The sequence below is a fragment of the Paenibacillus ihbetae genome, from assembly GCF_002741055.1.
Classification (GTDB): domain Bacteria; phylum Bacillota; class Bacilli; order Paenibacillales; family Paenibacillaceae; genus Paenibacillus_AQ; species Paenibacillus_AQ ihbetae.
Genome location: NZ_CP016809.1, coordinates 4,930,868 through 5,392,240, shown reverse-complemented (window position 1 = coordinate 5,392,240; position 461,373 = coordinate 4,930,868). Strand labels below are relative to the sequence as shown.

439 protein-coding genes, 2 tRNA genes, 1 other RNA gene, 3 pseudogenes and 2 riboswitches (2 of these 447 only partly in view) are annotated in these 461,373 nt (G+C 51.3%); of the genes and pseudogenes, 117 read left to right on the top strand and 328 right to left on the bottom strand.

The window, feature by feature from the left end; genetic code table 11:
* Together BBD41_RS24260 and BBD41_RS24255 are read left to right on the top strand one after the other, a co-directional pair.
* Positions 1–565: the 3' portion of a nitroreductase family protein gene (locus BBD41_RS24260; protein ID WP_099479111.1), read on the top strand. Its footprint begins 38 nt before the window's first position; 565 of the gene's 603 nt are visible here — the last part of the coding sequence; its start codon lies off the left edge, out of view; its stop codon occupies positions 563–565.
* Positions 566–738: 173 nt separating this feature from the next.
* Positions 739–842, top strand: a riboswitch (TPP riboswitch).
* 101 nt (positions 843–943) lie between these two features.
* Positions 944–1,549, top strand: a complete 606-nt coding sequence (locus BBD41_RS24255; protein WP_077567220.1) for a YkoF family thiamine/hydroxymethylpyrimidine-binding protein — start codon at positions 944–946, stop codon at positions 1,547–1,549.
* Positions 1,550–1,622: 73 nt separating this feature from the next.
* Here the strand turns inward: BBD41_RS24255 and BBD41_RS24250 are convergent, their stop codons facing one another.
* A complete protein-coding gene (locus tag BBD41_RS24250; RefSeq protein WP_077567221.1) occupies positions 1,623–1,721 on the bottom strand; it encodes a sporulation protein YjcZ in 99 nt (32 codons plus the stop codon).
* Between the two features lie 115 nt (positions 1,722–1,836).
* Positions 1,837–2,535, bottom strand: a complete 699-nt coding sequence (locus BBD41_RS24245; protein WP_099479109.1) for a nucleotidyltransferase domain-containing protein — start codon at positions 2,533–2,535, stop codon at positions 1,837–1,839.
* Positions 2,536–2,674: 139 nt separating this feature from the next.
* Between BBD41_RS24245 and BBD41_RS24240 the strand changes: the two genes are divergently transcribed.
* Together BBD41_RS24240 and BBD41_RS24235 are read left to right on the top strand one after the other, a co-directional pair.
* Positions 2,675–3,397: a class I SAM-dependent methyltransferase gene (locus BBD41_RS24240; protein WP_077567223.1), complete on the top strand. Its 723-nt coding sequence runs from the start codon at positions 2,675–2,677 to the stop codon at positions 3,395–3,397.
* Positions 3,398–3,614: 217 nt separating this feature from the next.
* Entirely contained in the window at positions 3,615–4,865 is a 1,251-nt protein-coding gene (locus BBD41_RS24235; RefSeq protein ID WP_077567224.1) for a methyl-accepting chemotaxis protein, read from the top strand.
* Positions 4,866–5,009: 144 nt separating this feature from the next.
* On the opposite strand, the gene BBD41_RS24230 is transcribed toward BBD41_RS24235, so the two are convergent.
* The 19 genes from BBD41_RS24230 to BBD41_RS24140 all read right to left on the bottom strand — a co-directional run bounded on the left by BBD41_RS24230 (position 5,010) and on the right by BBD41_RS24140 (position 22,427).
* A complete protein-coding gene (locus BBD41_RS24230) occupies positions 5,010–5,495 on the bottom strand; it encodes an NUDIX hydrolase (RefSeq protein ID WP_077567225.1) in 486 nt (161 codons plus the stop codon).
* Between the two features lie 2 nt (positions 5,496–5,497).
* A complete protein-coding gene (locus tag BBD41_RS24225) occupies positions 5,498–6,205 on the bottom strand; it encodes a class I SAM-dependent methyltransferase (protein WP_099479107.1) in 708 nt (235 codons plus the stop codon).
* An 80-nt stretch (positions 6,206–6,285) separates the two neighbouring features.
* On the bottom strand, positions 6,286–6,834 hold the full coding sequence (locus tag BBD41_RS24220; protein WP_099479105.1) for a nucleotidyltransferase family protein: 549 nt from the start codon (positions 6,832–6,834) through the stop codon (positions 6,286–6,288).
* Positions 6,800–7,006 (bottom strand): hypothetical protein, encoded by a 207-nt coding sequence (locus tag BBD41_RS24215; RefSeq protein WP_077567228.1) that lies wholly within the window; start codon positions 7,004–7,006, stop codon positions 6,800–6,802. Before BBD41_RS24215 ends, BBD41_RS24220 begins: the two co-directional genes overlap by 35 nt.
* Positions 7,007–7,228: 222 nt before the next feature.
* A complete protein-coding gene (locus BBD41_RS24210) occupies positions 7,229–7,414 on the bottom strand; it encodes a hypothetical protein (RefSeq protein WP_077567229.1) in 186 nt (61 codons plus the stop codon).
* 236 nt (positions 7,415–7,650) lie between these two features.
* Entirely contained in the window at positions 7,651–8,580 is a 930-nt protein-coding gene (gene rbsK / locus BBD41_RS24205; protein ID WP_099479103.1) for a ribokinase, read from the bottom strand.
* 35 nt (positions 8,581–8,615) lie between these two features.
* Positions 8,616–10,727, bottom strand: a complete 2,112-nt coding sequence (locus BBD41_RS24200; RefSeq protein WP_099479101.1) for an ADP-ribosylglycohydrolase family protein — start codon at positions 10,725–10,727, stop codon at positions 8,616–8,618.
* 271 nt (positions 10,728–10,998) lie between these two features.
* Positions 10,999–12,162, bottom strand: a complete 1,164-nt coding sequence (locus BBD41_RS24195; RefSeq protein ID WP_099479099.1) for an ADP-ribosylglycohydrolase family protein — start codon at positions 12,160–12,162, stop codon at positions 10,999–11,001.
* 14 nt (positions 12,163–12,176) lie between these two features.
* Complete coding sequence (locus tag BBD41_RS24190) at positions 12,177–13,676, bottom strand: extracellular solute-binding protein (RefSeq protein WP_099479097.1); 1,500 nt, start codon at positions 13,674–13,676, stop codon at positions 12,177–12,179.
* Positions 13,677–13,738: 62 nt separating this feature from the next.
* The gene (locus BBD41_RS24185) at positions 13,739–14,611 is read right to left on the bottom strand and encodes a carbohydrate ABC transporter permease (protein ID WP_099479094.1); all 873 of its coding nucleotides are present in this window, start codon (positions 14,609–14,611) and stop codon (positions 13,739–13,741) included.
* Positions 14,612–14,623: 12 nt separating this feature from the next.
* Positions 14,624–15,517, bottom strand: coding sequence for an ABC transporter permease (locus BBD41_RS24180; RefSeq protein ID WP_077567235.1), 894 nt, complete (start codon positions 15,515–15,517; stop codon positions 14,624–14,626).
* A gap of 3 nt (positions 15,518–15,520) precedes the next feature.
* Positions 15,521–15,847 carry a DUF4387 domain-containing protein gene (locus tag BBD41_RS24175; protein ID WP_077567236.1) on the bottom strand — a complete coding sequence of 109 codons (327 nt, stop codon included), beginning with the start codon at positions 15,845–15,847 and terminating at the stop codon, positions 15,521–15,523.
* A complete protein-coding gene (locus BBD41_RS24170; RefSeq protein WP_099479092.1) occupies positions 15,831–17,210 on the bottom strand; it encodes an acyclic terpene utilization AtuA family protein in 1,380 nt (459 codons plus the stop codon). Before BBD41_RS24170 ends, BBD41_RS24175 begins: the two co-directional genes overlap by 17 nt.
* A 90-nt stretch (positions 17,211–17,300) precedes the next feature.
* Positions 17,301–17,999, bottom strand: a complete 699-nt coding sequence (locus tag BBD41_RS24165; protein WP_099479090.1) for a FadR/GntR family transcriptional regulator — start codon at positions 17,997–17,999, stop codon at positions 17,301–17,303.
* 440 nt (positions 18,000–18,439) lie between these two features.
* Positions 18,440–18,724 (bottom strand): hypothetical protein, encoded by a 285-nt coding sequence (locus BBD41_RS24160; protein ID WP_099479088.1) that lies wholly within the window; start codon positions 18,722–18,724, stop codon positions 18,440–18,442.
* Between the two features lie 59 nt (positions 18,725–18,783).
* Positions 18,784–19,575 (bottom strand): lipid II flippase Amj family protein, encoded by a 792-nt coding sequence (locus BBD41_RS24155; RefSeq protein ID WP_077567239.1) that lies wholly within the window; start codon positions 19,573–19,575, stop codon positions 18,784–18,786.
* A complete protein-coding gene (locus BBD41_RS24150) occupies positions 19,572–20,279 on the bottom strand; it encodes a GNAT family N-acetyltransferase (RefSeq protein ID WP_099479086.1) in 708 nt (235 codons plus the stop codon). The genes BBD41_RS24155 and BBD41_RS24150 overlap by 4 nt, the downstream gene beginning before the upstream one ends.
* Positions 20,280–20,395: 116 nt before the next feature.
* Positions 20,396–21,319: a sugar phosphate isomerase/epimerase family protein gene (locus tag BBD41_RS24145; RefSeq protein WP_206098261.1), complete on the bottom strand. Its 924-nt coding sequence runs from the start codon at positions 21,317–21,319 to the stop codon at positions 20,396–20,398.
* A 1-nt stretch (position 21,320) separates the two neighbouring features.
* Positions 21,321–22,427, bottom strand: coding sequence for a Gfo/Idh/MocA family protein (locus BBD41_RS24140; protein ID WP_099479084.1), 1,107 nt, complete (start codon positions 22,425–22,427; stop codon positions 21,321–21,323).
* Between the two features lie 624 nt (positions 22,428–23,051).
* Between BBD41_RS24140 and BBD41_RS24135 the strand changes: the two genes are divergently transcribed.
* A complete protein-coding gene (locus BBD41_RS24135; protein ID WP_077567242.1) occupies positions 23,052–23,450 on the top strand; it encodes a hypothetical protein in 399 nt (132 codons plus the stop codon).
* Positions 23,451–23,996: 546 nt separating this feature from the next.
* Positions 23,997–25,229, top strand: coding sequence for a serine/threonine transporter SstT (gene sstT / locus BBD41_RS24130; RefSeq protein WP_099479082.1), 1,233 nt, complete (start codon positions 23,997–23,999; stop codon positions 25,227–25,229).
* 457 nt (positions 25,230–25,686) lie between these two features.
* Here sstT and BBD41_RS24125 read toward each other — a convergent pair whose 3' ends face one another.
* The 3 genes from BBD41_RS24125 to BBD41_RS24115 form a co-directional block, all read right to left on the bottom strand.
* The gene (locus BBD41_RS24125) at positions 25,687–26,103 is read right to left on the bottom strand and encodes a GNAT family N-acetyltransferase (RefSeq protein WP_077567244.1); all 417 of its coding nucleotides are present in this window, start codon (positions 26,101–26,103) and stop codon (positions 25,687–25,689) included.
* Positions 26,100–26,480 (bottom strand): sensory rhodopsin transducer, encoded by a 381-nt coding sequence (locus BBD41_RS24120; RefSeq protein ID WP_077567245.1) that lies wholly within the window; start codon positions 26,478–26,480, stop codon positions 26,100–26,102. The genes BBD41_RS24125 and BBD41_RS24120 overlap by 4 nt, the downstream gene beginning before the upstream one ends.
* A gap of 380 nt (positions 26,481–26,860) precedes the next feature.
* Complete coding sequence (locus tag BBD41_RS24115; RefSeq protein ID WP_077567246.1) at positions 26,861–27,979, bottom strand: rhamnogalacturonan acetylesterase; 1,119 nt, start codon at positions 27,977–27,979, stop codon at positions 26,861–26,863.
* A 226-nt stretch (positions 27,980–28,205) separates the two neighbouring features.
* Between BBD41_RS24115 and BBD41_RS24110 the strand changes: the two genes are divergently transcribed.
* The 6 genes from BBD41_RS24110 (at position 28,206) to BBD41_RS24085 (ending at position 36,035) form a co-directional block, all read left to right on the top strand.
* On the top strand, positions 28,206–29,939 hold the full coding sequence (locus BBD41_RS24110; RefSeq protein ID WP_077567247.1) for a cache domain-containing sensor histidine kinase: 1,734 nt from the start codon (positions 28,206–28,208) through the stop codon (positions 29,937–29,939).
* A 13-nt stretch (positions 29,940–29,952) separates the two neighbouring features.
* Complete coding sequence (locus tag BBD41_RS24105) at positions 29,953–31,497, top strand: response regulator (RefSeq protein ID WP_099479080.1); 1,545 nt, start codon at positions 29,953–29,955, stop codon at positions 31,495–31,497.
* Positions 31,498–31,638: 141 nt separating this feature from the next.
* Positions 31,639–32,976, top strand: a complete 1,338-nt coding sequence (locus BBD41_RS24100; protein WP_077567249.1) for an ABC transporter substrate-binding protein — start codon at positions 31,639–31,641, stop codon at positions 32,974–32,976.
* 230 nt (positions 32,977–33,206) lie between these two features.
* On the top strand, positions 33,207–34,106 hold the full coding sequence (locus BBD41_RS24095; protein WP_077567250.1) for a carbohydrate ABC transporter permease: 900 nt from the start codon (positions 33,207–33,209) through the stop codon (positions 34,104–34,106).
* Between the two features lie 5 nt (positions 34,107–34,111).
* Complete coding sequence (locus BBD41_RS24090) at positions 34,112–34,945, top strand: carbohydrate ABC transporter permease (protein WP_028405386.1); 834 nt, start codon at positions 34,112–34,114, stop codon at positions 34,943–34,945.
* A gap of 58 nt (positions 34,946–35,003) precedes the next feature.
* On the top strand, positions 35,004–36,035 hold the full coding sequence (locus tag BBD41_RS24085; RefSeq protein WP_099480768.1) for a glycoside hydrolase family 88/105 protein: 1,032 nt from the start codon (positions 35,004–35,006) through the stop codon (positions 36,033–36,035).
* A gap of 174 nt (positions 36,036–36,209) precedes the next feature.
* Here BBD41_RS24085 and BBD41_RS24080 read toward each other — a convergent pair whose 3' ends face one another.
* The 4 genes from BBD41_RS24080 to BBD41_RS24065 all read right to left on the bottom strand — a co-directional run bounded on the left by BBD41_RS24080 (position 36,210) and on the right by BBD41_RS24065 (position 42,918).
* Positions 36,210–38,282, bottom strand: a complete 2,073-nt coding sequence (locus BBD41_RS24080) for a peptidoglycan D,D-transpeptidase FtsI family protein (RefSeq protein ID WP_099479078.1) — start codon at positions 38,280–38,282, stop codon at positions 36,210–36,212.
* A gap of 27 nt (positions 38,283–38,309) precedes the next feature.
* Positions 38,310–38,924 (bottom strand): NUDIX hydrolase, encoded by a 615-nt coding sequence (locus BBD41_RS24075; protein ID WP_099479076.1) that lies wholly within the window; start codon positions 38,922–38,924, stop codon positions 38,310–38,312.
* Between the two features lie 229 nt (positions 38,925–39,153).
* Positions 39,154–39,489, bottom strand: a complete 336-nt coding sequence (locus BBD41_RS24070; protein WP_099479075.1) for a potassium channel family protein — start codon at positions 39,487–39,489, stop codon at positions 39,154–39,156.
* 93 nt (positions 39,490–39,582) lie between these two features.
* Positions 39,583–42,918, bottom strand: coding sequence for a DEAD/DEAH box helicase (locus BBD41_RS24065; protein WP_099479073.1), 3,336 nt, complete (start codon positions 42,916–42,918; stop codon positions 39,583–39,585).
* Positions 42,919–43,105: 187 nt separating this feature from the next.
* On the opposite strand from BBD41_RS24065, the gene BBD41_RS24060 reads away from it, so the two are divergent.
* Positions 43,106–43,384 carry an excalibur calcium-binding domain-containing protein gene (locus tag BBD41_RS24060; protein ID WP_099479071.1) on the top strand — a complete coding sequence of 93 codons (279 nt, stop codon included), beginning with the start codon at positions 43,106–43,108 and terminating at the stop codon, positions 43,382–43,384.
* A 278-nt stretch (positions 43,385–43,662) separates the two neighbouring features.
* Here the strand turns inward: BBD41_RS24060 and BBD41_RS24055 are convergent, their stop codons facing one another.
* The 8 genes from BBD41_RS24055 to BBD41_RS24020 form a co-directional block, all read right to left on the bottom strand.
* Entirely contained in the window at positions 43,663–44,595 is a 933-nt protein-coding gene (locus tag BBD41_RS24055) for a phosphotransferase family protein (protein ID WP_099479069.1), read from the bottom strand.
* Positions 44,576–45,136, bottom strand: coding sequence for an STM3941 family protein (locus tag BBD41_RS24050; RefSeq protein WP_099479067.1), 561 nt, complete (start codon positions 45,134–45,136; stop codon positions 44,576–44,578). Before BBD41_RS24050 ends, BBD41_RS24055 begins: the two co-directional genes overlap by 20 nt.
* 38 nt (positions 45,137–45,174) lie before the next feature.
* Positions 45,175–46,071, bottom strand: coding sequence for a PhzF family phenazine biosynthesis isomerase (locus BBD41_RS24045; protein ID WP_167392990.1), 897 nt, complete (start codon positions 46,069–46,071; stop codon positions 45,175–45,177).
* Between the two features lie 238 nt (positions 46,072–46,309).
* Entirely contained in the window at positions 46,310–48,457 is a 2,148-nt protein-coding gene (locus BBD41_RS24040; RefSeq protein ID WP_099479065.1) for an Ig-like domain-containing protein, read from the bottom strand.
* A gap of 132 nt (positions 48,458–48,589) precedes the next feature.
* Positions 48,590–49,465: an NAD-dependent epimerase/dehydratase family protein gene (locus BBD41_RS24035; protein ID WP_099479062.1), complete on the bottom strand. Its 876-nt coding sequence runs from the start codon at positions 49,463–49,465 to the stop codon at positions 48,590–48,592.
* A 39-nt stretch (positions 49,466–49,504) separates the two neighbouring features.
* Positions 49,505–49,927, bottom strand: coding sequence for a metallothiol transferase FosB (gene fosB, locus BBD41_RS24030; RefSeq protein WP_099479060.1), 423 nt, complete (start codon positions 49,925–49,927; stop codon positions 49,505–49,507).
* A gap of 116 nt (positions 49,928–50,043) precedes the next feature.
* Positions 50,044–50,514: an 8-oxo-dGTP diphosphatase gene (locus BBD41_RS24025; RefSeq protein WP_418304260.1), complete on the bottom strand. Its 471-nt coding sequence runs from the start codon at positions 50,512–50,514 to the stop codon at positions 50,044–50,046.
* A gap of 204 nt (positions 50,515–50,718) precedes the next feature.
* The gene (locus tag BBD41_RS24020; RefSeq protein WP_099479056.1) at positions 50,719–51,456 is read right to left on the bottom strand and encodes an RNA polymerase sigma factor; all 738 of its coding nucleotides are present in this window, start codon (positions 51,454–51,456) and stop codon (positions 50,719–50,721) included.
* Positions 51,457–51,635: 179 nt separating this feature from the next.
* On the opposite strand from BBD41_RS24020, the gene clpP reads away from it, so the two are divergent.
* Positions 51,636–52,217, top strand: coding sequence for an ATP-dependent Clp endopeptidase proteolytic subunit ClpP (clpP, locus tag BBD41_RS24015; protein WP_007127988.1), 582 nt, complete (start codon positions 51,636–51,638; stop codon positions 52,215–52,217).
* Between the two features lie 87 nt (positions 52,218–52,304).
* Complete coding sequence (locus tag BBD41_RS24010) at positions 52,305–52,517, top strand: hypothetical protein (protein ID WP_007127987.1); 213 nt, start codon at positions 52,305–52,307, stop codon at positions 52,515–52,517.
* Positions 52,518–52,693: 176 nt separating this feature from the next.
* On the opposite strand, the gene BBD41_RS24005 is transcribed toward BBD41_RS24010, so the two are convergent.
* The 6 genes from BBD41_RS24005 to BBD41_RS23980 all read right to left on the bottom strand — a co-directional run bounded on the left by BBD41_RS24005 (position 52,694) and on the right by BBD41_RS23980 (position 57,796).
* On the bottom strand, positions 52,694–53,587 hold the full coding sequence (locus BBD41_RS24005; protein ID WP_237086902.1) for a phosphotransferase family protein: 894 nt from the start codon (positions 53,585–53,587) through the stop codon (positions 52,694–52,696).
* Positions 53,588–53,643: 56 nt separating this feature from the next.
* Complete coding sequence (locus BBD41_RS24000; protein ID WP_099479054.1) at positions 53,644–54,195, bottom strand: NUDIX hydrolase; 552 nt, start codon at positions 54,193–54,195, stop codon at positions 53,644–53,646.
* 70 nt (positions 54,196–54,265) lie between these two features.
* The gene (locus BBD41_RS23995; RefSeq protein WP_099479052.1) at positions 54,266–55,141 is read right to left on the bottom strand and encodes a GNAT family N-acetyltransferase; all 876 of its coding nucleotides are present in this window, start codon (positions 55,139–55,141) and stop codon (positions 54,266–54,268) included.
* 141 nt (positions 55,142–55,282) lie between these two features.
* The gene (locus BBD41_RS23990; protein WP_099479050.1) at positions 55,283–56,977 is read right to left on the bottom strand and encodes a M3 family oligoendopeptidase; all 1,695 of its coding nucleotides are present in this window, start codon (positions 56,975–56,977) and stop codon (positions 55,283–55,285) included.
* Positions 56,978–57,134: 157 nt separating this feature from the next.
* Positions 57,135–57,449: a DMT family transporter gene (locus BBD41_RS23985; RefSeq protein WP_099479048.1), complete on the bottom strand. Its 315-nt coding sequence runs from the start codon at positions 57,447–57,449 to the stop codon at positions 57,135–57,137.
* Positions 57,449–57,796 (bottom strand): DMT family transporter, encoded by a 348-nt coding sequence (locus BBD41_RS23980; RefSeq protein ID WP_099479046.1) that lies wholly within the window; start codon positions 57,794–57,796, stop codon positions 57,449–57,451. Before BBD41_RS23980 ends, BBD41_RS23985 begins: the two co-directional genes overlap by 1 nt.
* Positions 57,797–57,946: 150 nt before the next feature.
* On the opposite strand from BBD41_RS23980, the gene BBD41_RS23975 reads away from it, so the two are divergent.
* A complete protein-coding gene (locus BBD41_RS23975; RefSeq protein ID WP_099479045.1) occupies positions 57,947–58,816 on the top strand; it encodes a LysR family transcriptional regulator in 870 nt (289 codons plus the stop codon).
* Here the strand turns inward: BBD41_RS23975 and BBD41_RS23970 are convergent.
* From BBD41_RS23970 to BBD41_RS23915, 13 genes are all read right to left on the bottom strand, one after another.
* Positions 58,788–59,357, bottom strand: coding sequence for a GNAT family N-acetyltransferase (locus BBD41_RS23970; protein WP_099479043.1), 570 nt, complete (start codon positions 59,355–59,357; stop codon positions 58,788–58,790). The two genes, BBD41_RS23975 and BBD41_RS23970, sit on opposite strands and share 29 nt — an antisense overlap.
* A gap of 26 nt (positions 59,358–59,383) precedes the next feature.
* The gene (locus tag BBD41_RS23965; protein WP_099479041.1) at positions 59,384–60,262 is read right to left on the bottom strand and encodes a Cof-type HAD-IIB family hydrolase; all 879 of its coding nucleotides are present in this window, start codon (positions 60,260–60,262) and stop codon (positions 59,384–59,386) included.
* Between the two features lie 143 nt (positions 60,263–60,405).
* Positions 60,406–60,543, bottom strand: coding sequence for a hypothetical protein (locus tag BBD41_RS30365; RefSeq protein WP_237086900.1), 138 nt, complete (start codon positions 60,541–60,543; stop codon positions 60,406–60,408).
* A gap of 11 nt (positions 60,544–60,554) precedes the next feature.
* The gene (locus BBD41_RS23960; RefSeq protein ID WP_237086899.1) at positions 60,555–61,055 is read right to left on the bottom strand and encodes an HAD family hydrolase; all 501 of its coding nucleotides are present in this window, start codon (positions 61,053–61,055) and stop codon (positions 60,555–60,557) included.
* A gap of 103 nt (positions 61,056–61,158) precedes the next feature.
* Positions 61,159–61,557, bottom strand: coding sequence for an RDD family protein (locus BBD41_RS23955; protein ID WP_099479039.1), 399 nt, complete (start codon positions 61,555–61,557; stop codon positions 61,159–61,161).
* 33 nt (positions 61,558–61,590) lie between these two features.
* On the bottom strand, positions 61,591–61,884 hold the full coding sequence (locus BBD41_RS23950; RefSeq protein ID WP_099479036.1) for an ATP synthase subunit B family protein: 294 nt from the start codon (positions 61,882–61,884) through the stop codon (positions 61,591–61,593).
* A gap of 296 nt (positions 61,885–62,180) precedes the next feature.
* On the bottom strand, positions 62,181–62,804 hold the full coding sequence (locus BBD41_RS23945) for an SMI1/KNR4 family protein (RefSeq protein WP_099479035.1): 624 nt from the start codon (positions 62,802–62,804) through the stop codon (positions 62,181–62,183).
* A gap of 211 nt (positions 62,805–63,015) precedes the next feature.
* On the bottom strand, positions 63,016–63,264 hold the full coding sequence (locus BBD41_RS30715; RefSeq protein WP_418304237.1) for an NUDIX domain-containing protein: 249 nt from the start codon (positions 63,262–63,264) through the stop codon (positions 63,016–63,018).
* A complete protein-coding gene (locus tag BBD41_RS23935) occupies positions 63,261–63,890 on the bottom strand; it encodes a histidine phosphatase family protein (protein ID WP_099479033.1) in 630 nt (209 codons plus the stop codon). The genes BBD41_RS30715 and BBD41_RS23935 overlap by 4 nt, the downstream gene beginning before the upstream one ends.
* Positions 63,891–63,921: 31 nt before the next feature.
* Positions 63,922–64,200 carry a YrdB family protein gene (locus BBD41_RS23930; protein WP_237086897.1) on the bottom strand — a complete coding sequence of 93 codons (279 nt, stop codon included), beginning with the start codon at positions 64,198–64,200 and terminating at the stop codon, positions 63,922–63,924.
* Positions 64,201–64,273: 73 nt separating this feature from the next.
* Positions 64,274–64,717, bottom strand: coding sequence for a DinB family protein (locus tag BBD41_RS23925; protein WP_099479031.1), 444 nt, complete (start codon positions 64,715–64,717; stop codon positions 64,274–64,276).
* 50 nt (positions 64,718–64,767) lie between these two features.
* Positions 64,768–65,793: a winged helix DNA-binding domain-containing protein gene (locus BBD41_RS23920; protein ID WP_237086896.1), complete on the bottom strand. Its 1,026-nt coding sequence runs from the start codon at positions 65,791–65,793 to the stop codon at positions 64,768–64,770.
* 173 nt (positions 65,794–65,966) lie between these two features.
* A complete protein-coding gene (locus tag BBD41_RS23915) occupies positions 65,967–66,755 on the bottom strand; it encodes an ABC transporter ATP-binding protein (protein WP_077567282.1) in 789 nt (262 codons plus the stop codon).
* Between the two features lie 593 nt (positions 66,756–67,348).
* Between BBD41_RS23915 and BBD41_RS23910 the strand changes: the two genes are divergently transcribed.
* From BBD41_RS23910 to BBD41_RS23890, 5 genes are all read left to right on the top strand, one after another.
* Positions 67,349–68,317 (top strand): carbohydrate ABC transporter permease, encoded by a 969-nt coding sequence (locus tag BBD41_RS23910; protein WP_099479027.1) that lies wholly within the window; start codon positions 67,349–67,351, stop codon positions 68,315–68,317.
* The gene (locus BBD41_RS23905; RefSeq protein ID WP_099479025.1) at positions 68,314–69,150 is read left to right on the top strand and encodes a carbohydrate ABC transporter permease; all 837 of its coding nucleotides are present in this window, start codon (positions 68,314–68,316) and stop codon (positions 69,148–69,150) included. The genes BBD41_RS23910 and BBD41_RS23905 overlap by 4 nt, the downstream gene beginning before the upstream one ends.
* Before the next feature lie 157 nt (positions 69,151–69,307).
* Entirely contained in the window at positions 69,308–71,095 is a 1,788-nt protein-coding gene (locus BBD41_RS23900; protein WP_099479023.1) for a cache domain-containing sensor histidine kinase, read from the top strand.
* Complete coding sequence (locus BBD41_RS23895) at positions 71,070–72,689, top strand: response regulator transcription factor (RefSeq protein WP_099479022.1); 1,620 nt, start codon at positions 71,070–71,072, stop codon at positions 72,687–72,689. The genes BBD41_RS23900 and BBD41_RS23895 overlap by 26 nt, the downstream gene beginning before the upstream one ends.
* A gap of 160 nt (positions 72,690–72,849) precedes the next feature.
* On the top strand, positions 72,850–74,139 hold the full coding sequence (locus tag BBD41_RS23890; RefSeq protein WP_099479020.1) for an ABC transporter substrate-binding protein: 1,290 nt from the start codon (positions 72,850–72,852) through the stop codon (positions 74,137–74,139).
* 334 nt (positions 74,140–74,473) lie between these two features.
* Here the strand turns inward: BBD41_RS23890 and BBD41_RS23885 are convergent, their stop codons facing one another.
* Positions 74,474–74,734 (bottom strand): 2TM domain-containing protein, encoded by a 261-nt coding sequence (locus BBD41_RS23885; protein ID WP_099479018.1) that lies wholly within the window; start codon positions 74,732–74,734, stop codon positions 74,474–74,476.
* On the bottom strand, positions 74,709–75,518 hold the full coding sequence (locus BBD41_RS23880; RefSeq protein ID WP_099479016.1) for a MerR family transcriptional regulator: 810 nt from the start codon (positions 75,516–75,518) through the stop codon (positions 74,709–74,711). The genes BBD41_RS23885 and BBD41_RS23880 overlap by 26 nt, the downstream gene beginning before the upstream one ends.
* Before the next feature lie 475 nt (positions 75,519–75,993).
* Between BBD41_RS23880 and BBD41_RS23875 the strand changes: the two genes are divergently transcribed.
* The 3 genes from BBD41_RS23875 (at position 75,994) to BBD41_RS23865 (ending at position 77,553) form a co-directional block, all read left to right on the top strand.
* Positions 75,994–76,701: an FAD-dependent oxidoreductase gene (locus tag BBD41_RS23875; RefSeq protein WP_099479014.1), complete on the top strand. Its 708-nt coding sequence runs from the start codon at positions 75,994–75,996 to the stop codon at positions 76,699–76,701.
* A 118-nt stretch (positions 76,702–76,819) separates the two neighbouring features.
* Positions 76,820–77,158, top strand: coding sequence for an ArsR/SmtB family transcription factor (locus BBD41_RS23870; RefSeq protein WP_077567290.1), 339 nt, complete (start codon positions 76,820–76,822; stop codon positions 77,156–77,158).
* Entirely contained in the window at positions 77,155–77,553 is a 399-nt protein-coding gene (locus tag BBD41_RS23865) for an SRPBCC family protein (protein ID WP_077567291.1), read from the top strand. The genes BBD41_RS23870 and BBD41_RS23865 overlap by 4 nt, the downstream gene beginning before the upstream one ends.
* Before the next feature lie 392 nt (positions 77,554–77,945).
* On the opposite strand, the gene BBD41_RS23860 is transcribed toward BBD41_RS23865, so the two are convergent.
* From BBD41_RS23860 to BBD41_RS23830, 7 genes are all read right to left on the bottom strand, one after another.
* Positions 77,946–78,245, bottom strand: a complete 300-nt coding sequence (locus tag BBD41_RS23860) for a VOC family protein (RefSeq protein ID WP_077567292.1) — start codon at positions 78,243–78,245, stop codon at positions 77,946–77,948.
* Positions 78,246–78,403: 158 nt separating this feature from the next.
* Entirely contained in the window at positions 78,404–78,709 is a 306-nt protein-coding gene (locus BBD41_RS30360; protein WP_237086894.1) for a hypothetical protein, read from the bottom strand.
* 230 nt (positions 78,710–78,939) lie between these two features.
* On the bottom strand, positions 78,940–79,815 hold the full coding sequence (locus BBD41_RS23850; protein WP_099479012.1) for an alpha/beta fold hydrolase: 876 nt from the start codon (positions 79,813–79,815) through the stop codon (positions 78,940–78,942).
* A gap of 142 nt (positions 79,816–79,957) precedes the next feature.
* Positions 79,958–80,548 (bottom strand): hypothetical protein, encoded by a 591-nt coding sequence (locus BBD41_RS23845; protein WP_099479010.1) that lies wholly within the window; start codon positions 80,546–80,548, stop codon positions 79,958–79,960.
* Between the two features lie 136 nt (positions 80,549–80,684).
* Positions 80,685–81,194 carry an NUDIX domain-containing protein gene (locus tag BBD41_RS23840; RefSeq protein WP_077567295.1) on the bottom strand — a complete coding sequence of 170 codons (510 nt, stop codon included), beginning with the start codon at positions 81,192–81,194 and terminating at the stop codon, positions 80,685–80,687.
* A 52-nt stretch (positions 81,195–81,246) separates the two neighbouring features.
* Complete coding sequence (locus BBD41_RS23835) at positions 81,247–81,693, bottom strand: NUDIX hydrolase (protein WP_077567296.1); 447 nt, start codon at positions 81,691–81,693, stop codon at positions 81,247–81,249.
* A 202-nt stretch (positions 81,694–81,895) separates the two neighbouring features.
* Positions 81,896–82,885, bottom strand: coding sequence for a phosphotransferase (locus BBD41_RS23830; RefSeq protein ID WP_237086893.1), 990 nt, complete (start codon positions 82,883–82,885; stop codon positions 81,896–81,898).
* Between the two features lie 273 nt (positions 82,886–83,158).
* On the opposite strand from BBD41_RS23830, the gene BBD41_RS23825 reads away from it, so the two are divergent.
* On the top strand, positions 83,159–84,622 hold the full coding sequence (locus tag BBD41_RS23825) for an endonuclease/exonuclease/phosphatase family protein (protein WP_223260504.1): 1,464 nt from the start codon (positions 83,159–83,161) through the stop codon (positions 84,620–84,622).
* A 233-nt stretch (positions 84,623–84,855) separates the two neighbouring features.
* Here the strand turns inward: BBD41_RS23825 and BBD41_RS23820 are convergent, their stop codons facing one another.
* Both BBD41_RS23820 and BBD41_RS23815 read right to left on the bottom strand, forming a co-directional pair.
* A complete protein-coding gene (locus BBD41_RS23820; protein ID WP_223260505.1) occupies positions 84,856–85,071 on the bottom strand; it encodes a GNAT family N-acetyltransferase in 216 nt (71 codons plus the stop codon).
* Positions 85,072–85,088: 17 nt separating this feature from the next.
* Positions 85,089–85,535, bottom strand: coding sequence for a GNAT family N-acetyltransferase (locus BBD41_RS23815; protein ID WP_077567298.1), 447 nt, complete (start codon positions 85,533–85,535; stop codon positions 85,089–85,091).
* Positions 85,536–85,885: 350 nt separating this feature from the next.
* Here BBD41_RS23815 and BBD41_RS23810 point away from each other — a divergent pair, with 350 nt between their 5' ends.
* A complete protein-coding gene (locus BBD41_RS23810) occupies positions 85,886–86,149 on the top strand; it encodes a hypothetical protein (protein WP_028404649.1) in 264 nt (87 codons plus the stop codon).
* 553 nt (positions 86,150–86,702) lie between these two features.
* Here BBD41_RS23810 and BBD41_RS30585 read toward each other — a convergent pair.
* The 10 genes from BBD41_RS30585 to BBD41_RS23765 all read right to left on the bottom strand — a co-directional run bounded on the left by BBD41_RS30585 (position 86,703) and on the right by BBD41_RS23765 (position 96,491).
* Positions 86,703–86,933, bottom strand: coding sequence for a hypothetical protein (locus BBD41_RS30585; RefSeq protein WP_335582726.1), 231 nt, complete (start codon positions 86,931–86,933; stop codon positions 86,703–86,705).
* Between the two features lie 88 nt (positions 86,934–87,021).
* The gene (locus BBD41_RS30580) at positions 87,022–87,393 is read right to left on the bottom strand and encodes a stalk domain-containing protein (RefSeq protein ID WP_335582725.1); all 372 of its coding nucleotides are present in this window, start codon (positions 87,391–87,393) and stop codon (positions 87,022–87,024) included.
* 58 nt (positions 87,394–87,451) lie between these two features.
* The gene (locus BBD41_RS23800) at positions 87,452–88,657 is read right to left on the bottom strand and encodes a WD40 repeat domain-containing protein (protein WP_077567299.1); all 1,206 of its coding nucleotides are present in this window, start codon (positions 88,655–88,657) and stop codon (positions 87,452–87,454) included.
* Positions 88,658–88,869: 212 nt separating this feature from the next.
* The gene (locus BBD41_RS23795; RefSeq protein WP_077567300.1) at positions 88,870–90,393 is read right to left on the bottom strand and encodes a sensor histidine kinase; all 1,524 of its coding nucleotides are present in this window, start codon (positions 90,391–90,393) and stop codon (positions 88,870–88,872) included.
* Complete coding sequence (locus tag BBD41_RS23790; RefSeq protein WP_099479008.1) at positions 90,390–91,085, bottom strand: response regulator transcription factor; 696 nt, start codon at positions 91,083–91,085, stop codon at positions 90,390–90,392. The genes BBD41_RS23795 and BBD41_RS23790 overlap by 4 nt, the downstream gene beginning before the upstream one ends.
* A 94-nt stretch (positions 91,086–91,179) precedes the next feature.
* The gene (locus BBD41_RS23785; RefSeq protein WP_077567302.1) at positions 91,180–92,124 is read right to left on the bottom strand and encodes an alpha/beta fold hydrolase; all 945 of its coding nucleotides are present in this window, start codon (positions 92,122–92,124) and stop codon (positions 91,180–91,182) included.
* Between the two features lie 114 nt (positions 92,125–92,238).
* The gene (locus BBD41_RS23780; RefSeq protein ID WP_077567303.1) at positions 92,239–92,745 is read right to left on the bottom strand and encodes a DUF6886 family protein; all 507 of its coding nucleotides are present in this window, start codon (positions 92,743–92,745) and stop codon (positions 92,239–92,241) included.
* A 393-nt stretch (positions 92,746–93,138) separates the two neighbouring features.
* Positions 93,139–94,299, bottom strand: coding sequence for a bifunctional diaminohydroxyphosphoribosylaminopyrimidine deaminase/5-amino-6-(5-phosphoribosylamino)uracil reductase RibD (gene ribD, locus BBD41_RS23775; RefSeq protein ID WP_099480764.1), 1,161 nt, complete (start codon positions 94,297–94,299; stop codon positions 93,139–93,141).
* 17 nt (positions 94,300–94,316) lie between these two features.
* Complete coding sequence (locus BBD41_RS23770) at positions 94,317–95,066, bottom strand: GTP cyclohydrolase II (RefSeq protein ID WP_099479006.1); 750 nt, start codon at positions 95,064–95,066, stop codon at positions 94,317–94,319.
* 182 nt (positions 95,067–95,248) lie between these two features.
* Positions 95,249–95,342: riboswitch (cyclic di-GMP riboswitch) on the bottom strand.
* Positions 95,343–95,741: 399 nt separating this feature from the next.
* Positions 95,742–96,491, bottom strand: a complete 750-nt coding sequence (locus BBD41_RS23765; RefSeq protein WP_099479004.1) for an SDR family NAD(P)-dependent oxidoreductase — start codon at positions 96,489–96,491, stop codon at positions 95,742–95,744.
* Positions 96,492–96,795: 304 nt separating this feature from the next.
* Here BBD41_RS23765 and BBD41_RS23760 point away from each other — a divergent pair, with 304 nt between their 5' ends.
* Positions 96,796–97,278 carry a VOC family protein gene (locus tag BBD41_RS23760; protein ID WP_099479002.1) on the top strand — a complete coding sequence of 161 codons (483 nt, stop codon included), beginning with the start codon at positions 96,796–96,798 and terminating at the stop codon, positions 97,276–97,278.
* 123 nt (positions 97,279–97,401) lie between these two features.
* On the opposite strand, the gene BBD41_RS23755 is transcribed toward BBD41_RS23760, so the two are convergent.
* Positions 97,402–97,866: a GNAT family N-acetyltransferase gene (locus BBD41_RS23755; RefSeq protein ID WP_099479000.1), complete on the bottom strand. Its 465-nt coding sequence runs from the start codon at positions 97,864–97,866 to the stop codon at positions 97,402–97,404.
* 366 nt (positions 97,867–98,232) lie between these two features.
* Here BBD41_RS23755 and BBD41_RS23750 point away from each other — a divergent pair, with 366 nt between their 5' ends.
* Both BBD41_RS23750 and BBD41_RS23745 read left to right on the top strand, forming a co-directional pair.
* Complete coding sequence (locus tag BBD41_RS23750) at positions 98,233–99,507, top strand: cation:proton antiporter (RefSeq protein ID WP_099478998.1); 1,275 nt, start codon at positions 98,233–98,235, stop codon at positions 99,505–99,507.
* 21 nt (positions 99,508–99,528) lie between these two features.
* Entirely contained in the window at positions 99,529–100,041 is a 513-nt protein-coding gene (locus tag BBD41_RS23745; RefSeq protein WP_099478997.1) for a cation:proton antiporter regulatory subunit, read from the top strand.
* 265 nt (positions 100,042–100,306) lie between these two features.
* Here the strand turns inward: BBD41_RS23745 and BBD41_RS23740 are convergent, their stop codons facing one another.
* The 3 genes from BBD41_RS23740 to BBD41_RS23730 all read right to left on the bottom strand — a co-directional run bounded on the left by BBD41_RS23740 (position 100,307) and on the right by BBD41_RS23730 (position 102,392).
* Positions 100,307–100,705: a hypothetical protein gene (locus BBD41_RS23740; RefSeq protein WP_157929334.1), complete on the bottom strand. Its 399-nt coding sequence runs from the start codon at positions 100,703–100,705 to the stop codon at positions 100,307–100,309.
* Between the two features lie 38 nt (positions 100,706–100,743).
* On the bottom strand, positions 100,744–101,547 hold the full coding sequence (gene murI, locus BBD41_RS23735; RefSeq protein WP_099478993.1) for a glutamate racemase: 804 nt from the start codon (positions 101,545–101,547) through the stop codon (positions 100,744–100,746).
* A 266-nt stretch (positions 101,548–101,813) separates the two neighbouring features.
* Positions 101,814–102,392 carry a hypothetical protein gene (locus BBD41_RS23730; RefSeq protein WP_099478991.1) on the bottom strand — a complete coding sequence of 193 codons (579 nt, stop codon included), beginning with the start codon at positions 102,390–102,392 and terminating at the stop codon, positions 101,814–101,816.
* Positions 102,393–102,479: 87 nt separating this feature from the next.
* Here BBD41_RS23730 and BBD41_RS23725 point away from each other — a divergent pair, with 87 nt between their 5' ends.
* The gene (locus tag BBD41_RS23725) at positions 102,480–103,292 is read left to right on the top strand and encodes a lipase family protein (RefSeq protein WP_099478989.1); all 813 of its coding nucleotides are present in this window, start codon (positions 102,480–102,482) and stop codon (positions 103,290–103,292) included.
* A gap of 130 nt (positions 103,293–103,422) precedes the next feature.
* Here BBD41_RS23725 and BBD41_RS23720 read toward each other — a convergent pair whose 3' ends face one another.
* Both BBD41_RS23720 and BBD41_RS23715 read right to left on the bottom strand, forming a co-directional pair.
* Positions 103,423–103,845, bottom strand: coding sequence for a VOC family protein (locus BBD41_RS23720; RefSeq protein WP_099478987.1), 423 nt, complete (start codon positions 103,843–103,845; stop codon positions 103,423–103,425).
* 140 nt (positions 103,846–103,985) lie between these two features.
* Positions 103,986–104,465, bottom strand: a complete 480-nt coding sequence (locus BBD41_RS23715; protein ID WP_099478986.1) for a hypothetical protein — start codon at positions 104,463–104,465, stop codon at positions 103,986–103,988.
* 267 nt (positions 104,466–104,732) lie between these two features.
* Here BBD41_RS23715 and BBD41_RS23710 point away from each other — a divergent pair, with 267 nt between their 5' ends.
* Complete coding sequence (locus tag BBD41_RS23710; RefSeq protein WP_099478984.1) at positions 104,733–105,776, top strand: LacI family DNA-binding transcriptional regulator; 1,044 nt, start codon at positions 104,733–104,735, stop codon at positions 105,774–105,776.
* Between the two features lie 33 nt (positions 105,777–105,809).
* Here BBD41_RS23710 and BBD41_RS23705 read toward each other — a convergent pair whose 3' ends face one another.
* From BBD41_RS23705 to BBD41_RS23655, 11 genes are all read right to left on the bottom strand, one after another.
* Positions 105,810–106,691: a carbohydrate ABC transporter permease gene (locus BBD41_RS23705; protein WP_099478982.1), complete on the bottom strand. Its 882-nt coding sequence runs from the start codon at positions 106,689–106,691 to the stop codon at positions 105,810–105,812.
* Between the two features lie 15 nt (positions 106,692–106,706).
* Positions 106,707–107,606, bottom strand: a complete 900-nt coding sequence (locus BBD41_RS23700) for an ABC transporter permease (protein WP_099478980.1) — start codon at positions 107,604–107,606, stop codon at positions 106,707–106,709.
* A 123-nt stretch (positions 107,607–107,729) separates the two neighbouring features.
* On the bottom strand, positions 107,730–109,409 hold the full coding sequence (locus tag BBD41_RS23695; RefSeq protein ID WP_099478978.1) for an extracellular solute-binding protein: 1,680 nt from the start codon (positions 109,407–109,409) through the stop codon (positions 107,730–107,732).
* Positions 109,410–109,503: 94 nt separating this feature from the next.
* Positions 109,504–111,213, bottom strand: a complete 1,710-nt coding sequence (locus BBD41_RS23690; protein WP_099478977.1) for a response regulator — start codon at positions 111,211–111,213, stop codon at positions 109,504–109,506.
* Positions 111,213–112,961: a sensor histidine kinase gene (locus BBD41_RS23685; RefSeq protein ID WP_237086891.1), complete on the bottom strand. Its 1,749-nt coding sequence runs from the start codon at positions 112,959–112,961 to the stop codon at positions 111,213–111,215. Before BBD41_RS23685 ends, BBD41_RS23690 begins: the two co-directional genes overlap by 1 nt.
* Before the next feature lie 187 nt (positions 112,962–113,148).
* Positions 113,149–114,468: a glycoside hydrolase family 125 protein gene (locus tag BBD41_RS23680; protein WP_099478975.1), complete on the bottom strand. Its 1,320-nt coding sequence runs from the start codon at positions 114,466–114,468 to the stop codon at positions 113,149–113,151.
* A 41-nt stretch (positions 114,469–114,509) separates the two neighbouring features.
* Positions 114,510–116,810, bottom strand: coding sequence for a glycoside hydrolase family 3 N-terminal domain-containing protein (locus BBD41_RS23675; protein WP_099478973.1), 2,301 nt, complete (start codon positions 116,808–116,810; stop codon positions 114,510–114,512).
* Between the two features lie 312 nt (positions 116,811–117,122).
* The gene (locus tag BBD41_RS23670) at positions 117,123–120,245 is read right to left on the bottom strand and encodes a glycoside hydrolase 5 family protein (RefSeq protein WP_099478971.1); all 3,123 of its coding nucleotides are present in this window, start codon (positions 120,243–120,245) and stop codon (positions 117,123–117,125) included.
* A gap of 6 nt (positions 120,246–120,251) precedes the next feature.
* Positions 120,252–121,631, bottom strand: coding sequence for an alpha-L-fucosidase (locus tag BBD41_RS23665; RefSeq protein ID WP_099478969.1), 1,380 nt, complete (start codon positions 121,629–121,631; stop codon positions 120,252–120,254).
* 296 nt (positions 121,632–121,927) lie between these two features.
* On the bottom strand, positions 121,928–123,445 hold the full coding sequence (locus BBD41_RS23660) for an extracellular solute-binding protein (protein ID WP_099478967.1): 1,518 nt from the start codon (positions 123,443–123,445) through the stop codon (positions 121,928–121,930).
* Positions 123,446–123,655: 210 nt separating this feature from the next.
* Entirely contained in the window at positions 123,656–125,935 is a 2,280-nt protein-coding gene (locus tag BBD41_RS23655; RefSeq protein WP_099478965.1) for a helix-turn-helix domain-containing protein, read from the bottom strand.
* A gap of 460 nt (positions 125,936–126,395) precedes the next feature.
* Here BBD41_RS23655 and BBD41_RS23650 point away from each other — a divergent pair, with 460 nt between their 5' ends.
* Entirely contained in the window at positions 126,396–127,322 is a 927-nt protein-coding gene (locus tag BBD41_RS23650; RefSeq protein ID WP_099478963.1) for an ABC transporter permease, read from the top strand.
* Positions 127,323–127,358: 36 nt separating this feature from the next.
* Positions 127,359–128,237, top strand: a complete 879-nt coding sequence (locus BBD41_RS23645; protein WP_099478961.1) for a carbohydrate ABC transporter permease — start codon at positions 127,359–127,361, stop codon at positions 128,235–128,237.
* Positions 128,238–128,349: 112 nt separating this feature from the next.
* On the opposite strand, the gene BBD41_RS23640 is transcribed toward BBD41_RS23645, so the two are convergent.
* From BBD41_RS23640 to BBD41_RS23550, 19 genes and pseudogenes are all read right to left on the bottom strand, one after another.
* Positions 128,350–128,751: a zinc ribbon domain-containing protein gene (locus tag BBD41_RS23640; RefSeq protein ID WP_099478959.1), complete on the bottom strand. Its 402-nt coding sequence runs from the start codon at positions 128,749–128,751 to the stop codon at positions 128,350–128,352.
* Positions 128,752–128,780: 29 nt separating this feature from the next.
* Entirely contained in the window at positions 128,781–129,257 is a 477-nt protein-coding gene (locus BBD41_RS23635) for a DinB family protein (protein WP_099478957.1), read from the bottom strand.
* 226 nt (positions 129,258–129,483) lie between these two features.
* Complete coding sequence (locus tag BBD41_RS23630) at positions 129,484–129,987, bottom strand: GNAT family N-acetyltransferase (RefSeq protein ID WP_099478955.1); 504 nt, start codon at positions 129,985–129,987, stop codon at positions 129,484–129,486.
* A gap of 142 nt (positions 129,988–130,129) precedes the next feature.
* Positions 130,130–130,621, bottom strand: a complete 492-nt coding sequence (locus BBD41_RS23625) for an HAD family hydrolase (protein ID WP_237086889.1) — start codon at positions 130,619–130,621, stop codon at positions 130,130–130,132.
* Between the two features lie 103 nt (positions 130,622–130,724).
* Positions 130,725–131,108 (bottom strand): nuclear transport factor 2 family protein, encoded by a 384-nt coding sequence (locus tag BBD41_RS23620; RefSeq protein WP_099480762.1) that lies wholly within the window; start codon positions 131,106–131,108, stop codon positions 130,725–130,727.
* Between the two features lie 84 nt (positions 131,109–131,192).
* The gene (gene pgsA, locus BBD41_RS23615; RefSeq protein WP_099478953.1) at positions 131,193–131,780 is read right to left on the bottom strand and encodes a CDP-diacylglycerol--glycerol-3-phosphate 3-phosphatidyltransferase; all 588 of its coding nucleotides are present in this window, start codon (positions 131,778–131,780) and stop codon (positions 131,193–131,195) included.
* Positions 131,777–132,370: a DJ-1/PfpI family protein gene (locus tag BBD41_RS23610; RefSeq protein WP_099478951.1), complete on the bottom strand. Its 594-nt coding sequence runs from the start codon at positions 132,368–132,370 to the stop codon at positions 131,777–131,779. The genes pgsA and BBD41_RS23610 overlap by 4 nt, the downstream gene beginning before the upstream one ends.
* A 108-nt stretch (positions 132,371–132,478) precedes the next feature.
* Positions 132,479–132,937: a GyrI-like domain-containing protein gene (locus tag BBD41_RS23605; protein WP_099478949.1), complete on the bottom strand. Its 459-nt coding sequence runs from the start codon at positions 132,935–132,937 to the stop codon at positions 132,479–132,481.
* 60 nt (positions 132,938–132,997) lie between these two features.
* Entirely contained in the window at positions 132,998–133,291 is a 294-nt protein-coding gene (locus BBD41_RS23600; protein WP_099478947.1) for an antibiotic biosynthesis monooxygenase family protein, read from the bottom strand.
* 73 nt (positions 133,292–133,364) lie between these two features.
* Entirely contained in the window at positions 133,365–133,736 is a 372-nt protein-coding gene (locus BBD41_RS23595; RefSeq protein ID WP_099478945.1) for a VOC family protein, read from the bottom strand.
* 78 nt (positions 133,737–133,814) lie between these two features.
* Positions 133,815–134,438 carry a bis(5'-nucleosyl)-tetraphosphatase (symmetrical) YqeK gene (gene yqeK, locus BBD41_RS23590; protein WP_099478943.1) on the bottom strand — a complete coding sequence of 208 codons (624 nt, stop codon included), beginning with the start codon at positions 134,436–134,438 and terminating at the stop codon, positions 133,815–133,817.
* A 61-nt stretch (positions 134,439–134,499) separates the two neighbouring features.
* Complete coding sequence (locus tag BBD41_RS23585; RefSeq protein WP_099478941.1) at positions 134,500–134,814, bottom strand: hypothetical protein; 315 nt, start codon at positions 134,812–134,814, stop codon at positions 134,500–134,502.
* A gap of 200 nt (positions 134,815–135,014) precedes the next feature.
* Entirely contained in the window at positions 135,015–135,536 is a 522-nt protein-coding gene (locus BBD41_RS23580; protein WP_099478939.1) for a GNAT family N-acetyltransferase, read from the bottom strand.
* 87 nt (positions 135,537–135,623) lie between these two features.
* Positions 135,624–136,076: a hypothetical protein gene (locus BBD41_RS23575; RefSeq protein WP_099478937.1), complete on the bottom strand. Its 453-nt coding sequence runs from the start codon at positions 136,074–136,076 to the stop codon at positions 135,624–135,626.
* Positions 136,077–136,108: 32 nt separating this feature from the next.
* Positions 136,109–136,988, bottom strand: a pseudogene (locus tag BBD41_RS23570) (class I SAM-dependent methyltransferase).
* A 198-nt stretch (positions 136,989–137,186) separates the two neighbouring features.
* Positions 137,187–137,648 carry a tRNA (N6-threonylcarbamoyladenosine(37)-N6)-methyltransferase TrmO gene (tsaA, locus tag BBD41_RS23565; RefSeq protein WP_099478935.1) on the bottom strand — a complete coding sequence of 154 codons (462 nt, stop codon included), beginning with the start codon at positions 137,646–137,648 and terminating at the stop codon, positions 137,187–137,189.
* Between the two features lie 234 nt (positions 137,649–137,882).
* Positions 137,883–138,167 carry an NUDIX domain-containing protein gene (locus BBD41_RS23560; RefSeq protein ID WP_335582724.1) on the bottom strand — a complete coding sequence of 95 codons (285 nt, stop codon included), beginning with the start codon at positions 138,165–138,167 and terminating at the stop codon, positions 137,883–137,885.
* A 28-nt stretch (positions 138,168–138,195) separates the two neighbouring features.
* Positions 138,196–138,819: a CPBP family intramembrane glutamic endopeptidase gene (locus tag BBD41_RS23555; RefSeq protein WP_237087123.1), complete on the bottom strand. Its 624-nt coding sequence runs from the start codon at positions 138,817–138,819 to the stop codon at positions 138,196–138,198.
* Between the two features lie 60 nt (positions 138,820–138,879).
* Entirely contained in the window at positions 138,880–139,398 is a 519-nt protein-coding gene (locus BBD41_RS23550) for a GNAT family N-acetyltransferase (RefSeq protein ID WP_099478933.1), read from the bottom strand.
* 110 nt (positions 139,399–139,508) lie between these two features.
* Between BBD41_RS23550 and BBD41_RS23545 the strand changes: the two genes are divergently transcribed.
* The 3 genes from BBD41_RS23545 to BBD41_RS23535 all read left to right on the top strand — a co-directional run bounded on the left by BBD41_RS23545 (position 139,509) and on the right by BBD41_RS23535 (position 142,558).
* Positions 139,509–140,132 (top strand): copper amine oxidase N-terminal domain-containing protein, encoded by a 624-nt coding sequence (locus BBD41_RS23545; RefSeq protein ID WP_099478931.1) that lies wholly within the window; start codon positions 139,509–139,511, stop codon positions 140,130–140,132.
* A 229-nt stretch (positions 140,133–140,361) separates the two neighbouring features.
* Entirely contained in the window at positions 140,362–140,895 is a 534-nt protein-coding gene (locus BBD41_RS23540; RefSeq protein WP_007127891.1) for an RNA polymerase sigma factor, read from the top strand.
* Positions 140,876–142,558: a hypothetical protein gene (locus BBD41_RS23535; protein ID WP_099478929.1), complete on the top strand. Its 1,683-nt coding sequence runs from the start codon at positions 140,876–140,878 to the stop codon at positions 142,556–142,558. The genes BBD41_RS23540 and BBD41_RS23535 overlap by 20 nt, the downstream gene beginning before the upstream one ends.
* A 218-nt stretch (positions 142,559–142,776) precedes the next feature.
* Here BBD41_RS23535 and BBD41_RS23530 read toward each other — a convergent pair whose 3' ends face one another.
* From BBD41_RS23530 to BBD41_RS23500, 7 genes are all read right to left on the bottom strand, one after another.
* Positions 142,777–143,829, bottom strand: a complete 1,053-nt coding sequence (locus BBD41_RS23530; RefSeq protein ID WP_099478927.1) for a hypothetical protein — start codon at positions 143,827–143,829, stop codon at positions 142,777–142,779.
* Between the two features lie 225 nt (positions 143,830–144,054).
* Complete coding sequence (locus BBD41_RS23525) at positions 144,055–144,663, bottom strand: hydrolase (RefSeq protein ID WP_077567344.1); 609 nt, start codon at positions 144,661–144,663, stop codon at positions 144,055–144,057.
* 55 nt (positions 144,664–144,718) lie between these two features.
* Positions 144,719–145,015 carry a GNAT family N-acetyltransferase gene (locus BBD41_RS23520; RefSeq protein ID WP_099478925.1) on the bottom strand — a complete coding sequence of 99 codons (297 nt, stop codon included), beginning with the start codon at positions 145,013–145,015 and terminating at the stop codon, positions 144,719–144,721.
* Positions 145,008–145,667, bottom strand: coding sequence for an HAD family hydrolase (locus BBD41_RS23515; protein ID WP_099478924.1), 660 nt, complete (start codon positions 145,665–145,667; stop codon positions 145,008–145,010). Before BBD41_RS23515 ends, BBD41_RS23520 begins: the two co-directional genes overlap by 8 nt.
* Positions 145,668–145,675: 8 nt before the next feature.
* Positions 145,676–145,960 (bottom strand): HAD hydrolase-like protein, encoded by a 285-nt coding sequence (locus BBD41_RS23510; protein WP_099478922.1) that lies wholly within the window; start codon positions 145,958–145,960, stop codon positions 145,676–145,678.
* Positions 145,961–146,011: 51 nt separating this feature from the next.
* Positions 146,012–146,539, bottom strand: a complete 528-nt coding sequence (locus BBD41_RS23505; RefSeq protein ID WP_099478920.1) for a 2'-5' RNA ligase family protein — start codon at positions 146,537–146,539, stop codon at positions 146,012–146,014.
* 32 nt (positions 146,540–146,571) lie between these two features.
* Entirely contained in the window at positions 146,572–147,039 is a 468-nt protein-coding gene (locus BBD41_RS23500; RefSeq protein WP_099478918.1) for an NUDIX domain-containing protein, read from the bottom strand.
* A gap of 366 nt (positions 147,040–147,405) precedes the next feature.
* On the opposite strand from BBD41_RS23500, the gene BBD41_RS23495 reads away from it, so the two are divergent.
* Positions 147,406–148,188 (top strand): M15 family metallopeptidase, encoded by a 783-nt coding sequence (locus BBD41_RS23495; protein WP_099478916.1) that lies wholly within the window; start codon positions 147,406–147,408, stop codon positions 148,186–148,188.
* A 322-nt stretch (positions 148,189–148,510) separates the two neighbouring features.
* Here the strand turns inward: BBD41_RS23495 and BBD41_RS23490 are convergent, their stop codons facing one another.
* Complete coding sequence (locus BBD41_RS23490) at positions 148,511–148,879, bottom strand: hypothetical protein (RefSeq protein WP_077567350.1); 369 nt, start codon at positions 148,877–148,879, stop codon at positions 148,511–148,513.
* Positions 148,880–149,077: 198 nt separating this feature from the next.
* On the bottom strand, positions 149,078–149,449 hold the full coding sequence (locus tag BBD41_RS23485) for a (2Fe-2S) ferredoxin domain-containing protein (RefSeq protein WP_099478914.1): 372 nt from the start codon (positions 149,447–149,449) through the stop codon (positions 149,078–149,080).
* 227 nt (positions 149,450–149,676) lie between these two features.
* On the opposite strand from BBD41_RS23485, the gene BBD41_RS23480 reads away from it, so the two are divergent.
* Positions 149,677–150,681 (top strand): CobW family GTP-binding protein, encoded by a 1,005-nt coding sequence (locus BBD41_RS23480; RefSeq protein WP_099478912.1) that lies wholly within the window; start codon positions 149,677–149,679, stop codon positions 150,679–150,681.
* Positions 150,682–150,885: 204 nt separating this feature from the next.
* Here the strand turns inward: BBD41_RS23480 and BBD41_RS23475 are convergent, their stop codons facing one another.
* The 42 genes from BBD41_RS23475 to BBD41_RS23265 form a co-directional block, all read right to left on the bottom strand.
* Entirely contained in the window at positions 150,886–151,341 is a 456-nt protein-coding gene (locus tag BBD41_RS23475; protein ID WP_077567353.1) for a Fur family transcriptional regulator, read from the bottom strand.
* A 159-nt stretch (positions 151,342–151,500) separates the two neighbouring features.
* Positions 151,501–152,352 (bottom strand): class I SAM-dependent methyltransferase, encoded by an 852-nt coding sequence (locus tag BBD41_RS23470; protein ID WP_099478911.1) that lies wholly within the window; start codon positions 152,350–152,352, stop codon positions 151,501–151,503.
* A gap of 15 nt (positions 152,353–152,367) precedes the next feature.
* The gene (locus tag BBD41_RS23465) at positions 152,368–153,156 is read right to left on the bottom strand and encodes an ABC transporter ATP-binding protein (protein ID WP_099478909.1); all 789 of its coding nucleotides are present in this window, start codon (positions 153,154–153,156) and stop codon (positions 152,368–152,370) included.
* Between the two features lie 11 nt (positions 153,157–153,167).
* Complete coding sequence (locus tag BBD41_RS23460) at positions 153,168–154,262, bottom strand: FecCD family ABC transporter permease (protein ID WP_237086887.1); 1,095 nt, start codon at positions 154,260–154,262, stop codon at positions 153,168–153,170.
* Positions 154,259–155,437 carry an ABC transporter substrate-binding protein gene (locus BBD41_RS23455; protein WP_237086885.1) on the bottom strand — a complete coding sequence of 393 codons (1,179 nt, stop codon included), beginning with the start codon at positions 155,435–155,437 and terminating at the stop codon, positions 154,259–154,261. Before BBD41_RS23455 ends, BBD41_RS23460 begins: the two co-directional genes overlap by 4 nt.
* Before the next feature lie 72 nt (positions 155,438–155,509).
* Positions 155,510–156,295 carry a class I SAM-dependent methyltransferase gene (locus BBD41_RS23450; protein WP_099478905.1) on the bottom strand — a complete coding sequence of 262 codons (786 nt, stop codon included), beginning with the start codon at positions 156,293–156,295 and terminating at the stop codon, positions 155,510–155,512.
* A gap of 250 nt (positions 156,296–156,545) precedes the next feature.
* Entirely contained in the window at positions 156,546–160,283 is a 3,738-nt protein-coding gene (locus BBD41_RS23445; RefSeq protein ID WP_099478903.1) for a cobaltochelatase subunit CobN, read from the bottom strand.
* A gap of 54 nt (positions 160,284–160,337) precedes the next feature.
* The gene (locus BBD41_RS23440; protein WP_237086883.1) at positions 160,338–162,293 is read right to left on the bottom strand and encodes a VWA domain-containing protein; all 1,956 of its coding nucleotides are present in this window, start codon (positions 162,291–162,293) and stop codon (positions 160,338–160,340) included.
* Positions 162,294–162,307: 14 nt separating this feature from the next.
* Positions 162,308–163,237: a magnesium chelatase ATPase subunit I gene (locus tag BBD41_RS23435; RefSeq protein ID WP_206098260.1), complete on the bottom strand. Its 930-nt coding sequence runs from the start codon at positions 163,235–163,237 to the stop codon at positions 162,308–162,310.
* Positions 163,238–163,318: 81 nt separating this feature from the next.
* Entirely contained in the window at positions 163,319–164,308 is a 990-nt protein-coding gene (locus BBD41_RS23430; RefSeq protein ID WP_099478899.1) for a FecCD family ABC transporter permease, read from the bottom strand.
* Complete coding sequence (locus BBD41_RS23425; RefSeq protein ID WP_099478897.1) at positions 164,298–165,335, bottom strand: ABC transporter substrate-binding protein; 1,038 nt, start codon at positions 165,333–165,335, stop codon at positions 164,298–164,300. Before BBD41_RS23425 ends, BBD41_RS23430 begins: the two co-directional genes overlap by 11 nt.
* Positions 165,336–165,431: 96 nt before the next feature.
* On the bottom strand, positions 165,432–165,911 hold the full coding sequence (locus BBD41_RS23420; RefSeq protein ID WP_099478895.1) for a hypothetical protein: 480 nt from the start codon (positions 165,909–165,911) through the stop codon (positions 165,432–165,434).
* Positions 165,895–166,395 (bottom strand): Fur family transcriptional regulator, encoded by a 501-nt coding sequence (locus BBD41_RS23415; protein WP_099478893.1) that lies wholly within the window; start codon positions 166,393–166,395, stop codon positions 165,895–165,897. Before BBD41_RS23415 ends, BBD41_RS23420 begins: the two co-directional genes overlap by 17 nt.
* 105 nt (positions 166,396–166,500) lie before the next feature.
* Positions 166,501–166,770, bottom strand: coding sequence for a 30S ribosomal protein S14 (gene rpsN / locus BBD41_RS23410; protein WP_099478892.1), 270 nt, complete (start codon positions 166,768–166,770; stop codon positions 166,501–166,503).
* 28 nt (positions 166,771–166,798) lie between these two features.
* Positions 166,799–168,043: a metal ABC transporter solute-binding protein, Zn/Mn family gene (locus BBD41_RS23405; protein ID WP_099478890.1), complete on the bottom strand. Its 1,245-nt coding sequence runs from the start codon at positions 168,041–168,043 to the stop codon at positions 166,799–166,801.
* Positions 168,036–168,899 (bottom strand): metal ABC transporter permease, encoded by an 864-nt coding sequence (locus BBD41_RS23400; RefSeq protein WP_099478887.1) that lies wholly within the window; start codon positions 168,897–168,899, stop codon positions 168,036–168,038. The genes BBD41_RS23405 and BBD41_RS23400 overlap by 8 nt, the downstream gene beginning before the upstream one ends.
* Positions 168,845–169,552 carry a metal ABC transporter ATP-binding protein gene (locus BBD41_RS23395; RefSeq protein ID WP_099478885.1) on the bottom strand — a complete coding sequence of 236 codons (708 nt, stop codon included), beginning with the start codon at positions 169,550–169,552 and terminating at the stop codon, positions 168,845–168,847. The genes BBD41_RS23400 and BBD41_RS23395 overlap by 55 nt, the downstream gene beginning before the upstream one ends.
* Positions 169,553–169,629: 77 nt before the next feature.
* Entirely contained in the window at positions 169,630–169,779 is a 150-nt protein-coding gene (rpmG, locus tag BBD41_RS23390) for a 50S ribosomal protein L33 (RefSeq protein WP_007127873.1), read from the bottom strand.
* Positions 169,780–169,872: 93 nt separating this feature from the next.
* Positions 169,873–170,688 (bottom strand): AAA family ATPase, encoded by an 816-nt coding sequence (locus BBD41_RS23385; protein ID WP_099478884.1) that lies wholly within the window; start codon positions 170,686–170,688, stop codon positions 169,873–169,875.
* A gap of 34 nt (positions 170,689–170,722) precedes the next feature.
* Entirely contained in the window at positions 170,723–171,910 is a 1,188-nt protein-coding gene (locus BBD41_RS23380) for a GTP-binding protein (protein ID WP_077567368.1), read from the bottom strand.
* Between the two features lie 250 nt (positions 171,911–172,160).
* Positions 172,161–172,976, bottom strand: a complete 816-nt coding sequence (locus BBD41_RS23375) for an ABC transporter ATP-binding protein (RefSeq protein ID WP_077567369.1) — start codon at positions 172,974–172,976, stop codon at positions 172,161–172,163.
* A gap of 32 nt (positions 172,977–173,008) precedes the next feature.
* Positions 173,009–174,061, bottom strand: a complete 1,053-nt coding sequence (locus BBD41_RS23370; protein ID WP_077567370.1) for a FecCD family ABC transporter permease — start codon at positions 174,059–174,061, stop codon at positions 173,009–173,011.
* Positions 174,058–175,014: a FecCD family ABC transporter permease gene (locus BBD41_RS23365; RefSeq protein WP_237087121.1), complete on the bottom strand. Its 957-nt coding sequence runs from the start codon at positions 175,012–175,014 to the stop codon at positions 174,058–174,060. Before BBD41_RS23365 ends, BBD41_RS23370 begins: the two co-directional genes overlap by 4 nt.
* Before the next feature lie 80 nt (positions 175,015–175,094).
* A complete protein-coding gene (locus tag BBD41_RS23360) occupies positions 175,095–176,201 on the bottom strand; it encodes an ABC transporter substrate-binding protein (protein ID WP_237086881.1) in 1,107 nt (368 codons plus the stop codon).
* A gap of 619 nt (positions 176,202–176,820) precedes the next feature.
* Complete coding sequence (locus tag BBD41_RS23350) at positions 176,821–177,051, bottom strand: hypothetical protein (RefSeq protein ID WP_157929332.1); 231 nt, start codon at positions 177,049–177,051, stop codon at positions 176,821–176,823.
* A gap of 2,605 nt (positions 177,052–179,656) precedes the next feature.
* The gene (locus tag BBD41_RS23340; RefSeq protein ID WP_077567374.1) at positions 179,657–180,796 is read right to left on the bottom strand and encodes a toxic anion resistance protein; all 1,140 of its coding nucleotides are present in this window, start codon (positions 180,794–180,796) and stop codon (positions 179,657–179,659) included.
* A gap of 33 nt (positions 180,797–180,829) precedes the next feature.
* Entirely contained in the window at positions 180,830–182,518 is a 1,689-nt protein-coding gene (locus BBD41_RS23335; RefSeq protein ID WP_077567375.1) for a substrate-binding and vWA domain-containing protein, read from the bottom strand.
* 13 nt (positions 182,519–182,531) lie between these two features.
* Complete coding sequence (locus BBD41_RS23330; protein ID WP_077567376.1) at positions 182,532–183,278, bottom strand: hypothetical protein; 747 nt, start codon at positions 183,276–183,278, stop codon at positions 182,532–182,534.
* Positions 183,279–183,613: 335 nt separating this feature from the next.
* The gene (locus BBD41_RS23325) at positions 183,614–184,636 is read right to left on the bottom strand and encodes an endo-1,4-beta-xylanase (protein WP_077567377.1); all 1,023 of its coding nucleotides are present in this window, start codon (positions 184,634–184,636) and stop codon (positions 183,614–183,616) included.
* Positions 184,633–186,204 (bottom strand): glycoside hydrolase family 43 protein, encoded by a 1,572-nt coding sequence (locus BBD41_RS23320; protein WP_077567378.1) that lies wholly within the window; start codon positions 186,202–186,204, stop codon positions 184,633–184,635. The genes BBD41_RS23325 and BBD41_RS23320 overlap by 4 nt, the downstream gene beginning before the upstream one ends.
* A gap of 3 nt (positions 186,205–186,207) precedes the next feature.
* Positions 186,208–187,167: a carbohydrate ABC transporter permease gene (locus tag BBD41_RS23315; RefSeq protein ID WP_007127858.1), complete on the bottom strand. Its 960-nt coding sequence runs from the start codon at positions 187,165–187,167 to the stop codon at positions 186,208–186,210.
* A complete protein-coding gene (locus tag BBD41_RS23310) occupies positions 187,167–188,126 on the bottom strand; it encodes an ABC transporter permease (RefSeq protein WP_077567380.1) in 960 nt (319 codons plus the stop codon). The genes BBD41_RS23315 and BBD41_RS23310 overlap by 1 nt, the downstream gene beginning before the upstream one ends.
* A gap of 86 nt (positions 188,127–188,212) precedes the next feature.
* Positions 188,213–189,907 carry an extracellular solute-binding protein gene (locus BBD41_RS23305; protein ID WP_077567381.1) on the bottom strand — a complete coding sequence of 565 codons (1,695 nt, stop codon included), beginning with the start codon at positions 189,905–189,907 and terminating at the stop codon, positions 188,213–188,215.
* Positions 189,908–190,032: 125 nt separating this feature from the next.
* Entirely contained in the window at positions 190,033–191,568 is a 1,536-nt protein-coding gene (locus tag BBD41_RS23300; protein WP_099478878.1) for a response regulator transcription factor, read from the bottom strand.
* On the bottom strand, positions 191,565–193,385 hold the full coding sequence (locus BBD41_RS23295) for a sensor histidine kinase (protein WP_077567383.1): 1,821 nt from the start codon (positions 193,383–193,385) through the stop codon (positions 191,565–191,567). Before BBD41_RS23295 ends, BBD41_RS23300 begins: the two co-directional genes overlap by 4 nt.
* A gap of 22 nt (positions 193,386–193,407) precedes the next feature.
* A complete protein-coding gene (locus BBD41_RS23290; RefSeq protein WP_099478877.1) occupies positions 193,408–194,952 on the bottom strand; it encodes a response regulator in 1,545 nt (514 codons plus the stop codon).
* A gap of 193 nt (positions 194,953–195,145) precedes the next feature.
* Positions 195,146–196,144, bottom strand: coding sequence for a serine hydrolase domain-containing protein (locus tag BBD41_RS23285; RefSeq protein ID WP_099478876.1), 999 nt, complete (start codon positions 196,142–196,144; stop codon positions 195,146–195,148).
* A 44-nt stretch (positions 196,145–196,188) separates the two neighbouring features.
* Positions 196,189–196,656 (bottom strand): DUF2691 family protein, encoded by a 468-nt coding sequence (locus BBD41_RS23280; protein ID WP_099478875.1) that lies wholly within the window; start codon positions 196,654–196,656, stop codon positions 196,189–196,191.
* Positions 196,653–197,159, bottom strand: coding sequence for a DUF6933 domain-containing protein (locus tag BBD41_RS23275; protein WP_077567387.1), 507 nt, complete (start codon positions 197,157–197,159; stop codon positions 196,653–196,655). The genes BBD41_RS23280 and BBD41_RS23275 overlap by 4 nt, the downstream gene beginning before the upstream one ends.
* Positions 197,160–197,188: 29 nt before the next feature.
* A complete protein-coding gene (locus BBD41_RS23270) occupies positions 197,189–197,752 on the bottom strand; it encodes an HAD-IA family hydrolase (RefSeq protein ID WP_099478874.1) in 564 nt (187 codons plus the stop codon).
* A 267-nt stretch (positions 197,753–198,019) separates the two neighbouring features.
* Positions 198,020–198,157: an Ig-like domain-containing protein gene (locus BBD41_RS30710; RefSeq protein ID WP_157929331.1), complete on the bottom strand. Its 138-nt coding sequence runs from the start codon at positions 198,155–198,157 to the stop codon at positions 198,020–198,022.
* Between the two features lie 79 nt (positions 198,158–198,236).
* On the bottom strand, positions 198,237–199,151 hold the full coding sequence (locus BBD41_RS23265; RefSeq protein WP_099478873.1) for a Nif3-like dinuclear metal center hexameric protein: 915 nt from the start codon (positions 199,149–199,151) through the stop codon (positions 198,237–198,239).
* Between the two features lie 420 nt (positions 199,152–199,571).
* Here BBD41_RS23265 and BBD41_RS23255 point away from each other — a divergent pair, with 420 nt between their 5' ends.
* Complete coding sequence (locus tag BBD41_RS23255) at positions 199,572–200,540, top strand: LCP family protein (RefSeq protein ID WP_099478872.1); 969 nt, start codon at positions 199,572–199,574, stop codon at positions 200,538–200,540.
* 141 nt (positions 200,541–200,681) lie between these two features.
* Here BBD41_RS23255 and BBD41_RS23250 read toward each other — a convergent pair whose 3' ends face one another.
* From BBD41_RS23250 to BBD41_RS23240, 3 genes are all read right to left on the bottom strand, one after another.
* Complete coding sequence (locus BBD41_RS23250) at positions 200,682–201,284, bottom strand: hypothetical protein (RefSeq protein ID WP_099478871.1); 603 nt, start codon at positions 201,282–201,284, stop codon at positions 200,682–200,684.
* Between the two features lie 79 nt (positions 201,285–201,363).
* Entirely contained in the window at positions 201,364–201,822 is a 459-nt protein-coding gene (locus BBD41_RS23245; protein WP_099478870.1) for a hypothetical protein, read from the bottom strand.
* Between the two features lie 84 nt (positions 201,823–201,906).
* Complete coding sequence (locus BBD41_RS23240; protein ID WP_099478869.1) at positions 201,907–202,254, bottom strand: DUF4260 domain-containing protein; 348 nt, start codon at positions 202,252–202,254, stop codon at positions 201,907–201,909.
* A 274-nt stretch (positions 202,255–202,528) separates the two neighbouring features.
* Between BBD41_RS23240 and BBD41_RS30575 the strand changes: the two genes are divergently transcribed.
* Entirely contained in the window at positions 202,529–202,612 is an 84-nt protein-coding gene (locus BBD41_RS30575; protein WP_220687457.1) for a putative holin-like toxin, read from the top strand.
* Between the two features lie 206 nt (positions 202,613–202,818).
* On the opposite strand, the gene BBD41_RS23235 is transcribed toward BBD41_RS30575, so the two are convergent.
* The 6 genes from BBD41_RS23235 to BBD41_RS23200 form a co-directional block, all read right to left on the bottom strand.
* Positions 202,819–204,003: an alanyl-tRNA editing protein gene (locus BBD41_RS23235; RefSeq protein WP_099478868.1), complete on the bottom strand. Its 1,185-nt coding sequence runs from the start codon at positions 204,001–204,003 to the stop codon at positions 202,819–202,821.
* A 713-nt stretch (positions 204,004–204,716) separates the two neighbouring features.
* A complete protein-coding gene (locus tag BBD41_RS23225) occupies positions 204,717–205,223 on the bottom strand; it encodes a GNAT family N-acetyltransferase (RefSeq protein ID WP_099478866.1) in 507 nt (168 codons plus the stop codon).
* Positions 205,224–205,235: 12 nt separating this feature from the next.
* The gene (locus BBD41_RS23220; RefSeq protein ID WP_077567397.1) at positions 205,236–205,748 is read right to left on the bottom strand and encodes a ClbS/DfsB family four-helix bundle protein; all 513 of its coding nucleotides are present in this window, start codon (positions 205,746–205,748) and stop codon (positions 205,236–205,238) included.
* A gap of 53 nt (positions 205,749–205,801) precedes the next feature.
* Complete coding sequence (locus BBD41_RS23215) at positions 205,802–206,332, bottom strand: hypothetical protein (protein WP_099478865.1); 531 nt, start codon at positions 206,330–206,332, stop codon at positions 205,802–205,804.
* 74 nt (positions 206,333–206,406) lie between these two features.
* Entirely contained in the window at positions 206,407–206,736 is a 330-nt protein-coding gene (locus tag BBD41_RS23210; RefSeq protein ID WP_099478864.1) for a hypothetical protein, read from the bottom strand.
* Positions 206,737–207,482: 746 nt separating this feature from the next.
* The gene (locus BBD41_RS23200) at positions 207,483–209,192 is read right to left on the bottom strand and encodes a DHA2 family efflux MFS transporter permease subunit (RefSeq protein ID WP_099478862.1); all 1,710 of its coding nucleotides are present in this window, start codon (positions 209,190–209,192) and stop codon (positions 207,483–207,485) included.
* A 156-nt stretch (positions 209,193–209,348) separates the two neighbouring features.
* Here BBD41_RS23200 and BBD41_RS23195 point away from each other — a divergent pair, with 156 nt between their 5' ends.
* Complete coding sequence (locus tag BBD41_RS23195) at positions 209,349–210,023, top strand: TetR/AcrR family transcriptional regulator (protein WP_162292793.1); 675 nt, start codon at positions 209,349–209,351, stop codon at positions 210,021–210,023.
* A gap of 298 nt (positions 210,024–210,321) precedes the next feature.
* Here the strand turns inward: BBD41_RS23195 and BBD41_RS23190 are convergent, their stop codons facing one another.
* Positions 210,322–210,792: a GNAT family N-acetyltransferase gene (locus BBD41_RS23190; RefSeq protein ID WP_099478860.1), complete on the bottom strand. Its 471-nt coding sequence runs from the start codon at positions 210,790–210,792 to the stop codon at positions 210,322–210,324.
* Positions 210,793–211,478: 686 nt separating this feature from the next.
* On the opposite strand from BBD41_RS23190, the gene BBD41_RS23185 reads away from it, so the two are divergent.
* The 5 genes from BBD41_RS23185 to BBD41_RS23165 all read left to right on the top strand — a co-directional run bounded on the left by BBD41_RS23185 (position 211,479) and on the right by BBD41_RS23165 (position 215,689).
* Positions 211,479–212,642, top strand: a complete 1,164-nt coding sequence (locus tag BBD41_RS23185; RefSeq protein ID WP_099478859.1) for an ABC transporter ATP-binding protein — start codon at positions 211,479–211,481, stop codon at positions 212,640–212,642.
* 1 nt (position 212,643) lies between these two features.
* The gene (locus BBD41_RS23180; protein ID WP_077567406.1) at positions 212,644–213,309 is read left to right on the top strand and encodes an ABC transporter permease; all 666 of its coding nucleotides are present in this window, start codon (positions 212,644–212,646) and stop codon (positions 213,307–213,309) included.
* A complete protein-coding gene (locus BBD41_RS23175; RefSeq protein ID WP_099478858.1) occupies positions 213,306–214,259 on the top strand; it encodes an osmoprotectant ABC transporter substrate-binding protein in 954 nt (317 codons plus the stop codon). Before BBD41_RS23180 ends, BBD41_RS23175 begins: the two co-directional genes overlap by 4 nt.
* A gap of 12 nt (positions 214,260–214,271) precedes the next feature.
* Complete coding sequence (locus tag BBD41_RS23170; protein WP_099478857.1) at positions 214,272–214,973, top strand: ABC transporter permease; 702 nt, start codon at positions 214,272–214,274, stop codon at positions 214,971–214,973.
* A gap of 368 nt (positions 214,974–215,341) precedes the next feature.
* Positions 215,342–215,689 carry a YkgJ family cysteine cluster protein gene (locus BBD41_RS23165; protein ID WP_099480754.1) on the top strand — a complete coding sequence of 116 codons (348 nt, stop codon included), beginning with the start codon at positions 215,342–215,344 and terminating at the stop codon, positions 215,687–215,689.
* Between the two features lie 325 nt (positions 215,690–216,014).
* Here the strand turns inward: BBD41_RS23165 and BBD41_RS23160 are convergent, their stop codons facing one another.
* From BBD41_RS23160 to BBD41_RS23100, 13 genes and pseudogenes are all read right to left on the bottom strand, one after another.
* Positions 216,015–216,857 (bottom strand): phosphotransferase, encoded by an 843-nt coding sequence (locus BBD41_RS23160; protein ID WP_099478856.1) that lies wholly within the window; start codon positions 216,855–216,857, stop codon positions 216,015–216,017.
* Between the two features lie 43 nt (positions 216,858–216,900).
* Positions 216,901–217,491, bottom strand: a complete 591-nt coding sequence (locus BBD41_RS23155) for a hypothetical protein (RefSeq protein ID WP_099478855.1) — start codon at positions 217,489–217,491, stop codon at positions 216,901–216,903.
* Between the two features lie 139 nt (positions 217,492–217,630).
* Positions 217,631–218,056 (bottom strand): NUDIX hydrolase, encoded by a 426-nt coding sequence (locus BBD41_RS23150; RefSeq protein WP_099478854.1) that lies wholly within the window; start codon positions 218,054–218,056, stop codon positions 217,631–217,633.
* Between the two features lie 109 nt (positions 218,057–218,165).
* Positions 218,166–218,343: pseudogene (locus tag BBD41_RS30350) on the bottom strand (class I SAM-dependent methyltransferase); the annotation flags it as partial.
* Positions 218,344–218,376: 33 nt separating this feature from the next.
* Entirely contained in the window at positions 218,377–218,886 is a 510-nt protein-coding gene (locus tag BBD41_RS23140) for a hypothetical protein (RefSeq protein ID WP_157929330.1), read from the bottom strand.
* Positions 218,887–218,932: 46 nt separating this feature from the next.
* Positions 218,933–219,433: an inositol monophosphatase family protein gene (locus BBD41_RS23135; protein WP_269467208.1), complete on the bottom strand. Its 501-nt coding sequence runs from the start codon at positions 219,431–219,433 to the stop codon at positions 218,933–218,935.
* A gap of 198 nt (positions 219,434–219,631) precedes the next feature.
* Positions 219,632–220,249 (bottom strand): hypothetical protein, encoded by a 618-nt coding sequence (locus BBD41_RS23130; RefSeq protein ID WP_237086878.1) that lies wholly within the window; start codon positions 220,247–220,249, stop codon positions 219,632–219,634.
* Positions 220,250–220,414: 165 nt separating this feature from the next.
* A complete protein-coding gene (locus BBD41_RS23125; RefSeq protein WP_099478851.1) occupies positions 220,415–220,792 on the bottom strand; it encodes a hypothetical protein in 378 nt (125 codons plus the stop codon).
* Between the two features lie 140 nt (positions 220,793–220,932).
* Positions 220,933–221,022, bottom strand: a pseudogene (locus tag BBD41_RS23120) (AAA family ATPase); the annotation flags it as partial.
* Between the two features lie 99 nt (positions 221,023–221,121).
* Positions 221,122–221,556, bottom strand: a complete 435-nt coding sequence (locus BBD41_RS23115; protein ID WP_099478850.1) for an NUDIX domain-containing protein — start codon at positions 221,554–221,556, stop codon at positions 221,122–221,124.
* 556 nt (positions 221,557–222,112) lie between these two features.
* Positions 222,113–222,568: a hypothetical protein gene (locus BBD41_RS23110; protein WP_099478849.1), complete on the bottom strand. Its 456-nt coding sequence runs from the start codon at positions 222,566–222,568 to the stop codon at positions 222,113–222,115.
* A 22-nt stretch (positions 222,569–222,590) separates the two neighbouring features.
* The gene (locus BBD41_RS23105; RefSeq protein WP_099478848.1) at positions 222,591–223,646 is read right to left on the bottom strand and encodes an ankyrin repeat domain-containing protein; all 1,056 of its coding nucleotides are present in this window, start codon (positions 223,644–223,646) and stop codon (positions 222,591–222,593) included.
* A gap of 244 nt (positions 223,647–223,890) precedes the next feature.
* Positions 223,891–224,253 (bottom strand): winged helix-turn-helix transcriptional regulator, encoded by a 363-nt coding sequence (locus BBD41_RS23100; protein WP_077567414.1) that lies wholly within the window; start codon positions 224,251–224,253, stop codon positions 223,891–223,893.
* A gap of 178 nt (positions 224,254–224,431) precedes the next feature.
* On the opposite strand from BBD41_RS23100, the gene BBD41_RS23095 reads away from it, so the two are divergent.
* The gene (locus tag BBD41_RS23095; protein WP_099478847.1) at positions 224,432–225,436 is read left to right on the top strand and encodes a Rossmann-fold NAD(P)-binding domain-containing protein; all 1,005 of its coding nucleotides are present in this window, start codon (positions 224,432–224,434) and stop codon (positions 225,434–225,436) included.
* The gene (locus BBD41_RS23090) at positions 225,433–226,026 is read left to right on the top strand and encodes an NAD(P)H oxidoreductase (RefSeq protein ID WP_099478846.1); all 594 of its coding nucleotides are present in this window, start codon (positions 225,433–225,435) and stop codon (positions 226,024–226,026) included. Before BBD41_RS23095 ends, BBD41_RS23090 begins: the two co-directional genes overlap by 4 nt.
* A gap of 892 nt (positions 226,027–226,918) precedes the next feature.
* Here the strand turns inward: BBD41_RS23090 and BBD41_RS23085 are convergent.
* The 3 genes from BBD41_RS23085 to BBD41_RS23075 all read right to left on the bottom strand — a co-directional run bounded on the left by BBD41_RS23085 (position 226,919) and on the right by BBD41_RS23075 (position 228,562).
* A complete protein-coding gene (locus tag BBD41_RS23085; protein WP_099478845.1) occupies positions 226,919–227,485 on the bottom strand; it encodes a hypothetical protein in 567 nt (188 codons plus the stop codon).
* 88 nt (positions 227,486–227,573) lie between these two features.
* Positions 227,574–228,110 carry an HAD-IIIA family hydrolase gene (locus tag BBD41_RS23080; protein WP_099478844.1) on the bottom strand — a complete coding sequence of 179 codons (537 nt, stop codon included), beginning with the start codon at positions 228,108–228,110 and terminating at the stop codon, positions 227,574–227,576.
* Positions 228,111–228,274: 164 nt separating this feature from the next.
* The gene (locus tag BBD41_RS23075) at positions 228,275–228,562 is read right to left on the bottom strand and encodes a hypothetical protein (protein ID WP_099478843.1); all 288 of its coding nucleotides are present in this window, start codon (positions 228,560–228,562) and stop codon (positions 228,275–228,277) included.
* A gap of 249 nt (positions 228,563–228,811) precedes the next feature.
* Here BBD41_RS23075 and BBD41_RS23070 point away from each other — a divergent pair, with 249 nt between their 5' ends.
* Both BBD41_RS23070 and BBD41_RS23065 read left to right on the top strand, forming a co-directional pair.
* Positions 228,812–229,285 carry a MerR family transcriptional regulator gene (locus BBD41_RS23070; RefSeq protein WP_099478842.1) on the top strand — a complete coding sequence of 158 codons (474 nt, stop codon included), beginning with the start codon at positions 228,812–228,814 and terminating at the stop codon, positions 229,283–229,285.
* Positions 229,269–229,685, top strand: a complete 417-nt coding sequence (locus tag BBD41_RS23065; RefSeq protein ID WP_099478841.1) for a hypothetical protein — start codon at positions 229,269–229,271, stop codon at positions 229,683–229,685. The genes BBD41_RS23070 and BBD41_RS23065 overlap by 17 nt, the downstream gene beginning before the upstream one ends.
* A gap of 275 nt (positions 229,686–229,960) precedes the next feature.
* On the opposite strand, the gene BBD41_RS23060 is transcribed toward BBD41_RS23065, so the two are convergent.
* The 15 genes from BBD41_RS23060 to BBD41_RS23000 all read right to left on the bottom strand — a co-directional run bounded on the left by BBD41_RS23060 (position 229,961) and on the right by BBD41_RS23000 (position 240,997).
* Positions 229,961–230,290, bottom strand: a complete 330-nt coding sequence (locus tag BBD41_RS23060) for a hypothetical protein (protein ID WP_099478840.1) — start codon at positions 230,288–230,290, stop codon at positions 229,961–229,963.
* Between the two features lie 340 nt (positions 230,291–230,630).
* The gene (locus BBD41_RS23055; protein WP_099478839.1) at positions 230,631–231,086 is read right to left on the bottom strand and encodes an O-methyltransferase; all 456 of its coding nucleotides are present in this window, start codon (positions 231,084–231,086) and stop codon (positions 230,631–230,633) included.
* 218 nt (positions 231,087–231,304) lie between these two features.
* Entirely contained in the window at positions 231,305–231,721 is a 417-nt protein-coding gene (locus BBD41_RS23050; RefSeq protein WP_099478838.1) for a hypothetical protein, read from the bottom strand.
* 226 nt (positions 231,722–231,947) lie between these two features.
* Positions 231,948–232,613 carry a lysozyme inhibitor LprI family protein gene (locus BBD41_RS23045; protein WP_099478837.1) on the bottom strand — a complete coding sequence of 222 codons (666 nt, stop codon included), beginning with the start codon at positions 232,611–232,613 and terminating at the stop codon, positions 231,948–231,950.
* A gap of 231 nt (positions 232,614–232,844) precedes the next feature.
* Entirely contained in the window at positions 232,845–233,375 is a 531-nt protein-coding gene (locus tag BBD41_RS23040) for a hypothetical protein (RefSeq protein WP_099478836.1), read from the bottom strand.
* A 176-nt stretch (positions 233,376–233,551) separates the two neighbouring features.
* Positions 233,552–234,118, bottom strand: coding sequence for a histidine phosphatase family protein (locus BBD41_RS23035; RefSeq protein WP_099478835.1), 567 nt, complete (start codon positions 234,116–234,118; stop codon positions 233,552–233,554).
* Between the two features lie 181 nt (positions 234,119–234,299).
* Positions 234,300–234,845 carry a GrpB family protein gene (locus BBD41_RS23030; protein WP_099478834.1) on the bottom strand — a complete coding sequence of 182 codons (546 nt, stop codon included), beginning with the start codon at positions 234,843–234,845 and terminating at the stop codon, positions 234,300–234,302.
* A gap of 469 nt (positions 234,846–235,314) precedes the next feature.
* Complete coding sequence (comI, locus tag BBD41_RS30345; protein WP_219993697.1) at positions 235,315–235,410, bottom strand: competence inhibitor ComI; 96 nt, start codon at positions 235,408–235,410, stop codon at positions 235,315–235,317.
* A gap of 299 nt (positions 235,411–235,709) precedes the next feature.
* Positions 235,710–236,270: a GNAT family N-acetyltransferase gene (locus tag BBD41_RS23025; RefSeq protein ID WP_099478833.1), complete on the bottom strand. Its 561-nt coding sequence runs from the start codon at positions 236,268–236,270 to the stop codon at positions 235,710–235,712.
* A gap of 234 nt (positions 236,271–236,504) precedes the next feature.
* Positions 236,505–237,068 (bottom strand): GNAT family N-acetyltransferase, encoded by a 564-nt coding sequence (locus tag BBD41_RS23020; RefSeq protein ID WP_099478832.1) that lies wholly within the window; start codon positions 237,066–237,068, stop codon positions 236,505–236,507.
* A 604-nt stretch (positions 237,069–237,672) separates the two neighbouring features.
* The gene (locus BBD41_RS23015; RefSeq protein ID WP_099478831.1) at positions 237,673–238,179 is read right to left on the bottom strand and encodes an SRPBCC family protein; all 507 of its coding nucleotides are present in this window, start codon (positions 238,177–238,179) and stop codon (positions 237,673–237,675) included.
* A 1,067-nt stretch (positions 238,180–239,246) separates the two neighbouring features.
* A complete protein-coding gene (locus BBD41_RS30705; protein WP_418304259.1) occupies positions 239,247–239,513 on the bottom strand; it encodes a GNAT family N-acetyltransferase in 267 nt (88 codons plus the stop codon).
* Positions 239,514–239,542: 29 nt separating this feature from the next.
* Positions 239,543–239,683: a hypothetical protein gene (locus BBD41_RS29855; RefSeq protein ID WP_157929329.1), complete on the bottom strand. Its 141-nt coding sequence runs from the start codon at positions 239,681–239,683 to the stop codon at positions 239,543–239,545.
* A 187-nt stretch (positions 239,684–239,870) separates the two neighbouring features.
* Positions 239,871–240,353, bottom strand: a complete 483-nt coding sequence (locus BBD41_RS23005; protein WP_099478829.1) for a DUF1643 domain-containing protein — start codon at positions 240,351–240,353, stop codon at positions 239,871–239,873.
* Between the two features lie 191 nt (positions 240,354–240,544).
* The gene (locus BBD41_RS23000) at positions 240,545–240,997 is read right to left on the bottom strand and encodes a hypothetical protein (RefSeq protein ID WP_099478828.1); all 453 of its coding nucleotides are present in this window, start codon (positions 240,995–240,997) and stop codon (positions 240,545–240,547) included.
* Positions 240,998–241,389: 392 nt separating this feature from the next.
* Here BBD41_RS23000 and BBD41_RS30515 point away from each other — a divergent pair, with 392 nt between their 5' ends.
* The gene (locus BBD41_RS30515; protein ID WP_220687457.1) at positions 241,390–241,473 is read left to right on the top strand and encodes a putative holin-like toxin; all 84 of its coding nucleotides are present in this window, start codon (positions 241,390–241,392) and stop codon (positions 241,471–241,473) included.
* A gap of 210 nt (positions 241,474–241,683) precedes the next feature.
* Here the strand turns inward: BBD41_RS30515 and BBD41_RS22995 are convergent, their stop codons facing one another.
* The 8 genes from BBD41_RS22995 to BBD41_RS22960 form a co-directional block, all read right to left on the bottom strand.
* On the bottom strand, positions 241,684–243,663 hold the full coding sequence (locus BBD41_RS22995) for a stalk domain-containing protein (protein ID WP_237086873.1): 1,980 nt from the start codon (positions 243,661–243,663) through the stop codon (positions 241,684–241,686).
* Between the two features lie 378 nt (positions 243,664–244,041).
* The gene (locus tag BBD41_RS22990; protein ID WP_099478827.1) at positions 244,042–245,547 is read right to left on the bottom strand and encodes an alpha/beta hydrolase family protein; all 1,506 of its coding nucleotides are present in this window, start codon (positions 245,545–245,547) and stop codon (positions 244,042–244,044) included.
* A 381-nt stretch (positions 245,548–245,928) separates the two neighbouring features.
* Complete coding sequence (locus BBD41_RS22985; RefSeq protein WP_099478826.1) at positions 245,929–247,005, bottom strand: Gfo/Idh/MocA family protein; 1,077 nt, start codon at positions 247,003–247,005, stop codon at positions 245,929–245,931.
* A gap of 18 nt (positions 247,006–247,023) precedes the next feature.
* Entirely contained in the window at positions 247,024–248,007 is a 984-nt protein-coding gene (locus BBD41_RS22980; RefSeq protein WP_099478825.1) for a Gfo/Idh/MocA family protein, read from the bottom strand.
* 124 nt (positions 248,008–248,131) lie between these two features.
* Positions 248,132–249,823, bottom strand: coding sequence for an extracellular solute-binding protein (locus BBD41_RS22975; protein WP_237086871.1), 1,692 nt, complete (start codon positions 249,821–249,823; stop codon positions 248,132–248,134).
* Positions 249,824–249,879: 56 nt separating this feature from the next.
* Complete coding sequence (locus BBD41_RS22970) at positions 249,880–250,800, bottom strand: carbohydrate ABC transporter permease (protein ID WP_007127767.1); 921 nt, start codon at positions 250,798–250,800, stop codon at positions 249,880–249,882.
* A gap of 32 nt (positions 250,801–250,832) precedes the next feature.
* On the bottom strand, positions 250,833–251,783 hold the full coding sequence (locus BBD41_RS22965; protein WP_099478823.1) for an ABC transporter permease: 951 nt from the start codon (positions 251,781–251,783) through the stop codon (positions 250,833–250,835).
* A gap of 637 nt (positions 251,784–252,420) precedes the next feature.
* Positions 252,421–253,563, bottom strand: coding sequence for a GntR family transcriptional regulator (locus tag BBD41_RS22960; protein ID WP_099480750.1), 1,143 nt, complete (start codon positions 253,561–253,563; stop codon positions 252,421–252,423).
* Positions 253,564–253,878: 315 nt separating this feature from the next.
* Between BBD41_RS22960 and BBD41_RS22955 the strand changes: the two genes are divergently transcribed.
* Complete coding sequence (locus BBD41_RS22955) at positions 253,879–254,490, top strand: hypothetical protein (RefSeq protein WP_237086870.1); 612 nt, start codon at positions 253,879–253,881, stop codon at positions 254,488–254,490.
* Between the two features lie 207 nt (positions 254,491–254,697).
* Here BBD41_RS22955 and BBD41_RS22950 read toward each other — a convergent pair whose 3' ends face one another.
* Positions 254,698–257,343 (bottom strand): adenosylcobalamin-dependent ribonucleoside-diphosphate reductase, encoded by a 2,646-nt coding sequence (locus BBD41_RS22950; protein WP_418304258.1) that lies wholly within the window; start codon positions 257,341–257,343, stop codon positions 254,698–254,700.
* Between the two features lie 611 nt (positions 257,344–257,954).
* Here BBD41_RS22950 and BBD41_RS22945 point away from each other — a divergent pair.
* The 4 genes from BBD41_RS22945 to BBD41_RS22930 all read left to right on the top strand — a co-directional run bounded on the left by BBD41_RS22945 (position 257,955) and on the right by BBD41_RS22930 (position 262,591).
* On the top strand, positions 257,955–259,712 hold the full coding sequence (locus BBD41_RS22945) for a DEAD/DEAH box helicase (RefSeq protein WP_007127762.1): 1,758 nt from the start codon (positions 257,955–257,957) through the stop codon (positions 259,710–259,712).
* Position 259,713: 1 nt separating this feature from the next.
* Positions 259,714–260,676, top strand: a complete 963-nt coding sequence (locus tag BBD41_RS22940) for a YqhG family protein (RefSeq protein WP_099478820.1) — start codon at positions 259,714–259,716, stop codon at positions 260,674–260,676.
* A gap of 151 nt (positions 260,677–260,827) precedes the next feature.
* Positions 260,828–261,916 (top strand): hypothetical protein, encoded by a 1,089-nt coding sequence (locus BBD41_RS22935; RefSeq protein ID WP_099480748.1) that lies wholly within the window; start codon positions 260,828–260,830, stop codon positions 261,914–261,916.
* 84 nt (positions 261,917–262,000) lie between these two features.
* A complete protein-coding gene (locus BBD41_RS22930) occupies positions 262,001–262,591 on the top strand; it encodes a hypothetical protein (protein ID WP_157929328.1) in 591 nt (196 codons plus the stop codon).
* 145 nt (positions 262,592–262,736) lie between these two features.
* On the opposite strand, the gene BBD41_RS22925 is transcribed toward BBD41_RS22930, so the two are convergent.
* Entirely contained in the window at positions 262,737–262,928 is a 192-nt protein-coding gene (locus tag BBD41_RS22925) for a YqzE family protein (protein WP_077567460.1), read from the bottom strand.
* 161 nt (positions 262,929–263,089) lie between these two features.
* On the opposite strand from BBD41_RS22925, the gene BBD41_RS22920 reads away from it, so the two are divergent.
* Positions 263,090–263,896: an N-acetylmuramoyl-L-alanine amidase gene (locus tag BBD41_RS22920; protein ID WP_099478818.1), complete on the top strand. Its 807-nt coding sequence runs from the start codon at positions 263,090–263,092 to the stop codon at positions 263,894–263,896.
* Between the two features lie 92 nt (positions 263,897–263,988).
* On the opposite strand, the gene BBD41_RS22915 is transcribed toward BBD41_RS22920, so the two are convergent.
* The 15 genes from BBD41_RS22915 to BBD41_RS22845 form a co-directional block, all read right to left on the bottom strand.
* Positions 263,989–266,685: a carbohydrate-binding protein gene (locus BBD41_RS22915; RefSeq protein ID WP_237086868.1), complete on the bottom strand. Its 2,697-nt coding sequence runs from the start codon at positions 266,683–266,685 to the stop codon at positions 263,989–263,991.
* A gap of 79 nt (positions 266,686–266,764) precedes the next feature.
* Complete coding sequence (locus BBD41_RS22910; RefSeq protein WP_099478816.1) at positions 266,765–268,033, bottom strand: glycoside hydrolase family 125 protein; 1,269 nt, start codon at positions 268,031–268,033, stop codon at positions 266,765–266,767.
* 25 nt (positions 268,034–268,058) lie between these two features.
* Complete coding sequence (locus BBD41_RS22905) at positions 268,059–268,946, bottom strand: carbohydrate ABC transporter permease (protein ID WP_007127754.1); 888 nt, start codon at positions 268,944–268,946, stop codon at positions 268,059–268,061.
* A 15-nt stretch (positions 268,947–268,961) separates the two neighbouring features.
* On the bottom strand, positions 268,962–269,918 hold the full coding sequence (locus BBD41_RS22900; RefSeq protein ID WP_237086866.1) for an ABC transporter permease: 957 nt from the start codon (positions 269,916–269,918) through the stop codon (positions 268,962–268,964).
* An 18-nt stretch (positions 269,919–269,936) separates the two neighbouring features.
* Positions 269,937–271,577, bottom strand: a complete 1,641-nt coding sequence (locus tag BBD41_RS22895) for an extracellular solute-binding protein (RefSeq protein WP_099478815.1) — start codon at positions 271,575–271,577, stop codon at positions 269,937–269,939.
* Positions 271,578–271,869: 292 nt separating this feature from the next.
* Complete coding sequence (locus BBD41_RS22890) at positions 271,870–273,513, bottom strand: sensor histidine kinase (protein WP_237086865.1); 1,644 nt, start codon at positions 273,511–273,513, stop codon at positions 271,870–271,872.
* A gap of 12 nt (positions 273,514–273,525) precedes the next feature.
* Positions 273,526–274,236: a response regulator transcription factor gene (locus tag BBD41_RS22885; protein WP_028406313.1), complete on the bottom strand. Its 711-nt coding sequence runs from the start codon at positions 274,234–274,236 to the stop codon at positions 273,526–273,528.
* 14 nt (positions 274,237–274,250) lie between these two features.
* Positions 274,251–275,336 carry a glycoside hydrolase family 76 protein gene (locus BBD41_RS22880; protein WP_099478814.1) on the bottom strand — a complete coding sequence of 362 codons (1,086 nt, stop codon included), beginning with the start codon at positions 275,334–275,336 and terminating at the stop codon, positions 274,251–274,253.
* Between the two features lie 17 nt (positions 275,337–275,353).
* Positions 275,354–276,421, bottom strand: a complete 1,068-nt coding sequence (locus tag BBD41_RS22875) for a glycoside hydrolase family 76 protein (RefSeq protein ID WP_099478813.1) — start codon at positions 276,419–276,421, stop codon at positions 275,354–275,356.
* An 18-nt stretch (positions 276,422–276,439) separates the two neighbouring features.
* The gene (locus BBD41_RS22870) at positions 276,440–277,372 is read right to left on the bottom strand and encodes a carbohydrate ABC transporter permease (protein WP_099478812.1); all 933 of its coding nucleotides are present in this window, start codon (positions 277,370–277,372) and stop codon (positions 276,440–276,442) included.
* A gap of 28 nt (positions 277,373–277,400) precedes the next feature.
* Positions 277,401–278,288, bottom strand: coding sequence for a carbohydrate ABC transporter permease (locus tag BBD41_RS22865; RefSeq protein WP_167392988.1), 888 nt, complete (start codon positions 278,286–278,288; stop codon positions 277,401–277,403).
* A 27-nt stretch (positions 278,289–278,315) separates the two neighbouring features.
* Complete coding sequence (locus BBD41_RS22860) at positions 278,316–279,611, bottom strand: ABC transporter substrate-binding protein (RefSeq protein ID WP_099478810.1); 1,296 nt, start codon at positions 279,609–279,611, stop codon at positions 278,316–278,318.
* A 610-nt stretch (positions 279,612–280,221) separates the two neighbouring features.
* Complete coding sequence (locus BBD41_RS22855) at positions 280,222–281,412, bottom strand: GntR family transcriptional regulator (RefSeq protein WP_099478809.1); 1,191 nt, start codon at positions 281,410–281,412, stop codon at positions 280,222–280,224.
* A gap of 253 nt (positions 281,413–281,665) precedes the next feature.
* Positions 281,666–283,192 carry a glycoside hydrolase family 43 protein gene (locus tag BBD41_RS22850; RefSeq protein ID WP_099478808.1) on the bottom strand — a complete coding sequence of 509 codons (1,527 nt, stop codon included), beginning with the start codon at positions 283,190–283,192 and terminating at the stop codon, positions 281,666–281,668.
* A gap of 108 nt (positions 283,193–283,300) precedes the next feature.
* On the bottom strand, positions 283,301–285,001 hold the full coding sequence (locus tag BBD41_RS22845; RefSeq protein ID WP_099478807.1) for an ABC transporter substrate-binding protein: 1,701 nt from the start codon (positions 284,999–285,001) through the stop codon (positions 283,301–283,303).
* A gap of 206 nt (positions 285,002–285,207) precedes the next feature.
* Here BBD41_RS22845 and BBD41_RS22840 point away from each other — a divergent pair, with 206 nt between their 5' ends.
* The 3 genes from BBD41_RS22840 (at position 285,208) to BBD41_RS22835 (ending at position 286,979) form a co-directional block, all read left to right on the top strand.
* Entirely contained in the window at positions 285,208–286,071 is an 864-nt protein-coding gene (locus BBD41_RS22840; RefSeq protein ID WP_099478806.1) for a helix-turn-helix domain-containing protein, read from the top strand.
* 26 nt (positions 286,072–286,097) lie between these two features.
* Entirely contained in the window at positions 286,098–286,193 is a 96-nt protein-coding gene (locus BBD41_RS30700; RefSeq protein ID WP_418304257.1) for a hypothetical protein, read from the top strand.
* A 279-nt stretch (positions 286,194–286,472) separates the two neighbouring features.
* Complete coding sequence (locus BBD41_RS22835; RefSeq protein WP_099478805.1) at positions 286,473–286,979, top strand: DinB family protein; 507 nt, start codon at positions 286,473–286,475, stop codon at positions 286,977–286,979.
* Positions 286,980–287,300: 321 nt separating this feature from the next.
* Here BBD41_RS22835 and BBD41_RS22830 read toward each other — a convergent pair whose 3' ends face one another.
* From BBD41_RS22830 to BBD41_RS22815, 4 genes are all read right to left on the bottom strand, one after another.
* Positions 287,301–287,786, bottom strand: a complete 486-nt coding sequence (locus BBD41_RS22830; protein ID WP_099478804.1) for a hypothetical protein — start codon at positions 287,784–287,786, stop codon at positions 287,301–287,303.
* A 149-nt stretch (positions 287,787–287,935) separates the two neighbouring features.
* Positions 287,936–288,727, bottom strand: coding sequence for a hypothetical protein (locus tag BBD41_RS22825; RefSeq protein WP_099478803.1), 792 nt, complete (start codon positions 288,725–288,727; stop codon positions 287,936–287,938).
* 112 nt (positions 288,728–288,839) lie between these two features.
* Positions 288,840–289,847, bottom strand: coding sequence for a DUF4367 domain-containing protein (locus tag BBD41_RS22820; protein ID WP_099478802.1), 1,008 nt, complete (start codon positions 289,845–289,847; stop codon positions 288,840–288,842).
* Entirely contained in the window at positions 289,816–290,388 is a 573-nt protein-coding gene (locus BBD41_RS22815; protein WP_099478801.1) for an RNA polymerase sigma factor, read from the bottom strand. Before BBD41_RS22815 ends, BBD41_RS22820 begins: the two co-directional genes overlap by 32 nt.
* 346 nt (positions 290,389–290,734) lie before the next feature.
* Between BBD41_RS22815 and BBD41_RS22810 the strand changes: the two genes are divergently transcribed.
* Positions 290,735–291,460, top strand: coding sequence for a type II toxin-antitoxin system prevent-host-death family antitoxin (locus tag BBD41_RS22810; RefSeq protein ID WP_077567474.1), 726 nt, complete (start codon positions 290,735–290,737; stop codon positions 291,458–291,460).
* A 224-nt stretch (positions 291,461–291,684) separates the two neighbouring features.
* On the opposite strand, the gene BBD41_RS22805 is transcribed toward BBD41_RS22810, so the two are convergent.
* A complete protein-coding gene (locus BBD41_RS22805) occupies positions 291,685–292,869 on the bottom strand; it encodes an SGNH/GDSL hydrolase family protein (protein ID WP_099478800.1) in 1,185 nt (394 codons plus the stop codon).
* Between the two features lie 337 nt (positions 292,870–293,206).
* Positions 293,207–293,290, bottom strand: a tRNA-Leu gene (locus BBD41_RS22800).
* Between the two features lie 182 nt (positions 293,291–293,472).
* Here BBD41_RS22800 and BBD41_RS22795 point away from each other — a divergent pair.
* Positions 293,473–293,889, top strand: coding sequence for a YhjD family protein (locus tag BBD41_RS22795; protein WP_099478799.1), 417 nt, complete (start codon positions 293,473–293,475; stop codon positions 293,887–293,889).
* A gap of 118 nt (positions 293,890–294,007) precedes the next feature.
* Here BBD41_RS22795 and BBD41_RS22790 read toward each other — a convergent pair whose 3' ends face one another.
* The 4 genes from BBD41_RS22790 to BBD41_RS22775 form a co-directional block, all read right to left on the bottom strand.
* Positions 294,008–294,337: a carboxymuconolactone decarboxylase family protein gene (locus BBD41_RS22790; protein WP_077567477.1), complete on the bottom strand. Its 330-nt coding sequence runs from the start codon at positions 294,335–294,337 to the stop codon at positions 294,008–294,010.
* A gap of 107 nt (positions 294,338–294,444) precedes the next feature.
* Positions 294,445–294,663, bottom strand: coding sequence for a hypothetical protein (locus BBD41_RS22785; protein ID WP_077567478.1), 219 nt, complete (start codon positions 294,661–294,663; stop codon positions 294,445–294,447).
* Positions 294,664–294,789: 126 nt separating this feature from the next.
* On the bottom strand, positions 294,790–295,119 hold the full coding sequence (locus BBD41_RS22780; protein WP_077567479.1) for a hypothetical protein: 330 nt from the start codon (positions 295,117–295,119) through the stop codon (positions 294,790–294,792).
* A 219-nt stretch (positions 295,120–295,338) separates the two neighbouring features.
* The gene (locus BBD41_RS22775; protein ID WP_099478798.1) at positions 295,339–295,908 is read right to left on the bottom strand and encodes a xanthine phosphoribosyltransferase; all 570 of its coding nucleotides are present in this window, start codon (positions 295,906–295,908) and stop codon (positions 295,339–295,341) included.
* A 517-nt stretch (positions 295,909–296,425) separates the two neighbouring features.
* On the opposite strand from BBD41_RS22775, the gene BBD41_RS22765 reads away from it, so the two are divergent.
* Positions 296,426–297,472, top strand: coding sequence for a YkvI family membrane protein (locus BBD41_RS22765; RefSeq protein ID WP_077567481.1), 1,047 nt, complete (start codon positions 296,426–296,428; stop codon positions 297,470–297,472).
* A 61-nt stretch (positions 297,473–297,533) separates the two neighbouring features.
* On the opposite strand, the gene BBD41_RS22760 is transcribed toward BBD41_RS22765, so the two are convergent.
* From BBD41_RS22760 to BBD41_RS22750, 3 genes are read right to left on the bottom strand one after another with little or no spacing between them, the layout of a single operon-like run.
* The gene (locus BBD41_RS22760; protein WP_099478796.1) at positions 297,534–300,761 is read right to left on the bottom strand and encodes an AAA family ATPase; all 3,228 of its coding nucleotides are present in this window, start codon (positions 300,759–300,761) and stop codon (positions 297,534–297,536) included.
* Positions 300,758–302,071, bottom strand: a complete 1,314-nt coding sequence (locus tag BBD41_RS22755) for a metallophosphoesterase family protein (protein WP_099478795.1) — start codon at positions 302,069–302,071, stop codon at positions 300,758–300,760. Before BBD41_RS22755 ends, BBD41_RS22760 begins: the two co-directional genes overlap by 4 nt.
* A 9-nt stretch (positions 302,072–302,080) precedes the next feature.
* A complete protein-coding gene (locus tag BBD41_RS22750) occupies positions 302,081–303,217 on the bottom strand; it encodes a glycosyltransferase family 4 protein (protein ID WP_077567484.1) in 1,137 nt (378 codons plus the stop codon).
* A gap of 100 nt (positions 303,218–303,317) precedes the next feature.
* Here BBD41_RS22750 and BBD41_RS22745 point away from each other — a divergent pair, with 100 nt between their 5' ends.
* Complete coding sequence (locus BBD41_RS22745) at positions 303,318–304,484, top strand: GGDEF domain-containing protein (RefSeq protein WP_077567485.1); 1,167 nt, start codon at positions 303,318–303,320, stop codon at positions 304,482–304,484.
* A 265-nt stretch (positions 304,485–304,749) separates the two neighbouring features.
* Positions 304,750–306,135, top strand: coding sequence for an RsmF rRNA methyltransferase first C-terminal domain-containing protein (locus BBD41_RS22740; protein ID WP_077567486.1), 1,386 nt, complete (start codon positions 304,750–304,752; stop codon positions 306,133–306,135).
* Between the two features lie 141 nt (positions 306,136–306,276).
* Here BBD41_RS22740 and BBD41_RS22735 read toward each other — a convergent pair whose 3' ends face one another.
* The 3 genes from BBD41_RS22735 to BBD41_RS22725 form a co-directional block, all read right to left on the bottom strand.
* Positions 306,277–307,077 (bottom strand): Cof-type HAD-IIB family hydrolase, encoded by an 801-nt coding sequence (locus BBD41_RS22735; RefSeq protein ID WP_077567487.1) that lies wholly within the window; start codon positions 307,075–307,077, stop codon positions 306,277–306,279.
* Positions 307,078–307,138: 61 nt separating this feature from the next.
* Positions 307,139–307,897 (bottom strand): pseudouridine synthase, encoded by a 759-nt coding sequence (locus tag BBD41_RS22730; RefSeq protein WP_099478794.1) that lies wholly within the window; start codon positions 307,895–307,897, stop codon positions 307,139–307,141.
* Positions 307,894–309,498, bottom strand: coding sequence for an RsmB/NOP family class I SAM-dependent RNA methyltransferase (locus tag BBD41_RS22725; protein WP_099478793.1), 1,605 nt, complete (start codon positions 309,496–309,498; stop codon positions 307,894–307,896). The genes BBD41_RS22730 and BBD41_RS22725 overlap by 4 nt, the downstream gene beginning before the upstream one ends.
* Before the next feature lie 421 nt (positions 309,499–309,919).
* On the opposite strand from BBD41_RS22725, the gene BBD41_RS22720 reads away from it, so the two are divergent.
* Complete coding sequence (locus BBD41_RS22720) at positions 309,920–310,447, top strand: thioredoxin family protein (RefSeq protein ID WP_077567490.1); 528 nt, start codon at positions 309,920–309,922, stop codon at positions 310,445–310,447.
* Complete coding sequence (locus BBD41_RS22715; RefSeq protein WP_077567491.1) at positions 310,444–310,902, top strand: PCYCGC motif-containing (lipo)protein; 459 nt, start codon at positions 310,444–310,446, stop codon at positions 310,900–310,902. Before BBD41_RS22720 ends, BBD41_RS22715 begins: the two co-directional genes overlap by 4 nt.
* Positions 310,903–311,254: 352 nt before the next feature.
* Here BBD41_RS22715 and BBD41_RS22710 read toward each other — a convergent pair whose 3' ends face one another.
* Genes BBD41_RS22710 through BBD41_RS22700 form a run of 3 tightly spaced genes read right to left on the bottom strand, consistent with a single transcriptional unit; the run spans position 311,255 to position 313,636 of the window.
* Positions 311,255–311,710: a DUF309 domain-containing protein gene (locus BBD41_RS22710; RefSeq protein ID WP_077567492.1), complete on the bottom strand. Its 456-nt coding sequence runs from the start codon at positions 311,708–311,710 to the stop codon at positions 311,255–311,257.
* Complete coding sequence (gene yjbM, locus BBD41_RS22705) at positions 311,703–312,515, bottom strand: GTP diphosphokinase (RefSeq protein WP_077567493.1); 813 nt, start codon at positions 312,513–312,515, stop codon at positions 311,703–311,705. The genes BBD41_RS22710 and yjbM overlap by 8 nt, the downstream gene beginning before the upstream one ends.
* 26 nt (positions 312,516–312,541) lie before the next feature.
* A complete protein-coding gene (locus tag BBD41_RS22700; RefSeq protein ID WP_189636120.1) occupies positions 312,542–313,636 on the bottom strand; it encodes a quinone-dependent dihydroorotate dehydrogenase in 1,095 nt (364 codons plus the stop codon).
* 187 nt (positions 313,637–313,823) lie between these two features.
* On the opposite strand from BBD41_RS22700, the gene BBD41_RS30050 reads away from it, so the two are divergent.
* On the top strand, positions 313,824–313,961 hold the full coding sequence (locus tag BBD41_RS30050) for a hypothetical protein (protein WP_167392987.1): 138 nt from the start codon (positions 313,824–313,826) through the stop codon (positions 313,959–313,961).
* Here the strand turns inward: BBD41_RS30050 and BBD41_RS22695 are convergent.
* The 3 genes from BBD41_RS22695 to BBD41_RS22685 all read right to left on the bottom strand — a co-directional run bounded on the left by BBD41_RS22695 (position 313,958) and on the right by BBD41_RS22685 (position 317,399).
* The gene (locus BBD41_RS22695) at positions 313,958–315,400 is read right to left on the bottom strand and encodes a L,D-transpeptidase (RefSeq protein WP_077567495.1); all 1,443 of its coding nucleotides are present in this window, start codon (positions 315,398–315,400) and stop codon (positions 313,958–313,960) included. The two genes, BBD41_RS30050 and BBD41_RS22695, sit on opposite strands and share 4 nt — an antisense overlap.
* 311 nt (positions 315,401–315,711) lie before the next feature.
* Positions 315,712–315,951, bottom strand: coding sequence for a ferredoxin (locus tag BBD41_RS22690; RefSeq protein WP_007127715.1), 240 nt, complete (start codon positions 315,949–315,951; stop codon positions 315,712–315,714).
* A 146-nt stretch (positions 315,952–316,097) separates the two neighbouring features.
* Positions 316,098–317,399 (bottom strand): DNA polymerase IV, encoded by a 1,302-nt coding sequence (locus BBD41_RS22685; protein WP_099478792.1) that lies wholly within the window; start codon positions 317,397–317,399, stop codon positions 316,098–316,100.
* Positions 317,400–317,745: 346 nt separating this feature from the next.
* Here BBD41_RS22685 and cimA point away from each other — a divergent pair, with 346 nt between their 5' ends.
* Entirely contained in the window at positions 317,746–319,362 is a 1,617-nt protein-coding gene (gene cimA, locus BBD41_RS22680) for a citramalate synthase (RefSeq protein WP_099478791.1), read from the top strand.
* A 68-nt stretch (positions 319,363–319,430) separates the two neighbouring features.
* Here cimA and BBD41_RS22675 read toward each other — a convergent pair whose 3' ends face one another.
* Positions 319,431–319,988 (bottom strand): TlpA family protein disulfide reductase, encoded by a 558-nt coding sequence (locus BBD41_RS22675; protein ID WP_099478790.1) that lies wholly within the window; start codon positions 319,986–319,988, stop codon positions 319,431–319,433.
* A gap of 148 nt (positions 319,989–320,136) precedes the next feature.
* Here BBD41_RS22675 and BBD41_RS22670 point away from each other — a divergent pair, with 148 nt between their 5' ends.
* Positions 320,137–320,631, top strand: a complete 495-nt coding sequence (locus tag BBD41_RS22670) for a M67 family metallopeptidase (RefSeq protein ID WP_157929327.1) — start codon at positions 320,137–320,139, stop codon at positions 320,629–320,631.
* A 76-nt stretch (positions 320,632–320,707) separates the two neighbouring features.
* Here the strand turns inward: BBD41_RS22670 and BBD41_RS22665 are convergent, their stop codons facing one another.
* The 3 genes from BBD41_RS22665 to BBD41_RS22655 are packed head-to-tail and all read right to left on the bottom strand — an operon-like array spanning position 320,708 to position 324,018.
* Positions 320,708–321,448, bottom strand: a complete 741-nt coding sequence (locus tag BBD41_RS22665) for an exonuclease domain-containing protein (RefSeq protein WP_099478788.1) — start codon at positions 321,446–321,448, stop codon at positions 320,708–320,710.
* Entirely contained in the window at positions 321,445–322,533 is a 1,089-nt protein-coding gene (locus tag BBD41_RS22660) for a DUF294 nucleotidyltransferase-like domain-containing protein (protein WP_099478787.1), read from the bottom strand. The genes BBD41_RS22665 and BBD41_RS22660 overlap by 4 nt, the downstream gene beginning before the upstream one ends.
* 45 nt (positions 322,534–322,578) lie before the next feature.
* Entirely contained in the window at positions 322,579–324,018 is a 1,440-nt protein-coding gene (locus BBD41_RS22655) for an ammonium transporter (protein WP_099478786.1), read from the bottom strand.
* 330 nt (positions 324,019–324,348) lie between these two features.
* Here BBD41_RS22655 and BBD41_RS22650 point away from each other — a divergent pair, with 330 nt between their 5' ends.
* Positions 324,349–324,795 (top strand): MerR family transcriptional regulator, encoded by a 447-nt coding sequence (locus BBD41_RS22650; protein ID WP_397311264.1) that lies wholly within the window; start codon positions 324,349–324,351, stop codon positions 324,793–324,795.
* A 42-nt stretch (positions 324,796–324,837) separates the two neighbouring features.
* Positions 324,838–325,518 carry a zinc metallopeptidase gene (locus BBD41_RS22645; RefSeq protein WP_099478785.1) on the top strand — a complete coding sequence of 227 codons (681 nt, stop codon included), beginning with the start codon at positions 324,838–324,840 and terminating at the stop codon, positions 325,516–325,518.
* A gap of 170 nt (positions 325,519–325,688) precedes the next feature.
* Here BBD41_RS22645 and BBD41_RS22640 read toward each other — a convergent pair whose 3' ends face one another.
* Positions 325,689–326,627: a glutamate biosynthesis transcriptional regulator GltC gene (locus tag BBD41_RS22640; RefSeq protein ID WP_099478784.1), complete on the bottom strand. Its 939-nt coding sequence runs from the start codon at positions 326,625–326,627 to the stop codon at positions 325,689–325,691.
* 71 nt (positions 326,628–326,698) lie between these two features.
* Positions 326,699–327,325 (bottom strand): rhomboid family intramembrane serine protease, encoded by a 627-nt coding sequence (locus BBD41_RS22635; RefSeq protein WP_099478783.1) that lies wholly within the window; start codon positions 327,323–327,325, stop codon positions 326,699–326,701.
* Between the two features lie 120 nt (positions 327,326–327,445).
* On the opposite strand from BBD41_RS22635, the gene tpx reads away from it, so the two are divergent.
* A complete protein-coding gene (tpx, locus tag BBD41_RS22630) occupies positions 327,446–327,964 on the top strand; it encodes a thiol peroxidase (RefSeq protein ID WP_077567506.1) in 519 nt (172 codons plus the stop codon).
* Positions 327,965–328,047: 83 nt separating this feature from the next.
* Here the strand turns inward: tpx and BBD41_RS22625 are convergent, their stop codons facing one another.
* The 3 genes from BBD41_RS22625 to BBD41_RS22615 form a co-directional block, all read right to left on the bottom strand.
* The gene (locus BBD41_RS22625) at positions 328,048–328,440 is read right to left on the bottom strand and encodes a DUF1499 domain-containing protein (protein WP_007127702.1); all 393 of its coding nucleotides are present in this window, start codon (positions 328,438–328,440) and stop codon (positions 328,048–328,050) included.
* A gap of 143 nt (positions 328,441–328,583) precedes the next feature.
* A non-coding RNA gene (gene ssrS, locus BBD41_RS22620) (6S RNA) lies at positions 328,584–328,775 on the bottom strand.
* A 35-nt stretch (positions 328,776–328,810) separates the two neighbouring features.
* Entirely contained in the window at positions 328,811–329,626 is an 816-nt protein-coding gene (locus BBD41_RS22615; RefSeq protein WP_077567507.1) for a YesL family protein, read from the bottom strand.
* A gap of 189 nt (positions 329,627–329,815) precedes the next feature.
* Here BBD41_RS22615 and BBD41_RS30130 point away from each other — a divergent pair, with 189 nt between their 5' ends.
* Complete coding sequence (locus tag BBD41_RS30130; RefSeq protein WP_007127700.1) at positions 329,816–329,914, top strand: hypothetical protein; 99 nt, start codon at positions 329,816–329,818, stop codon at positions 329,912–329,914.
* A gap of 165 nt (positions 329,915–330,079) precedes the next feature.
* On the opposite strand, the gene cshA is transcribed toward BBD41_RS30130, so the two are convergent.
* The gene (gene cshA, locus BBD41_RS22610; RefSeq protein WP_099478782.1) at positions 330,080–331,690 is read right to left on the bottom strand and encodes a degradosome RNA helicase CshA; all 1,611 of its coding nucleotides are present in this window, start codon (positions 331,688–331,690) and stop codon (positions 330,080–330,082) included.
* Between the two features lie 289 nt (positions 331,691–331,979).
* Here cshA and BBD41_RS22605 point away from each other — a divergent pair, with 289 nt between their 5' ends.
* From BBD41_RS22605 to BBD41_RS22590, 4 genes are all read left to right on the top strand, one after another.
* Positions 331,980–332,801, top strand: a complete 822-nt coding sequence (locus tag BBD41_RS22605; protein ID WP_099478781.1) for a YitT family protein — start codon at positions 331,980–331,982, stop codon at positions 332,799–332,801.
* 159 nt (positions 332,802–332,960) lie between these two features.
* A complete protein-coding gene (locus BBD41_RS22600; RefSeq protein ID WP_007127697.1) occupies positions 332,961–333,155 on the top strand; it encodes a hypothetical protein in 195 nt (64 codons plus the stop codon).
* Between the two features lie 486 nt (positions 333,156–333,641).
* Positions 333,642–334,829, top strand: coding sequence for a putative glycoside hydrolase (locus tag BBD41_RS22595; RefSeq protein WP_099478780.1), 1,188 nt, complete (start codon positions 333,642–333,644; stop codon positions 334,827–334,829).
* Between the two features lie 343 nt (positions 334,830–335,172).
* Positions 335,173–336,552: an MATE family efflux transporter gene (locus BBD41_RS22590; protein WP_099478779.1), complete on the top strand. Its 1,380-nt coding sequence runs from the start codon at positions 335,173–335,175 to the stop codon at positions 336,550–336,552.
* A 101-nt stretch (positions 336,553–336,653) separates the two neighbouring features.
* Here the strand turns inward: BBD41_RS22590 and pfkA are convergent, their stop codons facing one another.
* From pfkA to BBD41_RS22575, 3 genes are all read right to left on the bottom strand, one after another.
* Complete coding sequence (gene pfkA / locus BBD41_RS22585; RefSeq protein ID WP_077567513.1) at positions 336,654–337,625, bottom strand: 6-phosphofructokinase; 972 nt, start codon at positions 337,623–337,625, stop codon at positions 336,654–336,656.
* Between the two features lie 21 nt (positions 337,626–337,646).
* Positions 337,647–338,729 carry a tetraprenyl-beta-curcumene synthase family protein gene (locus BBD41_RS22580; RefSeq protein ID WP_099478778.1) on the bottom strand — a complete coding sequence of 361 codons (1,083 nt, stop codon included), beginning with the start codon at positions 338,727–338,729 and terminating at the stop codon, positions 337,647–337,649.
* A 282-nt stretch (positions 338,730–339,011) separates the two neighbouring features.
* Entirely contained in the window at positions 339,012–339,209 is a 198-nt protein-coding gene (locus BBD41_RS22575; protein ID WP_028405178.1) for a cold-shock protein, read from the bottom strand.
* A 196-nt stretch (positions 339,210–339,405) separates the two neighbouring features.
* Here BBD41_RS22575 and BBD41_RS22570 point away from each other — a divergent pair, with 196 nt between their 5' ends.
* From BBD41_RS22570 to BBD41_RS22550, 5 genes are all read left to right on the top strand, one after another.
* Positions 339,406–339,639, top strand: coding sequence for a hypothetical protein (locus tag BBD41_RS22570; protein WP_077567515.1), 234 nt, complete (start codon positions 339,406–339,408; stop codon positions 339,637–339,639).
* Positions 339,640–339,642: 3 nt separating this feature from the next.
* Positions 339,643–339,825, top strand: coding sequence for a hypothetical protein (locus BBD41_RS22565; protein WP_007127691.1), 183 nt, complete (start codon positions 339,643–339,645; stop codon positions 339,823–339,825).
* Between the two features lie 201 nt (positions 339,826–340,026).
* Positions 340,027–341,817, top strand: a complete 1,791-nt coding sequence (gene pepF, locus BBD41_RS22560) for an oligoendopeptidase F (RefSeq protein WP_099480742.1) — start codon at positions 340,027–340,029, stop codon at positions 341,815–341,817.
* 111 nt (positions 341,818–341,928) lie between these two features.
* Positions 341,929–342,267, top strand: coding sequence for a LapA family protein (locus BBD41_RS22555; RefSeq protein ID WP_077567516.1), 339 nt, complete (start codon positions 341,929–341,931; stop codon positions 342,265–342,267).
* A gap of 90 nt (positions 342,268–342,357) precedes the next feature.
* Positions 342,358–343,392, top strand: a complete 1,035-nt coding sequence (locus BBD41_RS22550) for a M42 family metallopeptidase (RefSeq protein ID WP_077567517.1) — start codon at positions 342,358–342,360, stop codon at positions 343,390–343,392.
* Positions 343,393–343,504: 112 nt separating this feature from the next.
* Here the strand turns inward: BBD41_RS22550 and BBD41_RS22545 are convergent, their stop codons facing one another.
* The 7 genes from BBD41_RS22545 to hemE all read right to left on the bottom strand — a co-directional run bounded on the left by BBD41_RS22545 (position 343,505) and on the right by hemE (position 351,284).
* Positions 343,505–345,475, bottom strand: coding sequence for an ABC-F family ATP-binding cassette domain-containing protein (locus tag BBD41_RS22545; RefSeq protein ID WP_099478777.1), 1,971 nt, complete (start codon positions 345,473–345,475; stop codon positions 343,505–343,507).
* A gap of 62 nt (positions 345,476–345,537) precedes the next feature.
* A complete protein-coding gene (locus tag BBD41_RS22540; RefSeq protein ID WP_099478776.1) occupies positions 345,538–346,347 on the bottom strand; it encodes a DUF92 domain-containing protein in 810 nt (269 codons plus the stop codon).
* 33 nt (positions 346,348–346,380) lie between these two features.
* Positions 346,381–347,004: a fumarylacetoacetate hydrolase family protein gene (locus BBD41_RS22535; RefSeq protein WP_077567520.1), complete on the bottom strand. Its 624-nt coding sequence runs from the start codon at positions 347,002–347,004 to the stop codon at positions 346,381–346,383.
* Between the two features lie 4 nt (positions 347,005–347,008).
* Positions 347,009–347,782, bottom strand: coding sequence for a glycerophosphodiester phosphodiesterase (locus BBD41_RS22530; RefSeq protein ID WP_007127684.1), 774 nt, complete (start codon positions 347,780–347,782; stop codon positions 347,009–347,011).
* Between the two features lie 29 nt (positions 347,783–347,811).
* Complete coding sequence (locus tag BBD41_RS22525) at positions 347,812–349,101, bottom strand: CapA family protein (protein WP_099478775.1); 1,290 nt, start codon at positions 349,099–349,101, stop codon at positions 347,812–347,814.
* A 147-nt stretch (positions 349,102–349,248) separates the two neighbouring features.
* Positions 349,249–350,190: a ferrochelatase gene (gene hemH, locus BBD41_RS22520; protein WP_099478774.1), complete on the bottom strand. Its 942-nt coding sequence runs from the start codon at positions 350,188–350,190 to the stop codon at positions 349,249–349,251.
* Between the two features lie 35 nt (positions 350,191–350,225).
* On the bottom strand, positions 350,226–351,284 hold the full coding sequence (hemE, locus tag BBD41_RS22515; RefSeq protein WP_099478773.1) for a uroporphyrinogen decarboxylase: 1,059 nt from the start codon (positions 351,282–351,284) through the stop codon (positions 350,226–350,228).
* A 244-nt stretch (positions 351,285–351,528) separates the two neighbouring features.
* Between hemE and BBD41_RS22510 the strand changes: the two genes are divergently transcribed.
* Complete coding sequence (locus BBD41_RS22510; protein ID WP_397311265.1) at positions 351,529–352,749, top strand: MFS transporter; 1,221 nt, start codon at positions 351,529–351,531, stop codon at positions 352,747–352,749.
* Between the two features lie 156 nt (positions 352,750–352,905).
* Here BBD41_RS22510 and BBD41_RS22505 read toward each other — a convergent pair whose 3' ends face one another.
* Positions 352,906–353,538 carry an O-methyltransferase gene (locus BBD41_RS22505; RefSeq protein WP_077567525.1) on the bottom strand — a complete coding sequence of 211 codons (633 nt, stop codon included), beginning with the start codon at positions 353,536–353,538 and terminating at the stop codon, positions 352,906–352,908.
* A gap of 167 nt (positions 353,539–353,705) precedes the next feature.
* On the opposite strand from BBD41_RS22505, the gene BBD41_RS22500 reads away from it, so the two are divergent.
* Positions 353,706–354,866 carry a THUMP domain-containing class I SAM-dependent RNA methyltransferase gene (locus BBD41_RS22500; protein WP_099478772.1) on the top strand — a complete coding sequence of 387 codons (1,161 nt, stop codon included), beginning with the start codon at positions 353,706–353,708 and terminating at the stop codon, positions 354,864–354,866.
* 182 nt (positions 354,867–355,048) lie between these two features.
* Entirely contained in the window at positions 355,049–357,040 is a 1,992-nt protein-coding gene (locus tag BBD41_RS22495; protein WP_099478771.1) for an LTA synthase family protein, read from the top strand.
* Positions 357,041–357,225: 185 nt separating this feature from the next.
* Here BBD41_RS22495 and BBD41_RS22490 read toward each other — a convergent pair whose 3' ends face one another.
* The 10 genes from BBD41_RS22490 to BBD41_RS22445 all read right to left on the bottom strand — a co-directional run bounded on the left by BBD41_RS22490 (position 357,226) and on the right by BBD41_RS22445 (position 363,266).
* Entirely contained in the window at positions 357,226–357,492 is a 267-nt protein-coding gene (locus BBD41_RS22490; RefSeq protein ID WP_077567528.1) for a hypothetical protein, read from the bottom strand.
* A gap of 126 nt (positions 357,493–357,618) precedes the next feature.
* Positions 357,619–357,840: a YuzB family protein gene (locus BBD41_RS22485; RefSeq protein ID WP_007127675.1), complete on the bottom strand. Its 222-nt coding sequence runs from the start codon at positions 357,838–357,840 to the stop codon at positions 357,619–357,621.
* A 27-nt stretch (positions 357,841–357,867) separates the two neighbouring features.
* Positions 357,868–358,170, bottom strand: coding sequence for a HesB/IscA family protein (locus BBD41_RS22480; protein ID WP_077567529.1), 303 nt, complete (start codon positions 358,168–358,170; stop codon positions 357,868–357,870).
* 146 nt (positions 358,171–358,316) lie between these two features.
* Positions 358,317–358,586, bottom strand: coding sequence for a hypothetical protein (locus BBD41_RS22475; RefSeq protein WP_077567530.1), 270 nt, complete (start codon positions 358,584–358,586; stop codon positions 358,317–358,319).
* A gap of 233 nt (positions 358,587–358,819) precedes the next feature.
* Positions 358,820–360,022: a M14 family zinc carboxypeptidase gene (locus tag BBD41_RS22470; protein ID WP_077569062.1), complete on the bottom strand. Its 1,203-nt coding sequence runs from the start codon at positions 360,020–360,022 to the stop codon at positions 358,820–358,822.
* 246 nt (positions 360,023–360,268) lie between these two features.
* Positions 360,269–361,075, bottom strand: a complete 807-nt coding sequence (gene racE / locus BBD41_RS22465) for a glutamate racemase (protein WP_077567531.1) — start codon at positions 361,073–361,075, stop codon at positions 360,269–360,271.
* Positions 361,076–361,455: 380 nt separating this feature from the next.
* Positions 361,456–361,827: a YtxH domain-containing protein gene (locus tag BBD41_RS22460; protein ID WP_077567532.1), complete on the bottom strand. Its 372-nt coding sequence runs from the start codon at positions 361,825–361,827 to the stop codon at positions 361,456–361,458.
* 15 nt (positions 361,828–361,842) lie between these two features.
* Positions 361,843–362,298 (bottom strand): DUF948 domain-containing protein, encoded by a 456-nt coding sequence (locus BBD41_RS22455; RefSeq protein WP_077567533.1) that lies wholly within the window; start codon positions 362,296–362,298, stop codon positions 361,843–361,845.
* A gap of 210 nt (positions 362,299–362,508) precedes the next feature.
* Complete coding sequence (locus tag BBD41_RS22450) at positions 362,509–362,928, bottom strand: DUF86 domain-containing protein (RefSeq protein WP_077567534.1); 420 nt, start codon at positions 362,926–362,928, stop codon at positions 362,509–362,511.
* 50 nt (positions 362,929–362,978) lie between these two features.
* Positions 362,979–363,266 (bottom strand): Dabb family protein, encoded by a 288-nt coding sequence (locus tag BBD41_RS22445; RefSeq protein WP_077567535.1) that lies wholly within the window; start codon positions 363,264–363,266, stop codon positions 362,979–362,981.
* A 324-nt stretch (positions 363,267–363,590) separates the two neighbouring features.
* On the opposite strand from BBD41_RS22445, the gene BBD41_RS22440 reads away from it, so the two are divergent.
* Positions 363,591–364,961, top strand: a complete 1,371-nt coding sequence (locus tag BBD41_RS22440) for an alpha-L-fucosidase (protein ID WP_237086862.1) — start codon at positions 363,591–363,593, stop codon at positions 364,959–364,961.
* A 126-nt stretch (positions 364,962–365,087) separates the two neighbouring features.
* Here the strand turns inward: BBD41_RS22440 and BBD41_RS22435 are convergent, their stop codons facing one another.
* The 4 genes from BBD41_RS22435 to BBD41_RS22420 are packed head-to-tail and all read right to left on the bottom strand — an operon-like array spanning position 365,088 to position 371,087.
* Positions 365,088–366,677 carry a glycoside hydrolase family 43 protein gene (locus tag BBD41_RS22435; protein WP_077567537.1) on the bottom strand — a complete coding sequence of 530 codons (1,590 nt, stop codon included), beginning with the start codon at positions 366,675–366,677 and terminating at the stop codon, positions 365,088–365,090.
* Positions 366,678–366,726: 49 nt separating this feature from the next.
* Positions 366,727–368,703 (bottom strand): YjhG/YagF family D-xylonate dehydratase, encoded by a 1,977-nt coding sequence (locus BBD41_RS22430; RefSeq protein WP_077567538.1) that lies wholly within the window; start codon positions 368,701–368,703, stop codon positions 366,727–366,729.
* Positions 368,704–368,719: 16 nt separating this feature from the next.
* The gene (gene gucD, locus BBD41_RS22425) at positions 368,720–370,186 is read right to left on the bottom strand and encodes an alpha-ketoglutaric semialdehyde dehydrogenase GucD (protein WP_077567539.1); all 1,467 of its coding nucleotides are present in this window, start codon (positions 370,184–370,186) and stop codon (positions 368,720–368,722) included.
* Between the two features lie 25 nt (positions 370,187–370,211).
* Positions 370,212–371,087, bottom strand: a complete 876-nt coding sequence (locus BBD41_RS22420; RefSeq protein WP_099478770.1) for a fumarylacetoacetate hydrolase family protein — start codon at positions 371,085–371,087, stop codon at positions 370,212–370,214.
* Between the two features lie 171 nt (positions 371,088–371,258).
* Here BBD41_RS22420 and BBD41_RS22415 point away from each other — a divergent pair, with 171 nt between their 5' ends.
* The 3 genes from BBD41_RS22415 (at position 371,259) to BBD41_RS22405 (ending at position 373,444) form a co-directional block, all read left to right on the top strand.
* The gene (locus tag BBD41_RS22415) at positions 371,259–372,179 is read left to right on the top strand and encodes an AraC family transcriptional regulator (RefSeq protein ID WP_077567541.1); all 921 of its coding nucleotides are present in this window, start codon (positions 371,259–371,261) and stop codon (positions 372,177–372,179) included.
* A gap of 326 nt (positions 372,180–372,505) precedes the next feature.
* Positions 372,506–373,102, top strand: a complete 597-nt coding sequence (locus tag BBD41_RS22410; RefSeq protein WP_077567542.1) for a helix-turn-helix domain-containing protein — start codon at positions 372,506–372,508, stop codon at positions 373,100–373,102.
* 153 nt (positions 373,103–373,255) lie between these two features.
* Entirely contained in the window at positions 373,256–373,444 is a 189-nt protein-coding gene (locus BBD41_RS22405; protein WP_077567543.1) for a hypothetical protein, read from the top strand.
* 145 nt (positions 373,445–373,589) lie between these two features.
* Here the strand turns inward: BBD41_RS22405 and BBD41_RS22400 are convergent, their stop codons facing one another.
* Positions 373,590–374,303 (bottom strand): WD40/YVTN/BNR-like repeat-containing protein, encoded by a 714-nt coding sequence (locus BBD41_RS22400; protein ID WP_099478769.1) that lies wholly within the window; start codon positions 374,301–374,303, stop codon positions 373,590–373,592.
* Positions 374,304–374,583: 280 nt separating this feature from the next.
* On the opposite strand from BBD41_RS22400, the gene BBD41_RS22395 reads away from it, so the two are divergent.
* On the top strand, positions 374,584–375,219 hold the full coding sequence (locus BBD41_RS22395) for a LysE family translocator (protein ID WP_077567545.1): 636 nt from the start codon (positions 374,584–374,586) through the stop codon (positions 375,217–375,219).
* 129 nt (positions 375,220–375,348) lie between these two features.
* Here BBD41_RS22395 and BBD41_RS22390 read toward each other — a convergent pair whose 3' ends face one another.
* The 5 genes from BBD41_RS22390 to BBD41_RS22370 form a co-directional block, all read right to left on the bottom strand.
* Positions 375,349–375,966, bottom strand: a complete 618-nt coding sequence (locus tag BBD41_RS22390; RefSeq protein ID WP_077567546.1) for a response regulator transcription factor — start codon at positions 375,964–375,966, stop codon at positions 375,349–375,351.
* Entirely contained in the window at positions 375,944–377,596 is a 1,653-nt protein-coding gene (locus BBD41_RS22385) for a sensor histidine kinase (RefSeq protein ID WP_099478768.1), read from the bottom strand. Before BBD41_RS22385 ends, BBD41_RS22390 begins: the two co-directional genes overlap by 23 nt.
* A gap of 39 nt (positions 377,597–377,635) precedes the next feature.
* On the bottom strand, positions 377,636–379,612 hold the full coding sequence (locus BBD41_RS22380) for an ABC transporter permease (protein WP_099478767.1): 1,977 nt from the start codon (positions 379,610–379,612) through the stop codon (positions 377,636–377,638).
* A 34-nt stretch (positions 379,613–379,646) separates the two neighbouring features.
* Complete coding sequence (locus BBD41_RS22375; RefSeq protein WP_077567549.1) at positions 379,647–380,402, bottom strand: ABC transporter ATP-binding protein; 756 nt, start codon at positions 380,400–380,402, stop codon at positions 379,647–379,649.
* Positions 380,403–380,696: 294 nt separating this feature from the next.
* Positions 380,697–380,780, bottom strand: a tRNA-Leu gene (locus BBD41_RS22370).
* A 244-nt stretch (positions 380,781–381,024) separates the two neighbouring features.
* On the opposite strand from BBD41_RS22370, the gene BBD41_RS30775 reads away from it, so the two are divergent.
* On the top strand, positions 381,025–381,306 hold the full coding sequence (locus tag BBD41_RS30775) for a YczF family membrane protein (protein WP_077567550.1): 282 nt from the start codon (positions 381,025–381,027) through the stop codon (positions 381,304–381,306).
* Here the strand turns inward: BBD41_RS30775 and BBD41_RS22360 are convergent.
* The 8 genes from BBD41_RS22360 to BBD41_RS22325 form a co-directional block, all read right to left on the bottom strand.
* Positions 381,277–382,419, bottom strand: coding sequence for a GerAB/ArcD/ProY family transporter (locus BBD41_RS22360; RefSeq protein ID WP_099478766.1), 1,143 nt, complete (start codon positions 382,417–382,419; stop codon positions 381,277–381,279). The two genes, BBD41_RS30775 and BBD41_RS22360, sit on opposite strands and share 30 nt — an antisense overlap.
* 14 nt (positions 382,420–382,433) lie before the next feature.
* On the bottom strand, positions 382,434–383,648 hold the full coding sequence (locus BBD41_RS22355) for a Ger(x)C family spore germination protein (RefSeq protein ID WP_077567552.1): 1,215 nt from the start codon (positions 383,646–383,648) through the stop codon (positions 382,434–382,436).
* Positions 383,649–383,665: 17 nt separating this feature from the next.
* Positions 383,666–385,360: a spore germination protein gene (locus tag BBD41_RS22350; RefSeq protein ID WP_099478765.1), complete on the bottom strand. Its 1,695-nt coding sequence runs from the start codon at positions 385,358–385,360 to the stop codon at positions 383,666–383,668.
* A gap of 152 nt (positions 385,361–385,512) precedes the next feature.
* The gene (locus BBD41_RS22345; RefSeq protein ID WP_077567554.1) at positions 385,513–386,226 is read right to left on the bottom strand and encodes an MgtC/SapB family protein; all 714 of its coding nucleotides are present in this window, start codon (positions 386,224–386,226) and stop codon (positions 385,513–385,515) included.
* Between the two features lie 52 nt (positions 386,227–386,278).
* The gene (locus BBD41_RS22340; RefSeq protein WP_007127642.1) at positions 386,279–386,884 is read right to left on the bottom strand and encodes a glycerol-3-phosphate responsive antiterminator; all 606 of its coding nucleotides are present in this window, start codon (positions 386,882–386,884) and stop codon (positions 386,279–386,281) included.
* Positions 386,885–386,950: 66 nt separating this feature from the next.
* Complete coding sequence (locus tag BBD41_RS22335) at positions 386,951–387,760, bottom strand: HAD-IIA family hydrolase (protein WP_099478764.1); 810 nt, start codon at positions 387,758–387,760, stop codon at positions 386,951–386,953.
* Positions 387,761–388,123: 363 nt separating this feature from the next.
* Positions 388,124–389,869: a glycerol-3-phosphate dehydrogenase/oxidase gene (locus BBD41_RS22330; RefSeq protein WP_099478763.1), complete on the bottom strand. Its 1,746-nt coding sequence runs from the start codon at positions 389,867–389,869 to the stop codon at positions 388,124–388,126.
* 342 nt (positions 389,870–390,211) lie between these two features.
* Complete coding sequence (locus tag BBD41_RS22325; RefSeq protein ID WP_077567557.1) at positions 390,212–391,084, bottom strand: AraC family transcriptional regulator; 873 nt, start codon at positions 391,082–391,084, stop codon at positions 390,212–390,214.
* A gap of 132 nt (positions 391,085–391,216) precedes the next feature.
* Between BBD41_RS22325 and BBD41_RS22320 the strand changes: the two genes are divergently transcribed.
* The 3 genes from BBD41_RS22320 (at position 391,217) to BBD41_RS22310 (ending at position 394,090) form a co-directional block, all read left to right on the top strand.
* Positions 391,217–392,275 carry a Gfo/Idh/MocA family protein gene (locus BBD41_RS22320; protein WP_077567558.1) on the top strand — a complete coding sequence of 353 codons (1,059 nt, stop codon included), beginning with the start codon at positions 391,217–391,219 and terminating at the stop codon, positions 392,273–392,275.
* On the top strand, positions 392,272–393,129 hold the full coding sequence (locus BBD41_RS22315; protein WP_007127637.1) for a sugar phosphate isomerase/epimerase family protein: 858 nt from the start codon (positions 392,272–392,274) through the stop codon (positions 393,127–393,129). The genes BBD41_RS22320 and BBD41_RS22315 overlap by 4 nt, the downstream gene beginning before the upstream one ends.
* A 64-nt stretch (positions 393,130–393,193) precedes the next feature.
* Positions 393,194–394,090 (top strand): sugar phosphate isomerase/epimerase family protein, encoded by an 897-nt coding sequence (locus BBD41_RS22310; protein WP_077567559.1) that lies wholly within the window; start codon positions 393,194–393,196, stop codon positions 394,088–394,090.
* Positions 394,091–394,248: 158 nt separating this feature from the next.
* Here BBD41_RS22310 and BBD41_RS22305 read toward each other — a convergent pair whose 3' ends face one another.
* Positions 394,249–395,280 carry a Gfo/Idh/MocA family protein gene (locus BBD41_RS22305; protein ID WP_077567560.1) on the bottom strand — a complete coding sequence of 344 codons (1,032 nt, stop codon included), beginning with the start codon at positions 395,278–395,280 and terminating at the stop codon, positions 394,249–394,251.
* Between the two features lie 23 nt (positions 395,281–395,303).
* Positions 395,304–396,191 carry a sugar phosphate isomerase/epimerase family protein gene (locus BBD41_RS22300; RefSeq protein WP_077567561.1) on the bottom strand — a complete coding sequence of 296 codons (888 nt, stop codon included), beginning with the start codon at positions 396,189–396,191 and terminating at the stop codon, positions 395,304–395,306.
* A gap of 308 nt (positions 396,192–396,499) precedes the next feature.
* Between BBD41_RS22300 and BBD41_RS22290 the strand changes: the two genes are divergently transcribed.
* Positions 396,500–397,405, top strand: coding sequence for a helix-turn-helix transcriptional regulator (locus BBD41_RS22290; RefSeq protein WP_077567562.1), 906 nt, complete (start codon positions 396,500–396,502; stop codon positions 397,403–397,405).
* Here the strand turns inward: BBD41_RS22290 and BBD41_RS22285 are convergent.
* From BBD41_RS22285 to BBD41_RS22225, 13 genes are all read right to left on the bottom strand, one after another.
* Positions 397,365–398,600, bottom strand: coding sequence for an aminotransferase class I/II-fold pyridoxal phosphate-dependent enzyme (locus BBD41_RS22285; protein ID WP_077567563.1), 1,236 nt, complete (start codon positions 398,598–398,600; stop codon positions 397,365–397,367). The genes BBD41_RS22290 and BBD41_RS22285 overlap by 41 nt on opposite strands.
* 7 nt (positions 398,601–398,607) lie before the next feature.
* Entirely contained in the window at positions 398,608–399,534 is a 927-nt protein-coding gene (locus BBD41_RS22280; RefSeq protein ID WP_099478761.1) for a D-alanine--D-alanine ligase, read from the bottom strand.
* Positions 399,535–400,174: 640 nt separating this feature from the next.
* Positions 400,175–401,635 carry a MocR-like pyridoxine biosynthesis transcription factor PdxR gene (gene pdxR, locus BBD41_RS22275; RefSeq protein WP_099478760.1) on the bottom strand — a complete coding sequence of 487 codons (1,461 nt, stop codon included), beginning with the start codon at positions 401,633–401,635 and terminating at the stop codon, positions 400,175–400,177.
* A gap of 564 nt (positions 401,636–402,199) precedes the next feature.
* Positions 402,200–403,864, bottom strand: coding sequence for a DUF4091 domain-containing protein (locus BBD41_RS22270; RefSeq protein ID WP_099478759.1), 1,665 nt, complete (start codon positions 403,862–403,864; stop codon positions 402,200–402,202).
* Between the two features lie 384 nt (positions 403,865–404,248).
* Positions 404,249–405,670: an alpha-L-fucosidase gene (locus tag BBD41_RS22265; protein ID WP_099478758.1), complete on the bottom strand. Its 1,422-nt coding sequence runs from the start codon at positions 405,668–405,670 to the stop codon at positions 404,249–404,251.
* Between the two features lie 19 nt (positions 405,671–405,689).
* Entirely contained in the window at positions 405,690–407,291 is a 1,602-nt protein-coding gene (locus BBD41_RS22260) for an ABC transporter substrate-binding protein (RefSeq protein ID WP_077569063.1), read from the bottom strand.
* 184 nt (positions 407,292–407,475) lie between these two features.
* Positions 407,476–408,372, bottom strand: a complete 897-nt coding sequence (locus BBD41_RS22255) for a carbohydrate ABC transporter permease (RefSeq protein ID WP_077567569.1) — start codon at positions 408,370–408,372, stop codon at positions 407,476–407,478.
* 15 nt (positions 408,373–408,387) lie between these two features.
* Positions 408,388–409,356 carry an ABC transporter permease gene (locus BBD41_RS22250; protein WP_077567570.1) on the bottom strand — a complete coding sequence of 323 codons (969 nt, stop codon included), beginning with the start codon at positions 409,354–409,356 and terminating at the stop codon, positions 408,388–408,390.
* Positions 409,357–409,607: 251 nt separating this feature from the next.
* Positions 409,608–411,863: a helix-turn-helix domain-containing protein gene (locus tag BBD41_RS22245; RefSeq protein WP_099478757.1), complete on the bottom strand. Its 2,256-nt coding sequence runs from the start codon at positions 411,861–411,863 to the stop codon at positions 409,608–409,610.
* A 647-nt stretch (positions 411,864–412,510) separates the two neighbouring features.
* Positions 412,511–413,080 (bottom strand): helix-turn-helix domain-containing protein, encoded by a 570-nt coding sequence (locus tag BBD41_RS22240; protein WP_077567572.1) that lies wholly within the window; start codon positions 413,078–413,080, stop codon positions 412,511–412,513.
* A 33-nt stretch (positions 413,081–413,113) separates the two neighbouring features.
* Positions 413,114–414,082 carry an NAD-dependent epimerase/dehydratase family protein gene (locus BBD41_RS22235; RefSeq protein WP_077567573.1) on the bottom strand — a complete coding sequence of 323 codons (969 nt, stop codon included), beginning with the start codon at positions 414,080–414,082 and terminating at the stop codon, positions 413,114–413,116.
* Positions 414,083–414,098: 16 nt separating this feature from the next.
* Positions 414,099–415,289 (bottom strand): glycine C-acetyltransferase, encoded by a 1,191-nt coding sequence (locus tag BBD41_RS22230; RefSeq protein ID WP_099478756.1) that lies wholly within the window; start codon positions 415,287–415,289, stop codon positions 414,099–414,101.
* 611 nt (positions 415,290–415,900) lie between these two features.
* Positions 415,901–416,803 (bottom strand): LysR family transcriptional regulator, encoded by a 903-nt coding sequence (locus BBD41_RS22225; protein WP_077567575.1) that lies wholly within the window; start codon positions 416,801–416,803, stop codon positions 415,901–415,903.
* Between the two features lie 269 nt (positions 416,804–417,072).
* Between BBD41_RS22225 and BBD41_RS22220 the strand changes: the two genes are divergently transcribed.
* Positions 417,073–418,620 carry a methyl-accepting chemotaxis protein gene (locus BBD41_RS22220; RefSeq protein WP_077567576.1) on the top strand — a complete coding sequence of 516 codons (1,548 nt, stop codon included), beginning with the start codon at positions 417,073–417,075 and terminating at the stop codon, positions 418,618–418,620.
* Between the two features lie 110 nt (positions 418,621–418,730).
* Here the strand turns inward: BBD41_RS22220 and BBD41_RS22215 are convergent, their stop codons facing one another.
* Together BBD41_RS22215 and BBD41_RS22210 are read right to left on the bottom strand one after the other, a co-directional pair.
* Positions 418,731–419,813 carry a sensor histidine kinase gene (locus BBD41_RS22215; protein ID WP_099478755.1) on the bottom strand — a complete coding sequence of 361 codons (1,083 nt, stop codon included), beginning with the start codon at positions 419,811–419,813 and terminating at the stop codon, positions 418,731–418,733.
* Positions 419,810–420,496, bottom strand: a complete 687-nt coding sequence (locus BBD41_RS22210) for a response regulator transcription factor (protein ID WP_077567578.1) — start codon at positions 420,494–420,496, stop codon at positions 419,810–419,812. Before BBD41_RS22210 ends, BBD41_RS22215 begins: the two co-directional genes overlap by 4 nt.
* A gap of 156 nt (positions 420,497–420,652) precedes the next feature.
* On the opposite strand from BBD41_RS22210, the gene BBD41_RS22205 reads away from it, so the two are divergent.
* Positions 420,653–422,767 (top strand): multicopper oxidase family protein, encoded by a 2,115-nt coding sequence (locus BBD41_RS22205; protein ID WP_099478754.1) that lies wholly within the window; start codon positions 420,653–420,655, stop codon positions 422,765–422,767.
* An 88-nt stretch (positions 422,768–422,855) separates the two neighbouring features.
* On the opposite strand, the gene BBD41_RS22200 is transcribed toward BBD41_RS22205, so the two are convergent.
* Both BBD41_RS22200 and uvrA read right to left on the bottom strand, forming a co-directional pair.
* Positions 422,856–424,637 (bottom strand): ABC transporter ATP-binding protein, encoded by a 1,782-nt coding sequence (locus tag BBD41_RS22200; RefSeq protein WP_099478753.1) that lies wholly within the window; start codon positions 424,635–424,637, stop codon positions 422,856–422,858.
* A 21-nt stretch (positions 424,638–424,658) separates the two neighbouring features.
* Positions 424,659–427,160, bottom strand: a complete 2,502-nt coding sequence (uvrA, locus tag BBD41_RS22195) for an excinuclease ABC subunit UvrA (protein WP_077567581.1) — start codon at positions 427,158–427,160, stop codon at positions 424,659–424,661.
* Positions 427,161–427,599: 439 nt separating this feature from the next.
* Between uvrA and BBD41_RS22190 the strand changes: the two genes are divergently transcribed.
* Positions 427,600–428,301 carry a MerR family transcriptional regulator gene (locus tag BBD41_RS22190; protein ID WP_077567582.1) on the top strand — a complete coding sequence of 234 codons (702 nt, stop codon included), beginning with the start codon at positions 427,600–427,602 and terminating at the stop codon, positions 428,299–428,301.
* Between the two features lie 132 nt (positions 428,302–428,433).
* On the opposite strand, the gene BBD41_RS22185 is transcribed toward BBD41_RS22190, so the two are convergent.
* Positions 428,434–429,351 carry an NADP-dependent oxidoreductase gene (locus BBD41_RS22185; RefSeq protein ID WP_099478752.1) on the bottom strand — a complete coding sequence of 306 codons (918 nt, stop codon included), beginning with the start codon at positions 429,349–429,351 and terminating at the stop codon, positions 428,434–428,436.
* Between the two features lie 128 nt (positions 429,352–429,479).
* Here BBD41_RS22185 and BBD41_RS22180 point away from each other — a divergent pair, with 128 nt between their 5' ends.
* The 8 genes from BBD41_RS22180 (at position 429,480) to BBD41_RS22140 (ending at position 441,219) form a co-directional block, all read left to right on the top strand.
* On the top strand, positions 429,480–430,361 hold the full coding sequence (locus BBD41_RS22180) for a LysR family transcriptional regulator (protein ID WP_077567584.1): 882 nt from the start codon (positions 429,480–429,482) through the stop codon (positions 430,359–430,361).
* A 319-nt stretch (positions 430,362–430,680) separates the two neighbouring features.
* Positions 430,681–431,271 carry a TetR/AcrR family transcriptional regulator gene (locus tag BBD41_RS22175; RefSeq protein WP_077567585.1) on the top strand — a complete coding sequence of 197 codons (591 nt, stop codon included), beginning with the start codon at positions 430,681–430,683 and terminating at the stop codon, positions 431,269–431,271.
* A gap of 229 nt (positions 431,272–431,500) precedes the next feature.
* Positions 431,501–432,064, top strand: coding sequence for an HXXEE domain-containing protein (locus BBD41_RS22170; RefSeq protein WP_237086860.1), 564 nt, complete (start codon positions 431,501–431,503; stop codon positions 432,062–432,064).
* 288 nt (positions 432,065–432,352) lie between these two features.
* Entirely contained in the window at positions 432,353–432,805 is a 453-nt protein-coding gene (locus BBD41_RS22165; protein ID WP_007127603.1) for a MarR family winged helix-turn-helix transcriptional regulator, read from the top strand.
* Complete coding sequence (locus BBD41_RS22160; RefSeq protein ID WP_077567587.1) at positions 432,802–435,972, top strand: MMPL family transporter; 3,171 nt, start codon at positions 432,802–432,804, stop codon at positions 435,970–435,972. Before BBD41_RS22165 ends, BBD41_RS22160 begins: the two co-directional genes overlap by 4 nt.
* A gap of 265 nt (positions 435,973–436,237) precedes the next feature.
* A complete protein-coding gene (locus BBD41_RS22155; RefSeq protein WP_099478750.1) occupies positions 436,238–439,411 on the top strand; it encodes an ATP-binding response regulator in 3,174 nt (1,057 codons plus the stop codon).
* Positions 439,412–439,832: 421 nt separating this feature from the next.
* On the top strand, positions 439,833–440,018 hold the full coding sequence (locus BBD41_RS22150) for a hypothetical protein (protein ID WP_099478749.1): 186 nt from the start codon (positions 439,833–439,835) through the stop codon (positions 440,016–440,018).
* 751 nt (positions 440,019–440,769) lie between these two features.
* On the top strand, positions 440,770–441,219 hold the full coding sequence (locus BBD41_RS22140) for a DUF1569 domain-containing protein (RefSeq protein WP_077567590.1): 450 nt from the start codon (positions 440,770–440,772) through the stop codon (positions 441,217–441,219).
* Positions 441,220–441,333: 114 nt separating this feature from the next.
* Here BBD41_RS22140 and BBD41_RS22135 read toward each other — a convergent pair whose 3' ends face one another.
* The 5 genes from BBD41_RS22135 to BBD41_RS22115 all read right to left on the bottom strand — a co-directional run bounded on the left by BBD41_RS22135 (position 441,334) and on the right by BBD41_RS22115 (position 448,282).
* A complete protein-coding gene (locus BBD41_RS22135) occupies positions 441,334–442,233 on the bottom strand; it encodes a carbohydrate ABC transporter permease (protein ID WP_077567591.1) in 900 nt (299 codons plus the stop codon).
* Positions 442,234–442,257: 24 nt separating this feature from the next.
* The gene (locus BBD41_RS22130) at positions 442,258–443,169 is read right to left on the bottom strand and encodes an ABC transporter permease (RefSeq protein ID WP_077567592.1); all 912 of its coding nucleotides are present in this window, start codon (positions 443,167–443,169) and stop codon (positions 442,258–442,260) included.
* 240 nt (positions 443,170–443,409) lie between these two features.
* Positions 443,410–445,026, bottom strand: a complete 1,617-nt coding sequence (locus BBD41_RS22125) for an ABC transporter substrate-binding protein (protein ID WP_099478748.1) — start codon at positions 445,024–445,026, stop codon at positions 443,410–443,412.
* A gap of 355 nt (positions 445,027–445,381) precedes the next feature.
* Positions 445,382–447,838 carry an AraC family transcriptional regulator gene (locus BBD41_RS22120; protein WP_099478747.1) on the bottom strand — a complete coding sequence of 819 codons (2,457 nt, stop codon included), beginning with the start codon at positions 447,836–447,838 and terminating at the stop codon, positions 445,382–445,384.
* Between the two features lie 135 nt (positions 447,839–447,973).
* Positions 447,974–448,282: a winged helix-turn-helix transcriptional regulator gene (locus tag BBD41_RS22115; RefSeq protein ID WP_223260588.1), complete on the bottom strand. Its 309-nt coding sequence runs from the start codon at positions 448,280–448,282 to the stop codon at positions 447,974–447,976.
* Between the two features lie 332 nt (positions 448,283–448,614).
* On the opposite strand from BBD41_RS22115, the gene BBD41_RS22110 reads away from it, so the two are divergent.
* From BBD41_RS22110 to BBD41_RS22095, 4 genes are all read left to right on the top strand, one after another.
* Positions 448,615–449,787: an MFS transporter gene (locus tag BBD41_RS22110; RefSeq protein ID WP_077567596.1), complete on the top strand. Its 1,173-nt coding sequence runs from the start codon at positions 448,615–448,617 to the stop codon at positions 449,785–449,787.
* A gap of 272 nt (positions 449,788–450,059) precedes the next feature.
* The gene (locus BBD41_RS22105; protein ID WP_099478746.1) at positions 450,060–450,845 is read left to right on the top strand and encodes a cupin domain-containing protein; all 786 of its coding nucleotides are present in this window, start codon (positions 450,060–450,062) and stop codon (positions 450,843–450,845) included.
* A 172-nt stretch (positions 450,846–451,017) separates the two neighbouring features.
* The gene (locus tag BBD41_RS22100) at positions 451,018–452,379 is read left to right on the top strand and encodes a dipeptidase (RefSeq protein WP_099478745.1); all 1,362 of its coding nucleotides are present in this window, start codon (positions 451,018–451,020) and stop codon (positions 452,377–452,379) included.
* A gap of 381 nt (positions 452,380–452,760) precedes the next feature.
* On the top strand, positions 452,761–453,900 hold the full coding sequence (locus BBD41_RS22095; RefSeq protein ID WP_077567599.1) for a zinc-dependent alcohol dehydrogenase: 1,140 nt from the start codon (positions 452,761–452,763) through the stop codon (positions 453,898–453,900).
* A gap of 117 nt (positions 453,901–454,017) precedes the next feature.
* Here BBD41_RS22095 and BBD41_RS22090 read toward each other — a convergent pair whose 3' ends face one another.
* Entirely contained in the window at positions 454,018–454,380 is a 363-nt protein-coding gene (locus tag BBD41_RS22090) for a hypothetical protein (protein ID WP_099478744.1), read from the bottom strand.
* A gap of 175 nt (positions 454,381–454,555) precedes the next feature.
* On the opposite strand from BBD41_RS22090, the gene BBD41_RS22085 reads away from it, so the two are divergent.
* From BBD41_RS22085 to BBD41_RS22075, 3 genes are all read left to right on the top strand, one after another.
* The gene (locus tag BBD41_RS22085; RefSeq protein WP_099478743.1) at positions 454,556–455,050 is read left to right on the top strand and encodes a DinB family protein; all 495 of its coding nucleotides are present in this window, start codon (positions 454,556–454,558) and stop codon (positions 455,048–455,050) included.
* 178 nt (positions 455,051–455,228) lie between these two features.
* Complete coding sequence (locus BBD41_RS22080; protein ID WP_099478742.1) at positions 455,229–456,221, top strand: helix-turn-helix transcriptional regulator; 993 nt, start codon at positions 455,229–455,231, stop codon at positions 456,219–456,221.
* Positions 456,222–456,226: 5 nt separating this feature from the next.
* The gene (locus BBD41_RS22075) at positions 456,227–456,529 is read left to right on the top strand and encodes a putative quinol monooxygenase (RefSeq protein ID WP_077567603.1); all 303 of its coding nucleotides are present in this window, start codon (positions 456,227–456,229) and stop codon (positions 456,527–456,529) included.
* A gap of 117 nt (positions 456,530–456,646) precedes the next feature.
* Here the strand turns inward: BBD41_RS22075 and BBD41_RS22070 are convergent, their stop codons facing one another.
* Entirely contained in the window at positions 456,647–457,474 is an 828-nt protein-coding gene (locus tag BBD41_RS22070) for an AraC family transcriptional regulator (RefSeq protein ID WP_077567604.1), read from the bottom strand.
* A gap of 119 nt (positions 457,475–457,593) precedes the next feature.
* Here BBD41_RS22070 and BBD41_RS22065 point away from each other — a divergent pair, with 119 nt between their 5' ends.
* The 3 genes from BBD41_RS22065 to BBD41_RS22055 all read left to right on the top strand — a co-directional run bounded on the left by BBD41_RS22065 (position 457,594) and on the right by BBD41_RS22055 (position 460,968).
* Positions 457,594–458,943 carry an alpha-L-fucosidase gene (locus BBD41_RS22065; protein ID WP_099478741.1) on the top strand — a complete coding sequence of 450 codons (1,350 nt, stop codon included), beginning with the start codon at positions 457,594–457,596 and terminating at the stop codon, positions 458,941–458,943.
* 352 nt (positions 458,944–459,295) lie between these two features.
* Entirely contained in the window at positions 459,296–460,180 is an 885-nt protein-coding gene (locus BBD41_RS22060; protein ID WP_099478740.1) for an ATP-binding cassette domain-containing protein, read from the top strand.
* Positions 460,177–460,968 carry an ABC transporter permease gene (locus BBD41_RS22055; RefSeq protein WP_099478739.1) on the top strand — a complete coding sequence of 264 codons (792 nt, stop codon included), beginning with the start codon at positions 460,177–460,179 and terminating at the stop codon, positions 460,966–460,968. Before BBD41_RS22060 ends, BBD41_RS22055 begins: the two co-directional genes overlap by 4 nt.
* A gap of 302 nt (positions 460,969–461,270) precedes the next feature.
* Here BBD41_RS22055 and BBD41_RS22050 read toward each other — a convergent pair whose 3' ends face one another.
* Positions 461,271–461,373, bottom strand: the final stretch of a protein-coding gene (locus tag BBD41_RS22050) for a TetR/AcrR family transcriptional regulator (protein WP_099478738.1). It continues 755 nt past the right edge of the window; only the last 103 of its 858 coding nucleotides appear in the window; its start codon lies off the right edge, out of view; it ends in the stop codon at positions 461,271–461,273.

Genomic DNA, 461,373 nt, shown 5'->3' with positions numbered 1-461,373 from the left:
TTCCTACTATGCGATCAGCAAGGATTCCGTCATCTCCGATGAGCGTATCCAAGAAATCGTGAAAGATGCCGTTAAATACACGCCTTCTTCCTTCAACTCCCAAAGCGCACGCGCGGTCGTTCTGCTTGGTGAGCAGCATGACAAGCTGTGGAATATTACGGAAGGCATTCTGAAGGAAGTGGTGGGCGACGAGCAAGCATTCAAATCCACTGCTGAGAAAATGGCCTCTTTCCGTGCAGGCTATGGCACCGTGCTGTTCTTCGAGGACAATGACGTCATCGCAGGGCTTCAGCAAAACTTTGCGCTCTATGCCGACAACTTCCCGGTATGGGCTAATCAGTCGAACGGCATGCTTCAGCTCGTTGTGTGGACAATGCTGGAAGCCGAAGGACTGGGTGCTTCCCTGCAGCACTACAACCCGCTGATCGACGAAAAAGTAAAAGCGGAATGGAACATCCCAGAAAACTGGAAGCTGATTGCGCAAATGCCGTTCGGCAAGCCGGTCGCTGAGCCAGGGGACAAGGAATTTGCTCCGCTTGAAGATCGCGTGAAAGTTTACAACTAAGCGAGACAAGATCAAAAGCGCCATCAGGAAGCTTTGCACAAGCTCCCCGTGGCGGCTTTTTGCTGCGGTCCATTGTTTTTTCGATCCCAAGACGTTACAATTACCAGGTAAAGAAGCCGCCCTCTTTCGAAGCTTGTACCGGCCGGCATCAAAGTAAAACTTCATATCTTGTGTTGCTGTACTAGGGGTGCCTTGTGCTGAGAAACGGCGGAACCGCCGTTAACCCTTACTACCCGATCTAGGTCATGCTAGCGTGGGGAAGTGTAGCGTTTATGTTTATGTATTTTTCGCGTAGACATTGCCGCACTTTCCAACGGGGTGCGGTTTTTTTGCGTTCTATTTAACGTTCTTAAATTTATGCTGCGGGAGGAAACGACAATGAATGAGCTAGTATGCGGAACCAGCCGGATTGTTGGCTGCCGGTTCTCGGTATTTCCGATGACGGACCGCTTCGTCGAAGTGATTATGGGAGCACTAAAGTCTGTGCAAACGGATAAGGTATGGATTCACACCGATGATGTCAGCACTTGCGTCCGGGGCCGTGCGGAGCATGTTTTTGACGTGACCCGGGCGATATTCGCCCATGCGGCAGCTTCCGGCGTACATACGGTTTTTAACGGAACCTACTCGATCGGCTGCCCCGGCGATACGGATGCGGATGTCTATATGTCCGAGGATTCCCGGGTGTTAAACAGCGAGCTTGGACCGCATGCGGATATCGAAAGCGCCTGCCAGTTCGCCTTATACCCGCTCGGGACCGAGCAATACATGGATATCATTTACGGCGAAGTGCAGCGTGCCAAGGAAAAAGGAACCTTCGGGGGCAGCGTCCATTACGCAAGCCGTCTTGACGGAACGCTCTCGCGCGTATTCGAATCCCTGGAGGATGCGTTCAGTCATGCCATACAAACGGACTCCAGCCACCTGGTGATGACCGCTGTCGTGTCTGCGCACAGCCCATCACCAAAGCATAGAAGCGTATAATATGCAGCTTAAGCAGGCAAGGACCCGGCAAAATGCCGGGTCCTTGCGCTATCCACCGCGTATCCTTGATGAATCAAACCCAAGCAAGCGAGATGATTACGAGCAGGATAAAGAGAACCAATATAATACCCGTAGATGTGCCCCATACATCTCCACCATATGTTCCGCTCATGAAGATCCCTCCTGGATTTATTGAAATACGTGATGTTATCACATATTACGGTATGATCCGGAAAGGATGCCGGTCACGGCAGCTGTACCGCTTGTCTTGCCCCAACCTGGTTGCCTTATTCTTCATAACCGGCAAGCAGCGGGCCGCCGTAAGGGAGCAGCACCTGCTCGCACAGCTTCATAAGCTGTTCCGATTGCCGGCTCCGGTACATCGCCTCCAGCGCATGCACCAGCTGCTCGCCAAAGCGCGGGTCGAACCCCGACACTAACCGGAACAGCGTCTTCCCCTCCCCCGTCCACTGCCGGTTCACCCTCAGGACAAACTCGCAGAGCAGAGTCGATATTTTTTGAACGGTAAACCAGGCTTCCCCGTCCCCTTTGGCTTGCTCAAGATCCATCATATACTCGGTGATCATGTACCGGGCTGCATCAATATCGGACATCGTTAACGGCAGCGGGCCGTAAGCCAGATCAGCCTGCGCCTCCTCGCGAATGTTGTCCCCCTCCGGTACCGAGCGAAGGACGATGCCTTCGGCCATGATCCGCTGCAGTGTCGGATTCGCCGCAACGATGCCTGCGTCAAAATCCTCGCGATAGCCTGAGCTTGATACGATAAACAGCTCTACGATCCAGCCGGCAGCTTCGATCGTCCTTCTTCTCAGCCCTTCGCCTTCTCTCTCTACAATGATCACGTCAAGGTCGGAATGCTCGTTGTGTTCTCCTCTGGAAGCACTGCCCCCCAGTACAGCCAGCAGACAATCCGGATATTGTTCCGACACGACCTTCATGGCGGCCTGAATCGGCTCCATCTTCATGCGTCTTTCCCCCAAACCGCTCATATCTTCAAAAAAAGGGCTCAAAATAGTAAATTCAGCGAAAACCCCAAACGTACCTCAATCATATGGTAAATAAACAAATATCCTTATGCAGACGACGAAAGTAGGGATCAATCCGATGAATTACATTAATATGCTGTCCAAATTAGGGATGGGCAGCGCCCACCCCGGCGGATTCGAAGCAACACTGCGAATGCTGAAATCGTACCCCATCCGGCCGAGCAGCCGAATTCTGGAGGTTGGCTGCGGCACCGGCCGAACGGCCTGCCATCTATCCGGCCTGGGCTACCAGGTGACGGCCATTGACCTGAATGAACATATGATAACCAAAGCGAAAGCCAGGGCGGAGGCTATGGGGGCGGACGTGGAATTTCTTCAGGCTGACGTATGCTCGCTGCCTTTTCCGGACCATCAATTCGATGTCATCCTGGCCGAGTCGGTCACCGTCTTCACCGACGCGTCGCGTTCCATCCCGGAATATTACCGCGTACTGGATGCCGGCGGCATTTTATTGGACAGGGAGCTGATTCTCGACAAGAGCATGCCTGAGCCGCAGCTTGGCGAGCTGCTTGCCTTCTTCGGCATCCCCTGCCTCATGGACCGGGAGAAATGGCGCGATGCGCTGCTGGGCAGTGGCTTCAGGCTGGCCGAGGTTTTGGAGTACAATCATTTCAACGAACAGCTGAAGGAGGAGCAGACGCGCCACCTGGACGCCTATGAGCAGCGGGATAAAGGGATCTTGCTCGATCTCGCGCTCTGGGAGACGGTCTTCAAGCATGACCGCATGATTCTCGACAACACCGAGTATTTGGCCTCCGCATTGTTCCGGGCGGAGAAATAGATAATCGATGGGGCGGTTTTTTTGCGCATCCGCGTGGAAATCCGCTCTATTCTTTTTATGAGGATGATTAGAGGTCCGGGGCTTTCTGGTCTTCTCCAGCGTCAGGTCTTTAGACTCATCTGATTGAAAATTTTGTAATTCCTTATATCTACTTTTGTCGCATAATGCTATAATCATGGTAAAAATATCCTATGTCGCTTGAGGAGGATTCATTCGTATGGCATGGTTCAACAGACTCCCGATCGCTCAAAAAATCACAGCAGCCTGTTATCTCATTGCCGCCTTGTTCGCGCTGCCAATGCTGATTGCCTTTATCATTCTGGGTAAGGCGGTTATTGGTATCGTGCTTGTTGCGGTGCTAATCGGACTCACGTATCCTCTTTCCCGAGTTATTGAGAGAGCGCTTACGAGCACGTTCTCCGAAATCTCCAGCGTCTCCGCCAAAATTGCCAAAGGGGACTTTACCTTCCAGGTAGAAGAGATGGGAGGAATGAATGATCTCAGCAGAACCTTCAACAGCATGGTGGACAAGCTCCGCAAAATCCTTCAGGAAACCTCCGACATTACCCGCAGCGTCATGACTTCAAGCCGGAATATATCAACCAAAAATCAGGAGCTGATCCAGGTCATGAACCAGGTGTCGCTTTCTGCAGGAGAGCTGGCCGTCGGAGCCGGCGAAATCTCGGAGGACGTAGCCGCAATGACCGACTCCATCAAGGAAATCGAGGAGAAGGTCGGCAATTACACCCACTCTACCCATGAAATGAACTCCCGGTCGATGGCAACTCTGCAGCTGGTGGAGCAAGGAAGAGAATCGGTATCCCGGCAGTCGAGCGGCATGCAGCGAAATATCGAGGCTACGGCCAAAGTATCCGAATCCATTGATGCGCTTGCGCGAAACGCCAAAGGCATTACGAAAATTACCGAAACGATCTCCGAGCTGGCCGATCAGACGAATCTGCTGTCATTAAACGCTTCAATCGAGGCGGCCCGTGCCGGCGAGCACGGTGCAGGCTTTGCCGTTGTAGCCCAGGAGGTTCGAAAGCTCGCAGAGGAATCGACCTCTTCCACGCGTGAAGTATTCAATCTGGTTCGCAGCATTGAGGCGGACATCAAGCATGCAACCCAGAACATTAAGATCAATGAGGATGTCGTGCGCCAACAGACGGAGCTGATCCGGGAAGCCGAGGAAGTCTTCATGCAGATCGTAAGCAGCGTGCAGTACATCACCGAGCAGATTGCCGCCTTCTCCAAGGAAAGCGAGTCCATGCTGGAGAGCGCGCAGAGCATATCGGCCGCCATTCAGAACATTTCGGCCATTACCCAGCAGTCCGCGGCGGGCACGGAGCAGGTATCCGCCTCCATGAACGAGGGGATTACCTCGATCAAGAAGATGGCCGAGGAAGCGGAAGCAATGAACAACGCGGTCTTCCAGCTGCAGAAGACGATCAATATTTTCAAATTCTAAATGTTATACATACAAAAAGCAGGCCTGAGTCGGAATGGAGCCGATTGGGCCTGCTTTTTGCATTCCTCGAAGACCTGCCAGGATGAATCCGGGATCGCGGAAGCCGTATTTACGTTTCACAAAATACTGTGGAATCCAATTCAATTATTCCTCGCTCATGTGCGGCTCGAGATCATTCTTCGTGGTCCGCTTATCGTCCTCATCCATGATCTGTTCTGCCATCATTTCAGCAAACGGCGTCAGCGGCAGCGCGCTCAGCCGCTCCAGCGGAATCCATGCCGCGCCTAACGAATCCTCGCCGTCCGCTTCCGCTTTCAAGCCCGCCGGCTCTTCCGTCAGCTCCACATCATATATGATCCCGATATGATGAAGCTCCTCCAGCCTGCTCTCATCATATTGATAGATCAACGTGTAGGAGACGGCCGTCCGAATCGTTCCCTGGATTGACGACAGGCCTGTCTCCTCCAGAAATTCACGCTGCAGCGTTCGCTCGGGCTCTTCTCCGAACTCGACCGAGCCGCCGGGCAGATCCCATTTTCCCCGATGGGGACCCCGGGCTTTCTGAACCAGCAATAGGCGCTGATTGCGAATTAATACGCCATAAATGCCGAGATGGGTATATTTCTCCAAGCTTACCGCGCTCCTTTTCGTGCAGTGAAGGTAATCCATTCGCCGCAAAACATCATATCCCTGCCGTCGTGGACCTCGGGAATTTCCTGATGGACCTGCCGCTCACACAGGATCTCCCAATCGGCATACAAACGATGCAGGATCGAGAAGGCGCGTTCCGTTGGAAGATTCAGCTCGATCAAGCCGTCCCGCTCCTTGCCCGTCTCCACATCGATCTCCTTCACATTCGTGTTGATCATGATGCAGTGGATACCAAGGGGAGCCGTGCCTTCCTGCATCTCTTCGAGCTTGGCAACGAACGCTTCCTCCGAGCTGAGGTGCTCAAGGCAGGAGCAAGCCACAATATAATGATACATGCCCGGCGTGACTCGAAAATACTGGGCATCCGCCACATGCGTCTCGATATGGGACGCAACGCCATGCTGCTCGGCATACTGCCGCAGCTTCGCGATTGCCGACTCCAGCAGGTCCACACAGACGACCGTCCCGTTCATGTCGCGGATCCGCTGAGCCATCGGAATGCTGTTCCGGCCGACGCCGCAGCCTAAATCCAGGATCCGCATGTTCTGGACCCTCAGCAGCTCCAGATGTTCCATGACCGCAGCCACTGGCCGCGCCAGCCAGCTCCCGGGCTCGAACAATACGGTTTGATCGTAAAACTGTTCGTGATAAGCTCTTTCCTTCTCGCGTGCTTGCTGAAAATCTCCCATGTCGCTCTCTCCCCTTCTCTGTTTTGCAGCAGCATGGCGATATCCGCATATGCCACCGGATGAGGATAAACTCCATGCGGCTAATCCTCAATAATCGTCAGCAGCGGCCACTGGCCCGCCCACTGCTTTCTTTGTACCCGTTCCAGGTAATACTCACGCTTTAAGAATGCGGGGCTGCGCCTCACGCGAATAGCGAACAGATCCTCAAGCCCGTACGGGCAGACCAGCTCGATTCCTCCAGCCGGATTTAGCCTCGCCCCGATGGCCGTAGCGGTTTCGGGCCACATCGACAACGCATCATGGGTCGACCGGTAAGGCGCATCCCCGTTTTTGATATGCATCCGGGCCTGATTCTTGACCGACCACTTGGGATTCTGCGTCGATTCCCTTAGTTTCCGTTCCAGAAGCTCGTCCCGCTCCCGGGAAGCATCATCCGGATCAAAAAACACCACATCGATATCGCTGTGCCGATCGGAACGGTCATATCCATGAAGGATATCCCACACATAGTTGCGGATATAGCCTGCAGCAATATAGCATTGCGGCAGGTCTAGCTCCCGCACCCGCTGCAAATCCGCCATCAAAGGCTGATGTTCACAGATCCAGCTCTTTAACCGTTCCTCTAACAATCCATTCACCTCCTGCACGCTTGTAGTAAACATCCAAGTTTTGAAAATACGTCTGATTATAGCCGAGGGAGCGCTCCATGCAGGTTGTTAGCTGCCATTTCGGTACCTCGAGTGCACCAGGGAGAAGCTGCGTAGGCTCGTCCGAACAAGCATTCTCCCGCCAAAAAGCCAAAGACCGCCTCCTAATGGAAAACGGTCTATATTCGGTCAACAAGTAAACCTATTATATTCCAGTTCATCCCCTGCCGGCAATACAGCCCATTCAAAACATGGTTCGGCTCATTCGCCTTAACGGCGATTACAGAAAGTGAAAGCATCTCTTAGCGGATTGAGGCTCCGTCGAGCAAGATTGCGCGCATGATTACAAAAGAAGCGGTGCCGCCGCAAGCGCGGATCAGACCGCGGCGTCAACTCGCTCCTGCGATGCGCCGTCGCAGCGCTTGCAGACCTTCAATGCCGTTCCGTCCGTCTTCGTCCGCGGATATAACAGCTTCGTTCGCGTGCTTCCACACACCGGACACGTTCCCCGCGCTCGGCTGGGCAGATGCCACAGTGCCTTTCCTCTTTTTTGCTTGGCCATTACGTTCCATCCCCCGTTTCATTCATCATTTCGTTGACTCTACATTGTATGAAAGGGGGAGCCTGAACATGTTGAATGGTCTTATGTCTAAAAAGCGCTGCTTGCAATGTGAATCGTGTAAGTCCAATCCGCCCCGGCTCTATGGAAAACCAAAAAAACCATAGGGGGACCTTACAAACGCCCTCTATGGCTTATTGGGTTTGGACGGCTCCCCCGAACAGAAGAGCTGTTCTCCATCAATGTGTCGATGTCGGCTGCTTCTCCAAGAACCACTCAATATCCTGCTTGGACGGAATGGAAGCCTGCGCACCCGGGCGGGTGACCGCTAAAGCTGCGGCGGCGGCAGCGAATCGAAGCGCTGCTTCGGTTGCCATGCCCCCTGAGCTTGCGGCCGCATATGCCCCGATAAAGGTATCGCCTGCCGCTGTCGTATCCACGGGCTTCACGGAGTAAGCCGGCACGGCAATCCGCTCTCCTCGGCGGTTTGCGTAGAAGCATCCCTGCTCTCCCAGTGTAACGATCACGTTCTCCGTTCCCAGGCTTAGCAGTTTCCCTGCGGCAAGCTCGGCCGTCATCGGGTCTTCCACCTTCACGCCGCTGACGGCCGCCGCCTCCGTCTCATTCAGAATCAATGTATCCAGCAGCGGAAACAGCGACGGAGGCAAAGCCCGGGCAGGAGCCGGGTTCAGCCAGACGCGAACCCCCGCTGCATTCGCAGACTGAATGACGGCCTCGTTTGTCTCCCATGGGATTTCATTTTGCAGCAGGACCGCACAAATATCCTCCCAATGGACCTCCGCTTGGACGTCAGCCTCCGTTAACTGTCCGTTGGCTCCAGCTGACAACACGATATGATTCTCGCCTTCTTCATTAACCGTAATAATCGCCATGCCCGAGGTGCCTTCCTTGGCTAATACGGACTTCACCTCCACTCCCCGGTCCTCCAGGGAAGAAACGAGCGTATCGCCAAACGGATCGTGGCCGACCGCTCCGATCATCGCACACTCCGCGCCGGCCATCGCGGCGGCCACGGCCTGATTCGCCCCTTTCCCTCCGGGGAAGAAGGACGTCCCGCTGCTGTGAATCGTCTCCCCCGGCTGCGGAAACTTCGATACGCTGCTGACCACATCCATGTTGATGCTGCCAATGACGTAAAGTTTCCCCACATCGATCTCCTCCCTTCCATTATTCTCGCTCTAGCTCACGATACGGACGTTCGTACCTGAACCTCTCGAATGTGAAGCTCCCCATCCTCCAGGCAGCCGAACCCGAACATCCCGTGCCCAAACGCACTATCCTTGCATTCCAGAACGTTCTCGCCATTGATGAACAGCGTGAAATGATCCTTCTGCGCTTTCAGCTTGAAATGATACGCCTGCCCGTGCTCCCAATCATATCTGGCGGTGATGAGCCGTTTCGCCCCGAATTCCTGTTTGATAAACGATACGGCGTTCGGGCCGTCGAAGCCGGCCAAATAGTGCCGCATCACGCCCTGCGCTCTTACGATAAGGCAGTGGCTGTCTCCCGAGACCGGCGTGATAACCGCTTCGACCTCCGTGTCATCCGCATAGTAATTGCCGGAGTAGGATGAGGCATCCCCTTCCGCCTTTCCCCACAGCGTGCCATCGCGAAGCTCCCAAACGCCCCGATGATGGGAGAACGGGGTGACGGAGCCGAATTCCTTGGCCTGCTTGGCAAAATCGATCGTGTATTTCGCCTCGCCCGTAATGCGGAACTGTCCGATAAACAGCCGGCCGATGGCCCGGTTCGCGAGCGGGGAAGGGCTCTCCAATATCCAGCCGATCTCGTCGATCATGGCCCCATCGGTGTCGGGAATTACCCATTCGATATCGTTCCACTTTCCATTCTCCGGCGTAGCCGGGCTGAGCAATACTTCTTCTCTATTATAAGTGTTGCGTACGTAGGGTGTCAGCCTGATTGGCTCGCCCTCCCATTGATCCGCATAGATTTTCGCAGAAACGGTTTGACCGCTATAGGCCAGCGGAGCAAAGGTCGGCTTGTATTTCTCGTCATTGAACTCGGCTCTGCGGTAGAACGGCTTGTAATAAATTTTGCTGCTGTCGCCTTCAACCAATCGGTCGAACACGATTTCCAGCGCCCCCCTGCCGCCATAGGTTTGTTGAACCGAGTGTCTGACGACAGGCGTCTTGAACGGATTGCTGGTGCGGAAGCCGTGGGTTGAACCCGGCAGATCGAAGTCGAAGCTGACCTCGCCCGGCTTCACGCGCTCCACTAAGTCCTGCGGGGCTGTTTCTCCGTTCAGCCGATAGCCGAGCAGCGCAAGCTCTCTGGCGAAGGTCGGAAAGTCGACCAAATTCAAATAGCCGGACACGCTCGAGGCTACGATAAAATCATTGATCGGCTTGCGATAGTGGTCCGGAATGCCGGCCAAACCGCTGTATACACCGAGAATGCTGCCGACATTGCCTGCATTGCAGTCCGTATCCCAGCCGCACATCGACGCGATCTCGACCGTACGCGCGAAATCCCCATCACCGTACAGCAGGGCAAGCACGCAGACGCCGGCATTCGGGATAATATGGCACACCCCGGTATATTTATCATATCCCCAGTGTTCCTCCAGGTACTGCCGGCATGCCCGGAAATCCTCGGGATGGTCGCGATGGAAATCCTGGACCGCACGCACGACGCGTGCATACGTAGAATCTGCCGGAATCATGCGCAGTCCTTCGCTTATGATTTCATCGACGGAAGCCGCATCGAAAGCTTTGGCGATGCACGCAGCCATGAAGCGTGCGCCATAGAGCCCGTTGCCGTCATGGGATACGCTCGCCGCCTTCTCCGCGTATTCGGCGGCCTTCTCCGCCCGACCGGGGAACAGCAGCCCCCAGGAGTCGATGAAGATCTGTCCTCCGATCTGCTCCGCCATTTCCTCTCCGTTCACCTCGATCGAGCCGGACTTCGGAGCGGGGATTCCTTTGCGGAGATTCACGTAGGCACGATGCTCCGTGCTGATATCCTCCCCGCCCCACCAGAACATGCCGATGCCTTCGCGGGCATAATTGAGCCAAGCTCTGCCGACATCCTCCGGCTCCAATTCCCGGTCTGCTGCATCGTCATAGAGCGCCCGTATAAAAAACACCGGCCCGTTCGCATCATCATCCGCCGCAAACGTGGTATACGGCTTCACATAATCGCGGATATCCCCATATACGTCGCGTATACGTTCGTAGGTCCAAGCCACCGGCTCAATGGGTGCTCCCAGCCGTATGCCGATGTTCATGCCGATAAATCCGGCATAAACCGACTCCACATAATTTTCAGGTATCATAGACGTACACTCTCCCTCCCAGCCTGTTGAACGAATTGTGCCAAGGCCAGTCATGATCCTTCTCTCTTGCCTTGCTCGGAGCGGCAAGCTCGGTAGCCGCGTGTAAAACCGATGTCTCCCTCAAATGAGCCTTTAGTGCCCCGGCAGGTCCGGCAAGTCACACTCCGGATTTCCTGCTCTCTTGCATAACGAAACCCGGCTGCGGCGACCGACAATTCTTCAAATCAGGCTTCTTGATAACGGTTAAATCTAACCGTTCAAATTCAACGGTTCATTGCAGCTCTTCCAACCATACCCGCTTTCTGCTTTCATGGATCCGAAGATCCTCCTCGATGATTCGGGCCGCGGCTTCGGAGAAGCGGTCGGCGATACCGATTAGATCCAATCGGTTCACCTTGTTCAACTGCTCGATATCCTCGGTCCGTATTGCTTCACAGCCGTGCATTGCGCCGAGGATGACGCCGGCCATGACGCCGATGGAGTCGGTATCCCGGCCGGAATTGATGCCGTCCAGTATCGTCCGGTAATATTCGCCGTCATTCAGCACCATAAAAGCAAGCGCAAGCGGCAGCTCCTCAATCGACCACAGGCGGCTCGGCGTGTAATGGTTGCTTGGAAGGCCAACCTTGTCGATATGGCGGCTTACGTCATCGCCCATCGGCGAGTACTTCAGCAGGATCTCTTGGAACGTCTCAACGACCCGGTCCATATCTTCCCGGAACGGACGCAGCTCTCGGGCCGCTTCCGTCAATTCGGCAATTGCAGCTTTCGTGCCGTCCTTCGCGAGGGCGATTGCCGTATGAACGATATCATCCACCGTCGCGCCCGGCTCGAAGGCTTTGGCAACGCAGGCAGCAAGCACGCCGGCTGCTTCCAGTCCGTAGCTGCTCTGATGACCCATCGCGAACAGAATTGCTTCATCATAAGCTGCCTTCGGATGGCAAGCATTGACGATTCCGATCGGGGCGATGTACATCGCCGCCCCGCAGTTGACCATATTGCCGATGCCGCCCTCCCGTGGATCGCAGTTTGCCAGCACATGGCGCATGAAGATATATTTTTCCGGGTAAAACAGCCGCTCGATAATGAGCGTCTCTTGATCCAGCTCCGGGACGTAGGTCTTGCGAAATGCAATTTCCTTCACGAATTCTTTGCCCATGTCGTAGGCGTCCAAATGCCGGCCCTCGGTCATATACACCTTCATCAGCGCGATGGTCATCAGCGTATCGTCCGTTACGATGCCGTTGCCCCGCATTCTGCCGAGCCGGACATCGGCGGGAAGGTCCGCTTTATGCCACTTGGTCATTAGCGATTCCACCCGGCCATATTTCGATTTGATCTCCGCATACGTCAGCTTCTCGACGGGAGCCCCCAGGGCATCCCCGAGCGCAGTCGATAGGACCACGCCCCTTACTCGGTCACGAAAGAATGTCATCCGCTCTAAGCTCCTTATTTGATGTTCTCGTTAGCATATTTCGTTACTTCCGTGCCTCCGGCAGCATACCAAGCTTCAACAAATTCATCGAACTGGGACAGATCCTTCTTGCCGGTAATGAAATCGGTCGAATATTCCTTATACAGATTGTTCATCGCATCCCAGTTGGCAACGAATTGCTCCGGAATCAGGAAGTTGTTGTCCTCGGTGTAAAATTCGGAAGCCATATTTAGCGACTCCATTCCCGGCTTGCCCAGCAGCGGGGTCTTCAGCGGCGTTGCCGATTTCATCTCGACCGGCTCCCAGAAGCGTGCATACCACTCGCTGTAATATTTATCATTGAGCACGATCTCCCCGTTCTCCTCGGTAAAATGCTCGTTCTCAAAGCCCAGGCGGTCCAGCATTTGTCCTTTCGGGCTTGCCAAGTAATCAAACACCCGGAACGCAATGTCCTTGTGAGGAGACTGCGAAGAAATCGCGAGACCGCGGGATTCCTTCGTTACGTCGGTGGCCCCGAAGCCTTGACCTCCATCACCCTTGGCAGGCGGCAGAACGATCAGCTCGGCTTCCTTACCGCCCAGATCCTGCATTCTTCCGTCATACAGATCCAGGATTTTGCCAACGGTGCCTGTAATTACGGCCGCATCGCCCTTATAGAAGGCATCTTCCTTCGTGTCCCACTGCTTCGTAATGAATTGCGGGTCCAGCAAACCTTCCTTGTAAAGCTTGTTATAGAAGGTCAGCTTCTCCTTCTCGTTCTGGGATACCTTGGAATATTCATACGTTCCGTCATCCTTCTTGAGCCAAGTCGTGTCGAGGCCGAAAGCGGTATTGAAAATGAAATTGATCTCGGCGATATCGCCTGCGGCGGTCAGCGCATAACTAGGCTTGCCTTCGCCCGGCTTTTTCTCGACCATCTCTTTAAAGAAGGCGTAATAATTGTCGACGGTCGGATTTTCGATCAACGCTTTGGAGCTGTCCATCGCATTGAACCAGTCGGCGCGGATCACCGGCGCTTTCGGTGCGAGCGGCTTGATCCACATCAGATACGGATAGCTCTCCATGCGGGTTTTGTTATGCGGCTCCATGATGTCTTTGATGTACTTGGATTTTTCGATATACGGTCTCAGATCCTCCAGCAGGCCTTGCTCCGAGATTTGCTGGTCGCCGCCCTGGAAATAGATGATATCCGGAATCGTGCCGCCGAGCAGCAGCAGATTCAAATTTTCGGCATAGCTGCCCTGCGCCAGATCGACGAGCTCAAACTTTACGTTCAGCCCCTCATCCTCCGCCAATGCTTTCTCCAGCGTTTCGAAGAATTTTACGGAGACCGGATTGGTCGTTCCCTCATCCTTATACACGATCTTCAGCGTCACGGCCTCTCCGCTGCCGTCGGGCTTTGCCGCTTCCGGCTCCTGCCCCGCGCCCGGAGCGCTTGAGTTAGAGTTCGATGTGCATGCGGACATGACCATAACCAGCATGGCTACGATTAACAACAGGCTTACCTTTTTCATGGTTTGTTCTCCCCTTTTTAGAAAATGGAACGTACGCGGCGGATACATCTTGCCTTCCCGGCTTAATCCTTGACCCCTCCTTCAAGCTCGCCCTTGGCGTAATATTTCAAAATGAAAGGATATAGGAACAGCAGCGGCACGATCGCAATGATGATCGTCCCTGCCTGCAAGGAAGCAAAGTCGAAGTTGATGGCGCTGTCGAACATATTCTGATTGCCCATCAAGGACGTGTTGTCCTTGCGGACGACGAACTGGCGCAAAACGACCTGAAGCGGCCATTTGCCCGGCTCCGAGATGTACAGCGTTGCACGGAAATATTCATTCCAGTGATACACGCCGTAGAACAGCCCCAGCGTCGCCAGCCCCGGCTTCGACAGCGGCAGAATGATCCGGGTGTACAATCGGAAATGTCCGGCGCCATCCATCCGGGACGCTTCCAAAATCTCCTCCGGAATATCCTGAATGAACCGCATCAGGATAAACAGGTAATACACGTTAATCGCCTTATACAGAATCAAGGAGGTAAGCGTATTCATAAGTCCGAGATCTTTAATCAGCAAATACTCCGGGATCATGCCCGGCTCGAATACCATAACGACAATCAAGAGAAACAACACCGCTTTTTTGCCGATAAACTCCGTTCTCGCCAGCACGTATGCAGCCATGGACGTCAGCAGCAGGTTCAGAAACGTCCCAGCTGCGGTTATCCACACCGAATTCATGATGCTCCCCGTTATCAGCGGGTTGGCAAACAGCAGCTGATAATTGATCGTTGAGAAGCCTTTCGGCACAATATCGAGACCGCCCATCAGGTGGGCTTTGCCCGGGTCGGTCAAGGATAGCGCCAGCAGGTTCAGGATGGGAATCAGCACCATGAGCGTGAACAGGAACAGCAAGACATAAATGACGATTTTCGATAACTCCAGCCGTCTCATCGTTCTCCCCCTTTACCAGACGCCCTTGCCCGAGATGCGTTTCGAAATGAAATGCGTGCCCAGGATGAGGACAATCCCGATGACGCCTTTAAATAGACTAGCCGCGGTTGCATACGCAAACTGCCCGTTTCCGATACCGATCCGGTATACATAGGTGTCCAGAATGTCCACCACGCTGATGATGGAATCGTTCATAAAGTTAAACACTTGGTCGAAGCCCGCATTCATGAAAAATCCTAGATTCAGAATGAAGACGGTTACAATTGTGCTGTACAAATGAGGAAGCGTGATGTACCGCATCTGCTGCAGCCGGGTGGCACCGTCGATTTTCGCGGCCTCGTATAATCCCGGGCTGATCTTCATGATCGCGGCCAGATAAATGATGGAATCCCAGCCAGCACTCCGCCAAATTTCGGAGAAAACAAGCACCCAGCGGATATGCTCCTTGCTGGTCATATAATCGACCGACGGCAATTGAAAGAAATTCGCAATCAGATTGACCCCGCCGTCCGCCGGATTCAGCAGGCTGATCCAGATCCCCGCGATAACGACCCAGGACAGAAAGTGCGGCAGATAAACGACGGATTGCACATACTTGCGGTATTTGCTGCTGCGCACTTCATTAATGAGCAGGGACAGCATGATCGGAATCGGGAATACGAAGATGATTTTCATCAAGCTGATAATGATCGTGTTCTCCAGTACGCTGGTGAATGCCGGCGAACTGAACAAGGTCTTGAAATGCTTCCAGCCGACCCAGACATGGTCGCCCAGAATGCGGTAATCCTGGAAGGCGAGCTTCATGCCATAGAGCGGAATCAGGTGAAAGATGAAAAAGTAGAGCAGAGGTAAGGCCAGCATGGCGTACAATACCCAATCCTGCCTCAAGCGTCTGAGCACCTTCATCGTCTACCCCTCCTCTGATTGATGGATGGCCAGCTTCATCAGCGGAGCATGCTGCTGTGCTCCGTACACGTCGCGGTCGCCGACGCTGCCCGACGAAATATCCCGCGAGATGGTCACTTTGAAGCCGAGCGCCTGGTCAAAAAACACCAGGTGATGAACCTGTTCTTCCTTGATCCGGTACAGATCGCAGATGGTTCGTTTGGTAATGCAGCCGGATTGTTTTACTCTGTCATAATCGTCTTTGGAATCAAACAGGACGTCCAAAGTAATCTCGAAGGGGCCGGAGTTTTTGCTCCGCAGCACCTTCGCCACGTCACCGAGCAAGGCCATGCTGATAACCTCCCTTTCGAAATTCGATGCGAAACGCACTTCGGGTCATTTCCATCAGGTGATACACGGAGAATTCGTAAACAGGACCGAACTCGATATCGCTTGGGGCGAATGGAAAAGCCAAATTGCCCGCCGTTGCCTTCCGGCCCTCATAGCCGTAATGCAGGAAGGTCGATCGGACGGTGGCGCATATGCTGCTAGCCAGCTCCTGCGTCCTCGCAACCACTTCGAACATCACCCCCACCTCGTGCCCCTGGAAGGGCTCCGTCTCTTTGCTGCCGAGTACGCCGTTCTTCCCGTAGTTGTAAAACCGGATTTGGTAATCGGTTTCGGGAATCTCACCGTAATACTCTCTCGCCTGGCTTCGGACGTACTCCTCGACCTCCTCCAGCTTCCCGATCAGGATCGGGTCGCGGATCCCCGCAATCACGAAAGTTCGGTAAGCCACGCGCCTTGCTCCTTCCAATTTGACGAAGTATTTCTCCGCAGGCAGGTACCGGCTTCCGCTGACGCGGACGATGCCCGGCTCAATCTCTTCGAACCGGCAGTTTTCCAGATCCAGCGTAAATCCGGGCCCGTGCAGGATGTACGGATGCTCCTTCTCATAGAACGTATGGGCCGCGACGCTGGTCGGGCTGCAGGTACGTGCCGGATTCAGGGACTGTACGGTAAAGCTGTCGTCCCCGATGGTGCCGAGGATGCTGTCCTTCGTCGTGCCGGGCTCCGCACACAGCGCGCCGCATTCGAGAATTTTGCCGAGATGGTACGAGAGTCCGGGATCCTTGCCATGGAATATGCCGATCGCTGCGAAAGGGGACGGATCATAGGCGCGACCGCAGACAATGATCTCGCTTCCGGCCTGAAGCGCTTCCACAATGGGCTCATGTCCCATTTGGGCCACGATGCTCTTGGTCGTATCGATCATCTCATCCGTCAATGGCGGGATGTTCGGGCTAAGCGTGTGAATGCGTCCTTCCTTCTTCGCCTGATGGATTTCGTCCTGGGTGAAGTCCGCCCAGATTACCGATACTTTCGCCTCCATCCCGAGTTCGGCCAATATTTCATCAATGATCGCAAGCGTCCAATTGACATGCGTTCTGGCGCCGGAACCGCCGGCTGAGCCGATGATGATCGGAATGTTCCGGGGAAGGCCGGCAGAGAGCATGATCTTCAGGTCTTTCTTTACCGCGCGCTTGCTGACGATGGATACGCCGGCGCCCAGCTTATGCGGTCCACCGTCGGTCGAACCCGCATCGACCACGATGCCGTGCAGCTCGTGCTTCAATCCGTTCATGAAGGATTGCTCCGGAAACCCGTATCCCAGCATCCCGCAGGGGGATAAAATTCGAATGTCTGTATTCATCTGCAATCCCTCTTTACCAAATTATTCACTCATGCCCATTGGATAATTGGATTATCCAATTTGTGTTAAAAAGGGGAAGCCACTCCCCTGCTATGCATGAATGTAATTGTTTTTTATGTTCTCCTTCACCCGGCTCAGATGGTTCAACAAGGCGAGCTTTGCCTTCACCGGATCGCGTTCCTTAATCGCCTGTAAAATAAGCAGATGCTCCTCATAGACCTCGCTTTTGCGGCCGGGGATCGCCTGGGTCTTGTTCAAGGTGCGCTGAAGCAGGTCCATATGCAGCTCGATCATATTGACGAGCACGACGTTATGCGTCGCCTTCGCGATCGATAAATGGAAGGCCTGATCCGGCTTGGAACGGTCTTCATCGTCTAACCCGACCTGGCCCCACTTCTCGAAGGCCGCCTCGATTTCAGCGATGTCCTCTTCCGTGGCCCGCTTGGCCGCCAGCTCCACAATCCCCGTCTCGAACAGCTCCCGGGCTTCCAGCAGCTCAATGATCGTCGCGCGTTCGATATTGTCGAGGATCCGGCTTCGGTCCTCCGCAACATCGAGCGCCTTGCTGAGAAAACGCCCCCCTCCGGGCCTTGCTTCGATCAGCCCTTCCCTCTCGAGAATGCGGAAGGCTTCCCGCAGCGTTCCGCGGCTGATTCCGAACGATTGCGCCAGCTCGCGCTCGGTCGGCAGAACATCACCGGGGCTTAGATTTCCTTCTAAAATCAAATTTTTGATCTGTTCAATGACGTCCTCATATACCCGATGATATTTAATCTTCTTAATGGTCATATGATTTCCCTCTCTATCCTTCATCAAAATCGGTAATTGGGTCATCCAATGGACCGCAGATCTAGCATAAACGGATCACATTTGGGCTGTCAAGCAAAATTATAGCGCTTACATCTAAAATAAACTCGATTTTCCTGAGTATCCGACGTAATCGAAGAGTAATTGGGTGATCCAATTTTCTGCTGTTTGCGGCTATAACCCCTGATCTGTCATGGATTTGTCAGCTTCGAAGAATGGCAGCTCCTTCTATAGTGCGCATCCAATTACGGCAAAGCACACCCCCCGCTTCTTAGGCGGGGGGCTTCATAGGTGTGATATACTAACGATTTATTGTTCGAACGGGCTCCTATTCCTGTCGCAGGGAATGGCCACCTGCACGTGGCGGCTTGTCTTGTGCCGCTCCCGAGAGCCGCTAAACCGTGCGAGAAAAATGCTGCGAGTCAGCGCTTCCGCTTGGCAAACGCATATCTTATGCTTCCATACAAGCCGCACAGCACCAGGAATAGGGCCGCGCCCTGTACCGTAATCAGTTTTCCACCGCGCAGTACAGCGCCGAAGGATACCTGGGACGGCAGATGTTCAACATGTTCATACTGGCTTAGAATGTCGGGCACATAAGCTTGAGTTATTATCATCCCCTGGATGATCCCGAACAATAGATAACCGCCGCATACGACTGCGGCGAACAATACGGATTCTAGGACAATCCTTCTCCAAGAAATCATTGCATTCCTCACCCTCCATCATTGCATCATTTAATACCGGATAGCTGTCTTTCCTTCCCCTAAAGCCAGCCGACAATAACGCTGATCAGATATGCGGCGGGAACGATAACGAGCTGTGCCAGCATCGTTCCGAAGAATCGGGAGACCATGAGCATGGTGTACACCTTGCCCAGCTGATTCTTCGCTTCTTCATCCCGCGTAGCTTTATCGGTGATCAGACCTAGCTGCGGGTCGATAAAAATCGTCAGGATAATAGTAGCCATGCCGTTGATTAGCCCCGAGGCTTGGGAGGCCATGGTGCTGTGCGCGGGCACGAGATGAGCCGCATACAACGACGAAAGCACCCCGACGGTATAAAAAGCCGTCACGACGACATGAAGTAAAATAAAGCGGTTGGGCACGCCCAAATATCGAAACTGGCTCAAGCTGAGATTGGGCTTCTTTATGTAATGCCTTGTATTTTTGAGCTGACCGACCGTCACGCTCGAGATCAGCTTCGGGATGGAGCCGGCTACTTCAAGCTTGTTGATGATTCGGCCGAACAGGTTGACGAAGGTTGGGAACAGCGCAATGGCTGCGATAGTGCCGATCGAAGCGGCAAGCAATATGATCCGAAAATAGGAGAGCACGTCAAATGACGTGTGTTCTTTGGCATAATCCACAAATTTGCCGGTGAGCGGGGCCTGGATTAAATTCGAGGTCCGCGACACTAGCAGGACGATGCCCGTCAGCGACAGCGCTACCGCTATTTTATTCAGCTTAACGCCTGCATAACGGATCGAGTAGGACAACGTTTCCGCCGTATGAATGACCATCGTTAGGACAAAGACGACAATCAGCGTTTGGATCATAAGCAATTCCTCTGAATGGTGATATGAAAATCCGTCCCGTACTGATAAAGGTCCAATTTGCGGGCAAGCCACTGTGAGCTCAGATTGTCCCAGGCCGTGCTGTATAGCGGAATACGCCCCAACCGCCGAATCTCCCAGCCCCATCGTGCTGCCGCTTTAGCAGCGAGTCCCCGCCCCCTGAACTCGGAGGCCGTGCTGAGACTTGCCTCCGCCGCCTTGGCGGAAGTCCGGGCCGAGCAGCAGACGGATACGGCCGTATCGCCGATCACACAGCCTATAACCGGCAGGCGTTCCTCAATCTCCGACTTGATCTCTGGAAAGTAGGTCTCCAGCAAGTATGCGTTGGATTGATCGATGAGCACGATGCCCGGATCGGCTGAAGGCTCTCCCGGTTCGGACGGGAAGACATAGGCCGGTCCGATCCATATCTGCTTCACCGGCAGATATTGCTCGATCGTCTTGATCATCTGCATGATGTCTGTCTCCCGTTCGCATTGCATCCGCAGCTCCTCCTCAATGGGATCCGGCATATCTGCCGCAACCAGTAACTCCCGTCCCAACCGCGTGGTGCCGACAAACACTGCCGTATCGGCGGTTTGCGATGGCTCATTGATGCCGATGATCCGCCTTCTGCCGTCAAGCAGGTACAGCGTCTCCGACTGGATCCGCATCAGCTCCGCATCATCGTATCCGGCATGGGTCATTTGTTTCCCTCCATCCTTCATATTTCAATTGAACGGAAACCGTCCAGGTGAATCAGGTACGTCCTTTAGCAAGCCTACATGGCATGAGGCCATGGTCAGCTGGAATGTCACCTTGGTCAGCCGGAAAGCGGCCTTGGTCGGCTGGAATGAGACAAGTGTACTTTCACTTCAAGAAGTGCAGCGGTACGTCGATAAATCGCATCCAGCTGCTGCCCGTTCACAAGACGGGCATCGTGCTCAAACGTAATATGAAATTGTTGATTCCTCGCCGCCACATATTCTAAATAGGCATAAGCGCCGCCGAACCGTTCATCATCGTCATGCTCGGGCAGCACCGGCAGATGATGCTTGAACGTACCGCCGTCGTAACGGACATTGCTGTAGTGGACCAGATCAATTTGCGGCGCAAGCGCCTCCAGAAAAGAATACGGGTCGAAGCCGGCAAAAGCCCTGTGGGCGATATCGAGCCTCGCCGTATCCAGCACGAACCGAATCTCCGGATAGGCCAGGAACGTATCGATCAGGATGTCACCGTAATCCCCGAAAAAGTCATGCTCCAATACGATCCGCTGCTTAAAGCGCATCTGCAGCTCGGCGAGATGTTCAAATAAGGTCAAGGAAATATCCCTGAACCGCTCCCTGGCCAGCTGCTCGTAGCTGTATCGGTGCCCAATGTCGGGAAGCCGCGGATAGGGCGTAAAGGGCTCTTGAAACACCGGATAGAACGGATAATGGAACAGGATGTAGTCCGCGCCGTAGGCGGAGGCAAGCTCAACCTCGGAGGCTATGTACTGCAGCTCTTCCTGAAATTGCCGGGGATCGGGGGCATTTAGCACAGGCAGGCGGTATCCGTCTTCCGCAAGCACCGGTCCATGGATTCCGTATCCGAGCCCGTGCTGACGGCAGAAATCCCGAACCTGAGACAGAGCGGTGCGGTCCGGCAGACAGCATACCTCCATTCCGTTGATCAGCGGCATGGCCAGCTGCTCCCACCTTTCGGGGCTGAATTGCTCCCACATGCCGATCTGCAATCGCCTCATGCTAATGTTCTCCTTTCGTGACAATGACCTGATTCCATGGAGACAGATCGATCCGTACCCGCGAGCCCGTATCGGACGAACGAAGGACAGCATCCATGACAACCTGGGTTCTATGCCCGTCCGCAACGTTCGGGATTTCGAGCATCGACGGCTTATCCGTCAGGCTCCTATAGATGCTGTCGAGCATCGGATAGAAGCCGTTGTAGTAATGTACGGCCGGAACCGTCAATCCCTCCGGAGGTTTTGTGCTCTCAATCTGAACAGGCTCTAAGGCTCCCCCTCTGCTGAATTCCAAAATACGGTCATCGCGCATAACGAGCGTTCCCTCATCTCCGTATATCTCCAGTCTCCATCCCGTACCGGTTCTGCCGGGCAGGAACACGTCCACTGCCAAGCTCGCACCGCCGCGGAACCGGCCCGTGAAGGAAAATGCATCATCGGCATTGCGCACCTCGCGGCCGTCGCTGCCTTCATAACCCGGAATATGCGTCCTGAGATCCCCCTGAACCTCGGCAATTTCTTCTCCCATCCACCACATCAGCGAATCGATCATATGGGACCCGACGGCGAACAGAAAGCCGCCTCCCTCCTCCCTTCGGCCCTCCCAGCCGCGCTGCCCTTCCGCCAGAGCGGAATAGCCCGAAAAGCTGCCGCAATACCGAATATGCTGAATCCGGCCGAGCATCCTTTGGTCCAGCATGGATTTAATCCGCTGCCGAAGCGGCGTAAGCCGCCATAAGAAATTTACGAATGCGTGTCGCTCCAGCCGACTCGCCTCTTCGACAAGCTCCAGGGTTTGTCCGGCATTCATGGCCAGCGGCTTCTCTATCAGCACGTGATGCCCGGTTCGGAGCGCTTGCAGCGCCATGTCGTAATGCTGCGCGGGCGTAGAGGCTATCGATACCAGATCCAGCTCCTCCGATTCCAGCATTTCCCGCCAATTGCTATAAAACGCAATGTCCCGTAGCGAATGTTTCGTCGCTCCATGACGGCCCCGGTATACGCTGGCGATCGATTTCAAATGAAAGCCCGGATACAGCCGGAAGATGGGGGCGTGAACCTCGGCGCCAAAGCCGGTGCCGATGATGCCGATATTGATTTTGTTCATGTATACGCTCCTTTCCGTATGTTATGGCCGCAAAGTGCAGCGACTGTTACCACTTCAATCCCTAACGCCTTTCATCCGTATCACTTCCCGTATCCTCCCAAAAGTCCCGTCGGGTAACCTCGTGGCCGCCCAGCAGCTTTCGGCGGGATGTAGTAGTTCCTCCCGCTTTGTCCTATCCAGGCTAAAACGGCCGACTGGACCCCTCCTGTGCTGTGCTCCGGCCTAGCGGCATGGCGTATCACCAAAGGGGCTTTCGTACCGCTCCTCACGGGCTTTAAAAGAACCGCTGCCGATCATTATGATGTAAGTCTGCGTTCATCCTATGACCTGAGCTGTTGGGCAATGCTAAGGATGTACATGCCAGGCCTTTTAACTCGCTTCCATTTTAACATTATTTACCTTCGATGTGCCTGCTCGTATTAAAATCTGTTTTGGATTCCAGCAAGAAATCATCTGCAACTTTTTCCAGATCGAAATCGTTACAAGAGCATATAGCATTACTGTCCAATCGACCACTTGAATGGGAGCGAAGTGACCGGTTGGATGACGAAAGCTTCAAACCTTTGTTGTATTCTAATGATCGCGTCACTCTGAATTAATAGAAACATCCCAAGGAGGGTTCCCATGCGAAAAATGCAAATAACGTTCCTGGTGCCCGTCATGTTCGCCTTTGCGATCGGCTGCGCTTCATCCCCCAAGCCTGTTGTTATCAACGACTACAAGATGTCTGCAGTCCATGATGATTTCCCGGTCCCGGAGCAAGCGGTTGAACGCGAGGCGATATTCGAGAATCCGAATATTGCGAAGGGCGTAACGTACGAATTGGAAAATATCGGAGGCGAGCAGGGGCTATATCCCCCAGTATCCTATCTTGAACAGATCCAAGCTTCCGGTTGGATCGAGATCGAGGAGGAGCGTCTGGGTCATGTGCATTTTTTCCGTAAGGCCGATACAAAGATCGCCTTGGAAATTCGAGAGGATTCGATTGATGTGTATGAGCTTAAACAAGATGACGCCCCTTAAAGACTCGTAACTGTTATGATGCGCCGGTTGACACTGACACACACCTCTTCCTGTTGTAAGGGGAACGCCGTTAGCTGCTGCCCTGGCTTAGCACGCCTCAGCCGCTCAACAAGTCCCGAAAAGGGACTTGTTGAGCGGCTTTTCTGGCCTCTGCAAGTTCTTAAAAAGGACTTGAGGGCCGACGATCCGCCTCCATTTACCTGACTCCGCCCGAACCCGGCTGAGTCCGCGCCCTCATCACAAGAAAGCGCCTCAATCGACTTACGTATCTACTGATTTGACCAATGGATGGATAGCCGGAATATTCGGAACTGCCCCATGTCTATACATACTTTGGTAACAGCTCCAGTATATTAGCGTATGATAGCTTTGCTCATGCCGACCCCGACTGCAAAAGTTTCGAGTCCCAAATTGCGGAAATTATCATATATATTACCAGTTATATACAACCATCGCTTTACATGATAAACTATCGCTATATCACATTGCAGCGTCGAGGCGGTGCATATTAATACTGTTGAACATGCATATTTTTGGAGGAAAAAGATGAAAGCAATAATTCTCAAGTGGAACCGCGTAAGTCTTGTAAAACGAATTTTGGCGGGTATCATTGCAGGGATTATCCTTGCCCTGATTGTTCCCGGTGCGACAGGAATCGGTCTGTTCGGTACTTTATTTGTATCCGCTTTAAAAGCGGTTGCTCCCGTATTGGTGCTGTTCCTTGTCTTGTCCGCCATCTCGAACCATACGAAAGGCCGCCAGACGAACATGAAGTCGATCCTTGTCTTGTACGGTATAAGTACATTTCTGGCGGGGCTGGTGGCGGTCATCGCCAGTTTTATTTTTCCCGTAGGCTTGTCGCTGGTAACGGGATCCACGGACCTGACTCCGCCCGAGGGCATTGTCGAGGTGCTGAAGACACTGCTATTGCAGGTTGTCGATAACCCGGTCAACGCACTGTTGAAAGCCAATTATATCGGAATCCTGGCATGGGCGATCCTGCTGGGGCTGGCTCTGCGAAACGCCAAAGAGGGGACGAAAAACCTGCTGACCAATATCTCGGATGCGGTATCCCAAATCGTCAAATGGGTGATTCAGTTTGCGCCGTTCGGGATTATGGGACTTGTGTTCGATTCCATTACCGCTAACGGGCTGGCCTCCCTGCTCGATTACGGGAAGCTGCTGCTCCTGCTTGTCGGATGCATGCTGTTGATCGCACTTGTCGTCAACCCGCTCATTGTCTATGCAAAGCTGCGCAAAAATCCGTATCCGTTGGTGCTGACCTGCCTCCGGGAAAGCGGCATTACCGCGTTCTTCACCCGCAGCTCTGCAGCCAACATTCCAATCAATATGCGATTATGCGAGAAATTAAAGCTCAATTCGGATACGTATTCGGTATCCATCCCGCTAGGCGCCACGATCAATATGGCGGGGGCAGCGGTAACGATCTCGGTCTTAACGCTGGCAGCGGTCCATACACTCGAGATTCAGGTGGATTTTGGCACGGCGCTTATTCTCAGCCTAGTATCAGCGATCGCGGCAGCAGGCGCTTCCGGCGTGGCCGGCGGGTCGCTGCTGCTCATTCCGCTGGCGTGCAGCTTGTTCGGTATTTCGAATGACATTGCCATGCAGGTTGTTGGCGTAGGCTTTATTATCGGTGTTTTGCAGGACTCTTGTGAAACAGCGCTGAACTCATCCTCTGACGTGCTGTTTACAGCCACGGCGGAATATGCGAAGAAGCGTAAAGAAGAAGGGAACGCTACGATTACGCATGCCTAAAGAAAGCAGGCTGCCTGTAAACCGCCCCTCCATGGTTAGTTGTGTTTAATTAGGAAGTTAAGTTTGGTTTGGTTTGGTTTGGTTAAATCCCCTTATGGTAGACAGTGGAAAAAAAGTTCATGTTACAATGAATTTCACTGTTGATCAGAGGGGATTTTTTCATGCCCTCGAAAAAAAACAGGCGTGAACTCAATATAGCAAAGAGACAAAGAAAAAGGCGGTTAGCCTACAACTGATGGAGAACTGGAGTTATTCCATGCTCTTGGAGACGCTGGGAATCATGAGCGAGATGGGATGTGGTGGACGAAAGAGCAAATGGGGACAGAATACAGGGTTTACTGCAACGAAAGATGCTTACAACATAAATTGGGCGATCTATCCTCAGTAGATTACCGGGAACAGATCGCCGCTCAAACTTCTTTTTAGCTGCCTACATTGACGGGCTCCATCCTTTTGATTAGCGCTTGATGTTCTTTTTCATGCCAATCGTAAATGTCGTGAAACCCAGCCTTTCGTAATAGGCTTCCAATCCTTGTTCGCATAACAGCTGGGGAATGACTCCAAACTTCTCGCAATGCATGACAAGCCTTTGAACGATGCCGGTGCCGATCCCTCTGGCCTGAACATCCGGATGCACACAAACGCCGCATAAGAGCCCGGTAAGCACGCCGTCCGAAATGACCCGACCCATACCGACGAAGCGGTTCCCTTCATACGCATAGACGCTGTACCAGCTCCCTTCGCACATGGCTTGGAGCTCCCGAACGTTCAAGTTCAGGGAATTCCAGCCTAAAGCGTTGTATAATTCGAACAGTTCCGTAAAGTCCTCAGGCAGCTCCGACGTATAGGTGATCGCGGGCTCGACCTGCCTCATACGCTCCCGCTCCCTTTGACGGGGTATGCCATTACGCTCATAAGGGCATTTTCCGCCTGGGTAGCATCGAGACGGCTGTACTGCACATAAACGGGCCCGCTGCAGACGACCTCCATCGCATACGGCACACCTGCCGGAATCGTCCGTCCATCGGCGCTCAGCGAGCTCGTACGAATGTGGCGGGTCCGTCTCCCCGGCACGATCGTTTCCATGCCCATCAGCGGTTCGCGATCCTCGAAATAGGCATGAATCGTCACCGTCACGTCTTTCTCCGATGTATTCAGCACGCATACCGACTCATGACTCGTTAATTCGCCGCTGCTCTGCGGCGGAATATAGCCATCGGGAATGATCCACAAGGTTTCGCCTTTTGACATCCGAACAACACCTCCTGACGCAAAATTGCTCTCGCTTGATACTTAATCATTCGTCGCACAGGGCATTGGTTCCTGTTCCGTCCTTCTAGAAATTGACGAAAACAGGGGGGGCTGCATCTACCGCACGAATTGCCATCCGATGTCTATATGATTGTGGCTTGCGATTGCTTTACGGTAGCCACATGATTGGGCTTACGATTGCCCGCACATTCGCAATGCGATTTCCATAATAGATGGGCTTACGACATGATGCGCTTACGACATGATGCGCTTACAACATGATGCGCTTACGATGAGCTTACGATTTCCAGTACGAGCGATCATCCCATGCTCCCAGCACGACATAAATTTGAAAGATCATCACATGACTCTCATCCGAGCTACGTCCGCAAATACAGAGATAGCGGCTGAAGCCCCAACGACTTCAAACCTTCGGCCACCAGTTCTGCCAAACGGAGGGCTCCCCTCTCCTGAAAATGCGTATTGTCCGAAACCCCGAGCGGAAAGTTCACCCATTCTCCAGGCGCACCCCACATGAAGATCGAACGGGTACCTTCCGGGCCGAGCTCGTTGAACAGCCCCATGCTGATTGCAGCCAGATCGACAAGCGGCACCTGCTCTTCCTGCGCGAGCTCACGGACTGCGATAACATAGTCTCCGTGCGTATCCTTCAGCCGGCCGTTATCATCAAAATAACGCCGGTGAACCGAAGTGACCAGAATCGGCACGGCCTGCCTCTCCCTGCAGCCATCGATGTACATCCTCAAATGCTCCTTGTATGTGGAAAAAGGCTCCGTATATCGGCTCGGGTCAGACTTCTGGTCATTGTGGCCGAATTGGATTAACAAATAATCTCCCGGCCGCATGCGCGCCCAGATCCGGTCCAGCCTGCCTTCGTCCACAAAGCTCTTCGAGCTTCTACCGGAAGCGGCGGCATTGATTACGGCTGCATCCGGCTTGATCCAGGCCGGCAGCATCTGGCCCCAACCGGCATAGGGATAGCCATCGGCAGGCTGATTCGCCACCGTCGAATCACCCGCGATAAACACCGTGCAAGCGTCCGGCGCCGGCACCAATTCCAATCCGTTCAATCGCGGCGCTCTGCCGGAAAAATAAAGCAGAATCCGCCCCTCGGCCGCCGGCAGCGTTACGCTGAAACGCTCTATATAACCGGGCGGCGTCCGCAGCTGATGCAGCAGCATCTGGCCGTCCGGTCCCTTAATCGTTGTTTCCGCTGCAAACCATGGGTCGCCGATCGTCAGACGGAGCGTATATAATCCATCCTTCGGCACGTCCACCCGAAAGGCGGCTTCAAGCGGGATGACAAAGTCTGCGCCCAGTCCCGTCTCCCCCTCCCTTCGTATTCCCGTTAGTCCTGCAGCGGACAGGAAACCGTACCCCCGCGCCGGCTCGTACAGCGTATCGGACATGATTTTCGCGTAACCCAATACAGGCTCACCGGTTCCAAAGTCAAAAGCATAGCGGTCCTCGCTCTGCATCATTACACCCTCCCGTTAATCGCTCTCCCCCCATTATGCACGACCTCATATGCGCAATACCATCCATTTATCCGGTTATTTTGTTTAAATATCCGGTCAACTTCCAAAGGGCTGAACGTCACTCGCAGGCCGGGTTCCCATGATGGACAATCTTATTGACAGCGTTTACAACCCGGTACATAATGTGTACACAACATTTCAACTCCAAGGTAAGGAGACGGATGCCGTGCGGAAATGGACCTCAGCCTACAAAAATATGAAAATCAAAAACAAGCTGTCGCTCCTGATCACATTGATCGTGGCCATGGCATTCACCTTCGCGGTCATCGTTCAGCAGTATGCCTTCTCCATCTATGATGGACAGCTGTATCTCAAATCTTCCAAGGTCCTTCACTTGTCCTCTTCGGCCATCGAATCCGAGCTTGAGCGCATCGAGCAATTATCCTTCAACATGATTACCGACACGGAGATCCAGCATATCTTACGGAAGATTGCCGCCAGCGACTCCGATTATGACCGGCTCACCTTGAAGCAGCAGCTTGTCGATCGACTCCTCAACTACGTGGGGTCCGAGCCGATGCTCTACTCCATCCACCTCATCGATTCCAACAACAAACAGCATGATGTCGGCAGCGTCATTCCGATCGCTCCTGCCAAAATGCAGCATATTATGCAGCTCGCGGGCGATGCCAACGGGGAAGAGCGCTGGTTCTATCCCGATGAACAGGACCCGGCCCTGCTGCTGTCCAGGGAGATCCGTTCCTATTCGGGAACCCTGTTCGACCTTCATTATCTGGGCACAATCGTAATTCGGGTCAATATCGACAAGCTTGTACGTACATCTGTAGCTGAAGAAGGGGAGCTGATCATGACCTCGGGAACGGATGTCATCTACCCGACCCGGCCGAACTTTAGCCCGGCTTCCATCCAAGCTGACGTATCATCCGGCAGCGGATATTTTACCCGGGAGATTGAAGGACACACGTATTTCATTGCCTATAACCGCTCAGCCAATACGGGCTGGACTTATATTAATGCCACCCCATTTAATCAGGCCTTTAGGCAAATCATTTTTATCAAAGAGCTTGTCATCATCGTATTCGGCATCATATTCGCAGTCGCCATTCTGCTCGGCATTCGATTCAGCAGGGGCCTGACAAAGCCGATCGAAAGCTTGATCGCCCGGATGAAGCTGGCCGAGAAAGGGAATTTCGCTGAAGCCAATGTGCTCCCTCAAGACGCGGCCCCTGTTGCGATGGATGAGCTCGGTCTGCTGCACCGGACCTTTCGTTTGATGGTGGAGAGAATCAATGTCCTGATCACCGAAAATTACGCGAACCGCCTGCTCGTCAAGGAGACCGAATTCAAGGCGCTTCAGGCACAAATCAATCCGCATTTTCTTTACAACACGCTCGAGTCCGTGAACTGGCTTGCAAAAATCAACAAGCAGACGCAAATCTCCGACATGGTGCAGGCGCTGGCTTTCCTCCTCCGCAACTCCGTCAGCCTGAAGGAGCCGATTCTTTCTCTCCGAGACGAGCTCGAAATCGTTAAGAACTATATCACCATCCAGAAGTTTCGTTTTGAGGAGAGGCTCGAATTTAGCATGAACGTTCCGGATGAGGACCTGGAGCGCAAACTTCCGAAGCTGTCCCTGCAGCCGCTGCTTGAAAATGCAATCCACTACGCGCTCGAGCCATCAGTCGAGCCTTGCAGGATCACCCTTTACACACGCCGGGACCGGCACGCCTTCTGCGTCATCGTGGAGGATGACGGACCGGGCATGGCCCCGGACACCATCGACCGTCTCCGAAGCGGAAGCCTGCAGACCACTGGCAACGGCATCGGTATGCTCAACATCGACGAACGCATCAAGCTCGCCTTCGGCGACAATTACGGTCTATCCATCGAAAGCGCACCCGGGCTCGGCGCCCGCATCATTCTATCACTGCCACTATAATGGAGGGATTCCCATGTACAAAGTTCTGCTTGTAGACGATGAACGCATCATTCTGGAGGGCATTTCCCGCATGGTGGACTGGTCCGCCTATCAAACCGAGCTCGCGGGGACGGCCCAGAACGGCATCCAAGCCTACGAAAAAATCGTTAGCGATTCGCCCGATATCGTCGTGTGCGACATCCGCATGCCCGGCCTTGACGGCCTCGAGCTCGTGGCCAAAACCTATGCAAGCCACCCCCACATCAAGTTCGTGCTGCTGTCCGGCTTCGGCGAATTCGAATACGCCAACCGCGCCATGCAGTACGGGGTTAAGCATTATCTGCTGAAGCCGACCGATGAGTCGAAGATCGGGGAAGCGCTGCAGGAGGTTACCTTCGACCTGGCGGTTCACCGCCGCAAGGAAGCTTTCATTCAGGATATGAAGCACCGTTTCGAGAAGGTGCTTCCCCATGTGAAGGAACAGGTGCTAAAAGAATTCGTGACGAACAAGACTTACGGTCTTAACGATCTGGAGGAATATCGCAGCCTGTTCCGATACGACTTCGACCGGCCGGTGCAGCTGCTGCTGTTCCAGCTGGAAGGCGAGGCGGATTTCGAGCATCTGTTCGCCGTGAAGAATATTGCCGAGGATCTGCTGGACACCACCCTCCTTAGCACCACCATCGGCCCGCATGTGCTGGTTCTAATAGAGGAGCGGCCCGGGCTTCAACTCCACGACCGGATCCAGGACATCCGCTGTACGTTCAAGCGGTATTACAAGCTGGACGTGACGGTTGCCGTCAGCGATCCGGGGCCCGTAACGCTGGCGCGCAAGCTGTACAGCGACACGCTGCAGTGCCTGAATTACCGCTTCTACCTGGACGAGAGCGGCATTATTACGACGAACGACACGCTGCAATCCGAAGACGAGGAAGGTGCATTCTCCTTCGACGAGCAGCGCCTGTGCATGCCGGTGCGGTCCGGTCATCACCAAGAGGCCCGGCAGGCGCTGAATGAATTCATCCATGAACTGAAGCGGGCACAGCTAAGCATTGAGATGACCAAGTCCCACGCCATATCGCAGTATGTATCCCTTATTCGGCTGACGGATCCCGAGGAGATGGCGGAAAGATACGAGCGGATACCGGTCATCGCGGAGATGACGACCCTTCAGTCGATCCAGGCATTTCTGGAAGAAACGGTCATCGAAATTACCCAGCGGAATTATGAACGGAACACCATGAAATATAATGCGATCGTCCGGAGAATGATCGAGATTATCGAGGAACAGCTTGGCAATTCGGAGCTGACCCTGAATCTGGTTGCATGCAGCATGCTGTACATGAATGCCGACTATCTCGGAAAGCTGTTCAAAAAAGAGACCGGCGAGAAATTCTCGAATTACGTCATGAAGCTGCGCATCAAGCGCGCGACCGAGCTAATGGCGAAGGACCCGGACATCAAAATTTTCGAAATGGCCGAGCAGCTCGGCTTCGGCGATAATCCCCAGTACTTCAGCCAGGTGTTTAAGAAGCAAATGGGCTGCACGCCTTCGGAATACATGAGAAAAGAGGGCTAGGCTTGTACGTACATATCTGCTTTTTGAACAAAGTGCACGGTTTTTTTCCTTACTCTTTCCCTTGTTACACATAATAATTGGGAATGTAAGCACTATCAAACGAATCACAGATGGGTTCATCAACCAAGGGGAGGAAATGGAATGAGAAAAGTGTTAACCGCAGTGCTCATGTGCTCCTTGCTCGGAAGCCTGATCGGATGCTCCGGCGGCAATTCGGCCGATCAGCCTGCCAGCGCCGGAACCGACACAGCGCCGTCCGCAGCGGCCGGCGACAAGAAGGAGCCGGTCAAGCTGCGCATCGCCTGGTGGGGCGGACAGTCCCGGCACGATTACACGTTGAAGGTCATTGAAATGTATCAGGAGCAGAACCCGCACGTCACCATCGAGCCTGAATATGCCCCGTTCGACGATTACTGGAAGAAGCTTGCTCCGCAGGCGGTAGCCGGCGGTCTTCCGGACATTATTCAGATGGACATCTCCTATCTGAACCAATATGCCGGCCGCAATCAGCTTGCCGATCTGAAGCCGTTCACCGACAGCGGAGTCCTGGACGTGTCGGATGTCAGCGAGAATGCGCTGAGCGGAGGCGAGGTAAACGGCAAGCTGGTAGCGATGAACCTTGGCGTCAACGCACTCCAGACGACATTCGACGTAGAGACGATGAAGAAGAACGGCATCGATATTCCCGGCAAGGACTGGACCTGGGACGACATGGACAAAATGGGCGCCCAAGCGAAGGAAAAAGGATTCCTCATCGGTGGCTTCGCCTACCGGCATGACGTTTTCTTCCCGTATTATCTAAGAACGATCGGCCAAAAAATGTACAGCGCGGACGGCAAAACGATCGGCTATGCCGATGATCAGGCCTTTATCGATTATTTCACCCGCTACCAGAAGTGGTATGACAATGGGTACATCCTGTCGTTGGATAAGGAAGCCCAGAAGAAAGGCGTCGCGGAGGAGGATGAAATCGTGCTTGGCAACGCCATTTCCGGCACGGGCTGGTCCAACCAGTTCCTCGCCGTTGCCAATCTCGTTCCCGATCGTCCGCTGGAGCTGAATCCGATGCCGGGACCGGGCACGAAGGAAGGGCTCTTCCTGAAGCCGTCCATGTATTTCTCCGTCACGGAGACGTCGAAGCATAAGGAAGAAGCGGCGAAATTCATCAGCTTCTTCATCAACGACATCGAGGCAAATAAGCTGATCAAGGGCGAGCGTGGCGTGCCGGTATCCGCTAAAGTCAAGGAAGCGCTGAAGCCGCTGCTCTCCGAGAATGAGGCGAAAATATTCGATTACGTCACCTGGGCCGAAGCGAACAGCAGCCCTGGCGATCCGCCGAATCCGATCGGTGCCGTGGAAATCGAGAAGCTGCTTCGCGATCTCAGCGAGCGCATCCTGTACAAGAAAATATCGGTTGAGGATGCGGCTGCCGAATTCCGGAAGGAAGCGAATGCGATCCTGGCCAGATCCCAGCAGTAGACCCGGATGCACCTAAAGCTTGAGGCATCTCCTTTCGAACGTACGTCAGGTACGGGGCAGGGGGTGCCTTTATTATGACCGGGACCGGGCGGACCTCTGGTTTTTAAACAAAATGGACGGTTTTCTTCATAACGCCCTCTCGGTCAGACTTTCTATAATGGAACTAACCGCCAACGAATTCACCCGCCGAACAGGCGCTGTCAAATTTGAAAGACGAGGGGTTGAAAATGATGAATAGACTTCGCGAGAACGAGCATATCACCGGATACGTATTCTCCGCTCCGTTCGTTCTTGGCTTTCTGATCTTTACGCTGTATCCGATCCTGTCGTCCCTCTACTATTCGTTCACCAACTATAACCTGATGGAGGCGCCAAGCTGGCTCGGCCTCGGCAATTATGAGCGGATGTTCACGGAGGACGATAAAATCGGAAAATCGTTTCAGGTGACCTTTACATACGTTTTTGCCAGTGTCCCGCTTCGGCTTATCTTTGCTCTCTTCGTGGCAATGATCCTGAATACGGCGACCAAGGCTGTGGGGCTGTACCGTTCGGCCTTTTACCTGCCGTCCCTGATCGGCGGCAGCGTCGCGGTCGCGATTATGTGGCAGCAAATCTTCGGCGACCAGGGACTCGTCAACTCCGCCCTCTCGCTCTTCGGCATCGAATCCAGCACATCCTGGATCGGCAATCCGAGCACGGCGCTATGGACGCTGATCGCCTTGTCGGTCTGGCAGTTCGGCTCATCGATGATTATTTTCCTTGCCGGCCTCAAGAACATTCCGAAGGATTATTACGAAGCGGCCAGCGTCGACGGCGCAAATGCCGTGCACCGATTCTTCAAGATTACGCTCCCGCTGCTGAGCCCGATCATTTTGTTCAATCTGACGCTGCAGACCATCTCGGCCTTCCTCACCTTCACCCCCGCTTATATCATCTCTCGCGGTGAAGGCGGTCCGCTGGATCAGACGCTGCTGTACTCGCTTTACCTGTACCGCAAAGCCTTTTCGCATTTTGAAATGGGCTACGCATCGGCGCTTGCCTGGGTTATGCTCGTCATTGTCGGCATCCTTACCCTGCTCATCTTCAGATCTTCCACCCGCTGGGTTCATTACGAATCGAAAGGAGACTGACGGCTATGACCAAATCCGGACGCATTCTGTATCATACGCTGGTCGGGCTGTTCGCCCTGTGCATGACCTATCCAATCCTGTGGCTCGCCGCCAGCTCGCTGAAGCCCAATCACGAAATCTTTACGACCGCCTACAGTCTCATTCCCAGCAAGCTCGAATTCTCGAACTATGCAACAGGCTGGAAGGGATTTGCCGGAACGACCTTCGGGACCTTCTTCAAAAATTCCTTCATCATCGTCATCATCTCAACGATAGGAGCCGTCGTATCTTCCGCATTAGTGGCTTTTGGTCTGGCTAGGACAAGGTTTTTCGGTCAAAAATTTTGGTTCGCCTGCATGATGATCACCATGATGCTGCCGCATGACGTCGTCATCGTCCCGCAGTACGTCATGTTCGCCAATTTCGGCTGGATCTCGACGTTCAAGCCGCTGATCGTTCCCCATTTCTTCGGGGTTCCGTTCTTCATTTTTCTGATTATGCAGTTTATCCGCACGATCCCGCGGGAGCTCGATGAAGCCGCAAGGATCGACGGCTGCAGCAAGTACGGCATTTTTATCCGCGTCGTTGTGCCCTTGATCGTTCCGGCCTTGATCACGTGTTCGATCTTCTCCTTTTACTGGAGATGGGATGATTTCATCAACCCGCTGATCTACCTGAACCAGCCGGAGAAATACCCGGTGTCGTTGGCGCTCAAGCTGTTCCTCGACGGGGAATCGCTCAACAACTGGGGCGGAATGTTTGCCATGGCCACCCTGTCGCTGCTGCCGGTCGTGATCGTATTTTTCATCTTCCAAAAATATATCGTCGAAGGGATCAGCACAACAGGCTTGAAAGGTTAATCCCCAAATTTCAAATTTCTCCCTCTTAAGGAGGCTTAATATGAAAGGAGCTGCAGTTATGCCGGCACTCGTATTTGATGAACAGCAGATTGGGCATGTCATGGATAAGGTGGTGGAGCGGACATTCCGCATGGACTTCAGCTGGGACTGGCCCGGCGGGGTTGCGTTTTATGGCGTTTGCGGGGCGTATGAAGCGACGGGCAAAATGGAATATCTCGAGCAGCTGAAGGCATGGGTCGACGAAAATATGGAGGATGGTCTGCCAAAGCTGTCTGTGAACGGCGTCTCGATCGGACATTCCCTCTTAACGCTGTATAACGTCTACGGCGATGAGCGTTATATCGAAACAGCCAAGGAAATGGCCGAATACCTCGCTCACGATGCCGTTCGATTCGGAGAAGGGATCTTTCAGCACACCGTCAACTCCGAAACCTATAACTTCCCTGAGCAGGCATGGGTGGACACAATGTTCATGGCCGGTTACTTCCTGCTGCGCATCGGATCACTGCTCGGCCGCGAAGATTATTTCGAGGACGGGCTGCGGCAGTACCACGGCCATGAGAATTATCTGCAGGATCCGGTGACGAATCTGTACTATCATGGCTGGGACAATATTGCCGGCAATCATATGTCAGGGGTATTTTGGTGCCGCGGCAATGCCTGGGCCGCGCTTACGATGGCGCGCGCATTGGAGCTCGTACCGGTTACGCACCCTTCCTTCATGATCATTGAAGGCTCGCTTCGGGATCAGCTGAGCTCGCTCGTACGGCTGCAGCATGAATCCGGGCTGTGGCACACCATTACGACGGATCCGCAGTCGCCGCTGGAAACGTCGGGATCGGCGGGGATCGCCGCCGCATTGCTGACCAAGGGGCGCATCTACAATAAATACACCCAGAAATCGATCGACGGCATCCTGGCCAAAATTACCGAGGACGGGACCGTTACCGGCGTATCGGCCGGAACGGCCGTCATGAAGAATGCTGCTGGCTATATAGGCGTGCCCGATAAGCGAATTCAGGGCTGGGGACAAGGATTGACGCTGGCATTTCTGGCCGAAGTGCTGAAGGTCAAGAATAATCCTTATTAGAGGATACAAGAAAGGCTGCCGTACAGGGAACGATTAATGTTCTCCTGAAGGCAGCCTGTTTCTTTTAACTCCAAAATTATTCGAAATAATAATAGCTATACCACTGAACCCGCATCTAGTTACTCGTCTTACTCGTCTTACTAGTCTTGTTACTCGTGATTGTTACTCGTGTTGTTACTCGCCTTGATTCTCCTCCTGCTCACCCTGCTCAGCCTTGCCTTCCGTCTTCTGCTTCGGATGCGGCGTTCCGTCAAGGCCGTACACCTCGTCATAGGCATCGAAGATTTTGCGAGCGACCGGTGCGGCGCTCTGCGAGCCGAAGCCGCCTTCAGGTATGACCACCACGACCGCCAGCTTTGGCTTCTCTCGGGGAGCAAACGCGATGAACACGCCATTATCCTTTCTCCCGGCAGGAGAGTCCTGCTCCGAGGTACCGGTTTTGCGGGCAAAGTCATACGGGAAGCCTTCAAACCCGGCGATCCCCTGCGTATTCATGCCCCGCTTGATGACTTGCCAGTATTCCTTGGGCATCTTCACCTCAGCGATGACTTCACGGCCAAACTGCTTCACGACGTTTCCTTTCTGGTCAGTGATCTTACTCGCAAGCTGCGGCTTGATCCGTTTTCCTTCATTAGCCAGCATCACCGTGTATTGGGCCAGCTGCAGCGGCGTATACTTGCCCTTTTGTCCGAAAGAAGCTAACGCTAGCGCGGCCAGGTTACTTCCAGAAGCCTTCGCATCGAGGTATTCCGCCCTTCCTTCATTCTCAAGGGGCAATCCGCTGCCGGTGAGAACACCGAGGCCAAACTGCTTCATATACTCATCCCACACTTTAACGGCTTTGTCGCCGCCGTATTTGTCATACAGCTTCTCCCCGACCTGATCGATCATAAAGGCATTGGACGAGGTCTGAATCGCTTGGTCCGGCCGGATCGGACCGATTACATGACCGCCGGAGTTTCTGATCTTCGTTTCACTGCCCTGTTTGCCGATCAAGGCATAGCCCTGGTCCGGGTACGTATCGTATGGCGTGAACAGGCCTTCATTGAGCCCGATCAGCACCGTCAACGGCTTGATGACCGATCCGAGATAGATCATCGATTCAAATCCGTTGCCCGACCGGCCCGAGGCGAAGATCGTTATCGTCCCGTTACCGGAAGAGTTGACGACCTCCTGAGTGATTTTATCTCCGCTCCCCCAAATGTTAGGGTCATAGTCCGGGATGCTGGCCATCGCCACGACATTGCCGGTGTCGACCTCCATAGCGACGGCATAGCCGGTCAACGCATCCCTGTGGTACTTCCCGGAGATCAGATGGGTACGAAGATACTGCAGACGCTCAGTAATGGCTTCCTCAGCCGCAAGCTGAATATCCTTATGAATTGTCGTGTGGACATTAAGCCCTTTCTCCGGGGCTGCCATGGACGGGACGCCGTCCACCATGTTCTGCGGATTAATCGGGATGCTGATATAACCGCTTTTGCCGCGCAGTTCTTTCTGGAACATCCGCTCTAACCCGTCATAGCCGACCCATTCCTCTTCGATGTAGATCAATCCCGGATCGTCCTGCCCCTTATTCGCCTCATCGATTTCGGCATATTCCTTGAAATCTTTTGAGCCCTTGAATTTCTTCAGATACCCGATCGTCTGGACCGCAACCGTGTCCGGATCGTAATGCCTCACATTCTCCTCCACGATCTGAATGCCCGGGTACCGCGAGCGGTTCTCCATGAAATGAGCGATCTCCTGCTTCGTCAAATCCGATTTGATCCGTCTCGGCGCATAGCCGTGCTGTTTCGTATATTCAAGATCCAGCTCGTCAATCACCTCTTCGGTTGTCATCGGTTTGGCTTTCGAATCCCCGTATTGGGCGAAGACCTTTGCGATTTCCTTCGCCATCGCTTCGATTTCCGGCCGGTTCTTCTGCCCGCGCTCCGTGTTCTTGTTATAATCCTTCATCAGCGTGATATATAAGGTATGAGTCCCCGTCGAATAAGCCAGCTTCTCGCCGGAGGCATCGATAATGCTTCCCCGGATCGGCTGAAGCGTGAATTTTTTCAGCTCTCCCCCGGACTCCTTTTCAGCAAGCTCCGGGCCCTCCACGAACTGCAGAACGGCCATGCGAATGATAAGGACACAAAAGATGAGGAAAGCGCCGAAAAAGAACAGATTGACCCGCCGGTTGAATTGGCGCCTTACGTCCCCTTCATCGGGATCGCTCATGTAAGGAGGAAATCCCTTGATCATGCTCCTGCTCTCCTTTCCAGGACAAGGTTAATCCATCCAGACCGGAAGATCGGGATGATTGTTATAGCGAAACAAACGGTCCAGCTGCTCGGCCGTATTTCGTTCTTCAGACAATGGGGGCAGCGCATCACGTTCAAAGAAGCCGACCGCCGACGTTTCTGTGCCGATGCCCGCAGCCCCCCCTGTGATTTCGCATTGGATAAACATTTTATATACATGAAAAGGCGACGGCGGATGCCGGTGGAATTTTTTATCCAGCACAGCCAGCAGCCGCACCGCGCGCACATCATAGCCCGCCTCCTCCTGAACTTCCTTAACGGCCACCTCCGACGGCGACAGACCGATGTCCGCCCATCCGCCCGGCAATGCCCAGGCTCCGTCGGCTTTCTCCCGAACGAGCAGCAGCTTCCCGTCCTGGAAGATAACCGCGCGCACATCCACCTTTGGCGTTTGGTATCCCGTTTCACTGGCAAATAAGGTGCGGATCTTATCCTCGCCCGCTTCTGTATATTCCTGCATAATCGATATGCTGAGCGCTCTCAGCTGCTCGAACCGTTCTTTGTCGTAAACATCCTTGGTATAGGCGAGGCCCGCCTGGCTGATCGCTTGTATTTCCTTTGCCCACTCCAACCATTTCAGCATGCTTGTCTCATTCCTTTTTTAATCAACTTTTATCCCAAGAACCGCACTCAAGCAAATTTGGGACATAATGGAAGCTCATAACCATCCAATTATACCATATTTTCTCGGAAATATATGATGAACTATAGAGCAAGAGCCCTAAAAAATGAGAAAAGCTCCGCCATGCTCGGGTCGTTGCAACCCTTAGGCGGAGCCCGGTTCAGATCCCTCGTTCGAGGCCGTCTGACGGTTAATTCTCTTCTTTTTGCGTGCTCTTGATCAAAGCATAGGCAAGATGGCCGACCATCCCGAGGAACAAGCCGGTTCCGACGACGATGTAGATCATCGTAAACACCTTTCCGAGTGAAGTTTGCGGAGCAAAGTCGGGGTGGCCGACCGTGCTCAGCGTAGCAACGCAGAAATACAGTGCGTCCAGCACGGACAAGCCCTCCTGCTTTGTATAGAACATCGTCCCCGAGATCAGCATGATGACGATCAGGACAAACAACGCAACGAAATTGCGTTGCTTGAACGCATGAACCAGCCCTTTGAGCAGCCGTTTTAATGTTAGCACAAATGAAATCATGTTCGGTTAACCGCCTTATCGTTTCCCTATAGGAATCTAGTCTGAAATCGCAGCATCGGACAGCAGCGAAGCGCTCGGCCCATTTCCCATGTCTTATGGCTGGAGCATCAACAGCTCCCGGATATCCTCCTCGGTCCAGCTCGGGAGCCAATCCTCACCCGATTGGATGACCTCGTCGATCAGATCCTTTTTCTTCTGCTGCAAGGTTATCATCTTATCCTCAATGGTATCCCTGGCTACCATCCGGATCACCTGTACGATTTTCTTCTGTCCGATCCGGTGCGCCCGGTCGGCCGCCTGTTCCTCAACCGCCGGATTCCACCACAGATCATAGAGGATGACCGTATCCGCTCCGGTCAGATTAAGCCCTGTTCCCCCGGCCTTCAAGGAGATCAGAAAGATCTCGCGCTCGCCTTCGTTGAAGCGGCTGCACAGCGAGGCCCGCTCGGCCGGTGGGGTCTGTCCATCGAGGTAGAAGAACGGCACCCCGCGCCGTCCCAGCTCCTGGCTGATCAGCTTCAGCATGGTGGTGAACTGCGAGAAGACGAGGACGCGTCTTCCCCCATGGAGGCATTCGGCGAGCGTCTCCAGCAGCTGCTCGAACTTCGCGGAGTTGCCCTCATAGCCTTCCACGAACAATGCAGGGTGACAGCATATTTGCCGCAGGCGGGTCAAGCCGGCCAATATCCGGATTCGGCTCTTCTGGAAGCCGTCCTTGGCGAGATGCTTCAGCGTCTCTTGTCTTAGCTTGGCCAAATAAGCCGTATACAGCTTTTTCTGCTCCAGCAGGAGTGCTGAAGACTGCAGTGTCTCGATTTTATCCGGCAGCTCTTTCAGCACATCCGACTTCAGCCTCCGCAGCAAGAAAGGTCGGATCCGTGTTGCGACCGTCTCCCTCGGCAAATCCTGAAAAGCTTTTCGTCCACCGAACAAGGCAGGGAATACCGCATCATAGATGGACCAGAGCTCTTCCATCCGATTTTCCATCGGAGTGCCGGTCAAGGCAAACCGGTACCGGCTGCTGATCGTCTTCACCGCCTGTGCAGTCTGCGTCGCATCATTCTTAAAGGCTTGGGCTTCGTCAAATATCGCGGCGTGGAACATCCGTTTGGCATAATCGGCCATGTCCATGCGAAGCAGCTGATACGAGGTGATCCATACATCCGCCTCCCCTTCACTGCGAATCAGCTTCTTCCGTTCAAGCCGGGAGCCGTCCATGACGGCCGCTCGAATCTCCGGCGCGAACCGGGCAAGCTCGCTCTGCCAATTATATAGCAGAGAAGCCGGGGCCACGATCAGGACGGGTTCTCCAGCCTTTCGAATTTCCGGAAGAAGGGACAGCATGAACGCGATGCTCTGGACCGTTTTTCCAAGACCCATATCATCAGCCAATATTCCGCCGAACCGGTAGTGGGCCAAGGTGCGCATCCACTGGTATCCATACTTCTGGTAATCTCTCAAGACCGGCTCGAGGCTTGGCGGTACCGGGAAGTCCAGATCGTCGGGATGTTTGACATGCTGAAGCATTCGTCTGAGCGATTTGCCGAGCTGGACTGATGACGACGCGCTCTCCCAGCCCAGCAGCTGCAGTCCTTGAACGGCCGGCAATCTGGCTGTACCGTTCTCCTTATAGCCCTTCCATGCCCCTAACCGGTTCATGGCCGCTATGATCGCCTGCAATGCCTCGCCCTCCAAGGGCATCAGCGCACCGCTTGGAAGACGGTGATATTTCCGCTTCTCCTCGAGCGAGCGGATCAAGCTTCGAATCTCGGATTCCGGTATGCCGTCAAGCTCAAACTTCAGCTCCAGCCAATCGGTCCGCTCATCGATGTCCACTTTCAATTTCGGCGCAGCATGCTCCCGGAATATTCGCTCCTTCACGGCTGACGTGGCATATACCGTAAGCAGCTTCTCCAGCTCGGGAACGATATGGTGCAGAAAATCAAATTCCGCATCCTCGTCGTTCATATAGTATCCGCCGTCCGTTTTGGCGAAATCGGCCTCCTCCATGAGGCGCAGGATCTGCTGTTCCCGTTCTCCGTCCCGGACGAGAATGGCACCGCCATCGTGCGCTGCACGGTTTCCGTCGAGCGGATTGATTACAATATCGCCGTATTGAAAATCCAGCCCGGCCAGCAAGCGCCCTCTTACCCGATCAAGGTACAGCTTGGCTTTGAGCGGAGAGCGAATCATTTTGTCGGATACGGACTTCGCGATATGGACGCTGCCAAGCTTCATAAGCCCGGGGATTACCTTCTCCATCATGGATTCCATGACGGCCCCCGAGATCGGGACAGCAGGCGGATACGTACGCTCGAGCAGCTCTTTCATCTCGGATAGTCTGGCCCCATCTTCGGGCGTCAGCTCGGCAAGCTTCCCGTCAACGACGGCGGCTCCGTATTCCTCCAGAATCAACAGCCGGTCCAGTCCTTGAACATGCATCACGTATTGCGTATCTGCGGACGACTCCACTTCAAACCGGATCGGGAGCGGCTCCTCGTAAGCCTGCAGCTTGTCCGTCAGGATCCCGTCGACCGACAGCAGACAGCTTCCGGACGCAGCCGCCAGCGCTTTGATCTTTGGCCAGAACGAGGGCGGGATGAAGAGCATCCGCTCACTCCCGGCCTTTTTGCCGGGGGGACCGTAAAAGCCGAACGTCTGCTGAACCATACGCTCATGGTCGTAAATACGGATCAGCTCCTGGAGCAGGTCGTCATCCTCCTTCTTAAATCCATGCCGCTCCGGATCATAGGCGAAGTTCTTTGTAAACGTGCACGGCTCCAGTCTTCTAACACATTCCAGAAAATCGCGAATCCGGTGCACCGCGTACAGCCGCTTCTGGCCGACTCTCATTTCCATGCCCAACCGATTCTTTCCGCTGCTAAATGGAATCAGCTTTAAGATAAATTCCGCCTGCAAGGTCTCCCTTGTGTCAAAACGTGAGGCGGCACTGGAATGCCGATACCCCGGATCGGCGAACAGACCGAGCAGCCGATGGCCGATCTGGGGATCCATCTCCCAATCGTCCGCTGCCATGAACGAATTGCCCTTAGCACGCGGGGTTAGCAGCCCGTTCTCTTCTTCTCCAGGCTTCGTACCATGCAGCAGGGACGGGTACTTCCGTTCGTCACCGTCACTTGGTTGCTCCAGCTCCTGGATTGTCAGCAGCACGGCTGCCATGTGATTGCATCGATGCGACGTTGAATGATGGAGTCCGCAGCTGCATTCCGCAATGATATCTCCTTCTTCATCGATCCGGATCCGGACGATCCTGGATGTTCGATCCGCAACCTCCGCATCATATATCCGGTTATCGGGGTCCCGCTTCAGCATGTGAACCCTGCCGCCCCGGTATAGCTGATGCCCCTTCTCATAGGAGGCTTTTCCGCACCACTGTTTAATGATTCGTTCCGTCAACCGGTTGCTCATCCGTCCAATCCCTTTCTTTCTCGCTTGTTACACAACAGTATACCACGTTCGGAACAAGGTCAGAATTTGCTCTTCTCAGAGTACTACACCGGTACTTGCACCTGCATATTGATATATTTGGAAACACCTACTATGATAAGGATGAAATAATCATTAATGGATTGATACATAAAGGAGTTCGATTGTCATGAAGAAAAAGATAACCATTCTGCTCTCGGCTGCTCTGCTCACTACTCTTGCACTGGGTCATACCAGCACTGGTATTGCAGATGCCAAATCCACCGAAGTGAAAAAATACAAAAACTGCAAAGAGATGAATAAAGATTACCCTGGAGGCGTTGCCCGGTCCGCATCCGTCAAGAACAAAGGCGGCAAGACGAAATACAAGCCTTTTGTGTCCAAAGCGCTGTATGACGCCAACACAGCCAGGGATCGTGACAAGGATAAAATCGCCTGCGAGCGATAATCGATTGAGCTTAATTGGGCTAATTTCATAGGGCTAAGTTCAATTGATTAAGCTGGTACCCGCTAGAAAACAAAAGAAAACGAAACTAAAAAAACCTGCCGTAGTCGGCAGGTCTTTTAGTTCTATCGGAGCTTCCTCCTATAGACGCTTAGAGTATAGCACCGTTTCATCCAGCTTGCCGACGAAATGGCAAAGTCCGGGATAACGCCTGCTTGGACATAACCGAGAGTTCGGTACAAGATGAGGAGATATTTGCCGATCAGATTCTGGGATACTCACTATTCCGAGAGCAGCGACATGATACGTTCTTTCATAAACCGATAGCTGGGTTCATGATCCTTCTTGGCATAGAACCGAAGCCCGTCGATTCCCTTGAATATTTGATAACAGAGCAGCCGCTCACGGAAATGCGGAATGTCGTCACCTTGTTGCTCGACTGCCATCTTCAAACGTTTGGGAAACTCAAGCTGAGGCGCCCATAAATCCATGACCGCAACATCGAACATGAAATCGCCGTACATGGCCATTTCCCAGTCCACGATTCCGGATACCTGATCCTCCGCCGCCAGCATATTGCCTAAATGAAAATCCCCGTGCACGAGATAACGCTCTTGCGGCGCATATGCAGCAAGCTCTACCATTTTGTCATACAAGCTGTAGAAGACGTCCTTCTCCAAAAAGCTGCTGTCAAACAGCTCGGTCCAGCCCTCGTAAAATCCTCCCTGGTCCTTGTCGAAGGTAGCCTTAAGGTAATCGGTCCACGTGCCATGCGCTGCCTTGCCCTCAGGCGTGATCCAGCCGTAACCTTCGCTGTTATTGCCTGCCGTAATCCGGTGAAGGCGAAGATACTGCCCGATCAGGTCGGGAATGACTTGACGGATGGAAGTCGGCTGAAGCGTGCTGATAGGCACCCCCGGCATTTGATCCGAGATCGAATAATGGATGGTGCCTGCGTTTCCGATCTTGTATACCTTCGGGACGGGCAAGCCATATACTGCCCCATACCGATCATGGATCCATCGTTCTTTCTCCAGACTGTCGCGATTATCCTTGAAATGAATGACATACGCTTTGCCGTCTTTTTCATAACGGAATACCCTGCTGAGCTCTCCCATCTCGATGGGACTAACGTTCGTTATATGCTCACCCTCAATTGCCCGGAGATGGCTTATGGCTGCATCCGTATCCATCTCAGGCTTGAAGCTCTTCATGGTTCACAACCTCCGTCATTTCGGTGATATCGTCATTTTTGGAGATCTTCCACCTCCGGTACAGCGTTAGAAACAGCTCGTTCAAATTGCAGGAAAGCCCCGAGGCCGATAGATGGACGGTTGCATTCGTCATCATTTTATTCATTCTCATCAGCTTCTGCTTCCACTCAGGCAACCTAGCCAGAATCTCATCCGGATGATGCACCTCGATTCCAATAAACCGCTCATTCATGACTTGGTAAATATCGATGCTTTTAATCTCATTCCATGGAATCGCCCCAACGCTTACATAGGAGGAACGATCGATAATTCCCTCATCATTAATGACCAGCGCCGGTTTACGCTGCAGGATCTTACTCATCGAAAAGACCAGCATCGCTCCGAAAAATGCCGTACAGATGAATCCAGCGATCACCAGAACAATCAACCGATCCTCTAAACCAGCATATAGCATAAAGATTCCGAGCGCGACGAAGAGGAGGGAACCTAATAAAATTTTAGTTAATTTGGGTTTGATATGGATTTCTTCTTGTCTATGCATCTGTTTTGCACTCCTTGCAGCTTTAAATCAGGCATGGTTTAATCCTTCTCCGGATCCACTTCGATATCCCGTACGAAAACCGCCGTTCCCGTTATGTATACGTCCATTTCCCCGAAACCGCGGTTAACCGTAACCTGGACCCGTCCATCTTTGCCGATCTCCTGTCCCTGCTCAACCATCATCTGAATGGTTGGCCATTCAGGCTGTACATAGGTCAGATAGTATGCGCCCATAACACCCGATGCGGTTCCGGTAACAGGATCTTCGATCGTGCCGGAATAAGGGGACGAGAAGTGCCTCGCATGCATCAGCGCGGATGGATCTATCGTTTCCATGCAGAAAGGATGCAGGGAGGCTTTCGGATTCTGCGTCAGAATCTCCGGAAATTTGCGATTGTCCGGAATCATCCGGCTGAAGCTATCAAGCTTCTTCACGGGTATTAACAGCGTCCAGATCCCGGTACTGCCGTACACAATCGGCTTCGTCAGATCAAGCTCGTCTCGATGCAGTCCAATCGCTGAAGCCAGCATGTCCACATCGCCTTCGAATTCGACAAACTGTGGAGAATCCTGCTTCATCGTGATGCTGGGCTGCATGTCGGTATCTCCGAATGTGACCGGCAGTACGCCCGCCTTCGTCTCGATCGAATATGTTTCCTTCGAAGACAACAGCCCTCGCGTCTTGAGCGCATACATGGATGCCATCGTCGCATGGCCGCATAGATTCATTTCATGACCAGGCGTAAAATAACGCAGCCGAACATCCGCCTGATCCGATCGCATGACAAACGTTGTTTCATTAAAACCGACCTGTTTGGCAATTTCCAGCATGTCTTCCTCCGTCAAATGATCCGCATCAAGCACGACTCCGGCAGGATTCCCCTTGCCGGGCACGATCGAAAACGCATCATACTGAAACACGGTCACCATGTTCATCGCTCCCTCCCTCACTTTCTCTCAATACGGTCGAAGAAATCACTTCGTTCCAATTTGAGAAGATTCTATCATTCCACCTATCATAATTCCAGGACTAAATCGGTTTTAATCGTACTTCTGCTAGTCCAGGTCAGTGTAATGGCACGGCCCTGGACGATTGCCGCCGGCCGCCGCTGCGCATCAGGCCAGAACAAGCAGCAGCCCGCCTCATGGTTTGAGGCGGGCTGCTGCTTTTCTCTTATTTTACATAAACGGTAATGCTGACGGTCTTCGAGTCGAATTTGCCTTTAATTCGGGCAGTTCCTTTGGCAATCGCCTCGATTCGTCCGTTTGTCACTTTGGCAACGCTGGCATTGCTTGTCGTCCATACGACCTGATCCGCAGCATTGGCCGTTGCACCCGTGTCATACTCTGCGGTTACCGTAACCGTCTTGATATCTCCCGGCTTCAGGTCCAGCCGCTTGTCGCTGGCGGTCAATTTCTTCAGCTTCGGCACAACATTGACTTTCACCTTAACTTCTTTACCTTGATAAGACCCCGTAATGGTTGCCGTTCCTTCGGCCACCGCTTTCACCGATGTTCTGGACACCGTCACGATGGATGTATCGGAAGAGGTCCAGTTCATTTTGGAGGAGAGCGAGATGGTCTTCCCGTTGCTGAAATAGCCTGTTGCCTTGAGCGATTTGGACTTCTTAATGTTAAGGTCAATCGTTTCCGGCTCTACAACGATCTTGACCACTTCCTGCTCAACGGCAACCGGAATCTTGACATCCTTGTTAAGATAGGTTCCTTTCAGCGTGGTTGAACCCTTGGTCAAGCCTTTAATCGTACCGTCCTTGATGACCGCAGCCGCAGAGGAACCTGTAAGCGACCATTCGACCAAGGAGGTTACATCCTTCTCCACGCCGTCTTCAAATACGGCGTTCACTTTCGGCAGCGTCTCGGTTTTGCCGATGACCAGCTGGTACTCTTCAATTTCAGGCAATAGAACCAGGACGCGCTCGTTCACCGTAACGTGAACCGTGGCTACCTCTTTCGAACCGATCTTTCCGGTCAAAGTAGCGGTTCCTGCATCGACTGCCTTGAACTTGCTGCTCTCTGCCGTTACCACGTTCTCGTCACTGGAAGTCCAGACAACCTCTCCGCTGAAATCCTTCTTCTCGTTATCCAGGAGAAGCCCCGTAACTTTAGGATAAGATTTGGACTCATCCTTCAGCAGCTCGATATCGCTATCTTCCACTTCGAACTTCGTCACGGTCGGATGTACCTTGACGGTGAATTCCTTGCTGATGCCAAGATAGCTGACCTTAATGGTGGAAGTACCCGCAGCGCGGGCAGTAAGCACGCCTTGGTCTACCGTAACGGCAAGCGGATTGGAGGAGTTCCATTCTCCGTTCACTTCGATCGAAGAGGTAGCCGCATTACGAACGAGTGTCTTGATTGTTACCGATTCGTTCATGAACATTACCGGATTTTTCACGAAATCAGTCTGATCCAGAATCAATGCTTCATATGGATTGCGTACATACACGTCAAGCTTGGCGATAGTGCCCAGATAGCTGACGCTAATGGTCGCTTTCCCCAAGGCCACCGGCTTCAGCTTGCCGTCCTCCACGTCCGCAACGGCCGGGTTGGAGGATTTCAGCTTGACCTTATCGGTGACATCCGTGCCGAGTCCGCTCTCCGTTTCGGATTGCTTCGCGTACACCTTCAGTTCAATCGGCGCATCCCCGACCAACAGCTCTTGATCTTCACCTGGTACGATCGAAAGCTTCTGGTAAGGCGCGATGACCTTCACGCTGTATGAAGCCTTGAGTCCCTTGTACTCCGCCGTAATGGTCGCCGTGCCAAGGCCTTCGAGCGTCAGCTCGCCTTTATTCACCTTCACGACGCTCTCGTCGGAGGAGGTCCATTTGGCTTCTGTCGTTACATCGTTTGTCCCGTCGGCCAACGCTTTGACCGTCAAGCCTTCGGTTCCGAGCTTGTACTCGGCTTTGTCGGGCTGATCCAGCTTCAGCTCGTCAATGGCGTATTGAACATTGACTTCGATCGTCTTGATGGCCCCTTTATATTTGGCCGTGATTCGGGCCGAGCCCTTTTCCAGCGGTGTCAGAAGTCCACCGTCTACCCGGACGATCCGCGTATTGGAGGAGGTCCATGTCGCTTCATTGGTTACGTCGCGCTTGGAAGTCGTTCCTTCAATGTTAGCCAGCACCCGGAGCTGCTCCGTAGTCTCGTTTACGATCAGGTGGATGGTGCTTTCTTTCGTATCAAATTCAATGGATGTTACATCCCCGGAGGCGGCGAATACGCTGGTTGGAAAAACCATCGCCAACATCATCACAACGACCAAAGCAAGCTTCGTTGTCTTTCTGTGTAAGCTCATTTATTTCTCTCCTTTGTACCTAGCCTGGGCAAGGCTTTTTTTCCGGTCTATCTGTTATATCGACAGCCCGGGCGTCTATCGTTACCTTCGGAGGATAAATTGGGCATAAAGTAGGATATGGTTTCTGCCTATTCATCCATCGATATCGTTTGATCTACCTAAGCTCAGCATGAATCCCTCCCGCCAGGTCGGGTAACGGGGAACCCAGCCCAGCTGACCGCGGGCCTTCGCATTGGACGCCCCCCGCTCCCAAGGAGCTTTCCCTTCCCGAAGCTCCGGCCTCGGGGCTCCAAGCGCGTCAGCATAGGCAGGCAGCCAGTCCGTACCTTTGGCCGGCTCGTCATCCACAATGTTATAGATGCCTGTCGGCCAATCTAGGGCAAGAGCTGCGGCATTCGCTGCGTCTTCCACATGAAGGAACGACGTCACCGCTTCCGTGGCGGAAACTTCCTGACGCAAGATCCGCTCTGCCATGATCCCGCCGCGATCGTACCAGGTACCAGGCCCATACAGCATGCCGTAGCGAAGGATGATGTGCCGCGGCATCTCGGCAACCGCCTGCTCCAAGGCGCTCACGCCGTCAACCGTCATGCCTCTCGGATCCTCGGCACCAAGATCAAGAGGTACCGATTCCGATGCAGGGGAATCTCCTGGCTCATAAGCCCAGGATATGCTCTGGGCGATCATAAGCGGCACTCCTGCGGCCAAGGCAGCATCCACCAAATGCCGCGTGCCTTCCCTCCGGATTCTCGCATTGTCCTCAAGATTCCATTGGCTCAGCGATGTAAGCTGGTGAATGATGGCATCTGGCTTCACGCTTGCCACGGCTTCCATCACGTGCTCCCGGTCCAAAGCGTCGGCTACCACCGCCCGAGCACCCAACCGTTCGATCATAAAGCTGCGCTCCCTGCTTTGTGTCATTCCGGTTACTTCATGTCCTGCACGCAGGAGCTGCGGCAGAAGCAGCCGTCCAATGACGCCTGTTGCTCCGGCAACGAATATTATCATCCTCTCTCGCCTCCTTCTTGATCGTACCCCTGAACTCCTTCACTCTTCATAAAAGGTCATATGGGACTTGTCGGACCGGTAATATTCTATTCGATCCTGCAAGGAACCCGTATGAAATTCGAACATGTGGCCATCGGGATCCAGAAAATAAATCGACTTCTTGTCCCGCTCATCTCTTGAGCGTCCCGGGACCATCTCAGCACCCAGCGCTTCCAACCTGGCCAGCGCCGGTTCATATTCGCAATCCTCGATCGTAAAGGCAATATGCGTATATGTCCGGTGAATTCGGCTTCGGTCCGTCTCTTCCTGGTTCAGGGCGATCCAAAGACCGTTCAGATCAAAATAAGCGAGCTTCCTTCCCTTTACCAACAGCCTGGCTCCAAACACTTCCCGATAAAAATCGATCGATTGCTCGAGATCTGAAACCGAAAAGCACAAATGATTAATCGGACTGATGTTCATCCCGATTCCTCCTGTCCGCTAATGATGGTCAAGGATGCTCTACACTTCCAGAGGCGCATGCAATTTTCGGAAGCCGCCTTCGCTTTCATCGATCCAACCCCTTGTCATGATCCGGACTAACCAGCCTCTAGTGGAAGTCTAGCTGGATAATAGCGAGACGTCTCTTCTACTACTCTATCGTTCTTCTCATCCCATACCTCGCTCAACTCGAACGTTCCGTCCTGAAAGAACAGCGGGAATCTGCGCTTAAACCAATCCTGCATCGGCAGCTTCAGCGCGTCCTCGATCTCAACCCAGACGAGTTCACCTTCGGGGGGCTGCTCCAGCAGTTCACCTTCAAAGGAGGTCGCCAAGTAGTTAAATACCATGTATCGATGCCCCGAGTTCGGCTCGCAGGATTCCTCCAGCCCTTTATATACAATATCTTTCACGATAAGGCCGGTCTCTTCGCGCACTTCGCGCATCGCCCCGTTCACGATGCTTTCCGGAAAATCAACTTTGCCTCCAGGGGCGATATACCCGGGAAATCCCTTCGAATCCGGCCGGTTTAATAGCAGCACCTTGGTACCGTCCTGTACCATGCACATGGTGTAAAGACTCACTTCTTGATGCACGGGCATCCTCCCTTTCTCTTAGATGATTCGATATCATCTAGTATAACGCCTGGGTCTCCGCCAATAAATTACAAGTTTGATTTAATGAAATTTTTCTCATAATGGATTGAACGCAAAAAAACCAGAGCCCCGCTCTGGTTTTCATCGTCTGCGCCTGAGACAGCATGCAGTCTAAACTTATGCCGCCATCAGCGCTTGCGGCTGATAGCTCATGCTGTATGGCATCAGCGTATTGGCAAATGAGGATTGAGCCTGCAGCGGTGCAACGCCGATGGCGCTGACTTCGCTGCTGTTCCACTGGATGAGCCTGACGGCTGTCTCAACATCGCCTGTTTGGTAGGCTATCGCCAAGGCTTGCAGGTTTACGGCCATCTCTTCATTCTCAGGCGTGTCCAGAAGCATCTCTTCTTCGGGATCCAAGTCGCGGAGAACCTTATGAGCCCGATGAAGGGCAGCCTTCACGGCGCCTTCCGTCGTCCCCAGTATTTCAGCCGTTTCCGCGCTGTTGTACTCATACACATCCCGAAGCAGCAGCACCGTCCGCTGCAGCGGCGACAGATGCTTGAACAACAAATGGAACGTCACTTCCAAATGGATCGCGTTCTCATCCCGGGCATCGGACACTTTCGGAAGAATCTGATCGAGTCTATCCTCCAAAATTCGGCGGTAAACACCCTCCCTGCGCACCCGGTCAATCCAGGTATTCTTTGCGATCCGCAGCAGCAGCGCCTCGGGGTTCATATGGGTTCGGTCCTTCATATTTTCCAACACCTTAATCCAGGTATCCTGCATGAGATCATCCGAATCCCAATCAGATCTTGTAAGCGACAGACAGTACCGGTGCAACGTTGCATTCAGCTCCGGGAGGCTGTAACCCGTATCTGATTCTATGCCACCCGGTCGATAGATGGTCATCGGCGGCCAACTCCTTTGTATATGATTATCGTCAGGTTATCTTATAAGTAAACGAACGAAAGCTGCATATCGTTACTCCGATATCGAAAGTTTTTTTCTGCTGCTTTCGTACCTTTTTCGCGGGCTGGATCGTTTACTTGCTGAATCACGAAACTTGAATGAATACGGAGGGAAAAGACATGAGCGTAATACCATATGTGGTTGAACAGACAAGTCGGGGCGAGCGGTCTTACGATATTTATTCCAGACTGCTGAAGGACCGTATTATATTCGTTGGAGCGGCGATTGACGACGCCGTGGCGAACAGTGTTATTGCCCAGCTGCTGTTCCTGGCGGCGGAGGATCCGGATCGAGACATTCATATGTACATCAACAGTCCGGGAGGTTCCGTATCCGCAGGCTTTGGAATTTACGATACCATGCAGATCATCAAACCACAAGTCAGCACCATCTGCACGGGCTTTGCCGCTTCATACGGAGCGATTCTCCTGCTTGCCGGCGCGAAAGGCAAACGTCTGGCTCTTCCGAACAGCGAGATTATGATCCATCAGCCGCTTGGGGGCGTCCAAGGTCAGGCCAGCGATATTGCCATTACCGCGAAACGGATTTTAAAGACCCGCGAGAAGCTGGTTCAAATTACGGCCGAGCGCACGGGGCAGCCAGCCGAACGGGTGGAACGGGATATGGACCGCGATTATTTCATGACCGCAGAGGAAGCGCTGGAATACGGGATCATTGATGAGATCGTAACCAAGCTGTAATGAAACACGGTGCGATCAGTGAACAAAATGCCCCGGTCCATTGCTCATGAGTCCATGACACCATTAATTAAAGGAGTGAAGCTCACGATGATGCTGAAGCATTTGCTGAAACAACAGGCGGCCGTCCATTTTATTGACGGAGGCTGCGTTAGCGGAGGTACGCTTGAGGAAATAGAGGACACCTTCATTAAATACAAGGATGAGTATGAAATGCTGTACATTCCGTTGTCCGCGATTCGATACGTAGCGGTCGATACGAAGGAAAGAGACAAAGCCCCGGTCGGATTTACCGCCTCATAGTCTTTCCTCGGACAGTGCGGCGGAAGCCTTCTCGTCCAGTTGACCTTCAGGAGCCGTGCACCTTAACCCGGGAGAAGAATAGCAGAAAAACTGCATGAGCCTTAACCTGAGAGGTAACGCAGAGAACCGCATGAACCTATTTGGGCTCATGCGGTTTTATTGGCATACTGACTATTTTATCGATCAGGAAGGAACGAAGGCGGCTGCGCTCCGGATCGCTGCCGGTCTTCTTGTGAAAGCCGATAAATTGCAGCGCGTGGACCATCGAATAGAAATCGATGACGGCCCGCTGGTCCGCATCGGCGCCCCATTGGGTGCACAACTCCTCGATATAAGGCATGCCGGCAGGACCTATATCGGAAACAACGGCTGTCTGGGTAAGGCCGATCAAATACAGCGGATCCCCGTAACAGACCCAAATCGAAGTCCACGACCCCCTGCAGTTCCCCATCCCGCACGATAACATTCTTGATCGTCACATCATCCAGAAAACAGACCGGCCGGACTCTCTTAAAGTAAGGCTCATAATGCTCCTTGATGGAAGCCAGCCTGCCAATAAGCTCCTGATCGATGTCATCCAGGATATGAGGAAGATGACGGTCGTAGTCCCGCTCAATGATTTCGTACCACGAGGCATACGGTCCCGGACGGCCGATGGGCACCCATCCGTAACCTTTCCCTTCGGGGAGCTTGGCTGCTTGGTGTTGAAACGAGATGATTTGTCCTGCCAACACGCGCATCTGCTCTCTGCTCATAGCAGCAAGCTCATAGCGCAAATCCTTCCCAGGGATTTTCTCGAGGATCATGTAAGCCCACGGAACCTGCTTCTTGGTAAGATCAACCGCAATAACGGCCGGCACCGGCAAGCCGAGCTCGGCGAGAATGTTCAAGTTTTTCCCCGTATACGCGAGTACCTCAGGCTCCGTATTCGTCCGGACAATCAACTCCCGGTGAGCGAAGGCTACGGAGAACACCTGATTGGTATGACCGAACGACATTGGCGTTATAGAGACAGGAATCCCGCCGAAACATTCCGTCATTAGACGAACCAGCTGCTCTTCCATTCTCATATCTACTCTCCTAGGGTACGACGTAATTAAATGTATGGTTAATCATAAAATATCCTTCAGTCAGCTTCTTCCCTGTCCCGCTTCCTGCATGCATAAGCAAGTCGGTATAGGTCGGCGATATCGTCCCTTCCGTTCTGAACGAACCTTCGGACCGCTTCATCCAGCTCCACGGTCTCGACAGCGATAACCTGCTCGGCTCCCTCCGGGTTAAGCGGCTCGAATGCGAGCCTCACATCCCCATAACCGACCGCTCGAACAAAACGGGGGTGCGGAATATGGGGCCGAAACGGGCCGAGAGCGCTCGATTCGCAGTGAAACTGTCCGATCAGCCGGAAGGATTCCAGCTCTGCGCCCAGCTCCTCCCTCACTTCCCTGCGCAAGGCATCCATATATCCTTCTCCCGGCTCCAGCGTCCCTCCAGGAAGCTCCCAGCTTCCGTCCGCAACCTGAAAGATGACGCACCGATCCCCCGCAAAGGGGAGGATGGTCACATTGCTGACCAAGCCTTCATCGAGCTCGTCGTCGCACACATACCGCGCCTTTACAACGCCCCAATGAATGTCGTTCGATAGTGCAGGGTACTGGTCCCAATCGATGTCCCTTTTCATTTGCTATCCAACCTCCTGCGATCTATGGGATTACCTTTCAAAACCATGCGGGGCGAACGCAACGCCCAAGTCAGTTCCCGTAATGGCGGACCATCAGCACCTGTTCCATGGAAGTGGCAAGTCCCAGCTGCTCGAGCGCCTGCACCAACTCGTCCTGGGATGCCCGGATATTGAAGGCGGAGCGCCTCACTGTAAGCTCGGGCTGATACACCTCCGACAGCGCTGAGGCAATGACCCCCTTGGCGTCGGCATGGCCAGGGGCTGCTTCACAACGGAACAACGTAATCGATGCAGGCTTTCCGCTCGGGTTGAAGGCTCGCTTGAACAAAGCATACCCAGCCAGTTCCTTGCCTGCATAGACCAGCACGCATTCGCCGTCCTGAATGCAAGGAAGATCATTCTGCCACACATCGCCGGACCGGTAAAAAGGAGCCGCTCTCAATTCTCCCGCCATCCCGCAGATGACCGTATAAGTATCCGAAGATTCCTGAACGTTGTTGGTTAACGTTCCTTCGCCGGACATAATCAAAAGTCTGTCGATGACGGTATAGCCTACCCGTTCATACAGCTTGATGGCTGCAGCATTCGTGCTGATTGCCTCGAGATAGGCACGGTGAATCCCAAGCTCCTCATAAAGCTCCGAGTTCCGCTCCATCATGGACATGCCAATGCCTTTCCCGCGGTACTCCGGAGCAATGGCCGTTCCTCCGTTCCACGCCAGCTTCTTCCCGTCCTCCTCCCGGAAGCTGTTCATGACGATGCCGGCCGGGTGTCCGTCCACAAAACAGGCAAGCGATCTTTCCATACACAGTCCTAAATGGCTTGCTCGGGCAATGAAGCGGTCCAACGGCATGGATGCCTGGACCATATAGCCTTCGAACGAGCGATTCCATATCTCGGAGACTTCCTTCACCGGAAGCTCGCTCAGCGGTTTATATGTAATCATGCATAATATCCCCCTTCATAAGCAGCATCTGCAATGCGATGTAATCGTCCTCTATTCAAGAACATGCAGGAAAAGCAACGAGGCCCAGGAAGCCGACCGCTGTTCTCCTGCATGTGTACAAGGTTTAATAGAAAATTGCTATTAGAGCGTTGAATCGTCCACGCTATCGAGCCAAGCCTCAATGCTGCCGATGACCGAGGTTACACAGCCGTCCTCAAACGGCGAGATCAGTCCCGCTACCTTCACCAGCTCCGTGAAGGACTTGCTGCCACCTTGACGGCACAGATGCAGGTAATCCTTCCACGCTTCCTCACGGTTCTCGTGCATCTTCTTCCAGAATTGGAATGCGCAGATTTGGGCCAGCGTGTAATCGATATAATAGAACGGGGTGTTGAAAATATGCCCCTGTTTATGCCAGAAGCCCCCTTGTTCCAAATACGCGTTATCCGCGTAATTGCGGTGAGGCAAATATTTGCGCTCGATTTCGCGCCATGCCTGCTTCCGCTCAGCCGGCGTCGCATCCGGATTCTCGTAGACGAAATGCTGGAATTCATCCACCGTCACGCCATACGGGATAAAGATCAAGCCGCTTGCCAAATGTTCGAAGCGGTATTTGTCGACTTCCTCCTTGAAGAACAGATCCATCCACGGCCATGTGAAGAACTCCATGCTCATGGAATGAATTTCGCAAGCCTCATAGGTCGGGAAGCTGTACTCCGGCACGGCGAAGCTGCGGCTCTCGTAAACCTGGAACGCATGCCCCGCTTCATGCGTAAGCACATCAATATCCCCGGACGTTCCGTTGAAGTTCGAGAAGATGAATGGCGCTCCATATTCGCTGATATAGGTACAATACCCGCCGCTTTGCTTGCCTTTCTTCGCAACGAGGTCCATCAAGCCGTTCTCCTGCATGAAGGTGAAGAACTCCTTCGTCTCCGGGGACAGCTCGGCATACATCTTCGCACCGTTCTCAACGATCCACTCGGGATCCCCCTTCGGCGTTGCATTACCTGTTTTGAACGCAAAGTTCTCATCATAATACAGCAGCTGGTCTACGCCGATCCGGTTCTTCTGCCGCTCCTTCAGCTTCGTTGCTACCGGAACGATATGCTCCAGCACTTGATTCCGGAAGTTCGCTACCATCTCGGCATTGTAATCGGTACGGGCCATTCGCGCATAGCCGAGCTCGACATAATTGTTGAAGCCCAGCTTCTTCGCGATTTTCGTTCTCACCTTGACTAGATCATCATAAATGCGGTCGAAGGTCTCCTCGTTCTCGGCCATAAAGCCGCTCGATGCTTCCATGGCGCGTTTGCGCATATCGCGATCCGTCGATTGCTGGAACGGAATCAGCTGGGACAGCGTGCGCTCCTCGCCCTCGAACTGGATTTTGGCGGAGGCGATCAGCTTCGCATACTCCGTCGTCAACTTGTTCTCCTGCTGCAGGTCCTCAATTACTTCAGGACTGAACGTCTTCAGGGAGAGCTCGGCCAGCTGGAACAGCTGGCGGCCCCACTTCTTCTCCAGCTCGCTGCGGAACTTGGAGCCGACCAGGGCCCGATAATAATCCGTAATATATTCCTGAACGACCGGACCGTTCTCATCGAAGAAGTCCTGCTCCGCTTTGTAGAATTCGTCGTTGGTATCGATCGAATGCCGAACGCTTGCGATCTGCTGGAGCGTATCGAACTCGCTGCGAAGCTTGTTGATTCCTTTCATTGCCTGATCCTGCTCTTCATATGACCCGGCGGATGTGAAGGCATCCAGCAGATCCTTGAATTTCTGTTCGAAAGCTTTGACGTCAGGCCGCTCGTAGTGATACTCGCTAAATTTCATGACAATGCACCTGCCCTTTCCATATAAAAAATACAACGATTCATCCATTCGGCATCTAAACGATAAAGTTATAGAACCCAAACGATTGTAAATTCGATACGGGGAGGTCATTATCCTGCTGACGATCTTTGAAATTATGCGGGGGGCGACCTTCGCTTTAAGACAGCATCTTCAGACCGATTGCCGAGACCAGAATCAATCCGATGAACAACAGCCGGCGTCCTTCCCTTGGCTCCCCAAAGGCGAACATCCCGAGCAGTGTGCTTCCGGCCGTTCCCATCCCCGTCCATATGGCATAGGCGGTACCCATGGAGATCTTTGTCATGGACAAAGTCAGCAGCAGAAAGCTGGAGCCCAAGGCGATTGCCAGGAAGAGATAAGAACCGAACGTGCGGTTAAGGGTTACTCGTCTCAAAGCGATAACGCCAAGCACCTCGCACAGACCAGCTCCTACCAGGGCGAACCATTCCATTACGCATCAGCCTCCTCCCCGCCTGCATCGGATTCTTTCGTGACCAGCTTAAGCCCTAGCACGCCGGCAGCCAGACCTGCGATAAACAGGAGCTTCAGCGGCTGGGCCGGTTCTCCGAATTTGAGGATCTCGGCAATAACGGTTCCTGCCGTTCCAAGGCCTGTAAAAATGACATATACGGTCCCGATCGGCAGCTTGGCCGCCGACTCAAGAAATACCTTAAAACTGAATACGATGGAGGCGACGGTTATCAGCCAGTGCCACCACAGCTCGGAATGTTTGAGCCCCGATACCCATACGACCTCCAGAGCCCCCGCCAGGAACAAAAGCCACCATTCTTTTCTCATCTTTACACTCCCCTCCGTCACATGGCTCGAGCATCATAGATGCCGGTGTTATGTGATGTAGTGATTGTAATCAAAATCAGGAATTAAGTATAATGATAGATAATTATGGCAGCATCATATTTTTTGATACCGCTTGCGGAGGCGAGGATCGTGGAATTAACGGATCTGAAAATTTTTGTGAAGATTGCAGAGGAAGGAAACATATCGCGTGCCGCTGAAGAACTGGGATATGTTCAATCCAACGTAACGGCACGGATCAAAAAGCTGGAAGCCGAGCTGGGGGTTTTACTGTTTAACCGGCAGCCGCATGGAGTGACGCTTACGGAGAAGGGGACGCTATTCCGAGAATATGCATATCCCATTATTCGGCTTTCAGAGGAAGCGGTGCATGCAATGGAGGACGCCCCGCATCCAAGCGGAAGCTTATCGATCGGGGTGGTCGATACCGTTCACTGCGGCAGTTTTATTCGGGCGCTCTCCGAATACCAGGCGAAATATCCGAATGTCAGCCTCAGCTTCATTACCGGAAGCTCGCAGGACCTCATCTCCAAGCTGCTGAATTATCAGCTGGACGGAGCGTTTGTAACCGGGGAAATTCCTTCAGCGAAGCTGGTCACCGAGTACAGCGAGCAGGATGAGATTCGTCTGCTGACAACGTGGAACGGTCCCTCCCTACCCGATCTGTCCGGTACCAAGTGGGTGGTTTCCCCCATCGGCTGCCCTTTCCGGCAAGCGCTAGAGACATGGCTGCGGAGCGAAAACATCCCTTTAACGAACATGATTGAAGTTTCGTCGCTGGATACGCTGTTAAGCATCGTAAGATCCGGGCTGGCGTCCACGCTCCTTCCAAGTTCGGTGCTTTCGGAGGAATATGCGGAGCTGAACAGTTATCCGGTGCCGGAGGCGTTCCGCCATGCGGCAACCAGCCTGGTTCGTCGCAATGACCGCTTTGGCAGCAAAGCGTTCTCGGCGTTTGTGGAGCTGGTAAAGGTTAATTTTGCACGAGAGACGGGTTTATGATGGAATAGACCAAAATATCCTCGAACCGGTCCTTTACTTTCAAATAGGAGCGCAGCCTGCCCTCCTGCTTCATGCCGGTCTTCTCCATGACCCGGAAGGAGCCCGCATTGTCCGGATGGCATTTGGCCTCAATTCGTACCAGCTCCAATCGATTAAAGCCGAATTCGATCACGCGGCCGATCGCTTCGGTCATATAGCCGCGATTCCAATAACGGTTCGAGAGAACATAACCAAGCTCGGCCTTCTGACTCCGGTTATCCCATTGGATAAAGCTGCAGGTTCCGATCAAAGCGCATGATTGCTTGTCCTCGATGCCCCAGGGGCCGATCTTTTGCTGATCGTAACGCTGCATGATAAATTCGATAAAACGCCTCGTATCCTCCCGGGATTCATGGACGTTCCACACCGTGTACTTCGATACTTCCGGTACAGAGCAGTAATTGTACATGTCCTCAAGATCGTCCCAGCGGATGCGTCTTAGACGGGTCCGATCCGTCTCAAGTTCCGGGAAAGGCTCGAAAGCATCCTCAATTTTATTCATAGGTTCCGTTCCTTCCTGATTCAAGGTTATAAACCGGCATCCAATTGTACTTCATCCTCGGTCCCTATAAGCTCCAGCTGCTTCCGGATGTAGTGCGCCACCCCGTCGGCATCGTTCGTATCGACAATCTGATCCGCCAATTCCCGAATTCGCTCGTGCGCGTTCCGCACGGCAATTCGGGTGCCGCCCGCTTCAAACAGCCCCAGATCATTGAGATGATCACCGAAGACGACCGTGTTCCGAAGCGGGATCCCCATATGAGCCGCCCATAAGCGAAGCCCGTCCCCCTTGTTGCCATTCACGTGGCTGAATTCCAGAAAGTAATGATTCCTTATGTAATAGTCCGGCATCATATGGGCATGCACCACATCCCCGAAACAATCGTTGACCTCCCGGCGAATCGGCTCCAGCTCATCGAGCAGGCCAATATACGTCAGGGCCAACGTTCGGTGACTCTCCGGACATTGCAAGGCTGCTACCTCCATAAATCTCGGATCATTCATGCGGCTTTGATAAAATGCGGTCTCTCCCTCCCGGCAAAGCGTTTCATGCAGCACGCGTTCCCGGTGATCCGTATCCAATGAAAAATAAAAAGGCGTCAGCCCATGCTTCCTTCCGATCCGAATGATGTCATTCGAAATTTTGTAATCCAGCCAGTAGCCGTCAATGACCGTCCCCTCTAGGCCGTCATAGATCAAAGCTCCGTTATACAGGATCAGAGGGTACTTCCAGGGAATGTCCGCAACGACTTGCATAGCGCTGACATATCCGCGCGCCGTCGCGAATGTAACGACAACATCTTGTTGCAGTGCGGAGTCAATCGTTTCCAACGTATAAGGTGAGAGTGTCTGATCCGACCTCAGAAGCGTTCCGTCCAGGTCTGTAATAAATGCTTGATGGTTCAATCCGGATAAGCCTCCTTTAGTATAAAAAGATGATGTCTAAGCCTTGTCCTAACCGTAGGGTGTAGATGGAGACGCGAGCAAGAATTTGCAGCTTTTTTATGAAATCCAATGGAAACATAGCTTCCCGAATCATAACCCATATGCTACTGCACAAACGCCATGACGTCCCGAATATCCTGAATCTCCGCCAGTGGCTGAACGCCCATGCGCTTCATTTTGGAGGGATCTCCCCGGTAGGCAACGAACGGTATGCCGGCACGCTCGGACGCTTTGCCGTCCACCCATGCATCGCCTACAGAGAGCCATTGGCTTGAGTAGTATGGTCAAAAAACTCCAGCACCCGCAAGTAGCCATCCGGCGCAGGCTTTAAGGATCCCATCTGTTCTCTGCCCACGATCAGGTCAAAATACGATGCAATTCCGTTCTCCTCCAAAGCCGTCAAGGCTGCGTCCCGCGCATTATTCGTCACAATGGACAGATACAGCCTTCCGTGTAGATTGCGGATCAGCTCCAGCGCGCCGTCTTCAAGCTTTGCGCCGGCCATCCCTTTAATCTCATGCTGTTTGGCGATGTCCCACATGCGCCGGGACAGTTCATCCGTCACAAGACCGGTCTCCATCGCCTCGGCGATAACCGTAGAGGTCGTATGGGTGTCCATAGACAAGTCCTGCGGGAGCACCCGATGGTCTACAAGAAAAGAGTATATCGCCCATTTCATGGCGTTAAAGTCAATGCTCGATCGCAGCAGCGTGTTGTCCATGTCGAATACGATGCCTTTCCAGTTGCTATTCATGGTATCACACTCCCGTCACGGCTTGAATTGTCCATAATGCAGCCAGTGGTCATGAGCGTGACCAATGCGATCATGAGACTGATGTAGGCAGGTTTCCGCATGGCTAACCCCTCACAACTTCCGTGCCTGCAATGAAATCATGAACGGCGCACTTATCCTCCCGACAAGCCACCATCAAGACGCTGATGATGAAAGCAATCCCGAACGTTAACATATACACGAGTCCGGCAACGACGTTTCGGAGCAGCATCGTTCCAATGCCCGGCGGATCCAGCGTATCGTATTTGCGAATTCGAATGCCGCATATCCGCTTCCCGATCGTGTACCCATTCCAGTACGCGGGTACCAGGATGCCGTACAACGCTAACAAGAAATTGCTGATCGGTTCATTTTCGAAATCGCCTGTCAGTATTCCAAATAGAATGCTTATTGGCAAAGAGACGATCAAGGCATCCAACACCCAGGCCCCCAACCGTATCCAAAAGCCCGCTTCCTCATTCATGACGCATCCCCCTCATCGATCCGTTGTCTGCCGCTAAGGATTCCGTCCTTCAGTGTGGGGTTCATCGAATTCTTTCCAGTTGCTCTCGATCCGATCTAGATCCTTCTTAAACCATTGAACAAATATCGGACCATACACATGAAATAATCCGATCGCCAAGCTGATTATGCTCAGTATCACAGGAGCCTTTCCTACGTCTTGTAGAGCCTCATCAAAATGGATATATACTTGTGAATTTATCGTTATGATGGCAGCGGTCAAATTACGAATTCCGAAGAGCACCACGGATATACCGATGAATACCGCACCTAATGTCCGATTATGCATAACATCCCTCCCCACATGCTTTTTAAGGATTGCTATGTGAATCCCTTAACCCCGTTTAATTAGGGTAGTGGACTTCACTTCATACACCTCTAATAGCAGGAATACCGCACATTCCACCTCACAATATTTTCCACTCCTTCATTGTAAACTTCTTCCGTTCATCCAACAACCGGTTTTCCATGATTTCCCACGCAGATTGTGCGCGCTCAGCCTAGATTCATGAATAAAAAAACAGCTGACACGGTATCGTGAAAGCTGTTTTGTTATGGTATCCTGATGGACCGCGGATAGAGGTCTTACTTCGAAGGGATTTTTAGTGTGAAATTCTTTCCTTCGTATACTTTCAAATTCTCGATGCTGCTCCCCACATTTTGATAATATCCGTCCGGCGTCTCCCGTTTCCATTCCCAAAAGTGCGCCCCATTACAAATCATCAGCCTTTCAAACCATCTCTCGAAATTCAAATCGAGTTCTATGGCGCTGTCCACAAATAGCATTTCTGTCCAATAGAGGTAACTGGAGGATCTGCCCTGGCATTGATTCGAATCAATAAACAACATGTCTCCATTATCGGTTCCGATCGGGTACCAACCATCAGGTATCATGCTTATATAATCATAGTTTATGTAATATTGATGAATCTGCTTCAGCCCGAACAGCTCCATACCGCCTCCATATTCGGGATGCATGAATAACCTGGCCCCGTTATGTTTTAGTAAAAATTGCTCGTAATCCCAAGGAATCACGATGCCGAGCTCCTCACCGCTTGCTTGAATCTCCTTCTGAACCGTGCCGCGTTCAAACATGAACGTCGCCGGTTCGCAATATCCTTGATGTCCCTGAATAAGCAAGTTGTTCTGCGGATCAAGCCTTCGTTTAAGCCCTTCCAGGGTCAATTCGACAATATTATAGATCTCCACTCGTTACCTCCGTTGCATAAGGCACCTGGTTATATCTCTCCAACTGATGATCCTCAATCAAATCAATATTTTTACGTTCCGCTGCGTATTTCTTAATATGTTGTTTGATGTTGGGGTACAGCACGATGTCATCCAATTGTGAAAGGGGGATCCACCGTACGGCGGATTGGTCAGGATCGGGAGGATCAGGAAGCCTGGCCACAGAACCAGCTTATGGGTAGCATTCCAAGACAATGTAAAGTGTGTGGATATTCGACGTTTGATTACCGGAATGATGATGCGGGGCATATGTCTCTTCATATAACTCCCGCAGCACGCCGTCGGTAATGGACTCTCCAGGCTCTGCCCCGCCGCCGGGCAGATTGTAATGAATCCCGTTCGCATCCGAATACTCGACCAGCAGGATCCGCTCATCTTGAATCACTAATGCCGTGGGCCGTACTCTTATATGGTAACTCATGGAGACACCTCGTTTCGGTTGGTCGGTTCATATGTATATGCAATACTATCCTTCTGCAGATGGCTTATATCGTTATACAGCGTACATTCCCAATGGTCGCCGACTTGTGTGATGACGGTAAGAGAAGCATTATCCATGTAGGTGGTTGTAAAACGATGGGGCATCAATTGTTGCAAGGTTAAGCCAATGACCGCGCCATGGCTTACTGCGAGGATGTATTGGTGATTAAGCTTGTTCGATATGTCATTCACGAATCGGCTTCCTCTTGCCGCGACAGCCTCATAGGGCTCCATCCTCAAATCAAGATCCCGCCACTGCTGCCCCCAGGTTTGAATCCGCTGTTCTTCTGTCGTACCTTCGATCAGACCGCAATCGATCTCGCGAATGCAGTGCTCCTGGATAACATTCCGTACACCCAGCTCATGTGCAATGATCTCAGCCGTCTCCCTCGCCCGAATTAACGTACTCGTAACGATCGCCTCCCACGGCCCGTTCTTCAATCGTTCAGCTAATAATTTGGCTTGTTGTCTTCCCTCACCGTTAAGCGGAATATCGCTAAGTCCCTGGGCGCGGCCCAGTGCATTCCAGTCAGTTAACCCATGACGGACGAAACCAATGGTTGCCAAAACAATCCCCCAATTCATGAATATTTTGTTTTTACGGCTGCATTTTCCACCGGATAACGATGTACCGGTTCACAAGCGCAGCTACACCGAATAGATAGGCGGTCACCCGGAATCCGGAGTCAATCAAGGCAAGCACCCCGGCAGCAAACAACACGGCCTCAGTGAGAAGGACCCCGCCGATCCGCAGCTTGATGGGTGCCTTCGGCGAGATGATCATCCCCCAGATCACCGCAGTCAGCAGCGGCAGACCGAGCCCAAGGATGATACTCAGCCAAACGCCTTGACCGGCAATGGAAACCCCAATATACAAGCGAAAACAGCAAAATGATCTCCAGCACAAACCGCAGGCCGAGGTTGATCACGGTAAATATCCTGCGATCCCCTTATGCTTCGAGCTGCTTCTTATGATGAATCATGTGCTCGATATAATCATCGAACAGCCACGCCAGCGTGACCTCCGTGCCATCGTCAAGGATGCCTTTTTTGCGGAAATCAGCTTCCCCCGCCTGCTGCATGACACGTACGATCATCCGGTTCAGCTCCCGCCACAATGTAAGAACCTCACCCGGCTGATACTGGTCTTGATAACCCTGAAGACGAACCCAGTCATCCTGTGTGTATCCCTGAATGTGGATTGGTTTATCGGACAACAGAAACCGTACGAATCGCTGATGGTTATTCAGCGCGGAATCGCATAGATGGCCGAGAATTTCCTGCTTCGACCACTTCGCGATGGACGGCTTCCGAGTAAACGCCTCCTCATTCATGGCCTCAACGAGCTCCGTTACTTCGGTAATCAATGATTTCAATCGGTCGAGTGCTTGCATGTGCGTCCTCTCCTTTTGCTGAAATATGATAAACCTCTCTCTCTCTCTTGCTATATGTCGCTTACAAACAGCGGGAGACCCAGAAATTCGGCATATCCCCGGGCAGCCGCGAGAATATCCTCCTTCCGATCCTCGAGCGGCGTGAAGGGGGCAAAAGTGACCTCGACTCCGTTACGCTTGATCTCCCTCCTCCATACGCCGGCAATTCGGCCGTCCACAACGATCATTGGCTGAAACACTCCGTTGCGATACGGGGCGATCTTCGGATCGTGTTCCGGTTCAATCACGGCATCCCGCGCCTTATAGCCCAAGTAATACTCATCGAATCCCGGTAAAAGGTGGACAGCTGGCTGCTCCTGCTGAGTCTCCAGTAAGGAAGCCGACATCCAATACACTGCGCTGTCGATCTTGATCTTCTGCAGAACATCTGAAACAGACTCCACGCCGCGCTTTGCTTCAGACAGCGAAAGCCCGGTCCACCATGCAAAATCCTGAACCGTAGCAGGACCGTGTCCGGTAAAATAACGCATGGCAAGCTCAGCCAAAGCTTCCTCGGTTGTCAGCTCCTTTAATTGCCCGACCCATGCTTCCAGCAAAACAAAGGTTTGTTGATTGCCTTCCCGCGGTCCAAAGCAGAGCATGCCGTCCCGGCTCAAATATCCAAGGACATAGTTCCCCAAGCCATTCTTCGTTGAGATGCCGTCTTCCTCCAGAACCGTCATCAAATCCGGGCGTGGTACGGGAATTCCATCGTGCAGCGCTCTTTCGATTAAGCTTCTGCAGCGCTTCAGTATTTCTCCATCGAGTCCGAGCTCCGCCTGTCTCCGCTTGTCATGGGTTTGTAATCGAGGGGCGGTCAGCTTCAACATCCATAGAACATCCTCGGCCGGCACCATAAAAATCGTCCCCCGCATCGGCCAGGTAAGCACAATTTTCCGCTTAGCAATTGCCAGTTCTACATCCGGCAGCCCAGCGGAAGCCGTTCGCAAACCAACTCCCCAGACCGCCTGGCCGAAATCCTGGGCTTGAACTGCGCCTAATCCTTTTACGACTTGTTCCGGTGTATTAAACTTCATGCTTCCGATCCCCTGGGACAACAGCCTTAAGCCAGCCATCGTTGGATTTGTCAATTCCGCAACACTCCCTAGACATCAAATAGAAACGCTGGTGCGATTATGCAGCCTCCCATCAAGCGGATGAGCAACGTACTTCTGGGCTGGTAGCGTCACCTGAATTTCATGAAGATTGCCTACGATAAATCGGGAATCGACATCCAGGCCCGCTCGTTCTGCCAGCTCACCTCGACCGGCGTTTCGAAGAAGGCGGTCAAATTGCCGCTGGTCAGCATGTCCTTCGAGCTTCCCTGGTTAAACACGCTTCCGCGACGGATTAAAAGGGAATGCGAAAAAATCGGCAAAATCTCTTCGATATGATGCGTCACGAACAGCAGCGTCGGAGCATCCGGCTTCGAGGCAAGCGCCGTAATGCTTGCCAATAGCGCTTCCCGCGACAGAAAATCCAGCCCGTTGCAGGCTTCATCCAGAATCAGCAGCCTTGGGGATGCCATAAGAGCTCTGGCAATCAGCAGCTTTTGCTTCTCCCCTTGTGAACAGGTTTCATATGTACGTCCAAGCAGGTGATAACAATTAAAATCCTTCATCAGCTGTTCCGCCTGCGCCCGGTCATCCTCATCTATCTTCTGATACAAACCAATGGAAGCGTGCTTGCCGCTGATGACAACGTCAATCGTCGATTCGTTCGGACGGATCCGCTCCTGGAGCGAGGAGCTCACCCAGCCGATTGATTTCCGGAGCTCTCTTAAATCTACCGTTCCGAAACGGTGACCGAGTACGGAGACACTGCCGCTGGTCGGCCAGATATAACCGTTAATCATATTCAGGATCGTTGTCTTCCCTGATCCGTTCAAACCCAGAACGGCCCAATGCTCCCCAGGTTTGACGGTCCAGTTGACGCCGGACAGCACGGTCTTCTGCTCCCGTCTCCAGGTTACTTCATTCAAATCAATTATCGAGCTCATTGCTGCTCCCACTCCTTCTTGTGCTTTGTCTCTGCTTTTCTCTTTTCAAGGATTATATCAGCAATTACATATTCCTCAATAGCGAAAAGAGGGAACTTCAATTACAAAAAAGCAACATGGACTATTGCTAAAAATTGATTTATGTGTTTTGCGCGAATCAAACCGATCCAACCGACATTCCTATGGGGTCATCAAGAACGGATCCTTTTCGATAACGCCTATCCCGGACAGTTCGCGCTGATTCAGGGGCAACTGCCGGACGTCGGCTTTGCTATTCAAGACATTCACTAGATCATTATATCACACCAGAATTTGGATTATATCGGCCGTGTGTCTGCTATGATCCAGCTTTGAAAACAAGTCTTGGAAGTGTTCGCTTAGTGAAATCGAAAAGCCTGTTATCACGGCGGATTATTTACGAACGATCCTAATCAGCACATTCAGGAATTGGCATACGGTAAGTGTTCTTGCACTATCTCATGATCTCGTACCTAAATCATTCAATAATGAAAGAATTTGTACATTTATCGCCTACAGGCCTGATTTTCATCAAGATACAATGTGAGCTATCAATAGGCGAGAGGTGATTAATCATGAATGCACAAACGGTACAGTCGCCGGACAAGGCCGGACTGTACAAAGGCATGAAAACGGTTGCCACCAAAACATTCAAAGGGCGCTGGAACGCTCCGTTAGCTGGTTACCTGTTCATCGCCCCCTGGCTGCTGGGCTTTCTCATTTTACAGCTGTGGCCCATTATCCAGTCCTTCTATCTATCCTTCACGGAATATTCGCTGTTGGAGCCGGCCCGCTGGATCGGTATCAAGAACTTCCAGGTTATTGCTCACGATCGGCTTTTCTTCAATTCGTTGAAAGTGACATTTCTGTATGTGATCGCTTCCGTCCCGCTGAAACTGCTGGTAGCGCTGGCTATAGCCCTGCTGCTCAACCGGAACATCCGGGGCATATCCTTCTACCGGACGATCATTTACCTGCCCTCACTAATTGGCGGAAGCTTGGCGGTCGCCGTGCTCTGGCGCAATATTTTCGGTCTGAACGGCTTTATTAATCAGCTCGCGATATGGGTCGGAATCGCCCCCAAAAACTGGATTGGCACCCCGTCCACCGCCCTCGGCACCCTGGTACTTCTAACGGCATGGCAGTTCGGCTCGTCGATGATTATTTTCCTTGCCGGCCTTAAGCAAATCCCAAGTGAGTTATATGAAGCCGCATCCGTGGACGGGGCCTCGCCGCTTCGCAAGTTTATCCGGATTACCTTACCGATGTTATCCCCGGTCATCCTCTTTAATCTGATCATGGGCATCATCAACGCATTCCAGATGTTCACATCGGCTTTTGTTGTCACGAATGGAGGACCGGTCAATTCAACCGAGATGTTCGCCCTGTTTCTGTACAATAAAGCCTTCGGATCCCTACAGATGGGCTACGCATCAGCCTTGGCCTGGATATTGCTCGTTATCATTGGCATCGCCACGGCGCTTAATTTTATCGCGTCCAAATACTGGGTCTTCTACGAAACCGAAACGGAGGGTCGCAAATGACAGGTGCTCATAATAAACAAAACTGGCTGGTCCATGTGCTGATGATTGCATTCTGTTTTGTGATGTTTTATCCCGTACTTTGGTGGATCGGCGCCTCCTTCAAATCGACACCGGAAATCAGTCTACCCACTCTGTTCCCCAAAGTATGGTTATGGCAAAATTATACGGAAGGCTGGATGGCGCTGCCCAAGTATACATTTACACGCTTCTTTATGAACAGCCTCAAGCTCAACGTGGCAACAACGATTATCCACGTCATTTCCGCCAGCCTGGTGGCTTTCGGCTTCGCAAGACTGTCCTTTCCGCTAAAGGGTTTATGGTTCTCCATCCTGCTTATGACCCTGATGCTTCCCGGACAAGTCACGCTCATCCCGCAGTATACGATGTTCCATTCCTTCGACTGGATCAACACGTATCTGCCCCTGATCGTCCCATCAGCCATGGGCGGAGCCTTCTTTATATTCCTGATTGTCCAGTTCATCCGCGGCATTCCGCGAGAGCTCGATGAGTCCGCGAAAATCGACGGCTGCTCCTGGTTCGGCATTTATCTGCGCATCGTAATGCCGCTGACCCTGCCTGCGCTCATTACGGTAACAATATTCTCGTTTATTTGGGGCTGGGACGAATACTTTGGGCCGCTGATTTATCTGAATACCGTGGATAAGTACACGGTCCCGCTCGCGCTCAGAATGTTTATCGACTCCCAGTCAGCCGTTCCATGGGGGCAGCTGCTTGCCGTATCCCTGCTCTCCGTTCTGCCGCCGGTGGTCATTTTCTTTCTGGCGCAAAAGCATTTCGTGGAAGGGATTGCCACATCCGGGCTGAAAGGTTAGATTTCATAGCGGTAAACGGATACTGTGCTGTGTTCTTCCGGTTCTTCTTCAAGCCGCGGCCAAGCCGGACATCTCGATCATCCGGCTTCCGCCAACGTGGCAATGAGGCAGCAGCACGTTCAGCGACCTTATGGCTTCCAAGGGGAGGAGAAAACGCATGAATCCGTTTCGCACGTTCCGCATCGATTACGTTTTTTTCTTCAGTTTTGCCGGTTTTATCGCAGTCCTCATCACGATCATGATGATTGTTAGTTATCGCTTCTCGGCTGATGAGCAGGCGAACAGCGCCTCCATGTACCAGCAGGCGGTGCTGCAGCAGCTCAACAAACAGCTTACCGACCAGATGAGCGCTGTGGAGCAAACCTCACTAGCCGTGTCCATCAACTCGCCTCTGGTCAACTATTTAACGATGAAAGGAGATTATTATGCACGCAAGAAGGCCAGGGACGAGCTGAATCGGGATTATTTGGCGCCAATGCTGAACAGCTCGCGCTCGATGTTTTCTTTTCAGATTTATATGAACGATCCGCTTCAGGTCGATCCCAACGCCAACATTCAGTACCTTCCGCTAGCCACAGCCAGATGGGAGAACTGGTATCCGGCCATCGACAAATCCGACTTTCTCTGGATTGGCCAGCGTGAGGTCGGTTCGCCGCAGGGGAAACAGCAGGTGATCAGCTTTGTCCGTAAAATCACTTCGCTTGACGGTGTGAACCACGGAATTCTGATTATCAATGTCCGGGTCAAATTCTTGCAGGACATTCTGACGGAAGATAATTCCTTGGCCAGCCGGCTCCTGCTCGACTCCGGCGGCCGGATGATCATGCACACCCGGATTGCTCCGCCTCCCGAGGAAATCAACACGATCCTGGAGCAGGTCAGCGGGGACACCGGCCATGCGCGTCATCTTCTGGCCGCCGCCGGCTCGCTGCCGGAGAAGAACATGCTTACCGTATGGTCCCGGACATCCCCTGGCAGCTGGATGCTGGTGGAACTCACTCCCTGGAAGGAAATTACCAACGGAAGTGTCCGCCTTGCGTGGACCATGGCTATTGTGGGAGCCGTCGCCATTTTGCTGTCCCTGTTCTTCACATTGTTCCTTTCCCGGAATTTCACGCGGCCGATCCGGAAACTGATTCAGCTGATGCAGGCGTTCAATCCCGGGAAGCGCAGGCAGCCGCTGCCCACCGAATACCGCAACGAATTCGGCAGCTTGTTCAGCGGCTACCGCAAGCTCACCGAGCGGATCGAAACGCTGTATCAGTCGCTGGAGCAGCAGTATAAGGCACAGCGCGAAGCAGAGATTAAGGCGCTTCAAGCAATGATTAACCCCCATTTTCTCTACAACACCTTGGACCAGCTGAATTGGATGGCGCTTGAAGCCGGTCAAGAGAAAATCAGCCGCGTGCTCGAGCTGATGGGGCAAATGTTCCGTATTGGTCTGTCGGGCGGCGAATCCATGATTTCGATTCAGGAAGAGCTTTTGCACGTGGATTGCTATCTGAAAATCCAACAGTTCAAGTGGGGCGAAGGATTGGAATGGCACATCGATTGCCCGAAGGATATACAGCATCTGATGATTCCGAAACTCACCCTGCAGCCCTTTGTGGAAAACGCCGTTATGCACGGTTTTCATGGCAGACGCCAAGGCCGGATCCATTTGACATGTCAGGAAGAGGACAGAGGCATCCGGATTTGGATTCGGGACGACGGCATCGGGCTGCACGAAGACTGGAAAACGCGGAAACGCCATCAGACGGGCGGATACGGCATCCGCAACGTAACGGAACGTATTCAGGTTTATTTCGGTCCGCCCTTTGGCGTTTCGCTTCGCAACCGTGCCGATGTGCCAGGCACCGAAGCGGAGATCTACTGGCCGAAGCTGGATCAACAGCAGGATCAGGAAGGGGGAAGAAATCATGTGGACCATTGCTATCGTGGATGACGACCGGCAAGCGCTCGGCGGCATGTCCCGGTTAATCCCTTGGGAGCAGCTCGGCGTACGGCCTGTCGGGGAGGCCATGGATGGCGAAGAAGGACTCCGGCTGATCGAGTCAAGCAAACCTGACATCGTCATCACGGATATCTATATGCCGGTAATGAATGGTCTCGACATGATCGAACAGCTCCGTAAGCAGCAGTACACCGGCAAAATCATCATTTTGAGCGGGTATTCGGATTTTGAATATGCTCGCAAGGCACTGCGGCTTCAGGTCGACGATTATTTGCCCAAGCCGGCCTCACCGGCCACGATCCGGGAAGTGCTGCAGCGCGTCACCCGCGAGCTAACGGAGCGCCGAGCGTTGGAAAACAGAGAGCGGGATCTACAAAACCGACTCATGCAGTATGAGCCGTATCTGGAAAGGGAATGGGTCAAATCCGTACTCACCGGAGGGTCCTCCTCCCCGCTAGCGGATCCCTCCCGCATGCTGGACCGGCTGGGCTGGAAGAATGCCCAATTCATGATGCTAGCTTTAGAAATTAAACGCCAAGGACGTATGGAAGGAATCTCCGTTCGGGACTGGCACCTGTTCCGGTTCGCCGTGGGCAACACGGTAGAGGAGCTGGCCGGTCAGGACGGTCTGCGAAGCTATTTCCTGGAGCTGCATAGTCACCATATGGCACTGCTGTTGTATAAGCCCCTTTCCTGGCCGTCCGAAGCGTTCCGCTTGGAAGTTCTCGCGCTGGCAGGGCGAATCATTTCGTCCGTGCATCGATTCCTCAGGGTCAAGCTGCATATCGGTGTCGGTCTCCGCAAGGACAACTGGCTTGCCATCTCCGATTCTACCGAAGAAGCCTTCCAAGCACTCGCCGAGCGGCGCGAACCGGATTCCGCCCATCCCTGCGTCTACGTATATAACGAAGGCGGCATCCGGCGTTCAGCACCACGGAACATACGGCCGGTGCGGTTTTTCCAGGAGATGGCCGACGCAGTAAGGACCTTTGACGAGCCCAGAGCCCTGCTGGCGCTGGAGGACTTCTTCCGCAAGGACAGCGGCGCGGCCCAGCTTCAGTCCGACGAACTTACCGCCATCGGAACACAGCTGTTCGCCATCCTCTCCTTTACTCTGTACGAGTCCGGCATCCGGCTCGACGATGAGCTCTCTCTCACGGACTTGACCAAAGAATTGGGGCAAGTGGAAGATGCCCAGCAGTGGAAGGCATGGGTAGCGGACAAAGTGAACCGAATCTGTTCGCGTTACACGCCCAATGAAAACCTCAAGCATAAGGAAACGGTCGAATATATCATCCAATACATTCATGAACATTACGCCGAGAACATCCATCTTCAGGATCTGGCCAACCAGGTGTATATCTCCAAAAACTATCTCAGTACCATATTCCGCCAGTTTACAGGTGAAACCTTCGGCGATTATCTAACCAGGGTGCGCATGGAAAAAGCCAAGAGCATGGTTCTCGAGAAGAAACTGCTGATTGCAGAAATCGCCGAGCGGGTCGGGTATCGGAATGTTCCTTACTTTACCACCCTGTTCAAAAAGCATACCGGGCGCAGTCCCACCGAGTTTCACAAAGCCTAATGATCAGTTCTGTTCAGAAATTTCCGACTCATGAGCATCTCGCCTCCTCATTCGATCATCGTAAAATACTGAAATGATTCGTTGTTTTGTCGCCTACGAGAAAGGCCCTGGACTTGGTACGTTAAAGAAGCAGATCAGTTAATTAAGGGAGGTTCATCCGATGAGAAAATCATGGCACCGTCTCGCCGCTGGCGCTGCGGCCGTGTTGTCACTGTCCCTGGTTCTCTCCGCTTGCAGCGGAATCAAGAAAGAAGAAGCCGGATCCACGGAGCCGGCAGACGGCAAGTCCATCACGCTCCGAATCATGTGGTGGGGATCTCAGGCAAGGCATGACGCAACTCTGAAAGCGCTTGATGTGTACTCCGAAAAGAACCCAGACATCACATTCGAACCGGAGTACCAGTCATTCGACGGGTACCAAGACAAGCTGTCGACCCAGTCCGCGGGGAAAAACACGCCGGATATTTTCCAAATGGATGCCGCCTGGTTCAACGATTGGGCGTCCAGCGGACGGCTGGAGGATCTCTCCTCCATACCGACGGACCATATCGATAAGGTGCTGCTCGAGACAGGCACCTACCAAGGCAAACTGTACGCGATGCCGCTCGGCAATAACGCTTGGGGCGTGGTGTACAACAAGACGATGATGGATAGCCTCGGCGTTCAGCCGCCGAAGACATGGGACGAGTTTTTTGCCATGGCGCGCGACCTGAAGCCGAAGCTGGCCAAGGACCAATACCTCACGCGTGACCTGACTGCGGACAGCGCGTTCTACATGTCGTATCAGCTGAGCATGGGCAAAGGCTTTTCCATGAGCAAGGACGGAAAATTCCATTATGACGAGGCTACCTGGAAGGATTGGATGAACAAATGGGCGGAGCTGCGCAAGGATAATCTCGTGACACCGCCTGACGTCACCGTCTCGGATAAAGCGCAGGACGCACAAATGGACCTGCTCATTCAGGAGAAGATTCTGCTTCGGGGCGCGCATGCCGCGGAATTCGGCGGAACGGATGCCTTAAAACCCGGCGTGTTGGCGTTAACGACCCAGCCGAGGGGAACCCAGGCAGGCGGCTGGCTGAAAGCCTCCATGTACTGGAGCGTCAGCCCCAACAGCCAATATAAAGAGGAGGCGAAGAAGTTCATCGACTGGTTTGTCAATAGCGAGGAAGCCGGAGAAATTTTGGGCACTTCGCGGGGAATTCCGGTTAACAAAACCGTAGCCGATGCGCTCCAGCCCAAATTTACGGACGTCGATAAAAGCGCCCTCGGCCTGATCAACGAGGTGTCCAAAGACGGAGCCGCGTTTGACCCCGGACCAGGGAATAAGGGCGGCTGGGCCAACTTCACGAAGGAATACGACAACATCACGCAGTCAATCATGTTCGGTAAAATCAGCATCGACGAGGGCTGGGACCAGATTGTCAAATTGAGCAAAAGTCTGGAGTAATCCTGCCGCAGCGCTGACTGTTTTGGATTTGGTAAAAACCGCCACGCGAAAGCGATGGCACTCCGCAAAGCACCCGTTAATATCGGGTGCTTTACATTATGGAGCTTTGAAGGCTCCATAATGCCTATTACTTTTCTTCATTAATTGGATACAACTCCTCTAAGCTGTTCATGTCTTTACCTCCAAGTATCTCTCTCTGCCATTGGTGATCATGTATCCATACTGGGATTGCCCTGAACGTGTAGAAACATTATAGAAAAACAACCGATCATTGCGGATTCGTGGATTGGTTTTGAATTGGTTTACACGTAAGGGTATACTGTTAGTCGCTGCCCTATTCTTTGTTGGCGTCGTTTCCACGAAAGAATACGTACACGCCTTGGACGACGATAATGATCAACCAGATCATCGTAACGAAGATCTCCGATTCCTCATGATAGTACCAGATCTTCCCCTCCAATATAGACTCTTTCAGACCGGATAGGAACGGCGTGTCCATCCGCAGCCAGAAATTAACGATGATGTGAACAACGATGAACAAGGCGAGATGCTGCTTGAAATCCTTACGATTACCCAATTCCTTTTCCAGACTCATGCTCCTTGTCACCTCCCCGGTTCGTGGAATGATTCATGATGCGATCGATATAACGAACCACTTCTTCATCAATGCCGTAGATCAGCGGCGATTCCTGACTGGCTGCGTCGATGAAGTGAAAATATTTGAACTGTAGTTCCTCATCGCCGTTAAACCAACTGGATATGCACGCCTTCCATTGTTCGGCTAAATCCTCCACCAGAGGAGCGTCTTCATCGGCGCACATGCTCTTGCGAGTCTTCTTGATAAGCTCCAAAGCCGTTAATAGGCGCGGGTCCTCGCTTCCGATTAAGGGAAGCTCCCTCAGCGCGTCGATCTCCTCTTCAGTAAATACATCAGCTGGAAACGTGGCTGGAATCTCGTTATTCACAAAATGCGGACTGTCAATCCTTTCGATGATATTAAAAACATGCTCATCATTTCGCTGCCCCGACATTTCAATTGTCTGAAGTACGCCTCTCAATATAAACTGCTTTCGCTTCAGATCATCGATCTTCTTCGAGGCATGCTCGATCTGGGCTTGCAGCAATGGAACCCACGGGTCCGCATCCGGCTCCGCAGCCGATATTTGTTCATCGAATAATGCTTTGATTTGTTCCAGCGAATAGTCCATGGATTTCAAGGACAGGATCGTTTGGAGTTTGATGATGGCCTGATCATCGTAATAACGGTAGCCGTTTTCCCTTGAAATCGTCGGCTTCAAGAGTCCGATCTCATCATAATAATGCAGCGTTCTGCGGCTGATATTGACTTTATGAATCATTTCTCCAATCGAATACATCATGCCAAGGCTCCCTTATCTTCCCTAGTTTTCATTCTCCATTAAAGAATACAACATCCGAAGCGTCGCTGATGAGAACGGTCAACAGATACACCAGTATTCGAGCAGGACGGTAGGCGTTTGATAACAACAAAAAAATCCTCACGACATCGATGCAATGCTAAGTCTATCCAGCAAGGCTAATCCCAGGATGGTATCCCACATATCGTCCCTCCTAACGTCATGATTCGATCCTAATTATTCATAACATTGACGTTAACGTGGAAGTCAACGGCAAAAAACACCGCAGAGTCATTTATAAAAACGCTATTGACACGACACCAAACGGTGACCTAAAATCAAAGTATCACCAAATGGTGTCCAATTAGCAGCCATGCTACCAATGCCTTGACCGTTTTATAGGTAAAAACCATATTCTTTACAGATGGTCGCAATAGCAAAGCAAACTGTTCCAAAATAAGTAAGGGAGTTGGGGAAGTTGAGCTTTTTTCAAGACATGTTCGCCGTATTCAAAAAGAGAGAGCTGCCATTGATGGAAAGCCGCAAAGAATTAGAAGATGTATATTCCTTTCTATTTGAGAAAGACAAGGATTTAACCTGGAAAGCAGGGCAATACGGTTTGTTTAGCATCACGCATAAGACCATCAAAAATCCTACAAAACCATTCAGCCTCGCAGCTGCTCCCGCAGAGAATATTGTTAAGATTACAACGCGTATTGGTGAAAGCCCCAGTGACTTTAAGAAAGCGCTGCTAGAATTAAAGCCCGGCATGAAAATCAAAATGAGCGGCCCTGTAGGGTCCTTCAATCTCCAGGACAACAGTCCTTCGCTGCTGATCGCAGGCGGGATTGGAATCACACCGTTCCTGTCGATTCTTAAACAGCTAGAAGCTGAAGGAAGTAAAGACGGGAAGCAGCAAAAACTGCTCTATTTGGATGGCAATAAAGCTTATATTTACAAAGATGAACTTGATAAATTGGCTAACCATATTCAACTAAATGTAGCTTATCTTGATTCATGGGATGACTTGCATGAGGAAATTGAAAGGTTTAAAGCCTTACATAACAATAATGGTAAATACTTTATAGCAGGACCGAAGTCTTTGGTGGATTCTGTTTCTAGCTATTTACAAAATCAAAATATATCCAAGCGGAATATTAAAAAGGACGCCTTTTTTGGGTATTAGTTAACTTTTGAAACCTTTACTTGAAACCATGATGCAAAGATGGTGAAATATAAACGGCGGTCCCCTCAAACATCATTGGATTACGAACAGCGAAAATAAGACTTTTAGGAGGGTTGTCGTGATAGAGAATCATCCATCCCGGGATGTGTTTGACGCCATCGCAGATCCCACTAGACGCCAACTGATTCATCTGTTGTCACAGGCGGACGAGAAACCGCTTCATGAACTAACGTCACAGTTTTCAATGGGCCGGACCGCGGTGTCCAAGCACTTGACCGTTCTTAAAGAAGCCGGACTGGTGCTTGACCGCAAAGTAGGCAGAGAAACACGATTTAAGCTGAACCCCGCTCCGCTTCGAGAAGTTCAAGATTGGGTAGCTTACTACAGCAAATACTGGACGACCAATATGCTGCGGTTGGGCCAGCTTTTAGAGGAGGAGAAACAGGAGAAACATTGAGTTTAGTATTATCCCTGGATTTTCAGTACACCACATCGATCGAGAAGGCTTGGGCCGCCTTAACCGATCCCAACAGGTTGGCACAGTGGATCATGGACAATGACTTTAAGCCTGTCGTGGGGCATCGTTTTCAGTTTCGCCATGAGCCGAACGAATATTGGGACGGAATCGTTGACGGCGAAGTGCTGATCGTGGAGGAACCCACCCGCTTGTCCTATTCGTGGGCTGCCGGTGAGGAACGGCATACCGTTACCTGGACGCTGCAGGATTTAGGAGACGGAAGAGTTAACCTTCATCTCGAACAAACGGGCTTCTCCCATGTTCATGGACTCGAAGGGGCCAGATATGGCTGGAAAGAATGGTTCGGCAAGTTTGAGCAGGTGCTGGAAGGATAACCGCATTCAGTACAATAACCTGCCTTGCTCTTCCCATGGCTAAGTTTTGGGACGATCGTTTGAACCTTTGCTTAGCCCGAACATATAAACCGGCTGCGTGTGTGCGGCCGGTTTATATCTGTAGTATTGGACGCTGGTCGGGTCGTCCGATAACCTAGCCACATGAGCTGCGTGGTTCATTTAACATCGCTTATCGCGAGCGATGATACAACAATCCATGCCGTCAGGCCCTGTAAAGCTGGTAAAACGGCCTACGCCGGGCTTATTCTGAGGTTCGATGACGGCTCGCGCACCAAGGGATTGGGCTTTGATTACCATTGGATCACAGTCCTGAACGACGTAGTAAACTTTCCATTCGGACATTTTCGTTCCATTTTTAGAAGCAGTCACAGTTATGCCGTTTTCATATGGAGCTTTTTGGCGAAACAGAAGGGCTGAATGTGATTTCGCTCAACATTGAAATACAAGCTGGTATGAGGCTTAGCTCCCTTGGGAATAACCGGAGAGTTGAGGGATGTCAGGCTGCCCCATTCGCTTTCGCTTGAATACATCTTGGTCATGACCTTTCCCGGCAGAAGCTCCTCCTTAAATCTCCAACCGAATAAATCTCCGTAAAATGCTTTAGTTGTGTCAATCCGCGGCGTCTTTAAGTCCACCCAAGCCAATTGGCCTTCCGACTGAAATGGTTTCATAGATCGTCCTCCTCCACACGCAAAAAAACGCACACTCCTACCAAGGAATGTGCGCTTGTGCGCTGAAATATGATGTAACTCAGTGTCTAGACATGCAGTTTCAATAAGCGAATAATGCCGACCCAGGCAAATGCCCTCTCCTATCCTCGCTTACAGATCTATTTCTTTGCGGTAGCTCCTTGCCTTCTGTACAAAATTCCCTGAATCAGTTTGTACACAAAGCAGAGCATTAGCGAGAAGGCAATCATCATGAAATACGTGTTCCAATTAAACAACTGATTATTCATATGAATCGATAAAATACCGGTCGTAATGGATTCGATATGAGCCCAGTCTACTTCGCCATATCTCGCTTTGAATGCATCAGCTTGGATTTTCCTATAAATGTCCAGCCTGTACAGCTGATAGGCATATCCCGCAATGATATAGCCGGCAAGCGCTATGATCAGAAAGCTTGAGAACACTAAAGCCCATCTTCACCTTTTTGAGTAGTTGAATCCATTGATTGACCAACACCAGAAAAAGTATGCTGAGCGGGATGAGCAGCAGTATGGCCGGGTTGCCGTTACCTGAACTGACGCCAGGTCCAGGTGTCATCGCATTTCCGAGCGATAACCAGAATCAAGCAGGCTAGCGCATTGATGAGCAGACCGGCATATCGTTTCATCCTCATTGGTCATCCCTCCGCCCAAGCTTACCTGCAAAAGCCAACAATCTCTTCATGAATGAGCTCCGGCATCTCATGATTGATCGCATGACCCGCGTTCTTCACAATTCGGTGGTTGATCCCATATTCTCTAAGTCTCGCGAGGGACTTCGGATAATAGCTCAACATATCCTGGTCCCCGATTAGAAACAAGGATTTATCCCGAATCGTCTGAATCGCATCTTGAGGATAAATCGTAATCGCATGCTTCATCATCGAACGGTTGTTAAAGTATTTAAGCAGATAGGTCCAATGCTGCAAGAGGTCGGGGTTCTTCTCAAAAGCGTCTGCGCTCGCACCACACAGCTTTCGAAGCAATTTGCGGACATTTTGTTCCGATGGAAACATGGCTTCCGGCAGAAATGCCCTCATCATTTTGCTCATCACTTCGAGTTGGCTGCCAGGAATTCTGCCTGCCATGCATACGATTTTCCGAACCTTTTCCGGCCTCGCAATCGCGTAATGGTAAGCAAGATAAGCACCATAGGATACACCGGCAATGTAAACAGACTCCAGCTTCATCACCTCAAAAATCTCATCCAACCATTTCACCTGATTAAAGGCCCGGTCGTAATTCGCGTTAGGCTCGCTCTTCCCTGAACCTCCGATATGATCGACCGCGATCACATAATAGCTGGCAGACAGCTCCCTGGCGTTATAGATCCACATCAGTGCTGAATGATCTCCTGTACCGTGAAAGAGGAGCAGCGGCGGATTCTCCGGATTACCGGCCGTTATGATATGTGTGATACCGTATTGGGTAGACACATCTACTTCCTTGTAGGGTACATTCCATCCATTTAGCAATCGGTCGTAGGATTCATGGATAAGCCTGCGGCCTTCCTCGCTTTTATAACGCTTCATTCCCCGTCCCCCTATAAGCTTGGATTTTCAACAGACTCTCTGCTCCCGATGTCGTGTCTTTACGAGTTAATGCCTTCTTCACCTGTTATGTAGTGTCTAGATGTTTATGGAATAAGTAATCATCACAATAAATCCAAGCGGTTCACGTTCTTGGTATTGGCGGTTTCATGAGAATCTCAATGCTTTGCACGAACCCATGATCATCAAAGTTGATGTACAACCACTCATTTCGGCCATCTTCTTTTCCGGCTCCCAGATTATATACAGCCTGATCGGTTTCATTCACGCTCCACTTGGCATTATCGTTAGCCCCGAGAACATTCATGATCTCCGAATTCGTTAATCCGATCAGATCATGCTCCTTCAACATCGCATCGACCATTAGTGCGCGCTGTTCCGGATAACCGACCCATCGGTTATAGTCAAATCGATGTTTCGACTGAGTCTGACTTAAAGCATATAAAGACAAAAATAATAGAACCACACCAATGCTTGCAGTAAACCACAAATGCTGCTTATGCAGTTTAATCCATGGTACCCGCATTATCATATACAACGCTGACCATAGCGTTATGATAGGCAACGATGCAAACAGTACCGTGCCGAATGTCATTTCGGCTTGAAGGCGGTAAATGAGCCGGATCCCGATCCCATAGGCGATCAGGTAGAAAATAGTGATAAGTCCGAGCACGAGGGCATGCGGATTCCTTCTCACTTGATATTCTGATGACATTACCTCTTCACCTCCATTACATGTCGGCAGGTTCCCCGCCACGCGCACTAATCAGAGCCAATCCAACCTTCTCAACGGCTTCCAGCCGAACCCCTATCGCAATGCCACCAATGAATTTCCCGTCTGGAATCGAATTTTACGGTCGTCTCCTATCTTTGACTAGCGGCATCGTACTCATCTCGAAATGCGCCTGCTCCCCGCCAGCCTCTACGAATATTTCCTTCGGATACTTAACCGCGGTGGGCGGCAGCTGATTCTCTGGAAAATACGCCAATTCCACCATTTCCTCATTCTCCGTATCCAGCTCACCCGAAATAACCCTGCACGCAAACACAATGGTCAGATACTCTACTTGATGCCCATTGCCATAGGTATACCGGCGCTCCTCACCGCCATAAACGCCGAGAATCCGTTCAGGGATTACGTCAAGCCCTGTCTCTTCCTTCACCTCTCGGATCATGGCATCTGCCGGCATTTCCCCTAATTCGATCGAGCCGGCGATTAAGCCCCAATGCGGCTCCCCATGCTTACGCCCAAACAAAATATGACCTTGTTCATTCCGGATAATGCCCGCCACGCTTGGCATAAAAATCAGCTGGTTCCCAATCTTCTCTCTCAATGCTCTGTAATAATCCGACATTCCCACTGTCAGTTCAGCTCCTCTTGGCAAGTTTGTAATTAACCCTCGGTTCACACGCTCAACATAACGACGGATGAAACACCGTTAACGGCAAAATATTACCAGACAGCAGGTTGTCGGAAATCTGCCGCATAACCCCCGCGTCCCGATAATCGATGTCTCCACTTGTCAGGTCCTGCACCAGCGCCCAACAGCAATCCTTGATTTCATCCGGAGCAGGCCGAAGGGAACCCCCTGCCATCTCCCCGACAAAGTGAAACAGGGTGACATGACTGTTCAAGCTGCTAATAAATTCATATACGGTTCCCGTCAGCCGGACATCATATCCTGTCTCTTCCTTGACTTCCCGGACGGCAGCCGCTTGAATCGACTCTCCCTTCTCGATTCTGCCGCCCGGAAAGCTCCATTTATTCCTTACCAAAGGTTTATTCTCTTGAATGAGAAGCACCCGGTCTCCGTGCACGATGGATACGCTGACCACCACCACACTCCCGTTGTTTGTCACTGATCCTCCTAGCGGCCTCATCCCCTAAACAATAAACCCGCCTTTGGCCAAATGTCAGAGGCGGGTTCTGAGATGAGATATAATTGTACATCAAGCGCATTCTGAGTTCTTAATAATGGATGGCTACCGACAGTTTACCTTTAACAATTATGAATCGCAAGGATTAAAACAGCCGCCCACAGGTTCCCTCCATCACAAGCTTTCATATAGGCTCCAGCAGCTCTGGCAGTCCTTCCAAATGCTTCGCAAGCCAGTCCATTTCCCATGCAAAACGGGCTGGCGGGCCTTGATGCTCATGGAGTTTAGCATTAACCCACCACACGCTCTCCATATACCACAGCCAGCGAATGCCTTGAATGAGATAGCCTTCAGGCACTTCCCTTTCTTCACGGTAGCCCTCCATAAAGGCGGAAACTAAAGACACATCCAGCTCGGAATGGAGCGCGCAAGAAATGACGGCGCGTGCGATATCCAGCTGCGGGTAATCGTAATTGAGCCGGTCAAAATCAAGAATGGCTGCCACGCCTGCAGGTTGAAACAACAAATTATCGACCCATACATCGCGATGAGCCCATCCGGTCTGCATGGGGTTTATCTCATCCCGAAACCGCTCGGTTGCGGCATGCTGGGCTTCCAGCGCCGCGAGAACTTCCGGTAACTTACTCCCCGCCGCCTCCTCCATAACTCTCTTCCAATAGCCAAGACGCTCCGTGCGGCTGGGGGGAATGAATTGAGGCTTGTCCTTCACTCCAAGCGAGCCATCGTTCAATATTCGGTGCATGAAGCCGATCTCTCTCCCCAACGCCCGCATTTGATCGGCATTCGTTCCCCCGGGAGCAACCAGCTGCCCTTCGCAAAATTCCATAACCATGAAACGCTCGCCCTGATCCGACTTCAGGAAATAACGTCCCTCATTCGTAAGCAATGCGGGGCATTTCCCCCCTCTACTTCGCAAACGGATTTGCTGCGAGAATGCCATCAACAGCTCTTCCTCATCATACAGCTTAAATCGCTCCCGGTTATATTGCTTCAGGAGATACGTCCCCTGATCCGTCTCCAATTTCCATTTCAGATTCAACCAGCCGCGGCGAATCGAAGTCACCTCATGAACGACGAGGCCCATGTCGCGCTGAATCGAAACAAGTAAATCTTCTAGAATCATCCTATCTGCTTGAACCTGCTCCACCACCATAACCCTCTCCTGCCGAGCATGCATTTTTTTATCACAGGACCTATTCTTCATGATCGTATTCCAATCCTTCAAGTGAATCATTGACCCAAGGAGCTTGCAATCCATAAATGCGGTCAAAACCTAAAAAAATGTAAATACGACGCCCCGCCAACATGGGTTATGATAAGGGCAAATAAGGAAAGGGGGTGTACTTTCGCCATCTGCTTGATTAAATGTCTATATGATAAAGGAGGAAGAGGATGAATGAAGTGGGCAAGGAGGATAACCCCCATTATGATCGTGCTCATGTTACTTTCGACCGGATCGGTGGCAGCAGCAGGAGAACCATCTGTAGCGGCAGATACAGAAGCTTCATTCGGCCCCTTGCGGATGATGAGCTTTAATCTGCGCTATGCGGCCAATGACAGCCAGCCTTGGGAGAAGCGGCGTCCCGTTATGAAGCAACTGATTTTGAACCAGCAGCCGGACGTCATCGGGACCCAAGAAGGCCTGCACCGCCAAATCGTCGATCTTGAGTCTGACCTTCCCGGTTATGACTGGATCGGCGTTGGACGGGAGGGTGGAAGCTTAGGGGAGTATATGGCGATTTTTTATAACAAGGAACGGCTGAAGCCCCTGGAGCAGTCCCACTTCTGGCTGTCGGATACGCCTCAGATCATCAGCTCGGCAAGCTGGGGCAACCAAATTCCGCGCATGGTCACATGGGTTCGGTTCCAGGACCTGCGCAGCGGCAAAACCTTTTATATGGTGAACACGCATCTCGACCACCAATCGGAAAACTCCCGTCAGAGAAGCGCTGAGCTGATTATCAATAAGCTCGATGCCTTTGACAAGGACATTCCCGTTGTGATCACCGGGGACTTCAATACACGGCCGGGCAGCGACACGTATTCGATCTTCACCGGCAATGGGCTGACGGACGGACATCTCAGTGCCAAAAAACGGACCAACGATCACTTGGGAACGTTCCACAACTACAAGGATCCCTCCGGCGGAGGCAGCGAGAACCGCATCGACTGGATTCTGCACAGCAAGGGGTGGAATGTCCTGCACAGCGCAATCATCGACGAGCATGAGAACGGCCAGTATCCAAGCGACCACTATCCTGTCATGATTGAAGCAATTATCCAAAAGGCAAGTAAAACAACCGAGGAGACGGTGCCAAAAGAACCCTTGATTACATCCCTATACATCACGGAGGTGGTTGCGAACTCGAACGTGCAAGGGAACTACAACTATATTGAAGTGTTAAATCCGACGGACCATACCATCGATTTGGAAGGATATCAAATCTATTACTATTACGATCCAGCCCGACCATTTGACAAGTCCAAATCCAATCGCTGGACGATCACGAAGGATCAGTACAGCACGGACACGACCCTGCGCCCGGGTGAAACGAAGGTTATCTGGATCAAAAAACAGCCCTGCTGTTATGAGCTGACGATGCAGGATTTTCTAGAAAGCTATGGAGTAACCGAAGAGACCTTAGATCCTTCGCAGCTGCTGGCCGTCTTCACGCCCGGGAATAATCAAGGTCTGAACGGCACGGCCACGAACGGCCGCGCAATAGGGATTACGTCCCCGGCAGGCACTCATCAGATTGGGGTTATGTACAATAACGGAGGCCTCGATGTCGGCGTCAACGAATCCGTAACCTATCTCAAGCCCGAGCCGCTTTCGAGCCTGATGCAGAAAGGCGCGACCCATCAGACTCCTACTCCGGGGACACCTTAATCCCCGATACGGCCTGTTCGAAGTTGGTATAGTCTGACCTATTCCAATGAAAACGTCCCTGCACGATGAATCCCTGCTAGGAGCTTGAGGATAGCAGCTATATATAAAAAGCTATACGTTTACTAAAAGCAGGCTCGCTAACATAAAAAAATCCCCCGCGGCGATTGAAGCGACTCGCCGCAGGGGAATATATTTCGTCATGCCGTAAGTGTGCCTGCCATCCATTTCATCGTTCAACCCGCGTTCAAGGTTTTCACGAAGCCTCGTTTGGCTCCGGCAAATCCGATTGCCTCATAGAAATGGTGGGCTTCCACCCGCTCGTTGCTCGAAGCCAGGATCATATAGTTGCACTGATGCTCTTCGGCAAAACGCTCCAGTTCCTGCATTAATCCTTTCCCGACCCCTTTCCCTTGGGCAGCTGGCGAAACGACGACATTCTCAATGAGCAAAAACGGGTGCTCAACACTTAAAGATCAAGCTTGGCCACAACCTCTCCCATCGACCACGGCATGATCCCGATTTCCTGGAATCCTGCTTGCGCGTACATCGCGCTGGCATGATTGTTATCCGGGTGATAACTTATCATGACAACCTCCGTTCGGTCCGGTTTCGAGCGAATAGAATCGACAACCTGCTGGAGGGCTTGCCTGCCATACCCGCGCCCTTGATATTCCGCATCGATCATCAATCGATAAATCCAGTAGTTCCCGTCATCCTCATCCGGTCCATACATCGTAAATCCGACGATCGTCTCTTCCGCATAAATGGCCATTGCCTCAAAGCCCTCAAGAAACTGAACCTGGGCTATTGAATAAAGATTAGAGGCTATATAGCCGGCTTGCTCCGGCTTGGGTTTTAGCTGGATACACGCTTCCCAGTTATTTGCATTCACCGGCCTAAGCTCGATACTCATGGAATCCCCCTCAATCTGCAACCACTGTTTCGGCCGCGCTCACGTCCAATTATTTCAATCATGGAAAAGCGGCCTTTAAGCACATCATAGCATAGGCAGACCCTTCACAGCCGGTATCAAACTTTTTAAAAGATACCTAACCTGTGTGCTGATAGTATGAATGATCCATGGAATCTTTTCAGCTACAAACCGATACATCATCATTTGGATCGTTCCGCCCTTCTGGAGATCTAATATCGTTATGTTGCTTGTTCATGATCAATCCGTTTTCCACCCTTGCGTAGCACATAATCTATAAACCTTTCATTTAATATATGGAATTCCTATTTTCATATATTGAGGTGAAGCCAATGAGTCAAGTCAATGCCGTACCTCAGCCAGACCTGGTGCTGATCAGCTGGTCAAGAAATCCTCTGGTTCCCGGTTCCGCCCGTCGAATCGTCGCAGCCCGCGTGATCGGCAGCGCTGCCCCTTGCCGCAGCGATTTGAGACCGAATGCCCTGCTTCGTACGGCGCTGGCCTGCTTACTGGATAACGATGTAGGATTTAAAATCGTCTTCCGCAAGCAGACCTCCCCGATTAGCGGGTACCTGCTGCTGCAGCGTGAAGGATAATCACGGAAGGAGCGGCATGATGCTGCTCCTTCCGCTGCTTAACGCAGCAATGCATTAGATATTCGGTGACGATGTCAAGGAAGCCGTGAACAGCTCCCGCACCTCAATAAGGTGTTCATTCCACCCAAGGAAAGTCATGTTGATAGACGGCTATTTCGGAGGCACTAACCGACACTTGTTTATTGAAATATCAGAGTTATTCTTTTCGGTTCAAATCCTGCAGTTGTTGATTCAGCTGGTCCAGCGAACGCTGCATCCGCTCCATTCGGCGCGCCCGGAATATTGGTTGCTTATGATGCCTGCCAATCCTACGAACAATAAAATAACAATTAAAGTCATCATCGCATGAACATCCTTTCCATCAAATAATATCTATTAAAATTCAAAAATACCAAAAAAGGTAATTCCTAGTTTTTCTTTACCTTACATTCTATCATACTTCCGTCCCTAATTTGATTCAGATTGCCCAGGAAATATTGCAGCAAAAATAGCCTGCAAGCCTCACCGTTTCGGTGGCTTGCAGGCACAATTTCTCCATTGAACAGGAGACACCTTATTTCATTTTGGTGACATGGACCGCGATCTGTTCCAGCTGCGATGGACTTAGGGAGTGATCCGGAGAGCTGAGCGTGACGAACCGGTCATCCAATTGAAAACCGAGCATGGCGGTATCGTCCGGGGTGTACCATTTAGCCTTCGTACCGTTGGATAATGTGACCGGCTTGCTGTTATAACCGTACGAATAATCTCTTGGCGAGATATTGACCGTCATATGCTCGAACATGATGTTAACTCCATCCTCTGATGCCCCCGTTTTACGATAAACGTCACCTTTTACCATTCGGTCGGGAGCATACGCTGCTTCAAAACCCTCAAAATTTCGCGAACGCTTTCCGGATTTCCCGCAGCTGCGCTTCACTGTATTTGAGAGGTACAAGCTCGTTGGACTGTCCTTGGTCCGTCCCGGTACCGATGACCACTTGCCGGTTTGCAGCGTCATACCGAACCGGTACGTCCAACACTTCAGCGATCGCCCGCACTGGCAGATAGGTTGTATTATTGTACGTAATCGGGGTCATCGTTTTACTCGAATCATAAACCTTGCCATCCACTTGAATGCCGATGCTGTGGTTCAAGTAAGCGGTAATTTTCTGCAGATTAGCTCCCGCATATACGCCTGCAGCTCCGCTCAACGTCATGCCCAGTACAGCCATCGTTAATATCGATTTCTTTAGCTTCATCATCTCATTCATCCCTTTCTGATATGGCAACCATATTTTTACATATTTAAAATAGAAGCTTTCATCTAAATTCAACAATCTGCGTCACCAGCAAGCTCTCCTTGTCCTCCGTCGTGATTCCAAGTTTCTTTCCGGAGGGGCTCCAGCTGAGCGGGTATACGGGATGTGCTGCCGGATGAACCGAAGAATAATACGGAGCCAACCAAGTCACTTTCCCGGAAGCCGTGTCGAACACGTATACGCCATTCATCCCGCTTTCATTCTCGGAATATACGTCGAAGGCGAGTTTCGCGGAATCCGTTGACCAGGATACATAGGATACCAAGTTCCCTTTGCCAATCAAGGAGCCCTGCAAATTGCCGGATGCGTCATATATGAGCAGCTCACTTCCCTGATTCCCGCCGGGCTCCGCCGTCGTCGTTACCGCGATATATTCGCCATTCGGGGAAATGTCGAAGCTCCACACATGATCGATCAGATGCACCGGCTCCGTCTGGCCAGGTTCAATAACTTTAAGAACATGGTTCATATCCGTATAATAGATCCGTCCCTTGCTCGCACCGAATGAAAGGTAGGATTCGACATGCTCATCCTCAATATCCATGTTCGAATAGGAGCCGTCTGTTGCAATGAGCCGGATATCCCCTTTCCCTTGCATTGAACCGGCAGCCAGCACATACGTATCCGAATCCAGCCAGCCTCCGATCTCCATGTAATTATCGCCCTTGACCGGTATAAGCTCCCCCGTCTGCAGGTTCTTGATGAAGTTGTCAGCCGTGTACTTATCCCTCCACTTCTGGACGAAGCTGTATTTTCCATCCGGCGACACCTGCTCTTTGACAAGCTGTGCTGCGGGCGGCGTCTTCTCCTGCTTCGAAAGCTCGCGACGTACACCGTTATTCAAATTCACGATTGCCGGGGTGTACGCATATTCCGGCTCCTCCGTTTCGGTAGCTTCCTTCACCATTTCCGTCATGGTGATCCGAAGCTCCTCCTCCGACAGCCATGCCTCGATATGGGATGCCGATATCCGGTGCGTGCCATCCACGACTAGCTGCTGTTCATTCGGACCAGGTGCTCCCTCCACAACCGTTAGCCTGCGCTCCCCTTGCTTGCCTCCCGGATCCGCTGCACTCTGTTCCGGAGCTTGACCGCCGTCCGGTTCGACAACGGTCAGCCGATCCTGCGATTGGCAAGCAGAGATCAATGACATCCCAACAACTGCCGCGATCAGCCTCAAACCAATGGATCTAACACTATGCTTCATACACAGGTTCCTCCTATGCCCTTTCCCAAGGAGCCTCGGCGCTGTCTTCGTAACCCGTCAGGCGCCGTAGGTTTCCCTCCCTGAGCTAAAGTATAAAGAACGGATATCTCGAAAACATATCCGGCTTGTAACGAACTTGTAAACATCACGGATAATCGAGCGACGTTGATCCAGTAAAGATTAAAAAGCCCAGACTTTAATACAAGTCTGAGCTATCTCTCGTGTGAATAATCCGGTACTGCTTCTTCAGGCCATCGAACCGGAAGGGTAACGGCAAAGATGGATCCTTCGGGTCCTGTGCGGATCAGCTGAACGGTGCCGTGCTCTTTCTCGGCTAAGCTGCGTACAAGCGACAATCCTAGTCCCGTCCCGCCGCGGGCTCTGGACCGGTCGCAGCTTACCGTGAAGAAGGGATCGAATATCCTGTCTCTGGCTTCCTCCGGTATGCCGATTCCCGTATCTACGATCGTAATGACCATTCGCTCCGCTCCTTGCGGGTCCACGGCACGATGATTAGCAATCGTTACGGTTCCACCTGGCCTGTTGTATTTCACGCCGTTATCCACCAGATTCAGCACGATATGCATCAAATTGTCCGGATCTGCCCATACCGTTCCTTCCGTCAGCGAGGTATGGATGGTTACGCTGAGTTGCTCCGCCTTGGCTTGAAGTCGAGCAGCCGTTTCCTGCAGGATGGGCACGATCTGAACGATTTCGGCCTTCGTTTGAAAATCATAAATATCCAGAGACGACAGCTGGAGCGACTTCTCCACCAGGCTGTACAGCCGGCCCGCCTCCTCGCGAATCCGCTCCCTCGCATCCTCTAATAAATCCGGATCGTCCCGGTACATTTCAAGCAGATCCGCGTATGCGATAATGGAGGTGAGCGGGGTCTTCAGTTCATGACTGATGTTCCCGATGAACTGCTTCTGCTGCTGTTCCAGCTCCTGCAGCCTTGCAACCGCCTCAATCAGCTTCTGCTTCTCCTCCGTCAGCTGACGGACCGAGGAAGAGATTCTGCCGCTCATCTCATAGATGCCTTGGGCCAGCTCCCCAAGCTCATCCCTCCGTCTTACCGTCGGTTCGCTCAGGTACTCTCCTCCACCGATCATCTGCGCGGCTGTATTCAGCTTGCCGATAATATGTGCCTGACGCCATACGTACAGAAAGCCGATGAGGAATCCGGCTGCCAACACCGCCGCTCCGGTGACGACAAACAAGCTCCGAATCCGATGATAGAATGCATGCTGCTCCGCAAGGGAGGCGTGAAACTGAATCGTACCGATCTGCTCGTCCATCAGATAGAGCGGGGCCAAGTATAATAGCTGATCGCCTTCGGTTATGTAAGCCGACCTACCTTTTGCCGTATAGGCTAGGGCATCCTGAACATCCGCCTTCGGCTGAAACGGCAGCGACGTGCCGGCAAGCGTACCGTCAAGCTTATACAGCGTAACAGCCATCCCGCTTCTGGCGCCAAGATCCACCGCAAGCTGTTGGCCCGACAGCTCCATATAGTCGTCCGGCGACCGGTTGGCATTCACTAGGTAGTCCTGATGTGTCCGCACATTGGCTGCCTCCGTTTCCTGAGCGAACGTATGCTCTAGACGGACGCGCTGGTCCTCCCTTATGCCTGCGAGCACCAACGAGCTCAGCACGACGAGAATCGAGATGAGGAGCAGGGCGAGCAGGAGCGCCGCCTTCCACTTCAAGCCAAAGCGCAGCCGGGTTCGGCTCATGACGGATTCTCCGTGCTTTTGTAGCCGATCCCGTACACAGTCTGAATGACATCATGCCAATCGCCCAGCTTTTTCCGAAGGCGCTGTACATGAATATCCACTGTTCGCGTCCCGCCCGCAAATCCCATATCCCACACCTGCTCAAGCAAATCTTCCCGGGAAAATACCCGCTCCGGATTTCGCGCCAGCAATGCCAGCAGGTCGAACTCCTTCGGCGTCAGCTCCAGCTGCTTGTCATCGGCATGAACGGTACGGCTTAACAAATTAATGGACAGGCCCGCAAGACGGACGAGCTTCTCCGGAGAAGCAGCCGGTTCTGCCGTTTCATGCGGACGGCTGCGCCGGGACAAAGCTTTGACCCTGGCGATCAGCTCCCGCATATCAAACGGCTTGGTCATGTAATCATCGGCACCGAGCTCCAGTCCCAGCACTTTATCGACAATGTCATCTTTTACGGTCAACAACAGAACCGCCGGCCGCTGACGATCGCCAAGCCGCCGGCATACGTCATATCCGCTAAGCTTCGGCATCATGACATCGAGCACCATAACATCCGGATCAAACGACTCAACGCGATCAAGCGCCTCCTGGCCGTCTCCGGCCGTTTCGACCGTGTGGCCTTCCCTGCGCAATGCATAAGCAATCGCGCTTGCTATACTTATTTCATCATCTACGACAAGCACTTTTGTCATCAGCTAACTGAGCTCCTTTTTACTCGCCATTCGTTGCTCTATGTATAGCATATTTGAGAGCGGATTTCATCATCGAGTGTTCACGCAGCATGGACTAGATTTGGGAATTTAATACGAATTGAATCACTTCCTGTGCATAGCGTTCCGGCTCCTCAAGTCTCGGAAAATGCCCGCTTCCCTCAAACACCACCATATGCCCGCCCTTTACCGTCTCCACGTATGCCTGCTGCTGTGTTTCACAGCAGACGGGATCAAATCTTCCTGCAATCAGCAGCGAGGGTTGGGACAGCTTGAACAGCTCAGGGATCAGGCTCTCCAAGAACTTCCCTTCCGCCTCAAGCTTTGCCGCGTGAACCCGATTCTTCGCCCACATGCCAGCATCAGTAATTTGACGATCAATCTTGCTATTGTAACAATCCGGGTCCATTCCGTGAAAATAAATGTTGTCACGCTTCGACCCTAACCCTTGTCCGATTCTGCCCCATGCCTGCCACAGCTCAAGCGGCGTATGCGAGCATGAGAGATAGGAATTGCACAGTACAACCCCCTCTGGATGCTCTAGAGCTTGGTATATCTCGTGCGCTTTCGCAATTAAACTGCGCATCGATGCACGAGCATCGAAACATGGCGTTTCAAATATTATTTTGTTCACGGATTGTGGATAATGAACGGCATACTTGAACGCAACGATTGCACCGAAGGAATGTCCGAGAAGCGTCCACTTTGCAATACCTAACTTGACCCTCAGCGCTTCGCAATCTTTGATTATATCCTCCAAACCGAATGTCTCCTCCTCCGGTATGGGATCTGATCGCAATACGCCCCGCTGATCCAACGCAACCACCATCATGTGGGCGGATAAGACGCCGGCCTGATGCCAGCAAAAATCAATACAGCTTGCCCCGGGGCCTCCGTGTAAATATAATAATGCAGCATCCTTTGACCCACCGGACATTTCGACATACAGGCGGGTTCCGCGTACAGCAATAAGTCCTTTCTCCGCACATTCCGGATATCCTCTGTTTTCGGTTGTTGGCATGCTATTCCCCTCCGATATCAAGCTGGCGCGTCCATTCCGGGTCGCAGTACACGACTACAACCCTCTTCCATTAAGCCTTCCTCCTATATCAGAAACTGCCTTTCAATTACCCATCTACAGGGTCGCATTCCGCATTCGAATCATGGAAAAATGAACAGTAGACGCTAACACTTGTTCTTTCAGCGGCAGAAGCGACGGCGTAAAGCGCAGCTCGATACCGGCTTGAAGGATCGCGCCGACCAGGTCATTGATGCGCTCCACCTGGACAGGCACCACCGTTTGCATCGCTACATAATATCCGGCGTTCCGGTCAAACTCTTCAAAATCATCAGGCTCGAAGCTATACCTATAAATGCAAGCCGTTCTCACCCGCTCGTACCAGCCCGATTCGATCACCATCATTCTTCGAGCTTCCGACAGCCCGAAAAACTTCTCCACATCCGCTTCCGTCGTATCCTCACCGGCCTCCAGACACACCCTTGGACATTCTCTTGGAACATAATAGTGCGGAGCATGATGCGCATCGATCGCCCACACTTTAGCAGGCTCATCGTGCTGGTTGTATAGGACTCTCGGCTCGAACCTTGTAATACCCGGATCCTCACTGAAATGATAAAGCACCTATAGCTCACTCCTCTTCTTTGATCGCGGCTCCTTCCGCCCTTTTACGGTCAAGGAATAATTGTTCTCCAGCGACCGGACCATCACACATCTAGTTTAGAGCATGGATTCTTACGATTTACAGTTGCCCTAGATAAAGTCCTTCCTACAAAAATATACCATCTAATCCATGCGATCAATATGGCGCTTGATCACCCTTTGGATCCAAAGATAAATAAGGCCGTCTGTCGAAGCTCACATTGAGATGAAGAGAAAAAAATGGATTTTAAAATGACTCTTTGACATCGATGATGGATTCAATTTCGCAGATGAGAAAAACGGCAGTATCCGGCTGCCGTTTTCTCTCATTCATAATATAATATTTTCTATATTGGCATATTTACTACTAGCTATTCAAGAGCTGCTCAGGGTAGTAAGCTCTTCATTTAGATAATCTATTACGTAGGTACTCCCAGAGGCGGAACTATCATCATTCGGATAAGCAGTGATGCAAATATCTTCGCCGATTTGTTGAACGGAATGAATCTTTACCCGCAGCGCTTCATCCATCAATTCTAAATCCGAGCCTGCGTACGGCGAGATGGATTTCCGTCCTCCCAACACCTTGGGGGCGATATAAATCATCCATTTATCAATAAGGTTGGCCCGAAGGAAGGATCCATTTACTTCGCTGCCTCCTTCTACCAGCAGGTCGGTAACACCTCGCTGATATAACATATCCGATAATGCATGGAGGTCCAGCCCGTAACGGTTCACAGGAACGAACAGAATTTCAATTCCTTTTTGCTGCAGCATGCGCACTCTTTCCGGATCAGCATCCTCCTTCGTGACTACCCATGTCTTTGCTGCTGAACAGTCGGTAACTTTGGCATCCTCAGGCAGTCTCAAATTCGAATCTAAAATGACCCGGATGGGATTCTTCCCGCTTTCTTCTGGCAGTCGGGTCGTAAGGAGGGGATCATCCGCCAAAACCGTATTAATTCCTACTAATATGGCATCGACTTTGTTTCTTAGTTTATGTACCACAAGCTGTGTTTCATCACATGTAACCCATTTAGAATGTCCCGTCGACGTGGCAATTTTCCCGTCAAGCGTCATGGCTACCTGGGAAATAATAAACGGCCGTCGTTTTGACATATTGTGCACGAATCGTTCATTGAGTAATTCGGCTTCCTTCCCCAATACACCCACATCAACTTCTATCCCATGCTCTCTCAATAATTGAATGCCTCTTCCGGCCACCATCGGATTCGGATCCTGCATCGCCACGACAACTCTTGCGATTCCCGAGTTGAGGACGAATTCTATACAAGGAGAGGATTGAGGGCTTGGTTCCAGCGTAACATAGAGTGTTGCGTCTTCGGTGTATCCTTCAGCCATTTTGAATGCATGCACCTCCGCATGAGGTTCCCCTGCATTTCGATGAACACCTGCACCGACTACTTGTCCATCTTTAACAATTAGTGCGCCAACAACCGGGTTCGGGTTCGTTTTCCCATTGGCCGTACCTGCCAGTTCCAATGCCAGCCTCATAAAATGTTGGTCTGATTTCATACGATTTACACTCCCCGTCATAATAAAGCAGTCTCCACCAAGGAGTTATAGATATGACCCGATTTTTCGATTTTCGTTGCCAAATACCGATTATTGTGCTCGGACACATCTCCCCAAATCGATACATGCTGATCGGTTACAAGTCCTTTTTCCCGCAAAGACTGCAGCTTTCTAGGATTGTTCGTAATCAGGGTGACTGGTTTTTGCCGCAAGCTCTGAAGTACACGTATGGCTTCTTCATAGGAGCGCTGGTCATCCTCGAAGCCAAGACCAAGATTGGCCTCTACTGTATCGAACCCTTCCTCTTGCAAAAGATAAGCTAACGATTTGGAGAAAAGGCCTATTCCGCGACCCTCGTGATTCGCCAAATAAAAGAGAGCCCCGCTGCCGTTTTCCACGATCATGCGCATGGATGTCCGCAGTTGGTAGCCGCAGTCGCATCGTTTGCTCCCAAAAATATCTCCCGTATGGCAAATGCTGTGCATCCGTATCAAGGCGTGCTCCTCATTAGCAAAATCACCGTATACCAGCACGGAAGACTGCTGATATGAAGCGAGATCTGCCTGAGATAATGAGTCTAGAATATCATTCTTATCCATAAATGAATTGCCTGTATTTAACCAAGTGTACCATTTAAATACGACTTCATAATCCTCCAATTGCACAGGGAGCCGAACGGGACCAACAAGGCCGATGTTGGGACATTCCGGCTGTTTAAGAATGGTTAATTTACTCTCTAGCAATTTCCTGACCTGGTCCGAATTCATGAATACAACTCCTTTTTTGTTATGATGGTTACAATCGATGGTTTGTTTTCCTCCCTGAAAACGTTGGCAATTTTGCGCTAGCTATTACTTTTTCAGCCTCAAAAATCCAGCCGCGGAAATGTAAATTTCTAGAAATGGACACAAAAAAACCCCTGTCTGAATAGACGGAGGCTTCCGTCGTATTCGGTAACTGGCTGGCATAGCGGATGCAAGCGATCCACCTTAGCCCCTGTAGCTTTGCGTCGCCACTTTTCAGTGGGTTTGCCATTATCGTACGATGTCATTTCATAGAATTAATCCGCGATTGTTGTCGATTATGGGAAGGCAATACCAAATCAGAAACAATCGAAAGTAATAGCTTTTTGTCGATATGACTACAAATTGAATATAAAATACAACTTCATGAATTGCAACCAAAATATAATTCGATCCGAAGGAACGATTAAAAGATTACCGTCTTCCCGCTCACTTTCTAAACTAGCACTAGCTTGGTCCGCTTAAGCTTCATTTCAAATGACGGCTTCGTAATGTATTCCATATAAGCGATCGTGCCGGTAAACTCCAGGTATGCTTGGAACCGAGTGCGGATTCTCAACGATTCCGCCAACGGCAACAATATGGGTTGGCATGATCATGGCATTCGCCTCCGCTCGTTATTCTTGCTTATCATCAGCTTTACGAGGAATAAACCTCATTATAATTCACGATGCTTCCGGGAGGATGTTCCTCATCCAAAATGCGCAGAAGATGCGCTCCAATCTCGGTTGTGGACAGCAGCTGCCCGGATTCATAGGCTTGGGAAAATGCACCGGCCAGCTCAAACTGCTTCTCATCCTGATCTCTGGCCATGCTTTGCATTTCCGTATCCACCATGCCGGGATTGACGGCAATAATCTGAGCCGGATTCTCCCCGCTTGCTTGCTCTAGCCCTACACACTGCGTGAACATATTGAGCCCGGCTTTGGCGGTACAGTATGCGCTCATGGAAGGAGCGGGATATACCCCCGAGCCCGAAGAAATATTCATGATTTTCCGCCGGGCCTTATACCCATTGGTTTGATTCAAAAAGCAAGAGGTTAGGATCATCGGCGCAATGAGGGTGATCTGCACATTCTTCGCAATCTCCGCCGCTCCGCATCGATCGATTCTCCCAAGCGGTTCCAGCATTGAGGCATTATTAATAAGGTAAACTGTATCGGTATCCTCAAGCTCCATGCTCCCTATGATATTTTCCATCAGCAGCTCAAGTCCCGAGGGTTCACTCAAGTCATACACATAATGAGTGTATCGCTCATATCGATCCAGCGTCATCGAATGGCTTCTCGCAATTCCGTAGACGGCATGTCCCTGCTGAAGAAGCATCGTCGCGAGCTGTTCTCCGATCCCTCTTGACGTACCCGTTATAATATAGTGTCTTTGACTCATCTTTTGCGCCTCCAATTCATCACATCCAACCGCCTCACATGTCTTACATCACAAGACATTTTTGCATCGGGCTGGTTGGACCTCCTTGTGTGGCTGAATATTCCACACCCTATGGATTTCCAGTTTCATCTGCGATCTCCTGCCTGGGGCTCTCATTTCGATTATGCTATCATGTTGACCTCTACTGGAAATCAGCAATTCAGAAGAAACCGTTGCATGGCGATTATGATACGATGAGCTCAGTAATAAACCATTCCCGTATCATTCGAAAGGAGCTGCATCCGATGAATGCTACCTTCAGAAAATATCGCCCAACCTGTGGTTTAACGACGAAGCAGAAGAAGCGGCACAATATTATATTTCAATCTTTAACAACTCCAACATCACCAGAGTCACGCGTTACGGGTCGGAGCAGAATGAACATCATACGGTGGACGAAGGCACCGTCATGACGGTGGAGTTTCAGCTGGAAGGCCAGCCCTTCGTCGCGTTGAACGGCGGACCGCAGTTCCATTTTACAGAGGCGATTTCATTTATCGTACATTGCGAAACCCAAGAAGAAATCGACTATTATTGGGACAGGCTTACTGCAGGCGGGGATGAAAAGGCTCAGGTATGCGGCTGGTTAAAAGACAAATTCGGCGTGTCCTGGCAGGTTGTCCCTGCAAATCTGAGCACGATGATCACCGATCCGGACCGCTCGAAAGCGGAACGGGTGATGGAAGCACTGCTGCAAACCAAGACAAAAATCGACCTGCGAGCTTTAGAAGAAGCTTATGAAGGGTGAGCGATAAATAAAAAAGGGTGCCGGGCGGCACCTTTTCCCTTTCCAGATCACTTACGGAACGCCTGCTGCAGGAGAGCGGCCCATGACTTGTGGATTACAGGTTTCAGTCGCAGTTGCTGCGCATCAGCCGCTGTTTTCATCTTGTCTTTGTCCTCCAAGCTTAAGGGAATGGGTAATGTTCAAGTGCTGCGGAGATGCTGAGAAACCCAAGCTGATGTAGAAATCCCCAGCCTGCGGCTGATCCGTTCTTAGGACCAGCCTGCTGTAATGATGACCGGCCGTTTGTATGACTGCTTGCATCAGCATTCTCCCGACCCCCTGTCTCCGAAATTCCGGCAGCACATACATTCTCCGCACCCTGCCGGTGTCCCCGCCGGAATCAGACCCTTGATTCAGCCCGCAAATACCGATGATTCTGCCTCCGGATCTGCATGCGAACAACGCTTCATGCTCGCGGTCAAACCGGTTAACACCAGACGCGTATTCCTTGACGAGTCGGCGGATATGCCTGAACCCCTCCCTGCTGCTCTCGGTTACAAGCTCATCCAGCTCACCCGGGTCGAATACCTTTATTTGATAGACCTCCATCTGTCCCCCTCCTGTTCCTGCCTTCAATAGCTAAGGTTCCATCAGCCCAATGAATTCATCCTTGCCGGTATATTCAAGCATCCCGTTCTTCCCGATCCGGTCTCTGCTCATGCCAATGGGATAGGGATGAGAATACACAGGATGTGACACCGCTACTGCCTTCGTAGTCCTCTTCATTTCCTACGAATGGGTTCGCCGGCTGGGCCTCTAGCCCATGTCAATGTTCCCTGGATTTCAGCCTCAGAAGGGCATGGCCATCCATTAAACGGTTGAAATTTGCATTTTCATACAGAATGTTTGTAAAATTTCGCATAGTCATGTACGATAGGCTTGATTGCCAAAAAGAGAAAACAAAGGAGGTCTTCAATGGACGACATGATGTTTGAGGTTGGAACCGCTTTAATTTTGGTTGCCATCGCCTCCGTTATTGCCGGAAAGCTTAAATTTTCCATCATCCCCTTCTTGATTGTTCTCGGTATGCTGGTGGGACCGCATGCGCCGACCATCGGGATCCTCGACTTCAAGTTTATTGACAGTCAAGGCGTTATCGATTTTTTGGGACAAATCGGTATTCTATTTCTATTGTTCTATCTAGGACTTGAGTTCTCGGTTCAGAAATTAGTGAAATCCGGGCGGAATATTGTGACTGGAGGAACAATCTATGTCACGCTGAATTTCGTGCTGGGGCTGGCTTACGGGTTTTTGGTCCAAATGCCGCTTTATGAAACGCTGATCATCGCAGGGATGCTCTCCGTTTCTTCCACGGCGATCGTCGCCAAAGTGCTGGTTGATTTGCGCAGGACCGGTAACGCGGAGACGGAGCTCATCCTCGGCATGATCTTGTTTGATGATATTTTCCTCGCTGTGTTCTTGTCGGTCATGTCCGGCTTATTGCTCGGGGGAACGGCTTCGATCGGAGCCACCATCTTGTCCGTTGGCATCTCCATCGGATATATGCTGCTGTTCTTCGTGATCGCAAGGAAAGGTCCGCCTATCCTAAACAAGTTGCTGCGAATTACATCGAATGAAATTTTTATTATTGTTGTCTTCTCGACCATGATTTTTATCGCAGGCTTCTCGGAGAAGCTTCACGTTGCAGAGGCAATCGGCGCGCTGCTCTTCGGGCTTGCGTTATCGGAAACGGAGCACAGCGAACGGATTGAACAGCTGGTCGTTCCGTTCCGCGATTTTTTTGGAGCGATATTTTTCTTCAGCTTCGGGCTCAGCATCGATCCGTTGTCATTAGGCAATGCCTTCTGGCTTGCCATTGGCGCCGTGATTTTAACCATTATCGGCAATCTGATTGCCGGAATGATCGCCGGCCGGAAAGCGGGACTGTCGCATAAATCTTCGCTTAACATTGGACTCACCATCATGGCGCGCGGCGAATTTACGATCATCGTGGCCAATTTGGGCGTGGCCGGCGGATTATCTGTCTTGATCAAGCCGTTTTCCGCACTCTATGTTCTCGTTCTGGCCATATTGGGTCCGCTCTTGACCAAAGAATCGAAGCGGATCTACCGCGGCGTGAACCGGATATTCAAATGGAGCGAGCCGGTGGAGAAAGGGAAGAAGAAGCATTCCGGCGTCCGCGAGGTCAGCGAGGTCAGTGAAGACTCGAAAATCAAACTGGATCAATAAACATGGAAGGAGGAACTCCATATGAGTTTCATTCGTGAGTCCGAACTGCCGGGCATCGGGAAAAAGTTTCTGATTCAGACCCGATCAGGGGATAAACTGGCTGTCATTATCCATAACGACGGCCGAAGAGAGATGTATCATTTCGAGGACGATAATCCTGAAGAAACGCTCTCCCAGATATCTTTGGACGACGACGAGGCAAGACAAATCGCTGCGATCGTCGGGGGAATGGTTTACAAGCCGAAAGAGCTTGAGACCATTGAAGTGTCTCTGCAAGACCTGATCATCGAGTGGATCCGCGTAGAACCGCATTATCATGGCGCGGACAAATCGATTGAAGAGCTCGAAATTCGTAAAAGGACGGGGGCCAGCATCCTTGCCATCGTCAATCGCCACCATCAAAAAATAAATCCAGGGCCGGAGCAAATCCTTTCTGTTGGCTCCACGCTTGTATTGGCTGGAGAAAGACAACAAATCCGGCAGTTCAAAGAGCTTCTGATTGGCAAACAAACCGGCGAGCCCGATCAATCGTAACATCAGCACTCATTCTATATGATCATGCGATAAGGAATCTTCCTTAATCTAAAACGCACCCTTCGTATGGACATTGGGGAATCCCAGTCGTGCATCACGTAAGGGTGCTTTTTAAAATTGCGGGCTTCATGCAAACTGGCTTTCCCCTGCATCATGTCCCCGCCCTGTAAGCCCTGATCATGCATCAGTTAATATGAGCTCCAGTGCTTGTTCCCTCAGGCAAAGGTGCAGCTCCGCCTGCCGCCTGTAAATATTATGCATGTGCCTACATCAGCTTTTTGACGACGATATCCACGAGCATGAACACCAGTGCGGCGCCGGCACCAAACGTCCAATACAGCAGCTGCTCCGCTTGACCGAAGTTTACGGTGGCATCGGAAAAGATCAGCATCGAAACAAGCAGCCCGAGTACGCCATACAGCCCAACCGTTAACAACGCCCGATTCATAGCCTTCCGGGGTCGTACCCGTTGCAGGATCAACTCGATCCCAATCGAAATCGGGACCCCGACAAGCAGCATAATCATTACGCTGTAGATGCCGACGACGACAATATAAAAGGTAAATCCGTAATGCGGGTTCATCATGACAAGCGCCATAACGGATGTAAAGATAAAGGACGCAGCGACCCCCGAAATGCATTTTTTGATCAGCATACTCAGCATTCTATCGCTCCATCCCTTCATAAAGATTTACCTATCCTTCAGTCGGCTTCATTTGCAGCCAGGTTACCGGCTTCCATCGCTCCGTAAATCGTGAGCGCCCTCTCCATCTTCCGAATGTATGCGGCCGAGCCGCCGGAGCACAACAGCTTTACATCATTCCGTCCGCTGCTGCCAAGCAAGCCGCGTTCTCTCAGCACCTCGACCAGACGTTTGACGGTTCCTGCGCTTCCATCGATGATCCGAATGTGCTTCGGCAGCAAATCGCACAGGATGTTCCTGTAAAAAGGATAATGCGTGCACCCCAGCACGACGGTCCCATATTGCGACAGGTCGAACCCTTCCAGCTTGCTCCTGAAATACGCCTTCATGACTTCCGGGTCAAAGTTCAGGGCCTCACAGTGCTGGACGAGCTCAGGGAGCGGCAGGGAATCCACGATATGCCTGTCGTCAACGCGATGCACGAGCTCCCGGTATTTGGCTTCCTTCAATGTAAGCGGCGTCGCCAGGACTAAGATTCTTTTCCCGGTGTCCCGGTTAATTTGTACGGCCGGTTTAACGGCAGGCTCCATGCCGATAATCGGGATGTCGTATTTCGTTCGCAGATCTGAAACGGCGAGGCTCGTCGCGGTATTGCACGCGATAACGATCGCTTTGACCTCTTCTTCCATGATCGTTTCGATCGAACGCTGTATATAGGTCTTCACGTCTTCCGCAGCCTTCGAGCCGTACGGGACATGAAGCGTGTCGGCGTAAAACAAAAAATCCTCCTGCGGCAGTCTCTTCATGGCCGTCGATAATACGGTCAATCCGCCCAGCCCCGAGTCAAAAAAAGCAATTCTCATGATTTTCACCTTCGGTATGTTCGTTGTGTTCGTATCGCCACCTGGTCGAATACGTTCTTAAGTAAACCATATTCGCAGGCGGTTTGAAAAGCCAATTGGCCCAGGTCCGAGCGGAAAAGTAGCCATACGCCAAAAAAATCTTCTTCCCTCGAAGCCCGTTGCAGCTCATCTATGCGAATGAAGACATGAACAATCCTTGTTATGTGAACGCTCTTACATCGTGGTCTCCCGACCTTTGTTGCCACATTACAGAAACTTCTTTTCGATCAGACCGCCGCTCTGGAATACAACAGGGCGCCGCCGGAGCCGAGGACCACGAAATGCCTGCCGGATGGGGAAAATCCGCATTTCACGTTCCCGTCCAATCGACTCAGATCCAGCATGACGGCGTCTTTCAAGTATTCATAGCCCTGCCTGAACACGTTGTCCAATACGACGGAGGCCCTCGGCCACCAGGGATTGATGACCTCCACCATCCAGCCGTCATTCGTAAGGCGAATGCCATCCCCCGCTTCGAATCCGAATATCGTGATCAGCTGCCCATCATGCGGAATGCGGAAAGTCAATCTATCCGGACCCATTCCTTCCTCCGTCGCATCCGCATCCCGGTTTCGATGAAGCAGCTGCCCTGTTCCCGGCTGTATTACGCTGTAGCCTGAGCTGCTGATCAGGACAAGGTGTTCTTCCTGATCCCAGCCGCACGCCGTACAGCCAGCTGCGGGAACAACTACCCCGGCCGTCCAGGGGTGCGGAGACTTAGCGGGCTCCATGGCTTGGGCGCGCTGAAGCAGCTGAAGCTCATGGGGCGAGCGGATTTCTGTCCGAGGTCTTTTTCCAAATTTCATGCATGATTCTCCTTCATTCGGTATAATAGGCACCTTTCCCTCATTCCCTCAATATATTGTGTAGGAAGGGGAAGGACGGGATGAAGTATGGAACTGAACTCGGCGCAAGCGCAGCGGGCGATTTTTCTAGCGGCCGTCTGCAGTCAGACGTATGTGCAATTTTCGAATCCGGACGGATCGTTTGTGCTTCCGGCACATTATTCGCTCTATGATACCATTGAAGCCAGATCCTTACTTAGCGTATGGGAACGGTTCGGGTTTATTCTAGAGTCAGACGAAGAGCTCGTCATTGCCTTCCGGGGAACCAGCTCGACGAGCAACTGGATCGCTGACGCGATCGCCTCCCAAAAACGGTTCAGCTATATCAAGGACGAGGTCCTCGCCCACCGCGGGTTCATGAGCATTTATTCTTCCGCCCGCAGGCAAATAACGGCTGCGCTTCGGCGATTGGATCCTGAGAAGCCCTTGTTCCTGACCGGGCACAGCCTGGGTGCAGCCCTTGCAACGTTATGCGCCATCGACGTCGCCGCGAATACGGAACGCGCTCTCTTCCTGTTTACGTTCGGGTCGCCGCGCGTTGGGGATCACGCTTTTTCGAAAGCCTTTGCCCATTATGTGCCGAACAGCTACCGGATCGCCAATCTGCTCGATGTGGTAACCCATGCCCCGCCTCCTGTCTACAAGCTTCCGAAACGGGACAAAACCTACGACTACAGCCATGTTCCCTCCCCATGCGCGCTTAACTTTCAGAACGGCTCCGTATCCGCCAATCATATCATTGGGAGTTATTATGCCGAGCTGGCCAAACGCGAGCCTGAATATGCCGGGTTATTGTCTGCGGCGAATCCCGGTTTCTGCCCGGGAACGGAAACCACGATCCCTCAATTGGAGGTGAAGTAATACGCTCGCTCCAGGTATCCGGCCAAATTACTCCCAGTTCAAGAGCGTGTTCCCCCGGATGACGTCAGCATCGGGAACATTTCAGCAAATCAGTTTCAGCAAATCCATAGAGAATAATCGAATCGCAAGGCTACTTCGTTCTTCTCATAAGAGGATGGTCTTCATTCAACTCCAGCAAGTCCCACAGGTTTCCGTAGAGATCCTTGAACACGGCCACCATTCCATAAGGCTGCTCTTTAGGCGGCCGGACAAACTCGATCCCCCGCTGAACCATCTCCTCGTAATCGCGCCAAAAATCATCGGTATTCAGAAACAGAAACACCCTTCCTCCGGCTTGATTGCCGATAAAAGGCTCTTGCTCCGGCTTGGATGCCCTGGCAAGCAAAATGGTCGTACCGACCGATCCCGGCGGAGCAACGACGACCCAGCGCTTATTCTGCTCCGGCTGGTATGTGTCCTCGAGCAATGTGAAATTCAGCTTACGGGTATAGAACTCAATAGCCTCGTCGTAATCTTTTACAACAAGCGCGATATGTACGATCGATTGGATCATATTCGGGGGCCCCCGTTCGTTTTTTAATGAATTTTTTATACATAGTATTTTGTAGCTAAAATGCTCGGCCTGCCACATCTTGTGCCAAACGTTAATCGATAGAACCATAGGGATCCGCTCTATTAGTCTTCATGCCCTGTTCAAACGGGTTGGGGATATGTCTTCAATCGCTGCCGGAACACGTTACCATAATGCTCTATGGTTTTGGGATAAGCGGTGTTGTCGATCAGCTTTTGCAAAATATATTGCCCTTCTTCATAGTGAATAAAGGTTTCGCTGCGGTCATACAGCTGTCTAACCAGCTGCCGAACGACTGCAACCCTCTCCTTCGTGCAGCCGAATCCGATGCGAATCAGATCCAGCTGATCGACGGGATCCCTGTACGTGTCCAGCACGACAAAATGATCACCATGACTACGGGAGGCGTACATTAAGACGTCGCCGGAATGAACCGGTGCATCAAAGTATCGCTCGTAAATCGTGGTGATCGGAATATCGATATCCAGTGCTTTTGTAAGGTCCATGAGGACGGGATCCTCCACATATTCGTCGCTATCATCGTCAGTGTAGGCAATCAATTCGGTTATCGGGATCGTCATTAAAAATTGGTAGGTTTGCATGCGATTTTCACCTCGTTGAATCGGGTCGCTTATCCTAGTATATCAACCGTTCGTATGACTGACATGGATCGGATCAAGAGGGTCCCACTCTTTTCAAAATTCAACATATTCCCTGTTCATTATACCACTCTATCAACGGACAAGCGGCTCTCTATTTGATTTAATCGTCTTTATAGCTTCTCAGCTTGTGATCCTGGTTTCGAAGTGTTATTTTTATTAGGATAACATTTGGTTGCAAATGAATGAAATGAGAGAGCAGGAGCGTTTATGTCAAGAAAAGTATCGATCCGGGTCCTCGCGGAGGAGCTCGGCTTATCCAAATATGCGGTTTCCCGGGCGCTAAGCGGAAAGTCCGGAGTCAGCGAAGCAACGCGGCAGCGCGTAATGGAACTGGCTAAAACGCTGGGCTACCAGCAGCGGCAGCAGGCTCCCGCCCTGCAGACCGGGGAACGGGAACAAGCATCGTCCGCCCCGTACATCCTCGTGTGCATGAGTCATGCCCATTCCGCTAACGCCGTTTATTGGCAGCGGGTCTTGAACGGATTGCTGCGCAGCTGCGACGAGCTGGGATATAAGGCGATCATCGTGTCCCCCGAGCCGGAGCCGGCCCGGGCCGACCAATCACCACAGCAAGCGATCGCTCCCCATCTCGATTGGTCCCGATGCGGCGGCATCGTGGTGATGGGCAACCTTCCCGAGGCGGTTCTCAGCCTCATCGCCCGCGCGGAGCGTCCGTATGTGCTGGTTGATCATGCAGATGACCTGGCCTCCTGCGATAAAGTGAACAACGATAATATCGAAGCCGGAGCCGCCATCACAAGGCATCTGCTCTCCCTGAAATGCAGGCATATCGCCATAATCACGGATGAGGCCTGGTCGCCCAGCTTTGAGGATCGCCTTACGGGTGCCAGGATAACGATAAGCCGCCAGCCTGAAGGGGCGGTCAAGCTTACCGAATGGAGAATCCGTTACGGAGCTCCCTGGGAGCAGTCATTATATGAACGGATGCTGGAGCTGACGTCGGCATCGCGCCCGGACGCCTGGATCGGCGCTAATGACGATATTGCGATCCGCTGGATGCGCAAGCTTCAATCGGAAGGCCATGCCATTCCAGCGTTTACCCGGATCGCCGGCATCGATAACGTGGAAGCCGCAACCCTTGTCACGCCTTCGTTGACTACGGTCAATCTGTGCAAGGAGGAGCTGGGACAGCGGGCAGTCGAAGCGCTGATACGCCGCATGGAGCGTTCCGGCGCTCCGACGGAGACGATCCATCTATCGACCCGCCTTATTGTAAGGGACAGCACCTGAGGCTCTTCTGGTTCGCGGGAGCTTCCATGGGAATTACTCCTTGACGCTGCCCAGCACGATTCCTTTGACGAAGAATCGCTGCAGAAACGGATACAACAGCAAAATCGGCAAGGATCCGATGAAGATTTGCGCGGCCTTAAAGGTTCGGTTCGATACATCCGCTAAGGCAGCGGCGTCATCCGCATTGACCATGGTCAGATTGGTCTGGACGATCACGGTCTGCAGATAGCTGGAGAGCGGGTATTTTTCCGGCGAATTCATGAGCAGCAGCCCGTCGAACCATTCGTTCCATTGGCCGACGATCGTAAACAGCGTAACGGTGGCCATGGCCGGCAGGGACAGCGGAGCGTAAATGTTCCACAGACTGGTGACGTATCCCCCGCCGTCCATGAAGCAGGATTCTTCCAGCTCCTTGGGCAGGCCGCGGAAAAAATTAAGCAGCAAAATCACGTTGAATACGGCCACCGCCCCGGGTATGATCAATGCCCAGAGTGTATCGATCAGCCCCGTGTCCCGGATCGTCATGTAGCGCGGAATCAGCCCTCCCGAGAACAGGGTTGTAAACACGAAGAACCAGGCATATTGCGTGCGGAATTTAAAGTCCCGCGGCTCCTTCGACAGCGGATAAGCAATCAGCAGGGTCAGGAGCATGCTGATCCCGGTACCGAGCACGACCCGCTGCACGGTCACCCACATCGCCACCATGAACTGGGGTTTATTCAGGACGTATTGATAGGAGCCAAGCGTGAAATCGACGGGCCACAGCTTCACGATCCCGGCCGTCGCCGCTCCCTTGGAGCTGAGCGAGACTGCCAGAATATGCAGGATCGGAAGAAAGCACAGCAGCCCGAGGCCGATCAGAAAAGTATAGTTGAAGGCGAGAAAGATTTTGCGGCTGAGCGACGATGTATGCATACGGACACTTCCTTCCTAAAATATGCGGTAATTGGCGAACTTGGATGCCAGGGCGTAGGACGTGACGATGAAAATAAACGAGATCAACGATTTAAAAAGGCCGATTGCCGTGGCTACCCCGTACTGGGCGCCCTGCATCCCGATCCGGTAAATAAACGTGTCCAGAATGTCTCCGCTCTCATAGACCTGCGGGCTGTATAGGTTAAACACCTGATCGAAGCCGGCGTTCAGCACGTTTCCGAGCGAGAGGGTCGCCAGCAATATGATGATCGGCATCATGCCCGGAAGGGTAATATGCCAGGTCTGCTTCCAGCGGTTTGCGCCATCGACCGTAGCGGCTTCATATAGGGAAGGATTGATGGAGGTCAATGCCGCCAAATAGACGATGGTGCTGAAGCCAAATTCCTTCCAAATGTCCGTGATGACCAGGGTATAAGGGAACCATTGGTTGCTGCCGAGAAAAAAGATCGGCTCGATGCCGAACCAGCCCAGGATCTGGTTCACGATTCCGTTCGTCGGCGACAAAATATCGATGAAGATCCCCCCGAGGATGACCCATGACAAAAAATGGGGCAAATAAACGAGCGTCTGTACGCCCCGTTTGATCAGCTCGTTTCTCAGCTCGTTCAGCAGCAGGGATATGACGATCGGCACGACGAGCCCGCCGATGATCTTCATGAATGCGATAAACACCGTATTCCAAATGATCTGACCGGTTTCCGGCAAATCGAACACATAACGGAAATTGTCCAGTCCGATCCAATCGGAGCCGAACAGGCCCTTAAACGGCACGAACTTCTGAAAAGCCATGGCGATGCCGACCATCGGCCAGTAGCTGTAAATCAAGACGATGACGACGCCGGGCAATATCATGAGATGAAGCGGCAGCTGCCGCCGGAGTTTCTTGCTTAACATGGCGATCCTCCTCCAGTCTGTCCAGTATGCGTGAATCCTCGGTCCATGCGAAAAGTGAAAGGGGGCGGGGCTTTAAGACCTCCCTCCCCCTGTTCCCCTTCATTTCAAAGAATGGATCTCCTGTTATCTTTCCGCCTTCCAGGCATTGACTTCTTCCGTTATTTTGTCGCCGCCGAGCTTTTTCCAATTGGCCACGAATTCGTCAAACGTATCGATGCTGGCCTCGCCCAATATGATTTTGATGAACGTCTCCTGCTCCAGCCGGTCAAGCGTCGCCTTTTTGTCCGCCATCGTCTCGGTCGGAGCTCCGACGTAACCGTTCGAGATCACCTTGCCCGCATCGTTCAGATCGCGGAGCTGCTTCATGGAGCCTTCCGGACCGTTGGCCGCGTAGCCGGACCAGCCCATCGGATTGTTGCCTGCGAGATATTCCTGGAACTCCTTGAACATAATCTTGGTTTCGGCGCTGGTAATGCCCTCGTCGCTTCCGGATTCCAGCGCTTTGGCCAGCTCCTCCTGCCGGATCAGGTCCTTGTTGGGATTGACGACCTCAACCAGCGAGTATTTATTGACGCCGATCGATACGTCGTCTTCGACGACTTGTCCGTATTTATCGAATTCGGCATTGCTGCTGTACAGCTTTTCATAATACAGATTGGCCAGTTTGACGATGACCTCAGGATGCTCGTACCCCTGCTTGACCACATAATATTGGGATACGGCAAAAGGCATTTGCACCGTGGCCGGCCCCCCTTCCAAAGACGGGATCGGATAGGACTTCCACTTCACCGATTCATCCTCTTTCACCATGTCCCAGAACGGCCATGCCGGATACCAGCTCGGCCCGATGAGCATTCCGACCTTGTGGGTCGTCACGGATTCGAACACCTTGACGGTGTCCTTGACGCCGAATTCCGGATCGATCAGCTTGTTCTTGAACATATCCTGCAGCTTGGCCAGCGCCTCCTTCATTTCCGGCTGAATGCTGCCGAACTGCAGCTTACCTTCCGCGTCTTCGACCCAGATTTGCGGATATCCGCCGAATCCGTTAAAGAATCCTACGGAGGAGCTGTTTAATCCGATATCCTTCGTGAGCGCGAGCCCATAGGTGTCTGCCTTGCCGTTCCCGTCCGGGTCTTCTTTGGCAAAAGCCTCGGCGATCGTCACGAGATCGTCCATCGTTTTCGGTTCCGGCAGCTTCAGCTTCTCCATCCAATCCTCCCTCACCCACAGCAGCGGGGCCGAGCCGCCGATGACCGGCTGGGTCGAAGGGATCGCCAGCAGCTTCCCGTCGAACGTTGCGGAAGGGAGCGCGTTCTTCTCGATGTCCATGACCTGCTTCAGATCATCGCTGGCATAATTTTCAAAGGCTGCCGTCAAGTCCGCCAACTGTCCCGCATCGGCGAGCTGACGAAGCTGCTCCGGCGTGACCTGCATAATGTCCGGGAGATCGTTCGAGGCAATCGCGATATTCATTTTGGATTCGTACTGCTCCTGGCCGGTCACCACCCATTTGTAGTTGAGGTTAATGCCCATTTCTTTGTAAAGCTCGGTCCACACGTTGTTTTTGATGTCCTGCCCGGACGGGAATTTCACTTCCTCGCCGACATACCGGACCGCATTCAGCTGAATCGGGGGATCATACTTGCCGAACGGGTCACCGGGTTCCTGGGTCGAAGCCTCCGGATTCGAGGCGGAATCGGGCGTATTCCCTCCGGTCTCACCTTTGCTGCAAGCGCTTAACATAACAACAATCATCAGCATGCCGACCAGCAGTCGGGGCATGATTTTCTTGGGCTTCATGTTTGCGACCTCCTCGGATTTCATATTTGTAATGAGTATACGGGAACAAAAAAAGAGCTATCTACTTAAAGCTCTTTACTTTGATATCTTCTGTTTACAAGTTTTGAAGTTCTCTATATTCTTGCGGCGTTAGATGGGTCGTTTTTTTGAAGAAGCGGTAAAAATAAGGCGGTGAGCTGAACCCGACGGCCGCTGCGATGACATGGATTTTATCCGTGGTCTCCTTCAGCAGCTGCTTCGCTTTGGCCAGCCGGGCGGCATTGATCGAATCGGACAGCCCTTCCCCGGTCACCTGCTTATACAATCTGGACAAATACGAAGGATTATGCCCCACGGCCTCCCCGATCTGTGTCAAGGAAAGGTCGCCGGCAAGGTTATCCTCGATATATCGTTTGACCTTGTCGATGACCTCATGCTGCTGCTCCTGTTTCCCTTGCTCTTTGCGGTTGAAGATGATTTCGGCCAGCCGTTCGAAGTACGCGCTCGCCTCTGCCCAAGAGTCATGCTCCTCCAGATGGGTCAGCCGGATATAGTCGACATTCCCTTCACCCTCCACGGCATGGGATAAAGCTTCCATGTCCACGAGGGACGGCATCAGCACGGAGACCAGGCCGTAATACACCTCCATTTTCAACAGATGCGAAATTTCGGGCGGGAAGGAAGAGGCATCCGTCACCTCGCGAAGGAGGTGCAGAAATTCTTCGCGATCCCCGTTGTCGAGGCAGCCGCGCAGAAGCTCCATCCGTTTCAGAAACACGCGGGAGCGACCAAGAAAGTTCCCCGTACCTTCCGAGTGGCTTCGCGGGCCCGTTTCCGACAGCAGAGACTCCTGACCGATGCCGAGGCCGCTGTCCAGGAGCCGCTTCAGCCCTTCGAACTTCTCCCCCAGGCGTGCAAAGCCGACCCACTCGCCTGCTATCGCGAAGGAGGTCTTGACGCGCAGAAGCGATCTGCAGACGTCCTGAATCTGCTCCAGCATCCCATGGACAAAGCGTTGGACCCGTTCCGGTTCCTGTTCCTGTTTCGGTTCTGGCCACCGGCTGCCCTCCTCTTGAACCTCCCCGTGCTCGTTGTACTGCAGCACCCAGATCATTTTGGAACGGCCGTATTCCACCGCCAAGCCGGTGGTCATCGGACTGAGCAGCTCGCCAATGATATTCTGGACCGCATACGACATCAGCGATTGGGTCGACGGGCCGTCCTCCCTGTTCCGGGTATCCAGCCGGCACAGCAGCAGCAGGCAGGGCTTGTCGGCCGCAAGCTTCATTTCCAGCTCCGAAAAACGCTGCTCCAGCTCCGGCTGCGAAATGCTTTCAGGCGTCCGCTGCATCAGCTCGAGGACATACTGCTGCTGCAGAAACGGCAGCGCCCTGCGCATATGTTCTCTCGCTTTGGCGATCAGCCCGCCTTCTTCCACCTCCCGGTCAAGCAATTCCACGGTTTTTTCGATCGCCTTCAGCACCGCATCGTTTCCTTCCGCCTTCAATACATAATCGACGCTGCCCAGCCGAATGGCCTCCTGGACATAGGTGAAGTCGTCGTATCCGGTCAAGAATATGACCTTGCAGCGGGGCCACTGCCTGGATATTTCTTTGTATAGGGCAAGACCGTTTAATCCCGGCATTTTAATATCGGACAGGACGATATCCATCTTCGCCCGCTTGAGCCAGGCCAAAGCCTCCGAAGAGGAGTAAGCCTTATGCACCTCGAGCCCGAGATGTTCCGCATTCTGGCATAAATCGGCAAGCCCGTTCACGATAAAGGGTTCGTCATCCACAATCAAGATTCGATAAACGCTTCTCATTAATATCGCTCCTCTCTTGCGGTCGGCAGTTTCATGTCAATTCTCAAACCGCCCAACCTGCTTCTTGAAAAGGTCAGTCCGCTCTCAGGTCCGAATTTTAACTGCAAGCGCCGGTGCACATTGGATAGACCGGTGATCTCTCCTTTCCAATCGGGGGTTTCAATCATGGCTTGCAAGCCCGACAGCTTCTCGTCCGTTAACCTCTCGCCGTTATCCTCCACGATGATGTGCAGCGTTTGCCGATCAGCCGCCATGGTGATCTGGATCTGCCCGCCTGCTTCCCGTTCCTCAAGCCCGTGCTCGTATGCATTTTCGATCAGGGGCTGCAGAATCAGCAGCGGAACGTGCAGCTGCTCCCAGGTAGCCGGAATGTCGTCCCAATGGGCGGAGATCCGGTTGTGGAAACGGATCGTCTGAATGTCCACATAAGCTTTGGCATGCCCTACCTCCGCCTTCAGCGGAACTTCGTCGGCGGCGTTCCGGGTGATATACCGGAAATATTCCCCCAAATGCCGCGTGAAGCGGACGATATTGTCATAATCCTGCATCGCCCCCATCTGGTGCAGCGTAAAGAAGCTGTTATATAAAAAATGCGGGTTGATTTGGGATTGAAGCTGCTTCAGCTCGGAGCGCTGGGATCGGATCTTCTGCTCGAACACCTCGTGAATCAGTGCCTGCAGCCTCTTTACCATATGGTTAAACTGCTCGTATAAATAATGGAATTCATCATGATGCTTATGGCGCAGTTCCATGCGCGGACTATCGAAATCGATGCTGCGGAATGCCCGGACCATCCGCTGCAGCGGCTGATGAATCCGGCTGTAAATCCAGCCGGAGAAGCCGATGACCACCAGCAGAGAGAAGCCCGACAAGCCAAAAAAGAGGATGCGGTATTTGCCGAGCGGCCCCAAAAATTCAGCCTCGGGCACATAGATCACCAGATCGGCATTCAGGAAGGCGGATCGCTCCGCGCTAACCCAGTAGGACGCCCCATCGATCACCGCCTTCGTGTTGTAAGGAACTTTGGAAAACTCCGTATTTGTCAGCGCTTTCATATCAATATGGCCAGCCAGCCTGTTTCCGATCGTTCCCCCGCCTTCCGGCGTCAGGGTCCAGCTCCTGTCCCCCCCAAGAAGAACGGCACCGCCGTCCCCGGATGCGAGCTGAAGCAGCGCCGATTGCAGTTTCGGAACGGATAGCTCCGCCGCAATGACGAAATTGGGTGCTGTATCTGTCCGCCATCGTTCCGGATATACCATGCCGAGCTGAAGCTTGTCCTCCCACTCGAAGACGATGCCATCCGGCCGCTTGGCTAGCGCCTCCATCTGTTCCGTCGGCATGGCGCCTTCATAGGACACCTGCTCGATCGTTTTCCCGATCAACGGAACGTAGGTTTTGGCTTCTTGCATGTATTGATTGGAGTTTTGCAGCAGCCGCATTTTGCCCTGGAGGCGGTTAATGGACTGGAAATATTCGGAGCGGCTCATGGCGGGCGCGATGGTGCTGAGTTTCTGGAGGTCGGAGTCCTGGGATAAATCGTTCATAAGCTGCACCGTCGAGCGCAGCTCCTGTTCCAGCGTGCGTATGAAGAAATGGGTCTTTGCATTCAAGGAATGGGTAATTTCCTGCTCTACGCTACGAAGTCCCGATTCGTTCATGTACAAGGCGGCGGCATACACCGGGACGATCGCAAGCAAAAAGCCGGCCACAATTTTCGGATAAATCGACTTGTGCCACAGCAGCTTCATGGGTCGCCTCCACTTCATCACCATGATTGCTTCAGCCTGACCATAAGGTCAGGCTGAAGCGGACAAACATCTGGGGAAAAGCAGCGAGTCGCCCGGAAGAAGTCCGGGATACGTCATACACTGCGTTGTTTTTTTCGTCAATCGAAAGAAAATGCCTTTACTTCCGTACGGTCTCAAGGCAGCCGCCTTACACGAGTCCCTTCTTCATCCCTTCCAGCACGAGCTGCGCAAACAGGCTGTTGGACCAGGCAAACCAGGAACGCGTATACTGATCCGGGTTATCGGCGTGGAAGCCTTCATGCATAAACCCGGTTCCTGCATCGGTAGCCTCCAGCATATCGAGCATCGACCGGAGCTCCTCGTCCGCTGCGGCGGTAAGACCTTGCATGGAAAGCGCCATATGCCAAATATAACCCGGCGGCGTATGCGGACTCCCGATTCCCTTGGCGGCTGTTCCTTCGTAATAATAAGGGTTGTCCTTGCTCAATACGAAACGGCGCGTATTCTGATAAATCTCATCGTCTTTGTCCGCGAAGCCCAGATATGGTATGGAGAGCAGGCTCGGCGTGCCGGCATCGTCCATCAGGCAGTAATTGCCGTAACCGTCTGTTTCGTAGGCATAGATCAAGCCATATTCGGGATGCCGGTAGGTGCCGTATAACCGGATTCCGTGTTCCACCTCTTCTTCAAGCCTCGAGATGGTGTTAACCAGCGCTTCGTCGCGGAACACCCATTTCGCGATGTCCTTCATTTGCCGCAGGGACACGACCGCGAACATATTCGCCGGGATATTATAATGGAATTCGCAAGCGTCGTCGCTGGGCCGGAAGCCGGACCAGATCATTCCCGTATAATTGACCGGCATGCCCCTGCCCTCGCTTCGAAGCGTATCGATCGGCGGGCAATTCCGGCGCTCGAAGCGGTAGTCCGAACGCTCGAAATGCCGCTGCTCGGTCTGCCAGAGGCGTATGATGCCTTCCATGACCCCCTTGAACCGCTCGTCGAAAATATCGCTCCGTCCCGTTTCCTGCCAGTACGCATAGGCAAGGCGGATCGTAAAGCAGAGGGAGTCGAGCTCGAATTTACGCTCCCACACCCAAGCCGACATCTCGGTCTCGTCATTGGCATCCCAGTGCCAGCCGTTGGCGGATTCGTTAAATGCATTCGCGTACAGGTCATGGCTTGCATACATCATATGCCGCTTCACAAGCCCTCCGATGATCCGCTGCAGATCCGGATCCTCCTTGGCCAAAGGCACGTAATGGATCACCTGCTCGACGGAATCGCGCAGCCACATCGCCGGAATGTCGCCTGTAATAACGAATGTGGTGCCGTCATCCATCAGCTTCATCGTCGTCTCCAGGGTATTCGGGAAGCAGTTCAAAAACTGCTGCAGCAGCCTTGGGCGATGCGCCAGCTTGACTCTGGCCTCCTCCATCGTCGCCTGAACAGCAGCCGGCAGCTTCATGTCCGGAATGTCAATCTTCGGGAGTTTATATTGAATCAAGGTTTGTGATCCTCCTTGTTGTCATAAATATCTTCCAGTCGCTAGCCTTCAACCCGTAAGTTCACGGCTTCTCCCCGCTTCGAATCGGGACCGACCCGAATGCGGAATTCTCCCGGCTCCACAACGGCCTTCATGTAGGGACCGATCAGCTCCAACTGCTCGGGTCCGACCATGAATGTCACCTCCCGGGATTCCCCGGCTTTCAGGAACACTTTGCGGAAGGCCTTCAGCGCTTTCTCCGGCCGGGTTACCGACGCGGCCAGATCGGAGACATACAGCTGAACGACTTCAGCGCCATCCCGAGGACCGCTGTTGGTTACGACGATCCGGACCGCAGCGGAGCCGTCAGCCGGAATAACGGCAGGCTCTACGCTCAAATTGCCGTAATGGAAATCCGTATAGCTTAGCCCGTAGCCGAACGGATATCTCGGCTCCAGATCCGTTTCGAGATAACGCTTGCCCCGGGTCCGCTTCGCATTGTAGTTGATCGGCAGTTGGCCGACCTCCTTCGGAATGGTCAGCGTCAGGCGACCGGACGGGTTGACGTCACCGAACAAAATATCAGCGATGGCGCTGCCACCCTCTTGACCGGGATACCATGCTTCGAGGATCGCCGGAATATGCTCGTCGATCCACGGCTCGGTAATCGGACGGCCGTTGATATAGACGACGACCACCGGTTTGCCGAGCTTATGGATTTCCTGCAGCAGTTCCAGCTGCACGCCCATTAAATGCAGGGTGGAGCGGTCGATGCCTTCTCCGCATTCCATATCGCTCTGTGCAAGCCCGGTTACGACCGAAGCGCCGGTTCGGAGATCGATCGTGCCTTCCCCGAAATCTCTCGCGCTGGAGCCGCCGATCGCCATCACGATGACATCGGCCTCCGCCGAGCATGCCAGCGCATGGGAGAAGCCCTCTCGGGAATCGCCTTGGATTCGGCATCCGGGCGCGTACAGAACGCGCGTGTCCGCATCCTCGCCAATGTGCCTGCGGATCCCCTCCAGCACGGTTATGATCTGACCCGGCGGCTGCGGTGAGGTATAGTCGCCGAGCTGGTTGTATGGCGCATTGGCGTTGGGTCCGATGACCGCGATTTTACCGGTCTTCGGGTTCAGGGGCAGGACATTGCCTTCATTTTTCAGCAGGACAACCCCCTCGGCCGCTACGCGGCGGGCTAACTCAATATGCTCCTCGCATCCGATGACCTTCTCCGCCCGTTCAGGGTCCGTATAGGGACGGTCGAACAAGCCCAGCCGGAATTTCATCGCAAGAACTCGGCCAACCGCCGTGTTCAGGTCGTTCTCGGTGATATGTCCCTGCTCCAATGCCTGCCGGAGATGCGCCCGGAACATCGATCCCGACATCTCCATGTCGACGCCGGCCGTGAGAGCCTGCGCCGCGGCTTCCTCCCCGGAAGCGGCTGTATTATGGCCGCTCTTCAGCATGTCGATCGCGCCGCAATCGGTGATGACGAAGCCGTCGAAGCCCCACGCTTCGCGCAGCACGTCATGCAGCAGGTACCGGCTGGACGTGCAAGGCACTCCGTCGATTTCGTTATAAGCGGTCATCACCGATTGCGCCCCCGCTTCGACGGCTTTCCGGAACGGCAGCAGATCGATTTCATGCAGCTCGCGAAGCCCCATATGGACGGGCGCTCCGTTGCGCCCGCCTTCCGAGGCGCCGTAGCCCGCGAAATGCTTCAGCGTAGCCAGCAGGCTGTCCTCCGCATCGAGGCGGTCGCCCTGCAGCCCCTGCACGGCCGCCACCGCAAATTCGGCCACCAGATGCGGATCCTCGCCGAACGTCTCCTCGGTGCGGCCCCAGCGGGGGTCGCGCACCACGTCCAGCACCGGCGAGTACGTCGCCGCGCCGCCTTGGCCGCGGGTTTCGGCGGCAACGGCGCGGCACATGCTCCGGAACAGCTCCGGATTCCAGGTGCTTCCGATCGTAAGCGGAACCGGAAATACGGTCGCGCCGATCGCCATATGCCCGTGGGAGCATTCTTCCCCGAACAGAATCGGAATGCCGAGCCGCGAATGCTCGATGGCATAGCGCTGAATCACGTTGACCGCTTCCGCCCCTTCCCGCGGGGATAACCCGTTTTCAAGCGTCACCTCGGTCCATGGATCCGCCCGCAGCGTTCCGTATAAAGAGCCGATTCCGCCTTCCGCAAGCTGCTGCTTAAATTCGTCCGTCACCCGAATCGTACCGTCATCGCTTCGGGTATAGGCTTTCCAGCCGAACGGCTGAATCAGCTGACCGATTTTCTCCTCGACCGTCATTCGCGCAAGCAAGTCTTCGACACGCCGCTCAATCGGCAATGAAGCGTTCTTATAATCCATCGCGCACCTTCCTTTTCATGATGATTGAATGTTTTAAGAATGTTTCGTTAACATCGTTATTTTTGTTAGGCTAATTCATAATAACGTTATTACCGACTAGTCTACGTTCTTTTTTATCAGCCGTCAATGCGGGATTTATAATAGCTGCACCTCAAGCCAACCAAAGCTTGGGAGCATGAATAAAGAGGCTCCCCGGCACGAGCGAATCGGCCGGCGAGCCTCCCTGAACCGAAGACGGGCAGGGCCTTTAGCCTGCCGAGCCGCTTCCTGCTTACAAAAACCGCTTAATGGTCCAGCAAAACCTTGTGCGGTCTAATGCTTGGCCTGTTGAAGCTGCACGATCGGCACTTCTTCCGGACGATATACGGTCTGTATCTGTCCTTGGGGATCGGCCGTGAACATAACGGTTCGCTCCCGTTCCAACGGAAATCGAAAGGCCGATCCGGAATCAGGGTCTCGTACCTCGATATCCGTTGTAACTCCATACTCGGAGATGAAGATGTACAGGCTGCCCCGTTCAAACGCCAGCTTGCGACCGTAAATGCCCGGCAGCCCGCCTCCTTTCAGCCACTCCAGCTCCGGCGAAACGGCGGCCGCTTGCATCGCCTCCGAATACAGCGCCTGAATCGGCTCCCAGCGCTCGTTCAGCTCGACCGGCAGCGGACACCAGATGAACCGCCCTGCATCCAATGGAACCGTAATCGGCGCAAGCTCGCCGTCCGGCTGCCCTGCGGGGCGATCCACCGCCAATGTGCCGATCTTCCGCTCGCCGAACGAAACGGCATAACGATCTCCCGCCAGCTGCAGCGCCTCTTCCCGAAGAACGTTCGCATGAATCGTCTCTCCAAGCTCCGACTGCAGACGCTGGTGTGCCGGTCCCCAGTACGCATCGGTACGGAGCGGTCCGCTCCAGAGAACGGTGCTCCCGGCTCTTGCCAGCCCGAGCAGCTCTTCGAACGCGGCATCGTCGAAATTATGGGCGCTTGGCACGATGATCAGCTTGGCCGGATACCGTTTCAGATCGGCCAGCTGATATTCGCCGATGCCGCGCGGATGCACATTCATCCCGAAGGTAAGCGTACGCATGGCTCTTGTCGTTGCTTCATACGCCAGCTTGCGGCTCGAAAAATCGTTCGAATACGGAAATACAACCGCGATCTCCTCCAGCTGCCGGTTATCGTCAAGTATGCCGGCCGCTTCGTTCATAAAGCGTCCGAAATCATAGGACACATCAGCCTCCGGCTTCTGCGTGCCGTCAGCCCGAAGGGCTCCGATGTTGGATTCGTTGGCGTTATCCATGAAGTAATTGATATTCCAAATCCACTGCACGGCCCCCGCTCCCCCGGTCGAAAAAGCGTAGGCATACTTGCGCTCCAGCATATTGCGCAGCTCCTCTTCCGTCCGCTTGGCAATGCCGTCGGGACGCTGCACGTGCATGATACCGGTCTCCTGGACCAAATTCGGCTTGTCCGGCGTCTTCGTGAATACGCCGTCCCATGCGAGATGATCGTTCTGCCACCAGGAATGGACCGTCGTATAATCGACGGCGGGGCCGTAGAAGGACGGCGACGGACGCTGGGAGCAGATGCCCTCATCCTGCCCCACCGTAACCAGCTGGTACGGATCGCAGCGCCGGATCGTTCCGATCAGCTCGGAGGCCCAGCGATTATGCATGTCCATCGTGAACAGCGTGAAGTCCAGCCACGGTCCCCATTTCTTCGGCTGCAGCACGCTGTTGAACAGCTTGTCGTCCGGACTCGGAGCGATGGCTGCTTCGAACGAAGGAAGCTCGCCCGGCGTCATGTTCCAGCGCTCCTGGAGCAGCGCAATATCATTGCCGTGCCGCTGCCGGAGCCACTCGGCCCATGCCTTCCGCTCGAACCGGTCTCCGATCGTGACGGGACCTTCAAAGATCCGCTTCGGATCAAATAGCGACGGCTCGTTGATCAGGTCCCAATGCACGTTGGTCGTCCCCCGGTGTCTTGTCACGATGGAAGCTACGAATCGCTTCTGCGCCTCTACCGAGCGCGGGTCCAGGTAAGGGTTCACGCCTTCCCATGCTTCCGGTGCAAACGAGAAGAAGGTAAAGGTCACTTCCAGCTCATGCCGTTTGGCCGTCAGAATAAAAGCGTCGATCGCCCGCATCACATCCTCGGCCGCATGGCCGTCGGCGAACATGATCATCCGGTATCCCGTCCATATCCCCGTCCGGACTAGATTGATGCCGGCCCGCTTCATTTCGGCCATATCCGCATCCCAACGCTGCACGTTCGGCAGATGGAGGAACTTGCGCGCAACGTCGGATGTCATATACGTCATACCGACGATCGGGACGGTTCGGCCGCCGCGGCGGAAATAGTCGCGGCCGCACTCCAGCCGATCCCCGGCCTGCAGCAAGGAGCGGTCGACGCCCCATACCGCCTGGGTCAGATGGCGCCTTTCTCCGGACTCGGAGACGGCTTCGCACGTGATCCGGTAAAGGCCCGGTTCCAGCCGCACGGGGATGGATAAGCGTAGCTGCTGCAGATCCCGCTGCGGCGCGCCGGCTTCGGACCTCGCCTGCCCGGACCATTCGGGCTTGCCGGAACCGTCCTTGATGAGGCGTACCTCGAACTGCCATGCCTGAGCCGGAACGGACGTCCGCGACAGCGCCTGCAGCTGAATCGTCACTTGCGGCGATTCGCCCGGCTCATATGCGGCATAGTTCGGCTTCAGCCAAAGCTCGGTCACGCCTCTGCCGGCGTAGTCAGCCAGCTCCCGCAGCGCGGCCGCACCTTCCGCTTCCCAGAACATGGCCTGCAGCTGCTGGTTGATCAGAATCCAGCGGCCCCCGGCATAGTCGCCCTTGTGCTGCTCCAGCATCACCACCGGTGCGCAGCGCTCACGCCGATCTCCGTCCTCGCCGATCAAGAGCGGCGAGATAACGGTGTCCATGGGACCGCATGCCCCCATCTCGGCGGGAATATCGCTTGCCTTGGTTGGATGCAGCGTCAATCCCCACGTCGGTTCAATGCCGAACAGCTCCTCACGTCCCTGCAAAATCGGAAATTCGGCAGATGCCTTCAGCTTCCTTACCCGCGACACATCCACCGCCAGCGCATCGTGAATATCCATCCGCTGATGATAAGCCAGCTGTTCGCGTTCGGCATGCCACGATCCGTTCAGCTCGCGGACCGGCCGCCGAAACGGCACGCCACCCGCATAGACCAGACCGCCGCCGTCCTTCAAATGGGATTCGATCGCCTCCCAAGCCGCTTTTGGAAAATACGGCCCGTGAAGGTGAATCAACGTATCCCAGCCGCCTTCCGATAACCGACCGGCTAACGTCTCGGCGCTTGCGACCTCCGTCCATTCCTTCATCCGCTCCAGGGCGTCCGCGGTTGGCCGCTCGCCCGCATACGGGAACTGCTCATCGTAAAATAACAGCGTTCTCATGATCCTTTACTCCTTTCCGGCTCCGTCTCTCGGCTGGCCGTCGGCGTAGACGGATGTCCCGCGCGTTCTCGCCCAATCGGCAATTCGGGATGGATCTCCCATCCACAGACGCTCCCGTCCCCACTGGTTCGTCTCGGGCCTGCTCTCGCATTCGATGCGGATGACCGGAAACAGCTCGCTCGGACGCTCCTTCGGCAGTCCTTCGATCCAGAGCACGTCACCCTCCTGCCGGAAATCCAGCTCCTGTCCTGTCGTGAGCAGCGTTACCCGGTTTACGGGCGTGATGAGATCCGCCAGCCGCAGCACCGGTCTTCCGTCCCAGAACCGGATAATGAGATACAGATAATTGCCCTTCATGGTCTGCCGTCCGTAGGTAATAAACTCGGTCAGGTTTCCGCCGTCCGAGCCATAAATCGCCTCACCGTGCACCTCCAGCCATTGCCCGATCTTGAGGGCACGCTCCACGAACGCAGGAGGCAGCTGCCCATCCGGCTGCGGCCCGACATTGAGCAGGAGATTGCCGCCCACCGTGCCGCCCTTCTCCGCGCACTCGCACAGCATGTCGAGCAGTACATCGGCCGGACGCCAGCGTTCGCCGTTCGTGTAGCCCCACAGCCGCCACGTCGTCACCTGACTGGACTCCCAGAGCCGCTTCTGGTCCGGGACGATGACATGCTCGGGAGAACCAAAATCGCCGAGCACCTCGGAATCCCCGGAGCCGCCGCCTCCGTCTGCATGGAGCTTCTCCTCCTCGGACAGCCCGAGACGGTTATTCACCAGGATGTCGGGCTGAATCGACTTCATCCGCTCCACCAGCTTCACGCTGTCCAGGTCCTCGGCCGTTCTCGGCCACACCCCGTCGAAGAAGAAATGATCGATGCGTCCGTAATTCGTGACGAGTTCTTCCACCTGGGTATGCAAATATCGCTTCATGACCTCCCAGCCTTCCGGATCCTTCTCCGGTCCGTCGAAATAGGCCGGGATCCGCCAATCGATCCAGGAGTAATATAAGCCGACCCGGAGCCCCTCCGCTCGGAAGGCGTCGGTGAATTCCCGGACAAGATCCCGGCCGGGAGCCTGCTTCGCGCTCGAGTAATCCGTCGTGGCTGTATCCCATAGGCAGTATCCGTCATGATGGCGCGTCGTCAAGCATGCATACTTCATGCCGGCCTTCCGGGCCGTGTAGGCCCACAGCTCGGCGTCAAAAAACTCCGGATTCCACTCGCAGGCCCTCCGTGCATATTCGTTCTGGTCCAGATGCTCCCGAAACAGCACCTGCTCGCCGCGCCCGTATTGGGCATACGGCCCGAAATGAATGAACATGCCGTACCGGCTTTCCGTAAACCATTTCCACCCTTCCCGGATGGCTGGCGCCTGATTGGTCATTCTTCATGTCCTCCTTAAGGCTGATCCGCCGCTAGGCAGGTCAACCGCGATTATGATGGGGTCGCCTCGAAAAGAGGCTTGGTATGCCCTTTACTCTATCCCGTAGAGGCCTGTCTTGAACACTTTACTTTTGAGGGAAAACTTCGAAATTGGTCAATATCGATCGATTGAAGTCTCATTTCCAGGCAGCCTGCTTCATGATTCGCACCAACCCAAAAAAATCCCTCGTCCGGCTGAAGCCGGGCGAGGGATTGCCCTGTTCCTGATGGATGCATCGCACCCCGGGTGAGGAGCGATTATTGCTGACTCGCTCTCCATTCATCGAATTGCCGCTTGTATTCCGCCACGACCTCGTCAAGACCCGCAGCCTTCATGGAAGCAAGCATTTTGTCGTAACCGTCCTCGTATTTCACGACCCCGTGCATGACCGGATAGACGCTCGTCTTCAACTCGGCAATGCAGTTGGCGTACTGGGAGGCGACATTCGTTGGATCAAAGGTGAAGCCGATCGTAATACTGTTCACGGCATCGTCCGCGATGGTTGTACGGCGTTCCAGACGCGCAGGGTCGGTATTCGTCGGATACCGGTTCATCTCGACGTGACCAAGCAGCCAGTAAGGCAGCTCATACGTCGGAGAACCGTTCTCGTTCTTGGCGAGATAATCCTTGGTATTCTTGCCGGTATCCTTCCAATGCACGTCCTTCACGCCGCTCTGCACGAGATCCATGTTCTCTTGGCTGCTGTATACCCAATTGAGGAACTGAATGGCGGCTTCCGGGTGCGGAGACGTTGCCGATACCCCGTTCGAGTTCCGGATCGCATACGATCTGAACTTCGGCTGGTCAGCCAGATAGTAAATATCCAGCTTGGCATCCGGGAAGGTTTGAAGGATGGCGTCGCTCAAGCCGACATCCCCCGGACGGTACAGATAACGTCCGGCCAGCTCTTCCTGGTTGATGACTTCCGTAGGCGTCGTCAACAGATCGCTCATGATCAGTCCGCGCGCATAGGCTTCGTTCATGTACTGCACGTCTTTTTTGAACTCCTCGGTCTCAAGCCAGGACTTCACGTTCCCTTGCTGGTCGATGTAGATCATGTTGTCGGCCACCGTAAACGGATAGGTGTCGTAGGTCGTGTGCAGGAAGTAGGCAGGCTCCTCCAGCATTTTGATATATACGTTCTTGTTGTCCTGCGGCCAGTTCTTCTGCAGAGTCTCTGCCGCATCGAGCAGCTCCTCCGGCGATTTCGGCGGCGTCAGGCCATTGGCCTCAAGCAAATCGGTCCGGATCGTGAACATGCCGTCATTATAAGCGGTGTCCGCCCAGAAGTTCGGCACGTAGGTGATCTTGCCGTCGATTTTCGCGGATTCCCAGATCCAGTCCGGCATGGAGGCTTTCAGCTCGGTGCCGTATTGGTTCAGGAGATCGTCGATCGGAATGATCCCGCCCGTCCCGGCAAGCACGGTCGGCCCTTTCGTATCGTGCATGATGGCGATCAGCTCGAATTCTTCGCCTGTGGACATCATGAGGTTGGTCTTCTGATCCCATACGTCCCAGGCGATGTACGTCGGTTCATACGTAAGGTTCAGACCGTCGGCCTCAAGCTTCTCGTTAATCGCTTTAACCGCGGTATCCAAATCCTGCGGCGCGGTGCCCGGGAGCAAGTACCGGACGGGCAGCTTCTTCTCTCCGCTGCTCTCCCCGCTTGCGGAGCCCTTCTCCCCGCCGGCATCTCCTCCGCCGGAGCAGCCCGCGATCACGGAAATGATGAACATCGCGGCCAACCACATTGCTAGCGCTTTCCTTTTTTTCATGCCTGTCTCCCCCTGACTTCATTTGGTTTGGTCTTGCGGTACGGTTCCTATCTTAAGGAGACATCGGCGACTGCGTATACTTCAAAATGATCGATTTCGCCATTTTAAAACGCTTGAAGAGGCTGTCCAATAAGTCCTCTATCCATCATGAACCAGGTCAGGAAGCCACCAGAACTTCAATTTTTGAAAATGCACTATATACGCGATCCGTCACTGCGCTTTTTTCGTCTCAATCGCATGCTGGCTTCGGAACTGCGCGGGCGAGATTTGGTAATGCTTTTTAAACAGCGTATAGAAGTAGGTCGTATTCAAAATGCCCACCTTCTCGCTGATCGATTGCACCGACTCCTCGGTGCTCACGAGAAGCTCTCTGGCTTTCTCCAGGCGGACGGCATTCAAGTAATCGTTGAACGACAGCTCGCAATGCGCCTTGAACAGCTTGCCGACATAACTTCGGGACAGCTTGACCTCGCCCGCCACCTGCTCGAGCGACATATCCGGCCTTGCATAGTGCTTGCGCACGTACATCTGAATGAAGTCCACGACCTCGGCATGCCGCACCGCGCCCGACTCCTCGGACAGGCTGCAAAGCCGCAGGGCGAGCTCCTTCAAGGCATCCGCGGTTTCCTGCAGCGTCTGGAAACGGGTAATGCGCCGCGTGAAGCCAAGGAACAGCTCCGCACTCTCCCGGCTCTTCACCGTGTGGACATTGAGCTGCTTGTATAGACCGCCGATGAACTGATTCATGAAAAACATTACTTCGTGATAGTTGTAATCCCGGATCTCCTTGATCCACAGGTCGATTTCCTTCTCCAGCTTGTCCCGCTGCTGAAGCTTGATGGCCTCGATGATCCGCTTCTCCCGCTTGTCCGGATACTGCGCATCGGACCGCTCCTTCTCCGCGGCGACGACCGGATCGCAATGGAACAGCCTGCCCTTGCCTTCGAAAAACCGCTGCCGGAAGCAGGATTGCGCGTAATCGAACGACTCACGCAGCTCCTCGTACGTCTGCGCGGCCGTTCCGATTCCTACCGTGACGGATACGCGGAGCGTACGGAGCATTTCGCCCTGCAGCTCCTCCAGCATGCCGGTTACCCGGATCGGCGGCCGGTTCTGCTTGATCGGCAGAATAACCGCTACGACGCCTTCCCCGACCGCGGCCACCCACGCTCCCTCCGGCTCCAGCATCTGCTGGGCAGCCCGGGCGACGGCGGCGCAGGAATACGACTGCAGCTTCCCGTCCTCACCGCCGGGCGAGCCGTCTTGGCTATCAAGAAGGAGGGCCGCCGCCAGGAAATACGGCCCATTGCCGTCCCTGGCCAATCGCCGGAATGCCGTCTCATCGCCGCCGCTGAGCAGCTGCAGCACCTGGGCCTCTCGGGCGACCGAAGCTTCCGATTCCATCGACCGCATTCGTACCGTCATCTCTGCGTAGGTCGTATCGAGGATAGCGAATTCGTTGATTTGACGGCGGTTTTCCTTCATTTTCGGAAGGGGGATCATCTTCTCCAGCAGGTGGCGAATCGGATTGTACGCGTGATGGGTCAGCCAGATCGACAGGAAAATGCTGACGACAAAGCAGGCCAACGCAAGGATCAACGCCGTCGTTCGCAAGGTCTGCATGTTGAACAGCAGATTTTGATATTGGCTCACGCTGATAAACGTCCAATTCATATCCTTCGATTTGACGTAGGTAACGATGCTTTTGCTGCCGTCGATGGAGCGGGTGAAATAGCCGCTTTCCGAAGTGGAGGACAGAATGGACTGCACATACGATTCCTGCGAAATATCCTCCATGAAGCGGGCCCGGTCCGAATGGGTAATGATCGTTCCTTGATCATCAATAACATACAGCGAATCCACCGCTTCGTTCCGGTATCCGCCAATGAGCTCCTGTATGGTGGAGGTGCTCATGTTGATCACGATGGCGCCTTTGGAGCTGAGCGGCGAATAGTAGCTCGGAAGGAGAACAAAGGTCAGCACGTCTTCGCTTCGGCTTGGCGAACTGGCGACCGATATCCTGCGCGGGAAGAGGTGAAAGTACGTCGTATTCTTGCTGTTGATCTTCTCAAGCAGCTCCTTCTCCTGCTCTTTGGTAATCCCTTTCGTGTTGAGATACGTATTATTCGAGCCGTTATAGATTCCGATGGAATGAATGAACGGGTACGTGGACTGAATTCGGTTCAGCGTGACGAACACGCCGTACTGCTTGAGCGGATCGGCTTTTTTATCCAACAGAGCGTTCACGATCTCCTTGTCGCTGAGCAGCAGGTTGCCGACATTATAAATCTGATCGCGGATGACGCTGGATACGGCGCTGTTCTGCTTCAGCATGGACTCGGAGATTTTTCCTACCTCCTTCGCGGTGCTCCAGGAGAACATCGTAAACAGGACGACGGTTACAAGCGCAATCATAGCTGCCGTAAGCAAAACAAAACTGAGAAACATGTTGCGGTACACTGCATAACGGAACAATCGCTGCCGGATCATATTCTCCCCCCTTGCCATTTGTCTTTTATGAAGCATGGACTTCCATCTGATATCCAACCCAATCGCTGTCATTATATGTAATATCCATGTTAGATTAATGAAGCAATCAACCCACCGGATCTCTGGGCTCGGATCCGTATTTTACTCTCATCTTACATTTGCAGCGTGCATACATCAATATGAAAACGCATTCTTGTATTTCAAAGCTTTCCCCTCCATCATGGGCTCACCCGCTCAAATCCCTTATAAAATCAGGCTTTTACCGCTATTCTTTCAATCTGGAGGCGCAGACCTGAATACGAAAATTCGAAGTTTTTTCCCGTTTTTAAAGTCCGCTTCCTGCCTTCCATTCCGCTCAAACCCCATTTTCATAGTTTACGGGTCACGGCAACTCTCTTTACACTCGAAACAGAACAGCTGACGCTTGCAGCCCTATCATAAACGAAAGGACGTGCCTCCTATGAAAAAAAGCCGCTCCGGCTTTCTGCGTGAAATCCGCTCGAACGGCTCCGCGTACCTGCTCATCGTACCGGCCGCCATCTATACGCTGGTCTTCGGCTATTTCACGCTCCCGTACATGCTTATCGCGTTTCAGAAATTCAACTTCAAGACCGGGCTCTTCAACTCGGACTGGGTCGGCTTTGACAATTTCAAGTTCTTCTTCTCGTCGCCCCGGGCATGGGAAGTCACCTTCAACACCCTGAAGCTCAACTTCTTGTTCATTATCGTCGGCACCATTGCCGCTATGGCGCTGGCTATCCTATTCAACGAGCTTCGCAGCCGCTGGTTCTCCAGGGTGACGCAGTCCACGATTTTGTTCCCGCATTTCTTGTCCTGGGTCATTGTCAGCTACATTATTTACAGCCTGCTGTCGACGGACTACGGCATCCTGAACCGGATCCTGGCGTTCTTCCACGTTGATCCGGTCAACTGGTATGCATCGCCCCAATATTGGACATGGATCCTCACGATCGCGGCGGTCTGGAAGGACCTCGGGATGAACCTCGTTATCTATCTGGCCGCCATCACGGGCATCGACGACAGCTATTACGAAGCAGGACGGATCGACGGCGCTACCCGCTGGCAGCTCATCCGTCATATCACCATTCCGCTCATGCTGCCGACCGTGTCCATTCTGACGCTGCTGGCGCTCGGCAAAATTATGTACGGCAGCTTCGATATGATTTATGCCATCGTGAAGGACAACGGCCTCCTGTATCCGACCGTCGATGTCATCGACACGTACGTTTTCCGTTCCCTTCGCACCATCGGGAACCCGGCACAGGCGATGGCTGTCGGCCTGTACCAGTCTGTGGTCGGCTTCATCCTCGTGTGGGGCAGCAACAAAATCGTGAAGAAGGTGAATCCGGACCATGCGTTGTTCTAATACGAGCCGGAACCGTTCGGAAAGGAGCGAAAACCGATGACGTCCAGTCCTAAATTGTTCAACACCGTAAACGCCGTTCTGATCGGCATCATCTCCATCCTGTGCATCTTGCCGATGCTGCTCGTGCTCATGGTGTCCTTCACCGATGAAGCCAGCATTAAACAATTCGGCTACCAGCTGTTTCCGACCGAGCTGTCGCTCGATGCCTACAAATTGCTCCTGTTCGGCAGCACACCGCTGTACCGGAGCTATATGATCTCGATCTTCGTCACCGTGGTCGGCACCATCCTGGCCGTAACGATCACGTCCATGGCCGGATACACGCTTGCCGCCAAGCACATCCGTTACCGCAACCGGCTCGGATTGTTCTTTTTCATCACGATGGTGTTTAACACAGGGCTTGTCCCTTGGTACCTCATTAACCTTAATCTTGGATTGAACAACACGATCTGGGCGCTGATCATTCCATCGCTGGTATTCAATCCGTTCAACCTGTTTCTTGTGCGCAATTATATGTCCCAGATTCCGGCATCCCTCACGGAGGCTGCGAAGATCGACGGCGCCAGCGATTTTTATATCGCATTCCGGATATTCTTTCCGCTGTGCATGCCCGTCCTTGCGACGATTACGCTGTTCTACGGCATCGCCTACTGGAACAACTGGTTTAACGCCATCATGCTCGTGGATAATGAGAAGCTCTACCCGCTTCAGTACCTGCTGTTTAAACTGAACTCGGAAATCAGCATGATCCAGCAGATGCAGAGCAGCGGTGCCATTCTCGGCACCCAGACGCTGCCGCAGGAATCGGTCAAGATGGCTACCGCTATTCTAACCATCGGTCCGGTCGTGCTGTTCTATCCGTTCCTGCAGCGGTATTTCATCAAAGGCCTGCTGATCGGCTCGCTGAAGGAATAGGGCAGTGATTGATACAATGGCTGCTCAGATACAAAAACAAGGGCTAACCGCTATGGCGGTTAGCCCCTTTATGTCGTATTGAATGAGACGGGAATGAACAGCGAAAGATGCCTCATCCTGCTTCAATCTCATTTCCGCACTTCGGACAATATTGGTACAAATCATTGTCGATGGATCTTCCGCAATAAGGACAAAAGTTGAAATCACCTTGGGGAACCGGCAAGTCGCCCTTATGATCCTGCCTCGAATCTTGACCAACATATCGATCGAAGGGATCTGGTTTGTTGTCCGTAATATCGTACACCGACATGCGGTTAGCGCCCGTCGCATTTTTATAATGAAATATCCCTTGGACAATCGCGATTCCGACAAAAACGATTCCGAATATGACCATAAACACAGGAGCTCCCATATTCGCCGCCGAGATCGTCCAGAACACGCCGAACAGTCCAACAACAACGCTTCCAGCCGCTCCCATGGCTGACGGCCCTCGTCCCGGCTTTATGCTCCGCATCTACCTTTAACTCCTCTCTTCGTTACGCCTTACTTCATTAAAAAGGCAATGTAATCCGTCATTACCCCCTGATAACCGAAGGACCGGAGCATGGTCGTTATATTGCCTCGGTGATAGGTTCCGTGATTCACGACTTGTTGAAGGATCTCGGCGATTGAATTTTCCATTTGCCGTCCACTTGCCATCGTATACGAGACTTTCTTCTCCGTATCGCTCAGCGAGGATACGTAATCGCGGATTTGCGACTGTAATTCGTCCATCTCCTGACGCGCTTCCTTAAGATCCGTAAATACTTTCTTTGCGGGGATCGAGTCCTGTTCTTCTTTGATTCTGTTAAACCATATGTTATCCGCAGAGACAACGTGACTAATCACTTCGGCAATGGACTTAAATCCCAAATCGACTTCCCTTAAGAAGACTTCGCCTGGCAGCGTGTCAAGATGATCCATCACCCGTTCGTTCGCCCATACGTTGTAATCATATAGTTGGACCAGCTGTTTGTTCATCCCTATCACTCCTTGGTGAGAATCTATTAGTATTCCGACTATTGCTAAACCACCCCGTCCTTAGATGCTCTTATTTTGGGCTGAGGTGGTTGTGGTTAGAGCTTCTTCCGTGATTATACATCCAGAGGAGCCAGCGGAAAATGGATTTCTCACAAAAAAGAAGATAAATCGGGGCGTTCTACTCCCTCTATTAAGCAAATAACTCCTGCTTCATGATCGAAGGATCCTACAGTCTAAGTACCATCCACTCCTCATCAAAGGATTGGCCTTCGAACTTAAGGGCATTTCGCTCTAATCCAAACGTTTGAAATCCGATGGACTGATATAATTGCTTAGCAGGATGATTTTCGGAAACGACCGTTAAATTAATCTGTTCGACCCCTTCGACCTCTCTGGCTCTTCGAATCAATTCCTCCATCAGTTTTCTTCCGACTCCCATTCCCCTCTTCTCGGGAATCACATACATTCCAAATACATTGCCCTTGTGTAAAGTCTTGATTCCGCTCTCGCGCATAAAGGTTACGATTCCAACTAGTGATCCATCCTCCTCAAAAGCCCCTAAAACAAATTTATCCCGACTCGGCTGTATTCTTTCCGATACCGTTTCCAGAGAGAACTTCACTTCCCGATCGTAGGTGGAGCCAAACGCATGGGGATCCCTTCTTAGCCCGTCTAGTCGAACCTCTTGATATGAGGGAGCATCCGCTCCATTTAACACGGAAATCTTCATGATCTTCTGCCTCCTTGCCTTCTACTTCTCGCAGCGTATTCCAGAAAGGATCGGCTCTACTTGATGGAGCCATTGATGCTTATTGTCGGCAAGTAGAGTGTTCCAGCCGAGCTTTATAGCGGGGATCAGATTCTTTTCTTGATCATCGATATAAAGAACTTATGGGATGGGCGGCGCCATAATCATCAAAACATTCTGCGACATGGTGATATATTTGGATGTCTGGCTTGGATAAGCCCACCTGATTAGAAATGGTGATGCTTTTGGTATAAGGCTCGATTTGGTCAAGAACCGGCTCCAGCCATTCCTTACAATGATTGCTTAAAACATGAATATCAGCGATTTGGCTCCACTGCCCTAAGGAGTGAATGGCAGGAAGCGGCTCCAGTGACTGAATCAGCAGCTTCCGGGCCTCTTCTCTATTCACCCATTTGATGCGGTTGCATAACCAAATCCAAAAATCGTCCTCCCTGAGCTTCCCGGTCCAAAGATCTTTTCGCACTTCGTCAAATTGCTCTCGAATACGCTGAAATGAAAGTCCAGACTCTCCGCATATTGCAAGCCAAAAAGTCGATGAAAAATTGCTCACCAATACACCCGCTAAATCTAATACGAGCTGAGGCTTACCATTCACGATCTCCGCCCCCTTTATTTTATATGTAACCCTTTGAAAAAGAGATTGGGGGAGCATGGATCCTGCTAATCATCGCGTCCCGCTTGTTCCGCTGCATTGCGGTCTAACTATAATCTTCAATGACCCTTAGCTTGTCATCTTGCACAAGAAATATCGATCTTCCTGTAAGTTTTAAAGATTCCCCGGCTTTCATCCCATTCGGCAGATCCACAGCCAATACCCCTTCGTAATCCACCTCAATCTCAGCCTTATCACCAGTAATCGTGATCTTCTTCATAGTCTGGCATCTTTGTGAGAATATCGTCAGCGACTGTTCAGCTAAGGCACGGAAATGCTCGATCCCTTTCGTTTCCGTATCTACTACACCGTTATGTACATTTCGAAATTCAATGTCATCATGCAGGAGCCTGATCATTCCTTCAATATCAAAGGAGTTATAAGCATCCAAATAATTTTCAATGAGCGATTGAATTTGAACGTCCCCCATAAGAATATCCCCTTCCCCTATCAAATAACATTTGGAAAATGTTTCGTTCTGTGGCGGAGGCGGAGCCCCCATTGGGCACCTTCCTTAGAGCTCCAGCTTTAATGCCTTATAATTATTTCTCATGTACAGATATCCTGAATAAACGGTTAAGATGACCGCCATGAACAACATTGTATAATCAACTCTAAAGCTTGTGATGTATGTAAATGGATAATTCCTTAGGAGCACAGCTGCAATTCCGATAACTTGAAGGGTTAGCTTGAGTTTCCCATGCTGATCAGCGGCAAGCACGATTCCTTTCGCAGCAGCCATGATGCGAAGCCCTGAAACAAAAACCTCTCGCCCGATAATAACCAAGGCAATCCATGCCGGGATCAAACTTTGTGCGACCATTACGACCAAGGCAGCTGAAACTAATAGCTTATCTGCGAGTGGATCCAATAATTTGCCCAGATTCGTAATCTGGTTATATTTGCGGGCAATATACCCGTCTAATTTATCCGTAACCGATGCCATAATAAAAATCGATACAGCCCAGTAAACCCCATACTCGTTCAAATATTGAAAGACTATGGATTGATTCACCAACCAGGAGGGATACGGCTGGCAGGCCAAGAAGAACAGGGGGATCAAGCCAATCCTTAATAACGTTATTTTATTGGCAAGATTCATGTCCCAGCCTCCACTTCAACGATGCCAACGGCCGAATAAGGATAGTCAATCTGCTTCTTTACCAAATCCGCAGCTTCCGTTCCAGCGAATAATTCAATGACATAGACCCCTAAATCGATAGATGTCGCTACGCCTCCTGCTGTTATAACTTTACCATCCTTCACAATCCGGGACTTGACTACTTCCAAGCAGTAAGGTTCCAGTAGGCCATAAACATTAGGATGGGTGGTGGCTTTCTTATTCTTCAAGAACCCTGCTGCCCCCCACAACAAGGATCCGGTGCATACCGAGACTTTGTACTCAACGGATTCGGCGGTCTTGATCCAATCCATGAAATCCTTGTCATGTATGAGCTTTCTGGTTCCCTTTCCTCCCGGAAGGAATACGAAATCATATTGGGATAAATCAGGCCTGATGACATTCACCTTTACCGTCATTCCAAGTTCATCCGTAACCTCCTCGGTCAAACCGCAAATATCCCACGTTGTTCCTTGGGACGAATCAAACTGATTAAGACGAAAAATCACGTCATAGAATCCAACAAAGTCTAGAAATGTAACGCCGTTAAATAACACTAAGGCGATTCTCATCATTCCCCCCCTCTCTTATCGTCCGGCTGCAGGAGCAGACCAAGGCCATATAAATCGGATTGCTTTTGAACACATCAGTGCCTGGAATCTAACCTTCATCATCCTGCATTATTTAATGGTGTCATATAAATCAACTTTAATATCATTGATCCCGTCATGCCCCCATTCATCTGATATCTCCAGATGCCATGCCCGATGAATCCGCTCGAATTGATGATCATCGATCCATCGATGCAGCTGCTCATAGGTGCTTCTGATTTGATGATTGGGTCCTTTATGAGTGATAACAGCATATTTTTGTTTGGGGACCACTAAAGAAACCATGCCTTCAGGGATCTCATTAATTTCACTTACCTCGACACATACCCAATAACCATCTTCCTCTTCGGAGTAATCTCCAACAATAAAAGCCCCTACAAGTCTCGCCGGATGGATAACTTTTTGGATTTCGCCCAGCCTGTACCTGAGCATGACAGAAGCTTTGGGGATTTCATTGGCATATTGATCACCAGGACAGACTACCCGTATTCCAACCAGCTTTTTTTCATCAAGCTCGACTACTTTCATGGAAGGACCTCTCTCCTAATCGCGTTATTCAACCGGACCTTTTACCTGATCAATCATTTATTACAATTGTATATCCTCGTAATGCTCAACGACCGGGAAGGGATCATAGTAATGGTGCAGCAGTGCTTTCCATTGTTGATATTCCTGCGACTCTCTAAAACCAACGGTATGATCCTCCAAGGACTCCCATCTAACGAGTAATATATATTTGTTCTCCACTTCCAGGCATTTTTGAAGCTCGTGATGGATATAGCCCTTCATACTAGAAATAATGGTTGATGCTTTCCTAAAATCTGCTTCGAAATCCGCGCTAAGTCCTGGTTTTACGTTTAATATAGCCACTTCAAGGATCATGCGATTCCCCACCCTTTTTTTTACTTCATTGGACCTCGTTTATTCACTTCAGTAAGCCGTTAAGTCACTCATTTTATTGTTCTTCACAAAGCATAATCCGATTTCCTTCACTATCATTCACCGCAAAGAACCTTGGACCATTAACTCCTTCAATAGGCGATACAATATCTACTTTAATGGATTTCATAAACTCATATGTTGCTTCAATATCATCCGTATCGAAGAAGAATAGATGATTTTCGCTTGGCTTGATCTCATCCCGATGTATGCTGTCGAGCAACAGGCTCGTATTTCCTAATGGAATCGAATAGATCGTTTTCGCATCAGGAGCTGTGTTTCGGGTATACTCTTCAGCTTTGGGTAACCCTAGGATTTCCCGATACCATTTAACCGCTCTAGGCATATTATGAACAATGACAAATACCGCTCCAATTTGTTTTTTCACCGGACTAAGAGTCTTCGTATAATCACTAGCTCCTTAGGATCGTTTTGGTAAAGATTGTTTTCCCATTCATCGAGCCAGCTACACCAATTGGACGTTAACTCTTAATTCCTCATACGCATCTGCCAGCCAAGGATGAATCACCTTCAAGGTTTCTTTTCGTTCCCATAAGTAATTGATATATGTAAATGCGCCGTGTGTTAGGGATTCCTGTAAATTCTTTTTCAGTTCAATTAGATAAGGAGGCGTTCCTTTCTGATCCCAGGAGATCTTGTCGGCGACAAACAAAACCTGGTCAAGCAACGTCGAATTGGATCTCAATGTGGTATGGCAGCCAACTGCATTTAATATGCCTTCATCTGTAATATGAAAGATTTGCTCCGCCATTACCTTCGAGATTTTCTGGTGAATTATCATTGGATATTTTTCTTCTTCAGGTAATACGTCAATGGATAATTGTCTTGCTGCATCGATTCTGGCATGGTTCGGAAAAACTACGCTAATGTCATGTAACCAACCTGCCGTCTCAGCCGCGACGGGATCGGCATTAAACATTACAGCAAGCCTCCTTGACTCTGCCCCGACATCCAAACAATGCTTAGCGGTTTCTGAACACTGATTGAGTGTAAGGAATTGCTGAATATCTGTCTTCAAATCCCCTGTAAAATGGATATGTTCCGTCAATGGCTTGAAAATAGAATGCATCGTTGGAATCCCTCCCATGATATATATAACTAATCGCCTGCTCTACTTTTGTAGCTTACATTTAATTCGAGTCTAACACTGTGATGTCAATGGCTTCCAACTCATGCAGGTGGCCTTTGATAGGTTGAACCCAGAACTCTATCTTGTTTCCAATATTGCCTTCCAACTCTCCTGCATCGATTAATTGTTTACGGTCACCATCTACCATACGAAAAATTCTGGTCCTTTTAGTGATACTTATTATTTCTACGGTCGTTCGGTTCGATTGCTTATATTCATCAAAATAGTCTTTTGGAGTAGGAGACGCATTTACGAGGGTAACGGTGTGGGTGACGCCGCTCTCTTTAGATGCCTTGTTGTTTTCTTGATTAACCACGCTTAGTAATTCACCCGAAAACTTTTGAAAGAACTCTTCTTAATCTTCTTGTTGACCTGAACATCCGCTTACTAGAATGGCTAATAGTACAATTCCTATTAAAACGAATTTAGTTTTGAAGTTCATTAAAACAGCTCCTACAACAGTCACTCATATTCATGAACCATAACGTACAGCTTTTTGGCCTGTGTAAACACTAATTATGCTTTTTCGAGCATGTTTGGCGAGAATTCCGTCGAATAGTTCATCACCAGAAAATCAATTTCCTGACCCGAAACCTTACTCTTGAATAACTGTCCTTTAATAAACCCAACACGTTCATACACTTTAATGGCTCGTTCATTGAACGCTGCTACAACTAATTGGACATCCGATTTATCATATTCTTCTTTGATAAATTGAAGACTGCTCATTAAGAATTTCTCACCGTATCCCTTCCCCGTCAGTTCCGGTTTTAGACCTAGGCCCAAATCGATGTATTGCTCGTCATTATAGATGCCAATTAGGTAACCTCCCGGTACACGTGCCGAGTTTCCAGTGCATATATATCCTACTAATTCATGTGTGTCATCTAATGCATAGTAGTAGTCGCCATTCATAAGCTCAGATATATCGTCAAAACCTCCCTCCATACTGTATAGCGAGTAAGGCTCTTCATATGTCCATTCGGCGATTAATGAGGCGTATTGCTCTGTCATTTTAAAATACTGAAATGATGCCATATTCAAGCTTGCTCCTTCACATATATTTCCTAAGTACTTCCTCATCCCAAACTTGCACCATGCTACATCCTTCTTATATCAAGTTTTCTAGCCCTTTATTTCTTGAATCATAATCCCTTCGATTTCCCTAATCATTGAAATTTCCTCTCGATCTGTTGTTTTGATAAATCCTAAATTCTCGTGGGCTGTTGTCATTAACCATACTGTGTTGTTCTTAAAGAAGCATAGATCCTCTAACAATTCAGGATGTCTCCATCGATAAAGCCCGTTCGCCTTATTGATTAACAGCTCTTCCAATTCAGGCTTGCAATCGAAGTAATATACGTCCGCATGATGCCCCAATAATCGGGTTCCCGGCCATTCCTCTTGTTTCTTCACCGTTTTAACGTATAGCTTTAGTTCTTCGATCAGTACTTCCGTCTTCTTCGTTAATTCTAGTTGATCTCTTTTAATTAAAATGAACTCATCACAGATATTAAATGCCAATGATATAAGCTGCTTATAAGTGCTTCCTACGGGTTCTTCAAGGATCTGTATCATTTCCACGTCTCCTAGATTCTGGTCGTGATAAATTAAATTTTTACCACGGTTCCGAAAGATATCTTCATATTGGGGGCGTAGACTAACCAGGATTCATCCGTAAACCGTTGTGAAAATGCTGCTTCAGCTTCATATTGCTCCTTGGCTTTAGTCTGGTTAAATCCTCTAGATAATAAATTGTTCATTACTTCTGTAATGTCATCGGGTTCTTGTCCCAAGCCCTCTTCCTTTAAAGAACGATACAGCAAGCTTTTCCCTTCATCGTTCATGTTTTGGTCAAGAAAGTTAACCTTATCGCTAACCCTGCATCCAACGTTTCTTAAGCCTAGCTGGCTTAGCAGAATCGGTATTTGGATACCTTATTGCCGTCCTTCCCCGTACGTTTGCGATCTTGTTCAAATAACTCCTGTAGAATACCTAACGGATTATGTCGCTTTGCTCGATTCCATCCAGATAATAATTCGACATATTGCCAATCCAATGCGGTTCGAAGCAGATCACCATTCCGTTTTCCTGCACACTGTTGATCATCTTCTGCACGATTCTTTCAGGATCGGTCATATGTAGCAAAAAAGCATGACTGATTGCGATGTCATACTTCTTTTCAAATGGAGTATCCTCTATATCACACACGATAAACTCGGAATCATATGGAAGCTGCGCGTATATTTCATTGGCATGTTTAATTAAATCTATGCCTTTGTCGACTCCGGTATATGTTGACCCTTTAGGGAGTATAGGGAGAAGCTTTAGTCCCATGTATCCGAAGCCGCATCCATAATCGATGATCTTTACCGGTCTATGAATCTGCCAAACGCGCTGAACTAGAAATTCCAAATAATCATCGTTGTAATACAACCATCTGGTATTTCTTAGATATTCAATTTGATGATCCCAGAAATATTCAGACATACCATGCTCCTCTATTGTTCCTTGTAAAAAAAGACCCAGCCATAGATAGCTCATATCTTAGGCTGGGTCTTTGGTTGACTGTAATTCTTTCTATTATACATCTGTCTTATGTCATTACCAAGCATTTTACAACAAAATCTGGATGAGTGTAATTTCCACAGTTCCGACGTTTGATGTGTTGGTAGTCAGGGTTTTATTTTAACCCCAATAATCTTCCATTAGCTTCTTAGACCATTCCGGCTGCTTCACTTCACGGTTGGGAAGAAACTCCCTCATAACAGGTTTAATATCCATGATGGGCGTACCATCAATTGCATCCAAATTTTTAACGATCAATTTATTGTGATGATGCTCCAGCAATTCTACCGTAGTCAATCCTAATTTATTCGGTCTGTTCTTTCCACGTTGGGCAAATATCCCCACCATGGGAAATTCCTTATTATTTCGTGGATGTCTCGCCTCATATTGAATTTTGTCATCCGCTACTTTATCGAAGTAAAAAATAATCTCCAAATGTGAAAATTCGTCTATTCCTTCAAGCGATGACGCATTTAAATCATCAACCAGCTCAATTTCAGATACAATGGAGCCCCATTGATCATCTTCAATTTCCGTTCGCGAATTACGCACATAAGCAATTGGTTTAATGATGAACTCCATAAATTAGCCCAACCTTTGATTTGAATTGAAATAATTATACCATGTTTTGGAATCCCGCATCGACATCGTTTCAGCTTATGTACTACAGCACCGGACGGTTAGCCTTAAGATTCCAGTGTCTCGAACACGCTGTATTTCTTGAAATCATTTGCAATGGGATGCGGCAGGTAGTTTCTCACCTCAGAACTGGTTACCCACTTATAATCACTATGCTCGTCTGAGAGTTTGATTCGATCATCTGTTGTCCTGCACAGGTAGGTAAGAAGCACGATCTGTCTGAGCGGGTCTGTTAAGAAAAGTAGTTGCATACAATAACTTCTCAACGTTCACTTCAACGCCGATTTCTTCTTTCACTTCACGAATCAGGGCTTCTTCCAACACTTCACCAAATTCAATCTTCCCGCCGACCGTTTCCCAGCTTCCCGCATCTACCTCTTCGGCTGATGATCTTTTTACGATCAATACCTTGCCGTTATTAGCTATCACGCCTTTAACTACAACGATAATTTTATTCTCCAATCTGCGCCCACCTCGACCATTCCCTCTCTTATGTTCGATCTGTGCTAGATCTCTTGGCGAAATATATGGATAACACATTAAATTCAATATGCAGCAGACAAGACAACAAAATCGACTGCGTCAAGTCTGTAACAGCTCCAAAGAATATTCCTCCGATAAAAGCAAACATCATATATCGAATACTCTGTGAAGATAGCTTGTAGTATTGCAGATGAGAAATAGCAAACAGCAGCGCTGATATAACTACCGGAGCCGTTACGGGCAAAAACATGACTTCCATAATTTCTGCGGAATGAATGGACTGATTCAAGAACGGAAGGATTAGCCCTCTAAAGAGAACTTCCTCAATAATCGGATAGGTAATGGCGAAATTGATTATATTGTATCTACCGATTGGATGATATCCCGAATATCGTGAAAGTACATAATTACCAACCAAAAGAATGGCGAACGCGGGGAAAACCGCAGATAAATTTACTGGTGAGCTGTATACATTATTTTCTCTGAAAAATGGCACTGCGATTAAAATGCCGACTCCCCAAAAGTATAAACTGTACTTCCTCAGCTTGTGAGATCGAAAAGACCTGAACAAGATCTCTATAATCTTATAAGAGAAAGACAAAAGGAATGCTAATCCTATGGATAAGAACATCATTAAGCTCCTAGTTTATTCATTTTACTTCATGAAGCCTTGAAAAACCTCAAAATCAGGTTAAATCTCTATCCAAAATCGATTGACGGTGTTTCCATCCTCTTCAATATAATCTTGATCTGGAATTCCACCGTTCTTCATGATCGTTTTCTTGGAAGCAATATTATCGGCATCACATACGACTAACACTTTTCGTATTCCCAGTTCTTTGGTTTTCTCTAACGCTAAGGATAATAATTGGGTTGCGTATCCTTTACGTCTATCAGAAGGCCGGATCCCATATCCAATATGACCGCCACAATTTAGTAGCTTCTCATTTAGCTGGTGCCTTATATTTACGGCTCCCACAACTCTATTCGTTTCGATAACCAACCAGTAAGTGGAATCCCTAACCCAACCTTCCGGGATATCGATACCTTCTTCATTGTTCAAAAAAAAATGCAGCATGCCCTCAAAATCGCGGGGATTCTTTGTTATTACCCAAGGCACCATAACTTCATTGCTTTCCAGCCATTCTTGATAAAAAGATAAATATTCCTCTTTATATTTCGTTGATGGTTTCACTAACTGCACATCCATCATGTCACCTCAGTTTCGTTTTGTTTTTAAATTTTTGATCTTAAAATTCCGAACTAGCTCCAAATTTTAGCGTCTTTCATATGTATGACATTAAATAATGAGGGATTTTTATGAGTAAGAAGCTTTCGATTTCGTTATTTGCGTTGCTCATTGCTTTAACCGCTGCGGTAGGAATGGCTTTTGCCAAAGGAACCATTAAAATCGTCGTGAATGGTGAGGAAATGAAAACGGACGTTGCACCGCAAATGAATAACAATCGGGTCCTGGTGCCAATAAGCTTCGTTTCAAAAGCCTTAGGTGCCGATGTCCGTTGGGACCAAAAGAATCAAACCGTATCAATCCATACGAAATCAGACGTTCAGGAAGATGTCTGGAATCAAAACCTCAATTTAAGAGGTAACAGCTGGGCAGATATCAAGAACCTGATCGCGCTTTATATGGTTGGCTTTGACACACGTGACGATGCCCTAATCCGATCCATTACCGTTGAAGGATTTGACATGATCCCAATTGGCGGCATGTACCCGTCCATTATCGATTATGATATTATGGATGCTCGCATAACGAAAGACTCTGTTATCGTACAAGTAAGGGTGGTCGAGCAAGAAGAACAACTCTCTGGGCAATACTGGGATATCGAAATTGCTCAAGGAAAAATAAAATCAATGAAACTGCAGCATTTCGATATCAACGAGTATACGGTTTTTCCAGGATTGACCTATAAAAACCAGTAGTTATGAAACGCTCCTGCCACTTCACAGGCCGGGGCGTTTGATCTTTATCCCCTCTTTTTACGTTATAAAATGATTATACCATGTTTTGGAATCCCCCCTACATTCAGTATCTAAAGTGACTAATATCATTTTCGATGTGAGGAATTTGATGCGTATGATGCGAACGTTTCGATTCAGATAATCGTCAATATGATAGAAGGAGATCCTAACAACAAGGAAGTGACAAAAGTTGGATGACAGGCAACTGTTTGAAACGTATAAGGAGACGGTGTATCTATTTTGCCGCTATATGGTGCAGAGCCGGGCGGATGCCGAGGACCTCTGCCAGGATGTTTTTTTCAAAGCGATGATTGCTGACCGGACAAACGTGCAGAACACGAAAGCTTGGCTGCTACGAATAGCGGCTAACGAGTGCAATACGTTCCTAAGGAGGAGACAAAACGGGTGGGCCAAGGAGCTCCGCTCCTTCATGTTGGGTATGCCGCTACGGACCCCAACCGTCGAGGAGACTTTCGAGCATAGGGAAATGGTACATACTCTGCATCTGCAGCTGGACAAGCTGCCTAAGAAAACCAAGCTCGCCTTTGTGCTGCATTATTCCGCTGAGCTTTCGCTGCCGGAAACAGCCGAGGTGCTTAATGTGCCACTGGGCACGGTAAAATCTCGGATTAACCGTGGTCTTAAGAAAATGAGAAAAATGCTGAAAGAAGACCCATCGGGTAATTGGAAAGGAGAGGAGACGCATGCCGGAGCTAAAGGATGATTTTGTAAAAAAGCTGTCTCGCTACCCGGAGGAACAACCGGATTTCGAAGCCATGTTTCATACATTGGAGGAGCGTAAGAGGAAGTGGAAACGAGAAACAGGAGGTCAGGCTGTTCACCCGGAGATCCCATCCTCCAAGACTCGTTACAGACCGGCGGTTCTACTGGCGAGTGTGCTGGGCATTGCTGTACTTGGCATCACCGCGCAGCAGGCAGGACTGTTGAACTCACTGCCGCAGATGATAAATTTTCAAAATGCGGCCGTGGGACAAACGTTAAATGAACACACCGAACAAAGCGGTGTCAGCTTGCATTTGGATCGCGTCTTTAGCAGCCCTTCGACGTTGAAAAATGATCTTACTGATCTGGAATTTCATCTTTCTCTGGAGATTCCCGATCGTTCCGGCTACGATTATGCATTTTTTGACACCGGAACCCTGACCAATCTGGATACTGGAGAGAAAGAAGCGTACATTGCCAACCAGATCAATTTTACTCAACGTGAAGGTAAGCTTGCCTCTTATTTCGTAGCCCAGGGCAAAGAGCCGTCCAGCATCTCGGGGCGCTATCAGCTTGAGCTTCAAGACCTGTATTTGCGGAAAACAGTCAAAATGCCTCTTAACGGGAAGCTCGATGAAATGAATGGAAGGGCTTATGATTTGAAGGGAGATCGTTTTCCTTCCGTAACGATAAAGTCCTCGGCACGTGTAGGCAATGATTGGGTCGTTCGTTATTCAATCCCTAGGAGTATGAATTCACACAAGGAATTCCTCAATGAATGGAGAAATTCGACCGAGCAGGACAATTATCAGATGGTGCTCGTGACAGGAAATAAAACAATCGAGCCTACAAACAGAGGAACCGCTTCGGGGCTGCGTTCAGAAACCTTTGATATCTCAGGTCTCGACGACCGGGAAATTGCTGAAGCAAAACTGTATTTCACCTTTCCGGAAACGGTAAGGATGGTTGAAGGTGACTGGGAGCTGACGTTTACTGTTGATGAGAATCAGGCTTCCCAGCCTTTGAGCACCATTCCCCTTCAGATCGATCCAACCAACGTGAAAGGGTTTGATTTTGTACCGACAAACTTGATTTACACGCCAGCCAGCATCATTGTCCAGATTTCAGGATATTCGGCCGATCCCGTTGCGGGCCGGTATTTGCTTGACGATGTCAAGCTGAGCGTCGGAAATGTTACCCTCAATGGATTTGTGGCAGACAATAATCGCCTGATGTTTATGCTGGACCAACCCTATCAGGACTATTCTAATGAGCCAGTTACGCTTGAACTGGATAAAGCCCGGATTGTTCATGAAGACCTGTCGCAGAATTGGACACGGCTGAAGGAACCTTCAGCCAAGGAGCAAATTGCGGAGTATGAGCTTGACGCTAATCATGTGATTCAGTATAAATATTACCGGAAAGGCGATGGGTTAATGGTCATAACGAAGCTAAGGAATGGCAGTACTTTCAGTTTCCTAGGAACAAGTCTTAAAATTAACGGATACAAGATTCAACCTTCTGAAAATCAGTCAAGGAACTCCGGAGAAAGCAAGCGATTTGATTATTATGACAACATACCGGAAGGTGCCGAGCTTGAGATTAATCCAGGCTTGTATATCGTTGAAAACGACAGCTACTCACAAAAAATCAAATTGAAGTAATCCTTCTGATTCAAGGATGATAGCACTAGGGACGTTCCTCATGAGAGGAGCGTCTTTGCTGTTCTCACTCACGCTGCTCATCATTTACGGAAGTTCCCGATGCAGAAACGGAAATATGCGATCCTTGGTTTGCAATAAATTCACAGAACAAAGGAGCCCCAAGAGGAGCTCCTTTGTTCATGACTTAAGTATCATCATATATCAGGTGTTACGTCATTTCATTGCTCAATCCTAAAGCCGGAGAAAACGCCTTTGGAGTTGAAGTAACCTGTTACAGTTGGAGAGCCCTTCTTGGTAAAGATGACGGCATCATGAAAAGCAGATGGGGCTCCGCTATTTTCCTCACGCGCTGCGTGGTACCCCGATAAATCCAGATTCATGATCTCCTTGGCCTGCTTTACGGCTGCTATTTTTAACTTGTCCAGGCTAAATGAATTTACCTTCTCGCGAATGGCCTGCGTTTCTTTCTCAGGATTTTCCACGCTTACTTCGGACAGCTCTTTAACCAGAGATAAAGCTTGCAATTTGATCCCGAGCAGTCGATTGGTTGATTCTTCAATTTCAAGCTCAATATTCCCTTTATTTGTCTTGTACTCTAACGCATACACTTTTTTCTTATTCAGCTCGATCACGAAGCTTGCTCTCGGGTTATCTTTACCTTGTTTCGCTCCAACTCGGGAAAGTGCTTGGGCTGCCGCTTTTTGGATCGGAGCTGGGACCTCTTTCAACGCCCCTCCGCCACGAGCCGCCTTCCCATCCACAAGGTTAACAAAATCATGATTACTGTAAGCGATGATATCCGTAGAGCCGCCTTCTTCCAGATAATGAACATTCAGTCGTGTATAACCAGCTGCAGATTTATTAAAGATCTGTTTCCAGGCGGCATTCAGCTTGGATTTTGTGGAATCATTCAGTTCTACGAGCTTCGGATTCACATAGAGCTTCACTACTTTGCCGTCAGGCTTTACCAAGACCTCGCCGGCCAAAGTACTCTTCTTCTCCCAAGAGAAGCTGATCACTTCACCACCATAGTCGACGGTTTCCGCCTTGCTGAAAGAAACAGGGGTCATAATGAACTCCTTTAGCTTCGCCTGCGCGGCATCAACCAGCTTCTGATCCGATGTCAGCTGGTTAACTTTGTTCGAACTGACCGCATTCTCAGCTTGTTCGACTTTACCGCCCTTCCCCGCCTGAACCGCTCCTACTGCTCCTACACCGGCTAGAACTGCAGCCAAGGCAGCCGTGCTTACTACTTTGTAAATTTTGTTCATACCTATCTTCCTCCAAAAAACATTTATTCGTGTCTAATCCCGAAATATGGGCGACACAAAAATATTGACTAATAACAAGGAGGAAGAGTTCCCTATTTTAATCTTCGCTCCAATTCCTTGACCGCCTTTGCTCATTCATCATAGCCTTCACGTTCCTCCTTATGCTCTTAAATTCAGATTCATCCAGGATCTTTGCCAACGCCTTGAACGAATTTAAATCTGTGGTTAAGTTAGTATAGGTTTTAAATGGATAAGGCCCTTATCTGCCGAGGTTTCGATATATCCGACGATTTGGTCAAACGTAAATACATGGAGCTTTTCATCTAAAGCGTCCTGATCATACACCATATCGCCCAACGCGGAAGGAATCAATTGTTCAACTTCACTTGCCTTCACTTCCTGCAAATCCATGATGGCCGGTTGTATGCTAAGCCAATTTCTTAACTCATCCTTGACACCGTAGTATTCCAGCAACTTCCCGTTTAGTATTCGGAAATCATGATGGTATCGCTTATATAACCCTTCATCCGCTTCCATTCTATTTTTCAACCAAGCTAGATTAAACCCCTGCAGCCAAATATCATCAGCGATTAAATGTACAAAATACCCCAATACATAATGACTGTCTTTATGCGAGCTATACTTATGCAGGAAACCATGATAATCGATATATCGTGTATAATCTTGAACTTCGCCTTTGAAGAAATGGGATATGTCTTTGGTGGGGACCGCGTCGGGAGCTATGCCACCTATTAAAAAGGACGCCTTATCTTTAATTGCTAGACTGTCTGCAATTTTATTAGCAATAATCAAATGCATAATTCTAGAGCCCATGCATCCACCACCATGTATTTTTTGTTGGAGCTTAGTTACGGAAATAACTAGGCTCTTAAGTTAAATCTTTATATAGAAACTCTCTGTATTTCTTAAAACCTTGCTTATGATAGAACCTTCCAGCAGTTTCGTTGTTGACCCAGTAATCAAGTTCAATTTTTCGGATTCCCTGTTCAAGCGCAAATTCGCATACTTTATCCATCAGAAGCGTGCCTAATCCCTTACGCTGAGCTTCTTTAATAATGCTTAACTGGTGAACATAAACCGATTGAGTTGATATCTTAAAAGCACTCTCTTGGTACTGCTTTATCTCCAGCCATATGTATCCTAATGCCCGGCCTCTATCACGAATTCCTTACTTCTCGATTCAGTTCACAGATAAAATCCGATATGCTGGAAAATTGATAATCAGGCTTTATTGAAAACTCGCTACCATGGGAATTGTCCAGCCAATTAACTCCTGCAGTTTTCACCCTGGCTCTAATTCCAGCTTCAATATCCGCCTGACTATCTCCAACAAACAACGTTTCTTCAGGTAAGCAACCCAATAGATTCATAGCTTTGATAATCCCTTCCGGATGAGGCTTTGGATCAACAACATCATCACCGGTTATCGATATTTTGAACAGATCACCTGGAAATAGATGCTTTACGGATATGTCGTAGCTTTTTCTTGCCTTTCCGGTTACGATTCCGGTCGATATCCCTTTGTGGTGAATGAGATTTATCAATTCGAGGATCTCTTGGTTACTGGATACGTATCTGTCATGTTCTCTCTCGTAGTGCAAATAGTAATCATCAATCGCTTCATGAACCCGATCTTTACAGCGTAAATTCTGTTGAATGATCCCAATCTCGGATGGTCCAAACATGGCGACAATATCTTGATCCGTTAATGTTCGTTGATCATAGGCAGCAAAGACCTTTTGAAACGAATAAAAGCAAATAGGTAATGTGTCTGCTAATGTACCGTCAAAATCGAACAAAATCGCTTTATATTTCACGTGGTCACCTACTTCATGGGCTTAATCCCAAAATTCCATTGCTCTATGATTCTCTCGATCTCGAGTAAATCACTTATCTTTCCATCATATTCAACCGGCTCTGTATAAAAAGCATCTACCTTCCACACATAGCCGCGATGATCTAATTCAATAAATCGGTTTGTATATCGCTCCATCCCTATACTTTTAGCGTTATGTATAATCCTCGCATATTGATCAACAACGAAGTGATATAGAGAAGTGTTGCGGTCTAGCAATGTCCCATCAAGATCAAAAATAACAGCTCGAATCATAGGTTTTACCGCCTTTCTTAACGATGACCTAAGGACCTCTACATTACCGAATTACATGCTTATCTTAATGTCTTCTTTTCTTCTGTACTTCTCGTTCTTATTTGCGCGATAGAATAAACTAACGGTGGACACAGAAAACGTGCGGTTCTTTTTAAAGTCAGGAAGGATATCCTTTCTCATCTCTTCAATGGTAGCTTCGGATAACCTTGATTTTCGTGCTACCGTAATATGAGGCTTATAAAGCTCTAGCTCAAAACATCTGTTGATGCTCTCCTCGCTGGCCTCCAACACGGCTACGAGGCGTTTATGCAATTCAATCAGCTCTTCCGATTGGACATCCAAATACAAGACATCCCGATCACCAAAATACTTCGGTGCACCAACGGTAATTTGGAAACTTTCGAACTCCGATATGATCTTTCGGCATTTGGAAAGCCAGCTCATATCCTCTGAAAGTCCACAAGAGGCTTTGACGGTGATGTGTGGGTCCGAACCATTCCGAACACAGTATTTTTCTCTTACGGACATGACCTTCTCATAAATATCAGTTTCGGGAACAATGCCAAAAAAGAATTCCATTTGTCACGGCCTCCTTCGCTATGCTGTTTCTTTCAGCGGTCTTCAAATGTACTTTCCCAGAACGGTCCTTCTTCTTTATTAAAATATCTCGGGATAACCTCTCTCACGGGGTACGGCTGCAGATTATGCTGCTCCAATTCATTCATTCGAATCCAGTAAAACTCCAAATGATTCTCTTGCGATTCAGGGAGTATTTGATGATCGATATGGGGCAACTCGACTCGAAATAAATGATTAAGTTCCTGATGATAGGTCGTGGGAAGCTCAAAATCAGCTTCAACACAACCAATATATTCCCCCACGATACTCTCTTGTCCAAGCTCCTCTTTAATCTCCCTGGATAACGTGGTTCTCATGCCTTCCTTAAACTCTATGTGACCGCCTGGAAGAAATGTATTGTCCATGCCCTTACAATGCGCGACTAATAGGTTTCCCTCCGAGAGAATAACCCCTCTGGCCAGCACATGATATTTTTGATTGTTGATATCCATATATTTCATAAAAAAATCTCCTTATCAATGGTTTGAGCCTGATTATTTCACCAGTTTAGCCCACATTCCTGCGTTCTTGCAGGACTTATTTAGCTCTGAGGTGTTCTTTATATTTCTTAGGTTCTCTGTAATCTATAAAAATGACCCAGCCACAGATCGCTATTAATCTAGGCTGGGTCGTTGGTTGTTTATATAGCTTACTTCCTGAATTATACATCTAAATGTCAAAAGACGGTAGATTCATAGGAATTGCCTAAAGACTCCTCCGTCTAAGCATCTATGATTCTTGTTACAAGTCGGAAACATTTTAGATATTATTTCGACATGTTTCTCCTATATACTCTATGTGTAATGGGATCAGGAGGGATACAGCATATGAAAAATAGCAAATTAACGTCGTTCATGCCGAAAATCGTCATCGGTTCCTTGGTCGCAAGCTTGGCTTTAACCTGCATGCCTTATCCAAAGGGAGCCGATCAAGCGATTGCCGCTGCATCGCGCTCGTCGCAGAGCTTCGCGAAATTTATGCAGATGAACGCTCCGAGCCGGACCGTGAAAACCATAGGCGGAATTCAAATGGTCACGAACCTTTCCAGCACGGTTGTACTGGTAAACAAGCAGAGAAATTTGCCTTCCACTTATGCTCCGAAGGATCTGGTCGTTCCCAATGTTCCGTTCAGCTTCTCTGGGCCAAGCCCTAAAAAGCAGTTGAGAAAAATCGCGGCCAATGCCTTGGAGGATTTATTCGCAGCAGCCAAAAAGGACGGCATTGAGCTCAAAGCTGTCTCCGGCTACCGTTCGTACGCCACGCAAAAATCGATCTTCGAGCGCAACGCCAGCATCAAAGGTGAAGCCGTAGCGAACAGGACCAGCGCGCGCCCGGGACAGAGCGAGCATCAGACCGGTCTAAGCATGGATATCTCCAGCGCCTCGGTTGGATATGCACTGGAGCAAAGCTTCGGCAGCACGAAGGAAGGCAAGTGGCTGAAAGCCAACGCCCATAAATACGGCTTCATTATTCGTTATGGCAAGGGCAAGGAAAAGCTTACCGGTTATTCGTACGAGCCTTGGCATGTTCGGTATGTCGGCGTTTATATTGCGGGAGAGATCACGAGACAGAACTTGACGCTTGAGCAATACTTGCAGAAATCCATCTAACTTCAAGAACGGGCAGCCCTGCTGCCCGTTTCGTGTTAAGCGCCTCTTAGGCATGAACATCATCTAATCTCCCAAGGATAAATAATATGGATTATTCCATTTCATATTGAGCATAGTTCAATTCCGATAGCGTATATTGGATGCTTTCCCTTTCTGCATCGAAAATTTCTTTCTTCATGATTTGAAAAATCACAAAAGCAGCCCATCCTCTAATGAGGAATGAGCTGCTTTTCGTTGACCATGAATCCTACATCCTAAATTACACGGTTCCATAATGCTGAGGCATACTGCCAACCAAATCGAGAGATCCCTTCTGCAGGAATTACTGTCTTATGATGAGAATATCTCTAGGCGGTCTGCCTGTGCTTTGAATTTGAGAAATTTCAGCATCCGTAAGATTACGTCCTACCAAAATGAGCGAAGATGTTACATTATCAAAATTGCCTAAGTTCGCTACATTTTGGCTTCCCCGGAATACACGGAATGATCCCTGAAAGTTAATTCTCGAAAATAGTACAAGGGTTACTTGAGAGCTTTCCACTACATTTCTAAGCCGAAAACTCGAAAGGATGTTGTCAAATCGAAATGCTCCAAGATCGCGAATTGCAACACCTCCGCGTCTGAAGAGAATCCTGCGAACAGAAAAATTAGGGCCGGACCAAAGAGCAAGACGTACATCGCTGTTTGCCATCTATACCACTCCTTTTCTTGGGAATGATATAGTATATTACCAAGTTGAGAGAATGGTATAAGGCAAAAATATCAGTTTAAAAGTTTGTTTTTTCGTATAAACATAGATTTCGTTATCCTTAAATCCTCTCAAGTCTATTTACTAGACTGATAGACTCTCACTCATAGTCTCTCACCCATAATCACTTACTTCATATTTTTAATGATCAGCTGCGGGAGCCTTTTCTTTGCCTACAACAGAAAGACCGGATGCAATGAATGTGCCGTCAAACGAATACACCTTCTGGTCTTCCAAATGACCTCCTGTAAGATGTTTTCGCACAAGCTCTCTGCCAAGATCAGGGGTTATAGACTTATACCAAATCCCGTCCGGATAGGCAATGACAACACAGGCATCAGCACATCGCCCATTGCACCGGGTACGTGTTGTATGAATCAAACGGTCTGCTCCGAGCGTAGCGATTTCATCCCGGATCGCTTGCGTCACATCTTCCGCTTGCTTCTTCATGCAACTACCACCATTACATATAAGCAAATGACAGTGCGTTTCATTTAAATTCCAAGTCGTCATGGGTATCTCCTTTCAGGTGCTGCTTATTAGAGGAGGAGGTCGAGCCCATCCCTTTAATTGTAATTATTACGATTATATATGGATATAAAGTTTCTTTCAATCTTTATTGATTTTTATTTTTGTACCTGAAGAATTTCCCAGGGTGGTGTTTGACAAAAGAATAATGGGGATCTATACTTGTCTTAATTGTAATTTTTACAATTAAGACTCGTCAAGGAGTGATCTTTATGTCCATTCAACAAGCCGAGGATTCACGGATCCCCGTCACGGTACTGACTGGTTTTCTCGGAGCAGGTAAAACGACTTTGCTGAATCATGTATTAACAGCAGATCACGGCGAAAAAATAGCGGTTATAGTCAACGAGTTCGGGGAGGTAGGCATCGACAATCAACTGGTTGTAGGAGCGGATGAGGAAATCTTTGAAATGAATAATGGGTGTATCTGCTGTACGGTACGAGGTGACCTTATCCGTATTCTAACTCAACTGAGAGATGCAAAGCTCGGAACTGGGGATGGCAAGGCAGACTTCGAACGAGTGCTCATCGAGACGACAGGGCTGGCAGACCCTGGCCCGGTTGCTCAGACTTTTTTTGTCGATCCAGACATAGCTGATGTTTACAGACTGGATGCGATTGTCACGGTTGTGGATGCGAAGCATGTTGAGCAGCATTTGGACGACGGTCATGAAGCGCAGGAGCAAGTCGCCTTTGCAGACGTGCTTTTACTGAACAAGACGGATCTTGTATCTGAAGACGATTTGCAGAAGCTGGAGCGGCGCCTTCGTACAATGAACTCGGCAGCCAAGCTGTACCATACCCAACAGTCCAAGATTGACGTGAACCAGATCCTCGGAATCGGCGCTTTTGATTTAGAGAAGAAGCTGGAGATCGAACCTGGATTTCTCGAAGAAGCGCATGATCATGAACATGACGATGAAGTAACCTCTATTTTCTTTCGTGAATCTCGTCCACTCGACTTGAATAAAGTGGAACGCTTCCTTAATGAATGGTTGGTAGATCATGGCGTAGACACTTTCCGGTATAAAGGCGTTTTTAACATCAAGGGAGTCAAGAAACGAATCGTTTTTCAAGGGATTCACATGCTGTTCAGTTCATATCCTGATCGGGATTGGAGACCCGATGAAGTACCAACCAGCGAATTCGTTGTGATCGGCCGCAACCTTGACGAGGATTGGTTCCATGAACAGTTTGCTGGTTGTGTGGCTATCTAAGCAATTCTCGATTTAAGCCAAAAAAGACCTCACAGCCCCAAGCATGCACCCCGCTCCGGCTGAGAGGTCTATTATATTAATTAAAGATATACGTGCGATGCCATTAACTCGCAGTTTGCCCTAATGCTAATAAAATGGTGAAGAGGGAGAAGCTTAAAAAGCATGGTCCTTTAATAAGGGAAGCCATGCTTAGATGGACTTTCTTTATTCCATAGTCTCTTCTCTCTCAAGCGCCTGGCAGCCTTCGCATAAGCCATAAACCTCGAAGCGATGTCGCAAGACTTTGTAGTCCCCCGGCAGTTTGAGTCCATGGTCCATTGGGCAGTAATCAAAGGGAAGTGTCTTTTCGCAGTTGACGCAAATCAAATGATGATGGTGGTGAGTCAGGCAGTTCTCCTTAAATTTCAAACCTCCGTCCATAAAGTAGAAATGCTCCAAGACACCCATCTCGCTTAACATGCGAAGATTACGATAAACTGTATCCAGACTCATGCTTGGGTAATAGACGGACATTTGGTCATATACATCTTTCGGTGATAAATACCCGTCGTGATCGGCGAAAATCTGGGCTAGTGTCCTACGTTGCTCCGTTACTCTCCATCCATTTCGCGCCATTGTATCCAGCATGTCTTTTACTTTGGCTTGGTTGTTCTCCTTCATTTACCATACGTTCCCTTCCTGAGTATACAAATCATTCTGCATAATACCGTCTCCAGGTTTTGAATAAGACTTTATCTTTGTATTTTATCAAGAATGAAGGGAAATGTCATATATGGCACATTGAAGGGCGGTGATGTAACACCAGGGAGTTAGACCCAGCTATTTCTTTAGATTGATCGGTTCCGGCTTCCAATAGAGGAGCGCCGCTTTAAACCGATGCCGGTACAGAAAACCGCCATTCTCCTCCGTTACAAAATGCTTGAGAATCTTCTCCGCTGCTTTACGGTCATAGTCAGCGTCCAGAATCGGGGCTAAATTGTCCTTCAGGAGCTGTTCTTCACTATCATAGCGATAGGTTCTTTCCAGGTTTAACATCTTGCAATTGACATCGATCCCAAGCTCATACAATAGATTGGTTAAATATATATAATCCCTTCGCTGAAATTTGACTTTATAACCAAGTTTCCGGTGGATCTCCCATAAATGCGGCTTCTCGGGCCCGGTGGTCAGACCAATAATCGCCCAACGTTTGGATGCGTTATTCATATTTATAAGCGCACGATCAATCTCCTGCATCCGGTAATAACAGTTGATGCCGAAGACAACATCAAACCGTTCATTTGGCACAGACTCTTCCCATTTGGCATGAATATACCGTGTACGTTCAAGTCCTAGCCGCTTTGACTCCTTCCGTAAGTGATGGATCACAGTCCGCGAGCTATCCACGCAGGTAAGCGAGGTTGCTTTTTCAGCAGCAGCAAAAGTATAGTTCCCCCATCCCGGCCCTATCTCCAGAACATGATCGGTAGGCTCAATAAATTGAAGAAGCTCTTGCCGAATATCTGCTGCATAATCATCCAATGCATCTGTTTTTTTGGGAATAAATCCTTCCCAGAAGGCTTCCTCCTTGGCATCGTCGCTCATTCGCTCCGGCAGATTTCCGTTCCAATCCTTCATCCCTTCCAGCCATAGCTGCTTAAAATTCATATCAAAGCGGACGCCGTGATACATATCTTGTTTCCCCCTCTATTCCTCACTCGGTAAAGTCAATACAGGCTCAACCGCAGTCATCTTCAATCCATATTTAGCAGAGGCAACCTCCACTTTTACGCCGTAAACCGTCTCCATATTTGTACAGGTAAACACTTCTTCAGGCCGGCCGGAAGCAAACACTTCCCCGTCCCTGAGCATGTATATTTCATCCGAATACCGAGCAGCCAGCTCGAGATCGTGTAAAATCAGGATCACTAGGATGCCGGAATGCTTCGAGAGCTTGCGTACTAGCTCCAACACTTCGAGTTGATGGCGAATATCGAGTGCTGAAGTCGGCTCATCCAGTAATAGCAAATCCGGCTGTTGTGCCAATGCCCGGGCTATCCAAACTTTTTGCCGCTCTCCCCCGCTTAGCTCGTCCAGATAACGTGTTGTATAGCGATCCAGATGGAGGTCGGAAAGGAGGGTGCCAACAATACGAAGGTCTTCCGACGACACCCCCCATCGAATGTACGGCTTTCGTCCGAGCATGACCGTTTCCATGACAGTCAGCGGAAAACCGGATGCCGTATGCTGAGGAACGTAAGCTTGAATTTTTGCCAAATCCTTGGGTTTGAGGGAATATACGTCTTTGCCCCCTAACCAAACCGTTCCCTTCTTAGGTGGAAAAATGGAAGCGATGCTTTTGAGCAATGTCGTCTTCCCAGCGCCGTTAGGACCGACAATACTGACAACCTGGCCCTTTTCCATATTCATATGAATGTCGCGTAATATGGAGTTTGAACGGTATCCAAATGACAACCCCTCTATACATAAAAACAAGATTTCCCCTCCTAGGTCCAATACTCCCGGCGCTTCTTGACCAGTAAATAGATGAAGAATGGTGCGCCGAAGAAGGATGTTACGATTCCAACGGGGATTTCAACAGGCATCAGAAGCAGCCGGGCCACCGTATCCGATGCAAGCAAAAGCAAGGCCCCGATCAAGCACGAGCACGGTAATAAATATCTGTAGTCGGTACCGATGATCATTCGGCTTATATGCGGGGCGACAAGCCCGATAAAACCGATAATGCCTGTGAAAGCTATGGTTGTTGATGCCAGAAGAGTGACCGTCACCAAGCAAACCCATCGTATATGCTTCACTTTCACGCCGAGCGTGAGTGCCACCTCCTCCCCCGAGATGAGTGCATTCATATCCCATGCATACTTCATCAAGACCAAAAGAGCTAAAGCGGACAGCGGCAAGAGAATCTCCAGCACATGCCAACCGGAGCCCCAGAACCCCCCCATTAACCAGATAACCAGATCTTTAAGGGCATCGTTGTTGGAAAAATACTTCAGAGCCGATACGCCGGCCGAGAATAATTGACCAATAGCTACACCCGCCAGCAGCAAGACCGTAGTCGAGCTGTTCTTCATGCGGGCAATGCCATATACGACCCCTACAGCCAAACAACCGAAAAGAAAAGCGTTAAAAGCAATCAGCCATGGCCCACTGTGAACGAGGTTCATTCCGAATACGCTAGTGCCCGCCACGATCGCAAGTGCGGCTCCGAAGGCTGCTCCGCTTGAAACCCCCAAAGTAAACGGATCGGCAAGTGGATTACGCAGCAATGCCTGCATGATCGTACCCGCTGCCGCTAGCGATATGCCGGCTACTACAGACATCAGGATTCGGGGGAGCCGAACCTCACGTACGATATACGCATTCATTTCGTCAGCGCTGGTGCCGGTCATCATTGCCCAGAGCTCTTGCAGAGGGACAGCTGCCGAGCCCTTCGTGATCGCAGCTCCTGCTGTAATGATCAATAAGACCAGGAGCAATAAGAGCAGCAAGAGCTTACGTAATGATCTGCCTCGGTATATCGATTCCATTCGGAGCTTCGAGGACCTCAGATCATGGTGATGGAGAGATTTTTCCATCATTCCTTCTCCTTAAACGAGTAGTACCAAATCCCTTGATAAGGCACACCCAGCCATTCTTCAAAATACTCCTTCGCATATGCATCGGGGTCTACATCCTGAAATCGGTCTGGATACAGCCACTTGGCAAGCTGCAAAACACCGATATATCGTTTGTCTGACCCGATAAAATTCGTATAAAAAAAATAAATTTCCCTGTCTTTGCCTGCATTCAGCTTGTTCAGGGACGAAATGTTTAACATATTCGCAAAGGCTTCATCAATCGCTTTGGTCTCCATCGTTTCATACCCGCCTAGCCAAGTACCATGCAGTGTAACAACATCCGGATTTCGCTTGAGCACATATTCTTCGTCAACCATGATCGTTGTGGATGCCTCGGCCGGATCCCATTGCAAATCGGCTGCATCTCTTCCGCCTGCCAAAATCGTGGCGTAACCTTCGCCGACACCAGTTCTGCCACCTAGCGACTGACTTGGAAAAACGCGATAACCGCCATTGGAATTGAGAAAACCTGCTGAGAGCGCCAGTACACTCTTTTTCTCGTTAGGATCAATAGATTGTATTCGTTCAGCCGGAATGCGCTCGATTTCATGCTTCCATTCCAGAAACGTTGCAGCCCTTTCTTCTTTGCCGAACAGCTTGCCCAGCAGTTCCCATTCCGTATCCATCTGCTCAGGCAAATAATTATTCATCCGGACGACCTTGATACCGGCCGGCTCTAACTTTTCCTCCAGTTTGTGATCAGGCCGATTCGTATAGGTGAAGACCACTTCAGGCTTCAAGCCGAGGATCGTCTCCAGATTTACCTGCTCAGTTTCCCCAACGTCCGGCAAATTGTCAAAGCCAAGATATGAATTATGCTTAATCGTATTGTCACCGGTTGCTGCTATGCTTTCAGCAGCTCCCAGAAGTTTTATCGCTTCAGCTGTATTTCGATTTATGACCACAGCCTTTTGAACGGGGATATCAAGCGTAATTTCTTTGCCGCTTGTGTCGGTAAATGTCCAGCTTTTTGCTTGTTCCGCTTCGACTGGTGATTTCGACTGTTGAATATCCAATTTGGTTACGTTTGCTTCATCCTGCTTGGTTGCCGAGCATCCTGCTATCATCAATGCGAGAATCAGTGCAAGTATGAGTCTTATGACCGTATTCGATAAGTATTGTTTTTGAATAAACAATGTTCGATCCCCTCTCTAATATAATTCGTAATAATTACGACTAATGACGGAGGCAATATACACATTCCATTCTCAAGCGTTACGGTTCGTGCCCCTTTCCTCCCGATGGCCAACCATAATCATACGTGGCGACTGCTTCCGATCATAGCTTTGTCCTTCATAGTTCCCATAAATGGTATCCAATGTAAGACCGGCTGATGTCAGCATATCTGCCAATTTCTCAGGGCTGTATAGCTTGACGCGTTCTGAATATCGGCGGGTAAGATTGTTTGATCCTTGAACCCGGACCTCGATCTCCTTCATGACAAATCCGCTAAAAATTCGGCGGGTTTCCGAAATGATCGTTCCATCAACGATCCGCTTGGAGAAAGGGATGAGGTGATTTGTCGTGTACTCGGCATTCATATAATCGATAATGAATCGCCCGCCGGGCCTCAAAGCCTTGTGGATTTCCCGTAATACGGTTAACTGTTCATGGTCCTCTTCAAAATAACCAAATGAGGTAAACAAATTGATAACGGCATCAAAGCGTTCCTTAAACATCGTATCCTCTGGCAAGGCGCGCATATCGCCTTCAACCCAGTTAACAAGTCCATGAGGGTCTGAGGCCCTAGCCTCCTGTAACAGCTCGGAAGAAAGATCAACGCCCGTTACACGATATCCTGTATGTGCAAGCGTTAATGCATGTCTCCCCATACCGCAGCATAAATCGAGGATATCACTATGAGTCGGGAGCTTCAGCCACTCCATCATTTTGAACACTTCCTCTTCAGCCTGGCGCCGATCCCGGTGGCGGTAGATGAGCAAATAATCCTTGCCAAAGCTCTCCTCATACCATTTATGTACCGTCTTCTCCAATGAATCTCCCTCCCTTACGTCAACCGATGTTAATTGTAATTATTACGATTAGTGATCGTAATAAAAACCGAGCCTCACTCAGTTAATCGTAATTATTACATTTAAGGATAGTCTACTTGCAATTTTATAATCTGTCAACACATCGAATCCCCCAATACGCGCTGACATTAAAAAAACCTCCAAGCAGACATTACGGTCTCCTGGAGGTAATCGATATAAACAATATATATAGTGTAATCAGTCCGTCTTCTTAATCATGACGACCTTCAAGCTCCCCTTCAAGCTCCAAAAAACGTTCCCTCAGCAGCCCCAACTCATTTTCTGTGGCGTCCCAATAATCCCGTTGATGACTCTCAAGGAGCGTTTCCAGCATACCAAGGTAAGCCCAACGATTATTGTCACGCATTTGCTTGCTGCGTTGTTCGTTGACCACATATTCCTGATGAACCGCTGAGAATATCCAGGAGTCTACTTGGTTGGTTGTCGCCGCAAGCCCCAACAAGTTCTCTAATCGGTCTGCTACTTTCTGGGCTCCATGGTAATCATGCTTTAACAAACCCTCTATCCATTTGGGATTGAGCAGACGGGTACGTACTCCACGATGGACGGACTTTCTTGCTTCTTCGGTTAAAATATGCTCCCGCGTGGTATCGCTAATATATATTTCCGCCTTGCCGCCTCTAGCAATCTCTACCGATTTAGCCAGCCCCCCAAAAAACTCATAATAATGATCCAGATCGGTAATTTCATGTTCATGGTTGCTCCGAATCTGTGAAACGATATCAACGGCAGCCAGGTTCGCCGTATACAAATCGTACATATCCTTGCCCCTGTAATCGGAGCTGTACACATGCTTCAGGCTGTTCATGAAGGCTGCGCCCAATTGGTCTTCTTCTTCCCACTGCTTGGTCTCGATCAGCTTTGTGACCGAGGTTCCATACTCCCCTTCGGCAGGCCCGTATATACGGGCGCATGCCAAGTCCCAAGCCTCTTCATGCTCTGCTCCGGCGCTGCGTAACTGTTGATACAACCTCTCCGAATGCTTTTTGAACCAATTTTGATTAAACGGCTCATCCAGCTCAGAAATTTCTTTAAAGAGACGGTGAAGCGTTGATAGCTGTTCCGGAAACATGTCGCGGAAATATCCACAGATATGGACCAGGACATTCAGTCGCGGCCTCTTCAGCTCTGATAGCGGAATAATTTCATATTCCACATGCTTATGGTGATCCTGGTCCTTAACTCTAACGCCAATATAAGCCAGAATCTGCCCCAGCGTCTCCCCCTGTGTCCGGGACGTTTCCAATCCCCACATAACAAGCGCGGTTGTTTCCGGATATGACTTGTGCGCTGCATCATACAAATTCAAGGTGTTCTCCGCAATCCTCCAACCACTCGCAACGGCTGCACGGCTAGGTATGGATCTTGGGTCGAACTGTACCAGATTGTTTCCGGACGGCAGCACCTCCGGATTCCGAATGCAGTCGCCTGCTAGGCTGACTGGCAAATATTTACCCTCCAGCGCCCGAAGCAAATTTTTAAGCTCCAAATCCGCCTTCGTAGACTGATAAGCGTTTAGGCCAAGCTCCCAAATATCCTGCCAATGTGATTGCTGATCGGCTGATCCTTGCGGAGGTTCAGGAACTTCCCGGGTTTGAACAAAGGTTGACACAGCATTCTCCACGTACTCATCCAGCGTTTGCAGCCTGCCGATATCCTGGACTTCCAGCAGCTCATCATAATCCCAGCCCAACGAACGTGCATATAATCTCTGCAGCGATCCATGCGTCCCCCGTTCATGGCCAAGAATCATGCTCATATGCTTCGCCGCCTGCTCATGCGTATACCCCTCTCCCAAGATATGCAGGCCATCAGGAATCATCGATCTTCGGATTCGGTACAGCTCGGATTCCAGCGATTCCAGGCTTGAAGCTTCAAGAAAAAGCGCAGCTGCCTGATCCTGCAACATCTCCCACAGATCAGGAAGTCGTGCAGGATTCAGCTGTTCCGCTTCCCGATACTGATGCAGCGATGCTTCAAGGCCGGCGTATTCTCCATACAACCCGGATGCCGTGAATGGAGGGGATTGGTAGCCAATCAAGGTAGCATGGGATCTTCGCTTCGCAATCATGGCTTCGGAGGGGTTGCCGACATAGTACGCGTAAAAATGCGGAATATCCTGAATCAGTGCATCAGGTAAACAATCCCCCGACATGCCGCTTTCTTTGCCTTCCAAAAATTCAAGCGTACCATGGGTTCCCACATGCAAGATCGCATCAGCCTTGAACTCGTCTCTAAGGTATTGGTAGAATGCCAAATACTGATGGTGCGGAAGGAGACCTTTATCATGGTAAGCAGCCTCCGGATGCTCATGTATGCCCCTGCTAGGCTGGATACCGATGAACAAGTTGCCGAACCGAAGGCCTGGAATTTTGAAATCGCCGTCCTCGGTCGTCATGATGTCGCCTGGCGCTTCGCCCCATTGCTGAACAAGCTCCTTCTTCCGCTTGTTCAAGACCTGATTACTCTGCTCATACGATGTATTTTTATAAGTCGGAAGATGATCGGGCCAATGGTCGTTGGTCCACACTGCGGAATTTAGGATTCCCTCCTGTATGAAACGCTCTTTCAATTCGAATCCAGAGTACGTCTCAGTGTCATAACCATGCTCCTTCATCGCCGTGAGGATGCGGGATATTGATTCGAAGGTATCCAGAAAGGAGGCCTGGAACAGATGTCCTTCCCCTGGAGGGTAGTTATAGCCGATAATGGCGACTCGCTTCTCGGATGGCTTCTTGGATTGCAGATTCAGGTATCGCTTTACCCGGCCGACCACCCGCTGCGCTCGATCTTCGATCATGCGGAGTTCTTTGGCATCAAACCGCATGTCCTCGTCATAACCAAGGCTGGATAATGCGGCAACCGGATGCGTCTCGATGCTCCCGTCGAGCTCGGGCAGCATCATTTGAACCAGAAATTCGGAAGGCGTCAAGCCTTGTCTGGAGCTTTCCCACTCCTGCCGTTCCCGGCGCGTCAGGAAGAACGGATGGAACATCGGCGCGTCCACTTCTTTTAGCAAAGCCAGGATTTCATCGCTCTTGCCTCCGGCAGGTCCGGCACCTAGGCGGAACGGAACAAAGTTTACGATCAATTCCACCTTGCCTCCATGAACGCCCCCATGCATCAGCAAGGCCCGCAGCCGATTCGGTTCAATCTCCGTCAAGGAAGTGAATACGACAGGTAGAACATTTGCAAACGCTCGAATGCTCTGCATCAAGCTGCTGACGATATCTCCAGTGTGGAGAGGGTAGCTGTGACCCATAAAGAGTATGGCAACTGTTGGATAATCCTCTCGGGCCGGCATGGACGCCCAATAGGCCTCCACGGATTCAAATGACTGCGAGTCGGAGGGATCATAGATGCTCAGCGACTTCAGGGCAAAGGGTGGCTCGACCGGCGGCCAATCCGTTTCTTTTCCGAAGCAGGTGGCAATGTAGCCAAGCATATGGTGCAAATTAGGAATCCCCGCATTTCTCCAATAAGCGACCAAGGTCCGGTGATGCCTAAGGTTATCTTGCTGTTCGGTTGATATTGAGGATGTGGACGAATGTCCTCTTGAGGTTGCGGACGGATGACCACGATGGCCGGCGCCGGCAAGATCGTGATAGCGCAAGGAACCCAGCCTGTATATATCCTTAAGCCTCTCCCCCTCGCCTCCAACTATCACTTGCTCCGCTTCAAGTCCAATACAAAGATCATGAATACGGGAAATGGTCCGGGCAGGGCTGCCGTGCGGATCGTGGATGATAAAATCAGCTTGCTTTACGGCTGTCTCGACCCAGCTCCACTGTTCCTCTGACAAGGTTCCTTCTATATTAAATACAGATAATGAAATGCGTCTGCGCAAGGATGCATCCCACTTCTTCTTATATATGAACGCTAAATCCTTCATGGCCGCATGGGATGTCGTTAAGACGGTGATCTTCATTCTGTTTTCCTCCTCCTATCCAAGGACGATAGAATCATGCTCAATTCGGGTTATCTATCTAACCCACCCAATATTGATTCGAACCGCGTCAGCAAATCCAGCTTCGTTCAAGTGCTCGAGCACTCTATACTCGGCTCCCAACGCTTCAGCCAATTCTTTGGAACGTCCGAATTTGACAAAGCCCTGCTCCGTATCTATGACTAGACTAGAGATTCCTGCAAGCCGGATCCGGCTTGCGGCCTCCAGGCATTCATTCCAAATATCCGAATGGGCCGATAAGCCTGAGGGACTTTGGTTTGCTCGACCATCCGTAACGAATATCAACGTCGGTATCGTATCGTGATTTCTTCTTTTCTCCGCTTGAAGCACCTTATAAGCCAGGTGAATTCCGGCTGCCAGAGGCGTCCTTCCTCCGGTCGGGATATCGCGGAGATGCTTGGACGCTGTATCAATGCTGCGTGTAACCGGAAGCACCAACTCAGCCTCTTCCCTTCTGAACGCGATCATGCCAATTCGGTCCCGCTTAACATAAGAATCCCGGAGCAGAGAAAGGATGCCTCCTTTGACCGCCGCCATGCGCTTTCGGGCCAGCATCGAACCGCTGGCATCAACCACAAACAGTAGCGTAGACCCAACGCGATTCTCTCTTTTCTTCAGACGCAAATCATCGAGTTCAATGGCAAACGCGACACCGTCCTTTTTCGTACGGATCAATTGATAGGGAGCCGCTGCGCGGATCGTAGCATCAAAAGCCACATCGGTTCGCTGCTTCCTGTTCGGGTATACAGCCCCTACCGATCTGCCTCTCTTCTGGAGCGTACGCGACTCATACCGTTTTCCCGAGCCCTCATATTCTAGCTTTCGCTTCATGTTCCACTTCAAAGGCTCGATTCGATACGTCTCGTCAGGAAACAGCACCTGTTCATCCATTCGATCATTGAATACGCTCTGAGAGTCGTTAGGCTCCTCCTCACCCGGCATTTCTGTCCTGCCTTGATTGAAGGCGCCTCCCGTTTCATTCGGATTTGTCCTCTCATCCCCATGATCGCAATGCTGTGCAGGGGCGTGGGAAAAATTCGTTCGATCGGCTAACGGATTCGTCTGCACGCCTGCATCCGGTTCAAGCGGAGGACCGCAGGAGGCGTGGGTTTTCTCGACTGCTTCCCGCATTCGATGAGGTAAAACATACTCGGCGATCTTTCGGATATCCTCCTTGGTTACTTTGGTACGCCCATCCCAGGCGGCTGCCGCTTTAGCCCCTTCAACAAGAGAGAGCTCGGCACGGGCGCTTGCGATCCCCGCTTCAACTGCGATTGAGGATGCCAGCTGAATCATTTCAGCGGTTACCTCCATGTAAGGAATCAATTGACCGGCCGCCTGGATTTGCAACCGGAGTGCATCCTCCTGGCGCTGACACCGGTTACGGAAAGCATCGGGGTCCTGCTCGAAAAGTAATCTTCGGCGTATAATCTCGGCTCGATCCTTGGGATCTGCCAATTCCGCCAATGTTACACAGAATCCAAAATGATCCAGCAGTGAAGGCGAAGGAACGCCATCACCCGAATCCATCGCCGCAAGCAGCATAAATCGGCTTCTGCGAATTTTTGACATCCCCTCCCGCTGCAGATGAACCCAGCCGCTTGAGCATGTATAGACAATCTCTCTGATGAGCGCTTCGGGTACGAGATTCATATGATCGGCCAGCAGCAGTTGACCATCGGCAGTTTCCAGCAATCCCGGGGAACGCACGAGCCTGCCGCGGTCGATGGCCGCGGTCATATCGAATGAGCCGAGAAGCCGATCCGCTGTGATGTTGACAGGTATGGATATTTTCAGACGGTCAGGGATCAGTAAAGAAGCTGCATGCAGCAGCTGACTTTTACCTGATCCTCTAGAACCATTAATAAGAACACCGCCAATTGCAGGATTCACAGCATATAGCAGTAGCGCCCGTTTCGCTATCTCTTGTCCAACGATGCCGCTGAATGGAAATTCTGACAGCTGCTCCATTTCCCCCACCTTCATCATGCCTGTACCATTGCTTTAGAACCCAGTAGCGCATACAATCGCTGTTCAATACCGCCGGACTCTTCAAACGGCTGCCGTCTCATCCGATGAGGCAAGACCAGGTATGCGGCTTCCTGCATATGTTCATGGCTAACTGAGTCTTGGCCCCGCCAGGCCGCGAGGGTGAGCGCTGTTTTGATCAGGGTAATGTCGGATCGATGTCCCTCAACTTCCAACTCTATTCCGATTGCTGCAGCCAGCTCCAGCATGTCATCCGAAACCTCGATCTGACCCAATCGCTCCCTTGCCTGTAGGATCTGATGTAGAAGTCGCTCCTGTTCGGCCTTATAATGCGCTGAAAATGATGCAGGGTCACACTCAAAATCCATACGTCTGCGGATGACAAGCGCGCGCTCGCGAACATCCTTCTCTCCGCCGATCTCGACCGACAGAGCGAAACGGTCCAGTAGCTGCGGCCGCAGGTCACCTTCTTCCGGGTTCATCGTTCCTACCAACAGAAATCGCGACGGATGAGAATAGGAAATCCCTTCTCGCTCTACCGTGTTGACTCCCATTGCAGCCGCATCCAGCAATACATCGACAATATGATCGTCCAACAGATTAATTTCGTCGATATATAGAATATGACCATGTGCCGCGGCCAGCAGACCCGGTTCGAATTTCTTCTCTCCTGTCTTGATCGCGTGCTCGATATCGAGAGCACCAACGACGCGGTCTTCCGTTGCACTTACAGGCAAGTTAATGACTTTTAGATCAGGCATGAGCCCAGCCAATGCCCGTACAGCTGTAGATTTTGCCGTTCCTTTCTCGCCTCGGATCAAAACACCCCCAAGCTTCGGATTTACGACGTTCAGAATGAGCGCCAGTTTCATTCTCGATTGACCTACAATAGCTGTAAATGGATATTGCTGCTCTACGTCTTTCAAACATCACAACTCCTTATGCTTCATTAATCCCGTTACTCGGGTCGGGATACGTTAACGAAAGATCCCGTGTCTCGATCTGATTCATGCCTTTCTCCTCCTTAACAGGTACAGGAAAAAGGGCGCTCCCAGTACACCCATGATGATTCCGACCGGCAGCTCTATCGGGGAGAACATGATTCTTGCCAGCGTGTCGCAAATCGTCAGCACGGCCGCGCCTAACAGCGCTGCGGAAGGAATCAGAAACCGGTAATCCCCTCCGACAAGCAGCCGGGCGACATGCGGTATGATCAGCCCGACGAATCCCAGAAGGCCTGCAATGCTGACCGCACTGGCTGCAAGCAGCGTTGCGACCGCAGTTATCCATAGTCGGGAAAATTCCACCCGTATCCCTAAGCTCCGAGCCGTGGCATCTCCGAGCAACATAATGTTCATTTGCTTGGAGAAGAGCATCGAAAGAGCTAGACCGATCAAAGAGTAAGGGAGGATGGTTGTTAGGTCAGGCCAGCTTTTAGCTGCAAGCCCGCCTACCATGAAGAGCAAAGCCCCTTGAACCCTGTCGCTGTAAAAGGTGAGCATTGCAGATATCCCAGATCCCAAAAAGGCGGAGACTGCTACACCTGCAAGGACAATTCTGAGCGGATTTATTCCGTCTTTCCATGACAGCAGATAAATGATGAATGCGGCAAGCGTCGCTCCGATGAATGCGGCAGGCGTCAACAGAAAATCATACTGCGGCATAACGACAAGCAGGAAAATCCCGAACAGCCCGGCCCCGCTAGAGACCCCAATTATATGGGGATCTGCCAGCGGATTTCGCATAATTCCTTGCAGCAGAGCTCCTGAAACGGCAAGGTTCGCTCCAACAAGCATCGCAACAAGCGTCCGAGGCAGTCGGATATTCCAGATAATGTCCCGGTTCACTCCAGGCAGATCATGTTGTAATAGGGTCGCAGCAATATCTTGAAGCGGAACCATTACTGCGCCGGTAGCCATGCTAAAAATGGAAGCTGCTATCGCTAAAGCCATGAATATGATGATCACGGACACAGAACGAATGGATTTATTCGGCATCACCGAAAATCTCCGGATACACCAGCTCGGCTAAATACTTCAGCGATTCATCATAGTGAAGGCCTGGATTCGTGAGGAATAAATCGGATGGTACGACAATCACTCGCTGTTCTTTGACAGCCCCAATAGAAGCCCAGGCAGGATTGCTCTCGAGTTCCTCCTTAATTTTCTTATCTCCCACTGCCTTTTGTCCGTGGATGATCATAAAGATATATTCCGGATTCTGCTTCGCAAGCGTCTCCATGCTGTAAGGGGACGTGGTTGGACTGTCAGGCGATGATGCTAGAGTTTCTGCCACGTTCCTCAGGCCAAGCATTTTAGCTATCTCCAGTCCTGTTGTTCCGTCCTTCTGAATGGAAATTCCACCTGGGGTGACGTTTAGATTGATAAAGGTACGATGCTCTCCCGGCAATTGCTGCAGAATTTCATTCACCCGGTCATCTAATGCTTGCAGCTTTTCCGGCAGCTGTTCTCCCGTCCCGGCAATCTTCGCCATCCATTCAGCCTTTGACTTCATATCCTCGTAGCTGGACATGATCATTAACGCCACGTCAATGCCACTGCTCTCCAGCGACTGCACAAGCTCTTTATGAAAACGTGCTTGTCCGATAACCAAATCCGGTTTTAAAGCTACCACCTGCTCCAAGCTAATCTGACTCACGGTCCCGACAGACGCTACCTCTTCCGCTTCTTCAGGGATCGAAACACCCATGGCTTCCATCCTACCTACCGCATGGCCTCCAACAGCGTACAGCAGCTCGAGGAATTCAGGTGTCAGCACAACGATTCGTTCGGGTCGCTGTTCAAGCGTAATCGTACGATTCGTCGCATCTTGGAATGTAATATAAGGCTCCTTGACCGCAGTGAGGTCGGTTTGTTTTGCCGCCCCGAGTTCTTCCTGATCACGTGCCTTTGTTTCCTGGCTGCCAGAATTTCCACTGCACGCTGACGAGACAAGTGCAAAGACTGCGATAATACAGATCGTCAGGATGTGATGTGTTTTTTTCTTGCTTAATTGCAAAGACATGGACTCGCTCTCCCCCTATGACTAAATCCTTTGATCTACCAGCTACTAACGTCATTCTATGTAGAATGTAATTTTTACGATTATAAGCGGAGCTTATCATCTTATCGTATTGATGCAGAATTCTTTGGCATAATGATTCATTAAGGTACAGAATCTCCGATTGTGCCCAATAAAAAAGGAGGACAGATCGTAGCGGTTCCTGGATGGCTCGTAAGTAACAAGCAATCGGTGTCTCATTCGCTCCATCGCAAACTCGACAAATGACTTTGCCTGCTCCGAGGAGATGAAGGTGATATACGCATAGAGCGAGTGATCTTCCGGCTCATCCAAAGGGCTGACTCCAGCGCAGGAATACTCTGTCTGTATCCCTGCACGTTTGAAATACATATACGCGGGAAGAAGCTCTGCGTCAAGTTCTGCGTTACCTAACCAGACTGTCTGCTTATCTCGCCTTCGCTGCTTGGTCAGCTTCGCCCATTTCCCCAATTCCATCTCTCGGCGGTGCCATTGATCTCTGCTATGCGTGCTTATCACTCGTTCTACTTCTTGATCGACGAACCTAACCCTTTCCGCCATATCGGTCCTCCCAGTCAGCCATGATGTCTGCTTCAGTCATTCCATCCGGTTTAATAAGAGCATGCGTTTCTAATGAACTTTCACAATCCGTACAGTATCCGAAAACATCGATTTTGTATTTAAGGGATCGAAACTGCTGAAGCTTGGGCAACTCCATCCGCTCCGGATCAAAGCTCATCGGAATGGCTTGTTTACAATCCATGCATATAAAATGAAGCTGCGGCTGAACGTGATCGATTATGCGATACCGCAATTCATTATCCAGTAAGAAAATCTCAACAATCCGCAATTGTCTGAAAAGCTCAAGATTGCGGTATACCGTCCCGTAACTCATTCCATGAAAGATTTTCTCCATTGCTTGGTATATCTCCATGGCTGAGAAAGGACGGTTTAATCCCAAAATCAGCTCAACGAGGAATCTACGCTGCGTTGTAATTCGCACGCCATGCTCAACCAGATAATCAATCAATTTATCGAGCTGCATGCCAGGATTCAACCTGATCACCTGCCTGCTACTGTCATAAAATCAACGAATGCCAATCAATGAGAGGCGTTACCCTCGCCCTCTACCTTTACCCCAACACGCGTCTTACCAGCTGGACTTCTTGACGCCTGGAATTTGTCCTTTGTGGGCCAGCTCGCGAAACACGATTCGCGATACCCCAAACTTGCTAATATAGCCTCGGGGTCTGCCGGTCACCGCGCAGCGATTATGAAGTCGTGTCGGGGAGGAGTCACGAGGAAGCTTCTGCAGTCCCTCATAGTCCCCTTTTTCTTTTAGCTCTCTGCGTTTTTCAGCAAATTTGGCCACGACCTGTTGTCTTTTTTGTTCTTTAATAACCTTGGATTTCTTTGCCATCTTCAATAACCCTCCTTTCTTCTAAAATCTATTCATTTAAAGCAGCCTGCAGCGCTTGGAGATTTTGGCGCATGATCGCAATATAATCAAGCTGTTTGGAAATATCCTCTTCCGTCAACCCTTCAATCGGATTCAATACAGCGGTGGTTGCTCCGATTTCAGCGGCAATCGTTTCTGCCACGTTTGAAGCGACAAGCGTTTCAAAGAAAATGGTTTTTACGTTATTATCCTTGGCAAATTCAATAATCTTGGCCATTTGCGATGCCGATGGCTCCTGATCAGGGGACAGGCCTGCTATCGGTACCTGGGTTAAACCGTATTCTTTGGCCAAGTAACCGAACGCAGCATGCTGGGTGATGAAGTCTTTTCTCTTGGAATCCTTCAAGCCTTCTTTAAACTCCTGATCCAACGCCTCCAGCTTGCTTACGTAGGCATCTGCATTCGCTTTGTAGGCATCCTTATGCTCAGGATCTGCTTCAGCCAAGCCTTGTTCAATATTACGCACTTGCTGAATAGCAAGAGCAGGCGAAAGCCACACATGGGGATCAAGACCGCCGTGATCATGATGATGCCCGCCTTCTGCGCCATGGTCATGGGCATGTTCATCTTCGTGGCTATGTTCACCTTCTGCGCCATGGTCATGCGCATGCTCATCTTCGTGGCTATGTTCACCTTCTCCGCCATGGTCATGGGCATGTTCATCTTCGTGGCTGTGTTCGCCCTCTGTGCCATGGTCGTGTGCATGTTCATCCTCGTGGCTGTGTTCGCCCTCTGTACCATGGTCGTGTGCATGTTCATCCTCGTGGCTGTGTTCGCCCTCTGTACCATGGTCGTGTGCATGGGAATGCCCTTCGCCTTCCATGATCTCTAATCCTTGACTTGCCTCAATTACCTTCAGATCACGATCTTTGACGCTATCCAGTACCTGATCGATCCAACTCTCCATACCTGCACCGTTATACACAATCACGTCAGCATCAGCAATGCCTGCCATATCCTGCGGCGTAGGTTCCCAGTCATGCGGTTCAACCCCTGCCGGTACCAAATTCTCAACATCCGCCAAATCGCCGGCAACTTGGCGTGTAAATTCATGCATCGGATAGAAGCTTGTTTTAATCTTTAATTTTGCTGCTGATGATGTATCTGTTACTTGGCTATTTGTTGTATTCATGCTTCCACCCGATTCACTTGGCTTGGTAGAGCCGCAGCCCGCGACAGCCAATGCTGCGGATAACGAAAAAGCGGCAAGGATTCGTTTATAACTCTTAATCATGATTAATAACTCCTCTTACTTTCGGTTTGTTTATTTGTACAGCTCTTCGATTTCGCAATTGCAGCAGCTTCTGAATGGATACAGCTATGAGCAAGAACCCTACCAAAATGAGAGCAATGGTGCCACCGGGCGGCGAATTCAAATAGTAGGAGGCGGTTAGTCCCGAGAAAACGCCAACCCATCCTGTAAGGACGGCTACGCCCATGGCAGCTAAAAATCCGGGAGCAATCCGGAGCGCGATCGAGGCTGGAAGCACAATAAGCGCCGATACTAGCAATACGCCAACGATCGGCATGGAGGCAGCGACCGTCATGCCCGTAAACACGGCGAATGAAAACGAAAGAAGCGAAACCCGAGTTCCTGAGATTGCAGCAGTCTCCTCATCAAAGGCGAAGTTATAAAGGGGCCGGCGTAAGGCAACAAAAAACACCAGCCCTAATGCGGCTACGATGGCAATCAAAGCGAGTTGGGTATCACTGACCGCAACGATGGATCCAAAAAGGTAGGAACTGAAGCTTTTATTCAAATGCGGATTCAAACTCATCAGGACGACGGCCACTGCCAGTCCGGACGTCATGATAATGGCTACCGGCACCTCGGTGTAGGTTCGGTATACCCTTCGAAGCTGTTCAATGACAAGAGCTCCGATAATGGCGATCACAAATCCGCTTATCGTCGGATTGAGATGCAGGAACGATCCTAATGCCACCCCTGCCAGCGATACATGGGAGAGGGTGTCAGCCATAAGCACCTGCCGTCGAAGCATTAAATATACGCCTAAGATCGGAGCGATAACACCAATCAGGCCTCCTGCCCAAAACGCACGCTGCATGAATTCGTAACCGAGCATCGCCATCCCGTATCCTCCTTTCGTTCCAGATGGACGACCCGGTCCAGGAAAGGATCGATTTCCTCCAATGCATGGGTAACCATGATCACCGTTTTTCCTTTTTGTTTCACATATCGATCCAGCAGCTCGTATAACTCTTTACGGCTTGCTTCATCCATCCCGGTTGTTGGCTCATCAAGGATCAGCGCCTCCGGCTCCTGGGCCAATGCTCTGGCAATACAAACCCTCTGCTTCTGTCCCCCTGACAATTCACCAATCTTATGGTTGCGATATTCCCACATTCCCACTTCCATCAGGCTTTGCCTGACGACCTCATGATCGCTGGCTGCAAACCGTTTGAACAACCCGAGACGATGATAACGGCCTGAACGAACAAGTTCGATGACCTTGCTGGGGAAACCGGCGTTAAACGAAGCCACAAGCTGGGGAACATAACCGACCGTTATCGGTGATCCGTCCTCCGATACACGATTCATCTCAACCGTTCCGCTCCAAGGCTTGATCAAGCCCAGCATCAATTTCAGCAGGGTTGATTTCGCTGCACCATTGGGACCTGAAATCGCGATAAATTGCCCGGTATGGATATCCAGTGACAAGTTCTGGATGACGGTTCGATCTCCGTATCCAAACACGACGTCGCGCATGGAGGACAAAATCATTTCAACCTCTTCCTTCCTAATGACAGAACATTCAACACTGTCTTGCGTAATAATTACGATTAATAACACTGCTTATATTAACGTGTCTCGCGATGCAGCGTATATCTTTTCAACCTAGGGCAATACTTGCGCATTTCCAAACGCTCAGGATGATTTTTCTTATTTTTGGTTGTCGTGTAATTGCGATCTCCTGTTTCGGTGCATGCCAGGGTAACGATGACTCTCATATTTTGCATCCTCCTTATTAGTAATGTTTACGATTAATAATGCTAATCTCTATGTGTATCCTTTGTCAAGTCCCAATCGGATGATGGCTTCTATTAATAAGCAGCGACAATTATTGGTTTATACTCTTCAATAGCGTTCATCATATGCTTCATCTGAAGAGGCATTCGCTCAATAATCGCTTTACGTTTTGCTTTTAGCACGATCTGCTCGATATCAGCAAAGCTGCACTTTGCAAGCTGCCGGCAAATTTCAGTGAAAATTGACGGATCACATTCCAATTCGCCAATGAGAATTTCAATGTATAACTTCCTTTGCTCCTGCCCAGGTACGGTATAGATTAACTTCGTATCGAACCGGCGCCATATAGCCTGATCCAGATCCTTTTCCAAATTGGTGGCCGCCATTATAATGCTCCGGTCTCCAAAATCATCCAAGCATTGGAGCAACGTGTTTACAGCACGCGCCATCTCCTTGACTTCATCGTTGTTATCTCGAGTCCGGGCTATGGCATCGAATTCGTCCAGAAACAGGACACACGGGAACGCGCTGGCATAATCGAATATCTTACGGATATTGCTTCCGGTCTCCCCCAAATGACTGTGGATGATCGCATCCAAACGAACCAAAACAAGTGGAAGCTCAAGTACCTTAGCCATGTAAAAAGCCGTTAACGTCTTTCCTGTTCCGGGAGGTCCGTACATGACAATTTTGTTTGGAACCGGCACGCCATGCTGTTCAAACTCCTCCCTCATTCCTAAAATTTCAATAAATTCTTTCACAATTCTTTGATTGACTTCTGACAAAATGAGATGCTTTGCCTTTCTGGCACATTCTTTGGGTGAGTATAGGTTTGCCATGTCAATTCCCTTCGCACGGGGAAGACGCTGGCTCGCATTACTTTTACTCATGAATGGCTGCTGCTCCTTCAGTGTATATAATCAGTTATGCAATCCATGGCAATGGATTCTCAAAGCGCGCCCAATTCAAGCTCATTTCCTCATCGGTAAGCAGACACTGATCCAACGCAGCCTCAATATGCTCTCGATCCATGTCGATCCCGATCATCACCAACTCGGTTAGCCGGTCTCCCCAATGGGTGTCCCATTTCACCCGTACATCCTCCTCGGTTCGTAAAATCTCCTCTCTTTCGGCTTCAGGAAGCGCGGCAACCCAATATCCGGCGGGTCCAAACTGAATCGAAGGGCCGGCTTGGCTTAAGCTTGCCGCAACATCTCCATCTGCAGCCAACCACACCAGCCCTTTGGCTCGAACAACCTGTTCAGGCCATTCCCCCATGAATTCAGCCAACCGGGATGGATGAAAGGGCCTTCTGCGGCGATACACGAAGGAGCTGATTCCATACTCTTCGGTCTCCGGCACATGCGTTTCTTTTTGCAATTCCTGGATCCATCCGGCTGACAAACTCACACGTTCAAAATCAAAGAATCCCGTATTCAAGATCTCCGACGGATCGACCTGCCCATGCCGGGTACGAATGATCTTGGCGCTCGGCTGCAGCTTCCGAAGGACAGCTTCAAGCTTGTTCAATTCCGCCTCATCCACGAGATCACATTTATTAAGCAGCAGTACATCGCAGGTTTCAATCTGATCGATCAGCAAATCCACGACATCACGATCATCTTCACTTCCCGCGCCCTGATTGCGGTCCAGAAGGCTCTGACCGGATGCGAAATCCTGCCAGAATCGATTCGCGTCCACGACGGTGACCAAACAATCGAGCTTAGCCAATTTCGTTAAATCGATCCCTGTCTCTTCGTCGGCATATGTAAATGTCTGAGCGACCGGGATCGGTTCGCTGATGCCTGTGGATTCAATCAGAATGTAATCAAACCGTTGCTCAATGGCGAGTTTTTCGATTTCCTTCATTAAATCATCTCGCAGCGTGCAGCATATGCATCCGTTGGACATCTCGACCAGCTTCTCTTCCGTACGGGATAAGGACGCCTCTCCCTTAACCAGTGCTGCATCAATGTTAATCTCGCTCATGTCATTTACAATGACAGCGACCTTCAGGCCTTGCCGGTTATTCAGTACGTGATTTAATACCGTCGTTTTTCCCGAGCCGAGATACCCGCTGAGTACCGTTACGGGGATTTGTTGTTGTGTCATTGCATTCTTCTCCTTGTGACTTGATATTGGACTTAAAATAGATTAATTCATCTTATTCGTAATGATTACGATTTATGACAACCCTAATATAATTGCTTTTATTCAAAATGTCAAACGTCCATATTTCGATACGGCAGTTCGTTAGGATCACAAATCATCTTGGCTCCAAAAAAACCACAGCGAATAGACCAAAGATGATCATGGATCCCTGGTCTACCAGCCCTTGATTTTGTAAACGTTGAGCAATTCCTCATCCTTCACGTTGAACGATGGAATGGGGCAGGAATATGGGCGTTCCCGCCACAGGATCCTTCAACACCGTAGCGTGTATTCCGAACACTTCCTGCAGCACAGCTTCAGTCAGCACTCGATCCGGCGTACCATCCCGTACAATCCGCCCGTCCTTAAGAACAACCATGCGATCCGCGTATCTCGCCGCCTGATTCAAATCATGAAGCACCACAATGATCGTAGTCCCTCTCTCCTGGTTCAGCTTTCTAACGAGCTCCAATATCTCCAACTGATGTCGAACATCCAGAAATGTCGTGGGCTCATCCAGCATTAACACGGGGGTCGACTGCGCGATCGCCATGGCAATCCACGCTCGCTGCCTTTCTCCCCCCGAGAGAGAATCCAGCGGCCGCTGCTCGAAAGCTTGCATTCCGGTAACCTCAAGCGCCTCTTCGATCGCAGCATGATCCTGCTTTTTCAACATCCGCAGCGGACCTACATGAGGATACCGTCCCTGCTCTACCAGCTCTCTGACCGTAATGGCCATCGGAACCTCCGGTGACTGAGGGAGTATCGCCATCTTCCTTGCCAAGGCTCTCGGAGATTCTTTTGCAATGGCATGCCCATCCAGATATACACACCCTTTCTGCGGCATAAGCAGCCGTGCCATGGTTTTAAGCAGCGTGGATTTGCCGGATCCGTTGGTGCCCAAGAGCGCGGTCACACCCCCCGATAGGATATCCATAGACAGCTCTTTGAGGATGGGTTTGTCGTTATATCGCAGCTCTATGTTCTGAGCTTCCAGCAAGGGTTTTTGGGATTGATCTTCTTTCATCTTCGTCTCTGTCTCCTTGTTCGTTGAAACATTTAATGTGATTTTCTTTTTTGCTTAATGAGATACAGAAAAAAAGGAGCCCCCATAAAGGCGGTAACTGCCCCTACCGGAAGGGAAACCTGCGAGCTTAAACCGAATACATGCAGTTCAAACGATACGGCCTGGGCAATGACATCGGCGCCGAGCAGCAGCACGCCTGTGACAACCGTACTGAAAGGGAACAATCTTCTTGCATCTTGGCCTACCAGCCTCCTTGCAATATGAGGGCCGATTAGGCCAATAAATCCGATCGCGCCAACAGCTGCAACCGCTCCGGCGGTCAGCACTGCCGCCAGGATCAGCATCATCCATCTCATTCGGCGAACAGGCACGCCCAGACTAGCCGCCGTAGACTGCCCCAATTGCAACGCATTCGCAGCTCCAGCGCTAAGAAGACCGAGAGGGATGATGACTAATGCCCAAGGCCAAAGCATATCCCAATGCACCCATACCCGGCCATTAAGGGAGCCGATCATCCATAACAGGATGCTGCCGACCGCTTCCGTATGCCGGAGCAGGATTAACGACGTGCAGGATTGCAATACACTGCCCGTCAGTATTCCGACTAATGCAAGCCTGGTGATATCCATTCCCTTACCAAGACTTAATGCGTTAACAAAAAGGACGGTGCCGATGCCGCCGGTCCATGCAACCAAAGGAAGATACCTCGTCGCATCCCCTAAACCGTCAGCAAATGTGATCCAAATGACGATCATCAACACCGAGCCTGCCGATACGCCGAGTAATCCCGGCTCTGCCAACGGGTTGCGGGTTATGGACTGAAGAATCGCTCCTGCCAGGCCCAGCATGGCGCCCGCTACAAGCGCAATCAAAGTCCTTGGGAGTCGAAGCTGCCATATGATTTGTCGATGATGTGCCTCTTCATGTACGTTCGCCAATGCACGCAGAATATGCTGCGGTGAAATCACCACTTTGCCAAATGCGATATGCATGACACACAGAATCAGGACAAGCAGCAAAGCTGCCATCAGTCCGATCTTATATGTCATCTCATAGGGATTGCGATTACGGATCAGCTTGTTCATTCTGAAGACCGCCCCCCAAGCTTACGCAAAAACAATGCGATAATAACAGGTCCGCCGATTAGAGTCGTCCAAAGCCCGACAGGCACTTCCCTGGGCATAAACACGGTTCGTGCCAGAATATCGGCCGTTGTTAACAGGACGGCTCCGAGCATTGCCGAGAATGGAAGAACGAACTTTGCGTCATATTGCTGTGATAAGCTCCGTATCAGGTGAGGAGCGATTAAGGCAATATAGCCAATAGGTCCGCACTGGGATACAACCGCTGCCGTCATCGCGCAGCAAACGATGAGCAGATAAATACGCACCCGCATGACATGAATTCCCAATCCTTCGGCCGTCTCGCTCCCCAAGCGCAGTACGTTCAAAGATCTGGCGAAGCTTAGGGAAAGGGGGATCGTAACGAGCGCCCAGGGCAACAGATAACCGACATGAGTCCAATTGCGGTTCGCCAAATTCCCCATCAGGAACGTAAACAAGAGGCTCGCACTATTGGATGACCCCATCGTAATCACCCATACCACCAATCCGTTCATGATCGCAGTGACAGCAGCGCCGATAAGGATAATATGTATGCCTCCATTTCTTCCCCCGGCTGCCAAGATAACCACAGCCCCGCCTATAAGTCCTCCAAGAAGGGCAAACCATGGCTGCATGCCATAGGAGACGGGAACATGTAAAACCGTAACGAGAGCCATCATAAACGAAGCTCCCGAAGAAACACCTAACAACTCCGGACCTGCTAATGAATTTCGAAGTCCATCCTGCAGAAGAACGCCGCATAACCCCAGCATCGCTCCGGCCATGCATCCTAGTACGATTCGGGGAAGCCTGATCTCCAGAACGGACACCCTCTCGAGTTCGGTTCCCCCGTTAAAGAACAGCAGCTGCTGCAAGCTTGACCAGGATATTTCCGGGTAGCCGTGCTTCATGCCTATTGATATCACAGCAGCCATCATGACAAACAATGCAAAAAAAAGGGGCGCCCCCCCAATTTTTGCTCTCTTGATTATGGTGGGATCGATACGCTGCAAAGCTATTCCACCGCTTTCTTATAAAGCTCGGGATACATGTTGCTCATCGCTTCGTCTAATATGATGCCGAGCGACCGCGTTCCTCTGCCGCTGGCCCATACGGATGTACGCATCTCATGGACCTGTCCATTCTTCACCGCGCGGAGTCTGGACCACAGCGGGTTCGTCTTGAATTGCTCGGATAATGGCTGTGAGTCGGGGCTGAACGTGAAGGTTTCGACAAAAATATAATCCGGATCATTCTCAAGCACCTTTTCCAATGAGTAAGCCATCCCCCCTGCTTGGTGGCCGCCGTCAGCCTCGGGTGCGGGCCATGGGTATTGAGTGACTTCCGCCAGCATCGAGCCCACAAGTGACCCGGCCGTATCGATCCCGAAATTCACATCAGATCCGTACATGACCAACGCGGTTTTATCCTTCGGACTGTGTTCCTTGTAGAAGTTGAATTTATCCAGAAGGCGCTTCTCGGCCGCTTGTGCTTCCGCTATTCGCCCGGTCAGCTGGCCCATATGCTGCAGGAACTCGATCGATTCTTGCATACTCCTAGGCTGGACGATGTATAACGGAGCAATGCCGTCTAAGCCTTCCCGCAACCCTTCATGGGTTCCTTCCAATCCAATGACAAGATCCGGTCCCGCCAACGAAATATCCTCCAAATTGGGTTCAAAGAAGCTTCCTCCGATTTGTCCAAGGCTTGCTGCTTCCTCACCATAAAACTCCGGTTCTGGCGCAAGTCCTCCCGCCGTTACCGCAGCAGGTTTCAATCCCAGCTCAACCAGGGCATCTACGCAGATCTCTGTTAAACACGCCACCTTCTCCACCGGCAGGGCAACGGATATCTCCGTTCCGGTTACATCCTTGAATGTCGCTTCGGCGCTTTTTCCTTCCTCATTTGACGCTGCCTCTTCAGCACTTGGCGTTGCTTTTTCACCATTAGAGGTTGCTGATTCACCATTTGACGTTGCCTCCTCAGCTTTTGGTGTTGCATTTTCAGCATTTGGATTCGTCTTATCCGTTGCAGTCTCAGTCCCCGTTTCTTGAGGAACACTGCTGCAGCCAGAAATGAGTGCTGCAATTATCAAAAATACGATACCTAGTCGCTTGCGCATATGGTACATCCCCTTACCTATAGTTGTAATAATTACGAATTAGACATGTGGAAAATAACTGAACTGCCCATGAAAATGATATGTATTCCCTTCTTAATCACATTGATCTCCACCACCTAAAATACATTACTCGAGGTAATTAAATTGTAATTATTACTATTAAATTCGAAAGAAATATAGCATGCCGCCATGAAATAGTCAACATATTTTTCCAAGAAGATTCGTCGCGGAATTAGACAAAAAACCTGATCGCTTACATACAAAAAAGCCGCGGCTAAGCGGCCTCTTGGACTAATCTGCTATTGTCTTCTCACCGTTACCTATCCCTCGCCTCATCTAACCTTCCTTCGGTGATCCATTCTTCCGATCTGCCGACATCAGTGGCTTGCCGATCCATAGTCCTCATTGATCTTGCAGTTTCTTTCCTAGCGGATCATCCGATAGAATTACCTGAATCGATAAATCGTTAATTAATTTGATCTTAACAAAAGAGTCATTCGCCGAATGGTTGATTCCTGACACATGTACGCTTCCTTTACTTCGCGTGTCATCGGGACTATAAATAAAGGAAACTTCATAATCGGAAGCCCCTTTTCGGTACACATAGTTATACATGTATTCATCCTGTGTCATTTCTGAATGAATGAACAAAAAACTGCCCCTCTTTCCCGCTTTGTCTAGCTTTAGCCAACCAATCACGGACCTGGTCCCTATGCTCAGGTTCAACTTGATTTAACTCGTAAGAAAAAACCTTAGACATCCTATTGTCCAGATCTGGCACGTTGGCTTCTTTACCTGAACATCCTGTCATCAACAATATCAGCAAAATGAAGCCTATAATGTATTTCATCGCTCTCCCTTTCATCCTTTGATTCCAATTGATATCCCGAAATCGCATCTTGGTACACAAACAGCCCGCCCCCAGCGTAGATTTGCTAATCTAATGTCCGGGGGCGTATGCTGTCTAATGATTCATTTGTATGCCTTTCCAGCACAGATGCATTCACCTTCACGAAAAAAGAGAAGCTCCCTGGCTTCAATGCCATTCATTGCGTTAAGTACCTTTCAACCCAAACCCTCGCTCAGCTCAGGCTTAAACCTTACCCGGACAGGGGCTGGTTCCCTCATGTTTCTCCGTCATTCTACCATACGATAACGGATCTTGGGAAAATTACCATTCAACAATAACCGAAAGCACAACATTCCACATACGGAGTGATGAGCTACCTTCTCATATCGAAGCTGCACCTGTACGCTCCGCTGAGCTACATTCAACCATCGAAGCCTGCACCTGTACGCTCCGCTGAGCTACATTCACCCATCGGAGCTACTGCTTACACTGCAACTTCGCTTACGCAGTGACGGGCCACCGCTACGCATCGCAGCCCCACCAACAACACAGCAAAAAGCCGCTCAGGACGTATACACCTGAGCGGCTTTCCCACTCCCCCCCACTGATAGGGGTGAAGGGCCGATTCACCAAGCGAGAACGCTAAGACTTCAACGGAGCAGGCGGAATGGGGCTGGAGAAACGGAGTGGTCGCCTTTGTCTCCGGATTTCCCCATTTACGAATCCCTTTCAAGAAATCCGGTGACAACAGCGATCGGAAGCACCATCCGCATGCGGAGTGATGAGCTACCTTCACACTTCGAAGCTGCACCTGCCCCCCACTGAGCAAACCTTCACGCATCGGAGCCCCACCAACAGCACAACAAAAAGCCGCTCAGGACGTATACACCTGAGCGGCTTTCCCACTTCCCCCCACTGATAGGGGTGAAGGGCCGCTTCACCAACGGTTACACCTCGCGAGAACGCTAAGACTTCAACGGAGCAGGCGGAATGGGGCTGGAGAAACGGAGTGGTCGCCTTTGTCTCCGGATTTCCCCATTTACCAATCCATTCAAGAAATCCGGTGACAACAGCGATCGGAAGCACCATCCGCATGCGGAGTGATGTGCTACCTTCACACTTCGAGGCCCCACCTGTACGCTCCACTGCACCTCACACTTCGAAGCCTGCACATGCACGATCCACTGAGCAACCCTCACACTTCGAAGCCTGCACATGCACGATCCACTGAGCAACCCTCATACTTCGAAGCTGCACCTGCCCCCCTCTGAGCAAACCTCACACTTCGAAGCTGCACCTGCCCCCCCCCCACTGAGCAAACCTTCACGCATCGCAGCCCCACCAACAGCACAACAAAAAGCCGCTCAGGACGTATACACCTGAGCGGCTTTCCCACTCCCCCACTGATAGGGGTGAAGGGCTGCTTCCACCAATGGTTACACCTCGCGAGAACGCTAAGACTTCAACGGAGCAGGCGGAATGGGGCTGGAGAAACGTGAGAGGTCGCCTTTGTCTCCGGATTTCCCCCCATACAACCATCCTATTCAAGAAATCCGGTGACAACAGCGATCGGAAGCACCATCCGCATGCGGAGTGATGTGCTACCTTCATACAGCGAAGCTACATCTGCACGCTCCACTGCACCTCACACTTCGAAGCCTGCACATGCACGATCCACTGAGCAACCCTCACACTTCGAAGCTGCACCTGCCCCCCCCACTGAGCAAACCTTCATGCATCGGAGCCCCACCAACAGCACAGCAAAAAGCCGCTCAGGACGTATACACCTGAGCGGCTTTCCCACTTCCCCCCACTGATAGGGGTGAAGGGCCGCTTCACCAACGGTTACACCTCGCGAGAACGCTAAGACTTCAACGGAGCAGGCGGAATGGGGCTGGAGAAACGGAGTGGTCGCCTTTGTCTCCGGATTTCCCCATTTACCAATCCATTCAAGAAATCCGGTGACAACAGCGATCGGAAGCACCATCCGCATGCGGAGTGATGTGCTACCTTCACACTTCGAGGCCCCACCTGTACGCTCCACTGCACCTCACACTTCGAAGCCTGCACATGCACGATCCACTGAGCAACCCTCACACTTCGAAGCTGCACCTGCCCCCCCCACTGAGCAAACCTTCATGCATCGGAGCCCCACCAACAGCACAGCAAAAAGCCGCTCAGGACGTATACACCTGAGCGGCTTTCCCACTTTCCCCTCTGATAGGGGTGAAGGGCCGCTTCACCAACGGTTACACCTCGCGAGAACGCTAAGGCTTCAACGGAGCAGGCGGAATGGGGCTGGAGAAACGGAGTGGTCGCCTTTGTCTCCGGATTTCCCATTTACCAATCCATTCAAGAAATCCGGTGACAACAGCGATCGGAAGCACCATTCGCATGCGGAGTGATGTGCTACCTTCATACAGCGAAGCTACATCTGCACGCTCCACTGCACCCCACACTCTTCGAAGTCTGCACCTGCACGCTCCACTGAGTTCCCTTCACGCCTAGGAGCATCACCTACTGAAGCACCATCCGCATGCGCAGTGATGAGCTGCCTTCACACTTCGAAGCTGCACCTACACGCTCCGTTTGAGCAACCTTCACATTAGCCAGCAATCTTCTTCCCGCGCTCAAGCCGGACAATTTGCTCTTCACCACTGTCTGCCAGCTCACGGAACTGGTCGATCGTCTCCCGCATCTTCGGGAGGGCCTGCTGCTTAAAGGTGCTGATGGCCTCCATCGCCTCGAATGTATCGGCAAACGCCTTCTTCAGAACGTCCACCGAAACACTGCTGTTAATGGCTTGTTTCTGGATGGCCACTCCTTGGGATTTCAACATCTTCGCTGTCCCTTCGATGAAGGTGTTCGTCGTCTTGTTCAGCGCTTCAATCTTCTCTAGCACAATCTTCTGATTGTACAGGGCACTCGCTACCGTGACCGCGACACGCAATGCCGACACGGTAACCGTCTTCGCCCGATCTACCCCGCGAATCAGCTCCTTATTGTTGCGGATCAGAACCTCAAAGGCCAAATAGCCCTGTTGATTCACCGCAAGCATCTGCTGCATATCCATCAAACGCTGACGCAGAGGGAAGAGGACCTCTTCGGAGATAAAACGAATCTTCTCCGGATCGCCGCCGCGCTCCTGCTCCAAAGTCAGCTCCTGCTCAATCCGCTGGTCCATGAACATTCCGAGCTGAATCTCCTTCTGAAGCTGTTTCGTGAGATCGCGAAGGAACTGCTGTTCAATCTCAAGCGTCGTGTTATCGTTTTTGAGGGTCGCCTTGCCTTTATCCAAGGTTTCTACGATTTCCGAAATGACTTCATCCGCTTTCTTGAACTTCACAAAGTAGGCACGAACCGGATTAAAGAGCTTTCCGAGAAAGCCTGTTTTGAGAAAATCTATCCCGCTGGGATCCAGATCCTTCAGATGGAGATGAAGCTCCGTGAGTCCCTTGGCTACAGGCCCGCCTTCATCGCCGGCCTTCGACAGCTTACCGACGGTTACTTTGAGCAAGGAGTTTTTGTCAGAGGACTGGCGCATCGTGCTCATTCCGAAAGAATCGATGCTGGTCAGAATACCCCGGCGCTGTTCAAGCGAGTCCAGATTGATGTCCATCAAGGACTTTACATTGGTCTCGGCCTGGGTCATCAGCTGCTTCATTTCTTCATCGACAGGAGCGACTTGTTCCTCCAGCACCGTCTTGATTTCATTCTCATTTGGTACAGTCATTGTAAAAGTCATACAAAAACCCCCTTTAACCCAATATAGATTGCATTACATTTGCACATTCAGCAATTGACCGATCTTATAGACAACGTCGTCGGTGTCGGCATTGATGCTTGCAGCTTCATTAATGCTGGAAATCTTCTGAAGAGCTTCAATGTCGGCGTTGTAGCCGATCGTGTAAATCGGAATCTTAAACGCCTCAATCAAACCTTGAACATCCTTTAGCTTACTGCCCCGGTTCGTATCGCCGTCGCTCAGTACGAAAATGACCGGCTTCGTATTCGGATTCGCGGCGATTTCATCCTGCAGCAGCTTCATGGCTACGACAATCCCGTCAAATGTGGCGGTATTGCCCTCCGGAACCAGGTTCTCGGCCGCACCGACGAACAGGGACTGCTGGTTTGTATCATATTTTCCAATCGGGAGGTTGATGGTTACATCATCCGAATAGGAGACAAGACCGATGCTGTTCTGTGAACCCAGATACTTCTGACCTTGAATCAAGGATTGCCGTAAGCGATTGATCGGTTCACCGGACATACTGCCTGACACGTCGGTTACAAACACAGCCGTAATGGAGGCTCCGCCATTTTTCTTGTCCTTCCAAAGCTTCTGCGCCCGGGAAATGGTTCCGCCGTCAACGACCTTCGCTTCCGGCTTATAGTCTGCCAGCTGGTTAAAGCCGTATTTGCTCGCGCTCTTCTGATATTTATCCTGAGCGGCAAAGTCGGCAAACTTCTTCAAGATTTGCTTCTTAAGCGCCGGGGTATCCCCAAGGGCATACAGCGGGCTGTCGTGTCTTACGCCAAACGGAACGAATTCATAGGCTGACCGGAGCTCGGCTTCATTAAAGAAGGTTTGATACTCCAGAACAAAAGCATCCAATCGACCGGATTCGGCGGCTTCCCTCATCTGCAGTGTGGTTAATGCAAGGAATGGGACGTTGGCCTGGAATTTCTCAAACCCTTCGACGGCCTTGTCACTCAGCAGATTTTTGCTGTCGATCGCGCTAAGCGCAGCGACCAGGAAGTTGAGTCCGGTCGAGCTGGCAAACGGATCCGTGTACCCCATCGACAGCTCGCTGGCTGCAATCGCTTCCGTTACCGTTTTGATGTTAACCTCGCCATACTTGCTCTTCAGCTCATCATATTTTCCTTTATCGATCACGATACCAGGAACATTCCCGTTCAGGCTCTTCGAGATCCGTTCGGTCTTAATACCGCCCGATTTGATCATCTCCATCCACAATTCATTGGATGGCGTAAAGGCATCCGGCACGTATTTGCCGGACTTTATGTAGTCTGCTGCCGTTCCCGAGTTAATGCTTCGGATCATCACAGACACTGGCTTGCCGTTAACGGTGACTTTGGCCTTATTGAAATCCGTTGCCACCTCATTCAACCATCCGTCTACCCCTGACCCCGCTTTCTCGGGTGAAGAGAAAATTTCAACGAAATGAGGGGTGGTGCTTTTGACCGAGACCGGGAACTTATCAATGTCGGGCAGGGATTCCGCCACGTCCACAGGATTTAAATCAATCTGTCCTTTAATGGGCTCTGGTGTTTTGACTTTAATCTTACTGTACAGCTTATCAAGCTTCTTGGCCGCCTCCTCAGGTGTTAGCGGCTGAGCTCCGCTTCCGAGATTCGAAGTGGCACTGATTCCGAAATAGACGACTGCAAAAACGACAACTACAATTGCGGCAAGAAAACCAATGACTTTACCTCTGCCGGACATTCCATGACCCCTTTCAGTCTTTGTACAGTTTGGTTTGGCTGATCAGAGCATCGATTTCTTTCATGCAAGACATGTTTTCAATGCTCTCTAAATCCAAGCTTCCTAGACGAGCAATCTCAAGAAGGAGCTTATCTAGCTTTAATAAAATTTCTTCATTCGTATTTAAGGATTCATTCACAAAATTAAGGTACTCATTGTAAACCTCGATCTTCTCCTCAATGATTCGCGCAGACAGCTTTTTGTTCTTTCGCAAATCCGCAATGGCCGCAAAATCAGAGACACTGAACACGCCGAGCTTATTGAGAATGCTTTTGATATTCATGTAAAACAGGTTCTCGACTTCATGGATCACGGAATTGAACTTTTTATAGCTCAGCTCGGACGCATCGAATCGCTGCTCCAATACCTCCAGGAGCTTCAGCTTCCGGTTCTTCATGCGATCCAGCTGATTTAACGCAAGCTCTACATCTTGCTTCAGCACCGCAATGGAACGGTAGCGGCTCATGGCCTCCACGTAGTCCTCATGCGTAACAACCTCTTTCTTCGTCTTCACAACCGGCTTCGGTTTAAACAGGTATGTATAGCTTCCATAAATTAACGCGATCAAGCTCGCTGCCAGAAAAGCCGCCCCGAAAGCAACGATCAGGGGACTCTCGGCTTTAAGAGATACCCCAAGAAAGCCTCTGGACCAAACCAATATGTTTGTGACAATGACGATCGTGATCAAGAGGAAGAACTTTTTGAACTTAGGCTCGCTCAATACCCATCACCAACTTCACGCATCGTTATAAAACCACCCTTTTGATGTCCTGTTTTGTTAGCAAATTATACCACATACAAGCCTACTTTTCTTTGCATTTTAATCGAGAATTGGAAGAAGAAGTCACTTTTTGGGGAGGAAACTCGAATGAGCCTCTTTCCGCATTTACCAATATTATACGGTCTTCCTGCCCGGAGGTTTCCTGTTAGTTTCGTGATGGAAGCCCATCCGTCTTAACGGTATAGAAGAGCCGCAACAATCTCCCAATAAAAATATAGAGCTGCACCCACCTGATTCAGAGGGCACAGCTCTATATTTAATAAATTCAGCTATCATCAACGCCGAAGATGATTAGCAAGAGCAGCTACGCGATAATAAGCCGGCTTCGGCCTGTGCCGCTCATCGAACAGCAGCGGCCAGTTTTTGCGTCCACGTACCGGAAAATCGCTGAGCCAGGTGTGGTCGTCCGCAGCTCCCCAGAACGTCACGGCGCTAATTACATCGCTGTATTCCTTAAGCAGCTTGAACACGGCTTCGTAGAATTCAGCCTGCTGTTCCAGCATCCCCGGTTCAGGCTCGGTCAGATCGGCCCGCTTATCTTCGAAACGGAATACTGACACATCCAGTTCCGTGAGCTGAAGCTGCAATCCTAGTGAAGCATATTTTTCGATGGCTGCCCGGATGTCATCCAAGGACGGGTTGAACAGATTCCAGTGTGCCTGCAGGCCAATGCCGTGAATAGGAACTCCCCGGTCCAGAAGAGACTTGACCAAGGTATAAATTTTATCCCGTTTGCTTGGATGGGACTCGTTGTAGTCGTTATAGAACAACAGCGCATTCGGATCGGCAGCATGCGCGTATTCAAACGCTTTGGCGATGAATTCGTCCCCGGCGATTTCCGTCCAGCTGGAGGTACGCAGCAGCTGCTCGCCGTCATCGGCAATGACCTCGTTCACAACGTCCCAAGCGTAAATATCGCCCTTATATCTGCCTACGACCGTTTGGATATGCGAACGGATTCTTTCATAAAGTACGGCTTTGCTCACGAGCTGATTCTGCTTGTCGCGGAACAACCAATCGGTGGTCTGGTTATGCCATACCAGCGTATGTCCGCGGACAGCCATCCCGTGTTTGCGTGCGAAGTCCACGATTTGATCCGCCTCCTCAAAGGTGTAAAGCTCTTCCTCTGGATGGACGCTGGCGAACTTCATTTCGTTTTCCGCCGTAATGCTGTTAAAGTGATGCGTAAGCAGACTCTCCTGCGACTTGATCGTCTTGCTGCTGACCGCTGCACCTATATGGAAGTCTTCCGCGAATATGTCTTTAAGTGCGGACTCGGCCGGTACCGATACATTCATATCTCTTCCTCCTTACCAATCCTGGTCTCGAACCAGTCAAAGCTGGCCGGACCCGAAGCGGGTTTCCCGTTACCGCTTGCGTAGAGGCCGATAAGCACTCCCGTAAAGCACATTTTGTTTACAAAATCCTCCGGTGACAGCGACTTGGCCGCTCCTTGGCCGAGCCGGACCCACTCAAGGCCGTCGAGCGAATAGGACAACGAATAGCCGGTTACGTCCGAGCTAATCTTTAAATATACCGAGTCGGCATGGACCGGTGCTTCCGCCGCTAATTTGGATTCGCCTCTTACGGTCAGTCTGGCGCCGATCATCTTCCGCCCATCTTCCTGCTTTAGAAAAATTTCATAATGGGCGTCTTCATCCCTTCTCGCGCATATCCCCGCTTCCTCGCCATCGCGGATCGTACCGAATTCAAGCAAAGTTCTCCATTCCGCCCGGACATGTTGTTGGCGTCTGCCTACAAAAGCAACCTGGCCCACGTCATTTAAGCCGGCGGATTGTCCGCGCAAGGTAAGCCAGCCTTCTCGCTCGGTTAACGACCAGCTTCCTTCCGCCGGGTTCCGAAGAAAGGTCCAGCCATGCAGGAGCTTGGGCTCATCAAAATCATCCTTGCCTTCGAACAGGGCCATCGGCCCGGACTTTATCCTCTCTGGCGTCCCAGGTAACCATTTTACGCGCATATCGAGATTTACGGTGCCTTCATTGTTGTCGATCATCGGCCATCCCTCGTCATTCCAGGTTACGGGAGCAAGAAATGTCTCCCTGCCGAGTACGCTGTATCCCGAATCAACAAGTCGAACGCCAAGAAATACAGCCCACCAATCACCGTTCATATCCTCCACGAGGTCCGCATGGCCTAAATACTGAATGGGGTGCTCGATCCCCCGGTGTGTCAGAATCGGATGCGGATACAGCTCGAACGGCCCATAGGGACTCGCGCTCCGCCCGATAATTTCCCGGTGATCCTTCGCCGTGCCGCCGGAAGCGGACATGATGTAATACATGCCGTTTATTTTGTACAAGTGGGGCCCTTCCGTCCAGGGACCACCGTCCCCCCTCCAGATGACTACCGGCTCGGACAGCGCTTTCCCGGTGGCAATGTCGATTTCGTACTGGATGGCATGGGAGTCGTAATCAGCTCCCTGCTGGGCGGTCACATAAACCTTGCCGTCATCGTCGAAGAACAAAGAGGGATCGATCCCGCCATACGGGACCAGGATCGGATCGGACCATGGGCCGGCCGGATCCTGAGTGGTTACGTAAAAGTTCCCAATTCCATAAACATCCGTCGTAATCATATAGAACGTTCCGTTATAGTACCTTAGCGTCGGTGCATAGATTCCGTCCGAACTGCGCCTAGCCCTCAGATCCAGCTGGCTGTCCCGGTCCAGCACATGCCCGATTTGTTCCCAATCTGCTAAATTACGACTGCGGAAAATCGGCACGGCCGGGAAGTATTCAAATGAACTGCAAACCATATAAAAGTCATCCCCTGCCCGGACAATGCTCGGGTCTGGATAAAACCCCGGAAGAACCGGGTTCGCATAACCGATTGCATGTATCGTCATGTTCTACTCCTTAACACTGCCGACATTAAGACCGACAACAAAGTACTTTTGCATGAACGGATAAACCAGCAGAATCGGAACCGATGCCACGACCGTTACGGCAGCGCGAATTGAAATCGGCGTTACCATGTTCACCGCAGCGTCCTGCGTCATCCCGGCTCCGGCAGCCACTGCCGGGTTGCTGTTCGCGTTCATACTGGATGACAGCAGCTTCATCAGCTCATACTGCAAAGTGCTCAGCTCTTGGCGGGAGGAGGTATAGATGAATGCATCAAACCAGGAGTTCCAAGCCCCCACGGCCACGAACAGCGCAATGGTTGCCAGCACCGGCTTACACAGCGGGAAGATGATCCGAATGAAGATTTTAAAATCTCCGGCTCCGTCAATTCTTGCCGATTCGACCAAGCTTTCCGGAATCGTTCCGATATACGTCCGGATAACGATCATATTGAATGCGCTGATCATCGACGGGATCACATATACCCAGAACGAATTCAGCAGGTGCAAGTCCTTCATCAGAAAATATCCAGGAATCAAACCGGCGTTAAAGTACATCGTCAGAATAAAGATCAAGGTAATCGGCTTGCGGAATACATATTCCCGACGGCTCAGCGTGTACGCCAGCATCGTGGTCAAGACCAGATTCAGCAGCGTTGAAAGCACCGTTCGTGCCACGGAAATCCAGAACGCGTCATATATCGTTCCTGAAGCGAATACCGCCTTGTAATTCTGCCAAGTAAATTCCCTCGGCCAGAGATAGATTCCGCCCCGGATCGTATCATTCCCCGCATTCAGGGAAACGACGATCGTGTTCAGGAACGGATATAATGTGACAACGACAAGACCAATCATAAACAAGGTATTGAACGTATTAAAAAGGATCGGCTCTACTCTTTTTTTTCTGACGGATTTAGGCGCTGCGGCAGCAGTTGCTGGCCCAGGGCTGATTGTTTGATTTGCCATTATAGCAGCCTCTCTTCCCCTAGCCGTTTCGCGACTCCGTTTGCAATCAATAACAGCGTCACACTAACGACCGTTTTAAATATACCGGCAGCCGTTGCTAATGAGTAATTGCCTTGGGCAAGCCCGTACTTCAGCACGAAAATGTCAATCGTTTGCGACCAGTCGACAACAAGACCGTTGCCCAGCAAGTATTGAACCTCGAAGCCTGCTTCCAGAATGTGACCGACCTGCATGATCAACAGAATGATAATCGTTGCCTTAATGCCCGGCAAAGTGACATGGAACATTTTCCGATAGCGGCTTGCCCCATCCATATCGGCAGCCTCATAAAGCGCCGGGTCGATGGATGCCATCGCAGCCAAATATATAATCGTATTCCAGCCGACTTCTTTCCAAACATGCGACGCTCCGACGATTCCCCAGAAGTATTTGCCTTCACTGAGCCATTGGATCGGCTCCTTGATGAGATGCAGCTTCATAAGGACATCATTGATGATTCCGTCCGAAGCCAAGCTCGTCGCCACAATCCCGGTTACGATGATCCAGGATAGAAAGTGCGGAAGATAGGAGATCGTCTGTACGGTTCTTTTCCAAAATACTTTCTTGATTTCATTCAGTAACAATGCAAGGATAATTGCAGTCGTAAAGCCGAGAATCATATTGATAACACTCATTGCGAGCGTATTGCGAAGCACTTGCAGGAAACTATCATCCTTAAAAAGAAATTCAAAATGTTTAAAGCCTACCCACTTCTGTTCACTAAAGTCTCTAGCCGGCTTGTAGTCCTGGAAAGCCATGGTCCATCCCCAAATAGGAACGTAGGCAAACAAGATGATGTAAGCCATCAGAGGCACTGACATGTAGATCAACTGTCTCTGTTCTTTGAGGACGGCCCAGGTGATTTTCTTGTTTTTCTTAGGCTTCCGGACGGCAGAGTCTTTGACAAAGGTCTCTTCCATAAGTTTGTTCTCCCCAAAACCCCATATTTCGTAAACAAGGAAGGCATGAAGCCTTCCCGTTTCCGATTCATGTACCTTCCGCTGCCTTACTTAACAGACCAAGTGTCTCTTCTCCATTGCAGCACTTCATTAATCCGATCTTCATAAGCCTTGATGTTGAGCTTGCGGATTTCAGTGACGTACTCATCCCAGACGCTGTCGAATTCTTCCGGTTTAGCAAGAATGGCTTTCGGTAAGTACTTCGTGGACAGCTCATTTTGCTTCGTATTCACGATTTTCGCTTCAGATCCGTCTACCAGGTCGACAGACCATGCCGGGTACGCAATGTCGTTCTCAGGAGCAGGACTGAAGAAGTCGACATAGCTGTTGAATCCGTATTGGGCGAGGAAGTTCTTGTCATACTCTTTCATGCCTGCCAGAATTTCTTCAGGCTGGGCAGCCGCATCCGTAGCGTTGCCATCCGAGAATAAGCCTTCCATTTTTGGGGCTTGGCCGTAGAAGGAATCGGCTTTATTCGCGAGCTTCCAGGTTGCATCGGTAAACTGGTCGCGCTGCTCTTGCGTTTTCATGAATCGGCCGTCTTTGACGATGTAATCTTCCCCTTCGATCCCCCAGGCCAAGATTTTTTGCCAATCTTCTTGAATCAGCGTATCCAACAATTTAATAATTCTGATAGCCTGCTCTTCGGATGCATTGACCGTAATGCCGAACCCGTTGTTGAGGTTCAGAGCCGGACGATCTTTGTAATGATCCCGGATGCCTTCATCAAAGACAAGCGGAAGACCGACATATGTTCTTTCATCTTTCTTCTGGGTAATCAGCGCGTTTTCAGCGCTTTGGAAGTTCCAGTGCTGGTCAAACATACCAAGGACTGCGCCGCTGGAGATTTTCGCCATATACTGGTCGAAGTTTTGAGTAAACGTTTCTTTGTCGATGATGCCCAGGGCATTCATCTCGTTCAGCTTTTTATAATAGCGTTTGGCATAGTCCTTATCGGCGAAAATTTCCGCCTTGCCGTCTTTAACGACTACGCCGCCATCGTTCGGATGACCGATCAAATGCTGAGGAGCATTGAACAGACCCCAGTTTTTCCAGTCATAGTTCAGAATTTCAAAGCCGATCGTTGGCGTACCGTCGATGGTCGGATGCTTTTCCTTGTATTGTTTAATCAAGTCAAAATATTGATCCAAGGTTTTAACCTCTGGATATCCCGCCTCGGCCAATACGTCCTTCTGAATCCAGAAAGCCGGGCCCGAATACCAAGACGAGCTAACGTCCGCATTCGTTACGCCGTAGTTTGGAAGATTGTAAATATGACCGTCATTCGGGTCTTTCATCATGTTCCAGTACTTCTCATAATGCTTCTTCAAGTTTGGCGCATGTTCTTCAATCAAATCCTCGAGCGGGATAAAGGCACCGGCAGCTGTCAGCTTTTGATTCGCTGTCATCATGTCCGGGTAATCGCCGCCTGCGATCATAACGCCGAGCTTCTGGTCAATATCGCCTGCAAGGAACTCGAATTTGAAGGATGCGCCTGTCTTTTCCCTGATTAATTTATAAATCTTGTTGTCAGGTGTTGGTTGCTGGTCGGGCTGACCGATGAAAACCGAAATTTCAAACGGCTCGACTCCATTCGCGACATTTTCCCCGGCTTCCTGTCCGTTATTATCGTTCTTGGCGGCTCCCTTGTTGTTACCGCCGCTGCAAGCCGATAGTACGAGACCGAGCGAAAGCAGCAGCACCATGCTGAACCGGAGTACCGACTTTTTCTTTCCCCCCATTTAAAGCACCTCCGAAATGATATGGTTACATCAAGGACTGTAAGCCCTTTCAATAACTTATCTTTATTGTAAAAGCGCTGCCAAACGCGAACTATAACACAATTAAAGCTTTTCCCCTAAAAACTTTAGTTCCTGTTTTTGTATTCATTGGGGGACATCCCCAATCGCTTCTCGAATTGTTTCAGGAATTGGCTGTAGTTCGCATAACCTACCTTTTCCGCGATTTCGCTGTTTTTGTACTGGTTTAGCCGAAGCAGCCTGGTGGCCTCCTCAATCCGGAGATTATGCACCCATTCGTTAAAACCGACACCATTCTTCTTCATGAGCAATTGCCCCAGATACACCGGATGCAAATAAAAACGCTCGGCCAGCTTCTTGATCGTCAGGCCCTCCCGGTAATGTTCCCGGATGTATTCGTTGATCTCCTGAATGATTCCCTGCGATTTACGAGCCTGCTCCCGGCTCAACAAGTCAATGCACTCGAGGCCGAAGTTAAGCAAGAGATCCAAAAGATCGTTCAGATTCATCACCGAATCGGCCAACGCGGATACATCATATTTCGCCAGCACATCCGACGCCTGCTCGCCGGATTCCTCCATATACTCTTTCATTTTGTACATCAAATGAATGACGGTCTTTTTCACCGTTTCAGGGGCGAGCCGCATGGTGCGAAACCTCTCCGCTTCCGCAGCGATCGTATCTTGATAACCGGCGGCATTTAGAAGATTGAACGCCTCCATCACGCTGTCCACCAAGCGTATCGAGGCATAACGGTATTCCAGCTTTCTGTTATCGACCGATTCGTAAGAAATGACCCCGGCATAATCGGGGTCATAGAATTTATGCTTTATCGCCTCTTCCGCGGTGCTGTAGCAGCTGGCAAGTCGCATGATCGATTGTTCCGGTGAGCCCACGGCCATAAACACGCGGTGACCGGCGAATCCGGCAGACAAGTCAGCAAGCATCCGGAGCGCGGGATCCTCCTGACCGTCATCCGGCGAATACCCGAAAACGATGCCGAAGCGATTCTTGTCGAGGTCAATCAAAAACATGGCATGTTGCTGTTCAACCAGGGAGCTGGCGATTCCCCTCCATTCTGCGTAACTCGTTGGCTCCGTTTGAACCAGGCAGATGTTCCATGCGTCCCGGCTGGCTGACAGAGGCTCCAGACCGTCCGGGCCGTCCCTATCCGGAGCCGGACTGTGCCCTAGCAGCTGACGGATCTTTGAAACTTGCTCTTCCCGGGAAGCGATGCTGCTCCATTGTTGCTTCTCGGCTTCCTGCAGCAACTCACGATAAATCTCGCGCAGTACGTGAGAAGCTTCTTCCACCTCAATCGGTTTCAACAAATAGTGCGCGATTCCGTAACGCATCGCTTTTCTCGCATACTCGAACTCGCTATATCCGCTAACGATGGCGAAGCTGATTGTTTTGTTGCCGTTCTTCTGCCACTCCCCGATCATTTCAAGGCCGTCCATGAGCGGCATATGTACATCGGTGACCACTAAATCCGGCGCAAGGGAAGCCATCAATTTCAGCCCCTCCGCGCCATTGGCGCATGTGCCGCATATGTCAAAGCCAAGCTCCTCCCAATTGATCCATAATTGCATGCCTTCCAAAGCTCCGGGTTCGTCATCGATCAGCAGAACTTTAAATCTCAATTCCGTTCCCCTCCTTGCTCGTAATCCTGATGATCCAGCAGACTGACAGGAATCTCGAAGAACACCGTCGTTCCCTGATCCGGTTTGCTGTAAATATCAAAGCGGACAAGGTCGTTGTAATATAGCTCAAGCCTGCAATATACATTGCGGATTCCGATGCTGGTGCCGGATGTATTCTCGTTGCGCATGGAAATCAGGACCTCGCGAAGCTTTTCCGGGACCATGCCTTTGCCGTTGTCCTGCACGGATACACGAAGGTTGCCGTCTATTACCGTCGCGCTGATTTTGACCACACCTTTTCCATCCACAGCCTGAATGCCATGCTTGCACGCATTTTCCACCAATGGCTGGATACTCATCTTCGGTATTTTATAAAGCAGCGCTTCCCGGTCGATATCAAGCTCATACTCAATCTTGTCCCGGAATCTGAATTTCTCGATCTTCAGATACATTTCGATGAACAAGATTTCTTCCTCAAGCGTAACGATGTCCGCTTTCCAGCTAAGCAATCTGCGAAGCAGTCTGGACAGGTTCTTGATGATATCCGTCACGTCGGAATAATTGTTTTTCGTACAGACGACCAATATGGCATTCAGAGTGTTAAACAAAAAATGCGGATTCATCTGACTTTGCAAAAAGTTCAGCTCTGCCCGTACCCGCTCCATCTCCAGGTTTTTCTTCTGAATTTCGAGCTTGTACACATTGTTGATCAAAGAGTTAATCTCGGCTGTCATCCTATTGAAATTCTGGATCAAGCCGCCGATCTCGTCCCGGCCCTCATCCATTCGGATCAGGTCGAACTTCTCGTTGGTAACCTTCTGCATATGTCTGGACAACCGTTTAACTCGATAATTGTATGATCGGAGCATGATGTAAATAAATATAAACGAAAACAATGTAATGACAGCTGCGATCATTCCCACAAAAAGCTGCATATCGCGTATGGCTTGGGATAACCGGGTTCCCTGCGTCACGCCAACCAGCTTCCAGCCCTTTACGTAACTTGCCGTCCCGATGGACACGACATGTACGTCTTTGTCCTTGTCATGATCTGCAAGCTGAAACACCGGATAAGCATCGGTAACGTCCCGCTGGTACCCGCTGTCCGCGGACATAATGATTTGGTTATGCTCATTGACCAGATAGAGATTTAAATAGTCCTGCTCGCGCAGGATGACATCGTAAATTTTGTTTAAATCAATATCGATCCGGAGCAATTTATCATACTTGCTATATATGTCGAAATAGTCCATTTTTTCGATAACGCTCAGATAGGGGACCGTCGCTGTGCGGTTATTTGCTTCAGTAGCCCGGTAGGCCGCTACCATCACAGGGGACGTCGATTGTTCCCACAGCCGATACCAGTCGCTATTCTTCGCATTGGCATCGAGCACTTGATAATTCCCGCCGGGCATGATCGTATCATTCTCCGTAAATATGCTGATTCGCTGAATCTGATTGTTGACGGGAATATAACTGGTCACCCGGTTTCGAAGCTGTTCGTCGAACGTTTCGTAAAACTGGATCGGACTTTCGTAAGTTCTGTCCAGCGTTTCATACAACAGCTTGTCCGTATTGAGCGCATGACTGACCGCTACACCCCCGTCAATGAACTCATGAATATCTTTTCTGGCCCGCTCCAGCGAGATATGGAGGTTTTGTTCCTCGCGGTCTTTGATGACGCCGGTCATCCGGTCCATGAACGCGATATTGATAACCGCGATCGGGAGCAGCACGCCAATCACGTAGATGAGTATGAATTTATAGTTCAACGGTATATCGTTAATAAATGATCGGAATCTGAAACGTTTTTTCATGATTTTGGCACCGTCCCGCCGTTCAATCAGCCGGCTCCCTCTCGGTTTTCTGCTTGTACGCCGATGGCAGCACTCCTGTAAGGCATTTAAATTTGATGATAAAATAGTCCGTGTTCGGATATCCGACCTGAAGCGCAATCTCCGAAATTTTCATTTGGGTGCGTCTTAGCAATCGCTTCGCTTCCTCGATTCTTTTCTCGTTAAGATAGTCATTAAACGGCTTGCCGGTCTCTTTTTTGAACAACTGGCCCAAATAGGCGGTGTTCATATGAAACATTTTGGCCAGATCCTGCAGCTGAAGCTTGCTGCGGAACTCCCGGTCCACATATTGAATCACGTGAAATATCGTATTGTTCTCGTTCTTGGCCTCAAGCCTTGCCAGGATATCGGCCGCCTCCAAGCAAAGTTCAAGGACATAGGTTTTCAAAGCGGAATAGTTCCCGAAACTGTCGATGGTGCCATGGCCGTCGTGAAGCTTTCTCATCAAAGCATCCGGATCCCCGTTCATGTCCCCGATCCGCCTGCAAAGACTCCATTCCAGGTCAGCCACATGGGACATGGCCTCTTTCAAATCAAGCATGCCTTCCAACACGGAGTCCAAAGCGGCTTCAACAGAGGCATGAATCTTGTTAGTCTGGTACGCCATCACGATCTCCGTAAGCTCCTTGAATTTCTCCTTTGCGAGCTCCTGCGATTTTCCGCCCTGCCGTACATCCCTATAATGATACACCCCGTCTTTGCCCTGACAGCGCTTGCATTTATTTAACTCCAACGCCTGCAAGTACAGTTCTCGAATCGAGCCGATCCCTTGAAGAACACCGCTGATCGTCACGATGACCGGCTGGTTTGACGGATCCTCAAGCTCCCTGTAGAGCTGCAAGCTGAGCTCATGTACCCGGCAAGGAGGGAATTCATCATCAGGCAGAATCACCCCGATCCTCCCCGCGCTGTCCTCGAATATACGATCGGGTTTCTGCGTGAAATATTTCTTAACCCGTCCGACCAGGGCGACGGATGGCCCGGAAGCTTCAATTACAACGCACCGCAGCTTCGAATCCTTCTGCAGAAGAAGGGCCTGAGCAGCCTGCAGCTTAAGTGACTCGTTGTCTTCGCCTGTAATTAAACGGATCAATAGATTGTTGGTAAACAAAAATTGCATGCGGCTATGGCTTTGCTCCGCTTTAAGCTCCTCTTGGATTTTCGTACGCAGGCGTATCAGGACTGCCAAAATTTCCTCTTCATCGAATGGCTTGAGCAAATATTCCGTGACCCGCTGCTGCATTGCGGTAAGCGCAAAATCGAAATTATCGTAACCGCTCAATATGACGAACTTCGGCGGTCTTGCCAGCTTTTGGTTCGAGCGCTCGATCAGCTCCAATCCATTGATCACCGGCATATTGATATCCGTCAGAACCAGCTCCGGTTTAAGCTCTTGAATCATACTGAATGCTTCGGAGCCGCTCGAAGCCTCGCCGCATATCTGGAAACCGAAATTTCTCCAATTCACCATCGTGCGAAGCCCCTCAATTACCCACGGCTCGTCATCCACCAAAAGCACATTCATCATCGATATCGCTCCCCCGAGGTTGAATTGTCCTGCTTATTTGTAAGCGTACTCATGATTAAGGTTTAATTTATTTACAGCTTGAGTACAGGGAAATCCATTACCCTCAACCTATATGAGAATTAGCGTCATCGTCAATAATCGAAATAAAGGAAATACCCGGTAAATTTTAGTTTCTGCCATCATTTAAGCGAGCCTATTGCTGCTGCATATCAAACAGTGCAGGCTTCATGCTATGAAACAATTGATGGGAATTTACCTTTTCGTAATTCCATAACATGATAATTCGTAAATCACTTGCGGGGTAGTACCAAATTTCAGATCGAAACCCTGGAGTCCCTCCCCCGATCAAGCGAAAGTCTGCCCCTAAGAACCAACCGTATCCATAATTGAGATTCGGATCAAAGCTTGTAACATAATAGGGTGTGAACATCTTATCCATAGTTTCCGGTTGAAGCAGCTCCCCTTTAAAAAGGGCCTCGCACCACTTGTCCAGGTCATGCACGGTAGAATACAGCTCTCCCGGTGCTTCAATATCGCTTAATTTATCGTTGTCGGCATTGGCTATTTTGCCGTCTTCCAGCGTGTGTCCGTATGCTCGTCCAGGGGTTATCCTCCGCGGGTTATCCAAGCCGGTGGAGCTCATCTTCAGCGGGGCAAAGAACCATGTATGCAATACTTCCTCATACTTCATCCCTGTCACTGCTTCTATTATATATCCTAACATGATAAAACCCGTACTATTGTAACTCCACTGTTCACCCGGATTAAACTGCTGCTTAAGGCGCGTTAAATAATCGATAAAATCTTGATTCTCCACTTGTAATCGACTCATCTCAAAACGCAAATTAGGCACGCCGTAAATATCTTGCAGCCCCGACGAGTGGCTCAATAAATGGTGAATGTTAATCTTCGGGTGAAGAACGTTAAATTTCTCAATATATTTACCAGGATGATTTTCAAGATCGATAAGCCCTTGCTCATAGAACTTGAGGGTGGCAGCGGCAATAACCATCTTCGTTACGGATGCTATATGGAACTTCGTATCCAGCGTATTGGGAACCCCTAGTTGAATGCTCGCCTGACCGAAGGACCGGCTAAATTCCTCTTTTCCCCCTCTTGAAATCAACAGGTTGCCCGAGACATAATTTTCCTTACTAAACGCTTCAACGATTTCGTCTACATTTTTTAGCATGGAGCTCCACCTCATATTTTTATTATCTGGTTCACATTCTTTCTTCACCATACGGATAAGCCGGTTCTTGTATCGTTAGCGTCCGTTATGTACCTAACATGATCGTATCCTCGATCCCTCGCATTGTTAAATAGGTCTTCAGCCATCTTCTTATCCTTACAGTAGATGCTCACGAAACAGCTATCCACAACCAGAAGCACGAGCTGACAATCACTATTCAAAAAATCCTGATATGTTTTTATATCTACGATGTCTTTTCCTTGAGGAAAGGCTTTCAAGTCCTGAAAAATGATGTAGTATTCGTTATCCTCCAGAAGCTTTTTTAAGGTTAGTCCATCCCAGATCTCACCCGCCCCTGCAAAGAGCGCTTCCTCGAATTGACCGTCAACGATGAAATAGGCTTCCTCACCACCAACAAGCCAATTATATTCATCGGTTTCAAAAGGCTTCAAAATATCTCCAAGGAACCTGCCATACTTATTTGGTATTTCAAAGCTAATTCCTCTAATCATGTGGCTGTTCCTTTCTGAACTCCAAACTCGATACTGATTGTTTCTTTAAACAAATTTATGGGCCTTTTGTATGCTATAGGTTTATAAATCAATCGATTTAGCCATTTCATTCGAGCAATGTTATCAATAAAATCATCTTCACTGAAAAAAGCAACTTCCTTCATGGTCCCTAACACACTTCTATTATTAGTTTTTGATATGGTTATATCTGAACCGTTCTGGAGAAAAGACGTAATATTACTTGAATCTATGCCCTCAGCCAGCAGGTATTCTTCCAGTGTCTCCATGAATTTTTCTTGCATCTTCGTTAATTGCCCCGTTCTGACCCCATCAATGATTACAGTCAATCGAGTTAAATCATTTACAAAGACGATATGTTTCCGTTTATTTAAATGATAAATATTTGCATGCCAACTAAAAAGGCTTGGCACATCGTTGTTCACTTCCATTGGAGTTGTCTTCATATCCTTCAATAAGGATTGGGTAAGCCTTAAAATAATCATTTCGCTGCTCCTCTCTATATTGGATATTTTCACATTATTGTACTTTCGAAAAAATCCCTATAATCCCATATATAAAAATCCGCTCCGGGCGTACTGTTTTGAAATAAACAGGTTTTAATACCTAAGAGCTTTCCAGGGATAATATCAATTTCCCGATCACCGATAACAAGGTCAATTTGATTTCTCTTATGCAAATACAGGTAAGATTCCGGATCTGGCTTTCTCGCGAACCCATCATCACCTGCAACGAGATCTACAAAATATCGTTCCCACCCATAATGCTTAATAATAAACTCCACTTCCCTCCGAGGCTTATGAGTCATTATAACGTTTTTATTTACCTTTGATAGTATGTTCTCTACATGAGGAAATGGCGGGGTTTGTTCAGGCTTCAGCCGTTCTTCTCGTCTAAAAATTTCCGAAACTTGCGATTCGGTTAATTTAAAGTGCTTTACAGCATGGGTGAATGATACCTTTAAATGGGTCAGAATCTCCTCTTCCGTCTTTTCTTCATCTATCACGTCTCCAAAAATTGCGGCATAAGCAGGATAAGTATTGAATAAGGTGCCGTCGAAATCCCATAAGATATTTATGATCGTGCATCCTCCTTAAAAGTAGTGGATTTATAGAAGCGGAGCCAGGGTGCGTCAATTCATGGTTAATTTAGGCCACTAAAACCATAGGTAATACATCGTAACCCTCAAGCCACTCAACTTTCCATTATTATACATCCCATTGGCGAAGGGCGATAGGATTGTATGCATGAGCCTCATGTGTACATGGTCGTTCCTCACGATTAGGATAAAAAAAGGATTGGGTAACGACCGGAGTTCTACCCGATGTCCCAATCCTGTTCTTGTTTACTTCACAATGATCTTGGCAGCAGCACCGCGGTTTCCAGCAGCGTCTGTCGCATAGACGGTTAAACTTCTCCCCGCCTTCTGTGCCTTAATGGACACCGTGAAATTGCCGCTCTTATTTGCAGTTGCTTTGGGCATTTTGTTAGACGTATTGTTACCATCATTAATCGAAACTCATGCACCGGAATGCTTTGTTATGTGAAATAACGACATTTTACTAAACCCACCACTTGCTCTGTCTTAATAATTGTACTTCCACATTCATTTCTTGCTCAATCCATTGCAGCATTTGGGTTTTCATCACAAAAAATTCTGAGGCTGCATGTGAAAGACCTATTAAAGACATTTGTGTCTCTTCAACATATTCCTTCATCCGGTTATATTTGCTCTTTCCATAATCATTATGAATGTGGCAATGGATTTCTCCTGTCACATATGCTTGTGCGCCTTTGCGCTCAGCCTCTCTCATGTCGGAAACAACATCCCCACATCCAGCAATGATGGCAATTCGCTGAATGCGTTTATGCTTTTTCCCTTCAAAATCCACATAGGGTATTTCAAAAAGCGGAAGCAATCTATCAATCAATTCATCCGTGCTAGTTAAAGTAATATCGCAAATTAACCCTGCGAATCCATTACCATACGGGCAGAACTCATCTACAATCTTGCCACCGAGTGCTTCTGTAATCGAAATACTTGTACCAATCTTACGATTATAATCTAATGGCGCATGACAAGTGTAGATCGAGAGCTGTCTTCGTGAAATCTCATCTAGAAGAGACGGGGTTATTGGCAAAAAACCTCTCCCCCACTCGCCTTGAGGATCACCACACTCCATTGGTATGGGATGATGCATAAACAGAAGATCACCTTCATCCGCTTCCTCAATAAACTGCAATAGGATCTCATCCGTCGGAAAAGAAGCTAAAAAAATCCGCTGGAGCTCCGGACTTCCCTTCATCATTAGACCATTAAAGCGCTGCGTAAAATCTTCTTCAAACTTTGCTTTCCAGTCAAAACCAATTGGATCATATACCATGGGGATAAATCTGCTGAAAGCAGGATCTTTATCTAACTGATAAACGTCAAAGAATACATCAAGTTTTCTTTGTACATCATGCAGCAATTCCACTTTTTACGGCACCCCCTTTTTGTTCTGTTCAAAATTTATTCCGACCCTTTTTTACTCACAAAACATGTTTTCCATTGGTTCTTTGCAATGCTGGTATCCATGTTTCTTGTAAAAATCAACTCTTGAACGAGAACATATCAGCTTTGAAATCACCCATAACAAATGATGGTGAACGCAAATGATGAAATGCTTCTTCGGAATTTAACTATAGGTCCTCAACCCGCCTACTGTATTGTGCCTGTCTTCCTTATATTACGATTTTGTAAGGAAAGTGTAAGGTAAATCAATTACGAAATCATCCAACGAAATGTATAATGTTCCTTCGTACTGAATGTTACAGTGACGGACTCGTCCCGATCGAGATCATCTGTTAAAGTGCCGTGGCACCGATTTTATTAAGGTTAGGATGGTTCTAGAACGATGAAGAAGAAATGGTTAAAAATTTTGTCGAGCGTATTGTTACTTAGTGCGGTAGCCGTCATATCATATTACCTGTATTCGATTGTTCATTTTACGAACAGTATCTCTACCGCATCGAACCGGTCTTCAACAACAACGTCGTCGAATCCGTCCGCGAATGGAGACCCGGCTATTGAGATCCCCAAATGGGAAGGCAAAGAGCGTATCAATATTCTTCTGCTCGGAGGAGATTCCCGCGGGGAGGACTCCGGAAGATCGGATTCGATTTTGGTGGCATCCATCGATCCCGTTTCGAAAAAAGTCCATCTCTTTTCAATTCTTAGGGATACTTACGTAGACATACCGGGACATGGAAAAGGAAGATTAAACTCGGCGTTTGCCTACGGCGGTACAAATCTAACGAGACAAACCGTCAGCGAGCTGCTGGATATTCCGATACATAAATACGTCTATACTGATTTTGTCGGCTTCATCGCGCTCGTGGATGCGCTTGGCGGGGTGGACATCGAAGTAGAGCGGGATATGTATTACACAAGTAAAGCCGATCAGCACCTATACGACATCGATTTAAAAAAAGGATACCAGCATCTTGACGGTACCATGGCCCTGCAATACGTGCGTTTCCGGAAAGAAGCGCGATCGGATTTTGCACGTACGGAGCGACAGCGAAAGCTGATCTCAGAAATCGCTAAGAAAATGCAGTCAACCACGGGTCTGATCAAGCTTCCCGGCATTCTGGAATCCATCAGCCCTTACATCGAAACCGATTTATCCCCGAAAGAAATGCTGAAGCTGGCCGCTCTAGGTTTCGATCTCGATCTGGACCATATTGATGAGCAGCAGATTCCCCCTTTCTCGTTGTTAACGAATGAAAAGGTAGGACATGCCCAGGTGCTCGGCGTGAATAAGAGCAAGCTCCAAGCCTATGTTAAGGAATTATTTGATGCGGATACGAGCGCGAACGAATAATCCGTAAGACGCACAGCATAGAGATTCAAACCAATCAATACAGCGGTGTTGTTGGGGATTGACAGGCATGTTTCTTTTTATGAGATGTGACGGATTCCTGTAATGGACAACGAAGCTTAGGGATGTTCCCTAAGCTTCTATTTATTCAAAATACTTCTTATAAGTATCCAAAATGACATGCGCACTCACTTTATCCTCGGCATCTAACGTTTCTTGATCCATTTCAACTTGATAAATGCTTGCATCCACCTGATGATCTACGATTTTCTGGAGCAGCTCCATTAATTCGCTGCTATACTCAGATTCCATTACGATATGATCTTGGTTGTGGTTAATTACCGTGAATGAGCTTATCCTATTTACCACATCCGTTAAAGCTTCCCGCTTCATCTGTATGCGTATTTTGGAACATTCCAGATCCGATATATCCTGAAGATATCTGCTTGTTTCTTTATGTTGATTTTGCAAGTTTCGAAAATGCTCCAGCGACAACTCCTCGCTAAAATCTTCATCCAACAGCTTGATTTCTCCTCCGAGCTGTTGAGCACGCGCAATAATGGTGTTGACTACCTTGCAATCATCCTCGTCAAGAGAATTGAAGGTAAGTAATGATTGTTTAGAATCCAGTCTGTTTTTGATATCGGTTATTCCCAAACCCGTATATTTTCTTAGTAAGGGTACGAGTTTATTGGAGCTATCCGATGATATCTCTATTATCATTTGAATTTTTGACATCCCCATCATCCCTTTGGCCGCCTATTCTCTACTTATGCATGCAGCTGAAACCAGCGAGCATGAACTGGCCTTGCAGCATCAAAAAGCGCTAAATGGCGTTATAATGAATGTTTTTTATGTAAGTATAATCTCCATACCGAATCTCTTTGGGATAATCCCCGCTGCAGATCTCAAGCTTGAGCAAATCATCATAACTTTCGATAAATTTACTCGTGAGCTCTGCCTGGGAGTATATCTCGTATAGCAGGTTCCTGATCTTCTCATCCAGCTTACTGTCGCAGCGAACCCCTAATTTCACCATGTTATGCTGATCGGTAAAGCCGTTAAACAAATCAATCAATATAAAGCTGTCCCTATCGTCTTCCTTGAAAAACACAAAAATATCTCCTTTTCCTGCTCCATAAGAAAGATATCGATGATATAACGCAGTTATATCGAAATTTATATGCAGCTGCCCCATTAACTGTTCTAAATGAGATCCCTCATCGGGATCATCGATCAAATCAAAAAACGGCAGATAAAAAGAAAATTCAGTATATTTCTTCATTCGTAATTCCTTTCATGTGTTCGTTTTACATGACTAGGCTCTTCAATCGCAAGATTATGACCAGTACCTTTTATAAAGCACCTCTTATAGCCTATCTAGGTGCGTATCTTTAAAATCCGTTGGATATTTCAATCCATACCCCATTAGTCTATCAATTCCAATATGTGCGGTCCAAATGATTCCTAGCTGAATCAAAATATCGCTTTTTATTATGATCCCTATTACTAAAACAGATCCGCTTAATAAATATGTATGAAAAAGATTGTAGGTTACAGCACCTGCTTTGTTACCTTTTATATATCCGATCATGGATAAATCCGGAAATAGCAGAAGTACAAAAAACCAAATTAAGTTATAATCATTGAGAACAAAAGCATAAATACAAGCTAGAAAAACCAATAATCCTTCAAGTCTTATGATCTTCTTATTCATATTGTCCCCCTCAAATAGTTTCACTTGCTTCGTTCTGTCGTAAAACGTTTCATGGCATCCACGACGAGACCCGACCTTAGATAGCTCTTATCTTAGGCCGGGTCGTGTGTTGTCTGAATATTCATCTATCTCCTGAGAAGACAAGGGTTGTTCTTTTATTTAAATAGAAATAGTTTTTTTCGTACTTACTCAATCCTACTATGTTATAATTTTTTGAGTACAATATACGGCTAAAAGGGCGGTTGGCTATTCTCCCGGAAGGGAGGTGATGCCCATGGAGGTCAAAGACGCACTTTCCTTAATGTTCATGTTCGGCATGTTCATTTTGGCGCTTCTTACCTACATGAAAAAGAAATAGACCGCCCTGCCTAAGGTAACGGTCTATTTCGACCACCACTTAGCGGCCGACTGCTCTTTATGCAGTTATTGTACACTGGAGTCGTGTTCCCGCACGACTCCTTACTTATTCTTACCTCAGTATACTTCATTTTATAACATATTTATAGGGGTTATTTCTTGCGTTTTATTGTTCATTTTATTATCACAATCCGCCCCTTAATTCCCTTATCCCCCTTCAACCGATGACAATGACTGCGCCGCGAAATGGTAAAACGCCATCGCATTCTCTTCAGTGGCAAAACCGGCCTGCGCCATGTTGTCGCTTCCTCCGCCTTTGCCATTATAATCAGCTAGATGCTGCTTGAAGAACGCACCGCAGGCGAGCTCGCGCTCTCCCCCTTTAGCAAGGAGCACCTTGTTGTCCGCATTGGACACAAAAAGCACGATAACGTCCGCTTGGTCGGTGAGTTTGGCCGCCAGGTTCTGCATATCCTTCAGCGGCTTGTCCGCAAACACATGCTTGATCAGGCCGCTTTGACGTCCAGCCAATAGCTTCTCGGCCAGGTAGGCATCATTCTCGGCTTTCACGGCTTTTAATTCCGTCTGGAGCTGCTTTTGCTCTTGATCCCATTTTACAATCCGGTCCAAAATCTCTTCCTTCGAGGTATTGAACCTAGCGGATAGGCTGTTTAGAATGTCCATTCCGGCATTGAATTCCTTCAACGCACGATAACCGCATTTAAAATAAATGCGCAAATGTCCCTTCTGCTTCTCTGCTCTCAGCAGCTTGATCATGCCGATCTCACCTGTGGCTGAGACATGGGTGCCTCCGCATGCGTTATATTCGATCCCTTCAATTTCAACGATCCGGATATCCTCGGTTACCTTCGGCTGCTTTACCAGCGGGAGGGAGGCTGCCTGTTCACGGGTCACAAAATAACTCGTCACCTTCCGGTTCAGGTATATCTGATCATTGACTTCGAGCTCCAGCATTATCATCTCGGCTGGGGACAGGTCTGCCCGTGCGATATCAATGGTGGCGTAATCCTGGCCCAGGTGGAAGCTGAGCGTCTCCGCCTCGCATACCTCCAAACACATGGCGGACAGCAGATGCTGACCGCTATGATGCTGCATGTGGTCAAACCTCCGGTCCCAATTCAAACGACATTGAACCTCTTCCTTCTCAGGGAAACGCTCCACTTTATGCAAAATCGCTCCTTCTTCAAGAACGACATCCAGCACCGGGATGGCATCGATCCATCCCAGGTCACACGGCTGCCCTCCGCCGTGCGAATAAAAGGCCGTCTCCTCCAAGACTAGATAAGCTCCATCTTCCCGCTCCCATTTGCGCGTGATTCGCGTCCCCCACTCCCGAATATAGGCTGATTCGTAATATAGCTTCTTTGTCATCTTCTATGTCCTCACTATTCTGGATGATTTATTTTAGTCTGATTTTCCTATATAAAAGTACAGCGCTTCAGTATGTACGGACCCAATATCTATACCCATCTAAATATTTTCCCGCGAATTACAGCAATTCCATTTTCACGTGCCCACACTGTTAATTCCTCTAGATTAGTCTCTTCCTTATTCCTGAACCTGAAATGTAAATCCATTGGAATTAACCTTTTGCCGTATCGCTTGATACCAATGCTCTGTGTAAAAGAATCGTCGATGATGATCTTTTCAATGTCTTCCTTAGAGACTTCCTTCCGATTGATCCGAATTTTATTAGGGGTAATTTCCAGCTCACGTTTCTTCTAAGCATTCTTGTGATTAAGCTAGCTATTCCTCCGACTTGAACCAAGATCAGGAAAGATAGAAATACCGCAAGGAAATATGAATCAACGATGAATACCAGCATAAACATCAACAATGAAACTATACTATAACAAATGACTTGAAGATACATCGATAAGGGAAATTTGATTTCATACTTCTGGTTCATATCCGCTTCCAAAACACCCTCTCCCTCTTACTGTTTTGGATAAACATTTGGGATTCACGCGGCTATTACAGCTTAGTCAGCCTTTACCTCGCTCTAATTTAAACCGATATGGCGATTAGAAAAAGACCCGTCCTTAGATAGCTTTGATCTTAGGCCGGGTCTTATGTTGTATGCGTTATTTGTTATCATTATGTCGCGCTGCCGATGAGAATGTTTGTATAGGGCCCTCCCAACCCTCTTCTCGTATTTCCTGATAGTTTCCGTCTGTATAACGGTCAATTGTTTTTCTCCAGAAATCTTGGGCTGGTCGATTCGCCTCAATTTGAGCAACTTTCCAAATGCCCCTAAAGCGATTAAATAACTCCTGGGCAACGGTTTGTCCGACTTTTTGTTTTCGATATTTCTTCATGACAAAAAACTCGGCCATACTATAAATGTTTTGATTGAATTCAGTACCTAGCATTCTTACTAAAGCGAACCCTGCCAGTTTATCATCGACCTTGATGAAAAATGGGTATCTTCCGTCTTCCGTCCAATAATGGTCCAAGAATTTATATTCATATAATCCATTGGCATTCAAGTCATCTTCTGGATCAAATTCACTAAAGTCGTATTTATATAATTCGAGGAGATTGCGTAAGATAGACTTTTGTTCGTATTCAACTTCTTGGATTGAGACCATAGAAATTCTCCTTTATACGCACACAATTTTCTTCCATTTTCTGATTTTGGTTCGAAAGCTTTTAAACGGGGCAACAGAATTAATATGAATCCATTTGCATATTGGCCAGTTTGCGCTGGTGGCAGCCCACTTTCGTGTGCCTGGGGAGAAAAGTTCTTCATCTTCGAGCTGCTCAATCCATTGACAGACCTCTAATACGCGTTGTTGGAGTAGCGCGCGCAGTTCATGCAATGAACTACCGGCATAGGTATCGTAAAAGTGCGCATACAACAGCCCTAACTGATTCCACTTATATAGTGGGGACGGGGTGATCACTTCCAGGCCAGCTAATTCATCCCTTTCCCAGCTTAATAATAAGGTCAGCCAGCCTACCTGATAGGCAAGCATTTCATGAGGAGTCCGGTCTACCTCTTCAACTCGATAGCATTCACGATCTTTAGGCACGGCGTCGAACTCTTGATCAAGTAAATGATAGGTTCTCACAATTTCATCAATAAGCGCTTGTTTATTTTCATATGTCGGCATCTAAATAACTCCTTACACCTATCTTTGGTTCCAAATCCCTTCTACTCTCCCAATCAACTTCCATTATTACAAATTATACATCCATGGCAACTTAAATAGATATTATGTTGCTCACATTTAGGGTAACCTCTTGGGATTGTCGGGTTATCATCACCCTCTTCAATTTCTGCCCACTCTATATAATTGTCCATGTTCACATCTTCTTGATCAAACGCCTGAATCATGGAGCCAAATCGCTTCAAACCATGAACAACCCGGTCTTGATGTGGTTCATAGCTTAATTTCTCCCACCCTAAGCCTTTTGCCGCATGCGAAATCGTTCGCAGCATAAAATCCTTCTCACTTGCAAAGGAATTGACCGTCCAAGGCATTTCGTCGATATCAAAGCCAACGGTCCCTATTCCAACGACGGACTGATCTCTTTGTGCTAGCCAGATAATCAGTTCTTTTTCTCGATCTGTATTCGCTAGTATTGAACCGCTAATAACTAAAACTTCAATAAACACGGAGGTTAACCCATTTGACATACTTATTGGTTCAACTGCATCATTGAATTTTACGGGTAATGAAATCGTGTTTCCCATGCCGTCCTCCAGTACTTGCTGCTTCGTTCAATTTATCAAGCAGTTTGCCTTTTTTCCGTGGGGGAAATAAAATCCTATCTTTCTTCAAACCACGCTTTATCTATTAATTCGTCCCATTCCATAATCAGTTTCTTGTATTTGATAACCCAATATCCAAAATCAGAATTGTACTTTTTTGAAGCTGTTCCATCAAATCTATGAAATAGATAATTCCCCTCCTTATTGAGTACCTCATCCTTAAGCACTTCAAAATCAACTAACAAATCAGAATAATGAAGTTCCCTCTTTTGAGCATTTATTTCTACAACAATTCTTCTCTTATTCTTCACTTCTGAAGTATCAAATAAAATGGACTCCACAATTTCAAAATCCACAAAGGTTAACGTTGCTTCTCCAGAATACATAGCCATCCCCGTGTAGTTAAGAGGGTGATCCGATAAAACATCTATGTGCTCAAATGTTACCGATAAATTCTGCCCTTCAGTTGAGGTTGATGCAATGATGCAGTCATGCAACGAGATATGGGCAATCGTGTTCTCTGATTTATATTTAATAGGTAGCCCTCCTTCCGTTACAGTATAGTCTCAATGAACACTCTCCCACATTTGATGTTTCTTTAAATCGACGCCTTTATATTTTCCTTGCGACCGAGAGTAGATCGAGGCAGCTCCGAAGCGAGAATACATGTCAATTGCAAGTGAGTCGAGTCCTCTTCTCTCTTCTGAATATTCGCCGATATAAGAAAAGCCCTACTGTTAACACCAACAATGTCAAGAAGTAATCACGGACGAAATCTAGTGCCGTATATGAATACCAATATAAATAAAAGGCGTCAGTGGTATCCGTATTTATAACGATCTCTTGACCGAATGGATTTGGAGCGTGATTTTGTTTTGAATTTTTTATGTTCGTGCTGATTTCTAAAAAACCAAGGTGAACGATTGGAACTAGCAAGGACACACAAGCTGCAATTAGATAGATCTTACCTTGTTTCATCGTAACCTCCAATCGAAAGCGAAGGATCGACTCTGCCGCCGATCCCTCATTGAATTGCTTTATTCTTTATTCTCGATGGCAAGTCCAAAAACCTATCTCCTGCAGCCGACAGATCCTTCACGATCCACTCATTTCCGTCAAGACCACTCTACCGTCATGCATCTTTCTCGGCGGCGAAGTCCTTTATAGACGGCTCGATCGCTAGACGCTTTCCTACTCGACGGTCAGAAATCAGCGCAAAGGGGATCCCTAGCAACAAAAACCATCCGCCCGCATGGAAAGTCCGACTGAAGGAGGCAACGAACGCATCCTGCAAATCCGTGCTCACCTGGGATAATTGCTGCCCCAGCTCTTGCCGCTGCTGCGTGAAAGCAGCTTGGAGCTCCTGCTTTACCGATTCATCCGCCTCGGACAATAGAGCCTTCTCCATGGTATCCAGTTGAAGGAGGACCGCCCCCTCGGCGTTCTTAGCACCGGCTGAGGACTTCTCTTGTACCATACGCCCCACCTGCTCCAGGATGACCTCCTTGGCCTCCGCCGAGAGGTCGGCGTTGCTCTCGATTTGCAGCTTTATTTTGTTCACAGCCTCCCCACTGTAATGGCTTAACGCCGTATTTAGCACAGAAACCAAAATAGCTACGCCCAGAACTGAGCCGATCGCTCTAGACATATTCATGATACCCGAGGCGATGCCGATCTTCTCTTCAGGCACGTTGCGGATGGAAGCGCCCATCACGGGAGCGACCGAGAGACCTATGCCCACACCAGTCAAGATCAGCCGCCAGACCACGCTCCATTCGGTGGATGCCGCATTCAGCGATCCATACAGATAGAAAGACAGAGCTAATATCCCCATTCCCGCGGTGACAAACCAGCGGCTGCCATACTTGTTGGACATTCCCCCGGTTATTGCGGAAATCACCATTGAAGCAAGTGACATGGCAGAGATGGTGATCCCTGCTTCCAGGATGCTTTTGCCCAGAATCCCGGTTAGAAAGTACGACATCAGGTAGGTTGAGGCAGTAATGCCCGCACCAATCATCACAAGTGTGAGCACTGCCCCGTTGAAGGGGAGTATGCGCAGCAGCCACAAGGGCAGCATAGGCACAGACGTACGAAGCTCAACGATAAAAAACAGAACTATAGAAACGAGAAAAGCAGCCATGTACCCGATAAATTCCAACGAATCCCAGCCCCATTCGCTCACGTTAATCAATCCGTAGGTTATGCAGAACATCGCGGCAGATAGGGTCAACACGCCCAGCCAATCGATCTTCCGTCCCGCGGAAGTGTCGAAGGATTCACGGATCAACGGGATTGCCAGGCAGATGGCAGCTATCCCAATAGGGACATTCACGAAGAAGATAGCTTCCCAACCGATGGAATTCGTTAAAATGCCACCCAAGGTAGGTCCGCTGGCAGCCGCCAGGCTGGAGATGGCGCCCCAGATGCCGAGGACCATGCCGTGTTTTTCCTTCGGAAACAAGTCAGCTGCCAAGGGAATTGTAACCGGAACGACAATCGCTGCAGACAAGCCCTGCAAGACTCGGTAGAAGACCATCGTTTCGACAGAGGTTGATAGTCCGCACAGAATCGAAGTAACGACAAACAGCACTGTACCAATGAGGAAAAGACGCTTGCGACCGAACTGATCCGCGATTCGGGAGGCCGTGATCAAGAAGACGGCGAAGGCCAGGTTATAACCATTAACAATCCAGGACATATCGTCCAAGGCGGTGTTGAATTGCCGGGTCATCTCCGGCAAGGTGACGTTAACGATAGTCGTATCCAGGAGTGCCATGAAGTACCCCAAGATAATGGCGGCAAATGCAATCCCGCGGCGGATACCGGTAAGCTTAGACAAAGTAACCCTCTCCTTTTTAACATGAACTTTAGTTCACGTTTTAATCGGATTATATGAACTAAAGTTCATTTTTGTCAATAAAAATGTGAACTATGACTCATAATTTCGTTGACTTTGGACAAGGAGGAGAAATACAATTAGGCGTAGGTGATGAAAATGGCAGAGAAAGATCAGGATAAGACCCGCGTGCCCCAGCAGCAGCGAAGCATGGAAACGAAACAAAAGATCGTTGCGGCGGCCATGAAACTCTTCTCGGAGAAAGGTTTCCACGCCACGAATACAAAGGAAATCGCGAAGGAAGCGAATGTAGCTGTTGGCAGTGTCTATTCCTATTACACGGATAAAATGGAAATTTTCAAAGACGCGCTGGCTCTCTTCCATGAACGATTCACAGGGATTCTCCGAGGTCACGGCGCTCTTCAACTGAATACCAGCCAGAACAAGCGGGAACTGATCCGGGACGTGATCGAGATCATGATTAAAGCCCACGAGGTGGACATCGGTTTTCATCGGGAAATGGACATCATGGCACTGTCTTATCCTGAGATTAAGGACATGGCGGACAAGGAGATGCGGTTCTTCTATAAGTTTACGGCCCGGCTGCTTCGCTCCTGGCAGCAGGAGACTCAACTCAAGGACCCGGACGCGGCGGCGACGGTTCTTATTCTGGCAGCGCATGGAGTGGTGGAAGCCGTAGCTTTCGGCGGTACGGGCATCAGCCGGGAGCGTTTGATTGAAGAAACGATCGATATGCTGCACTCTTATTTGTGGCCGCAGGAAGCTCTGCAAGAAAGGCAGAACGAAGAGCTCGGACAATCTATGGATGAGTAGCGAGGGAGTGCCTCTGGAAATAGGAAAAGCTGCCCGCATAGCTGGGGGCAGCTTTTATTGCTTGGATAGGTAACAGGATGCAGCAGGTAAAACGTAACGAACTACTATATCCCCTTCGAACAAAAGGAATATGAGGTTATCCGTTCTCATTCATGGTGTAATGATCACCCTAACAGACGGGTATCCCCGCTGTTACTTATTTCTCTCGGATTATAAGGCGATACTAAGGGAAGTACTACCTTCTATAATATTTATACAAATTAAATCCATTGTACTTCACATAAAAACCTTCACGAACCTACCCATCTGTTTTAAAAACGTATCTATACACGATTTCGTTATCATAAACTTCACCTGTCTCAAAAAAACCAACTTTTTCATAGAGTCTTCTGGCCGTTTTATTATCTGAACAAACCGTTAAATTCAAGCACTTGCTATGAGGATAATTCCCCCTTATATATCTAATTACGGAATCTATTGCTGCCTTCCCATATCCCTTTCCTTGATAGTCTCGATCAATCAAAAAACCATTCATCCAATACGACCATGTGGTAGTTTGATCTACTGTAATCATGACAAATCCCACTAAACGATTCTCCGGATTATATAGGCAAAATGGTAAATATTCATTCTCATCGCCATCTGGCCGAATATGTACTTTGGCTAGAGACACAGCTACTGGAGGCACATAATGAGTTTGATGGGTCTGTACTTTTAGCGCTAGCGCTTCTTTCCAATTTTCTCTCGTCGTAGGAATTAGTTTGATCACACAAAACAACTCTCTTTCGGTTTAGGTTTTGTTTTGCATTGTATTCACATAGATCTCCATCTAAACCCCAACCACCAAAAGCCACGCATCTTCCGAACTACTCGTTTCACTCCAAAGCTAAATGGGTATTGGTATTAAACATAGCATTGCGGGCATTCGGACCTATTCCTTAGGGGAAAACGTTGTTGGATTACGCATTTTGCTTAGATCCATTGGGCTGGGGAGACAGTGCAATTAGGACATCGCTGACTGACTTCAGGCATGTCAGAGTTTCGTGTAGGAGATATGTGCTGACCCGTATACGGCCAGGGGATGACAGTCTTGAACAACATTTTCAAGTGGATCTAACAAGGATTATACCGTTGGAAAGCTAACCTGCAGATAAAGGTGGAATCTGTTCGCTATAAGTCAATGCCATAACGAAGATTATTGGGCTCTGCATGCATTATGAGTCCCCTCCGGGCTTCCTCATTGATCCGTTTCCACCTTTTGAAATATGTTTAATCGTATTCATTATTGTGGTTTTTGCTAACTCATTCGCTTTATTTTCTATTTCTACATAACAAGGCTGTTGCCTTCTACAGCACTCTGATATTGTAATCCCCCACAACGAATTTTGGGTCCCCATGGGATGATATGCCAAATGCTCCGCATAATATGGATACTGCTTGTAAAGGGGCGATTGAATGATAGTACTGGAGCGTGTGAACAAGGTTTATGATAATGGCTTTCACGCCTTGAAAGACATTAATCTTGAATTCAAAAAAGGGGAAATTACCGTCCTCATCGGACCGAGCGGCTGCGGCAAATCGACAACCATGAAGCTGATCAATGCGCTGAACACCCCATCGTCTGGCCGAGTACTCATTGATGGCAAGGATATCTCCCGATTGAATCCGGTTGAACTGCGGCGCAATATCGGCTACGTCATTCAAAGCGTTGGATTATTTCCGCATATGAATATCGCCAAGAACGCGGGAGTGGTTCCGCGTCTGAAGAAGTGGGATAAAGATAAAATCGAACAAAAAGTAAACCAGCTGCTCGACATGGTCGGACTGGACCACGCAACGTATGGCACACGCTATCCATCCGAGCTAAGCGGCGGTCAACAGCAGCGTGTAGGCGTCGTACGTGCGCTTGCAGCCGATCCGGACATCATCCTGATGGATGAGCCGTTCTCCGCGCTGGATCCCATCAGCCGTGAGCAGCTACAAGATGAGCTGATCCGGCTTCAGCAGGAGCTCAATAAAACCATTATTTTTGTGACGCATGATATGGATGAAGCGATCAAAATTGCGGATACCATCGTTCTGATGAAGGATGGCAAAGTGATTCAAACGGGCAGACCGGACACCATTTTGCGGCATCCTGCAAATGATTTTGTACGTGACTTTATCGGTTCGAAGCGCCTGCAAAATGAAAACGAAAGCGCCTATGAAATTCCGCTTGTCGATGAAGTGATGATTACGAATCCGGTCACGGCATTTCCAAGCCGAGGATTAGCGGAAGCCATCAAGATGATGGAAAGTAAGCGGGTCGATTCGCTGCTGATCGTAGACCGTAACCGGCAGCTTCAAGGAGCGGTTTCGATCTACCGGGTGCTCGACCAATACGGCGAGGAAGGCAAAACCGTAGCGGATGTTATGCATCCGGTTCGTTATTCCGTGGCTTCGGGAAGCACGCTTGCCCAGGCCATTGAGATCATGGACAGCCATCAGCTCAGCAACCTTCCGGTAGTCGACAGCAACAACCGGTTCCTCGGACTCATTACAAGAGGCAGCGTCGTTAAACATTTGGCAGAGGTATATCCAACGATCGTTCCTCCGGAGCAAAACGGAGAGGGTGAGTGAAATGAATGCATTTTGGAGCTTCATCACGGACCGTTATCCGGATATCCTGAAGGCTTTGCAGCAGCATCTGGTCCTCTCCTCCTCTGCCGTGCTTTTGGGAACGATCATTGCCGTACCGATCGGCATTCTGCTCGTGTATAACCGGGTAGGCTGGATCAATCGCATCGTCTTTTTTATTGCAAACCTGTTTCAAACGGTTCCGAGCCTGGCGCTTCTCGCGATTCTGATTCCGCTGCTCGGCATCGGCATGAAGCCGGCCGTACTAGCCCTGTTTCTATACTCCCTGATGCCGATCCTGCGGAATACCTACGACGGATTTCACTCCGTGGATAAAGGCGTGCTTCAATCGGCCAGGGGGATGGGATACAGCACTGCTCAAACGATTTTGAGAATTCAGCTTCCGTTATCGCTTCCTTACATCATGTCCGGCATCCGCATTACGACGGTGTATATCATCAGCTGGGCAACGCTGGCTTCGCTGATTGGCGCTGGCGGGTTAGGCCAGCTTATCGTATCGGGGCTTGGGGTGAACAAGCCCGAGATGATATTCGTAGGCGGCATCGGTGCGATTCTCTTGGCACTAGCAGCCGACGCACTGCTTGGCCTGCTTGAGGGCTGGCTTAGCAAGCACTACCATCAGAATCAGACCCGGGACGCTGCGGTATGAGTCACATCAGCCGTAAACAGCGAACCGGACGGAACAAGGAAGGCGTGATGAATCTGAACAAGCTGAAGTGGATCCCGATGTTAGCCTGCATGCTGGCTCTGGCCTCTTTTACCTCTGCATGCGGAATTCAAAGCGATATGACAATCGGGACGCAAACCTTTACCGAAACCAAGATTATTGCCGAGATGTATAAAGCTCTGATTGAAGACCAAACCGATCTCAACGTGGATATTATCCCGGATCTGGCATCCAGTTCATTGGTCATCAATGCGATGAAAGATAACGACGTTCAAATGGCAACATTATATACCGGTGAGATTTTCAACAACCATTTCCCGATCAGCGGCAGCAAAGACCGCGCCAAGGTCTTGAAGGAAGCGCAGGAAGGGTTTCAGGAACACTTGGGATTCACCTGGATGAACCCGTTGGGTTTTGAGAACACTTACGCATTTACCGTAAGAAAGGATCTTGCCGAAACCAATGGATATACCAAAATTTCCGATGTCAAAAAAGACATGGCCAACATGAAGCTAGGAGTAGACACCACGTGGCTGGAGCGAAGCACGGATGGATATCCGGCCTTCTCCAAAGCGTATGACATTACATTCGGACAGGTTTTCCCCATGGAGATCAGTCTGGTATACAGCGCGGTAGCCAATCAGCAGGTGGATATCGTGCTGGCCTACTCGACGGATTCCCGGCTGAAAGCCTACGAATTGCAAACCCTTAAGGATGACAAGCAATTCTTCCCTCCTTATGATGCAAGCCCGGTATTGCGCTCAGACCTTTTGAAAAAGCATCCTGAAATTGAGGAGGCAATAGCGCCTTTAATCGGTCGCCTGGATGCGGATACGATGATATCGCTTAATTATCAGGTGGACATTGAGAAGAAAAGCGAGCGGGAGGTCGCCATCGCGTACTTGAAAGAGCAGGGGCTCTTGAACAGCTAAAGGAGGGTAAGCATGGAAAGTGAACATTTAACATTTGCAGACTTTTTGTCGTATATATCACGAAATCAGGAGCTGCTCTGGGAGTACTTCCTCCAGCATATCATGATGGTCGTTATCGGGCTGGGACTGGCATTCATCGTCGGCGTGCCGCTGGGCATCCTTTGCTCCAAAAGCAAATGGGCAGCCAAGATCATTTTGTTTATCACCAACATCCTTCAGGTGGTGCCGAGCTTGGCCATGTTAGTGGTGCTCATGTTATGGATGGGTCTCGGAACGACAACGGTCATGGTTGGACTCTTCCTGTACTCATTGAATCCCATTACACGCAATACGTATGTTGGGCTACAACAGGTGGAGGCCAGCTACCTAGAATCAGGAAAAGGCATTGGCATGAGCCCCTTCCAACTGCTGGTCCAGGTGCGTTTTCCGCTCGCGCTGACGTATATCATGTCGGGCCTGCGCATTGCAGCCGTCATTGCCATCGGCGTAGTCACGATTGCTCCCCTCGTTGGAGGAGGCGGGCTGGGGCGGGAAATCTATGCTGGACTGAACAGCAATAACTCCCTGCGAATCTTTGCAGGCGCTATTCCCGCCGCGGTGCTGGCGATTGTTGCGGATCTTGTGCTTGGAATTTTGCAGCGTAAAATGGATCTGGCCAAGCGAAAATCAGACAGTGCGCCTCCATCAGCTGCGAAAGCACAGAAGCCGGCTTAATGGTTGATAAATGTAAAAGCGCATTACAACTACACGGGGTGTCCTGAAAAGATCTAAGATCTTGCGGGAGGCCCCTTCTTTCGGGTATCGGATGCTCCGCTTGGGTGACATCACTTGAATATGATATCAACAGATTGAGCATGTCATAGTGATGGCTCGGACCCTTCAATGAGTTTAGAATATTGAACGGGAATTGTTCAACCCTTGCTAAGAATTTAAACAAAATGATATAATATACCATATAGGCACACGTCGACTATAGTCTTTAGAACGCTTAAAGAGCCATTCTTTGAGCCGATCTAAAGGCTTTTTTTGTTGTGTCTGCATGTTTGAACGCTAGGGATTACAACGGAATGGAGATGATGGAGATGGAGAGTTTGCCTTGTAAAGGCTGTAAAGGGATGTGCTGCGGACCTGTTCCGATTACTCAACAAGAACGAGTGAAAATTAAAAAGGCCATCCGGAAAATGCCTGCTAAACAACGTTTGGAATTACGAAACCAGGAGCGTTTTCCCGGAACATGCATCTTTTTTGATGAACGACATGATCGATGCGGCATTCATTCGGTACGGCCATCCATTTGCAAAGCATTCGGTTTTTATAAAAACTTGGTCTGCTTTAAAAGCCCCCAAACGGCCTCTACCCAAAAATACGAAGCTAACGAACATCCGATCGGTCTATTAAGCGTGGATTTTACTTGGAAGGATTTTGATTGAAATTGAGGAGTTAGGGCGATTCCACAAAATTGTTATCGATACTTCGACCAAATTGCGAAGCTCCCCTTACGACACCAGGTTTTATTATTTCTATCGCCGAGGGGAGCGAATCACGATCTTGCGAGACGCCTTTTCTTTCGGTTGACGCTCCGTGCCGGGTTGGATGCCCTGATTAGTGGTTAGCATCGAGTGACTTCAATTTCTTGAAATATTTCCTCGAGCCTCGTCCAGTTCTCTCCTACCCAGATTAATTCATCAACAAACCTTTTTAAGGTCCTATGATTTTCAGACTTTATATTGATCCATGAACATTCTTTCCACCATGTTAATTTGATAGAACGAACTTGTCTACTGTTATTGGCATACTTTCGATGTAGCCACAGATAAACGCGTTTACTGATTCCATATTGATATTACCGTTCAATAGCGTGCCGGATAGAATGGCCCGTGAAATATCAAACTCGGGATAAATATAATGCATCCTATCAAAATCTAATATTGATGAAACACAATGATCATGGAATAATAGATTGTCTACAAACAAATCCCAATGAACCCATCCCTTCTCGCATGACTTAAATAAATCGAGATCGATTTCGTCAATAATTTTCCTTTGGATTTCTAAAGCGGATACATACTTATCCGCCGCTTGTCCCACTGCTTCGTGCCAACTTTTAGCCCACTTCTGGAGCTTAGCTTCTTTTGATTCTGGTTTCCAATGTAGTGTCAATGATTGGGGCGCTTTCGAATACAGTATTTTGTGCATTCTACCTACGATCTGTCCAAGGTGGTACATTTGATCCGCGTTGACTTCGCCTGGTTTGACTAATTCACCTTCACAATATTCAGTTACAATAAATCTCTCACCTGATGGTGTGCGTTGAATGAATAAATCATTTTCCGAAAAGAGTTTCGGACAAGGGATTCCTTCTGAATGTAATAGATCTTGTAGACCTAGTGCTGCTTCCACAGAACTTAATAATTCTTCCGGATATCGTACTTCGTTATATTGTTTAACAAACAACACTTCATCGCCAGTATGAACCTTCCATTTCAAGTTAGCATAGCCCATAAGTACTGGAATAGCATCCCGGACCTTAAATCCAAATGTTTTATTTATATGTTCGCTTATCTCCTTAATTATTTCATTAGATGATTTAACACTCACGTGGAAATCCCCTTAGATTTCATGTTATCAGTAAATACGAGCCTTACCTCGAAATCGCAACACATTCCCTAACGGTTCTTTCAAGGACCTCGATGACTTCTTTCAAATCAAGAATCTCTAATTCTTGCTCCTTCGCCTCATCTTTCTTAGCAAAATCAACTTCAATATCCTTTATTAATTCTGGGAGGTATTTATAATCAATCTCTTCAATCTCTATGGGCTTGACTTCCATCGGTCTATAAGCGACGGAATAATGGTCAATCAGTTTTCCATTTAGTCTCCAAAAATCTCGATAATACTTTAACTGCGCTTCCTTCTTATCGGGTTGGGGTAGCCACTTGATTTTCTTGTTGTAAATGTCTTCGACCCAAATAACATCCGATATTAAATGATAGAAGTATCCGCGGTAAAATGGTTCATTCATAGAACTCAGATACTTATCCTTGAATCCAAGGTAATCTGCTGTAATTTGCCCGTCATTATTAGTCTTCACAAAATGAGAAATTGCTTTTGGGGCATTCATATTTTTATGTACATCAGGCGCGATGCCGCCTAAGTAAAATTGGTCATCATCAATCTGTAACTCTTGAGCAAGACGTGCAGTTATACAATAATGCATGACTCTAGATCCCATGGTTATCTCCTTTACATGGTTTTTCTGAGAGCTTTTCTTACCTCCACGAACCTCGCTATCTTTCGTGAACCAAAGGGAGCGAAGCCGGCAGAAATCGTAAATGTGTTGTTAGATGATACGTCCCTCGCAGCTTTTATCCTCAAATATTGTTATTATCCACAAACTCAACACAAAAAGGTTGTAACTCAGGTTTCAAGCAGTACTCGATACGTTGTCTAAAATCCTTCCATTCTACTTTACGAAGCGCTTCCTCAATCGGGAAGAACCCTACTTCCAAACTTTCTTCGGATCTCGTTAATTCTCCTCCAATGGGCTTTGCTAAAAACAATGTGTTGCAAATGGAATTCCCGATGTTCTGAAAAATGCCGCAGAATTTAACAATTTCAATATCGATTCCGGATTCTTCTTTAGTTTCTCTTATGGCAGCTTGACTTAAAGACTCTCCTTCCTCTACTTGACCGCCAGGCATCTCCCAGCCCCTTCGGGGTCCTTTTATTAGTAATAATTCATTCTTATCATTTACGACAATAGCTGCAGCGGAAAGGATATATTTCGGCGGACTCATTTTTCTCGCTCCTTTACATTCCATGAATAGGAACCAACGAACAAATGCTGTTTTTTGATCCCTCTATTCTTTGTTCGCACGGCTGTTCTACTTTCTAAAGTTTTCTCGCCTTTATGACAAACTCTGCTTTCGCCAACGCATTGATATAGGTTGATAGTTTTCGGTCAGATAAGGTTAGGTCCCCTTAGCAAAAATCAGGAGAAACCGAATACCACGATTCATCGAAATAATGCATTAAAAACAAATCTCTTATTTTCTTCCACAACATATTTGTGGATAGGATGAGACCGCGCTGTTGGTTTCATAAACACTATATTTGTTCATTGTCGTGCCCTCCTCTGATTCTTTGAATCCCATAAGGCTGCATCATAATAATCTACACATAACTGCATATCCTTTCGGCATAAATCCATATGAGCATGGTCATGACTACCATATTTCAAATAATAATCGTGACATTCTTCTGAAAGAGGTATTAACCGACCGGACATGATGCTAAATACTTTAGCACTTCCTTCAAAGAATAATGTTTCGTACTTTCTTTTGATATGCAAACCATCTTTGTTCTCTCTATATCTAAATCGGTCGTATTCTTTTTGTGGGACTTCCGTATACTCCTCTTCATTTATGTTATAGGTTACTTTATCTTTGTAGCCCTTTAGATTTTGCCTAATTTCCTTCCACTCATTGAACTGTAATGAATGATGGTACAGCACTAAATCATTATTAGATGAATCCCAGAACCATCGCTGTAAATACTCGGTTAACGGGTTATCTCTGATCGGTAAATATAATATTTTATCAACATTTCTACTAATTAAAGCAAGCATAGAGGCGAGCATTCTTAATCCATGCCCGTTGGAAAAGATCATAAAATCATTCTTTCGAAACTCCCCAACATACATGTGGGGTTGGTGCCCATAATCTCATCATCCTTTTAAATCGGACATCGATGAATTGCCTTAGCTTAACCGCTCTCGGATCATTTTGCACTTTGTGCCCTTGAATCCAACCAATGTTTCCTTTGAATAGATTGGGCTTAGACTTCACCTGTATTGGTTTATCGTTACAATAAGTGCCTTCACCAATAACCGATACGAACAATCGATCTGTCATCGGTTCATATACCACACCAAGCACCGGTATTCGCTTGTACATCAACGTAATCGAAGTCGTAAAGACAGGCAGGCCAATTGCAAAATTATTAGTTCCGTCTAAAGGATCAACCAGCCATAACCAGTCGTTCTGCAAACCAATAACCCCAGCCTCTTCGCTATGTATCTGATGAGTTGGAAATGCAGCTTGAATCTGTTTAATAATAATCTCCTCAGCCATATGATCGACTTCCGTCACTACATCCCCAAACTTAAGCTCAATAAAATTATCAAACCTGTCTTTGGCTATCAGGCCCGCTTCACCTCGTTAGTTGAGTTACTTACAAACTCTAATGAATGCATATCAAATCCGAAAGCACCAGCCGCTTGCGAAAGTATTTCATTACTAACCAATGCGATCTCACTTCCTTCTCTCCATTGCCGCCTCCAAACTCAGGGTGCAGCCCCTGCAGCCCCTCGGTTACTTCCGAGGTTGAATTTTACTTACTTCAATGAACTCGCTCGGTATAGCAATGCCTTCCCCCAGCCTTACAACTTGAACTATTGGGGCATGGTGTTGATCGATGTATTCATGCATTTCGATAAAGGAATTCACATAGGCTTGCGTGCATTCTCTACCATTACTGCAATCATATTCAAAACCAATCCCTATCCCTTTTTCTTCCTCTATCATTTTACATTCAAGGATATGAGCATAGTCAGCAATATATATTTGGAAGTCTGCCATTGGAAGGGAAATCTCAAGCAACACGTCCCCAATATATTTTTTTGTAAGTTCGTACCCCAAATCATTGTAATATTGGCTTTCAATTAACCATGCCGGTAAAGGATCAATAAAACCTTCAACAAGATGACATCCGATTAACTCTTCCGGTGGATAAGGACAAGCTACTTCACGTCGTGCCCACAGGCCATCCGTCATGATGCTTGGGATATTCCCTTCATAAGTATAATGATAAAAGGTAAAGTAGCCCTCTGTACTTACATTTAGTTTTGTCTTGTCGGTAGAATAATTTAAGTCTTTTAAGGTCCTTTTTCTGTTCTGCAAAAAGGTTTGGCCCAATCTCAAAACGTTCACTCTCCTTACGAGGGGATTACAGCTACCGTCCTTGTTTTCACGAAAAGACCCAACCTTAGATACTCTTACTCTTATCTTAGGCTGGGTCGTTTGTTGTCTGAGCTTCTTCCATGATTATACATCTGACAACCAAAGGGCGATAGCCCATTAGGTGTGAATATGGTTCTATCCAAGAAAAGCAGTAACCCAAAAGCATATGGCCGTAATCACGGATAACGGTGTAATGATGTACTTCTCTTTTTTACTTTTAGATAAAGCGTTCATTACGGAATTGATGGATAAATATACGGCAAAGAAGAAACATAACCCTTTTGTAATTCCACTTGAGAACATGAATGGGATAAGTCCTGCTGTTTGTAACAATATCAATATTGCAAACCATTGGATCAATACAGAAAAGGCACACATATATCTCATGCGGGTCGGCATAATTCTATATTTACCTCCCATGGCAAACTCTCCATAGGGCAATCCAAATGCAAGACAAATATATAATATGGATGCGATGAAAAAAGCCACACTTCCTATAACTGCTGCTATCATAACAATCCCTCCGATCGCTATAATGTCTATTCTCATTGAACGTTCCGTATTCTCAGCGCCTGGCAAATCCGAGCGTCGACGACTGAGTATCGTGCAGTATTCACATTTACAACCGCTCTTGCGAAGTATGTATTGCCTCACACCCGTACTGCATTCGTTAGCTTAGAAATTTGTTTTGCTAATGTTGATTTTCCTGATCCCGGAAACCCCGACATTTGTAAAAAGAACATAGTGTTCCTCCTCAAAAAATAAATGTGTTCACGCATGTTTCAGGCTCCGCAGCGTGAAGTACATTATTATCAGATATCCTTACCTTCTTCGAGATTATTTCATAAAATCTCCCCTAAATAGGTTTCTATATGCTTTCCTTTGCTATAAGAATTAATAAGACTTCTGATTCCTACAGGAAACAACGGTTCTTTCATGATGTTGTCAATTTTGATCCATTCAATGCCTATCTGATTCTTGTCCATTACTGCCTCATCTGCTACACCAGCTTCTTTCAGAATCCCACTAAATATAAATTCAACCCTATGAATGTCTTCATCTAGAAAGCATTCCCTCACAAATAGCAATTCATGGACCTCTATTTCATATCCTGTTTCCTCTATATATTCTCTGACCAGACATTCTTTAAGCATCTCGCCAGGTTTTTGCCCTCCTCCAGGTAATAAATAAAATACATCCTTTTTTTCTTCTAGCTTGGTTACAAGTAATTTATTATTATGTATGATTACAGCTTTAGTTGAATTCCTTATCTTCATTGAAATCTCCTTCGGTATATTCACTGAATTATTTGAAAAATTTCTAAATAGCGTCTGTATTGACGTCGCAAGCCGTCCTTGGATAGACTCTATCTTAGACTGGTCCATGTAATGTCTTTACCGCTCCCATGATATCCATTGGACACCAAGGCATATGCATAATTATATGCGAGAACACATTGTTATAAGATGTCGTCAAGTTAATTTAAGGGTGTTGGAGAACCCACTCGTGATTGAGAGGCAACCTTGGTTTTATCCACATGCGTGGTATCAATAGTAGGCATAGGAGGATGATAGATTTCATCCGCAATCTCAAGCAATCGGTTTACAAAGTTTATTTGATAACTCCATTAGGGTCAACGATAACCTTGAAGAATTCAGCGTGCTCAACCTGACGATGGAACGGTTTATGACGGGGCATAGCCTAGGCAGGCACTCCGAGAATATATCAAGTGTCATTTTCTCGTTATATAATAATAAGAGGCCGTCATGCCTCCTCTAGAGCATTCCACTATCAAGTTAGCTCCAGTACAGCGGAAGCTGACGACCTTTTTTCCTATATAGTCACATACGAATCTGTCAGTTCAAAATACCACTCTAGAAAGGAGTTGAAGCTTGTCCATTGCGGATCCAATGTACCAGCAAAAAAATCCGCCATCTGCTTGCCTAATCCTAAGCCTAACACTGCGTCAGTGTTCTTATTATAAAAAAAGCCAAACTCCCCTTCGAAATTATCCAACGGAATATACTCTTCAGGCAGGTTTAAAACAACATGAGTTCTCTCCATGCCTAACCTATAATCCGAAGAATTGATCATAAACCAACAAATCTGATAGATTTCACGTCGTCTACTTAAGAAAGTCGGCCCATCCTCTGCATGCAAATAAAACGCTGCAAAATCTGAATCCAAATCGATCCCTAACTTTACTAATGCGTGTTCATATTCCTCTGTAGTGTCTTCAAACCACCAGTTTTTGCTTTTACAATAATTGACCACTTTTTCTGAAAGCATCTTCGCTGCTCCTTCGATAATGTTATCGTTTATAGTCAGGCTGCTCTAATGTTATAGGAGTTGGATTGTTGAGTACCCAATAAACTGCCAGCTCGCACAATCTTGCAGGTTCATCATTTCCATTTCCGCTTTGAAGCTCTCTTGCTAATGTTACTGCCTCCTGAAGTGAAGCGGGATTTAATGGTGTACCCAAGCTAAAGTAATGAATCAGACTATTGAGCATTTTACGAAAATGATTATCCCAGTTCATACCGCCATTATCTAAAATTTCGTAAGACACCTTACCCGTAATCCGGATAACTTCACCCTGTACGGTTGCCGCGTGGCCCTTTGAAGGTATAAGTAAATTCCAAAGTTCATGATGTTGCGCCTGCCATCCCTTGCTTGATAAGGTTATCGTAGAGACGCCGTCGTGCGTCTTTCGCTTCTCTACTGGGGGAACATCAAATAACTCATATAATCGTAGAAGTGCCTCATCGGTCTGACTCAAATATTCTTTATTAAACCCTTCTCTGTGAAATTCAAAGTCGTTTCCGATTCGCTTAATCGAATCTTTCATTTCTGGCGTTACAGTTGTTCCAGCGTTAAGCAAAAGCTCGGCAACTTCCGCCATACTGACAATATCCGCGTTCCTGCACGTTGCCAAAGCCTTTTCTAATGGAGTCTGTCTCATCTTATTTTTGGCGTTAATATTGGCTCCTTTAATAACCAACGTGTGAACCGATTTGGGTTTAAATGACCCTGCGGCTGCAAATAAAGGTGTCTCGTCTTGGTAATCAGCGGCTTCTAGATCTGCACCCAAGTCAATAAGCAATTCAGTATTACCATTCCAGCTCATGGCATGTTTATGTAAAGCCGTTCTTCCGTAATCGTCTCTAGCATTTAGATCAGCCCCCTGTTCCACGAGCCATCGAACCAATTCATCCGGAATATTGAAAAAGCTCAAGGCCGATGATTTACTGTAACCGCCCCGAGCATCCAATTCGCATTTGGTAAATACCTCTTTTAATGCCGCTATATCGCCTGCATCGATTAGCTCGTCAAAATTTTTTGGTAAGGTTTTTTTCTTCTTGCCCAATGTGCTTTCTCTCCTTCACCATATAAACATTTTTACCATCTGTTTAATTTATGTAGTTTGTTGTGTTAAATATAAGACTCCATCTTCCATAATTATACCTGGGATTGCTCTAGGGAGACGTAAGTCCATCAGTATGAAAACAATCTTAGATGATGTCATATGTCTTTCTTTGATCATCCCTGTTCATTTCACCATTCATTCGCTTTCAATCCATAAATTATTTGAAAAAAGCTACAGGCCCTTATCAGGTCAGTAGCTGTTCTTTTGCCTGTCCTCGTATTACCTTAGATTTTTCGTTCAGGTACATCTCTCCCCATTCACAGATTTGATCAAGGATCGGTTGTAGCGAAACGCCCATTTCACTCAGCTCGTACACGACCTTTGGCGGTACTTGATTAAAGACCGTTCGCGTAATAATTCCATCCTCCTCCAGCTCCCGCAGCGTCTGGGTTAACATTTTCTGCGTAATATCCGGCATCTTCTTCTTAATTTCACTCGTTCGCTTGGGGCCATAACTTAAATGGCACAGCACAATGATCTTCCACTTTCCGCCGATTACATCCATGGTCGCCTCAGACGGAATATTATAATGTCGCTCCCCACTCATAAGAACTTCTCTCCTTTTTGAACGTAAGTGGCATATTACTGAGACCAGGCACTTTGGAGTACTAATGCTACTTTTAGGTACTTATAGAACAATTAAGTGCGTACTTCCTTTCCGCCATTATATGTTACATAATCCCCTTATACCAGAGCTTCAGAATAAAAATTGGAGGTACAATAACATGCAGCGTATTTACATTGCCGGAGGTTATGGCGTAGTCGGGCGTGCCGTTGCCAGGCATATCCGAACGATCAATCAAGATGCCGAGATTATACTTGCCGGAAGGAATCCCGATAAAGGGAGCTTATTCGCACAAGAGCTAGGAAACGCCCGTGCCGCTTTTTTAGATATCCGCCAAGGACAGTCTCCTCCGGAGCTGAATCAAGCCAGTCTTATCGTTTCAACCATCCAGGATCCGGCCGACTTCCTCATTCAAGAGGCCCTTGCAAAAGGAATTGCGCATATCGGGATCACCAAACTTGCCGACGAATTGACACCAACGTTATTCGCCATGCAAAGCCATCCCCCTCTGGCACCGATTGTCCCTCTGGGCCATTCTCAAGCGGGGATTCTAACCTTGGTCGTTTATCACGAGGCAAAGTCTTTCCGAAGCATCCACTCGATCGGTTTGGCGGGGCACTATGATGAACGCGATCCGATGGGGCCTATGACGCTGGAGGAAACTGAGGGGTTTATCAACCGTGCCCTCATCCGGGAGAACGGAATATGGAAATGGGTTGAGGCTACGAAGTATCCGAGAAGCGTACGTCTTTCAAACGGTTCCCTGGTAGAAGGCCACCCCATGAGTGTATTGGATGTTCCAAGCCTCGCAGCTGTTACGGGAGCACCTAATATTCGATTCGACTTCGCCATTCATGACTCTATTGGGACACGGTCTGGTGGCACGGCCTCCCAAGACCTCTACATTGATCTTGAAGGTGTTCTTCTTGACGGCCGTTTCGTGAAACGGAGAATCACGTTGTCCGATCCGAAGGGTCAGTCACATTTTACGGCCCTTGGTATTCTCCTGTCCATTGAGCGCATTCTGGGGTGGGACGGCTCGCCTCCTGCTCCCGGAGGCTTCTATCTGCCGGAAACGCTGGTTCCTCTTGAAACTGCTATGGCACGTATTGAACAATTCGGCATTCAAATTCTAAGAGAAGAAAGAGAAGGTGAGCCCTCATGAAGGTATTAACGGTTGTAACACATCCACGTGAAAATTCCTTAACATTTGCAGTTACCGATAAGTTTGTACAAGGGCTTAAGGACGCCGGGCACGAAGCGGAAATTCTGGACCTCCATCGCATCGGCTTCGATCCGGTCCTGTGGGAGGCAGACGAACCCGATTGGTCAGATCCTACCAAGAACTATTCTTCTGAGGTAGAGGCTGAAATCTTACGAATGAAGAAGCACGACGCGCTTGCTTATATCTTCCCAGTGTGGTGGTATGGAATTCCTGCCATGTTGAAAGGGTATATTGATCGTGTCTGGAACCATGGCTTCGCTTACGGCGGCGGCTCAAAACTTCATCATCAACAGGTGTTATGGCTCGCGCTGGCCGGAGCATCGGAAGAGCATTTTGCCAAGCGAGGTTATGATCAGATGCTGTCCCTTTCCCTCAATACTGGAATGGCCGGCTACTCCGGAATCAAGAATTCCCGCGTGGAATTCTTCTATGATACGTTAGAGGGTAGATCGGAGCATATGGAGAGTTTGCTCGAACGAGCTTATCAGTTGGGATTGCATTATGAGGATTCTGGAGTAACCGTGAAATAACATCACCCTAGAATTTGATAATGGAGAACGGAAAGAATTCTTCGATGTCAAACATCGTTGGATTGGCTTGAAGGATGAACATACGCTTTACGAATTACTCATTTCGGATCGTCTCGATGGATTCATAACTTTCGGTCAGTTCAACGGCGGTCTCTCTTTTTTTTAATATATATAAAATTAGTGGAAAAACATCCAACAATACCCTATAACATTCTCGTATTCACGACGCGACCTGGCCTTACATAGCTCCTATCTTGGGCCGGGTCGTGTGTTGTCTGAGTTATCGTCCACGCTTATACTCCTGACAACCAAGGGGCAGAAGCCGCGCAGCGTGAATATCTTGTTACAGGATACGGATGCCTTCTTCGAGCTCCTTACATTAAGGTCTTGTCGCTTTCCATATGTATTTCAATTCTTTAATACCAATTCTTCCGTTTAACTTCCTGCCGGACCAAGGGCAAAGACCTGATCCTGTGAATGTGGTATTATGTGATTCCATCTGCGTACGATCCCTCGGCGATTTGTTGCTTGTGCTCCATGACATTCTTTTGCCTTATCGACATGTGATAGTCTTCAATGATTAACTTTTCACCTCTTTAACTCTAAATAATTCATACTATGATCGGCTTTAATTGTTCTGATGATTGACAAGCCGATAAAAACAAACTAAGCATAATAAGTAATACGTAGAATCTCCTCATAATTAGTACTCTCTCCTACAATTACACCTTTTCGTATAACGTCACGATCCATGACTGACTTAAGTGACCGAAGGGGAACTGCCGCGATTTCGATTTAATCGGTGCATTGTTGTCCGCTTGGACCAACTAATCCCTCCGGTGACCAAGGGGTGCGGCAGCCAATAGTAGCTTTGTATCGTTGTTATGCGTCGCTACCAGACTCCATTAAATAATCTCTCATTATTTAAGTACCACCACATGACCTTATGGTATCCAATTAATTTAGAGCTAATTTCGCTTAAGTCTTTTATTGTGTAATTACGAAAATAAACATTTTCTTTCTCATAAAGCTGATATGTGCCATCTTTAAGTATTTCATCTCTATATTTGAATAATGCTACTACATATCTTGCGCTATTATGACTCCCACTAACGTACAGGTCATTTCTGGTGACATTATCCATTTCTTTAATAGCACGAATTGCATCTTGACTCTGTACGAGAACAGAAGGTTTGAATTCTTGTGGGTGTCCAATTACTGTTATTGTTAGAGTAATTATTAGCGTAAGCAACCCCCCAACATATTTAATCCAAAAATTTTTCTTTTTTATTGCCAAGTAGAGCCAGATAATTAGTGAGTTAATTATTATTGTAGATGGAACAGAAGCAATTCTTCCTAGTCCAGTATAGGGAAACAGATCTATAAGTAATACTAGCATTACTATTGTAGGTAGAAGCAGCAACAAAAATTTCGTTATGTCTAGCCATTTAATCTTCATAGACACACTTCTTTCGAGTTTTTTGCCGGTAATTTCACTGCGCGGCTGACCCAATGCGTGAGTTTGTTGTTAGAAGATGCTCCCCCTTCTATGAGTTGCTTCCGAGAATCCATATCACTGCTTCTTTAAGATCCCGTGCAATATAATTGGGCTCAGTTTCTTTCCATTTGTGTCTATACGCGTTTAAGGATCCTTCGCCCCACCCGGTTCTTACCAGTATCTTGCTTGCTCCGACAGCATGTGCTGCCAGCATATCGGTATCACCGACGTCGCCTATCACTATACATCTTGTTAAGTCCAATTTATATCTCTTTGCAGCTGCGAGGAGCATTCCAGAGCTTGGCTTCCTGCAATTACAACCATCATCAGGACCATGAGGACATATAAAGGAGTCATCGAATCCAAATGAATAAAACTGTTTTCGGAATTCATCGACTGTCGCTTGTCCACGTGATATCCTATGTTGATTGGTAAATGCAAATACCTTAAGACCTGCATCTTTGAGCTTATTGATCGCTTCTTGAGCCCCTTCAAATAATGTAAAATCTCTTGGATGTATGAAATGTCCTGTACCACCAATGGTTCCATCCCGATCGATAAATACAGCTTGCCATTCTATCAACATGCATACCTCCTCGAATGATTTTAAGAATACTTAGGGGATTCCGCCCAACCTTACTGTATTTCATGGCACGAGCTCTTTGCTTAGGCCAACTCGTGTGTCGTTAAAGTTATCTTCCATAATTCATCGGACGATCAAGGGGGGTAAGACTGCTGCGTGAATATCCTCTATCTCCCCTCAAATTCTCTGTCTAGTATTCCATCAATATAAACTTTATATTTTGTCTTTCTAAATCCAGCCAGTACCAGCTTTCTGATTTTTTCAATCTTAACTTGGTGTTTTTCTTCATTTCCAACTTCGAATTCATAAGTTTTAGTCAATTTAAATGAGAACGTTCTAAAATCATTGATTCTATCGTTTCCGTCCACTTTAATACTCAAGTTTCCTAAGAATTGATTAAATTCGAACTCCACAATATGCTTTTCTGCATGTCCAACCTCAAATGAAAATCTCATTCAGCCACCTCTTCTCTGGATATTGATTTAATCTCCGAGATTTCAAAACACGCTATTTCCTGCCCCTATTTGGAATTGTATCCCATCCTCCTTCTTGTTGCACTTCTTAGGCTTTGTTAAACAGCTTTATTATTTTTTTCATTAAAGGTAACGGGCAGAATAGTTCCCATGGATTGCATGAATACCGTATGCGAAAGACAATAAAAAAACGATTGACATTGGAGTTTACTCCAATGCTAATCTGAAGATATGGAAAAACAATATTCTATACAAGAGGTTTCACGAATGCTTGGAATTCCGAAGGATACGCTGCGGTATTATGACCGTATTGGAGTCGTATCACCGTCTCGGGGACATAATTCTTATCGCAAGTATTCGAGGGACGATATCGTCAATTTGATGAATATTCAAATCATGCAGTATGCGGACTTTTCTCTAGAAGAAATCAAGGAGAAGTTTCAGTTCCACCGAATGCAGAGTATAGATCCTGCTTATTGCGAGGAGGTCGCTGAATTCCTTGAAACCAAAAAGGCAGAAACACTTAAGAAAATCGCACATCTTGAAAAGGTCAGTCAGTTACTCGACGAAGCAGTTAAAACACTAAGGGACTTTAACCATGAAAATGACCAACAGCTGGCACTGTTCGTTCGGGAGATTTACCGGGATCTTCACAAGAAGGAACCTGAAATAACTAAGGAGGATTGTGATGGACATCAAAATTAAGAATTATTATTGTTTGATTGCTGGCGTTCTTGCCATACTTTTTGCTGTTACGCACGCATGGAACGGGCAATCCGTTGTACTGCCGCCGCTCTTGGTTAATGACTTAGCCTTGAATGCACGCATAACATTTACGTATATCTGGCACATTATCACCGCTGAAAATCTGGCTTTCGGCATAGTATTCATTATCCTGTCATTCCAAAGCGAAAAATCGAAGATCAGGTTTGCTGCGTTAATTTTGGCGTCACTTCTACTCATTCGTTTGATGGTCATTCTCGGTGTAACGGCATTTTATGATGCTTCGACACTTGCGAATACGTTAATCGATTCTATTGCCATCTTAATCTATGCCGCTTTCATCATACTGGGCACAAGAATAAAGAAAAAGAGTAAAGGGTAAAGGTTAATATTTGGATCTAGACCCATGCAAACAAGATAATTTAAGTAATGCTGTTTCTTGTTTGACTTACTGAAACTTAAGTTGTACTTATCGGTCTTACAATGCTCTTTCCGGTGATTTCATCTACGCGATGCGGTTAGGATTGCGAATGTGTCCGGTAAATACATCGATCTTCGGTTAGGACCGAGAGGCGAGTGCCCAGATGCGTGAGTATTTTGTTATAGGATGTCAGTGCCTTTCTTCGAAAGACTAAAACATTTCCCCCGTTAATTAGGTTATTTTTTTGGTTTTCCTTGAGTAGAAAAATAGAGAATAAGATTGATTATCCCAATACCTGTAATTGCTAAAAAAATATAAAACGATACAGGGTCTCCACTTAATCCAATCTCGTCAACGATGATTCCACTGTTATATAAAAGTTGACCAGAAACAAAAATCGACATAGCTGACAAACTAAGGACAGTGAAACCGTTAACCATTTTATTTTTTAATTTAGGAAATATAATTATGAAAAATAAAAGTAAGGATACAACCAAAATAGAGATAAAAATAGGTCTTAGCAAAGTAAAGGCTCCTATAGTTTCAAACGATTTGTATGTGTACATTTCATCTACCTCTCCTCCAATATTTAAACTAAACTGCCCAAAATGCTATGATTTCTTATCAACGTTCAAGCATCCACGACGTCAAAGAGCCAACGAACTTAGCCTCGCGGGTTGTCCGCCTCGAGCGAACCAAGGGTCAGCTCGGTGGAGCGTTGCGCGAATCCGTTGTTATAAGAAGTTACTGCCATCAATGAATACACTGTCAAAATCCTTAGACACTTAGTTTTGACGCAATAACCACAGCTTCTCTAGGGTTCAAAAATAATTCCGATGCAGCAAGTTTAGGATGATTCAACCAATAATTCCTTATCTTATCTGGCTTCCCCTTCCAATCATCCGGCTAATATTCTTCTGGAGTCAGGTCATCAAGTATTAACAAGCCTCCTATTGACATGCTTTCAAATAATAATTCTGCATTATCCTGTTTGGCATCTTTGACATCTGCAAATATCAGATCGAAGGGTCCCCTTTTCAATGCATCCTTCCAGTCACCGCATAAAAACTCGACATTCTCCCTACCCAATATCTCTCTAGCAATTTTCACTTGACTCTGGTCGATGTCTATAGTAACTAATTTGGCATTCTTTGACACTGCAGAAATTATCCAAGCTGTACTTACTCCGAATCCTGTTCCAATCTCAAGTATATTCTTCTTTTCCTGTCCCGCTAGAGTATATAAAAGTCTTCCAAAATCATCAGTGCAAGATTTAGAAAATCCAGCTTTCTCAGCAAAATCTTTGCTTAGGGTAACAAGTGTAGGTATTAACGTATTGGATCGATATATTGTTGTCATCATCTTGACTCTCCTTTTAAATTATTTCTTATAACGTTAATATAAGTCCCATACGCTAAACTTATCAGAGAACCCGATAATTACTTCAAGTTCATCAGGTATATTATCGTTATCTAAATAATATGCCGTTAACCGGGCATGGCCTTCTAATACGACTACTCTTGAGTTCTCATTTATAGACACAAATATTAATTTTGGAAATACTTTACCGTTCTTGAGCGCTAAGTTGATGTTAGAAATCCTTGGTTACTAATTCCAAAGACTTCAATTTGATTCATGATATTCTTCGATGCCTGCAAAGGAAGTCTAGTATTACTGGATAATTGATTCCAATAACTATAGTTGATGTACATTACTTCGTTTAAATCTTGCCTATCAAAGAAAGCTTTATACCATTTAACTTCTGTCGGAAAATTCTCAAACAAATCCGTATTGCGACTGAATCCCCTTGTCTGCCCCAGAATATTTCGTCTAATCTGGTTTTCGGCTTGGTTATTCAAATTGGGTTTAATAATTAAATCCAAATCATGGTCTCCAAGTGCATTTAATATTCCTTCCTTAAATCGATCTGAATTAATCTCTGCAAATAAGAATTCTGCAATTACTTCTTCTTCTTGAACCTGACTAACTATCTTCACTTGTCAATCCCCCATAAATTTGTTTTGTGCTGATATCTTATAACGCCTCTGCATTCCCGAACCCTCACCGCTTAGATAGCTCCTATCTTAGCCGGTGCAGGGTTGTCCGCCTCTCCAGTTCTCAGAAGTAATCTTTTTTAGTATGACTTGAGACATGACTGTTATCCTCCAATAATAAAACCACAGTTGGGTTATTCATATTATCGTTGCGCTGATTACCGATAACCTAAAAACCTTTATCAAGATTCCAACTCCATTTTCCACTTTGGTATAAAAACTCAACTTCACCATCTAGCAAATATCGATATTCAAATAATTGCATTGTTCTTTCCCTAATTCTCTCCCGTATAACCTTGCCTAGGCTTACCGATCCTTGTGATCCAAGATTACCATTATTAATAAATGTCTTCTCTACAAATTTTGTTTCCCTTAAGTGATACTGTAACCATTCTTTTTGCGATTCTATTAGTGCTTTTCTTGGTTCTTTATCCAACTTAGAAAGAAGCTTCTTATATATTTGATTCAACTCTTTTTCCCAAGTCTCTGCATATTTGCTTTCTAACGCCCCCCATCCCAATGTTGTAATCTCTTTGGAATTTTGAAATTCATTAAATTCCACTTCATAATCATGATCTATAGGATTTCGAAGCATTTCATCATAAAATTCCCCAGTCAATTCATAGTTCCCAATGCTCATGGATAACAATTCATTGTTAGCAGGATCTGATCGACCTTCAGATATTTCTTTTGATTCTGTTTCATTACCTGTACTCACCACATCGGAAGGCAGTTCAGAATTCTTTATTGATTTAGTTTCGCTGTTCACGGTAGTTGATTGACTAATATTCTGACAAGATGAAAACACTATCGTAATAAAAAATAATAAGAGTATCTTACTTTTGGCAGTACTCTCTTCGTACTGTCATCTTACGTTCTTGTATCTACAACCCGATAGGCTTAAGGCGCGAATGCGCTGGGTCCTACGGAGTTTACCTCGTGGGGTTGTTCGCTAAGGCCGTCGCTCTGATTCCACTTCTCGCGAAACAAGGGCAAAGCCCTCAGTGTAGATACATTGTTAGACGAAGTTGCTGTCTTTTTAGAATCATCATACACAAAAATATATTTATAATTCTTTATTCGATTTGTCAAAAGCATGTATTTCAATACTTTCACCGCTATCATTCTTAGTATGAACATACCATAACTTCTTGCCGTTAATTTCTTTACCCTCGAAATAAAAATCTAAAGGAATTAATCTTGCTTGAATGTTATTAACCTCGATCCTATCAACTTGTTCAGTCGCTAATCCAAATACGAAATCACCACTTCTAGTATATCCATTAATCGGTTCTGAAATTTTATGATATATATTTAATCCACTGCCAGTACTTAAGGAATCAAATCTCCAACCAAACAATCCTTTAGATAATTGAACAGCCACAATATTATCCGAATTCGTTATATAAAAATAATCCGCATGATTATTTACTTGCGAACTAGCGAATATTTCTTTTACAGTGACCCCTTCCTGGTTTTCTGTTTGATGATAAATAGCTTCTAATGGAGTCGAAAAAGATCTTTGATTATCTTCATATAAATAAATAATCCCTACCAAAGCAATAAGAGCTGCTGCTCCAATTATTCTATTTCTCATAATCTCTCCCTAAGTAAAATAGGATTTGTAAAAATATCGTTTAACGTTTTGGTGTTTCCTTATGGGAGTCTCCTTAGATAGCTCTTATCTTAGGGACTCGATGTGTCTCCCTGGAGTCGCTTCCTCATGGTTTAAAAACGATCTTTCCAGAAATCAAAAAAAACAATCATTTCATACTAATCATTCCACATTCTTGTTACTTCTTTTAATTCCAAGTCCTCAAATTGCATTTTATAAATTTCTGGTTTCTTTAATTGATTCAAAAATTTCAATCCAAAATTTGGATCGAAATGATTCATCATCAAAGTCATTACCAGACCATGAGTCCCGATTACGATTTTCTTTTCTCTATGCTCTTTTAAAATGGCATTTACAACTGAGATTGCTCTTGTCTGACAATCAGCATTAGACTCTCCACCCGGCAAGGTATATTCAGGGTCATTAAAACTCTCTCTGATACTAGACATTAACTCTGCATATTCAATAAAATCTGCTGCAAAATGACGCTCTCTAAGATCTTCAAATACTTTAATATCTATGTTTAAGTGCTTGGCTAATCCCTCAACACTAAGAATTGCCCGAGTATAAGGACTTGATATAATCATGTCTATTTTTTCAGTTATAAGTATCTTCGTTACTTTTTCAATATCGACCTTTCCTTTTGGGGTAAGCCCTCTTGTTCTTTCATCTCCTTCTGTGTATGGTGATTCTCCATGCCTAACCATATAAATAGTTGTTTTCATACAGCCCTCCTTTAGTTGCTTGCTTTCATTAAAGATATTATTCGGATTTTCCATAACGTTCCTGCATTCACGAATCTCCGAAGGTGATTATCCGCGGCACCCGCTTCCTAAGACCCCGCCTGCCGACCAAGGGTCGTAAAGGCCGGCAATGTATATGATGTCTACGTCTTCTTTAATATACTTACATATCGGTCTTCCCTGGTTTCCATCCAGTAACTTGACTCCATTTGCTGGCCCTGCTCATGATTTCCCAAATTATCGGTTCCTTGCCTTCTACATATCGATCCCGATCATTACGATATTGTTTCATCAAATCATATTTTACTTCCGCATATTTTCTGCGCTCATCTACATTAGTCCGAAGGTAATCCCTAAATAATAGTGAACATTGTTCAGACCAACTTCCAAATTCTTTTATATGGATATGAATTCGTTTTCTTCCAAGCTTCTCACGGAAATATCGTTTTGTTAGGTCAGGATTATCATACCTATAGACAAATCCTATGTTCTCGAGCTTAGTTTTGTATATCTCCATCGGTTCGAGTGATCGGACCGAAATCTGAATATCAATTATAGGTTTTGCATCTAATCCTTCAATAGAAGTTGAGCCGATATGATCTATTCGAATAGCTAGCTCGCCAAGTGCTTGTTGAATCTCAAAACCAATACTTTTAAATTCTTGTTTCCAAGAAGAATCATACGGTACTACAATAATCGGATCTGACATAATAACCTCCGATAAGATTTGTGTTCTAGTTCCGCGTAGGTCCATATAACGTTCATGCTTTCACGAACCCTCACTGGCTTAAGTGACCCCAAGGGAATGGCCGCGACGCGGTTAGGTAGTGCAGGGGTGTCCGCCTGATTCAGGTTGCTTGAAAAACCCCGGGCGGACCCAGGGACGAAAGTGGTGCCGCAGCGTAAATGCGGTATTAGACAGCGTTAACGCTCCTTTGCGGCTGTCCTCAAGTAAGGGTTAATTATTTAATTTTTTACCAAGCTTTTACCAAGCCTTTCATCCACTTGATTCGTTTATGTATTTTCCAGGTTCACTTCTTTTTCCAATTATGTTATCATACTTTTAAAGAAGCCGAGTGCGGCAAACACTCGGCTTGACAATTGGCTTGGATGGGACTCCCCTTCTCAGTCGAATAGGAACAAAAACCCACCTGGGCGCTAACCTTTGGGTGGGTTTTTTACTTTTTCTTGTTGTTGGAATTGATGTATGTTAAAAGGGCAAGGATAAACGATCCAAATAGAAACATGATCGTCAGTGCATCCTTAACTTCCATGGCTTCACCTCCTTTCGAAGGGAAACCATGCCCACCCAAGATTCAATTGTCCTTCCTATTGTACCATCATCTCCCAATAGGGTGAAGAACAATTGTTCGATATTTTTATGGTTTAGATATCGTTAATTTCTGATAACTTTCTTGTATTCACGAACCCTCAACCGGCTTAAGCTTCGTAGGGGCGGGTCATTAGACTTAGCCGGTGCAGATTGTCCACTGAATCCGCTTCTTCAGAAAATGCTTCTCGCGGACCGAGGGGCTACATCCTCGATGCGTGCTGTGCTACCTTTGATTTACATTTAAATCTCTCTTTTTTGACTCGGATTATAATATCTAAAATAATTGAACTCATTCTGTTCATCCAATGAAGGGATTTTCTTCCTACCGTATTTAACGAATCCAGCCTTCTCAATCACCTTTAACGATTGAAAATTATTGTCCACAATAGTAGCCGCCACATATTTAAGATTAAATGTATTTAAGGCCCATTGTGTTAATGCTTGTGCAACTTCCGTTGCATATCCTAAGCCTCTATATTTTTTTGCAATCCCATAACCAACTTCAGTTTCTCCAAGCTCTTCTATATTCCCGACATGACAATGCCCGATAAAAGTAGAATTATCTCTTGACACTACCGCAAAATAAACTGAATCAGAGATGACATTAAAGGTATCATATTTACTTATTTGCCAATCCAGAAAATCAGATGCTTGTTGATAGTTCATCTTCCATCCCGCAGGCCAATCATTAGTAAACGCCTGCAAACATAGGTCGTAGATGTGTTCTTGATCTCTTCTAGTAAGTTTCCTTATCATTAAGCGATCAGTCAATATCGGCAATGTTGGGTTTTCTTTATCCATGTGGTCTCCCCATATGTGAATATTGTTCTGTGGTTTTGCGCAGATTTCATATAACGTTGTTGTATTCACGACTTCCGGCGAAAGTCGAATGTGTCCAGTTGAATTCGCTTCCCTCCTACTGTCAATTGCCTCCCCGAATCCTCTTCTCACTCTGGCCGGACCGAGGGGCGAATGCCCCGAATCGTGAATATGTTGTTATAGGATGTCAACGCCTTCTCGAGCCACTAGCACTTATTATTTAACTAGAGCGTAAATATGAGTATCTCTTATCTGACTCTTATCTGCTGATAAATCATTACATCTTAAGGTTCCTTCTAATTGAAAGCCTAATCGTTCCGGAATCGCCTTACTCTTAAAATTTAAAGTATCACAACGAATTTCTACTCTTCTAGCCTTCAACTCTGTAAAGGCAAAATTGGTAATTCCTTGAACTGCTTCAGTCATATACCCTTTTCCGCTCATACGTGTATCAATCCAGTATCCGATTTCAAATTTACGTATCTCCCAATCTGGCTTATACAATCCAGATAAACCAATGAATTGTTCAGTTTCTTTATCAAATATCAAAAGTCTAAGATATTCTCTCTTAATAAACTTTACATGTTCTTCTCGTAGAATTTCTTCGATTGACTGTTCAGAATGTTCTGTCTGTGCAAAAAGCGAAAACCACTCCTTGAGCTCATTGATCGAGGATAATATACTCTCATACACTACCTTGCCATCACCAGGTAGAGGTGCTCTAATCAATAACCTTTCAGTTGTAAATTGGTTTGGAAAATCTATTAGTATTGGATTCATTCTATAGTCCCCTCTAAATTTATAAATATTTTTTATCCGATATTGCGTTGATTTCCTATAACGTTGTTATGTTCACGACGTCCCACCGACTTAAGGCACCAAAGGTGCCGGGCGCGATGAGCTTAGTCGGTGCAGATGTGTCCGGCCAATGCTTCCCTGAACCCCCTATGCCGGACCGAGGGGGCTTGTCCACTGATGCGAGAACACTGTGTTATACAAATTTATCTCTCCTTGATCTACTTCCAAATCTCTGATCTTGAACCTCGTCATATTCTTGTTTTATTCTTCTAATCTCACAATAATAGTTTTTCCAAAGATAGGTTATTTGTTCCCTCTCCTTATATTAGAATTATAATCCAAAGCGATCTACTTTATATATTCGCAAAGAAAAAGTCGCGACTCCGAAGTGAATTCATACCTCCGACTAACTCTCGACTACTTTGTTTATACTTTATTAAATTAGGATTTTAATTACTATCAATAGAAAGTCGCCTCTTCTAAAGTCGGCATCCTTATGCTATCTTTTCTCGTTAGCTCAATGACCTTAGTCATTTGGAATTAATCTATTGGATCAATTTTTTACGGAATGAGAATTTTACATATTCTAACTCAGGAAGACAAGATAGTCGGCAAGTTTATCGAAAGTCCCCTCAAGATCTTGTTGGAGCTTTGGTGCCATACCGTTGTATAATTCTTGTTCCTTAGCGGAAGCGTTCATAGGGTAACCTTTCAGTTTTAAGACAGTTTTACCTTTGCTATCTTCAAATGTTATGATATTCAAAATTTCAAGAGGCCAACTCGTGCTAAATGGCGCTCGGATCGTATTGCCTTTCTCATCGGAAAAGGATTGGATATAAGTAACTTTCTCAGGGGCGACAACCTCTTGGTACTCAAATTTTCTCCACATAACTAGTTTTCCGTCAGGAGACGTCTGAAAACTTAACAATGCACCACCTGATTGAGCGTCCATTTTAACGACTTCGAGGGTGGACCCCTTTGGTCCCCACCATTTCACGAAATGCTCAAGCTCTGTCCATGCTTTAAATACGAGTTCGCGAGGGGCATTGAATACACGCGTAATTTCAAACGATTGATTTAAATTATTACCCATGAAAGTCCTCCTCCTTTATTTCACAGTTCAAAGATACTAGTTTCTGTTTAATATCTTTGCCTTTAGAACTTATAGATGCACTAACAGAGAATTTCGCATAACGTTGTTGTATTCACGACGTCCGACTAAGTCGGATGTGTCCGGTTGCATCAGCTTCTTAGCCTATATCTCCTGCCGGACCGAGGGCCGAATGGCCCGAAGCGTGAATATGGTGTTATACGATAGCCCTTCTTAGGCTTCACTTTCACAATCTACTTTATCGATAAAATAAGTTAGCCAGGCAAATCCGATTCCCAGATATGTGATCAGTGGTGTTAGTATCTCTTTGAATGATAGACCAAACAATCCTGCACTAATTGTTGCTGCAACAGCTATATATAATCCGACTCTTGCTTTAATTACTTGGGGTGATAAATTTTTTATTGATAAATGATACATAAAATATAGAATTGTATAAATAGCTGTTGTAATAAAAAATAAATTAAAAAAGAGCTTCCCGACATTTCTTTGTATTCCAATAATATGAATAACTGATAAAATAATTTACAGATATGAAGAACGAAGCAAAGAAGGAATAAATAAAAACACCATATAGAAACGACCAGTGACCAAAAATATCAAAGAGTTGCAAAGGGGTTTCAGTTGACTGTCTAATAAATTTGGGAGGTTTTATCCAATAGAATCTGAGACTCGTTATGAAGAACAAAGCATATAGGGTTATCATAAAAATTCCTACAAGAATATTACTCATTACCTTATTTGCATCACCAATCCAATCCATCTGATTAAGTTATTTGATTTAACGAAGAGTATTCTAAATCTTTCTTTCATCTTGATTCTCCCTAATTATGTACTTGCGAATTTTCGTATAACGTTTGTGTATTCACGAACCTGAGAGGCTTAAGGCCCGTTAGGGCCGGGTGGCTCCGCCACTTAGCCTCGCAGGGTTGTCGACTGATTCCGCTTCCTCGAAAATCCTCGCGGCGACCCAGGTCGGCGTCAGCCGGCTGCAGCGTGAATACAGTGTTATACGACGGACCACTTGATTCACCCTCTATTCCCTATGGTTATAACCTCATGTTTGTATAATATTTCTTAAATCCTATCTCTTCCCAAAATCTTTTCCCTCCTGGATTACTCTCAAGTACATCAATTGATATGGTTGTATCCTGGAACAATTCCGTTCTCATTAAATCAACCCCTCTTTTTCCCAACCCGCTTCTTCGATATTGCCTTCTGATAAAATATTGTCTTAAATACACGGTTTTGTCCTTCCTATTATTTACGTCCACTCTTTCCAGGTATAAGGCATAACCAACAATCTGTTCACCCAGGACAAGTAAAATTGCTTTCCAATCACTATTTAAAAATCTTTCATTCTAATCGTTAATTCATTTATTGTCATAGAGTTTTCGCTTTTTTCATCTTCAATAAGCTCTTTATTCATTTCACTTAAAATGTCAACATCACTTAACAGTGCCGGGACTAACTTTAAGGTTTCCATGCTTTAATCCCTCTTCTTTAAATAATAATAGCTTGGGTCTGTCGTATAACGTTTCCGTATTCACGACGTCCGACGTAGTCGGATGTGTCCGGCTGCTACTGCCTCCCCGAAATTCCTCTTCCGGGCCGAGGGCATATGCCCGATGCGTGATTATTATGTTATACGACGGAACTTGCTACCTCAATAATCATCCATAATAAATCAATTCATTTATGTCGTGTCCAAGTCTTGAAGGATGTCTAGGATGGCCAGACTTAGCCTTCTTTAAGCAAAATAGATCAATTCCTTCACTCCTCAATAATTCCATTACGTGTTTGTCTCTTTTGTTAAAAAAGTGTTTTTCGCCCCATGCTATGACCACTCTATCGGCTCTTAGTGCTGCTTCTATAATATACTTGTCAGTTTCAAGCCCTACAGGGTCTATTAATGATTCTTTTAGCCTTTTTGGATCAGTTGAAATCAAACTATAGAGATTGACTACTTCAAGTGATCCATATTGAAATTTGTTTGCAAAATATAGACATTGTCTTGAAGTCTGATCTTCTGAGATTTCACTTGCTGTACTGGGGTTTAACATTATGAATAATAGCTTGGGTAGTGTGATATCCCATTCTCTAGTCAATAAGTATCTATAATTTCTTTCTGGATCAAACACAGCGCCTTGCTTCATTGAACTCACCTTCCTTTATGTTTTTGAAAATATGATTTAAGTTCTGTCGTATAACGTTCTTGTATTCACGAACTTGCGACAGCAAGTTGTCAGCAGCTCCCACTTCTCTGCAAATAGCTTCTGCTGACCGAGGAGCGACAGTGACGATGCGTGAAAACGTTGTTATGTGAGGTAACGGCTTAGAATCATAATCATTCAACCCTATTGTTATTCATTTGTTCTAAACGTCCTAATTGCTCTTCAAAATTTATTTGCTTCTTAATAAGATTTATAGCGCTATTATATTCTTCAATTAACTTATTTTTTTCATTTTCACTACTCGCATTAATAATCATATCTCTTAATAAATCTATTCTTATTAATTCATAGTACATTTCACTAAAATCCTTACTATTACCGTTAAGCAACACTGTCTTCCATTCAATATCAGTATTTAATAGTTTAAATCTTGGACCTATTGAGTCACTTTTATAAGTGTTAATTAGTTGAACAGCGTTTTCTAATTCCATCTTTGCTGCCTCGCTATCAACTGCAAAATTAAATGATAGAGTTATATATAACACAAGTAATGTACCAGCAATTCCTATGGCTGCCCCTACTACTGCACCAATCAATCCGCTGGATAAGTTGGATATTCTATTCATGCTCTTCTTCTCCTCAAACACTAAATTTCTGCGTCAAATAAATTTTAAATCCAGTAATATTCCCGTTATTTCACATAACGTTTCCGCATCTATGACGCGACCCGTCCTTAGATAGCTCTTATCTTAGGCCGGGTCGTGTGTTGTCTGAGTTTACGCCTGTGAGTTTGCTTCTGACAACCAAGGGGAGAATGCCCCGCAGCATAGATACATTGTTAAGTGATGTTACTGCCTTCTCTGTGTTTACATTCTCATATACGGTTTTGTTTCCTATGTATTCTAGGTAATTATAGTATTTTAATGATATTTCATCATGTCTTATATGTTATAATTTTCTAGTACAATATACGGCTATAAGGGCGGTCGGCTAATCTCCCAGAAGGGAGGTGATGCCCATGGAGGTCAAAGATGCACTTTCCTTAATGTTCATGTTCGGCATGTTCATTCTGGCATTGCTTACCTACATGAAAAAGAAATAGACCGCCCTGGCTAGGATAACGGTCTACTTCCGACCCATCTTACGTGGCCGACTGCTCTTTATGCAGTTATTGTACTTAGGAGTCGTGTTCGCGCACGGCTCCTTTCTTATTCTTACCTCAGTATAACTCAATTTATAACGCTTTTATAGGTTTTCTTTGTTAAATTCATTTATATTGGGTCCGTTATTTTTAATCACTGTCAAGTTCCTTCTACATGATGATCAAAATAGCTTTCCCATTCACGAAGGAAACGATATTAAAATTGGAGTATCCCCATGTTTCAATGGTTTTTCCACCGCCGGAGGTTATGTCTTTCGCAGCCGGGTTCCCCCATGACAGCTGTACCTGCTCCTTCGTCATGCCGAGGGAAACCTGTCCGGCTTTAATCTGCTTCCAGATGGACGCGGACCATTTGTACTTTTTATAAGGGTCGTAAGTTAACAACGAGGAACGGTCTGCGAACAGCTGCGTCACTTCCGAAGAACGCATAGGATAACTTTTGACCGTTTTCCCTGATGCCGTTTTGAAGATAACGTTGAATTCACCCTTGTCGTCAGGCAAAATGTCGGTTACCGTCAATTTCGAGAAGCGTTCCAGGTCCTCGAATTCGTTCACCCAATACGTTCGGCCGATGAACTTAACCAAATTGCCCTGCATTGCTTTTTTGATCAATCCAACCGTTTCGCTGGAAACCACGGTCAGGGTCGCATCCGTGCCAAGGGAGATATGCGCTTGCTTCCACTTGGCATCCCAGGTGGTTTTAGCCCCCAGCGCGTCGGATAATACGGAGGCCGGAATGAGCAGCTCGCCCTTGTCGTTCATGGGCGCAGCTTTGAGACGGATGGAGCTTTCATTCAGCTTGGCCTGGTTGCTGCCTGCTTTGAACGTGAGCACGGTCTGTCCGAATTTCGCCTCCACGCCTCCGCTTTTGGCCGAATAGGTTCCGCCCAATGCTTGGATAACGGCTTTCGCTGGAACCATGACATTGCCGTTGATCTGTTTCGCGAATTTCAAATTGTTGCGCAGGCTGGAAGACACCGTGACCGATTTGGACTGGCCGCCCGATGTTACCGTAATCTGCGTCTTTCCGACACCGGCAGATTTCAACGTACCGTTCTTTTGCACACTCAACAAATACGGCTTCTCGATCTCGATGCTTGCATCTTTAACCGGCACCTTGATCTTGGCCCCGTTGGTGTAGTTCTCCTGGATGCTCACTTCCAGCGACTCTCCTATATAAGGGGTCGCATTGGATATCGCAACGGATAAACTTTTAACCACCGGTACATCCACATTTTTGTTCTGGCCATCCTTGTGGTGTACCCAGCTTCCGTCACTTCGCTGCGCATAGAAGCCTTCCGACCAATCCTTCACATTCCCGTAAATGGATGTCCTTACGATCCCGCTAAGCCCTGTGATCTGCTCCTTGAGCTTCCAGCGGTCTTTATACGTTCCGGTTGTCCATACGGTTCCGTCCTGGAGTGTCACGATCAGAAGATCCGTCGGCTCATTAGATACGTAAACGATATGAGCTGCCTGTTGAGCCACGGTTACCGGGATGATCCGCCCGTTATCGTCGAAGTTGGACGTCTCATATACAACCACGTCGCCGTTATCATGCAGCAGGGCAACGCGTCCGCTGTGTACGGTCATGGATTTAACGGAAGCTGGGTTATCCACGATTCCGAGCTTTTTAAATTGATCATTCTTGTAGTTATCCTCGAGCAGCAGCTCTCCGCTTGAGGACAATGCAGCCAGCTCCTGATCCGCATTGGCAATCAGCAGAATGCCGCTGAGATTGTTTACTTTTACATTGCCGCTCCATACGGTACCATCCGACTTCAGCCAGTAGGAACCCGAAATCTGCTTCACGCCGCTTGTACCCGGAACGACCTGAGGTCCCTTGCCGATGCCCCATTCCACTAAGCGGCCATCCTGCGTCATCCCGATGCCCCCGTACTCATAACCGCTAATGGCTGCAACACGACCTGGCGTACGAATGCTATGGCGCCCGTCAATTAGGGACCACATGGAGCCGTCACTCATCAGATAGGTATTCTTTCCCGCAATGTCTTTGATCTGGAGCTCAGCCCCTTCAGCGGAGGCGCTACCTTGGTTCGTTCCCGCCAAACCGAGTCCCACCAGCAAGCTGAACAAAACGAGAACATACAACGTTCTTTTCACTTCCATGACCTCTCTTCACTGTCCAAATAGGAATATTTTTCTAACAACCTCGATTGATTTCGACAAAATAGGTATAAATTCCTGCATGATACAGCGGGACGTTAATTAAAAAGTACTAAAAAAATAACGCTCCCTTTTAAGGCGTTTAGTTAGATTACGCAAATGCATTCGGGAAAGTCTACCTGTGTCGAAATAAGCCCACTAACTAGAGAGTCCGGAGCAAAAAAAGGGACCCCGTCGCATCAAGTTGATTCGATTCGCATTCAAGGCTAAACGAAAAAGCCAGCCACCGGTTAAATACCGGTGACTGGCTGCTTAAATGTAACGACGGTCTTTGTTTACTTAGTAAGGGAGCATGCCGAAATCGGCAGCTTGTTCCATCATTTATAATAGCGAGGTGGCAAACTTCATCTCGGGAAAGCGGCTATCCGGTCCTTTCATTAAGTTCCCACCTTGGTTTTTCAGATACATGTCGAAGAAATCCAGCATATAAGCATTAATAACGGAGCTCGCTCTTTCGGGTGCAATTTTTCCTGTAATGCCCAGTATTTTGAATATAGGAGAAATGAACTGGACATCGGTAAAATTCAAATGCTCCGCATCGTCGATATAGAGGACTTGTCCCCCTTCGCCGACCGTTTCGCGCATCCGTTTAAGCTCCAGCTTTTTATCTTCCGTTACTTGATCCATCCACTCTCTTGTTGAGCCCATACGGTCAAGCTCTGCATCCGTGTAAACCCGGTCATCCCTCACCATTTTTAATCGTTCATATTCGGTTTCCGAGTGGATGAATAAAAACGGCTTTTGCAGCCCCTCTCTGTCACGCAGTCGGTATAGGCCTCCGTCCAAGTCTATTCCGGCCGTGATTCGCGGATCGTAAGCAGCGTCATAGGCCGTCGCTCCGCCGATGGAATGACCAAACACCCCGACATGCTTGAGATCCATCTTCCCTTTAAAACGACTTGGAATCTGCCCCGCTTGGATAAGCTCGAACTGGTCCAGCGCAAAAGCCACATCATCTGTTAAAACTTTTCCCAATTTGTCGCGATTTCCCCTTTCGGTCCGATAATCGTGGTCGGGCGAAAATAAGTCGTTGGTTGTGCTGGTCGTGATTCGACCGTCCGGAAACTCAGTTGCAAATGTATTGAAGGTGTGGTCGATCACGGCCACGATATATCCGTGACTCGCGAGATTCTCGGCTTGCGACGTATGGAGGAACCTGGAAGAGCCGAAGCCGGGATTCGCAAGGATCAGCGGGTATGAAGTCTGTGCTGAAGAAACTTCGGCCCCCGAATAAGCATGACTGGATACGTACTTCAAGTGTTGAAAAGTAAACCCGGGAAGGCCGTAGTTCGCCGCCATGTAACTTAGAATCCGGGGATCGGGGATAAAAGGAGCGTACTGGCCGGTGCCGGCTTGAGCCGGATACCATACCTGAACCATCAATTCCCTCTTCCCTGTCGCGGTTGTGCCAAATGTCTCCTCCCGGCTTGAATCGATGAAATGAAAAGCTTGCGTGCCTACCTTAAACTCGCCGGTTGGCTCCGGAAAGCTGAATACGGGAAACACATATTGAAAGCACGCCGTTGCGAGTAACCCCATCGCAATAAAAAGGCGGCCCAGCACCCTGCGGATTCTCGAAGCAGTCTGAACGACTGCCGGTGCTTTGAAAGCGTCGATCAGTGAAAGAATAAGCATCAGGAGCGTAAATCCGTATAAAAATAATAGCTGAACCCTGTATCCTTCGACAAGCAAATGGATCACTACAAAAATGGAGCCCGCTCCGCTGGTCAGGAGCAAAGCTGATCTTCGGATACGCTGACTGACCGTGAACTGGAATGCCAACAAACACGCACTCGAAAAGAATAGCAGCATTTCAAAAAACCTCACGCCAACTCCCCCTTAACCATAATCCTATCCAGGGAGTATTTTAGAGGAACAGCCAGGTTGGTACCATTGATTTAGATGACAATACCCTTACACGCTTGTAAGGCTGCACGATGATTTGCGGGAAGGCCCGGATCATCCATGGATATTAACGCCGATTAGACGTTCTTTAGTCATTAAAATAACCCGCGCCAGGCGCGGGTTCCAATGGGCGATTTCCTTGTCTATCGACAGTCTTGAATGCGTTCGACGAAATGCAGAGGCATCCACGAAGACAAGGATACGTATAAAGATCGGTATTTGATCGAATATTTTCTTGATAAAACGAAAAATTATCGGCGCTTGGCGACCCGCTATGACAGGACAGCGTTTCACGTCCCTTCCCTAATCAAAATAAACCGTTTTTCCTGTTTCCGCCGATATATATACCGCTTCTAATATTTGCGAAACAATCATCGCTTCCCTCGGTTTGACCAAGGGGTCGGTATCGTTCACGATACTGTGGATCCATTGTTTGGCTTCATACTCGAAATCCGTCATTTCTTCTCCCCTGAACAGCTCTCTTGCATTCGGATTCACTTCGATTTTATTGAGGAACAAGCTTCCGTCCCGCTCGCCGTTGATCCGCAGTTCATTTTTGGCAAAATCCGCCCCGCCCTTCGTTCCGCACAGCAGGTTGCCGCCGCTCTCCGCAATGTTGAGGGCCCAGCTGGTTTCAATAATGACCGTCGCTCCATTTTTAAATTTCACATACCCGAACGCCGAATCTTCGACCTCGAATTCGTTTGGATCCCAGGATCCCCATTCGTTCGCGGCATTTTCAGTATACTTCAGCTTATGGAAGACACTGCCGACGACGCTCTCCGGTTCATAGTTATCCATCAGCCATAGGATCAGATCCAGGGAGTGGGTTCCAATATCGATCATCGGACCGCCCCCCTGCTTCTCTTTATCCAGAAACACGCCCCATGTCGGTACGCCTCGTCTTCGGGTAGCGACTGCTTTCCCAAAATAGATATCCCCAAGCTCCCCGTCGGCGATCATCTTCTTTAGCAGCTGGCTCTTGGCGTTGGAACGGTTCTGGTACCCGACGGTGAGCTTCTTGCCTGTTCGCAAGTGGGCTTCGTACATCGCTTTGGCCTCGGCGCCTGTGACGGCCATCGGTTTTTCGCACATAACATGCTTGCCGCTTTCGAGCGCATCAATGGAAATTGCCGCATGAGAGCTGTTCGGTGTTAGCACATGAACAACCTCGATTTCTTCCATGGCCAGCAGATCCTTGTAATCCGTAAACACCTTTGCGTCTGGCGTGCCGTATTTTTGGGCGGCTTCCTCGGCTCGTTCCGGCTTCAAGTCGCAGAAGGCCACTATCTGTACGTTATCCAACTTGGATAAACACGGCATATGCTTCCCGCCCGCAATCATTCCGCAACCGATAATCCCGACTTTTACGGTTCTCATGGAATCCCCTCCCCCGCGTTATTTGAACTCCACCGTTCGGTTTTCCTTATGTGCGATGTAGGCCGCTTCCAGCAGCTCCGTCAATTTCGTCCCGTCCTCCAGTCCGGAAGGCATCGGCTTGTCATCAAGCAACGCATCCGCCCATTGGATGATCGGAAGCGGCTGCTCTTTAGGGAGCTGAGTCGGTGAGATCCATCCCGAAAAAGGTAGCTCGAGTTTCTTCGAGATGATTCGAACGGAATCATCCGAGATCATCAAGGTGCCCTCCGTACCGTAAATCTCAAGGGCCGAAGGGGTCCTGTACGTCACAAGGCTCGTTTCGACCAATGCGACCGCGTTGTTGACGAACTCAATGGAGCACTGCGCGTTATCCTCTACTGCCCGATGGGTGAAGTAATGGAACATGGATGTGATTCTTTTGGGCTGACCCAACATCCAACTGGCTAAGTACATCGGATGACATCCCAAATCCATCATGGCTCCGCCCCCGGTTTGCTTCTCATCATACCAGTAATCGGGGAGCCAATTATTCAGAGCACCGTCGTGGCCGTTACGAATCCGCAGCAGCGTCACGTCCCCTAATACATGGTCATCGATCAGCTGCTTCGCGAACAACTGGTGCGGTCTTGTACGGGCGGGAAAAGAAATGCAGAACTTGACGCCTGCTTTGCGTACCGCTGCAGAAATCCGATCGCATTCTTCAACAGTAAGAGCCATCGCTTTCTCGGTAAAAATATGCTTGCCGGCCTCCGCGGCAGCGACCATGACGTCGGCGTGCATGCTTGTAGGGGCATCCACCACAACGCCGTCGATGTCTTCCCGCTGCAGCAGCGTATCCAAATCCGCTTCAAAATCCGCTCCCAACCGGGCAGCCCATTCCCTTCCGCGTTCAGGCTGTTCGTCCCAGACGGCCGTGAGCTTCACCTTACCATGAGATTGCAGCTTTCTAGCGTAATCCTCTGCATGCACATGCCACTTACTTAGCATTGCAACGTTCAACATGCGTCTTCCCTCCATAACCGTTGTATTTTTACCAAATTTTCTAAGGGGGGCGGCGTTATAAACAAGGTTAGAAATTAATGGGGATGGAGTGACACCATCCACACCATCCCGCAAACTTCCTTCATTAGAACCCTACGTCATCCCGTTCCGCAGCTTTTTGAGCCACGAACTCCGCCATTTCCTCCACGCCGGCCGCTCTGAATTTTTCTTGGACGCTATGAAGCATATTTAGAGCCTCTTCATCGGACGCTGCAAAAAAGGCCTTCTTAAATTCCTCATCAAAATTCAAACTGCTGGTTTTATCGATATATTCCTGATATTTAGGCCACTCTCTTGCAAGGTAGCTCGCGCTTACTTTATCTATGATTTGGATCGGCATTCTTGCGGAGAAGCTCTCCTCCAGCTTTTGCCACTCGGTTTTTTGATCTTCAGGCGTAGGCCAAGTAACTTCAGACGAGAAGGCCCCGATAAATCTTCCCGGAAGATAATTGAGCCCTGCGTCTCTCTTCAGATCCGGGTTGTCATCGAATTGCTTTTTCACATCCGGAATCCATTGAGGGATCCCGTTCTCCATGGTGTAGTGCGTTCCTTCGATCCCGAAATACGCAAGCAACCGGCCCTCTTCGCTGTTGACATAATCAATGTACCGCAATGCCGCATCGGGATCTTTGATGTCCGCGCTTAAGAATAGGACAGGGAACCCGGAACGGCCCGGCTTTTCCACTTGCGTTCGAATGTTTCCGCTCTTATTCTTCATCGGTCCGAGCAGCTCATACTGCATTTCCGGATTCGTCTTGTACAGCGTTTTTTGTAAATCGGCCAGCATCGGCTGGGCTCCGAATACGGCAAGCTTGCCGGTCGTCAGCTTTTCATTCGCCGTTGTGCTCGTATTGTTGAAGGCTTCAAGATCGAACAAACCTTCCGTTATTAACTTTCTCATGTATAACAGCCTGGCTTCATGATCCTTGGATTGCGTCCAGTGGATCAGTTTGCCGTCAACTTCACGGTAGTCCGATATCGTGTAATCCGTCCACCCGGCTAGGAATTGGCCGTAATCCCATCCATTCCACATGGTTCCGGCAGGGATAACCGGCTTTCCGCCAATATCCTTGAAACCGCCATCCCGGATCTTGACCAATAGCTCATATAGCTCTTCCTGCGTATCAATATCCTCCGCTTTCACATTTAAGGCTTTCAGGATATCTCCCCTGGCAAACAGACCGTAGTTCCAATTATGAATGCTCTCCGGGGTTCCGTCCGGGGTCTCCGTAGGAATGAGATATGTCTTGCCCTCAAATTCGGGGCTGTTGAGATCGAACTCGGCAAAATCCTTCGCAATCCCGGTCGTCACAAGTCTTTTCACATTCGGGTATTTATCGAGATAAGGGGTTAAATCCAGAAGCTGTCCTTCCGTGGCCGCCTTCTTGATGACTTGTCCTTCTCCTCCTGTCGTAGACCAGAAAGGTGCGTTAACGATATCCGGAACCGTACCGGAAGCAAAGATGGTGTTCAATTTCTCGACTTCGCTTGTTGTGATGGATTCCAATTTTAACGTGACCCCGGTTTTCTCCCTGATCTGCCCGGCAACGGGATTATTCTCCTGGTCCTGCGGGAAACCGGCTCCGCCGCCATTCCAGGCACTGAGGAAAGTCAAGGTGACCGGCTTTATTTCTTCAGTCCCTGACTCTTTTGGACCCGGTTCATTCGTGCCTGCTTCCTCTTTTCCGCCCGTTCCCGTGCATGCCGTCATTGTCATGAAAAGCAGCAAAGCGATTAGTGCCATGCCAAGAACACTCCTGCGCTTGTTCTTTCTCATCCTACAATCCCCTTCCATTGGAAGTTTTATATAAGAGGCTCAGCCTTTTATACCAACTATTCCTTAAGAGAACCAACCAATACGCCTTTGACAAAATATTTCTGAAGAAATGGATACACACAGATGATCGGGGTCGTAATAATGATGACAAACGTCATCCTCAAGGCCTCCGGCGTTACGCCTCGCAGCTCCATCTGGGTTTCGGTCATGTTCTGAATCGCAGATCCGCTATTTCCCGACGATGACGTCATCGACTGGAAGGACGCTTCGCTGATCATCTTGTTCAGGAACGTGGCGGCAGGCTGCAGGTTCTCATTCTGTATGAAGAACTGACCGGTAAACCAGTCATTCCACACGCCCACCCCGACAAACAGGGCAATGGTCGCAAGCACCGGCATCGAAAGAGGCAGGATGATTCTTGCAAATACAGACAACTCGCTTGCTCCGTCGATGCGGGCCGATTCCGAGAGCCCTTCCGGGATTCCGTCGAAGAAGGTTTTCATGATAATCGCATTGAAGAAATTGTAGAGGGACGGCAGCACCAGCACCCAAAACGTATCCAGGATGTGGATTTGCCGGAACAGGATAAACGTCGGGATAAGCCCTCCGCTGAACAACGTGGTGAAGAAAAAGAAGAATACGATATACTTTCTTCCGGGCAGCCCTTTCCGCGAAAGCGCGTAGGCTAATAAAGCCGTCAGAAATACGGAGACTACCGTTACGACAACGGTTCGGGTAATGGAAATGAAGAACGAATTCAAGATCAATGAGTTGCTGAACGCTTTCGCATAGTTTTCTAATGTAAATACTCTGGGAAAAAAATAGATTCCGCCCTTCATCGCATCGTAGCCGTCATTGAAAGACAGGGCCAGGAAATAGATAAATGGATAGAGCGCCGTAGCGCAGAATAAAAACAGGACCGTATAGTTGAGCGTCATATACATTTTATCTGCCGGCGTCAGCCTTCTCGCACCCATACACACACCTCCTTATCTTGAGTGCCAGCCTATTACCATAACGATACGTTGCTCACACGTCTGGATATATTGTTGACAGCCACAATGAGCAGCAGCGAAATCGCGGACTTGAATAATCCTATTGCCGTGGAATAGGCTAGTTGCCCCTGCTGGAGCCCGGTTTTTAAGACATAGGTATCCAAGATCTCCGAGACGCTTAGCGTTGCCGGGGACTGCATCAGCCAGATTTGGTCAAAGCCGGCGTTCAGAATTCCGCTGAGGGAGAAGATCAGCAGTATGCCGATCGTTGGAGTAAGGCATGGCAGCGTGATCTTAAATAGCTTGCTCCACCTTCCAGCCCCGTCGATTTCGGCTGCCTCATACAAATGCGGATCGATATTCGTTAACGCGGCTAAATAAATGATCGAACCCCAGCCTACACCCTTCCAGATATCGGAGATGATGACCAACGGATAGAATAATTCCGGCTTTCCCATAAAAAAGATCGGATCCAAACCCATTTGGTACCGAATATCATTGATAAGCCCGACGTTCGGAGACAGGATCTTTTGAAGCAAGGTCACGACAACGACCCACGACACGAAGTGCGGCAGATAGGAAATCGTCTGAAACACTCTTTTGATTCTCTTGTGCATGACGGCATTGAGCATTAAGGCCAGGATCAATGGCGCCGGAAATCCGAAAATAAGCTTAAGCGCGCTGATGGATAACGTATTTCGGAGCACATCGTAAAAGCTGGAATCGTTCAAAAACTGTTCGAAATATTTAAAGCCTGCCCACGGACTCCCCAAGATCCCCAGGTTGAATTTGAAATCTTTGAATGCGATTAAGATGCCGTACATCGGATAATAGGCAAACACCAGAAACCAGATAATCGCAGGAAGCAAAAACAAATAGATGTGCCTGAATTGCCAGATTTTAGAGAGCTTCTTATTCTTTTTTAATTGCTCAAATCCAGGGATAACAGCACCTTTGGGTACCACTCTCTGAACACCTCCTCCATCTTCGTCGGATCGGATGGTTACGAATCCATTCCCGATCGATTGGGAATAGAGCCAATGTCATTGGTCTTCGATTTTCGATTATATATATCGACTGCCCCCCTCCTTACTGCAAGCGGTTTCACTAAACGGTAGTTTAAATATATTCAATATACTGTTGGAATCATTCCATAATTTCTTCATTCCGGTAAAAGTATTTTTTGGCCGATAAAAGTACGGGTGGTTTCGTTGATTAATAAATCGGGGGTTAAATAAAAATGAAGCTGCTGTTAGCCTAGAGTGGCCTCCTGTTTTTTAGGTTATCGAGAAATGGGATGGGGGGCCCCTTCTCCACCTTTCAGGCATTCCTTATGCGAAGGCACGTTATATTCAATATATCCACAGGAAATTGTGTGATCATAAATGTGGTATGAAGTCAAACAGACTGGACATGGCTTGGAGAGCTTCTGCTGAATTTCTTAATGAGGTTGGACTTCTTATGGGAGGATTTCATGGGAAGGAGTTGCAGATGACCTAGTAGAAGAGTCCGGGGAGCCGCCGCTTCCATGGTCGGATTCGATCGAAAGCGCGTCGGACTCGTAATTAGGTTCCTATTATATAGGGGAAACGGGGGTCGATATCACAAAGCGGAGAAGACGTTTGTTCCCGTCGTCTCGCCAATCACCAATTCCGGCTCCACGAGGGTTTTGAAATATTTTCCTTGATGTCCGTCATCACCGTTAATGACCTCAAGCAGGGTATAGGCCGCTCGGTAGCCCATGTCCCGTTCAAACTGTTTAACATGCGTAAACGTGCTGTAGCCTTCGATGATGGAGGTCGGATCATCAAAACTGATGATGGAAATGTCCTCCGGCACCTTCAATCCAACCTGACGTGCAATCTGGTAGATTTTTACGGCAAGACTTCCATTTAGCGTAATATAGGCCGTTGCCATCCGGTTTTTGATATAGCGGTACAGCGGATGGGTTTCCGCTTGCTCCAGACTTCCGAGTTCAAAGCCGGTTACGATGTGGGCTGGGTTAATGAGTGCTCCCTTTTCCTTGAAGGCATTCATATATCCGTCGATCCGCTCTTGGACGGTAACGGTTTGTATGGGCGAATCGGAGCAGATGGCGATTTCACGGTGCCCCAGCTCCCACAGGTAATTGACCGCCATGTTAGCGCCGAGCCTGCCGTCTGATGCTATATAGTGCGTTTCCACCCCGGGAAGATAACGGTCAATGAGAACAAACGGAAACCCCGCAAATTTCATGCTTAGGATTTCCTCGTTGAATAATTCCTCATCAACCGGGAAGATCAATAAGCCTTCCACTCCGATGTTACTGCATGTCTTGATCGCTTCTTTTTCCTTATCAATATCGCCCTCCGACAAATAGATCACGCAGCGGTAATCGTTCTCGTTGAGTGCTTGCTGAATGCCTTGTATAAGCCGAATCGTAAAATAATCATAAATGCTGGGCAGAATCAGGCCTATTAACCTTGTCCCCATTGCTCCGCCAGCTTTATGAATAGACTTTACGGCATTTATAGGAGAAGCCGCCGGCATTTCAGATTCAGGCTCACTTACAAAAGTCCCCTTTCCGGGCACCCTGGTTATGATTTTTTCGTTAACCAAGCCGGCCAGGGCATTCACGACCGTAATCTTGCTGACTCCGAAACGCTCCATGAGGTCTTTTTCCGTAGGAATACGGTCTCCAACCTTCAATACATTTGACGATATCAAGTCGCGTATATACTCTTGAACCTTCTGATACAAAGGCATTCTTTCCGTAGAGCTCAACCGAATCACCACATTTCATTGAATATGTTTAATATATACATTACGAATGGCGCAAGCGTTTTATTCCAAGTCATCATCAGCTTGATAAGCTGCTATTGGTAATATCATTATGGCATAATCTGTAACATTTCCTCAATTCTCCCGCTTCTCGAAACTCAGGCGAGTCCTGAAATCGGCTAGAAATATTTCAAGAAAATGTAAACCTTTTTGAATCTTACGTCGTCTAATATGCAAGGCAATAAGTACGAACTTAGACAGAAAGGCGTGATTGTACTGAATCATAAGGGCATTATTTTCATGAAAATCTCCATTGTCGCCATGGTTCTATCGCTTGCTGCATGCTCAGGCACAGCCGAACCCGAACCCCCTGTCAGCAACGATCCCCCTGCACCGGTGCATGAAGAAGTCACGGCTCCAAAGAACGAGCAAGTTCCCGACACGACACGCCCCCAGAACGAAAGTTTTGATCTGATGACTGGTGACGGGAATCAGACACATACAGCCGCTTTGCATCAAGGCGAAGGCTTTTCCTTATACGTATTCGAGAAGTTTGATTTTGACGGAGCGGAAGGGCGTTTGTCGCTTAGTAATCATCCGGAGTATTATGTCGATATCGAACCGCTGCCTGCCCAGTATGATCTAAAGCAGCTTGAAGCTGCGGGCACAAAGGAGCTGGAACGTTTCGGCGAAGTATCCGATTTTAGCGGAGAGCTTGTCGAGCATCCTTTGGGTTTCGCAGAGCTCTATCTCCAGGCCTCGAGCGGCGAAGGAATCAGCGATTATATCGTGTGGCGGTCAGACACAGGAGACGTTTTCCTGTTCCGCCTTCACAATCCCAAGGGGGAGGAAGCTTCGGAATTCGCCGGCCTGGTCCTCGTTTCGTTATCTACGGTGCAAAGCGATTCATAATGGATGAGAGCATGTACGGGAAGGAACGATTACTTGTACGTTAGAGTATCCCGGGGATCAACTTCTACTGCTAATGTACCTTCTTTATTGCATCCAATAATCGTCTCTTCACTCCAGGGCCTTAATCATAAAAAGACCAGAGCAACAGTAGCTGTTGTCTGGTCTTTTTCTCTGTATGAATATTAATTTTACAGCATCCTTACGCCCTTACGAGCACTTGCTATACCCGCAGTTCCCGCAAGTCTTGCATCCCTCAATGTTGATCAGGGATGCGCCGCCGCAGGACGGGCACAGGTCCAGCGACATCGAGCCGCCGGCATGAGCGCCGTGGCCGCCATAGCCATGGTCGGCTGCTGGTGCGCCGTGGCTGGCAACCGCAGGCTCGGCCGGAGCCATGGTGGCCGCAACGGGAGCAGGATCATGGTCATGATCCGGTGCTCCGCTTGCCACATGTGTCTCCAGCGCCTTCGCAACGGCGTCTGCGATGGACTCCACGCGGTTCGCGCCGAAGCCGATTGCGCCGGTGCCGCCGATACCCTTCAGATGCTTGATCAACAGCTCCACCTTGTTGCCATGGTCGCCATACCGCAAGAACAGGGAGCAGACGCGGCCAAGCGCCTCGGCCATAGCGAACACGTCCGAACCGGCTTTGCCGACGTTCAGGAAGATTTCGCTCGGGATGCCGTCCAGGTCGTTGATCGTAATGTACGCCATACCGAACGGCGTATTCATTTTGTACGTGGCGCCGCGCAGTACTTGCGGACGCTTCTTGTACTGCTTGTCAAGGCCGCTCTTGCTGCCGGCCGGTGCCGCAGGCGCGGCTGCCGATGGCTCAACGCCGGTGGCATCCTCTGTTGCTTGACCTGCCGCGCTTTGCTCAAGCGCCGTTTCCTGGGAAGACGCGGTTACAGCTTCCGCTGCCTTGTCTTCTTTCTTCTCGGTCTGAAGCACTTGGATGTCGCGGCTGCCGTCACGGTAGATCGTTACCCCTTTGCAGCCAAGGTCAAAGGCCAGCTCATACAGGCGCTTCGTATCCTCAATCGTAAAGTCGGCCGGACAGTTGGCCGTCTTCGAGATCGAGCTGTCCACCCAGCGCTGGATGGCAGCCTGCGCCCGGATATGATCCTCGGCGGACAGATCCATCGCCGTCACGAAGTATTCCGGAAGCTCCTCACCCGGATGGCTGTCCAGCCACTCCTGAGCGATCGGCACAAACTGCTCGTCGAAGCCGAGACGGCTTTGACGGAAATATTTGAAGGCGAAGTACGGCTCGATCCCCGTCGAGGTGCCGACCATGGTGCCGGTGCTGCCGGTTGGGGCTTGCGTAATGACCGTAACGTTCCGTGCGCCTTTGGTGCGCACTGCTTCTGCCACTTCCGGATAAACCTCCGCCATATTTTTCATAAATCCGCTCTGCAGATAAAGCTCAGCATCGAATGCTTCGAACGAACCCTTCTCCGCCGCGATGTCGGCCGATGCCAGATACGCTTCGCGGGCGATGAAGCCGTACAGCTTATCGAGGAATTCCAACGATTCCGGGCTGCCGTAGCGAATTTTCAGCTTGATCATCAGCTCGGCGAGACCCATCGTTCCAAGGCCGACGCGGCGTTCTTTTTTCTGGTTCGCCTCGTTCTCCTCAAAATGGTAAGGCGTCCGGTCGATGACGTTATCGAGGAAGCGAACGGAGTAACGCGTCGTTACCGCCAATTCGTCCCAAGCGACGTCGTGCTTCTCCTCGTCGTAGAACTTCGAGAGGTTCATCGCGGACAGGTTGCACACGCCCCAGCCCGGAAGCCCCTGCTCGCCGCAAGGATTCGTGCAGATGATCGGGTTGAAGTACCAGCTGTTCGACATTTGGTTGTAGTATTCCATGAAGACAACGCCCGGCTCGGCCGATTTCCAGGCCGATTCGATAATCGTATGCCACACTTCGCGCGCTCTTACCGTACGGTATGGAATGACCTTGCGTCCGGCCTTTTTCCATTTGTCCAGATCGCCGTCCCACACCTCGTCGTAATCCGGATCGGTCGTGTCCGGGAATACCAGCTCCCACTCCAGATCCTCCTTCACGGCCTTCATGAAGCCGTTGCTGACGCAAACCGACAGGTTCGCGTTTGTCACCTGGCCCATCGTCTGCTTCACCGTAATGAAATCCAGCACATCCGGGTGCCAGTCGTTGATCATGAGCATCAGCGCGCCGCGGCGGCTTCCGCCCTGCTCGATAAGTCCCGTCGTGTAGCTGAACAGGCCGCCCCAGGATACCGCACCGCTGGAGGAACCGTTGACGCCCTTGACGATCGCACGGCGAGGGCGCAGGGAAGACAGGTTAATGCCTACGCCGCCTCCGCGGGCCATAATTTCGGTCATCTCGGTCAACGTCTCCATGATGCCGCCGCGGCTGTCCTTTGGAGAAGGGATGACATAGCAGTTGAAGAGCGTCAGCTCATCGCTGGCTCCCGCGCCTGCTGCGATCCGGCCGCCCGGAACGAGCTTCCAGTCGTCGAGAATGTAACGGAACTTCTCCCGCCATTCCTCCTGCAGCTCCGGTGTTGCCTCAACCGATGACATCGCGGCCGCAAGCCGATCCCACATCTCCTCCGGCGTCTTCTCGATGGTCAGCGTCAGCTTCTCCACCTCGGACTCCACCAGCTCGCCTTTGCGCGTACGAACCGTTACCTTCCGTCCTTCGCGGGCCACGATTTCGCCGACTTCCTTCGTCGGGAACTTCGGGTCGTCCTTCGTCAGAACGAGCACCACATCGCCGACCTTGGCATTATTGGTGTCCGCATCCTTCCACGCATACCGGTCCAAAAAGATCTTCTCGCTCAAACCTTCCAGCCGCTGACTTTGCATCGTACTCAAGAGCAACTCCTCCTAATTAAAATATAACGATTATAAATAAAACGTTGATCGACGTTCTCTAAGAAGACAGACCGCGTTTGAAGACGAACCGCCATGAGCGGTTATCCTGCGTCGATATCGGACGCCGTGATCATGTACCGATCCGGGCAATTTCCGATAGGGACTGCCAAAACTTCCGCAGTTATGCCTTAGCAGTAGAGCCTCCTGTTTAGCTGCGTTTTGTTCACGAATACTGCAGCCGGGCTCACCAACAACATAACCTCATATGTAGCGGATCAAACATACAAAACGCCGAAACACACCATATATAGTGCAATGAATTCATTATACTACACTATATATAGTAAAACTATGCCGATAATGTGAAAATTAAGGGCGAAACCCTATGCTTGTCCGCTCCTGCTTCCGCTTTCTTCGTCCCGCTCTCTTTTTCACCCGTCTCCTATGAAAAAAACGCTGAAAATTGCCAATTCCAGCAGCCGTGCGCTCTCTCCGTCCTTTCGCCCCCCATAAAGGGAGGTGCAAGTTATGAAGACTTCTTTTTTCGTCCATACTACTCATACACCGCTGTCCGGAAACTTTCATAACAGGAGGGGATCATCATGAATCATCAGCCATCCACTGCCGGTCCAGACATGACGACGGATCCGCGCCTGCCCGTACCGCTTCAGATGGACCGTTCCTGGCTGGACGATCTCGAAGGGCGCCTTGAGAAAGGCGGTCCGTGGGGGGACTTCAGGCTGTCTCAGCTAGCCGTTGAGGGCGAGCAATCCCGCCTGGTGACGAGCTTCGAAGAGCTTCAATGCCTCAAGCACCTGGGTGATTTGTCCCCGCTTCCGCATCAGACCGACACCGCCAAGCGGGTGCTGTTCGAGATGTCGGGCAGAGCGATTCTGGCCGATGAGGTTGGGCTCGGAAAGACGATTGAAGCCGGCCTTATTTTAAAAGAATATATTCTCCGCGGGCTCGTATCCAGAGTGCTGATTCTTGTTCCCGCTTCTTTGGTGCTCCAGTGGGTTCGGGAGCTGAACTCCAAGTTCGGCATACCCGCCATCGCGCAGAAAAAAGCCTATTCCTGGGCGAATGATATCGTCGTCGCTTCCATGGACACGGCCAAACGGGATCCGCATAGCGAATATCTCCTGAATCAGGAATACGATATGCTCATCATCGATGAGGCCCACAAGCTCAAGAACAAGAAGACGTCCAACTACCAATTCATTCAGAAGCTGCGCAAAAAATACTGCCTGCTCCTCACCGCTACGCCTGTACAGAATGACCTCAGCGAGCTGTTCAACCTGATCACGCTGCTGAAGCCGGGCCAGCTTGGCGGCCAGGGACAGTTTGCGGCCAATTTCGTTGTGGATAAACGAAAGCCGAAGAACCAGGAGCAGCTCAAGGACGAGCTGTCCAAGGTCATGATCCGCAACCGGCGGGGCGAAGGCGAAGTGAAGTTTACGAAGCGTTCCGTCCGCAATGTCGGGCTGACTTTATCGCCCGAAGAACAGTCATTATACGACGGGGTCACGTCCTTCGTCAAAGATCAGTATCAGGCAGCAGGGGGAAATTTAAGCAGCATGCTGTCCCTCGTCACCCTCCAGCGCGAGGTGTGCAGCAGCCGGGATGCGGTCTTTGTCACGCTGGTCAATCTGTCCAAGAAGCTGCCGGAGGACTCCCCGCTCCGCGATAAAATCTGGGAATTGGTGTATCTGATCAAAGCGATTAAAGCCAATACCAAAGCCGAGAAAACGATCGAGCTCATCCGCCAAATGAACGAGAAGGTGATCGTGTTCACCGAGTACCGGGCCACCCAGGAATATCTGCTTAACTATTTCCGTGATCACGGGCTCATATCGGTGCCGTACCGGGGCGGCATGAACCGGGGGAAGAAGGACTGGATGATGGACCTGTTCAGGGGCAGAGCTCAGGTCATGATCGCAACTGAAGCCGGGGGCGAAGGAATTAACCTGCAGTTTTGCCACCATATGATCAACTTCGACCTGCCTTGGAACCCGATGCGGGTGGAGCAGCGGATCGGACGCGTGCACCGTCTAGGCCAGACCAACGATGTGCAAATCTTCAACCTGTCCACTGCAGGCACGATCGAAGAGCATATTTTGAATCTGCTGCATGAAAAGATCAATATGTTCGAGATGGTCATCGGAGGACTGGATGTCATTCTGGAACGCTACGAGAAGAACGAATCCTTCGAGAAGAGCCTGTACAAAATCATGCTGGAGTCCGGCAACGACGAAGAGATCCGGAGGCGCATCAATACGCTCGGCGACTCGCTGCACCATATCAAGCAGGATATCGAGCAGGAAGCGAGCGGAGAAACCTTAAGAGAGGAAGAAGCCTGATATGACCATGACGCCGCAGGAGGTGCAGAAGCACTTCATGGCCTATTTGGAAGCCACCGAATGCACCGTCATTGAAAAATCACCGGAGCATGTTACCGTGAAGCTGTCGCCCCAAGCCGACAAAATGCTCACCAACCGCCCTTATTACTGGAGCTTTGTGGAACGTACCGGGGCGCCGGCCGAAACTCTCTCCTTCCAGTTCGTGTTCGACCCGGAAGCCTACGACGAGCGGATGGCCAAGGCCAAGCTCGCCGAGAGCAAAGCCCAGCTGTCCGCGCCGCAGCAGGATCCCCTGCTGGCCCGCTTCTACGGCAACGCTCCCGTGCTCCCCGTGCTCGGTCCCGGCCGCATCCAGCGCGAGAACGTCGGCTACGGAAGCAGCAGGCTGGCTCAAATCTGGAACGCGGCCCGCGAGGAAGGCAAATGCGTGTATCTGTTCCAGCAGCCGGTCACGGAGCCGCGCCCACGGTCAAGGTCGACGCCGTACGAGCAGTGGCTCGGCGTCTGCTTTAAAGTAGAGTTCAGCTGCGATCTGAAGCGGGAGGAGCTCCATTATGTTGGCATCTCGCTGTCCACCCGGAAGATCGTGACAGATTTCCCGGCTGTGCTTAATGGCCGCGAGCTGACGCCCCGCCTGCCCGAAAGCGTGCACGTCCGCCCTGCGGCCGTTTCGCTGCGCGAGGCGGCGGGGCTCCTTGAGGAGCATCTGATCGTCAGCTTAAGCAAGCTGGATTATACGTGGGCATCCAAGGCCCGCGAACGGCTGGCGGAGGAGCTTGCGGTGATCGACAGTTATTACGAGGACCTGCTGAAAGAGCAGGATGAGGAAAAGAAAGCTCAAATCGAGGAACAATACCGGAACCGGAGGTCGGAAATGCAGTGGCAGTATGAGCCGAAAATCAGCTTCTCCGCCATAACCTGCGGCCTCTTTCACCTGTGTTCGCCCGTGAGCGCGTCCTCTTGACGCTCCTCTACAAAACAAGGCAAAAAAAGAACCGTTCCCTTCTGTCCTGGCGCGACACCTTGCAACAGCGTTTGCACAGCTTGTCCGATATGATAGAACCACCATATCCCCCATCGCTTAGCATGGCGGGAAGGAAAGGCGGTTGATCCATTTGTTGCATTGGCATAAAAATAACGGCCTCCATGGAGGCTCTTTCAATAACGATAACGACAGCCGGTCCAATCGATCCCGCGCAAGGTCTGCCCTGCTGCTGGCGGCCATATGTACGGCGGCCCTCATCCATCCGCTTGCGGTCGCTGCGGCCGGCACTGAAGCGGCGATTACCACTCCCGCTTCCGCCGATTCATCCCTCTCCCTCGCGGATGACAGCTCCATTCGGAAGTCCGCGGTCTCCGCAGCGGTTCCGGAGAGCTTGCTCCATTTCACGGAGGACACCGTGGAGCAGCTCTCGGCCCACGTGCCGTTTACAGCCTGGAGCGAGGCCGAGCTGGAATACACCCCGCTCGGACCCGGGACGCACGGCTGGCTGGTCACGGTAACCGATGAAGGTTTGCCTCAAGGTTACCTTATTATCAGCGCCTCCGAGGATGGAGGGTATGTGCTCAGTGAATATGGAATCGGCGGTACCCTCCCCTTCAGCTTGGCACCGCTGGAGCAGCGTCTAGCCGCCGAGGGGCTTATCGATCCCGAAGGGTCTCTCCCGCATGGCAGCACGATTCGTAAACGATATACGGGAGCTCCTGTATGGGAGGTCACCCTTCCGGGCCAAGATACGCTTTATATCAGCGGCTTCAATAGCGAGCTGCTCCCGACCGTCTTGCCGGCCTCCGGCACGTTGGAGCGCTCCGGCATCGGCAAAGGAGTTGTAGCCGCCGGCTCTGCACACGGATGGTCGGCGGAGGCTCCGTCTATCACGGGCAATCGCCCCGACCCGTATGATAATCTCCAATGGCTGACCTCATCAAGCCTCACGGCCCGAAGCAGCAGCGAGCTCAGAAGCCTGCTGCAAAAGCACCCTTCGCTGGTGTTTAAATCGAAGGGCGATGGCAATGCCGCTTTCGGCGCTCCGTTCAGCTTAACCGGATGGCAGCGCTGGTCATTCGGCTCCGGCAGCGCGGCTGATGCTGCAGCCATCTATGTAGCGATTCCGCTCCGGAATACGGACACTACCCGGTTTCTGCCGGCACCCCGATTAGTGGGACAAGGCAAGTTCTATGCTTATCCGGGAAAATCGACATGAGCAATTTACCATTTTGTTTTTGACATTTCATTGATCATTACGAGCATTCGTTCAATAATTAAGGTAACATCCTTGGTTTAGGAGATGATTGCCCGTGGATTTGAAGGAATTGAAAAAGCATGCCGATGCCTTGGACGACAGCAAAAAACGAGAACTGTTGAAAAAAGCCAAAAGATTACCTATAGCTGCCTTTTACTTCTTCTAGGGTTCTTCACGTTTTATTTTAATGATACTCAGCAATTATATGGAAACGATGAAGAATCTATTTTGAAAGTAATTCATTCAATTGAAGGGTATGAAAATAATTCAATAGAAATTGTAGAAATTAAAGACATGAATGACCGAAGATATGCCAGTTTCTTATCTAACAATAATCCAGGCTACATTCAATTTCAAAAAAACAAAGACGGAAATTATAGGTGGCAGCATATAGAAGTAAACGTTAATGAAGCATTTAGTGTCTTCGCCCCAGAACCTCTTTTGTTTATGATTGTCACTAATGAAGAAAATAAAATAGCGAAAATGCAGGTAAGCGTAAATGGACAGGAAATAGAACAAGAGTTTACGCCTTATAAGGCCAGCGTCACCTGGATGTTTCCCCCTAAGACTGGAAAAAGTCATTATTCATATAAGTATTACGATAAAGATGGAGAGCTAATTAAATATTATGAATAATATGTTTTTCAACATACCTGCGGATTAGGTACCGCAGACAAAAAACAAACACCGGAAGCCATTCATTCCGGTGTTTGTTTTTTGTCATAAGGCTGGTGACGTCTCATCGGATGCGTGACCATCCATTGAACGGGTCCATGTCAGCCTATTTTGTTTTTCGCTTACGCTTGGACGAAATGTCCTCTTTCCACAGCGATACGGAGAACGGAATCATGCCGAACCATTTCGTTGTCCACGATTCCTTCACCTTGGACTGGCGGCGGATCTCCTTCGGCGTATCTATATAGGTTACGAATCGCTCCGTAATGTATTTGATCAGTTCATCTCCGCTGGCCATCTCATCATCTCCTTTGGATCTTCTTAGGGTTTATCCGCATCCCGTTATCAGTTTGCTCCGTTTCATGCGTTTCTAGACTCACAGCTTTAGGAATCGGGATGATTTCCCGCAAATTGCACATTCTAAAAAAGTCGAAATCCACGAGAAAGAAGGAGTCCATCATGGTTAAGGCAGCAGGAATATGGATGCTTCTCCTGGCATTGGCATGCCCGGATCATATGGTCGCAGCTTTCCATTCGGAGCATGTTCAGGCCGTGGGCCAGGCCGCAAGCCATAACAATCGCACACAGGCCGCCGCCCGCAGCCTGCATATAGAGATACCAGAATCCACCATCTCGTCAGGCCGGGAAAACAACCAGCATCACACACGCCACCTGCATCCTTTTGCCCAGGACGTCGTACTGATTGATGCGGGGCACGGCGGCATCGACGGGGGAACCTCCCATGGCGATATTTTGGAAAAGGATATCAATCTTGAAATATCGCGCAGGCTGTTTATGCTGCTCCGGCAGCAGGGATATCCTGCCGTGCTCAATCGCGACGGCGATTACGCTTTAAGCGACGACAACCGGTGGCACAGGACTTCCTCCAGGCATCGGCGCGACCTTTCGCAGCGCAAGCAGCTTAGCGAAGAGATCCCAACGGAGCTTGTCGTAAGCATCCATGTGAACTGGGGCCGAAACAGCTCGAAACGCGGCGGCATCGTGCTGCATCAATCGGAAGGGCGCAGTAAGGCTCTGGCCGATGCAATCCAACAGCAGTTGAATCAAGTATACCGAAGCCGCAACCAGATCATGGTTGGCAAGCCGTACTATTTGCTGAATACGACCGACGTTCCCGCCGTCATCGTGGAGACCGGCTTCATCAGCAATCCCGAGGACCGGAAGCTGCTGACGAGCCGCAACGGACAGATGAAACTGGCCGAAGCGATCGCCGCAGGCATTGTTCATTATTTAACAGCCCTGTGAGGCGTCCGTGGCTGCATCATGGCCATGGGCCGAAAACGATCCAGCAAAAATAGACCGGCGCCCGCTTAAGCGGTACGCCGGTCTGGTTCATCTCATTTCTTTATTAAATCATCCAGCCGGACGGTGTGCCCCTTGGAGACATTTCCGGAATGGTCCACGGCTGTGAAGGTGACGGTATGGTTCCGGGGATTTTTCACCTCCGGCAGGAGCGCAGTCTGAATCCCGCGCCTGACCTCAAGCGTTTGGCCGACCTGCTTTTTGTTCTTGAACAGGCGGATCTGCACAAGCTTGCCGTCCATATCGTACGGCCCATCCCAGTACAGCCGGATGTGCCCATTCTCCCGAAGGGCCCGGATGTTCTCCACCTCGCCCGGAGGCACATCGTCCGGCACAGGCGCTGGCGGAGTAGTCGGGGCCGTAAATACGGCCGGATCGCCGAACGTAAATTTGTCCAGGTTATACAGCCAATCCGAGCCCTTGAAGATCAGGAAGACGATATGTTTGCCGGTGACGGGTGCCGCAACGTCCGCCGAGAACACTTTAAAGTTTTGCCAGCCGCCGGTGCCGTCGACCTTAGCGGCGGCAATCAGCGGGCCGTTCAGGCTGTCGATTCGCACTTCAATCGTACCGCCGCCGGTATCACTGGCCGCATGGACATGGAACTGTTCCGGGCTCGTATCGCCAAAGTCGACGTAATTGTACATCGCGTAAGGCTGGTTAGGGCCGAACAGCCCCGCCAGATACGTCTGCCCTCCGCCCTGCTCCGTGCCGAACCCGTTTCCGATCGTATAATGCTCGGCTTCGAGCTTGCCGAAGGCATCCCGGCCCGTGCCTTTGACCGTCGTGAAATTGAACCAATCGAGATTGCAAGGATAATCCTGGCCGTCCGTCCCGTGAAAAACAAGATACACGTCATGAATGCCGACAGCCTGTTCCCCGTCAACGAGCGCCATCAGATCGACCCAGTCGTCCCAGCTGCCAAGGGCAGGAATCCGGGCAACGCCGACGGTCGGTCCGTCCAGACTATCCAGCTTCACCTCGATCGAGCCGCCTTTATGGCCGCTGGATACGCGCATCGTAACGCCGGATGCACCGCTGCTGCCGAAGTCGATATCCCGATAGATGGCATGAGCGCCGTCCTCTATTCCCTCCAGGTAGCCGTGTTCGGCGTTAACGCTTAAGCCCGAGCCGCCATCCAGCTGACCGGCCCGCAGCTTGGCATAGGCGTCGGTTTGTTTCGGATCGTTCTCGGTAAACCGAAACCAGTTCAAGTTGAACAGATATTCATCGTCGACTTGGTTAAACACCAAATATACGTCATGCGTTCCGGTTACCGTCACCGGATTCCCCTGCTCATCCTCAAGCACGCCGACTGCATCGATAAATTGATGCCAGCCGCCGGTGCCTTCCACGCGGACCGTGCCGACCCGCGGTCCATCCAGCCTATCCAGCCGGATGTCGATATTGCCGCCGCCCGTCCCGCTGGCGGCCCGGGCAATAAACCCGATCGCGCCGTCCGTTCCGAAGTCAACGTTCTTATAGGCAGCGAAATGGCCGGAACGGATGCCGCCGAGTTGCAGCGTGCCTTCGGGGCTCCCCTCCAGCACGAACCCTTTACCGATATTGTATTTTTCCGCTTCGATTCTTGAATAGGCGTTCCTAACCGGATAACGCGGAGCAGCCTCCTGCGGCTCCACAACCGTAAGTGCCTGAACCGCGCCTGCGGACGACCAAGACTCATAGGTGCCGGAGAGCAGTTGTCCCACCCAGTTGCCGTCAACGATCCCTTCTTCGCCGCGATGACTCCAGGCCGTAGCCGTATTAAAGGCCAGCCAGGCGTCGAATTCGCGCTCAAAATCGTCATAGGCGCGGTCATTGAGATTGTCCAGCGCCTGCTGCAAATAAGCCAGGTTGCGGATCAGAATCGTTTTGCCGCCTTTCAAATCCCCGTTCGGCCCTTCATAATTGAGCAGCCGGTTGTCGTCCACCAGCCGGTCCATCGTAAACCGGGCACCCTTCACGGCATCCTCCAGATACGTCTCGTCCCCGGTTGCCCGGTACAGCCCTACCGCCGCACCGACGAATGTCCCTTGATTATAATGCGTGGAATCCGGCACCGGGCCGCGCTCCAGCTCGATCCGGTCGAACACTTTGCCGTTCCCGTCCGTCAGCATCGTTTTGCCCCAGCTGAAAATGCGGGTCGCCGCCTCCAGATAATGCCGATCTCCCGTAATTTCGTACAGGAATACAGCCGCCTGGGCAGCCGGGAAATTAATGCAGGCGTTCTTCGTGTTGTGCTCGCTGTTCAGCCACCAAATGCCGCCGCCCGCAAACTCGTCGTCCCACTGCGTGTCGTACACGAAGTCGAAGTAATACTTGGCCTTCTCCAGGTATCTGGCTTCGCCGGTAATCTGATAAGCCCGCGCGCTGCCCATCGCCCACCACATGATGTCATCGTTAAACGGATTGTTCGTCCAGTCCTCGCCGTGCTTAGCCACCGTGCCGTCAAAGATGTCGTCGATCTGGGTTCGAAGCTCGGCCTTCAGCTTCGGGTCTGATGTGTGCAGATAGGCGTCCATCACCATCTCCCACAGCTCCGCTTCAACCCAGAAGCTCTGGTAGTTGTCGCCGCGGTTCGAATTGGCCCAGAAGTACTTCGCTTGCGGGTCCCAAAACTTGGCGTTGAACGCTTTAATCGCCGCGTCCGCGTCGGCCGGCCCGAACGAGGCGGCACGGACCGGGGCGGCCCCGATAACTGATGTCAGCAGAAGGGCCATGATCAATGGCAATGCAGTCAACCTCAATAACGACCTTTTTCCCGGATTCCCTTTCACGACATTACCTCCGTTTCGATTTCCTATTTCAAAACTATCGCATTTTGATTTGCAAACCGCACAGGCTTAACACAAATTCAACGAACATGGCGTTGGACCAGGAGAACCACTCCCGCGTAAATTGCTGCGGATTATCTTTATGGAAGCCCTCGTGGACGAGCCCCGTATCGGCATCCGTCCGCTCGAACATGCCCAGAATTTCCAGCTTCTCCGCTTCCCCGGTCGCCGTAATGCCCTGAATGGACAGGGCGATGTGCCAGATGTAATCCTTCGGCGTATGCGGACTGCCAATGCCTCTCGCATAAGTCCCTTCGTAATAATAAGGATTGCGGCGGCTGAGGATCAGCTTGCGCGTGTTTGCATAAACCGGATCGTCCTTGGCGCAATAATCGAGATAAGGCAGGGACAGCAGGCTGGGCACATTGGCATCGTCCATCAGATTGACCCCGCCAAGCCCGTCAACCTCATAAGCGTAGACCTGGCCGAACTCCGCATCCTCAATCAAGGCATGCCCCTTGATGCCCTGCCGGATGTCCTCCCGCAGCGCACGGACCTCCTCCGCAAACGCCTCGTCCCGGTAAAACTGCGCATTCACCTCCAGCAAATACCCAAGCACCACGACCGCAAACATGTTGGACGGCACCAGATAACCATACTCGCAGGCGTCATCGCTTGGGCGGAAGCCCGACCAGGTCATGCCGGTATAGGCGGTTTTCCCTGGCAGCGTATTCGTAGGGCCGCCACCCGGCCGTTCAAACGTATAGGGCGACATTTCCTCATGCCGCTGCTCCGTCCGCCACGTACGCACAATCAGCTCGGCCGCCTGCTTGAACGCTGCCGTGAAATGCTTTGTCTCTCCGGTGTTTTTCCAATATAAATAGGCCAATTGAATCGGATAGCACAGCGAATCGACCTCATATTTGCGCTCCCAGATCCAGCCGGACATGTCGGTGAGATCGTCATGGTGGCCGTGGAAGTTCTCGAATTCATTAAATGCATTGGCATAGGGATCCCGCAGGATGCACTCGCACTGCCTTTTCAGCACGCCTTCGATAATCTCCCGCAGTCCCTCGTCCCCGGCTGCCGGAATCAGATACGGCCGCAGCTGATTGACGGAGTCGCGCAGCCACATGGCCGGAATATCGCCGGTCAACATGAATACGGTGCCGTCTTCATGACGGCGGATCGTCGTTTCCAGCGTATTTTCGTAACAGCGTTTAAACATGTCTACAATCTTCGGGCGATGCCCCATCGTTTGTTCAACCAGGGCGATAATCTCGGTTTGACTAAGGGGTTTGGTCATGCTCATTCTCCTCTGTTCACTTCCATTATTCTTTTACCGACCCCAATACGATGCCATGAATGAGATACCGCTGCAGAAACGGATAGATCAGCATAATCGGGATCATCGACACAAGGATTTTGGCCGAGTTCAAGGTCGTATTGGATATTTTGTTGTATTGCTGCAGCTGTTCCACCGTCATGTTTTGCATTTGATCCCGGGTCAGGCTTAGCTGTTGAAGATAGGTTTGCAGCGGAATTTTGTCGCTGTCATTAATCAGCACGATTCCGTCGAAGAAATTGTTCCAATGGCCCACGATGACAAACAGCGTGATGGTCGCCAGGCTGGGCAGGGACACTGGCAAAAAGATATGTCTCAAAATCTTCAGCGGTCCCGCGCCATCGATGAAGGCCGCCTCCTCCAGCTCCTTCGGAATGCCGCGAAAAAAATTCATCAGCAGAATGACATTGAATACAGGCACCGCTCCAGGGAGCACCAGCGCCCAGATGGTATTGATCAGGTTCAGCTCACTGATGACCATATACCAGGGTACGATTCCTCCGCTGAACAGCATCGTGAAAATGATGATCCACATGTACACATTCCGCGACCGAAACTGCGTTACGCTTCGAGACAGCGGATATGCCATCAGCACGGTAAGCAGCATGTTGATCGCGCCGCCAAGAAGCACTCGCTCCACGGACACGGTGAACGCATTCCAAAACTTCGCATCGTTTAATATGGTCTGATACGAAGAGAAATTCAGATCAACGGGAAAGAAATAGACCTGTCCGGCATTCACCGCCGTGCTGCCGCTGATTGAGACCATGATGGTGTTGAGCATCGGCGCCAGCGATAGAAACGCGATAACCGCAAGCATGAACAGGATGAGCGCATTGGCGAGTCGGGACCCTATCGTTTGTGACTTTACCATAATGTCATCCTCCCCTTAAAAGATCCTGTACCCGGCATATTTAGCCGCCAGCCTGTAGGAAATGATAATCAGCACGAAGCTGATCACGGATTTCATGAGACCGATCGCCGTAGCGAATGAGTACTGCATATTAATCAGGCCCATCCGGTACACAAACGTATCAATGATGTCTCCGGTCTCATAAACGAGCGGATTGTACAGATTAAATACCTGGTCAAAACCCGCGTTCAGCACATTTCCAAGGCTCAGCGTGCCGAGCAGCACGATCGTCGGGAAGATTCCCGGCAGGGTGATGTGAAGCATCTGCTTCCAGCGGTTCGCTCCATCGAGCGCCGCCGATTCGTACAATGACGGGTTGATGCTTGTCAACGCCGCCAAATAGATGATCGTCCCGTATCCGAATTCCTTCCACGTATCCGTCAAAATCAAGAGCGGACGGAACCAGGTGTTGCTCGCCAGGAACATGATCCGCTCCAATCCCAGAAACTCCAGCAGATTATTGACCATGCCGTCATAGGAGAAAATCATCGTCAGCATCGTCCCGAGCACCACCCAGGACATGAAATGCGGCAAATAGACGATGGTCTGCACGGTGCTTTTGAACAGCTTCTGCCGCCCTTCATGGAGGAGCAGCGCGAATACGATCGGTACGATCAGCCCCAGCACGATTTTGCCTACAGCGATCACAATCGTGTTGATAAATATCTGCTTGCTGTCCGGCAGCTGGAACATATAAGTGAAGTTGGACCATCCAACCCAAGGGGATTCGAAAATCCCCTTGGCCGGAATAAATCGTTGAAACGCCATTACCGCGCCGAACATCGGAATGATTGCAAAAATAAACAGCATGATCATCCCCGGCAGCAGCATCAGGTGATAGGTGAGGCCATCCAGCCGCTCACGCTTCTTACGTCTTTGCATCGGCAACTTGGTATTGAGGTCTACATTCGCTTCGGTTTGAGCCATCGTCATCACATCCCGGGTCCCAAGTTATTGACCATTGATTTCAGCCATAATTTCGTCCCCGCCGGTGCGGTGCCAGGTCTCGACGAATGTATCGAACGCTTCAAGCCCCGCTTCGCCCATGATGATTTTGAGGATCGTTTCCTCTTCCATCTTCTTCAGAATGGCCCACTTCAGCTTCATCGTTTCGGTTGTCCCGTAAAAAGCGCCGGGTATTACCTCAAGGTTCGGGTTGTTGGCCTCCCTCTGCCCTTCGATACGGGAAAGGTATTCGCCGTATGTGTTAACGTCCACGTCGTTGCCTTTTTCCTTGAACTCCAGGTAAGCCCGCAATGATACGATCCGGTCTTCCTGAATCGAAGATTCGTCGCCGGATTCGGCGGCCTGCATAATGTCTTCGTAATACCGCTTGAGCACGTCGTCATAATCGATCTGCATCGGAATTTGCGTAGGATCGTTGTTCCAGCGGCTGTTGTCGATCAAGAGCTCATCCGGATGTTCTTTCTTGTATTGGACGGCGTCCTCAGTCAGCGAGTACAGGAAATCGGTTGTCAAATTGATCGATTTCATGATTGCTTCCGGGTGCGGATAATCCTTCTTGACGACCACGATACCGCCGCCGATCGGGTCCTGGCGGATCGTCTTGAACTTCCCGGCATCATCGACCGGCGCTGATACGGCGACCCATTCCGCCTCCGGATTCTGCTTGATCGACTCCTTGTAGTTCGTGTAACCAATCCACCACGGATTAAAGAGCATGCCGACCTGGCCGTTGATGACCAGCGCTTCCTTCTCTTCATTGGAACGGACGGCGAACTGCTTGTCGATCAGCCCCTCTTTGTACCGCTCGCTTAAATCGGCCAAGGCAGCTTTCATTTCCGGCTGCACCGACCCGTAGACGATCTGTCCGTCTTTGTTTTTGATCCATTGGGCCGGGAATGCGTTGTACACGGCGAACACCGGCGAGAAATTCATCGCGTTCTGATCCATGACAAACCCGCCGGTTTTGCCGGTGCCGGAGACGTCCTGTTCCACGAACGTGCGCGCCAGGTCCCACACTTCATCCAGGGTAGTCGGCAGCTCCGCCCCAACCTTATCGACCCAGTCTTTACGCACCCACAACAGCTGATGCTGATTCCCGATGTTTGTCATCGGCAGCCCCATGATTTTGCCGTCGACTTTAACCTGCTCCAGCAGGAAATCGCCGTAGGAGCCGTAGATCTCCTTGATGCCCTCCGAAGCCGTCTTCTCGTACACCTCGGTCAAATCGGCAATCAGGTCGTTGTCCACCAGCTGGTTGAATATTTCACGGTCGACCAGCATGACGTCAGGCAAATCTCCGGTGGTCATCGACAGTGACAGCTTCTGCTTCATATCGTCCGTCTCCCAGGCAACCTTCGCTTTAACGTTCACCCGGCTCTCGACATAGCGCGTGGCCAGGTTGTTCTCAATGGTGTCGCCTTCCGGCAAATTGTTGACATGGTTCGTATTGCGGCCGATCGTAAACTCGACTGGCGTTTCATACTTGCCGTAAGGATCGAAATTCGGCGCATCGCTCTCCTGCACCGCATCCTCGCTGTTTCCGCCGCCTCCTCCTCCGCCGCACCCGGCAACAAGCAAGCTGGCGCAGACGGATAAGATCAAGGCGAACTTCCAGGTTTTCCTCATGTCTCTAACCCCTTTTCGTTTGATAGCTCGATTGTATTCGTTTTCAAAAGGGGCGCCTATGCAACGTTTTTTGGATTTATAGCAAGATTTAAATGACCTGCAATAACGTAAAAAGCGAATTCACGATTCCCATCTTCTGCACTGAAGGTCATGCCTGTATGCAGCCGGGTGAGGGATGCTCTTCGGGCCGATCCTTTCCTTCATTCAGCTTTGGCAGGCTGGCGGGCTTTAGCAACAAGACGGATAAGAGCGACTTCAAGCTCCCGGATGTTAGTTTCGATCTGGTCACTCCTTACGGATCATAAGGCAGCGTAATCGTTACTGTCGTACCGAGCTCAAGCTCGCTCTCTATGTCGAGCCCGTACTCCGGGCCGTAGTACAGCCGGATGCGGTCATTGACGTTTTTGACGCCGCAGCCGCTGCTGCCGCCTTCCGGCAGTAAAAGGCGCGATGCCTGCTCCGGAAGCATGCCGACGCCGTTGTCGCGCACGCTTAGCTTGAGCTCCCGGCCAGCGCGATAGACCAAAATTTGCAGCAGCCGGTCTTCGCCTGCCGCATCCGCAAACCCGTGTTTAATCGCGTTTTCCACGATTGGCTGCAAAATAAAATGGATGATTTCCTGCCCAAGCAGCTCCTCATCAACCTCGTATTCAACCTCAAAGCCGCCGTCATGCATGATCAATTGCAAATCGATGTATGCCTTGATATTTTCCAATTCGTCCTTGACTCTAACCCGGGTTTTGCCCTTGTTCAGCGTGGTGCGATAGAACTTGGCCAGGGAGGCGACGATGTAGCTTGTTTCAATGTCATGCTTCTTGACCGCCCGCCAGTTGATGAACGATAACGTGTTATACAAAAAATGCGGGTTGATCTGCACGATCAGCTGGTTGTACTCACTCTCCCGCTTCGCGATTTCAGCCTCGTAGACCTGTTTGATCAGGCTGTTGATCCGGCCAAGCATCTTGGCAATGCCGTTGGTCAGCTCGCCGACCTCGTCCTTGGACGAACTGTAGATGACGACGTCGAGATTGTCTTGCTCCACCTTGTCGACTTTATTCTTCAGCCGGACGATGCGGCGGGTGAAGTTGGTGGAAAAAATATAGATCAGGCAGAACGTGATCAGCAGGCTGAGCATAATGACAAAAAAGGTGATTTTAAAAATCGTCAGCGCATTGAAATAGGCATTGGCGTGGGACAGCGTATACTTGATTGCCCAATCGACGTTCTGCAGCGGCTCCCGGAGAACTGTCGTGTCACGGGCGGCTTGCGGCGCTGACATCGGGCTTTGATACACCGGCTCCTGGTCCCGGCCTTCAATGCTGACGGAAATATGGTCAGACAATCGATCCAGGTCGGCAAACAGACTGTCGTGATGGATGGTAATCACCATGTAATTGCTTTCCCGCAAATTACTGATCAATTGCTGCAGCAAATAGACGCGTCCGTCATGAACGATCCAGCGCCGCCCTTTTTCCCCGTTATACCACGGCTGCTCCCTCAGTTCCTCAAGCGGGAGGATGTTTCCGCGAATTCCGAGCAAATCTCCTGATGTATAGAACGTAATGTCTTCAATATCTTCATCCATCAGCTTCGTCTGCGCGATCATCGGGTCCACGAAGTCTCTGAAGTCGAGGTACATGCGAAAGTAGTTGCTGCCATAGTCCTTGAGAAATACGGCGGATAACTCCCGGTTCAGCACGAGGAACTCGCACAGCATGTTATACCGGTTGATTTTATAGTCGAGAATGCTGGCTGCCTGGTTCAGGCTGGACCTGGCTTCGTTCTCCAGCTCTTTCAATTGGGCACGGTAGGATTGGTAAAAAGAAAGCGTACCCAGCAGCAGGATCGGAATCAGCGCAATGATCAGATGGGAGAGCAGCAGCTTCCCGCGAAATTTCAAATCGTTGAACTTGCTTTTGATCAGTCGTAGCATCATCGTTTGGCCGCTTTACCGTTCCCGGTACTGCTGCGGGCTGACTCCGAATTTGTTGCGGAACAGCTTGCAGAAGTACGACGGATTGTCGATTCCGACAAATGCGGCAATATCGTTGATTTTCATGTTGGAATGCAGCAGGAGATAGTCCGCTTTGCGCAGGCGGTAATCCGTCAGATATTTGGAGAAATTGACGCCGGTTTCCTTCTTGAACAGGATGCTCAAATAGCCCGGGGAAAGGTAAACTTCATTGGCGGCGTCAGACAAAGAGATATCCCGCTGAAAATGATCCTTGATGAACTGCTTCACCTGCCGGATGACCTTCGACTCCTCCGTTTCGTGACCGGGGTCCCTTTGAGGCTTCTCCTTCGTTACTTGTTCCATGACCTCCAGAAATTCGTCGATATCGAGCGGCTTGAGCAAGTAATTGACCACACCAAGCTTGATGGCGCTGCGGGCATACTCGAATTCCCCATACCCGCTGCAGATGACAATCTGCAAGTTCTCCTGGGTTTTTCGGGCCAGCTTGCTTAACTCCAGCCCGTTCATCATTGGCATCCTCACATCGGTAATCAGCAGATCTACGGCATGACGGTTGAGAATCTGTCCGGCAGCGCTGCCGTTCTCCGCTTCGAGGACGCGGCAGGGGAACTTGTATTGGCGGATCAGGTCCTTGATCCCTTCCCGTTCCGTCGCTTCATCATCAACGACCAGCACATTCATCATCCCGCCATCTCCTTTCACGGCTGATCATTTTCCGCCTCGAGCGCGGCCGCTGCCTCCAGCAGCATCAGTCCGCTAAGCTGGACGCTGAGCTGCACCGGCAGACGCGGAGGTCTTGCCCAGTCCGGCCCGCACAGCAGCGGCGAAGGCTGCATGCCTTCGCGCCACAGGCGCTCCGCATTGGCCGCGATGATGCCGCGGACGCGGGGAGCCTCCGGGTCGAGCCGCAGCAGCTCCAGCAAATAGCGGATCAGGATGCCCTTGAACAGCCCGGTATCGTCGATCCCTTCATCGGGCAGCAGGCCGCTGTCCGGATCGGCAAGCTCGTCAAAACAAGCTTGCGCGGTCCGCCGGGCGTCCTCCAGATATTGCGCGCTGCCGGTACACTGGTACAGCTCGACCCCGGCGCCGAGGAACACGCCCTGGCAATAGGTGAATTTCCAGTCCTTGTCGATCCGCCCGTCGCCCAGACGGTTGATGCCGTCCCAGACAAATCCGGTCTCCGGATCAACGAGACAAGCCTTATTCCAATCGTAAATACGCTTGGCCCAGGACAGATCCGCTTCATCGCCGAAGCGCCGATAGAGCCGGGCCGCCAAAATGGCGGCCGGGGCGTTGGCCGGGGTGTTTTTGTAATCAAGCTGGTCTTTCTTCCAGGCCATTCCCCCGCCGCAATGCCCGTTCCACGCGGTTTGGATATCCGCCCACAGCTCCAGCGATTTTTTCTTGTACCACGGGTCGCCCAATGCATCATAGGCCCGCAGCAGCGCCAGCGCCGTCCATTCCATATCGTCGTAATAATTGTGCTTGAACGTACCGCCGTTATAGCTTTCCAGACTGCGGCAGAAGCGTCCAATCCGCTCCGGCAGTGCCGGATCGCCGCTGCGCTCATAGGCGTCCACCAGGACGTCGAGGACATGCGCCTGCCACCAGTAGTAGAAGTTGTCGCCAGACCGGTTCTCCGAACGGGGATACCATTGATCGAGAATACCGGTCTCATCGTTCATATAGCAGGCGAACATGTCCTGATGCATCCGGGCCGCCCGCTCCGCCCAAAGGGCGGCCTGCCCGGTCGCCAAACGTCCGCTTCGCTGTACTTCCATCCCGTTCCCTCCTCTTCCTATCCCTGCAATCCGGGCATTCGCATCGCTGCCGCTTCCAGCAGCATCGCGCCGCTAAGCTGCGCGCTGAGCTGCACCGTCTCGTCCGGCTCAGGCCTGCGCCCCCAATCGGTGCTGAAGAGCGGCAGCTCCTCCGCATCATCCTGCGACCGCCAGGCCGCCTCCGCCTGAGCCGCGATGAACGCCGCAACGTCCCTCGCCTCCGGCGCGGATCGGGCCAGCGCTGCCAAATAACGGACCAGGATGCCTTTGAACAGTCCGGCATCCCCGCCGCCTTCATCGGGCAGAAGGCCGGTCCCCGGTGCGGTGAATTCGCTTTGCACCACACGGAACGTCCGCATGGCCGGCTCCAAATAGGCGGGCTGCCCGCTTTCTCGGTACAGCTCGACCGCAGCCCCGATGAACACGCCCTGGCAATAGGTGAATCTCCAATCCTTGTCGATCGCACCGTCCCCGGTCCGGTTCATGCCATCCCAGACAAGCCCGGTCTCCGGATCGACGAGATTCGCTTCCTGCCATTCGTATATCCGCCGTGCCCATGCCAGATCATCCGGATTGCCGAACTCCGTGTACAGCCGCATGGCCAGAATGGCCGCGGGAGCGTTGGCTGGGGTATTTTTATAATCCAGCTGCGACTTCTGCCAGGCGATCCCGCCGCCCATCTGCTCGTTCCAGCCGGTCTTGATGTCCTCCCATAACGTCTGTACCGCTGCTTTGTACTTCGGCTCGCCGGTTGCTTGATACGCCCGCAGCCAGGCAAGCGCCATCCATTCCATATCGTCGTACAGCTCGTTGGGCCAGACGCCGCCGTTGCGCGCCAGAATGCCCTCATGGAAATTCCGCAGCCGCTCAGCGTAACGCTGATCCCCGGTGCGCTCAAGTCCGTCGACCAGCACATCGACCGCATGGGCCATCCACCAATAATGAAAAATATCATTGCACTTTCCGCCCTCGCACGGCGTTTCAATGTTGTACATGCGGATCGATTCGTTCCAGAACCGCTTATCGAGCGCCCGCTGTACCCGGTCCGCCCGCTCTTGCCATACCTCTGTCATCGCTGCATTCATCTTGATCTCTCCTATCTCCTAACCCTTGATTCCGCTAAATGCAATGCCCTGGATAAAATACCGCTGCAGCATCAGGAACAGAACCAGGATCGGCAATATTGCCACCAACGCCCCCGCCATCATCGGTCCATAATCCGTTTGATAATTGTAAGAGAACGCCTGCAATCCCATCTGAATCGTCGCCTTGGCCGGATCGTTCAGCACGATCATCGGCCACAGGAAGCTGTTCCAACCTGCTTGAAAGGTGAAGATGCCCAGCGTAGCCAGCGCCGGCTTCGTCAGCGGCAAATAAATTCGCCAAAATATTTTGAATTCGCCGCAGCCTTCGATCCGGGCCATTTCCATCATGTCCTTCGGCAGCGTCAGGAAGAACTGGCGCATGAAGAACACCGCAAACGTCCCCGAGGCTCCCGGCAAAATAATGCCCCAAAACGAGTTCATCAGTCCGTGCCCCCCGCTGCCAAACAAGTCGTTACCGCCGACAAACGGAATATGCCGCAGCACGTACACGCTTGGAATCATCGTCACAATTCCTGGAACCATCATGGACACCAGCAATATCCGGAAGAACGGCTGGTTCATCTTGAAATCCAGTTTGGCAAACGCATAGCCGCTTAGCGATCCGAAGAACAGGTTGAGCAGCACCCCGGTAGTCGCAAGCACAAAGGAATTCCAGAAATACAGGCCGAACGGGACCGTTGTAAACGCATTGTAGTAATGCTCGAACGTGATATTGGTTGTTATCCATTTGATCGGCATGCTGAACATCTCGTTGTCCGGTTTAAAGGAGGTAAGCACGCTCCAGTAAAAAGGCAAAAACATCATCACGGCAATCACGCTGCTGATCAGGTAAAAAATGAAGCTCAACCCTTTTCTTCTCGCCGGCGCTCCCAGCCTTTCAGTACCGGGCCGGGGACGCCCGTTCGATTGGGGAACATGTTCCGCCATCATCGCTTTCGACCTCCCTTCCGCTGCTGGCTCATACGATCGGCTCCTCCGCTTTGGTCAATCTCATGCTGATGATAGAAAACACGAGGATCGCTATCGCCAGCACAAATGCCTGTGCCGAAGCATAGCCCATCTGCAGCTGGTTGAATCCCTGCTGATAGATCAGGTAGACCGGCGTCTTGGTGACGTTGGCCGGACCGCCCTGCGTCAGGACGAAGGCCTGGTCAAACAGCTGCAGCGCACCGATAATCGCCATAACGCTGACGAGAAACGTGGTCGGGCGCAGCTGCGGCCAGGTGATGTAGCGGAAGCAGGCGAACCGTGACGCGCCGTCCAGACGGGCCGACTCGTACAGATAATCGGGCACACCCTGCAGGCCGGCCAAATAAATGATCATATTCGAGCCGACCGATTGCCATAGCGTCATCACGATGATGGACAACATGGCCGTTTCCGTCTGCGATACCCAGGCTGGTCCCGTCATGCCAAAGTACCCCAGAAGCCCGTTGATCAGGCCATACTCCGGGTGCAGCATCCAGATCCATACGGTCGCGGCAGCGACGGCCGAGGTCAGCGTTGGCAAGTAGTAAAATGTGCGAAACAGCTTGACTCCGGCTTTTCTTTTGTTAAGCAGCATCGCCAGCAGCAGGGAAATCATCAGATTCAGCGGCACAAACACCACCGCGTAATACATGACGTTCAGAAACGTCTGCCACAACAGCGTATCGCCCGCCAGCCGCCGGTAATTATCCAGCCCCACCCAATCGTGACTGCTGAGCACGTCGTAGTTGGTGAAGCTGAGATAAAGGGCCATTACGACGGGAATGACCATAAATACGGCAAACAGCAGCATCGTTGGCGTGATGAACAGATAGGCCATTCGGGCTTGATGCCGCCCCAGCTTATTGACGGATGCCATAGTTTCCTCCCCTTTCATCGGCCCGTTTTATTCCACGGACGCATTGTCCGCAAGCAGCTTGTCGCCTTGCTCCTGGGCTTTTTTCAGCGTATCGTCGAGGCTTTGCTTGTTTTGCATGAACAGCTCCAGATTCGGGATCACGGCGTTCTCCTCCATTACGGAGTAGCCCGGATGCGTCGGACGTGTCTTGGCAAACTCCAGCGTCTCCGTAAACGGCTTCCACAGCGGGTCCTCCGTGAAGAACGGATCCGCAAGCGCCGGCTTGAAGCCCGGCATATTCAGGCTGGTCTTGGCCCACAGCAGTGCATTGTCCTTATTCGCCGTCCACCATTTGATGAACTCCCACGCTTCCTCCGGATGCTTGGAGCCTTGCGGGATCACCAGGCCGAAGCCGCCCATTACGCTGCCCTGATCTCCGTTCGGCCCGCTCGGCGGCGGCACGATGCCGTAATCCAGGTCCTTGCCGTATTTGTTATAGGTGCTCATCATCCAAGGTCCGGTGTACAGCATCGCCACTTTGCCGGTGACAAATGCGTCGTTGCCTTCGCCAAGCCCTTCCTCAAAGCCGATTTTGTAAACTTTGTCCTCGTTCAGCAAGCGCTGCCAAAACTCCAATACTTGCTTGCCCTGCTCGTTGTTGAAATTCGTCTTTCCGTCCTCGGTCAGCATCTGGCCGCCTGCCTGCTGCAGATACATGTTAAACAGTCCCGGATCGCCCATCGAGAAGCCCGCGACCTCCAGCTTGCTGCCATTCCATTTCGTCAGCGTCTTGGCCGCCTGCTCCAATTCGTCCCATGTTGTCGGCGGCTGTAATCCCGCGTCCGCAAACATCTTCTTGTTATAAAACAGCGCGCGTGCATCAACCGTTAACGGCAGGCCGTAGAGCTTGCCATCATGCGTGAGCTCCTTTAACGATTCCTCGTAAAAATCATCCGGGTTCAAACCATCCCTGGTTATGTACTCGTCAATGGGCCGGAGCACGTTCTTCGGGGCGTACAGCGATGTTCTCCAGCGGTCCCAGAACAGAATATCCGGCGCGCCGCCGCTCGTTGCAGCCGTCAGGAACTTGGTGACCATATCCTGCTGCAGCATGTATTTGACTTCGATTCGGTCCTGCGACTTGTTGAACGCATCCACCATCGTCTCAAACTGCTTCTGTCCCTCTCCGCCCCAATCGCCCCAAAAGGTCAATTGAACCTTACCGCCGCTCTTACCGTTGTCCCCGTTGTCGCCGCCGCTGCTGCTCCCGCCGCTTCCTCCGCAGCCGGCGAGCAGCCCTCCGAACATAACAACCGTCAGCATCATGATCAGCCACTTTCTCATACATAAACCTCCCCTTTGATTTAAGTTCATTAAGTTGATTATAAAGCGCTTTCAGTAAATATAGTATATTAACCTCATATCATTATGTCAATAAAGAAAAAAAGGGGTTGTCCTGATATGGAATATATAGGATGGGTATGTCATTACGACAGCCTATATATTTTTTTGCCAGCTTCTGCAAATGTGATGGAGTTATTTTCGATAAATCCAACCTGAAGGTCCCCTCCGAACCCTTCGGCAGGTCCATATCATGTTATATAATTGATATAAGTTAAAGAAAACCGTAAAACGAGCGAATGTGTGACGGAGAGATGTGTCTGTAGAAAGCTCCGAGTAAACACGATAACCACACTTAAGAATGGTTAAGGATGGTTAAAAATGCGCAGGACGGGTGGCAGTGCTTAATAGGTGCGATGATAAGGGTGTGTGGGGTGGAACTATTTCTTGCTCTGTCCATAACTAACTCTTAGGGGAACGTTCCAGTCTCCATTTAAATTTCGGAAATGAAAAGGGGGACTTCACATTTCGAAGTCCCCCTTTTGGCTTCTGCTATAGGATCTGTTAACCACGTGCACGGTATGGTCGAATAACCGGCTAGTGCGTGTCCCCCTTATTTTGTCTTCCCCACATCGCGGGCAGGACCGGTAGATTCCCCGGGGATGAGCTGTGCCGGAAGCTTGATTTTGTTCGCGACCGTTTCCTGCTCCATGATCGCCAGCACGTTTTCTACGGCCAGCTTGCCCATCTCCTCCTCGCTTTGTCGCATATGCGTGAAGGCATACCCTTCTCCGATGCGGAATTGCGGGCTGTCAAAGCAAATAATCGAAATATCTCCCGGGATGCTAAGTCCAAGGCGGGTTACCGCTTCTTTCGCCAGCAGCGCGATATAGTATTCGATGGCAAATATAGCCGTAATCGCCGGCTGCTCCTGCAGATGCTTCATAATTCTCCCGATATCCCGCTCGATGTTCTCATCGTTAAACGAGTTCGGCAGCGTGGAGGTCAGATCGCAAATCCACAAGCTCCGGTCTGCGGCCACGCCGCGTCCGGCATGGGCCTGGACGAAGCCCTCAATCCGATCCTCCACCGCGGACGTATCCACCGGAGGCGGGGACAACAGGGCAATATGGGTATGCCCGAGATCGAACAGATGCTCCGCCGCCTCCGTTGCCGCCTTCGTGTTGTCGGTGCTGATCGACGCCGCGGCCACTCCCTTGATCTCACGGTCGATCAGAACAAGCGGGAATCGCTCGATCACCAGCTTAAGGATCTCGGCATTAAAGAACTCCCCTTGCGCGGGGAACACGATCAGTCCGTCCACCCCAAGCTGCAGCAGCTTGCGGATCGTGTCCTCCTCGTTCTCTTGAACGCCGAATGTCCGCCGCAGCACCAGAAAGCAATCCCGTTCCCGCGCGGCATCCTCCATCCCGTAGATCAGCCGGGTGCCGTAGCTGCCGGCAAAATCGGTCAGCACAACGCCGATCAGCTTCACGGCCTGCTCCTGGCCATGCCCGTTTACTCCCCGGCTTCCGTCCTGCCGCCCGGGCGCTGCCGCCTCCTGCATGCCTGTCTCCGGATCGGCGACAAACGAGCCGCGCCCCGGCTTCCGCACAATCATCCCTTCGGCTGCCAGCAGCTCCATCGCCTTTTTGCTCGTGATCCGGCTCACATTGTACGCTTCGGCCAGCTCCTTCTCCGAAGGAATCCGGTCCCCGGGTCTATAGCTATTGGACATAATTTGCTGCTTCACATCATCGAATATCTTCTCGTACATCGGTTTGGACGAGGTCGTTTCATTCATGACAATCCTCCCGTGTTTCCTCCAAAAGAAATTGATATATGTTATAATATATCATGATATATTATCGTTGTCGAATCGTTGCGTACCCCCAGCCTTTAATCTCCTCTCCAGCCTTATTCAAAAAGATTCAATCGCGGGCAATAGAAAAAGGGCCGTGACAATGGCAGAACCTGTCACAGACCCTCTTGTTAATTCCGTGCTGAAACCCCTGAACCATTGCGCTTATGCCCATTCTGGTAGATCCTTGACCTCATCACACTCTGCTGGCATGGTTATCAATACCTTCATAATCGAACCAGTCAAATGCCGCAGGCGTCGTTCCATTCTCACCGTATGCATACATCGCAACAATGACGCCCGTAAACCCGCCGGCAACTTCTGTCGCAAGCAGATGGCTTTCGCCTGATCCCATAACGATGACTTCAGACGCGTTCTGCTCAATCGAGAAACTGAAGCACTCAGGCTCTGCGTCAACCCTTAATACGACAGGTCCCTCTGAGCATCGCCGGGTCTGCTCTGAACGGAGCGAGCCTACTGTTCGTCTGAAGACGACGGATTTCTCCCCGTTAATCAGCTTTACAGCAAGATCGTAATGATACCTTTCGTTCATAAACAGAGTTAATCCTGCTTCCTCCCCCTCGTACGCAGGCTCAAAGTCCAGCGCGGCAGAGATAAGGCTGGAAAAATGGCATAGCCGCCGCCCGACAAACGCCGGGCAGCCCGCATCGTTTAAAGAGGACGCATTGCCCCGAAGCACCAGAGAGCCCGGACGCTCGCGCAGCGACCAGCTTCCTTGTACGGGGTTGCGCAAGAAGACCCAGTCCAGGCCCAGCGCTTTACTGTCAAAATCATCCCGGATCGGCTTTCCAGGCCACCGGCATTCGGGCAATTGCGGACGATCCATCGTCTCTTCAACGCGTCCCTCGATGCCGATGCTCGGCCAGCCGTCATCCGCCCAGTTTACGGGAGCCAAGAAAACCTCCCTGCCGAGATGATGGCGCATCGGGTATGAAACAGGCCTGATCCCCAAGAAAACGGCCCACCACGTGCCGTCCTGAGCCCGTACCAAATCCGCGTGTCCGGTCGCGTGTATGCTGCTTCTCCGGCTTCGATGGGACAGGATGGGATTACGGGGACATGGCTCAAACGGTCCGTAAGGATGTTTGCTGCGCGAGATCGTAACCATATGACCATACTCGGTTCCGCCCTCGGCAATCATTAAGTAATACAGGCCGTTCATTTTATATAAGTGCGGGGCTTCCGGGCTGGCTCCCCCCGTTCCTCTCCAGATTAAGCGGGTCTCCGTTAATTTCCTGCCGCTTGAAATGTCAATTTCACATTGGTAGATTCCCTCTCCCTCGTTACCTAAACAGGCTGTCTGAAAATAAACGCGGCCATCGTCATCAAACAAAAGCGAAGGGTCTATGCCTTGCTGGGCGACGGGGACCGGATCAGACCACGGACCGGCTGGGTCCTTGCTTTTGACAAAAAAATTGCCAACTCCGTTAACATTGGTGGTTGTCATATAAAACCAGCCCTCATAATAACGAAGGGTCGGCGCATATATCCCTCCGGAAGTGGAAGCATTCGCAAGCGGCAGCTGCTCTGCCGATGTCAGGCAATGCCCGATTTGATGCCAATTTACCAGATCCCTGCTATGAAAAACAGGAACGCCAGGAAAATATCCAAATGTGCTCGTAACCAAGTAATAATCTTCGCCAACGCGGCAGATGCTCGGATCAGGATAAAAGCCGGGTATAATCGGGTTGTTGAATTTCATGAAAGAAAACACTCCTCTGCACGCCATTTTTCTGTCTAGTCACAATTGCCAAATACGCTAGGCATCAAAAAGAGGCAGCGAATGACCTGCCCCTGTAAATTAAACGGATCAGTTATTCCACAGCTTCACCCGGTCACGGACCAGCTCCGAATATTCCCGCTCCATTTTTTCCGCCCCGGCGTTGTTCAAATCTTGGATGAACTGATCGTAAAGCGTATCGAACCGGGACGGGTCCGCAAGGATGATCTCCGGAATCCGTTTGCGAACAATCTCTTCAACCCGCTTGTAGGTAATTGCAATATTGGAGTCGACCGGCGGTGAAATGAGATATGCCGCTCCCCACGGCTTCTGCGGAAATTCCTCCGATTTTGGCCAGAGATCCTTCCACATTTCCGCACCATACGCTTCCAGCGTTTCTTTGGCGGATGGCGTATAGTTGGCCTTGATTTGTTCCGGGAAGCTGGTCGTATAATAATTGCCGGTCGAATCCTTCACGCCGTCGCCGTAACGTGGAAATAAACTGTTGTATAATCCGATTCCGCTCTCTTTGGTGAAGTTAGCGTTGTCATTAACTTTACGGTCCTGCACGTCCTCCGGAATTACACGTTTGCCGTCCACGACTTGGTAATGCTCTCCTTCAATCCCCCAATTCATCAAAATTTGCCCTTCCTCGGAAGCCAGATAATCCAGGAACTTGATGATCCGCACCGGATCCTTGGCTGATGTTGTAATCCCTACGCCCCAGCCTGCTGCATAACCGGCATTTTGGAACGAAGCATCCTTGGTCGTCTCATCCAATTGGATCGGGAATCGCGCATAGGTGCGGTTCTCTTTGCCGGCTGTTCGGAGCGCATTCGTCGGGTTTCCAAATCCCCAATCGGCATCAATGACGCCAAGGACGCGGCCCGAGGCGATTTTCGCTTCGTATTGGTCCGTTTTCTGAACGAACGTTTCTTTATCCAGCAGTCCTGTCGCGTTAAGATGATTCAGCCAGCGGAAATACTCCTTATCCTCCGGACGTCTGTAATGCAATTTCGCCTCATGCGTTTCCGGATCGATATAATACTCCCCATCTCCGGACAAACCCGTAGCTATGACGGCTGCATCCGTGACGGAGATCATGAACCGCCAGCCGTCTGCATTGAGTGTGAGCGGAATCGTTGGTTGACCGTCGATCGTCGGGTATTTCTCGTAATAATCCTTCAGCGCCTTCTCAAAATCTTTTACGGTCTTGATTTCCGGATAACCGAGCTCTTTCAGCACTTCGTGCTGAATATGAAAGTTTCCTCCGGCATCGAGCTGCTGATGGTCCACGGCATTCAACGTCGGAAGGACATAAATCGACTCATCCTCATTGCTCCACTTCAGACGGTTCATGTAATCCCCATAGAGCTTTTTCAGGTTCGGCGCATGTTCCTCAATCAAATCCGTAAGATCGATAAAAGCGCCCGAATCCACGAACAGATTCGCATCACCTTTCGCGTATACGAGATCCGGATATTCCCCGCTCGCCACCATCAGCGGCAGCTTCTGGTTCGAGCCGTCAACCGCAAATTCAGCCTGTATCGTGACGCCGGTCTTCTCGGTCAGCTTCTTGCCGACGGCATCCTGCATATTGGCCCAGTTCGCATTCGAATCCGCACTGAAATAAGTGATTGTAATCGGTTCCATTTTTTCTCGGTCGCTGCCTTCCTCGCTGCTGGCGGACGTTCCGCCTTTGCCTTCATTGCCGCTGCTGCATGCAGCTAAAATAAATGCGGCAAGCATGATCACGGCAAGGAATAGCGACAGTCTCTTCTTGCGCTTCATGGATTTACCCCCATTCCAATTTTTCTTAACGGTCGGGTCATGCTCGGCTCCCGCTTCTCAAGTCTTTCTAGGTATGAACCGTTCAGAGCGACCATCCACAAAATCTATTATAGTGATTGCCGTGTCCTCAATCCTTGATTTTAGAGTCCGAAAATAGCATCATTAGGACAACACGTATTTCAAGACCTGACTGGGAGGGCAATCCAATGCGAAGCGTTCCTCTGAATTGGTTTACAGACGACGAGGAGTTTAAGTTCTTTATTCAGTACGGCAAGCATGAAGAGGATATGTATGTGCATCAGCATGTTGATTTCTCCGAGCTCGTGATCGTTTTACATGGCAATGCCACCCACATCGTCAACTCCGAGGAATCGTTTATCAAGAAAGGCGACGTATTTGTCATTAACGGGGAAACCTCCCATGGATATAAGGACCCGCATGAGTTTCGCATTTGCAACATCATGTATAAACCCGAGATGCTGGAAGCGGCAGGTCCTGATTTCAAAAGATCGAACGGGTATCAGGCGCTGTTCGTTCTGGAACCGTATTATCGCAATATCAACCACGCCTTGAGCAAAATGAGCTTATCCATCTCAAGTTTGGAATACATCTCCTCCGTCGTCGACTTCATGATTGAGGAATACATGAACAAGCAGCAGGGCTACCAGACCATACTGCGTTCGCGTTTTATGGAGCTCGTCGTCCAATTGTCCAGGCAGTATGAGAATCAGGAGCGTCAAGGGGCCCATAATCATCTGATGCATTTGGCCAAGGCCATTTCCTTTATGGAAGATAACTACTTGCAGCCGATCTCGCGCGAAGAAATTGCGGCCAGATCGAATATTTCCGTCAGACATTTAAACCGGATTTTCCAATCCTATTACCAAACGACCCCTGTTGCCTATCTCCTGAGGCTCCGTTTGGAACACGCATGCAGGCTGTTGAAGTCGACACGTCTTCCCATTTCGGAAGTGTCTTATCGGAGCGGATTTAATGACAGCAATTATTTTACTCGCCAGTTCACCAAGGTGTTTGGCTTATCGCCAAAAGTATATCGAAGGTGCAGATAAGCCGTCTGAGTATCGCTTGGCAGAACATGGCCTACAACCATGCGCCGCATGCGGGATTCTTCTTGGGCAATGGCATGGGCCCTGTCACCATCCGATTATCTATGGGGTACCATAACGATTGATGACAAAGAAGCCGGAGCATGTTCCTTCCTGCTCCAGCTTCTAATCTTGCAGCATACGCGCACAGCGGGTTAAACTATGATTCGCTTCTGGAAGTCCAAGTTGGGTCATACAGAGGACAAACCAGATTAATCATTCAGGAGCTTTGCTAAAATCCCGCACGGAAAAGTTGAATAAACGGCGAACTGCAGTACAATATAGATGTAGTATTTTTTGGAAAGGCTATAAGAGTTGAAAGCATTGCTTAAGAATTGACCATGAATAAAAGGGAGAGATGTATCATGTATGCAACCGTCGAACAATTTCTGAACGATTGGAAACAGGAAGCTGATCTTACTCTGCAGGTGCTGGACAAGCTGACAGACGCCTCATTGAGCCAGGCCGTGTCAGAGGCACAGCCGCGTACGCTCGGCGAAATCGCATGGCATATCACCCAGAGCGTCAGCGTATTCTTTAATCAAATCGGGTTGGAGCAGGAGATCCCGGCAGTCGAGGGAAGCTCCGCGGCGGCCATCGCCCAAGCTTACCGCCGTACCAACGAATCGTCCATTGCGGAATTCCGCACGAAATGGGAGGGTCAGGAGGACAAGCTGCAGGAGCCCGTGAAGCTGTTTGGCTTCATCGACACCACCAATGCCGGCGTATTGGACAAAATGGTGCGTCACCAGATCCACCATCGCGGCCAGCTCACGATCCTGATGCGTCAAGCCGGACTGGCAGCGCCGGGCGTGTATGGACCGAATGAAGAAGAGACCGCAGCGATGAAAGCGGCAAGAGAGCAGGCTTAAGTTTTGTCGCTGTGGCAGGAGCAGTGCTCACTGCTTCGCTGTTTTAACGGATTGCTATATTAACAGGGCTGCCTTGGGGCAGCCCTTTTTGTTGTTGCTGCAGGCGACATGGAATATTCCGGTGGGGAATAGTTAAGACATTCGGTGTATTACCACTTGCTTCTGTACTGCTATTTACTGCAAAACGGCGAATCACACAAAAGATAACCAACAGCTTTTTGTAAAAGCTATTAGCTGGATACTGGAATAATAAGCGCAGGATTGCCGCTGTTACGAGTTGCAGTTGTTCCTCCGGCGGGAGTGCAATCGCTCTAACGGAGCTCAATCCTCAAGCGCTTGAATCTTCTTTCGCGCAGTTTCCATTTTGTAGACTTTACGGCTGTCTCCATTATGAATTGTTAATTCAAGGACTGCCGAGATCTCATATATCCCCGGATTTTTAAACCGATAAGAATGCTTCTCTACTATTACCTCTTTTATATCTATAGTCCGTACAATTCCGACATCCGTTCTGGCAACCGTATTTATTGCCTTCCCCGTACTGTCTCGAATGATATAGTAAAACACTGGATCTCCAGTAGTAATTTCAAGCATTTCATCCGATGTATTTTTAATTTCCGCATCCATCGTAAAAGACTCGTTTACCCCCACTTGCTCCGGAACAATAACATCAACCGCAACTGGATACTGCTCTGCTTCTGCCTTAGATGAAGGAATGGTCTCTGCCTTATCAGCCAGGGATCGTTCAGATTCAACAGACTGACAACCGAGTATAAACAACAGGAAGATCATAGCGAACTTTCTCAAGATTATACACCTCCTAATCACACTGACGTAATAAGAGGTGCTTTTGTTTTCAATTGGAATATAAAAAACAGATATTTGTTATAGTTTGGGTAATCCCCTTCGAAGAAGCTGACAAGAGCCTGCCCGGAAGGCAGACTCTTGGATCAGATTTATGGATTCTGAGATTTACTCGATATGATGCTCTCCGCAATCGATACGAGCGCTTCTTTCGTCAGAGGACTTGTCTTATAGGTAGAAATCTCGTATTCCAGCCCTTTTTCCGGATCCTCCCATGTTAACTTCGTGGAATAAAGAGCGTTCGAGTTCGTAGCGTATAGAGCATCGCCCCCTTCTATGCTCAGCCTTTCAAACTTCTCGCCTTTCCCCGGCACCCGTGTAATTTCGGTAATGAACGGGTATACTTTTTTGGCACTGATGCGGATAACATCCGAATCTTTCGAGAATAAAAGCGCCGCTCCCCCTGCTTCGCTCCATTTTACTTTTTTCGCGTAATATTTCTTCCCTTTCGCCTCAGCCTTGAGTTCCTTTAGCAAATCTTGATACGGTTCGCTATAAGAATCGTAGTATGGCGGGACGATATCGCCGGATTGAAAAGCATACCCTTCCGGAAGCCATTCCGGCTGCTGTAACGCCGGGGCTTTGTACTTAGACATCAGCTTCAAATAATCATCGTAATCCGTGCTGGTTATGGAGTAAAAGCTAAATGAAAGCGTATTGTCAGTCCCATCATACATAACGGTTAACTCGCCCGGCTTCTTCGCTTTAGAGTGTATGGCCAACGCTTCTTTTTTTTGCTGCTCGAGACGCTCCTTACTCGAAGCGGGCTGGGCTTTAGGTGCTTTCTGCGGTCCGGCGGCAGCACCCGCCGTATAACCGCTCGCCGAGCTCAGCGCCAGCAGGAAGCTTGCAGCGACAATAATCGTTTTTTTCGTCAGATTCATAGGTAAATCTCCTTTCGGCCAAAACAGGCACATGGTTTTATTTCGGGATATTTGCAAAACCCTTACTTGTATAACACCTGTACCGCCTGAAAAGGGACACTTTGCTATGATCTTATTGCACCATGCTTGCTGCAATACGGATCATTTCGGACTTGGACAGAGTGCTGCCCTGATTATCGAAAACGCTATAAAAGACCTCATCCTCCTCATCAAGCCATTCCAGCTTATGTTTATAGTAAACTTCGTCAACCGATGCAGCCGTCGATGCCTCCATATAAACCATCTCTTGCCCGCCTGCCGTCAGCTTCTCAACGGACACGCCCTTGGGATTCCTGGTTACCACCGAGGAGGGGTGTTTTTTTCGTACGAAGGCGGTGATATAGATCGTATCCTCCCCGTTGGTATAGCTGACATTCGCACTGCCCGCTTTATTCCAAGACAACTTCTTGATGAACAATTTGGTGTCGCTGGAGGAGGATTCCGCCATTCGGATAAATTCCGGCTCCAGCTTTTTTAGATGATCAAGACTGGCTTCCCCTTCCGTAATACTCGGAAATAACTTACCGGCTGCAAAGGTGTAACCTTTTGGCAAATATTGGGGCTCAGGAACCAGCGGCCCAGCCGTGTTTTCAAGCTGCTTCTTCAATTCCACATAAGTTTTGTACACAATTGGTTGGTATACGGTCTGAACCCTATTGCCTGTATCGTAAGCATTCAGTGTTTCGTCATGGACATAATAAGCCGCCAGTTCTCCCGGTTTGAGCTGCTTCAGGACATCCTCTTTGTATGCGGACCGCATCTTCATATACGTCTTGGCATGCGGCGTATACTTATCTTCTCGAATTTCTTTCGTTTGAACGACCACTCCCCCTTTGGAGTTCAAAATTTGCACATACCGGGAAGCCGCGTAGCCGGTTAAAGAGGTCAGCACAAGAACGAGACAGGTGATTGTAACAACAGCTCCAGTCCGGTGCCGAGCCTTGTTTTTGCCGCTGCGCCGCTCATGAATCTCCCGAACCCGGTCCATCACGTTTAGGCGTACATCAATGGGTTCCGGCTCCCTCCGAACGAGAAGTCCCTTGATCGTTTCATCTTGAAGTGTAGCTTTGGCCTTGCGCATAACCTGCTCCTCCCTTCTGCTCCATCAGCTTCTGCAGCTTCAGCTTCAACCGGCCGTATTTTTTCTTGACCGCTCCCTCACTCTTCCCCGAAATTTCTCCTATTTCGGCAAAAGACTTCTCTTCAAGCGCCCGTAAGATCAGCAAGCTGCGCTCCTCCGCATTTAACGAGGTGATGGCGGAAGCCAGCGGTTCCCCGAATAAGCGTCCGGTTATCGTTTGCTCTGCGCTTTCGGTTATTGTATCCTGCCGGAACCAACGCTGGAACTTACGCTGAACGATACGCTTACGGAGTAAATTCAGACAATGGTAATGCGCGATTCTGTATAACCAGGATGAAAAGCTGCCGGTCGGCTCGTACCCTTCTATTTTTTCAAACGCTCTGATCAAAATGTCCTGCACTGCATCCTCCGCCTCCTGCCGGTTCCCCAACATCCGGGTGCAGTACCGGTACAGCGGAGCCTGGAATGCTTCCACGATATGTACATACTTTTGAATTTCGCCCGCTTGGACTTCCATTACGCATTTTTCCGCAGACTCCATGAAGCCGCCTCCTTCCTACTATAAAACACTTCAGCGGCAGCAAAAGGGACACTTTTTCCCGCTTTCGTTATTTCATGTACGATGCTTCCAAGAGACGCCCCATAGAGAAGCCATGCGGACAAACGCGATGACCGCTTAACCGCGCAAAAAAAGAGACGGCCCTCCTAACGCATCGCCGCCCCTTCTTCATCCTTTGATGTAACTATGCTTTGGCCCAAAACCGAAATCCTTCTTATTCCAATTTAGTTCGGAATATGGATTTCGTCAACAAATTAGCTATCTTCGTTGATTCCCATCTCAGAATTAGCTAATATATCATTAAATTAGCTAATTCGAGGTGAAATGTATGCGAGTGCCTTCCACCGATATGCAAAACCATTTCGGAAAATATCTAAAGTTTGCCGAGGCGGGCGAGGAAATCATCGTGACGAAGAACGGCAGAGATGTTGCCAAATTAACAACGTATACCGACGCAAATGAGCTTGCACTGAGGGAGGGAGCTGCGAGGGATACGAATGACAACGACAGAGTCACCTACGAGGAATTTCTGGAGCTGACCGAAGGCTCGGAACAGCGCTACGAGCTGATCGACGGGATCGTCTATAACCTCGCCTCCCCTTCGTACAAACACCAACACGCGGTCAATGAACTGCACGGCACCTTTTACAACTGGTTTAAAGGAAAACCCTGCACTCCCCTGACTTCTCCATTCGATATTACGTTAGAGAAGGAGAAGACAAACATCTGTGTTGTGCAGCCGGATCTGGTCGTCATTTGCGACAAAGATCGGATCGATGAGAGGGGAAAATATATGGGCACGCCTGATCTCGTCATCGAGGTGCTCTCCCCGTCCACGCGAAGCAAGGACATGATCCCGAAGCTTGATCTCTATCGGCAATGCGGCGTGAAGGAGTATTGGATCGTCGATCCGATGAAAGCTCTAGTCACAGTGTATTCCTTGTTAGACGGAGAGATCGCGGATGTGAGCTATTACGCGGGGGCCCATGATCCTTTTGTGGAATCCGCACTTTACCCAGGCTTAAAGGTTTCAACGCAAGATTTATTTGCTTGAGCCTTGCATATAAAAAAGCAGGGGCCCCTTCGGCCGCCTGCTTCTTAACCTATGAATCCGCCATCTACTCTGCGACAAACGATTGTACTGAGACCGGTTAGCGGAACGCCGGTTAATGCCCCCTTATTGCGCTGGTGCTGTCGAAGAGACCCGCTGTCATAGATCCAGTTAACTCTACTCTGTTAAAACTACCTTCCGGAATCAGGCATACCTGCTGCTGTTTACTAAGATAAATCCGACACTAGATCATCTTCGTCTTTCGGCTGCGCCTCAAACCACTTCAGGAAAGCTTCCGCTACCACTGCCCCCGCCTGGCCGTTCGGATGCGGATCATCGGAAGAGCTCATATACTTCGGCTCGATCCGATGCTCCTCCGGAGCCGGACAGGACAGGATCTCCGCGATATCGAACACGGCGTCCACGCCTTCCGGAGGACGGGTGCGGATCACTTCATTGACGGTACGCCATACCACTTCCCTGTCTCCGGTAAAATTGAACGGAGGTACCGTGAAGAGGATGATCCGAGGTTTCGTTCCGTCCTCCCTCTGCTTTAACCGCCCTACGATCGCGGACAAGTCATCCAGCAGTTCCCCGGAGCTTCTCGCTCCGATATCGATATCGTTGACGCCTAGCGCGATTGCAACAATATCCCCTTCCGCTGCCTTCGATAGCCACGGGCCATCTGCCGAAGCGTCATAGGCCCTCGCCCAGCCGGAACCGAGATTCCATACGCTGTAGTCCGGCGAGAGACCTTCCGCAATACGGGCCACCCAGTATTCGTAGCCGTCTTTAGCCGTTCTTACGCCTTGGGTAATAGAATCGCCCAGGAAAATCATCCGCTGCTTGACCGGTCGGGCATACCCTATAAATGCAGGCATAACCAAGCGGTTCTCTGCCGGCATGAATCCTGTTCCAAGCTCGTCATCCGCCAGGTTCCCGTCAGCCTCATAAGCTGATACGAGCAGTCCCTCCGTATTGTACGGCACCGTTTTCCCTGGAGAGGGCGTCGTAATGGTCCACGTGAACGTCAGATCATGTCCATCGGGCAGTTCGAACTGTACCGGATCGCTCCAAAACGTTTCGCCGGGAGCCACCTCCTTACCGGGCTTCCCGTCAAATGTAATCTGCACGCTGGTTCCTGGTACAACCTGTCCATCCCGGCCCGTGCCGCCATCGGCAGCATAAGCCGCTTCAATGCGCCACGCTCCCCCCGGCATGCTCCCTTTTGCGACCGAGCCAACATCCCAAGTAGAATCGACCGAGTTGCTATGCCAAAATCTCAGCTCCAGCTGCCCGGACTCTCTCGGTTTCATAAAGGTTCGATATGTACGTGTACTTCCATCCTCTTGCTCCATAATAAAATTGGTTGCCGTTGATACTACCGTTAACGATGCATATCTTTCTCTCACAATGTCTCACCCTCAGCTCTATAATCTTGGGAATCTGCGGGAATCGTTTGCAGTTCCGCTTCTTGCTTAATCTACCATCGGCCCCGTTCCCTACCGGCATCGACTGCTGATAATCGGCCGATGTCATGGCCGCCAGTTCTCCTGTTATCCGGCCTAATACTCATTGTAGATCAATCCGGTGCAATTGTGATCATTTTTTTACGCATCACGATGATAACAGCTTGCTCGGCGCCTCCTGGAACCCAGTAACCAGTTTAAGGATTTTTTTGGAAGCAACACAAAAAAGCTCTTGAACTCCCACAAGGGAACTCAAGAGCTTCTTCATGTAAATCAGGTATGCGGTCGAGAGGACTCGAACCTCCACGGGGGTTAGCCCACACGGACCTGAACCGTGCGCGTCTGCCAATTCCGCCACGACCGCGTATCATCACCATCGCCTCTAGGAGACAAGCTCTTATCAGCGGCGACAAGATATATAATATCACGGTAATAATAGGGAGTCAACACTTTTTTTAAAACTTGATTAAACCATGGATGTTCGGTTAAAATAGGAACATAAGTTCGTATTATATATCCAATTTCTATATAAAGGCGGTGAAGTTGATGGCCATACCGGCTGTTACCTCAGAGGAGCGGGCGTTGATTAAGAGCTACCTGCTTCTGATGTTCATTCATAAGGTGTTTGAGCGGGATTGCCGAATCATTCAGGAGAGCGGTGTCTTCAAGACCCCGCAATTGTATGTGGAGGTGGTCGGCAACGGAGCGAAGCGGGCGGCCGTGCTTCTCCGTGAAGTGAAGCAGGAATTCGCGAAGCGGGCGATCAAGGTGTTCGACATCGGTCAGGACAAGGAAGGAATCGAGGCACGCTATGCGTGCAGGGGCTACATTGGATCGATCAACATTCTATGGCCATCCTTTCGCGAGGAGATGATGGACCGCATGCGCGCCTATCTAAATCTGCCCGCATCGGAGGCAGAAGAAGGCGTCTTAACGTCCGCAGAGGCCGCCCCTGTTCGCTGAAACGATTGCCACGAAAGGAACGGATGACTTTTGCTCATTCTTAACGGTCGGTGCCTGCAACATAACAACAACCGTCTGCCCCGAAATCCATCGGAACAGACGGTTGTTTCCTTAGAGGCTATTGCAAATGGTGCTGTACCCGAGTCAGCCCCTGCGACAGGGCATGTCCTGCGCTTGCCGCCGAAGCGACCGCTACAGCCTCCATAATTTCAGCCTCCGTAGCTCCCTTCGAGCGCGCTTCCTCCATATGATAGAACGTGCACACCTCATTGTTGGCGAACAAACCGATGCCAAGAGCAATCAGCTGCTTCGTCTTCTCGTCCAGCTCTCCCTCGCGGAAGCACACGCCCGTGAAATGATGATAAGCCTCTGCCATCTCCGGCATGCTCTGCTTCAGATTGAGAATTTCATTCTTGTAAGCCGTTACTTTGTCATTGATCATATCCAAGCGTCTAATCACACCTTTTCTGAATAATCATCCGTCCAGCTTAAGATGTCCGACGTTCGGCCGATCTATGCCTTATGTCCTGCCTTAATCTCTGTCTTAACCCTGCCTTATGGTTCAATCGGGCTTACCCGCGGCTCGCTCTTGAGCTGGTAGCTGTAGTTCCGGTCCAGCTTCACAACGCGCCGATTTCTCCGGCGGATAATGACATGCTGGGGATCCCATGCCACGACGAAGCCGATAATATCATTGCTCTCAAGGTCGTCCCGGACAACCCGTACCAGGTCGCCGGACAAGCGAAGCTCGTCCAGCCGTTCATCACTAATCATAATCGATATTCCCTCCCTTAGAATAGGATGCGCATTTCCTGCAACAAAAAGACCTAAATGAAACCATTTAGGTCTTCCTGTACGATATGGATAAACATCTGAAGCCTCAGATGTTCTATATTCCCATTAACGCTGTGCTGGCTCGATGCTGTCATTCTTCTCGTACCAGAAATCCAGCACGGTCGAAGACATGACGCGCTTCTCGATATATTCCACTTGCTGCGGCGTAAACTGATCCTTCCACTCGAAGGAAAGCTCTTCGCATAGACCGGCAATCGTCAGAAGTTCGGACCAGGCAACATATCGTTTGTACCAGAAAAACTGAGGATGTTCAATCATATAGGGATATAGATCATCAAACTCCGTATGCTTACAGTCCAAAGCACGTTCAAAATGTACCTTCGCTTCATTCAGCTTCTCAATCATAAACGGCTCGGTTACAGGTTGTTTCCCCATGTTGCTGCCTCCTCTCTCTTGCCTATACCTCTTCATTATAAGCGAAAATGCCCGAGGCGAAAAGAATTTGTTGTGATTTTAGGCCGAAAATTCGAATTGACAAGCGGTTTCCCGCTTAGACGAACAACCCGCCAAGCTTCGCTTAGTGCGGAGAATCATATCGCAGCAGTGGATGCATCCGTGTATCAGCCGAAAAGATCGGGATCGCCTGCACCACGGCTAGCCGAAATGAATGCGTCCGTCCTCCAGCGAGGAAATGGTGACAAGGGATTCCACGCGAACATCCTGCTCGCGGAGCGTCCGTGCCCCCGCCTGGAAGCTTTTCTCAATCACAACGCCCAATCCAACGAGCTCCGCACCGGCCCGGCTGATAATTTTGATCAAGCCTCTGGCCGCATCGCCATTGGCAATAATATCGTCAATGAAGAGTACTCTGTCATTATCTTGTATATACTGCCTGGACACCATGATGTCCGTCACAATCCCTTTGGTAAAAGACGGAACCCGTTCACATAAAGCATCCGGATCAGCGAGCAGCGTCTTTTTCCGCCGGGCGAACACCATCGGCACCCCCAGCTCCAGCGCAGCCGCAAACGCGACCGATATGCCGGAGGATTCCAGCGTAATCACCTTGGTCACGCCTTGATCCCGAAACCGCCTAGCAAATTCCCTGCCCATATCCATAATAAGAGCCGGGTCCACTTGATGCGTCAGCAGGGCGTCCAAGATCAGCACCTGATCCGACAGCACGATCCCCTCTTTAACAATCCGCTCCTTTAACCAATCCATCCACAATGACCTCCCACCCATTCCTTTGTCGTAAAAGTAACACATTCAACCCTTGTACGGCAAGTACAAACGCTCCACCCGTCACTTATTCGTCATGTAATTATACGGGTTTTCGTCATTATACCTTACATTGAGATAGAGCATCGGATCCCACTTGCCAGGCACCTCTTCTAGAGGCTGTGAAAAATGGTTGCATGCGATGCACGGCAGTGTGGTGCTCGACGGTGCGATGCTCGGCACTGTGATGCTCCCAGTGCGATGCACGACAATGCAATGCTCGCCAGTGCGATGCTCGCCAGTGCAATGCCCGCCAGTGCAATGCCCGCCAGTGCAATGCCCGCCAGTGCAATGCCCGCCAGTGTAATGCTCGCCAGTGGGCTGGAACGGGCAAGCCCCAAGCACGATCCCCCTGAACCCAGCGTGGCAGGACAGGTTCGAGTCATGTCCATGAAGGGTCAAGCATACCTTGTACTATACACAGATGTGCCGATCACTCACTAGCAAGGGGGCTTAGCGCTTGAAGGATATTATCCGTGTTTTCCAGATCGCGTTCACATATATCGGAACCATCGTCGGCGCAGGCTTTGCCACCGGCCGTGAAATCCTGCAGTTTTTTACCCAATACGGTCACTGGGCAACCCTTACCATCATTCTCGCAACCGGTTTGTTCATTTGGCTCGGTACGAAAATCCTGATGATCTCCAGGCGGATCGGCGCGAAATCGTTCGAGGATTTGAATAAATTTTTGTTCGGCGCGAAATCCGGGAGCTGGATCAGCGTGTTTATGTTCATCATCCTGCTTGGCGTCAACAGCATCATGTTGGCCGGCGCCGGCTCGGTATTCATGGAGCATTTAAATATCGGTTATCAGACCGGCTTGTTCGTGACCATGATCGGGGCCTACTTCATTCTGAGAAAGGGCATCCAGTCCATCATGACCATGAACTCGCTCGTCGTCCCCATGATGATTACATTGTCCGTAGCGGTGATCTCGCAGACGATCCAGTCACCCGGCGCCACCCGCTTTCTCACGTTAACGACCGATCAGAGCCTTCCGGCGGCCTGGCTGGCCCCGCTTCTGTACACGGCTTTTAATTTGGTGCTGGCGATGCCCGTACTCGTGCCCCTCGGCAATCAAACTGAAAAAACGACCGTAGTAAAATGGGGAGGTATCCTTGGCGGAGCGGGGGTTGGATTTATGCTGATGGCAGCCCATTTCGCCTTATCCGCGCAGATGCCCGGCATCGCCCAATTTGAAATTCCGATGGGGAGCATTGCCGCTCATCTCGGCTGGTTCGTACAAATGATCTACCTGATCCTGATCTTTCTTGAAATCTTCAGCACCTTCGTGGCGAATATATACGGAATAACCCTGCAAGTGCAGCAGTGGACTTCATGGTCCTCAAGAACGATCAGTTTCGGAATCATGCTCTTCTGCTATTTCTTCAGCCAGTTCGGCTTCAGCTCGCTGCTGTCGCTGCTCTACCCGATCTTTGGCGCCCTCTGCCTGCTGTGGGTGCTGCGCCTCACCTTGTTCGGCTCCCCGCTGACGAACCCGAAATAATCTGCTGCATTAATCGCAAAAAAGACCGGTTTCCTGTGACGGAACCGGTCTTCACTTATATTTACATTACGATGACTTGCGCCTCGGGAATGCGCTGCCGGATCTGCTCTGTAACATGCGGATGACACGTCATCATCACAATCTGGCGGCTGTGCGACAGCTCGGAGATCAGCTCCAGGACATACCCGAGCCGGCGGCTGTCGAAATTGACGAACAGATCGTCGAGCATAAGCGGAATGCCCGCAGCATGCGGCATGGACTGTACTAGAGCAAGCCGCATCGCCAGATACAGCTGCTCCGCCGTCCCCCGGCTCAACCTGGCACTCTCGACCAGCCCGCCGTCCGGCCTTTCGGCTAACAGGGCTTGATCCCCCATGCGCATAACGATCCGGCTGTAGGTGCCGCCTGTAAGCTTCGAGAAATAGCGGGAGGCAAGCCGCAGCACCTGCGGCTGCTTCTCCTGCTCATAGAAGCGTCTGGTGCGCTCGATCAGCTCCACTGCAATGGCGCGAACGGCATATTGGCTGACGAGCTCCTTCAGCTCCGCCCGCTGCTCCTCCAGCTGCTGGTTCGCAGAGTCACGATTCCCGGCGGCCTCCAGCGATTCCCGCTCCTGCAGCAATCTCCCGCGGCGCTCCTGGAGCTCATCCCGCAGCTCTGCCAAAGAGGCATCCGCCTCTTCCCGCTCTTGGAGCATCGCCTCCAGCGCCGCACCGTCGGCCGATTCGAGCAGCTGCAAAATCCGGCTTCGCAGCTGGCTGTCAAGCCCGCTGAACATGGTGATTTCATGATGACGGATCTCACGCTCCAGCTCCTCCTTCCGCCGGGCGGCAGCCCCCATCCGCAAATAGCCTTCCCCGTCAGCTGCCCCGGACAAACCAAGCAGCTGCTCCTTCCGCTGCAGCACTGCCGTGCGGGCTTCGTCCGCAGCAGCCGCTTCGTCCTGCAGCTCCATAAGCCGGTGCCGGAGGGCTTCACGCTCGGCTGAAGCCTCCTGATACTGCTTCCATCGCCGGTGCAAATCGCCGAGTTTAGACAGAACGGCATCCGGAGTCGGAAGAGACTCCCGGTTCCGATCCGGGGCTTCGTCACCCAGAGTCAGCTCAAGGCACGATGCCGCATACGCCTTGGCAGCTCCCGCAAGCCCGTCGATCTTTGCCGCTCTCGCTCGCTGCTGCCGCACGAGCTCTTGTCCCTGCTCAATCGCATTAAACAGATCCAGCATCGCATCAGGCGACAGCCTCTGCGGCAGCAACCGCTGGCTTAGCCAGGATTCCCACTGCCGCTCCAGCTGGACGAACCGCTTCTCCTCACGTTCGATCGTGCCCTCTATGGCCGACAGCTCTGCTGCCTGAAGCTTAACCTTCTCCTCGGCCGAGAGGCACTCGGACGTCAAGCGGTCCAGCCGCTGACGCCATGCCTGCCAGGCATCCATGACCGATCGGAGCTCCCGCAGCTGGGCCTCCAACGTGAGCGGATCGCGGGCAGGCCGCGCTTCGGTCTTAGCCCGCCGGCTCCCCGGATATTCCGCCGTCGCTGCGGCGGCGGAATATGGACTGGATACGAGTGCCGATAACAGTTGTTCTACCTCAGAGGCATCATCTCCGCCGGGTTCCCCAGCGTAAGGGTAGGGTTCCGAGGAAGGAGTGTCCTTAACACTCCGCCTGCCGCTCCATATCACATAGACCATACCCGCCACCATTAGCGCGCCAGATATAACCGCTACGCCGTTCGCACCGCTCCAGAGCAGGAAGGACACCAGACTAACCGTTAATACAGCCATCACGGCAAGCAGGCCCGAATAAGCGGACGGCAGCCAGCCGTGCTTGCCTGTCCCGGCAGCCTTTAGCTCCGGCAGCGGCTGGCTCAGTCTCCGTTCCCGCCAGCGCTCCGCCGTCTGCTGAAGCCGGGCCCAGAGCATAGCCGTCTCCTGAGGCGAACCGGGCTTAAGCATGGCAAAGCTCTCTTTCCCGCGCTCCATCTCCTCGCGCAGCTTTCGCCGCGCCTCGCTTAGCCCAGAATCCGCAGCAGCTGCCGCCCGCTGGGCTCCGCGAAGCTCCACCGACAGCTGTTCCATCCGGCGGTCATAGCCGGCAAAGGCCGCTCCGAGCCGCCGTACCTCCTCGCGTTCGGCCGCCGAGGTGGACAAAGCGACCAGCTCCGTCTCGGTCCAGTCCGGATCTATGCTTCGCAGCAGCCCTGCAAGACGGTCCGCCTGGGCCGCTTGGTCTGCCATAAGCTGCGCAAGCTCGCGATTTCCCGCCTCATATAAACTCCGCCTGCCCCATAGATCCTCAACCTGCTGTCCCTGCTCCTCCAGCCATTCCAGCCGGGGCATGCCGGCAAGCTTTGTCTCGGTATCCCCGAGCGCCCGCTCGATCCGCTGGATTTGCGACTCCAGCTGCCGCAGCTCCTCTTCGATTCTCTCCCACCTTGCAATGCCCTCCGGCGGGAAGCTGCCGCATTCCGGCAAGCCGTCCAGCTCCAGCTTGGCCTCACGCCAAGCCAGCCACAACGTGCGGATCTCCATCGCCTTTCGAAGCAGCGCGAGATCCTTCGCAGAGCCTGCGCGTTCAAGCTCCAGCTGCTCCAGCCGGTCCTCCGTTTCCCGGATTGCATCCATGACTTCATTATAACGAGGGACATACGTCCTGCTCTCGGTCGCCTCGGCCTTGAGCTGCTCGATGGACTGCAGCAGCTTTGCCGCTTGCTGCACTTTGCCCCGCGGCTTGTACAGCTTGTCCATCTCCTGTGTCAATCGGCGCTCGGCTTCCATAATATTCGCGCCGCCGCCGATTCCGGCATGAAACAGATAGCCGCTGATCTCGGCAGACTGCAGGCTGCGAATTTCCTGCAGCTCGCTGAGCGAGACGGCAAACAGCTGCCGGAACATCTCCTTCGATACGCCGCCGAGCGCTTCCCGTTCAAGATCATGCTGCCGCAGCTCAAGCACCGTGCCGTCATCGGCCATTCTCTGAATATGTACCCGTTCCTTGCGGCTTCCCGCAGAGCCCTCACCGGGCTGACCAAAGCGGCGGATGGTCCACAACGTCCCCTCATCGTCCAGGAAGCGCAATTCTCCCCCGTGAATGCCCGGATCCGCCGGTTCTCCGCGCTCCGCCGGCAGACTCTTGCCGGGAAACCCATACAGCATCGCTCTTATAAAATACAGCACCGTGCTCTTTCCCGCTTCATTCGGCCCGTAGAGTACCGTTACCGGCGCTTCGATCGTGATGCGCTTGTCCTGTACCCCGCCGAACCCCTGAATATGCAACCGCTCAAGCCTCATATCCCGGCACCTTCTCCCCGCTTAGACTCCTGCATCAGCAGCGTAAGCGTCAGCTCCTCCGCCCTGCGCAGCCAGTCCAGCAGTTCTTCGGCCGGCATGCGTTCGAGCAGCGCCCGGATTTCGGCATGCTCCATCAGCGGCGCCAATGCATGCGAGACCATGCCGTCTTCGGCAAACACGCGATGCTCAGACTGCTCGTTACGGGCAAGACGTAGCAGCTCCCCGGCGAAGCTGTCCTCTGCAAGCAGACGATCGATATCAAGCGCATCTCCGGACTGGAGCGCGAAGCCCTCGATCCAGACGCAGCCGCCGTAACCCTGGGTCTTCGCCTTGGCCGCTTCCCTTCTCCTCATCTCGCTCAGCAGCTCATCGAGCACGTAGCCGTTTTCGAGCTGCCGGTGGACAGGGCCGCGTCCCGTAATCATAACCCGAACCAAGCTGAGCTTCTCCCTGTTTTCCGCCGCAACCTGCCCGAGCGTACGCTCCAAGGATTGCCTCCACTCGTCCACGCTGCCGCATCCATCGATCGGCGCTTGCACAAGGCTCCACCGCATGGAGTCCAGCTCATGGAAGCTCAACACGGTGTTATAACCCTCGTCGACATCGACGACATAGCACCCTTTGGGCCCGGTTTCCTTGATATGCCGTCCTTGAATATTGCCCGGATACACAATATAGGGCGACTGCTGCAGCATCCGCCGGGTATGGATATGCCCGAGCGCCCAGTAGTGATAACCGGCCAGCGACAAATCCTTCCTCGTGCACGGCGCGTACGTCTCGTGCTGGGCATCGCCATCCACATTCGCATGCAGCAGCCCGATATGATAAAGCTCCCGGGTTGCCTGCGGATAGGTAAGCGCAATATTGTCCGTCACCTTCGAAGTCGGATAGGACATGCCGGTGATCTGCGCCACCTCCCGCTTGTCTGAACGCCGGACGGCCGTCACCCGGGATGGCTCGGCCCCGAACACATGAACGTTCGGGGGGAGCTTCACCGCAAGCTTGGTGCTGTCCAGCGGATCGTGGTTACCATGGATAACGTATACCGCTATTTCCTCCTGCGCCAAGAACTCCATCGCATCCAGGAAGCGGAGCTGGGCGCGGAGCGAAATGTTGGAGCTGTCATAAATATCGCCGCTAATAACCATAAAATCCACCTGCCGGCTTACGGCAAGCCGAACCAGCTGCTCCAATGCCCGGAAGGTCGAATCCTGAATGAAGGAGCGCATGCCTCCATCCAGTCCCCGCAGTCCGATGAACGGACTGTCCAGATGGAGGTCCGCAGCATGTATAAATCGAAATGAAGCCATAGCCGCTCTCTAGCTCTCTTTCTTCGGTTGATAATTCAAATACATTTTTTTCAGCTGATTGACCGACCGGGACAACGAATACTGGTTCTTCGCCTTATCCGACGCGGTTCGGGCCAGCTCATACCGGTACAGCGGGTCCACGATAACCTTCTCCAGCGCGTCCGCCAGCGCCTTCGGATCCTCCGTGGGCACCAGCAGCCCGTTCACCCCGTCCTCAATCTGCTCGGCAATGCCGCCGACATTGGTGCCGACAAGCGCAAGACAGCTCAGCGCCGCCTCGGCGAATACGGAGCCGAACGCTTCCGCCCGCGACGGCAGAACGAAGATATCAAAGAATGGCATGAATTCTTCGGGATGAAGTGTGTATCCGTAAAAAATCGTTTCCTGGTAAATGCCCAGCGATTTGGCCATCTCCTCCAGCTCCTGGCGTGCAGGGCCGTCTCCGATGATATGAAGGACATAATCATGACCCTTTCGTTTCAGCTCGGCGCAAGCCTGGAGCAGAATGTCCAGTCCCTTCGCAGGAACAAGGCGGCATACCGTCACCAGCTGAGGGACCGCATTTTCATGGGGAACCGGCTTAAAGCGCCGATCATCGAATCCGTTATGGATGACCTCGATCGAGTCGGCCTGATCCACATAGGGTGACATATAGGACTTGAAGGATTCCGAAACCGTCACCAAACGGTCGCTGATATACTCAAGCTCTCTGTATAAAGAGGTGAGGAACCGGTGCTCCGGCCCGCCCTCTCGAATTTTCCCGTTCAAAATCAGCTCCCGCTCATAACTCGAATGGACGGTCTGGATAAGCGGAACCTCCGGGAATACGGCCTTCATGGACATGCCTGCAATCGGATGATGGCTATGAATGAGATCGTAAGGCTTTTGGATGCGGAGCCGGGTCCACCATAAATAATCGCGGTAGGTCTGGATATATTTTGCGACGATCGGGCTTTCCCCGAATTCTTTCCAGTCTAAGGTATGGAAGACCGGATCCTCGTGCCCTTTATTGCGGATCCGCTTCGGGAGCCAGAACATTTCCATCTCCCATCGCGAGGAATGGAACCGTTCCTGCAAATATGGAATCATCGACGATACGCCGCCCGGCTGTTCAGGAGGGAAGAATAATGCTTGAAGAAGTTTCATGGGGATCTCCCTTTCTATAAATCTCTTTCCAGAATCTTTTTCGATATGATATATTAGAACATATGTTTCATGCAAAGGAAACCTACAGGAGTGAAGCCATTTGTCCACAGATTTGACCTCTTGGTCGACTTCGCCTCTGCCAATAGTATTCGCTGTCTGCGGAGCTTGCATCGCGTTCATGATGCTGATCATGTGCCTGTTTATGTACAGCAGGCAGCGGAAGAGCGCATATATTTATATGGCGGCTGCTTTCTCTTTCATTATGACACACGAGGGTCTGAACATCCATTCGGCATGGATCGGAATTGTCGATTTTTCGCCTGAACCGATCGTGCTTCGCATCATTCGCCTCTTCTCGTTCGTGCTGCTCAATATGTCCGTCGTCATGCTGTACCGCAAAATCAAGACGATGCATTACTGGCTCCCGCTGCTGACCGCCGCCCTTCTATTGCTTCCGCTGCTTCTCCCATCATTTCTGCCCTTCACCATAGATCCGGTCTGGCAAAGCTTATATTTTGACTTCATCTTGCTCAGCGCTTTATATACCGCCTTTACGAAAGGGGTTCCGCGCATCGGGCAGCCCGTGAAATATGCGGTCGGGCTTGCCGCCTATGCCCTGTGGTTCGCCCTTCAAGCCATTCAAACCTACACTGGCATCGTATCCATCCCGGTGCAGGGCTTTGCGCTCGCGCTTCCGGTGTTGTTCTACACCCTTGTGTTCTTCATCCTGTTCCGGCGGATCGTAGAGCTGATGCAATCCATCTATCGCTCGGCCATCACGGACGGCTTGACCGGCCTATACAACCGGAGACACTTCATGAAATACCTGGATCACTATACCGCCCAGGCTTTGAAGATATCCGCAATCTTCTGCGATATTGACAATTTCAAGAAGCTTAACGATACCCACGGCCACGCCAGGGCCGATGAAGTGCTCAAGCAAGTAGCCGCTATCATGGAAGAGGAGCTTGACGGGATCGGAATTACCGGCCGATACGGAGGCGAGGAGCTGGTTGCGCTCGTGGTGGATCGCAGGATCAAGCCCTCCCAGGTTGCCGAGAATATCCGGGCCCGCGTGGCTGCGGAGACCATCGTGACCATCAGTGTCGGGTACAGCGTGCTCCGTCAGGGCGTCCAGGGGGACGAGCTGATGGATCAAGCGGACAAAGCGATGTATCATTCGAAAACGACGGGCAAGAATAAGGTTACCGATTACCGCTCTTTAGAGGATTTGCTCAATGAGCCGAAGGAAGCCGCCGTCCAATGAAGGCCAAGGCCGTCCCTTAATCAGGGCGGTCTTTTTTTTGCGGCAGATCGGGTCGTAATGCATTCTTTACGAGCACCATCGCCGCATGATAAACTATTGACCGTTCCTCAAGAGCCCGGATCGTTTGCCACGAGTTCGCATAATGCATCGTCCCGGCGCGGACGTCGTCCTAAGCGCCGTTACCCCTATAGTTGCTTCTGCGTGAGCTGCTTGCGGTTACGAGAGAGAACAACGGATATTTGCACGAAAAGGAGCTGCTGACCGGATGGGAAAGGAACAACTGCCCGCCGACTTCGTCTCCCGTATGCAGGAGCTGCTTCGAGAGGAGTCGGACGATTTTTTTGCCAGCTATGACATGCCCCGCGCGCAAGGCCTTCGTCTTAATCTGTTGAAGGCAGAACGGGCTGCAGAACCTGTACGGAACATCCTGCGGGATTTCCGGCTGTCGCCGGTTCCCTGGTGCGGTACAGGCTATTATTATGATGAAACGGTACGTCCCGGCAAACATCCGTACCATACTGCCGGACTATATTATATTCAGGAACCCTCGGCGATGTCAGCGGTAGAAATGCTTGACCCGCAGCCGGGAGAGACGATCCTTGACCTTGCCGCGGCACCGGGAGGAAAAACCAGCCACATTGCTTCCAAAATGGCGGGACGCGGACTGCTCATCGCCAATGAGATACACCCGGAGCGTGCCCGAATCCTCTCCGAGAACGTGGAACGGATGGGGATTTCCAATGCCGTTGTGACCAGCGCCGCACCGGACGAGCTGTCCCGCCGCTTCCCCGGATGCTTCGACCGGATTATGCTGGATGCTCCCTGCTCGGGCGAAGGGATGTTCCGCAAGGATCCCGGCGCGATCGATGAGTGGTCGCCTTCCCACGTGGAGCTGTGCGTTTCCAGGCAATGGGACATTGTGCAGGACGCTTGCGCCATGCTGAAGCCTGGAGGCACGTTAGCGTACTCCACCTGCACCTTTAATGAAGACGAGAACGAGAAGCTGGTCCAGCGCATCCTTGACCGGTATCCCGAGCTTGAGCTTCGGGGGATGAAGCGCCTGTGGCCCCACCGGGAACGGGGAGAAGGCCACTTCGTGGCCGTTCTCGTCAAGAGCGCGGAGGGAGCTTCTGCGGCCGAGCGGGTTCATGCTGAGGCGGAGTCCAAGCGAGGCGGCAAGCCAAAACGGGGAGACAAGCCGTCGGCGGAGCGGTCGGCCCTTGAAGCGTTCAAAGCCTGGGCCGAGCAAGATTTACCGGGCCATGTGCTGCCTCCGGGCGCTCCTCTTTTGTTCGGGGACGAGCTTTACTGGCTGCCGGCCGGCGAAGGCTGGAGCTGGAGCGAGCATCAGCTGCGCGGGCTGAAAATTCTCCGTGCCGGTCTTCATCTCGCCCACCTCAAGAAGAACCGGATCGAGCCCGCCCACGCGCTAGCGATGGCCAGCAAGCCGGAGCAAGCGGCCCGTACCGTCGATCTGTCCCCGGATTCGGCCGAGGTCTCGGCCTACCTCAGGGGCGAAACGCTGTCGGTTCCATCCGAGTATAAAGGATGGGCACTTGTGACGACCGACGGTCTGCCCCTCGGATGGGGCAAGTCCAGCGGCGGACAGCTCAAGAATCACCTGCCTAAAGGCTTGCGCCAGTTCAAGTAATGCGGAAACATTTCACGTTCCTTTATGCTTGACGACATTGCGATAGCTTCATGTGGCCTGTCATTCAAGCAAATAAGGCGCTGCTGCAGCCACATCCGTGGTTGCAGCAGCGCCTTGTTTTATGCGCGGAGCATAAAAGCACTAGGACAAGCAGTATTTGACCAAAGCCTCGTGAACGCCGTCTTCATTGTTGGAGGCGGTCACCGCATTCGCAGCCGCCTTGACCTCGACCGGCGAATTGTCCATCGCAATGCCCATGCCGGCAAACGTAAGCATCGTAATATCGTTATAATAGTTGCCGATGGCAAGCACCTCGTCCTGCCGGTACCCCCTTTTGGCGGCAAGCTGCTTCAGCGCATTGCCCTTGGAAGCTTCCGCATGCATCAGATCGATGAAGTATTCACCGCTGCGCAGCATGTTAAGGGTCATCGTCCATGTGCTCCAGTCCTTGAGCACGGCATCCATATCCCCGGGCTCGCCGAAGGCGGTAAATTTGACAACCGGGTCAGGCAGCTCCTCCCAGGCGGGAAGATTGCTCGGCATCATCAAGTAATTTTCATACATATGCCGGACAGGACCTGCCAGCTCCTCTACATTGTCCACATACATCTCGAAGGCCGTATTGATGTCGAAATGAACCCCCCGCTCCCGGCAGTAGGCCATAAACGGATCGAGCTCCGCTTGCTCCATGCCGAACTGGTGAACGATTCGCTTCGTTTCGACCTCCACCGTAGCCGCCCCGTTATGACTGATCACATAACCGCCAAGCCCCATGCTCTCCATGAACGGAATCGAGTTGAGCGGTCCGCGGCCTGTGCACAGCACGATCTCAATGCCCTGCCTTGCAGCTTCCATCACGGTGTTCCTGGTAACTTCGGTTATTTCATGCTCATCATTCAGAAGCGTCCCGTCTACGTCAAGCGCTACTAATTTGTATGCCATTCTCCACCCATCCTTATCCACTTTTGTCGTTATCTATATCTTTAGCTCGTCCATTTAATATTTAGTTCATCGCCCGGCCGATGCCGGCCAGCTCCACCTCTGTTAGCTCCCGGTAGGATCCGATCTCAAGCGATTCGTCCAGCCGGAGGGTTCCCATGCTGATCCGCTTGAGGTAAATCACCTTTTTACCGACCGCCTCGAACATCCGCTTGACCTGGTGGAACTTGCCTTCATGGATGGTCAGCGTTATGCGGGAGCGAATGCTTCCATCGCCCTGCTCTTCCCGGTCGTCAATAACAAGCTCCGACGGCAAGGTCACATACCCGTCATCCAGGGTCACGCCCCTGGCAAACTGCCGGATATCCTCCTCATCCACCCGCCCCTCGACGATCGCCTGATAAGTCTTGGGCACATGCTTTCGGGGCGACAGCAGCTCATGTGCGAGCTTGCCGTCATTGGTCAGCAGCAGCAGGCCTTCCGTATCTTTATCCAGTCTTCCAACCGGAAACGGCTCGAACACAAGATATTTTTCATCCAGAAGATCCAGCACCGTCCGCTCCCGCACATCCTCCGTCGCCGAGATCACGCCTGGAGGCTTATGCAGCATTAAATACACATATTCCCGATAGGCGATGGCTTCTCCATCGATTTCAATCGAATCCGTATATGGATCCACATGCTTCCCTGGGTCCTTCACGACCGCTCCATTCACGACAATGCTGCCGCTCTTCGCCTTCTTCTTCAGCTCTGCCCTGGAGCCGAACCCCATGTTGGACAACACCTTATCCAACCGCTGTGTCGTTCTTCCCTTTGCACTCATACGGATGTCCACCTCCAACCTGCCGGATATTCGTTCTTAAGCATGCCGCCCTGCCATTTGCCCCAGCCTGCCGAGTAGCCGTCAATACAGACTAACACATATCCCTTTCCTTCTGCAGCCCCGAAAAGATGCAGCCGCTCCTCCGGTATGGACAGCGTCTCGCCCTTCAGATAACGGATCGCTTCTCCGTCCTCCGAATGCAGGCTGATCGTCCGCACGAATTCCTCGGCGCGAAGAGCGGTTGCCAGCGGATGGCCGGGAACAAAACGCTCGTTCTTGATCTGACCCATATACCACCCGGGGCGGATCACCTTGAGCCCCTCGAGGCGTTCATTCGGTAACGGGGACAAATACACGTGATTCCCGTAGGTAATCGGATAACCATAAAGCGTTCCTGCCAGATGCTCCCTCAGAAACGTTGTAAAAGGTTCCAGCGAGATGGAACCGGCCGGACGCCCAGCGCCGTCCAGCCGAGGGGAATCCGCCTGTCCGCCTCTTCCGCCTCCGCGCGGATTGCCTTTGCGCGGATCCCGGAGGGACGACCGTCCCTTGCGTTCGCTTCGCTTCTCCTTGCCGGACGAGACTGCCAGGTGGCCGCCGGCGGCAGTGTCCGCATGAACAGGAGGCGCATGTTCCCCGGCGTCCTCCATCCGTGCAAGCTCGCCGTCCCGGCTGAGAACGGCAACAAAATGCCCCTCCCCCTGAACTTTATGCGGCCACAGCCTGCCAGTTCCGGCGACCTGTTCACGCAATTCAGTGGAGATATGCCCCATATTCCGTTCCAACCAGTCGGATTCTCCCGGCGAAAACGGGCCCGAATGGTCAATCGGCATGACCCGGAATTCCGGATGCTCCGCCAGAAGCTCTGCAATCATTCCTTCATTCTCCTCCGGCGAGAAAGTGCATGTAGAATACACAAGCGTTCCTCCCGGACGCAGCATCTTCACGGCTGACTTCAAGATGTCGCGCTGCATTCCGGCAAACGTTTGCGGGGAAGACTCCTCCCAATATTTCAGCATCGACTCGTCCTTGCGGAACATGCCTTCACCTGAGCAGGGCGCATCAATCAGTATTTTCGTAAAGGCCTCGGGAAAGGCCTCGGCAATCCGCTCCGGGCTGTCATTAAGCACAATGGCATTGCGCACCCCGTACATTTCCAGGTTTTTGGCCAGCGCTTTGGTGCGGTCCGGATGCAGGTCGTTGCTGACCAGCATTCCCTTGCCCTGCAGCTTGGCGGCTATCTGCGTCGATTTCCCGCCCGGAGCGGCGCACAGATCCAGCACGATGTCGCCCGGCTCCACTCCGAGGAGCTCGACCGGAGCCATGGCGCTCGGCTCCTGAATATAATACAGCCCCGCATGGTAGTACGGATGCCGTCCCGGACGCTCCCCTTCTTCAATATAATAGCCGGTTTTGCACCAAGGGATAGGATCCAGCTTATAAGGCGAGATGCGGCGGAAATCTTCATCCGTGATCTTCAGCGTGTTGACCCGGATCCCGGCAAACGGCGGCTGTTCATAGGATTTCATAAAATTGTCATAGTTTGATCCCAGCAGTGTTTTCATCTTCGCCTGGAACGGCGAGGGCAGTCGTAATGCCATGTTTAGTACCTACCTGTTCTGTATCGGATCTGTTGCTTGCTTATTTCGTCAATATGTAGCGGCGTTTCGCATGTTCCGCTCCTACCGTTAATATTGTATAATAAACTACATTAAAAAGGACAAGTCCTTATAGAGGTTATTCAAAAAGTCGTCTTTTGATCACGAAGGGAGTCAAGAAGTAACTCGGATCGAATCTTGAATTCAGCCGGGCCTATGCTTGTGCTTTCGAAGTATGTTTCCTACGGAAACATTTCAGGTGCTCACGTACCCAAAACGTACGCTCCGCTCCTCAGCCCCTAGCTTCATCCAACCTAAAGCGTTTTGAAGAAACGCACTTCGGAAGTATGTGCTTCGGTGCTGAAAGACCGACTTTTCGAACTCTCAGTTATGCGCTTATTATTAATCCTTAAGGGGTGTATTCATGAATCGGAAAAAAAAGAATAACTACACATCACTGTACGCTTTCGGAGGCGTATTCGTTGTCCTTGTTGCGGCGCTCGTCATCCTGAACCTCTCGGGCGGGAAGAGCGATCTGTACGGCGGCAAGAAAATATCCAGCCTGAATCCGGCTACGCAGGAACTGCTGAATGATCCGAACTATCAGAATATCATACTTCCTGATCAATTGAAGGACAAGGTCAATAACAAGGAGAACTTCTTCGTGTACTTCTTCGCATCCGACTGTCCGCATTGCCGGGCGACAACCCCTGAACTGATGCCGCTGGCCAGCGATGCGGGCGTTATGCTGCACCAGTACAACCTGCGCGAATACCAGGAAGGCTGGAGAGAATACAACATCGAGTTCACCCCTACGCTTGTCTACTTTGAGAACGGTGTGGAGAAGGAACGCATGGTCGGCGGTTTGAAGCAGGAAGGCGCAGCTGAAGGGTACAGCTTGGACGATTTCAAGCAATTCCTCGACAAATATAAAGGGAGCGTGACGAAATGAAGCGCGCCCGGGCCATTCTTTTTACCTTCATTCTGTCAGGCATGCTTCTTGCCGCTTGCGGCGGCAAGGAATCTGCAACCGCAGGGCATCACCATGGAGCTGCCTCCGAACGGTATGAAACAACGGCAAGCCTAAGCGAGATGCCGAAGTTCCTGTCAAGCTACACCGACAATACGCAAGCGACCTATGCGACGGTCGGCGAATTGGAAGACATCCTCAAAGAGATCAAATGCTACTGCGGCTGCATGGACGAGGAAACCGGTTATCACGATTCCCTTCACCGCTGCTTTATCGCCGAGAGCAAGGACGGCGAAGTGAAATGGACGGACCATGGCGCCCAGTGCGGCATATGCCTTACCGAGCTTCAGGATGCCAAGCGGCTTCATGACGAAGGCAAATCCGTCGATGAAATCAAGCAATTTATCGACAATAAATATAAAGGCACCGAGTCCTGATTCGATATATCGGTAAAACAAGAGCTGCCCCACGTAGATTATTCTACTGACGGGCAGCTCTTTTATCTGCCTGGAAAGGCGCTTCGAGCACGAATCGTTCCTCCCATCGCTGTTGCCCCTAAATTCCCTAAAATCCTCTGAACAAAGGAAGAAATTCAGGGACAAAGGCGACCGCTCTCGCTTGTCCGGATTCGTTTCGTCCTCTACGCTGCTGCGTGCAATTCCATTCATATATCACTACAACAAGAGCTGCCCAAGTAGATTATCCTACTGACGGGCAGCTCTTTTTTATCTTTTCATCTTGCACTAAATCCATGATCGATAGGTCCGACGATTCCTCTCCCATCCCGGATCAGGAGGACAATCCCTGCTTCGTACGCGGCCGTTCCGGCTTGCGCCGCTGCGGCACATTTGGACGAATATGCCTCCATGCTTCATCGACGGCTTTCTGAAGCTCCGGATCCACGATGTCGATTGTGAGATCCCGGTAAGGAATAGGATGCTGCTCGTACCCCGACAGCCCTCGGACATACTCCCGCATCTCGTCCACCAGCTTCCCCATCCGGATGCCGAGCTCATCTTCGGCATAGCCTTCAAGCCTGTTTACCGCGCTGCGAAACATCTTCAACCCGCCCCGGATGTTATCGTTCCGGAAATGGAACAGGGCCACTGCCGCTTGAAGGAGCCCTTTGTATCTCGGATCCTTATCCGTATCGAGCCAAAGCTCCTCCAGCACCTCATGGCATTCGAAATAGTCCCGGTCCCGATTAAAGTAAACGAGGAACGCTACGTACAGCCGTTCATACATCGTACTCGTTCACTTTCTTCTTGGCCTGCACCAGCAGCTCTTTTACTTCGTCCAGGAGCAGCTTCATTTCCTCCATATCATGCTCCTGCCAGATGGCGTTAAAGCGCTCCTGAAAGGCGATCGCTTCGTTGACCAAATGGAAAAAGTACAGCTGGTGAATCGCATGCAGCACCTGGGTCGTAATGTTGGAGTCATCCTCGAACCGACGCTGCGCTTCCAGTATCTCCTCGCGGATGCTGGACATTTCGGTATCCAGCGTGTTCGCCGCTTCGCCGGCCTTCTTCAAGCGTTCCCGGATATCGTCAGGCAGGCTTTCCCTATATTTGTAGCTGAGCGAATGCTCGATCGTAGCCCAGAAATTCATGGCAAGCGTCCGGATTTGAATCTCGGCGAGCACCTTTTTCTGCCCGAGCGCGGTCTGCACCGGATACTCGATAATCATATGAAAGCTGCGGTAGCCACTTTCCTTAAAGTTCGTTATATAGTCCTTCTCGTATAATACCGTCAGGTCCTTCCGTGCGCGAATATATTCGGCAACCCGCCGGATGTCCTCCACGAATTGGCACATGATCCGGATGCCCGCGATATCCTCGATGCCGGTTTCCAGCTGATCCATGGGAACATTAAGGCGTTTCGCCTTATCCAGTATGCTCGATATCCGCTTGACCCGGCCCGTTACGAATTCGATAGGCGCATATTCCTCCCGTTTCTTAAGCTCTGCGCGCATCGTCTTGAATTTGACTTTCAATTCTTCAACGGTCTGCTCGTACGGAAGCAAAAATGTCCCCCAGTCTCTAACGTCCATTGCCCTTGCCTCCTGTCTTTACCCCTTTACCGATGATTCGCCCCGACAGCTTCGGAAATATGGCTGAAGCCGTCCTTCGCCAGCAGCTGCCTCAGACCGGCGTGCAGCTTGCGGTTGACCTCGGGCCCTTCATAGATAAGTGCCGTATAAATTTCTACCAGGCTGGCGCCTGCGCGTATTTTCTCATATGCATCGGCCGCCGTGAAGATTCCTCCGGAGCCGATGATCGGCAGCGTTCCGCCGGTCTGCTTATAGATCCGCGAGATGATTTCAGTCGAGCGCTCTCGCAGCGGCTTTCCGCTGAGCCCGCCGGTCTCTTTGGCGTTGCTGTGCGTAAGCCCCTCCCTGGAGAGCGTGGTGTTGGTAGCGATAATGCCGGATACCCCGCTCGCACGGATCGTCTCCACCATATACTCGAGCTCGGCATCGCTCACGTCCGGCGCAATCTTGACGAGCACAGCCTTCCGGCTGCCGTGAACGCCGGCCTGACGGTTCATCTCGTTCATCACCGCTTCAAGCAATGATGAGAGCTCGCTGCCGTGCTGCAAGCTCCGCAGATCCGGCGTGTTCGGCGAGCTGATATTCACCACGAAAAAATCGCCGTACGGAAACAAAGCCTGGATGCAGGCCTCGTAATCGCCATTCGCCTTCTCGTTCGGCGTGGCTTTATTTTTACCGATGTTGACCGCTACCGGAATCCGGCGCTCCTTGAGCGCGGACAGCCTCTTCGCCATCGCGTCGGCACCTTCATTATTAAAGCCCATTCGATTGATGAGCGCCTCATCCGGAGGCAAACGGAACAGCCTCGGCTGTTCATTACCCGGCTGGGCTTTCGGTGTAACCGTACCTACTTCCATAAAGCCAAAGCCGATGGAGGAAAATCCCTTGACGGCTTGCGCATTTTTATCCAATCCGGCGGCAAGCCCGACCGGTGTCGGGAAATGAAGTCCGAACAGGTCCACGGCCAAGTCCGGCGTTTCGCTCACGCCATACATCCCCCGCATGACCGCTTCCGCGCCGATGACGCCGGAGGCTCGCCCGAGGCCGCCGACAACGAGATGGTGGGCCTTTTCCGGGTCCATTTTGAAAAATAAAGGTTTGCCTATATTGCGGTACAGCACATCGACTCTTCCTCTCATCCAGTTAATTTCTCTACCCTTCAGTTTAGCCGTTTCCGCGGCAAAAAGAAAGTTTTTGGGTGTAAACCGGGCGCGCTAACGGGCGGACATGTTATGGATTTTTGGGCGCAAACCCTATACAATATAAGGCAATCAGCGATTATTTCATTGAGAAAGAAGGGAACGCCATATGTCAGCCAAACGAAAGCCTCCAGTCCTGCAGCAAAAAAAAGAAGAGGTTAACAAAAAGGCTCTGCTGTGGATCGGCACAGGCATCGCACTCCTTGTTATCCTCATTATCGTATTGATTATGATCTCCCAGCCTTAATCAAGCCAGTGATACACCTTGGCGGGGTTGGTCTGACCCTGGCTGTGCTTCAGCTTGAAGCGCTCTTTAGGAGTCCACAGCTCGTCAGGCAGAACCCCTTCCCGAATTTTCACCGAGGTTCCCATCGGAACCAGATCGAACAGCTCTTCGACATCCTCCTTCAGCATCCGGATGCAGCCCTCGGACTCGTCCGCCCCGATGCTATCCAACTCCTCCGTGCCGTGTATCGCATACAGCGTATCGGATAACTGCATGCCTCTTGTGCCGTACGGACCTCTGGTCGTCCCGTTCGGGTTAACCACCTTATCGCTGATCTGAAAATCTCCAAGCGGCGTCTTGGCTCCGCCAAGCCCGACCGCATAGTTTCGAAGCATAATCTTACCGCTGACCACAGCGAGGCGATGCTTATCCTTGTCAATGATGACCTCGAGCGGCTCCTTGAAATATGGTGCTCCGTCCGGTGAGGTGCCCCAGTATCCGAGCTTGTTCTGCGCTCCTTCTTCCGCTTTCCCCCTGGTGCCATTTTGCGCCTTCCCGGCAGGGGCAGCGTTTTGTTTCCGCTGAATCAGGACATCAAACATGTCCTCCATCGCAGTCGATCGGCCGGACAGCCAGTTGTTCGGAAACGGCCGGGTCAGCTCATCCAGCGAATCGGGCAGCCGCCCATGCCGGGTATGATAGCCCTCCACCGCCTTCTCCAGCACCGCCGTCTCCAATTGCAGATCCGCCCACTGTCCCGCCCTTCGGGCCAATCCTGCGCTGCTTAGCGGCTCGCACTCGCATTCTCCGGCAGCTCCTTCGAACGGCGTAATCGCTATTTCCCCTGCCCGGTCCCGATGCAATGCATATAACCGCTCCATATCGCTGCTCCAGAGCAGCCACTTGCCCCGGCGGGGCATGCCAAGCGCAACCGACCATGAAGGTAACTGCTCGGGATGCTTTAGAAGGCGAGGCAATGCGCTGTCTCCCTCTTCGTCCGCTCCGTCGTCGGCTGCAGCGCTTCTGCCTTCGGCTACAGCCGTGAACATCGGTTTATCTCCGCGTTCGCCCACCGCTTGCCTGATCGCCGCGGCGGAAGCCGGGGCATCAGGCTGAGCATCGGCTTCCGCCGGCAATCCTCCCGGATATCCCGGAGCTTGCACTGGCGGAATGAGAACGAGGAGCAGCAGCGCGAGGGCTACCAGCCAGCGCCGGTTCCGCCTCCGCTTGAGCTCCTTCTCCCGTTCGAGCTGCAGCAGGCGCTGCTCGTAATTTTTCCATATGTCCGAAGGGACTTTGCTAAGCTCGAAGGCCTCGTATACCTCCTCAGCCCGGTTATAGCAGTAAGTGGCCTTGCCCTGCTCTCCTGCCCGCTCGTACTCCTTGCCCAGCAAATACCAGGCCATCTTGTTATCGGGATGGGTCTCTACATACCTTTTAAGGTACATTGAATTGTTCATATGAGAGCCTCCAATACGGCTTCAATTGTTATCTAGATCTGGATATGTCCATATCCTTTATATCGGATCCTGTATCCGGAATATGTATAAATTACAGATTGATGGCATATGTCATGCTAGCCTTATGTCCTTATGTCATGCTAGCCCTATATTTTCTGCCCCATGTCTTGGCCTTACACCACTCTCTCGCGTATGTAGCTCGCATTTATCGTTATTCGCGCATACGAAAAACGTCCCCTGCCGCTGCAGGCAGGGGACGTAAGTTATGAGTTCATAAATATAGCATGTTATGGTATTTGGCCGACTCGCAATTATTCAGCGTTGAACGGCTCGTCAGCGATGCGGATGGAATCCGTCGGGCAACCGTCGCAAGCATCGAGCATGTCGTCGTGCATGTCTTCCGGTATTTCCGTCACCCCGCGGTTATTGTCCCCGTTAAAGATTACTTCCGCCAGGCCTTCATCATCATAATCGTAAATATCAGGGGCTGTTGCTCCGCAAGCGCCGCAAGCGATGCAGGTATCTTTATCAACCCAGGTGTATTTAGCCATAGTTTCTCTTCCTCCTGTATATCTATAAACATTCTTTTAAATGAACAAAATACAAGCCGGCGGATTTGCTCCACCATCTTCATATATTAATACAATTTTTTTAGGAATACAAATAAAATTCCTAACATATTCCGACAAAACGACGTCTAATCTTCGTTATTTCGCGATTGGCCATGCTCTCTGGCAAAGTCCATCTGCAGCGATGTTCCTCTCCGTTTATGATCGCGGATGAGGGACGACGGATCATCTCCCAGCATGCCGGCCGTCAGCACGGCGCTCTCCCCGAACTTATTGCGCAGCTCGTCCATAACCCGGGTCAGCGACTCCTTCTTCGGCTGCTTCTCATAATCGAACAGATCCAGCTGAATCGCCGCTTCCTCCTTCCGGGCAAGCTGCTGCAGCGTGACGCCGAGCAGCCTAAGCGGGCGTTCCTGCTTCCAATGCCGATCATACAATACACAGGCTTCCCGGTAGATGTCTTCCGTATTCTCGGTCGGAACGGAAAGCTGCTTCGATCGGGTGATCGTCTTCATATCCGGCGTGCGCAGGGTAATCTGGATCCCGCTGGCCATCAAGCCCTTACGCCTTAGCCGGCGCGCAACCTGATCGCTTAAATTCAGCAGCACGCGTTTCGCTTCGTCACTCGAGGTGACATCCTGCGGCAGCGTCGTCGTGTGCCCGATGGATTTGCTCTGCTCCCGTTCCGCCACGACAGGCGCATGGTCAATCCCGTTCGCGGCGCGCTTCATCCAGGCCCCCGTCACGCCAAAGGCCGAAGTCAGCAAATGTTCATCGGCTTTGGCCAGATCACCGATGGTGAGAATGTTCAGCTTGCGAAGCTTCTCCGCCGTCTTGCGGCCGATGCCGAACAGCTCGGCGCACGGCTTGCCCCACAGCACATTCGGCACATCCCGGATCCGCAGCACCGAGAGCCCGCTCGGCTTCTTCATGTCCGACGCCATCTTGGCGAGCAGTTTGTTCGGCGCAATGCCGACGGAGCATGGCAGGGACAGCTCCTCGCGGATCCGGTTCTGGATCTCCTTTGCGATATCGAGCGGTGTGCCGAATTGCTTGGAGCCGGTAATGTCCAGATAGCATTCATCGATCGACGTCGCTTCCAGCAGCGGTGTGTAAGCATACGCTATATTCATAAATGCATTGGAGTACTTCCGGTACAGATGGAAATCAGGCTGAATGATGATCAGGTCCGGGTACAGCCGCAGCGCCTGCCTTACATTCATTCCCGTGCGGATGCCGAGGGCACGTGCAGCATAGGAGCAGGTAACGATGACCCCTTTGCGCAGCTCGACGCTGCCGGCAACGGCCGTCGGCTTGCCGCGGTACAGCTCCGGCTCTTCCGCCTCATGCACCGAGCAGTAAAAAGCATTCATATCCACATGTAGAATGACGCGGCCGCTGGCCGGATAATAATCATCAATATGTCCCATGAGGATACCTTCTTTCTGTTTGGTACGGTTCTATCTTAAATCCGAATTTCGGTTAATCTCATATCCGATATTGATAATGATAAGGATAATGCCTGCCGCCTACAGCATACCCCTCGACGAATCGAACGGTCAAGACGGCTTGCTTTCTTAAAAGTTTGTTTTACTCTGTTACTTTCCCGCAAAGAAATGCTATAATACAAAATTATAAGAAAATCGCGTACCCACCATGCATCCCAAGAAGCACGGCTGCAGCCTTGCGTGATCTGGAATGCAGGGCGCTATGAACGACCACCCACGCTAATTAAAAAATCATCAGTCCATCCCGGACACCCAAAAGGAGGACATCATGTCTAAGTCCATTTCCATCTTTGATACGACGCTTCGCGACGGAACCCAAGGCGAAGGAGTCAGCCTGTCAGCGGACGACAAGGTCAAAATTGCCAAGAAGCTGGATGCTCTTGGTGTTCATTATATTGAAGGCGGGATCCCGGGAAGCAACAGCAAGGACATCGAGTTTTTCAAAAGAGTCCAGGATCTTCGCTTAACCTCCAAAATAACGGCGTTCGGCAGCACCCGCCGCAAAGGTTCCGTTGCGGAGCAGGATGCGAATCTGAAGCGAATCCTGGAGTCGGGCGTACGGGCCGCAACGCTGGTAGGGAAGTCATGGGATTTCCATGTCCATACGGCGCTTCAGACGACGCTGGAAGAGAATCTGTCCATGATCTATGATTCCATCGCCTTTCTTAAACAGAAAGGGCTTGAGGTCATCTTTGACGCCGAGCACTTCTTCGACGGCTACAAGAATAATCCGGAGTATGCGGTTGCCGTGTTGTCCAAAGCCCGTGAAGCAGGCGCCGATTGGCTCGTCATGTGCGACACGAACGGGGGCAGCCTCCCGCATGAAATTTCGCAGATCGTCACTTCTTTGCAAGGTCCTCTGCCGGGTGCCAACCTGGGCATTCATACGCACAATGACTGCGAGCTGGCGGTAGCCAATACGCTGAGCGCTGTACAGGCCGGCGTCCGCCACGTTCAAGGAACGATGAACGGATACGGGGAACGCTGCGGTAACGCGAATCTGTGCTCCATCATCCCGAATCTGCAGCTGAAGCTCGGTTACGAATGCATCGGCGAAGAGAATCTGCGGACCTTGACCAATACCGCAAGATATATCAGCGAAATTGCCAATGTCAACATGCCGGTCAATCAGCCGTATGTCGGCAATGCGGCCTTTGCCCACAAGGGCGGCATCCACGTCTCCGCCATTTTGCGCGATTCCCGGACGTACGAGCACATCGAGCCGGAGAAGGTCGGGAACAAGCAGCGGGTGCTCGTATCCGAGCTGGCCGGCCAGAGCAATGTCGTCTCCAAGGCTCAAGATATGGGCATAGCGCTCGATCCGGCAAGCGAGCAGTCGAAGCATATTATCGGGAAGATCAAGGAGCTTGAGCATGAAGGCTACCAGTTCGAGGGTGCCGACGCATCCCTGGAGCTGCTGCTGCGGGAAGCGAGCGGGGAGCTGAAAGAGCTGTTCACCTTCGAATCCTTCAAAATGCTTGTCGAGAAGGCAGCCGGACAGCCGGTAGTCTCCGAGGCCTTCGTTAAGGTGAACGTTGCCGGGGAGAGCATCTACACGGCGGCTGAAGGCAACGGACCGGTCAATGCGCTTGACAACGCGCTCCGTAAAGCGCTCGTTCAATACTTTCCGACGCTTAAGGAAATGCATCTGGCCGACTATAAAGTGCGCGTCCTGGATGATAAAGACGCCACTGCCGCGAAGGTCCGCGTATTGATCGAATCGAAAAACTTCGAGAATTCATGGAATACGGTCGGCGTATCAAGCAACGTCATCGAAGCGAGCTGGGAGGCATTGGTCGACAGTATGCGTTACGCCCTCCTCGGCCAAATATCGCCGGAGCATGTGCACGCTGCCGAGAAACGGCAGGGCCTGGTCAATCACTAAGTTATTTAATGTAAAAAAGAGCGCGGGTATCCAAGCAAGATCGGATACCCGCGCTTTTAATATGCCGCTTATTCCTTGACCAGCATCGCAACCTTCTTGTGCAGATCTTTCGGATCCGGCGCACCGAGAATGATTTCCTGAATGACGCCGTTGCGGTCGATCAGGACATTCGTAGGGAAGGCTTGGCCATGGTACAGCCCCTCGAACACATCCCCCTTCGGGTCTGTGAGGACCGGATAACGAAGATTGTAGTCTTGAATAAATTGCTGCGCTTTTTTCTTGTTATCGTATTTGCCTACATTAATCCCATAAATCTCCAGTTCATCTGCGTACTGCTCCGCCAGCTTGTTAAGCTCCGGCGCTTCCTGCTGGCAGGGACCGCACCAGGACGCCCAAAAATTGATCAGCAGCGCCTTATCACGCGGGCCGCCGGCGGAATACGTCTCTTTGTCCTCAAAGCCTTGGAGCGTAAAGGTCGGAGCGAGCAGCCCTGCCTTGGCTCCCGTCTCGGTGGGAAGAGGCTTCTCCTGCAAGAAGACGGCCTCGATATCGTCGCCGGCCTGATTATAAATGACGGCACCCGCCGCGATAAGAATCAGAACCAGAATCATGATGTTACGTTTCATGGGTATGGATTCCTTTGCTATACTTAGTGGGATGCTGCTTTGAAGGAGCGTATCTCCGCTAATCTCAATCAGCATCCAATACCTATTGTACCCTGAAACCGGCAACTTTCAAACCACGCAGCACGAAGATCGCGATTGGAGGATGACCATGACTAAATCAGAGGATCCGTTCCGCCCGATTCTCCTCCGCAGGCCCGTATTCGAACAGATGGCTGCTTATACATACGGCGCGCTTCCTCAGGAGGCATGCGGTATCCTTATCGGGCAGGGGAATCTTCAAGATGCACCGATAAGCGTATCGGAATTTCTACCTGTACCCAATGCCGCCGAGGATCCGCTGCATCATTTTCGGCTTGAGCCGGCGGAATGGACCCGCCTTCTCTTGTCGAAGCGCGGCATCATCGGCCTGTTTCACAGCCATCCCGCCTCCTCCCCGGAGCCCTCACGGGAGGACCTTGCCGACCTGCAGGCCTTCGGCGGCCTGTTCAGTATTTATCTGATCGGCACACCTGCCGGAACTGGGACAGAAGAGCTTAAGCTGAACGCCTACCGGGTCGAATCACGCATGGACAAGGATGAACGCGGTTTGAAAAATACGATTTTGCTCCTCCCTCTTAGCTTCGAGATCCTGGACGCTGATTAGACAGTCCTCCCATGCGCGGTGAACCGATGCTGTTACCCGCCTTCTACCGCCGGAACGGCCCGTGAAGCAAAGCGATTTAATCCTTGCCTAAATAAACGTACATATCGCCAAGCGTTTCGGCAAAGCCCCGCTCCTGGATTTCCCGTATATAGCGCGTCCACAGGCAAGCAGTCATCCGCGCATCGGACAATGCCTGATGCCTTCCTTCCACCGGTATGCCGCTGCTTTGCAGCAGCTCATCCAGGCTGTAGCCGGTTTGTCCGGGGAAGAGCTTCTGAGCCAGCATCATCGTATCCAGCAGTCTGTGGGAGAGACGGACCTTAGACGTCTTCCACAGCGCCGCATTCAGAAACCCCCGGTCATGCGCGGCAGCATGGGCAACCAGAACACTGCCGCCGACAAAGCTCATGAAATCGCGAAGCCCCTCCACTAAAGGCGGGGCTTCATCGACCATAGCCTGCGTTATGCCCGTCAGCTCCGTGATCGAAGGGGGCACCGGAGCGCCGCTGTTAACGATCATGTGGAATTCGTCCTCTTCGATGATCCGATCTCCCAAGACCCTGACCGCTCCGAACGATAAGATTTCGTCCCCGTGCTGATGATGGAACCCGGTCGTTTCCAGATCGAACACGACCACCTCCAACTCGTTCAGGGGCGTCCCCAAAGCTTCCGGCCTCCGGTTATCCTTCATTTGCGAACGGATAAAGGCAAGCTGCTGCGCCGTCTGGGCACCGCGCATTGACGTGATGGCGGAATGGATGTTGCGGGGGCGGAGCATATTCCAGAACCCTCCGCCCGGTTGGACTGGCTCTGTCATAGGTTCCTCCTTTCCGCAAAACGATGCTCTCGCTGCAAGGAGCGGTGAATCCGTCTCACCACGCCCAGCGTATCGCGGAGCTCATACTGCACGTTTTTGTTCTTAAGCCGCTCCTTCTGAATATAACCGCTGCTCTTGACCAGCCCATCCTCGATGCGCCAAGGGGTATCGTTACGGTAACGCAAGGCTGTAAGGAATGCGCGCTGCACGCTCTCGAGCAGCAAATTATCCCCTTCGAGCAGCATCACTTTCTCCATCCGCTTCAAGGTGGAATGCTCGATAATTCCCCGCTGCAGTGCCATCGTTCGAATGCTGTTCACCAGCGGGATATACATGCCGTATTTTACGTCAAAATCGCCTGCATGCTCCCCGAACCTTTCGGTCACGATTCTGCCCATGACGTTTAGCGTAGCTTTATGCCGGACCGTATTTCGCAACACGGCATGTGTAATTCCCGGATGCTGCTCCACCGAGCTTCGGAAATGGGTCAGCCATGCTTCGGACAGCTCGGGGCTTCCGGCGATAAGACGAAGATCGGAGGCTATGATCAGATTCCGGATCGGCTCCCACTCGTGATTACTGCTCCACTCAAGGATCTGATTCTTCCAGTCGCCAAGACGCATGCTCCACAAGGGCTCTGAGCACATTACCCTGCCCGGGCATTTTGGATAACCCAGCACCTCCAGCATGTCGGCGAGCCTCACACCGAATTCGCGGAAATATGCCAGATCTTCCTCCTGCAGCTCATCGCCGATGATCAGACCGTTATCTTGATCGCTCCATAATGTCGCCTCTTCCCTTCCGATGCTGCCAAAAGCAACAAAAGCATAACGTGCGGGAAGCCGGCCGAAGCCGGCCTCCCACATGTTCTGCTCACAGAGCTCCGCGGCGCGCCTGTTGATCAGGTCATGCATGCTGTTCACGGACGCGATCCACTTCAAAAACTCCATTCTGGGGCGCAGATCAAGCAGATGCTGTTGACATGCAATCCGTACATCGCGCAATTGCTCGACTGAATTTGCTTTCTGAATGTCCGGCATTTCCGAATGCTCCGGAAGCCGGTTGACGGATGCTTTGGATTCCATGCTGCGGCCTCCTTATTTATTCAATCATTCGCATGAACGTAATGCTTAAAGCGCAGGATCACTGCCCGGGGCCGGATTCGGTCCCGTACGGAAGCTGCCCGATTTTACTTCGGATTCGGTCATCAGCTTCATTTGCTCCGGATAACCATATGTTCCGTGCTCGCTGATGTCCAGACCCATCAACTCCTCTTCCTCCGTGACGCGAAGACCCATCGTTACTTTCATAATGTACAGAATGATAAAGGAGATCACGAGCACGAACGCGAATGTGCCGATCAGCCCGAGGAGCTGCACGCCAAGCTGACCGAAGCCTCCGCCGTAGAACAGTCCTGCTTTACCGACGCCGGTAATTTCAACAAGTCGCGGAGCCGCGAACAAGCCTGTGGAGACCGCCCCCCACATCCCCGCGATGCCGTGCACGGAGAACGCGTATACCGGATCGTCGATGCCTTTGCGGTCAAACCACTGTGCCGTGAAGAAGGTAATGGTTCCAGCAATTGCACCAATAACGACTGCAGCCCATGGCTCTACGAATGCACAAGCGCCGGTGATTGCAACGAATGCAGCCAGAATACCGTTCAGCATGCTTGGAATGTCAGCCTTGCCGAGCACTGCCCAGGAGATGAGGAGGGCTGCCAGCGCGCCTGCTGCCGCAGCGATGTTGGTATTTAAAGAGACGAAGCCGAAGAATCCGTCCGTCAGCGCCGAAATGGTGCTGCCCGGATTAAAGCCGAACCAGCCGATCCAGATAATGAATACCCCGAGAACCGACAGCACTTGGTTATGGCCGGGAATGCTGTTGGGCTTCCCGTCCTTGTTGTATTTGCCAAGACGAGGCTTCAGCAGAATGGTAGCGACCAGAGCTGCGGTAGCACCGGTCAAGTGAACGACGGTCGAACCGGCGAAATCCTGCATCCCGAGAGCCCCGAGCCAGCCGCCGCCCCATACCCAGTGAGCGACGATCGGGTATATGACGATCGTGAACAGCAGCCCGAACACGATATACACGCTGAGCTTAGCGCGTTCTGCCATACCGCCGCAGGCGATTGCCAAGGATACGGCAGCAAAGGATAGATGGAACAAGAACATAATCGTTGTCGGCACATCATAAATCGACAGTGAGTCGAACGAGCTTGCGGCATTATCTCCGCTTAGGAAGAACCCTTCAAACCCGAAGAAGCTGTTCCCATTGCCGAAAGCCAGACCAAATCCGAACGCCCAGAAAGCGACAATCGCGATTCCGAAGGTCAGAAAGGTTTTTCCCGCTACGTGCCCGGCATTTTTCATCCGGACCGAGCCTGCCTCCAGCAATGCGAAGCCGGCTTGCATAAAAAATACAAGCAAGGCAGCCAGGAATACGAATACGGAGTTTAATCCCGCCGTCAGCTCAACGTTTGAGGCCCCTTCTTCCGCAGCGAACACATTAGCCGGAAATACCAGTAATGCGAGCATACCCACCATTAAACCAATCCATCTTTTTTTCATCAAGCCTTGCACTCCCCTTCATGTCATAAAATATAACACAAGTTCAAATTCTTATTTGTATTATAGGGAGCCTTCTTCGCAATTTCAACGGCTTTTTTCAAAAAAATGATAACAAACCGCCTTTTTATGTAATAAAATATAACATATAGTGTTTACAGTGCAAATGCTCCGTACATTTCTCAGGAAGTGTCTGGGGACAGCAGCCGCTATTTTCGTCACAACTATGACGTTTGACTGTACGGTTCCGAATCATGTATCATATTTCTATTAAAAAGAAAATATATTGCTTTCATTAATGTCCAATCAAAGAACCTGTGAGGTGATTTCATTATGGGGATCATGAAAGGAAACCTTTTCCGGATCGGAGAGCTGGCGAAGGCAGCCGGAATCAGTGAACGGACCATTGATTATTACACCAAGCTGGGCTTGATCTCCCCTGAAAAACGGACGTTAAAAAATTACCGTTTGTACAGTTCCGAAACCTTAAGCACGCTCGAACGTATTAATCAGTTGAAGCAAGAGAAATATACTCTCGAAGAGATTAAGGACAGACTGAACCGGTGGAAATCCGTACCGAATGATACCGAGATGACCGAAAAGCTGACCGAACTGGAGATCCAGATGAAGCAGCTGGAGCGCAATGTCAAGGAGCTCAACCCGCTTCTCCGCGAGATGAAGCCTAGTCAAGCCCGGGAGGTACTTGCGAATATTTTGCCCAAAGGAGCTGCATGTATAGAGTCACTTCAAATTTTGCTGAATCAATTCACGTCGATGTAATCATGTAGCAGTCACGATCTTATTACGATGGGGGTATGATAAATGTACGCTGACTGGATGTTTGTTCTTATTATCATCGCTTTTATTTTCTCTTTATGGGCACAGTTCCGGGTCAAAGGAACGTTTAATAAATGGGCCAAGGTTGAAAACAGCACGGGCCTGACCGGATATGACGCTGCGCGCCGCATGCTCGATGCCAACGGCCTGCACGATGTGCCGATTGAACCGGTGCCAGGTGCATTGTCCGACCACTATGATCCGGTTAAACGGGTAGTGCGCTTGTCTGAGCCGGTATACTACGAGCGCTCGATCTCTGCGGTTTCGGTAGCCTGTCACGAGGTCGGTCACGCGATCCAGCATGCCGAGCACTATCCGATGCTGGTGGCGCGCCACAAGATGTTCCCGGTCGTTAACTTTGCTTCCGGCATCGCACCGTTCCTCCTGATTGCCGGGTTCCTGTTCCAGGCGATGAACCTCGTCGGTCTCGGTATCATCTTCTTCTCTTGCGCCGTGGCTTTCCAGCTGGTCACACTCCCTGTCGAGTTTAACGCCAGCAGCCGTGCCCGCCAGTTGATGATTCAGGAAGGTTATATTGCGAACAACGAAGAACGCGGTGTGGCCAAGGTACTGAATGCTGCCGCTCTGACCTATGTCGCAGCAGCGCTGATTTCCCTTCTGGAGCTGATCCGTTACATTATGATCTTTACAAGCAATCGAGAGTAATCTTGCTTACCATCACCCCCGATCGGGCCGCTAGCGCGGGCATGATCGGGTAACACTCTCCAAAGAAGCAAAAGGCTTCCCCTTACGGCCGCTATCGGCGTAAAGGGAAGCCTTTTTTTTGTGTGCGAAGCTAATTATAATATCGAAATAACGAACCGCGATGCAGCTGACTAGGGAGATGAAACCGACTCCCCTTCTTCTCCTTCCGGCTTGACGGATGGATCAATCCCGAAATATTGAAGGAGGAATGTGCGGAAGGCCTGGGCAACGGGCGGAAGCTTCGCATCCGCGCGATGAATCAGGCCGATTGAACGCGTAACCTTCGGTTCGGAAATTTGAACGCGGGCAGGCTGAAGCGGGTTGGTCTGAAACAGAGCCATTTCGGGAAGCAGACTAACCCCCATCCCGGCTGCAACCAATCCCCGAATCGTATCCGTCTCCTCCCCCTCGAAGGCGATCTTCGGGGTGAATCCGGCTTCCAGACAAGCATGCCAGACGATCGGACGGAGGGAGTAGCCTTTGCTGAACAGCACAAACCGCTCATCCTTAAGCTGCTCCAGCTTGATCGACTTCTCGCCTGCCAGCGGATGATTCGGAGGCAGGATCGCGAACAGCTCCTCCGTCAGCACGATATCCCCATCCACCTGCTCATGCCGTTCCGGAAACGGCGACACGAAGGCCAGGTCTACCTCCGCTGTCACCACATCCCGGATCAGCGTCGGAAACATGCCTTGCTTGAACCGGAATTTGACATTCGGATACTTCTTCCGAAACTCGGCTACAATTGAAGGAATCAAGTGTATGCCAAGGCTGTGCGGAAATCCGATCCGAATCTCCCCTTGCTCCGGGTCCAGAAATTCATGAATTTCGACGACCGCCCGCTCCAAATCTTTCATGATGCTTTCCACCCGTTTGCAAAAAAGCTGTCCGACCGGAGTCAGCTGAAGATTCCGGCCCTTCTGCATGAACAAATTAACACCCAGCTCTTCTTCCAATTGATGAATCTGGCGGCTGACGGCTGACTGAGCTACATGAAGCTCCTCCGCCGCTTGGGTAACGTGTTCCTTCTGCGCAACCTTTACAAAGTATTGCAACTGTCGTAATTCCACGCCTTTTATCGCTCCATTCTCATTCCCTAGAAAACTTTATCGTATCATTCATTTCAATTCTTACAGCACCCCTATGGACCTGATGAAGTCCTCTGCTTGAATAATCGAATCATCAGACCATAGAGGAAAAACCCGCCGATCAGTCCGCCGAAATGCGCGGCAAGGCTGATTCCCGGCGTGAAGGAGAGGACAATCCCTAAGATCAGCAAAGTGAACAATGTCCTGCGCGACGCCATGTCCATGACATGCCGTTGAAAGAGCGCAATATACAGATAGGCTCCATAGGCCCCGTAGATGGCGCCTGACGCGCCCACAAGCGTGTGATAGCCTTCCATACGGTCGTAATAAGCCAAGCCGATCACGTTCCCCAGAATGCCGCTGAGCAGGTAGAGCAGCCCGAACTTCCAGCTTCCCATAATGCGCTCCAGCGGCGGGACGAACACCAGCAAGGCAAAGCCGTTAAACAGCAGGTGATCGAACCCGTTGTGCAAAAACATCGCCGTCACGTAACGCCACGATTCTCCCTCGAATTGCGGTAGATCCGTCAGCGCCCCGTACTGCAGCAGCGTGAGCGGATTTCGGGAGCCGCCGTCGAAGACCGTGATAAAGAACATCACCAGGTTTGCAATCAGCAGCAGCGAAGTGACGGGATAATAACGGAGATAGCTTCTCCAGTTTTCATAACGAACAAATATCATAGCATCCTCCTCTTCCAAGCCAAGCAGGACGTCCGGAAAGTGGACATATCCTTTTTAAAAAGATTATAATGTACCATGAACCTGATCACCAAACTTCGATATCCAAGGAGGAGATTTCTCATGGCTCAAGAACGCACGGGAGCTGCCACATTTAAGGGCAATCCTATTACACTGATCGGACCCCAGCTTAAGGTAGGCGATGCGGCACCCGATTTCACGGTGAGCAAAAACCTGCTGGAGGATGCATCCCTTAAGGACTTTGCAGGCAAAATCAAGCTGATCAGCGTCGTTCCTTCCCTCGACACCGGCGTTTGCGATGCGCAGACCCGCCGCTTCAACGAAGAAGCCGCAGGGCTCGGAGACGACGTTGTCGTGCTGACGATCAGCGCCGACCTGCCGTTCGCCCAAGCCCGCTGGTGCGGAGCAGCCGGCGTAGACCGTGTGGTTACACTGTCGGACTACAAATCCCGTTCTTTCGGGGAAGCCTACGGCGTGCTCATCAAGGAATTCCAGCTTGATATGCGCTCGATCTTCGTGGTCGATAAGGAAGACAAGATCGCCTATGTGGAATACCTCGGCGAAATGACAGAGCATCCGAACTACGAAGCGGCCGTCAATGCCGTGAAATCTCTTCGATAGAACCGCTTAGCCGCGGTTACATACGAAAAACAGCATTACCTTTAAAAAAGCGGGAGAGCAGCTCTCCCGCTTTTATCTATTGCCTAAGCATCCACTTTATACTTGCCGAGCTTCTTGTCCAGCACAGCGTACAGGTTCAGGATGACCCGGTAATTCGCCCCCAGGTCGCCCAGCGAGCCGCGGGAGGCCGAATACATATCAACTGCGCTGCGTACGGGACTGATGCCCAGCACGGATACGGTAATGTCCAGCGTTCGTCCGAAAGACGTTCTTTTCTCGAGTGTGATCTCTCCAACGGACTTTACTTCATGGAGCACTTTATAGCCCGGAATTTTTTTGAGTGTCGAGGTAACCTCTTCAAAACACTTTTCTTTTGAAAGATTGTAATAACGCGTCTTCAGCTTGGGATCTTTCGCACGGTCGCTTGTGCCGTCGTAGCTGCGCACGATACCGATTAGAACTCGTTTTAATGACAAAGACCGTTCCTCCTTTATAAATGACCGTTCCTTTACCTACTAGTTTAACATTGTTTAGGCTTTCAGCAAACCTTTATATACAGCAAAAAAAGGCACCTCTTCACTTCGGACTCGAAATAAAGAGATGCCGCTTCGTATTCAGTACGAAACCCGCCTATGCCGTCCGGTAAACATTGTCTTCGAACCTGCTTAAGCAGGTGGGTGACCGCAGAACCGCTTATGAATTCCCCTTGTCATATAGACAGGGCCTTCCAGCCACGGTTACATATAGATCTCCCTAGACATCGTCATTGGTTCAAAACAACGGAAAACCGAAACGAACATCGCAGGATGTAGTCTTATTATAGGGGGTTTTGCCGTAAAAGTAAACCTACGAATTTCGCGGTTTCGATCCTTTTTCCTCGGTTTTGACGTTATCCATGCTCTCAAGCAGCGCCTGCTCCGCCTCCGACTTCTCTTCCTCCGCTTGTCTCATCTTTTCCTGCTGCTCCTGCATCTTGGTAAAAGTTGCATAGAAGTTAAAGAACGCGAACAGCGCCATCAGACAGAAGAGGAAGAATACGAACAGCACAGGCATTTGCGTGCCGATATATACCAAGATAGCGCTTCCGGCAAGCGTCGAGAATACCCGGAACGGACGGATCAAGGTCAGCAGAACCGCATTTTTCAAGAGCTGGGTCGTCTTCATCTCATAATGGACGGTCATGGAAAAGAAATTAAACAACGAGACGAACAGCACGATGAGCAGCACCAGCATCACGATGCCGACGAGCTGAAAGCCGTCTCCGAGCTGTGTCATATACACCGTATAATCCACATACATAATCACGAACAGCAGCGTATAGACGAATCCGCCGATCATGCTTTGCTTATAGTTTTCCTTATAGCCCTTAAAGAAGGTTTTGAATACAGGTACATCCGGGTTGCCCATCACCCACTTGCGTACTACGGTAAACAGGGCTGCGGTTGCAGGGAACAGCACAAAAGGCGACAAGATCCCCAAAATCCAGTTCGACAGCAGCTGCTCGTTATGAGCATCCGGCGTCTGGACAGCCATCAAAAATTTGGTCAGTACGATAAACAGGAATGGCGATGTGCATAAAACCCATAAAATATTAGAAAACGCGATGCGGGTAATCCATTCGGTGAGCTTATATAAGCCACCCATGGCTCCTTTCATTTCCAAATCTTTTCCTCCTCACTCAAAGCATGCATGTATCTATTAATATACCTTATTTCCCATAGGCATGACCAGAGCCTAATTTGCGGCGGCCTGGGTGAATATCCAATCGCATCACCGGATATCACCATAGGATATCTCGTAATCCAATCAAATCAAGGCCTCAATTCTCACTAATCAGAGGAGGGAATATGCATGTCCAACGTTGGCGGTTACGGTTATGGCGGAACTACTGGAGTGGTTCTGGTTCTCTTCATCCTGCTCGTCATTATCCTTAGCACATTCTATATCTAATGGATGAATAAGGCAGCTTATATGCATTCTACAGCTTAAGCTAAACACCATGGACTGGTGAAAAAAAGACGAAGCGCCTCTGCCCCATGCGAATGTGGGAAAGTGCTTCGTCTTTTTCATTCCATTTAAGCGATGGTCAGCGGGCTGCTGTCGCTAACCCGGGGATTACTCGTCCCCGCGGTTCGGACGACGTTCGCCGCCGCTGTAGCTGCGAGGCTTGCGGTCGCCGCTGTTGTTGCGGTCACGGTTGTAGCCGCCGCCTCCGTCACGGTTATTGTAGCTGCCGCCTCCGTCACGGCTGTAGCCGCCCTTGGAGTAGCCTCCACGGTTGCCGCCGCCTTCGCGGTTGCCGCCGCCTTCGCGGTTGCCGCGGTATCCGCCGCCGTAGCTGCGGCCGTTATAACCGCCGCTAGGCTTGCGTCCGCTGCGGATGTCCGGCTTCCGGCGCTTCGCACGAATCGGATCCTCCGGCGTAAGGTGGATATCGGCCGCTTCCTTCTTGTCTCCTGTCAGGAGCTTCATTGCAGCTGCAAGCAGCTGAACGGAGTCATACTGCTCCAGAAGCTGGATGGCAAGGCCTTTGTATTCGGTCAGCTCGCCTTGGTCGATGATTTCCAATACGCGTTCAGCGATGACGCGCTGCTTGCCTTCAATGGCTTCAGCCATCGTTGGCAGCGGCTTGCGCGGAATCCGGTGACGGGTCACGCGCTCGATGAAGTACAGATGATCCATTTCACGCGGGGTTACGAAGGACCATGCCGTACCTTCCTTCCCTGCGCGGCCGGTACGGCCGATACGGTGTACATAGCTCTCCGGATCCTGCGGCAAGTCGAAGTTGACGACATGCGTTACGCCGGATACGTCCAGACCCCGAGCCGCTACGTCGGTTGCTACCAGCACATCGATGCTGCCGTCGCGGAATTTGCGCATAACGGTATCGCGCTGGTGCTGGGACAGGTCGCCATGGAGGCCGTCTGCGGAATAGCCGCGCTTTTGCAGCGCTTCGGCCAATTCGTCTACGCGGCGCTTCGTGCGGCCGAATACAATCGCCAGCTCAGGCGATTCCATATCGAGGAGACGGCTCAGCGCTTCGAACTTCTGACGCTCAGGAACCTCGATGTAGGCTTGGTCGATCAGCGGTGCGCTCACATGCTTAGGAATGACGGATACATGCTCCGGATCCTTCAGGAACTGGGAAGCCAGCTTCTGGATGTTCGGAGGCATCGTTGCGGAGAACAGCAGGGTTTGACGATTTTCCGGTACCAGCTTCAGGATGGATTGGATATCGTCCATGAAGCCCATGTCCAGCATTTCATCCGCTTCGTCCAGCACGACGGTTTGAACATCGTCAAGCCGGATGGTCTTCCGGTTAATGTGGTCAAGCAATCGGCCAGGTGTGCCGATAATAATTTGGGGCTTCTTCTTCAAAGCGCGAATTTGTCGGCCGATATCTTGTCCGCCGTAAATCGCAAGGGAGCGGATCCCTTTAAATCTGGACAATTTGCCGATCTCTTCGGCAACCTGAATGGCGAGTTCGCGGGTTGGCGTCATGACGAGAGCGACGATCCGCTCTTCTTCTTTCGCGATTTTGTGAATAAGAGGAAGGCCGAATGCTGCGGTCTTACCGGTACCTGTCTGTGCTTGTCCGATCATGTCCTTTCCGGTGAGGGCAATCGGGATGGATTGGGATTGAATCGGTGTCGCTTCTTCAAATCCAAGTTCCGTAATTGCTTGAAGCACTCGAGGCTCCAAGCCAAAATCTGCAAAATTTTTCAATAGGTTCATACTCCTTCTATCTGTGGACTCCACTTTCTTCTCTGTATTCTTAAGTAGTGGTAACGTTTATAGGCTTTCCCGGCCAGCAGGATTTTCTGCATGAGGTGAACCGGTATATTTCTCTCTGATCACCAGCGGTGGAACTGGTTAATGTATAATCATCCTGATAAGCTTCCAAAAAGTTATCATTGTAACGGACTACTCAAGAATATCCAATACATTATATCACAAAACATTTCTGGAATACCAGCAAGCTTCAAGAAGTCATAATAACCGGGAGGTGATTCCTATGCTGAAGCGTCTATGGACCTACTTTTCCATCCTGTTCGGCGCCGTTATCATTGCCGCGGGCTTCAATCTGTTCCTGATTCCGCACCACCTGCTCAGCGGCGGCGTTTCCGGCGTTGCCATGCTGATCGGTTATTTCACGCCGCTTAACATCAGCGTTCTGTATTTCGTGCTCAATATTCCCATCCTCCTCGCAGGATGGTTCCAGCTTGGAAAACATTTTGTCGTGCTCAGCGTGCTCTCGGTCCTTGTGACAACGGTGTTTCTCGAGATCATACCGGTCTGCGCCGTCGCTACGGACATGCTCCTCTCCGCCGTCTTCGGAGGAATCCTGGTCGGCTTCGGAACCGGCCTGTCCTTCCGGGTCGGCGGCTCGACCGGCGGATTTGACATCATCGGCTCCATCGTCACGAAGTATCGCGACTTTCCGGTCGGCAGCGTCCTGGTATCGCTGAATGCCATCGTCATCCTGGCCGTCACTTATCTCGAGAACGACTGGAATCTTGCGCTGGCCTCCATGGTGTCCATTTACCTGGCGGGCAAAATGATCGATATGCTGCATATCAGCCATATCAAAGTGACGGTGTTCATTGTTACGAATCAGACCGAGGCCCTGCTGGAGAAGCTGCTCAAGCGCCCCCGGGGCGTGACGAAGATCAAAACCCAAGGGGCGTTCAGCCACAAGGAGAAGGACATGCTGATGACGGTCACAACGAAATACGAGCTCGCCGAATTAAAGCATATCATTACGAAGACCGATCCGGACGCCTTCGTCAACATCGTGGAGACGGTTGCGGTGATGGGACAGTTTCGCAAGAACTAATTGCCAAGATGAAAACACGGCAATTTTTATGGTATAATATGAATGCCAGGTTCCTACAATATTCATGAGCTACTCTTCGTTGCCCCAATTTTAATGTTTTTCCGTTTTACAATAAGAACGTCCTGCCTGACCAAATTTGGAAGGAGAGGGTGATTTTTTATGGAAATGGAAACGGTAAAATTGTCACAGATCGTCATGAAGTGGTTCCCGGAAATGATTCCGTTCTTCAGACAGAGCGAGCTGAATTCCATGATCGTTTTGAGGGACGGGCTGAATATTTTGGAGCAGGATGACGCTTTGGAAATTATTCAGTACAGCATTTGCGAACATCAAAGCCATACGCTGCTTCATTAATGGAATATCTGCTTGGAATCATTGCAAGTTAAATGCCGTTGTTCACCGGTGCATACCGCTGGACAGCGGCATTTTTTGCCCGGAATTTCCCGGGCACCTTCAGATCTGGCCAAGCTGAAGCCTCTCATTGCATGGCTTGTCGTCCGAGCGTCGACGCTGATCATCGTGCAGCAGTCATCATTACACCGCGCGCCCCGATATAGGACTGCTCTCCTCTTCTCCCTGGGCATGCCTGAAACCGGTGCAGAATACGTCGATATGAGCGCCTTACGCCTGCGGTAACCAGTCCTCCCTTCAATTTCCTATCGTAATTGTGTCCACTTTCGGTAAATATGGAAAAGTCGTTTAAATTGCCCTTCACCCGTTTAATGAACCAATACCGCATGCTTTACCTCCACGCCTCGGGCGAATGTAACAAACCTGTTCTTTTTGAAAGCTGCGGTTCCATTATAATCATGGTGAATGTAGACAAGGGAGAGAGTAATTATGAACATCATCTTGGCATTTTTCATCTTGGCTGCCGCGGGCTTGGGCGGCTCCGGCGCGCAGGAGAGCCCGCTTACAACCCAGTTGCAGGCTTCCTGGAACACCGCCGTGATTCAGAGCATGCATCAAAATCAGGGGAAGGGTCAGGGTCAGAACGGCATCAAGCCGAATACGACCGAGATCGACCCGCAAGTCGACGCTCCGAAAGTCAAAGGCATTTATGTAACAGCTTACAGTGCCGGCGGCTCCAGAATGACGCAGCTTATCGACCTGATGGACACGACGGAGCTGAACGCCATGGTCATCGACATTAAGGACGACGAAGGCTACATAACGTACAAAACCGATAACCCGACGCTTCAAAAGCTTGGAAAGCCTCAGCCCTTTATCAAGGATATCCATCAGCTGATGAAACGGCTGGAGAAGCACGACATTTACCCGATCGCCCGAGTCGTCGTGTTCAAGGATACGATCCTGGCCAAGAAGAACCCGGAGCTCTCCTTCCGTAAAGGAGACGGCACCGTATGGACCAACGGCGGCGGAGACAGCTTCGTTAACCCGTACAGCAAGGAGGTATGGGACTACAATATCGAAATTGCCAAAGAAGCCGCCAAGCTCGGCTTCAAGGAGATCCAGTTCGACTATGTACGGTTCCCGGAGGGCTTCGAGAAGCGGGCCGACGCTTTGAAGTATGTCAAAACCGAGCAGTCCCGCGTCGACGTCGTATCGGATTTCGTGCAGTATGCCCGTGAAGAGCTGGCGCCGCTCGGCATCCGCGTTTCCGTCGATATTTTCGGCTACGCGGCATCGGTGCCTGCAGCAGAGGGAATCGGCCAGGATTTTGTGAAGATATCAAACAATGTGGATATTATCAGCCCAATGGTATACCCGAGCCACTACACGACCGGCTGGTTCGGCGCCGAGGTGCCGGATAAGGCTCCGTACCAGACGATCAAGGGATCGATGGAGGATACCCACAAGAAGCTTGAAGAGCTGGGCAACAACAAGCCGATCATCCGGCCTTGGATTCAGGATTTTACGGCCAGCTGGCTTGGCAAAGGCAATTATATCAAATATGGGAAAAAGCAAATTGAGGATCAAATTCGCGCCTTGAAGGATACCGGGGTCGACGAGTATTTGCTCTGGAACGCCTCCAACCGTTATACGGAAGGCGTGAAGTACAAGTAAGCCTAAAGAGTCCGGCCGATACATGCGGCCGGGCTCTTTTTCATGCACAATCTCGAATAGGACTGCGCTCCCATGCCTGAACGGAGAGGTTGAGTTATTTCAGCCGGCATATGCTCGTAGCAAACCTGCCATACCGGTTACGAATACGAAGGGCTTCAAATAATGAGCCACGCCTTGACATCGGATGCTATGATGATTGTGGGACATGCACCTTCCCGGTCCGAGCCTGAAGGATGTCATTCTTTTGTTTTTTTACTGCGCGCGGTATGGCGCTAATGTATGTATGACGTCAGCCGGCATTCGGACAGCGTGCAAATACTAAAGAGAGAAAGGCATATGCAGCATGCAATCTACAACGACGATCCGGGGGAAACTGAGGCAGTTTGCCGTCATTCTCATCCCCATTCTCGTGACCCAGCTGGCTTTATCCGCTATAACGTTTTTCGATACGAACATGTCCGGCAAATTCAGCTCCGTCGATCTGGCCGGCGTTGCGATCGCCACCAGCATCTGGGTTCCGGTCCAGACCGGGCTCAGCGGCATCCTGATGGGGATTACCCCCATCGTCTCCCAGCTGGTCGGCGGGCGACAAGAGAACAAAGTGGCCTATCAGGTAAACCAGGCACTCTGGCTCTCTGTGCTGCTGGCCGTTATCGTGCTCGCTGCGGGATACGCCGTCGTCCCGAGCATTCTCGGCGCCATGAGCCTGGAGCCAGAGGTTCGCCAGGTTGCGGCAGGGTTTTTGGCCGCCATTTCGGCAGGCATTATACCGCTGTTCGCCTACACGGTGCTTCGCTGCTTTATCGATGCTCTTGGACAAACGAAAATGTCCATGGTCATTACCCTGATTACGCTTCCGATCAACGTCGGACTGAATGCCCTCTTTATTTATGGCTTTTGGGGCTTTCCTAGACTTGGAGGCGCCGGGGCCGGCGTCGCTTCCGCGATTACCTACTGGGCGGTGCTGCTCATTGCGATCCTAACGATCCACAAGGTGCACCCGTTTGCCGGGTACGGCATTTTCCGCGGAATGTCCAGGATTTCCTTCAGTGCCTGGAAGGGGCATCTGAAGATCGGATTGCCCATTGGCTTGTCAATCTTTCTGGAAACGGCCGTGTTCGCAGCCGTAACCCTGCTCATGAGCGGCTTTGATACGGCTACCATCGCCGCGCACCAAGCGGCCTTGAATTTTGCCTCCACGCTGTACATGCTGCCGCTGAGCATCTGCATGAGCTTAACGATCCTGGTCGGTTATGAGGTCGGGTCGGGCCGGTTGAAGGATGCATGGCAGTACGCCAAGCTTGGGATCGGCACCGCCATCATCCTCTCGCTGATGACGGCGGTCATTCTGCTTGTTGCCGGACGCCAGGTCGCGGACTTGTACTCGAATGAGCCTGCCGTAATCTCGCTCATCCAGCAGTTTCTCCTATACGCGATCTTCTTCCAGATCTCCGACGCCATCGCAACGCCGACGCAGGGAGCGCTGCGGGGATACAAAGACGTCAATGTGGCTTTCGTCCTGGCCCTCGTCTCGTTCTGGGTGATCGGCTTGCCCGTCGGATATGTGCTGGCCAATTATACGGATTGGCAGGCCTTCGGCTATTGGATCGGCCTCATAACAGGACTTGCTGCCGGTGCAGCGCTGATGCTGAGGCGCTTGGTCAATATCCAGCGCAGATTCACCAAGCAACAGGAGCCTCTTGGATCAGCCGTATCCTCCTGATCCATCGACCGATTCAAAAAGACCGTCTTCCATTGCAGTGTTCAGCTTCTGCAATGGAAGACGGTCTTCTTATGTTGTACCCAAGGGGATCCGTAATTGGATTACTGCGACAAACGAAGGGCCAGATCGTACAATTCCCGATCGAATTCCTTCTTCGTATTCACGACCTTATCGATGTCGGTCAGCACAAGCTCGCCCTTGATGATGCCGCACCCTTTATCCGATTCTCCGTTGATCAGGCTGCGTACGGCGAAGTCGCCGAGACGGCTGGCAAGATTACGGTCGAACGGCGTTGGCGCGCCGCCGCGCTGAATATGTCCAAGCACGGTTACGCGGGCGTCGATGGAAGCGTGGCATTCCTTCAGCTTGCTGACGACGTCTTCGCCCCGGCCTACGCCTTCGGCTACAATGATGATACTGTGGCGCTTGCCCTTCGCAAAGTTCTCTCTGAGGCGCTCGGCCACTTCATCAAGGTTAAACTCCACTTCAGGGACCAAAATGGTCTCTGCGCCCGAGGCAAGCCCCGCATGCAGCGCAATGTCGCCGCAGTGGCGTCCCATGACCTCGACGACGGACGAGCGGGCATGAGAGGACATCGTGTCGCGCAATTTGTTCACTGCATCGACCACGACGCTTACCGCGGTATCAAAGCCGATCGTGTAGTCGGTAAAGGAAATATCATTGTCGATCGTCCCTGGCAGACCCATCGTTTTGATGCCGAGCTTGCTGAGTTTGTTAGCGCCCTGGTAGGAGCCGTCGCCACCGATAACTACGAGTCCGTCGATCCCGTGCTGATTCAGCACATCAGCGCCCTTCTGCTGCCCTTCCGGCGTCTTGAACTCTGCGGATCGGGCCGACCGGAGAATCGTGCCTCCCCGCTGGATGATGTCTCCTACGCTGCGAAGATCCATCTTGATAATGTCGTTCTCAAGAAGACCCTGGTATCCGCGCTGGATGCCGTATACCTCAAGACCGTAATACAAACCGCTGCGCACCACGGCGCGAAGGGCTGCGTTCATCCCTTGGGAATCCCCGCCGCTCGTAAGAACTGCAATTTTTTTGACTGCTGTCATATGTTGTTTCCTCCTTCTATGTCACTCATGCTTATGCTTGCGAATCCAACGACTGTTGACGTAGAAGAACAGCCTTGTCATCGGGCTTCGCCTCATCAAGCGTTTGGATACGGAGCGAACCAGCTGCTGCTCGCTGACTTTTGGATCGGATAAATATAACGCCAGTAACCCCTCAATGATCATCCGATGAAAAGGGGTGGAGGGAATTGCTCTGACATCCTTCCGGGCCCAATCGACAATGGAAGCAATGCGGTTCAGCATCGTATCGGCATCTTCGTAGTAGTTGCAAAAGTTCAGATCGCCGCCCAGCCTGTCTTCGTCCTGATCAATCAGGTAATCCAGCATGATGTGGAGACTGCATACATTCGGAAAATAAGAGGCATGGATTCTGGATGCATCCTCATCATCCAAAAACGGATCGGTCGCAGCCAAAAACAGCATGAATACGCCCAGCGTGGATCCCGTAGCTGCAGCAAACTCATTCCACCGCAAATGCGGCGTATGATGAGCATGCTGGGACCACCATTCAAGCAATGCAGCCTCCCGCTGATCCGGGTGGATATGCTTGTATACCTGCAGATCCGTGTACAGCCCGGCCAATTTCCTTATGTATGGCTTTGCCGCCTCATATCCCGACAATTGGCCGATGCAGTCCCGGCACGTCTGCACCAGTCCGGCAAGATAGCCTCCATCCTCCCTCTCGTTTCGGAGCGAGTAATAATCCGCCATCTCGTCTTCAGGCGTTACGGCATCCAGCATCGATTGATGAAGCTGCCGAAAATCCGCCGGATCCAGCGAAGTGCTGCGGTCACATAAATTATCGAGATAATCGCTGATCGTCTGGTAAGCAACAATCAACGGGATGAGTATATGCTTCTCTGGCAAATTGGCGGCGGCATATACCGCGCCTCCCTGGCAGTGAAATCTTTTGGTCTCTATACTGGCCAATGCCTGTTTCCGAAGCTCCTCATCCGGAATTTGCTCAGCCTCCCGGCGCCACTTCTCCAATTCAGCCCGCACTTCCGGGAGAATATATCGGTATACCCGGGTCATCAGTCCAACCGGGCTTCGCGGAACCTTGCGGCTTAGCTCTTGATTATTCAATGAACTCTGCCTCCACATGGTTGTCTTTTTTATACCTATCCAAATCAAACCTATTATAATATGATCGTTCATTTTGCACAAATAACACACGTCATTGACGGTGCGACGGCTATGATGGAAGCCGTTACTTCCAGCTATCCCCAAGAAGACGATCTTATTATACCAACCATGCTGGATCGGCTGAAGCCTGAACGGGTCACCCCACGCAAAAAAACACAGTTCTCAGCGAGAACTGTGCTTCATGCCTAGGTAATTCTATAAGATCTCCTCTTCGGAGTTAACTTACAGTTTTGTTACGTTGGCTGCTTGAGGACCACGGTTACCTTCTGTAATTTCGAATTCTACCGCTTGACCTTCTTCCAAAGTTTTGAAACCTTCTTCTTGAATTGCGGAGAAGTGTACGAATACATCCTCGCCACCTTCAACGGAAATGAAGCCGTAACCTTTTTCTGCGTTAAACCATTTAACTGTACCTTTCAAATGAACAACCTCCTAAAAATACCGCCATCTATGGCGAATATCCATATTATATCCCATGTTTTCAGACAATGCAATCCGTCAAACCCCCATATGGACCTTTTTTGGCCCGATATTTTTACGTCATCATGATTTGCTTTTGAGCCCTTGTGTGCGTTATCATTGACCCAAAAGCCTAAGTAGCGGACGGAGAATGCATATGATCAAAAAACATGAAATATACAAAAAAGACAAGTGGAACATGATGACGGTCGAGGTCCAGGGCCGCTATATCGTACTCCGCGAAATTTCCGACCAGTGGGGCGAAGAGACGCATACCTTCATGAGCCGGCCGGCCTTGATGGAGTGGGCTAAGAATCGCTTCCCCAAAGAGGATTTCGAAGGACGGGAAGAGGAATGGCAGGACATCATGGCTTCCTTTAAGCAGGTGTAAAGGATGGATACCACGAATATTGTCATCTTCATTATTTTGGCCTTCAGCCTTGGCGCCATCATGATCCTGAATCGTGACCGGATCCCGGCAAGGCTGCGCCGCGGAATGGCCCTGATTGCCGCCGCCTTCATCTTGTTTGCCTTTTACCTTATTGTATACACTTTTATTAATCTGGGTTCCTCATAATTTATAAGGATGAAAGAGCCGGGTACGCGGCATACTATCGCTCGAATGCCATGAATTCGAGGAGGTTATGCCATGAAGGGTTCCAGGGTGCTTTGCATTACGCTGGTCCTCTGCCTGCTGCCTTTTGCCGCTGCCCGCTCCGAAGCCTATACTGAAGAAGCCCGGACTCCAAATAATACATATCATGCAAGGAGGATTTCTATGGAACAATTACTGAAACGCTCCGAAGTCCCGAAGGAGCATCAATGGAAGCTTGAGGACCTGTTCGCCGATCAGCAAGCGTGGGACGACAGCTTTGCCAAGCTGAAGGACCTGCTGAAGAAGACGGCCGACTACCAAGGCAAATTAAACAATGCCGCTTCCATCAAGGAATGCTTCGAGCTTGAGGACGAAATTTCCTATCATGCCGAGCGTCTGTACGTATATGCTCATATGCATCATGACGAAGACACCGCGAATCCTACATACCAGGCATTGTCCGCCAAAGCCAAAAAGCTGAATGTTGAGGTCGGCGAATCCCTCTCCTTCATTACGCCGGAGATTCTGGCCCTCTCCGATGCCGAGCTGGATCAATTGATCGCCGATCCCCTGCTCAAGGAATATCAGTTTACCCTTGTTGAAATGAAACGGGAGAAAGCCCATGTGCTCTCCAAAACCGAAGAAGCGCTTCTTGCCCAGGTCGGAAATCTATCCTCTGCGCCGCAGACCATCTTCGGCATGCTGAACAACGCGGATATGAAGTTTCCAAAGATCAAGAACGAGGACGGCAAGGAAGTGGAGCTGACTCACGGGAACTACATTCAATTCCTTGAAAGCCCGAACCGCGAAGTCCGCGAGCGCGCGTTCAAGGCCGTATACGAAACCTACGGCAAGCAGAAGAACACCTTGGCTGCGACGCTCAATGCCAATGTGAACAAGAACATCTTCTACTCGCGCGTCCGCAAGTATCCGTCCGTGCTGGAGATGGCTCTATACGGCGATAACATTCCGAAGGAAGTCTACACGAACCTGATCGATACGATCCATGAGAGCCTCCCGCTTCTGCACCGTTACATGGAGCTGCGCAAGAAGCTGCTCGGCGTGGATGAGCTGCATATGTACGATTTGTTCGCGCCGCTCGTCGAAGAATACAAGTGGGATATTACGTACGAGGAAGCAAAGCAGATGACCAAGGAAGGACTCGCCCCGCTTGGCGAGGATTACCTGAAGAGTCTCCAGGAGGGCTATGACAACGGCTGGATCGATGTCTATGAGAACGAGAACAAGCGTACAGGCGCATACAGCTGGGGCGCTTACGGCACCCATCCGTACGTGCTGCTGAACCACAAGGATAACCTGAACAGCATGTTCACCCTGGCTCACGAGATGGGTCACGCGCTGCATTCGTATTATTCCGACAACAATTTGAAATACCGTGATGCGCAGTACACGATCTTCCTGGCTGAAGTGGCTTCCACAACGAATGAAGCGCTGCTGATGGATTATCTGCTCAAGAACGCCAAGAATCCGAAGCAGAAGATGTACCTGCTGACTTATTATGCCGACCAGTTCCGTACGACCGTCTTCCGGCAAACGATGTTCGCCGAATTCGAGAAGATCGTCCATGAGCGCGCCGAGAGCGGTGAATCCTTGACGGCTCAGGACCTGTCGGACATTTACTACGACCTGAACGTCAAGTACCACGGTAAAGGCATGCAGGTAGACAAGGAGATCGGGATGGAATGGGCCCGCATCCCTCACTTCTATACCAGCTTCTATGTATACAAATACGCAACCGGCTTCTCCGCGGCAACGAGCTTCTCGAAGCAAATTCTGGAAGATGGCCAGCCGGCAGTGGATCGTTACCTCGGCTTCCTTAAGAGCGGCGGCAGCGACTATTCCATTAACATCCTGAAAAAAGCCGGCGTGGATATGTCCTCGCCGGAGCCGATCCGCGAAGCGATGAGCGTATTCGAGGATATTATCAACCAGATGGAGCAATTGACGAAATAACGCTCCAAGCTCTTATGCGCGTTGTCGATGAACTCAATTGACCGGTGGAATAAAATCCCTTGCCCTTACAGGCAAGGGATTTTATACTGTGTGAGGAAGGAGGTGTACCCAGTGAAGATTCAATGGTCATTAATCGCTGCCCTGCTGTTTGCATTAATTACGGCAGTGTTCGCCGTCATCAACGTCAATCCGGTACAGGTGAATTTGCTGTTCGGCACCGTCGATATCCCGCTAATCCTGCTGATTATTGGCTGCTCGCTGATCGGAGGATTGATCGTCGGAGCCTTCGGCATCTATCGCCAATATCAAATGCAGAAGGAAATCCGCTCGCTCGCAGAGCAGCTTATCCATATCCGTGAGGTTACGGGATACACCCCCGAAATACATGCCGCGGATCACCAGCTGGAGGAAGAGCCGAAGGAAGAATCCAAGGAGGAGCCGAAGCTTTAGATAACGGTCCTGCTCCATGGATTCACACCCGATACTTCCATTGTTTTGTTCCCAGCTCATACATACAATTCCGAGGAGGCTGTTAGCCAGATGTCGATACAACCGAATGAAACCTATATCCTCAATCTGTTGAAGGAATTGCTGGATACCCCAAGTCCGACCGGATATACAGGACCTATCATGAAACGAATCGAGAAAGAGGCTGCTTCACTCTCGGTCCCGCTGACTTGGAATGAAAAGGGCGGGGCGATCCTGTCCATCACGGGACAGGATACCAGCCGTACGGTAGGCTTGAGCGGGCATGTGGATACGCTAGGCGCCATGGTTCGCGCCATCAAATCCGAAGGCACGCTGAGGCTCACTTCCGTCGGCGGTTATATGATGAACAGCATTGAGAACGAATACTGCGTCATTCACACCCGCAGCGGCAAGAAATACACGGGTACCATCCTGTCGACGCACCCATCCGTGCATGTCTACAGCGATGCCCGCGAGTTCAAGCGCGAGGAAGCCAATATGGAGGTCCGCATCGACGAATGGGTCGAATCGGCCGAAGACGTGAAGAAGCTCGGCATCGGCGTCGGCGATTTCGTATCCTTCGACGCCCGCCCGGTCATTACGCCAAGCGGCTTCATCAAGTCCCGGCATCTTGATGATAAGGCGAGCGTTGCGGCGTTGTTCGGCCTTCTGGAGAGCATGAAACGCGAGAACTGGAAGCCGAAATACAATGTTAAGGTGCTGATCTCGAATTACGAGGAGGTCGGGCACGGCGCAGCTTACATTCCTTCGGACATCAAGGAGCTCATCGCCGTGGATATGGGCTGTATCGGCGATGATTTAAGCTGTAAAGAAACCGACGTTTCGATCTGCGCCAAGGATTCATCCGGTCCGTACGATTATGAAATGACAAGCCGCCTGATCCAGCTTGCCGAACAGGAGGGCATTGCGTATGCCGTTGACGTGTACCCTCATTACGGCTCGGATGCATCGGCCGCGCTCGGTGCAGGCAGCAACATCAAAGCTGCGCTCATCGGACCGGGCGTTCACGCATCCCACGCAATGGAAAGAACGCATAAACAGGCCGTATTAAATACGGTGAAGCTGCTTGCCGCTTATGTCAAATAATCAAGCTGTGAAGAAGTAAGCAAGCTTTGAAACAATAATTTGCCGCACCGGCAAAAAGGGACGCCCGATAAGGCCATTGGCCCAGTGGCGTCCCTTTTTTATCTATAAGCGATTAAGATCTCTTGCTCTGCTCAATCTTCTCCGCGAGCTCGTTCAAGTACGTCCATCGCTCCATCAGCCGCTCCAGCTCCTGCTCGCATGCCTCCTGTGCCTGAAGCAGCTCCTGCAGCTTCGCCGCGTCGCTGCCGGCGGACTCCATCTCGGTCTGGAGAGAGGCAAGCTTATTCTCCGCGGCCTCGATCAGACCATCGATCTGTTCAAACTCCCGCTGCTCGTTATAGCTGAATTTCAGCTTTTCACGCGGGGCTTCCTTCGCCGGGCTGGCGTTTCCGCTGCCAGCCGCTTTCCCTTCTCCCGAAGGCTTTCCTGATGCCCCTGCACCGGCGCTATCTCTGCTTCCGGATGCTCCGGAGGCCTCCCCGCCATTGCGCAGCATCCATTCCGCATACTCGCTGTATGAGCCTACGTGCACACGCACCTGTCCATGGCCTTCAAAGGCCATGATTTTGTCGACGGTCCGGTCCAGGAAGAAACGGTCGTGGGATACGACGATAACCACACCGGGAAAGTCGTCCAAGTACTGTTCCAGCACCGACAGCGTCTGGATGTCCAGATCATTCGTCGGTTCGTCGAGCAGCAGCACATTCGGAGCGCTCATCAGCACCCGCAGCAAATATAATCTGCGTTTCTCGCCGCCCGACAGCCTCGCAATCGGCGTCCACTGCATCGCCGGAGGGAACAGGAAGCGCTCCAGCATCTGGGCTGCCGTAATGGCCGAGCCGTCTGCCGTCCTGACGACCTCCGCCTCATCCTTAATATACTCGATTACCCGCTGGCTTCCGTCCATCTCCTGATGCTCCTGGGTGAAATAACCGAGCTTCACCGTCGGACCCATCACGATCTTCCCGGAATCCGGCTCAAGCCGGCCTGCGATGAGATTCAGCAGGGTCGATTTGCCGCTGCCGTTAGGGCCGACGATCCCGATCCGGTCCTCAGGAACGGCAATATAGGACAGATCGTCAATAAGGACCTTGTCACCGACCGTTTTCCGAAGCCCTTCAATCTCCAAAATCTTGCGTCCGAGCCGCGTCGAGGCAACCGAGACGTCCAATTCGCCCGAGCCGTGGATCGGCTCCTGCTCCTTCAGCTTCTCAAACCGCTCAATTCTCGCCTTCTGCTTCGTCGTCCGGGCCTTCGCTCCTCGGCGGATCCAGGCGAGCTCATTTCGCAGCAAATTTTGCCGCTTCTGCTCGGATGCGGCTTCCCGCTCTTCCCGCTCTGCCTTCAATTCCAGAAACCGGCTGTAGTTGGCCTCATACCGGAATAGCCGTCCATGATCCAGCTCCAGCATCACGTTGGCCACGCGGTCAAGGAAATACCGGTCATGCGTAATCATTAGCAGCGCGCCCCGGCGTTTTTGCAAATACTGCTCCAGCCAGGCTACCGATTCATTATCGATATGGTTAGTGGGCTCGTCCAATATGAGCAAATCCGAGGGCTGGATCAACGCAGCGGCCAAAGCGACCCGCTTCCGCTGCCCGCCGGACAGCGCCCCCATCTTCGCATCATAATTCCGGATTCCCAGCTTGGACAGAATGATCTTGGCGTCGCTCTCCAGCTGCCAAGCCTGAAGATTGTCCATCTGCTGGCTCAGCTTCAGCAGTTTCTGCTGAAGCGCCTCATCATGCGGGCGGAGCTCCAGCAGCTCCATCGTTTCCGTATATTCCCGGATTGCCTTCATCTCCGGCAGCTCGCCTTCAAATACTTGCTGCAGCACCGTGTTATCGGGAGCAAATTCCGGATTTTGGGCAAGATAGCGCACCCGAATGCGTCCGCCGATCGATATTTTCCCCGAATCCGGCGGCTCCAGGCCGGCTATGACACGCAGAAAAGTGGACTTTCCCGTGCCGTTCACGCCAATGATGCCAATCTTATCCCCATCCTCCATACCGAAGGAGGCATCCTGAAACAGGATTTTCTCTCCATAGCTCTTCGTCAACTGTTCAACGGTCAAGATATTCATTCTTCTGATCCCTACTTCTGTATATAAATTTCAGCGTACGCTGCGCTAAAGCTGCCAGTTATTCAGTGTAACGTAAATAGAAGCGCCGTCCCCCAAGCCGCTGCCCCTCCGAGAAGCGAGCTGATCAGGTTAACCGCATCATTGGAGAGCCAGCGGAAGCCCCGATGATAGACGGTTGCCTTGCCGCAATGCAAGGAGACCTCAACCGCTCTGCCGCACGCTTGACAGCGGTACATGACTTGGAGGGATGCTCCCAGGATCGAATCCGCAAACGCTCCGACCAGCCCGCCGGTCAGGCCTGCCGCAAGGTAAGGCAGAAAGGAAGTATCCATCCCGCTCCATTCGGCCAGCAGCCACCCGCCGGCACCGATCAGCAGGCTTCCCGCCGCAGCCGCACTGGATCCGAGCCAGGTCACGCCGCCCGATTCGCCGGCTGTCAGCTTCCTGCCGCCAAGAATGGAGCGGGGCTGCTTGCGGCTTAGACTTCCGAGCTCCGTTGCCCACGTATCCGCCGTCACGGTTGCCATGACGCCGATGTACAGCATCACCCACAGCCCGGACGGATGGACAGCGTGCAGGAGGCACAGGATCATGCCGATGCCCCCATTGGCGAACACCTGGCCCGCATCGCGGCGTCCGGTCTTCGCATAGGATTTCTCCAGTTCTGCTTTCCTTCGCTTCCCGTACCTCGTCAACAGCGTCGAGGTGATGAAAAAAAGAAGCAGGGTCCCGAACCAAAACAAGTTCCCCGCTCCGTAATAAATCGTTCCCATCAGAATCGCGGCAGCCGCGCCGGATTCCGAGAGCGATCGTCTCCGGTAAGCCGCTGCGGCCACCATCGCCGCACAGACGGCACCGATCAACCAATCCATTCCAAGGACCCCTCCACCTCTGTCGCGTAATGCTTAACCGATTTCGCAGCGGCCCAGACGGACATCGCCCCAGTACAGCTCAAATACATCACCGGATACAGTCGGACCGACACCCGCCGGCGTTCCCGTGAAGATCAGATCTCCTTTGCCCAAGCCGTAATGCTTACCGATATAGTCGATAATCGTCTGAAGGGAGAAAATCATATCCTTCACATTCCCCCGCTGTACCTCTTCTCCGTTCTTGATCACCGTAAAGTCCGTATCCGAGAGCGACTCCATCCCGGGAAAGGCGATGGATGCGGTCAGCGGAGCGGACGATTTGAAGGCTTTCGCCGCGGTCCAAGGGTGTCCTTTTTCTTTAATCACGGACTGGACGTCCCTCAGCGTAAAATCAATGCCGAGCGCCATCGTATCGACAAGCTCGTCAACGCTCATTCCCGGCTCGTAATCCCGGGCTGCCTGGATGACCAGCTCCCCTTCGAAATGAAGGCTGCCCCGGTCCAGCGGCAGCTGCAGCACGCTGCCGTCCAACGGGACGACAGCATGGGAAGGCTTGAGGAATATCATCGGCTCCTCCGGAACGGCATTGCCGAGCTCAGCCGCATGCAGTTGATAATTGCGTCCGACACAATATACGTTGTTCACTAATGCACACATGATTTTAGAACCTCCATTTTCGTCGCCAGAACGGAACTTTGGGCGCGATTTTCTGAATAAAGATCTGCCCCCACGTATCGGGGCGATTCGTGCAGATCATAATGTCCGGGCTCATCTTGGCCAGTGTCCGCATGCTCTTGGCATCATCCACGGTCCAGGCCATCGGCGTGATCCCGTTCCGCACCAGCTCGGCTGCAAAGGCCGCATCCAGATGGGAATATCCGATCGATAAAAACGAACACTTCATTTGCTTCAGCCGGGATATCAAATTCCGGGGATGCGCATCGATAATAAGTCCGGTCCGGACTTCTGGCTCCAATTCCTTCGCTTTGATGAGCGCCTTCGGCTCAAAGGAGGTAAGCACAACATCCGGCAGCATATGGTGTGCGCGAATCCGCTCCAGAACGGCCTCTTCCAAGCCCGGATACATATCGCCGCTGGTCTTGAGCTCAATGTTCAGCTTCAGCCGTCCTTTGACCATCTGCAGCACTTCGTCCAACGAAGGAACCTGCTCTCCCTTGAACTGGCGTCCCTTCCACTGGCCTGCATCCATTCTCCGAATTTCCTGCCAGGTCAGGTCCTTGACCTTCCCGCGCCCGGTCGTCGTCCGGTCTACGCTGAAATCATGGATGACGACGGGAACGCCGTCCCGGGTCAGCTGTACGTCGATTTCCATCCAATGCACGAATGGCTCATCCATCGCCATCTGAATGGCTGCACGCGTATTTTCGGGAGCCTTGCCGGAGAAGCCGCGATGGGCCACGCATAAATTGTTCATGATGGCACCTCCTTGGTGTAACTGGTAGCTTAGATTTCCTTGGCCGTTCCCGGGATAACTTCCCCTTGAGGCGTAACGGTAACGCCGCCGATCGACCGGGACTGAACTTCCTTCAGCACCGCCTCTGCCTCCTTGCCTTCGAGCGGAATGACCTGTCCGATTTCCGTCCGGTATGGCGTCAGCTTGATGTCGCATGCACCCTGCTTGTCGCAGGAGGCTTTAAAGACCGCGGTCTTCCACGTATCGGCATTGGAGGATTTGGTAAAAATAAAATTGCCCGTGCTGTACGCAATCCATTTTCCTTTATATTGCTCCAGTCCCTGCAGCACATGCGGGTGGCCGCCGATGATCAGGTCCGCGCCTGCTTCGATGAAGGCGCGGGACAGATTGATCTGGTTCGCATCCGGCGTCTTATGCAGCTCCTGCCCCCAATGCGGAATCACGATGACGATATCGGCCTTCTGCCTTGCCGCGGCGATAGCTTCAACCGCTTTCGGCAGAACATGATCATAAGCACCGGCAACCCCGGGCCGGTTCTCCAGCGCATACCAGGTCGTTTCGGGCAGCACGCGGCTGAAGCCGAGAAGTGCCACCGTCATTCCTTTAAGCTCGAAATACTGTGCCGCAAAGGCTTCTTTTTCATTCTTGCCGGCCCCTACATAGCGTATCTCGTGGTCGTCCAGGTGCTTGAGCGTATCCAGCAGCCCTTCCTGACCCTGGTCCAGGATGTGGTTATTGGCCAGATTTACAGCCTCGACCCCGGCAGCCCGCAGCGCAGGCAGCACATCCGGCGATGACTTGAACACGAATTGTTTATTCGCGGCGGCGACGCCTCGCGTTGTCACCGGAGTCTCCAGGTTGAGGACGGTCAGATCATCGTCCAGAAACGCCGTGCCGAGATGCCGGTACGGATAATCATAGCCATGCTGCTTAAGGGCGTTCTCCACTTTGCCCGAGAATAAGCTGTCCCCGGCAAAATGCAGAACGATCCGCTCCTCCTCGCCGGAATCACGCACCTCCTCTATTTCTGCAACCGGAATCTCCTCGGGATCCTCCAATTCGCCGGTATCGAACGAGCCGGAGCCAGCGCCCTTCCCGGATCCCGGGTCCGCTTCCCTGCCGCCTTCCATGCCGATGCCCGCCTGATCCGGATAGGCCGTTCCCCCGGCCGGGTCGTGCTGCTTAAAATTAAAATAATAGATCAGCAGAGCAGCGATCATCACGATCAGGCATAGATTAAGGATCAACCATACCTGTCCGCTCCGCTGCTTACGGGCCTTCTTCTTGGCCTTGCTTCTCTCCGATCGTGACAGATGCATAGGGCACTCCTTCATTCACTGATGAGATCTTCGCATTAGGTCGCTTCTCCCATTATACCAGCATCCCTATAAAGAATAGAACCCCCCGGTTAACGGGGGGTTCTGCTTTGACGCGATCCGGTCCGTCCAGACCCTGGACGCGTGCGGTTACAGCTTCAGAAGGGTAATGATGGAATCGCTGAGCGCCTCCATATACAGCGGATCGCTGTTCAAGGAATCGATCCGCTCGAGCCGCATATCCATTTCTTTCGCAATGCTCTTCGCTTCGATATCCAGATCATAGAGCACCTCGAGATGGTCCGAGACGAAGCCGACAGGAGCGACAAGCACGTCCTCGACCTGCTCCTCTTTATTCAGCGTCTGGAGCGTATCCAGAATGTCCGGGCCAAGCCATGGCTCTGCCGTCCGTCCCGCGCTTTGCCAAGTGAATTGCCAATGCTTCACGCCGGCCTTCTCCGCTACAGCCTTCGATGTCTCCAGCAATTGATCCTGGTAAGGATCGCCCATGGAGAGAATCCGTTCCGGAAGGCTGTGGGCGCTGAACAGCACGCGCACGCTGTCCCGGTTCGCTCCAGCTTCCTCGAACTGGTTCAGCTTTGCCGATACCCGGTCCGCAAATGCCTCGATCAGCTTCGGATGCAGATGATAGCTCTCCACGAACGAAATGTCGAGACCCAGCTCGTCGGCTTTCGCCTTCGCCCGCTTCACGTAGGAGCCGATGCTCATCGTAGAATAATGGGGCGCAAGGACGATTCCAACCGCTTTCGTAATCCCGTCCTGCACCATCTTCTCCACGCCGTCTTCAATATACGGAGCGGCATGCTTCAGCCCCTGATAGCATACGAATTCGACATCCGTCGCGCGGGGATCCACGTTCAGCGTGTCTTGCAGCGTGCGGACCTGCCGGTCGGTATTCTCGCGGAGCGGGAATACGCCCCCGACGATGGCCTCGTAGCGTTCCGTCAGCTCGCGCAGCTGCTCCTCGGAAGGCTTATTTCCCCGGCGGATATGGGTATAATAGCTTTCGATTCCTTCCATGCTTTCCGGCGTTCCGTAGGACATGACCAACACGCCAATTTTATTCTTCATAACCTTCTCACCTCTAGCTATTAAGTATTCGTTCTCTAAGCTCGCTGTGCGGCGGTCTTTAATGCCTGCGCCGAGTATTCATGGATGTAGGAGGTCAGCTCGCGCAGCTTCTCCAGCGAAGCTTCCGGAAACAGTCCATGCCCCAGGTTAAACACAAAGCCGGGCTCTTGAATCCCTTGATCAATGATTTCTTTCGCATACTGCTGAATCAGCGGCATCGGCCCGGTCAGCACGGTCGGATCGAGATTGCCTTGAACGGCATATTTACCGCCCAAGCGGCGGCGCCCTTCGCTAATGGACACTCTCCAATCGAGGCCGATGACGTCGGCGCGGAGATCAGTCAGCGTAGGCAGAAGTTCTCCGGAGCTGACGCCGGGAAAATAAATTTTAGGCACGTTCAAATCCGCCAGCTCCGCAAAAATCCGTTCGATCGTCGGCAGGACGAAGGTGCGGAAATCCTGAGGAGACAGGGCGCCGACCCAGCTGTCGAACAGCTGGAACGCCTTGCCGCCATTGTTCACATGCGCTCTTAGATAAGCGATGACCATATCGCCGAGCTTGTCCATCAAGGAGAACCATACCTTCGGCTCGCTGTACATGAGCTCTTTCGTCCGCAGATAATTTTTCGAAGGTCTTCCTTCGATCAAATAGCTGGCAATCGTAAACGGCGCGCCCGCAAACGTAATGAGCGGCACCTCCAGCTCTCTGTCCAAGATTCGGATCGTTTCCAGCACATGTCCGAGATCGCCCTCCACATCAATCGGGCGGAGCTTCTCGACATCGGCTGCAGTACGTATCGGTTGATCGATAACGGGACCGATATTTTTCACAATATCAAAGTCGACCCCGATCGAAGCAACCGGATTCATGATGTCGGAATATAGAATCGCCGCATCGACACCGAGCTTCCGTACCGGCATCAGCGTTACTTCAGCCGCAAGCTCGGGCTGGCTGCAAATTTCCAGAAGGGAGTATTTCTCTTTAATCTTTCGGTACTCCGGGTCATAGCGCCCGGCCTGCCGCATATACCATACCGGAACATGGGTGATATCCTGCTTGCGGCATGCGCGGATAAATTGATCGTTGTAGGTCATGATTAGGCCCCCATCAATAGTTCATCAATGTGTATAAAGTTTCCTACTGTTCATTATGCCCTTTTTAAAAGTAAGTAACAACCGTCTTACATGGACATCCTATGAAAATCAGATGACAATCTTATGACATTGTCAACATTTGGCGCTTTTCAGATGTGTTATACTGAAAGAACGGCATTTTTTAGGGTATGCATAATTGGAGGGCCCGGATCGCTTCGGGCTGGACAGCTTAGAAAGGAAGTGAGTGAGCACATTGAACCGTTGGAAAATCAATCTCATTGTGCTTTGGTTCGGGCAGTTTTTGGTCAACTCCGGGATGACGATGATCACCCCGTTCCTGACACTGTATTTGGCGCAGGACCTTAACGTCACGGGGGAGAGGGAGATTGGCGTATGGGCAGGACTCATATTCGCAGCCAACTTCCTGACCTCATTTATTTTTCAACCGATCTGGGGCAAGGTGGCCGACAAGTACGGCCGCAAGCTGATGCTGCTTCGTTCGGGGTTCGGCATGGCGATCGTCATCGGCTGCATGGGCTTTGCCACCCACCCATGGCATCTGCTGGCCCTGCGGCTGCTGAACGGGACGATTTCCGGCTTCAACCCGGCGGCGATTTCGCTTGTGTCGGGCACCACGCCGAAGAACCGGATGGGCTTTGCCATGGGCATCATGCAATCCGGACAAGTTGCCGGAACGATCCTCGGCCCCTTGATCGGCGGCGTCATGGCCAACTGGGTCGGATACCGACCGATCTTCTTCATTACGGGCGGCCTTATATTTGCTGCTTCACTGCTTGCGTTGTTTCTGGTTAAGGAAAAATTCGACCGGGAGGAAGCCGCGCAAACGCCCCAGGTATCGGTTATCGGCGGCCTGAAGGAGCTCAGCCATATTCCGCAGCTTCCGGCTCTGTTCGCCGTTACGTTTCTGCTGCAGTTCGCGATGATCAGTCCGATGTCGCTCTTGCCGCTGTATGTTCAGAAGCTTCACGGCACGGCCGAGAATATCGCGATATGGGCCGGCTTCGTCGTTGCGGTTACCGGCTTGTCCAACATGATTGCCTCTCCGATCCTCGGCAGGCTCAGCGACAAGGTCGGAGCACACCGGATATTGACGTACGCCTTGATCGGGACCGGGCTCACCTTGATCCCGCAGGCCTTCGTACAGTCTGTGTGGCAGCTGATTCTGGTGCGGTTCATGATGGGTGTCTTTATGGGCGGACTCCTGCCGAGCGTCAATGCGCTGATCCGTTCGTACACGCCGGACGGGATGGAGAGCCGTTCGTTCGGCTTCAACACAAGCTCGCTCGCCCTCGGCAATATGCTGGGCGCCGTCATCGGCGGATTTTTAGCCGGGTTTATCGGGATCGAGGGATTGTTCATCACTTCCGGCTGCCTGCTGATCATCAATATGCTGTGGGTAAGAAGGAAGCTGTTTGCGGGCAAGCCTGCTCCGAAATTCCGGTAGCGGCATACGCATAAGAAAACCATTGTCGTCCGAGCGTCGCTGTTCATCGTGCGGCAGTCATCATTGCACCGCGCGCCGGGAGAGGCACGCGGTAAGGATACAAAAAAGGGAGATCCAGGCGTAATACGCCCGGGATCTCCCCTTTTTTGGGTACAATTACTTTACACGCGCCAAAATAAGACCGTCATAGGCAGGGAGCAGCGTGCTCACAAGACGGTCGTCCGTCGCGATCCGCTCATTAAAGCGGCGTACGGCCTGCACCGACGGCCCGTTTTTATCCGAATTCAGCGTTCTTCCGCGCAGGAAGCAGTTATCCCCTGCGATCAGCGCCCCCGGATTCGCCAGCTCGATGGCATAATCCAGATACAGCGGGTAATTCTCTTTATCGGCATCGATGAAGAAAAAATCAAACGTCTTCCCTTCCCGCTTCAGCTCGGCCAGACTGTCCGCCGCAGGACCGATCCGGTATTCCACCCGATCCTTAAAGCCCGCCTTATCCAGATGACTGCCGGCCAGCTGCGCATACTCCTCCTTCAACTCGAGCGAGGTGAGCCTGCCGTCAGCCGGAAGACCCCGGCAGAGGCAAATGCCGCTGTAGCCGCCGAGCGCGCCGATCTCCAGTATGCTGCGCGCGCCTGAAGTCTGCACGAGCAGTGTCAGCAGCCTGCCGTATGCGGGGGCTACGGATACCTCGGGCATCCCTTTCTCCCTAATGGCTTGCAAAACCTGCTTGAGCTCGTCATCTTCGGGATATAATTGATTAACATAATCGTCAGGGGTCGTCAGCAAGTGATGCCGCCTCCTTTGGTTCAGCCTTGTAAGCCTTTAATGATCCGTTAAACCTAACGAGGTCTATCATAAGACAATTGTCTTGGCGAATGCAATCGCCTATACTATAAAGATTGAACCGGCGGCGTGAAGCGCCGTACACATGTTAAATGGAGTTGACACCGTTAATGCCTCGATTACAATTGATCGCAACCGCCCCTATGGGCCTTGAAGCTATTGTCGCACGGGAACTGAAGGAGCTCGGGTATACCGATATGGAAGTAGAGAACGGAAGAGTGACCTTCTCCGGCGACCTGATCGATATTTGCCGCTGCAATCTGTGGCTCCGGACATCCGACCGCATCTTGGTGAAAATGGGCGAATTCAAAGCGATGACCTTTGACGAGCTCTTTGAGGGGACGAAGGCGCTCCCTTGGGAGCAGTGGATTCCCGCGCGCGGGGAATTCCCGGTTGAAGGACGCTCCCATAAATCCCAGCTGAGCAGCGTTCCGGCCTGCCAAGGGATCGTCAAGAAGGCGATCGTGGAGAAGCTGAAGCTGTCGCACCGTACCGAGTGGTTTCCCGAAGATGGTCCCCGGTACGTCATCGAAGTGTCGCTGCTGAAAGACCGCGCTTTATTAACGCTCGATACGACGGGACCGGCTCTGCATAAACGCGGATACCGCAAGCTGGTGACCGAGGCGCCCCTAAAGGAAACGATGGCGTCCGCCCTCCTGCAGATCAGCCGCTGGGGTCCCCACCGTCCGCTGTATGACCCGTGCTGCGGCTCCGGTACTATTCTGATTGAAGCCGCTATGCAGGCTTGGAATATCGCGCCGGGTCTGCGCCGCTCGTTCCCTTCCGAGCACTGGGATATCATCGGGGATAAGCTGTGGGAGGCGGCCAGGGAAGAAGCGTTCGATGCCATAACCGACGACATCCCGCTTCACATCGCGGGAAGCGATATCGATCCGAAGGCGATCGAAGTGGCCAAGGCGGCAGCCAAAAGCGCCGGACTTGCCGGCGAGATCGACTTTAAGATTCTCCCTGCCGCCAAAGCGCTGCCTGAAGGAGAATTCGGCTGCATCATCACGAATCCTCCGTATGGCGAACGCTTGAGCGAGAAGCCGGAGGTAGAGCGGCTGATCCGCCAATTGGGCACGATGACCGGGGCGCTCCCGACATGGTCCTTCTTCGCGCTCAGCCCCACCAAGCAGTTCGAGCATTATTTCGGCCGCAAGGCGGACAAGCGGCGCAAGCTGTATAACGGGCGGATCGAATGCCAGTACTATCAGTACTTGGGCCCGTTACCTCCGCGTAAGTCTGCGCCTGAACAATCATTAAGCTGAAGCAAGGCTTTCATCACGCCTATCAAGCCAGAGCCGCCTGCAGGGCGGCTTTTTGCTCTTTCGAGAGCTTGAATCCGCCCGGTGAGACATGAGTTTGCGTCCCATTTATGTTATAAATGTAATCATCGATAACACCGGCTCGAATCGGGGAACACCCGATGCTAGAAGGAGGGGCTCCAACATTGCTATCATTCAACGCCCGGCGCGACCCGCGAAGTCGGGTCGCCTGCATTTTACATTACCGATATACGGCATACTGGATATTTCTTATGCTTATGATGTGCAAGCTGGTTCTTTTCGACGACAGGCTTCGGCTGGCCCAGATCCAGCTTGATCAGGCGGACTATGTCATCGCGGTTGGCTCGCTGCTTCTCATCTCGTTCTGGACTCTGTGGCTTCCCCCTAAGGGAAGGCTTGTCTCCTTGACGCTGTTAAACATGCTGTGGACCGGCATCCTCTATGCGGACCTCGTGTACTACCGCTATTTTGACGATTTCATAACGGTGCCGGTGCTGCTTCAAGCCGGTCAGGTCAGCTCGCTGGGCGACAGCATCCGGTCCCTGACAGCCCCGGGTGATCTGTTCTTTTTTATCGATTGGCTGGTCATGATCCCGTTCACGGTCCTTATGCTGCTGCGTAAGAAGAAATCGGGAGAGGCACGCGGACTGTCGTTTGCAGCAGAGCTTCGGCAGGCGCGAAGAAGAAGGCTCGTCCTTCGGCTCATATCCGGATCGCTCGCTCTTGTCCTGGGTCTTGGCATGACCTTGCTGCCCATTAAACGGGCGTCGGATACGTGGGCGGTCGGCCTCTTCGAAGGCAACTGGTGGAATATCACGCTGTATAATGTTACCGGGTTGATCGGCTTTCACGGCTATGACCTGTATCGTTACGGCCGGGATCACGTTATCAATCAGCCTAAGCTCGCCGGGACGGAGATTGAGCGGATTCGGGAGTGGTTTGAGGCCAGGAGGTCCACGCAGCCGAATGCAGGCGGACTGTTCGGGAAGTATAAAGACAGCAATGTCATCATGGTTCAAACGGAGGCCTTGATGAACTTCGTGATCGGGCAATCCGTGAACGGACAGGAAATTACGCCGAATATCAACCAACTGATGAAGGAGAGTTTGTATTTCAGCAATTTTTATCATCAGACCGGGCAGGGACGAACCTCCGACGCCGACTTCGTGACGCACAGCTCGCTGCTGCCGCTGCCGACGGGCTCCGTATTTACCCGCTACGCGGACCGGGATTTCGATACCCTTCCGGAAATATTGAAGGACCAGGGCTATTCCGCCAACGTCTTTCACTCCTATGATGCAAGCTTCTGGAACCGGACGACGATGTACCGCGAGATGAAATACGACCATTTTTACAGCAAGAAGGATTTCGTGATGAACGATGTGCTGGGCTGGTCCCTGAGCGATAAAGCCTTATTCGACCAGTCGCTCGATTATATGAAGAATATCAAGCAGCCGTTCTATTCGTTTCTCATCACCCTGTCGAGCCATCATCCGTATCATCTCCCCGAAGCGGAGCGCAAGCTGGACATCGGCGGCCTCGAGGGAACGATGCTGGGGGATTATCTTCAGTCGGTCCATTACGTTGACGCTGCGTTCGGCGAGCTTGTCGAGCAGATGAAGGAGCAGGGCCTGTGGGATAACACCATCCTGTTAATCTATGGGGACCATGACAACTCCATCAAGGAAAAAGAGGACTACGAGCAATTGTTAGGCCGCGAGCTAAGTCCGCTTGATATGGAGCAGATCATGAATCAAGTGCCGCTGCTCATTCACTTGCCGGATGGCGGCAGCGCCGGTGTGTATTCGGAACCCTCCGGCATGATGAACGTGGCGCCTTCGATTCTCCACCTGCTAGGGATAGCGGCAGACCCTTATTGGATCGGCGGGCATCTGTTCGGTGACGAAGAGCGGCTGATCCCGCTGCGCAGCGGGGCGTTTTCCGACGGGAAGGTGTTCTATCTGCCATCCGAGGCCGCCGGGCTTCAGGGAGGCACGTGCTATGACCTGACGAGCCGTCAGCCGACCGATATTCAGGCTTGCAGCCAGGGGTACGAGGAAACGCAGGAAATGCTGCAAATGTCGGATCAGGTGATCATGTATGATATGCTCCGACAATTTAAAGCTTCGGATCCTTCGGCAACCCCCGAGCCTTGATCAACAGCTCCTGTCGTCCTATTGGGCAGCCAAGCGGACACAGGGGCTTTTTTTGAGGTAAAAAACCTGGAGTTGGACGACAGGCTGTCTATCCCTAAGGAAGCGGGATGATTGGGGAGCCATCACTAAAAAAGCCCGCTATTCGAGCATCACGGCTCTGTAGCGGGCTTGCACAGGATTCTTCCCTATTTCTTGCTTGAACGAAGCTTGGACAGACGTTCCTTCTCCTCGCCTAACAGCTCCTCCGCCAATTCTACGGCGTTCGGGCTTCCCTGCTCCATCATCTGAGAAACGGCCCGTTCCGTGTGGGAAAGGGAATTCTCAGCCTGACGGATCAGCTGCTCCGTAGGATGCGACATGGCCGACGATACGGCACGGTGCAGCTTCTCGACGGAATCCAAAGCGCTATTGCTGGGGTTGTTGGAATGAAGACTGGAATCGTGGCTGTTCATGTTGGTTGCTCCCTTCTGAAGTTAAAGGTTCCTGCTGCCTTCTTAGCATGGATGGACAAGGCAGGAACTATACCCTTCAAATGGGGATTGCCAGGTTTATGCCGGCAGCTCAAATTCGCCTGAAATCTACTTGACGAACGGCTGAGCCTTGGCGAGCACTTCATCCTCTGTCGGGGCGCTGACATACCGGCCGTTGATATAAATGAATGCACGCTTGCCGCAAGGTCCGCAATAGGATTTGCACCCAATTTTGATCTCGGCGTCAGGCGCCATTTTCTTGATTTTCGGGATAAGGGTCTTCAGTCTTGTATGCTTGCATTTCTCGCAGACTCTTATATCATTTGCCATCGTTCATACCTTCTTTACTGCAGCAACCTAGTGGTCGCCGTGATTGCCTTTGGACGGATTCGTGATGACGAAGCCTTCCTGTGGAAAATAGAGATAATCAATCTTGACGCCGTCAAGGAACGGCTGCCCCTTCTCCAGAATCACGTCAATCTCTTTATCGGTCGCAACCACTTCGTCGTTTTCCTTCGGCGTATCGAAATCAAGCCCGTAGTGGGCATGATCGCCGTGCGCATGGGTCACGATGACCCGGAGCAGCTTTCCTGCATGCTCTTCCTTCGCCATCTCTCGCTTTATAACCTTGGCCGCATTGCGGGTGATTTTACATTTCACTATTCGTTCATCTCCTCTAAGATGATGCATTCAATAGTTTATTGTAGACCATAGTGAGGAAGATGCGCAAGAGCACGGTGTGTGCCATCCGTCTCCGGTCGGCATGACCCGGCCATTTCCTATGGACACGTCAATCTCAAGCGTTCCTACCTCACCGTTCGCCGCTGCTTATCCTGCAGTAATTGAGGGTACTTTCGTTCGACGCGCGAAACGAACCAGTTCATCAGCAGCATCGTAAAGCCGATATCATCGATCGGCAGCAGAGGCAGCAGATCCGGAAGCACCCAGTAGAGTATCACCGGAACCAGAAACAAGAGCTTGTCCGGCAGCGAAACCTCAGAGGAGGCGATATAACCGAAAATACGCTGAAATACATGCGACCAGCGCCGCAGCGACCATAATCTTCTCCATTTCATGATGCTATCCCTCCATTCGGGCCGCAGTTATGTTTATCATTACCCAAACTTCAAATTACAGCCTCCGTTTACGAGACGGTTGGGCATAACGAAGTTGTTCAGCCTTGGGTTTGGCCGGGTGTGAAGCCTTAAGCCGTGACGAAAAAATAGCAAGACCGCTGCAGGAGATTCCATGCAGCGGCTGCTCCTAAAGGATATACGAGTTCGGCATCGCTTCCGTTTCATATCATTTGTTATTTCAACGACATGAACGCAGCGGCGATGGAGCCTACCTCAACGCATAAATCCTCAAAATCCTCCAGCGGGAGCGGATTTACCCCAAGCCCGATCTCAACGGTAAAGCCGGGTCTCCGATAATGCTGAATGAACCAGTCTTTATATCCGGCATCGCTGCCCTGCAGCTTCACCGGGCGGTAGCCCGCTGCCTTGCCCAAAAGCCTTGCCCAGCCCTCGGTCTCGGGCGGCTCATAATCCCTGTAATTCCAATAGATCTCTTTCCCCTGGCTGTGCAGGGAAACAGCCCTTACAGGGGATATATCCAGGGTATGCTCGTATAAGGCTCTGGCTTCCGGCTCACACAGCGGGGCGGTTCCGGCATAATCCTGGGGACACGGCCCCGTCTTCCCCCTGCGCTCCACCTCTTCTTCCCAATGCGCGGGAAACTGGTCGCCGAGGTCGACTCCGCGGATGTTAGCCTTCCAGCGGCGGAAGTCTTCGCGCCCATGGTTCCAATCCAGCAATTGATCGTAATAAGGATGGTCCGGGGTTACCCCCTCCTGCACAAGCTCCACGCCGTCCGGATTCGCCATGGGCACGAGCCATAAGGTGTATTCGGCATACCATGCTTCCGGGTCCCCTCCATAAATGCGCGTACCTCCGGATAGCGCTTTGGCATAATCCTCTGCAAACCGCAGCAGACACGGGGCGGTAATCCATTCATTGGCATGCAGGGCCGCATTCATATGCAGCGCCTTCGGGCCGACGCCAATGGAAGCGGCATAGATCGGTTTGCCGAGAACGCTTGCGCCGATCACCGTCCACTTCACGGCCGGGTACCTTGCGCGCATTTCTTGAATATCCCGCTCAAGCTCGCTTGGGCCGTACTCGCCCGCCAGCCTGATCAGATGCGCGGATGCCGGGGCAGGCAGAACCAGCGTCTTCCCGGGAGGCAGGCTGTGATCCGTTAGCCCGGGATTCAGGTCAATCAGAGCGTCAACGGATAACCGGAAGGCCGCGCCGATGCGCTCCAGCGTGTCCCCCTCTTGAATGATGTACCTCCGGCGCAATGAGGAAGGGAGATACAGCAATTGCCCCTTTTTCAAATAAGGCTGCTGGGCCGCCCATGGATTCGCCGTTAACAGCTGTTCCAGCGCCAGGCCGTTTCGTGCCGCGACGCGTCTTAAAGTATCGCCTTTCTGAACGACATACTGCTGCATAGTGGATTCCTTTCCGCGGACGGAGCCGCTTCGATTATCGTCCACTCCATATATATGAGCTGCGGCTTGTCCATCATGTGCCTTTGAACCGGCGGATGATCCGGCATATTGCTCCAACGGCCGCATTAACCGCAGTCGGTCCCTGTCCCTTAACCCTTAGGGACAGATCGACAAACGGGCCGGCAGGGAGTTTGTTCCCTGCCGGCCCGCTGCTTACGTTATTTTCGCTCGATGATGATTTGTGAATTATAGCTTCGTAATCTGCCATACCACCGGCGTCCGCTTAATGTGATCCCCCAGCCATTCGGTAGCGATGCTCTGGAAGATCACCGGATCTCCGGTGCAAAAAAACTGATGGACCGGGCTCTCGTCATTGCTGGCGAGCTGTCCCTTGTCGTACAGAATCGTGCTGACCTCGCGCGCGGTCTCGTCAGCCGAGCTGATCAGCTTCACATCCTGCCCCATAACGGTCTGGATGGGCTCCATCAGGAATGGATAATGCGTACAGCCAAGGATCAGACAATCGATGGATGAGTCTTTCATTCCATTCAATGATTCTTCGACAATCTGCAGCGAATCTTTGGATCGGAATAATCCGTGCTCCACCAGCGGAACGAGATCCGGGCAGGCCCGGCTCTCAACCTCCACATAGGGGGACAACTGCTTCAGAGCCGCCGTATATGCTCCGCTTCCGATCGTCCCGACGGTGCCGATCACACCGACACGCCCGGTCTTGGTCGCACTGATCGCGGCTCGCGCGCCCGGATGAATGACGCCGATAACGGGCACCGGCACCTTGGATGAAATATAATCGAGCGCCGCCGCCGTAGCCGTATTGCAGGCGATGACAATCATTTTGGGATCATATTGGATTAGATAATCTACAATCTGTTCCGTAAATAAACGGACTTCTTCCGGTGTACGGGGTCCGTAGGGTGCGCGGGCAGTATCTCCGAAATAAATAATCTTCTCTCTCGGGAGCTGTCTCATCACTTCCTTAGCGACGGTCAGCCCACCCACACCTGAGTCTAGTATTGCGATTGCTTGCTGCACGAACCCACCGCTTCCTTCTCATCATATTCATGGTTTACGTGATACCATATGTCATTTCGGTTCGAAATGTACCTAAATCTTACCCCAATTCCCCCCTATCTTCAACAAGGGGCGCCAGGATTAGACAAGCGCTGGAAGTACGCAGCTGAGCTATGGAAGACACCTGCTGAAGCACCTGCGGATAAGCCCCCCAGGTCAACTGGAGCGATTTCAACGGTCTAAAAACTACGCTCGCTCGTTTCCCGGAATTTCCTCATTAATGCTGACTCAAACTCCCTCCTCCTGGCGTGAAAATGCGCATAGCAAAAAGCCGGGCCTGCATCTATAGCAGTCCCGGCTTTCGCGTATGTTCGATATGGTTGCTGCAAACACCGCAGCGATTATACTTGCGAATCTTTGGACTCCGGAATGAAGGTAATGAACTTCTCTTCCTCCTCAGCCTCTTCATCGCTAAAGGACGATACTTGAACGATGTCCTCCTCTTCAAGCCAGGATTCTTTGCGGCCCCGCCATGCCTGAATGTCGGAGATCACGTTTTCAGCGCGATCGGTCATAATGCCGACCAGATTCAGGCCCTGCTCCCCAACCTTCTCGGCTGCCTCCTGCACCTTGCTCCCGATGCCGCGGGCGCCTTCGGCAATATCGCCCCGTAGCTCCTTGCCGGATTTCGGTGCGAGAAGAAGCGCCGTCACGGAGCCTGCAACGCTGCCGATCAATACGCCCCACAGGAGTCCTTTGCTCTTATCGTTCATACAATCCCATCCCTTCTATTTGGCCTGCCCCTCGCCGGATTTGGCGGAAGAGTATCTGCTCCATGAGTGCCATAGGGTCATGCCGGCATCAATCCATCGGAACATCTCCCCGATATGCCTTTCATTATCGAGGCGCGCACGCTCCAGATGCTCAATCGCCGTGATCGAAGCCTTCTTCCCTACGGCATGAACGGCATCCGCCGTCTTGGCAATGGCCGAAGCAGCATCGTTCAGCGAAGAGGTTAAGGCTTCACCCGCCGCCAGCTGCCGCTGTACCATCTCCATCGATACCGAAGCCTGCTTCAACACTTGCGAGGCCTCCTGGGCCAGCTGCGTGCTGTCCTGCTCCAGCTTGGCAAGAACGGCTTCCGTATGCTGCAGCAGCTTGCGAAGGGACAGCATCATCACGATCGCTGCGCCGGCAACGATCAAGATTCCGACAGCAGCCGCAAGCGCGCTCCACTCCGTCATAGGGAACTCCTCCTTTCATCCGACCGGGCGAATGCCTAGTCGCTTGATGCATTATAAGCAGAATGGGCTTGTATTGACACAGCTTTTTACATTTTTCTCGGGAGGTTCTGCCTAGAGCCTGGGAACAACGAAAAAAGCCCGGGATATCCCGGGCCTGAGGTTTTACGATAGGGATCGAAAACTGCGCAAAACGTAGAAACTCACTCTGGCTTAAAGCTCTTTCTTCAAATACTCGCGAACATGCGCCGCGAACCGCTCCAAAGCATCCGGCAGCTTCGCCGTTAATGGATGCAGCGAGTGCCTGTCCCAATCGTAATATTCCTGAACGAGCGGCTTGCGGAGCCGAACCAGCTCCAGCAGCACGGCATGCACGTCTTGTGGAAAGACCTTCTCCTCATGAACGATGTCCATAATATCCTCGTAGCTGCTTGCATCCCGCATAATAAAGCCGTCGATCAGATAGCTCCCGACATCGGTCACGACCTCAATCGCCAGATGTAGGGCCCGTTCCTGCATCATCCCCAGCACAAGTCCGCCGTCCCATGACTGGGCTGCTGTTCTGAGTCCCTCCGCAATCTCGGGAATGGCTTCGAGCCGTCGTTCAATTTGTTCCTGATTCACATAATACACGGTCAATCTCCTCCAGAGGTGTTAATGGTTAGCACAAAACAAACAACGGGCTACACTTCAAAATCGACGCTGAGCGTATGATCCTTGACGGTATTAATGTAACGGATCACTTCCTGGTGGACCGGATGAACCGCGTAAGCCTGCAGATCCTCAAGCGAATCGACTTCGACGATAAGCGCCAGATCGTACGAGCGCTCCGAACGGATGACATCGGCACCGGCCTCGATCGATCTCAGCATCGGGATTTTTCCTTCCATATCACGCAGCACTTCTACCGTCCGTTCAATATTTTCCGCTGTAGGCTCCTTTAATTTAAAAAACACAATATGTTTAATCACGATTGGTTCCTCCATCTCTTCGCTATGTAAAATTCCCACTTCTATCATACCCCGTTCGTGCGGAAAAGGAAATCGTGACGCTGTTGAGCCACATGGAATTGATCCTAATATAAATGGATCCTCTCCGGTCGGAACAGGTTAATAAAATCCACGATGAGATGAGTATTATCCATTCTTTCCGGCTTGCGATAGCGCTATCATAAGAGAACATGAACTGAAAAGGAGGATTGTACTTCATGGATAGAAATGAATATTTGCAAGTGATCGACGGAGCGATTGCGAGAGGGCGATTCAAAGACGATTGGGGGTCTCTTGGAGCATTTCGTGTTCCCGAATAGGTACAGAGATGCCAAATTCGGTATCTTCATCCACTGGGGTGTATACTCCGTACCTGCTTTTAAAAACGAGTGGTATCCACGCAATATGTACATTCAAAATTCAGAGGAATATGAGCATCATATTGCTACTTACGGAGAGCACAAACAGTTCGGGTACAAGGATTTCATTCCGATGTTCAAAGCTGAGCGGTTTGACGCGGAAGAATGGGCCGATTTATTCAGACGCAGCGGGGCCAGATATGTAATGCCCGTTGCCGAACATCATGATGGTTTTCAAATGTACAAAAGCGGACTCTCCCGGTTTAACGCCTATGAGATGGGGCCAGGCCGGGATCTTCTCGCTGAAATGAAAACCGCTTTCGAACACCAAGGACTGGAGCTGTGCGTCTCTTCTCACCGTGCGGAACATTGGTTCTTCTTGTCTCACGGCAAAGATTTCGATTCGGATATCCGGGAACCCCTTGCACGTGGCGACTTCTACTGGCCGTCAATGCCGGAGCCGGATCATCAAGATCTAGCAGGCTCGCCTCCGAGTCATGAATTTTTGGAGGACTGGCTGCTCCGGTGCTGCGAGCTGGTCGACCGTTTCCGCCCTAAAGTTTTTTATTTCGACTGGTGGATTCAGACCAGCGCTTTTAAACCGTACCTGAAGAAATTCGCAGCCTATTATTATAATAAGGGCGACGAATGGGGATACCCGGTTGCCATCAATTACAAGCACGACGCTTATATGTTTGGCACGGCCGTCCCTGATGTAGAGAGAGGCCAATTTGCGGAACTGAAGCCGTACTTTTGGCAAACCGATACAGCCGTTGCGAGGAACTCCTGGTGCTATACGCCCGATAATGAATACAAATCGCCAGTCGAAATCATTCAGAATCTGGTTGATATCGTGAGCAAAAACGGCAGTTTGCTGCTCAACATTGGGCCCAAAGCAGATGGAACGATCCCCGCCGAGGACCGAGATATTCTCATTGCCATCGGAGATTGGCTGCGGGTCAACGGAGAAGCAATATACGGGACAACGTTTTGGAAAACATTCGGTGAAGGGCCGACGGAAATTAAAGAAGGTCAATTCACGGACGGAACGGCCACAGACTTCACAAGCGAAGATATCCGTTTCACAATGAAAGGATGTTATCTGTATGCAACGGTTTTGGCTTATCCTGTGGATGGCATCGTCCGCATCCGTTCGCTGAAAGAGCGTTCCCCCCACTATCATGGCATCATCCGGGATATTCGTGTGCTCGGGTTCGATGAGAAGCCGACATGGGATCGAAACGATGAAGCCTTGTCGATACAAACCGTAACAGTTAAGAGTTCGGTACCGGTCGTTTTTCAAATCGAAATCGAATAATATGGGCGAACGGACAAACCTTCCCCGCCTTCTTGTCAAAACTGCTAGACAAGAGGCGAGGAACTCTTTTTTTCTTCCATCAATCTAAAAAGCCATGTCATACTGGGGGGGCATATCAGTATCGGCTTAGATCGTTGTGCTGTTCGTCTCTTTGTATACAAAGTAATCAAAATCAGCGTGCTTCCGGGTCCCGCCAAGATCCTGCACACAAAGACCGATGTAGGTTCCCGTAAACCGGATATATTCAGGCGATTCATCGGACAGATGCGTGATATCGAACCATCCGCCTGCGGGATACCAGGACGGATTATCCTGCAACGCATAGTAGAAGCAGGCACGGTCATGATCAACCACAACCTTTAACCGGATTCCGTTCACTGATTTCAGCGGAATATCCTCCAGCAGCTCATCGTAAACCCCGTATCTGGACTGAATGATTCCCAAGCACTGTCCTTTTTCTTCATGATAAGTTACCCGTAAATAAAGATAGTCTTTCGTGTCGTAATACAGAATCAGCCCTGCCATTTGCTGCGGATGGTCCGGTGCAAACTCCAGACAAGTTTCGGCTTCACACGCAAAAGCCTGCAGTCTTCGGGCGACCATGCTCTGCCTGTGCGTCGAGCTCATCGACTCCATGCCGCGCAGGCGCAAGTAACCGGGATGTTCAGCAAGGCTCAGCCACGTCGGGTCCGGCGGAATACGAAGCGTATTCCAATCGCTCCGGAGCATGGGTTGATCAAAGTGGTCCATCTCCGGTGCCGGTTCAAAAGGATGCGGCTTGATTTTTGGTGCAGGCACCTGAACCTCGGGATATCGGTCACCGTTCGCAAGCCGCAGCCAGCCGTCCTCGCTCCAAGTGCACTGCTGCAAAGCCGTCTCACGGCCAAGTGTGCAAAACTGTCCATTCACAGGCCGGCCGACCAGGTGGGCCATGTACCATTCACCGCTGTGCGTCTCGACCAGGCTGCCGTGACCTGCCTTCTGCAGCTTTAAATCCGGCCTGCCGTATGAAGTAAGGATCGGATTGGCAGGATCGACCTCATAGGGCCCTTGTAACGTACGGGATCGTGCTACCGTCACCGCATGTTCATAACCGGTTCCCCCTTCAGCCGTGAGCAGATAATAATACCCCTTATATTTGTACAGATGCGGTGCTTCTGTCAGCCCTAATTCCGTGCCCTTGAATATGTTAACGGCGGGCCCGGTCAGTTTTTGTTCCTGAACGGAAAATTCCTGGAGCACGATGCCCGAGAACCGGTTCTTTCCCTTACGGTGATCCCAAATCATATTGACCAGCCACTTGCGTCCGTCCTCATCATGAAATAAGGAAGGATCGAACCCGCTGCTGTTCAAATACACCGGCTCGGACCATGGGCCTTCGATATCCGTCGCCGTCACAAGGTAATTATGGGTATCTTTAAAAGCGCCGACCCGGCTTTTGACATCTGTGTAAATCAGGTAAAACACGCCGTTGTCATAGCTGAGGCAGGGAGCCCATACGCCTCCGGAATCGATGTTGCCTTCCATATGCAGCTGCGATGTCCGGGTCAGCGGAGATTGTATCGGCTTCCAATGAACCAGGTCCCGGGAATGGTGAATCCGTACGCCCGGGAACCATTCGAAGGTGGATGTGGCGATATAATAATCTTCCCCCGCCCGGCATATGGACGGATCGGGATGAAAACCGCGAAGAATGGGGTTCGTGATCATATTCATTTAAACAACCTCCGGCATGAAAATGATGATTGTACAAAAAGTGATGGTTTCAGTGCCAGCCCAGTACTTTTTTGCCGGCTTCCAGAGCGGTTATGATCCGTTCCACGTCGTACACATTTCCTCTCCATGTCCCTCCGCTGACGGACTGCAGCGCAGCCCACAGCCTGGTGTCATCCGGCAGAGCTTCATCCGGCCGCATATCGGGATGGAAAGGCCTCTGTGCCAGGATGAGAGCGCCTTCCTCCGGCGAAACCTCGACTTCCCCTTCACCGACAAAATTTATGCTGCCTTCCAGCGTGTTGCGATCCACGACGATATCAATCAAGTCACCGTTCCGAAGCTTGCCGATCGGCCCGCCCGCCAGCGCTTCGGGGCCAACATGGCCAATGCACGCCCCGGTGGAAACACCGGAAAACCGGGCATCGGTAATGAGCGACACGTATTTGCCGAAAGACAGATGCTTCAGCGCAGACGTAAGCTGGTAAGTCTCCTCCATCCCGGTCCCTGACGGACCCCGCCCGAGAAGTACGACGACGTCGCCTGCCAGAACTCCGCCGGTCTTAATCGCACGGATCGCTTCGCGTTCGGTTGTAAATACCTTTGCTCTGCCTCTGTGACGATACACGCCATGGTCATCCAGTACCGAAGGGTCGATCGATGTGGATTTGATCACAGAGCCTTCCGGAGCGATATTCCCGGTCGGAAACGTTACGGTAGAGGTAATGCCAAGACGCCGCGAATACTCCGCGCTCATAATGACACTATCCGGATCAACCCCGTCCTTCTCTTTCAGCTGCTTCCGCAGCAGATGACGGCGTTCCGACGATTCCCACCAGTCGAGCACCTCGCCCAGCGTCGTACCTGTTACGGTAAGCACGGACTCATCCAGTATGCCAAGCTTTCTGAGGTGAAGCATCACTTCAGGCACTCCTCCGGCCTGAAACACCCGAATGGTCGGGTGGAAGATCGGGCCGTTCGGCAGGGCGCTGACCAGTCTCGGCACATGCTTGTTGACCTGGATCCAGTCCTGCACCGCAGGCACGGTTAAACCGGCTGCATGGGCAATGGCGGGAATGTGGAGCAGCAGATTGGTAGAGCCGCCGAATGCGGCATGAACGGCCATCGCATTGCGAATCGCCGCATCGGTGACAATGTCCGCCATTCTCAGCCCTTCGGACTCCATGACCATGAGTGCGCGTGAGGATTGCCGAGCCATTTCGATCCAGATCGGCTGCCCGGATGGTGCAAGCGCGGCATGCGGCACCGTCATGCCCATCGCCTCGGCGACGACCTGGGCCGTTGCCGCCGTGCCTAGAAACTGGCAGCCTCCTCCCGGTGTAGCACATGCCCGGCAGCCGAGCTCCGCCGCCGCTTCCAGGGAGAGCTCGCCGCTGACGTACCGTGCGCCGATCGTCTGAATTTTGCCGGCGTCCTCTCCATCGACAGGCGGAAGGGTGACGCCCCCGGGAACGATCACACCCGGCAGCTGTGGCATGCCAGCAATTGCAAGCATCATCGCCGGCAGACCTTTGTCGCAAGTGGCGACGCCGATCACCCCTTTGCGCGTCGGCAAGGAGCGAATCAGTCTGCGGAACACCATGGCAGCATCGTTCCGGTATGGAAGGGAATCAAACATGCCTGTCGTTCCCTGTGATCGCCCGTCACAAGGGTCGCTGACATAGCCGGCAAACGGAATTCCACCGCGGCCCGATATCTCATCCGCCGCGGCCTTCATGAGCAAGCCGACCTCCCAGTGGCCCGTATGGTAACCGAGGGCGGCAGGACTGCCGTCCTCGTTGCGAATTCCGCCCTGCGTGCTCAGGATCAGAAACTGTTTTCCGTTCAACTCCCCGGGCTTCCAGCCCATCCCGACATTCTGGGACATGCCGAACAAGTCGCCGCTCGGAGCGTTCCGCAGCAAGTCATCCGTTAAAGGCAGCCGTCCCGCCGCCCCGGGAGCATACGCCATAATATCGAAACAGCTTGAGTCTTTCTCCCCCATTATCGACATAATCTGTTCGTGCATGGCACCCTCCCGCCGCCTAAGACTTAACGAAAACCGTTTTGATGGAAGTGAAAAACTCGATGGCCGCTTGCCCCTGTTCCCTGGAATGCGAGCTCGACATTTTCATTCCGCCGAACGGAGCCTGCAGCTCTACGCCGGCCGTTTCCGCATTGATCCTGACCAATCCGGCATCCATATCCCGGATGAAAGACAGCATAGCGCCGACATTTTGCGTATAGATGGAGGCACTCAAACCAAAGTCGCTGTCATTCGCCGTCTCTATGGCTTCCTCCAGGGAATCCACCGCGATCAATGCAAGCACAGGGCCGAAGATTTCTTCCCGGGCTATGGACATATGCGGTTCGACCCCCTCAAATACGGTCGGCTGGACATAGAATCCCTCTTCAAGTCCTGGACCGTCCGCTCTTTTTCCGCCGGTCAGTAGCACGGCGCCTTCATCCTGCCCTTTTTGAATATAGTTCAGCACCGTTACGAGCTGTCCTTCGTTCGCGCACGGTCCCATCCAGCTTTCGGAAGACATGCCGTCCCCCAACCGGATCTCCCGGATTTGCGACAGGAGCTTTTCTTTAAAAGCTTCATATACTTTCCGCTCAATGATGACCCGGCTGGTGGCGGTGCATTTTTGGCCGGTGGATTTCAAGCCGCCGCTGATGGTCGCCTCGACTGCCAAGTCCAGGTCCGCATCTGCCGCGATAATGATCGGATTTTTGCCGCCCATTTCAAGCTGATACTTGGCTCCCCGCCCCAAAGCGGCGGTGCCGACCCGTTTTCCGACTTCGTTGGAACCTGTGAACGTTATCCCGTTGACATCCGGATGCTCGGCAAGCGCAGATCCGATCACCGAACCTCTGCCGCATACAAGATTGAGAACGCCTGCCGGAATTCCCGCCTCCTCAAAGCATTCCATGATTTTGGCTGCCGTGACCGCCGTTTCCTGCGCCGGCTTTAACACAACGGTATTGCCGTATATCAAAGCCGGGGCCGTCTTCCAAATCGGAATCGCTACGGGAAAATTCCATGGGGCAATGACGCCCACGACGCCAAGCGGTACACGGGTCGTAAACATCAGCGCTTCGCTGTCCGTCGAAGGAATGACATCACCGATTTTTCGCATCCCTTCGCCGGCGTAATACCTTAGGATCGCGACGCCGCGCATCGTCTCTCCCTTAGCTTCTGCAAGCGTTTTGCCCATTTCCCTCGTCATCGCCTCGGCGACCTCGTCGACCCGGCGTTCCAACACATTCGCCGCCTTGTACAGAACATTGCCGCGTTCCGCGCCGGTTAATCGCCGCCAGGCTCGGCCTGCTGCTTTGGCCGCTGCGACAGCACGGTTCAGATCCGCTATACCGGAAACCGGTACATAACCGACTACCTCATTCCGGTTTGCCGGATTGATGCTGGGTTCGGATTCTCCGGACGCAGCCTTCACCCATTCTCCGTTGATATAGTTCCTGTATACTTGCTCTCTTTGAAATGCCGTCATGGAAATACGCCCTCCTTATTAAAAACTAATTTGATAAAACAGGGTTCACCAGCGTACCGATTCCACCAATGGTTATTTCAATCCGGTCTCCGGGCTCAAGCGTAAAATCATTAGGCGGCACAATGCTTGTGCCTGTCAAAAGCACCGTACCGTCAAACAAATCATTGTCCTTTGCCAGGAAGGAGACCAGTTCATCCAGCTTTCGGTTTAATTCACTCGTACTGGCCTCGCTCTTAACCACCATGCGCCCCTCGCGGTAAATCTCGCAGACGATGCTGAATGCATATGGATTCTGCACCGTTTCCGCAAGCCGGATGGCCGGTCCGATGGAGCAGGATTTGCGCCATATTTTTGCTTGCGGCAGGTACAGCGGGTTCTCCCCTTCGATATCGCGGCAGCTCATGTCATTGCCGACGATGTATCCCACAATGCTGCCATCTGCGCCAAGCACCAATCCCAGCTCAGGCTCTGGAATCTGCCATGTGGAATCGCTGCGCAGCGTGACGGCCTCGTTCGGTCCGATGGTGCGGGCGGCTGTGGATTTGAAAAAGATTTCCGGCCGCTCAGCGTCATAGACTTTATCGTAAAATGTCTCCGCATCCAGTCTTCCATCCGTAGCTTCATAATTACGTGCTTCGCGGCTTCGTTGATACGTAACACCCGCCGCCCATACTTCCGGCGCGTCCAGTGGCGTGACAAGGTGCAGAGAAGTCCAATCACCAGCCAGCTCATTCGCCGGACTAAAAGCGCTTTCAACCAATTGAACAGGAGAGATCCCGCGCTCCCTGGCTTGATGGATCAAAGTCATAAAATCCGGCTGCGGCAGACGATAGGCTCTATCATCATCCGTAACGGCTGCCAGCCGCTTCTGTTTCCTGTCTAGAAACCGAATAATTCGCATTCAGCTTGCCCCCATTTCTTCCCCATCGGGTTGATATTACTACCATAGCACCACCGATCGTCCATGACGATGCGCTAATCTCTACGACGATTTACCCTTTTCACGCATAATTTTTCTGTTAAGATGAGTCTAACCGTTACCGGGATACAGGACATACCGAGGAGGTTTGCTGTGACCAAGCTTTCCGAAGCCGCATATTTAGGTCGTCTGCCCGATGTTCGCATGTCTTTTCAATTATTGGGGCTGCATGCAAGAAAAGTGGATTCCCGCTGGACTTATCCGTCCCACGAGCATTCCATGTACGAAATTCATTGGATGATGGACGGCGAGATGAATATGGTGGTCAATGGACAGCTGTACAAGCAGTCCGTTGGAGACTTGTTGTTCATTCGCCCCGGCATGACACATTCCTGCACGTGTGCCGGTCCGCAGGGTTTCACTTACTTCTCCGTTCATTTCAGCGTTCACGATACATCCTTTTGCAGAGAACTCAACCGCTGCAAGGACATTTATTATCCGGCAGATTCGGCTTTAGCCCAGGGACTGTCTTCTTCTCTGTCTACACTGTACAATCTGGCCACAGAGCACTTATCCAGCCCGCTGCCGGCCTCCAAACAGATGAGGGTCCATGCCGCCGTATTCGAACTGCTCGGCTCCCTGGTCGGACAGCTGTCTCAGACCACATCCATCACCTTATCCAGAAAAGAATCCATCGCGCGTCAGATCGCCGAGCAAATCGAGGACTCCGTAAGATATATTCATCTTCACGGTGAAATTCAGGAGACCGAGCGAACCTGGATCCAAGACATCGCCAAGTCGCTGAACCTTAGTCCGTCGCAGGTTAATCGGATTTTTCGGCAGGTATACGGCAGAGCACCGCGCAAGTTTCTATCCGAAACCCTCCTGAATGAGGCCCAGCGGTTGTTGAAGCAAACAGACCTAAGCATTGACCATATTGCGATGATGCTGGGGTATAAGACCAATGCGCATTTCAGCCGCCAATTCAAGCGGTGGACCGGCATCGCACCAAGCGAGTTCCGCATCCATTCCCAGCAGCCATCGGCAGCCGGCCCGGATCATCCGGATTATTGAACCATTGCGAATAGAACCGGCCGGCGGCAGGTTTTTTGTTAGGCATTGACAAGTCTAATGAAACATTTAAGCTTTGCAGCCAACTGTACACCCTACGAGATACAGATCATTTGATATTCGTTGAGTCGACGAGAATCATCACTTTAACGTTGTCGGATTCATACTCCAGCGGCGTGTTTCTGGGTACGGCAAGCACTTCTTTCACAGGTCTGTCGCAGTACACGTTGATTATGTAACAACGAAATGGAAACAAATGTTTAGACGTTGGCTATTGAAAAGTTAGTGTCGAATATTGTAGTATTGTGTTAAAAAAAATCGGAGGAATTATGCCTACACCATTGCAGCAAGAAAAACACTCCATTGAGGCGTGGTCCCTGATCAATCGTAAATATTTGGGGAAAGGCGTGCGAGTCAAGCGCTTTCGGAGGCCGACCCGCTGCCAAATTCGCAACCGCGTCCTCCTTGCCATTCTGATGGCCAATGATATCAAACTCTCTCAGCTTGCCGAAGAATTGGGAGTTTCATCGCGCAGCGTAAGTGCTTGGGTATACGAGGGACGCGTACCGGGAAAGCAAAATCTGGAGAAAGCCTGCAGTTACCTCGGCTATCCCCGTCATATTTTGTTCCGGGAGGAACTGCTCGAGCAGTCCCCGCTTATCTGTCAGCCTTCACCGTCGCGCTTTATGAAGCGGACGTTGACACGCTCCCCGGTCAGCAACCGGATTCTGACGGGCCTATGCATGGTGCACGATTTATCGGTAAGCGATGTCAGCCGCTGGATCGGCGTGCACCCCGGCACATTCCGCAAATGGCTGCATCAAGGAACCGTTCCGTCGGCAGCATTTCAGGAGAAAGCGGAGCAATTTTTCCGCATACCAAAGTCGGTCCTGTTTGCAGACTGCATCCTGAACAAACATTCGTAAAACATGAACGGAAATGCACTCGTAAAGGATCTATAAGCTCTTCATCAACCGCTCCGCGCGACCTTATCGGATTAAGGTGCGCCGGGCTTTTTTCTTCTTGCGGGCATCTTTATGGCGTTAACTGGGAATATTGTGGTTGAGGTGATGATCTGGATGAGCGTAAATCAGAGGAACGGCGCGGCGCTGGGTTTGCTGGCAGGTACGACGTTCGGCAGCGGCATCGGTTTTTTGCTGGGGTGGCACTCCTATGATCTGGTCATCAGCGTAGCCGCCGGCGGTATTCTCGGCATTGCAGGAGGCATATGGCTCAGCTGCCGAATTCTGTTCAAGGAACTGCCCTGAGCGAAGTCCCGGTTGAAACATCCACAGCAGCTAAGATATATAATAAAACCAAACAAGCAGGCCGGGATAAGAGTGCTTCTCTTTCCCGGACCTGCTTGTTTTACATCGAAGGGGATTCCTGTCTGGCCCCCGATCGTCTTCTAGATTACAGCCAATCACCGTGACGGTAAAGATCCTGCTGATGCTTCGGGTTCCGCCAACCAATCAACGGCTCCCGCAAGTCTTCCGGTTTCCGGGTCGTGTCCGGCCCCTCGAATTCCCCCCAGGTTTTCCCGCCGTCTTCCGTTCTCGCCGATCCGCTGAACCCCGTGTCCGGCGATACGAAATGAAGAAATCCCCCATTCGGCGTCCTGCCGATCTTGTTCCAGATCTGTCCCCCGTCCGTCGACTGATATAAATCATTGTTCTCCATCACGGCCCATACGTGGTTTGCGTTCAAAGCGAAGATTTGTCGAACCGTCTCCTCGGGGTAAGCCTGCACTTCCCAGTCGGTTCCGCCGTCATCACTGAAGGCAATCCATCCGTCTCCCCCAATCCACCCTGCCTGGTGATTGATAAGCCACATGGCCGTAACATCCGTAAGATCCACTTCTCCCCTGCTTTTTCCATCTGCTGTGCTGCTTGACCCCTGACCGGCAGTGCCGGATGGATTCCCCTCGGCCTGATCCGTATTCGAGGATTTCCCGCCGGATGCCGATTCGCCCGAATCGCCGCGCTTTCCGTCATGGGTCTGCGCAAGCGATACGGGAGCCGGAGCGACAACGCTGCTCCCCGAATCCGGCGCTTCACAGCCGGCCGTTACGGACAGCAAGACGGCCAGCAACAACCATGTACCGAACCGCTTTCGTACGTTTGCCATGTCGACCTCTCCCCCTTTCCGGTCCATTCTCCCTACTGTCCATCTATCCATGATGGAACGGCGACATCCTGTCGCCAGCTCCAAGACCATTCATTACTATAAGTATAATGCCAACACCCCATAAAACGGAACAGAAAAAGCTGCTCATCCGATTAGTTCCAAGAGCAGCATGATTACCGATTCACCTGGTTGCCATCTAAATCATCTGACCCTAATATAGGGACAGATGGTTTGAGTCACGAAAAAATATCACTTGGAAATCATAAAGGGGGAGTTTAACATGCTCGATTTTCCGACGTTAACGACTTACATCCTCGTTGTTCTCGGACTGTTTTTGATCCCGGGACCCGCCGTTCTGCTCACCATTACCCGCACCGTTCAGAACGGGAGAAAAGGAGGCATTATGGCTGGACTCGGGATCGCTACCGGGGATTTCCTTCATACCTTATTTGCAACGGTAGGTCTTTCCGCAATATTGATGACTTCTGCACTTGCCTTCAATGTTGTTAAATTTGCAGGCGCAGCCTACTTGCTATACCTAGGGATTCGCGCAATCCTAAGCAAGCCCTCCGAACCGCAAATGCCCAAGGTTGAATCGGCAGGCTCCCTGAAATCCTATGCTTCGGCAACAGTCGCAGAGCTTCTCAATCCAAAGACGGCATTATTCTTTCTGGCATTCCTGCCTCAATTTATTCATCACGAACGCGGTGAAGCGGTCGGGCAGTTCTTAGTCCTGGGATTGATCTTTGTGATTTTAAGCATCTTGTATACAACCGCGATTGTATTAAGCGTCTCTTCGCTTGGAAAAATGGTTAAACGGTCGCCATGGATCAGATGCCTAAGCCGGTGGAGCGGCAAATTCGTTGGAGCGATCTACATTGGACTGGGCCTAAAGGTAGCATTCCAAAGACAGTAATGGAAGCGCCGGTTCCCTATCAAGGTGCTTAAGTGCACGGTGCCGGCAATTATTGGATCTCTGGTCTGGGCCTCACTTTATTGCAAAAAAAAGCTCCTAACCGGCATCATCGGCCGGTTAGAAGCTTTTTCACTTATAGCCCGGCTTGACATACCCGAGCTTCGTCCCTTTAGAAACTGCTTCCAGGGATGACGTGACATCCAGCTTGTCGAAGATATGCTGCAGGTGGTTGGATACGGTTCGTTCGCTGATATGCAGCCTGTCTGCGATCTCTTTCCGCTTGTATCCATCGCTTAGCCACTGGAGAATAGTCCGCTCACTATCTGTCAGCTCTTCGATATATTCGATGCCATCCCCGCTGGAAGGGAAGTAGGAGTGGCCGACGTGGATTTGCTGCAAAATGGTCAGCAATTTGTCCGGCTCAATATTTTTATTGATGAACCCTTTGGCTCCAATCTTTTGCGCTTCAAATCGGTATACTGGCAAATCGTAACCGGTCAAGATTACGACGGCGGTTCCGGGAATATCCTGCACGATCCGCTTGGCCAGCATCAGGCCATCTTCATCGCTGATATTGCTCAGATTGACATCGACCAGGACGAGATCGGGCCGATTTTCGCGGATTTCCCAAGCCGCCCGCTTCACGTCAGCCAGCGTCCAGAGCCGCTCGATCTCCGGAGCCCCTTCCAGAGCAATCTCCAGGCTTTTCGCAAACAACGCATGATCATCGATCAATAAAATGCGCATAAGAATCCTCCCCCTTCATGGCAAAGCCAATCGTTACCCGCAAGCCGGACGGCAAAGTCCGTTCCAGCTTCAGCGTCCCGCCGATCAGCGCAGCCTGCTCCCGGATCGAAGCGAGGCCCTTGTGCCGGCCGTCGCCGGAGAATGGCGTTAGATCCTCCCCGTCCCGGCCCTGCCCCCCCTTCTTCTCAACATGCTCTGGGGCGGGAAGCAGGAGACCTATACCATCGTCCTCGACGATCAGTTTCACATCTTCCCGTTCCTGCGTCAGCGCAACCTTGAGGCGCGAACCCTGCGAATGCTTGAATGCATTGGTTGCCAGCTCCTTGATGAACCGGTAAACGATCAGATTGTACGGTTCAACCAAAAACAGCTTGTCGTCACAGTCGAACTCGATCGTCCACGCCTTCATGGGATGCGTCTGCCGGATTCGATCAAGCATTTTCTGCACATTTTCCCGGAGCGTCAACCGGCCGAGCAGCGGCGGATGATATTCCTGCATCCGGTGGCGGATCGAGATGTTTAAATCATCCAGCGTTTCGGCGATTATCCGGCGCACCTCCGGGTTATCGGACTTATGCAGCAGATTTTTGACCGCAAGCAGATCCTGCAGCACTTCATCGTGGAGATAATTGGCGAAATCCCGCCGCAGCTGCTCCTCCCGCTTCAACTGCCGCAGCGAACGGACGTAGAAGCCCTCGGCGGCAAGCGTTGCTGCTTCTGCATTCATTGCTCCCCGACGGTTGACACCGGCGAATCGCAGAATCCCGTAAAGCAGCAGAAGCGCCAGCGCACAGTGAATGACAAGGAAGACTTCGGCGATATTCCAGCGCAGGGCCCAGCCGGCCGCGGACAGCATTGCGACGAGAGCCGCAAGGAAGATTCCTGATGCAGCGCTGCCCAACAAGTGCAAGGCAGGCATTTCCTTGCGGCTGCGGAAGGCGATGCCGTGAATGCTGAACAGCGGCAGAAACAGCAGCAAAAACGCACCCGAATTGGAAAGATATGCCGAGTCGTGGCCGAACTGCAGGACATAGCCGGTAAATAAAACGACTCCTAGAGAAACCGAAGCCACTAAAGGTTTACGTTCATTTTTCAGCACGAACAGAACACGGCTGCGATGCATCCATAACAGATAAAGACAGATGACCGTTCCCAACAGCAGCTGCGCTAGGTACATCAGGGCCGACCAGGACTCGCCGAAACCTCTGACAAGCAGCGCCAAGGCAAGGCTGATTTTCAAAATCGCATCTGTTTGCCTTTGCAGCTTATACGCGGAATCCTGAAACAGAAAAGCCAGCCCGAAACGGACCGTCGAATAGAAGACGACCGGGCCTGCGAAGGACAATAGGGTTTGAGCCATCCCCTGCCCGTCCGCCGACCATAAAAAAAACCAAGCGACCAGCAGCAAAAGTCCCGAAAACCGTGCCAACATCCTGCTGTTCTTTAAATTCATCGCCCCGATATAGATGGCGTCCATGACAATCAGCGTGGAGAAGCCGAGCAGAAACAGATCGGAAGCCTGCAGCGCATGGCCACCAACCGATTCATAGCCGAAATAGGCGATGATCAGCAGTTGATTAAAGAGCAGGATGAGCTGATACCCCAAATAAACTCGCTCTATTTTTTGCATCGGCTTCCCTCCTCTTGCATTACCTCCATCGTAACCAACTTAATTCTTCAAGGCAATCCGGTAGCAGGAACGTTTGGTCACAACATAATAAATTAGATAAATGAAGACAGAGATGGACAGGGCCAGCGCAATCGGCAGGATGAACTTCGAGCTTTGCCCGAGCACATCGTCCATCAGCAGCGCTTTATAGCAGAACAGGCCGCAAATGCTGTGCGCCAGACCGAGTATGAACGGGATCGAATACAGCACCAGGATCTGCCGGTGAATCAGTTTTTTGAGTTTTTTCCGGCTGTAGCCCATCTTGCTCAGGATCGTGTAATCATCGTGATCATAGGTCACGGCCGAAATATTATGGAAATATAAAATGCTGCCGGAAGCGATAAAGAACAGCACCGTTAAAAACCCGAGCAGCAAGAAGGTCGAGCTGTTTGAATACGTTATTTCATAAGTCCGGGCATAGACGCTCGCAAAATACGGATTGTCCCCGAGCACCGGCCGCAGCGCCTCATACGCTTCCTTGCTGTCGCGCAATCCCGGACCATCGATGCTCATGACGCGCGTAACAGGCAGACCGCTGTCGGCAAATTGCCGGAAGACGCCGTCGGATACGATCAGCGTCCCCACGCTGTTGTTAAAGCCAATCGGATTGTCCAAAGTAATCCTTTTCACAGTAACATCCACGGTCCGGTTGTCCGCAAGGCTCAGGCTGTAGATTTCGCCAACGTGCTGCCGCTTTGGATCAGGCCGGTATTTTACCAAAATTGCCTCCTTGTCGTCCAAGAGCAAATCCTTGGTTTTCTTGCCCTGCTGCTTCAGCAAGCTTGCGTAATCCGATGATGACATCAGCTCGAAACCGGGCTCCCGGCCCTTCTCCTTCGCCAGGGAATATTCCGGTGGCAGTGAAGCCGTGGTCGATCCGGCTTTGATCAGCTCGGTAATTTTCGATTGAAACCCGCCCTCGCCGACAGTCCGGTTCAAAGCCAGAATCGCCTGCTCGGCCTGTTCCGGCCGTTCTATCTTGAATTCGAGCGCCGACGGAATGATACGGGTGAGGGCAGCGACCGGATAATAGCTGGTCAAGACGGTCGATCCGAACACGCCAAGCGTAGCGGCCGACAACAGGGAGAGCATGATTAACGTCTTGGCATTGGTACGAATACGGTTCATGAACTTCGGGATTGCGACGATGCTGATCTCCCGGTACAGGAGCCGTTCCCGCTGTTTGAGCTTCTGCATCACGTAAGGCAGGAAAGAATATACGAACAGCGCTGTGCCGCAAACGATCAGTCCAGTCATCAGCAAACCGATCGGGCTGACGCCGATCTTCGACCACACGGACTCCTTGCCGCGCCGCGAATCGAGCGCAAGCACATCGCCGCTGACCATAAGAATCAGGCCTATAACGGCGGAAACGGGGCGGATTTTCATTTTCTTCTCGCCGCTCTTCTCCAGCCTCACCATGTGCAATAAGGTCGTTTTCCGAAGCAGCCGCCAATTGGAGATGGACAAGGCTGCAATGACGCCGATGACGAACAGGACGCTGAATAAGACAGCTTTGCCGTTCAGGAACGGAACCGCGGATCTGTCAATACTCAGGTCGAGCAGCCCTACGACCCCCGACACGATTCCCTGATGGGCCGCCGCGCCCAAAACGATCCCGACGACGAGCGACAACAGGCAGATCAGTACGTTTTCAAATGCCAGCAGCTTTAGCATCGCCGATTTCCGATAACCGAGCAGCGCGTAAATTCCCAGCTCGCGCATCCGTCTTTTCATAAAAAATTGATTGGAATAGGACATGTAAAAAAGTACGAAGGCCATCAGAAACACAGCGATGGTGCGGCTCATTGTCTCTACCCGGCCGTCCTCCGAAATTTTGGCCAGCATCACGCCGTTCATCGAGAACGATACGAAGCTGAAGAATACAGTAAGAATAAAGGCGACCGATACCAGATACAAAAAATAAAACGAAACGTTCTTCTTAACGTTTTTAAAGGCTATGGCAAACAGACTCATGCATATCTCCTTTCTGGCGCTGCTAGGATGTGCGTCATCGATTCTCATCGATTGCGGCCACCTGCTCCATGATCATTTCGTAAAATTCCCGCCGATCCGCGTCGTCACGACGCAGCTGCGTTTGAATCCGCCCGTCCTTAAAAATCATGATCCGCTTGGAGAAGCTGGCGGCGTAAGCGTCATGGGTCACCATCAGGATCGTCGTCCCGAGCTGGTCGTTCGCTTCGCTCAAGGTGCGAAGCAGCTCCGTGGCCGAGCTGGAGTCGAGAGCCCCCGTCGGCTCGTCCGCAAACAGGATCGCCGGTCTTTTGACAATCGCTCGTGCCGCGGCAACCCGCTGCCGTTGTCCGCCGGACAGGTCTCCCGGATATTTGGAGAGCTGCGTAGCGATGCCGAACCGCTCGGCCAGGGCGCTCACCGACGCCTCGATCTTGTCCGGCGCCCAGCCTAGCAGGGTGAGAGGAACGGCGATATTTTCATAGACGGTCAGACTGTCCAGTAAAAAGTATTCCTGAAAAATAAAGCCCAGATGGCCGCTTCGAAAATCGGCAGCTCGGGTATCGTCCAACTGATTGACGTTGACGCCGCCAATCACGATCTCTCCCCCGGTTGGCTTGTCAATCGTGGACAGGACGTTTAGCAGCGTCGTTTTGCCGGAGCCGGATGCTCCCATGATCCCGATAAAATCCCCCGAGTAAGCGTCGAAAGACACGCGGTCAAGTGCCGGCCTTTGCTGCTCACCGTAAATTTTGGAGACTTCCTTGGCATGAAGGATAGCTTGTGCTTGCATGAGAATCCCCTTTCCTCTTGTCGAATTATGCAGTTCCGAGTGTAAAGGATTCGAAGCAAAAGGACATGAGTAAAAAACGCACATTTTCAGCTCGCAATTCTACTCCGTCGATACCTGAATGGACGAAAAAATATGCCGCTTTTAAGTGAGCGTTCGTTTATGGTTTAAGCTGTAACCGGTTATGTTCCGCTATCAACTCAAGTGAGTAGGGGCTTTTTGAAAAGCCCAGATATACAAAAAAGCTCTTGAATTGCCGCAAGGACAAATTCAAGAGCTTATTCGCTGTTGCATGAATGCGGTCGAGAGGACTCGAACCTCCACGGGGGTTAGCCCACACGGACCTGAACCGTGCGCGTCTGCCAATTCCGCCACGACCGCATATGATCGGGTTATCAACTCGTTGTGATCACCGTAATTAAGAGTATATAACGACTGAAGTTAAAAAGCAAGCATTTTTTTAAAAAAAATGTCGAAAGCATAGGTCTGCATCCATTTTGCGGCTCTGCAGGCCGGTTCTCCCGCTTCGGTATGTTTAACCTCCCTCCCCCCCATACTATAACAGGATAGGGAATAAAAGAAGCTGTTCCACACCATCTCCTAAGAAGAAAGGCAGGGGAGTCGCATGCTCCTGAAAAAATATTCAATCACGTTATTAACCGCGGTATTATGTCTGGCGATAACGATCCTTACGGACATTCTCTTCGGCTTTCCGTGGTACAACTTTATCATTAATTGGCGGTTTACGCTCTTCTCTCCTGTTGAAAAGATCACGGTCCTCCTGCTGCTCGCTCTACTGGTTATCCCGGACCTCTATCGCAGCCTTCGCAAGAGGAAGCAGGAAACGAAAGCTCCTAAAGGATCCGGGGAATCGGATTCAGGATCCGGAGGGGGGACCGGAGCCTGAGCCGTGAGAAGAGGCGGAACGCCTTCCAAGAATGGCTTTGCGGATCAAACACAAGATCACGAGCAGCAGCGGTAACCCTATCGAATAGAACGGGAAGACCTTATACAGGTAGGCTCCCCCTTTCATTAGATGCTCGCTGTACGAGCGGGCAAGGATAATGGAGATGCCGAGTATGACCAGCGCATAGGGATAAATTAATTTCCGGTACGGGATATTGAACAATATGGAGGAACTGATCAAAGCCGCATAATAATATAGGCTGATTTTAAAGAAAACGCCGATGATCAGAACCATCACGATCAGGATTTGCGTCCGCTCGATAAACTCCGAAATTTCCACCTTCCCCATCATGGTCAGGAGCGGAAATACCGCCCGTTCGGTAATATCCGCCCCTAGTACTGAGATCGTAATCAACGACACATGAGCCAAGATGACACCTGTAACCAAGATCGCCAGCAGACCTGCCCTCACCCCATTTTTGGTATGGTTAACCGCCGGAAATATGACCGTCGCACAGATGAGCTCGCCAAATGGAAAATGAATATTCTTCTTGAGCACCGATTGCAAAATCGGCTGATATCCCTCGCCCATAACAGGAAGCAGGAGCTGAAGGTCAATGATCCCGGAAAAAAGAATCACGATCCCGCTGAACAAGCCGATTAAAAACATGATCACCAAAAAGATCGTGGCCGTCCGTGCCAGCACCTCCAATCCCTGATGCAGCACATAGGCCACCGCCATGATCATGAGCAGATTTACGATCAGAAGCGGCGTTTCCCTCAACGCTGCGGACGCCATGACCAGCAATCCTCCGTCCACGAGATCCCGAGACGCGGAGAACATATAAAAGACGGCATAGACTAGTCCTACAAGGCTGCCGACATATTTCCCGAGCAATAATCGGTAATACTCTACCGGCTGTTTGTCGGGAAATGCCGTGTACAAGTAGGCATTCAAGGAGAAGACCAGCATCCCGATCACCATTCCAATGAGCACCGCTATCCAAGCATCCCGGCCTGCCTCAAGTCCCAAATTCACGACAAGCGTCGTGCCGAACTGAAACAGAACCAATATCGAGAAGAATTGAAATGGGCTGATTTTCACCTTTTCCATTAGACTCTCCCCCTTCATTGGTTGTGGATCTTAAATAGAACGGAACGATCCCTCATCTGGGAATTTCGTATCACCGATTTCACATGGTACTTCACTTGCACCCGGGGAAAGAGCTGATCCCATCGATGCTTCATAGTTCGCCAAGCGGACGGATCGGACCGCTCCACTGCCTGACCAAACCCCAAAATATCGCTATTCACTTCCTTGCTCTTACGAACGGCTAGCTCCAAAATACGAGCAACTTCCTTCGAAGCTGCATCCTCCAGGAGCTTCATCGTTGCCGGATTACGAAGGTCAATCGCGCTGTTTACTTCACGAATCGAGAAATTCGGCTCCACGTGAATGTGAATAACCGGGTTCGCAGGATCCTGCAGGTCTGCGCGCAGCCTTGTTTTGGACCGCATAACTTCAAGCGAAAGTTCTCCATCTTGATCCTGTAACTTCAAATGGATCGGCGTGATTTTCATCTTATTTCGGATCCAAACGATGCCCCGGGATTCATCGGCGTTTAACCAGCTCACAAGACGGTCCCCTTTAAAAACCGCCATTTGGGAGATGACCGCCAATCCTTCGATTTTCGCGTTTTTTAAGGTTTCCATCTTGGACACCTTATCGACGCTTCCTTCAATCATCACTCCGTTCACCACAGGCCCGCCTCCCGGCGAAAGCAATCCGCGGATTACATCATCCACCTCGATCCGGAAATTCTCCCCAAGCTGTCCCGACGTTATATCGATCTTCTGCTCGAGCGCAAAGGCCGTGATTTTTCCGATCGGCGTCAATGCGGATACGACATCCTCCGCGCTTTGTCCTTGCGTTGCAATCAATACTTCGGCATTCAGCCGGATATCCGAGTCTCTGTCCAGGTAGTCGAAAAGATCGATAATGCCCTCTCTCGCCACGCGATCCGAGATGATGATCAGGCCGGTATGGGCGAGCGAAATGATACGTGGGACTTTGCGGGAAGCATTCCGCATCGCTTCGACCACACTCTTCCCTGATGCCTTATATATGGATGTAGGGGTCGCTCCTCTGCCGGCCTTTCCCGAAATTTCATCGGCAATGACCGTCTGGAAGGAAACGAGATACTCCTTCTCCTCTTCCTTCCAATCCACGCCGATCCCGGCGACAATGGCACGCTTATTCAGCTCAACCACATCCCAGCAGCCGCTTAGCAGGCCCAGACAGCAGCATATGATCAGCATGAATAGCCGTTGATGTCTGCGCATATCTCATTTCGCTCCCATCATGCGTTACGATTTCCTCCAGCTCCGTTCGCAGCCGTGTGCTGCCTGCTGCCCGAATTGATTTTGCCATCGGAGCCTTGCTGCCCCGCCCCGTCCATTCTCCCATCCGAGTCTTCAGCCGTGGAAGCGTCATTCTTCGATGCCGCTCCGGGTCCCGTTGAAGCCTCCGCGGCTTGGGATTGCAGCGGCTGAAAGGGTAATCGGATGATCGCGTCCTTCTGATTCCTGAGACGGAATGGGCTGATTGGCGACATGAAGGGCACGCCGAAGGATCGAAGACTGTTCATGTGCGCAATCAGCACGATGACGCCCAGAGTCAACCCATAGAAGCCGAACATGCCGGAGAGAACCATGAAGCCGAATCGGATCAGCCGGCCAGCGATGGACAGGTTGTAGGCCGGAAGCGTGAAGCTAGCAATACCTGTCAATGCCACAACGATAACCATAGCTGGTGTAATCAGGCCCGCTTCCACGACGGCTTGTCCAAGGATGAGCGCACCGACTACCGACACCGTTTGCCCGATCGCTCGCGGCATTCTGACGCCGGCTTCCCGCAATATCTCGAACACGACCTCCATGAGCATCGCTTCGATAAAGGCCGGAAAGGGGACGCCTTCACGTTGGGCAACCAGACTGATCAGCAGCTGCGTCGGTACCATTTCATAGTGGAACGTTGTTAACGCGATATAGACAGACGGGCCAAGAACCAAAATAATAAAGCCGATATAGCGTACGAGCCTCATAACGATCGCAATGTCGAAACGCTGCGCATAATCCTCAGGAGATTGAAAGAAATGGGCAAATACCGTTGGAAGCACCAGCACAAAAGGGGTTCCGTCCACCAAGACGACGATTCGGCCCTCCAGCAGCTTGCTCGTCGCATCGTCAGGGCGCTCCGTATTATATATGGTTGGAAACGGGGTGATCGTCTTGTCTTGAATGAATTCTTCAATATAGGCCGACTCTAATATCCCTTCAATTTCAATCCGGTTCAGCCTGTCCTTGATCTCCCTGACAATCCCGGGATCCGCCTTCTCCTTGACATACATGATAGCTACGTGGGTATGGGTGACCGATCCGATCTTCATCGTTTCCAGCCTTAGCTGAGAAGATTTCAATCTCCGCCGGATGAGTGAAATATTGGTTGCAATGGACTCCACGAAGCTGTCCTTCGGGCCGCGGACGACCAGCTGCGAGGTCGGCTCGGTTACCGATCTCCATTGCCCGCCCTGAGTGCCTGCGATAATGATGCGATCCGCCCCCTCAAACAGGATGACCGTGTCCCCCGACAAGATCGCCAGCATCGCTTCGTTCCAATCCGCACTTATCCTGGATTCGCCCGTGGCCAACCCGTCTTTCATCACCATATCCAGAACATCGGCCGGGCTGCGCTCCACGTTCTGCAGGAACTCCTTGTCCAGTTGCAGCAGCGATTCCATCACATCGTGGTTGATCTTCTCCGGATCACTGAGCCCGTTCAAATAGACGATGGCGCAATTGGCCTCGGACGCTCCCCCAAGCTTCAATTGGCGGAAAATGATATCCGGGCTGTTCCCAAGTTCATTGCGGATGCGGTCCAGATGCTCCTGTAAATGGTCGGCCGGCTGGATTCCCGGAGCTGTCCGGGAATCTCCCTGCCCCGGCGCTTCCTTCCCCCGGGTGAAGCGGCGGCCGCGAGACCGGTAGCGTAGCATTTCGTTTCCTCCCAGCATGCAAAGCTCGAGTTATCCTCCATTATTTGCTTTACATTCCTTTTTCATGCGAAGTTGATAATGAAAAGGAGCCGTACAATTGTACGGCTCCTGGGTAAAACTCGTCTGAGATGCTATTTTCGGTTAAAAGCGGACTAATCCCGCCAATTCATCCGCACCTGCTTGATCCCCTCGACCTGCCACAGCTGCTCGAATAAAGCATCAATGCCTTTGCTGTTAAATGAATAGACCCGAAATTCCATCGTCACCTTGGTTGAATCATCATCAGCGGAATCATTATTGACGATCATGCCCTGGACGGTCATGTTCGCCTTTTGAAGCAGATCCGTAATGATGCTGACCTGCACGGGCCGGTCGCCCGCTTCAATCATGATCTTCAGGCTCCCCGACTTCTTAATGAACAAAAACCGGGATTCCAGCTTGTTCAGCACAAGCGTACTGATCAGCACGATGGCAGTCGTAACGACAGCCGGCCAGTAAAACCCGGAGCCCACGCTAAGCCCGATGGCAGCAGCGACCCATAACGTTGCTGCCGTCGTTAGGCCCGAGATAATATGGTTGGAACGCCGCAGGATAGCGCCCGCGCCAAGGAAGCCGATGCCGCTTACCACCTGCGCCGCAAGCCGCGCAGGGTCGAATCTGGCATTGGGATGATTGATAAGCAAGGAGTCAAATCCGTAAATGGAGGTCAACATGATGAGGGTTGATCCTACGGCAACCAACAGATGGGTTTTCAGTCCAGCCTGCTTATTTCTGCGCTCCCGTTCCCAACCGATCAGTCCGCCAAGCAGAGCTGCAAACAGCAGCCGCATCAGCATCGTTTGCATATCCAGTGAAATATCGTACATTTTCGTTCACTCCTCATCAGCAACCGTTCTATTATCCCCTCGCTGGCGGCTCTTATTGCATATGCTCATCCTGCCAGCGCCATAGTTCCTTACTGGAGGTCGATATCCCGATGACGCCGCTCTTCAGGGCCGTATCGAAATCCTCCAAATCAATCATTAATCCGCCCGCAATGACGGGCACATCGACTTCAGCCCGGATCCGGTCCATAATCCGCTCGCATACCATGCCCGGCAGCACTTCAATGGCATCCGGATTCGATGCCTTTATCATCTTGATTCCGTTGTCCAGCGAAACGGAATCAAACACGAATAATCGCTGAACGGTCAGCAGGCCAAGCTTTTTGGCCTCGACAATGATCGTATTCTTCGTGGTTACAATGCCGTCGATGCCTACCTTTTCAGCCAAATACGTCACGCCCGCCCGATCCTTTCCGATCCCTTCGATCAGATCGAAGTGAACAAAGGACAGCTTCCCGGCCTCCTGGATTTGCTCTACGATCGACTCGATATTGAATATATCGGTCCTCAAAATAAATACGATGTTCGATTCGGTTGCGAGCACGGAGGGGAGCTCGTCAGCATTCATCAAAGAAGTAATGATCGGTTTGCGCTTCAAGCAGTACGTAATCCGCTGCGCGCCTTCTACACTTGTTCTCATGTCTTCACCTCGTTGCCATGGGCAGCATCTCCGGTTCTCCAGCTGCCCGGGCTTATTTTTTGTACCTTAATTACCCGCTTCATTGGCCTCTTTCACGGCACGGCTGCGGTAGATGTCGTGGACCGAATTCAGAATATAGGTCGGCTTCACATCGCTGTCTTTCAAATCCTCCGGCGTTGAGACGCCCGTAAGCACCAACGCTGTGCTCATCCCGGCCTGATTGCCCATTCGAATATCGGTTTCCAGGCGATCTCCCGTCATGAGGCACTCTTCAGCCTTAACTCCCAAAATATCAAGTGCCGTCAACGCCGTCAAGACGGAGGGTTTGCCCATGACGGTCGAAATTTTCATGCCGGTCGTGCCTTCAATAGCCCCGATCATGCCGCCGCAATCAGGAATATCGCCGCCCGGCATCGGGCATGTGCGATCCGGATGCGTAGCGATAACGGCCGCGCCTCTCTTAATCGATTGGTAAGCAAAATCCAGATGCTTATAATGAAAGTCCCGATCCCAGGACACGACAACGACGTCCGTCTCTTCCGGTGCAGATGCAAACGTAATCCCGTTATCCAGCAGCTCCTGTTTTAGTATCGGCTCGCCGATGACATAAACCTTCGCCTCCGGATGATGCTTGTGCAAATAATGAATCGTTACGAGTGCGGGATTCAAAATGTTATCCAGCTCCACCCGGATCCCGAGCTTCCCCAGTTTTTTTAAATAATTTTCGCGGGAATCGATCGTTTTGTTCGTCAGAAACAGCAAGCGCTTATTCAAGCCCTGCAAATAACGTACGGTCTCTACGGCCCCCTCGATCGCTTCCGGTCCTAAATAAATCGTGCCATCCAAGTCAAAGATATACCCTGAAAAATGATCCATACTCGATCTCCTCTGCATGTTCAATCTTGGAATTTTGATATCTTCACCGTTCCGAATTCGTGAAGCTCCTAACGCGAAAGCCGCCATTCGGTTTAGTATTCATATGTTCCGGCGCGGCCGGTTAGTCCTTGCCGAAACCACTAGCTGAAGGAGCCGGAGGGCTAAGTTCGCCCATAAAAAAATGAGAAGCTCCTCTGCATAGCAAGACACTCATTCATGCAAAATGAATGATTCCGTTATGCAAAGGGCTTCTCATCATCTCCGCCCAGCTCTATAATAGATAGCTTTATACTACAACCACTTATTCCATTTGACAAGTCAATCATGCGGATCCGTTGGCTCACATGCCGATAATGGCAGCCGCTAAGTTTGCGTTAACTGTTCCGCAGCTTCATCCGGATGGGTCAGCTCTGCGGGATGATGGTCATGGTCAAAGGGCAAACGCTCCAGCAGACTGCCTCCTCCAAGCCCCCAAGCCATCTGAAGCTGGTCTTCAAGCAAACGCCACTGCCTGCTCCGCTCTTCTTCGTCCCAGTCCAGCAGCTCGCCCATGATCTGCAAGACGGGAGCGATCATCCGCTCGGCCGTCTCCCGCTCAAACCATACCCAGCCGGTTCGCCGCATCAGGAAATCTTCGGCGGCCGCGGTCATTTCATGCTCGATCGAATAGATCAGCTCTGCCCGCAGCAGCTTATATTCATCCCTTTCCTCCGTTGATGAAGCCAGGTAAATATCCAGCAGCCTCTTCGCGTTCGACCCGTATCTCGATATGAGCCTTCGCATTGGGTCCGCTCCAATTCCTTGAAGGGCACCCTGTTCGAGCATCATTTCCTTGAACCTTTTATAACTGAGACCGTTCAAGTCCCCTCCGCTGATTGGCGTCCGGTCGGTCATGCAGGGAGGATAGATGGTGCCATCCTCATCTTGGATGTGCTTAGCCACAAGGTCTACTACGGACATCGCCCTCTTGCGAAACCCGGTTAGATTTCCAGGCCTCGCTGTGATCAACCCCGATTCGGATATCAGAATGCCATCCTTCCCGGTCATGTCGGGCGACTGTCCGTTCTCCGGCTTGAACATCGCGCTTAATCCGCACCAGCCTGCTTCGATATCCTCCTGCTTCAGGCGGATTCCGGGGAACAAGCCATTGACGGTATCCAACGCATACCGCGTATCCTCGTCCGTTATATCCGGCGTCTCGACACTCCCTTGATACGGGGTCCCGGTCATGCCGATGCAGGTCTTGGGCTCCTTCGGGATGACAAAAATCCTTCTGCCTCCGGGACCATCGAAACAAACAGCCTGCCGAACAGGGAGTTTGTTATAATCGACCACGAGATGCACCCCCTTGGTCAATAGCAGCTGCTCACTGGCCAGCGAGTTGTCCATTTGCCTGATCTGATCCGCCCACGGACCGGCGGCATTCACAATTTGGCGGGCCAGGATCGGATAGCGGATTCCGGTTAAGCGATCCTCAACCTGAACGCCTGCAACCCTCCCGCTCCGGTAGATAAAGCCCAACACTTTTGCATAATTGACCATCAGCGCGCCCTTCATCCGGGCAGCCTTTAGCACCTCAAGCGTCAGTCTCGCATCGTCAGCCCGGTATTCACGGCAGTACGCCGCCCCTTTTAACGCATCCGAATTCAGCAGATTTTCCAAGGAGAGCGTTTGTTCCCGCCGGTACATCCTTCCCCGTCGGCCAGCCTTCGCACCGGCAAGCCGATCATACGCAAATAACCGGATGGAGCTCGCCAAGTAACTGCCGGGCCGATGTCTATAAATCGGCAGCAGGACTGGAAGCGGTTTCACCAAATGTGGGGCGCAGCGGCGCAGCAATGCCCGCTCGGTACAAGACTCGCGAACAAAGCGAAGCTTCCCTTGTCTGAGATATATTAATCCGCCATGAATCACCTTGGCGGATTTGCCGCTTGCTCCGGAGGCGAAATCATTCATCTCCACCAAGCCGGCCTTCATTCCGCGGTTGCTGGCGTCCCAGGCAATCCCGGCGCCCGTTATGCCGCCGCCGATGACCAGAACATCCAGCTTGCCCCTCTCCATATCCTGCAAATATTGCCCCCGCAGCTTTGCGGATAACCCATCGTTCACCGTCAATCACCTCTTTTTCCAACGCCTTGAGAAAAGAAAAACGTCCATCGACGTGCTTTAAAGAAGAAACATCACGTTTACCGGCAGGCTTTTCCTGCGATATCAGGCAGCAGATGCTCCGAAGCTTATACATTCCGATACCTAAAAAGGACCGCTTCTGCCCAAAATGCGCACGTCATACGCATCCAAAGCAAAAGGGTCCTCCATGATCTCCGCCCGCTTATGCATTTAATATAATGATACTCATTATAGGACGCATTGATCCTTATGTCTACAGTTCTTATCCTATGATACAACGGCACGGGGTATGACCAGCCTGCACATGGATCAGCATATGACGGATCAATGAGAAACAGCACTGTTTTTTCTTAAAAAGGAAGGGGCCAGCCGTTTATATTTCTTGAAGATGCGGCTGAAATAATAAATATCCTTGAACCCCGTCGCTACCGCAATCTCGGAGACGGTAAGCGGGCTGCTTCGCAGCAGGTAATCCGCTTTATTAATCCTGGTCTCGTTAACATATTCCGTTACGGTTCTTCCGCTCAGCTCTTTAAACAACCGGCTGAAATGATATCGGCTGAGACCGGCCATTCCGGATAACAGCTCGACCGACAGCTCCTCCTTGTAATGCTCCTCAATGTATTTGAAAATCGGGGCAAAGCGCTCCACGTTCTTCATCCGCTCCACATATTCATCCTGGGTGAGAACGGTTGCAACATAGCCTCTCAAGAGGAGCGTAAGCAAGCGGTACAGCTCGGATTTAATGGCGAGCTCATATCCGAATTCCCGTTGCTCCAGCTCTTGGATGATCGCCAGCATGGACGAAAGGACGTCATCTCCGTTTACCCGGTTGGCGAATACCAGCCGATTTTGGGTAATCGGCGTAATGAATTTCATCTCCGGCGCGTCCAAGGAATGGCTTTGGAGCAGTGAGAAGTCCACGATTAACGCATAATAGAACAAATGATCAGATTGGCTGATCCCATAGTGAAGCTCATTGCGATTAATGACAATCAAATCGCCTTCCCGAGCATGCAAGGTGGAGGAACCACACTCCAGCATCGCTTCCCCGGTGACAAAATACAAAATTTCCAGATGCTCATGATAGTGGCGGTTGAACATGACCTGTCCCCTGCCCTCGAACTGGCAGAGATGAACCTTGATCGGAAATTGGGGGTCCGGCATCGTCATCGGTTCCCGCAGTGTATGGTCCAATGCTCTGGTCTCCTTTGAACTTGATCAAGACAGCACGATCGTACAAACAAAAAGCACGGTTTATCATGGTGTCTTTCCTTAGAAGCATTATAATACAGAAGTGTAATGCAGTAAATTCAGAGGAGTGAAATCATGGAATCAATTAATGTTGGGGTCATTGGAACTGGTTCGATCTCTGCTATGCATTTGCAATCCTATCAAAAACATGCGAACGCGAATCTGCTCGCGGTATGTGATTTAAATGAAGATCGCGCACGACTTGCAGCTGAAAAGTACGGCGCTGCCAAAGTATTTACAGATTATCGCGAGCTGCTGGCCGATCCCGAGATCGATGCGGTAAGCATCTGCACCTGGAACAATACCCATGCCGAGATCAGCATCGCCGCACTTAACGCCGGCAAGCATGTACTCGTTGAGAAGCCGCTGTGCCGCACGGTCGAGGAAGCGCTGCGCGTTCAGGAAGCGGTGAAATCCTCCGGCAAGCTGCTTCAAGTCGGCTTTGTCAGACGCTATGATCCGAATGCTCAAATGCTGCGCGAGTTCGCGGACAAAGGCGAGTTCGGGGACATTTATTTCGCGAAAGCCTCTTCGATCCGCAGACTCGGAAATCCGGGCGGTTGGTTCTCCGACATCGAACGTTCGGGCGGCGGGCCGCTGATCGATATCGGTGTTCACGTCATTGATCTGTGCTGGTACATGATGGGCCGTCCGAAGCCGGTGGCTGTCAGCGCCAATACATACCGAAAGCTGGGCAACCGCTCCAATGTCCGGAATCTGTCCTTCTACAAAGCTGCAGACTACGATGCGGAGAAGAATACGGTCGAAGATATGGCAAATGCGATGATCCGATTTGAGAACGGCGCCTCGATGCTCGTTGATGTCAGCTTTACGCTGCATTCGAAGGAAAATCAGCAGTCTGTCAAGCTATATGGCGACAAGGGCGGTTTCGAGATCGATCCGGAGGTTGTCATTGTCACCGAGAAGCATGACACGATCATCAACATCCAGCCTCAAACGGACCACAAGGGCTTTAACTTCGATTCCGCCTTCCAGAGTGAGGTCAACCACTTTATCGCAAGCATTCAGAATGGAACCCAGCCGCTCAGCCCGGTGGAAGACGGTGTGGAGATTATGAAGATTCTGTGCGGTATCTATGAATCCGCCGAAAAAGGAGCTGAAGTTCAGTTATGAAACTTGGAGTAAGCTCGTACAGCCTGTACCAGGCCATGAACAAAGGTGAAATGACGATAACGGACGTGATCGACTACATTGCCGAAATCGGCGGTGAGCATATTGAAATCGTGCCTCTCGGATTCAATTTAAAAGAAAATCCGGAGCTCATCGATACGATTAAGTCCCATGCCGCTGCCAAAGGACTTGAGCTCTCCAACTATGCGATCGGCGCGAACTTCGCCGAGCTCGATGATGCCGCCTACGAGGCAGAGATCGAGCGCGTCAAAAGCGAGGTCGATATCGCGGCAGCCCTGGGCGTAAAGCGGATGCGCCATGACGTGGCAACGTCCAAGGACTTGTCGCTCGTTCATTTTATCGAGGAGCTTCCTCGCCTTGCCAATGCCTGCCGGATCATCGCGGATTATGCAGCCGAGCGCGGCATTATTACCAGCGTAGAGAACCACGGATATTTCATTCAGCACAGCGACCGGGTGAAAGCGCTTGTACAAACCGTTAACCATCCTAACTTCAAGACGACGCTGGACGTCGGCAACTTCATGTGTGCGGATGAGGAATCCACGGTAGCCGTGAAGAACAATATCGGCCTTGCTTCCATGGTGCATTTCAAGGATTTCTATTACCGTCCGGCTAGCCGTCCGCCAGGCGGAGGCTGGTTTAACACTTCGAGCGGCAACTGGCTTCGCGGTGCCATTGTCGGCCAAGGCGACATCAAGATTCCTGAAGTGATTCGCATCGTGAAGGAATCCGGTTATGACGGCTACATCTCCATAGAGTTCGAAGGCATGGAGGATTGCCGGACCGGAACCAAGCTGGGCCTGGAGTATGTACGCAAAGTGTGGAACGAAAGCTGATCCTTGGCGTTTTTGATTCTTATGGAACCGATTGACGAGAAAGATTGAGGGAGGAGTTTTAACGATGTCGAAGCCTATCATGCCGAACAAAATCGGCGTTATTGTTGACAGCTTTCGGGTTGGCGTAAGAGAAGGATTGGTCAAGGCGAAAAATGTCGGTGCCGACGGTGTTCAGATCTATGCTGTCCATGGAGAGATGGATCCGGCCAATCTGTCCGCGTCCGCACGCAAGGAGCTGAAGGATTATATCGAATCCTTGGGCCTTGAAATCTCGGCGCTGGTGGGAGATCTGGGGGGCCATGGATTCCAGGATCCGGCCGAAAACGCAGCCAAAATCGAGAAGTCGAAACGCATCATGGAGCTGGGTCTTGAGCTTGGCACCAATATCGTGACCACCCACATTGGCATCGTGCCGGAGGACCGCAACAGCCGCGTATACGAGACGATGCACAATGCCTGCCTCGAGCTTAGCACGTTCGCCAAATCCATGAACGCGTTCTTTGCCATCGAGACGGGGCCGGAGCCTTCCGCCCATCTCAAGTCCTTCCTGGACGGTCTTGGCTCGAACGGGGTGTCCGTGAACTTTGACCCGGCCAATATGGTGATGGTGACCGGCGATGATCCTGTCCAAGGCGTCTATAATCTGAAGGATTACATCGTCCACACGCACGCGAAGGACGGTATCAAGCTGGCCGAGTTTATTGATCCGCGCGACGTGTACGGAGATTTCGGTTATGAAGCGCCGGCGCTTGATCATGACAAGATTGCCGACATGGCGGAGTCCGGCGAGAAGTTCCGTGAAGTTCCGCTCGGCGAAGGCAGCGTGGATTGGCCCGCGTATCTTCAAGCCTTGAAGGATATCGGCTACACCGGATATTTGACGATCGAGCGTGAAGTGAAAGCCAATCCCGAAGCCGACATCAAGCTGGCGGTTGACTTCCTGAAGACGTTCCGTGCGTAGAGCCTGACGAATCCTTCACAATGGATAGATGACAAAAAACGGGGCTGTCCCGCAGATGATCTACTCCCTTACGGGATACAGTTGTATGATTTCACCTGTATCCCGTAAGGGGAGCATCTGGGACAGCCCCGTTTGATTATGGATAAAATATTTTACGCTTATGATACGCTCTGCTTCCCGGACAGCGCTTCCAGAGCTCCCTGAGCATTGGCCGAGCGAATCTCCGCTTCGATGATCTCCAGCGAACCCACGGCACTCTCCGGCGTACATACCGTGACGGCTTTCCCTTGTGACACGCTGTCAATGAAGTAGCGGAGCTCCCGGTAATATCCGGAATCACCGGACAGCTCAGCCGTAAAGCCCGGCGCATCCTCTGGATACACCTTCACCTCATTGTTTTCAAATACGATGGTAGCTTGCTCCAGGTTCACGCGATATCCCATATAGAAGCCATGGTCGCCATGCAAAGTCCAATCCGCTCTGGCCGTAATGACCTTGCCGTCCGGATAGCTGTAATGCGTCGACACGATATCGTACGAGCTTCCTTCGATGATGTTCTTGGCGAACGTCGATACATGCTGCGGTCTGCCGAACAGCCAATGGATCATATCCACGTCATGGACATGCATATCCGTGATGCAGCCGCCGCTCTTGTCCCCCTCCAGGAACCAGCCTTTAGGAGGCTCGGAGCCACGGAAAAATTCGCCTGCCACGATCTGTCCGTAACGGCCGTCTTCAACGCAAGCCTTCAGGTATTCATACGCCGGCCAGAAGCGGAGACATTGACCGATCATTAGCGTCGCCCCCGTACGCTCGGCGGCCTTGACCATCCGCCAGCCTTCTTCGGAGCTGCCTGCAATCGGCTTTTCGCACAAGACATGGATACCGCGTTCGAGCAGCATGCAGGTCATGTCCGCGTGCAGATAGGTCGGCAAGCATACATCGACGATGTCGAGCTCCTCATTCTCCAGCATGCGATCGATATGGTCATACAGCCGGTAAGGCGTTAGATCATACACTTCCCGCTCGGTCGCCATATTGCCGTTTGCCTTGCTTTCTTTCAGTTCATCAATTCGGATATCGCAAATCGCGGCAAGCTCGATATCCGCACCTTCATCCATTAGTCGCATGTAATTGTCAAAGTGCATGCGTCCCATAAAGCCAAAGCCCAACAGTCCGATTTTCAGCATGCCGATTGCCTCCTCTTCTTCCCTTAAGATTGTCCCAAATGCTCGCGCACGGCTGTTTGCCGCAGCGTTGGCGTCCGGCCGAGAATCGCATCCATTGCGTTCGAGGTGTTGAAAATGATCTGGTCCGAATAATGCTTGTAAGCAGGGATCATCTCCGCGGTGACATAATTGTCATAGCCGATCCCCTTCAATGCCTCGACCACGGCTGGATAATTGACATCTCCGGCCAGCAGATCCACGAAGCCGTGCAAGCCTCCCGCTTGTCTGCGGTAGTCCTTGAAATGGACCTTCTTGATTCTTGATCCCAGAATGCGAATCCAATGCTCCGGATAACCGCTGTGCACGACGTTCCCTACGTCAAAATAGGAGCCGACATAGTCGGAGCCGATCTCATCAATGAAGGTGCGCAGCTCTAGCGGAGAGAGCAAAAATTTGTTCCAAACATTCTCGATGGCAATCGCCACTCCCGCGCTCTCGGCATAAGGAACCAGCTTGCGAATCCCTTCCTGCGCCCGCTCGTATGCAACCTCGTAATCGATAACCGCGGAGCCGGGGACGAAATCCACGCCAACCGCTCCAGGAATGACCAGGATTGCGTCCACTCCAAAAGCTGCGGCAAGCTCCAGCTGTTTTTTGCAAATATCGAATGCTTTTTCGCGCACTGCCGGGTCATCGCTTGTCATCGGATAATCCCAGTACAGGCCAGTAGCAAGCCCGGCGATTTCCAGATTCGCGTCCTCCAGCTGAGCCTTGATGTTCTTAACCTCCTGGTCGCCGGCCTGAAGGCCAAGCTCCCCATCCTTATTCAGCGACAGCTCGATCCCTTCGAAGCCGGCCTCCTTCGCCAGCTGGATGCATTCCGCGATCGACGCATCTCCTCGAAACGACCAAATGTTGATCCCTTTCTTCATAACAACTACCTCCCCGTTTGTTTTGGTTTGCTGCCAGACTGCCCGGGTTTGCCGGGTTTGCCGGGTTTGCCGGGTTTGCCGGGTTTGCCGGTTTATCGGCTTGCCGGGTCAACCATGAAAGCGAATGAAACTCATAGAAACGCAACATTTGACTTTTTCCGTCAAGTTGAAAGACAGGGAATGTCATGTAATAATACTTATATAATAAACAAACACTCGTCTGATTGATTTAGATAGAAAAGCGATTTTTTGTACTATTCCGTTATTATCTTAGATCGGGATGTACAGGTTAAAAGGAGGAGCAGCTTATGGCCGTTGAGGCATCGGAATACCCTCTGCAGCGGCTCGCCCCGGTTCAGCAGTGGTCCCCCAGCATTCATTACGCCCAGTTTCAGCGAATGGCGACAGGGGCTCTCCCGCAGCGCAGATTGTACGATTTCGAGCTGTTGTACGTCAGCCAAGGGGAAGCCGTCACGACGATGTACGGAAAGCGCCATGTTATTGAGGCAGGCCAGCTTATCTTTCTGCCCTCCGGCGTGTACCATCAGAATGAAGTGACCTCGTTTCCGGAAGCGCATTTTCTCGGCATTCACTTTGATTTTTTCGGAGAGCTGGAAATTCAGACCGAAGCGGACATGATTGTGAACGAAGCAGCCGTCGCAGCGGATAAATTTGCCCGGGAGGCCATTTCGGAAGCATTTCCTCCGCTCTCTTCCCGTACGATTTACACGCCTCCGCTCTCCTGCGTTCAATTGATGGAACGGGTCGTGGAGGAGTTTACGCTCCGTCCGGCGGGATATGAGCTTGTCTGTAAAGGATTGATGCTGGATATTCTCGTTCAGTTATTCCGCACCCATTCCTCCCAGGCTTTAACGGAAACGTCGCCTCATGACGGCAAGCTGATCGAGTTGATGACCCGCATAGAAAAAGCTCCAGCCGAAGACTGGAGCAATAAACGGATCGCGGCGCAGCTAATGCTGAGCCCTGATCATACCGCCAAGCTGTTTAAGCGCCTGGCGGGGATGCCGCCTAGCGAGTTTGTTCAATCGGTTCGCCACCGGGAAGCTCGGCGGCTGCTGCGGGAAACCGATCTTTCGATTGAAGCGGTCGGAGACCGGATCGGCTACCCGGATATTCACTATTTCAGCCGGATCTTCCGCAAGCTTGAAGGGATTACAGCGACAGACTACCGCAAGCTCTCGAGAATTCTGTAGAGAAGGCCGCATGCACGGGAGACAGAAGCTCAGCCGACTTCAACCAACGGCCGATCCGCTCCACCGCCTCCTGAAGCTGTGCCGAGGAAGACGCGTAGGAGCAGCGGATGAATCCTTCCCCGCCAAGACCGAATACGTGGCCCGGTACGGCAGCCACCTTGGCCTCGCGCAGCATCCGTTCAGCGAACTGCTGTGAGCTGAGTCCCGTCACGGCGATGCTCGGAAAGGCGTAGAAGGCTCCCTTCGGCTCGCGGCAGGAGAGACCGATCTCGTTCAGTCCTTGAACGAACATCTTCCGGCGTTCGTCGAACGCCGCCTTCATGGCTTCTTTGTCCTCCTGCCCGTTTCTCAGGCATTCGATCGCTGCGATCTGTCCCATAATCGGGGCGCAAAGGGCCGTATACTGGTGAATTTTTATCATCCCCTTAAGCAGCTCCCGTTCTCCGCATAAATACCCGACCCGCCAGCCTGTCATGGCAAAGGCTTTCGAGAAACCGCCGATGACGAGGGTACGGTCCCGCATCCCCGGCAGGGAGGCGATGCTGGCATGCTCCCCGACGTACGTAAGCTCCGCATACATTTCATCCGAGATGACGACCAGATTGTGCTGGATCGCAAGCCTGGCAATCGGCAGCCAATCGGCAGCCGTCATGACTGCCCCCGTCGGATTGCTCGGAAAATTGACGACGATCGCTTTGGTTCGTGGCGTAATCGCCTGCTGCAGCGCGTCGGCGGTCAATTTGAAATCCTGCTCCGCCGTCAGCTCCAGTTCCACGGCACGTCCGCCGTTTAGACCGACGAGCGGAGCATATGCAACATACCCCGGCACCGGAATGATTACCTCATCGCCAGGAGATACAAGCGCGCGCAGCGCCAAGTCGATCGCCTCGCTGCCGCCTACCGTGACCAGCACCTCCCGCGATGGCTCGTAGCTCAGCTGAAAGCGGCTGTCCAAATACTCCGCAATAGCTTCCCGCAGCTCCAAGAGCCCTTCATTCGGCGTATACATGGTCCGCCCGCTCTCCAGCGCCCGGGCGCACGCCTCGATGGCACGCTTCGGGGTAACAAAATCCGGCTCGCCGACCCCGAGGGAGATCACCTCCGGATCGGCTTCGGCCGCATTGAAGAATTGCCGGATCCCCGAGGGCGGCATGGTTTGCACAATCGGCGTCAGGAAGCTATTCGTTGTATTCATATTCGCTCTACTCCTTGTATGTGGTATTTTCGCTTAACCGTTCCGATAAGGATGAAGTAATGATGGCATCCAGCAGCATGCCGAATGAGAAACCGGCGGCCGCCGCGCTTTTGGGCAGCAGGCTCGTTCTCGTTAATCCTGGCAGCGTATTGACCTCCAATATAAACGGAACGCCGTCCTTCAGGATGATATCGACCCGCGCATAAACGTTGCACTTCAGCGCCTTATAGCATTGAAGCGCTGCCGCGCTTACCTTCCTCTGAAGGGTCTCCGGCAGCTCGATCACCTGCTCTTCCGCTTCGCCTTCCGCGTATTTGGACGTGTAATCAAAAAATTCGGCATTCGGCTTGATTGACACGATCGGCAGCAGCTTCCCGTCCAAAATGGAGCACGTGATTTCTTGGCCATCTATCCACTGCTCGATCATGACCGATCGATCCCATTGGAGGGCCTCCGCCACTGCCGCTTTCAGCGTATCGCGGGATCGCACAATCCGGGTACCGATGCTGGACCCTCCCGTGTTCGGTTTGACCACGAGGGGAAATCCCAGCGACTCCACATTCGCTTCCGCCAGCTCCTCCAGGCTGCTGACGATGAGCCAATCGGCCGTATGCAAGCTTTCATACCGAAGCAGCTTCTTGCTGACATCTTTGTCCATGCAGATACTGCTGGACAAGACGCTGCTGCCCGTATACGGGATGCCCATGGACTCCAGGGTGGCCTGCACCGTGCCGTCCTCCCCGTACTGGCCATGCAGTGCGAGCAGGGCCATGTCGATCCCTTCCGTTTTGTTGATCAGGTCGCGCTTGTGGTTGATTTCAATCGGGATGGCCTCGTACTTGGACGGATCCAGATGAGCCATCATTTCCTGACCCGTGAGCAGCGAAATGTCCCGCTCGGATGAAACGCCTCCCATGATGACGCCGACTTTCATGTTGTGTGCCTCCTTCAAGTAATGTGTGTGCAGCCGTAAAGCGTATAATCCGTAATGCAATAACGATGCAATATCGATGCAATATCGCAAAACTTGCTGTGGGGCTATTCAAGCACTTCGCTCGCGGATTGCTTCCCTTCTGCGGGCCTGGTCAGCACTACGCATGCGGATTGTACCTCCGATCCCTCTTATCCCCAGATTCCTTGTTATCCCATTTCCGTTGTTGGAATCCGGGGATAAAGGGGAGCGCTTCGCTTCTACGGTCCAATTCCGCCTGCTCCGTTGATGCGGTTGTTGCGCTGCGCTTCGACTGCACAAGTCCCTTTTGGGGACTTGCTCCGAACTCGAACTGTAATCGCTCCTTAGTCCGACTCTACCTGCTTCCATTGAAGCAGCCTCATCGTACCTTTTACTTTCAGCCTACTTCCTTGAAAACGTAGCGGGAGTTACGAGGGCTTACCCCCACTTCTCATGAACTTCGAGGCAGTGATTAGCTCCTTTTCTCAAAGCTCAACTACTTCGGGAGCCCTTCCGCTTCCTGGACCTTCCGCTTCGGGACCTTCCGCTTTAAGTTCATCTACTCCCGAGATCTTCCACCATTGAGATCTTCAACGCCCCATATACAAATCCACACAATCCTCTACACCATCTTCCTCGCGGTTTCGCCGATGATGCGGATCCCCTTCCGGATGTTCTCATCCGAAACGCGGGAGAATCCAAGACGCATCGTATGCTGCCCGCCGCCGTCGGTGTAGAAAATATCCCCCGGCGTAAACACCACGCCTTGCGCGGAGCAGGCTTTCAATAACTCGCGCGTCCGAAAGCCTTGTTCGAATTGAACGAATACGTGGAGCCCGCCGTCTCCGGACAGCCGGTGCTGCGGCAGCCATTCTTCGCAGCAGCTTTTGGCCAGCTCATATTTTCGCTTATATTCCGCCTTGGCCCGCTTCAGGTATTTCTCGAAATTGCCGTTATAGAGATACTGGTAGAGCAGGGACTGGTCCAGCGTAGAGGTGTGGATGCTGCGCGCACGCTTCACGCTCTCAAGGTAATCGATCAGGGTTTTATCCGCCAGCACCCAGCCGACGCGCAGTCCCGGGAACAGAATTTTGGAGAAGCTGCCCAAATAAATCACGCTGTTGTTCCCCCCGCCGGCACAGGCGACGAGCGGCGCGATATGCGAGCCGGAATACCGGAGCTCCTCATTGAAGCCGTCCTCTATCACCGGCGTCTCATACTCGCTGAGCAGCCGCAAGGCCTCGAGCCTTTTCTGCGGCGACATCACGATCCCCGTCGGATTATGGTAGGAAGGCACGAGGTACGCCAAATCATAAGGGCAGGCCGCAAGCTCGCGGGCCAGGTCCGTTAAGCGGATGCCGTCTTGCTCCATCGGAACGCCGGTGATGGCGTACCCGTGCATTTTGAAATTTTTAATGGCAGTATGGTGGGTCGGATTCTCGCATAGGATGCGCCCATGGCCTTTATTCAAGGCGGCAAGCACCAGGCTCAGTCCTTCCGTAAAGCCGCTGGTCACCAGCAGATCCTTGCCCGTCACATCAACGCCTTTATTCTCCATATAGTGAAGCAAATAATCGATCAGCGGCTTGTAGCCCTTGGCATAGCCGTAATTGAGGAGGACTTCTCCCTCCAGCGACATTCGGTCAAGAAAGGCGCGTTTTACATTTTGCAGATCGAACAGCTTCTCATCGGGCGCGATGCTTGTAAACGATATTGCCCCTTTGCCGGCACGGATGCCATGCTTCATCAAGTCATTCGCTTCCGCCAGCCTTGCGTAGTCGTTCAACCGGGAGCTCCAGTCCAGCTGTACATTCGCCGGCTGCGCTTCCGTTTCATTCGTGTTGATCGAGGGGATCACGAAATGCCCCTGGCCTTTGACGGCGTATATATAGCCTTCGTCCTCAAGGTCCGAGTAGGCATTCAGCACGGTGTTGCGGCTGACATGAAGCAGCGAACCGAGCTCCCGCGTAGACGGCAGCTTTTGATCCGCCTGCAGCGCTCCGGTCGTCATCAGCCGTTTCATGTAATCTTTGACCTGGATATAAGCCGGACGGTCATCCGCTAACGTAAAATCGGAATACATCCCATAACCCCCTTGCCACAATCATGGCATAATTTTGAAAGTTCCACTAGAACCACGACCTGTCGCTTTCACGTCCAGTGTGGTCGCTTGCCCGTGACACCGCGTGACATCCATAGTCCTATGGCGGCTCAAAGAAAACTGCCTGTCCATGCCGCCGATATTCGGCGTTGGAATCGAAGCAGAATTCCCATTTTTCTATACGGAACCATGATAAAAGTTTAACAGTTACCCGGTGCTGTTTTGTATTACTTGCTTATCCGTGATTGACAGATCCCTGGATCTAGTCACGATGTTATACTCCCTGCTTAATTCTACCCTAGTTTACGCCTGTTCAGGCCGTTATCCGTCAAACATGAGGTTGATGCAGCTTATTGAATTTAGATATGAAACAAGCTCCTTCCAGCAAAACAGGTTACTTCCTTCCTCTGTCATGTCACCCGTTTATACCGATAGGGAGCCGGGGAGCCCATGGGCCTGGGCAAAACAAAAAGCCGCTCCGATACCTTGTATCGAAGCGGCAAGCATCTGAAGGGGCCAAATTTCGTGAGCAGCCGGAAATAGAGTTTATGCAACTACCATCGACTCCTTGATTTTGTCATTAATCCATTGCCGCTTGGACAGCAGCCACTGCTCGTCACGCGGATACGTCTTGAAGGTGATCGGCTCTTCCAGCCCTTCCTCCAACGCCTCCAGCACGGCCTCACGGCCAATCTGCTGTTCCAGCAGCTGCAGCGCGCGGAGATCCTGGAGCGCTTCATGGAACACCTTCAACCGGATCGACTCCACAGGTCCGTCCTCGCCTGGATAGACAAGGAACGCATCGCCGGAAGGAAAGCCGCTGTCCGCGTCGGTTACCCGATAAGGATCGATCGCCCGCCGCGAGTATTGGGAGTACCAGAAATTGTAGCCCCAATGAAGGAAGCCTTCGATGTTGTATTTATAGAGCTGCATGCCAAGAATGCGGTTTCGAGCAGAAGGCAGGTTGAAGAACCGGTTGGACACCTCTTTATACTGCGAGCAGCAGTAGTACGTCCAAAGCCCCTCAACCCCGGCTTCGAGAAACGGCTCGATATGGTTGCTAGCCGGGATCGGACGCTTTACGAGCCCCTCCTCATAGAACGAAAGATCGGAGAGCGCGTCGATGATCGGGTAATCGGGCAGCAGCTCGTTCATTAAACGGCTCGCCTGCCCGTATGCCTCAATATGGGAGGCATGGGGCTCATCGGACACATGGAAATAACATCTGTCGTCACGCCCGTGATCCTCGATCCAGTCCCTTAAAGCCGGAATGAACTGTCTAAGGAAGGCATGATATTCCTCCCCCGACGCATCGGTCTCCCAGCCGAACAGCTTCTGACTCTCCCCGTTTACGTTCGCCACGATTTTCGGCGCGTGCTTCGCTCCCCATTGCGTGAAGAAATGGGAGAATTCCAGGTATTGAATGCCGCAGCGGTCGCACAGATCGGTCCAGCGGTCCAGCCTGTCAAACCCGAACCGGTAAGAGCCATCGGCGAGAACCTCGACATCCACAAGCTGCACCGTCGGGCGCTCGCCGCCCACTTCGGTATCCAGCGGGGGAGTAAACAGCGGCGTCAATATCATGTTCATTCCGTGCTCAGCCGCCGCCTTGACATACTGCTCGATCAGCTGCCAATGACGTTCGCTGAATACGTCTACACCATAGTAGGTTGCCAGGCAATCCGTATGAAACCATTCGGTATGAATCAGCGTCTGCGCAGGCAGCACCGCTGGAATCAGCTCCAGCCGGAACGTCTCTTCGCCGAGCTTCTCTCCCGAATCCGTCTCAAACCGCAAGCCGATATTATATGTACCGCCCGCTCTGCCGGAATCCGGCTCAACTGTAACCCATAAGCTTCTCCACTGGCTCGGACGCCCTGTTACAGCTGCGTCCGCAGATAGAGGCAATAACGGATCCGGATATAACCCCGGGGTGCTTCTTAATATAAATTCGTCATGGTCATGGTATGTCGGCAGATCCGAAGGGACAAGACCTACGGAGCGAATGGTTATATGCTCGCTCAGCTCGGATTCGACAATGACGCGGATGTTTTTCATCAGTTGGTTTGAACGGTAAGCCACTTGAAACGAAAACGTCTCATTCAGGAAAGCTGATGCTGCATCATACGGTGCCGCTGCCAGCTCTTCATCGGCAAACACTTTGGACAAGGAGCTGAGAAGCCGGGTCTCGAACGTTGGAATATTGCTCATTCGGCGATGCATCCTCTCTATCGTGATTTGAATCAATCTTTCGTATATCATACTAGCGAACTCGCGGAACTTGCACGAGAAAAAAATGATTTCGATAAAAAAGGGGACCATCCTCCTAGAAGATGGCCGCCCTGTTGCAAGTACGAACGTGTTTGGCCCCAACATGGAGGCGTGATCCGCTCCCGGGGACGCGCCCAGATCGCTTTATCGGTTCCCGGGCCTTGATCTCGACCCGTGCTCAATGGTAGCGCGCGGCCTTGCCCCATGACCAATGGTCGCGCCCGGTCCTGCCCCACCAGATTGCATCAAAGCCCATGCTAGTTCATTAATTCATCAATGAACGCTCGCACAGTCAGCTCCAAACCGCAGGGATTCCACCCAGCTTCAGTCAACGCCCCGGTACACCTCGATCGCGGAAATGTTCGGACACCATCGCGATTCCAAAATGGTGAACCGGATGTACCTGGACCGGATCGCCGGAAACTTGCAGATGCGTTTGCGGCCAATGACCGTTCCGCGGCAGATTGGCTTCCATGCGCCGCCCTCCTTGTACTCCAGCTCATACCGTTCAACCCGCTGCCCGTATCGATGCTCTGCCAGCACGATATGATCAAACTCCTGCTCGCTCCCGAGATCGACCTCGATCACGGCGTATTCAGTGCCCTCCTCCGGGCACCAATACGTGTTCTGGTCGCCGTCCAGCATGTTCGCGGCATCCGATCCCGGCATCGTCTCGGATGCCGCAATATGCGCATGCGCAGCGAGGTTCGTCTTGAACGTGGCGCGCAGCACCTCGCCAAGCTCCCGCAGCCGCTGCCTGTCGTTCTCGTGAATCAGCCCGCGGGGATCCGGTGGAATATTCAGGAGGAAGGTGGCGTTGCCCCCCACCGAGCCGTAATAAATATGGAGCAGTTCTGCAAGCGGCCGAACCTTATCGTCCTCCGAGGCATGGTAGAACCAGCCCGGGCGGATCGACGTATTCACTTCGGCCGGGTACCACACCAGCTCGCGCTCACTCAGGATGACGCTGCGGCTGCCAAGGTCCTCCTCGCTAGAGCTGTAACGGCGGGCGAACTCGCGATCGTCCGTCTGCTGGGATTTCTCCTGAATCGCTTCGTTCTCACGCAGCGACGCAGGGACGACGCTCCATTCGGACTCCCGGCAGTGCCCCGCCTCATTCCCGCACCAGCGTATGTCGGGACCGCATACGGAGATGGCGGCTCCCGGCTGCAGCTCCCGGATCAGGGCGTAATACGCCTCCCAGTCATATTCCTGGCGCTTGCCGTTCGGCCCTTCGCCGCAGGCGCCGTCGAACCACACGCAGAACAACTCGCCGTACCCGGTGAGCAGCTCTCTTAATTGGTTCAGAAAAAACTGATTATACCGCGGTGAATCTCCATACGTCGGCTCATGCCGATCCCAGGGGGAGACGTAGATGCCGAACTTGATCCCGCCCCTCCGGCAGGCCTCCGCGACTTCCCGTACCACATCGCCCTCGCCGCCGCGCCAAGGGCTGCTCTTTACGGAATGCTCGGTATACTTGCTGGGCCACAGGCAGAACCCGTCATGATGCTTGCATGTAAGGATCAGGCCCCTCATGCCGGCGCTGACGCAGGCCTCTACCCACTGATCGGCATCGAGCTCCGCCGGATTGAACAGCGCAGGGTCCTCCTTCCCCGTTCCCCACTCCATATCGGTAAACGTGTTTACCGTGAAGTGAATAAATGCGTAAAACTCCATGTCCTGAACGGCCAATTGCCGAGATGTCGGCTGAATGCGAGCCGCGTATTCGATCCTATTTTGCAAGCGATAAACCTCCTGTCTGTTACGAACCTTGGTTATCGAGCGCTTTCTGGTGAATTTCCAGATATTTATCCAGCTGCAGCCCTTTAAACCCGCTTACATAAGCGTCCCAATCCTTCTCGATATCCTTGCTGCCGGTTACGAATTGGGCCAGGTTCGATTTCACGTAATCCTGAATCGTTTTCTGAATCTGCGCAATGAATGTGGCGTCCGCTGGATCGATGAACACGTCGGTCGGGTATACAAGCTCAGGCTTGGCGAACGGCTCATATTTCTTGGCAGCGAGCCACAGCCGGTATTCATAAGCTCCGTTGCCCAGCGGATCCTCAGGCGCCACGAACGATTCGCGGATCGAGTTAACCATCAGCATCGTCCCCAGCTGCCACCAAGTGACATCCGGCGTTCCTTCGGGAACATCCCGCTTCAAGGCCTCGTACTTGGCAGGCTTGCCATTGTAATCAAGCGCACCGGCTTCCGCCTTCCTCCAGCCGTCCCCTTCAAACCCCCAAGAGGTCATGACCGTCCCTTCCTCAGAAAACAGGTAGTCAGCCAGCTTAATGGCGGCGATCCGCTCCTCCTCCGTCGCTTTATTCGTGATGACAAAAGAACCATCCCCCGCGCCGACGCTGTAGCCTGCCAGCTGTACACCGTTCGGCCCCTTCAGCGGCGGAACGACGTCGTACTCCTTATGGCGAGGCTTTGCATCCGTTGTATCCAGCATGCTGCTGATCAGGGCGTAGCCGACTGCGCCTACTACATTCTCGGATTTATTCCCGAGCTGCTTGACGGCATCGCCGTTTTGCGTGAACGCGCCCTTGTCGATCAAGCCCTCGCTGTACAGCTTCCGTAAGTACTTCAGCCCCTCCTTCCATTCAGGCTCCGTTGCGGACAGAATGACCTTCCCATCCTTCACGCTCAAATACGAGGTGCCATTGTTGTATATAAAGGCATTCATCAAAAAGGCGTCAACTCCTCCTCCCCACACGTCAAGCGAGGTGGTCAGCGGAATTTCATCGGCTTTGCCGTTCCCGTTCGGATCCTTCTCTTTAAAGGCTTTCAGCACTTCATAGAATTCATCCGTGGTTTGGGGCATTTCAAGTCCCAGCTTCTCCAGCCATGTCGTATTGATCCACATCCGCTGGCCGTACGTGCAGTGCAAGCACTCGTTCACCTTCGGCAGGGCATAAATGTTGCCGTCCGGCGCCGTCATGGCCGGGGCCAGGTACGGAATCTCCTCCATCGCCTTCTTAATGTTCGGCGCATGCTGCTCGATCAGGTCGTTCAACGGAATGAACGCGCCCTGCATTCCGTATTTGATCTGGTCCGCCTTGGAGATGCCGGCATTCATAATGAGGGCCGGATAATCCCCGCTCGCCAGCATAAGCAGCTTCTTGTCGTTGAATACGGCATCCGGGGTCGTATTCCATTTGAATGTGATGCCGAGCTTTTCCTCAATATGCTTGGAGAACGGATTGACGTCCAGGCTTTCAATTCCTGCGGACTGGGGCGCGAATACCGTCAATTCGACCGGAGCGGCCGAATCCCCCGGCTTAGCGGTGCTTTCTCCTTCTTCTTTGGGTTCTGCAGGCTTCGAACAGCCCGATAACGCCAAGACGATGACCATAATCAAACTTAGGCTCCATACGATGGTTCTTTTCAAACGAACTCCTCCTCATGAATGGAATTTGAACGCATGTCTTACCATCTTTCAATCCAAGTCCTTCTAGATTTACCCCCGTAGCTGCTGTATTGCTTGCATGTCAGGCTGTACCTCACCCCCTTCCCTTGCGGCTCCACTTTGGCTTTGGCTATCCCTTGAGCGAACCGATCATCACGCCCTTGACAAAATACTTCTGCACGAACGGATAGATGATCAGCACCGGGGCGCTCGCTACCACAATCAGTGAATATTTCAGCAGGTCCTTCATCCCCTCGCGGACAAGCAGCTCGTTCACGTTGGTGACCATCTCGGCGCTGACGGAATTCAGAATCAAAATGTCCCGTAGGAAAATTTGCAGCGGGAACAAGCTGCTGTCCTTCAAATAAATCAAGGCGTTGAAGTAGGAATTCCAATGTCCGACGGCGTACATCAAGGCCAGCACGGCAATGATCGGCTTGGATAACGGCAGGGCGATTCTGAGAAAAAACGTAATGTCGCTGCTCCCGTCCATCTCCGCCGCTTCGGCCAGCTCTTCCGGAATGGTCGTCTGAAAGAAGGTTCTGGCAATGATCACCTGGAATACGGCCAGGGCTCCCGGGATGATCATCGCCCATCTTGTATCGAGCATCCCCAGCGATTTGACCAGCAGGTAGTTCGGGATCAAGCCCCCGTCGAAGAACATCGTGAACACCAGCAGCATCATAATGATATTGCGGACATAGAACGTCTTTCGGGCCAGCGGATAAGCCAGCATGACGGTAAACGCTACGTTCACGAGGGTGCCGACCACCGCATAAAATAGCGAGTTGCCGAACCCGATCAGCACATTGGCATTCTGGAATACGGCTTTATAGCCTATCAGCGAAACATCGACCGGCCACAGCCACACCTTTCCGGAGGATACTGCCCCCGGCGAGCTAAAGGATGCGCTTACAATATGGAGCAGCGGAAACAGAATGACGATCAGAATAACCGACAGAAACAAATACACAAAGCCGAGAAACAACCGGTCCTGGACAGACTCCCGAATAGCGGTTCTGCTCATGCGAATCCTCCTTTCTTACCATAGGCTCGTGGACGATACCTTGCGGGATACAAAATTGACGATAACCAGCAAAATAAAGTTAATGACGGAGTTGAACAGGCCGATCGCTGCCGAGAAGCTGAAGTTCGCACCGAGCAGTCCGACCTTGTACACATACGTGGAGATGACCTCCGACGTATTCTGGTTGAGCGGGTTTTGCATAAGATAAATTTTCTCGAAGCCAAGGCTCATTACGTTGCCAAGATTCAGGATCAGGAGGATGACGATCACCGGGAACAGGCTCGGAATATCGATATTGATGATCTTCTGAAGCCGGGTCGCTCCATCTACCCTGGCCGCCTCGTACAGATCCGGATTCACGCCGGCGAGCGCCGCGATGTAGATGATGGCTCCATAACCGGTGAACTGCCATGCGTCGGACCAGACATAGATGGACTTGAACAGCCCCGGGATGCCTAGAAAATCTACGGGCTCAAGCCCCAGCGCCCGATACAGATTGGACATGAGTCCGGTATTCGGCGATAAATTCACGATGAGGATCGAAACGATGACCACGGTCGAAATAAAATAAGGCGCATACGTGACCATTTGGACCGTCTTCTTGAACCTGCCGTTACGTATTTCATTCAGGGCCAGTGCCAGCAGGATTGGTGCCGGGAAGCCGACGAGCAGTCCGTACAAGGAAATTTCCAGCGTATTTCGGACATACTGCCAGAAGAACGGAGCCTCAAACAGCTGTTTGAAATAATCGAATCCCACCCAGGGGCTTCCGAATATTCCCTGAACGACGTTGTATTCCTTAAATGCAATCAGAACGCCGAACATCGGAACATATTTAAAAATGACGATATACAGCAGAGGGAAGAACACGAGCAGGTAAAATTGCCAATGCTTCATCAGCTTCTTCCTTGTTCTGCTTCCGGGCTTGTGCAATGGGACATTCATTCCGGTCGTTGCTTCCATTGCTTTGCTCATGCGAGCCATCGGGCTGCCCCTCCTTTTCGGTTTTGATGATCCTTAGTCTAGGAGGAGCCGCCCGGCCGTTCAATAAACAAGATTCGCCGGACCAACGTATTTCCGCGAAGCAGGCCCGGTGCCATAATTCAGGGGAGCATGGGGCGGGTAAACCTTTTTCCGCCGGTAAACCAAACTCCTCGCCCATTAAAAATCCCGCAGAATAGCGCATTCCGCGGGAATTCAAGCATCTTACGTATCGTGCATGGGCCGCCCCTCTCCTAGCCTCCGGCGATGCGGTTCGCATCCCCGGAAGCCGCCTGGTCCCGATATTCGCCAGGGGACAGGCCCACTATTTTTTTGAACATCCGGCCAAATGAGATGGCATTCGAGTATCCGACCTTGGTCGCGATTTCCTGAACAGGCAGGGTCGTCTCGACTAGCAGCCTCCGGGCATGCGTGATCCGCAGCTCAATCAAATAATCCACGAACTTCTGGCCCGTCTCCTCCCGGAACAGCTTGCTGAGCGTTTTCCAATTCATATGGAACCGTTCGCTCAAGTAATTCAGCGACAGATCGGGATTCGCCGAATTCTCCTCCATGTACTGCCGAATTCGCCGGATGGTATCGGCATGATTGCGCCCGTCGAGGATCGAGGCCATGCCCTCGTACAAGGACGAGAGCGCATCGCCGCAGTTTTGCTGCAGCTGCTCCAGCGTGTCCGATCGCTGCAGCGCATGCCGCAGTTGAGGCTGTCCCTCGCTGAGCCACACGTCCTGAAACTCCTTCGCCATGCAGGACAATTCCCGGCCGAGCGCATAGATCAAGTAATCCGCTAGACTATGAACCCCGTCCCGGTCCAGCATATTCTTCTCGATATGCTCGATCAGGGTTTCATATTTCTCCCGCCAATCCGGATTCACCATGCGGATGGACTGGGCGATGGAACGGATCAGATTCAGGAAATCAAACGCATGTCCACGCTCCTCGCCGGCGATTTGTCCATGAGGAATGATTCTGTTCTCGCCTAGAATCATTTTATATTTCAGTGCCTTGAGCGCCTGGCTGTACGACGCCGGAATTTCCGTATACGGCTCCGCCAGCTTTCCCATACCGATCGTTACGGTCAGCTTCAAATGCTCCTCCACCCACCGGCGGGCATCTTCGAGTATAGCGGCAGCCTGCTGCATCGTATCCGGAAACGGATCAACCTGGATGATAACGCCCAGCTTCGATGCGGATGTCCATTCCGCCCAAAGGACGGCTCCCCGTGCGGCTGCCGTTTCCTGAACCACGCTCTTCAGAGCAAATTTCAATAAATATTGATCCTGCTCCCGGTACTGTTCGCAGAAGAGGGCGTACTTATCGATCTCCATCACGCTGACGATCTGAGGAGAGGCGAGATCCGGCAGCTCGATCAGATCCCTCTGTTCATTCCACTGCTCCAATTGCAGCGGATACTGCCCCTCGATCAGCTGCTGAAACAAATAAGCCTTCCGAAGCAGCAAATCCTCGCGATGCTGCTGCTGAAAGCTGTTGGACTGCTCCAAAATGCTCTCAAGCGCCGATTCAATGAAAGCAAACTCATCCTGCTTGCCGCCGTGAAGCAAGGCGTTTGTCTTGGTCTGTGTATATTTCTGAACCTGGGACACGATCGCCTCGACCGGCTTGTAATTTCTGCGTGTAACATAAACGATCCACGCAATGCCGGCCAAACACATCAATATGCCTACCATGAACCACACGTTGTACAGCTGGCTTACGATGCCGACCACCCTGCCCTGCGTCAGGCCGCCCTCATATACCCAGCCCGTGTACGGAGAGACTGCGCTGGACACCGGCTCTCTGTCCTCCGCCGCCATCGCCCCCGGGGTCATGGAACGGCCGTCGGCATCCTTCATTCGGATAAAGCTGACGTCCGAGTTATACATCCCCTGAACCATTTGGGATATGGCATCCACGTTGATGTTGACCGCAATCAGCCCCCGGCCGCGGGATACGAACGGGGCGTCCCGGACGAGCGTGACCGTCTGCCGTGCACCGTTAAAGCTGAATTCGCGAAAATCCCGGATGCCGCTCCACTGGGCTTCGCTGTTTTTCCGGCTCAAGTAAGGTTTAAGGAAGGCATAATCCGCATAGTCCTGAAGCTTGAAGGCGGAGGATGTGGTTAGAACATATTCATCCTGCGTGCGCACCAGCGCCATGGAATCCACAAGGGGACTGGATACCTTGAACTGCTTCATCGCTTGCAAGGCCTGCATATTCAGGTAAACGTCATCCTGATTCTCGGAGCTGAAAAAATCGGACAGATCCGGATTAAACAGCAGCTCCTGCACCAGCATCTGATCAATGGACTTCAGCGAGTTATCCACCGACCGCATCGCCTGCTGGATCATCGTCTCATTGGCTTGCACCGCTCCCTGCCGCGACTGTTCGCCAAGCATTTGGAAAAACACGAAAAACACAAAGGAAATGACAATAAAAAAGACGGGCATATACGATAGCAGCTGACGGTAAAACCATGCTTTGTTCCCCATAGACATCCCCCTGACCCAAAAGGTTGTTCATCCATACCGATTCGTCAGCCATGCCGATAAACATGCTGACCGTGTTTGGCCCGGAACCGCCGGAGTATCTGGAAGCGCTTTCTAATTAGAAGCCTTGCGTTTCTATGGAACTTGATTGCTCCCTTTCTCCGCATTTCATGTAATAGCTTCATATTAGAAGAAAACGCGCGATTTACCAACACTTTTATGGAGAGGAGTTGAAAAACATGTCTCTGGTATTAGCCCGATAGGAGAGACGGATCAGGCATGACCGGTTAGGATCTCCGATATGGCCGCTTGAAATCGTATATACACTGTATTTTGTGGAAGTCATCAAGACGATCACAGGCTATCTCCGGTTCAGATCTCGCCGCTGGCAGCATGCTTTGGTTGATGCACCCTTAAGCATGCCAGTTTCACCGGGAGGGATCGGCCATGTTGCAGGCACATCTGCCGATCGCTGATCCCTTCTCCCCGAAGTGAAGTTTCCTTTATGGTATTAGTACAGATTGCTTGTTTATTTTTTTGGGGGGTCGACAAACAACCTCCATTTCATTGGAGGTTGTTGGTTAGTATGTCTATGCTTGAAGGGGTTGTCACACTCCATCCCCCTCTATAATTAACACTCTTCAAACTGTTCAACCGCGTGCCGCGGCATCCGCATAGAAAATAATCGTATAAAATTTCGTAATCTCGTTCCCCGGGTTCCGGTAACGGTGGGGACGATTGGCCGCGAAATGCACGGAGCTTCCCGCAGGCACCGTATAGCATTCATCCTCCCGCCAGAGCTCGAGCTCTCCCTGGTGGACAAATATATATTCCTCGACGCCGTCGTTATGCGCTTCCGATCCATGATCGCACCCCGGATCCATGATGACCATATACGACTCGAATTTGGTCCGCAGGTTGTACGAGAACAGAGGGTGCACCCGGTATGCGCCTTCTGCCTCATGGAAAGGCTCCACATCTTCGGGCGATACGACCGTCACCTCGGTCTCCGCTTCCTCGATCAGCGTCGTGAATGATATTCCCAGACCGCTGACGATGCGCCATAACACCGAGATCGTCGGGTTCGAATCCCCGCGCTCGATCTGGCCGAGCATCGCTTTGCTTACGCCCGTCAGCTCCGATACATTGTCCAGGCTGAGGCCCCTCGATTTTCGAATCGCTTGTAAATTTCTCCCTACCTTTTTATGAATGGGTTCCAATCGTACAATATCCTCCTTCGGTACCTAAAACGGCTAGCTGATTTTGCTCTGATCCGCCCGCAGCTTCTCTGTAAGCTTCGATACCATATCATCCGTCATACGGTTCAAATCATATTGTACATCAAATCCCCATTCTTCGCGTGCGCAAGTTGCATCAATTGCGTCCGGCCATTCGTTCGCAATGGACTGGCGAACCGGATCGACCTGATAATCCAGCTTAAAGTCCGGGATATGCCGGCGGATGCTGGCCGCGATCGATTCAGGCTCAACGCTCATTGCCGTCACATTAAAGGCGTTCCGGTGCTTCAACCGGCAACCGTCTGCCTCCATCAGCGTAATGATCGCGGATATGGCATCCGGCATATACATCATGTCAAGGTACGTTCCTTTTGCAATATAGGAGGTGTATGAGCCGCTGCGAACCGCTTCCCAATACATATCGACCGCGTAATCGGTCGTACCTCCCCCGGGTGGCGCAGAGTGGGAGATTAGCCCTGGAAAACGGAGTCCTCTCGTATCCACGCCGTATTTATGATGGTAATAATCGCACAGCAGCTCGCCCGATACTTTGCTCACTCCGTACATCGTCAGCGGACGCTGCAGCGTATCCTGCGGAGTCGCACGCTTCGGGGTATCCGCTCCGAAGGCTGCGATCGAGCTCGGCGTAAAGAACTGGCATGACAACGCCCGTGCCGTCTCCAGCGCGCTCAGCAGGCCGCCCATATTCAGATTCCAGGCAAGCGCCGGATTCGATTCCGCCCGCGCGGACAACAGGGCCGCCAGATGAATAATCGTATCTGCACGATGTTCTTTAGCCGCGTCATAGAAGGCCTTGCTGTCCGTAACGTCCAACAGCCGAAACGGTCCGCTCTGCACCGCTTCGCTTTGCGATTGACGAATATCCGTTGCCAGCACGGCTTCATCCCCGTAGATTTGCCGCAGCTTCACGATCAGGTCCGAACCGATCTGACCGAGTGCACCCGTGACCAGGATTCGTTTCATGAATCATGCCTCCTTCTTAGATCAGACCAAGCTCGCGTCCGATGGTTTCGTATGCCGCAAGCGCGCGGTCCAGCATTTCCTTCGTATGGATCGCGGTAGGCATGTTGCGTACTCTCCCCGTCCCTTTCGGCACTGTAGGGAACACGATCGCTTTGGCGTAAACACCCTTTTCGTAGAGACGGGTGCTGAACTTCTGAGTCGTCGATTCGTCCCCGATGATGCAAGGCGTAATCGGTGTTTCCGTAGCGCCGGTCGAGTAGCCGAGCTGCCGGAGACCTTCCTGCAAGTAGCGGGTGTTTTCCCACAGCTTCGATTGAAGCTCCTTGCTGTTCTGAAGGATATCAATCGCGGTGATGCATGCTGCTACTGCACCCGGAGGGAGCGCGGTCGAGAAGAGGAATGGCCGGCTGCGGACCTTGAGCCAGTCGATCAAATCGCTGGATCCGGCTACGTAACCGCCGACCACGCCGACAGCCTTGGACAGCGTTCCGATCTGCAGATCGACCCGGTCCGACAACCCGAAATGCTTCACCGTCCCCGCTCCGTCCCCAAGGACCCCGGAGCCATGGGCATCGTCAACATAAGTAATGAGATCATAAGCCTCCGCGATTTCCACGATTTCCGGCAGCTTGGCGATATCGCCGTCCATGGAAAATACACCGTCGGTTATAACCATAATTTTATCGTATTGCCCGGATTCTCTCGCCTCGCGGGCTTTGGTCCGCAAATCATCCATATCCGAGTGGTTGTAGCGAATCACCTTCGCTTTCGTCAGCCGGCAGCCGTCAATGATCGAAGCATGGTTCAGCTCATCCGAGAGAATGGCATCCCCGGCGCCCATCACAGCCGAAATGGCCGCCATATTGCAGTTGAACCCGGATTGGTACGACAGCACGGCTTCCGTTCCTTTGAACTGGGCCAGCTTCTCTTCAAGCTCCACGTGAAGCGACAGCGTTCCGTTAATGCTGCGCACGGCGCCGCTTCCTGTCCCAAATTCCCGGGTTGCCCGGATTGCCGCTTCCTTCAGCCGCTCGTCATTGGCAAGGCCCAAATAATTGTTGGAGGACAAATTTACGAATTCGCGTCCTTGAATCTTGATGATCGGACCGTTCGGGCTTTCGAGCGGCTGGATCGTATTATAGAGCCCCTGCTCCTTGAGTTCGGTTAAATTTTGCTGCAAGAAAGCGCTTAACGAGTGACTTGGCATATCATTTCCCTCCTAAATGGATGATGAATCTGAAAGAGGTTGTTCAAAAAGTCATTTTTCGATCACGAAGGGAGTCAAGAAGTATCTCGGCATCGAATCTTGAATTCAGCCGGGCCTAAGCAGATGCTTCCGAAGTATGTTTCCTGCGGAAACATTGTAGGTGCTCACGTACCCAATACAGCAGATGTTTCCGAAGGCGTTTTCTGCGAACACGTGTAGCTCCGCTCCTCAGTCCCTATCTTCATCTAACCTAAAGCGTTTTGAAGAAACGCACTTCGGAAGCATACGCTTCGGTGCTGAAAACCGACTTTTTAAACTCGCACTGAACATCCTATCAATTACAACTCCATTGTATGCAAAACCTCACATATATGCAATATCTCGCACAAATATATGTTATATTAGACTATGAAATCAAAAATCCCCCGTGCCATGATCTAAAAAGACAGAGCGTCTTTCCTATCATTACCCCGGAGGATGCTTTCAGATAAAGTATTATCCCGATCTCACTCGCTATTTCTTCGATAAATTCAAGCTCTCGCTATGAAGCAACTAGTAAAAGCTACAGCTGTTCAAAGCAGAGGCTATATCAGCCCTGTGCAAAAGCCCGGTCAATCGGAAATCGCCGCATGCAGAGCCTCCACATACGCCGTGGCCAGCTTGGAGAGCGCGATATTTTTATGATGGATCCAGCCGACGTTGATCGTCTCATCGCACGCCAGAGGGACGGGAATGATCTCGTTGCCGTTCAAATCCGCACTGAGCACGCCCGTGGAAATCGTATAACCGTTCAGGCCGATCAGCAGGTTGAACAAGGTAGCGCGGTCGTTGACCCGGATGCTTTTTTTATGCGACAACGTACTCAGAATCTCCTCGGAGAAATGGAAGGAATTATATTCCCCCTGTTCGAAGGACAGGTACGGATAATGCTGCAGCTCTTCGATCGTGACGATGGACTGCTTGGCAAGCGGGTTATGGATGCTGATAAAAATATGCGGCTTCGCTGTGAACAGGCTGTTAAACTCTAAACCGGCGTCCTTCAGCAGCTTGTTGATGACCTTGGCGTTAAATTCATTAAGGTACAGGATCCCGATCTCGCTGCGGAAGGTCTTCACATCCTGAATGATTTCATAAGTCTTCGTCTCACGAAGCGCAAGCTCATACTCCTCCTGTCCGTACTCCTGAACCAAATGGACGAAGGCATTCACGGCAAAAGCATAATGCTGCGTCGACACCGAGAAATGCTGCGGTGACGGCTTGGCGTTCAGATACCTTCCCTCCAGCAGCTCCGCCTGCTCGACGACCTGCCGGGCATATCCGAGAAACTCGGCTCCTTCCTTGGACAGGATGATTCCTTTGTTCGTCCTTTCAAATATCGTGATGCCTAGCTCCTCTTCCAGGTCCTTGATCGCATTGGACAGGCTGGGCTGGGAAATAAACAAACGCTTGGCTGCCTCATTCATCGAGCCCCGGCCCGCAACCTCTATCACATACTTCAATTGCTGCAATGTCACCGTAAATCTCCCCCTTCTAACACCGGACGTTAACCCTGATCTTTTACATGTTTACGAAGGACCAATGGCATAAAATTTTATTTTTTGAGCCATGCGGCCGATAACATAATTACAAGAAATCTTTAAAATTTAAGCTGTATATTTTAAGTCCAGAATTCTTGATCTGAAGAAAAGCACTTCCTCTGCGCCATTGTACTTATCCCAAACACATGGATTCGCAGAACCTGCTATTGTACCCTGCCAAATGAAAAGGAGTCCGATCCCTGACCATGATGAATCGTAAGAACAAACTTATGAATGCCGTATCGCTAGCTATTATCGGAATTACCGCTATTGTACATCTTCTAGCCCGCAGGTTCCATGTGTTCGACCAAAACATGCACGCCCAGGAGATGCTCTCCTCTGCACAAATGGAAGGCCAATTTGGAGCCATCCTGAACGTGCTGCTTGTTCTGCCTGCACTGCTGCTGGCGGTTACGCTCGTCATTTACAGCCGCAAGCCGGACCACCCGAGTATTCCCTACCTGCATACCTTAGTTCTGACCCTTGGCAGCATCTCGGTCATTGCCGGCGCAGGGGGGCATGTCGAATTTCACTTTTCCATCTTCATGGTGATCGCAGCCCTCTCTTACTATAAAAATATAAAGCTCATCTTCTGCATGACCGGCATATTTGCCGCGCAGCATATTCTCGGGTTTCTTCTTATTCCGGAGCTTGTATTTGGAACGACGAGCTATTCTTTAACGATGCTGATCATTCATGCGGTATTTCTCATTCTTACCTCGGCTGCAACCAGCTGGCAAATTCACAGCACGCTGCAGATCGAAGCATCCTTGAGAGAGGCGCAGCATCAACAGCGTGCAGCGATGATGAATGACATCACGTCTAAGCTGGCCGACTCCACCCGCCAATTGAAGGAGACCGCTGAGCGGCTGGCCGGGCAATCCAGGCAAAGCACCGGGCTAAGTCAACATCTGGGGAAAATCATCGAGGACATTGCTCATGGAACGAGGGAACAGATGGCTGCGATGGAGCAAAACCGCGCCATCATTCTCGAAATTGGCGGAAGCATCCGCCATGCGGCAGCATCGGCGTCGGAAGCCGCCGGGGCCTCCGAGGAATCCGCGCGGCAGGCGGAATTCGGCCGTCATATCATCGGCAATATTTTATCCGAAATCAAGAATACCGGACACTCGGTTGACCGAAGCCGGAATACGCTGATGGTGCTGAGCCGGCATGTCTCCCGAATTGGCGATATCCTCGAAGTGGTGCGAGGTATCGCAAGCCAGACCCATCTGCTGGCATTAAACGCGTCGATTGAATCGGCAAGAGCCGGGGAAGCTGGCAGGGGGTTTGCCGTCGTTGCCGGCGAAGTACGCAAGCTCGCCGAGCAATCCTCGGCCTCTGTCGGCGAAATCACCGAACTGATTGACAGTATACATAGGGAAACCGCCGATCTGCTCGGCAGCATCGGCCAAGTCCACAACAATATGAGCTCAGGGGTCCAGGTCGTCGATCAGGCGAGGGCCTCGTTCGATGTCATCCACCATGCCGTGAAACAGTCTGCCGACCAAATGAAGGAAATATCCGCCGCGACGCAGCAGCTGTCCACCGGCTCCGACCGGATGAATCATTCGATTCAAGAAATGACCCGTTTTACGAACGATACCGCGGCCCATGCTCACGACATCGTCGAAGCTTTCCAAGAGCACGCCGCATCCATCCGGCAAGTGTCGGATGCCGCGGATCTTATGGCGGCGCTGGTCACGGACTTGAACAGCATTATGGACCAGCTGGCGAAAGAGGCGACCGATTAATTGCCTCATCCGCCTGCCAAGGCTTTGAATGCTTTCATTACATAAAAGAAGAGACCGCTTCGTGGTCTGCAGCCCATCTATTCCCCCTGTTGTAGGTGGGCTGTTTTTTTTCATCCTAATGGAAGTTTTACCGTAAACTCGGAGCCGACCCCCACTTCGCTCCTTACCTGGATGCTTCCCCCATGGACTGCAACGATCTGATGTGCAATCGACAGTCCGAGCCCTGAGCCACCAGCGGTTCTTCCTCTTCCGGGATCGGCGCGAAAGAACCGGTCGAACAAATGCGGAATCGCTCCCTCTGGAATTCCGGATCCGGTATCGGTGATCGAAATCGAGACGCAATCATGAATGATCTGCATGCAGACCGTAATCTTCCCGCCTTCCCGCGTATGTCTTAGCGCATTCGTCAATAAATTCAGAAACACCTGCTTCATCCGTCTAGGATCCAGACATACCGTCGGCATATCTACATTACAAGATACGGCCAGACTGACCCCATATCCATCCGCTTCCGGCTGTACCAGCTCAATCAGCTCCTCCATAAGCATAGGCAAGTTCGTTGGTTCTTTGTTTAACGTAAGCTCTCCGGCTTCCGCCGTGTTCAGCAACTGCAGTTCATCCACTAGCCTGATCAGCCGCAGCACTTCATCATGTACGGAGAGCAGCGCTTCCGGCTTAACGGTCCCTTGAGACTGCTGAATCAGCTCAAGTTTGGATTGAATGATTGCCAGCGGCGTCCTAAGTTCATGCGCTACATCCTCAACAAGGCGCTTTCGATTATCCATCAAGTCGCGGAGCTGGCCCGTCATCGAATTAAACGCCTCGCCGACCTGACCGTATTCGTCGGCACGTTCAATCGGGACTTCGGTGGCAAGCTCACCGCCCGCTACCCGGCGCATGACGCGAATCAGCTTGTTCAAGGGATTCACGATCAGCCCCGAGAGCCAGTAACCTAGGATCAATGCAGCTCCCGCAATAAACAAAGTCATGTTGAAGGCCTTGATCTTCATCTCTGCGAGGATATACTGGCTTACCCCCTCCAAAGAGATCATTCCTTCATTGCTTCCACCGCCATCCGTGTAATATCGGGCGAATAGGCTCCCCAGGTAACCTTGTGTAGTTCCGATATAGGCCGCGCTGACAAGGACTACCAGTACGCCCATCGCCAAAAAGATTTTGCCCCGTACACTCATCCTTCTTCACCGAACCTGTATCCGAATCCGTACACCGTCTGAATATATTTCATCCGCTCCGGATCATTCTCCAGCTTTTTCCGAAGCTTGCTGATATGGGAATCCAGCGTGCGTTCATAATTCATGAAATCATCGTCCATGGCGGCTTTTATTAACTGCAGCCGGCTGAAAACGACGCCTGGTCTTGCAGCCAGTGTCAGCAAAATTTTAAACTCGGTCGGGGTCAGGGGAATGAGTGCGCCGTTTCTTGTAACCTGGCATTTGGTCAAGGAAATACGAAGATCTCCCCGCTCAAGGTCGGCCGCTTCGTCGTTTCTCGGATCGATTCTCCGAAGCAATGAACGGATCCGGGAGGCAAGCTCCCGCAAACTAAAGGGCTTGGTCATATAATCATCCGCCCCCAGCTCCAGGCCGATAATTTTATCCGTTTCCTCCGTTTTGGCCGTCACCATAATAATGCCGCAAGAGCTGACCTGTCGTAACTCCCTGCAAACGTCAATGCCGCTCTTACCCGGAAGCATCCAGTCAAGGACTACGATCGCGGGCCGTTCCCTGCGTGCGGCTTCCACCGCGTCAAGACCATTGGTAACTGCGTATATGAGGAATCCTTCGGCCTCTAAATATTGCTTCATCGACTCGAGCATCGCCTTTTCATCCTCTACTATCATCAGTTTCGTTTCCATAAGCATAATTTCTCCTCTTTCGTTTGTAGCCATTATAACCCGAATATGGCCATAAAAAGCGCTCTTACACATAATCAATAGATCGTTTCCACAAGTTCTACACAATCGGACGGTACACTGGTTACATCAATGAAAAGACAAAGGAGAATTGAACTTATGAGAACTTGGATTATGATTGAATACGGAGTCACAATCGCTCTTGTGCCGCTCTGGTGGCTGGTCTATTCCCGGGCTCGACATGTGCTTGACCTTAACACTTCCGAATCGTTCCACACCCATCTGCGCAGCCTACGATTCCGGTTATGGCCGGCCGTCTGCTTGACCACGGTCAAGCTAGCCGCAACGATTCGGATGTGGATGACCGACTGGTCCTTCGTCGAAGACAAGGTGCTGATCCAGTGGCCGCTGTTCCTATGCGGCATGTCCGCTATTTTCATGTTCTCGCTTCCGGAACTCTATCGACGTGAACAGTCCTCCTTCTCTTCCATGAAGAGGAGAGCGGGAGGCCTATCTAACCCCGTCATATTCCTGCCGTTTTCGGCAGCATTTATTGCATCCGCAGCTTCCGCGATCCAAATGCTGTTCTTCGCGCAATCCCCCCTTCGATTCGAGACGTTATATGGGGTTTGGGCAGGGCTTGGTCTTGCGGTTGCTCTCCAAGCCTTCACTTATCGAAGGCACCTGAATCGTCAAGCCGCAGGCGGAAAGTTAGCCAGGCAAGAAAACTCAGGGAAACGCTTTCTCCGCATGGTCCAAAAGGGCATGGTCCTTCTTGTTGTCGTCTCGACGATCGTTGCATCCGGCCTGCTTTCATCCAGACTTCCGGATCGGATGAGCATGATGGATCACGGTAGCCAAAGCGCCCATAGAGGCCACGTCAATGCAAGCCACATTCTTGCGGGTCTCGATCATGCAGACTCGCCTGTTTCTGCGGCTATAAAGAGCCCGGAAGCCGTCAGCGTCGAGGACTTGAGAGGTCCGCAAGATGCGCCGCCGGACCGCTCCTTTACAATATCAGCGTCAAAGCTGATAACAACGCTTCCCACCGGAGAACATACGGAACTCTGGACCTTCAATCAAACCGTCCCGGGACCAGAGCTTCGAGTAAAGGAAGGTGACCTGGTCGAAGTCGTATTGCACAACGTTGATATCGAGGATGGCGTCACCATCCACTGGCATGGCCTGAATGTCCCGAACGGCGAAGACGGCGTAGCGGGGCTGACGCAAGATGCTGTGATGCCGGGAGAACGGTTCGTTTACCGTTTCATTACCAATCAGACGGGAACTTACTGGTATCATTCGCATCAACAATCCTCGGTTCAAGTTGCCAAAGGGCTCTACGGCACGCTGATCATCGAACCGAAGGAAGGTATCGCGGAGGATATCGATCTGACCGTCATGTCCCACCCTTATGGGACGAGCAACGACAGCACGATTACGCTGGGTCCCACTGGCGTGCTGTCGCGCCGGATCATTGAACCGGGTACAGCCGCCCGTATCCGGCTCATTAACGCCCATAACATGCCTCGTATTTTTTACGTATCGGGAGCGCGGTATCGAGTAGCCGCCATAGACGGGGGCAATCTGAACGGACCAGAATGGATGGAAAACCGGCCGCTTCTGCTTGCCGCCGGCGGAAGGTATGATCTCGCCTTGATCATGCCGGAGCATGCCGTTTCGGTGTCGCACAGCCTGGGTACGATCAACGAAACCAGCGAGGCCGTCGTCTTCTCGGCTACGGATCACGACATGCCGGCTCCCGGGGTTGAGGGAACGATCTTTGACCCTGCACACTATGGCGCTCCGGCGCCGGTTCCCTTTGATTCCGACACGAAATATGACAAGACGTTTACGCTGGTACTGGACAATCGGGTTGGATTTTATAACGGAACCATGACCAATTTACAGACGATCAATGGGTATGTCTTTCCGGATACGCCCTCGCTGATGGTAAGTGAAGGCGATGTCGTCAAAATGAAATTCGTCAATCGCGGATTCATGGATCATCCGATGCATCTGCACGGCCATCACCTATTGGTGCTGAGCCGGAACGGCATACCGGTTCAGGGCAGTCCGTGGTGGACCGATTCCTTGAACGTAGCCCCGGGCGAAGTGTATGAAGCCGCTTTTGTTGCGGATAATCCCGGACTGTGGATGGATCATTGCCACAACTTGGAACACGCCGCGGCAGGGATGTCCATGCACCTCATGTACGAGGGAGTCTACACTCCATTTGAAATCGGCCGGGCTACGGTCAATATCCCTGAATAATGTGTGACAAAGTACGCGAGGGCAGTGAAAAACCCTTCCGGGAGCAGTGCCTAAAGGCTTGCTCTTGGAAGGGTCATTTCAGCATACTCTACTGTTCTCCCGCCTGAAACTGCTTCTTGGCCCATTCCGCGTACGACGGGTGGCTGTCAAGCAGCTCCTCGTGAGTTCCGCTGCCGGTAACCCTGCCGTGCTCCAGCACGATAATCTGATCAGCCGCGACAACGGTGGACAGCCGGTGGGCGATCACAACCGTTGTCCGCTCGATCATCAGATTGCCGAGCGCCTTCTGCACCTCATGCTCGGAATGGCTGTCCAGGCTTGCGGTCGCCTCGTCGAGCAGCAAAATATCCGGCTGTCTAAGCAGCGCTCTCGCGATCGCCACACGCTGCCGCTGCCCGCCGGACAGCTGAATCCCCCGCTCGCCGACCTCCGTCTCGTATCCCCGCGGAAGCGACTCGATGAAACCTTGGGCATAAGCAAGCCTTGCCGCTTCCGCTACCTCTTCATCCGTCACCGGCTCCTCGCGCCCGTACACGATGTTATCCCGGATGGACCCGGTCATGAGCGGGCTGTCCTGGGATACGTAACCGATCTTGCGCCGCCAGGAGTCCAGGGAATAGTCCCGGATCGATTCCGAGCCGAAGACGATATCTCCTCCGCTTGGCGCATAGAAGCGCTCGATCAGCGAGAATACCGTTGTCTTCCCGCTCCCGCTCGGCCCGACAAGGGCCGTAACCTTTTTGGCAGGAATGGAAAAGGTCACCTCGGACAGGATCGTCTCGCCTTCATGGTAGGCAAACGTCACATCCTCAAAGCGCAAGTCGCGGTGCCCCTCGGGTGCCGGGCGAACGGCACGGTCGTCCCCTTCCGACCGGTATTCCAGAATCAGCCGCAGCCGTTCCGTTGCGGCCATTACCTTTTGCAGTTGGGAATAGAATGTCGCGAACTGGCTGAAAGGAAACATGATCTGGAACAGCAGCAGGATGAACGACACCAGCTCCCCGGCGCTGAGGGCGCCGGAAGAGACGCGCACGCCGCCGTAGCCGATAATGACCACGAGCAGCACAACCATCACCATCGACATCAGGGGGACAAGCACCGCGTTGATTCTGGCTTCCTTCATGCCAAAGCGGTACAGGCTGTCCATATCGCCGAAGCCGCTTTTCTCTTCCTTTCGTTCCGCGTTGGACGCCTTGACGAGACGAATCTCGCTGATGACCTGGGTCAGCATGGCGGAAAGCTGGGCAAGCTGCCCGTACATGCTGATGGAGATTTTGTACATTTTCCCGCCGATGGGCATCAGGATGCCGAAGCCTACGGGCACGGCCACCAGGATGATCAGCGTCATCTGCCAATCCAGATAGAAGAGGATGGCCACCGCGCCGATTACCGTCAGCAGATTCGAGCAGAAGGCGATAAGATGGTCGGTGATCAGCGTCTTGATCTCGTTCGTATCATTCGTTACCCGGCTCATCGTTTCGGCCGAGCGCTGACGGTCAAAGAACGGGACCGGCAGCGACAGCACCTTGGTCCAGAGCCGTTTGCGGATTTTATTGACCATCTGGTTGCCGACGTAGGCCAGCATGTAGTAGGACAGTCCGCTGGCTGCGGCTTCAAGCAGGAAGAGCGCAGCCAGAAAAGCGACCATGCGCAAATTGAACGAATCCGCCGAGAAGCTGTCAATGAATTGACCGGTGATGAGCGGGACGACCAGTCCCGTCACCGCCCCGACCAGGCTGAGCAGGATCGCTGCCGCAAGCACCAGCTTCGGCATGCCTGCAGCCTGCAGCAGTCCGGTAAAATACCGGACGGTGGTCCTCGTTACTTTGCCTTTCTCTTCCGCAGCGTTTTGTTCTGTTCCGATTCCCATTTCAGATTCCCCCTCCCAAGGTTAAGACAGATACGTTTCCTTGATAAACCGGCCGGTATGCGAGGCTTCGACTGCCGCAACCTCCTCCGGCGTGCCGCTGGCTACCACGTCTCCGCCTGCTGCCCCGCCGCCCGGCCCGATATCGAGAATCCAGTCGGAGTTCCAAATCAGATCGAGATTATGCTCCACGAGTATCACGGTATTTCCCGCATCGACCAGACGGTTCAGCAGGACCAGCAGCTGCTTGACATCCCCCGGATGAAGACCGGTAGACGGCTCGTCGAGCAGGTACAGCGTATGATTTTTCGTTTTCTTGCTGAGCTCCTTCGCCAGCTTGATCCGCTGTCCTTCTCCGCCCGAGAGGGTGCGAACCGACTGCCCCCACTTCAGGTAACCAAGGCCCACGTCGCAGAGCAGCCTGGTCAAATCCATAATTTTCGGCTGATCCTCCAAAACGGACAAGCTTTCCTCCACCGTCATATCCAGCAGATCGGAGATGGAGAAGCCGTTGTATGTCACGCGGAGCACCTCTTCCTTGAAGCGTTTCCCCTTGCAATCCGGGCAGCGAACCTCGATCTCCGGCAGAAAATGCATGTGCAGCGGGACGACGCCCAAGCCCTGGCATGTCTCGCATCGGCCGCCCTGGGTGTTGAAGGAGAAGTGCTTGGCCGTCAACCTGCTCCGTTTGGCTTCCGGCAGCCCGGCGAACCAGTTCCGAATATGGGTGTATACATCGGTATATGTGGCCACGTTCGAGCGCTGCATGCGGGATACCGGAGATTGATCGACGGTGATCAGCTGGCCAACCGCCTCCCACCCTGTTATCTCCTTACATCCCGGCGGCGTCTTCCGCTCGCTTCCCGATTCGGCCAAAAGATCGAACAGCAGCGTGGATTTGCCCGAGCCCGAAACGCCCGTTACGGAGATCAGCGTGCCGAGCGGGAAGGAAGCCGTAATATGCTTCAGATTTCTCAGATGCGCGTCATGGATCGTCAGCATGCTTCCGTTGCCGCGTCTGCGCCGCGGCGGCTTCTGTACATCGTTCTCGCGGAAATACGCTCCGGTCACGGAGGCCGGCTGTTCCATCAACTGCGCCAGCGTTCCCTGTCCGACAACGGTTCCGCCCATCGCCCCCGCACCAGGTCCAATATCGATAATATGGTCGGCAGCCCGCATCACGTCCTCGTCATGCTCGATCACGAGCACCGTATTGCCCAAATCCCGCAGCTGCTTCAGCACCTGAATCAAACCGCGGGTATCCTTCGGATGCAGCCCGGTGGTCGGCTCATCCAGAATATACAGCACGCCCGTGAGACCCGAGCCGAGAATGGATGCGAGCCGAAGCCTCTGTGCCTCGCCCCCCGACATCGTGATGACCTGCCGGTCCATCGTCATATAGCCGAGACCGACATCGATGATGCGCTTCAAGCGGACAATCGAATCATGAATAAGCGGCTCCACGATGAACAGCTGGTCGCTGCTCAGCTTCTTCATGAGCGCTTCCATCCAATGGAGGGCCTCGCCGATGGACCAGGCATTCACTTCCGTGATCGGGGTTCCGTCGACCAGTACGCGTCTGCTGTCCGCCTTCAGCTTCGTGCCTAGGCAGTCCGGGCAGACGGATTCATGGAACAATGCGGCCTCGCCGGATTCGCTTCCTTTCTCCCGGTACCTTCGCCATATGCCGGTCACGACGCCTTCGAACTTCCCCTGTCCGACCGACTTCGGCGGCTTGGCATCCGGGAAATGGCGGCTGAATGCCTCGCTCTCCACGCCGTAATAGAGAAGGTCCCGCTGGGCTTCGCTGTAATCCCGGAGCGCCATATGCTCGTCAAACGCGAAGCCGTAGTGCTTCGCCGCGGCTTTCAGAATGTTCGTGTTGTAATCGATAAGCACGCTGTACCAGATGGTGACCGCGCCATCGCGCAGGCTGAGCTCCGGACGGAACACCGCATCCAGGTTTAAATCCACGGTGTGACCAAGTCCGCTGCAGGTTCCGCATGCACCTTCCGGCTTGTTAAAGGAAAAGTGGGACATCGTCAGCTTCTCCATGGCATGTCCGCATCGCCTGCAGTGAACCGTCTCAAAGGAGTCTGCAGCCTCGTTGTCCTCCGAAGCGCCATGATACGTTTCGCCTTCAACATTCGGCACGACGGTATCGCCGCAGGACGGGCATTTCCGCTCACCCAGCTTGGCATACAGGATCCGCAGCAGCGTGTAGATGTCCGTCACCGTTCCGATCGTGGAGCGCGGGTTCCGGTTCGTGATGTGCTGGCCAACGCTGATGGAAGGCGAGAGCCCCTCGATCGCGTCCACCTTCGGCTTGCTTACCGAATCCGACACCATGCCCATGGATTCCATGTACTGCCGCTGACATTCCCGCTGAAGCGTGTCCATGGCCAGTGTCGACTTGCCCGAGCCGGAAGGACCGGTTACGACGATCAGCTGGTATTTGGGGATTTCCAGCGAGATGTTTTTCAGATTGTTTTCTCTTGCGCCGCGAATTTTGATGGTTCCTTGCATGATAACCTCCTCAAAGTTTTGTGGAGCATATGCTTCGGAAGGAGCTACGTCGCAACAAAACTCGCTTCGGAAGCGTTCGCTCCGTTTTGTGGAGCAAATGCTTCGGAAGGAGTTACATCGCAACAAAACTCGCTTCGGAAGCACCAGCACCGATTACATCCCCATCTTACAACATTGATGCAAGTACAAAATTCCAGGAATTCGACCATTGACGCACCGCTACTTTCCCAGATCAATCCCGTCATGGTGCTTTAAGGTTTAGTTATAATGTTTGAACGGCTACATTCCGCTAAAAAGCTCCCGCTCGACTTCCAGCTTGTTCCCAATCATCCAGTAATCGTGTATGCATACCAGGACCCGCTTTATTCCCGTGGTCCATCATGATACAATCCACCCAGAAACGTAATTGTACAAGCCAATCCGGAGGAGGTAGTGATCCATGGGAATCCGGCCCATCGAGATCGCCAGAAAGCTGGGCATCAGCACAAGCGCGCTTCGGCACTATGAGAGCTGGGGCATCGTTCCGCCGGCTGAACGCACTGCAAGCGGCTACCGGATCTACACCGAGGAGCATGCGGCATACTTTGAATGCATCCGGGCCATGTTTCCGGGCTTCGGCGTCGATGTTACGAAGAAAGTGATGAAAAAGCTGCAGGAGAAGGAGCTCGATGAAGCGCTATGGATCATCAATGAAGTGCAGGCCCGGCTCCATCGCGACAAAACCCTTGCCGAACGAACGATCCGCATTCTGGACACGGAGCAATTGGATGATGCCGATACCCATGGCCGCAAGGATAAGATGACCATCGGCGAGGTCGCCGCCGAAACCGGCGTTGAAGCCACGGCAATCCGGCATTGGGAGAAGGAAGGGGTCATAACGCTGCCGCGCGATGAAGAGAATGGCTATCGGACGTTCAACCGGGCGCTGGTCCGGCAAATCCTGATCATCCGCATTCTACGTTCGGCCAATTATCCGCTTGAGGTCATTAAGGATGTGCTGCAAGAGCTCCAGCATCACCAGGTCCATAATGCAAGAAGGCTGTTTAAGGAGACGCTTGTCTACTTAAATCACCTGAATCACCATCAAATCCGCGGCGTCCATTATGTGTACCGCCTGTGTGAGGTGCTGAAGCTGATATAATCAAGGCAGCAGGCCAACCAACGCAAAAAAGAGATGTCCGCGAGATCCAATGATCTTAAGGAACATCTCCTTTTGTTCGAATCCAAGGCGGCTCCCGCCAAGCGTCAGCCTGCTAACAGGCTCTTAAGGCGGCTAGTCAATGAACAGTACGGTCTTGCCGCGTGCATGGCCCGTTTCCACCAGCCGGTGCGCCTTCGCAGCTTCGCTGAGCGGGAACACATGCGAAACGTGAATCCGAAGCATTCCCTGCTCATATAAACGCACGAGCGCATTTAACCGGGACTGGGACCTTTGGCTGCGAATCGCAAGAACGCCAAGCTCGCTTACCGCTTCAAACGAGGCGATCGTGCCGATCCGGCTCCTGTCATTCACCAGTTCCACCGATGCCCGCAAAGCCTCCTCGCCCGCCGCATCCAAAGCTGCATCCACCCCCTCGTGGGCGATTTCCCTCACCCGATCGACCAGACCCGGACCATAGAGGACCGGAACCGCGCCAAGCGAGCGCAGGTAATCATGGTTTCGCTCGCTTGCCGTTCCAATAACCTCCTTGGCTCCAAGGGCCAAGGCGATCTGAACGGCAAAGGTCCCTACTCCGCCGGCAGCCGCATGAATCAATACGGTGTCGCCGGCCCCTACTCGCAGCTGCTCCAGGGCCGTATGGGCTGTTTGCCCGGAGGCGCTTAGGACGCCGGCCTCCTCCCAGCTCATGGATTCAGGCTTTCGCACGATCTGATCCGCACTGACGACGACATACTCCGCATAACAAGCAAGGAGCGACCATCCGAGCACGGCGTCCCCGGGCGAAAAGCCGGCTACCCCCTCCCCGACCTGATCGATTGTGCCGGCAAACTCATTGCCGACGATTTGAGGCCGCTTCAAGGTTACCGACGGAGGCGTCCATCCGGTGCCCCGCACCGCACAGTCGGCAGGCTGCACGCCCGCACTCCTGACTTTTACCCGCACCTGACCCGGTCCTGCCTGCGGATCCTCGAAGTCTATGATGCGAAGGACCTCCGGCGGCCCGATCGAAGAAAAAGCTGCTGCTTTCATGGATCTCATCCCCTTTTATCGATTGATCTTCCTCTCGATTTCATTCTATAATCACCGATAGATAATAAAAAATATAAAATAATCCATGAATATATATACTGAAGTATATAAGAAAGGCAGGAGATACGATGGAGCTGCTGCAGCTGAAGTATTTTGTCACGGTCGCCAGGCTTGAGCATATGACCAAGGCCGCCCAGGAGCTTCGCATTGCTCAGCCCGCCCTGAGCAAGACGATTTCCCGGTTGGAGGAGGATCTCGGCACCCCTTTGTTCGAACGGCAGGGACGGCAGATCCGGTTGAATGCCTACGGCAAAGCGTTTTTGGCGAGAGCCAGGACGGCGCTTCAATTGCTGGAGGAAGGTCGAAGGGAGGTTGCCGATCTGGCGGGACTGGAGCGCGGCCGCATTCATTTGGCTTTATCGAACATGGAGCAGCTTCGCGAGCCGCTGCGCCTATTTCTGGAAAAGCATCCCGAGATCAATTTCCACATCGTTCAGTCTTCTATGGAGGATATGGAGCAGACGATTGAGTTAAGCGAGGTCGATTTCTTCCTCACCTCCATGCCGATCAAGCATCCGGATATCGACCACCTTCCCCTGCTCGACGAAGAAGTATTTCTGGCGGTCCCTCCGGCCCACCGGCTGGCTTCGAGAGCCTCCGTCCATTTAAGCGAGGCCGCGCAGGAGCCTTTTGTCGGCTATAAGGAAGGACATCCCTATCAAAAAATGAACAACGAGTTTTGCAGCCGGGCCGGATTCATCCCGAACGTCGTCTGCGAGGTCGAGGATCCCGGCACGATCGCCGAACTCGTCCGCAGCGGATTCGGCGTGGCGCTCATCGGCGAATGCAAGAGCGGCGAGGAATTGAAGCTCGTCAAGCTGCGCATCGAGCAGCCCGAAACCCGCCGCACCTTCCGCATCGCCTGGCTGCGGTCCCGATATTTATCCCAAGCCGCATTATCTTTTCGCGATTTTTTGGAGAAGTATTATCGGCTGCAGGAATTGAAATGACCCCGTCATGAAGCCGCGCTTATTGCGCGGTTTTTTACCATGTAAAGATGAATGAGCTACGTCAATACACCAGAACCGTACTCGAAGAATCCGATCGGCCCTACGCGGTCCTTTTCCAAGCCCTATTGACAACGAATGAGCGAAAAAATAATATTGAGTAAATACTCAATTTTTATTAACAGGTCGATGTTCGCCTGACGCTTGGGCCCGCTATAACGTTATCATTATGGTGATTGTCTCCTTTTTTCGAATCGGCAGCCCTTCAAAAACGATATTCATATCAAGACCGAAATTCCAACCACAAAGGCGGTATTTTCTTATGCCAACCAGCAAAGCGAATGCAAAAAAAGAACGGATTCTTCAATCAGCTCTAAATCTGTTCTCCAGACAGGGATACCATGCCACAACGACTAAGGAAATCGCTGCCGAGAGCGGGGTAGCTGAAGGCTTGATCTTTTATCATTTCGGCGATAAGCGGAAGCTGCTGCTTGATATCGTTCGCAACTTTTCCTTTATTCCGCAAGTACAAGCAGATGCGAATGCGCTGGCTGAGCTGTCGACGGAAGAGGCCTTGGTCCGCTATGGCATGAAGTATCTCGAGTTTCTGAAATTGAATCAGGAATATATCATGCTCATCTGGTCCCCGGAGTTCGTTAACGATGCCGAGGTATCGGCTGAAGTTGCCAGGCTGATTGGCGGGTTCGGTACGGCGGGCAGGAGCGTGTTGAAACGGCCGGGAGCATCCGGGCCTCCTCAGGAATTTACCGTCCAAGTTGCGATGATGATGATCACCTCTTCCATTCTCGTATACTTCATGCTCCATTCCCGTTTCGGCGAGGGTTTCATGCCGCTTGGAGGCGAGGCGTATGTCCGGGAGCTCGTCCGTTTGCTGATGCACGAATGGAGTTAGGAACATCGGATGAAGATCGAAAGACCCGCGCAAATCGTTTATATTGCAATGAGTCAATTCCTTTGCGGCGCCTTTATGAACAGGCTGCTGTCCTGGTGATTGCTTCTGAATCCTGCTGATTGCTTATGCGATTGTCGCTAAAAAGCGTCAGCTTATTTTACGATCATTTTTTGAGTATCCGCTCAACTTGTGCATTTGGTCGAAGGACCTTTGAAGGGAGAGAATGATATTGACGGAATCTTTAGGTTGGAATTGGAGCATGGAAATGCTGTTATGGCTGCTGCCGATCGTGTTCTTCTTACACGATGGCGAGGAAATCGCAACCATGGAGCGCTGGGTTAGGAGCAACAAAGACAACCCATCGCTTTCCAGCATTTCGTCCGTTCGGATAAGGTGGGATAAAAATCTGACGTTCTCTTTTACGTTTGCCGTACTGGTGCTCGGCCTCGTGCTATCCTCCGTTACCTGGCATGCCGCTGTTCGTTATGAAGCGGCCGGCAGCACGCCGTTTCTGTACGCCGGATTCGTTGCGGTGTTCCTCCTGGACGGAATAAAGCATGTGGGGGCTACCATGCTGACGCGGAAATACACGCCTGGCGTGATTACGGCTGCTCTTCTTGAAATTCCTTTTGGCGCTTATGCTCTGTACAATCTATTCCATCTGAAAATGATCGATCTCCCAGCCCTTGCACTTGGCTTGGCCATCGCTGTGCCGGTTACGCTGTTTCTTGTATGGTCGGGCTTGACCCTCGGCATGCGGCTCGCTCCGGTCCGTAACATGCCTTTCGAATAATCCGGCTCACCCGCATCCCAAAAAGCGTACTTCCGGCATTCCATAGCTTCATATAAGCCAAGCGATCGATCATATCGTAAAAGGATGGCTTCAAGCCGCGATCGTGAACGCCAATAAGGAAGCCGCCCCGGGAGGCAGACGGGTTCAGCTCGCCGCTTCCGCAAGGCCAATCGCCGGTCATCATCCTCCTTAAACTGCTGTTTGACTTTTGCCCTCATCTGCCATATAGTTCATTAATGAAACTATTTCATACACGAACTATTCGGCTCTGGAAAGGAGGGCTATCGGTTGAATGACAAGGCGAAGCAGTGGATCGACCGGTATCTGGATGTATACCAGTTGGTTACCCGGCGCATTAGTGCCGAAATGCGGGAACATCTTGGCGAGGATCTGACGAACGACCAATTCCAGGTCGTGCGCCTGATCAACAGCATGCCCCAGTGCACCTCTTCGCAGCTGGCCGACACGCTGGCCGTAGGCAAAAGCTCGATCACTGCCATCGTCAACCGACTCGTTGACGCCGGGATCCTGTACCGGACCCGCGACGAAGCGGATCGGCGGCAGGTCTATCTGGCGCTAACCGATTACGGCACATCCATTTTCGAATCAGCCCAGGAGCAAGTACGGAATATCATTTCCCCGTACCTGAAGCATTTCGAAGAAAAAGATATCGAAATGTTCATATCGATGTTCGAGAAGCTGGGTCAATTGATGCAGGAATCAGGAGGGAGAAAAAATTGAAAGCCATACTCAAAGCAAGATGGCTCATTATAGTCCTATGGCTTGCCGCTGCCGTCTCATTATTCTTGACGGCACCGTCGATGGCAGATCTCGTGCGGGAGAAGGGGCAGCTGTCCGTTCCTGACGGCTACACCTCGTCCCGAGCTGCCGAAATGCTTAAAGAAGCCTCGGGAGGCGAGGGCGGGGAAACCCTACATCAGGTCGCCCTCGTCTTTCACAATCCCGATGGACTGAGCGACGCCGACAAGGAGAGCATTAAGCAAGGCATTCAGAGCCTGAATGACAGGAAGGAAAGCCTGAATATCGACTCCATCAATGAGCCGTTCACCCAGAAGGAGCTCGAGGATACGCTGATTGCCAAAGACGGCAAAACGATCATGACCGCCTTGCAGGTCAGCGGGGGCCAAGAGGCCGTCAAGGCGCTGCCCGAACAGGTCGATCAGATCCTTCAAGGCGTAAGCGCCGAGCATTATCTGACGAGTGAAGGACTCATTAATGAAGATACGATCGTCAGCTCGGAGGAAGGGCTCAAGAAAACGGAATATATTACGGTCATCTTCATTCTCCTTATTCTCTTCATCGTATTCCGTTCGTTTGTCGCCCCTTTCGTTCCGCTGCTCACCGTCGGTCTCAGCTACATTGTGTCCCAGTCGGTGGTCTCCTTCCTCGTTGACCGGTTCGACTTCCCGATCTCGACCTTCACCCAAATCTTCATGGTTGCCGTCATGTTCGGCATCGGGACCGACTACTGTATCCTGCTGATCAGCCGCTTCAAGGAGGAGCTGACGGCCTCGGACGATACGAAGTCGGCCATTATCGAAACGTACCGGAAAGCGGGCGGAACCGTATTTTATTCCGGATTGGCCGTATTCGTCGGCTTTATCGCGATCGGCCTGTCGAAATTCATCCTGTATAAATCAGCGGTTGCTGTTGCCGTCGGCATTGCCGTCATGCTGCTTGCCCTGATTACCGTCGTCCCGTTCTTTATGGCGGTGCTCGGCAAGAAGCTGTTCTGGCCATCCCGCGGGAAGCTGGAGCACAGCGAGAACAAGCTGTGGGGTGCGGCCGGCTCCTTCTCGCTGAAAAGACCTTGGGCCGCGCTGCTTGTCGTGGCAGTTATCGTGGCTCCGTTTCTCGCGACATACAGCGGCAAGCTCTCCTTCAACAGCCTTGAGGAGATCGGCCCGAGCTATGAGTCCGTCAAGGGCTTCAACATTATTTCCGACAGCTTCGGTCCCGGACAGTCGATGCCTTCCACCATCGTCATTAAGAATGATGACGAGATGGATACGGCGGAATATATGGGGCTTGCGGAGAAGATCAGCCGGGAAGTGGAAAAGGTCGAAGGCGTATCCAGCATTCGCAGCCTCTCCCGCCCGACAGGCGAACAAATTCATGACTTCCTTATTCCGACTCAAGTGAAAACGCTGAATGAGGGTCTTACGGAAACGAATGACGGGCTGGCACAAATTCAAAGCGGCTTATCCGAAGCAGGCAAGCAGCTGAGCGAAAATGCGCCCAAGCTGAATGAAGCCGCCGCCGGCGCGAAGGAATTAACGAAAGGAACGGCCGAGCTCAAGGCCGGCATGAATGAGCTTGCGCAAGGCCTCAAAGCCATTGAGCAAGGGATCAAAAGCGGATCCGTCGGAGCCGGCGAAATCGAGTCCGGGCTTACGCAAGCGGCGCAAAGCGCGAAGGAGCTTGCGAACGCGCATGCCAAGCTGCTTGAAGGCTATAAGCAGCTGGATACCGGACTTGCGGCGCTTAACGGCGGCGTAAACGGAATTCAGGAGCAGCTTGGAAGCGTAGCGGCTGCGCTGAAGGGGCTTGAAGCTTCCTTCTCGGGTCTTGAGAATAGTCATCCTGAAATCATTCAGGACATGAATTATCAGACGATTAAGGGAACCGTGACCCAAACCGCCGCCGGCACTGCCGAGCTGGCTGCAGGGCTCGGACAGCTTTCCGAGCAGATGAAGGGCGCGGCCGCCGGCCTGTCGGAAGCCAACAAAGGCTACGCCCAAGCTGCCGCCGGACAGACCGCGCTTGCAAACGGGCTGCAAAAGCTCGCGGCAGGCATCGGCGAGCTCAAGTCAGGACTATCCCAGGCCGCGGACGGCCAAGGACGCATCGTAAACCAGATCCCATCCATTACAGGGGGACTGGACCAGCTGCAGGGAGGCCAACAACAGCTGGCTGACGGGTTCGGTGATCTTACCGGACAGCTTGGCGAGCTGACGGAAGGCCTAAACTCCAGCGCGGACGGGTTAAAGCAGATTACCGACGGATTAAGCTCGGCCCAAGACTATCTGCAGCAGATCCAGGATCTCCAGGACGACGAGCTCAGCGGCTTCTTCATTCCGCAGGAAGCGCTGGAGAACGACGAGATGCAGACGGTGTTCGATACGTACCTATCCGATAACCGCAAGGTCATGACCCTTGATGTCGTGCTGTCGACCAACCCGTACAGCGAGGAAGCGCTGGGAAGCGTCGAGCAGATTGAGGCGGCCGTTGCCCGTGCGGTGAAGGATACGAAGCTGGAAAACGCCGAGGTCGCCATCAGCGGCATTACGAGCACGAACCATGACCTGCAGAGCATCTCGGACGAGGACTATACCCGTACGGTTATTCTGATGCTCAGCGGAATCTTTATTATTCTGGTCGTGCTTCTGCGTTCCATCGTGATGCCGATTTATCTCATAATCTCCCTTGTTATTACGTACTTTACCTCGGTTGGGGTGACCGAGATGATCTTCGTGCACGGCCTGGGTTATTCCGGCATTACCTGGGCGACGCCATTCTTCAGCTTTGTTATGCTGATCGCACTGGGCGTCGATTACAGCATCTTCCTGATGGCCCGCTTTAACGAGAACAAGAGCTGGGATGTTAAGGATGCCATCCTTCACGCCATGCGGAATATGGGGACGGTCATCTTGTCCGCAGTCGTCATTCTCGGCGGAACGTTCGCCGCGATGTATCCGTCGGGCGTCCTGTCCATGATGCAGATCGCCACCGTCGTGCTGGTCGGACTCGTGCTGTACGCCCTCGTATTTCTCCCGTTCTTCGTGCCGGTCATGGTACGCATCTTCGGCCGGGCCAACTGGTGGCCTTTCACGCCGAAAGAACGGAGCTCGGAGAGCAGCCAGCCTGGTCAACACGTAGGCATGTAAGCTGCCCCCGGATTTGCTTGCGCCTGAGCGCAAGTTCCATCTTTTGAATCATACCGGCGCTTTTCGAAAGCTTTGTGCTTTTACGAAAAGCCGCCGGTTTTTTTATGAACAGATGCCCTGCAAGCTTGCCCTCTTCTCGGCTCATCGCATATCCAAATCCGCTTTCCATTGGCTTGGGCCGCTTGCTCAAATAGGAAATGTCTGTACGGCTGATGTATTTTTGCGTATATTTGAAAGTAAGACTTCTTAAAAAGGAACGTGAACGGTGACAACCCTACGCGCAAAGAACCATGAACGCTTTCGTTTTACCAAATTGCTCCAGCACCTTGCGGCATTCGTTGTTTTTCTGAGCATGCTCCTCGGAATCCGCTGGCTTTGGCTTGAAGCCTACGCCCCTCCTGCAGATCAACCGAAAGCCTCTGATGGGGTGCTCGATCTGAGAGGCTGGGATCTCTTGGGCTCCAAGCCCATTAATTTGGACGGAGAATGGGCGTTCTACCCGGACACCTTGGCAAATGAACAGGAACTTAAGACGTCTGAGACGTCATCCTTCGTGCATGTACCTGGAGACTGGAATAAAGGCCGGGTGCATGAAGCGAAATCATCATTCGGAAACGGGACGTACCGGCTTCGCATCTTGCTGGATCGTCCGCTTGCGGCCCCCCTCTCGTTCTGGGTTCAGGAGATTCAATCCGCGACCACCGTGGACATTAACGGGACAACGGTAGCTTCCATGGGAAGGACGGGAGAGACTGGCCAAGCTTCCTATCAGCCGAACCGCACCTCTTTCGTTGTCAATTATGTTCCCGACCGGGAGGCTCGGGAGCTTGATCTGGTTATCCGGGTCGCAAACTATGAGCATCCTTACATGGGCGGAATATCAAAGCCGATCAAGCTGGGATCGCACCAGGCGATCCAGGATGAGTACGGCGTCTCCGTCGATCTCCAGCAAATTACGTTTGTCGTCCTGATGCTGCACGGATTGTACGCCTGCATTTTATACTTATTCAATCCGCGGGAACGGTCGCTGCTCGACTTTTTCCTGCTGCTTGTATCGGCAGCTTTGAGTGTCGTCACATCGCACGACAGCCTCTTGATGAAGTGGGTCCCTTTAAATTATGAATGGGAGCTTAAAGTAACCTTTCTCTCCTATTCGTGGCTCTCCTATTTCATATGGAAGCTGAGCCGCAGCTTTACCGCCCGAAAACGGAACTTGTGGTTTAACGCCTTCAGCGGGCTTCTGATCCTCTATACGATCGTGGTCTTTGCCGCTCCGGGGCCTTGGGTTCACGGGATGGTGGAATACCGGGTATTTGCCTTCTTTTACTTGTTGCCGATCCTGCTCTCGGTCTACGTATTTACGCGAATGGTCCTTGACAGCCGGGATGATGCGATATTCCTCCTGCTATCAGCCAGCGGCGTGATGGCGAGTGTCATATGGGGGGCGATCAGTAATTATTGGGAGCTGCCGGCCGTATATTATCCGGTGGACGTGCTCGCGGCCCTAATCGGTTTTTCAGCCTATTGGTTTAAGCGATACTTCCGCAACATTCATCAAATCAGCAAACTCAACGATAAACTGAAGCTCGCGGATCGAATGAAAGACCGCTTTCTGGCCAACACGTCTCACGAGCTGCGCACGCCGCTGCACGGAATCATGAATATCGCCATAAGTCTCGCCGAACGGGAAAAGGAAACCCTCAGCAAGCAGAGCAGCGAAGACTTGAACCTTCTGATTACGGTCAGCCGCCGCATGTCGCATTTATTAAATGACCTGCTGGATGTCGTGCGGCTTCAAGAGAAGCAGATTCAGCTGCAGCCGATCCAGGTATCGCTGGTATCCGTCGTTCATGGGGTATTCGATATTGTAAAGTTTATGACGGAAAGCACGGCCGTTCGACTCCAGATGAAGATCCCGGACTCCCTTCCAGCCGTCAAAGCGGATGAAAAGCGGCTGGTTCAAATTTTGCTCAATTTGATCCACAACGCCATCAAGTACACGGAGAAAGGAACCATTACCGTCTCTGCCGCTGCAGATAGCAGCAAAATGACCATCACGGTCTCGGATACGGGCATCGGGATGGACGCGGAAACGATAAAGCGCATTTTTCTTCCGTACGAGCAGGGCAATCAAGGGTTGAATGACGCGAAGGGGATCGGCCTTGGGCTCAGCATCAGCAAGGAGCTCGTTGAGCTTCACGGCGGCGAGATGTCTGTCAAATCGGTAGAAGGAAACGGAACGACGTTTGCTTTTACACTTCCGCTTGCGGACACAGACACGGGAACAGGGAGCTCGTCTCCGCAGCAGGTTCCCGTGCCTGCCGTAGGCACAGCTGCCTACGAAGAGCTCGCGGCCAGCTGGGACATCGCCAAAGGCGATTCTCCTATTCAGGTTCCGGCAGGATCCCTCGCCCAAAATCATCCCGTCAGCATCCTGGCCGTGGATGACGATCCTGTAAACCTGCGGATCCTTGCCGGCATTCTCTCGACGGAGCCGTACAACCTGAAATTCGTAGCCTCGGCTGCCGAAGCGCTTGAGCTTCTGGGCTCGCAGCCATGGGATCTGCTCATTGCGGATGTCATGATGCCGGAAATGTCGGGCTACGAGCTTACGCGCACCGTAAGGGAACGCTTTAACGCATCGGAGCTGCCCGTTCTGCTGCTGACGGCGCGGAGCGAGTCCGCCGATGTGTATGCCGGCTTCCAGTCCGGGGCAAATGATTATGTGACAAAACCGGTTGACCCGGTGGAATTACGATATCGCATCCACTCGCTGATTACGCTGAAGCATTCCGTGGATGACCGCCTGCGCATGGAAGCTGCCTATATGCAGGCGCAGATTCACCCGCACTTCTTGTTCAACACCTTGAATTCAATTATGGCGCTTAGCGATATGGATGTCGATCGCATGCGGAGCCTTGGCGAGGCTTTCAGCTCATATTTGCAGATCAGCTTCCACTACCGGAATCAGGATCGACTGGTGCCGCTCCAGCAGGAGCTTGAGCTTATCCAAGCCTATTTATACGTTGAGAAAGAGCGGTACGGAGAACGGCTGAACGTGGTCTGGGACGTGGAGTGGGATATTCGCGTCCTCATCCCGCCGCTGGCCATCCAGCCTCTGGTGGAGAATGCGGTCCGGCACGGTATTATATCAAGAGCCGGAGGCGGTACGATAACGATCAAAATTGCAAGGCAGGAAGATTCCATTGCCGTTGAAGTGGCGGATAACGGCCTCGGCATGGAGCCCGACCGCGTTGCTCAGCTGCTGCAAGCTCCCGGCCAAAGAAAAGGCGGGATCGGCCTCTATAATACGAATCGGCGGCTCCTGCAAACCTTCGGCAGCGGCCTCGTGATCAAGAGCGCCAGAAATCAAGGCACGACGGTTTCATTTAAGATCCCGGCGGATGCGCAGCCGAATGAAGATTTTACCGATTTTTAGCGAGAAGCGAACCGAAGGAACATGGCTTGCCGCCATCCAGCAGGAGTTTGGCAGACGGGAAAGCCATGATCTCGATCCTAGCAGGAGGGCTGGTAGGCCGTATCTGCCGGGGCGTTCTCCGGGCGGAGTTTGGTAGATGGAACCGGCTATGACATTGCCGAGCTGAGTCCGGCAGACCAGACAGACGGCTGTTTGGTCGTTCTCCAAGCGAGTAAATGCATTGTATTCTCCATTAGTGTAGCAGGAGCATCGCCCCGCGGTGCTTCCTGCTTTTTTTGCGCCAATAATCGCACTGACGTTTTTCCTGTTTCTTATTTGTCTTTCGTTATTCCGCCTTGGCCAAGCCGCAGGTAAATCAACTGGTAAGACGGTCATAATTTTATTGCTAACAAGGGAATACTGTTCCTAAAGGGGGCGCATTATGGAAAAGATCAACAGCTGGCTGAGTCAATTGGCTCACAATTATTTGCTGATTGTTATTGCAGCCATCCTCTTTTTCGGCATTAAATCCGTTATTGGGATCCTAACTTACAAACACTACAATAAAGAATTGCAGCATTTGCACAAAAAACTGGACTCTCTATTGAAAAAGATCTCCGAAGATTGAGGTATAGCTGTTCGGTTTCTAATCTCTAATGAGTCCTTGCACCGGCAGCTTCCCCATATCCCTACAAGCGCAGCTGATCCCCTCCCTCCTTTCCCCTTGCTCATCCTCCAACACGAACCTTCACGTTCTGTCCCTACACTTCATATTAAAAATCTAAACATTTATATAAGGTCACTGGGGAGAGCAACCGATGGCTTGTCGTCCAAGCGTCATTGCTGAGACATTGCTGAAATCGTCTTTACACCGCGCGACGAAGTAAACCATGGCACAACCGTCATGTTCCCCTTATACCTATTGCCGGCTCCTCGTATTCCAGGGAGGCAGTGACCGCTGGCCATAGACTCCAATGACCATAATTGTTCGAATCGAACAAATACGCCTCGTTATTGGATAAATCGTTGTTATCCCCTTATCCCCCATCCCGGCACAATTTCATGAAGCTCGAAAGCATCCACAATAAGACTGTTTCCATTCTGATAGTGTGTATTACTGGTTGCTCCGTTCCCTTTCACACCAATGATGCTGTTGGCATAATTCGTACCTGATTCCCTGGCCATAAAAGGTACCGTAACAACACGCAGTGGCACCTTGCAGTAATCTTATGAGCTTTTAAACCGACGTATATGATCTTGCGATACAGCAATCGGAAAGAAATCGGTCTTTAGCATCATTGGTATAATGGTTTTCGAGATTGAGTCGCCATCAGGAAAGCCCTGTTGATTACACCTCGCCACTAAGGAGCAATCAAATCATGAAAACTATGTACAATCAAGCCCATGTTAAGGAACTCATGAACCGCATCGAAAATCTGAATCCGAGCTTACAACCGAAGTGGGGTAAAATGAACGTTGCCCAGATGTTAGCCCATTGTTCGGCTTTCCAGGATATTGCCATGGGGAATTCTTTCCCTCCTAGAGGCCTGCTGGGGATATTGATCGGCCGCTTTGTGAAACCGATGTTTTATAATGCGAAGCCCCCCGCTCGCAATATGTCCACGATCCCCAGCATAATCATTGCAGATGATCGCGATTTTGAAGTGGAAAAAGAAAATCTGAAGGCAAAAATCGTCCAGCTTCAGAAAGACGGGCCGGCGAAAATCACGACGCATCCGCATCCCTTTTTCGGCAAGCTGACCGCTGAACAATGGGGAATTGGATTACACAAGCACCTGGACCACCACTTAAAGCAGTTCGGCGTTTAGGCGCCTTTCCCTGCCAGCAAGTCCCTTTTCGAGACTTGAGGCGTTACCGCGCCTCCGGCAGCACGCAAAAGCGTGCCGAACAGCCCACGGCTGCTCGGCACGCCTCTTCCACCGTTACCCTTTGATCGAACCGATCATGACGCCCTTTTCGAAATATTTCTGCATGAACGGATAAATGACCAGAATCGGCAGCGTCGAAACGATAATGACCCCGTACTTGATTTGATCCGCATACCGCTGCGCATATCCGCCCGCATCGCCGCCGGTGCCTGCCCCGTTCGCAAATACCTGATTGGACAGCAGGATGTCCCGCAGGATGATCTGCAGCGGCTGCAGCTTCGTATCCCGAATATAGATCAGCGCCGTGAAGAAATCATTCCAGTGCCCCACCAGATAATAGAGGGCGATGACCGACACCATCGCTTTGGAGAGCGGCAGCGCCACTTTGAAAAAAAACGTGAAATGCGAGCAGCCATCCATCACGGCCGCCTCGTGCAGCTCCTTCGGCAAGGACGTTTCGAAGAACGTCCTGGCGATGATGAGGTAAAACACATTCACCGAAAAAGGCAAAATGAACACCCAGATCGTATTGGTCAGCTGCAAATCCTTCATCAGCAGGTAGGTCGGAATCAGACCGCCGTTGAAAAACATCGTCACCACGAAGAAGAACATGAGGATCCGTCTCGCCCGGAACTCCCGCCGCGACAGCACATAGGCCGCCGGCAGCGTGAACAGCATGTTCACGAGCGTCCCGAATAACGTGTAAAATACCGTGTTCCGGTAACCGGTCCAAATCCGCATATCCTTGAAAATTTCCTGATATCCGAAGAAGCTGATGTTTTTCGGAAAGAACAGCACTTTGCCGGTCGATACCAGCGTCGAATCACTGAAGGAAGCGATAACGATAAAATACAGCGGGTAGGCGATCAGAAGAAAAATAACGGCACACAGCAGGGCCAGGACGACCCTGAAGGCGAATTCTTTACCGGTGGCCCCGGCTTTTATGTGATCCATGGCCGTTCCTCCTCCCCTCTCTCATTAGAATAGGCTCGTATTGGACACACGTTTTGAAATGGCGTTCATGGCAAACAGAAACACGAAATTAATCAAGGTATTAAACAGCCCGATGGCTGAAGCCAAGCTGAATTGGTTGGAGATGATGCCAATCTTGTACACATACGTCGCAATGACCTCGGATACCGGCAGGTTGAGAGCGTTTTGCATCAGGAATATTTTCTCGAAGCCGGTGCTGAGAATGCTGCCCATGCTGAGAATGAACAAAATGATGATCGTCGGCACGAGCGCGGGAATATCCACGTACCGGATCGTCTGCCAGCGGCTGGCGCCGTCGATTTTGGCCGCATCATAGAGCTGGGGGTCTACTGCGGACAACGCCGCCAGATAGATAATGCTGTTCCACCCGCAATGCTGCCAAATATCCGAGAGCACGTAGACCGGGATAAAGGTCGAGGTGGAGGCCAGCAGATTGATATGTCCGAGCCCGATTGATTTCATGAAATGACCGACCACGCCGGTTTCCGAGGACAGCAGCACGTTGAGCATGCCGACCAGAACGATGACGGAAATAAAATGAGGCAAATACACCGTCGTCTGCATGAGCTTTTTCATTCGCTTTTTTCGAATCTGGTTCAGAATTAGCGCCAGAATAATCGGAGCCGGAAAGCCCAGAACAATCGAAGCCAGGCTGATTAGAAACGTATTGCGCATCAAATCCGTGAACAGATAACTGTCGATGAACTGCTCGAAATATGCAAGCCCTCTCCATTCCCCGCCGGTAAGGCCTTTGGTAAAATCAAAATCCCGAAAGGCCAGCTGAATTCCGTACATGGGGATGTAGTTGAACACCAGAATGACCAGGATCGCCGGCAAAATCATAATCCATAATTGATAATCGCGTACCAAGCTCTGAATGCCTTTGGGTGACCGCATGATATCCCTCCTTCGCTGCTAGGGGGACGAGGCCATCTTCACGCCCGGACACGCTGCAGCCTACAATGCCCCGCTTCCTGCTCGGCCCTGCCCGCATATGGAATACGCCATACTTACCGCTGAGTCATCCAGGGTATGCGATGGAATAAGGGAGAGGCCGAGGCTTAATAGCTAGCGGTGATTCTCACTGCGCACGACAATCGCTACAGCATGCTGCGTGAAGATCGCCTGTTTCCCCGATTAGTTCTTGCTCATGTACTCGTCGTAATATTTCTGCATGATCTCCAGGTTTTGATTAAGGCCGGCCTTCTCGCTTTCCTTCACGTAAGCATCCCATTCCGATTCAATGCCGCCCTTGGTCACCCATTTGGCAAAGCTGGACTCGGCCAGATTCATGACGTTGGTGTTGTTCAGGCTCATCGTGTTGTTGTCCATCGTCGAATATTTAATGAACATGCCCGGAAAAACATCCTTCTCCGGATCGACCTCCAGCGCTTCGGCAAGCGGCTCCGATTGGCCGAGCACCTCCTGCATATCGGTACCGAGCGTCAGCTCCAGCGAATCCGGAATGTAGAAAGCCCCGTTATCCGCCATCGTCGATGTCCATTTCCACGTGCCCGGATCCATTTTGTCATCCGCCGGAGGCAGAACGCTGTATGTACCGTCCCCGTTGTCTTTAATATTCGGCCCAATCGATCCGAACAGCACCTGCATCCCGACTTCCGGCGCGTACAGCTCGTTGATGAACCGCATCGCCGCTTCCTTCTGCTTGCTCTTTGCCGACATGACGATATGGTTCGTTCCGTAGTTGAGCGAGTAGTAGTCATAGCTCCAGGACAGTTCTCCGGCATAATCGGCCGTCGCCTTAAGCGGCGGCATGGAAGCGTATTGCGACGCAAGCTGCTGTCCGAACCGATCGGAAGCCACCCAGCCCCAAGTAAAGCCGACCTTCGCCGTATCCCCTTCGCCCCGTGCAACGGACTGATACTTGGTATAGTCGTGCGTAAACACTTCCGGATTGATCAATCCCGCCTGATACAGCTTATGAAGAAAAGCGACCATTGTCTTGTAGCGCTCGTCCGTAAGATAATTCTTCACCTTGCCGTCTTCTACAAAATAGCCCTGCGGGCTCCCGTCCGTCAGTGTGATCCCCATGCTGCCAAGCATGACCGCCGGGTTGAAATATCCGCCGATGCCTCCCGGCCAATCCATCGGTATTTCGTCATTCGGGTCGCCGTTGCCGTTGGCATCCTTCTCTTTGAACGCGACGAGCACCTCGTACAATTCGTCCCACGTCGTCGGCATTTCCAGCCCGAGCTCATCAAGCCACTTCTGGTTAATGAACTGACGGCTAGCCGATGCGGGCCAGAAGCGTTGATATTTCGGAAGCCCGTAAATTTTCCCGTCGGGCTGGGTAGCGATGAGCTTCGTATCCGGCTTTTCGTTGAACATCTTCTGCACGTTCGGTGCCTGGTCAAGCATGCCGGACAAGTCCTGGAACAGTCCCTGGAACTGGGCGAAATCCGCGTCCGTGATCACATTCGGTCCGATGAACAAATCCGGAATGTCGCCGCTTGCCAGCATCGTTCCCTTCTTCTGTCCCCAATCGGCCGTAATTTCCTGCCATTCGATCTCCACCCCGGCGGCTTCTTCCACTTTCTGCAGCCACTCCATCTCAGCCAGCGGCTTTGTCAAAGCATGCTTGGTCATGATGGCCGTCAGCTTTACTTTTTTGTCTGAAGTGTTACCCGGTGGTTCGGCTGAATCGTCCGTTCCGCTTCCGGAACCGCTGCATCCGGCCAGCAGCATCGCCATGACCAAGAAGAGTGAGATGTAAACGTTTACTCTTTTCCGCATTGTTCTACCTCCAGCTATTTATTTGCAGCATCCAATCCCTCTCGGGTTTTTGCCGCAGCTTTGTCTGCCCTGATCGGACACCTATGACTTTAAATGGAGGCGGGAAGCCGCGTAAACGGACAGTATTTTACCGATACGCATTTTTTGAAAGCGCTTATATCGCCAAAGAAGAGGCAAATCAGGGATCTGCCTCTCTATGCGGACATTCAAAAATTGTAGATATTCAAAAATCGCCGGCTGCATGCCGCATCGTCCGAGCGAATATGAACATGCAGCAACCATCATTTTGCCGCACGCCGGGAGAGGCACGCGTGCCTAGCGTGCTTCGGCGGACATGGCCAACGCCATCGGCGGCTCACGCGTCCTTGTGAGTGCTCCGGTATTGCCCCGGCGTGGTGCCCATGATTTTCTTGAAGGCCCGGATAAAGCTCGAGGTATTGGTGTATCCCGACTTCTGAGCGATCGACTCCAGCGTTTCGTCGGTCTCCCGCAGCAGCTGAATCGATGTTTGAATGCGAAGCCGTTCGATGTATTCCTTGAAATTTTGTCCCATCGTTTTCTTGAAATGGTGGCTGAAATTCGATACGGACATGCCGAAGTGGTCAGCCATCAGCTGCAGGGAGCAGCTCGGATCCAACCCTTTGTCATCGATGACCGCCAGGATCTCTTCCCGTGTTGCCGTGCGGGCGGCGGGGATCGTCTCCCGGATGAATTCGCACAGCTTCAAGCTGCTCTCGCGAATAATGCCGGTCATTTGCTCCATGGTATAGCGCGGCTTGAAAGCCGCGTCCGTCAGCCGCAGGAGCGTTTGATCTTCGCGGCGAAAGCGCTGCAGGCCGTTGATGATGACGGTCACCGTGTTTAGATACACGCTTCGGATCATATGCGGCGGCATGCCGTCACTGCGGATATACCCGATCAGCCGTTCGGTCAAGCCGGCCACCATCTCGGGCTCGTTCTTCAGGATGGAGAGCTCCAGCGACTGCAGCATCTCGGCGACGTAAGAGACGGCGCCGGAATGCGTCGCTCCGATCTCGTCAAAGGTCAGCACCGGCGCTGCTTGGCGAACCCGCACATGCTCCACCGTCCGGAGCGCCTGCAAATATGACGTTTGCGCCGCCCTCGGGCAGCGGTATTCTCCCGGCTTCCCGATGCCGATCATCACCCGGGTCCCCTCTGCGCTGACGAGCTCCTCCTGGAGCTGCGTCAAAAAGGCTTGAAGCGGAAAGCTCGGTGGATGAGCGCAAATCAGGACGATTTCATGATGATACACGCTTCTGCAAAAATATCCGTTCACGCCGTCAGGCCAGCGATCCTCGGCTTGCCTGCAGAAATCCGCAGCGGTATTGAACTCTTCCCCGGATTCGCACGCCAGCACGGCCACCGTAAGAATGGTATCGCCGGACACAGCCGGATGGCCCCCCTGCATCGTCTCAAGAACCGAAGCAGCAGGCGATGGTGCTTCTTGGGCCGGGTCGACCGGCACAGCAGCCGGTGGTGCTTCTTGGGCCGGGTCGATTGGTGATGGAGGATCGTGAAATGGGGAGCCCTGAGGCTTGGTTTCGCTGCCTGGCCGGAATCCGCCAAACGTAACTCCGACCTTATCCGCCTCCTGCGCGAATGACTCCCACGTCCCGTATTGCCCGCTGACGAGCCCGAACAGGATATTATCCCGCATAATCGGTAACGTTCCCTTCACCCTTTCGTCAAGCCTGCTGTTGGCGGCGGACAGCTCGCTGAGCGTATAGCGGATTGTATCGATCTCGTTCATGGGCCTTCGCTGCTGCGGCTCGAACAAGCTGACCGCCACATCGACAAGCCGCCTGATCGGATGATAATTTTTACGGATGGAAATGTAAACCACGATCACCTCAAGCAGCAAAACAAGCCCGACGAGGAGGGCCGTATTCCATTGAATGGTCCGTAGGCCTTGCAGCGATTCCGACACCGGAATCAGGCTCACATATTTCCACCCGTTCTTATCCGATACCGACGTCGAGACGAGATACGAAATCCCGTTGATCCGCTCGATTCCGGATGTGGACCCCGGGTCTGCTCCCATGCCCTGTACGAGCGCCGGCATTTCATCGGACGCCTCATAGATCGTCTTGTTGGAAGCGACCAGAGGCCGTCCCTCATGATCAAAAACAAAAAAATCCCCGGTATAAATTTCGGATACCGACCGCATCATCCGAAGGATCGTGTCCTCCCGGACCATGATAAGGACGGCGCCCGGCGAGTTGGAGCCGCCGACCGGCAGCGGCTGAAGGAAGGTCAGCAGCCTGAGCCGGTTATGACCGGGAATAATGACGTTCTCCACCGGCCGCACGATGGGCCGGCTTAATGTGTTGAGCGTGTTCACCATCTCCTCATGCGGCCAGGCCTCATAATAGAATCCCACGCCGGGAATCGCCAAATCCTGCACGCTGTATGCGCTTCCAGTCTTGGAAAACAAATAACCGATGTTCTTCACGTACAGCAGCGTGTTGTAAATAAAGGCATCGGTTGCGTTGTATTTTTTCATTTCATTGGCAATGAGCACGCGTTGATAGTCGCTCTCCTCCGCCTGGTACATCCTGAATTCGCGGTTCTGGACAAGCTCGTACGGCAGGTTGTACACATACCCCGTGAACGTATCCATAGTAGTCATAAACTGCTCGGTAATATGCGCGTTCCAATCCAGCTCCTTCTCCTTCACGACATCGGCGGAATACGGGTAGTAATAGAACAAAATCATGGCAATCGGAAACAGCAGCACAAGAAAATAGGAAATCAGCAGCTTGGTCAGCAGGTTCGCTTTCGGCTTTCCCAATCCGTCATTTCACCTCCAGTGTTCTCACATACTTGAAAAAGTTATATATAAGAATACGAAATTTTCATAAAAAAGAAAACTCAATTCCCGGGATCAATATCCAGAGAATTGAGCTTGTTTCCGGCTGCCCGCCGTTCAGGATTGGGTCTGCCGGAGCGGCTCGGCTCCCCATTTCATGGCCCAGCGCTCCATTGCCGTCAATGAATCCAGGAAATCCATGCCTTTCGCCGTCAGGGCATATTCCACCGACACCGGCACGGTCGGAATTACCGTCCGGGAGACGATCCCGGAAAGCTCCAGATGCCGCAGCACGTTGGTAAGGGACTGCGTCTTCACGACCGCGACGTCCCGATGAAGCTGGTTGAACCGTTTGGGTCCCTGCGCCAGCTGCGCGATGACCAGAAAGGCCCATTTTGCGCCGAGTATTTGAAGAACCGTGCAGATATGCTTGAAATCATAGAGCTCTGTGTCACGAGCAGCATCATGTTCATCTTGAAGCTGGTGACTTTGCTCTTGCTCCACAAGATTTTCTGCTCCCTGAAGCTCTTTCCTTAACGTGCCCACCGCTTCATTCCTCCTCATACACTTACTAATTGTTAGTAAATCCAACGAGCTGGATAATATCTATTTTATTTGCCTTCTTACATAATATATGGGGCTTACTTATAATACAAACACAAAGAGATCTCGCGTAAGTTAAACATCCGAATCGGCATGTGCTAGCCATGATCCGGTGAACTCGGATATTCCACAAAGCTGAAGGGATGGATTCGTGTATGAACAGACTCACAATGTATTTAGTCACGCTCGGGGTGTTTTTGACCGCTACCTCCGAGCTGGTTGTCTCCGGCATCTTGTATCCCATATCGGAGGACCTGCATATTTCGCTTGCACTCGCCGGCCAATTGATTACGGCCTATTCCTTATCGTTCGCCATCGGAACACCGATCCTGGTATCACTTACCGCACGCATGGACCGAAAAAAGGTGCTGCTTGGCTCGCTCCTGGTATATATCGCCGGAAGCCTCGTTTCCTTTGCCAGCCACAACATATGGCTGCTCATGGGAGCCCGGGTTCTGCTGGGCGTGAGCTCGGGCGTCTATCTGGTGTCCGCCATGGGAGCAGCCGCCAAGCTGGCTGCTCCGGAGCAGCTGGGCCGGGCCATCGGAACGATCGTTCTCGGCTTCAGCAGCGCTATGGTGCTTGGGGTTCCGATCGGCATAACGATCGCAAATGCCCTGAGCTGGCAGTCCATCTTCCTGCTGCTGGCCGTGCTTAGCCTGCTGATTGTTTTCCTTCTCGCGCGTCTCCTGCCTAATGTGGAAGGAGATGAGCCGGTACCGTTTCATCAGCAATTCAAAGTGCTGGGCAGCATCCTGATAGTCAGCGCCTTGCTCCTTACGCTGTTCCGGGAATCCGGCAATTCAGTATTATTCACCTATATTGCGGCATTCCTGCAGGACATCTTCCGGATTTCTCCTGCAGGAATCAGCCTCGTCATGCTTGTGCTTGGCGTTCTGGGCGCCTTCGGGGCAAGACTTGGGGGATACGGCGTCGACCGGTTCGGCGCCCCCAAAGTCATTATCTCCAGCATGCTGATCCACATCGGGGTATTCGCCATTCTTCCGCTCTTGCACTCCCCTCTGATCGGCCTTCCCCTTATCGGACTGATGGCCGTCTCGATGTTCGCCGCGGGTCCGGCCGTTCAGAGCTATTTCATCCAGCAAGCCCCGGGCTCTCCGAACCTGATTTTGAGCTTGAATACGTCGATCATCCACCTGGGGCTTGCGGCTGGGGCCGGAGCCGGCGGCTTCATGGTCAACACGTCCTCCACGCTGCAATACCACCCGTGGGTCGGAGCGTTCGTGCTTGCGCTTGGCCTGGCAGCTGGGCTGGTCAGCTTCTCTGCCGGAAGAAGAAAGTCGCTTTCCAAAGCGCCAGCCGCCTGATCAACAGGCGCATTAGGAGACGGCTCGCAATGGTTCATGAAAGCGAAAGTAATGGTTCATGAAAGCGTAAGCTGTGATTCATGAAAGCCAGAGCCGTCTTTCGGTTTTGATCGTGACACGAGCCGCTCCGTCATTTTTTGTGGTCCTATCTCGATGCTAACCGCCTTTAGCCCCGGGGCCCTCTGAAAAATGGGCTCACGCCCTTCTGTCCACAGTCATACCGTATTCTATAGGTTCATGCCTACTCCGAAAAAAGAAGGGCGGAAGCAGCTATGGCAGTGTCTTATATGGATTTTACTTCGCCGTCTGTACGGTTTACTTACGACGTCAACCAAAACCGATTTTTCACGAAGGATAGCCAGAACTATATCAATTCCCTATCCATCAACCAATTGAATACGCTTGGCAATGCCTCGCTGCTGGATATCTATCTCAGCAGGGGCAATGTCGTGGAGCCGCACATCCACCAGAACGCATCCGAATTAGTGTATGCCGTCACGGGAGCGGCAACGGTATCCATGATCAATCCGTTTACGAAGGAGCTGTTGAATTTTCCGATTGCGCCGGGGCAGGTTGCCCTCGTGCCTCAAGGCTGGTGGCATTACGAAATCGCTACGGCTGACGATACGCATTTATTGGCCATCTTTGACGCTCCGGTTCCCGAGTTCATCGGGGGCTCCGATCTTCTGCGGCTGACACCGGCCAGCGTCTTTGCGCACACGTACTGCCTGAATGAGGCCAAAGTGAAAGAAACCCTCGCGCCAATTAAGGATACGGTCGTGATCGGCCCGCCGAAAGACTGCCCGAACCAAGGGCAGGTCCAGGGTGAAATGACTCAGCAGCATCCTTCCTATCATCAGCAGCAAAATCCGCACGGCTCCCCTTATAAACGCGATTATTACGATATGTTTCAGCAGCAGCAGGAGCAGCTGCTCGAGCAGCAAGAGCGCCATTTCCAGCAGCCGTTTCATCACCCCTCCGGGCAGCAGCCGCAGGAGCAGCTCCCCCGTCGTCAGGTCATCGGAAACGGCTGGGACATTTTTGCCGAGGAATTCTAGTCAGGAAGATTTCACAAGACGGGATACGCCGCGGAAATGCGGGCGTATCCTTTGCTTATGTCCCTGTCAATGGCATCCTTCTTCCGCCTCTTATTTCGCATTCGCCAAAAAACGGTTAGAATAAGAAGATACGGCATTTCGAATGCCAATGTAAATCGAAGGAGGAACCATCATGAGCGTTGATTATAAAGCGTATTTCGCGGAGCACCGGGAGACTCATCTTAACGAGCTGAAAGAGTGGCTGTCGATCCCGAGCATCTCGGCCTTGTCCGAGCATAAAGGCGACGTTGCCAGAGCTGCGGAATGGCTTGCAGGCAAGCTGACCGAGGCGGGACTCGAGCATGTTGAAATTCACCAGACGGACGGACACCCGATCATTACCGCCGATTATCTCCACGCGGAAGGAAAGCCGACCCTGCTGATTTACGGCCATTACGACGTCCAGCCCGTTGACCCGCTTCACCTGTGGGAGACGCCGCCGTTTGAGCCTGCGATCCGGGACGGCAAGCTGTACGCACGCGGAGCTACCGACGACAAGGGTCAGCTGTTTCTGCATGTTAAGGCGGTCGAAGCCATTTTGAAGCAGGAGAAGGAGCTGCCTGTCAATATTAAGTTCTGTATCGAAGGGGAGGAGGAGGTGTCCAGCCCGAACCTGCCGCTGTATCTCGATAATAACAAGGACAAGCTGGCTGCCGATGCGATTCTGATCTCAGACACTTCCCTGCTTGCTCCGGGCAAGCCTGCGATCTCGACAGGCCTTCGCGGATTATGCTCCCTCGAGCTGTCCCTTGAAACAGCCAACACCGATCTTCATTCCGGTACATACGGCGGCGGCGTGCCGAACGCCCTGCATGCGATGGTGTCCTTGCTGGCATCGCTTCATGACGAGCAAGGCCGCGTCGCGGTTGACGGCTTTTACGACGGCGTGCTCGAGCTTTCCCCTGAAATGCGCGAGGAATTCGCCAAGCAGGAGTTTGACGAAGAGAAGCTCCAGAAGGATCTCGGGCTGGATTCCCTCTACGGCGAAGAAGGCTTCTCCTTCGTGGAACGCGTCGGCGCGCGCCCAACGCTTGAGCTGAACGGGGTATATGGCGGATTCCAGGGCGAAGGCAGCAAGACGGTCATTCCGAGGGAAGCCCATGCGAAAATCACCTGCCGTCTGGTGGCCAACCAGGATCCGCAGGCTGTTCTCGATGCGATCGAGAAGCATCTGCATGCCCACACCCCGGTCGGCGCCAAGATCGCCTTCAAGCCGAAGGAAAAGGCATTCGCCTTCAACATCGATCCGTCCCATCCGATGCTGCAGAAAGCCGCAGACGCCTTCGAGAACGTCTACGGCACGCGTGCGCTGTTTACGAAAGACGGAGGATCGATTCCGATCGTGGAGAAGCTGTCCAGCACGCTGAACGCCCCTGCCGTGATGATGGGCTTTGGCTTGCCGGATGAAAATCTGCATGCGCCGAATGAACATTTTAATTTGGAAAATTTCGATAAAGGCTTGCTGACGATCGTGGAGTATATGAAGCTGGTCTAATTGTGCACCATGCTTGCCAGCCCTTTGCCAACTTCCTATACAGTTCACAAATATGAACGAGCGCATAAAGAGCACGGATTGTCCCACCGGGGCATCCGTGTTTTTGTTTGTTCCCGCTTTTTACAAACCGATGCGTCCTTAATTCCAGTACGGGGATTTGTCTGGTCTGTCCCCATGCCGATCGCATGCGAAAACAGCATCTCCATTGACAGGAACGTGCAGGCCCCCATGTGTTTACACGTATGGAACAATCATGCAGGGGCATGATAATGGCCAAAGGCAGATTCATAATAAATCTCCTGACGACTTGGCAGTTCGTTTCTATATGTACATATCGGGTATTAGAATTCCGAGTGCATCTTTGTTTAGGAGGGATTCTTGATGAGAGCAGTTACGTTTCAGGGAGCCAAGGACATTCAAGTGAAGCAGGTGGAGGCTCCGTCGATCCAAACCGAGGACGATATCATCGTTCGAATTACATCAACGGCGATTTGCGGCTCGGATCTTCATATTTATCTAGGGGGTATGCCGGCGGCGAAGGATTATGTCATCGGGCATGAGCCCATGGGGATCGTGGAGGAAGTCGGCTCCAACGTGACCCGCGTGAAAAAAGGAGACCGGGTCGTGATTCCGTTCAACGTATCGTGCGGACACTGCTATTACTGCAGTCACGATATGGAGAGTCAATGCGACAGCTCCAACCGCAATCCGGATGTCCATTCCGGCGGATATCTCGGCTTCACTGCCCGTTACGGGAATTATCCCGGCGGTCAAGCCGAGTATTTGCGGGTGCCTTACGGCAACTTCATGCCTCTGGTCATTCCGGAATCGTGCGAGCTTGAGGATGAGGCGCTGCTCCTCCTCTCCGATGTGCTGCCCACCGCCTACTGGAGCGTCGAAAATGCCGGCGTCAAGCATGGCGATACGGTAACGGTGCTGGGCTGCGGGCCGGTCGGACTGATGGTCCAGAAGTTCGCCTGGTTGAAAGGGGCAAAACGAGTCATTGCCATCGACAGAGTGCCGTATCGCCTGGAGAAGGCAAGAAGGATGAACCAGGCTGAAGTCTATAATTTCGAGGACTACGATGATATGGGCTTGTACATTCGCGAAATCACGAAAGGCGGTTCCGATATCGTCATTGATTGCGTCGGCATGGACGGCAAGAAAACGGCGATGGAGGCCATCGGCCAAAAGCTGAAGCTCCAGGGCGGCACGCTGAGCGCGGTCGACATTGCCATCGAGGCGGTCCGGAAATTCGGCACCATCCAGCTTACCGGCGTATATGGCTCTTTGTACAATATGTTTCCGCTGGGGCATATTTTTGAACGAAACATCACGCTCACGATGGGGCAAGCGCCCGTCATCCATTACATGCCGGAGCTGTTCAAGAAAATCACGGCCGGGGAGATCGATCCGACCGAGATTATCTCCCACCGCCTGCCGCTTGAGCAAGCCAGCGAAGCCTACCGGATTTTCCATGAGCATGAGGACGAATGCACCAAGGTGGTACTGAAGCCTTAACCCTCATCTGCTAATCCCATTGTTTAAGCTAAGCGGTCCCGCAGCCTAGCGGAAGGCCGGGGACCGCTTTGCTTTTTATTGCTTTTTTCGGAATCCCCCGCTGTCTATGCTACCATCCTATGGTTCCGGATTTACCCGAAGAATCGTCCCGCACGGGTCCGAGATCCAAAACCCTTTCGAGTTTTCGTAAATTTCCACTTCATCCCGCCGATCAACGCCCTGCTCCCGCAAATATTCCCCCGCCAGACCCGGGTTATTCGTTTGCACTTCCAGCCATACATCGTTCTGAGGATAGGAGTCCTTGCAATCGAGCCAAAGCGTGTTCGGCCCCAGGCGAAACGAGTGGGCATCGTCCCTGAACCCCAAATACGGAAGCTTCAAAACGTCCCGGTAAAACCTCACGGTTTCCTCGTATTTGTATTTCGGAATTTTCAGCGCAATATTGTTGCCGCCCGTAAATTGAATATCTGCTTGTGACATGGCGTTTGTCCCTCCCGCTTTTTTGAAGTTATTATAGCACGCATCCTCCCGCCGAAATTCTTCCAGATTGCCAAGATGCAAATGCAACCTAAATATCACTGACCGTAACTGTCAGGGATTCGGGAATATACTTGCCCTATGGATAGACACTTAAAGAAAAAGCGAGGTTAGTCAGATGTTGAATATCGAGGATTTTTGCGAACAATGGAACAAAGAGGTTCAAATCACCGAGCGGGTAATGAACGCTTTGACCGATGCATCGCTGAAGCAGTCCATTACGGAGCAGCACCGTTCGTTGGGACAGCTCGCCTGGCATCTGGTCATGTCGATCCAGTATATGAGCATGCTCGGTTTGAGTTTTGAAGGTCCGTCGCGGGAGCAGAAAATTCCGGATTCCGCGAGCGTCATTCTGGACAGCTACCGCGGGGTTAGCCGGGCATTTACCGACGCCGTGAAGTCTCAATGGACGGAGAAGGATCTTTACGTGTCTCATGATATCGCTGGAGAGGCCTGGAGAAACGGAGAGTCATTGCAATTCCTCATCGTCCATCAAGCCCATCACCGCGGACAGATGACCGTGCTTATGCGGCAGGCCGGCATCCGGATTCCGGAGCTCTACGGCCCAACCTATGATACCTGGATCGACAAGGGCATGGACCCGCTCGTCTAAAGGCGATACAATCGATACGTGCGGGAGCGCTGTTCAGCATGTTGCAACCGAAGCAAAAAGGCCTTTCATGGCATGAATTCGGAGTTATTGCAGCTCGGACGGCATTCCCCCCAATGGATCGGAAACCAAATAGCGCCTCCTGGGTTCCGGCATGATTCGCGAAAGGGGCTGTACACCGATGGCTAAAGCCGATAATATGCTGTCCATCCTGTGGATGCTTCGATCGGGCAGAAAAATAACGGCTCAGCAAATCGCCGACGAGCTGGAAATTCATATCCGCACGGTCTATCGCTGCATCGATTCCCTATGCGCCAGTGGAGCGCCGATCATTGCGGATTCGGGACCGAACGGGGGCTACCGGCTGCTCGGGGCCTTTGCCGAATCCCCGCTCATGTTCGATGCGGACGAGCAGAAAGCGCTCGTGCATGCCTCCATTTTCGCAAGAGAAGCGGGTTATCCGTTTACGGAAGCCCTGGAGCGGGCCATCCATAAGCTGAAGCGATATACGAACGAGGAGCAGCTTCATCAGATCGAGCTGCACGGCGGCGGCATCTCTGTCCTTCAGCCACCTGTCAGCCAAGAGATCCGGTCGCTGCTCCAAACGCTGGAGAATGCGTCGGCTCATGGCATCACGCTGAAGATGACGTACTCCAAGGGGAGGGGGCAAGACGCCTCTGTCCGGGAATTCGACCCGTACAGCATCGTCCATTGGAAGGGCCACTGGTATGCCGCCGGTTTTTGCCGATTACGCCAGGAGGTGCGAAGCTTTCGCGTCGACCGCATGTCCAGCCTGGAGCTGACCGATCATCGTTTTGAGCGGCCGGATAACTTCTCGGCCAAGGATGTACTGCTCGGCGGTTTGGTTCCGGATACCGGCAATGCGGAAAACTTGGAATACGTCATCATCCGGGGCCATGAGTTTACGCTGAACGAGTTGTGCCAGCACTGGCTGTTCGGGCACACCCTGGTCAAGCGCCTGCCTGAAGAAGCACATTTCCGGCTGGCCGCCGATTCCCTTATGTCGTATGTCCCCTACTTCCTGCTCCCTTATGGCAAAGCCCTGACCGTTCTCGAGCCGAGGTCTCTGGTCATGCGGCTGTCGGAGATTGCGGGCGGCATGGCCCGGCATTACGAGGCATTGTTGACTGAAATGAAGACAAACGAGGAGTGATACCCATGGAGAAATTCGCCATGTACGGAAAATTAATTGCCCATCCGGGCAAGCGCGACGAGCTGGCAGGCATTTTGCTTGAGGCAGCGGACATGCTGAGCGATAATGCGGACTGCGAGCTGTACATCGTCAACGTTTCGGACAGCGATCCGAATGCGGTATGGGTCACGGAATTGTGGAGCAGCGCCGAGGCGCATGCCGCTTCCCTGCAAGGTGCGGATACATCGGAGCTCCTGCAGCGCGGCCGCAAGCTGATCGCCGGCGCGGAGCCCCTGAGGCTACAACCGCTTGGCGGCAAAGGGCTGTAGGCTCCGCATAACCCAATGGACGTTACATAAAAACAAGGTCATTCGGTAAACGTTCCGACTGACCTTGTTTGCATTGCCGCCCGGGAGGCGTCCGTTATCGCTGCCCTGCCATGGGCCTCAGATGTTGTTTCTGTACTCCGATGGGCTGTAGCCCACCTCTTTACGGAATGTTTTCGAAAAATAATTTGCCGACTCGAAGCCGGTCGCATCGGCGATTTCCTTGATGCTGAGGCTTGTTGTCCGCAGCAGCAGCTTAGCGCGCTCCATCCGTTTAACGCTTAAATATTTTTGAGGCGTGATTCCGAAGTGGCGCTTGAAGTATTTAATAAAGTAATTCGGATGCAAATGCAGGGTTCCCGCCATCTGTTCCAGCGTGATCTCCTCGTGCAGATGATCTTTAACATACTGCTGCACCTTGTTGAGACGGTCCATGTCTCCCGTCCGGTGCGAATGAATCTGCGGCTCCTGATAGGCCAGCACTCTGGAGAGAATATCCAGCATAACGGATTTCTCCTTCAAGCGGGCGGCAGCCGTATCGGTATGATGGGCATTCACCAGCTCCTGAAACAAATGCGACATCTCCAGCGGCTGGTCCAGATCGTAGCATCTTGGAACATCCAGCCAAGAGAACACATCCGCATCGCCTACGGCTGCCGAGAAATGACACCAGTATTTCAGAAACGGCCGATCGCTTATGGTGGAATAGGATTGCTTCGTCCGGGCAGGCATCAGAATCAATTGGCCGGGCTTCGGATACAGCTCCTCCTCTCCGATTTTCACCCAGCCCTCCCCTTCGAGAATGAAATAGAGCTTATTATAGGACACGGTGTAATCCAGCTCTCTCCACTCCAGCCAGCATTGCGTCTTCTTCGCTTCCAGAATTTGAACCTGCATGTTTAGGAGCATCTGCTGAATCGCTTCTTGCTCGCTTCGTTCACTCTTCATCTTCCCTGTTCCTTCAAAGTTATTATAATACCCGTCAGAGTTAAGTAATTATCTATTCATACTAACATATTCTTGTTAAAATCAAACCCGACAAATCCTAGTACCGAAAGGTTGATCCTATGACGACAACTGCCGCTTCCCAAAATCAAGTCATCCTCGAGCGAAATGAACGCGTACGTTGGTTCCAGAACGACCGCTTCGGCATGTTTATCCATTGGGGACTCTATTCGATCCCGGCTAGAGGCGAATGGCTCCGGAGCACGGAACAAATGAGCATCGAGCAGTATCAGACCTATTTCGATGAATTCGACCCCGTAGATTATAATCCTCGCGAATGGGCCAAAGCGGCCAAAAAAGCCGGCATGAAGTATGCAGTGCTTACCGCGAAGCACCATGACGGCTTCTGCCTGTTCGACAGCAAGCTGACAGAATATAAAGCAACCAATACCAAAGCCGGCCGGGATCTCGTAAGAGAATTCCTGGAAGCTTTCCGGGAAGAAGGACTCAAGGTCGGGCTCTATTACTCGCTGATCGATTGGTATCATGAGGATTACCCCGCTTTCGGAGACCGGATTCATCCGATGAGAGCAAATGAAGCCTTCAAGCGGGATCCGAACAACTTTGACCGCTATTTGGATTACATGCACGGTCAAATTCGCGAGCTGCTGACCGACTACGGCAAACTGGATATTATGTGGTTCGACTTCTCATATGACAACATGCGCGGTGAAGTATGGCGAGCTACCGAGCTCATGAAGATGATCCGCGGGCTCCAGCCGCATATCCTGATTGACAACCGGCTGGAGGGCAGCGGCGAGAGCGGCGGCAGCATCTACACGACCGAGCCGTCCATATACAGCGGAGATTTCGCTTCCCCAGAGCAGATTATACCTCCGCATGGCGTCGTCGATGTGACGGGCGCGCCCATTCCTTGGGAGGCATGCATTACGCTGAACAACAACTGGGGATATGCAGCCGCTGACCGCAACTACAAATCGGCGACCACAATCATCCGCAAGCTGGTGGAATGCGTCAGCAAAAACGGCAATATGCTGCTTAACGTCGGGCCGGACGCCAAAGGCGCCATCCCGAAGGAAAGCCTTGATGTGCTCGCCGAAATCGGCGATTGGATGAGCCGCAACAGCGACAGCATTTACGGATGCGCGGCCGCCGAATTTCCAAAGCCGGAATGGGGACGGTATACCCAGAAGGGCAGCAAGCTGTATGCCCACGTCTTCGAGGAGCCGATCGGGCCGATCAACCTCGTCGGCTTGGCAGGCAAGGTCAAGAAAGCCCGGCTTCTCGCCGACGGCTACGAGCTGCTCCTCGGCCGCCCATGGAGTGCAGCCGAATTCACCGAGGACGCATTCGTCAGCTTTGCCCGTCCGGAGCACTTCACCTTCCCGCTCCCGGACAAGCGCAATACCGTCATCGAGCTTGAGCTTGAGGACGGGACAGACCGATCATAACTACATCTACAGGCAAGCAAGATAGAGCCTTCGCAGGATGCATACATGGCATCCTTGCGGTGGCTTTTTGCTTTTATCGGTCCCTCCCCTTAACTCGACCTTCCAACAAAGCCGGTTATTTTCTGGATACAGAACCTTATCCGAATGAACCGTATAAAAGCCCCTTCTAATTTCAGGGCGAACGGCATATTCTCGTCAATCACGAGGCTCCATTGGCCCTCCTCCTTTTTCACAACCTGTCTCTTTAGAACCTCTCGCAAAAAAAATTCATATTGCAACAAAACTGTTTATACAATATACTGATTAACAAATAAACTGTTTATATAATAAACAATAAATGAAGGAGTCGATCATGCAAAAATACGCCGTAGAAATTCAAGGTCTGTACAAACGGTTCGGCAGCCAGCAGGTGCTGGACGGAATCGATCTGAAAGTGCCGGAAGGCAGTGTGTTGGCCCTGCTCGGTCCCAATGGAGCCGGTAAAACCACCTTGGTCAACATCATGTCAACCTTGGTCACTCCTGATGCGGGGACATTGCATATCAACGGGTACGATGTGAGCCGGGAGCGCGAGAAGGTACAGCAATCGATCAGTCTGACCGGTCAATTCGCCGCCGTGGACGAAGTGCTGACCGCGGAAGAAAATCTGCGGATGATCTGCAGGCTGTCCGGCCTCACGGCCGCAGAATCCCGCATTCGAAGCGCAGAGCTCCTGGAATACTTCGATCTGGCACCGGCACGATCCAAGCGTGCAGGCACCTTCTCGGGCGGCATGAAAAGACGCCTGGATCTGGCGATCAGCCTCGTCGTTCCAAAGCCCGTTCTGTTCCTGGACGAACCGACGACCGGGCTTGATACCCGAAGCCGCCGGTCGCTGTGGGATATGATTCTGCAGCTGAAGCGCCAAGGGATCACGATTGTCCTGACTACGCAGTATCTGGAGGAAGCCGATCAGCTTGCCGACCGGATCGCGGTGCTTGATGGAGGGCATATCGTGGCGGAAGGCAGCCCGGAGGAGCTAAAATCCCGGGTCGGGGGCGAGGTATTGGAGCTGCGGAACGCGGATGATGAAGTCATTCATCGCATGCCAACGAGCGGCTCGATAGGCGATGTTGCAAGCGCGCTTCAGGAGCTGATGCGCCAGCTGCCGGCAGAAACGCGGGTTGGCCTCCACAGTCCGAAAATGGATGAGGTATTCATCGCGCTGACTGAGAAGAGAATGGAGGAGATCGTATGATAGTCAAGCCTGTCCACAACGCAAAGAAAACATCGCTTGCCGTTACCCAAAGCGTCTTTATCGGACGCAGCCTCCGCCACAGCCTCCGCAATGCGGATGCGATGGTGATGGCGATTCTGCTGCCGGTTCTCTTGATGCTGCTGTTCACGTACGTTTTCGGCGGAGCGATCGATTCCAGCGGCGATTACGTAAACTATGTCGTGCCGGGAATTATTCTGCTATGCGCGGGCTTCGGCTCCTCCTCGGTGGCCGTTGACGTCGCGCAAGATATGACGAACGGGATTATCGACCGGTTCCGGACGATGCCGATCCGCAGCATTAGCGTCATTACCGGGCATGTCGTCGCCAGCCTGGCCCGCAACCTGCTTGCAACCGGCGTTGTGCTCGCGGTTGCCTTGCTTGTCGGTTTCAAGCCAACCGGAGGCCTGACCGATTGGATATTCGCGGTAGGTCTGATCGTCTTGTTCATCCTCGCCTTCACCTGGCTGTTTGCAGCGATCGGCATGGTCGCCGGCAGCCCTGCTGCAGCGGGGAGCTACGGGTTCGCCCTGCTCTTTCTGCCTTACCTCTCCAGCGCCTTCGTCAAGACGGATACGATGCCGGAATGGCTGCAGTGGATCGCAAGCAACCAGCCTATTACGCCGGTGATCGAGTCCATCCGCGGATTGCTGATGGGAGCTTCGATCCGCGAGTTTATCGGCTGGGCAATCGGATGGTGCTTGCTCATTTTGCTCGTCTCACTGCTATGGGGGGTGTGGTCATTCCGCAGAAGAGCAGGCCGTCGTTAATTAGGGCCTGGCACGTAAACAAGTCCGGGGTACCGGCTGCTGTTCGGCCAAGGCCGCCTTATCATGCCCAACAAGCTTTTCTCGCGTCTGTCATCATACTATAGCTTTTCGCTTTACCACCCACCACCACCCAGAACTTCGGCGCATCCCCTTTAAACACAAAAAGCGATCCGAGCGGATCGCTTTTGCCTTTTTTCAGGTTCGTATATTTGCATCTGCTCATCGAGCGGCACTCGGCACTCGCTAACGGTTCCTTTTTGCATGTTCCCTGAAACGAATAATTTCACGAGCCTCGTTACCCGTCAGCCTCCTCTTTCTCCTTCCTCTGCTTGATTCTTACTTGCCTGCTCCTTACTCTGCTCCTTCCCTTTCCCCTTCTCCTGCTCCGTCTTCATCTCCAGATAG

What these genes read in the sequence shown, in the direction of transcription:
- BBD41_RS23395 (WP_099478885.1), bottom strand. Translation starts at nt 169,552, where the DNA reads ATGATTTTGTCCTCCATGCGCGACGTCGTGTTTGGATACGGAGATCGA.
- BBD41_RS22420 (WP_099478770.1), bottom strand. Translation starts at nt 371,087, where the DNA reads ATGCGAATTATTCGGTTTCTAGACAGGAAACAGAAGCGGCTGGCAGCC.
- BBD41_RS22785 (WP_077567478.1), bottom strand. Translation starts at nt 294,663, where the DNA reads ATGATTAGTGATGAACGGCTGGACGAGCTTCGCTTGTCCGGCGACCTG.
- BBD41_RS22930 (WP_157929328.1), top strand. Translation starts at nt 262,001, where the DNA reads ATGATTGCCCGTGGATTTGAAGGAATTGAAAAAGCATGCCGATGCCTT.
- gucD (WP_077567539.1), bottom strand. Translation starts at nt 370,186, where the DNA reads ATGACGGCATTTCAAAGAGAGCAAGTATACAGGAACTATATCAACGGA.
- BBD41_RS23730 (WP_099478991.1), bottom strand. Translation starts at nt 102,392, where the DNA reads ATGAAATTTGGAAAAAGACCTCGGACAGAAATCCGCTCGCCCCATGAG.
- BBD41_RS22565 (WP_007127691.1), top strand. Translation starts at nt 339,643, where the DNA reads ATGGATACCACGAATATTGTCATCTTCATTATTTTGGCCTTCAGCCTT.
- BBD41_RS22690 (WP_007127715.1), bottom strand. Translation starts at nt 315,951, where the DNA reads ATGGCTAAATACACCTGGGTTGATAAAGATACCTGCATCGCTTGCGGC.
- BBD41_RS24035 (WP_099479062.1), bottom strand. Translation starts at nt 49,465, where the DNA reads ATGATAATATTCGTTGCCGGAGCAACAGGCGTCATTGGACGGCTGCTT.
- BBD41_RS22750 (WP_077567484.1), bottom strand. Translation starts at nt 303,217, where the DNA reads ATGAAACTTCTTCAAGCATTATTCTTCCCTCCTGAACAGCCGGGCGGC.
- BBD41_RS22720 (WP_077567490.1), top strand. Translation starts at nt 309,920, where the DNA reads ATGAATCGGAAAAAAAAGAATAACTACACATCACTGTACGCTTTCGGA.
- BBD41_RS24125 (WP_077567244.1), bottom strand. Translation starts at nt 26,103, where the DNA reads ATGAGGCAGGTCGAGCCCGCGATCACCTATACGTCGGAGCTGCCTGAG.
- BBD41_RS23170 (WP_099478857.1), top strand. Translation starts at nt 214,272, where the DNA reads ATGGAAAGTGAACATTTAACATTTGCAGACTTTTTGTCGTATATATCA.
- BBD41_RS23645 (WP_099478961.1), top strand. Translation starts at nt 127,359, where the DNA reads ATGACGTCCAGTCCTAAATTGTTCAACACCGTAAACGCCGTTCTGATC.
- tsaA (WP_099478935.1), bottom strand. Translation starts at nt 137,648, where the DNA reads ATGGAGTTCATCATTAAACCAATTGCTTATGTGCGTAATTCGCGAACG.
- BBD41_RS23310 (WP_077567380.1), bottom strand. Translation starts at nt 188,126, where the DNA reads ATGGAAGAGACCTTTGTCAAAGACTCTGCCGTCCGGAAGCCTAAGAAA.
- pepF (WP_099480742.1), top strand. Translation starts at nt 340,027, where the DNA reads ATGGAACAATTACTGAAACGCTCCGAAGTCCCGAAGGAGCATCAATGG.
- BBD41_RS22385 (WP_099478768.1), bottom strand. Translation starts at nt 377,596, where the DNA reads ATGCAAAAAATAGAGCGAGTTTATTTGGGGTATCAGCTCATCCTGCTC.
- BBD41_RS23700 (WP_099478980.1), bottom strand. Translation starts at nt 107,606, where the DNA reads ATGTTAAGCAAGAAACTCCGGCGGCAGCTGCCGCTTCATCTCATGATA.
- BBD41_RS23060 (WP_099478840.1), bottom strand. Translation starts at nt 230,290, where the DNA reads ATGTACACATACAAATCGTTTGAAACTATAGGAGCCTTTACTTTGCTA.
- BBD41_RS22475 (WP_077567530.1), bottom strand. Translation starts at nt 358,586, where the DNA reads ATGAAATGGAGAAGATTATGGTCGCTGCGGCGCTGGTCGCATGTATTT.
- BBD41_RS22590 (WP_099478779.1), top strand. Translation starts at nt 335,173, where the DNA reads ATGCAATCTACAACGACGATCCGGGGGAAACTGAGGCAGTTTGCCGTC.
- BBD41_RS22135 (WP_077567591.1), bottom strand. Translation starts at nt 442,233, where the DNA reads ATGGATCACATAAAAGCCGGGGCCACCGGTAAAGAATTCGCCTTCAGG.
- BBD41_RS22860 (WP_099478810.1), bottom strand. Translation starts at nt 279,611, where the DNA reads ATGAGAAAGTGGCTGATCATGATGCTGACGGTTGTTATGTTCGGAGGG.
- BBD41_RS23070 (WP_099478842.1), top strand. Translation starts at nt 228,812, where the DNA reads ATGGAAAAACAATATTCTATACAAGAGGTTTCACGAATGCTTGGAATT.
- BBD41_RS23305 (WP_077567381.1), bottom strand. Translation starts at nt 189,907, where the DNA reads ATGGGGGGAAAGAAAAAGTCGGTACTCCGGTTCAGCATGGTGCTGCTG.
- BBD41_RS22305 (WP_077567560.1), bottom strand. Translation starts at nt 395,280, where the DNA reads ATGCTGAAAATCGGACTGTTGGGCTTTGGCTTTATGGGACGCATGCAC.
- BBD41_RS29855 (WP_157929329.1), bottom strand. Translation starts at nt 239,683, where the DNA reads ATGGAAACCTTAAAGTTAGTCCCGGCACTGTTAAGTGATGTTGACATT.
- BBD41_RS30580 (WP_335582725.1), bottom strand. Translation starts at nt 87,393, where the DNA reads ATGATGAAGCTAAAGAAATCGATATTAACGATGGCTGTACTGGGCATG.
- BBD41_RS23545 (WP_099478931.1), top strand. Translation starts at nt 139,509, where the DNA reads ATGAGTAAGAAGCTTTCGATTTCGTTATTTGCGTTGCTCATTGCTTTA.
- BBD41_RS23670 (WP_099478971.1), bottom strand. Translation starts at nt 120,245, where the DNA reads ATGAGAACGCTGTTATTTTACGATGAGCAGTTCCCGTATGCGGGCGAG.
- BBD41_RS24000 (WP_099479054.1), bottom strand. Translation starts at nt 54,195, where the DNA reads ATGAAAAGGGACATCGATTGGGACCAGTACCCTGCACTATCGAACGAC.
- BBD41_RS23695 (WP_099478978.1), bottom strand. Translation starts at nt 109,409, where the DNA reads ATGAAGCCCAAGAAAATCATGCCCCGACTGCTGGTCGGCATGCTGATG.
- BBD41_RS22335 (WP_099478764.1), bottom strand. Translation starts at nt 387,760, where the DNA reads ATGGATCATTTTTCAGGGTATATCTTTGACTTGGATGGCACGATTTAT.
- BBD41_RS30585 (WP_335582726.1), bottom strand. Translation starts at nt 86,933, where the DNA reads ATGTTCGAGCATATGACGGTCAATATCTCGCCAAGAGATTATTCGTAC.
- BBD41_RS22200 (WP_099478753.1), bottom strand. Translation starts at nt 424,637, where the DNA reads ATGGGAATCGGAACAGAACAAAACGCTGCGGAAGAGAAAGGCAAAGTA.
- BBD41_RS24180 (WP_077567235.1), bottom strand. Translation starts at nt 15,517, where the DNA reads ATGAAGGTGCTCAGACGCTTGAGGCAGGATTGGGTATTGTACGCCATG.
- BBD41_RS23385 (WP_099478884.1), bottom strand. Translation starts at nt 170,688, where the DNA reads ATGAGTAAAAGTAATGCGAGCCAGCGTCTTCCCCGTGCGAAGGGAATT.
- BBD41_RS22210 (WP_077567578.1), bottom strand. Translation starts at nt 420,496, where the DNA reads ATGGAAACGAAACTGATGATAGTAGAGGATGAAAAGGCGATGCTCGAG.
- BBD41_RS22940 (WP_099478820.1), top strand. Translation starts at nt 259,714, where the DNA reads ATGACCATGACGCCGCAGGAGGTGCAGAAGCACTTCATGGCCTATTTG.
- BBD41_RS24085 (WP_099480768.1), top strand. Translation starts at nt 35,004, where the DNA reads ATGCCGGCACTCGTATTTGATGAACAGCAGATTGGGCATGTCATGGAT.
- BBD41_RS30050 (WP_167392987.1), top strand. Translation starts at nt 313,824, where the DNA reads ATGTCAGCCAAACGAAAGCCTCCAGTCCTGCAGCAAAAAAAAGAAGAG.
- BBD41_RS23665 (WP_099478969.1), bottom strand. Translation starts at nt 121,631, where the DNA reads ATGACCAATCAGGCGCCAGCCATCCGGGAAGGGTGGAAATGGTTTACG.
- BBD41_RS23375 (WP_077567369.1), bottom strand. Translation starts at nt 172,976, where the DNA reads ATGAAAGAAGATCAATCCCAAAAACCCTTGCTGGAAGCTCAGAACATA.
- BBD41_RS22410 (WP_077567542.1), top strand. Translation starts at nt 372,506, where the DNA reads ATGCCTACACCATTGCAGCAAGAAAAACACTCCATTGAGGCGTGGTCC.
- BBD41_RS23970 (WP_099479043.1), bottom strand. Translation starts at nt 59,357, where the DNA reads ATGAATAAAATTGAGGATGCTTTCGAGCCTTTCCCGGAACTTGAGACG.
- BBD41_RS23040 (WP_099478836.1), bottom strand. Translation starts at nt 233,375, where the DNA reads ATGAGAAATAGAATAATTGGAGCAGCAGCTCTTATTGCTTTGGTAGGG.
- BBD41_RS30130 (WP_007127700.1), top strand. Translation starts at nt 329,816, where the DNA reads ATGTCCAACGTTGGCGGTTACGGTTATGGCGGAACTACTGGAGTGGTT.
- BBD41_RS23430 (WP_099478899.1), bottom strand. Translation starts at nt 164,308, where the DNA reads ATGCCGAATAAATCCATTCGTTCTGTGTCCGTGATCATCATATTCATG.
- BBD41_RS22550 (WP_077567517.1), top strand. Translation starts at nt 342,358, where the DNA reads ATGTCGATACAACCGAATGAAACCTATATCCTCAATCTGTTGAAGGAA.
- BBD41_RS23635 (WP_099478957.1), bottom strand. Translation starts at nt 129,257, where the DNA reads ATGAACAAACAGCTGGTCCAACTATATGATTACAACGTATGGGCGAAC.
- BBD41_RS24240 (WP_077567223.1), top strand. Translation starts at nt 2,675, where the DNA reads ATGAATTACATTAATATGCTGTCCAAATTAGGGATGGGCAGCGCCCAC.
- BBD41_RS23880 (WP_099479016.1), bottom strand. Translation starts at nt 75,518, where the DNA reads ATGATGTATTCGATTGGAGAAATGATTCATAAAGTCAATATCAGCCGC.
- BBD41_RS22180 (WP_077567584.1), top strand. Translation starts at nt 429,480, where the DNA reads ATGGAGCTGCTGCAGCTGAAGTATTTTGTCACGGTCGCCAGGCTTGAG.
- BBD41_RS22855 (WP_099478809.1), bottom strand. Translation starts at nt 281,412, where the DNA reads ATGAATGAAACGACCTCGTCCAAACCGATGTACGAGAAGATATTCGAT.
- BBD41_RS22910 (WP_099478816.1), bottom strand. Translation starts at nt 268,033, where the DNA reads ATGACCAAACCCCTTAGTCAAACCGAGATTATCGCCCTGGTTGAACAA.
- BBD41_RS22400 (WP_099478769.1), bottom strand. Translation starts at nt 374,303, where the DNA reads ATGGCAAACGTACGAAAGCGGTTCGGTACATGGTTGTTGCTGGCCGTC.
- BBD41_RS24010 (WP_007127987.1), top strand. Translation starts at nt 52,305, where the DNA reads ATGATGCTGAAGCATTTGCTGAAACAACAGGCGGCCGTCCATTTTATT.
- BBD41_RS24055 (WP_099479069.1), bottom strand. Translation starts at nt 44,595, where the DNA reads ATGAAGAGCTTCAAGCCTGAGATGGATACGGATGCAGCCATAAGCCAT.
- BBD41_RS23765 (WP_099479004.1), bottom strand. Translation starts at nt 96,491, where the DNA reads ATGAGTCAAAGACACTATATTATAACGGGTACGTCAAGAGGGATCGGA.
- BBD41_RS23255 (WP_099478872.1), top strand. Translation starts at nt 199,572, where the DNA reads ATGAAGAAGAAATGGTTAAAAATTTTGTCGAGCGTATTGTTACTTAGT.
- BBD41_RS23480 (WP_099478912.1), top strand. Translation starts at nt 149,677, where the DNA reads ATGTCCATTCAACAAGCCGAGGATTCACGGATCCCCGTCACGGTACTG.
- BBD41_RS23610 (WP_099478951.1), bottom strand. Translation starts at nt 132,370, where the DNA reads ATGAGAATCGCCTTAGTGTTATTTAACGGCGTTACATTTCTAGACTTT.
- BBD41_RS23890 (WP_099479020.1), top strand. Translation starts at nt 72,850, where the DNA reads ATGAGAAAATCATGGCACCGTCTCGCCGCTGGCGCTGCGGCCGTGTTG.
- BBD41_RS24040 (WP_099479065.1), bottom strand. Translation starts at nt 48,457, where the DNA reads ATGAGCTTACACAGAAAGACAACGAAGCTTGCTTTGGTCGTTGTGATG.
- BBD41_RS23085 (WP_099478845.1), bottom strand. Translation starts at nt 227,485, where the DNA reads ATGAAGATTAAATGGCTAGACATAACGAAATTTTTGTTGCTGCTTCTA.
- BBD41_RS23000 (WP_099478828.1), bottom strand. Translation starts at nt 240,997, where the DNA reads ATGAATAGAATATCCAACTTATCCAGCGGATTGATTGGTGCAGTAGTA.
- comI (WP_219993697.1), bottom strand. Translation starts at nt 235,410, where the DNA reads ATGGAAGTTAAGGATGCACTGACGATCATGTTTCTATTTGGATCGTTT.
- BBD41_RS23125 (WP_099478851.1), bottom strand. Translation starts at nt 220,792, where the DNA reads ATGATAGCAGCAGTTATAGGAAGTGTGGCTTTTTTCATCGCATCCATA.
- BBD41_RS22535 (WP_077567520.1), bottom strand. Translation starts at nt 347,004, where the DNA reads ATGTGTGCATTAGTGAACAACGTATATTGTGTCGGACGCAATTATCAA.
- BBD41_RS23075 (WP_099478843.1), bottom strand. Translation starts at nt 228,562, where the DNA reads ATGAGATTTTCATTTGAGGTTGGACATGCAGAAAAGCATATTGTGGAG.
- BBD41_RS23990 (WP_099479050.1), bottom strand. Translation starts at nt 56,977, where the DNA reads ATGAAATTTAGCGAGTATCACTACGAGCGGCCTGACGTCAAAGCTTTC.
- BBD41_RS22375 (WP_077567549.1), bottom strand. Translation starts at nt 380,402, where the DNA reads ATGCAAGCACAAGCTATCCTTCATGCCAAGGAAGTCTCCAAAATTTAC.
- BBD41_RS23980 (WP_099479046.1), bottom strand. Translation starts at nt 57,796, where the DNA reads ATGAGAAAAGAATGGTGGCTTTTGTTCCTGGCGGGGGCTCTGGAGGTC.
- BBD41_RS22675 (WP_099478790.1), bottom strand. Translation starts at nt 319,988, where the DNA reads ATGAAACGTAACATCATGATTCTGGTTCTGATTCTTATCGCGGCGGGT.
- BBD41_RS22060 (WP_099478740.1), top strand. Translation starts at nt 459,296, where the DNA reads ATGCAAAAATACGCCGTAGAAATTCAAGGTCTGTACAAACGGTTCGGC.
- BBD41_RS22085 (WP_099478743.1), top strand. Translation starts at nt 454,556, where the DNA reads ATGTTGAATATCGAGGATTTTTGCGAACAATGGAACAAAGAGGTTCAA.
- BBD41_RS23550 (WP_099478933.1), bottom strand. Translation starts at nt 139,398, where the DNA reads ATGGATGTGCAGTTAGTGAAACCATCAACGAAATATAAAGAGGAATAT.
- BBD41_RS22455 (WP_077567533.1), bottom strand. Translation starts at nt 362,298, where the DNA reads ATGACGGAGTGGAGCGCGCTTGCGGCTGCTGTCGGAATCTTGATCGTT.
- rpsN (WP_099478892.1), bottom strand. Translation starts at nt 166,770, where the DNA reads ATGGCAAAGAAATCCAAGGTTATTAAAGAACAAAAAAGACAACAGGTC.
- BBD41_RS24120 (WP_077567245.1), bottom strand. Translation starts at nt 26,480, where the DNA reads ATGTCAAAAGGCGAAACCTTGTGGATCATTCCCGATGGCTATATTCCG.
- BBD41_RS30700 (WP_418304257.1), top strand. Translation starts at nt 286,098, where the DNA reads ATGGCCTACAACCATGCGCCGCATGCGGGATTCTTCTTGGGCAATGGC.
- BBD41_RS24075 (WP_099479076.1), bottom strand. Translation starts at nt 38,924, where the DNA reads ATGCTGAAATGGTTGGAGTGGGCAAAGGAAATACAAGCGATCAGCCAG.
- BBD41_RS23055 (WP_099478839.1), bottom strand. Translation starts at nt 231,086, where the DNA reads ATGATGACAACAATATATCGATCCAATACGTTAATACCTACACTTGTT.
- fosB (WP_099479060.1), bottom strand. Translation starts at nt 49,927, where the DNA reads ATGAACATCAGTCCGATTAATCATTTGTGCTTTTCGGTTTCAGATCTC.
- BBD41_RS23340 (WP_077567374.1), bottom strand. Translation starts at nt 180,796, where the DNA reads ATGACTTTTACAATGACTGTACCAAATGAGAATGAAATCAAGACGGTG.
- BBD41_RS22810 (WP_077567474.1), top strand. Translation starts at nt 290,735, where the DNA reads ATGCGAGTGCCTTCCACCGATATGCAAAACCATTTCGGAAAATATCTA.
- BBD41_RS22975 (WP_237086871.1), bottom strand. Translation starts at nt 249,823, where the DNA reads ATGAGAAAGAACAAGCGCAGGAGTGTTCTTGGCATGGCACTAATCGCT.
- BBD41_RS22655 (WP_099478786.1), bottom strand. Translation starts at nt 324,018, where the DNA reads ATGAAAAAAAGATGGATTGGTTTAATGGTGGGTATGCTCGCATTACTG.
- BBD41_RS24185 (WP_099479094.1), bottom strand. Translation starts at nt 14,611, where the DNA reads ATGAGACGGCTGGAGTTATCGAAAATCGTCATTTATGTCTTGCTGTTC.
- BBD41_RS23440 (WP_237086883.1), bottom strand. Translation starts at nt 162,293, where the DNA reads ATGGAGCAGCTGTCAGAATTTCCATTCAGCGGCATCGTTGGACAAGAG.
- BBD41_RS23325 (WP_077567377.1), bottom strand. Translation starts at nt 184,636, where the DNA reads ATGAATGTATCGGTACCGGCCGAGTCCGCACTTAAAGACATATTCGCG.
- tpx (WP_077567506.1), top strand. Translation starts at nt 327,446, where the DNA reads ATGGCTCAAGAACGCACGGGAGCTGCCACATTTAAGGGCAATCCTATT.
- BBD41_RS22250 (WP_077567570.1), bottom strand. Translation starts at nt 409,356, where the DNA reads ATGGCTCGCATGAGCAAAGCAATGGAAGCAACGACCGGAATGAATGTC.
- BBD41_RS22775 (WP_099478798.1), bottom strand. Translation starts at nt 295,908, where the DNA reads ATGGATTGGTTAAAGGAGCGGATTGTTAAAGAGGGGATCGTGCTGTCG.
- sstT (WP_099479082.1), top strand. Translation starts at nt 23,997, where the DNA reads ATGAAAGCAATAATTCTCAAGTGGAACCGCGTAAGTCTTGTAAAACGA.
- BBD41_RS22725 (WP_099478793.1), bottom strand. Translation starts at nt 309,498, where the DNA reads ATGGCATTACGACTGCCCTCGCCGTTCCAGGCGAAGATGAAAACACTG.
- BBD41_RS23660 (WP_099478967.1), bottom strand. Translation starts at nt 123,445, where the DNA reads ATGAAAAAAAGGAAAGCGCTAGCAATGTGGTTGGCCGCGATGTTCATC.
- BBD41_RS22660 (WP_099478787.1), bottom strand. Translation starts at nt 322,533, where the DNA reads ATGGAATCCAAAGCATCCGTCAACCGGCTTCCGGAGCATTCGGAAATG.
- BBD41_RS23175 (WP_099478858.1), top strand. Translation starts at nt 213,306, where the DNA reads ATGAGTCACATCAGCCGTAAACAGCGAACCGGACGGAACAAGGAAGGC.
- BBD41_RS22730 (WP_099478794.1), bottom strand. Translation starts at nt 307,897, where the DNA reads ATGAGTGCAAAGGGAAGAACGACACAGCGGTTGGATAAGGTGTTGTCC.
- pfkA (WP_077567513.1), bottom strand. Translation starts at nt 337,625, where the DNA reads ATGACAGCAGTCAAAAAAATTGCAGTTCTTACGAGCGGCGGGGATTCC.
- BBD41_RS22695 (WP_077567495.1), bottom strand. Translation starts at nt 315,400, where the DNA reads ATGAACAATTCAATGTACCTTAAAAGGTATGTAGAGACCCATCCCGAT.
- BBD41_RS22850 (WP_099478808.1), bottom strand. Translation starts at nt 283,192, where the DNA reads ATGAAATTCAACAACCCGATTATACCCGGCTTTTATCCTGATCCGAGC.
- BBD41_RS22310 (WP_077567559.1), top strand. Translation starts at nt 393,194, where the DNA reads ATGTCGAAGCCTATCATGCCGAACAAAATCGGCGTTATTGTTGACAGC.
- BBD41_RS23675 (WP_099478973.1), bottom strand. Translation starts at nt 116,810, where the DNA reads ATGGATTATAAGAACGCTTCATTGCCGATTGAGCGGCGTGTCGAAGAC.
- BBD41_RS23350 (WP_157929332.1), bottom strand. Translation starts at nt 177,051, where the DNA reads ATGAAATACATTATAGGCTTCATTTTGCTGATATTGTTGATGACAGGA.
- yjbM (WP_077567493.1), bottom strand. Translation starts at nt 312,515, where the DNA reads ATGGACGTTAGAGACTGGGGGACATTTTTGCTTCCGTACGAGCAGACC.
- BBD41_RS22230 (WP_099478756.1), bottom strand. Translation starts at nt 415,289, where the DNA reads ATGCCAAGTCACTCGTTAAGCGCTTTCTTGCAGCAAAATTTAACCGAA.
- BBD41_RS24175 (WP_077567236.1), bottom strand. Translation starts at nt 15,847, where the DNA reads ATGGCCTTGCTCGGTGACGTGGCGAAGGTGCTGCGGAGCAAAAACTCC.
- BBD41_RS24080 (WP_099479078.1), bottom strand. Translation starts at nt 38,282, where the DNA reads ATGATCAAGGGATTTCCTCCTTACATGAGCGATCCCGATGAAGGGGAC.
- BBD41_RS22215 (WP_099478755.1), bottom strand. Translation starts at nt 419,813, where the DNA reads ATGAGTGTACGGGGCAAAATCTTTTTGGCGATGGGCGTACTGGTAGTC.
- BBD41_RS23280 (WP_099478875.1), bottom strand. Translation starts at nt 196,656, where the DNA reads ATGATTAGAGGAATTAGCTTTGAAATACCAAATAAGTATGGCAGGTTC.
- BBD41_RS22175 (WP_077567585.1), top strand. Translation starts at nt 430,681, where the DNA reads ATGCCAACCAGCAAAGCGAATGCAAAAAAAGAACGGATTCTTCAATCA.
- BBD41_RS22290 (WP_077567562.1), top strand. Translation starts at nt 396,500, where the DNA reads ATGGCCGTTGAGGCATCGGAATACCCTCTGCAGCGGCTCGCCCCGGTT.
- BBD41_RS22795 (WP_099478799.1), top strand. Translation starts at nt 293,473, where the DNA reads ATGGCCATACCGGCTGTTACCTCAGAGGAGCGGGCGTTGATTAAGAGC.
- hemH (WP_099478774.1), bottom strand. Translation starts at nt 350,190, where the DNA reads ATGAAGAATAAAATTGGCGTGTTGGTCATGTCCTACGGAACGCCGGAA.
- BBD41_RS22105 (WP_099478746.1), top strand. Translation starts at nt 450,060, where the DNA reads ATGGCAGTGTCTTATATGGATTTTACTTCGCCGTCTGTACGGTTTACT.
- BBD41_RS23245 (WP_099478870.1), bottom strand. Translation starts at nt 201,822, where the DNA reads ATGAAGAAATATACTGAATTTTCTTTTTATCTGCCGTTTTTTGATTTG.
- BBD41_RS24165 (WP_099479090.1), bottom strand. Translation starts at nt 17,999, where the DNA reads ATGACCATTAAGAAGATTAAATATCATCGGGTATATGAGGACGTCATT.
- BBD41_RS22095 (WP_077567599.1), top strand. Translation starts at nt 452,761, where the DNA reads ATGAGAGCAGTTACGTTTCAGGGAGCCAAGGACATTCAAGTGAAGCAG.
- BBD41_RS22490 (WP_077567528.1), bottom strand. Translation starts at nt 357,492, where the DNA reads ATGAACAGCCACGATTCCAGTCTTCATTCCAACAACCCCAGCAATAGC.
- uvrA (WP_077567581.1), bottom strand. Translation starts at nt 427,160, where the DNA reads ATGCAAGGAACCATCAAAATTCGCGGCGCAAGAGAAAACAATCTGAAA.
- BBD41_RS23860 (WP_077567292.1), bottom strand. Translation starts at nt 78,245, where the DNA reads ATGAAACCATTTCAGTCGGAAGGCCAATTGGCTTGGGTGGACTTAAAG.
- BBD41_RS24115 (WP_077567246.1), bottom strand. Translation starts at nt 27,979, where the DNA reads ATGCAGAGCGAGGACCGCTATGCTTTTGACTTTGGAACCGGTGAGCCT.
- BBD41_RS30515 (WP_220687457.1), top strand. Translation starts at nt 241,390, where the DNA reads ATGGAGGTCAAAGATGCACTTTCCTTAATGTTCATGTTCGGCATGTTC.
- BBD41_RS24150 (WP_099479086.1), bottom strand. Translation starts at nt 20,279, where the DNA reads ATGACCCATGCCGGATACGATGATGCGGAGCTGATGCGGATCCAGTCG.
- BBD41_RS23365 (WP_237087121.1), bottom strand. Translation starts at nt 175,014, where the DNA reads ATGGCTGCTGTGATATCAATAGGCATGAAGCACGGCTACCCGGAAATA.
- BBD41_RS22065 (WP_099478741.1), top strand. Translation starts at nt 457,594, where the DNA reads ATGACGACAACTGCCGCTTCCCAAAATCAAGTCATCCTCGAGCGAAAT.
- BBD41_RS22735 (WP_077567487.1), bottom strand. Translation starts at nt 307,077, where the DNA reads ATGGCATACAAATTAGTAGCGCTTGACGTAGACGGGACGCTTCTGAAT.
- BBD41_RS22355 (WP_077567552.1), bottom strand. Translation starts at nt 383,648, where the DNA reads ATGCGCAGACATCAACGGCTATTCATGCTGATCATATGCTGCTGTCTG.
- BBD41_RS24070 (WP_099479075.1), bottom strand. Translation starts at nt 39,489, where the DNA reads ATGATTTCATTTGTGCTAACATTAAAACGGCTGCTCAAAGGGCTGGTT.
- BBD41_RS23400 (WP_099478887.1), bottom strand. Translation starts at nt 168,899, where the DNA reads ATGGCGATGCTCGGTTACGAATTCATGCAGCGTGCGTTTTGGGCAGGA.
- BBD41_RS24200 (WP_099479101.1), bottom strand. Translation starts at nt 10,727, where the DNA reads ATGATACCTGAAAATTATGTGGAGTCGGTTTATGCCGGATTTATCGGC.
- BBD41_RS22925 (WP_077567460.1), bottom strand. Translation starts at nt 262,928, where the DNA reads ATGGCCAGCGGAGATGAACTGATCAAATACATTACGGAGCGATTCGTA.
- BBD41_RS22815 (WP_099478801.1), bottom strand. Translation starts at nt 290,388, where the DNA reads ATGGAGTCTGCGGAAAAATGCGTAATGGAAGTCCAAGCGGGCGAAATT.
- BBD41_RS22820 (WP_099478802.1), bottom strand. Translation starts at nt 289,847, where the DNA reads ATGCGCAAGGCCAAAGCTACACTTCAAGATGAAACGATCAAGGGACTT.
- BBD41_RS23500 (WP_099478918.1), bottom strand. Translation starts at nt 147,039, where the DNA reads ATGAAATATATGGATATCAACAATCAAAAATATCATGTGCTGGCCAGA.
- BBD41_RS22190 (WP_077567582.1), top strand. Translation starts at nt 427,600, where the DNA reads ATGGGAATCCGGCCCATCGAGATCGCCAGAAAGCTGGGCATCAGCACA.
- BBD41_RS23380 (WP_077567368.1), bottom strand. Translation starts at nt 171,910, where the DNA reads ATGACACAACAACAAATCCCCGTAACGGTACTCAGCGGGTATCTCGGC.
- BBD41_RS24095 (WP_077567250.1), top strand. Translation starts at nt 33,207, where the DNA reads ATGAATAGACTTCGCGAGAACGAGCATATCACCGGATACGTATTCTCC.
- BBD41_RS23755 (WP_099479000.1), bottom strand. Translation starts at nt 97,866, where the DNA reads ATGGAGGTCTATCAAATAAAGGTATTCGACCCGGGTGAGCTGGATGAG.
- BBD41_RS22950 (WP_418304258.1), bottom strand. Translation starts at nt 257,343, where the DNA reads ATGCAAAGTCAGCGGCTGGAAGGTTTGAGCGAGAAGATCTTTTTGGAC.
- BBD41_RS22110 (WP_077567596.1), top strand. Translation starts at nt 448,615, where the DNA reads ATGAACAGACTCACAATGTATTTAGTCACGCTCGGGGTGTTTTTGACC.
- BBD41_RS23530 (WP_099478927.1), bottom strand. Translation starts at nt 143,829, where the DNA reads ATGAACAAAATTTACAAAGTAGTAAGCACGGCTGCCTTGGCTGCAGTT.
- BBD41_RS22220 (WP_077567576.1), top strand. Translation starts at nt 417,073, where the DNA reads ATGATGAATCGTAAGAACAAACTTATGAATGCCGTATCGCTAGCTATT.
- BBD41_RS22470 (WP_077569062.1), bottom strand. Translation starts at nt 360,022, where the DNA reads ATGCAGCAGTATGTCGTTCAGAAAGGCGATACTTTAAGACGCGTCGCG.
- BBD41_RS23745 (WP_099478997.1), top strand. Translation starts at nt 99,529, where the DNA reads ATGAGTTTCATTCGTGAGTCCGAACTGCCGGGCATCGGGAAAAAGTTT.
- BBD41_RS22435 (WP_077567537.1), bottom strand. Translation starts at nt 366,677, where the DNA reads ATGAATATGATCACGAACCCCATTCTTCGCGGTTTTCATCCCGATCCG.
- BBD41_RS22315 (WP_007127637.1), top strand. Translation starts at nt 392,272, where the DNA reads ATGAAACTTGGAGTAAGCTCGTACAGCCTGTACCAGGCCATGAACAAA.
- BBD41_RS23740 (WP_157929334.1), bottom strand. Translation starts at nt 100,705, where the DNA reads ATGCTGAGTATGCTGATCAAAAAATGCATTTCGGGGGTCGCTGCGTCC.
- BBD41_RS23655 (WP_099478965.1), bottom strand. Translation starts at nt 125,935, where the DNA reads ATGATCCGGCAGCGATTGTTCCGTTATGCAGTGTACCGCAACATGTTT.
- BBD41_RS24005 (WP_237086902.1), bottom strand. Translation starts at nt 53,587, where the DNA reads ATGAGAATGGAAGAGCAGCTGGTTCGTCTAATGACGGAATGTTTCGGC.
- BBD41_RS23910 (WP_099479027.1), top strand. Translation starts at nt 67,349, where the DNA reads ATGAATGCACAAACGGTACAGTCGCCGGACAAGGCCGGACTGTACAAA.
- BBD41_RS22270 (WP_099478759.1), bottom strand. Translation starts at nt 403,864, where the DNA reads ATGAGCAATATTCCAACGTTCGAGACCCGGCTTCTCAGCTCCTTGTCC.
- BBD41_RS24135 (WP_077567242.1), top strand. Translation starts at nt 23,052, where the DNA reads ATGCGAAAAATGCAAATAACGTTCCTGGTGCCCGTCATGTTCGCCTTT.
- BBD41_RS24065 (WP_099479073.1), bottom strand. Translation starts at nt 42,918, where the DNA reads ATGAGCAACCGGTTGACGGAACGAATCATTAAACAGTGGTGCGGAAAA.
- BBD41_RS24195 (WP_099479099.1), bottom strand. Translation starts at nt 12,162, where the DNA reads ATGACATTCTTTCGTGACCGAGTAAGGGGCGTGGTCCTATCGACTGCG.
- BBD41_RS23925 (WP_099479031.1), bottom strand. Translation starts at nt 64,717, where the DNA reads ATGCAAGCACTCGACCGATTGAAATCATTGATTACCGAAGTAACGGAG.
- BBD41_RS23285 (WP_099478876.1), bottom strand. Translation starts at nt 196,144, where the DNA reads ATGCTAAAAAATGTAGACGAAATCGTTGAAGCGTTTAGTAAGGAAAAT.
- BBD41_RS23220 (WP_077567397.1), bottom strand. Translation starts at nt 205,748, where the DNA reads ATGCCGACATATGAAAATAAACAAGCGCTTATTGATGAAATTGTGAGA.
- BBD41_RS22840 (WP_099478806.1), top strand. Translation starts at nt 285,208, where the DNA reads ATGCGAAGCGTTCCTCTGAATTGGTTTACAGACGACGAGGAGTTTAAG.
- BBD41_RS23240 (WP_099478869.1), bottom strand. Translation starts at nt 202,254, where the DNA reads ATGAATAAGAAGATCATAAGACTTGAAGGATTATTGGTTTTTCTAGCT.
- BBD41_RS23290 (WP_099478877.1), bottom strand. Translation starts at nt 194,952, where the DNA reads ATGATGAATGTGCTTTTGGTGGATGACGAGCCGTGGGTAATTGAGGGG.
- BBD41_RS23415 (WP_099478893.1), bottom strand. Translation starts at nt 166,395, where the DNA reads ATGCAGCTCGATAAATTGATTGATTATCTGGTTGAGCATGGCGTGCGA.
- BBD41_RS22740 (WP_077567486.1), top strand. Translation starts at nt 304,750, where the DNA reads ATGGGAAAGGAACAACTGCCCGCCGACTTCGTCTCCCGTATGCAGGAG.
- BBD41_RS22070 (WP_077567604.1), bottom strand. Translation starts at nt 457,474, where the DNA reads ATGAAGAGTGAACGAAGCGAGCAAGAAGCGATTCAGCAGATGCTCCTA.
- BBD41_RS23790 (WP_099479008.1), bottom strand. Translation starts at nt 91,085, where the DNA reads ATGACAAAAGTGCTTGTCGTAGATGATGAAATAAGTATAGCAAGCGCG.
- BBD41_RS24160 (WP_099479088.1), bottom strand. Translation starts at nt 18,724, where the DNA reads ATGATTTCTTGGAGAAGGATTGTCCTAGAATCCGTATTGTTCGCCGCA.
- BBD41_RS23275 (WP_077567387.1), bottom strand. Translation starts at nt 197,159, where the DNA reads ATGATTATTTTAAGGCTTACCCAATCCTTATTGAAGGATATGAAGACA.
- BBD41_RS23650 (WP_099478963.1), top strand. Translation starts at nt 126,396, where the DNA reads ATGAAAAAAAGCCGCTCCGGCTTTCTGCGTGAAATCCGCTCGAACGGC.
- BBD41_RS22090 (WP_099478744.1), bottom strand. Translation starts at nt 454,380, where the DNA reads ATGTCACAAGCAGATATTCAATTTACGGGCGGCAACAATATTGCGCTG.
- BBD41_RS23405 (WP_099478890.1), bottom strand. Translation starts at nt 168,043, where the DNA reads ATGATTAAGAGTTATAAACGAATCCTTGCCGCTTTTTCGTTATCCGCA.
- BBD41_RS23315 (WP_007127858.1), bottom strand. Translation starts at nt 187,167, where the DNA reads ATGGCAAATCAAACAATCAGCCCTGGGCCAGCAACTGCTGCCGCAGCG.
- BBD41_RS23885 (WP_099479018.1), bottom strand. Translation starts at nt 74,734, where the DNA reads ATGAGTCTGGAAAAGGAATTGGGTAATCGTAAGGATTTCAAGCAGCAT.
- BBD41_RS24090 (WP_028405386.1), top strand. Translation starts at nt 34,112, where the DNA reads ATGACCAAATCCGGACGCATTCTGTATCATACGCTGGTCGGGCTGTTC.
- clpP (WP_007127988.1), top strand. Translation starts at nt 51,636, where the DNA reads ATGAGCGTAATACCATATGTGGTTGAACAGACAAGTCGGGGCGAGCGG.
- BBD41_RS22500 (WP_099478772.1), top strand. Translation starts at nt 353,706, where the DNA reads ATGCCTCGATTACAATTGATCGCAACCGCCCCTATGGGCCTTGAAGCT.
- BBD41_RS24170 (WP_099479092.1), bottom strand. Translation starts at nt 17,210, where the DNA reads ATGAATACAGACATTCGAATTTTATCCCCCTGCGGGATGCTGGGATAC.
- BBD41_RS23475 (WP_077567353.1), bottom strand. Translation starts at nt 151,341, where the DNA reads ATGAAGGAGAACAACCAAGCCAAAGTAAAAGACATGCTGGATACAATG.
- yqeK (WP_099478943.1), bottom strand. Translation starts at nt 134,438, where the DNA reads ATGCATTCTATTTTCAAGCCATTGACGGAACATATCCATTTTACAGGG.
- BBD41_RS22100 (WP_099478745.1), top strand. Translation starts at nt 451,018, where the DNA reads ATGAGCGTTGATTATAAAGCGTATTTCGCGGAGCACCGGGAGACTCAT.
- BBD41_RS23555 (WP_237087123.1), bottom strand. Translation starts at nt 138,819, where the DNA reads ATGTTCTTATCCATAGGATTAGCATTCCTTTTGTCTTTCTCTTATAAG.
- BBD41_RS22380 (WP_099478767.1), bottom strand. Translation starts at nt 379,612, where the DNA reads ATGAGTCTGTTTGCCATAGCCTTTAAAAACGTTAAGAAGAACGTTTCG.
- BBD41_RS23080 (WP_099478844.1), bottom strand. Translation starts at nt 228,110, where the DNA reads ATGTTGATAGAATGGCAAGCTGTATTTATCGATCGGGATGGAACCATT.
- BBD41_RS23370 (WP_077567370.1), bottom strand. Translation starts at nt 174,061, where the DNA reads ATGAACAAGCTGATCCGTAATCGCAATCCCTATGAGATGACATATAAG.
- BBD41_RS23110 (WP_099478849.1), bottom strand. Translation starts at nt 222,568, where the DNA reads ATGCTTTCAGAAAAAGTGGTCAATTATTGTAAAAGCAAAAACTGGTGG.
- BBD41_RS23950 (WP_099479036.1), bottom strand. Translation starts at nt 61,884, where the DNA reads ATGCATAATCGGACATTAGGTGCGGTATTCATCGGTATATCCGTGGTG.
- BBD41_RS22920 (WP_099478818.1), top strand. Translation starts at nt 263,090, where the DNA reads ATGGTTAAGGCAGCAGGAATATGGATGCTTCTCCTGGCATTGGCATGC.
- BBD41_RS23005 (WP_099478829.1), bottom strand. Translation starts at nt 240,353, where the DNA reads ATGAAGCAAGGCGCTGTGTTTGATCCAGAAAGAAATTATAGATACTTA.
- BBD41_RS22635 (WP_099478783.1), bottom strand. Translation starts at nt 327,325, where the DNA reads ATGATATTTGTTCGTTATGAAAACTGGAGAAGCTATCTCCGTTATTAT.
- BBD41_RS23180 (WP_077567406.1), top strand. Translation starts at nt 212,644, where the DNA reads ATGAATGCATTTTGGAGCTTCATCACGGACCGTTATCCGGATATCCTG.
- ribD (WP_099480764.1), bottom strand. Translation starts at nt 94,299, where the DNA reads ATGAAATCAGACCAACATTTTATGAGGCTGGCATTGGAACTGGCAGGT.
- BBD41_RS23195 (WP_162292793.1), top strand. Translation starts at nt 209,349, where the DNA reads ATGGCAGAGAAAGATCAGGATAAGACCCGCGTGCCCCAGCAGCAGCGA.
- BBD41_RS23895 (WP_099479022.1), top strand. Translation starts at nt 71,070, where the DNA reads ATGTGGACCATTGCTATCGTGGATGACGACCGGCAAGCGCTCGGCGGC.
- BBD41_RS22125 (WP_099478748.1), bottom strand. Translation starts at nt 445,026, where the DNA reads ATGCGGAAAAGAGTAAACGTTTACATCTCACTCTTCTTGGTCATGGCG.
- BBD41_RS22300 (WP_077567561.1), bottom strand. Translation starts at nt 396,191, where the DNA reads ATGAAGAAAGGGATCAACATTTGGTCGTTTCGAGGAGATGCGTCGATC.
- BBD41_RS23425 (WP_099478897.1), bottom strand. Translation starts at nt 165,335, where the DNA reads ATGTCTTTGCAATTAAGCAAGAAAAAAACACATCACATCCTGACGATC.
- BBD41_RS22900 (WP_237086866.1), bottom strand. Translation starts at nt 269,918, where the DNA reads ATGACGATGGCTCAAACCGAAGCGAATGTAGACCTCAATACCAAGTTG.
- BBD41_RS23800 (WP_077567299.1), bottom strand. Translation starts at nt 88,657, where the DNA reads ATGAAGCATAGTGTTAGATCCATTGGTTTGAGGCTGATCGCGGCAGTT.
- BBD41_RS22780 (WP_077567479.1), bottom strand. Translation starts at nt 295,119, where the DNA reads ATGGGGAAACAACCTGTAACCGAGCCGTTTATGATTGAGAAGCTGAAT.
- BBD41_RS23115 (WP_099478850.1), bottom strand. Translation starts at nt 221,556, where the DNA reads ATGAAGATAAGGAATTCAACTAAAGCTGTAATCATACATAATAATAAA.
- BBD41_RS22870 (WP_099478812.1), bottom strand. Translation starts at nt 277,372, where the DNA reads ATGATGGCGGAACATGTTCCCCAATCGAACGGGCGTCCCCGGCCCGGT.
- BBD41_RS22755 (WP_099478795.1), bottom strand. Translation starts at nt 302,071, where the DNA reads ATGGCTTCATTTCGATTTATACATGCTGCGGACCTCCATCTGGACAGT.
- BBD41_RS22825 (WP_099478803.1), bottom strand. Translation starts at nt 288,727, where the DNA reads ATGAATCTGACGAAAAAAACGATTATTGTCGCTGCAAGCTTCCTGCTG.
- BBD41_RS23460 (WP_237086887.1), bottom strand. Translation starts at nt 154,262, where the DNA reads ATGATGGAAAAATCTCTCCATCACCATGATCTGAGGTCCTCGAAGCTC.
- hemE (WP_099478773.1), bottom strand. Translation starts at nt 351,284, where the DNA reads ATGACCTACAACGATCAATTTATCCGCGCATGCCGCAAGCAGGATATC.
- BBD41_RS22080 (WP_099478742.1), top strand. Translation starts at nt 455,229, where the DNA reads ATGGCTAAAGCCGATAATATGCTGTCCATCCTGTGGATGCTTCGATCG.
- BBD41_RS23810 (WP_028404649.1), top strand. Translation starts at nt 85,886, where the DNA reads ATGAGTCAAGTCAATGCCGTACCTCAGCCAGACCTGGTGCTGATCAGC.
- BBD41_RS24105 (WP_099479080.1), top strand. Translation starts at nt 29,953, where the DNA reads ATGTACAAAGTTCTGCTTGTAGACGATGAACGCATCATTCTGGAGGGC.
- BBD41_RS23900 (WP_099479023.1), top strand. Translation starts at nt 69,308, where the DNA reads ATGAATCCGTTTCGCACGTTCCGCATCGATTACGTTTTTTTCTTCAGT.
- BBD41_RS22255 (WP_077567569.1), bottom strand. Translation starts at nt 408,372, where the DNA reads ATGAGCAGAACCGCTATTCGGGAGTCTGTCCAGGACCGGTTGTTTCTC.
- BBD41_RS23445 (WP_099478903.1), bottom strand. Translation starts at nt 160,283, where the DNA reads ATGAAGATCACCGTCTTAACGACATCCCATGCGGCCATGAAGGATTTA.
- BBD41_RS22570 (WP_077567515.1), top strand. Translation starts at nt 339,406, where the DNA reads ATGATCAAAAAACATGAAATATACAAAAAAGACAAGTGGAACATGATG.
- BBD41_RS23960 (WP_237086899.1), bottom strand. Translation starts at nt 61,055, where the DNA reads ATGAATAGCAACTGGAAAGGCATCGTATTCGACATGGACAACACGCTG.
- BBD41_RS30715 (WP_418304237.1), bottom strand. Translation starts at nt 63,264, where the DNA reads ATGAGTTACCATATAAGAGTACGGCCCACGGCATTAGTGATTCAAGAT.
- BBD41_RS22130 (WP_077567592.1), bottom strand. Translation starts at nt 443,169, where the DNA reads ATGCGGTCACCCAAAGGCATTCAGAGCTTGGTACGCGATTATCAATTA.
- cimA (WP_099478791.1), top strand. Translation starts at nt 317,746, where the DNA reads ATGTCTAAGTCCATTTCCATCTTTGATACGACGCTTCGCGACGGAACC.
- BBD41_RS23710 (WP_099478984.1), top strand. Translation starts at nt 104,733, where the DNA reads ATGTCAAGAAAAGTATCGATCCGGGTCCTCGCGGAGGAGCTCGGCTTA.
- BBD41_RS23485 (WP_099478914.1), bottom strand. Translation starts at nt 149,449, where the DNA reads ATGACGACTTGGAATTTAAATGAAACGCACTGTCATTTGCTTATATGT.
- BBD41_RS30575 (WP_220687457.1), top strand. Translation starts at nt 202,529, where the DNA reads ATGGAGGTCAAAGACGCACTTTCCTTAATGTTCATGTTCGGCATGTTC.
- BBD41_RS23165 (WP_099480754.1), top strand. Translation starts at nt 215,342, where the DNA reads ATGGAGAGTTTGCCTTGTAAAGGCTGTAAAGGGATGTGCTGCGGACCT.
- BBD41_RS23470 (WP_099478911.1), bottom strand. Translation starts at nt 152,352, where the DNA reads ATGTATCACGGCGTCCGCTTTGATATGAATTTTAAGCAGCTATGGCTG.
- BBD41_RS22140 (WP_077567590.1), top strand. Translation starts at nt 440,770, where the DNA reads ATGAAAACTATGTACAATCAAGCCCATGTTAAGGAACTCATGAACCGC.
- BBD41_RS22545 (WP_099478777.1), bottom strand. Translation starts at nt 345,475, where the DNA reads ATGAATATCTTGACCGTTGAACAGTTGACGAAGAGCTATGGAGAGAAA.
- BBD41_RS23210 (WP_099478864.1), bottom strand. Translation starts at nt 206,736, where the DNA reads ATGTATTCTGGAGAAGCAACGTTAACCTTTGTGGATTTTGAAATTGTG.
- pgsA (WP_099478953.1), bottom strand. Translation starts at nt 131,780, where the DNA reads ATGAATCTTGCCAATAAAATAACGTTATTAAGGATTGGCTTGATCCCC.
- BBD41_RS30710 (WP_157929331.1), bottom strand. Translation starts at nt 198,157, where the DNA reads ATGCCCAAAGCAACTGCAAATAAGAGCGGCAATTTCACGGTGTCCATT.
- BBD41_RS23850 (WP_099479012.1), bottom strand. Translation starts at nt 79,815, where the DNA reads ATGAAGCGTTATAAAAGCGAGGAAGGCCGCAGGCTTATCCATGAATCC.
- BBD41_RS22605 (WP_099478781.1), top strand. Translation starts at nt 331,980, where the DNA reads ATGCTGAAGCGTCTATGGACCTACTTTTCCATCCTGTTCGGCGCCGTT.
- BBD41_RS23490 (WP_077567350.1), bottom strand. Translation starts at nt 148,879, where the DNA reads ATGGCAAACAGCGATGTACGTCTTGCTCTTTGGTCCGGCCCTAATTTT.
- BBD41_RS24210 (WP_077567229.1), bottom strand. Translation starts at nt 7,414, where the DNA reads ATGGCCAAGCAAAAAAGAGGAAAGGCACTGTGGCATCTGCCCAGCCGA.
- BBD41_RS23725 (WP_099478989.1), top strand. Translation starts at nt 102,480, where the DNA reads ATGGAACTGAACTCGGCGCAAGCGCAGCGGGCGATTTTTCTAGCGGCC.
- BBD41_RS23225 (WP_099478866.1), bottom strand. Translation starts at nt 205,223, where the DNA reads ATGGTCTCAATCCAAGAAGTTGAATACGAACAAAAGTCTATCTTACGC.
- BBD41_RS23685 (WP_237086891.1), bottom strand. Translation starts at nt 112,961, where the DNA reads ATGAAGCTGCTGTGGCACAAGTCGATTTATCCGAAAATTGTGGCCGGC.
- BBD41_RS23510 (WP_099478922.1), bottom strand. Translation starts at nt 145,960, where the DNA reads ATGATTCGAGCTGTTATTTTTGATCTTGATGGGACATTGCTAGACCGC.
- BBD41_RS23095 (WP_099478847.1), top strand. Translation starts at nt 224,432, where the DNA reads ATGCAGCGTATTTACATTGCCGGAGGTTATGGCGTAGTCGGGCGTGCC.
- BBD41_RS23630 (WP_099478955.1), bottom strand. Translation starts at nt 129,987, where the DNA reads ATGAAGATTTCCGTGTTAAATGGAGCGGATGCTCCCTCATATCAAGAG.
- BBD41_RS24190 (WP_099479097.1), bottom strand. Translation starts at nt 13,676, where the DNA reads ATGAAAAAGGTAAGCCTGTTGTTAATCGTAGCCATGCTGGTTATGGTC.
- BBD41_RS23770 (WP_099479006.1), bottom strand. Translation starts at nt 95,066, where the DNA reads ATGAATTCGGACCAGGTCAGGAAATTGCTAGAGAGTAAATTAACCATT.
- BBD41_RS23690 (WP_099478977.1), bottom strand. Translation starts at nt 111,213, where the DNA reads ATGAGAAGCGTTTATCGAATCTTGATTGTGGATGACGAACCCTTTATC.
- BBD41_RS24045 (WP_167392990.1), bottom strand. Translation starts at nt 46,071, where the DNA reads ATGAACATGGTGACCGTGTTTCAGTATGATGCGTTTTCGATCGTGCCC.
- BBD41_RS22970 (WP_007127767.1), bottom strand. Translation starts at nt 250,800, where the DNA reads ATGGGTGCGAGAAGGCTGACGCCGGCAGATAAAATGTATATGACGCTC.
- BBD41_RS23525 (WP_077567344.1), bottom strand. Translation starts at nt 144,663, where the DNA reads ATGGGCTCTAGAATTATGCATTTGATTATTGCTAATAAAATTGCAGAC.
- BBD41_RS22260 (WP_077569063.1), bottom strand. Translation starts at nt 407,291, where the DNA reads ATGGTCATCGTCTTGGCGTTATCGGGCTGTTCGAAGCCTGCAGAACCC.
- BBD41_RS24025 (WP_418304260.1), bottom strand. Translation starts at nt 50,514, where the DNA reads ATGTGCATGGTACAGGACGGTACCAAGGTGCTGCTATTAAACCGGCCG.
- BBD41_RS22890 (WP_237086865.1), bottom strand. Translation starts at nt 273,513, where the DNA reads ATGATGCTACGACTGATCAAAAGCAAGTTCAACGATTTGAAATTTCGC.
- BBD41_RS23605 (WP_099478949.1), bottom strand. Translation starts at nt 132,937, where the DNA reads ATGAAAGTAGTCGAGCTTGATGAAAAAAAGCTGGTTGGAATACGGGTA.
- BBD41_RS23185 (WP_099478859.1), top strand. Translation starts at nt 211,479, where the DNA reads ATGATAGTACTGGAGCGTGTGAACAAGGTTTATGATAATGGCTTTCAC.
- BBD41_RS23235 (WP_099478868.1), bottom strand. Translation starts at nt 204,003, where the DNA reads ATGACAAAGAAGCTATATTACGAATCAGCCTATATTCGGGAGTGGGGG.
- BBD41_RS23020 (WP_099478832.1), bottom strand. Translation starts at nt 237,068, where the DNA reads ATGAATCCAATACTAATAGATTTTCCAAACCAATTTACAACTGAAAGG.
- BBD41_RS24255 (WP_077567220.1), top strand. Translation starts at nt 944, where the DNA reads ATGAATGAGCTAGTATGCGGAACCAGCCGGATTGTTGGCTGCCGGTTC.
- BBD41_RS22650 (WP_397311264.1), top strand. Translation starts at nt 324,349, where the DNA reads ATGGGGATCATGAAAGGAAACCTTTTCCGGATCGGAGAGCTGGCGAAG.
- BBD41_RS22460 (WP_077567532.1), bottom strand. Translation starts at nt 361,827, where the DNA reads ATGAACGATAAGAGCAAAGGACTCCTGTGGGGCGTATTGATCGGCAGC.
- BBD41_RS23335 (WP_077567375.1), bottom strand. Translation starts at nt 182,518, where the DNA reads ATGTCCGGCAGAGGTAAAGTCATTGGTTTTCTTGCCGCAATTGTAGTT.
- BBD41_RS23100 (WP_077567414.1), bottom strand. Translation starts at nt 224,253, where the DNA reads ATGAGTGGGGAGCGACATTATAATATTCCGTCTGAGGCGACCATGGAT.
- BBD41_RS23150 (WP_099478854.1), bottom strand. Translation starts at nt 218,056, where the DNA reads ATGAGTCCGCCGAAATATATCCTTTCCGCTGCAGCTATTGTCGTAAAT.
- BBD41_RS22945 (WP_007127762.1), top strand. Translation starts at nt 257,955, where the DNA reads ATGAATCATCAGCCATCCACTGCCGGTCCAGACATGACGACGGATCCG.
- BBD41_RS22995 (WP_237086873.1), bottom strand. Translation starts at nt 243,663, where the DNA reads ATGGAAGTGAAAAGAACGTTGTATGTTCTCGTTTTGTTCAGCTTGCTG.
- BBD41_RS22715 (WP_077567491.1), top strand. Translation starts at nt 310,444, where the DNA reads ATGAAGCGCGCCCGGGCCATTCTTTTTACCTTCATTCTGTCAGGCATG.
- BBD41_RS23580 (WP_099478939.1), bottom strand. Translation starts at nt 135,536, where the DNA reads ATGGCATCATTTCAGTATTTTAAAATGACAGAGCAATACGCCTCATTA.
- BBD41_RS22320 (WP_077567558.1), top strand. Translation starts at nt 391,217, where the DNA reads ATGGAATCAATTAATGTTGGGGTCATTGGAACTGGTTCGATCTCTGCT.
- BBD41_RS23955 (WP_099479039.1), bottom strand. Translation starts at nt 61,557, where the DNA reads ATGAATGAGGAAGCGGGCTTTTGGATACGGTTGGGGGCCTGGGTGTTG.
- BBD41_RS22885 (WP_028406313.1), bottom strand. Translation starts at nt 274,236, where the DNA reads ATGATGAATGTGCTGGTCGTTGATGATGAAGCGACGGAACGGGAAGGG.
- BBD41_RS22245 (WP_099478757.1), bottom strand. Translation starts at nt 411,863, where the DNA reads ATGGGGAACAAAGCATGGTTTTACCGTCAGCTGCTATCGTATATGCCC.
- BBD41_RS23795 (WP_077567300.1), bottom strand. Translation starts at nt 90,393, where the DNA reads ATGAGCCGAACCCGGCTGCGCTTTGGCTTGAAGTGGAAGGCGGCGCTC.
- BBD41_RS23320 (WP_077567378.1), bottom strand. Translation starts at nt 186,204, where the DNA reads ATGACGATACATGCAATCGGTTATGCGAACCCGGTTCTTCCGGGGTTT.
- BBD41_RS23825 (WP_223260504.1), top strand. Translation starts at nt 83,159, where the DNA reads ATGATCGTGCTCATGTTACTTTCGACCGGATCGGTGGCAGCAGCAGGA.
- BBD41_RS22835 (WP_099478805.1), top strand. Translation starts at nt 286,473, where the DNA reads ATGTATGCAACCGTCGAACAATTTCTGAACGATTGGAAACAGGAAGCT.
- BBD41_RS24235 (WP_077567224.1), top strand. Translation starts at nt 3,615, where the DNA reads ATGGCATGGTTCAACAGACTCCCGATCGCTCAAAAAATCACAGCAGCC.
- BBD41_RS24050 (WP_099479067.1), bottom strand. Translation starts at nt 45,136, where the DNA reads ATGCATAGACAAGAAGAAATCCATATCAAACCCAAATTAACTAAAATT.
- BBD41_RS22595 (WP_099478780.1), top strand. Translation starts at nt 333,642, where the DNA reads ATGAACATCATCTTGGCATTTTTCATCTTGGCTGCCGCGGGCTTGGGC.
- BBD41_RS23015 (WP_099478831.1), bottom strand. Translation starts at nt 238,179, where the DNA reads ATGGGTAATAATTTAAATCAATCGTTTGAAATTACGCGTGTATTCAAT.
- BBD41_RS23035 (WP_099478835.1), bottom strand. Translation starts at nt 234,118, where the DNA reads ATGAAAACAACTATTTATATGGTTAGGCATGGAGAATCACCATACACA.
- BBD41_RS22685 (WP_099478792.1), bottom strand. Translation starts at nt 317,399, where the DNA reads ATGGGACATATTGATGATTATTATCCGGCCAGCGGCCGCGTCATTCTA.
- BBD41_RS24100 (WP_077567249.1), top strand. Translation starts at nt 31,639, where the DNA reads ATGAGAAAAGTGTTAACCGCAGTGCTCATGTGCTCCTTGCTCGGAAGC.
- pdxR (WP_099478760.1), bottom strand. Translation starts at nt 401,635, where the DNA reads ATGTATTCCGATTTTACGTTAGCGGATGACCGTCCGGCTTATATCCAG.
- BBD41_RS22875 (WP_099478813.1), bottom strand. Translation starts at nt 276,421, where the DNA reads ATGAATGCAGCGATGACAGAGGTATGGCAAGAGCGGGCGGACCGGGTA.
- rpmG (WP_007127873.1), bottom strand. Translation starts at nt 169,779, where the DNA reads ATGAGAGTCATCGTTACCCTGGCATGCACCGAAACAGGAGATCGCAAT.
- BBD41_RS23920 (WP_237086896.1), bottom strand. Translation starts at nt 65,793, where the DNA reads ATGAAGTTTAATACACCGGAACAAGTCGTAAAAGGATTAGGCGCAGTT.
- BBD41_RS22055 (WP_099478739.1), top strand. Translation starts at nt 460,177, where the DNA reads ATGATAGTCAAGCCTGTCCACAACGCAAAGAAAACATCGCTTGCCGTT.
- BBD41_RS22540 (WP_099478776.1), bottom strand. Translation starts at nt 346,347, where the DNA reads ATGGATTGGTTGATCGGTGCCGTCTGTGCGGCGATGGTGGCCGCAGCG.
- BBD41_RS23815 (WP_077567298.1), bottom strand. Translation starts at nt 85,535, where the DNA reads ATGAGTATCGAGCTTAGGCCGGTGAATGCAAATAACTGGGAAGCGTGT.
- BBD41_RS22360 (WP_099478766.1), bottom strand. Translation starts at nt 382,419, where the DNA reads ATGGAAAAGGTGAAAATCAGCCCATTTCAATTCTTCTCGATATTGGTT.
- BBD41_RS23845 (WP_099479010.1), bottom strand. Translation starts at nt 80,548, where the DNA reads ATGTCATCAGAATATCAAGTGAGAAGGAATCCGCATGCCCTCGTGCTC.
- BBD41_RS23030 (WP_099478834.1), bottom strand. Translation starts at nt 234,845, where the DNA reads ATGTCAGATCCGATTATTGTAGTACCGTATGATTCTTCTTGGAAACAA.
- BBD41_RS24145 (WP_206098261.1), bottom strand. Translation starts at nt 21,319, where the DNA reads ATGAGGCGATTGCAGATCGGCATGTGGGAGCAATTCAGCCCCGAAAGG.
- BBD41_RS22645 (WP_099478785.1), top strand. Translation starts at nt 324,838, where the DNA reads ATGTACGCTGACTGGATGTTTGTTCTTATTATCATCGCTTTTATTTTC.
- BBD41_RS23420 (WP_099478895.1), bottom strand. Translation starts at nt 165,911, where the DNA reads ATGGCGGAAAGGGTTAGGTTCGTCGATCAAGAAGTAGAACGAGTGATA.
- BBD41_RS23535 (WP_099478929.1), top strand. Translation starts at nt 140,876, where the DNA reads ATGCCGGAGCTAAAGGATGATTTTGTAAAAAAGCTGTCTCGCTACCCG.
- BBD41_RS22895 (WP_099478815.1), bottom strand. Translation starts at nt 271,577, where the DNA reads ATGAGGAAAACCTGGAAGTTCGCCTTGATCTTATCCGTCTGCGCCAGC.
- BBD41_RS22880 (WP_099478814.1), bottom strand. Translation starts at nt 275,336, where the DNA reads ATGGAAGTACAGCGAAGCGGACGTTTGGCGACCGGGCAGGCCGCCCTT.
- BBD41_RS23720 (WP_099478987.1), bottom strand. Translation starts at nt 103,845, where the DNA reads ATGATCCAATCGATCGTACATATCGCGCTTGTTGTAAAAGATTACGAC.
- BBD41_RS23155 (WP_099478855.1), bottom strand. Translation starts at nt 217,491, where the DNA reads ATGGGATCTAGAGTCATGCATTATTGTATAACTGCACGTCTTGCTCAA.
- BBD41_RS22600 (WP_007127697.1), top strand. Translation starts at nt 332,961, where the DNA reads ATGGAAATGGAAACGGTAAAATTGTCACAGATCGTCATGAAGTGGTTC.
- BBD41_RS23985 (WP_099479048.1), bottom strand. Translation starts at nt 57,449, where the DNA reads ATGGAATGGTTCGCCCTGGTAGGAGCTGGTCTGTGCGAGGTGCTTGGC.
- murI (WP_099478993.1), bottom strand. Translation starts at nt 101,547, where the DNA reads ATGAGAATTGCTTTTTTTGACTCGGGGCTGGGCGGATTGACCGTATTA.
- BBD41_RS24245 (WP_099479109.1), bottom strand. Translation starts at nt 2,535, where the DNA reads ATGAAGATGGAGCCGATTCAGGCCGCCATGAAGGTCGTGTCGGAACAA.
- BBD41_RS22405 (WP_077567543.1), top strand. Translation starts at nt 373,256, where the DNA reads ATGAGCGTAAATCAGAGGAACGGCGCGGCGCTGGGTTTGCTGGCAGGT.
- BBD41_RS22865 (WP_167392988.1), bottom strand. Translation starts at nt 278,288, where the DNA reads ATGGCATCCGTCAATAAGCTGGGGCGGCATCAAGCCCGAATGGCCTAT.
- BBD41_RS22670 (WP_157929327.1), top strand. Translation starts at nt 320,137, where the DNA reads ATGACTAAATCAGAGGATCCGTTCCGCCCGATTCTCCTCCGCAGGCCC.
- BBD41_RS22760 (WP_099478796.1), bottom strand. Translation starts at nt 300,761, where the DNA reads ATGAGGCTTGAGCGGTTGCATATTCAGGGGTTCGGCGGGGTACAGGAC.
- BBD41_RS22530 (WP_007127684.1), bottom strand. Translation starts at nt 347,782, where the DNA reads ATGAACAATTTATGCGTGGCCCATCGCGGCTTCTCCGGCAAGGCTCCC.
- BBD41_RS24140 (WP_099479084.1), bottom strand. Translation starts at nt 22,427, where the DNA reads ATGAACAAAATCAATATCGGCATCATCGGCACCGGCTTTGGCGCCGAG.
- BBD41_RS22280 (WP_099478761.1), bottom strand. Translation starts at nt 399,534, where the DNA reads ATGAAAGTCGGCGTCATCATGGGAGGCGTTTCATCCGAGCGGGACATT.
- BBD41_RS22665 (WP_099478788.1), bottom strand. Translation starts at nt 321,448, where the DNA reads ATGACAGAGCCAGTCCAACCGGGCGGAGGGTTCTGGAATATGCTCCGC.
- BBD41_RS22845 (WP_099478807.1), bottom strand. Translation starts at nt 285,001, where the DNA reads ATGAAGCGCAAGAAGAGACTGTCGCTATTCCTTGCCGTGATCATGCTT.
- BBD41_RS22340 (WP_007127642.1), bottom strand. Translation starts at nt 386,884, where the DNA reads ATGAGAACAAGTGTAGAAGGCGCGCAGCGGATTACGTACTGCTTGAAG.
- BBD41_RS22430 (WP_077567538.1), bottom strand. Translation starts at nt 368,703, where the DNA reads ATGCACGAACAGATTATGTCGATAATGGGGGAGAAAGACTCAAGCTGT.
- BBD41_RS22985 (WP_099478826.1), bottom strand. Translation starts at nt 247,005, where the DNA reads ATGAGAACCGTAAAAGTCGGGATTATCGGTTGCGGAATGATTGCGGGC.
- BBD41_RS24155 (WP_077567239.1), bottom strand. Translation starts at nt 19,575, where the DNA reads ATGATCCAAACGCTGATTGTCGTCTTTGTCCTAACGATGGTCATTCAT.
- BBD41_RS22905 (WP_007127754.1), bottom strand. Translation starts at nt 268,946, where the DNA reads ATGGTAAAGTCACAAACGATAGGGTCCCGACTCGCCAATGCGCTCATC.
- BBD41_RS23360 (WP_237086881.1), bottom strand. Translation starts at nt 176,201, where the DNA reads ATGCGCAAGCGACTAGGTATCGTATTTTTGATAATTGCAGCACTCATT.
- BBD41_RS24060 (WP_099479071.1), top strand. Translation starts at nt 43,106, where the DNA reads ATGAAGAAAAAGATAACCATTCTGCTCTCGGCTGCTCTGCTCACTACT.
- BBD41_RS23215 (WP_099478865.1), bottom strand. Translation starts at nt 206,332, where the DNA reads ATGGGAAACACGATTTCATTACCCGTAAAATTCAATGATGCAGTTGAA.
- BBD41_RS23140 (WP_157929330.1), bottom strand. Translation starts at nt 218,886, where the DNA reads ATGCTTGCTTTAATTAGTAGAAATGTTGATAAAATATTATATTTACCG.
- BBD41_RS23250 (WP_099478871.1), bottom strand. Translation starts at nt 201,284, where the DNA reads ATGATGGGGATGTCAAAAATTCAAATGATAATAGAGATATCATCGGAT.
- BBD41_RS22485 (WP_007127675.1), bottom strand. Translation starts at nt 357,840, where the DNA reads ATGGCAAATGATATAAGAGTCTGCGAGAAATGCAAGCATACAAGACTG.
- BBD41_RS23495 (WP_099478916.1), top strand. Translation starts at nt 147,406, where the DNA reads ATGAAAAATAGCAAATTAACGTCGTTCATGCCGAAAATCGTCATCGGT.
- BBD41_RS22285 (WP_077567563.1), bottom strand. Translation starts at nt 398,600, where the DNA reads ATGAATACAACGAATAGCTTCCTGACGCCGATTGTGCAAACCATGCCG.
- BBD41_RS23905 (WP_099479025.1), top strand. Translation starts at nt 68,314, where the DNA reads ATGACAGGTGCTCATAATAAACAAAACTGGCTGGTCCATGTGCTGATG.
- BBD41_RS23620 (WP_099480762.1), bottom strand. Translation starts at nt 131,108, where the DNA reads ATGGGGGACGTTCAAATTCAATCGCTCATTGAAAATTATTTGGATGCT.
- BBD41_RS24225 (WP_099479107.1), bottom strand. Translation starts at nt 6,205, where the DNA reads ATGGGAGATTTTCAGCAAGCACGCGAGAAGGAAAGAGCTTATCACGAA.
- BBD41_RS22960 (WP_099480750.1), bottom strand. Translation starts at nt 253,563, where the DNA reads ATGCCTTTGTATCAGAAGGTTCAAGAGTATATACGCGACTTGATATCG.
- BBD41_RS22395 (WP_077567545.1), top strand. Translation starts at nt 374,584, where the DNA reads ATGCTCGATTTTCCGACGTTAACGACTTACATCCTCGTTGTTCTCGGA.
- BBD41_RS30775 (WP_077567550.1), top strand. Translation starts at nt 381,025, where the DNA reads ATGCTCCTGAAAAAATATTCAATCACGTTATTAACCGCGGTATTATGT.
- BBD41_RS22710 (WP_077567492.1), bottom strand. Translation starts at nt 311,710, where the DNA reads ATGTATGAACGGCTGTACGTAGCGTTCCTCGTTTACTTTAATCGGGAC.
- BBD41_RS23090 (WP_099478846.1), top strand. Translation starts at nt 225,433, where the DNA reads ATGAAGGTATTAACGGTTGTAACACATCCACGTGAAAATTCCTTAACA.
- BBD41_RS22345 (WP_077567554.1), bottom strand. Translation starts at nt 386,226, where the DNA reads ATGTACGATATTTCACTGGATATGCAAACGATGCTGATGCGGCTGCTG.
- BBD41_RS23785 (WP_077567302.1), bottom strand. Translation starts at nt 92,124, where the DNA reads ATGCCAACAACCGAAAACAGAGGATATCCGGAATGTGCGGAGAAAGGA.
- BBD41_RS23830 (WP_237086893.1), bottom strand. Translation starts at nt 82,885, where the DNA reads ATGGTGGTGGAGCAGGTTCAAGCAGATAGGATGATTCTAGAAGATTTA.
- BBD41_RS22525 (WP_099478775.1), bottom strand. Translation starts at nt 349,101, where the DNA reads ATGCATCTGTCACGATCGGAGAGAAGCAAGGCCAAGAAGAAGGCCCGT.
- BBD41_RS22185 (WP_099478752.1), bottom strand. Translation starts at nt 429,351, where the DNA reads ATGAAAGCAGCAGCTTTTTCTTCGATCGGGCCGCCGGAGGTCCTTCGC.
- BBD41_RS23705 (WP_099478982.1), bottom strand. Translation starts at nt 106,691, where the DNA reads ATGCATACATCGTCGCTCAGCCGCAAAATCTTTCTCGCCTTCAACTAT.
- BBD41_RS22150 (WP_099478749.1), top strand. Translation starts at nt 439,833, where the DNA reads ATGGAAAAGATCAACAGCTGGCTGAGTCAATTGGCTCACAATTATTTG.
- BBD41_RS23505 (WP_099478920.1), bottom strand. Translation starts at nt 146,539, where the DNA reads ATGGAATTCTTTTTTGGCATTGTTCCCGAAACTGATATTTATGAGAAG.
- BBD41_RS23575 (WP_099478937.1), bottom strand. Translation starts at nt 136,076, where the DNA reads ATGATACAGATCCTTGAAGAACCCGTAGGAAGCACTTATAAGCAGCTT.
- BBD41_RS23600 (WP_099478947.1), bottom strand. Translation starts at nt 133,291, where the DNA reads ATGATCCTTGAAGTGGCTATATTAAACGTAAAACCAGGACTTAGCGCG.
- BBD41_RS22980 (WP_099478825.1), bottom strand. Translation starts at nt 248,007, where the DNA reads ATGTTGAACGTTGCAATGCTAAGTAAGTGGCATGTGCATGCAGAGGAT.
- BBD41_RS23915 (WP_077567282.1), bottom strand. Translation starts at nt 66,755, where the DNA reads ATGAGCTCGATAATTGATTTGAATGAAGTAACCTGGAGACGGGAGCAG.
- BBD41_RS24250 (WP_077567221.1), bottom strand. Translation starts at nt 1,721, where the DNA reads ATGAGCGGAACATATGGTGGAGATGTATGGGGCACATCTACGGGTATT.
- BBD41_RS23995 (WP_099479052.1), bottom strand. Translation starts at nt 55,141, where the DNA reads ATGATTACATATAAACCGCTGAGCGAGCTTCCGGTGAAGGAAGTCTCC.
- BBD41_RS22205 (WP_099478754.1), top strand. Translation starts at nt 420,653, where the DNA reads ATGAGAACTTGGATTATGATTGAATACGGAGTCACAATCGCTCTTGTG.
- BBD41_RS23640 (WP_099478959.1), bottom strand. Translation starts at nt 128,751, where the DNA reads ATGCGGAGCATAAAGCCGGGACGAGGGCCGTCAGCCATGGGAGCGGCT.
- BBD41_RS24020 (WP_099479056.1), bottom strand. Translation starts at nt 51,456, where the DNA reads ATGACCATCTATCGACCGGGTGGCATAGAATCAGATACGGGTTACAGC.
- BBD41_RS22955 (WP_237086870.1), top strand. Translation starts at nt 253,879, where the DNA reads ATGAAAATCTCCATTGTCGCCATGGTTCTATCGCTTGCTGCATGCTCA.
- BBD41_RS23065 (WP_099478841.1), top strand. Translation starts at nt 229,269, where the DNA reads ATGGACATCAAAATTAAGAATTATTATTGTTTGATTGCTGGCGTTCTT.
- BBD41_RS23295 (WP_077567383.1), bottom strand. Translation starts at nt 193,385, where the DNA reads ATGAAAAAACGTTTCAGATTCCGATCATTTATTAACGATATACCGTTG.
- BBD41_RS22075 (WP_077567603.1), top strand. Translation starts at nt 456,227, where the DNA reads ATGGAGAAATTCGCCATGTACGGAAAATTAATTGCCCATCCGGGCAAG.
- BBD41_RS22350 (WP_099478765.1), bottom strand. Translation starts at nt 385,360, where the DNA reads ATGCTACGCTACCGGTCTCGCGGCCGCCGCTTCACCCGGGGGAAGGAA.
- BBD41_RS23715 (WP_099478986.1), bottom strand. Translation starts at nt 104,465, where the DNA reads ATGCAAACCTACCAATTTTTAATGACGATCCCGATAACCGAATTGATT.
- BBD41_RS22235 (WP_077567573.1), bottom strand. Translation starts at nt 414,082, where the DNA reads ATGAAACGAATCCTGGTCACGGGTGCACTCGGTCAGATCGGTTCGGAC.
- BBD41_RS22390 (WP_077567546.1), bottom strand. Translation starts at nt 375,966, where the DNA reads ATGCGCATTTTATTGATCGATGATCATGCGTTGTTTGCGAAAAGCCTG.
- BBD41_RS23025 (WP_099478833.1), bottom strand. Translation starts at nt 236,270, where the DNA reads ATGGATAAAGAAAACCCAACATTGCCGATATTGACTGATCGCTTAATG.
- BBD41_RS23750 (WP_099478998.1), top strand. Translation starts at nt 98,233, where the DNA reads ATGGACGACATGATGTTTGAGGTTGGAACCGCTTTAATTTTGGTTGCC.